The 340,042-nt window shown below is 65.3% G+C and carries 313 protein-coding genes, 1 tRNA gene, 1 other RNA gene and 1 pseudogene (1 of these 316 running past the window's edge); 187 read left to right on the forward strand and 129 right to left on the reverse strand.

All coding sequences use genetic code 11. The features are described from left to right. Together E8F12_RS22095 and E8F12_RS22100 are read right to left on the reverse strand one after the other, a co-directional pair. Nucleotides 1-522, reverse strand: partial view of an HAD family hydrolase gene (locus E8F12_RS22095; RefSeq protein WP_280327317.1) — the 5' portion only. 3 nt of this gene lie to the left of the window's left edge; the window shows 522 of its 525 coding nt (coding positions 1-522); it begins with the start codon at nt 520-522; its stop codon lies beyond the left edge, outside the window. Further along, nucleotides 522-1,496: a KpsF/GutQ family sugar-phosphate isomerase gene (locus E8F12_RS22100; protein ID WP_280327318.1), complete on the reverse strand. Its 975-nt coding sequence runs from the start codon at nt 1,494-1,496 to the stop codon at nt 522-524. Before E8F12_RS22100 ends, E8F12_RS22095 begins: the two co-directional genes overlap by 1 nt. A 231-nt stretch (nt 1,497-1,727) precedes the next feature. Here E8F12_RS22100 and E8F12_RS22105 point away from each other — a divergent pair, with 231 nt between their 5' ends. From E8F12_RS22105 to hisC, 10 genes are all read left to right on the forward strand, one after another. Next, nucleotides 1,728-2,537: an ATP-binding cassette domain-containing protein gene (locus E8F12_RS22105; protein ID WP_280327319.1), complete on the forward strand. Its 810-nt coding sequence runs from the start codon at nt 1,728-1,730 to the stop codon at nt 2,535-2,537. Continuing rightward, nucleotides 2,537-3,334 carry a lipid asymmetry maintenance ABC transporter permease subunit MlaE gene (mlaE, locus tag E8F12_RS22110; RefSeq protein ID WP_280290816.1) on the forward strand — a complete coding sequence of 266 codons (798 nt, stop codon included), beginning with the start codon at nt 2,537-2,539 and terminating at the stop codon, nt 3,332-3,334. The genes E8F12_RS22105 and mlaE overlap by 1 nt, the downstream gene beginning before the upstream one ends. Continuing rightward, complete coding sequence (gene mlaD, locus E8F12_RS22115; protein WP_280327320.1) at nt 3,334-3,801, forward strand: outer membrane lipid asymmetry maintenance protein MlaD; 468 nt, start codon at nt 3,334-3,336, stop codon at nt 3,799-3,801. The genes mlaE and mlaD overlap by 1 nt, the downstream gene beginning before the upstream one ends. 11 nt (nt 3,802-3,812) lie before the next feature. Next, entirely contained in the window at nt 3,813-4,460 is a 648-nt protein-coding gene (locus tag E8F12_RS22120) for an ABC transporter substrate-binding protein (RefSeq protein WP_280327321.1), read from the forward strand. Continuing rightward, a complete protein-coding gene (locus E8F12_RS22125; RefSeq protein ID WP_280327322.1) occupies nt 4,453-4,761 on the forward strand; it encodes an STAS domain-containing protein in 309 nt (102 codons plus the stop codon). The genes E8F12_RS22120 and E8F12_RS22125 overlap by 8 nt, the downstream gene beginning before the upstream one ends. Before the next feature lie 109 nt (nt 4,762-4,870). Beyond that, nucleotides 4,871-5,110 carry a BolA family protein gene (locus E8F12_RS22130; protein WP_215372875.1) on the forward strand — a complete coding sequence of 80 codons (240 nt, stop codon included), beginning with the start codon at nt 4,871-4,873 and terminating at the stop codon, nt 5,108-5,110. A gap of 20 nt (nt 5,111-5,130) precedes the next feature. Further along, entirely contained in the window at nt 5,131-6,396 is a 1,266-nt protein-coding gene (murA, locus tag E8F12_RS22135) for a UDP-N-acetylglucosamine 1-carboxyvinyltransferase (RefSeq protein ID WP_280290820.1), read from the forward strand. A gap of 89 nt (nt 6,397-6,485) precedes the next feature. After that, nucleotides 6,486-7,121 (forward strand): ATP phosphoribosyltransferase, encoded by a 636-nt coding sequence (gene hisG / locus E8F12_RS22140; RefSeq protein ID WP_280327323.1) that lies wholly within the window; start codon nt 6,486-6,488, stop codon nt 7,119-7,121. Between the two features lie 173 nt (nt 7,122-7,294). Then, on the forward strand, nt 7,295-8,608 hold the full coding sequence (gene hisD, locus E8F12_RS22145) for a histidinol dehydrogenase (RefSeq protein WP_280327324.1): 1,314 nt from the start codon (nt 7,295-7,297) through the stop codon (nt 8,606-8,608). Between the two features lie 2 nt (nt 8,609-8,610). Further along, the gene (gene hisC, locus E8F12_RS22150) at nt 8,611-9,663 is read left to right on the forward strand and encodes a histidinol-phosphate transaminase (RefSeq protein WP_280327325.1); all 1,053 of its coding nucleotides are present in this window, start codon (nt 8,611-8,613) and stop codon (nt 9,661-9,663) included. A 64-nt stretch (nt 9,664-9,727) separates the two neighbouring features. Here hisC and E8F12_RS22155 read toward each other — a convergent pair whose 3' ends face one another. The 3 genes from E8F12_RS22155 to algW all read right to left on the reverse strand — a co-directional run bounded on the left by E8F12_RS22155 (nt 9,728) and on the right by algW (nt 13,852). After that, nucleotides 9,728-10,456: a DUF4198 domain-containing protein gene (locus E8F12_RS22155; RefSeq protein WP_280327326.1), complete on the reverse strand. Its 729-nt coding sequence runs from the start codon at nt 10,454-10,456 to the stop codon at nt 9,728-9,730. Nucleotides 10,457-10,468: 12 nt separating this feature from the next. Further along, nucleotides 10,469-12,568, reverse strand: a complete 2,100-nt coding sequence (locus E8F12_RS22160; protein WP_280327327.1) for a TonB-dependent siderophore receptor — start codon at nt 12,566-12,568, stop codon at nt 10,469-10,471. Between the two features lie 132 nt (nt 12,569-12,700). Beyond that, nucleotides 12,701-13,852: a Do family serine endopeptidase AlgW gene (gene algW / locus E8F12_RS22165; protein WP_280327328.1), complete on the reverse strand. Its 1,152-nt coding sequence runs from the start codon at nt 13,850-13,852 to the stop codon at nt 12,701-12,703. A 111-nt stretch (nt 13,853-13,963) separates the two neighbouring features. On the opposite strand from algW, the gene E8F12_RS22170 reads away from it, so the two are divergent. The 3 genes from E8F12_RS22170 (at nt 13,964) to cysN (E8F12_RS22180) (ending at nt 17,703) form a co-directional block, all read left to right on the forward strand. Continuing rightward, nucleotides 13,964-14,722 carry a Nif3-like dinuclear metal center hexameric protein gene (locus E8F12_RS22170; protein WP_280327329.1) on the forward strand — a complete coding sequence of 253 codons (759 nt, stop codon included), beginning with the start codon at nt 13,964-13,966 and terminating at the stop codon, nt 14,720-14,722. A 149-nt stretch (nt 14,723-14,871) separates the two neighbouring features. Further along, the gene (gene cysD, locus E8F12_RS22175; RefSeq protein ID WP_028628478.1) at nt 14,872-15,789 is read left to right on the forward strand and encodes a sulfate adenylyltransferase subunit CysD; all 918 of its coding nucleotides are present in this window, start codon (nt 14,872-14,874) and stop codon (nt 15,787-15,789) included. Nucleotides 15,790-15,801: 12 nt separating this feature from the next. Next, nucleotides 15,802-17,703: a sulfate adenylyltransferase subunit CysN gene (gene cysN / locus E8F12_RS22180; RefSeq protein WP_280327330.1), complete on the forward strand. Its 1,902-nt coding sequence runs from the start codon at nt 15,802-15,804 to the stop codon at nt 17,701-17,703. A 90-nt stretch (nt 17,704-17,793) separates the two neighbouring features. Here the strand turns inward: cysN (E8F12_RS22180) and E8F12_RS22185 are convergent, their stop codons facing one another. After that, nucleotides 17,794-18,234 (reverse strand): DUF1043 family protein, encoded by a 441-nt coding sequence (locus tag E8F12_RS22185; protein ID WP_280290828.1) that lies wholly within the window; start codon nt 18,232-18,234, stop codon nt 17,794-17,796. Between the two features lie 126 nt (nt 18,235-18,360). Here E8F12_RS22185 and E8F12_RS22190 point away from each other — a divergent pair, with 126 nt between their 5' ends. The 3 genes from E8F12_RS22190 (at nt 18,361) to zapE (E8F12_RS22200) (ending at nt 21,559) form a co-directional block, all read left to right on the forward strand. Continuing rightward, nucleotides 18,361-18,990, forward strand: coding sequence for an alpha/beta fold hydrolase (locus E8F12_RS22190; RefSeq protein ID WP_280327331.1), 630 nt, complete (start codon nt 18,361-18,363; stop codon nt 18,988-18,990). Nucleotides 18,991-19,019: 29 nt separating this feature from the next. Next, complete coding sequence (locus E8F12_RS22195; protein ID WP_280327332.1) at nt 19,020-20,369, forward strand: tryptophan--tRNA ligase; 1,350 nt, start codon at nt 19,020-19,022, stop codon at nt 20,367-20,369. A gap of 95 nt (nt 20,370-20,464) precedes the next feature. Further along, complete coding sequence (gene zapE / locus E8F12_RS22200; protein WP_280327333.1) at nt 20,465-21,559, forward strand: cell division protein ZapE; 1,095 nt, start codon at nt 20,465-20,467, stop codon at nt 21,557-21,559. A 58-nt stretch (nt 21,560-21,617) separates the two neighbouring features. On the opposite strand, the gene E8F12_RS22205 is transcribed toward zapE (E8F12_RS22200), so the two are convergent. Beyond that, entirely contained in the window at nt 21,618-22,583 is a 966-nt protein-coding gene (locus tag E8F12_RS22205) for a hypothetical protein (RefSeq protein ID WP_280327334.1), read from the reverse strand. Nucleotides 22,584-22,870: 287 nt separating this feature from the next. After that, nucleotides 22,871-23,770 carry a GlxA family transcriptional regulator gene (locus tag E8F12_RS22210; RefSeq protein ID WP_280327625.1) on the reverse strand — a complete coding sequence of 300 codons (900 nt, stop codon included), beginning with the start codon at nt 23,768-23,770 and terminating at the stop codon, nt 22,871-22,873. Nucleotides 23,771-24,018: 248 nt separating this feature from the next. Here E8F12_RS22210 and E8F12_RS22215 point away from each other — a divergent pair, with 248 nt between their 5' ends. After that, nucleotides 24,019-25,158 carry an acyl-CoA dehydrogenase family protein gene (locus E8F12_RS22215; protein ID WP_280327335.1) on the forward strand — a complete coding sequence of 380 codons (1,140 nt, stop codon included), beginning with the start codon at nt 24,019-24,021 and terminating at the stop codon, nt 25,156-25,158. 48 nt (nt 25,159-25,206) lie between these two features. On the opposite strand, the gene E8F12_RS22220 is transcribed toward E8F12_RS22215, so the two are convergent. Continuing rightward, the gene (locus tag E8F12_RS22220; RefSeq protein WP_280327336.1) at nt 25,207-26,244 is read right to left on the reverse strand and encodes an NADP(H)-dependent aldo-keto reductase; all 1,038 of its coding nucleotides are present in this window, start codon (nt 26,242-26,244) and stop codon (nt 25,207-25,209) included. 276 nt (nt 26,245-26,520) lie between these two features. Between E8F12_RS22220 and rplM the strand changes: the two genes are divergently transcribed. The 7 genes from rplM (at nt 26,521) to E8F12_RS22255 (ending at nt 31,341) form a co-directional block, all read left to right on the forward strand. Next, the gene (gene rplM / locus E8F12_RS22225) at nt 26,521-26,949 is read left to right on the forward strand and encodes a 50S ribosomal protein L13 (protein WP_016490991.1); all 429 of its coding nucleotides are present in this window, start codon (nt 26,521-26,523) and stop codon (nt 26,947-26,949) included. 14 nt (nt 26,950-26,963) lie between these two features. Continuing rightward, the gene (gene rpsI, locus E8F12_RS22230; protein WP_280290835.1) at nt 26,964-27,356 is read left to right on the forward strand and encodes a 30S ribosomal protein S9; all 393 of its coding nucleotides are present in this window, start codon (nt 26,964-26,966) and stop codon (nt 27,354-27,356) included. 255 nt (nt 27,357-27,611) lie between these two features. After that, nucleotides 27,612-28,205: a ubiquinol-cytochrome c reductase iron-sulfur subunit gene (gene petA / locus E8F12_RS22235; protein ID WP_151131975.1), complete on the forward strand. Its 594-nt coding sequence runs from the start codon at nt 27,612-27,614 to the stop codon at nt 28,203-28,205. Further along, on the forward strand, nt 28,205-29,416 hold the full coding sequence (locus E8F12_RS22240; protein WP_280290837.1) for a cytochrome bc complex cytochrome b subunit: 1,212 nt from the start codon (nt 28,205-28,207) through the stop codon (nt 29,414-29,416). Before petA ends, E8F12_RS22240 begins: the two co-directional genes overlap by 1 nt. Continuing rightward, nucleotides 29,416-30,195 (forward strand): cytochrome c1, encoded by a 780-nt coding sequence (locus tag E8F12_RS22245; protein ID WP_280327337.1) that lies wholly within the window; start codon nt 29,416-29,418, stop codon nt 30,193-30,195. The genes E8F12_RS22240 and E8F12_RS22245 overlap by 1 nt, the downstream gene beginning before the upstream one ends. An 89-nt stretch (nt 30,196-30,284) precedes the next feature. Then, nucleotides 30,285-30,902, forward strand: a complete 618-nt coding sequence (locus tag E8F12_RS22250; protein WP_280290839.1) for a glutathione S-transferase N-terminal domain-containing protein — start codon at nt 30,285-30,287, stop codon at nt 30,900-30,902. 10 nt (nt 30,903-30,912) lie between these two features. Further along, nucleotides 30,913-31,341 (forward strand): ClpXP protease specificity-enhancing factor, encoded by a 429-nt coding sequence (locus tag E8F12_RS22255; protein WP_280327338.1) that lies wholly within the window; start codon nt 30,913-30,915, stop codon nt 31,339-31,341. A 49-nt stretch (nt 31,342-31,390) separates the two neighbouring features. On the opposite strand, the gene E8F12_RS22260 is transcribed toward E8F12_RS22255, so the two are convergent. From E8F12_RS22260 to E8F12_RS22275, 4 genes are read right to left on the reverse strand one after another with little or no spacing between them, the layout of a single operon-like run. Beyond that, nucleotides 31,391-31,921, reverse strand: coding sequence for a BON domain-containing protein (locus tag E8F12_RS22260; protein WP_280327339.1), 531 nt, complete (start codon nt 31,919-31,921; stop codon nt 31,391-31,393). After that, a complete protein-coding gene (locus tag E8F12_RS22265; protein ID WP_280327340.1) occupies nt 31,918-32,511 on the reverse strand; it encodes a phosphoheptose isomerase in 594 nt (197 codons plus the stop codon). The genes E8F12_RS22260 and E8F12_RS22265 overlap by 4 nt, the downstream gene beginning before the upstream one ends. 28 nt (nt 32,512-32,539) lie before the next feature. After that, a complete protein-coding gene (locus E8F12_RS22270) occupies nt 32,540-32,908 on the reverse strand; it encodes a YraN family protein (RefSeq protein ID WP_280290845.1) in 369 nt (122 codons plus the stop codon). Then, nucleotides 32,905-34,716 (reverse strand): penicillin-binding protein activator, encoded by a 1,812-nt coding sequence (locus E8F12_RS22275; protein WP_280327341.1) that lies wholly within the window; start codon nt 34,714-34,716, stop codon nt 32,905-32,907. Before E8F12_RS22275 ends, E8F12_RS22270 begins: the two co-directional genes overlap by 4 nt. 121 nt (nt 34,717-34,837) lie before the next feature. Here E8F12_RS22275 and rsmI point away from each other — a divergent pair, with 121 nt between their 5' ends. From rsmI to lpxC, 18 genes are all read left to right on the forward strand, one after another. After that, nucleotides 34,838-35,710 carry a 16S rRNA (cytidine(1402)-2'-O)-methyltransferase gene (rsmI, locus tag E8F12_RS22280; RefSeq protein WP_280327342.1) on the forward strand — a complete coding sequence of 291 codons (873 nt, stop codon included), beginning with the start codon at nt 34,838-34,840 and terminating at the stop codon, nt 35,708-35,710. A gap of 40 nt (nt 35,711-35,750) precedes the next feature. Continuing rightward, nucleotides 35,751-36,109: RNase P RNA component class A (gene rnpB / locus E8F12_RS22285), an RNA gene on the forward strand. A gap of 316 nt (nt 36,110-36,425) precedes the next feature. Beyond that, on the forward strand, nt 36,426-36,881 hold the full coding sequence (mraZ, locus tag E8F12_RS22290) for a division/cell wall cluster transcriptional repressor MraZ (RefSeq protein ID WP_280327343.1): 456 nt from the start codon (nt 36,426-36,428) through the stop codon (nt 36,879-36,881). Then, nucleotides 36,878-37,825: a 16S rRNA (cytosine(1402)-N(4))-methyltransferase RsmH gene (gene rsmH / locus E8F12_RS22295; RefSeq protein WP_280290849.1), complete on the forward strand. Its 948-nt coding sequence runs from the start codon at nt 36,878-36,880 to the stop codon at nt 37,823-37,825. Before mraZ ends, rsmH begins: the two co-directional genes overlap by 4 nt. Then, nucleotides 37,822-38,115, forward strand: coding sequence for a cell division protein FtsL (ftsL, locus tag E8F12_RS22300; RefSeq protein WP_280327344.1), 294 nt, complete (start codon nt 37,822-37,824; stop codon nt 38,113-38,115). The genes rsmH and ftsL overlap by 4 nt, the downstream gene beginning before the upstream one ends. Next, entirely contained in the window at nt 38,115-39,842 is a 1,728-nt protein-coding gene (locus tag E8F12_RS22305) for a penicillin-binding transpeptidase domain-containing protein (RefSeq protein ID WP_280327626.1), read from the forward strand. The genes ftsL and E8F12_RS22305 overlap by 1 nt, the downstream gene beginning before the upstream one ends. Beyond that, nucleotides 39,842-41,305 carry a UDP-N-acetylmuramoyl-L-alanyl-D-glutamate--2,6-diaminopimelate ligase gene (gene murE, locus E8F12_RS22310; RefSeq protein ID WP_280327345.1) on the forward strand — a complete coding sequence of 488 codons (1,464 nt, stop codon included), beginning with the start codon at nt 39,842-39,844 and terminating at the stop codon, nt 41,303-41,305. The genes E8F12_RS22305 and murE overlap by 1 nt, the downstream gene beginning before the upstream one ends. After that, nucleotides 41,298-42,662, forward strand: coding sequence for a UDP-N-acetylmuramoyl-tripeptide--D-alanyl-D-alanine ligase (murF, locus tag E8F12_RS22315; RefSeq protein ID WP_280327346.1), 1,365 nt, complete (start codon nt 41,298-41,300; stop codon nt 42,660-42,662). Before murE ends, murF begins: the two co-directional genes overlap by 8 nt. 2 nt (nt 42,663-42,664) lie before the next feature. After that, nucleotides 42,665-43,747 (forward strand): phospho-N-acetylmuramoyl-pentapeptide-transferase, encoded by a 1,083-nt coding sequence (gene mraY, locus E8F12_RS22320; protein WP_280327347.1) that lies wholly within the window; start codon nt 42,665-42,667, stop codon nt 43,745-43,747. Between the two features lie 6 nt (nt 43,748-43,753). Continuing rightward, nucleotides 43,754-45,100, forward strand: a complete 1,347-nt coding sequence (gene murD, locus E8F12_RS22325; protein WP_280327348.1) for a UDP-N-acetylmuramoyl-L-alanine--D-glutamate ligase — start codon at nt 43,754-43,756, stop codon at nt 45,098-45,100. Further along, nucleotides 45,100-46,308 (forward strand): putative lipid II flippase FtsW, encoded by a 1,209-nt coding sequence (gene ftsW, locus E8F12_RS22330; RefSeq protein WP_280327627.1) that lies wholly within the window; start codon nt 45,100-45,102, stop codon nt 46,306-46,308. The genes murD and ftsW overlap by 1 nt, the downstream gene beginning before the upstream one ends. Continuing rightward, a complete protein-coding gene (murG, locus tag E8F12_RS22335; protein ID WP_280327349.1) occupies nt 46,305-47,375 on the forward strand; it encodes an undecaprenyldiphospho-muramoylpentapeptide beta-N-acetylglucosaminyltransferase in 1,071 nt (356 codons plus the stop codon). Before ftsW ends, murG begins: the two co-directional genes overlap by 4 nt. A 13-nt stretch (nt 47,376-47,388) precedes the next feature. Then, complete coding sequence (gene murC / locus E8F12_RS22340; RefSeq protein WP_280327628.1) at nt 47,389-48,828, forward strand: UDP-N-acetylmuramate--L-alanine ligase; 1,440 nt, start codon at nt 47,389-47,391, stop codon at nt 48,826-48,828. Next, nucleotides 48,825-49,772 (forward strand): D-alanine--D-alanine ligase, encoded by a 948-nt coding sequence (locus E8F12_RS22345; RefSeq protein ID WP_280327350.1) that lies wholly within the window; start codon nt 48,825-48,827, stop codon nt 49,770-49,772. The genes murC and E8F12_RS22345 overlap by 4 nt, the downstream gene beginning before the upstream one ends. Nucleotides 49,773-49,776: 4 nt before the next feature. Further along, a complete protein-coding gene (locus E8F12_RS22350) occupies nt 49,777-50,640 on the forward strand; it encodes a cell division protein FtsQ/DivIB (protein WP_280327351.1) in 864 nt (287 codons plus the stop codon). Between the two features lie 21 nt (nt 50,641-50,661). Then, entirely contained in the window at nt 50,662-51,918 is a 1,257-nt protein-coding gene (gene ftsA, locus E8F12_RS22355) for a cell division protein FtsA (RefSeq protein WP_280327352.1), read from the forward strand. Between the two features lie 48 nt (nt 51,919-51,966). Then, nucleotides 51,967-53,154, forward strand: a complete 1,188-nt coding sequence (gene ftsZ / locus E8F12_RS22360; RefSeq protein WP_280327353.1) for a cell division protein FtsZ — start codon at nt 51,967-51,969, stop codon at nt 53,152-53,154. 112 nt (nt 53,155-53,266) lie between these two features. After that, nucleotides 53,267-54,178 (forward strand): UDP-3-O-acyl-N-acetylglucosamine deacetylase, encoded by a 912-nt coding sequence (lpxC, locus tag E8F12_RS22365; protein ID WP_280290860.1) that lies wholly within the window; start codon nt 53,267-53,269, stop codon nt 54,176-54,178. A gap of 85 nt (nt 54,179-54,263) precedes the next feature. Here lpxC and E8F12_RS22370 read toward each other — a convergent pair whose 3' ends face one another. Then, nucleotides 54,264-54,731, reverse strand: a complete 468-nt coding sequence (locus E8F12_RS22370) for a DciA family protein (RefSeq protein WP_280327354.1) — start codon at nt 54,729-54,731, stop codon at nt 54,264-54,266. Between the two features lie 284 nt (nt 54,732-55,015). Between E8F12_RS22370 and secA the strand changes: the two genes are divergently transcribed. From secA to E8F12_RS22390, 4 genes are all read left to right on the forward strand, one after another. Beyond that, complete coding sequence (gene secA, locus E8F12_RS22375) at nt 55,016-57,757, forward strand: preprotein translocase subunit SecA (RefSeq protein ID WP_280327355.1); 2,742 nt, start codon at nt 55,016-55,018, stop codon at nt 57,755-57,757. 119 nt (nt 57,758-57,876) lie between these two features. Beyond that, entirely contained in the window at nt 57,877-59,094 is a 1,218-nt protein-coding gene (gene argJ / locus E8F12_RS22380; protein WP_280327356.1) for a bifunctional glutamate N-acetyltransferase/amino-acid acetyltransferase ArgJ, read from the forward strand. Between the two features lie 118 nt (nt 59,095-59,212). Continuing rightward, the gene (locus E8F12_RS22385; protein WP_280327357.1) at nt 59,213-59,851 is read left to right on the forward strand and encodes a glutathione S-transferase family protein; all 639 of its coding nucleotides are present in this window, start codon (nt 59,213-59,215) and stop codon (nt 59,849-59,851) included. Next, entirely contained in the window at nt 59,848-60,789 is a 942-nt protein-coding gene (locus tag E8F12_RS22390; RefSeq protein WP_280327358.1) for a Nudix family hydrolase, read from the forward strand. Before E8F12_RS22385 ends, E8F12_RS22390 begins: the two co-directional genes overlap by 4 nt. Nucleotides 60,790-60,946: 157 nt before the next feature. Here E8F12_RS22390 and E8F12_RS22395 read toward each other — a convergent pair whose 3' ends face one another. Genes E8F12_RS22395 through E8F12_RS22410 form a run of 4 tightly spaced genes read right to left on the reverse strand, consistent with a single transcriptional unit; the run spans nt 60,947 to nt 65,459 of the window. Continuing rightward, nucleotides 60,947-61,522 (reverse strand): cob(I)yrinic acid a,c-diamide adenosyltransferase, encoded by a 576-nt coding sequence (locus E8F12_RS22395; protein ID WP_280327359.1) that lies wholly within the window; start codon nt 61,520-61,522, stop codon nt 60,947-60,949. Between the two features lies 1 nt (nt 61,523). Next, nucleotides 61,524-63,542 (reverse strand): HAMP domain-containing sensor histidine kinase, encoded by a 2,019-nt coding sequence (locus tag E8F12_RS22400; RefSeq protein ID WP_280327360.1) that lies wholly within the window; start codon nt 63,540-63,542, stop codon nt 61,524-61,526. Nucleotides 63,543-63,588: 46 nt separating this feature from the next. Continuing rightward, nucleotides 63,589-64,500, reverse strand: coding sequence for a putative 2-dehydropantoate 2-reductase (locus E8F12_RS22405; protein WP_280327361.1), 912 nt, complete (start codon nt 64,498-64,500; stop codon nt 63,589-63,591). Next, the gene (locus E8F12_RS22410) at nt 64,497-65,459 is read right to left on the reverse strand and encodes a response regulator (protein WP_280327362.1); all 963 of its coding nucleotides are present in this window, start codon (nt 65,457-65,459) and stop codon (nt 64,497-64,499) included. Before E8F12_RS22410 ends, E8F12_RS22405 begins: the two co-directional genes overlap by 4 nt. A gap of 222 nt (nt 65,460-65,681) precedes the next feature. Here E8F12_RS22410 and E8F12_RS22415 point away from each other — a divergent pair, with 222 nt between their 5' ends. After that, complete coding sequence (locus E8F12_RS22415) at nt 65,682-66,161, forward strand: YajQ family cyclic di-GMP-binding protein (RefSeq protein ID WP_280288435.1); 480 nt, start codon at nt 65,682-65,684, stop codon at nt 66,159-66,161. A 116-nt stretch (nt 66,162-66,277) separates the two neighbouring features. Beyond that, entirely contained in the window at nt 66,278-67,102 is an 825-nt protein-coding gene (locus tag E8F12_RS22420) for a mechanosensitive ion channel family protein (protein WP_280327363.1), read from the forward strand. 42 nt (nt 67,103-67,144) lie between these two features. Here E8F12_RS22420 and E8F12_RS22425 read toward each other — a convergent pair whose 3' ends face one another. Continuing rightward, the gene (locus tag E8F12_RS22425) at nt 67,145-68,884 is read right to left on the reverse strand and encodes an AmpG family muropeptide MFS transporter (RefSeq protein ID WP_280327364.1); all 1,740 of its coding nucleotides are present in this window, start codon (nt 68,882-68,884) and stop codon (nt 67,145-67,147) included. Between the two features lie 84 nt (nt 68,885-68,968). After that, on the reverse strand, nt 68,969-69,355 hold the full coding sequence (locus E8F12_RS22430; protein ID WP_280327365.1) for an MGMT family protein: 387 nt from the start codon (nt 69,353-69,355) through the stop codon (nt 68,969-68,971). Between E8F12_RS22430 and E8F12_RS22435 the strand changes: the two genes are divergently transcribed. Both E8F12_RS22435 and E8F12_RS22440 read left to right on the forward strand, forming a co-directional pair. After that, nucleotides 69,354-70,355 carry a DUF481 domain-containing protein gene (locus E8F12_RS22435; RefSeq protein WP_280327366.1) on the forward strand — a complete coding sequence of 334 codons (1,002 nt, stop codon included), beginning with the start codon at nt 69,354-69,356 and terminating at the stop codon, nt 70,353-70,355. The two genes, E8F12_RS22430 and E8F12_RS22435, sit on opposite strands and share 2 nt — an antisense overlap. A gap of 131 nt (nt 70,356-70,486) precedes the next feature. Further along, nucleotides 70,487-71,491 (forward strand): DUF481 domain-containing protein, encoded by a 1,005-nt coding sequence (locus E8F12_RS22440; protein WP_280327367.1) that lies wholly within the window; start codon nt 70,487-70,489, stop codon nt 71,489-71,491. Between the two features lie 212 nt (nt 71,492-71,703). Here E8F12_RS22440 and E8F12_RS22445 read toward each other — a convergent pair whose 3' ends face one another. Further along, entirely contained in the window at nt 71,704-72,657 is a 954-nt protein-coding gene (locus E8F12_RS22445; RefSeq protein WP_280327368.1) for a helix-turn-helix domain-containing protein, read from the reverse strand. Nucleotides 72,658-72,775: 118 nt separating this feature from the next. Between E8F12_RS22445 and E8F12_RS22450 the strand changes: the two genes are divergently transcribed. From E8F12_RS22450 to E8F12_RS22460, 3 genes are all read left to right on the forward strand, one after another. Beyond that, entirely contained in the window at nt 72,776-73,261 is a 486-nt protein-coding gene (locus tag E8F12_RS22450; protein ID WP_280327369.1) for a nuclear transport factor 2 family protein, read from the forward strand. Between the two features lie 47 nt (nt 73,262-73,308). After that, nucleotides 73,309-73,596 carry a GIY-YIG nuclease family protein gene (locus E8F12_RS22455; protein WP_280327370.1) on the forward strand — a complete coding sequence of 96 codons (288 nt, stop codon included), beginning with the start codon at nt 73,309-73,311 and terminating at the stop codon, nt 73,594-73,596. 85 nt (nt 73,597-73,681) lie between these two features. Further along, the gene (locus tag E8F12_RS22460) at nt 73,682-74,617 is read left to right on the forward strand and encodes a glutathione S-transferase family protein (protein WP_280327371.1); all 936 of its coding nucleotides are present in this window, start codon (nt 73,682-73,684) and stop codon (nt 74,615-74,617) included. 183 nt (nt 74,618-74,800) lie between these two features. Here E8F12_RS22460 and yejK read toward each other — a convergent pair whose 3' ends face one another. Beyond that, nucleotides 74,801-75,811, reverse strand: a complete 1,011-nt coding sequence (gene yejK, locus E8F12_RS22465) for a nucleoid-associated protein YejK (RefSeq protein ID WP_280327372.1) — start codon at nt 75,809-75,811, stop codon at nt 74,801-74,803. Between the two features lie 69 nt (nt 75,812-75,880). Continuing rightward, nucleotides 75,881-77,215 (reverse strand): TAXI family TRAP transporter solute-binding subunit, encoded by a 1,335-nt coding sequence (locus tag E8F12_RS22470; RefSeq protein WP_280327374.1) that lies wholly within the window; start codon nt 77,213-77,215, stop codon nt 75,881-75,883. A gap of 111 nt (nt 77,216-77,326) precedes the next feature. On the opposite strand from E8F12_RS22470, the gene sbcD reads away from it, so the two are divergent. Further along, the gene (gene sbcD, locus E8F12_RS22475; protein ID WP_280327375.1) at nt 77,327-78,547 is read left to right on the forward strand and encodes an exonuclease subunit SbcD; all 1,221 of its coding nucleotides are present in this window, start codon (nt 77,327-77,329) and stop codon (nt 78,545-78,547) included. After that, nucleotides 78,544-81,969, forward strand: coding sequence for an AAA family ATPase (locus tag E8F12_RS22480; protein ID WP_280327376.1), 3,426 nt, complete (start codon nt 78,544-78,546; stop codon nt 81,967-81,969). Before sbcD ends, E8F12_RS22480 begins: the two co-directional genes overlap by 4 nt. Before the next feature lie 210 nt (nt 81,970-82,179). On the opposite strand, the gene rlmF is transcribed toward E8F12_RS22480, so the two are convergent. The 8 genes from rlmF to E8F12_RS22520 form a co-directional block, all read right to left on the reverse strand. Further along, nucleotides 82,180-83,175 carry a 23S rRNA (adenine(1618)-N(6))-methyltransferase RlmF gene (gene rlmF, locus E8F12_RS22485; protein ID WP_280327377.1) on the reverse strand — a complete coding sequence of 332 codons (996 nt, stop codon included), beginning with the start codon at nt 83,173-83,175 and terminating at the stop codon, nt 82,180-82,182. 68 nt (nt 83,176-83,243) lie between these two features. Next, nucleotides 83,244-83,804: a VTT domain-containing protein gene (locus tag E8F12_RS22490; RefSeq protein ID WP_280327378.1), complete on the reverse strand. Its 561-nt coding sequence runs from the start codon at nt 83,802-83,804 to the stop codon at nt 83,244-83,246. A 112-nt stretch (nt 83,805-83,916) separates the two neighbouring features. Next, the gene (locus E8F12_RS22495; protein WP_280327379.1) at nt 83,917-85,746 is read right to left on the reverse strand and encodes an SLC13 family permease; all 1,830 of its coding nucleotides are present in this window, start codon (nt 85,744-85,746) and stop codon (nt 83,917-83,919) included. 39 nt (nt 85,747-85,785) lie between these two features. After that, nucleotides 85,786-86,082, reverse strand: coding sequence for a winged helix-turn-helix domain-containing protein (locus tag E8F12_RS22500; RefSeq protein ID WP_280327380.1), 297 nt, complete (start codon nt 86,080-86,082; stop codon nt 85,786-85,788). 64 nt (nt 86,083-86,146) lie between these two features. Continuing rightward, a complete protein-coding gene (locus E8F12_RS22505; protein ID WP_280327381.1) occupies nt 86,147-88,996 on the reverse strand; it encodes a valine--tRNA ligase in 2,850 nt (949 codons plus the stop codon). Between the two features lie 188 nt (nt 88,997-89,184). Further along, a complete protein-coding gene (locus tag E8F12_RS22510; protein ID WP_280327382.1) occupies nt 89,185-89,634 on the reverse strand; it encodes a DNA polymerase III subunit chi in 450 nt (149 codons plus the stop codon). Nucleotides 89,635-89,646: 12 nt separating this feature from the next. Then, nucleotides 89,647-90,063, reverse strand: a complete 417-nt coding sequence (locus E8F12_RS22515) for a DNA polymerase III subunit chi (RefSeq protein WP_280327383.1) — start codon at nt 90,061-90,063, stop codon at nt 89,647-89,649. Continuing rightward, nucleotides 90,060-91,547 carry a leucyl aminopeptidase gene (locus E8F12_RS22520; protein ID WP_280327384.1) on the reverse strand — a complete coding sequence of 496 codons (1,488 nt, stop codon included), beginning with the start codon at nt 91,545-91,547 and terminating at the stop codon, nt 90,060-90,062. Before E8F12_RS22520 ends, E8F12_RS22515 begins: the two co-directional genes overlap by 4 nt. 143 nt (nt 91,548-91,690) lie before the next feature. Here E8F12_RS22520 and lptF point away from each other — a divergent pair, with 143 nt between their 5' ends. Both lptF and lptG read left to right on the forward strand, forming a co-directional pair. Further along, complete coding sequence (lptF, locus tag E8F12_RS22525) at nt 91,691-92,812, forward strand: LPS export ABC transporter permease LptF (protein WP_280327385.1); 1,122 nt, start codon at nt 91,691-91,693, stop codon at nt 92,810-92,812. Beyond that, nucleotides 92,805-93,866 carry an LPS export ABC transporter permease LptG gene (gene lptG / locus E8F12_RS22530; protein ID WP_280327386.1) on the forward strand — a complete coding sequence of 354 codons (1,062 nt, stop codon included), beginning with the start codon at nt 92,805-92,807 and terminating at the stop codon, nt 93,864-93,866. The genes lptF and lptG overlap by 8 nt, the downstream gene beginning before the upstream one ends. 308 nt (nt 93,867-94,174) lie before the next feature. On the opposite strand, the gene E8F12_RS22535 is transcribed toward lptG, so the two are convergent. From E8F12_RS22535 to E8F12_RS22545, 3 genes are all read right to left on the reverse strand, one after another. Further along, nucleotides 94,175-94,672, reverse strand: a complete 498-nt coding sequence (locus tag E8F12_RS22535; protein WP_280327387.1) for an RDD family protein — start codon at nt 94,670-94,672, stop codon at nt 94,175-94,177. Nucleotides 94,673-94,777: 105 nt separating this feature from the next. After that, nucleotides 94,778-94,990, reverse strand: a complete 213-nt coding sequence (locus E8F12_RS22540; protein ID WP_280288405.1) for a cold-shock protein — start codon at nt 94,988-94,990, stop codon at nt 94,778-94,780. 294 nt (nt 94,991-95,284) lie between these two features. Further along, nucleotides 95,285-95,370: transfer RNA gene (locus E8F12_RS22545), tRNA-Leu, on the reverse strand. A 109-nt stretch (nt 95,371-95,479) separates the two neighbouring features. Here E8F12_RS22545 and queA point away from each other — a divergent pair. From queA to E8F12_RS22575, 6 genes are all read left to right on the forward strand, one after another. Continuing rightward, entirely contained in the window at nt 95,480-96,529 is a 1,050-nt protein-coding gene (queA, locus tag E8F12_RS22550) for a tRNA preQ1(34) S-adenosylmethionine ribosyltransferase-isomerase QueA (RefSeq protein ID WP_280327388.1), read from the forward strand. A 14-nt stretch (nt 96,530-96,543) separates the two neighbouring features. After that, a complete protein-coding gene (tgt, locus tag E8F12_RS22555; RefSeq protein WP_280327629.1) occupies nt 96,544-97,659 on the forward strand; it encodes a tRNA guanosine(34) transglycosylase Tgt in 1,116 nt (371 codons plus the stop codon). A gap of 58 nt (nt 97,660-97,717) precedes the next feature. Beyond that, complete coding sequence (gene yajC / locus E8F12_RS22560) at nt 97,718-98,056, forward strand: preprotein translocase subunit YajC (RefSeq protein WP_280288403.1); 339 nt, start codon at nt 97,718-97,720, stop codon at nt 98,054-98,056. A 62-nt stretch (nt 98,057-98,118) separates the two neighbouring features. Then, nucleotides 98,119-99,981, forward strand: a complete 1,863-nt coding sequence (gene secD / locus E8F12_RS22565) for a protein translocase subunit SecD (protein WP_280327389.1) — start codon at nt 98,119-98,121, stop codon at nt 99,979-99,981. An 8-nt stretch (nt 99,982-99,989) separates the two neighbouring features. Next, nucleotides 99,990-100,904: a protein translocase subunit SecF gene (gene secF / locus E8F12_RS22570; protein ID WP_280327390.1), complete on the forward strand. Its 915-nt coding sequence runs from the start codon at nt 99,990-99,992 to the stop codon at nt 100,902-100,904. A gap of 184 nt (nt 100,905-101,088) precedes the next feature. After that, nucleotides 101,089-101,673: a glycine zipper 2TM domain-containing protein gene (locus tag E8F12_RS22575; RefSeq protein WP_280288400.1), complete on the forward strand. Its 585-nt coding sequence runs from the start codon at nt 101,089-101,091 to the stop codon at nt 101,671-101,673. 59 nt (nt 101,674-101,732) lie between these two features. On the opposite strand, the gene suhB is transcribed toward E8F12_RS22575, so the two are convergent. Then, a complete protein-coding gene (suhB, locus tag E8F12_RS22580) occupies nt 101,733-102,548 on the reverse strand; it encodes an inositol-phosphate phosphatase (RefSeq protein WP_280327391.1) in 816 nt (271 codons plus the stop codon). 150 nt (nt 102,549-102,698) lie between these two features. Here suhB and trmJ point away from each other — a divergent pair, with 150 nt between their 5' ends. From trmJ to E8F12_RS22690, 22 genes are all read left to right on the forward strand, one after another. Then, nucleotides 102,699-103,472, forward strand: coding sequence for a tRNA (cytosine(32)/uridine(32)-2'-O)-methyltransferase TrmJ (gene trmJ, locus E8F12_RS22585; protein WP_280327392.1), 774 nt, complete (start codon nt 102,699-102,701; stop codon nt 103,470-103,472). Further along, nucleotides 103,472-104,248, forward strand: a complete 777-nt coding sequence (gene cysE / locus E8F12_RS22590; RefSeq protein ID WP_280327393.1) for a serine O-acetyltransferase — start codon at nt 103,472-103,474, stop codon at nt 104,246-104,248. The genes trmJ and cysE overlap by 1 nt, the downstream gene beginning before the upstream one ends. A gap of 185 nt (nt 104,249-104,433) precedes the next feature. Then, complete coding sequence (gene iscR / locus E8F12_RS22595; RefSeq protein WP_003448379.1) at nt 104,434-104,931, forward strand: Fe-S cluster assembly transcriptional regulator IscR; 498 nt, start codon at nt 104,434-104,436, stop codon at nt 104,929-104,931. Nucleotides 104,932-104,980: 49 nt separating this feature from the next. After that, entirely contained in the window at nt 104,981-106,195 is a 1,215-nt protein-coding gene (locus E8F12_RS22600; protein WP_280327394.1) for an IscS subfamily cysteine desulfurase, read from the forward strand. 30 nt (nt 106,196-106,225) lie between these two features. Then, nucleotides 106,226-106,612 carry a Fe-S cluster assembly scaffold IscU gene (iscU, locus tag E8F12_RS22605; RefSeq protein ID WP_280288395.1) on the forward strand — a complete coding sequence of 129 codons (387 nt, stop codon included), beginning with the start codon at nt 106,226-106,228 and terminating at the stop codon, nt 106,610-106,612. Between the two features lie 25 nt (nt 106,613-106,637). After that, nucleotides 106,638-106,961, forward strand: coding sequence for an iron-sulfur cluster assembly protein IscA (gene iscA, locus E8F12_RS22610; protein ID WP_069082391.1), 324 nt, complete (start codon nt 106,638-106,640; stop codon nt 106,959-106,961). A gap of 7 nt (nt 106,962-106,968) precedes the next feature. Then, nucleotides 106,969-107,490 (forward strand): co-chaperone HscB, encoded by a 522-nt coding sequence (gene hscB / locus E8F12_RS22615; RefSeq protein ID WP_280327395.1) that lies wholly within the window; start codon nt 106,969-106,971, stop codon nt 107,488-107,490. A 47-nt stretch (nt 107,491-107,537) separates the two neighbouring features. Continuing rightward, nucleotides 107,538-109,397 carry a Fe-S protein assembly chaperone HscA gene (hscA, locus tag E8F12_RS22620; RefSeq protein WP_280327396.1) on the forward strand — a complete coding sequence of 620 codons (1,860 nt, stop codon included), beginning with the start codon at nt 107,538-107,540 and terminating at the stop codon, nt 109,395-109,397. A gap of 7 nt (nt 109,398-109,404) precedes the next feature. Beyond that, nucleotides 109,405-109,743 carry an ISC system 2Fe-2S type ferredoxin gene (gene fdx / locus E8F12_RS22625; RefSeq protein WP_280327397.1) on the forward strand — a complete coding sequence of 113 codons (339 nt, stop codon included), beginning with the start codon at nt 109,405-109,407 and terminating at the stop codon, nt 109,741-109,743. 10 nt (nt 109,744-109,753) lie between these two features. Then, the gene (gene iscX / locus E8F12_RS22630; protein WP_280288390.1) at nt 109,754-109,954 is read left to right on the forward strand and encodes a Fe-S cluster assembly protein IscX; all 201 of its coding nucleotides are present in this window, start codon (nt 109,754-109,756) and stop codon (nt 109,952-109,954) included. 102 nt (nt 109,955-110,056) lie between these two features. After that, nucleotides 110,057-110,488 carry a nucleoside-diphosphate kinase gene (gene ndk / locus E8F12_RS22635; protein ID WP_280327398.1) on the forward strand — a complete coding sequence of 144 codons (432 nt, stop codon included), beginning with the start codon at nt 110,057-110,059 and terminating at the stop codon, nt 110,486-110,488. A gap of 25 nt (nt 110,489-110,513) precedes the next feature. Next, nucleotides 110,514-111,662, forward strand: coding sequence for a 23S rRNA (adenine(2503)-C(2))-methyltransferase RlmN (rlmN, locus tag E8F12_RS22640; RefSeq protein ID WP_280327399.1), 1,149 nt, complete (start codon nt 110,514-110,516; stop codon nt 111,660-111,662). A 13-nt stretch (nt 111,663-111,675) separates the two neighbouring features. Continuing rightward, entirely contained in the window at nt 111,676-112,431 is a 756-nt protein-coding gene (gene pilW / locus E8F12_RS22645; protein WP_280327400.1) for a type IV pilus biogenesis/stability protein PilW, read from the forward strand. Continuing rightward, nucleotides 112,428-113,525, forward strand: a complete 1,098-nt coding sequence (locus E8F12_RS22650) for a helix-turn-helix domain-containing protein (RefSeq protein WP_280327401.1) — start codon at nt 112,428-112,430, stop codon at nt 113,523-113,525. Before pilW ends, E8F12_RS22650 begins: the two co-directional genes overlap by 4 nt. A 3-nt stretch (nt 113,526-113,528) precedes the next feature. Then, nucleotides 113,529-114,641 carry a flavodoxin-dependent (E)-4-hydroxy-3-methylbut-2-enyl-diphosphate synthase gene (gene ispG, locus E8F12_RS22655; RefSeq protein ID WP_280327402.1) on the forward strand — a complete coding sequence of 371 codons (1,113 nt, stop codon included), beginning with the start codon at nt 113,529-113,531 and terminating at the stop codon, nt 114,639-114,641. 15 nt (nt 114,642-114,656) lie between these two features. Beyond that, nucleotides 114,657-115,946 carry a histidine--tRNA ligase gene (gene hisS, locus E8F12_RS22660; protein ID WP_280327404.1) on the forward strand — a complete coding sequence of 430 codons (1,290 nt, stop codon included), beginning with the start codon at nt 114,657-114,659 and terminating at the stop codon, nt 115,944-115,946. Nucleotides 115,947-115,976: 30 nt separating this feature from the next. Further along, a complete protein-coding gene (locus E8F12_RS22665) occupies nt 115,977-116,615 on the forward strand; it encodes a YfgM family protein (protein ID WP_280327405.1) in 639 nt (212 codons plus the stop codon). Beyond that, on the forward strand, nt 116,608-117,759 hold the full coding sequence (gene bamB, locus E8F12_RS22670; protein WP_280327406.1) for an outer membrane protein assembly factor BamB: 1,152 nt from the start codon (nt 116,608-116,610) through the stop codon (nt 117,757-117,759). Before E8F12_RS22665 ends, bamB begins: the two co-directional genes overlap by 8 nt. A gap of 79 nt (nt 117,760-117,838) precedes the next feature. Continuing rightward, the gene (gene der, locus E8F12_RS22675) at nt 117,839-119,317 is read left to right on the forward strand and encodes a ribosome biogenesis GTPase Der (protein WP_280327407.1); all 1,479 of its coding nucleotides are present in this window, start codon (nt 117,839-117,841) and stop codon (nt 119,315-119,317) included. 223 nt (nt 119,318-119,540) lie between these two features. Then, entirely contained in the window at nt 119,541-120,689 is a 1,149-nt protein-coding gene (locus E8F12_RS22680) for a pyridoxal phosphate-dependent aminotransferase (RefSeq protein ID WP_280327409.1), read from the forward strand. Then, complete coding sequence (locus E8F12_RS22685; RefSeq protein WP_280327410.1) at nt 120,677-121,471, forward strand: amidohydrolase; 795 nt, start codon at nt 120,677-120,679, stop codon at nt 121,469-121,471. The genes E8F12_RS22680 and E8F12_RS22685 overlap by 13 nt, the downstream gene beginning before the upstream one ends. A gap of 15 nt (nt 121,472-121,486) precedes the next feature. Then, on the forward strand, nt 121,487-121,852 hold the full coding sequence (locus E8F12_RS22690) for a helix-turn-helix domain-containing protein (protein ID WP_280327411.1): 366 nt from the start codon (nt 121,487-121,489) through the stop codon (nt 121,850-121,852). Between the two features lie 142 nt (nt 121,853-121,994). Here the strand turns inward: E8F12_RS22690 and leuA are convergent, their stop codons facing one another. The 4 genes from leuA to xseA form a co-directional block, all read right to left on the reverse strand. Beyond that, nucleotides 121,995-123,665: a 2-isopropylmalate synthase gene (gene leuA / locus E8F12_RS22695; protein ID WP_280327412.1), complete on the reverse strand. Its 1,671-nt coding sequence runs from the start codon at nt 123,663-123,665 to the stop codon at nt 121,995-121,997. Between the two features lie 292 nt (nt 123,666-123,957). Next, entirely contained in the window at nt 123,958-125,211 is a 1,254-nt protein-coding gene (locus E8F12_RS22700) for a mechanosensitive ion channel family protein (RefSeq protein ID WP_280327413.1), read from the reverse strand. A gap of 99 nt (nt 125,212-125,310) precedes the next feature. Beyond that, nucleotides 125,311-126,132 (reverse strand): peptidoglycan DD-metalloendopeptidase family protein, encoded by an 822-nt coding sequence (locus tag E8F12_RS22705; protein ID WP_280327414.1) that lies wholly within the window; start codon nt 126,130-126,132, stop codon nt 125,311-125,313. 2 nt (nt 126,133-126,134) lie between these two features. Continuing rightward, nucleotides 126,135-127,514, reverse strand: a complete 1,380-nt coding sequence (gene xseA / locus E8F12_RS22710; RefSeq protein WP_280327415.1) for an exodeoxyribonuclease VII large subunit — start codon at nt 127,512-127,514, stop codon at nt 126,135-126,137. A 99-nt stretch (nt 127,515-127,613) separates the two neighbouring features. On the opposite strand from xseA, the gene E8F12_RS22715 reads away from it, so the two are divergent. From E8F12_RS22715 to guaA, 3 genes are all read left to right on the forward strand, one after another. Continuing rightward, nucleotides 127,614-128,165, forward strand: a complete 552-nt coding sequence (locus tag E8F12_RS22715) for a sugar ABC transporter ATPase (protein WP_280327416.1) — start codon at nt 127,614-127,616, stop codon at nt 128,163-128,165. A 127-nt stretch (nt 128,166-128,292) separates the two neighbouring features. Then, nucleotides 128,293-129,762: an IMP dehydrogenase gene (gene guaB / locus E8F12_RS22720; RefSeq protein ID WP_280327417.1), complete on the forward strand. Its 1,470-nt coding sequence runs from the start codon at nt 128,293-128,295 to the stop codon at nt 129,760-129,762. Between the two features lie 125 nt (nt 129,763-129,887). Then, nucleotides 129,888-131,468: a glutamine-hydrolyzing GMP synthase gene (gene guaA, locus E8F12_RS22725; protein WP_280327418.1), complete on the forward strand. Its 1,581-nt coding sequence runs from the start codon at nt 129,888-129,890 to the stop codon at nt 131,466-131,468. A gap of 181 nt (nt 131,469-131,649) precedes the next feature. Here the strand turns inward: guaA and E8F12_RS22730 are convergent, their stop codons facing one another. Beyond that, on the reverse strand, nt 131,650-132,303 hold the full coding sequence (locus tag E8F12_RS22730) for an intradiol ring-cleavage dioxygenase (RefSeq protein WP_280327419.1): 654 nt from the start codon (nt 132,301-132,303) through the stop codon (nt 131,650-131,652). Nucleotides 132,304-132,505: 202 nt separating this feature from the next. Here E8F12_RS22730 and E8F12_RS22735 point away from each other — a divergent pair, with 202 nt between their 5' ends. From E8F12_RS22735 to E8F12_RS22745, 3 genes are all read left to right on the forward strand, one after another. Next, nucleotides 132,506-133,870, forward strand: coding sequence for a multicopper oxidase family protein (locus E8F12_RS22735; protein ID WP_280327420.1), 1,365 nt, complete (start codon nt 132,506-132,508; stop codon nt 133,868-133,870). 8 nt (nt 133,871-133,878) lie between these two features. After that, nucleotides 133,879-134,370, forward strand: a complete 492-nt coding sequence (tadA, locus tag E8F12_RS22740) for a tRNA adenosine(34) deaminase TadA (protein ID WP_280327421.1) — start codon at nt 133,879-133,881, stop codon at nt 134,368-134,370. A 275-nt stretch (nt 134,371-134,645) separates the two neighbouring features. Beyond that, on the forward strand, nt 134,646-135,902 hold the full coding sequence (locus E8F12_RS22745; RefSeq protein WP_280327422.1) for an amino acid permease: 1,257 nt from the start codon (nt 134,646-134,648) through the stop codon (nt 135,900-135,902). A gap of 144 nt (nt 135,903-136,046) precedes the next feature. Here the strand turns inward: E8F12_RS22745 and mltF are convergent, their stop codons facing one another. Beyond that, on the reverse strand, nt 136,047-137,507 hold the full coding sequence (mltF, locus tag E8F12_RS22750; protein ID WP_280327423.1) for a membrane-bound lytic murein transglycosylase MltF: 1,461 nt from the start codon (nt 137,505-137,507) through the stop codon (nt 136,047-136,049). A 166-nt stretch (nt 137,508-137,673) separates the two neighbouring features. Here mltF and purL point away from each other — a divergent pair, with 166 nt between their 5' ends. Both purL and E8F12_RS22760 read left to right on the forward strand, forming a co-directional pair. Then, entirely contained in the window at nt 137,674-141,570 is a 3,897-nt protein-coding gene (purL, locus tag E8F12_RS22755; RefSeq protein ID WP_280327424.1) for a phosphoribosylformylglycinamidine synthase, read from the forward strand. A 236-nt stretch (nt 141,571-141,806) separates the two neighbouring features. Further along, nucleotides 141,807-142,067, forward strand: coding sequence for a CDGSH iron-sulfur domain-containing protein (locus tag E8F12_RS22760; protein WP_280327425.1), 261 nt, complete (start codon nt 141,807-141,809; stop codon nt 142,065-142,067). Nucleotides 142,068-142,459: 392 nt separating this feature from the next. On the opposite strand, the gene E8F12_RS22765 is transcribed toward E8F12_RS22760, so the two are convergent. The 5 genes from E8F12_RS22765 to E8F12_RS22785 form a co-directional block, all read right to left on the reverse strand. Beyond that, a complete protein-coding gene (locus tag E8F12_RS22765; RefSeq protein ID WP_280327426.1) occupies nt 142,460-142,693 on the reverse strand; it encodes a hypothetical protein in 234 nt (77 codons plus the stop codon). 514 nt (nt 142,694-143,207) lie between these two features. After that, nucleotides 143,208-143,774, reverse strand: coding sequence for a tyrosine-type recombinase/integrase (locus E8F12_RS22770; RefSeq protein WP_280327427.1), 567 nt, complete (start codon nt 143,772-143,774; stop codon nt 143,208-143,210). A 605-nt stretch (nt 143,775-144,379) separates the two neighbouring features. Continuing rightward, nucleotides 144,380-144,688, reverse strand: coding sequence for a hypothetical protein (locus tag E8F12_RS22775; RefSeq protein ID WP_280327428.1), 309 nt, complete (start codon nt 144,686-144,688; stop codon nt 144,380-144,382). A 208-nt stretch (nt 144,689-144,896) separates the two neighbouring features. Continuing rightward, nucleotides 144,897-146,504, reverse strand: coding sequence for a hypothetical protein (locus E8F12_RS22780; protein ID WP_280327429.1), 1,608 nt, complete (start codon nt 146,502-146,504; stop codon nt 144,897-144,899). Between the two features lie 650 nt (nt 146,505-147,154). Then, nucleotides 147,155-148,714, reverse strand: a complete 1,560-nt coding sequence (locus E8F12_RS22785) for a DUF6538 domain-containing protein (protein ID WP_280327430.1) — start codon at nt 148,712-148,714, stop codon at nt 147,155-147,157. A 108-nt stretch (nt 148,715-148,822) separates the two neighbouring features. On the opposite strand from E8F12_RS22785, the gene E8F12_RS22790 reads away from it, so the two are divergent. After that, nucleotides 148,823-149,140 (forward strand): YqfO family protein, encoded by a 318-nt coding sequence (locus E8F12_RS22790; RefSeq protein ID WP_280327432.1) that lies wholly within the window; start codon nt 148,823-148,825, stop codon nt 149,138-149,140. A 118-nt stretch (nt 149,141-149,258) separates the two neighbouring features. On the opposite strand, the gene E8F12_RS22795 is transcribed toward E8F12_RS22790, so the two are convergent. Continuing rightward, entirely contained in the window at nt 149,259-150,131 is an 873-nt protein-coding gene (locus tag E8F12_RS22795) for an AraC family transcriptional regulator (RefSeq protein WP_280327433.1), read from the reverse strand. Nucleotides 150,132-150,280: 149 nt separating this feature from the next. Between E8F12_RS22795 and E8F12_RS22800 the strand changes: the two genes are divergently transcribed. Together E8F12_RS22800 and E8F12_RS22805 are read left to right on the forward strand one after the other, a co-directional pair. Next, nucleotides 150,281-151,186: a DMT family transporter gene (locus tag E8F12_RS22800; RefSeq protein WP_280327434.1), complete on the forward strand. Its 906-nt coding sequence runs from the start codon at nt 150,281-150,283 to the stop codon at nt 151,184-151,186. Then, on the forward strand, nt 151,183-151,503 hold the full coding sequence (locus E8F12_RS22805; protein WP_280327435.1) for a cupin domain-containing protein: 321 nt from the start codon (nt 151,183-151,185) through the stop codon (nt 151,501-151,503). The genes E8F12_RS22800 and E8F12_RS22805 overlap by 4 nt, the downstream gene beginning before the upstream one ends. On the opposite strand, the gene E8F12_RS22810 is transcribed toward E8F12_RS22805, so the two are convergent. The 3 genes from E8F12_RS22810 to E8F12_RS22820 are packed head-to-tail and all read right to left on the reverse strand — an operon-like array spanning nt 151,500 to nt 152,729. Then, the gene (locus E8F12_RS22810; RefSeq protein WP_280327436.1) at nt 151,500-151,736 is read right to left on the reverse strand and encodes a hypothetical protein; all 237 of its coding nucleotides are present in this window, start codon (nt 151,734-151,736) and stop codon (nt 151,500-151,502) included. The genes E8F12_RS22805 and E8F12_RS22810 overlap by 4 nt on opposite strands. A gap of 60 nt (nt 151,737-151,796) precedes the next feature. Next, nucleotides 151,797-152,333 carry a GNAT family N-acetyltransferase gene (locus tag E8F12_RS22815; protein WP_280327437.1) on the reverse strand — a complete coding sequence of 179 codons (537 nt, stop codon included), beginning with the start codon at nt 152,331-152,333 and terminating at the stop codon, nt 151,797-151,799. Between the two features lie 21 nt (nt 152,334-152,354). After that, nucleotides 152,355-152,729: a hypothetical protein gene (locus E8F12_RS22820; protein ID WP_280327438.1), complete on the reverse strand. Its 375-nt coding sequence runs from the start codon at nt 152,727-152,729 to the stop codon at nt 152,355-152,357. Nucleotides 152,730-152,919: 190 nt separating this feature from the next. Here E8F12_RS22820 and E8F12_RS22825 point away from each other — a divergent pair, with 190 nt between their 5' ends. The 3 genes from E8F12_RS22825 to E8F12_RS22835 are packed head-to-tail and all read left to right on the forward strand — an operon-like array spanning nt 152,920 to nt 154,826. Further along, entirely contained in the window at nt 152,920-153,177 is a 258-nt protein-coding gene (locus E8F12_RS22825; RefSeq protein ID WP_280291105.1) for a hypothetical protein, read from the forward strand. Between the two features lie 48 nt (nt 153,178-153,225). Beyond that, on the forward strand, nt 153,226-154,071 hold the full coding sequence (locus E8F12_RS22830; protein ID WP_280327439.1) for a DUF692 domain-containing protein: 846 nt from the start codon (nt 153,226-153,228) through the stop codon (nt 154,069-154,071). Continuing rightward, entirely contained in the window at nt 154,062-154,826 is a 765-nt protein-coding gene (locus E8F12_RS22835) for a DNA-binding domain-containing protein (RefSeq protein ID WP_280327440.1), read from the forward strand. Before E8F12_RS22830 ends, E8F12_RS22835 begins: the two co-directional genes overlap by 10 nt. 39 nt (nt 154,827-154,865) lie before the next feature. Here the strand turns inward: E8F12_RS22835 and E8F12_RS22840 are convergent, their stop codons facing one another. The 17 genes and pseudogenes from E8F12_RS22840 to E8F12_RS22920 all read right to left on the reverse strand — a co-directional run bounded on the left by E8F12_RS22840 (nt 154,866) and on the right by E8F12_RS22920 (nt 175,120). Next, on the reverse strand, nt 154,866-155,696 hold the full coding sequence (locus E8F12_RS22840; protein ID WP_280327441.1) for an SDR family oxidoreductase: 831 nt from the start codon (nt 155,694-155,696) through the stop codon (nt 154,866-154,868). A 70-nt stretch (nt 155,697-155,766) separates the two neighbouring features. Beyond that, nucleotides 155,767-156,231 (reverse strand): multidrug transporter, encoded by a 465-nt coding sequence (locus E8F12_RS22845; RefSeq protein ID WP_280327443.1) that lies wholly within the window; start codon nt 156,229-156,231, stop codon nt 155,767-155,769. A 131-nt stretch (nt 156,232-156,362) separates the two neighbouring features. Next, entirely contained in the window at nt 156,363-157,805 is a 1,443-nt protein-coding gene (locus tag E8F12_RS22850) for a mannose-1-phosphate guanylyltransferase/mannose-6-phosphate isomerase (RefSeq protein ID WP_280327444.1), read from the reverse strand. Between the two features lie 136 nt (nt 157,806-157,941). Then, a complete protein-coding gene (locus E8F12_RS22855) occupies nt 157,942-158,586 on the reverse strand; it encodes an alginate O-acetyltransferase AlgF (RefSeq protein WP_280327445.1) in 645 nt (214 codons plus the stop codon). A gap of 72 nt (nt 158,587-158,658) precedes the next feature. Then, nucleotides 158,659-159,807, reverse strand: coding sequence for an alginate O-acetyltransferase (locus E8F12_RS22860; RefSeq protein WP_280327446.1), 1,149 nt, complete (start codon nt 159,805-159,807; stop codon nt 158,659-158,661). 12 nt (nt 159,808-159,819) lie between these two features. Beyond that, nucleotides 159,820-161,313: an MBOAT family protein gene (locus E8F12_RS22865; protein WP_280327447.1), complete on the reverse strand. Its 1,494-nt coding sequence runs from the start codon at nt 161,311-161,313 to the stop codon at nt 159,820-159,822. Nucleotides 161,314-161,417: 104 nt separating this feature from the next. Then, on the reverse strand, nt 161,418-162,515 hold the full coding sequence (locus E8F12_RS22870) for a mannuronate-specific alginate lyase (RefSeq protein ID WP_280327448.1): 1,098 nt from the start codon (nt 162,513-162,515) through the stop codon (nt 161,418-161,420). 14 nt (nt 162,516-162,529) lie between these two features. Then, complete coding sequence (locus E8F12_RS22875; protein WP_280327450.1) at nt 162,530-163,963, reverse strand: alginate biosynthesis protein AlgX; 1,434 nt, start codon at nt 163,961-163,963, stop codon at nt 162,530-162,532. An 11-nt stretch (nt 163,964-163,974) separates the two neighbouring features. Continuing rightward, entirely contained in the window at nt 163,975-165,534 is a 1,560-nt protein-coding gene (gene algG / locus E8F12_RS22880) for a mannuronan 5-epimerase AlgG (RefSeq protein ID WP_280327451.1), read from the reverse strand. Between the two features lie 29 nt (nt 165,535-165,563). Continuing rightward, entirely contained in the window at nt 165,564-167,009 is a 1,446-nt protein-coding gene (locus tag E8F12_RS22885) for an alginate export family protein (RefSeq protein WP_280327452.1), read from the reverse strand. Nucleotides 167,010-167,024: 15 nt separating this feature from the next. Further along, the gene (gene algK / locus E8F12_RS22890; protein ID WP_280327453.1) at nt 167,025-168,398 is read right to left on the reverse strand and encodes an alginate biosynthesis TPR repeat lipoprotein AlgK; all 1,374 of its coding nucleotides are present in this window, start codon (nt 168,396-168,398) and stop codon (nt 167,025-167,027) included. A gap of 13 nt (nt 168,399-168,411) precedes the next feature. Continuing rightward, the gene (locus E8F12_RS22895) at nt 168,412-169,572 is read right to left on the reverse strand and encodes an alginate biosynthesis protein Alg44 (protein WP_280327454.1); all 1,161 of its coding nucleotides are present in this window, start codon (nt 169,570-169,572) and stop codon (nt 168,412-168,414) included. A gap of 29 nt (nt 169,573-169,601) precedes the next feature. Then, nucleotides 169,602-171,083 (reverse strand): mannuronan synthase, encoded by a 1,482-nt coding sequence (alg8, locus tag E8F12_RS22900; protein ID WP_280327455.1) that lies wholly within the window; start codon nt 171,081-171,083, stop codon nt 169,602-169,604. Nucleotides 171,084-171,145: 62 nt separating this feature from the next. Further along, a complete protein-coding gene (gene algD / locus E8F12_RS22905) occupies nt 171,146-172,456 on the reverse strand; it encodes a GDP-mannose 6-dehydrogenase (RefSeq protein WP_280327456.1) in 1,311 nt (436 codons plus the stop codon). 956 nt (nt 172,457-173,412) lie between these two features. Then, the gene (gene yaaA / locus E8F12_RS22910; protein WP_280327457.1) at nt 173,413-174,192 is read right to left on the reverse strand and encodes a peroxide stress protein YaaA; all 780 of its coding nucleotides are present in this window, start codon (nt 174,190-174,192) and stop codon (nt 173,413-173,415) included. A gap of 80 nt (nt 174,193-174,272) precedes the next feature. Then, nucleotides 174,273-174,680: pseudogene (locus E8F12_RS22915) on the reverse strand (LysR family transcriptional regulator substrate-binding protein); the annotation flags it as partial. After that, nucleotides 174,572-175,120, reverse strand: a complete 549-nt coding sequence (locus E8F12_RS22920) for a LysR family transcriptional regulator (protein WP_280327458.1) — start codon at nt 175,118-175,120, stop codon at nt 174,572-174,574. The gene E8F12_RS22920 and the pseudogene E8F12_RS22915, both read right to left, overlap by 109 nt. On the opposite strand from E8F12_RS22920, the gene E8F12_RS22925 reads away from it, so the two are divergent. The 6 genes from E8F12_RS22925 (at nt 175,029) to E8F12_RS22950 (ending at nt 179,995) form a co-directional block, all read left to right on the forward strand. After that, nucleotides 175,029-175,934, forward strand: coding sequence for a peptidase dimerization domain-containing protein (locus E8F12_RS22925; protein ID WP_280327459.1), 906 nt, complete (start codon nt 175,029-175,031; stop codon nt 175,932-175,934). The two genes, E8F12_RS22920 and E8F12_RS22925, sit on opposite strands and share 92 nt — an antisense overlap. 306 nt (nt 175,935-176,240) lie before the next feature. After that, nucleotides 176,241-177,632, forward strand: coding sequence for a PhoH family protein (locus tag E8F12_RS22930; RefSeq protein WP_280291085.1), 1,392 nt, complete (start codon nt 176,241-176,243; stop codon nt 177,630-177,632). 96 nt (nt 177,633-177,728) lie between these two features. Beyond that, on the forward strand, nt 177,729-178,202 hold the full coding sequence (moaC, locus tag E8F12_RS22935) for a cyclic pyranopterin monophosphate synthase MoaC (protein ID WP_280291084.1): 474 nt from the start codon (nt 177,729-177,731) through the stop codon (nt 178,200-178,202). Next, nucleotides 178,202-178,450, forward strand: coding sequence for a MoaD/ThiS family protein (locus tag E8F12_RS22940; RefSeq protein ID WP_280291083.1), 249 nt, complete (start codon nt 178,202-178,204; stop codon nt 178,448-178,450). The genes moaC and E8F12_RS22940 overlap by 1 nt, the downstream gene beginning before the upstream one ends. 1 nt (nt 178,451) lies before the next feature. Next, on the forward strand, nt 178,452-178,901 hold the full coding sequence (gene moaE / locus E8F12_RS22945; RefSeq protein ID WP_280327461.1) for a molybdopterin synthase catalytic subunit MoaE: 450 nt from the start codon (nt 178,452-178,454) through the stop codon (nt 178,899-178,901). Between the two features lie 317 nt (nt 178,902-179,218). After that, nucleotides 179,219-179,995 (forward strand): ABC transporter substrate-binding protein, encoded by a 777-nt coding sequence (locus tag E8F12_RS22950; RefSeq protein WP_280327462.1) that lies wholly within the window; start codon nt 179,219-179,221, stop codon nt 179,993-179,995. A 309-nt stretch (nt 179,996-180,304) separates the two neighbouring features. Here the strand turns inward: E8F12_RS22950 and E8F12_RS22955 are convergent, their stop codons facing one another. The 4 genes from E8F12_RS22955 to E8F12_RS22970 all read right to left on the reverse strand — a co-directional run bounded on the left by E8F12_RS22955 (nt 180,305) and on the right by E8F12_RS22970 (nt 184,505). Beyond that, entirely contained in the window at nt 180,305-181,066 is a 762-nt protein-coding gene (locus tag E8F12_RS22955; protein ID WP_280327464.1) for an amino acid ABC transporter ATP-binding protein, read from the reverse strand. 8 nt (nt 181,067-181,074) lie between these two features. Beyond that, the gene (locus E8F12_RS22960; protein ID WP_280327465.1) at nt 181,075-182,172 is read right to left on the reverse strand and encodes an amino acid ABC transporter permease; all 1,098 of its coding nucleotides are present in this window, start codon (nt 182,170-182,172) and stop codon (nt 181,075-181,077) included. Nucleotides 182,173-182,182: 10 nt separating this feature from the next. Beyond that, on the reverse strand, nt 182,183-183,367 hold the full coding sequence (locus tag E8F12_RS22965; RefSeq protein ID WP_280327466.1) for an amino acid ABC transporter permease: 1,185 nt from the start codon (nt 183,365-183,367) through the stop codon (nt 182,183-182,185). Nucleotides 183,368-183,476: 109 nt separating this feature from the next. After that, on the reverse strand, nt 183,477-184,505 hold the full coding sequence (locus E8F12_RS22970) for an amino acid ABC transporter substrate-binding protein (RefSeq protein WP_280327467.1): 1,029 nt from the start codon (nt 184,503-184,505) through the stop codon (nt 183,477-183,479). 476 nt (nt 184,506-184,981) lie between these two features. Between E8F12_RS22970 and E8F12_RS22975 the strand changes: the two genes are divergently transcribed. The 5 genes from E8F12_RS22975 to rhlB all read left to right on the forward strand — a co-directional run bounded on the left by E8F12_RS22975 (nt 184,982) and on the right by rhlB (nt 191,753). Continuing rightward, complete coding sequence (locus E8F12_RS22975) at nt 184,982-185,641, forward strand: alpha/beta fold hydrolase (protein ID WP_280327468.1); 660 nt, start codon at nt 184,982-184,984, stop codon at nt 185,639-185,641. Between the two features lie 29 nt (nt 185,642-185,670). After that, a complete protein-coding gene (locus tag E8F12_RS22980; protein ID WP_280327469.1) occupies nt 185,671-187,572 on the forward strand; it encodes an acyl-CoA synthetase in 1,902 nt (633 codons plus the stop codon). A 312-nt stretch (nt 187,573-187,884) separates the two neighbouring features. Beyond that, nucleotides 187,885-188,823 carry a GGDEF domain-containing protein gene (locus E8F12_RS22985; protein WP_280327470.1) on the forward strand — a complete coding sequence of 313 codons (939 nt, stop codon included), beginning with the start codon at nt 187,885-187,887 and terminating at the stop codon, nt 188,821-188,823. Nucleotides 188,824-189,024: 201 nt separating this feature from the next. Further along, complete coding sequence (locus E8F12_RS22990; protein ID WP_280327471.1) at nt 189,025-190,182, forward strand: dipeptidase; 1,158 nt, start codon at nt 189,025-189,027, stop codon at nt 190,180-190,182. Between the two features lie 98 nt (nt 190,183-190,280). Beyond that, nucleotides 190,281-191,753: an ATP-dependent RNA helicase RhlB gene (gene rhlB / locus E8F12_RS22995; protein ID WP_280327472.1), complete on the forward strand. Its 1,473-nt coding sequence runs from the start codon at nt 190,281-190,283 to the stop codon at nt 191,751-191,753. A 224-nt stretch (nt 191,754-191,977) separates the two neighbouring features. On the opposite strand, the gene E8F12_RS23000 is transcribed toward rhlB, so the two are convergent. Genes E8F12_RS23000 through E8F12_RS23025 form a run of 6 tightly spaced genes read right to left on the reverse strand, consistent with a single transcriptional unit; the run spans nt 191,978 to nt 198,847 of the window. After that, the gene (locus E8F12_RS23000) at nt 191,978-193,309 is read right to left on the reverse strand and encodes a DUF58 domain-containing protein (RefSeq protein ID WP_280327473.1); all 1,332 of its coding nucleotides are present in this window, start codon (nt 193,307-193,309) and stop codon (nt 191,978-191,980) included. Further along, complete coding sequence (locus E8F12_RS23005; RefSeq protein WP_280327475.1) at nt 193,306-194,328, reverse strand: MoxR family ATPase; 1,023 nt, start codon at nt 194,326-194,328, stop codon at nt 193,306-193,308. Before E8F12_RS23005 ends, E8F12_RS23000 begins: the two co-directional genes overlap by 4 nt. Continuing rightward, nucleotides 194,325-195,569: a DUF4350 domain-containing protein gene (locus tag E8F12_RS23010; RefSeq protein WP_280327476.1), complete on the reverse strand. Its 1,245-nt coding sequence runs from the start codon at nt 195,567-195,569 to the stop codon at nt 194,325-194,327. The genes E8F12_RS23005 and E8F12_RS23010 overlap by 4 nt, the downstream gene beginning before the upstream one ends. Beyond that, nucleotides 195,566-197,149, reverse strand: coding sequence for a DUF4129 domain-containing protein (locus E8F12_RS23015; RefSeq protein ID WP_280327477.1), 1,584 nt, complete (start codon nt 197,147-197,149; stop codon nt 195,566-195,568). Before E8F12_RS23015 ends, E8F12_RS23010 begins: the two co-directional genes overlap by 4 nt. Next, nucleotides 197,136-198,116, reverse strand: coding sequence for a stage II sporulation protein M (locus tag E8F12_RS23020; protein ID WP_280327478.1), 981 nt, complete (start codon nt 198,114-198,116; stop codon nt 197,136-197,138). The genes E8F12_RS23015 and E8F12_RS23020 overlap by 14 nt, the downstream gene beginning before the upstream one ends. Next, nucleotides 198,113-198,847 carry an RDD family protein gene (locus E8F12_RS23025; RefSeq protein WP_280327479.1) on the reverse strand — a complete coding sequence of 245 codons (735 nt, stop codon included), beginning with the start codon at nt 198,845-198,847 and terminating at the stop codon, nt 198,113-198,115. The genes E8F12_RS23020 and E8F12_RS23025 overlap by 4 nt, the downstream gene beginning before the upstream one ends. Nucleotides 198,848-199,176: 329 nt before the next feature. Between E8F12_RS23025 and sbcB the strand changes: the two genes are divergently transcribed. After that, nucleotides 199,177-200,607: an exodeoxyribonuclease I gene (gene sbcB / locus E8F12_RS23030; RefSeq protein WP_280327480.1), complete on the forward strand. Its 1,431-nt coding sequence runs from the start codon at nt 199,177-199,179 to the stop codon at nt 200,605-200,607. 83 nt (nt 200,608-200,690) lie between these two features. Here sbcB and mvaT read toward each other — a convergent pair whose 3' ends face one another. Continuing rightward, entirely contained in the window at nt 200,691-201,071 is a 381-nt protein-coding gene (gene mvaT, locus E8F12_RS23035) for a histone-like nucleoid-structuring protein MvaT (protein ID WP_280327481.1), read from the reverse strand. Between the two features lie 324 nt (nt 201,072-201,395). On the opposite strand from mvaT, the gene purU reads away from it, so the two are divergent. From purU to E8F12_RS23050, 3 genes are read left to right on the forward strand one after another with little or no spacing between them, the layout of a single operon-like run. Next, complete coding sequence (gene purU, locus E8F12_RS23040) at nt 201,396-202,247, forward strand: formyltetrahydrofolate deformylase (RefSeq protein WP_280327482.1); 852 nt, start codon at nt 201,396-201,398, stop codon at nt 202,245-202,247. Between the two features lie 48 nt (nt 202,248-202,295). After that, nucleotides 202,296-202,721 (forward strand): CBS domain-containing protein, encoded by a 426-nt coding sequence (locus E8F12_RS23045; protein ID WP_280327484.1) that lies wholly within the window; start codon nt 202,296-202,298, stop codon nt 202,719-202,721. A gap of 11 nt (nt 202,722-202,732) precedes the next feature. Continuing rightward, nucleotides 202,733-202,918: a hypothetical protein gene (locus E8F12_RS23050; protein ID WP_280327485.1), complete on the forward strand. Its 186-nt coding sequence runs from the start codon at nt 202,733-202,735 to the stop codon at nt 202,916-202,918. A gap of 75 nt (nt 202,919-202,993) precedes the next feature. On the opposite strand, the gene E8F12_RS23055 is transcribed toward E8F12_RS23050, so the two are convergent. Then, complete coding sequence (locus E8F12_RS23055; RefSeq protein WP_280327486.1) at nt 202,994-204,871, reverse strand: methyl-accepting chemotaxis protein; 1,878 nt, start codon at nt 204,869-204,871, stop codon at nt 202,994-202,996. Nucleotides 204,872-204,998: 127 nt separating this feature from the next. Between E8F12_RS23055 and E8F12_RS23060 the strand changes: the two genes are divergently transcribed. Continuing rightward, on the forward strand, nt 204,999-206,492 hold the full coding sequence (locus E8F12_RS23060) for a helicase HerA-like domain-containing protein (RefSeq protein WP_280327487.1): 1,494 nt from the start codon (nt 204,999-205,001) through the stop codon (nt 206,490-206,492). A 70-nt stretch (nt 206,493-206,562) separates the two neighbouring features. On the opposite strand, the gene E8F12_RS23065 is transcribed toward E8F12_RS23060, so the two are convergent. The 8 genes from E8F12_RS23065 to E8F12_RS23100 all read right to left on the reverse strand — a co-directional run bounded on the left by E8F12_RS23065 (nt 206,563) and on the right by E8F12_RS23100 (nt 215,155). Next, a complete protein-coding gene (locus tag E8F12_RS23065) occupies nt 206,563-208,035 on the reverse strand; it encodes an inorganic phosphate transporter (protein ID WP_280327488.1) in 1,473 nt (490 codons plus the stop codon). 155 nt (nt 208,036-208,190) lie between these two features. Continuing rightward, entirely contained in the window at nt 208,191-208,388 is a 198-nt protein-coding gene (locus E8F12_RS23070; protein ID WP_280287169.1) for a hypothetical protein, read from the reverse strand. A 304-nt stretch (nt 208,389-208,692) separates the two neighbouring features. After that, nucleotides 208,693-210,114 carry a GntR family transcriptional regulator MpaR gene (mapR, locus tag E8F12_RS23075; RefSeq protein ID WP_280327630.1) on the reverse strand — a complete coding sequence of 474 codons (1,422 nt, stop codon included), beginning with the start codon at nt 210,112-210,114 and terminating at the stop codon, nt 208,693-208,695. A gap of 85 nt (nt 210,115-210,199) precedes the next feature. Next, nucleotides 210,200-211,615 (reverse strand): cytochrome c oxidase accessory protein CcoG, encoded by a 1,416-nt coding sequence (gene ccoG / locus E8F12_RS23080; RefSeq protein WP_280327489.1) that lies wholly within the window; start codon nt 211,613-211,615, stop codon nt 210,200-210,202. A gap of 266 nt (nt 211,616-211,881) precedes the next feature. After that, on the reverse strand, nt 211,882-212,055 hold the full coding sequence (locus E8F12_RS23085; protein ID WP_280327490.1) for a hypothetical protein: 174 nt from the start codon (nt 212,053-212,055) through the stop codon (nt 211,882-211,884). An 83-nt stretch (nt 212,056-212,138) separates the two neighbouring features. After that, on the reverse strand, nt 212,139-212,684 hold the full coding sequence (gene nudE / locus E8F12_RS23090) for an ADP compounds hydrolase NudE (protein WP_280327492.1): 546 nt from the start codon (nt 212,682-212,684) through the stop codon (nt 212,139-212,141). Nucleotides 212,685-212,868: 184 nt separating this feature from the next. Continuing rightward, a complete protein-coding gene (locus tag E8F12_RS23095; protein ID WP_280327493.1) occupies nt 212,869-213,999 on the reverse strand; it encodes a helix-turn-helix transcriptional regulator in 1,131 nt (376 codons plus the stop codon). 109 nt (nt 214,000-214,108) lie between these two features. Further along, nucleotides 214,109-215,155: a Rieske 2Fe-2S domain-containing protein gene (locus E8F12_RS23100; protein ID WP_280327494.1), complete on the reverse strand. Its 1,047-nt coding sequence runs from the start codon at nt 215,153-215,155 to the stop codon at nt 214,109-214,111. Between the two features lie 180 nt (nt 215,156-215,335). Here E8F12_RS23100 and E8F12_RS23105 point away from each other — a divergent pair, with 180 nt between their 5' ends. The 7 genes from E8F12_RS23105 (at nt 215,336) to E8F12_RS23135 (ending at nt 221,617) form a co-directional block, all read left to right on the forward strand. Beyond that, nucleotides 215,336-215,539: a hypothetical protein gene (locus E8F12_RS23105; RefSeq protein ID WP_280327495.1), complete on the forward strand. Its 204-nt coding sequence runs from the start codon at nt 215,336-215,338 to the stop codon at nt 215,537-215,539. A 13-nt stretch (nt 215,540-215,552) separates the two neighbouring features. Next, entirely contained in the window at nt 215,553-216,527 is a 975-nt protein-coding gene (locus tag E8F12_RS23110) for an NADP-dependent oxidoreductase (protein WP_280327496.1), read from the forward strand. 87 nt (nt 216,528-216,614) lie between these two features. After that, entirely contained in the window at nt 216,615-217,430 is an 816-nt protein-coding gene (locus E8F12_RS23115; protein WP_280327498.1) for an SDR family NAD(P)-dependent oxidoreductase, read from the forward strand. 11 nt (nt 217,431-217,441) lie between these two features. Beyond that, nucleotides 217,442-218,368 carry an alpha/beta hydrolase gene (locus E8F12_RS23120; RefSeq protein ID WP_280327499.1) on the forward strand — a complete coding sequence of 309 codons (927 nt, stop codon included), beginning with the start codon at nt 217,442-217,444 and terminating at the stop codon, nt 218,366-218,368. Between the two features lie 10 nt (nt 218,369-218,378). Further along, nucleotides 218,379-219,467, forward strand: a complete 1,089-nt coding sequence (gene ribB, locus E8F12_RS23125) for a 3,4-dihydroxy-2-butanone-4-phosphate synthase (RefSeq protein ID WP_280327501.1) — start codon at nt 218,379-218,381, stop codon at nt 219,465-219,467. Between the two features lie 2 nt (nt 219,468-219,469). Next, nucleotides 219,470-220,681, forward strand: coding sequence for an NADH:flavin oxidoreductase (locus E8F12_RS23130; RefSeq protein ID WP_280327502.1), 1,212 nt, complete (start codon nt 219,470-219,472; stop codon nt 220,679-220,681). A 159-nt stretch (nt 220,682-220,840) separates the two neighbouring features. Further along, entirely contained in the window at nt 220,841-221,617 is a 777-nt protein-coding gene (locus E8F12_RS23135; protein WP_280327504.1) for an SDR family NAD(P)-dependent oxidoreductase, read from the forward strand. 212 nt (nt 221,618-221,829) lie between these two features. Here the strand turns inward: E8F12_RS23135 and E8F12_RS23140 are convergent, their stop codons facing one another. The 3 genes from E8F12_RS23140 to E8F12_RS23150 all read right to left on the reverse strand — a co-directional run bounded on the left by E8F12_RS23140 (nt 221,830) and on the right by E8F12_RS23150 (nt 225,935). After that, entirely contained in the window at nt 221,830-222,822 is a 993-nt protein-coding gene (locus E8F12_RS23140; protein ID WP_280327505.1) for a 5'/3'-nucleotidase SurE, read from the reverse strand. 111 nt (nt 222,823-222,933) lie between these two features. Further along, entirely contained in the window at nt 222,934-224,310 is a 1,377-nt protein-coding gene (locus tag E8F12_RS23145) for a DUF1329 domain-containing protein (RefSeq protein ID WP_280327506.1), read from the reverse strand. Between the two features lie 23 nt (nt 224,311-224,333). Further along, complete coding sequence (locus E8F12_RS23150; protein ID WP_280327507.1) at nt 224,334-225,935, reverse strand: DUF1302 domain-containing protein; 1,602 nt, start codon at nt 225,933-225,935, stop codon at nt 224,334-224,336. 296 nt (nt 225,936-226,231) lie between these two features. Here E8F12_RS23150 and E8F12_RS23155 point away from each other — a divergent pair, with 296 nt between their 5' ends. The 4 genes from E8F12_RS23155 to E8F12_RS23170 all read left to right on the forward strand — a co-directional run bounded on the left by E8F12_RS23155 (nt 226,232) and on the right by E8F12_RS23170 (nt 230,789). Further along, a complete protein-coding gene (locus E8F12_RS23155) occupies nt 226,232-227,983 on the forward strand; it encodes an FAD-binding protein (protein WP_280327508.1) in 1,752 nt (583 codons plus the stop codon). 72 nt (nt 227,984-228,055) lie between these two features. Then, nucleotides 228,056-228,892 carry an SDR family NAD(P)-dependent oxidoreductase gene (locus tag E8F12_RS23160; RefSeq protein WP_280327509.1) on the forward strand — a complete coding sequence of 279 codons (837 nt, stop codon included), beginning with the start codon at nt 228,056-228,058 and terminating at the stop codon, nt 228,890-228,892. Between the two features lie 37 nt (nt 228,893-228,929). Continuing rightward, nucleotides 228,930-229,808 carry an SDR family NAD(P)-dependent oxidoreductase gene (locus E8F12_RS23165; protein ID WP_280327510.1) on the forward strand — a complete coding sequence of 293 codons (879 nt, stop codon included), beginning with the start codon at nt 228,930-228,932 and terminating at the stop codon, nt 229,806-229,808. A 75-nt stretch (nt 229,809-229,883) separates the two neighbouring features. After that, nucleotides 229,884-230,789, forward strand: coding sequence for an NAD-dependent epimerase/dehydratase family protein (locus E8F12_RS23170; RefSeq protein WP_280327511.1), 906 nt, complete (start codon nt 229,884-229,886; stop codon nt 230,787-230,789). A gap of 165 nt (nt 230,790-230,954) precedes the next feature. Here E8F12_RS23170 and E8F12_RS23175 read toward each other — a convergent pair whose 3' ends face one another. From E8F12_RS23175 to E8F12_RS23195, 5 genes are read right to left on the reverse strand one after another with little or no spacing between them, the layout of a single operon-like run. Next, on the reverse strand, nt 230,955-231,731 hold the full coding sequence (locus E8F12_RS23175; RefSeq protein ID WP_280327512.1) for a glucose 1-dehydrogenase: 777 nt from the start codon (nt 231,729-231,731) through the stop codon (nt 230,955-230,957). Nucleotides 231,732-231,745: 14 nt separating this feature from the next. Further along, nucleotides 231,746-232,501: an SDR family oxidoreductase gene (locus E8F12_RS23180; RefSeq protein ID WP_280327513.1), complete on the reverse strand. Its 756-nt coding sequence runs from the start codon at nt 232,499-232,501 to the stop codon at nt 231,746-231,748. Nucleotides 232,502-232,527: 26 nt separating this feature from the next. Further along, nucleotides 232,528-233,292, reverse strand: coding sequence for an SDR family oxidoreductase (locus E8F12_RS23185; RefSeq protein ID WP_280327514.1), 765 nt, complete (start codon nt 233,290-233,292; stop codon nt 232,528-232,530). After that, entirely contained in the window at nt 233,289-234,146 is an 858-nt protein-coding gene (locus tag E8F12_RS23190) for an SDR family oxidoreductase (RefSeq protein ID WP_280327516.1), read from the reverse strand. Before E8F12_RS23190 ends, E8F12_RS23185 begins: the two co-directional genes overlap by 4 nt. Then, on the reverse strand, nt 234,143-234,568 hold the full coding sequence (locus E8F12_RS23195; RefSeq protein WP_280327517.1) for a nuclear transport factor 2 family protein: 426 nt from the start codon (nt 234,566-234,568) through the stop codon (nt 234,143-234,145). Before E8F12_RS23195 ends, E8F12_RS23190 begins: the two co-directional genes overlap by 4 nt. Before the next feature lie 181 nt (nt 234,569-234,749). On the opposite strand from E8F12_RS23195, the gene E8F12_RS23200 reads away from it, so the two are divergent. Next, entirely contained in the window at nt 234,750-235,229 is a 480-nt protein-coding gene (locus E8F12_RS23200) for a nuclear transport factor 2 family protein (RefSeq protein WP_280327518.1), read from the forward strand. A gap of 18 nt (nt 235,230-235,247) precedes the next feature. Here the strand turns inward: E8F12_RS23200 and E8F12_RS23205 are convergent, their stop codons facing one another. Beyond that, a complete protein-coding gene (locus E8F12_RS23205) occupies nt 235,248-236,207 on the reverse strand; it encodes a helix-turn-helix domain-containing protein (RefSeq protein ID WP_280327519.1) in 960 nt (319 codons plus the stop codon). Nucleotides 236,208-236,305: 98 nt separating this feature from the next. On the opposite strand from E8F12_RS23205, the gene E8F12_RS23210 reads away from it, so the two are divergent. The 3 genes from E8F12_RS23210 to pbpG all read left to right on the forward strand — a co-directional run bounded on the left by E8F12_RS23210 (nt 236,306) and on the right by pbpG (nt 238,321). Continuing rightward, a complete protein-coding gene (locus tag E8F12_RS23210; protein ID WP_280327520.1) occupies nt 236,306-236,746 on the forward strand; it encodes a thioesterase family protein in 441 nt (146 codons plus the stop codon). A gap of 12 nt (nt 236,747-236,758) precedes the next feature. Next, nucleotides 236,759-237,148 carry a DUF488 family protein gene (locus E8F12_RS23215; RefSeq protein WP_280327521.1) on the forward strand — a complete coding sequence of 130 codons (390 nt, stop codon included), beginning with the start codon at nt 236,759-236,761 and terminating at the stop codon, nt 237,146-237,148. Between the two features lie 177 nt (nt 237,149-237,325). Then, nucleotides 237,326-238,321: a D-alanyl-D-alanine endopeptidase gene (pbpG, locus tag E8F12_RS23220; protein ID WP_280327522.1), complete on the forward strand. Its 996-nt coding sequence runs from the start codon at nt 237,326-237,328 to the stop codon at nt 238,319-238,321. A 78-nt stretch (nt 238,322-238,399) separates the two neighbouring features. Here the strand turns inward: pbpG and E8F12_RS23225 are convergent, their stop codons facing one another. The 4 genes from E8F12_RS23225 to E8F12_RS23240 form a co-directional block, all read right to left on the reverse strand. After that, the gene (locus E8F12_RS23225; RefSeq protein ID WP_280327523.1) at nt 238,400-239,665 is read right to left on the reverse strand and encodes an MFS transporter; all 1,266 of its coding nucleotides are present in this window, start codon (nt 239,663-239,665) and stop codon (nt 238,400-238,402) included. Between the two features lie 52 nt (nt 239,666-239,717). Next, nucleotides 239,718-240,791: a TIM barrel protein gene (locus tag E8F12_RS23230; RefSeq protein ID WP_280327524.1), complete on the reverse strand. Its 1,074-nt coding sequence runs from the start codon at nt 240,789-240,791 to the stop codon at nt 239,718-239,720. Between the two features lie 116 nt (nt 240,792-240,907). Next, entirely contained in the window at nt 240,908-242,404 is a 1,497-nt protein-coding gene (locus tag E8F12_RS23235; protein WP_280327525.1) for a PLP-dependent aminotransferase family protein, read from the reverse strand. Between the two features lie 87 nt (nt 242,405-242,491). After that, a complete protein-coding gene (locus E8F12_RS23240) occupies nt 242,492-243,418 on the reverse strand; it encodes a LysR family transcriptional regulator (RefSeq protein WP_280327526.1) in 927 nt (308 codons plus the stop codon). 120 nt (nt 243,419-243,538) lie between these two features. Here E8F12_RS23240 and lysA point away from each other — a divergent pair, with 120 nt between their 5' ends. After that, nucleotides 243,539-244,777, forward strand: a complete 1,239-nt coding sequence (gene lysA, locus E8F12_RS23245) for a diaminopimelate decarboxylase (protein ID WP_280327527.1) — start codon at nt 243,539-243,541, stop codon at nt 244,775-244,777. A 247-nt stretch (nt 244,778-245,024) separates the two neighbouring features. Continuing rightward, the gene (gene zapE, locus E8F12_RS23250; protein WP_280327529.1) at nt 245,025-246,131 is read left to right on the forward strand and encodes a cell division protein ZapE; all 1,107 of its coding nucleotides are present in this window, start codon (nt 245,025-245,027) and stop codon (nt 246,129-246,131) included. A gap of 13 nt (nt 246,132-246,144) precedes the next feature. Here the strand turns inward: zapE (E8F12_RS23250) and E8F12_RS23255 are convergent, their stop codons facing one another. Both E8F12_RS23255 and E8F12_RS23260 read right to left on the reverse strand, forming a co-directional pair. Further along, nucleotides 246,145-247,536, reverse strand: a complete 1,392-nt coding sequence (locus E8F12_RS23255) for an FAD-dependent oxidoreductase (protein ID WP_280327530.1) — start codon at nt 247,534-247,536, stop codon at nt 246,145-246,147. Between the two features lie 36 nt (nt 247,537-247,572). Beyond that, nucleotides 247,573-247,923: a RidA family protein gene (locus E8F12_RS23260; protein ID WP_280327531.1), complete on the reverse strand. Its 351-nt coding sequence runs from the start codon at nt 247,921-247,923 to the stop codon at nt 247,573-247,575. A 185-nt stretch (nt 247,924-248,108) separates the two neighbouring features. On the opposite strand from E8F12_RS23260, the gene E8F12_RS23265 reads away from it, so the two are divergent. Together E8F12_RS23265 and E8F12_RS23270 are read left to right on the forward strand one after the other, a co-directional pair. Next, nucleotides 248,109-248,984, forward strand: a complete 876-nt coding sequence (locus tag E8F12_RS23265) for a LysR substrate-binding domain-containing protein (protein WP_280327532.1) — start codon at nt 248,109-248,111, stop codon at nt 248,982-248,984. Between the two features lie 60 nt (nt 248,985-249,044). Continuing rightward, nucleotides 249,045-249,449: a VOC family protein gene (locus E8F12_RS23270; RefSeq protein WP_280327533.1), complete on the forward strand. Its 405-nt coding sequence runs from the start codon at nt 249,045-249,047 to the stop codon at nt 249,447-249,449. 9 nt (nt 249,450-249,458) lie between these two features. Here E8F12_RS23270 and E8F12_RS23275 read toward each other — a convergent pair whose 3' ends face one another. Beyond that, the gene (locus E8F12_RS23275) at nt 249,459-249,944 is read right to left on the reverse strand and encodes a heme-binding protein (protein ID WP_280327534.1); all 486 of its coding nucleotides are present in this window, start codon (nt 249,942-249,944) and stop codon (nt 249,459-249,461) included. A 207-nt stretch (nt 249,945-250,151) separates the two neighbouring features. Between E8F12_RS23275 and E8F12_RS23280 the strand changes: the two genes are divergently transcribed. Then, on the forward strand, nt 250,152-251,882 hold the full coding sequence (locus E8F12_RS23280) for an AMP-binding protein (protein WP_280327535.1): 1,731 nt from the start codon (nt 250,152-250,154) through the stop codon (nt 251,880-251,882). On the opposite strand, the gene E8F12_RS23285 is transcribed toward E8F12_RS23280, so the two are convergent. Continuing rightward, nucleotides 251,860-252,450: a Crp/Fnr family transcriptional regulator gene (locus E8F12_RS23285; protein ID WP_280327536.1), complete on the reverse strand. Its 591-nt coding sequence runs from the start codon at nt 252,448-252,450 to the stop codon at nt 251,860-251,862. The genes E8F12_RS23280 and E8F12_RS23285 overlap by 23 nt on opposite strands. Before the next feature lie 165 nt (nt 252,451-252,615). On the opposite strand from E8F12_RS23285, the gene E8F12_RS23290 reads away from it, so the two are divergent. Continuing rightward, nucleotides 252,616-253,035 (forward strand): hypothetical protein, encoded by a 420-nt coding sequence (locus tag E8F12_RS23290; RefSeq protein ID WP_280327631.1) that lies wholly within the window; start codon nt 252,616-252,618, stop codon nt 253,033-253,035. Nucleotides 253,036-253,132: 97 nt separating this feature from the next. Here E8F12_RS23290 and E8F12_RS23295 read toward each other — a convergent pair whose 3' ends face one another. The 5 genes from E8F12_RS23295 to E8F12_RS23315 all read right to left on the reverse strand — a co-directional run bounded on the left by E8F12_RS23295 (nt 253,133) and on the right by E8F12_RS23315 (nt 259,570). Then, entirely contained in the window at nt 253,133-254,407 is a 1,275-nt protein-coding gene (locus tag E8F12_RS23295) for an MFS transporter (RefSeq protein ID WP_280327537.1), read from the reverse strand. 204 nt (nt 254,408-254,611) lie between these two features. Further along, a complete protein-coding gene (ppnN, locus tag E8F12_RS23300; protein ID WP_280327538.1) occupies nt 254,612-256,009 on the reverse strand; it encodes a nucleotide 5'-monophosphate nucleosidase PpnN in 1,398 nt (465 codons plus the stop codon). Nucleotides 256,010-256,349: 340 nt separating this feature from the next. Then, on the reverse strand, nt 256,350-257,354 hold the full coding sequence (locus E8F12_RS23305; RefSeq protein WP_280327539.1) for a 2-dehydropantoate 2-reductase: 1,005 nt from the start codon (nt 257,352-257,354) through the stop codon (nt 256,350-256,352). A gap of 36 nt (nt 257,355-257,390) precedes the next feature. Further along, a complete protein-coding gene (locus tag E8F12_RS23310; RefSeq protein WP_280327540.1) occupies nt 257,391-258,824 on the reverse strand; it encodes an NAD(P)/FAD-dependent oxidoreductase in 1,434 nt (477 codons plus the stop codon). Nucleotides 258,825-259,435: 611 nt separating this feature from the next. Next, entirely contained in the window at nt 259,436-259,570 is a 135-nt protein-coding gene (locus E8F12_RS23315; protein WP_280327633.1) for a hypothetical protein, read from the reverse strand. A gap of 350 nt (nt 259,571-259,920) precedes the next feature. Here E8F12_RS23315 and E8F12_RS23320 point away from each other — a divergent pair, with 350 nt between their 5' ends. After that, entirely contained in the window at nt 259,921-260,193 is a 273-nt protein-coding gene (locus E8F12_RS23320; protein WP_280327541.1) for a hypothetical protein, read from the forward strand. 4 nt (nt 260,194-260,197) lie between these two features. Here the strand turns inward: E8F12_RS23320 and E8F12_RS23325 are convergent, their stop codons facing one another. Continuing rightward, nucleotides 260,198-260,542, reverse strand: a complete 345-nt coding sequence (locus E8F12_RS23325) for a hypothetical protein (RefSeq protein WP_280327542.1) — start codon at nt 260,540-260,542, stop codon at nt 260,198-260,200. A gap of 210 nt (nt 260,543-260,752) precedes the next feature. On the opposite strand from E8F12_RS23325, the gene E8F12_RS23330 reads away from it, so the two are divergent. Further along, nucleotides 260,753-265,156, forward strand: coding sequence for a DEAD/DEAH box helicase (locus E8F12_RS23330; protein WP_280327543.1), 4,404 nt, complete (start codon nt 260,753-260,755; stop codon nt 265,154-265,156). A 263-nt stretch (nt 265,157-265,419) separates the two neighbouring features. Here E8F12_RS23330 and E8F12_RS23335 read toward each other — a convergent pair whose 3' ends face one another. Beyond that, entirely contained in the window at nt 265,420-266,178 is a 759-nt protein-coding gene (locus E8F12_RS23335) for a Mut7-C RNAse domain-containing protein (RefSeq protein WP_280327544.1), read from the reverse strand. A gap of 56 nt (nt 266,179-266,234) precedes the next feature. Continuing rightward, a complete protein-coding gene (locus E8F12_RS23340; protein ID WP_280327545.1) occupies nt 266,235-266,888 on the reverse strand; it encodes a peroxiredoxin in 654 nt (217 codons plus the stop codon). 272 nt (nt 266,889-267,160) lie between these two features. Between E8F12_RS23340 and E8F12_RS23345 the strand changes: the two genes are divergently transcribed. Together E8F12_RS23345 and E8F12_RS23350 are read left to right on the forward strand one after the other, a co-directional pair. Beyond that, complete coding sequence (locus E8F12_RS23345) at nt 267,161-267,991, forward strand: methyltransferase domain-containing protein (protein WP_280327546.1); 831 nt, start codon at nt 267,161-267,163, stop codon at nt 267,989-267,991. 134 nt (nt 267,992-268,125) lie between these two features. Then, entirely contained in the window at nt 268,126-268,416 is a 291-nt protein-coding gene (locus E8F12_RS23350) for a GYD domain-containing protein (protein WP_280327547.1), read from the forward strand. A 64-nt stretch (nt 268,417-268,480) separates the two neighbouring features. Here the strand turns inward: E8F12_RS23350 and E8F12_RS23355 are convergent, their stop codons facing one another. After that, nucleotides 268,481-269,197 carry an EthD domain-containing protein gene (locus E8F12_RS23355; protein WP_280327548.1) on the reverse strand — a complete coding sequence of 239 codons (717 nt, stop codon included), beginning with the start codon at nt 269,195-269,197 and terminating at the stop codon, nt 268,481-268,483. Between the two features lie 305 nt (nt 269,198-269,502). On the opposite strand from E8F12_RS23355, the gene fusA reads away from it, so the two are divergent. Together fusA and E8F12_RS23365 are read left to right on the forward strand one after the other, a co-directional pair. Next, complete coding sequence (gene fusA, locus E8F12_RS23360; protein ID WP_280327549.1) at nt 269,503-271,605, forward strand: elongation factor G; 2,103 nt, start codon at nt 269,503-269,505, stop codon at nt 271,603-271,605. A gap of 167 nt (nt 271,606-271,772) precedes the next feature. Next, entirely contained in the window at nt 271,773-272,489 is a 717-nt protein-coding gene (locus E8F12_RS23365; RefSeq protein WP_280327550.1) for a gamma-glutamylcyclotransferase, read from the forward strand. A 120-nt stretch (nt 272,490-272,609) separates the two neighbouring features. On the opposite strand, the gene E8F12_RS23370 is transcribed toward E8F12_RS23365, so the two are convergent. Continuing rightward, complete coding sequence (locus E8F12_RS23370; protein ID WP_280327551.1) at nt 272,610-273,743, reverse strand: LLM class flavin-dependent oxidoreductase; 1,134 nt, start codon at nt 273,741-273,743, stop codon at nt 272,610-272,612. Between the two features lie 276 nt (nt 273,744-274,019). Then, nucleotides 274,020-275,204 (reverse strand): flavin-dependent monooxygenase, encoded by a 1,185-nt coding sequence (locus E8F12_RS23375; protein WP_280327552.1) that lies wholly within the window; start codon nt 275,202-275,204, stop codon nt 274,020-274,022. Nucleotides 275,205-275,539: 335 nt separating this feature from the next. On the opposite strand from E8F12_RS23375, the gene E8F12_RS23380 reads away from it, so the two are divergent. The 6 genes from E8F12_RS23380 (at nt 275,540) to E8F12_RS23405 (ending at nt 282,354) form a co-directional block, all read left to right on the forward strand. Then, complete coding sequence (locus tag E8F12_RS23380; RefSeq protein WP_280327553.1) at nt 275,540-276,046, forward strand: flavin reductase family protein; 507 nt, start codon at nt 275,540-275,542, stop codon at nt 276,044-276,046. A 9-nt stretch (nt 276,047-276,055) separates the two neighbouring features. Then, the gene (locus E8F12_RS23385) at nt 276,056-277,732 is read left to right on the forward strand and encodes an FAD-binding protein (protein ID WP_280327554.1); all 1,677 of its coding nucleotides are present in this window, start codon (nt 276,056-276,058) and stop codon (nt 277,730-277,732) included. After that, nucleotides 277,729-278,487: a glucose 1-dehydrogenase gene (locus E8F12_RS23390; protein WP_280327555.1), complete on the forward strand. Its 759-nt coding sequence runs from the start codon at nt 277,729-277,731 to the stop codon at nt 278,485-278,487. The genes E8F12_RS23385 and E8F12_RS23390 overlap by 4 nt, the downstream gene beginning before the upstream one ends. Before the next feature lie 13 nt (nt 278,488-278,500). Beyond that, the gene (locus tag E8F12_RS23395; RefSeq protein ID WP_280327556.1) at nt 278,501-279,562 is read left to right on the forward strand and encodes a ferredoxin--NADP reductase; all 1,062 of its coding nucleotides are present in this window, start codon (nt 278,501-278,503) and stop codon (nt 279,560-279,562) included. A 385-nt stretch (nt 279,563-279,947) separates the two neighbouring features. Continuing rightward, on the forward strand, nt 279,948-280,721 hold the full coding sequence (locus E8F12_RS23400) for an SDR family oxidoreductase (RefSeq protein WP_280327557.1): 774 nt from the start codon (nt 279,948-279,950) through the stop codon (nt 280,719-280,721). Between the two features lie 64 nt (nt 280,722-280,785). Further along, complete coding sequence (locus E8F12_RS23405) at nt 280,786-282,354, forward strand: FadD3 family acyl-CoA ligase (protein ID WP_280327558.1); 1,569 nt, start codon at nt 280,786-280,788, stop codon at nt 282,352-282,354. 240 nt (nt 282,355-282,594) lie between these two features. On the opposite strand, the gene E8F12_RS23410 is transcribed toward E8F12_RS23405, so the two are convergent. The 5 genes from E8F12_RS23410 to E8F12_RS23430 form a co-directional block, all read right to left on the reverse strand. Next, entirely contained in the window at nt 282,595-283,761 is a 1,167-nt protein-coding gene (locus tag E8F12_RS23410) for a helix-turn-helix transcriptional regulator (protein WP_280327559.1), read from the reverse strand. Nucleotides 283,762-283,960: 199 nt separating this feature from the next. After that, a complete protein-coding gene (locus tag E8F12_RS23415) occupies nt 283,961-285,124 on the reverse strand; it encodes a LuxR C-terminal-related transcriptional regulator (protein WP_280327560.1) in 1,164 nt (387 codons plus the stop codon). Nucleotides 285,125-285,350: 226 nt separating this feature from the next. Further along, complete coding sequence (gene cysN / locus E8F12_RS23420) at nt 285,351-287,228, reverse strand: sulfate adenylyltransferase subunit CysN (protein ID WP_280327561.1); 1,878 nt, start codon at nt 287,226-287,228, stop codon at nt 285,351-285,353. After that, complete coding sequence (gene cysD, locus E8F12_RS23425; protein ID WP_280327562.1) at nt 287,228-288,181, reverse strand: sulfate adenylyltransferase subunit CysD; 954 nt, start codon at nt 288,179-288,181, stop codon at nt 287,228-287,230. Before cysD (E8F12_RS23425) ends, cysN (E8F12_RS23420) begins: the two co-directional genes overlap by 1 nt. 47 nt (nt 288,182-288,228) lie before the next feature. Then, entirely contained in the window at nt 288,229-288,699 is a 471-nt protein-coding gene (locus E8F12_RS23430) for an SRPBCC domain-containing protein (RefSeq protein WP_280327563.1), read from the reverse strand. 291 nt (nt 288,700-288,990) lie between these two features. Between E8F12_RS23430 and E8F12_RS23435 the strand changes: the two genes are divergently transcribed. The 11 genes from E8F12_RS23435 (at nt 288,991) to E8F12_RS23485 (ending at nt 300,264) form a co-directional block, all read left to right on the forward strand. Then, nucleotides 288,991-290,103, forward strand: a complete 1,113-nt coding sequence (locus tag E8F12_RS23435; protein WP_280327564.1) for a DUF1214 domain-containing protein — start codon at nt 288,991-288,993, stop codon at nt 290,101-290,103. Further along, nucleotides 290,100-291,281, forward strand: coding sequence for a sulfotransferase (locus tag E8F12_RS23440; protein ID WP_280327565.1), 1,182 nt, complete (start codon nt 290,100-290,102; stop codon nt 291,279-291,281). The genes E8F12_RS23435 and E8F12_RS23440 overlap by 4 nt, the downstream gene beginning before the upstream one ends. A gap of 57 nt (nt 291,282-291,338) precedes the next feature. After that, nucleotides 291,339-292,127 carry an SDR family oxidoreductase gene (locus tag E8F12_RS23445; protein ID WP_280327566.1) on the forward strand — a complete coding sequence of 263 codons (789 nt, stop codon included), beginning with the start codon at nt 291,339-291,341 and terminating at the stop codon, nt 292,125-292,127. A gap of 16 nt (nt 292,128-292,143) precedes the next feature. After that, nucleotides 292,144-293,118 carry an acetyltransferase gene (locus tag E8F12_RS23450; RefSeq protein ID WP_280327567.1) on the forward strand — a complete coding sequence of 325 codons (975 nt, stop codon included), beginning with the start codon at nt 292,144-292,146 and terminating at the stop codon, nt 293,116-293,118. Between the two features lie 257 nt (nt 293,119-293,375). Continuing rightward, the gene (locus E8F12_RS23455) at nt 293,376-294,458 is read left to right on the forward strand and encodes a Rieske 2Fe-2S domain-containing protein (RefSeq protein ID WP_280327568.1); all 1,083 of its coding nucleotides are present in this window, start codon (nt 293,376-293,378) and stop codon (nt 294,456-294,458) included. Nucleotides 294,459-294,511: 53 nt separating this feature from the next. Next, nucleotides 294,512-295,339, forward strand: a complete 828-nt coding sequence (locus E8F12_RS23460; RefSeq protein ID WP_280327569.1) for an SDR family oxidoreductase — start codon at nt 294,512-294,514, stop codon at nt 295,337-295,339. Nucleotides 295,340-295,352: 13 nt separating this feature from the next. Continuing rightward, nucleotides 295,353-296,174, forward strand: a complete 822-nt coding sequence (locus E8F12_RS23465) for an SDR family NAD(P)-dependent oxidoreductase (protein WP_280327570.1) — start codon at nt 295,353-295,355, stop codon at nt 296,172-296,174. Nucleotides 296,175-296,178: 4 nt separating this feature from the next. Then, complete coding sequence (locus E8F12_RS23470) at nt 296,179-296,943, forward strand: SDR family NAD(P)-dependent oxidoreductase (protein ID WP_280327571.1); 765 nt, start codon at nt 296,179-296,181, stop codon at nt 296,941-296,943. A gap of 14 nt (nt 296,944-296,957) precedes the next feature. Continuing rightward, on the forward strand, nt 296,958-297,584 hold the full coding sequence (locus E8F12_RS23475; RefSeq protein ID WP_280327572.1) for a nuclear transport factor 2 family protein: 627 nt from the start codon (nt 296,958-296,960) through the stop codon (nt 297,582-297,584). Next, nucleotides 297,584-298,702, forward strand: a complete 1,119-nt coding sequence (locus tag E8F12_RS23480; protein WP_280327573.1) for an alkene reductase — start codon at nt 297,584-297,586, stop codon at nt 298,700-298,702. The genes E8F12_RS23475 and E8F12_RS23480 overlap by 1 nt, the downstream gene beginning before the upstream one ends. Beyond that, nucleotides 298,699-300,264 (forward strand): FadD3 family acyl-CoA ligase, encoded by a 1,566-nt coding sequence (locus E8F12_RS23485; protein ID WP_280327574.1) that lies wholly within the window; start codon nt 298,699-298,701, stop codon nt 300,262-300,264. Before E8F12_RS23480 ends, E8F12_RS23485 begins: the two co-directional genes overlap by 4 nt. On the opposite strand, the gene E8F12_RS23490 is transcribed toward E8F12_RS23485, so the two are convergent. The 3 genes from E8F12_RS23490 to E8F12_RS23500 form a co-directional block, all read right to left on the reverse strand. Next, entirely contained in the window at nt 300,265-300,993 is a 729-nt protein-coding gene (locus tag E8F12_RS23490) for a transglutaminase-like cysteine peptidase (RefSeq protein WP_280327575.1), read from the reverse strand. Between the two features lie 296 nt (nt 300,994-301,289). Beyond that, the gene (locus E8F12_RS23495; RefSeq protein WP_280327576.1) at nt 301,290-301,586 is read right to left on the reverse strand and encodes a hypothetical protein; all 297 of its coding nucleotides are present in this window, start codon (nt 301,584-301,586) and stop codon (nt 301,290-301,292) included. A 323-nt stretch (nt 301,587-301,909) separates the two neighbouring features. Next, nucleotides 301,910-302,224: a hypothetical protein gene (locus E8F12_RS23500; RefSeq protein ID WP_280327577.1), complete on the reverse strand. Its 315-nt coding sequence runs from the start codon at nt 302,222-302,224 to the stop codon at nt 301,910-301,912. 506 nt (nt 302,225-302,730) lie between these two features. Between E8F12_RS23500 and E8F12_RS23505 the strand changes: the two genes are divergently transcribed. The 11 genes from E8F12_RS23505 (at nt 302,731) to E8F12_RS23555 (ending at nt 313,854) form a co-directional block, all read left to right on the forward strand. Then, on the forward strand, nt 302,731-303,624 hold the full coding sequence (locus E8F12_RS23505; protein WP_280327578.1) for a VOC family protein: 894 nt from the start codon (nt 302,731-302,733) through the stop codon (nt 303,622-303,624). A 12-nt stretch (nt 303,625-303,636) separates the two neighbouring features. Beyond that, nucleotides 303,637-304,518 carry a CoA-transferase gene (locus E8F12_RS23510; protein WP_280327580.1) on the forward strand — a complete coding sequence of 294 codons (882 nt, stop codon included), beginning with the start codon at nt 303,637-303,639 and terminating at the stop codon, nt 304,516-304,518. A gap of 10 nt (nt 304,519-304,528) precedes the next feature. Beyond that, nucleotides 304,529-305,341, forward strand: coding sequence for a ketoacid CoA transferase (locus E8F12_RS23515; protein WP_280327581.1), 813 nt, complete (start codon nt 304,529-304,531; stop codon nt 305,339-305,341). A 15-nt stretch (nt 305,342-305,356) separates the two neighbouring features. Continuing rightward, on the forward strand, nt 305,357-306,223 hold the full coding sequence (locus E8F12_RS23520; protein WP_280327583.1) for an enoyl-CoA hydratase: 867 nt from the start codon (nt 305,357-305,359) through the stop codon (nt 306,221-306,223). After that, on the forward strand, nt 306,223-307,290 hold the full coding sequence (locus tag E8F12_RS23525) for a nitronate monooxygenase (RefSeq protein WP_280327585.1): 1,068 nt from the start codon (nt 306,223-306,225) through the stop codon (nt 307,288-307,290). Before E8F12_RS23520 ends, E8F12_RS23525 begins: the two co-directional genes overlap by 1 nt. Before the next feature lie 27 nt (nt 307,291-307,317). Next, nucleotides 307,318-308,076, forward strand: coding sequence for an enoyl-CoA hydratase family protein (locus E8F12_RS23530; protein WP_280327586.1), 759 nt, complete (start codon nt 307,318-307,320; stop codon nt 308,074-308,076). Nucleotides 308,077-308,082: 6 nt separating this feature from the next. After that, nucleotides 308,083-309,249, forward strand: coding sequence for an acyl-CoA dehydrogenase (locus E8F12_RS23535; protein ID WP_280327587.1), 1,167 nt, complete (start codon nt 308,083-308,085; stop codon nt 309,247-309,249). An 11-nt stretch (nt 309,250-309,260) separates the two neighbouring features. Continuing rightward, the gene (locus E8F12_RS23540; protein WP_280327589.1) at nt 309,261-310,316 is read left to right on the forward strand and encodes an acyl-CoA dehydrogenase family protein; all 1,056 of its coding nucleotides are present in this window, start codon (nt 309,261-309,263) and stop codon (nt 310,314-310,316) included. Nucleotides 310,317-310,477: 161 nt separating this feature from the next. Continuing rightward, complete coding sequence (locus tag E8F12_RS23545) at nt 310,478-311,626, forward strand: acetyl-CoA C-acetyltransferase (RefSeq protein ID WP_280327590.1); 1,149 nt, start codon at nt 310,478-310,480, stop codon at nt 311,624-311,626. A gap of 160 nt (nt 311,627-311,786) precedes the next feature. Continuing rightward, a complete protein-coding gene (locus tag E8F12_RS23550) occupies nt 311,787-312,662 on the forward strand; it encodes an SDR family oxidoreductase (protein ID WP_280327591.1) in 876 nt (291 codons plus the stop codon). A gap of 25 nt (nt 312,663-312,687) precedes the next feature. Then, the gene (locus E8F12_RS23555) at nt 312,688-313,854 is read left to right on the forward strand and encodes a helix-turn-helix transcriptional regulator (RefSeq protein ID WP_280327592.1); all 1,167 of its coding nucleotides are present in this window, start codon (nt 312,688-312,690) and stop codon (nt 313,852-313,854) included. Nucleotides 313,855-314,008: 154 nt separating this feature from the next. Here the strand turns inward: E8F12_RS23555 and E8F12_RS23560 are convergent, their stop codons facing one another. Further along, nucleotides 314,009-315,301 (reverse strand): MFS transporter, encoded by a 1,293-nt coding sequence (locus E8F12_RS23560; RefSeq protein WP_280327593.1) that lies wholly within the window; start codon nt 315,299-315,301, stop codon nt 314,009-314,011. Between the two features lie 209 nt (nt 315,302-315,510). Between E8F12_RS23560 and E8F12_RS23565 the strand changes: the two genes are divergently transcribed. From E8F12_RS23565 to E8F12_RS23590, 6 genes are all read left to right on the forward strand, one after another. Beyond that, nucleotides 315,511-316,878: an FAD-dependent oxidoreductase gene (locus E8F12_RS23565; protein WP_280327594.1), complete on the forward strand. Its 1,368-nt coding sequence runs from the start codon at nt 315,511-315,513 to the stop codon at nt 316,876-316,878. Between the two features lie 126 nt (nt 316,879-317,004). After that, complete coding sequence (locus tag E8F12_RS23570) at nt 317,005-318,195, forward strand: saccharopine dehydrogenase NADP-binding domain-containing protein (protein WP_280327595.1); 1,191 nt, start codon at nt 317,005-317,007, stop codon at nt 318,193-318,195. Nucleotides 318,196-318,298: 103 nt separating this feature from the next. Then, nucleotides 318,299-319,669, forward strand: coding sequence for a DUF1329 domain-containing protein (locus E8F12_RS23575; RefSeq protein WP_280327596.1), 1,371 nt, complete (start codon nt 318,299-318,301; stop codon nt 319,667-319,669). A gap of 154 nt (nt 319,670-319,823) precedes the next feature. Beyond that, on the forward strand, nt 319,824-321,446 hold the full coding sequence (locus E8F12_RS23580; RefSeq protein WP_280327597.1) for a DUF1302 domain-containing protein: 1,623 nt from the start codon (nt 319,824-319,826) through the stop codon (nt 321,444-321,446). Between the two features lie 59 nt (nt 321,447-321,505). Beyond that, on the forward strand, nt 321,506-322,522 hold the full coding sequence (locus E8F12_RS23585) for a YCF48-related protein (protein WP_280327598.1): 1,017 nt from the start codon (nt 321,506-321,508) through the stop codon (nt 322,520-322,522). Further along, entirely contained in the window at nt 322,522-324,912 is a 2,391-nt protein-coding gene (locus E8F12_RS23590; RefSeq protein ID WP_280327599.1) for an MMPL family transporter, read from the forward strand. Before E8F12_RS23585 ends, E8F12_RS23590 begins: the two co-directional genes overlap by 1 nt. A 520-nt stretch (nt 324,913-325,432) precedes the next feature. On the opposite strand, the gene E8F12_RS23595 is transcribed toward E8F12_RS23590, so the two are convergent. Then, nucleotides 325,433-325,780 (reverse strand): phage infection protein, encoded by a 348-nt coding sequence (locus E8F12_RS23595; protein WP_280327600.1) that lies wholly within the window; start codon nt 325,778-325,780, stop codon nt 325,433-325,435. A gap of 823 nt (nt 325,781-326,603) precedes the next feature. On the opposite strand from E8F12_RS23595, the gene E8F12_RS23600 reads away from it, so the two are divergent. The 7 genes from E8F12_RS23600 (at nt 326,604) to E8F12_RS23630 (ending at nt 332,424) form a co-directional block, all read left to right on the forward strand. Beyond that, a complete protein-coding gene (locus E8F12_RS23600) occupies nt 326,604-327,761 on the forward strand; it encodes an acyl-CoA dehydrogenase family protein (protein WP_280327602.1) in 1,158 nt (385 codons plus the stop codon). After that, on the forward strand, nt 327,758-328,945 hold the full coding sequence (locus tag E8F12_RS23605; protein WP_280327603.1) for an acyl-CoA dehydrogenase family protein: 1,188 nt from the start codon (nt 327,758-327,760) through the stop codon (nt 328,943-328,945). The genes E8F12_RS23600 and E8F12_RS23605 overlap by 4 nt, the downstream gene beginning before the upstream one ends. Before the next feature lie 14 nt (nt 328,946-328,959). Next, complete coding sequence (locus tag E8F12_RS23610; RefSeq protein ID WP_280327604.1) at nt 328,960-329,745, forward strand: SDR family oxidoreductase; 786 nt, start codon at nt 328,960-328,962, stop codon at nt 329,743-329,745. A 2-nt stretch (nt 329,746-329,747) separates the two neighbouring features. Then, nucleotides 329,748-330,206: a MaoC family dehydratase gene (locus E8F12_RS23615; protein WP_280327605.1), complete on the forward strand. Its 459-nt coding sequence runs from the start codon at nt 329,748-329,750 to the stop codon at nt 330,204-330,206. A gap of 150 nt (nt 330,207-330,356) precedes the next feature. Then, the gene (locus E8F12_RS23620; RefSeq protein ID WP_280327606.1) at nt 330,357-331,559 is read left to right on the forward strand and encodes an acetyl-CoA C-acyltransferase; all 1,203 of its coding nucleotides are present in this window, start codon (nt 330,357-330,359) and stop codon (nt 331,557-331,559) included. Nucleotides 331,560-331,570: 11 nt separating this feature from the next. Next, complete coding sequence (locus tag E8F12_RS23625; RefSeq protein ID WP_280327608.1) at nt 331,571-331,957, forward strand: nuclear transport factor 2 family protein; 387 nt, start codon at nt 331,571-331,573, stop codon at nt 331,955-331,957. Then, entirely contained in the window at nt 331,954-332,424 is a 471-nt protein-coding gene (locus E8F12_RS23630) for a nuclear transport factor 2 family protein (protein ID WP_280327609.1), read from the forward strand. Before E8F12_RS23625 ends, E8F12_RS23630 begins: the two co-directional genes overlap by 4 nt. 231 nt (nt 332,425-332,655) lie before the next feature. Here E8F12_RS23630 and E8F12_RS23635 read toward each other — a convergent pair whose 3' ends face one another. After that, the gene (locus tag E8F12_RS23635; protein ID WP_280327610.1) at nt 332,656-333,429 is read right to left on the reverse strand and encodes an SDR family oxidoreductase; all 774 of its coding nucleotides are present in this window, start codon (nt 333,427-333,429) and stop codon (nt 332,656-332,658) included. A gap of 299 nt (nt 333,430-333,728) precedes the next feature. Between E8F12_RS23635 and E8F12_RS23640 the strand changes: the two genes are divergently transcribed. Genes E8F12_RS23640 through dmpG form a run of 4 tightly spaced genes read left to right on the forward strand, consistent with a single transcriptional unit; the run spans nt 333,729 to nt 337,317 of the window. Next, nucleotides 333,729-334,556 carry an alpha/beta fold hydrolase gene (locus E8F12_RS23640; protein ID WP_280327612.1) on the forward strand — a complete coding sequence of 276 codons (828 nt, stop codon included), beginning with the start codon at nt 333,729-333,731 and terminating at the stop codon, nt 334,554-334,556. Further along, nucleotides 334,553-335,344 (forward strand): fumarylacetoacetate hydrolase family protein, encoded by a 792-nt coding sequence (locus tag E8F12_RS23645; RefSeq protein WP_280327613.1) that lies wholly within the window; start codon nt 334,553-334,555, stop codon nt 335,342-335,344. Before E8F12_RS23640 ends, E8F12_RS23645 begins: the two co-directional genes overlap by 4 nt. A 16-nt stretch (nt 335,345-335,360) precedes the next feature. Next, nucleotides 335,361-336,269 (forward strand): acetaldehyde dehydrogenase (acetylating), encoded by a 909-nt coding sequence (locus tag E8F12_RS23650; protein ID WP_280327614.1) that lies wholly within the window; start codon nt 335,361-335,363, stop codon nt 336,267-336,269. Nucleotides 336,270-336,282: 13 nt separating this feature from the next. After that, nucleotides 336,283-337,317, forward strand: a complete 1,035-nt coding sequence (dmpG, locus tag E8F12_RS23655; RefSeq protein WP_280327616.1) for a 4-hydroxy-2-oxovalerate aldolase — start codon at nt 336,283-336,285, stop codon at nt 337,315-337,317. Between the two features lie 178 nt (nt 337,318-337,495). Here the strand turns inward: dmpG and E8F12_RS23660 are convergent, their stop codons facing one another. From E8F12_RS23660 to E8F12_RS23670, 3 genes are read right to left on the reverse strand one after another with little or no spacing between them, the layout of a single operon-like run. Further along, nucleotides 337,496-338,548, reverse strand: coding sequence for a chemotaxis response regulator protein-glutamate methylesterase (locus E8F12_RS23660; RefSeq protein ID WP_280327617.1), 1,053 nt, complete (start codon nt 338,546-338,548; stop codon nt 337,496-337,498). A 4-nt stretch (nt 338,549-338,552) separates the two neighbouring features. Then, nucleotides 338,553-339,164, reverse strand: a complete 612-nt coding sequence (locus tag E8F12_RS23665) for a chemotaxis protein CheD (RefSeq protein WP_280327618.1) — start codon at nt 339,162-339,164, stop codon at nt 338,553-338,555. After that, entirely contained in the window at nt 339,161-340,006 is an 846-nt protein-coding gene (locus E8F12_RS23670; protein ID WP_280327619.1) for a CheR family methyltransferase, read from the reverse strand. The genes E8F12_RS23665 and E8F12_RS23670 overlap by 4 nt, the downstream gene beginning before the upstream one ends. Between the last annotated feature and the right edge of the window lie 36 nt (nt 340,007-340,042).

The following is a 340,042-nucleotide window of genomic DNA, read 5'->3' on the forward strand; positions in this document are numbered from 1 at the left end:
GAGGTAGGCGGCTTGGGCCGCTTCCAGGCTGTCCTGGGCGCGGAGGATCAGCTCGCAGAACTCGCGGGCCGCACCCTCGCCACCGCGCGCCTGGGTAACGCCATGGGCGTGCAGGCGAACGAAAGCGTCGGCATTCGCGACCGCCATGCCCAGGCCGACGCGGCGGATCACCGGCAGGTCGGGCAAGTCGTCGCCGAGGTAGGCGACCTGGTCGTGGGTCAGGCCGAGTTCGGCGAGCAGGCCGTCGAGCACCACCAGTTTGTCCTCGCGGCCCTGGAACAGGTGCTGGATGCCAAGGTTCTGCGCGCGGCGCTCGACCACCGCGGACTTGCGGCCGCTGATGATGGCGGTACGCACGCCGGCATTCATCAGCATCTTGATGCCTTGACCGTCGAGGGTGTTGAAGGTCTTGAATTCACCGCCGTCGGGCAGGAAGTAGAGGCGACCGTCGGTCAGCACGCCATCGACGTCGAAGACCGCGAGGCGGACGGCCTTGGCGCGGCTCAGGAGTTCGTTGCTCATCAGATCACTCCAGCGCGGGTCAGGTCGTGGATATGCAGGGCGCCGACGGGGCGATCGGCTGCGTCGACCACCACCAGGACGTTGATCTTGTGGTCGTCCATGATTTTCAGGGCTTCGGCGGCGAGCATTTCCGGGCGCACCGTCTTGCCGTGGATCGTCATGACGTCATCGATGCAGGCTTGGCGCACGTCTATGCCCTTGTCCAGAGTGCGGCGCAGGTCGCCGTCGGTGAAGATGCCGGCGAGCTGGCCGTCCGTTTCCAGCACCGCGGTCATGCCCAGGCCCTTGCGGGTCATTTCCAGCAGCGCCTCGCGCAGTGGCGTGCCGCGGGCGACGAAGGGCAGGTTGTCACCGCCGTGCATGATGTTTTCCACCTTGAGCAGCAGGCGCCGGCCGAGGGCGCCGCCCGGATGGGAGAAGGCGAAGTCTTCGGCGGTGAAGCCGCGGGCTTCCAGCAGTGCGATGGCCAGGGCGTCGCCCAGCACCAGGGACGCGGTGGTGGACGAGGTCGGGGCGAGGTTCAGCGGGCAGGCTTCCTGGGCGACGCGGGCGTCCAGGTTGGCGGACGCGGCCTTGGCCAGGGGGGAGTCCGGGTTGCCGGTGAGGCTGATCAGGGGAATGCCCAGGCGCTTGATCAGTGGCAGCAGGGTGACGATCTCGGCGGTCGAGCCTGAGTTGGACAGGGCCAGGACCACATCCTCGCCGGTGATCATGCCCATGTCGCCATGGCTGGCTTCGGCCGGGTGAACGAAGAAGGAGGGGGTGCCGGTGCTGGCCAGGGTGGCTGCGATCTTCTTGCCGACATGCCCTGACTTGCCCATCCCCACCACCACCACGCGTCCCTTGCAGGCCAGAATCAGTTCGCAGGCACGAACGAAGTCGGCGTCGATGCGCGGCATTAGCGCGTCGATCGCTTCGCGTTCGAGTTGGATGGTGCGTTGTGCTGACTTGATCAGATCGCTGGATTGGCTCATGGAGGGCGTGCAGTTGCCGAGGGAAAAGGCAGCGATTATAGCGATAAAGGTGATTTAGCTCACCTGCCAATGCCGTGGCGGCTGTCGCAAAGCTGAACGACGTCTGGTACGGCCTTGGGAGGCGTGCTGTCGCGGTGATATAGTTCGCGCCTTGTTCGGCCCGTCCTGGGCGGGGTGTCCTTGCATTCGGGCGCGTCGTCTTCAAGGGAGGCTGTATCGCAAGGAGTCTAGATGAGCGCCGAAAACGCCTATGCCGTGGAGTTGAAGGGGGTCACCTTCAAGCGCGGTACGCGCAGCATTTTCCAAGATGTCGATATCCGTATCCCGCGCGGCAAGGTCACCGGCATCATGGGACCTTCCGGCTGCGGCAAGACCACGTTGTTGCGCCTGATCGCCGCCCAGCTCAAGCCTTCCAGCGGCGAAGTCTGGGTCAATGGCCAGAACCTGCCGAAGCTGTCGCGCGCCGACCTGTTCGACATGCGCAAGCAGTTCGGCGTGCTGTTCCAGAGCGGGGCGCTGTTCACCGACCTGGATGTGTTCGAGAACGTCGCCTTCCCATTGCGCGTGCATACCAGGCTGCCCGAGGAGATGATCCGCGACATCGTGCTGATGAAACTCCAGGCCGTCGGCCTGCGCGGCGCCGTCGAACTGATGCCGGACGAACTCTCCGGCGGCATGAAGCGCCGCGTGGCGCTGGCTCGCGCCATCGCCCTGGATCCGCAGATACTGATGTATGACGAGCCGTTCGTCGGCCAGGACCCCATCGCCATGGGCGTGCTGGTGCGGCTGATCCGCCTGCTCAACGATGCGCTGGGCATCACCAGCATCGTGGTCTCCCATGACCTGGCCGAAACCGCGAGCATCGCCGACTACCTCTATGTGGTGGGCGATGGCGACGTATTGGGGCACGGGACCCCGGCAGAGCTGATGGACTCCGATAACCCGCGTATCCGCCAGTTCATGAAAGGCATTCCGGATGGCCCGGTACCCTTCCATTTCCCGGCGCCGGATTACCGCAAAGACCTGCTGGGGGGGCGCTGATGCGCAAGAAGTCTCTGCTCGAGCGGATTCGTCTGCTCGGGCGTTCCGGTCTGGACGTGGTGGAAGCGCTGGGGCGGTCTACCCTGTTCCTGATGCATGCCCTGTTCGGCCGCACCGGTGTGGGGCAGGGCTTCCACCTGCTGGTCAAGCAGCTCTACTCCGTCGGCGTGCTGTCGCTGGCGATCATCATCGTTTCCGGCGTCTTCATCGGCATGGTGCTGGCCCTGCAGGGCTACAACATCCTGGTGGACTATGGTTCCGAGCAGGCGGTTGGGCAGATGGTCGCCCTGACCCTGCTGCGCGAGCTGGGGCCGGTGGTGACCGGCCTGCTCTTCGCCGGTCGCGCGGGCTCTGCCCTGACCGCCGAGATCGGCAACATGAAGTCCACCGAACAGCTCTCCAGCCTGGAGATGATCGGCGTCGACCCGCTCAAGTACATCATCGCGCCGCGCCTCTGGGCGGGCTTCATTTCCATGCCGCTGCTGGCGATCATCTTCAGTGTGGTGGGCATCTGGGGCGGTGCCATGGTGGCCGTGGACTGGCTGGGAGTCTATGAGGGCTCCTTCTGGTCCAACATGCAGAACAGTGTGGAATTCACCGAGGATGTACTGAACGGCGTGATCAAGAGCGTCGTGTTTGCCTTCGTGGTGACCTGGATCGCCGTGTTCCAGGGCTATGACTGCGAGCCGACCTCGGAAGGGATCAGCCGCGCAACGACTAAAACCGTGGTCTACGCCTCGCTGGCCGTGCTGGGGCTGGACTTCATCCTGACCGCTTTGATGTTTGGAGATTTCTGATGCAAATCCGCACCTTGGAAATTGGTGTCGGCCTGTTCCTCCTGGCCGGTCTGTTGGCCTTGCTGCTCCTGGCCCTGCGGGTCAGCGGCCTGTCCTATGGCGCCAGTGACGATACCTACAAGCTTTATGCGCATTTCGACAATATTGCCGGTTTGACTGTCAGAGCGAAGGTAACCATGGCCGGCGTCACCATCGGCAAGGTGACCGCCATCGATCTGGACCGTGACAGCTACACCGGGCGGGTCACCATGGAAGTCGAGCAGCGCGTGGACAACCTGCCCGCGGACTCCACGGCTTCCATCCTCACGGCCGGTCTGCTGGGTGAGAAGTACATCGGCATCAGTGTCGGTGGCGACGAGGAGCTGCTCAAGGATGGCGGGACCATTCGTGACACCCAGTCGGCCCTGGTATTGGAAGACCTGATCGGCAAGTTCCTGCTGAATACGGTCAACAAAGAGAGCAAATGAGGATCCGAAACATGTTCAAAGCCTTGCGTAACGGCCTGCTGGTGCTGCTGGCGGCTCTGCCTCTGCTGGCCACTGCCGCACCGAGCGCGCACGAAATCATCCAGAAGACCACCGACCAGTTGCTGTCCGACCTCAAGGCCAACAAGGAGCAGTACCGCAGCGACCCGAGTGCCTTCTACGACTCCCTGAATCGCATCCTCGGCCCGGTGGTGGACGCCGACGGTATCTCGCGCAGCATCATGACGGTGAAGTACTCGCGTAAGGCCACGCCCGAGCAGATGGCCCGTTTCCAGGAGAACTTCAAGCGCAGCCTGATCCAGTTCTACGGCAACGCACTGCTGGAGTACGACAACCAGAACATCCGTGTGCTCCCCGCCAAGCAGGGAGACCCCGAGCGCACCAGCGTGGGCATGGAGGTTACCGGTCGCAGCGGTACCATCTACCCGGTTTCCTACACCATGGTGAACGTCAACGGGCAGTGGATGCTGCGTAACGTGATCATCAATGGCATCAACATCGGCAAGCTGTTCCGCGACCAGTTCGCCGATGCCATGCAGAAGAACGGCAATGACCTGGACAAGACCATCAACGGTTGGGCGGACGTAGTGGCCAAGGCCAAGCAATCCGAGGAAGCCAAGCAGGCGGCCGGTAATGAGTGACGCCCGCATCGAACAGGCCGCGTCAAGCGAGTTGCGCCTGGTCGGTGTACTCGACCACAGCACCGGTCCGCAGCTGCGCGAGACGGGGAGGCAGATGATCCGCGCGAGCAACGGCGCCAGGCTGGTGCTGGACTGCTCGGCGGTGGAAAAGACCAGCAGTGTCGGTATCGCCCTGCTGCTGGCCTTCATGCGTGACGCCGAGGCCGCCGGCAAGGCGGTGGTATTTCGCGGATTGTCCGAGGACATGCGGCAGATCGCCGAGGTTTCCGGATTGACCGAGCTACTGCCCACCGAGGCCTGAGCCGGTCCAGCGGCCCTCCGTCAGGCCCCGCGCGCGCGGGGTTCGCAGGCGGAGGGCTTTTTTGTATCATGGCCGACCCGCGCGCGTTGGGCGCCGATTGAGGTTGAGCATGCAGGCCGTAGAAGTGAAAAGCCTCCTGGAGGCGAAACTGCCAGGTACCCAGGTGGAAGTTGAAGGCGAAGGCTGCAACTTCCAGTTGAACCTGATCAGCGATGAACTGGCCGGCCTGAGCCCGGTGAAGCGCCAGCAGCAGGTTTACGCCCACCTGAACGCCTGGATCGCCGATGGCAGCATCCATGCCGTCACCATGAAATTCTTCAGCCGGGCCGCCTGGGCCGAGCGCTCCTGAGCTCCGCTGCCGAGAGAACTATGGACAAACTGATTATTACCGGCGGTCAACGCCTCGATGGCGAGATCCGCATTTCCGGCGCCAAGAACTCTGCGCTGCCGATCCTGGCCGCCACCTTGCTGGCCGACACCCCGGTCACGGTGGCCAACCTGCCGCACCTGCACGACATCACCACCATGATCGAACTCTTCGGTCGCATGGGCGTGCAGCCGGTGATCGACGAGAAGCTGGCGGTGGAAGTCGACGCCGGCAGCATCAAGACCCTGGTGGCGCCTTACGAGCTGGTCAAGACCATGCGCGCATCCATCCTGGTGCTCGGCCCCATGGTGGCCCGTTTCGGTGAAGCCGAAGTGGCCCTCCCCGGCGGCTGCGCCATCGGTTCGCGTCCGGTCGACCTGCACATCCGCGGCCTCGAAGCCATGGGTGCGAAGATCGACGTCGAAGGTGGCTACATCAAGGCCAAGGCTCCGGCCGGTGGTCTGCGTGGCGCCAACTTCTTCTTCGATACCGTCAGCGTGACCGGTACCGAGAACATCATGATGGCCGCGGCCCTGGCCAACGGCCGGAGCGTGCTGCAGAACGCCGCTCGCGAGCCGGAAGTGGTGGACCTGGCCAACTGCCTGATCGCCATGGGCGCGCAGATCCAGGGCGCCGGCACCGACACCATCACCATCGATGGCGTCAAACGCCTGGGCGGCGCGCGTTACAACGTGATGCCCGACCGTATCGAGACCGGCACCTACCTGGTAGCCGCTGCCGCCACCGGTGGCCGCGTCAAGCTCAAGGACACCGATCCGACCATCCTCGAAGCCGTGCTGCAGAAGCTGGAAGAGGCGGGTGCCCATATCAATACCGGCAACAACTGGATCGAGCTGGACATGAAGGGCAACCGTCCGAAGGCGGTCAACATCCGTACCGCTCCCTATCCGGCGTTCCCTACCGACATGCAGGCCCAGTTCATCTCCATGAACGCCGTGGCCGAAGGCACCGGTGCGGTGATCGAGACCGTGTTCGAGAACCGTTTCATGCACGTCTACGAAATGAACCGCATGGGCGCGCAGATTCTGGTCGAGGGCAACACCGCCATCGTCACCGGCGTACCGAAGCTCAAGGGGGCACCGGTCATGGCAACCGACCTGCGGGCCTCCGCCAGCCTGGTGATCGCCGGCCTGGTGGCCGAGGGCGACACCCTGATCGACCGCATCTACCACATCGACCGTGGTTACGAGTGCATCGAGGAAAAACTGCAGCTGCTCGGCGCCAAGATCCGCCGCGTGCCGGGTTAGGTCGCATTTTCGGCCGGCCCGAACAGGGCCGGCCGGGATCGACCGTGCATCAGGCCCTGAACGGGCCGTAGCCAAGGAAATCCAGTTCCATGCTCACCATCGCGCTGTCCAAGGGCCGCATTCTCGACGACACCCTGCCGTTGCTCGCCGAAGCCGGCATCGTACCGACCGAGAATCCGGACAAGAGCCGCAAGCTGATCATCCCCACCACCCAGGAGGATGTGCGCCTGCTCATCGTTCGCGCCACCGACGTGCCGACCTATGTCGAGCACGGCGCGGCCGACCTCGGTGTCGCCGGCAAGGACGTGCTGATGGAGTATGGCGGCCAGGGGCTGTACGAGCCGCTGGACCTGCAGATCGCCAAGTGCAAGCTGATGACCGCCGGGGCCATCGGCGCACCCGAGCCCAAGGGGCGCCTGCGGGTGGCCACCAAGTTCGTCAACGTCGCCAAGCGCTACTACGCCGAGCAGGGCCGCCAGGTGGACGTGATCAAGCTCTACGGCTCCATGGAGCTGGCGCCGCTGGTGGGGCTGGCTGACAAGATCATCGACGTCGTCGATACCGGCAACACCCTGCGTGCCAACGGCCTGGAGCCCCAGGAACTGATCGCCACCATCAGTTCGCGGCTGATCGTCAACAAGGCGTCCATGAAGATGCAGCACGCCCGCATCCAGGCGCTGATCGAGATCCTGCGCAGCGCCGTCGAATCCCGACACCCAAGCTGACACCTTGAGTGCGGCCCTGCGGCCGCATGACCGCCAGGGATGGCGGAAATGTCGAAAACGCAGGAGCACTTTTCGACCGCCCTATCCGTGTCATAGCCACTATTCTCGGGTGCCCGCACGGTGGGCTTGCTACTCTAGCGGCGCCCGAGCATTTGCCATACATGAGGCCCGCTATGACCGCACCCATCGCTATTCGCCGACTCAATGCCGCTGATCCGGACTTCGCCCGACACCTGGATCATCTGTTGAGCTGGGAAAGCGTGTCCGACGAAGCGGTCAACCAGCGCGTACTCGACATCATCAAGGCCGTGCGCGAGCGTGGCGATGCGGCGGTGGTGGAATTCACCCAGCGCTTCGACGGCACCCAGGCCAGCTCCATGGGCGAGCTGATCCTGCCGCGCGAGCGCCTGGAACAGGCGCTGACCCGTATCACCGCCGAACAGCGCCGGGCCCTGGAAACCGCCGCAGCCCGCGTGCGCAGCTATCACGAGAAGCAGAAACAGGACTCCTGGACCTACACCGAGGCCGATGGCACGGTGCTGGGCCAGCAGGTCACCCCGCTGGATCGTGCCGGCTTGTACGTGCCGGGCGGCAAGGCGTCCTATCCCTCGTCCGTACTGATGAACGCGATTCCCGCCAAGGTCGCCGGCGTTACCGAAGTGGTGATGGTGGTGCCGACTCCGCGCGGCGAGATCAACGAGATCGTCCTGGCCGCAGCCTGCGTGGCCGGCGTGGACCGGGTCTTCACGATCGGCGGCGCCCAGGCCGTGGCGGCGCTGGCCTATGGCACCGAGAGCGTGCCCCAGGTGGACAAGATCGTCGGCCCCGGCAACATCTATGTCGCCACTGCCAAGCGCCACGTGTTCGGCCAGGTGGGCATCGACATGATCGCTGGCCCCTCGGAAATTCTCGTCGTCTGTGACGGCCAGACCGATCCGGACTGGATCGCCATGGACTTGTTCTCCCAGGCCGAGCACGACGAGGATGCCCAGGCGATCCTGGTCAGCCCCGATGCCGCCTTCCTCGACAAGGTGGCCGCCAGCATCGACAAGCTGCTGCCGACCCTGGAGCGCGAGGCCATCATCCGCACTTCGCTGCAGAATCGTGGCGCGCTGATCCTGGTGGCTGACCAGGCCCAGGCCTGCCAGGTGGCGAACCGCATCGCTCCCGAGCACCTGGAGCTGTCGGTAGCCGATCCGCAGGCCTGGCTGCCGCAGATCCGCCACGCCGGCGCCATCTTCATGGGTCGCTACACCGCCGAAGCCCTGGGCGACTACTGCGCCGGCCCGAACCACGTGCTGCCGACCTCCGGCACCGCGCGCTTCTCTTCGCCGCTGGGCGTTTACGACTTCCAGAAGCGTTCTTCGATCATTTTCTGCTCGGCCGATGGCGCGTCCGAGCTGGGCAAGACCGCATCCGTGCTGGCCCGAGGCGAGTCCCTGACCGCCCACGCACGCAGTGCCGAATTCAGGATCAAGGGGGAGTGAGCATGAGCAAGTTCTGGAGTCCCTTCGTCAAGGACCTGGTGCCCTACGTACCGGGCGAACAGCCCAAGCTGGCCAAGCTGGTCAAGCTGAACACCAACGAGAACCCCTATGGCCCGTCGCCTAAGGCGGTGGCGGCCATGCAGGCGGAAGTCGGGGACAACCTGCGCCTCTACCCGGACCCGAACAGCGACCGCCTGAAACACGCGGTGGCCGACTACTATGGCGTGCAGCCGGGCCAGGTATTCGTCGGCAATGGCTCGGACGAGGTGTTGGCACACGCGTTCTATGGCCTGTTCAAGCATGGCAAGCCCCTGCTGTTCCCCGACGTGACCTATAGCTTCTATCCGGTCTACTGCGGGCTTTATGGCATCCCCTTCGAGGCGGTGCCGCTGGATGAGCAGTTCCAGATCCGTGTCGAGGACTACGCACGCCCCAACGGCGGCATCATCTTCCCGAACCCCAATGCGCCCACTGGCTGCTTGCTGGCGTTGGAGGCGGTGGAAAAGCTGCTGAAGGCCAACCCGGATACGGTGGTGGTGGTGGATGAGGCATATATCGATTTCGGTGGCGATACGGCGATCACGCTGGTGGATCGCTACCCCAACCTGCTGGTGACCCAGACGCTGTCCAAGTCCCGCTCCCTGGCGGGCCTGCGGGTCGGCCTGGCGGTGGGCCACCCGGACCTGATCGAGGCGCTGGAGCGGATCAAGAACAGCTTCAACTCCTATCCGCTGGATCGCATGGCCATTGCCGGCGCGGCGGTCGCCTTCGAGGACAGGGCCTACTTCGCGGAAACCTGTCGCAAGGTGATCGACAGCCGCGAGCAGCTGGTGGCCGAGCTGGGCAAGCTGGGTTTCGAGGTACTGCCCTCGGCGGCCAACTTCATCTTCGCTCGCCACCCGCAGAAGGACGCGGCGGGCATCGCTGCCGGCCTGCGCGAGCAGGGCGTGATCGTGCGGCACTTCAAGCAGGAGCGGATCGCCCAGTTCCTGCGCATCACCATAGGTGCGCCGGAACAGAACCAGGCGCTGGTGGAGGCTCTGGGCAAGCTCTGATTACCGCTCAGGTGTAACGAAAAAGCCGAGCGCAGACTTCCGCCTCGGCTTTTTTCTTGGGCGCCTACTCGTGGTGCGGCGCGCCGAGGAAGGTCAGTGAGCTGAACAGTCCGTGCTGCTTCACCTGGGGATCATCCTTGGTATCCAGGATGACCTGGGCGGCGATGATATTGAGCCCTGCATTGCGCACCATGATCTTGGCGCGGCCTTCGGCATCGGTCTTGGCGCTGACGGCGTCGGGCTCGCCACGGTAGTCTCCGATCAGTTCGATTCCTGTCGCGGGCTTGCCGTCCAGCAGGACCCGTACCGGCAGGGGCTTGCCCGGTCCGATTTCGAGCGGGTCGGCCTCGGGCACTATCGCCAGCCGCAGGCGCTTGAGCTCCGGCAGCTGAGCGCCGGGCTGGTAGAAGGCCAGGCTGTACTTCCAGGTGTGGATGGAGGCGACGGCATTCGGCACCTGTTGCTGGCCCAGGTTAATCCAGGCTTTGTCCGCGGTCTGTGACCAGGGGCCGTTGTCCAGGGCCACGGCCAGGGTGGCCGGGGCCTTCAGTGGCTTCAGGCGGGCATGGTCGGCCAGGCGCTCGATGGTGACAGGGATCATCCGGCCCTGGGCATCGGCGGCCCAGGCGCCGCTGACCTTCTCTGCCTTGAAGGCATCGTCTTCGGCACCGTGGCCGTAGATCACTTCGATATGGCCGCGCCGCTGTTCGGTCCACAGGCCGTGGGCCTGAGCGTCCCCAATGAACAGGGCGGCGAGGAGAGGTGTGGCGAGGACGCGTTTGTCGAATCGCATGAGGGTTCCTTTTCAGAGGTCGACGGTGAGGCTGAGACTGAGGTTGCGCGGGTCGCCTGGCATGACCCAGACGCTGTTGTAGGAGCGTTCGTAGTACTTGCGGTCGAACAGGTTGTTGAGGTTCAGGCCGAGGCTGACGCGCTCGCTGGCCTTGTAGTGGGCGAGCAGGTCGAGGGTGGCGTAGGCCGGCAGTTCGAACTGGCTGCCGGTTTGCCCGGATCGGTCGCCGACGTAGTTGAAGGCAGCGCCGAAGTCCGAGCCGCGCAGCCGCCCATCCTGGAACTCATAGACGGCCATCAGGCTGCCGCTGTGCCTGGCGACGCCGAGCAGGCTGCTGCCTTCGGGGAGGACGTTGTCCCTGGTGACCTCGGCATCTATGTAGGCGTAGGCGCCTATGACCCGCAGCGCCTCGCTAAGCTGGCCGCTGAACTGCAGGTCCATACCCTGGCTGCGGGCACGCCCGGCGGCGATATTCTGCCCGGGGTTGTTCGGGTCGGCAGTGAGCACGTTTTCCTTGTCGATGTGGAAGAGGGCGACGGTGGCGCCCAGGCGGCCGTCCAGCAGGTCGAGCTTGAGACCAGTCTCCTTGCCCAGGCCTTGCTCCGGCTCGAATACGGTGCCCTGGCTACTGATGGCGTTGGGCTTGACCGAGGTGGAGGCGTTGGCGAAGACGCCGATTTCCGGCGTGAGCTGATAGAGCAGGCCAGCGCGCAACGCGAGGCTGTCCTTGTTCTGGCGGGTGCGCACGGCGGTGACGCGGTTCAGGGCGGTCTGCTCGAAGTGATCGAAACGGGCGCCGAGCAGGCCCTTCCAGCCGCCGCCGAAGTCGATCTGGTCCTGCAGGTTCAGTGCGTGGCTTTCCACCTGTTCGAAGAAGTCGTTGGGGTTGACCAGGGTCGGCTTGGGCTTGCCGTATACCGGGTTGTAGATGTCCAGGCCGTAGTCCAGGGAGGCGAGACTCTGCGGGTACTTCTGGCTGTTGCGGTAATTCTCGTATTCCAGACCGGCGAGGGTCTGGTGCTGCCAGCTGCCGAGGTCAACGAGGCCATGCAGTTCCAACTGGGTGATGCTGTCGTTCCACTCGAAGTCGCGCTGGCGGAAGAAGCGGCTGACCTGGCTGCCGATCAGGCGCGAGGTTTCCGAGGCGTCGCCCTGGAGGTGGCCCTGGGCGTAGTGGTTGGCCAACCGCAGTTTCCAGCCGTCGTTCAGGTGGTGTTCCAGGCTGGCCTGGAGCATCTGGTTACGGTTGCGGATGTCGCCGTCGTTCGGTTCGCCGAGGAAGGTGGAGCGCTTTACCGAACCGAGCTGGTTATCCACAGCCGGTATGCCGCGGTCGAACACCGAGTCGTGACGGACGAACTCGGTTTCCACCAGCAGGCGGGTGTCTGTGTTCAGCTGCCAGGTCAGCGAGGGGCTGACCACTAGCCGCTGGTTGCCTGCATGATCGCGGAAGCTACCGTTGTCCTCGGCGGCCAGGTTGATCCTCGACAGTAGCCGGCCCTCATCGTCCAGGGGCGAGTTGAGGTCCAGGCTGGTGCGATAGTGGTCCCAGCTGCCGGCGCTGGCCTTGAGCCGGGAGAAGGCTTCTGGCTGGGGCTTCTTGCTGACGATGTTCACGGTGCCGCCTGGATCGCCGCGCCCATACAGGCTGGCCGCAGGCCCTTTTAGCACCTCGATGCGCTCGATGCCGGAGGCGTCGGGTGAGCTGTAGCTGCCGCGGTTGATGGCGAAGCCGTTCTTGTACAGCTCGCCGGTGGTGAAGCCGCGGATGCTGTAGGAGAGGAAGGTGAGGCCGCCAAAGTTGTTCTGCCGCGATACGCCGCCGGCAAAATCCAGGGCACGATCCAGGCGGGTGGCATCCAGGTCGTCGAGCACCTGCGCCGGAATCACGCTGATGGCCTGGGGAATATCGCGGATATCGGTATCGGTGCGGGTTGCGCTGGCCGAGCGATTGGCGCGATAGCCTTGCACCGGGCCGTCGGCGCTTTCCTGGAGGCGGCTGTCGACCTGGATATCGTCCAGCAGGAGGGGGAGGGCGGTTTCGGCGGCTGTGGCTTCTCCCAGGAAGCTCAGGACCAGGCCGGTGACGGGTGCCAAATGGGTGGATTTCATCGAGGAATCTTATGTCAATTATGTAATAACATAACATTATGTAGAGCGAGAATGATTCCTGTCCAGCGCCTCGCGGGATCGATTTGCAGGAGGTGAATGAATAACGGCGCCAGGAGGCGCCGTTATTGGAGGTCAGTTGCCGCCGTTGCCGCTGGGCGGTGGGCGGACGCCGACTTCGGCGGCCAGCTCCAGCTCTTTGCCGTTGCGCATCACCTGGATACTGACCTTCTCGCCCGGGCGGGTGCGCGCGACCTGGTTCATCGAGCGACGGCCATCGCCGGCCGGCTCGCCGTCGATGCTGAGGATGATGTCGCCGGGCTGCAGCGAGGCGCGCTGGGCCGGGCTGTCGCGGTAGATGCCGGCGACCACGATGCCGGGACGCCCTTCGAGGCCGAAGGATTCAGCCAGCTCCGGGGTCAGGGGCTGTACCTCGATGCCGAGCCAGCCGCGAATCACCGAACCGTGCTCGATGATGGCCTTCATCACCTCGAGCGCCAGCTTGGTGGGGATGGCGAAGCCGATGCCCTGGGAGCCGCCGGACTTGGAGAAGATCGCGGTGTTGATGCCGATCAGGTTGCCGCTGGCGTCCACCAGCGCGCCGCCGGAGTTGCCGGGGTTGATCGCCGCGTCGGTCTGGATGAAGTCTTCATAGGTGTTCAGGCCGAGCTGGTTGCGGCCGGTGGCGCTGATGATGCCCATGGTCACGGTCTGGCCGACGCCGAAGGGGTTGCCGATGGCCAGGGCGACGTCGCCGATGCGGATGTTGTCCGAGCGGCCGAGGGTGATGGGAGGCAGGTCCTTGAGGTCGATCTTGAGCACCGCGAGATCGGTTTCCGGGTCGCTGCCGACCAGACGCGCGAGGGTTTCGCGGCCGTCCTTGAGGGCTACCACTATCTGGTCGGCGCCCGCGGTCACGTGGTTGTTGGTCAGCAGGTAGCCTTCCGGACTCATGATCACCGCCGAACCCAGGCTGGACTCCATGCGCCGCTGGCGCGGCAGGTTGTCGCCGAAGAAGCGGCGGAACTGCGGGTCCTCGAACAACGGATGGGCCGGCTTGCTGACCATCTTGGTGGTGTAGAGGTTGGCCACCGCCGGCGACGCGCTGGTCACGGCATCGGCATAGGAGTCCGGACCCTGGCGGGTGAAGTTGAACTTGGGCGCTTCCTGCAGATGCACTTCCTGGCGTGGCAGGCCGACCCATTCCGGGGATTGCTGGATGATCAGCAGTGCCGCGAGCACGCCGACAATCAGGGGCCAGCCGAAGAATCGCAGGGCCTTGAGCATCGAGGGAGAATCCTGAGGGTTGCTAGGGACGGGGGTGCCCCTTAAGGTGGCGCCATTATACGAGGGCGCCGGCTAAAAACGAGTCGCCCGCAACAGCTTGTGAGGAAAGCCATGGCCATTGCCCTGAACACTCTGGTGGAGGAAGCGGACGCCTACCTGAATGCCTCGCGCATCCAGGACTACTGCCCCAACGGTCTGCAGGTCGAAGGACGGCCCCAGGTCAGCCGGATCGTTAGCGGCGTCACTGCCAGCCAGGCCCTGCTGGATGCCGCGGTGGAGGCCGAGGCGGACGTGATCCTGGTGCACCACGGCTACTTCTGGAAGGGCGAGGATCCTCGCGTGGTGGGCATGAAGCAGCGCCGCCTGAAGGCCCTGCTGGCCAACGACATCAGCCTGCTGGCCTACCACCTGCCGCTGGACGTGCATCCCGAGGTGGGCAACAACGTGCAGCTGGCGCGCCAGCTGGATATCACGGTGGAGGGGCCGCTGGAGCCGGACAATCCGCGCACCGTCGGCCTGGTCGGCTCGCTGGCCGAGCCCATGACCGCCGGCGACTTCGCCCGCCGCGTGCGCGAGGTGCTCGGTCGCGAGCCCCTGCTGGTGGAAGGCGAGGGCATGATCCGCCGGATCGGCTGGTGCACCGGCGGCGGCCAGGGCTACATCGACAACGCCATCGCCGCGGGCGTCGATCTCTACCTGACGGGAGAGGCCTCCGAGCAGACCTTCCACAGCGCGCGGGAAAACGGCATCAGCTTCATCGCCGCCGGCCATCACGCCACCGAGCGCTACGGAATACAGGCGCTGGGCGATTACCTGGCACGCCGTTTCGCCCTGGAACACCTCTTCATCGACTGCGCGAATCCCGTGTGAGACGGGGCCTGCAGGCATCTATCCCGGCGGTATATCGGTAGATCGTTTCGTTCTAATAGGCCTCCTCAATAGAATGAGGGGCTGTGTTAGAGTGCCGCTTCGTCCACGGCCCGCCGGCCGTCGTATCAGAAATACCTTCGTGAGTAGCCATGCTCGATAAACTGACGCACCTGAAACAGCTGGAGGCGGAGAGCATCCACATCATTCGTGAAGTGGCCGCCGAATTCGACAACCCGGTGATGCTCTACTCCATCGGCAAAGACTCCGCCGTCATGCTGCACCTGGCGCGCAAGGCGTTCTTCCCCGGCAAGCTGCCGTTCCCGGTCATGCACGTCGACACCCGGTGGAAGTTCCAGGAGATGTACCGTTTCCGCGACAAGATGGTCGCCGAGATGGGCCTGGACCTGATCACTCACGTCAATCCGGAAGGCGTTGCCCAGGGCATCAACCCCTTTACCCATGGCAGCGCGAAGCACACCGACGTGATGAAGACCGAGGGCCTCAAGCAGGCGCTCGACAAGTATGGCTTCGATGCGGCCTTCGGCGGCGCCCGTCGCGACGAGGAGAAGTCCCGCGCCAAGGAGCGCGTATACTCCTTCCGTGACAGCAAGCACCGCTGGGACCCGAAGAACCAGCGTCCGGAGCTGTGGAACGTCTACAACGGCAAGGTGAAGAAGGGCGAGTCGATCCGCGTCTTCCCGCTGTCCAACTGGACCGAGTTGGATATCTGGCAATACATCTATCTGGAACAGATTCCGATCGTCCCGCTGTACTTCGCCGCCGAGCGCGAGGTCATCGAGAAGAACGGCACGCTGATCATGATCGACGACGAGCGCATCCTCGAGCATCTCTCCGACGAAGAGAAAGCACGCATCGAGAAGCGCATGGTGCGTTTCCGCACCCTCGGCTGCTACCCGCTGACTGGCGCGGTGGAGTCCACGGCGACCACGTTGCCGGAAATCATCCAGGAAATGCTCCTGACCCGTACCTCCGAACGCCAGGGGCGGGTCATCGACCACGACGCCGCCGGGTCGATGGAAGAGAAGAAACGTCAGGGCTATTTCTAAGGATTCCGCATCATGAGCCACCAATCCGATTTGATCAGCGAGGACATCCTCGCCTACCTGGCCCAGCACGAACGCAAGGAACTGCTGCGCTTCCTCACCTGCGGCAACGTCGACGACGGCAAGAGCACCCTGATCGGGCGCCTGCTGCACGACTCCAAGATGATCTATGAAGACCATCTGGAAGCCATCACCCGCGATTCGAAGAAAGTCGGCACCACCGGTGACGACGTCGACCTGGCGCTGCTGGTCGATGGCCTGCAGGCCGAGCGCGAGCAGGGCATCACCATCGATGTGGCGTACCGCTACTTCAGTACCGCCAAGCGCAAGTTCATCATCGCCGACACCCCCGGCCATGAGCAGTACACCCGCAACATGGCCACCGGTGCGTCGACCTGCGACCTGGCGATCATCCTCGTCGATGCCCGCTACGGCGTGCAGACCCAGACCCGCCGCCACAGCTACATCGCGTCGCTGCTGGGGATCAAGCACATCGTCGTCGCGGTCAACAAGATGGACCTGAAGGACTTCGATCAGGGCGTCTTCGAAGCGATCAAGGCCGACTACCTGCAGTTCGCCGAACGCATCAAGCTCAATCCCACGTCGATCCACTTCGTGCCGATGTCGGCGCTGAAGGGCGACAACGTGGTCAACAAGAGCGAGCGTTCGCCCTGGTACTCCGGTCAGTCGCTGATGGAGATCCTCGAGACCGTGGAAATCGCCGGCGACCGCAACGTCTCCGACATGCGCTTCCCGGTGCAGTACGTTAACCGCCCGAACCTCAATTTCCGCGGTTTCGCCGGCACCCTGGCCAGCGGCATCGTGCGCAAGGGCGACGACGTGGTGGCCCTGCCGTCGGGCAAGGGTAGCCGGGTCAAGTCCATCGTCACCTTCGAGGGCGAACTGGAACAGGCCGGCCCAGGCCAGGCCGTTACCCTGACCCTGGAAGACGAGATCGACGTCTCCCGCGGCGACATGCTGGTGCATGCCGACAACAGCCCGCAGATCACCGACAGCTTCAACGCGATGCTGGTGTGGATGTCCGAGGAGCCGATGCTCCCGGGCAAGAAGTACGACATCAAGCGCGCCACCAGCTATGTGCCGGGTTCGATCCCGAGCATCACCCACAAGGTGGATGTGAACACCCTCGAGGAAACCGCTGGCAGCAGCCTGCAGCTGAACGAGATCGCCAAGGTCAAGGTCAGCCTGGATGCGCCCATCGCCCTCGACGGTTATGAGCAGAACCGCACCACCGGCGCCTTCATCGTCATCGACCGCCTGACCAATGGCACCGTCGGCGCCGGCATGATCATCGCCGACCCGAAGGCCGGGCGAAACGTCGACGGCCACCATGGCCGTCAGGCCCACGTATCGCCTGAAGAGCGTGCTGCGCGCTTCGGCCAGCAGCCGGCTACCGTGCTGTTCAGTGGCCTTTCCGGCGCCGGCAAAAGCACCCTGGCCTACGCCGTGGAGCGCAAGCTGTTCGACATGGGCCGCGCCGTCTACGTGCTGGATGGCCAGAACCTGCGCCACGACCTGAACAAGGGCCTGCCGCAGGACCGCGCCGGTCGCACCGAGAACTGGCGTCGTGCCGCCCACGTCGCGCGCCAGTTCAACGAAGCCGGCCTAGTCACCGTGGCCGCTTTCGTCGCGCCGGATGCCGAAGGCCGTGAGCAGGCTAAAGCGCTGATCGGCGCCGAGCGCCTGATCACCGTCTATGTCCAGGCATCGCCGCAGGCCTGCCGCGAGCGTGACCCGCAAGGTCTCTACGCCGCCGGCCAGGACAACATTCCTGGCGAGTCCTTCCCCTTCGACATCCCGCTGGACGCCGACCTGGTGATCGACACCCAGTCCATCCCGGTGGAAGAGGGCGTCAAGCAGGTGCTCGACCTGCTCCGCAGCCGCGGCGCGATCTAAACGGCAAGGCAATAAAAAGCCCCGCATGCGCGGGGCTTTTTATTGGCCTGGATTCGGCCGGCCCGGTTGCCCGGGCCGGCCGCGAAGGCTTCAGTACTTGCCTTTGAGGCCGAAGGTCTCGTCCAGGGTGCCGGGCGCGTCCGGAGCCTTGGGGGCGTAGTCCTTGGGCGCTTCGTTGCTCTTCGGCGGAGTCAGGCGCTCGCGGGGGCTGGCGGCTTCGTCAGCGTGCAGGGCGGCCAGCAGGCGCTGGCGGGTTAGTTCGTCGAGGGCCAGGCGGCTGGCGCCCTCGGAGAGGTGCTCCTGCACTTCCTGGTAGCTCTGGGTGAGCTTCTTGACCAGGTTGGCGGTGGTGTTGAAGTGAGTGACCACCTCGCTCTGGTAGGTATCGAAACGTTCCTGCAAGTCATCCAGCTGGCGCTGCGTCCGGGTCGGGGCGGCATTGGGCACCAGGCGGGCGATCAGGAATCCGATGCCGATACCGGCGAGCAGGGCGAAGGCTGGTAACAACCAGACGGTGAGCGACTGTTCCACGAGTCCTTCCTCTATAAGCGGCTTTGCTTTACGTTAACGGCTCGAATCCGCGCTGTATACCGCGACGCAAGCCCTGTTGTGCTAATCCAAGACGAGTCGACCCGTCACGGGGTCACGGAGTTTCCCTTGTTGATCCGCGAAAACCCTCTTCTGCTCGATGGCCCCTGCGGCCAGCTCGAGGCGCTGCATCTCGATCTGCCCGAGGCCAAGGGCCTGGCGCTGATCTGCCATCCCAATCCGGTGCAAGGCGGCACCATGCTCAACAAGGTGGTCTCCACCCTGCAACGCACCGCCCGCGACGCCGGCTACAGCACCCTGCGCTTCAACTACCGCGGCGTCGGCGCCAGCGCCGGCAGCCATGACATGGGCATGGGCGAGGTGGACGACGCCGAAGCCGTGGCCCACTGGTTCCGTGCCCAGCGCCCGGAGCTGCCGCTGACCCTGTTCGGCTTTTCTTTCGGCGGTTTCGTCGCCGCCAGCCTGGCCGGCCGCCTGGAGCGTCAGGGCGTTCCGGTGCCGCGGCTGTTCATGGTCGCGCCGGCAGTGATGCGCATGACCGCGGACAATCCGTTGCCCGAGGGCGGCGAACTGGCGGTGATCCAGCCCGACGCCGACGAAGTCGTGCCCCCGCAGGCTGTGTACGACTGGTCCGCCGGCCTCGTGCGCCCCCATGAGCTGCTGAAAGTGGCAGAATGCGGGCACTTCTTCCACGGCAAGCTGACCGATCTCAAGGACCTGGTCCTGCCGCGTCTCTGATTCCGAACGAAGTCCGACAAGCGAACACCATGACCACTCGTATCCTCACCGGCATCACCACCACCGGCACGCCGCACCTCGGCAACTACGCGGGCGCCATTCGCCCGGCCATCGTTGCCAGCCGCGCCAGCGACGTCGATTCCTTCTACTTCCTGGCCGACTACCACGCCCTGATCAAGTGCGACGACCCGGCCCGCATCCAGCGTTCGCGCCTGGAAATCGCCGCCACCTGGCTGGCCTGCGGTCTGGATACCGACAAGGCGACCTTCTACCGCCAGTCCGACATTCCCGAGATCACCGAACTCACCTGGCTGCTCACCTGCGTCAGCGCCAAAGGCCTGCTCAACCGCGCCCACGCCTACAAGGCCTCGGTGGACAAGAACCTGGAGAACGGTGAAGACCCGGATGCCGGCGTCACCATGGGCCTGTACAGCTACCCGGTGCTGATGGCGGCGGACATCCTGATGTTCAACGCGCACAAGGTGCCGGTGGGCCGCGACCAGATCCAGCACGTGGAGATGGCCCGCGACATCGGCCAGCGTTTCAACCACCTGTTCGGCGCCGGCCGCGAGTTCTTCACCCTGCCGGAAGCGGTGATCGAGGAAGAAGTCGCCACCTTGCCCGGCCTCGACGGCCGCAAGATGTCCAAGAGCTACGACAACACCATCCCGCTGTTCGGCAGCGCCAAGCAACTGAAGGACGCCATCGCCCGGATCGTCACCGACTCGCGTGCGCCCGGCGAGCCGAAGGACCCGGACAACTCCCATCTGTTCACGCTTTACCAGGCTTTTGCCACCCCGGCTCAGCTCGCCGAGTTCCGCGCCGAACTCTTGGCCGGTCTGGCCTGGGGCGAGGCCAAGCAGCGCCTGTTCCAGTTGCTCGACAACGAGCTGGGCGAGGCCCGCGAGAAATACCACGCGCTGATCGAGCGTCCGGCCGACCTGGAGGACATCCTCCTCGCCGGCGCCGCCAAGGCCCGCAGGATCGCCACGCCTTTCCTCAACGAGCTGCGCGAGGCCGTGGGCCTGCGTTCCTTCCGCGCCAGCGCCCAGGGCGCCGGCGAGGCGAAGGCGAAGAAAGCGACCAAGAGCGCCCGCTTCGTCAGCTTCCGCGAAGACGACGGCAGCTTCCGCTTCCGCCTGCTGGACGCCGATGGCGAGCAGCTGCTGCTGTCCAGTGCCTTCGCCGACGGCAAGACGGCGGGGCAGGTCAGCAAGCGTCTGCAATCCGGCGACGAGCTGGATCTGCGGGTGGAGGGCGAGACCTTCGGCCTCTGGCTGGATGACGAGCAGGTGGCGACCAGCCCGGCCTTCGCCGACGCTGCCGCTCGCGATGCGGCCATCCAGCGCCTGTACGCGGCCCTCGCGCCCCAGGAATAACTGTCTTTCCAGCGGCCGGCGTTGCCGGCCAATTGCCAATCCACGGGGCAGGCTCTAAAGTACCTGCCCCGTTTTTCGTTGCCTTGCTATCGATCATGACCCCCCTAGAGCGCTACCAGGCCGATCTGAAGCGGCCGGACTTCTTCCACGATGCCGCGCAGGAAACTGCCGTTCGCCATTTGCAGCGCCTGTACGACGACCTGATCGCCGACGACCGCGGCAAGCCCGGGCTGCTCGGCAGCCTCTTCGGCAAGAAGCGTCAGGGCCCGGTCAAGGGCCTGTACTTCTGGGGCGGTGTTGGCCGCGGCAAGACCTACCTGGTGGATACCTTCTACGACGCGCTGCCCTTCAAGCAGAAGATGCGTACCCACTTCCACCGCTTCATGAAGCGCGTCCACGAGGAGATGAAGACCCTCAAGGGCGAGAAGAACCCGCTGACCATCATCGGCAAGCGGTTCGCCGATGAAGCCCGGGTGATCTGTTTCGACGAATTTTTCGTCTCCGACATTACCGATGCCATGATCCTGGCCACGCTCCTGGAAGAGCTGTTCAAGAACGGCGTCAGCCTGGTGGCGACGTCCAACATCGTTCCCGACGGCCTCTACAAGGATGGCCTGCAGCGCGCGCGCTTCCTGCCGGCCATCGCCCTGCTCAAGGAGCACACCGAGATCGTCAACGTCGACAGCGGCGTCGACTACCGCCTGCGCGCCCTGGAGCAGGCCGAGCTGTTCCACCATCCGCTGGACGCCGAGGCCGAGGCCAGCCTGAGCAGGAGCTTCAAGAGCCTGTTGCCGGACTGCACCATGTCCCAGGAGAACGAGGTCCTGATGATCGAGAACCGCGAGATCCGTGCCGTGCGCGTCTGCGAGGACGTCGCCTGGTTCGAGTTCCGCGAGCTTTGCGACGGTCCGCGCAGCCAGAACGACTACATCGAGCTGGGCAAGATTTTCCACGCCGTGATCCTCGCCAACGTCGAGCAGATGAGCGTGGCCAAGGACGACATGGCGCGTCGCTTCATCAATCTGGTGGACGAGTTCTACGACCGCAACGTCAAGCTGATCATCTCCGCCGAGGTGGAGCTGAAAGACCTCTACAGCGGCGGTCGGCTGAATTTCGAGTTCCAGCGTACCCTGAGCCGGTTGCTGGAAATGCAGTCCCACGAGTTCCTCTCCAGGCCTCACAAGCCCTGAGACACGCACAAGAAAAAGGCTGCCCGAGGGCAGCCTTTTTCGTTCCCGGCGGGCGCGTTCAGTTCTGCGCCAGCTTCTGCTCCCATTGTTTCAGCAGCTTCTGCGCATGGGCCACTTCCAGGGCTTCCATGGCGTTGACCGGCTTGATCGATACCGCCTTCTTCAGGTGTTCAAGCACTTTGGCCTCTTCGTCCTCGCCGTAGACGTAGACCAGGGCGTTGGCGTACTCGTAGTGGCCGATGGGCAGGTCGCTGGTGGCCTTGAAAGAGCGGGCGAAGAACTGCTCCATCTTGTCCGGGCTGACCCCGTAGGTCATCTTGCCCACCAGTTTTCCGACCCGGCGGATCACGCCAGCCTCGTAGCCGCCGTAGAGGGCGAGGGCAAAGGGCTGCTGCGGTTGCTTCTTCAGCAGGGCGTCCAGTTCCTCGGGAATCTGGCTGGTGTAGCCGCGCTTCAGCACCACCGGCACCGGCAGTTCCTCGCCCAGGCGGGCCTTGGCATAGGCGCGGCCGAACTGGGCGGCGACGTCGGCCTTGACCAGGTCACCGGCCTCGTCGGTGTAGCGGATCACCTCTTCCAGCAGGCGATGCTTCTCGGCCTGGTCCGGCACGACGAACAGGGCATAGACCACCTGGGCGAACATCGCCGGGACCTGCCCGCCGACGCCCAGGGCGAGCCCCTGCTTCTTGGCCTTGGCGAAGTCGCCGCGGAACATCAGGCGCCAGACATCCTGCAGTTTGGCCGCGTACGCCTCGGCTTCTTCCGGGTTGCCGGTGAAGCCGGTGTTGCTGGTCACGGTCAGCTCCAGGGCCTTGGGATACTTCGTGGCCATGGTCACCACCCAATCGGCGTCCGGATAGGGGTAGTCGGGGCCGAAACCGCGGGTCAGGCGTGGCCAGGCCTCGCGCAGCTTGTCGCCGGAATAGTCATAGGCGGCCTGGTCGTAGGGGAAGGGTTTCCAGTTGTCGTCCGCCACAGCGGTAAGGCTGCAGACGGCCAGCAGGGCAAGCAGGTAGCGGCGCATGGCGATGGACCTTTTCTTGTTGTCGTCCGTCCACGCCGGGGCTGGCGTGGGCTCTGGGCGTCCCGTTCGGGCATGGGCCGATCATAGGGCGGTGCGGGCGTTGGCCAACCTATCCTTGGGATGGCCGCGCCAAACTGTGTGAAAACTGCTGCGATCGGTTATGCGGTGTTGAAAACCGCCTCGGGCGCGAGTCCGATCAAAATGCTCATTTACAACAGGTAAACCGCGCTTTATCGGCTGTTTTCGCCTTGAATAAGCTTCGCTCGCGACGTTCTCACCCGGCTTGGTCACTCGCCTTTCTGCTGGTACTGGCGGCGGTACTGATTGGGGGAGAGTTGGGTGTGCTGACGAAACAGGCGGGCGAAGAAGCTGGCGTCGTCGTAACCCACTTCGTAACTGATGGTCTTGATGCTCTTGCGGGTGGAGGAGAGCAGGCCCTTGGCCGTTTCGATGCGTAACCGCTGCAGGTAGTGCAGAGGCTTGTCGCCGGTGGCGGCCTGGAAGCGGCGCATGAAATTGCGGATGCTCATGCCGTGCTCGCGCGCCACATCCTCAAAGCGGAACTTGTCGGCGAAGTGCTCTTCCAGCCATTGCTGGATCTGCAGGATGGTCATGTCGTGGTGCAGCTTCTGTCCGCCGAATCCGATGCGGCCCGGGGTGTAGCTGCGTTGCACCTCGTAGAGGATGTCGCGGGATACCGCCTGGGCGATGCCGGCGCCGCAGAAGCGCTCGATCAGGTAGATGTAGAGGTCGCAGGCCGAGGTGACGCCGCCGGCGCAATATAGATTGTCGGCATCCGACAGGTGCTTGTCCTGGTTCAGCAGCACCCTGGGGAAGCGTTCGGCGAACTCGCTGAAGAAGCGCCAGTAGGTGGTCGCCTCCTTGCCGTCCAGCAGGCCGGCCTGGGCCATCCAGAACACCCCGCTGGCCTCGCCGCAGATGACGCTGCCGGCCGCGTGGCGTTCGCGCAGCCAGCTGCACACCTGTGGATAGCGGACGCGCAGGGTATCGAAGTCGCCCCAGAAGGTCGGGAGTATGATGATCTGTGCGTCATCCAGCGGACCGTCGACGGGGATGCGCACGTCGCTGAAGCTTTCCACCGGCAGGCCATCCGGGCTCACCAGGCGGGTCTGGAAGGCCGGTGTGAGGCCTTTGCCCTGCAGCTTGCCGAAGCGCAGGCTGGCCATGTGAAAGAAGTCCTTGGCTTGCATCAGGGTGGAGGCGAAGACGCCTTCGATGGCGAGGATGCTGACCTGTCGAAGGTTGGGGGACTGCGAGTTGCTCATGAGTTTGTTCTTATTAGGGGAAAGCGGTCATTCGGTGGCTGAATCGTCTTATTTTTTGTCCTAAGTGTCCAGTATGGCCGAAGAGGGGACTGGCCTAGAGTCGGTTGCCTCCGAACCCACACGACCCACGTGTCATTCAAGGTGATGCCATGATCCCGAGAACCCTGTTCAGCTCCGACCACGAACTCTTTCGCGACAGTGTGCGCAAGTTCCTCGAGCAGGAGGCGGTGCCGTATCACCAGCAGTGGGAAAAGGACGGCCACATCGACCGCACGCTGTGGAACAAGGCCGGCGAGGCCGGCATGCTCTGTTCGCACATCCCCGAGGAGTACGGCGGCATGGGCGCGGACTTCCTCTACAGCGCAGTGGTGATCGAAGAGATCGGCCGCCTCGGCCTGACCGGTATCGGTTTCTCGTTGCACTCCGACATAGTCGCTCCTTACATCCTCCACTACGGTTCCGAAGCCCAGAAGCAGAAGTACCTGCCCAAGCTGGTCAGTGGTGAGCTGGTGACGGCCATCGCCATGACCGAGCCCGGAGCCGGCTCGGACCTGCAGGGGGTGAAGACCACCGCAGTGCTGGATGGCGACGAGTACGTCATCAACGGCTCCAAGACCTTCATCACCAACGGTTTACTGGCCGATCTGGTGATAGTGGTGGCCAAGACCGATCCCAAGGCGGGCGCCAAGGGCACCAGCCTGTTCCTGGTGGAGGCGGACACGCCCGGATTCGCCAAGGGCAAGCGCCTGGAGAAGGTGGGGATGAAGGCCCAGGACACCGCCGAGCTGTTCTTCCAGGACGTGCGCGTTCCCAGGGAAAACCTGCTGGGCCAGGCTGGCATGGGCTTCGCCTACCTGATGCAGGAGCTGCCCCAGGAGCGCCTGACAGTGGGCGTCGGCGCCCTGGCCTCGGCCGAGGCGGCGTTGAACTGGACCCTGGACTACACCCGTGAGCGCAAGGCGTTCGGCAAGTCCATCGCCGAGTTCCAGAACACCCGCTTCAAGCTGGCGGAGATGGCCACCGAGATCCAGGTCGGCCGCGTCTTCGTCGACCGCTGCCTGGAGCTGCATCTGCAAGGCAAGTTGGATGTGCCCACTGCGGCGATGCTCAAGTACTGGGGCACCGATCTGCAATGCAAGGTGCTCGACGAGTGCGTGCAGCTGCACGGCGGCTACGGCTTCATGTGGGAGTACGCAGTGGCTCGCGCCTGGGCGGATGCGCGGGTGCAGCGGATCTATGCCGGCACCAACGAGATCATGAAGGAGATCATCGCCCGCTCCCTGGTCTGAGTCCGCGATGAATGAAAGAAGCCCGGCTTTGGCCGGGCTTCTTCGTTCTCAGGGCGCCGGGTTCGGCTGGTCCTTGTGGATGGCGGCTATGCCTTCCAGCACATCTTCGGAAAGCTTCAGCTCGGTGCTGCGCAGGTTCGCCTCCAACTGCTCCAGGGAGGTGGCGCCGATGATGTTGCTGGTCACGAAGGGTTGCGCTGTGACGAAGGCCAGGGCCATCTGTGCCGGATCCAGGCCGTGCTCCCGTGCCAGTTGCACGTAGCGTGAGCAGGCCGCCTGGGACTGCGGGTTGGTATAGCGCGTGAAACGGCTGAACAGGGTGATCCGCGCGTTGGCCGGGCGCGCGCCGTTCTCGTACTTGCCGGAGAGCATGCCGAAGGCCATGGGCGAATAGGCCAGCAGACCACATTGCTCGCGGATCGCCACCTCGGCCAGGCCCACTTCGAAGGTGCGGTTGAGCAGGTTGTAGGGATTCTGGATCGATACGGCACGGGGCAGGCCGAGCTGCTCGGCGAGCTGGAGGAACTTCATGGTGCCCCAGGGTGTTTCGTTGGACAGCCCGATATGGCGGATCTTTCCGGCCTTGACCTGCTCGCCGAGGACTTCGAGGGTTTCCTGCAGCGGGGTGAAGTCCTGCTCCTGGTGCTGGTAGCCGAGTTGGCCGAAGAAGTTGGTGCTGCGCTCGGGCCAGTGCAACTGGTAGAGGTCGATCCAGTCGGTCTGCAGGCGTTCGAGGCTGGCGTCCAGGGCTGCGGTGATGTGCTGGCGATTGTGCTTGAGAGCGCCGCCGCGGATATGGCTGATGCCGTTGCCGGGCCCGGCAACCTTGCTCGCGAGGATCCAGTCGGAGCGATCGCCGCGCTTGGCGAACCAGTTACCGATGATGCTCTCGGTGGCGCCGTAGGTCTCCGCCCTCGGAGGTACGGGATACATCTCCGCCGCGTCCATGAAGTTGATCCCGTAGGCCTTGGCGCGCTCGATCTGGGCGAACGCCTGGGCTTCGGTGTTCTGCTCGCCCCAGGTCATGGTGCCCAGGCAAAGGCGGCTGACCTTGAGGTCGGTGCGGCCCAATTGGCGGTATTCCATCGCTGCCTCCTTGGTTTAAGTGAAAGGATGCATGAAATCAGGTTGAAATTTTTCCTGCAATCGGCATAATTCCGCGGCTTTCTTCGCGGGGATGCCTAGCTCGCGGAGGAGGAAGGCGGGGATGCCTAGCCTGCCGAAAGAACCTTTGCCGTAGCGGACGCGCTGACCCGAGCCCCCGATAGCGTCTGTTTCCGGCTGCCTTGGTCTTGCCAGGGCGAGCACTATTCAGTAAGATCCGCCGTCTTATTTTCAGGGCGGCCCCTGAGGCTATAGCGAATGAAGACTTTTACTGCAAAACCGGAAACTGTTAAGCGCGACTGGTACGTCGTCGACGCTGCAGGTCAGACCCTGGGTCGTCTGGCCACCGAAATTGCCAGCCGTCTGCGTGGCAAGCACAAGCCGGAATACACCCCTCACGTTGACACCGGCGACTACATCGTCGTGATCAATGCCGAGCAGGTACGTGTTACTGGTGCCAAGACCACCGACAAGATGTACTACTCGCACTCCGGTTTCCCGGGTGGCATCAAGGAAATCAACTTCGAGAAGCTGATTGCCAAGGCCCCCGAGCGCGTGATCGAGACCGCGGTCAAAGGCATGCTGCCGAAGAACCCGCTGGGCCGCGACATGTATCGCAAGCTGAAGGTGTACAAGGGTGCTGTTCACCCGCACACCGCTCAGCAGCCCCAAGAACTGAAGATTTAACGGGATAGTTCATTATGTCGGCGACTCAAAACTACGGCACTGGCCGTCGTAAGACTGCTACCGCTCGCGTCTTCCTGCGTCCGGGTACTGGCAAGATTTCCATCAACAATCGCACCCTGGATACCTTCTTCGGTCGCGAAACCGCTCGCATGGTCGTGCGTCAGCCGCTGGAGCTGACCCAGACCGTCGAGAAGTTCGACATCTACGTCACCGTCGTTGGCGGTGGTGTGAGCGGTCAAGCCGGTGCTATCCGTCACGGTATCACCCGCGCCCTGATCGAGTACGACGAAACCCTGCGCAGCCCGCTGCGCAAGGCCGGCTACGTGACTCGCGATGCTCGCGAAGTTGAACGTAAGAAAGTCGGTCTGCGTAAAGCGCGTAAGCGTCCGCAGTACTCCAAGCGTTAATTCGACGCTTGCAAAAAACGCCCAGTTTCTTCGGAGCTGGGCGTTTTTTTATGCGCTGAAAAGTTATGCCCTGCGACAGCTTGTCGCACGCCCAGATCCCCCGCCATTCAAGGCTTTCGGCCAATTTGTATCCGGCTATTACCTTGTCAGCAAAGGGGGTTTTCTTTACCATTTGGCGAATTTTTTGCGCGGCTCGATTTTTTACTTAGTAGAGGCCTGAACAACAGGCCACAAAAGCTGATGGGAGACGACTGAATGAGCAATGACGGCGTGAATGCAGGCCGGCGTCGCTTCCTCGTAGCGGCCACGTCCGTGGTCGGTGCGGCGGGAGCGGTGGGGGCTGCGGTCCCGTTCGTGGGGTCATGGCTGCCCAGTGCCAAGGCCAAGGCCGCGGGTGCACCGGTCAAGGTGAATATAAGCAAGGTCGAGGCCGGCCAGCAGATCATCGCCGAATGGCGCGGTCAGCCGGTGTTCATCGTGCGTCGCACCGAGGAGATCCTTGCGAATCTCCCGAAGATCCACGACCGCATGGCCGACCCGGAGTCCAAGGCTTCCGTGCAGCCGACCTACGTGGATCCGGTCAGCCGTTCGATCAAGCCGGAAATCCTCGTCCTGGTCGGTATCTGCACCCACCTGGGCTGCTCGCCGTCCTTCCGCCCGGAAGTCGCCCCGGCTGACCTGGGTGCCGAGTGGGTCGGTGGCTACTTCTGCCCCTGCCACGGCTCCCGCTACGACCTCGCCGGCCGTGTCTACAAGGCGCAACCCGCACCGATCAACCTGCCGGTGCCGCCTTACTCGTACGAGACGGATGACGTCATCGTCGTCGGTGTGGACCAGGAGAAGGCCTGATGAGCAAATTCATGGAATGGGTCGATGCGCGCTTCCCCGCGACCAAGATGTGGGAAGACCATCTGAGCAAGTACTACGCGCCGAAGAACTTCAACTTCTTCTACTTCTTCGGTTCGCTGGCACTGCTGGTACTGGTCAACCAGATCCTCACCGGTATCTGGCTGACCATGAGCTTCACTCCCTCCGCCGAGGAAGCCTTCGCGTCCGTCGAATACATCATGCGCGACGTGGAGTACGGCTGGATCATCCGCTACCTGCACTCCACCGGTGCATCGGCGTTCTTCATCGTCGTCTACCTGCACATGTTCCGCGGTCTGCTCTACGGCTCCTACCAGAAGCCGCGCGAGCTGGTGTGGATCTTCGGCATGCTGATCTACCTCGCCCTGATGGCCGAGGCCTTCATGGGCTACCTGCTGCCCTGGGGCCAGATGTCCTACTGGGGTGCCCAGGTGATCATCTCGCTGTTCGGTGCCATCCCGGTGGTGGGCGATGACCTCACCCAGTGGATCCGTGGTGACTACCTGATCTCCGGCATCACCCTGAACCGCTTCTTCGCCCTGCACGTGATTGCCCTGCCGATCGTCCTGCTCGGCCTGGTCGTGCTGCACATCCTGGCGCTGCACGAGGTGGGTTCGAACAACCCGGACGGCGTGGACATCAAGAAGAAGAAGGACGAGAACGGCATTCCGCTGGACGGTATCGCGTTCCATCCCTACTACTCCGTGAAAGACATCGTGGGCGTAGTGGTATTCCTCTTCGTGTTCTGCTTCGTGGTGTTCTTCTTCCCGGAAATGGGCGGTTACTTCCTCGAGAAGCCGAACTTCGAACAGGCCAACCCGTTCAAGACCCCTGAGCACATCGCGCCGGTGTGGTACTTCACCCCCTTCTACGCGATTCTCCGTGCGGTACCGGACAAGCTCCTTGGCGTAATCGCCATGGGCGCTGCCATCGCCGTACTGTTCGTGCTGCCGTGGCTGGACCGCAGCCCGGTGAAATCGATGCGCTACAAGGGCTGGCTGAGCAAGATCTGGCTGCTGGTGTTCTGCGTGTCCTTCGTCATCCTCGGCGTGCTGGGTGTTCTGGCGCCGACCCCGGGCCGTACGTTGCTGTCGCAGGTGTGCACCACCCTGTACTTCGCGTACTTCATCCTGATGCCGTTCTACACCAGGATGGAAAAAACCAAACCGGTTCCGGAAAGGGTGACGGGCTAATGAAAAAGCTATTTGCTGCATTTGTATTTGCTGCGCTGCCGGCTCTTTCCTTCGCGAGCGGTGGTGAAGTGCATCTGGACAAGGTCGACATCGATCTCACCGACAAAGCTGCCATGCAGGACGGCGCGCGTACCTTCGCGAACTACTGCATGGGCTGCCACAGTGCCAAGTTCCAGCGCTACGAGCGTGTGGCCAAGGATCTGGGCATTCCCGAAGAACTGATGCTGGAAAACCTGGTCTTCACTGGCGCCAAGATCGGCGACCACATGAAGATCGGCATGCAGCCCCAGGATGCCAAGGTCTGGTTCGGTGCGGCTCCGCCCGACCTGACCCTGGTAGCCCGCGTGCGCGGCACCGACTGGCTGTACAGCTACCTGCGCTCGTTCTACGAAGATCCTGCACGTCCGTGGGGCGTGAACAACAAGGTCTTCCCGAACGTCGGCATGCCGAACGTCCTGGTCAGCCTGCAAGGCCGTCAGGTCGTAGGTTGCAAGCAGGTTCAGGTGGTGGAAGACGGCAAGAAGCAGTTCGATCCGCTGACCGGCGCTCCGCTGACTCATGAAGCGTGCGATCAGCTCACCGTACTGCCGAAGACCGGCAAGCTGACCGAAGCCGAGTTCGACGAGAAGGTCCAGAACCTCGTGACCTTCCTCGCTTACTCCGCCAACCCGGTCAAGCTGGAAAGCCAGCGCGTCGGTACCTACGTCCTGCTGTACCTGGCGTTCTTCTTCGTGTTCGCCTACCTGCTCAAGCGTGAGTACTGGAAGGACGTGCACTGATACACTGCTGCACCGTCGTACGAAGCGCGCGCCCTTAGTGGGCGCGCGCGTCTTTTTGCCCCTGAATAATCCCGAGTGAGGAGGGCGCAATGGCCGTCACCAACAGGCTGGCCTGTTACTCCGACCCTGCCGACCACTATTCCCATCGCGTACGCATTGTGCTCGCCGAGAAAGGTGTCGCTGCCGAAATTATCAATGTCGAGCCTGGACGCTGCCCGCCCAAGCTGGCCGAGGTCAATCCCTACGGCAGCGTGCCGACCCTGGTGGACCGTGATCTGGCGCTCTATGAGTCGACCGTGGTAATGGAGTACCTCGAGGAGCGCTACCCCCATCCGCCATTGCTTCCGGTCTATCCGGTGGCTCGCGCCAACAGCCGCCTGCTCATTCACCGCGTGCAGCGCGACTGGTGCTCGCTGGTGGATCGTATCCTCGATCCTCGCAGCAAGGACGCCGACAAGGCCCTGGCGCGCAAGGAGCTGCGCGAGAGCCTGACCGGCGTATCGCCGTTGTTTGCGGACAAGCCCTACTTTCTGAGCGAAGATTTCAGCTTGGTGGACTGCTGCCTGCTGCCGATACTCTGGCGCCTTCCCCTGTTGGGCATCGAGCTGCCGAGGCCGGCCAAGCCCCTCCTGGACTACATGGAGCGGGCCTTCGTTCGAGATTCCTTCCGAGCCAGCCTGTCCGACGTCGAACGCGACATGCGCTGAGGAGACCAAGATGAACTCCAGTCGCCCCTACCTGGTTCGTGCCCTCTACGAGTGGATAGTCGACAACGACTGCACGCCCCACCTGTTGGTCAATGCCGAGCATGCGGGTGTGCAGGTGCCGACAGGCTATGCCAATGACGGCCAGATCGTGCTCAATGTATCGCCCAGCGCCGTGCGCCACCTGCACATGGACAACGAGGCAGTGAGCTTCGAAGGGCGCTTCGGTGGTGTGGCTCACAGCCTCTACATCCCGTCGGCGGCGGTCATGGCCATCTATGCCCGGGAGAATGGCCAGGGCATGGTCTTCGACCTCGAGCCGCCATTGTCGGACGACGATCCTGGCCCCGAAGACGGCGGCCCGTCCGGCGGCGAGCCGTCGAGCTCGGGAGGCGACCCCTCGCGTCCCAGCGGCAGGCCCAGCCTGAAAGTGGTCAAGTGACAAAAAAGGCGATCCAGTGGATCGCCTTTTTTTGTGCCTGCCGGATCGGTCAGTTGGTGTACTCGAAGAGCCGCACGATCCTCTGCACGCCTGAGACGTTCTGGACGATGCTGGTGGCCAGGGCGGCCTCCTGGCGGGTGATCAGGCCCAGTAGGTAGACGATGCCGTTCTCGGTTACCACCTTGATCTGCGAGCTGGGAACCTTTTCGTCGGCCAGCAGCTGGGTGGTGATCTTGGTGGTGATGGTGCTGTCGTTTAGCCGTGCCAGGGTGGAGGAGGGCGGCAGAACCTGCAGTTCGTTGTGTACGCGGCGTACGCCCTGGGCGGACTGGGCGGCCTTGCCGGCGAGTTCCTTGAGATCGGCGCGCGGCGTCTGGCCGGCGAGCAGGACCACGCCGTTATAGCTGGCGACCACGACGTGCGAGTTGGTTTTCAGGTCAGGGCTGGCGCCTTCGACCTTGGCGCGCACCTTGGACGGCAGGGACTGGTCGTCGATGGTCTTGCCGACGGTGCGGCCACCGCACCCGGACAGTGCGAGGCAGAGGGCCAGGCCGGCGAGGATCAGGGGGGAACGGGTCATTCTTCACTCCCAAACAGTTGGCGGTCGATCAGGTCACAGAGGCAATGGATGGTCAGCAGGTGCACTTCCTGGACGCGCGCCGTGACCTTGGACGGAACGCGGATCTCCACGTCCTCGGGCAGCAGCAGCGAGGCCATGCCGCCGCCGTCGCGGCCGGTCAGGGCGACCACCACCATTTCGCGGTCGTGGGCGGCCTGAATGGCCTGGATCACGTTGGCCGAGTTGCCGCTGGTGGAAATCGCCAGGAGCACGTCGCCCGGCTGGCCGAGCGCGCGGATCTGCTTGGAAAAGACTTCGTTGTAGCTGTAATCGTTGGCGATGGAGGTGATGGTCGAGCTGTCGGTGGTCAGCGCCACGGCGGGCAGGCTCGGGCGCTCGCGCTCGAAGCGGTTGAGCAGCTCCGAGGAGAAGTGCTGGGCGTCGCCGGCCGAGCCGCCGTTGCCGCAGGACAGGATCTTGCCCTCATTGAGCAGCGCGTGGACCATCACCATGCTGCCGTGCTCGATGTGCGGGGCCAGCAGTTCCATGGCCTGCAGCTTGGTGTCGATGCTGGCCTGGAAGAGTTGGCGGATACGGGGTTGCATGTCCATCGGGTAAGACCTTCAGTGGGGCGACCGATCAGGTGTCGAAGGCGTTCTTCAGCCAGGTCAGTCGCGGGGGCGAATCGCCGTCCATTGCTTCGACGGCAATCACATCAAATCGACAAGGGTATCTTGCCCAGCGGGATTCCTGCTGGAGGAACTGCTGGGCGGCGTAAGCCAGTTTTTCGCGCTTGCGGGCATCGACGCTCTCGAGGGCGCCGCCCCAGCCGGCATGACGCCGATAGCGGACTTCGGCGAATACTACTGTATCGCCGTCGAGCATGACCAGATCGAGCTCGCCGCGCCGGCACAGCCAGTTCTGCGACAGCAGGCGCAGTCCATTTGCTTCGAGATGAGCGCGGGCAAGGGCTTCCGCCGCCTGCCCGCGGCTGCGGGCGTCACTCAAGAGTCGCTGTCTTTCAGTCGCTGTACCTGCCCATCGCGGAACTCGGCCCAGGGTAGCTGGCGCTCGATGCGACGGGCGGGATTGAGACTGAGGCGGCCGGACAGACCGTCCACTTGGGTATCCGGCAGGGCCCTCAGCTGCGCCAGGCGCGGTGCCAGGCGGTAGGCGTCGGCGCCCATGGCGTAGAGCCGGCCCAGGCTGCCGCCGGCCTGCGGCCATTGGCTGCCCACCTGCTGGCGCAGCGGATCGTCGCCATTCAGCAGCCAGGGAGTCTCGCAGAAGCGGATGCCGTTCAGGTCCTGGTACTGGGCCTGGTCGTTGCCTGCGGCATAGAGGTGCGAAGTGGAGTAGACCGGCACGTCGCCAGCGTACTGGAAGGCCAGGGTCGGCTTGATCTGCTGGGCCTGTTGCGGTGTTGCGGCGAGGAAGATGAAGTCGACGTCCTGGCGGCGTGCTGGCTGTGCGGCCACTGGTACGCCCAGGGTGCCTTGCAGGCGCTTGGCGCGGGCTTCGCTCTGGCGCAGCTGGAACAGGTCGGCGATCTGCTGGGCCAGGGCTACCGGCTGGTCGACGTGTTCGGCGGCGATCAGGCGGCCGCCGGCAGCCTGCCAGCTCTGCTGGAAGGCGTTCAGCACGCGGTCACCCCATTCGCCGCGAGGGACCAGGGCAACGGCGCTGCGCATGCCGTCGGCCCAGGCGCGACGAGCGACTTCGCGGGCTTCGTCCTCGGCGGCGAGGCCGAACTGGAAGAGCTGCGCCGGGGCTTCCTGGCCGGCATCGCTGTAATTCAGGGCCAGGGTGGTGATGGGTAGCTGCTCGCGGGTGCTGAGCTGCTTCACCAGCGGCTTCTCCAGCGGGCCGACCACCAGTTGCACGCCGTCGGCCTGGGCTTGGCGGTAGAACTCATCGATGGAGGTCAGTTTCGAGCTGTCGTAGAGGGTAATGGCTGGTTGTGGCTGGCCTGATTGCTTGGCCTGGTAGTGGGCGGCCAGGAAGCCATCGCGCAGGGCGCGGGACACCGAAGCGAGCTGGCCTTCCTGGGGCAGCAGCAGGGCAATCTTGGTCAGCGGTTGGCCGGCGATCTCCTTCAGCTTGGTCAGGGGATCCGGCAGCTGCTTGGCCGCGGGGTGGTCGGGATTCCGGGCGCGCCAGTCGTCAATGGCGGCCTGCTGTTGTTCCAGGGTGGAGGAGGTCTTGGTCAGGCGGGCGAGCTCGAGCCAGCCGGCCAGGTCGTTTTCACCGCCGCCTTGCAGTTGCTCCAGCGGCAGGCTGGAGACCAGAGCCCAGATGGCTTCGTGGTTGGCGTTGGCCGCGTTTTCGCTCAGCAGCGGGGCGATGAACACGCGCTCGCGGGCAGCGGCGAGGTTCTTGCCGTCGGCCTCCAGTGCGCGAGCGCGGACCAGCTGGGTGCGTACCTGCTGCTCCACCGGCAGTTCGGCCAGGCGCTCCAGGCTCGGATGGCTCAGGGCCTTGAGGGCGCTCTTGGGCTGGTTGCGGGCCATGGCCAGTTCGGCGGCCAGGGTGCTGGCGAATATCTGCTGGGCGGGCTTCAGGCCTTCCAGCGGGATCTGCTCCAGGATGCGTGCCGAGCGGCCGATATCCTGCTGCTGGTAGGCGAGGTCGGCGGCGGACAGGCGCAGCAGGACCGCTTCCTCCGGCTCGGCTTCACTGGCCTGCTGCAGCAACTGCTCGATGCTGGCCTCAGGCGTGCGGGGCAGTTCGCCGAGGCTGGACGAGGGCGAGCTGGCGCAGGCAACCAGCAGGCCGGCGAGGCAGAGGGCGGAGAGCGGACGCAGGCAAGCGATCATTTATCGGTCCCGATACTCGTTGAAAGAAAGACGCGATTGTACCCAAGGCCCGGGTGGGGCGCGATGTCGGTCCTGTGAATAGGGATACAATGCGCGCTTTCAGTCATTTCCGAGGTGCCCAGTGACCCTTTCTTCCGCCTCCGGCAGCGCTCCCGGCACCCTCTACGTGGTGGCGACGCCCATCGGCAACCTGGACGACATCAGCGCCAGGGCCCTGCGGGTGCTGCGCGAGGTGGCGCTGATCGCCGCCGAAGATACCCGGCACTCGATCCGCCTGCTGCAGCACTTCGGCATCGAGACGCCGCTGGCGGCCTGCCACGAGCACAACGAGCGCGACCAGGGCGGGCGCTTCCTGGCGCGCTTGCAGGCGGGCGACGATGTGGCGCTGATTTCCGACGCTGGCACACCGCTGATTTCCGATCCGGGTTTCCATCTCGTGCGCCAGGCGCGCGCGGCCGGGGTTTCCGTGGTCCCGGTTCCCGGCGCCTGCGCGCTGGTCGCGGCGCTATCGGCCGCGGGCCTGCCGTCGGATCGCTTCATATTCGAGGGCTTCCTGCCGGCCAAGGCCAATGCTCGCCGTGGCCGTCTGGAGCAGATAAAGGAAGAGCCGCGCACCTTGATCTTCTACGAAGCGCCGCACCGTCTGCTGGAGTCCCTGGAGGATATGCGTGAGGTGTTCGGCGGTGATCGCCCGGCGGTGCTGGCCCGAGAATTGACCAAGACCTTCGAGACCTTGAAGGGCGCACCATTGAGCGAGTTGTGCGGGTGGGTCGCCGCGGACTCCAATCAGCAGCGAGGCGAATGCGTCGTGCTGGTGGGTGGCTGGCAGGCCCCGGAAGGTGAGGGCGCCCTGAGCGCGGAGGCGCTGCGGGTGCTCGACCTGCTGCTGGGGGAGTTGCCCCTCAAGCGTGCCGCTGCCCTGGCGGCGGAGATCACTGGCGTACGCAAGAATCTGCTCTACCAGGCGGCTCTGGAGCGGCAGGGCGATTCCTGAGCTTGTTCTTCCGGCCTCCTGCCGTTAACCTTGGCAGCGGAGAGTCGATCGGACAGTCGCTGTCTCATTTCGTTCGTCGATTTTGAGAGGGAGGAAAGTCCGGGCTCCATAGGGCGGAGTGCCAGGTAACGCCTGGGAGGCGCAAGCCTACGGAAAGTGCCACAGAAAATAACCGCCTAAGCGCGTAAGCGCCGGTAAGGGTGAAAAGGTGCGGTAAGAGCGCACCGCACGACTGGTAACAGTTCGTGGCTAGGCAAACCCCACTCGGAGCAAGACCAAATAGGAATCCATGGCGCGGCCCGCGTCGGATTCGGGTAGGTTGCTAAAGGCTGTCAGTGATGGCAGCCGTAGATGAATGACTGTCCTCGACAGAACCCGGCTTACAGATCGACTCTCTACTTCTTTCCCTCCGCTTTAGCTGCGCAGCGCTCTCTTCCCTGCCGTCGAAATACCGAAAAGATCTTACTCTTAACAATTCACTTTAAGTTTGAAGTTCAGTCCGCTGTAAGTGCTGGATTTTGCTCTCCCTTTGTCCCTCGAAAACCTTCCAAATCCCCACCTATCCCTCGCTAAATTGCCGTCCTGTAAGGAATTTTCCCCTTTTTCCTGCCTTGACGGTGGGGCTGGCGCATTTCTATAGTGTGCGGAAGTGGAGCGAAGTGGGTAGAAGTGGGACTTACTGGCAAGGAAAGCCAATCAAAGGGGGAGCGCAGCCGTGTTTCGCGGAGCTAACGCCATCAGTCTCGACGCAAAGGGGCGACTCGCGATGCCAAGCCGGTATCGTGATGAGCTCATGTCGCGTTGCGCTGGGCAGCTCATCGTGACCATTGACGCTGTCGACGCCTGTTTGACTGTCTATCCCCTGCCTGAATGGGAGCTCATCGAAGCCAAGCTGCGAGAGCTGCCTTCCCTGCGCGAGGAAACTCGTCGCCTGCAACGTCTGCTGATCGGCAATGCCGTGGACCTGGAGCTTGATAGCGCAGGTCGTTTTCTCGTTCCGCCGCGTCTGCGTGAGCACGCCGGGCTGGACAAGCGGGCAATGCTGGTTGGCCAACTGAACAAATTTCAACTGTGGGATGAGGATGCCTGGAATGCGATTTCCGAGGCTGATCTCATGGCAATCAAACAACCCGGCGGCCTGCCGGACGAACTACGTGACCTAATCCTGTGAGCGCGACCAGCAGCTTCCGTCATATCACCGTACTGCTCGAAGAGGCTGTGGAGGGACTCGCCCTGCGCGCGGACGGCTGCTACCTGGATGGCACGTTCGGGCGAGGGGGGCATAGCCGCCTCATCCTCGAGCGGCTTGGGCCCGGAGGTCGCTTGCTGGGATTCGACAAGGACCCGCAAGCGATTGCGACGGGGCAAGCTCTGGCGGCCGAAGACGGCCGCTTTGTCATTGTGCAGCGCAGCTTTGCCGAACTCGGCGACGAGGTGCGCGTACAAGGGCTGGACGGCAAGGTGGACGGCGTTCTGCTCGACCTTGGCGTGTCTTCGCCGCAGCTGGATGATCCGGAGCGCGGCTTCAGTTTCCTCAACGACGGCCCGCTGGACATGCGCATGAATCCCGATCGCGGCCAGAGCGCCGCGCAGTGGATCGCCAGCGCCAGCGAGGAGGAGATCGCCCGGGTCTTCAAGGATTACGGCGAAGAGCGATTCGCCAAGCGCATGGCCCGTGCTGTGGTGCAGCGCCGTGCCGAGAAGCCTTTCGAACGTACTGCGGACCTGGCGGCCGTGCTGACTGCCGCCAACCCGGCCTGGGAGAAGGGCAAGAACCCCGCGACCCGCGCCTTCCAGGGCATCCGCATCCACGTCAACAACGAGCTGGGAGATCTGGAACAGGGGCTGGATGCCGCGCTCGAGGCCCTGGCGGTCGGTGGTCGCCTGGTGGTGATCAGCTTCCATTCCCTGGAAGATCGCATCGTCAAGCAGTTCATGCGCAAGCACGCCAAGGGTGAGGCCGACAAGCTGCCTCGCGACCTGCCGGTGCGCCACGCAGTCTTCGAGCCGCGCCTGAAGCTGTTGGGCAAGCCGCAATACGCATCCGAGGAAGAGCTCAAGGCCAACCCGCGCTCGCGCAGCGCAGTCATGCGCGTGGCGGAGAAGCTACGATGAGCCGCCCTTACGCCAAGCCCCTGCCCGGCGGCAGCCTGCTGATGCTGCTGCTGTTCCTTGGCATATTGCTTTCCGCTATCGCGGTGTCCTACAGCGCCCACTGGAATCGCCAGTTGCTCAATCAGCTCTATACCGAGCTGAGCGTGCGCGACAAAGCGCAGGCCGAGTGGGGACGGCTGATCCTCGAACAGAGCACCTGGACCGCCCATAACCGCATCGAATCCCTGGCCAGCGACCAACTGAAGATGCGCATCCCCGATCCGGCCGAAGTACGGATGGTGGCGCCATGATGAAGCTCGAAGGCGCGCTCTATCCCTGGCGCTTCCGGGTTGTGCTGGGCCTGCTCGCTATCATGATTGGCGCCATTTCCTGGCGCATCGTCGACCTGCATGTGATCGACCATGACTTCCTCAAGGCCCATGGCGATGCGCGCAGTGTGCGGCACATCCCGATTCCCGCCCACCGCGGCCTGATCACCGACCGCAATGGCGAGCCCCTGGCCGTCAGTACCCCGGTCACCACCCTCTGGGCCAACCCCAAGGACCTGATGGGCCTGCGCGATCAGTGGCCGCGGATCGCCGAGGTGCTGGGCCTGGACCCGAAGGCGTTCGCTCAGCGCATCGAGCTGAACGCCAACCGCGAGTTCATGTACCTGGAGCGCGGCCTCACTCCGGAGCAGGGCCAGGCCATCCTCGCCCACAAGCTGCCCGGCGTGTACGGCATCGAAGAATTCCGTCGTTTCTATCCGGCTGGGGAAGTGACGGCCCATATGGTCGGGTTCACCGACGTGGATGACCGTGGCCGCGAAGGTGTCGAGCTGTCCTTCGACGAATGGCTGGCCGGCGTGCCCGGCAAGCGCCAGGTGCTGAAGGACCGTCGTGGCCGCCTGATCAAGGATGTGCAGGTGGCGCGCAATGCCAAGCCGGGCAAGACCCTGGCCCTGTCCGTCGACCTGCGCCTGCAGTACCTGGCCCACCGCGAGCTGCGCAACGCGCTGGTGGAGAACGGCGCCAAGGCTGGCAGCCTGGTGATCGTGGACGTCAAGACCGGGGAAGTGCTGGCCATGGCCAACCAGCCCACCTACAACCCGAACAACCGTCGCAGCCTGCAACCGGCGGCGATGCGCAATCGGGCGATGATCGACGTGTTCGAGCCCGGCTCCACGGTCAAGCCGTTTTCCATGAGTGCCGCCCTGGAGAGCGGGCGCTGGAAGCCCACCGATACCGTCGACGTCTATCCCGGTACCCTGCAGATCGGCCGCTATACCATTCGCGACGTTTCGCGCGCCACTGGCGCGCTCGACCTTACCGGCATCCTGATCAAGTCCAGCAACGTCGGTATCAGCAAGATCGCCTTCGACATCGGCGCCGAGTCCATCTACCGCGTCATGCAGCAGGTGGGGCTGGGCCAGGACACCGGCCTCGGCTTCCCCGGCGAGCGCGTCGGCAACCTGCCCAACCACCGCAAGTGGCCCAAAGCCGAGACCGCGACTCTTGCCTACGGCTATGGCCTGTCGGTGACCGCCATCCAACTGGCCCACGCCTATTCGGTGATCGCCAACAACGGCAAGAGCGTGCCGCTGTCGCTGACCCGCACCGACAACCAGGTCGAAGGCGTGCAAGTGATCGACGAGCAGGTCGCCAAGACCCTCCAGGGCATGCTCCAGCAAGTGGTCGAGGCGCCGGGTGGCGTATTCCGCGCCCAAGTCCCCGGCTACCACGTGTCCGGCAAGAGTGGCACCGCGCGTAAAGCCAGCGTAGGTAGCAAGGGCTACACCCAGAACGCCTACCGCTCGCTGTTTGCCGGTTTCGCTCCTTCCACCAACCCGCGCATCGCCATGGTGGTGGTGATCGACGAACCCAGCAAGGCGGGCTATTTCGGCGGTCTGGTCTCGGCCCCGGTATTCGGCAAGGTCATGGCCGGCGCGCTGCGTCTGATGAACATCGCGCCCGACAACCTGCCCACCGAGGAACAACAGACCGCGAATGCGGCCACCGGCAAAGGAGGGCGAATCTGATGCCCATGCCACTGAACCAGTTACTGCTCCAGGCGCAGAGCGCCACCCTGATTCGTGAACTGACCCTGGACAGCCGTAAGGTGCGTCCGGGCGACCTGTTTCTGGCCGTCCCCGGTGCCCAGCAGGATGGCCGCGCCCATATTGCCGATGCCGTGGCCCGTGGCGCGGTAGCCGTGGCTTATGAGGCGGTCGGCGCCGAGCATTACCAGGCCGGCAGCGCCGAACTCATCCCGATCAAGGGCTTGGCTGGCCAGCTGTCGGCCATTGCCGGGCGCTTCTATGGCGAGCCGAGCCGTGCGCTGCGCCTGGTGGGGGTCACCGGCACCAACGGCAAGACCAGTGTCAGCCAGCTGCTGGCCCAGGCCCTCGACCAGTTGGGCGAGCGCTGCGGAATAGTCGGCACCCTGGGTACCGGTTTCTACGGCGAGCTGGAAAGCGGCCGCCATACCACGCCCGATCCGCTGGCCGTGCAGGCCACCCTGGCCGGCCTGAAGCAGGCCGGCGCGCGCGCGGTCGCCATGGAGGTCTCGTCCCACGGGCTGGAGCAGGGCCGTGTCGCCGCGCTGGATTTCGACGTGGCGGTGTTCACCAACCTGTCCCGTGACCATCTGGACTACCACGGCTCCATGGAAGCCTACGCCGAGGCCAAGGCACGCCTGTTCGCCTGGCCCGAGTTGCGTGCACGGGTGATCAACCTCGACGACCAGTTCGGCCGCCAGTTGGCCGCTGAGTCGCGCGCGTCGCGCCTGTTCAGCTACAGCCTGGAAGACGCCAGCGCCTTCCTTTATTGCCGTGAAGCCCGTTTCGACGACCACGGCGTGCGCGCCCAACTGGTCACCCCGCAAGGCGAGGGCCTGCTGCGCAGCCCGCTGCTGGGGCGCTTCAACCTGAGCAACCTGCTGGCCGTGGTCGGCGCGTTGCTGGCCATGGACTACCCATTGGACGAAGTGCTGCATGTCCTGCCGTCGCTGCAGGGGCCGGTGGGCCGCATGCAGCGCCTGGGCGGTGGCGACAAGCCGCTGGTGGTGGTGGATTACGCCCATACGCCGGATGCCCTGGAGAAAGTCCTGCAGGCCCTGCGCCCCCATGTTCGTGGTCGCCTGCTCTGCCTGTTCGGCTGCGGTGGCGATCGCGATCGCGGCAAGCGTCCGCTGATGGCGGCCGTGGCGGAACGCCTGGCCGACCAGGTGCTGGTGACCGACGACAACCCGCGCAGCGAAGAGTCTGCACAGATTTTCGCCGACATCCGTCCCGGCTTCGCCGACACGCAGCAGGTCGAGTTCGTCGCAGGCCGTGGCCAGGCCATCGCCCAGCTGATCCGCAGCGCCGGCGCGGACGACGTGGTGCTGCTGGCCGGCAAGGGCCATGAGGACTACCAGGAGATCGCTGGCGTGCGCCAGCCCTTCTCCGACCTCGAGGAAGCCGCCAAGGCCCTGGATGCCTGGGAGGTCCCCCATGCTTAAACCTTTCCGCCTGTCGGAACTGCTGGGTCCGCTGCAGGCCGAGCTGCTGGGTGCCGACGTCGCCTTCACCGGGGTCTCCAGCGACAGCCGCAAGATAGAGCCGGGGCAGTTGTTCGTTGCCCTGGTCGGTCCGCGCTTCGATGGCCATGCCTACCTCGCCGAGGTCGCCGCCAAGGGCGCGGTGGCCGCCCTGGTCCAGCGCGAAGTGCCGGGTGCGCCGCTGCCGCAGCTGCTGGTGGCCGATACCCGTGATGGCCTGGGGCGCCTGGGCGCCTACAACCGCGACAGTTTCACTGGCCGCGTGGCGGCGGTCACCGGTTCCAGCGGCAAGACCACGGTCAAGGAGATGCTTGCCAGCATTCTCCGCACCCAGGGCTCCGTGCTGGCCACCCGTGGCAACCTGAACAACGACCTCGGCGTACCCCTGACCTTGCTGGAGCTGGGCGCCGGGCACGACAGCGCGGTCATCGAGCTGGGCGCGTCCCGTGTCGGCGAGATCCTCTACACCGTCGGCCTTACCCGGCCCCAGGTCGCCATCATCAACAATGCCGGCACCGCCCACGTGGGCGAGTTCGGTGGTCCGGAAAAGATCGTCGAAGCCAAGGGCGAGATTCTCGAAGGGCTGCCCGCCGATGGCGTGGCGGTGCTCAATCGTGACGACCGTGCCTTCGCCACCTGGCAAGCGCGTGCCACCGGGCGCAAGGTGCTGAGCTTCGCCCTGAACGACGCCAGCGCCGACCTGCGCGCCGAGAACCTGACCCGCGATGCCCGCGGTTGCACGGCCTTCCGCCTCGAGGGCGTGGCCGGTGCGGCGGACATCCAGCTCAATCTGTTGGGGGCGCACAACGTTGCCAATGCCCTCGCCGCCGTAGCCGCGGCGCATGCCCTGGGCGTGCCGCTGGTCGGGATCAAGACCGGCCTGGAAAACCTGCAGCCCGTCGCAGGCCGCGCCGTAGCGCAGCTCGCACCCAGCGGCATGCGCGTGATCGACGACAGCTACAACGCCAACCCCGCGTCCATGCTCGCGGCCGTTGATATACTCGCCGGCTTTTCCGGCCGCACCGTCCTGGTGCTCGGGGATATGGGCGAGCTGGGCGAATGGGCCGAGCAGGGCCACCGCGACGTGGGCGACTACGCCCGCGGCAAGGTCAGCGCACTGTACGCCGTCGGTCCGCTGATGGCACACGCAGTCGCTGCGTTCGGTGCCCAGGGCCGCCACTTCGCCGATCAGGCCAGCCTGATCCAGGCGCTGGTCAGCGAGCAGGACACAAACACCACAATTCTGATCAAAGGTTCCCGTAGCGCGGCGATGGACAAAGTCGTCGCGGCACTCTGCGGGACGGGGGAGGCTCACTAATCATGCTGCTGCTGCTCGCTGAGTACCTGCAACAGTTCTACAAAGGGTTCGGCGTATTCCAGTACCTGACCCTGCGCGGGATTCTCGGCGTTCTGACGGCCCTGTCGCTGTCGCTTTGGCTCGGTCCCTGGATGATCCGCACCCTGCAGATCCGCCAGATCGGCCAGGCCGTGCGTAATGACGGCCCGCAATCGCACCTGTCGAAGTCCGGCACGCCGACCATGGGCGGCGCGCTGATCCTGACCGCCATCGCCATCAGCACCCTGCTCTGGGCTGACCTGTCCAACCGCTACGTCTGGGTGGTGCTCGCCGTGACCCTGGCCTTCGGCGCCATCGGCTGGGTGGACGACTACCGCAAGGTGATCGAGAAGAACTCCCGCGGCTTGCCGAGCCGCTGGAAGTATTTCTGGCAGTCGGTGTTCGGCATCGCTGCCGCGGTCTTCCTCTATATGACCGCCAGCACCCCGGCCGAGACCACCCTGATCCTGCCGCTGGTGAAGAACATCGAGATTCCGCTGGGGATCGGCTTCGTGGTGCTGACCTACTTCGTGATCGTCGGCTCCAGCAACGCCGTCAACCTGACCGACGGCCTCGACGGCCTGGCCATCATGCCCACCGTGATGGTCGGCGGCGCGCTGGGGATCTTCTGCTACCTGTCGGGCAACATCAAATTCGCCGACTACCTGCTGATCCCCTACGTTCCGGGCGCGGGCGAACTGATCGTATTCTGCGCCGCCCTGGTCGGCGCCGGTCTCGGTTTCCTCTGGTTCAACACCTATCCGGCCCAGGTCTTCATGGGCGACGTTGGCGCGCTGGCGTTGGGTGCCGCCCTCGGCGCCATCGCCGTGATCGTCCGCCAGGAAGTCGTGCTCTTCATCATGGGTGGCGTGTTCGTCATGGAAACCCTGTCGGTGATGATCCAGGTCGCGTCCTTCAAGCTGACCGGTCGTCGCGTGTTCCGCATGGCCCCTATCCACCACCACTTCGAACTGAAAGGCTGGCCCGAGCCCCGCGTGATCGTACGTTTCTGGATCATCACCGTAATCCTGGTGCTGGTCGGTCTGGCCACCCTGAAACTGAGGTAATCGAGAGTGACGCTGATCGCTTCCGACCAGTTCCGCATCGTTGTCGGCCTCGGCAAGAGCGGCATGTCCCTGGTGCGCTTCCTGGCGCGCCAGGGCGTGTCGTTTGCCGTGGCGGATACCCGTGCGAACCCGCCGGAGCTGGCGACGCTCAAGAGCCAGTTCCCACAGGTGGAAGTGCGCTGCGGTGAGCTCGATGCGGACTTCCTCAGCCGCGCCAGCGAACTCTACGTGAGCCCGGGCCTTGCCCTGGCCACGCCGGCGTTGCAGGAAGCCGCTCGGCGCGGGACCAAGCTCTCCGGCGATATCGAGCTGTTCAGCCGTAATGCCAAGGCGCCGATAGTTGCCATCACCGGTTCCAACGCCAAGAGCACCGTCACCACCCTGGTGGGCGACATGGCCATGGCCGCCGGCAAGCGGGTCGCCGTGGGCGGCAACCTGGGCACACCGGCGCTGGACCTGCTGGATGACGCGGTTGAGCTCTACGTTCTGGAGCTGTCGAGCTTCCAGCTGGAGACCACCGAGCGGCTGAACGCCGAGGTGGCTACCGTCCTCAATGTCAGCGAAGACCACATGGATCGCTACGCCGACATGCAGGCCTACCACCTGGCCAAGCACCGGATCTTCCGTGGCGCGCGCCAGGTCGTGATCAACCGCGGCGACGCGCTGTCGCGCCCTCTGGTGGCCGACCAGCTGCCTTGCTGGTCCTTCGGCCTGAACAAGCCCGACTTCAAGTCCTTCGGCCTGATCGAGGAAGGCGGCGAGAAGTACCTCGCCTACCAGTTCGACAAGCTGATGCCGGTGCGCGAACTGAAGATCCGTGGCGCCCACAACCAGTCCAATGCCCTGGCCGCGCTGGCCCTGGGCCATGCCGTAGGGTTGCCGTTGGAGCCCATGCTGGCAACCCTGCGGACCTTCGCCGGCCTGGCCCACCGTTGCCAGTGGCTGCGCGATCTGCGCGGGGTGTCCTACTACGACGACTCCAAGGCCACCAATGTCGGAGCGGCCCTGGCGGCCATCGAAGGCCTGGGGGCCGATATCGACGGCAAGCTAGTGCTGGTCGCCGGCGGGGATGGCAAGGGTGCGGACTTTTCCGGCCTGAAGGCCCCGGTCGCACGCTACTGCCGCGCCGTGGTGCTGCTGGGACGCGATGCCGAGCTGATCGCCCAGGCCCTTGGCGATGCCGTGCCGCAGGTCCGGGTCCAGACCCTGGATGAAGCGGTGCAGCGTTGCGCCGAGCTGGCCGAGAGCGGCGACGCCGTGCTCTTGTCGCCGGCCTGCGCCAGCCTGGACATGTTCAAGAACTTCGAAGAACGCGGGCGGCTGTTCGCCCAGGCCGTGGAGGAGCTCGCATGATGCTGGCCCACCTGCTCGCCGCCCCTTCGCCGCTGCGCAGCCGCCGCGGCATCGACATCGACTTCCCGCTGCTGGCCGGTTGCCTGACGCTGCTCGGCCTGGGGCTGGTGATGATCACCTCGGCCTCGTCGGAAGTTGCCGCAGCGGCGTCCGGCAATCCGCTGTACCACATGATTCGCCACCTGGTTTACCTGGCCATCGGGCTGGGCGCCGGGGTGCTCACCCTGCAGGTGCCCATGGCCTTCTGGCAACACCATGGCCCGCGGCTGATGCTGGTGGCCTTCATCCTGCTGGTCCTGGTCCTGTTGCCGGGCATCGGCCGCGAAGTCAACGGCGCCAAGCGCTGGATCGGTTTCGGCCTGTTCAACCTGCAGCCCTCCGAGCTGGCCAAGCTGTTCACCGTGATGTTCATCGCCGGCTACCTGGTCCGCCGTCAGGACGAGGTGCGCGAGAAGCTCATGGGCTTCATCAAGCCGATGCTGGTGCTGGGCCCCATCGCCGTGCTGCTGCTGGCCGAGCCGGACTTCGGCGCCACCGTGGTGCTGGTCGGCTCCTGCATCGCCATGCTGTTCCTCGGCGGGATCAACCTGCTGCGCTTCATTCCCCTGGCCGGTGCGGTACTGGCCGCCGGCGTGGCGGTGATGACCAGCCAGAGCTACCGGATGCAGCGCCTGACCAACTTCATCGACCCCTGGGCCGACCAGTACGGCGCCGGTTATCAGCTGAGCCAGGCGCTGATCGCCTTCGGCCGCGGCGAATGGTTCGGCGTGGGGCTGGGCAACAGCATCCAGAAGCAGTTCTACCTGCCCGAAGCCCATACCGACTTCGTCTTCGCCGTGCTGGCCGAGGAACTGGGCATGATCGGCGCCCTGGTGACGGTCGGCCTGTTCGTCTTCGTCAGCGTGCGCGCGCTCTATATCGGCCTCTGGGCCGAGAAGGCGCGGCAGTATTTCTCCGCCTACGTCGCCTACGGTCTGGCCTTCCTCTGGATCGGCCAGGTGCTGATCAACATCGGCGTGAACGTCGGCCTGTTGCCGACCAAGGGCCTGACCCTGCCATTCCTCAGCTACGGCGGCAGCTCCCTGGTGATCTGCTGCGTCAGCCTGGCGCTGCTCCTGCGCATCGAGTGGGAGCGACGTACCCAGCTGGGCAACGAGGAAGTGGAGTTCGTCGAAAGCGATTTCTTCGACGAGGAGGTGCGCCCATGAGCCGCAATGTGCTGATCATGGCCGGCGGCACCGGCGGCCACGTATTCCCGGCCCTGGCCTGCGCCCGCGAGTTCCAGGCGCGCGGCTTCAAGGTGCACTGGTTGGGGACGCCCAAGGGCATCGAGAACGAACTGGTGCCCCAGGCCGGCCTGCCGCTGCACCTGATCCAGGTCAGCGGCCTGCGCGGCAAAGGTCTTAAGTCCCTGCTCAAGGCTCCTTTCGAACTGCTCAAGTCGCTGTTCCAGGCGCGTCGCATCGTGCGTGAGCTGCAGCCGGTCTGCGTACTGGGCATGGGCGGCTATCTGACCGGTCCCGGAGGCCTGGCCGCGCGCTTGTCCGGTGTGCCGCTGATCATCCACGAGCAGAACGCCGTGGCGGGCACCGCAAACCGCAGCCTGGCGCCATTCGCCAGCCGCGTCTGCGAAGCCTTCCCCGATACCTTCGGACAAAGCGACAAGCGGCGTACCACCGGCAATCCAGTGCGCGAGGAGCTGTTCCTCGAGACCCCGCGCGATGCCCTGGGCGGCCGCAAACCGCGCCTGCTGGTGCTGGGTGGCAGTCTTGGCGCCGAGCCCCTGAACAAGCTGCTGCCGGAAGCCCTGGCCCAGGTGCCCGCGGACCTGCGTCCGGAGGTATTCCACCAGGCCGGCCGCAAGCATGACGAGATCACCGCGGAGCGTTATCGCGAAGTCGCGGTCGAAGCCCAGGTCGCGCCCTTCATCAAGGACATGGCTCGTGCTTATGCCTGGGCCGATCTGGTCATTTGCCGCGCCGGCGCACTGACTGTGAGCGAACTGGCCGCCGCCGGCCTGCCTTCGTTCCTGGTGCCGCTGCCCCACGCTATCGACGACCACCAGTCGCGCAATGCCGATTATCTGGCGAAGGAGGGCGCGGCTGTCCTCCTTCCGCAACATTCCACTGACGCGGCCGGTTTGGCCGCTCAGCTGACCGAGGTACTGATGCAGCCCGAAAAACTCAAGGCCATGGGCGCCACCGCCCGCCGTCTGGCCAAGCCCGCAGCTACCCGTACCGTGGTCGATATCTGCCTGGAGGTGGCCCGTGGTTGAGAGCCAGAAAGCCATGCCCCATCCCGAGATGCGCCGCATCCGTCGCATCCACTTCGTCGGCATCGGCGGCGTGGGCATGTGCGGGATCGCCGAAGTGCTGCTGAACCTGGGCTACCAGGTCTCCGGTTCCGACCTCAAGGCCTCGGCCGTGACCGCACGCCTGGAAAGCTTCGGTGCACAGATATTCATTGGCCACCGCGCCGAGAACGCCGAGCACGCCGACGTGCTGGTGGTGTCCAGCGCGGTCAACCAGGCCAACCCCGAGGTGGCGGTCGCCCTGGAGCGCCGCATCCCCGTGGTGCCGCGCGCCGAGATGCTCTCCGAGCTGATGCGCTACCGCCATGGCATCGCCGTTGCCGGCACCCACGGCAAGACCACCACCACCAGCCTGATCGCCTCGGTTTTCGCCGCCGGCGGGCTGGACCCGACCTTCGTCATCGGCGGCCGCCTGAACGCCGCGGGCACCAATGCCCAGCTGGGCACCAGCCGCTACCTGGTGGCGGAGGCCGACGAGAGCGACGCCAGCTTCCTGCACCTGCAGCCGATGGTCGCCGTGGTCACCAATATCGACGCCGACCACATGAGCACCTACGAAGGTGACTTCAACCGGCTGAAGAAGACCTTTGTGGAGTTCCTCCACAACCTGCCGTTCTATGGCCTGGCGGTGCTCTGCGTGGACGACCCGGTGGTCCGCGAGATCCTCCCCCAGGTGGCACGCCCGACCGTGACCTACGGCTTCGCCGAGGACGCCGACGTGCGCGCCATCAATGTGCGCCAGGAAGGCATGCGCACCTGGTTCACCGTCCTGCGCCGCGACCGCGAGCCGCTGGATGTCTCGGTGAACATGCCCGGCAACCACAACGTGCTGAATTCCCTGGCCACCATCGCCATCGCCAGCGATGAAGGCATCAGCGACGAAGCCATTGTCCTGGGCCTGTCCGGCTTCCAGGGCGTGGGCCGGCGCTTCCAGGTCTACGGCGAGCTGGAAGTCGAAGGCGGCAGCGTGATGCTGGTGGACGACTACGGCCACCACCCGCGTGAAGTGGCGGCGGTGGTCAAGGCCGTCCGTGGTGGCTGGCCGGAGCGCCGCCTGGTGATGGTCTACCAGCCGCACCGCTACAGCCGCACGCGCGACCTCTACGACGATTTCGTGCAGGTGCTCGGCGAAGCCAATGTGCTGCTGCTGATGGAGGTCTACCCGGCCGGCGAAGAGCCGATCCCCGGCGCCGACAGCCGCCAGCTCTGCCACAGCATCCGCCAGCGCGGCCAACTCGACCCCATCTATATCGAGCGTGGCGTTGACCTGGCGCCGCTGGTCAAGCCGCTGCTGCGGGCCGGTGACATCCTGCTCTGCCAGGGCGCCGGCGATATCGGCGCGCTGGCGCCGCAACTGATCCAGAACCCGTTGTTTGGCGGCCAGCCCGGTGATGCCGCCAAGAGGAAGACGAAATGAGCGCGCAACTGAAATCCACCCTCGAACCGGCCGCGTTTGGCCGGGTCGCCGTGCTCTACGGCGGCAAGAGCGCCGAGCGCGAGGTTTCGCTGAAGTCCGGCGCCATGGTGCTGCAGGCCCTGCAGGCCGCGGGCGTGGACGCCTTCGGCATAGACGTGGGCGATGACCTGCTGCAACGCCTGCAGGCGGAGAAGATCGACCGCGCCTTCATCATCCTCCATGGGCGTGGCGGCGAAGACGGCAGCATGCAGGGCCTGCTGGAGTGCCTGGAGATCCCCTACACCGGAAGCGGCATCCTGGCCTCGGCCCTGGCCATGGACAAGCTGCGCACCAAACAGCTGTGGATCAGCCTCGGCCTGCCGACCCCGCGCCATGCCGTGCTCGCCAGCGAAGCGGATTGCCGCCTGGCCGCAGCCGAGCTGGGCTTCCCGCTGATCGTCAAGCCGGCCCACGAGGGTTCCAGCATCGGCATGGCCAAGGTGGAGAGCGTCGAGGCGCTGATCGAGGCCTGGCGTGACGCCGGCGTCTACGACCCGCAGGTGCTGGTGGAGCAGTGGATCCATGGGCCGGAGTTCACCATCGCCTGGCTGCGTGGCGAAGTGCTGCCGCCCATCCGTCTCGGCACCCCGCACACCTTCTACGACTACGACGCCAAGTATCTGGCCAGTGATACCCGCTACCAGATCCCCTGCGGTCTGGACGCGGACAAGGAAGAGGAGCTGAAGCAGCTCACTTCGCGCGCCTGCGAAACCCTCGGCATCCAGGGCTGGGCCCGTGCCGATGTGATGCAGGACGCCGAAGGGCGCTTCTGGCTGCTTGAAGTCAACACCGCACCAGGCATGACCGATCACAGCCTGGTGCCCATGGCCGCGCGCGCTGCGGGCCTGGATTTCCAGCAACTGGTGCTGGCGATCCTCGCCGACAGCGTCGAGGCAAGGGGCTGAAGCCATGCGTAGTGCCGCCATCCGTCGTCAGGAACCCGTCATCGGCCGCGCCGCTCCGTCGCGCAAGCCGGTGCCGCGTGGCGCCAGTCGGATGGTGGCCAAGGAGCCACTGTCGCAGCGGCTGCCCAAGCCCAGCTTCGGCTTCCTCAAGCGACTGGTGTGGCCGGTGCTGCTGGCGGTGCTCGGCCTTGGCGCCTACGAGGCGGCGCAGCGCTTGCTGCCGTACGCCGACCGGCCCATCGCCAAGGTCAATGTGCAGGGCGACCTGAGCTACATCAGCCAGCAGGCGGTGCAGCAGCGCATCGCCCCCTACATCGCCGCCAGCTTCTTCAGCATCGACCTGGCGGGCATGCGCCGCGAACTGGAGCAGATGCCCTGGATCGCCCATGCCGAAGTGCGCCGGGTCTGGCCGGACCAGGTGATGGTCCGTCTGGAAGAACAACTGCCCATCGCCCGCTGGGGCGACGAGGCGCTGCTGAACAACCAGGGCCAGGCCTTCACCCCGCGTGAGCTGGCCCACTACGAACAGCTGCCGCAGCTCTGGGGCCCGCTGCGGGCCCAGGAGCAGGTGATGCAGCAATACCAGATGCTCAGCCAGATGCTGCGCCCGCTCGGCTTCTCCATAGCCCGGCTGGAGCTGCGCGAGCGCGGTAGTTGGTTCCTGTCCACCGGCCAGGGCGTCGAGCTCCTGCTGGGACGGGATCACCTGGTGGAGAAAATGCGACGTTTCATCTCGATCTACGAGAAAACGCTGAAGGACCAGATAGCGAACATAGAGCGCGTCGACCTGCGCTATCCCAACGGCCTGGCCGTGGCCTGGCGGGCGCCGGTCGAGGCCCCAGCGGCGACTACGGTCGCCGTGCAGTGAATCAGAGAGAAGGTTAGAACCATGGCAAGCGTACAGAGCGGCAAGATGATCGTCGGCCTGGACATCGGCACCTCCAAGGTGGTGGCGCTGGTAGGCGAGATCGCGGCCGACGGCCAACTCGAGATCGTCGGTATTGGTACCCACCCGTCGCGCGGCCTGAAGAAGGGCGTGGTGGTGAACATCGAATCCACCGTGCAGTCGATCCAGCGCGCGGTGGAAGAGGCCCAGCTGATGGCGGGCTGCCGTATACACTCGGCGTTCGTCGGCATTGCCGGCAACCATATCCGCAGCCTGAACTCCCACGGCATCGTGGCGATCCGCGACCGCGAGGTGAGCGGCGCCGATATCGAGCGTGTGCTGGACGCCGCCCAGGCGGTGGCCATCCCCGCCGACCAGCGCGTGTTGCACACCCTGGCCCAGGACTACGTGATCGACAACCAGGAAGGCGTGCGCGAGCCCCTGGGCATGTCCGGCGTACGCCTGGAGGCCAAGGTGCACGTGGTGACCTGCGCGGTGAACGCGGCGCAGAACATCGAGAAGTGCGTGCGCCGCTGCGGCCTCGAGGTGGATGACATCATCCTCGAGCAGCTGGCCTCGGCCTACTCGGTGATCACCGACGACGAGAAGGAACTGGGCGTCTGCCTGGTGGACATCGGTGGCGGCACTACCGACATCGCCATCTTCACCGAAGGCGCGATCCGCCATACCGCGGTGATCCCGATCGCCGGCGACCAGGTCACCAACGACATCGCCATGGCCCTGCGTACGCCGACCCAGTACGCCGAAGAGATCAAGATCCGCTACGCCTGCGCCCTGGCCAAGCTGGCCGGCGCCGGCGAAACCATCAAGGTGCCCAGCGTCGGCGACCGTCCGCCGCGCGAGCTGTCGCGCCAGGCCCTGGCCGAGGTGGTGGAGCCGCGTTACGACGAGCTCTTCACCCTGATCCAGGCCGAGCTGCGCCGCAGCGGTTACGAAGACTTGATTCCGGCAGGCATCGTCCTCACCGGCGGCACCGCCAAGATGGAAGGCGCGGTGGAGCTGGCCGAAGAGATCTTCCACATGCCGGTGCGCCTGGGCGTCCCGCATAGCGTGAAGGGTCTCGGCGACGTCGTGCGCAACCCGATCTATTCCACCGGTGTGGGCCTGCTGCAATACGGGCTGCGCAAGCAGTCCGACGGTATGCCCATGTCCAGCGGCAGCAGTAGCTTTGGCTACGGCGACGAACCCAAGGCACCTGTACTGGAACGGTTGAAACGCTGGGTCCAGGGCAATTTTTAAACGCGGTACGCAGTAGGCGAAAAACTAAAAAAGGAAGGAGAGGGGAAAATGTTCGAACTCGTAGATAACGTTCCGCAAACAGCGGTCATCAAGGTAATAGGTGTCGGTGGTGGCGGTGGTAACGCCGTCAATCACATGGCGAAGAGCAACATCGAAGGCGTCGAATTCATCTGCGCCAACACCGATGCCCAGGCGCTGAAGAACATCGGCGCGCGCACCGTGCTGCAACTTGGCCCGGGCGTGACCAAGGGCCTGGGCGCCGGCGCCAATCCTGAAGTCGGCCGCCAGGCCGCGATCGAGGACCGTGAGCGCATCTCCGAAGTGCTGCAGGGCGCCGACATGGTCTTCATCACCACCGGCATGGGCGGCGGCACCGGTACCGGCGCGGCTCCGGTCATCGCCGAAGTGGCCAAGGAAATGGGCATCCTCACCGTTGCGGTGGTGACCCGTCCGTTCCCCTTCGAAGGTCGCAAGCGCATGCAGATCGCCGATGAAGGCATCCGCTCGCTGGCCGAGAGTGTCGACTCGCTCATCACCATCCCCAACGAGAAGCTGCTGACCATCCTCGGCAAGGACGCCAGCCTGCTGGCCGCCTTCGCCAAGGCCGACGACGTGCTCGCCGGTGCGGTACGCGGCATCTCCGACATCATCAAGCGTCCCGGCATGATCAACGTCGACTTCGCCGACGTGAAGACCGTGATGGGCGAGATGGGCATGGCGATGATGGGCACCGGCTGCGCCAGCGGTCCGAATCGCGCCCGCGAGGCCACCGAGGCGGCCATCCGCAACCCGCTGCTGGACGACGTCAACCTGCAGGGCGCCCGCGGCATCCTGGTGAACATCACCGCCGGTCCGGATCTGTCCCTGGGCGAGTACTCCGACGTGGGTAATATCATCGAGCAGTTCGCTTCCGAGCACGCCACCGTCAAGGTGGGCACCGTGATCGATTCGGACATGCGCGACGAACTGCACGTGACGGTAGTTGCCACCGGTCTGGGCGCGCGTATCGAGAAGCCGGTGAAAGTCGTCGACAACACCGTGCAGACCGCTGCCGTGACCACCTCCACCATGGCCACCCGTCCGGAGCAGCCCTCGGTCAACTACCGCGACCTGGATCGTCCGACCGTGATGCGCAATCAGGCACACGCAGGCGCGGCCACCGCGGCCAAGCTGAACACGCAGGATGATCTGGATTATCTGGACATTCCGGCGTTCCTGCGTCGCCAGGCCGATTGATGCACTGTATCAGGAGTATTAGGGTGATTGGTGTTCAGCAAAGGGCGGTTCTGCTATTATCGCCGCCCATTGTTGAAAACAGTTCGCAACTTGCGTACAAGCGGCCAATGCCATGATCAGACAACGCACTCTCAAGAACATTATCCGTGCCACTGGCGTAGGGTTGCATTCCGGGGAGAAGGTCTACCTGACCCTCAAGCCCGCGCCGGTCGACACTGGCATAGTGTTCCGCCGTACCGACCTCGATCCCGCTGTGGACATCCCCGCCCGCGCTGAGAATGTCGGTGAGACCACCATGTCGACCACACTGATCAACGGTGAGGTCAAGGTGGACACCGTGGAGCACCTGCTTTCGGCCATGGCAGGCCTGGGCATCGACAACGCCTACGTCGAACTCTCCGCGTCGGAAGTGCCGATCATGGACGGCAGCGCCGGTCCCTTCGTCTTCCTGATTCAATCCGCCGGCCTGCAGGAGCAGGACGCCGCGAAGAAGTTCATCCGCATCCTGCGCGAAGTGACAGTAGAGGAGGGCGACAAGCGCGCCACCTTCGTGCCCTTCGACGGTTTCAAGGTGAGCTTCGAGATCGATTTCGATCACCCGGTATTCCGCAACCGTACCCAGAGTGCGAGCGTAGACTTTTCCAGCACCTCGTTCGTCAAGGAGGTCAGCCGCGCGCGGACCTTCGGCTTCATGCGCGATATCGAGTTCCTGCGTTCGCAGAACCTGGCACTCGGCGGCAGCGTGGAGAACGCCATCGTGGTCGACGAGAACCAGGTACTCAACGAAGACGGCCTGCGTTACGAGGACGAGTTCGTCAAGCACAAGATTCTCGATGCGATCGGTGACCTCTACCTGCTCGGCAATAGCCTGATCGGTGAGTTCCGCGGCTTCAAGTCGGGGCACGCGCTGAACAACCGCCTGTTGCGCCAGCTCATCGAGCAGAAGGACGCCTGGGAAGTGGTAACCTTCGAGGATGCCAGGACTGCGCCTATCTCCTATATGCGGCCGGTAGCAGCCGTATAAGCAATACCCTCTTTCCTGACTTCAAAGGCCACCCTCGGGTGGCCTTTTTTTATTTCCGGGGTTCAAGGGAGGGCGCGCGCGTTTTTCACTCAGCCTCGGATTCAGAGGCCTTGCCGTGACGAGCCAGGCGCTCCAGCGCTTCGCGCAGCCTGGGGTCGCTGACGGTCTCCGCGGTGGCCTGGAGGCTTTCCGCGGCGGCGGGGGAGAGCCGGCCTTCGGTTGCCGGAGCGCTGCCGCCGCCGACACTTGGCTGGACCTTGAAGATGATCCGCTCCAGCCCGGCAAAGGCCTCGAAAGCCTTCAGCTGGCGCAGCAGGCGGGTCTGCTGGTAGCGCAACCGGGTCGCCCAGTGGCCGTCCGTGACTATCAGCAGCAGCCGGCCCTCGCGCCAGGACGCCACATGACAGTGCTCGCGGGCGGCGGGTTGCAGCTGGCTTGCGAGCAGTTGCTGCAACTGGTCGATGCGCTGGGCCTCGTTGAACAGCGCGCGCAACGGTTTCCCCTCGCGCAACAGGGCGGCGGGTGAGCGGGCGGGCAGGGGGCGAAAGGCCATGGCAGGAAGCCTGAAGGAAAAACCGATGGGCCATCTTAGCAGAAGGCGACCCTGGACCAGACGCCCGGGTGGCTCCTGGCGGGACCTTCGGCGAATTCGGAACCAATCGGCTGCAAAGGGTTCGGAACCTCGGGCTGTAAGCCGATTCTGCCCGAGCCTGGGACGCGCCCCCGCTTTCCTCGACAACGAATCCGAGTAGAATGCCCCCTTCGCAAGCAGCCATGGCGGCTGCGCGGGCGACTCCAGGCCGCCCTCCATCCCAATATGTGGAAGATCCTCTCTATATGTTTGCGCCACTGTTGAAGAAACTCTTTGGAAGCAAGAACGAACGCGAAGTGAAGCGCATGGCCAAGGCTGTCCAGGCGGTCAACGCGTTCGAAGAGCAGATGGTGGCCTTGTCCGACGATCAGCTGCGTGCCAAGACCGAAGAGTTCAAGGCGCGCCTGGCCAAGGGTGAAACCCTCGATCAATTGCTGCCGGAAGCCTTCGCCGTTGCGCGCGAAGCCGGCAAGCGCGTCATGGGCATGCGCCACTTCGACGTCCAGCTGATCGGCGGCATGACCCTGCACGAGGGCAGGATCGCCGAGATGCGCACCGGTGAGGGCAAGACCCTGGTGGCGACCCTGGCGGTCTACCTCAACGCGCTGTCCGGCAAGGGCGTGCACGTGGTCACGGTGAACGACTACCTGGCCCGCCGCGACGCCAACTGGATGCGTCCGCTCTATGAATTCCTCGGCCTGTCCGTCGGCGTCGTCACCCCCTTCCAGCCGCCGGAAGAGAAGCGTGTCGCCTATGCCTCCGACATCACCTACGGCACCAACAACGAATTCGGCTTCGACTACCTGCGGGATAACATGGCGTTCAGCCTGGACGACAAGTTCCAGCGCGAGCTGAACTTCTCCGTGATCGACGAAGTGGACTCCATCCTCATCGACGAGGCGCGTACCCCGCTGATCATCTCCGGCCAGGCCGAAGACAGTTCCAAGCTCTATATCCAGATCAACAAGCTTATCCCGCGCCTCAAGCAGCACATCGAAGAGGTCGAGGGCGAGGTCACCCAGGAAGGCCACTACTCGGTCGACGAGAAGACCCGCCAGGTCGAACTCAACGAGATGGGTCACCAGTTCATCGAGGAGATGCTCACCGAGTCCGGCCTGCTGGCCGAGGGCGAGAGCCTCTACTCGGCGCACAATCTCAGCCTGTTGACCCACGTCTACGCCGCGCTGCGCGCCCACACCCTGTTCCACCGCAACATCGAATACATCGTGCAGAACGACCAGGTGCTGCTGATCGACGAGCATACCGGCCGTACCATGCCGGGCCGCCGCCTCTCCGAGGGCCTGCACCAGGCGATCGAAGCCAAGGAAAACCTGCCGATCCAGGCCGAAAGCCAGACCCTGGCCTCGACCACCTTCCAGAACTATTTCCGCCTCTATAACAAGCTGTCCGGCATGACCGGCACCGCCGACACCGAGGCGTTCGAGTTCCGCCAGATCTACGCCCTGGACGTGGTGGTCATCCCCACCCACCGTCCGGTTGCCCGTAAGGACTTCAACGACCTGGTCTACCTGACCCAGGAAGAGAAGTTCGGCGCCATCATCACCGACATCAAGGAATGCCAGGCCAGCGGCCGTCCGGCGCTGGTGGGTACCGCCTCGATCGAGAGCTCCGAATACGTTTCCCAGCTGCTGGTCAAGGCCGGCATCGAGCACAAGGTGCTCAACGCCAAGTACCACGAGAAGGAAGCCGAGATCATCGCCCAGGCCGGTCGTCCGGGCGCCGTGACCATCGCCACCAACATGGCTGGCCGGGGTACCGACATTCTCCTCGGTGGCAACTGGGAAGCCGAGGTGGCTGCCCTTGAGACCCCGACCGATGAGCAGGTCGCGCAGATCAAGGCTGAATGGCAGAAGCGTCACCAGCAGGTGATCGAGGCCGGCGGCCTGCACGTGGTCGCCTCCGAGCGCCACGAGTCCCGCCGTATCGACAACCAGCTGCGTGGCCGTGCCGGTCGTCAGGGCGACCCGGGTTCCAGCCGCTTCTACCTGTCGCTGGAAGACAACCTGATGCGCATCTTCGCCTCCGACCGGGTGAAGAACTTCATGAAGGCCTTGGGGATGCAGTCCGGCGAGGCGATCGAGCACCGCATGGTGACCAACGCCATCGAAAAGGCGCAGCGCAAGGTCGAAGGCCGCAACTTCGACATCCGCAAGCAGCTCCTCGAATACGACGACGTGGCCAACGAGCAGCGCAAGGTGATCTACCACATGCGCAACAGCCTTCTGGCCGCCGAGGACATCGGCGACACCATCGCCGAGTTCCGCGAAGAAGTGCTCAGCACCACCATCGACGCGCACATCCCGCCGCAGTCCATGCCCGAGCAGTGGGACATTTCCGGTCTGGAAGCCGCCCTGTTCAGCGATTTCGGCCTGAAACTGCCGATCCAGCAGTGGCTGGACGAAGACGACAAGCTGTACGAGGAAACCCTGCGCGAGAAGATCATGGCGCAGTTGCTGGCCGCCTATAACGAGAAGGAAGACCTCGCCGGCGCCGAAGCCCTGCGTGCCTTCGAGAAACAGATGCTGCTGCGCGTGCTGGACGATCTGTGGAAGGACCACCTGTCCACCATGGATCACCTGCGCCATGGCATCCATCTGCGCGGTTACGCCCAGAAGAACCCCAAGCAGGAGTACAAGCGCGAGTCCTTCACCCTGTTCCAGGACCTGCTCGACTCCATCAAGCGCGACACCATTCGGGTCCTCTCCCACGTCCAGGTGCGTCGCGAAGATCCGGCCGAAGAGGAGGCGCGCCTGCGCCGCGAGGCCGAGGAAATGGCCCGTCGCATGCAGTTCCAGCACGCCCCGGCGCCCAGCCTGGAAGAGCCCGAAGTGGCCGAGGAGCAAGGCGATGTCGCCGTGGCAGCGGCTGCCGCGCCGGTGCGCAGCGAGCCCAAGGTCGGTCGCAACGAGCCCTGCCCCTGCGGTTCCGGAAAAAAATACAAGCACTGCCACGGCCAGATCAGCTAAGGCTCTGCTGTCATTCCCCACGCCGCGACCGGCTCTGCCGCTCGCGGCGTTTTTCCTGTTAACCCTTGGCCGCCTGCGCCGCCCGCAGCCGGCCGCCCGATGACAAAGGAGCGCTTCCCATGGCTGTTGGTCTTGGCCCTCTGCCTACCCTGCACCCGGTACCCGGATTCGAACTCGGCATCGCCTCTGCCGGCATCAAGCGCCCCGGGCGCAAGGATGTGGTGGTCATGCGCTGCGCCGAAGGCTCCACAGTCGCCGGGGTGACTACCACCAACGCGTTCTGCGCCGCACCGGTGCTGATCACCCGTGAGCGCCTGGCGGGCGATGTGCGTTACCTGCTGACCAATACCGGTAACGCCAATGCCGGCACCGGCCCCGACGGCCTGATCCGCGCCCGCCGCTCCTGCGCCAAACTGGCGGAGCTGGCTGGGGTGGACGAAGGCGCCGTGCTGCCGTTCTCCACCGGTGTCATCGGCGAGCCGCTGCCGGTCGAGAAGATCGAAGGCGCGCTGTCGGCGGCGCTGGCTGACCTCAAGGTCGACAACTGGGCCCAGGCCGCAGAAGGCATCATGACCACCGACACCCAGCCCAAGGGTGCCAGCCGCCAGTTCCAGCACGACGGCGTTACGGTGACCATCACCGGGATCAGCAAGGGCGCCGGGATGATCCGCCCGAACATGGCGACCATGCTCGGCTACATCGCCACCGACGCGAAGGTCGCGCGCGGCGTGCTGCAGGACCTGGTGCGCGATGCCGCGAACAAGTCCTTCAACCGCATCACCATCGACGGCGACACCTCCACCAACGATTGCTGCATGCTGATCGCCACCGGACAGGCCGCCCTGCCGGAAATCAGTGCCGCCAGCGGCGAGCTGTTCGCCAAGCTGAAGCAGGCCGTGTTCGATGTGTTCATGGAGATCGCTCAGGCCATCGTCCGTGACGGCGAAGGCGCCACCAAGTTCGTCACCGTGCAGGTGAACGGCGGCGGCAACCATCAGGAGTGCCTGGACGTGGCCTACGCCGTGGCCCACTCGCCGCTGATCAAGACCGCGCTGTTCGCGTCCGACCCCAACTGGGGCCGCATCCTCGCCGCCGTGGGCTATGCCGGCGTGCCGAACCTGGACGTGAGCAAGATCGACGTCTTCCTCGGCGAAGTCTGCATCGCCAGCCAGGGCGGTCGTGCGGCCACCTACACCGAAGCCCAGGGGGCGGCGGTGATGGCCCGCGAGGAAATCACCATCCGCATCGAGCTGGGCCGTGGCGACTGCAGCGAAACCATCTGGACTACCGATCTGTCCCACGAGTACGTGAAGATCAACGCGGAATACCGTACCTAAGCGGTCGACCTGGCATTCCCGATTTTCATGCCCCGATGAAAATCGGGAATTTGCCAGGGGTACAGGCAGCTTCCATGATCCAGGGAGACCCTGAGGAACTGGATAAAAGGAGGTAGGCATGTCCCTGAAACTGGTTATTGGCAACAAGAACTACTCGTCCTGGTCGTTGCGTGGCTGGTTGGCCATGGAACTGACGGGCGCGCCCTATGACGAAGTGCTGGTTCCCCTCTACCAACCCGACAGCCATAAGCGCCTGCTGGGCTACTCGCCTACCGCCAAGGTGCCGGTGCTGCTGTGCGAGGACGGCGCCATCTGGGATTCCCTGGCCATCGCCGAATACCTTGCCGAACGCTTCCCGGAAGCGCATCTCTGGCCCTTCGGCCAGGCCGCCCGTGCGCTGGCCCGTTCGGTCTGCGCGGAGATGCACAGCGGTTTCGTTGCCCTGCGCAGTCACATGTCGATGGACATGCGGCGCAACGAGCCACTGAACCAGGTGCCCGCTGATGTCGCCGAGGACATCCAGCGCATCTGCGCCATCTGGGCCGAATGCCGTGAGCGCTTCGGCCAGGACGGCCCCTACCTGTTCGGTCATGCCAGCATCGCCGATGCGTTCTACGCGCCGGTGGCCAGCCGACTGCGCAGCTATGCCGTGGAGCTGCCGGCGGAAGCCGCGGCCTACGTCGAGACCATCTATCGGTGGCCCGCTTTCCAGCGCTGGTACCAGGCCGCCTTGCAGGAGACGGAGATCATCGAATGAAACGAGTGCATGTGGCCGCCGCTGTAATCCGCGGCGCCGACGGTCGGGTGCTGATCGCCAGGCGCCCGGACGACAAGCACCAGGGCGGCCTTTGGGAGTTCCCCGGCGGCAAGGTGGAGGAGGGCGAGGCCGTGCAGGCCGCGCTCTCTCGTGAACTGGAGGAGGAACTGGGCATTCGCGTAAGCGCTGCGCGACCGCTGATCCAGGTCCACCATGACTACTCGGACAAGCATGTGCTGCTGGATGTCTGGGAAGTCAGCGACTTCAGCGGCGAGCCCCATGGCGCCGAGGGCCAGCCCCTGGCCTGGGCCTCGTCCCGGGAGCTGGGCAACTATGAGTTTCCCGCCGCCAACAAACCCATAGTGGTCGCCGCGCGCCTGCCGGACCGCTACCTGATCACCCCCGACGACCTCGAGCCCCAGGCATTGCTGGCGGGCTTGAAGTCGGCCCTGGCCAGCGGCGTACGCCTTGTGCAGCTACGTGCCCCGCGCATGTTCGATGCCCAGTACCGAGACCTGGCCGTGGACGTGCAGGGCCTCTGCGCGGGCCGCGCGCAATTGATGCTCAAGGGGCCGCTGGAGTGGCTGGGCGACTTCCCCGCCGCCGGCTGGCACCTGACCGCCGAGCAGCTGCGCAAGTATGCTCCCAACGGTCGTCCCTTCCCCCGCGAGCGCTGGCTGGCGGCCTCCTGCCACAGCGCCGAGGAGCTGCAGCTGGCAGCGGCCATGGAGGTGGATTTCGTCACGCTATCGCCATTGCAGACCACCCAGACCCACCCCGACGCCGAACCCCTGGGGTGGGAGCGCGCCAGTGAATTGCTGCAGGGTTTCAACCAACCGGCCTACCTGCTGGGCGGCGTCGGTCCCGCAGATCTGGAGCGCGCCTGGGAGGTAGGTGCCCAGGGCGTGGCGGGTATTCGGGCCTTCTGGCCGGAGTAGTGAGGTTGCGAGAGTAGGTTGGGCCGGGCGGCGCTCCGCTGAGCTCAGCGAAGCCCAACGATGGGCGGCTGGAATGTTGGGTTTCGCTTCGCTCTACGCCAACCTGCGGCAGGTCTTCGACTTGCCTGGTGAATGAGTTCGCCCCTATAGCGGCGACCTATGCCTTGCTAGCTGCCTGCCACAGCACTTCATCCACCTGCTGGCGGCGGCCGATCAGGCGGGCTGCGACGAAGAGCAGGTCGGAAAGGCGGTTGAGGTAGGCCAGCAATTCCTCGCGCAGCGGTTCTTCGGCGTTCAGCCCCTGGGCGCGGCGTTCGGCGCTGCGGGCGAAGCTTCGGCAGACATGGGCCTGGGCCACCAGTGCAGAGCCGCCCGGCAGGATGAAGTTCTTCAACGGGCCCAGCTCCTCGTTCCAGTGGTCGATGGCTGCCTCCAGCCGATCGATCTCCCTGGCTTCCAGGGCCTGGTATTCGGGCATCGCCAATTCCCCGCCGAGGTCGAACAGGCGGTGCTGGCAGGGCGCCAGGACCGCGATCACCTCGTCCAGCCCCGGCCAGCGTTGCTGCCCCTCGGCAAGTCCCGCCAGTAGCAGGCCAAGCTGGCTGTTGAGGGTGTCCAACTCGCCTATGGCTTCGATGCGCGGGTGGTCCTTGCTCACCCGGCGGCCGCTGGACAGGCCGGTCTCGCCCTTGTCGCCGGTGCGGGTGTAGATCTTGGAAAGGCGATTGCCCATTTCAGGCTCCTGAGGTTTCGGTGCTGGCGATCAGCGGCAGGCGCAAGGTGAAGCAGGTGCCCTGGCCCGGCTTGGACTGCACTTCCATCTGCCCCTTGTGGTTGTTGGTGATGATGAAGTACGAGACCGACAGCCCGAGCCCCGTGCCCTGGCCCACTTCCTTGGTGGTGAAGAAGGGCTCGAAGATGCGCTTGCGCACGGTCTCCGAGATGCCCACGCCATTGTCTTCCACCTGGATCTCCGCCCAGGGCGGGCTCAGGCGGGTGCGCAGGGTGATGTGGCCTTCCTCGTCGTCCTCGCGCTGGTGGATGGCCTGGGCGGCATTCTTCAGCAGGTTGAGCAGTACCTGCTCCAACTCGTTGGCGGTACCCGGCACCGGTCCGAGGTCGGAGTCGAACTCGCGGGTGATCTGCAGGCCCTTGAAGTCGAAACCTTCGGTCAGGTCGAAGTCGTTGCTGGCGATCTCCAGTGCCTGGTCCAGCAGCACCGGCAACTGGCAGGGCGCCATCTGGCGGCTGCTGCGCCGGCTGAATGCGAGCATGTGGGTGACGATCTTGGCCGCGCGGGCGCCGGCCTGGTGGATGTCATCCAGCAGCTTGGGCACCTCGCGGGCCTCCAGGTACTGGTTGACGGCCTCCAGGCTGATGCCGCTGATGACGGCCTGTTCCTGATTGCGGTCCAGCTCCGGCGACAGGCGTCGGCGGATGTTCTGCACGTTGTGCAGGATGGCGCCCAGCGGGTTGTTGATCTCGTGGGCCATGCCGGCGGCCAGGCCGCCCACCGAAAGCATCTTTTCCGACTGCACCATCAGCTCCTCCATGGACAGGCGCTGAGTGATGTCGTCGATGCGAATCACCACGCCGCGCCCGGTGCCACCCATCAGCGGGTAGAAGGTCAGGGTGTAGTGATGGACGGTTTCGCCCGCCAGCCAGCTGACGCGCTCCACCTTCTCCACCTTGTGCTTTTCAGCGGTCAGGCGGATCTGCGGCAGGAAGGGCTTGAGCGAGGGGAAGGCGAGGAACACCGGCTGGTTCAGGGCATCGTCCATTGGCGTGCCGGAGAGGGCGCTGGCTTCCTGGTTCCATTGGGTGACGTAGAGCTGCTCGTCCAGGGCGATGAGCGCCGAGGGCATGGAGTCGATGATGCTGTTGAGGTAGTTCTGGAAGCCGGTGAGCTTCTTCTCGATCTTGCTGCGAACCTGCACTTCCAGCTCCAGCTTGCGGTTGGAGTGGCGGGTTTCCTCGGCCAGTTCGTGGGCCTGGTCGAAGGCCGCCTGCGCGTCGTCGCGGGCGCGCTTGAGCTGCTGTTCGCGAGCCTCGATACGGCTGAGCATGGTGTTGAAGGCGTCGGCCAGGCTGCCGATTTCGTCACGGTTGCCGCGCGGCGCGCGCAGGGCGTAGTTCTCCTCGCGGGTGACTTGGCGGGAAAGCTCCTCGAGGCGGCGGATCGGTCGCGTGACCATGCGCCGGATCTGTCGTGCGATCAGCAGCCAGAGCAGCACGCTGCAGGCGAGGATCGCCAGGCTGGCGGTCAGGGTGCCGGTATAGAACACCCCGGGCAGTTCGCTGGAGGCCACCAGCAACAGGTGGCCAGGCTTCTTGCCGGACATCGGCAGTTCGGCCAGGTGAGTGGTGCGGAACTCCCGCAGGCGCCAGCCGGGGAGGTCGGCGGCCGTCAGCGGCAGGTCCAGTTGCGCGCCACGCTGCAGCTGGGCCAGCAGGCGGCCGTCGCTGTCGTAGAGGGCGGCGGCGCGCAGTGGTGTGTAGCTGTCCAGGCGCGCCAGCATCGCCTTGGCGTTCTCTTCCGAGGCCAGAGCCTCGGGGCCGATGGCCGAAGAGGCGAAGAGCCGGCCAAGGGTCACCAGGCCCTGGGGCGCGACGCTTTCCTGGGAAATCCAGTAGGCGGCGCTGATGAAGGCCAGGTTGGCGATGAGCAGGACGGTGGCGAGCAGGACCAGCAGGGCGGCGAGCAGTTTGCGGCCGACTGACAGGTTCTCGAGGCGTTGACGCAGGTTGGTCAAGGGGAAAGTAATCCGCAGCTGGGCTGACAAGCAGGTTAGCGCGGGGTCAGGTGACGGGCAATCCGCGTTGCTGCAGGTGGGCCTTGAGGCGCTCGTGCAAGCCCTGCAGGTGCGGCAGGCTGAGTCGGTGTCGAGCGGCGGTGGCACAGGCATGGCCGAGCAGATAGCTGATCTCGGTGCGGCGGCCGTGGGCCACGTCCTGGTACATGGAGGAGTAGTTCGCCGCAGTGGCGTGGATCACCCGCAGCACCTCGTCATGCAGGCCTTCGGCGGCATCCGGCTGGCCGCAGCGCTCAAGCAGTTCGGCCAGTTCGGCGCAGAGCACGCCGACCTCCGCCGGGTGCTCGGCCAGGCCGCCGTTGCGGCAGTCATGCAATACAGTGAGCGGGTTGATGGCGCAGTTGAGCGCCAGCTTGCGCCATAGGCGCGAGAGGATGTCCGGCGTCCAGCCATGGGGAATGCCCGCCTGATCCAGCTCTTCCAGCCAGGCCGGGGCTACGGGCTGCAGCGGATCGCCGAGCCAGGTGAAGCCGTGGCCGGCGAACACCACGCGGAAGTCCGCCTCGCGGAAGGCCCCTTCGGTGCTGGAGGCGAGCACGCAGCGGGCATGGGGCAGGCGCTTGGCCACCGCATCCTGGCTGCCCAGGCCATTCTGCAGCAGGATCAGCTCGGCTCCAGGGGCCAGGCGTTGCAGAAGGGGCTGCACCGCGGCCTCGGCGTCATAGGCCTTGCAGGCCAACAGCAGGCGGCTGATGGGCCCGCTGCCGCTGGGCAGTTCGGCGGGAATGGGGTGCTGCTGCGCGCGGCCCTGTTCGACCAGGGTCAGGCCACCGGCCTCTTCGTAGGCGCTGATCCGCGCGCGGTCGCGCAGGATCAGCCGCACCGGTTGCCCGGCGCGGGCCAGGCGGGCGGCCCAGAGGCTGCCCAGGCTGCCGGCGCCGAGGATGTGCCAGGTCATGGCTGCGGCAGGCGCAGGGCGGTGACCCGGCCGCTGGCGTAGGCCTCGGGCAACATGGCAGCGGCCTTTTCCAGCAGCTCTTCGGCATCCAGGGGCAGCGCCTTGGTGTCCAGGCCCACGAGGGAAATACCGGCCTTGAGGGTGATGAAGCCTTCGCTGGTCTTGAAGGCCTTGAGGTTCAGCCCCTCATGCAGACGGCGGAAGCTGCTCGGCGAGCATTCGTGGAGGTCGTCGAGCAGGGTGATCAGGCCGAAGTGGCTTTCGTCCAGCCGGGTCAGAACGTCCAGTGGCCGGACCAGCTGTTGCAGGCGCCGGGCAACGCCGTGCAGCAGTTCGTTGTAGAAGGTGTCGCCGTGGCGCTGGCGCAGCTGTGGCGCGTCCAGCAGGCCGATCAGCAGGTAACACAGGGCGCCGCCGCGGGACTCGACCTGGCGCAGGCTGTCGGTCAGCCTCTGTCGCAGGTAGCGCGGGTTGCCGAGGCCGGTGAGGGAATCCACCAGGTTGCGTTGCTCCAGGCTGGCGATGTTCTGGGTCAGCAGGCGGTTTTCCTGCAGCAGGCGCTGCAGGGTATTGCACAGGCGGTCGGCGGCGTAGACCCGCGGTACAAGCTGCTCGCTCATGGCGGCCTTGCTGATGAAGTCGTCCACGCCGCGGTCGAAGGCCTCGCCCAGGACGTTCTCGCCCTCCTTGCCGGTGAGCAGGATGATGTAGCTGTAGTGGTCGGTCATCTCATCCAGCTGGCGTACCCGCGCAGTCAGTTCCAGGCCGTCGATCTCGGGCATCAGCCAGTCGGCGAGAATCACGTTCGCCGGCTTCTGCTCGAGCAACTGCAGGGCTTCGCCGGCGCTGCTGGCGAAGCGCAGGTCCTGGTAGCCGGCCTGGCTCAGGGTGCGGCCGATCATGGCGCTGGAGAACTTGGCGTCGTCCACCACCAGGATGCTGAGATGAGGGCTGGGCATGTGGCAGGCTCGCAAGAGTGGGGAAGCGGAGTGTGGCGTTATGATATCAAGCCTCGTTCGTGCTGCCTTGTCGCCCTACCGTTCTGCCGGTTGCGGACTGCTGGGGACGGCTTCGAAAAAGTCAGCTTGTCGCTCGGTTATAATGGGTGCGCATTTTTTACCGTCAAGCCAGGCGCTTTCATATCCGTGATGCAGATCGCGCCGTCTATCTGGAGGAATCCCATGCCCTCGTTCGACGTGGTGTCCGAACTGGACAAGCACGAAGTCACCAACGCCGTCGACAACGCCATCAAGGAACTCGACCGCCGCTACGATCTGCGCGGCAAGGGCAGTTTCGAGTTCAAGGAACTGACGGTCACCCTTACTGCCGATGCCGACTTCCAGCTGGAGCAGATGCTGGAAATCCTCAAGCTGGCCCTGGTCAAGCGCAAGATCGATGTCCAGTGCCTGGAGATCAAGGACTCCTACGCCTCCGGCAAGGTCGTGAAGCAGGAGGCCGTGCTGCGCGAAGGCATAGACAAGGAGTTGGCGAAAAAGATCGTCGCCCATATCAAGGAGAGCAAGCTCAAGGTCCAGGCCGCCATCCAGGGCGAACAGGTCCGCGTCACCGGCAAGAAGCGCGACGACCTGCAGGAAGCCATCGCCGCCCTGCGTGCCAAGGAATTCGGCATGCCCCTGCAGTTCAACAACTTCCGCGACTGAGCGGAACCTTCGCGACCGATTCGCGTCGCAACCCTAGTGTCCTTTGAACCTTTGCCGCCATGGCTTGTCCATGGCGGCTTGGTTTCGCATTGCTGAAATAACGCAGGAGAACGCCCATGGAGATGAACGTCGACCAACTGGTGAAGGTGTCCGAGGCCTGGTTGCCCGTATTGCTGGAATACAGCGGAAAGCTGACGCTGGCGCTGCTCACCCTGCTGATCGGCTGGTGGCTGATCAACGTCTTGACCGGCAAGGTCGGCGCGCTGATGCAGCACCGCCGGGTCGATCGCACCTTGCAGGGTTTCATCGGCAGCCTGGCCAACATCATCCTGAAGATACTGCTGATGGTCAGCGTGGCCTCGATGATCGGCATCTCGACCACCTCCTTCGTCGCCGCCATCGGCGCGGCGGGCCTCGCCATCGGCCTGGCCCTGCAGGGCAGCCTGGCGAATTTCGCCGGCGGTGTACTGATCCTGCTGTTCCGCCCCTTCAAGGTAGGGGATTTCATCGAAGCTCAGGGCGTGTCCGGCACCGTGGATCACATCCAGATCTTCCACACGGTGCTGCGTACCGGTGACAACAAGACGGTGATCATGCCCAACGGCAGCCTGTCCAACGGCATCATCACCAACTACTCCAAGCAGGCCAACCGCCAGGTCCTGTACGACGTGAAGGTCGAATACTCCGCCGACCTTTCCAAGGCCCGCGACGTGCTGCTCAAGCTGGCCGAAGATCCGCGCGTGCACAAGGACCCGGAGCCGGTGGTGGTGGTTTCTGCCCTGGGCGATACCTCCATCAATCTGTCCCTGCGGCTGTGGACGTCCAACGCCGACTACTGGAGCGTGATCTTCAAGCTCAATGAAAGTGTGCGCGACAGCCTGAGGGCTGCCGGCGTCGAGCTGGCGCAGCCGCCGCGCATGGTGCAGGTGGTGCCGAGCTGAGGTTCGGCGGGAAAGGAAAAGGCCGGCATATGCCGGCCTTTTTCATGGCTGCTCGGTGGACCCGGGCGCCGCTGGCGCACTGGGCGAGCCATTTTCCTTTGGCTGCTGGCGGTCGCGCCCCCACTGGATGGCGATCAGCACCAGGGTGGGAATGCCCAGCAGGGCGGTGAGCATGAAGAAGTTGTGGTAGCCCACGCTCTCCACCATCACGCCCGAGTAGCCGCCGATCAGGCGCGGCAGCAGCAGCATGATGGAGCTGAGCAAGGCGTACTGGGTGGCGGAGAACTTCAGGTTGGTCAGGCTCGACAGATAGGCCACGAAAGCCGAGGTGGCCAACCCCGCGCTGAAGTTGTCGCAGGAGATGGTGACGATCAGCATGTTCAGGTGCGCGCCCATGTCGCTCAGGGCCACGAACAGCAGGTTGGTGGCCGCCGAGCTGACGCCACCGATGAAGAGGATCGGCAGGATGCCGAAGCGCACGATGAGCAGGCCGCCGGCTGCCGCGCCGAGCAGCGTCATCACCAGGCCGAAGAGCTTGCTGACGCTGGCGATCTCTTCCTTGCTGAAGCCCTGGTCGATATAGAAGACGTTGGCCATCACGCCCATCACCGTGTCCGACATCCGGTAGGTGGCAATCAGCCCGAGCAGCAGCAGTGCCTGCCAGCGATAGCGCTGGACGAACTCGCTGATGGGCGTCAGCACCGGCGCCATCAACAGGCGTCCGGCGGCGGAGAAGCAGGCCAGGGTGATCAGCAGGAACAGCGTGCCCCGCGGCCAGGCGCCGGAGGAGAAGGCTTTCACCGCGGCGGCGACGGTCACCAGGATCACGATCAGCACGATGATCGACACGGCCTGGTGGACGAAATCGAAATTGGGAATCACCTTGCCGCGCGCCGCCACCAGCAGCTGGCGGCGTTGCTGGCTGAGCAGGTCGCGCACCGGAAGGATCTGGCGCATGCCCCAGGGCGACAGGCAGGTGACCAGGAAGATGGCGTAGAGCGCCGCGCGCGGCCAAGCGCGGTCGAGCATGCCGGTGATCATCGCTGGCAGGGAAATCAGCATCACCAGCAGGATCAGCACCGATGACAGCTGGTGCTTGAGCTTGAAACGCGAGGTGTTGGTCTGCGTCGGCAGGTCCACCGGCGGTTCGCGCATCCACAGGCTGGTGATCAGCCCCGGCAGCATCAGCAGGGCGAAGAGCAGGTAGGTGCCGGCCCAGGCGCCGTATTCATAGACCTTGGCAGTGGAGCCGAACCACTCGGCGAAGTACAGTGCGCCCGCGGTGGCCAGCAGGGCGGATACCCGGTAGCCGGTCATGTAGCTGGCGGCCAGGGCGGCCTGGCGGCTGTCTTCGGCAATCTCCAGACGGTAGGCGTCGATGGCGATGTCCTGGGTGGCCGAGGCGAAAGCCACCAGTACCGCCAGGGCGATCAGCCAGGTGAGATTGGTCTGCGGGTCGCACAGGGCCATGCCCACCAGGCCCAGGCCCACCAGCGCCTGGGACAGGACCAACCACGAGCGGCGGCGGCCGAGACGGCCGAGGAATGGCAGGCGCCACTGGTCGAGCAGCGGCGACCAGATCCACTTGAAGGCGTAGGCCAGGCCGATCAGGCTGGCGAAGCCGATGGTCTCGCGGGATACCCCGGCTTCGCGGAGCCAGACGGAGAGGGTGGAAAACACCAGCATGTAGGGCAGGCCGGCGGCGAAGCCCAGCAGCAACAGCGAAAGGGTGGCCGGCGAGGCATAGGCGGCGATGGCGGCGCGCCAGGAACGTTGGGACATTAGTGGTGGGGTCCGAAAGGCGTGGTGCTGGGCATGGGCTGCTCGCGGCGTCCAGGGTGGGGCTGAAAAAGGGCAGGGCGCACTCTAACCCTTGGGTGGCATGGGATGCCAGCCGTGCCGACGCATGTCCACCCTATCGTTCAGGATACTGACTCCCTCGGCGCGCAATCGTGCCCGCTGCTCATTGCCCGATGGGGTGCCCACCGCCAGGCTGAAACGCCCGCCGGCGCCCAGCACGCGGTGCCAGGGCAGCAGGGTGCCGGCCGGGAGCTGGCTCAGGGTGCGTCCGACCCAGCGCGCTGCGCGGCCCAGTCCCGCCAGTTCGGCCAGTTGGCCATAGGTGACCACCTTGCCTTCCGGAACCTGGCCCAGGGTCAGGTAGAGCGCTTCGCGGCGCACCTCCGCGCTTGCCGTGGGCAAGTCCGCCCATGCATGCTCAGGCACCTCTTTTCCTTTCTTCCTACCGACCATGCTCCGTAGCCTTAGTGGATTGTTCTTCTGCCTGGCCTGCGCGCCGATCTGGGCCGATACCGTGTGGCTGAACAACGGCGACCGCATCAGCGGCGAGATCATCCTGCTGGACGGCGGCAAGCTGGCGTTGAAGACCAAGTATGCCGGCCGGGTCCTGATCGACTGGAAGGATATAGACACCCTCAGTTCCGAGAAACCACTGCTGGTCAAGCGCGGTGGCTTCGACAGTGAGCATAGCCACAGCCTCAAGGCGGCGGGCAAGGGCCTGGTGCGGCTGGGCGATGGCGAGGGCGAGGGCGAGACCGTGCCCCTGGCCAGCATCCGCCAGATGGTGCCGCCGCGGCCCCTGCTCAAGGACCGCATCTGGGAAGGCAACCTCGACGCCAAGCTGGATATGGAGCGCAATGAGGATCGCCAGGACGAGTGGAAGCTCAAGGGCGACACCCGCGTCGAGTACGGTCGCTGGCGCCACGTGCTGAGCGGGCAGTTCGAGAAGGAAACCAAGAACGGCGAGCGGACCGAGGACAACTGGGAACTGGAATACGACCTCGACCGCTTTTTCACCCGCCACTGGTTCGTGCGCGGCAGCTTCGACCAGCACAACGACGAATTCGAGTTCTTCGAACGCCGACGCTCCTACGGCACAGGCCCAGGCTACCGATTCTGGGACGACGAACTGGGCCGCTTCGACCTGATAGCGCAGCTCACCCGCTTCCAGCTGGAAAGCGACGCGGGTGACATCGACTTCAACGCCTACTCCTTCGAATGGGACTTCAAGCGCCTGATCTGGGGTACCCGTTTCGAGCTCTACTCCAAGGCGCAGTTGCAAGTGCCACGGATCGAGGAGGTCGACTACGTGCTCGACAGCGAATTCGGCCTGCGCTACCGCCTCAATGACTGGGCACGTCTCTCCCTGCTCTACGAGCTGGACCAGTTGCGCGGCCTCGGCGAAACCTCTTCGGACAAGCACTATCTCATCGGCGTCGGCATCGGCTGGTAGCACCGGGGTGGGGCACGCCCATCGATTTCTCGGAACTTTGGAGAAAGCTGGTCGGTCAGTCCTTGCTCTGCTGTCGGTCATAGGGATAATGCCCGGCTTTTTTTGAGATCCAGAACCAAAGAAGCCGCTTTATGTTGTCCAGATCCCTGCTTTGCATGGCGCTCGCCGCCGCTTCCACCGCTGCTTTCGCTGACACCGTCTGGCTGAAGAATGGTGATCGACTCACCGGCACCATCCGCGTCTTTGATGGCGGCAAGCTGGTACTGCAAACCGACTACGGCGGCAACATCCCGCTGGACTGGAAGAAGGTTGCGACCCTGGAAAGCGACCGCGAGCTGCTGATCAAGCAGGGCGACTTCGCTGGCGAGCGCGCCAAGTCCCTGCACCGCGCCGAAGATGGCAAGGTCATCCTTGCCAACGGCGAGGCGCCCAAGGAAGTGGAGCTGGCCAGCATCGAGCAGATCATGAAGCCCAAGCCCCTGGTGGAGGACCTGACCTGGACCGGCAACGTCGACCTCGCCCTGGACTACAAGCGCGCCGAAAAAGACACCGATGACTACGAGGTCGACTTTAAGACCAAGGCCCGTCACGGCCGCTGGCGTCATAACGCCTCGGGCGAGTTCAACCGCGAATTCACCGACGACGAGAAGACCACGGACAACTGGGAAACCGAATACGCCCTCGACCGCTTCATCACCGACAAGTTCTTCTGGCAGGGGCGTGGTGAGTACAAGCGCGACAAGATCGAGGACCTCGAACGCCAGCGCACCCTGGGTACCGGCCCCGGTTACCAGTTCTGGGATGACGAGTTGGGGGCCTTCTCACTCGCCGGCCTGGTCAACCGCAGCGATTACCAGTTCGCCAACGGCGAAGAGGAAAACTTCTACGCCATCAGTATGAAGTGGGACTACAACCGCTACCTGGTGGGCAGGACGGTGGAGCTCTTCACCAGCGGCGAAGCCGGCCGTCCTCTGGACAACACCGCGGACTACGCGCTGGATGCCGAAGCGGGCCTGCGATACAAGCTCACCGACTGGGCCTCGCTCAACGTGAAGGCCGAGAAGGACCAGGTCAGCGGCGCCAAGGAAAGTCTCGACGAAACCCGCTACACGGTGGGCTTCGGCGTCGGCTGGTAAGCCTCCGTCACGCTTCGCACCGGTCTGATCAAGGTTGGACCACGCTTCACCGGTCCACCAGCACTGCCCCCCGCTCAGCAGCGACGTTTCCGGTGTCCTCTATTGGTGGAAATCCCTTTCGAGGATTTCCCCCTACCGGTCCTCGAGGCCACGAAGTCCAACTTCCCGGCGCCGTGCCATCCTCGTTGGGCTTCGCTGAGCTCAGCCACAACCTACAGGTGACTCCTCAGGCGTCTTCTGAACGCTCCCGGCGTCTCGCCGCACAGCTGCTTGAACAATTTGGCGAAGGTCGCCCGGTCGGCGTAGCCCACCTGGGCCGCCACCTGCTCGAGGGAGCGCGCCGGATTGCGCAGGGCGGTCTGCGCGGCGCTGATGCGCAGGCGTTGCAGGTAGGCGTTCGGGGTCAGGCCGGTGGCGGTCTTGAAGCGCCGCAGAAGGGTGCGGCTGGAGCAGTGGCCGCGGGCGGCCAGGGCGTCCAGGTCCAGCGGCTCGTCCAGGTGGCGTTGCAGCCAGCGCAGCAACGGCCCGATCTGCGGGTCTTCCTTGCCCGCCGCCGGCAGCAAGGGGGCGAAGCGCGACTGGAGGCCGCGCTCCAGATCGAACACCAGGGCGCCGGCGACTCGCTGCGCCAGCCAATGGCCGCCGTGCCAGGCGATCAGGTGCAGGCAGAGGTCGAGACCGGCCTGGGCGCCGCCGGAGCAGAACAGGTTGCCGTCCTCGGTCAGCAGGGCATCGGGCTCCAGCCGCACCTGTGGATAACGTTTCCGGAAGGCCGGCGCCAGCACCCAGTGGGTGGTGGCGCGGCGGCCATCGAGGCGACCCGAGGCGGCCAGCAGGAAGGCGCTGCTGCACAAGCTGGCCAGTTGCTGGGTATCCGGGCGCGCGGCCAGCCAGGGCAATAACTCGCTGTTGCTGGCCAGGGTCTGTTCCACCGCCACGCCTGTGGCCGTCAGCAATACCAGGTCGGCCGCCTCGGCCAGGGGCAGGCCGCCGTCCACGCGTATCTCGGCCATGCCGATATCCACAGGCAGGCCGTTGCGGCTGAAGCGTTGGACCTGGAACAGCGGCTCCCCGGCCAGTTGGTTGGCCAGGCGGAAGGCGTCATCGGCCATGGCCAGGCTGGAGCAGACGGTCTGCGGGCAGACGAAGAGGGCGACGCGGATCATGGGGAGGGCTCGGCGGCAGGGTTGGCGATTATGGACACAAAGTTGGCGATGCCGCCAATCGCGGTCCGGGCCATCCGGGTCAATACTGCTAGCCATACCGTCCTTGCCGGAGTTGCCCATGGCCCATCCCAATGCCGAACTCATCACCCGCTTCTACCAGGCCTTCCAGCGCCTCGATGCCGAGGCCATGGCCGAGTGCTACAGCCCTGACGTGCATTTTAGCGACCCGGTGTTCCCCGACCTCAATGGCGCGGAGGCGGCCGACATGTGGCGCATGCTCGCCAGTCGCGCCCAGCAGTTCAGCCTGACCTTCGACGGCGTCGAGGCCGATGACCTCACCGGCCGCGCCAACTGGGTGGCCACCTACCTGTTCAGCCAGACCGGGCGCATGGTGGAGAACCGCATCCAGGCGCGCTTCCTCTTCGCCGACGGCAAGATCATCGAGCACCACGACAGCTTCGACCTCTGGCGCTGGGCGCGGCAGGCATTGGGCGCCAAGGGCCTGCTGCTGGGCTGGTTGCCGGTGGTGCAGAACGCCATTCGCCAGCAGGCCGCGCGGGGCTTGGCCGCCTTCCGGGCCGGGACGCTGAGGGACTTGTCTTGACCCGCTGAGGCATTGCCTAATGCGGCGGCTTCCACCAGGACCCGCCCATGCCCGAAATCGCCGACGTCACCCCCGCCGCAAAACCCTGGTTCGTCTACCTGGTGCGTGCCGAGAACGGCGCGCTCTACTGCGGCATCAGCGACGATCCGCAGCGGCGCTTCACCCAGCACCAGAGCGGCAAGGGGGCGCGCTTCTTCCATTCCAGCCCGGCCCAGGCCCTGGTCTTCATCGAGGCCTGCGCCGACAAGGGCGAGGCCCTGCGCCGCGAGCGCGCCATCAAGCAACTGCGCAAGGCGGCCAAGGAGCGCCTGGTGCAACTCCATCCAGCCGGCTGATGCCGCGCCATCAGGCGCAGGGCATGGGCCGCCCCGGTTGCGCCGGGTAAGCTGGGTTATCCACAGACCTGACGCGGAGACCGTCATGCACGAGCTGATCCTGCACCACTATCCGACTTCGCCCTTCGCCGAGAAGGCCCGCCTGATGCTGGGCTTCAAGCAACTCTCCTGGCGCTCGGTGATGATCCCGCCGGTGATGCCCAAGCCCGATCTCACCGCGCTCACCGGTGGCTATCGCAAGACTCCGGTGCTGCAGGTGGGCGCTGATGTCTATTGCGACACGGCGCTGATCGCCCGCCGCCTGGAAGCGGAGAAGTCGACCCCGGCGCTGTTTCCGGAAGGCCAGGAATTCAATGTCGCCAGCTTTGCCCTGTGGGTGGACTCGGTGGTGTTCCAGCACGCCGTGGCCCTGGCCTTCCAGCCCGAAGCCGTGGCGCTGCGCTTCGGCAAGCTGCCGCCGGAGGCGATCAAGGCCTTTATCGCCGACCGCAGCGGGCTGTTCAGCGGCGGCAGCACCAGCCGCCTGCCGCTGGAACAGGCCAGGCACAACTGGCCGGCCATCATGGCGCGGGCGGATCAGCAACTGGCGCGCAGCGAGGGCGACTTCCTCTTCGGCGAGCCCTCCATCGCCGACTTCTCCCTGGCCCACTGCCTCTGGTTCCTCAAGGGCACCCCGGTGACCGCACCCCTTGTGGACGAATACCCGGAAGTGGCCGCCTGGCTCGGCCGGGTGCTGGGCTTCGGCCATGGCGCGCCGAGCGAGCTGTCCTCGGGCGATGCCCTGGAAATCGCCCGCAACGCTACCCCGGCGGCCCTGCCCAGCGAGGACTTCGTCGATCCCAACGGCTTCGCCCCCGGGCAGAAGGTGCTGGTGGCGGCGACCGACTATGGCGTCGACCCGGTGGAAGGCGAGCTGCTGTTCGCCGGCGGCGAGGAAATCATCCTGCGCCGCGAGGACGAACGCGCCGGCGTGGTGCACGTGCATGTGCCGCGCCTGGGGTTCCGTATCGAGGCGCGTTAAGGGGCTTTTTTGCCTTTTTGTGGGGGCGAATTCATTCGCTAAGGGCTGCGAAGCAGACCCAATGGGTCCCGATGGCAGCCCTTCGGCCTGCTTAGCGAATGAATTCGCCCCCACAGGACCGTGCCCCCATGGAAGACTTGTCGGCCAGAAAAACAAAGCCCGGCATCGCCGGGCTTTGTCGCTTCAGTCTTCCTTGCGCCGTTTCAGCTGGTCCTTCAGCTGGGTCGGCAGCTGGCGGATGATCAGCATGTCGCGGCCTTCGTCGTACTCGATCTTCGAGCCCAGCAGGTGGGCTTCGAAGCTGATGGAGAGGCCCTCGGCGCGGCCGGTGAAGCGCTGGAACTGGCTCAGTGTGCGCTTGTCCGGCGGGATCTCCGGCGACAGGCCGTAGTCCTTGTTGCGGATGTGGTCGTAGAAGGCGCGCGGGCGCTCTTCGTCGATCAGGCCGGAAAGCTCCTGCAGGGTGATCGGCTCGCCCAGCTTGGCCTGGGTGCTGGCGTAGTCCACCAGGGTCTTGGTCTTCTCGCGAGCCTGTTCCTCGGCCAGGTCCTCGCTCTCGACGAAATCGCTGAACGCCTTGAGCAGGGTGCGGGTCTCGCTCGGCGGGTCGACGCCTTCCTGGCAGCCGATGAAGTCGCGGAAGTAGTCCGAAACCTTCTTGCCGTTCTTGCCCTTGATGAAGGAGATGTACTGCCGGGACTGCTGGTTGTTCTGCCACTCGGAAATGTTGATGCGCGCGGCGAGGTGCAACTGGCCCAGGTCCAGGTGCTTGGCCGGCGCCACTTCGAGGGAGTCGGTCACGGTCACGCCTTCGCTGTGGTGCAGCAGGGCGATCGCCAGGTAGTCGGTCATGCCCTGCTGGTAGTGGGCGAAGAGCACATGGCCGCCGGTGGAGAGGTTGGATTCCTCCATCAGCTTCTGCAGGTGCTCCACGGCCTGGCGGCTGAAGGCGGTGAAATCGCGGGAGCCGTCCTGGTATTCCTTCAGCCAGCCGCTGAAGGGATAGGCGCCGGACTCCTCATGGAAGAAGCCCCAGGCCTTGCCCTGCTTGGCGTTGTAGCTCTCGTTGAGGTCGGCCAGCAGGTTTTCCATGGCCTGGGATTCGCCCAGTACGCTATCCCGGGCATGCAGCACGGCGGCACTGCCGTCGGGCTTCTTGTCGATGAGGTGGACGATGCAATGACGGATGGGCATGGGCGTTCGACCAGTGGGGAAGATGGCTCACCCGGCGCGCAGGCGCACCGGCTGGAAAGGTGCGCCAGTTTACCCGACCTGATCCTCGCCTGCCTGCCGACTCTGCACCGCCTGCAACCGATTGATCACATAGCGCAGGTGCATGTGCAGGTCGTACAGCTCGTTGGAGTAGGACAGCGGCACCTCCACCTTGGCCAGCTTCTGCTCGAGCTTCTCCAGGTGCTCGATCTCGGCACTCAGATGGTCCGGTGGGGTGCCGTTGTCCAGCTTGCGGTCGATCTCGCGCAGGTACCTGTACCAGCGATAAATGCGCGCGCGAATGCGCCAGCGGTAGATGGGGCCGATGATCTTGGACAGCGGGATCATGATCACCAGCAGCGGGATCAGCAGGATGATGTAGCGATCGGCCAGCGAGGCGATGCGGAACGGCAGGTAGCGCTGCAGGATCGGCAGGCCCTTCTCGTAGAAGTAGTCCGCCTCGTCCAGGGTGCGCAGCGTCTGCGGCTTTACGCTGGGATAGGCGCCCGGTGGATCGAGCAGGCTGCCGTTCTTCATCACCTCGCGGGCGGCGTCGAGGATCAATGGCGTGAGCGAGGGGTGAAAGTCGTCACTGGCCACCAGCGTCGCCACGGGCGCCAAGGTCCGGATGTCCTGGGATGGGCTGTTGCTGGCCAGGTTGAGCAGGCCTTCGCCCACCTCCAGTTTGGTCAGGTAGGGCAGGCGTGCGCGGTAGGCCGCGCTGCGTCGCAGGCTTACCAGATCCAGTTCGGGTTGGGCGGCCAGGCGCTGTACCACGGCGTTCTCCGCCGGGCCGAGGAAAAAGCCGGCATCCAGCTCGCCGGCAAGCAGGGCGTTGGCCGCCGAGCTGCCGCTGATGGCCTGCCACTGCGGCGGGTAGCGTTCTGGGGGGATCTGGTTGGCGCCGAGGATCGCATCGCTGACCGAACGGGTGCCGCTGTTCGGTGCACCGATGGCCGCCCGCAGTTGCAGCAGGTCGCCCATGGTGTCGATCTCCAGCTCCTTGCGTTTGAACAGCCAGACCGGCTCCTGGAACATCACGCCGAGGCCGTGCAGGTGGCGGCGCTCGTTCGTGCTAAGGGTGAGTTCCTGGCCGCTCTGCACCAGGGCGATCTCCGCCTCGCCGGTCTGCAGCTTGGCCAGGTTGTCCAGGGAGCCGCTGCTGCGCACCAGCTCCAGTTCGAAGCCCTGCTTGGCCAGCTCGGCCTTGAGCTTCTCGCCGAAGGCGCTGTAGCCGCCGGTGGGGCTTCCGGTCGCCAGGCGGGCGTGCATGGGCGGCGGCGGGGCGACGAAATAGAAGAGGGCGCCGACCAGCGCGGCGAGCACCGGAATCAACCAGAGGTTGGCCAGGAGCATGATCTTGATGTCACGGAAAATGCGTTGCATGTCAGTCCTTGTCTGCAGCGGATGCTGGGAAGGATAGCGGCTCGACGGTTGCCAGGCTTTCCAGGAAATGACAGGGTTGCCGGCATTTCCGTTCCGCCACAGTGATCTCCGATGCGCATCCTCCACACATCCGACTGGCACCTGGGCCAGCACTTCATGGGTAAGACCCGCCAGGCCGAGCACCAGGCCTTCTGCCGCTGGCTGATCGAGCAGGTGCACGAACGCCAGGTGGATGTGGTGCTGATCGCCGGGGACGTGTTCGACACCGGCGCACCGCCCAGTTATGCCCGTGAGCAGTACAACCAGTTCATCGTCGAGCTGCGCGCCACGGGCGCCGGGCTGGTGGTGCTGGGCGGCAACCATGATTCGGTGGCCATGCTCGGCGAAAGCCGCACTTTGCTAGCACAGCTGGATACCCGCGTGGTGCCCGCGGTAGGCAATGCCCTGGAGGAGCAGGTGCTGGTGCTCGAGCGTCGTTCCGGCGAGGTGGGCGCCATCCTTTGCGCCATACCCTTCATCCGTCCGCGGGATGTGCTGCAGAGCCAGGCGGGGCAGAGTGCCAGCGACAAGCAACTGTCCCTGCAGCAGGCCATCCAGGACCACTACCAGCAGCTCTTCGCCCTGGCCGAGCAGCGCCGCGCTGAACTGGGCGGCGGCCTGCCGATCATCGCCACCGGGCACTTGACCACGGTGGGCGCCAGCGCCAGCGAGTCGGTGCGGGAAATCTACGTCGGTGCACTGGAAGCCTTCCCCACCAATGCCTTCCCGGCGGCGGACTACATCGCCCTGGGACATATCCACAGGCCGCAGAAGGTCGGCGGCCTGGAGCATATCCGCTACTGCGGCTCGCCCATCCCGCTGTCCTTCGACGAGGCGTCGCAGCAGAAGGAGGTGCTGCTGGTTGAGCTGGACAGCATCGGTTTGCACCAGGTCGAAGCCCTGCCGGTGCCGTGCTTCCAGGTCCTGCATTCCCTGCGCGGCGCCCTGGCCGACCTGCCCGCGCAGCTTGTCGAGGTGGCCGGGGAGGGTACGCCGGAGCTACCCGTCTGGGTGGAGGTGCTGGTCAGCAGCGATGACTACCTGAACGACCTGCAGGCACGCCTGGCGACCCTCTGCGAAGGCCTGCCGGTGGAAGTGCTGCGCATCCGCCGCGAGCGCGGTGGCACCCAGCCGGGCCTGGCGCGTGAGGCGCGGGAAACCCTCGATGAACTGAACCCGGAGGAGGTGTTCGACAAGCGCCTGGCCAGCGAGGAGCTGGACGATGACTTGCGCCGCAGCCTCCAGGGGCTGCACCGCGAGGTGCTGGCCGAACTGCGGGAGGAGCCGGCATGAAGATCCTCAGCCTGCGCCTGAAGAACCTCAATTCGCTGAAGGGCGAGTGGAAGATCGACTTCACCGGCGAGCCCTTCGCCGGCAATGGCCTGTTCGCCATCACCGGCCCCACCGGCGCCGGCAAGACGACCCTGCTGGACGCCATCTGCCTGGCGCTCTACCACCGCACGCCGCGCATGGGCACGGTGTCCGCCAGCATCAACGAGCTGATGACCCGGCACACTGCCGACTGCCTGGCGGAGGTGGAATTCGAAGTGAAGGGCGTGGCCTACCGCGCCTTCTGGAGCCAGCGCCGCGCCCGCGACAAGGCCGACGGCGGCCTGCAGCCGCCCAGGGTGGAGCTGGCGCGGGTGCTGGACGGGGAAATCCTCACCGACAAGATCAACGACAAGCTCAGGCTCATCGAAACCCTGAGCGGCCTCGACTTCGAGCGTTTCACCAAGTCCATGCTGCTGGCCCAGGGCGGCTTCGCCGCCTTCCTCGAGGCCAATGCCAACCAGCGCGCGGAGTTGCTGGAGGAACTGACCGGCACTGAAATCTACGGGCGCATCTCCCAGCGGGTATTCGAACGCACCCGTGAAGTGAAGGCCGGGTTGGACCAGTTTCGCGCCCGCGCAGAAGGTGTGGAACTCCTGAGCGACGAGGCCCGCGCCGCCCTGCAGCAGGAGGCCGCGGCGCTGGGGGGCGAGGAGCAGCAATTGCAGGCGCGCCAGGCCGACCTGCAGCGCCAGCGGCAATGGCGCGACGAGCTGGACAAGGCCCTGGCCCGCCAGCAGGCCGCCGAACTGCAGGGCCGGGCAGCGCGCGAAGCCCTGGAGCAGGCACGGCCGCAACTCGCGCGCCTGGCCGCTAGCGAGCCGGCCAGCCAGCTGCTGACCTTGCACCGCGACTGGCAGCGGGCGCAGCAGCAACTGAACCAGGGCGAAAGCGAACTGCGGGTCACCCGTCACGACCTGCAGACCCTGGCTGAACGCATCCTCGACCAGCTCTGGCAGGGCGCGCAGCTGGGCGAACAGTGGGTGCAGACCCGGCAAACGGCCCTGGACGGCCTCCAGGAGGCGCGGGAAGCCCTGCAACGGCGTCTGGCTGAACATCCACAGCGGGCCCGCCTGGGCGAGCATCTGGGCGCCTGGCGGGCCGAATTCGGCGCGCTGGCCCGGCGCCAGGAAGACCTTGCCGGCCTGCGAAACGCCCAGAGTGAGCTGAACCGCCAGGGTGTTGAACTGGAAGAGCGCCTGCGCCACGCCCGTAGCGCCCTGGACGACGCCAGGACCGAGCATGGCCAGGTCCGGCAGACGGAAGCCGAGGCTCAGGGCAAGCTCGATGAACTCTTGGCCGGGCAAGACGATGCCGCCCAACGCGAGCAGTGGCAGCAACTCCTGGAGCGCGGTCGCCAGCTGGAGCGTCTGGAGCAGTTGTCCCAGCAGCGCCGGCAACTGGCCGAGCGGCAGGCGCACGCTCGCAAACAGCTGCAGCCACTGCAGGACGAACAGAAGGTGCTCACCGAGCAGCGCGATGCCCTGCGCCGCCGCTTCAGTGAGCTCAAGCAGCAGATCGCCGACAAGGAAAAGCTCCTCGAACAGGAGCAGCGCATCCAGCAGCTGGAGGCCTACCGTGCCGCCCTGCAGCCGGGCGAAGCCTGCCCCCTGTGCGGCTCCCACGAACACCCGGCGATCGCCGAATACCAGGCGCTCAACCTCTCGGCCACCCAGCAGGCCCTGCAGGACTGCAAGGCGGCCCAGGACGAAGTGCGCATCCAGGGCGAGACCCTGAGCAGCCGCCTGGCTACCCTGGAGGCGCAGGTCAAACAGCTCGACGAGGCCTTGCAGCTCGCTGAAACCGAGCAACGGGAGTACGTCGAGCGCTGGCGCCAGCTGTGCCAAGCCCTTGATCTGCAATTGCCGGACCTCGCCGCCTTGCAGGCCGAGCTGCAGGACCATGCCGGGCGCCTGCAGGCGCTGCAGGAGCGACTGGCCCGGCTGGATGGGCTCAAGGCCGCCCTGGTCGCCGCCCGCGAGCTGCGCCAGCAGCGCGACAAGGCGCTGCACGACTGCGGCAGCCAGCTCGCCCTGCTGGAGAAGGACCAGGCCAGCTTGCGCCAGCAGGAACAGGCCAATGCCCAGCGCTACGAGCAGATGGGCCGCCAGCAACAGGAGGCCCGCGAACAGCTGGCCGCCAGCCTGGAACAGCTGGGCCATGCCCTGCCGGATGCCGGCGATGCCTGGCTGGCCGAGCGCGAAGCCGAATGGCAGCAATGGCAGCAGGACCAGTCCGCCAGCCAGCAACTGGACGGTCAGTTGCGCGATCAGCAGCACGCACTGGGCCTCGCTCGCGAGCAGTCCCGTCTCTGGCAGGGACGCTGGCAGGCCTCCGGTCACACCGGACAGGCGCCGCTGGCGCTGGTGAACGATCCGCAGGCCGCGCTGGCGGCCGTGCAGGCCGAACTGGACGCCGCCCAGCAGCGGCTGAACCGCCTCAAGGGCAGCGAGCAGAGTCAGCACCAGCGGGTGCAGGAAGCCCAGCACCAGCTGCATGTGCAGCAGGACGCCTGGCGCCGGGGCCTGGCGGCCAGTCCCTTCGCGGACGAGGCGGCCTTTCTTGGCGCGCTGCTGGAAGAAACCGAGCGCGCCGCCCTGCAGGACCTGCAGCAGCGCCTGGCCCGCGAGCTGGGCGATGCCGAGGCATTGCTGGCCGACGCTCGCAACCAGGCGGATCGGCTCCAGGCCACGCCCCAGGGCGAACTGGACCGCGAACGCCTGGCGGCGGAGTGGCAGGCCCTGGCCGAGCGGATGCGCGAGCTGAGCCAGCGCCAGGGTGAAATCCGTGCCCAGCTCGCCGGTGACGAACAACGCCGGCAGAGCCAGCAGGCGCTGTTCGCCGAGATTGCCCGCCAGGAGGCCGAATGCGATCTCTGGCAGCGCCTCAACGCACTGCTGGGCTCAGCCGATGGCGCCAAGTACCGCAAATTCGCCCAGGGCCTGACCCTGGACCACCTGGTGCACCTGGCCAACCTGCAACTGCAGCGCCTGCACAGCCGCTACCAACTGGCCCGGCGCCAGGGCGGCGAGCTGGAGCTGGAAGTGGTAGACACCTGGCAGGCAGACGTGGCCCGCGACTGCAAGACCCTGTCCGGCGGCGAAAGCTTCCTGGTCAGCCTGGCGCTGGCCCTGGCGCTGTCCGACCTGGTCAGCCACAAGACCAGCATCGACTCGCTGTTCCTCGACGAAGGATTCGGCACCCTGGACGGCGAGACCCTGGAAGTCGCCCTGGACGCCCTGGATGCGCTGAATGCCAGCGGCAAGATGATCGGCGTGATCAGTCACGTCGAAGCCCTGAAGGAACGCATCCCGGTGCAGCTCAAGGTGCACAAGGGCGTGGGGATGGGCTACAGCCGGCTGGATGGGTGTTTTGCGGTGGGCTAGTCGGGGTTGGGCAACCTCCGGGAGAGGGAGGAGAGAAATCGAGCCCCGCTCGGACTCTTAATGGGATAGTCAGATCGGTAGGTTGTGGCTGAGCTATGCGAAGCCCAACGATTCCCGGGCAGCTCCCCTGTTGGGCTTCGCTTCGCTACGGCAGGCCTGCGGTCTGCTTTCGCGATTGAATTCGCTCTTACAGGGTTTCCCGGCGGCGGTTCACACCCAGCGAGCCTTGCGCCAGGCGTCGCGTTGACCCCGATCGAGAAAGGTCCAGGCGACGAAGCGGCTCTGCTTCTGGCCCTGGGCCATTTCCACCACCTGCATCTCGACGGCGCCGGTGCGTTTCAGGCGTGCTTCCATGCCGGGGAGGTTGCCGCCCTTGGATACCAGGCTGCTGAACCAGAGCACCTGCTCCTTGACCTGCGCACTTTCGTCGACCATCCGTTGCAGGAAGCCGGCTTCGCCGCCTTCGCACCAGAGTTCGGCGCCCTGGCCGCCGAAATTCAGCACCGGCAGCTTGCGCTTGGGGTCGAGCTTGCCGAGGTTCTTCCACTTGCGCCGGCTGCCACTGGTGGCTTCCTCCAGAGAGCTGTGGAAGGGCGGGTTACACAGGGTGATATCGAAGCGTTCCCCTGGCCCGATCAGGCCCTTGAAGATATTGCGCGGCTCGGCTTGCTGACGCAGGTCGATGGCGCTGCCGAGCTGGTTCGACTGGACGATGGCGCGGGCAGAACCGAGGGCGGTGCCGTCGATATCGGCGCCGGTGAAGTGCCAGCCGTATTCGCTATGGCCGATCAGCGGGTAGATGCAGTTCGCGCCGACCCCTACGTCCAGCGCCTGGATGCCCTTGCCGCGGGGTATCTGTCCGCCGTTGTCCTCGGCCAGCAGGTCCGCCAGGCCGTGCAGGTAGTCGGCGCGGCCGGGAATCGGCGGGCAGAGGTAACCGGCGGGGATGTCCCAATGGCGGATCCCGTAGAACTGCCGCAGCAGGGCGCGGTTGAACACCTTCACCGCCTCCGGGTCGGCGAAGTCGATGCTCTCCTTGCCGTAGGGATTGGTGATGACGAAGCGCGCCAGCTCCGGGCTGCCCTGGATCAGCTTGGCAAAGTCGTAGCGGCCCTGGTGGCGGTTGCGCGGGTGCAGCAGCCCCTTTGTGGGCGCGGCGGGCGGTTTGGCGGAGGCGGGGCGGGGGCGCTTGGGTGGTTGCGGCATGGTGGCGGGCGTCGGCAGGTGTAAGGCGCGGCATTTTCCCACAGCCAGGGCATCCGGTGCGCATCTCCCTACGAGATGTGCAGGGCGCGACCGAGGTAATCGAAGAGCACGCAGTAGAGCGCAATCGGCAGCGGCAGCCCGAGCAGGGTGCCGATGAGGTAGTGGCGAAAGCGTACCCCGCTGAGGCTCAGGGCGTAGTTGAGGGCCGGCACGGTCTGGAACAGCACCCGCAATGCGGCGATGACCAGTACCGGGCGCTCGTCGAGGTGGGCGAGGATGCGCCTGGCCAGCTTGCTGTCCAGTTCGCGCAGGGCGCTACCGCCCAACAGGCGGATCAGCAGGAAGGTGCAGCAGCAGGAGAAGGTAGCCGCCAGGTAGGTGGCCAACCCGCCCCAGACGCGGCCCAGGGCCAGCACTGCGGCAGCGAGGAAGATCCAGCCGGGGATCTGGATCAGGTTGCCCAGGGCGAACAGCAGGGCGAACAACGCCAGGCCCCAACCCTTGTGGGCCAGCAGGGTGTCGCGCAGGTACTCCAGGCTCAGGTGTTCGCGCAGTCCGCTGAGCTGGAACGCCGCCAGCAGCAGGCCGAGGAACAGAGCCACCAGCAGCAGGCGGCGGTACTTGTGCATGGTAAGGGCTCCGACGCTGTCCCCAACATTTAAGCCCAATGGGGTAGGGTGCGCCGTGCGCACCGGGCAAGAGCGTTGGTGCACACAGCGCACCTTACGTGAATCGCTCGGCTCAGAGCGGGAACACCAGCGGCACCAGCAACACGCTGACAATCATCACCAGCAGGGTGAAAGGCACCCCCACTTTCACGAAGTCGCCAAAGCGGTACTGCCCGGGGCCCAGCACCAGGGTATTCACCGGCGAGGATATGGGCGTCATGAAGGCCGCCGAGGCCGCCAGGGCGACGATCATGGCGAAGGGGTAGGGCGACATCCCCAACTGCTGGGCGGTGGCGATGGCCACCGGAGCCATGAGCACGGCGGTGGCGGTGTTGGAGATGAACAGGCCGATCAGCGCAGTGACGATGAACAGGCTGGCGAGCATGGCGTAGGGCCCTGCATTGCCCAGCACCGCCACCAGCCCCTTCACTGCCAGGTCGATCCCGCCGGTCTGTTGCAGGGCGTGGGCGAAGGGCAGCATGCCGACGATGAGAATCAGGGTGGGCCAGTGAATGGCGCGGTAGGCGCTGTCCAGGTCGATGCAGCGGAAGGCGCCCATCAGCAGGCAGCCGATCAGTGCGGCCATCACGTTGGGCACAAGCCCGCTGACCATCAGCACGATCATCACCGCCAGGCTGAGCAGGGCGTAGGGAGCCTTGCGTGCGGTGGGCGCCACTTCGTCCACCTCGGCGGGCAGGCTCAGTACCAGGAAGTCCCGGCTCTGGCCCTGCAATTGGTGGATGCACTTCCACTCGCCGGCTACCAGCAGGGTGTCGGAGGGCCTGAGCTTTTCATCAACCAGTACCCCTTCCAGCGCCTGGCCCTGGCGGCGCAAACCGACCACGTTGAGCTTGTGCCGGGTGCGGAAGCCCAGCTCCTGGATGGTCTTGCCCGGCAGCTTGGATTCCGGCGGCAGCGCCACTTCGGCCAGCCCCAACTGGTGGGCGTGCAGGCTGTAGTAGGAATCGGCCAGGGGCAGGGGCTCCAGCCCCAACTCGTCGTAGGCACCGAGCAGTCCGATCGCCGGGCTGACCAGGTCCACCAGCAGCACGTCGTCGGGTTCCAGCAGGGTGTTTCCAGTGGCCATCAGCAGCAGGGTGCGAAAGCGCCGCTGGCGTTCGACGGCAATCACGTTGATGCCGTACTGCGTGCGCAGTTCCAGCTCATTGAGTGTCTGCCGGGCAAGGCGCGAGTCAGCGCGTACCTTGAGGCGCCGTTCGCGCTCGTTGAGGCGGTAGGCCGCGGCCAGGTCGGCCAGGGTCAGGCGCGGAGCGGCGTTCGCGCCGTCGCCGTTGCGGGGAGTCAACCAATGCCGGGTCGACAGCATGTAGATGATGCCCAGGGCCAGCACCGCCAAGCCCACCGGGGTCAGGCTGAAGAAGCCGAAACCTTCCAGCCCGGCGCGGCGCAGTTCGCTGTGCACCACCAGGTTGGGCGCGGTGGCGACCAGGGTGAGCATACCGCTGATCAGCCCGGCGAACGCGAGCGGCATCATCAGCCGTGCCGGGGCGATCTTCAGCCGTGCGGCAACGCCCAGGGCCACGGGGATGAAGATGGCGACCACGCCCGTGGAGCTCATCACCGAGCCCAGGCCCGCGGCGGCCAGCATCAGCAACACCAGCAGCCGCGTTTCGCTGCTGCCGGCCTTCGCCACCAGCCAGTCGCCCAGGCGATAGGCGATGCCGGTGCGCACCAGGCCGTCACCGATGACGAAGAGGGCAGCGATCAGCAGCACGCTCGGGTCGCTGAATCCGGCCAGGGTGTGCTCGATGTCGAGTACGCCGGTCAGCGGCAGGGCGACTATGACCAGCAGGGCGACCACGTCCATGCGTGGCTTGTTGAGAACGAACAGAGTAATGGCGGCCACGAGCAGGCCTAGCACCATCAGTAGATCGGCGTTCAAACGCGACTCCCGGGGGTTCCTGGCGGGGGTGGCAGTCTGTCAGGGATAACCCAGCACAGCCTTGATCTGATGCAGGTTAGCGGCGATCCAGCGCCTGTCGATGGCGCCCCAATCGCGGATCAGGTAGTGGCCGGCGTTGTTGCGCTCGCCGGCCTGCTGCTCGAAGTGGCAGTCGATATCCAGGTCAGCGAGGGCCAGCAGGGTGTCCTGGGCGGTCCGGCGGGGCATGCCGGTGGCGTCCATCAGCGCCGGGACGCTGGTGGCGGTGCCGCTGTCGATCAGCCAGGCGACATAGAGGCGGCGGTAGAAGCTGGTCTTGGTCTTGCTGATTTCCATGGGCGCTCCTTGCGGCGGGCGATCGGTACAAAGAACAAGGCCCGCATTCGCGGGCCTTGTGGGGTTACAGCTTGGCGATCTTCTCGCGCTGTTCGGTCAGGTTGGCCAGGGCCTGTTCGGCTTCGGCCAGCTTGGCGCGCTCCTTGTCGATCACGTCGGCCGGTGCCTTGGCGACGAAGCCTTCGTTGGCCAGCTTGCCGCCAACACGCTTCACTTCGCCGTCCAGGCGCTGGATTTCCTTGTCCAGGCGGGCCAGTTCGGCGCCCTTGTCGATCAGGCCGGCCATGGGCACCAGTACCTGCATGTCGCCCACCAGGGCGGTGGCGGACATGGGCGCTTCTTCGCCGGAAGCCAGGATGCGGACGCTTTCCAGCTTGGCCAGCTTCTTCAGCAGCGGCTCGTTGTCGGCCAGGCGGCGGCGGTCTTCGTCGTTCGCGTTGGCGAGGATGATGTCGATGCGCTTGGCCATGGAAATATTCATCTCGCCACGGATCTGCCGCACGCCGAGCATGAACGCCTTGACCCACTCGATGTCGCCCTCGGCGGCGGCGTCGATGCGGGCTTCATTGGCGATCGGCCAGGGTTGCAGCATCAGGGTGTCGCCGGCCTTGCCGGCCTGGGCCTTGATGCGCTGCCAGATTTCCTCGGTGATGAACGGCATGAAGGGGTGCGCCAGGCGCAGGGCCACTTCCAGCACGCGGATCAGGGTGCGGCGGGTGCCGCGTTGGCGCTCGATGGGGGCGTTCTCGTCCCACAGCACCGGCTTGACCAGCTCGAGGTACCAGGCGCAGTACTCGTCCCAGATGAACTCGTAGAGGGCCTGGGTGGCGAGGTCGAAGCGGAACTGTTCGAGGTGGCGGGTGACCTCCGCCTCGGTGCGCTGCAGGGCAGAGATGATCCAGCGGTCCACCGAGGACAGCTCGACCGGCTCGTCATTGACGCCGGTGTCCTGGCCATCGGTGTTCTCGATGACGAAGTTGGCGGCGTTCCACAGCTTGTTGCAGAAGTTGCGGTAACCCTCGACGCGGCCCATGTCGAACTTGACGTCGCGGCCGGTGGAGGCCAGCGAACAGAAGGTGAAGCGCAGGGCGTCGGTGCCGTAGCTGTTGATGCCTTCGGGGAACTCCGCCTTGGTCTGCTTGGCGATCTTCTCGGCCAGCTTGGGCTGCATCATGCCGCTGGTGCGTTTCTCCAGCAGGGTGTCGAGGTCGATGCCGTCGACGATGTCCAGCGGGTCCAGGACGTTGCCCTTGGACTTGGACATCTTGTGACCCTGGGAGTCGCGCACCAGGCCGTGGACGTAGACGGTCTTGAACGGAACCTGCGCCGTGCCGTCCTCGTTCTTCACCAGGTGCATGGTCAGCATGATCATCCGGGCGACCCAGAAGAAGATGATGTCGAAGCCGGTGACCAGCACGTCGGTGGGGTGGAAGGTCTTGAGGAACTCGGTCTGTTCCGGCCAGCCCAGGGTGGAGAAGGTCCACAGGCCAGAGCTGAACCAGGTGTCCAGCACGTCCTCGTCCTGTTCCAGGGCGATATCGCCCAGGTTGTGCTTGGCGCGGACCTCGGCTTCGTTGCGGCCGACGTAGACATTGCCTTCTTCGTCGTACCAGGCCGGAATGCGGTGGCCCCACCAGAGCTGACGGCTGATGCACCAGTCCTGGATATCGCGCATCCAGGAGAAGTACATGTTCTCGTACTGCTTGGGCACGAACTGGATACGGCCGTCTTCCACGGCGGCGATGGCCTGCTCGGCCAGGGGCTTGGTGGAGACGTACCACTGGTCGGTCAGCCAGGGCTCGATGACGGTGCCGGAACGGTCGCCCCTGGGCACTTTCAGCGCGTGGTCCTCGATTTTTTCCAGCAGGCCCAAGGCGTCGAAGGCTTCGACTATGCGCTTGCGCGCGTCGAAACGGTCGAGGCCGGCGTATTCGGCCGGCAGGCTGGCGTCGACTTCGTGATTGACGTCGCCGTCCAGGTTGAAGACGTGGGCGTGGGCCAGCACGGCGGCGTTCTTGTCGAAGATATTGATCAGCGGCAGGTTGTGGCGCTTGCCGACTTCGTAGTCGTTGAAGTCGTGGGCCGGGGTGATCTTCACGCAGCCGGTGCCGAACTCGGGGTCGCAGTACTCGTCGGCGACGATCGGGATACGGCGGCCAACCAGGGGCAGCTCGACGAAGGTGCCGATCAGGCTCTTGTAGCGCTCGTCCTCCGGGTGCACGGCGACGGCGCTGTCACCCAGCATGGTTTCCGGACGGGTGGTGGCGACTATCAGGTAGCCCTTGCCGTCGGCGGTCTTGTGGCCGTCGGCCAGGGGGTAGCGCAGGTTCCACAGGCTGCCCTTCTCGTCGTGGTTCTCCACTTCGAGGTCGGAGATGGCGGTGTGGAACTTGGTGTCCCAGTTGACCAGGCGCTTGCCGCGGTAGATCAGGCCGTCTTCATGCAGGCGCACGAAGGCTTCCTTGACCGCGTTGGACAGGCCCTCGTCCATGGTGAAACGCTCGCGCGACCAGTCCACGGACGAGCCGAGGCGCCGAATCTGGCGGGTGATGGTGCCGCCGGACTGTTCCTTCCACTCCCAGACCTTGTCCAGGAAGGTGTCGCGACCGAGGTCGTGGCGGCTGACGCCCTGGGCGGCCAGCTGGCGCTCCACCACCATCTGGGTGGCGATGCCGGCGTGGTCGGTGCCCGGCTGCCACAGGGTGTTGCGGCCTTGCATGCGGCGGAAGCGGATCAGGGCGTCCATGATGGCGTTGTTGAAGCCATGGCCCATGTGCAGGCTGCCGGTCACGTTCGGCGGCGGGATCATGATGGTGTACGGGTCGCCGGAACCTTGCGGGGCGAAGTAGTTGTTCTTCTCCCAGGTCTGGTACCAGGAAGTTTCGATGGCGTGGGGCTGGTAGGTCTTGTCCATGGTTCGGCGGGGACCCTAGAGGCAACTGAACGGGAAAACGGAGGAGTATAGCGGTATCGGGCCGGCGAAAGAATTGGCGCGCATTCAGGCCGATAGCGGAGGTAACACCTGCAGGAGCCAGCTTGCTGGCGAAAAAATGGCCCCGTTCGCGAGCAAGCTCGCTCCTACAGGTTGGAAGCGGATTGGTCCTACTGCCGACGCGGCGGCAGCAGGCGGGCCAGGCGGGCGTCGAGGCGGCGCTTGAGTTCGGCTTCGATCTGCGGCACGAAATCGTCGATCACATCCTGCAGGATCAACTGGGCTGCGGCGCGCAGTTCGCTGTCCAGGCGTGCCAGTTCGGGATTGCCTTCGGACGTCATGCGCTGGCGAATGGCCTCGGCCACGGGCTGGCTGGAGGAGGGCGAAGGCGCGGGTGCCGGAGTGGCGGGCGCAGCCTGGGGCTGCGCCTGTGCGGACGACTCCGGCTGCGTCGGGGCTGGCTCGACTATCTCGGAGAGCAACGGAATGCCGTCGGCGTCCAGGCTGTCGGTGAGCAGGGGCGGCTCATTGCCGCTGGGTTCGTCATCGAGCAGGGCGCGGATGGATTCGAGGTCGTCCAGCAGGTGTGCCGGCTTGGGGGGAGGCTTGGGAGTATCCATGGGGCAATACGGCTAGAGTTCGACTCGTTTCGGATCATAGCCCCGTTGCCGGTAGGCGCGGAAATTCTCCCGGCAGGCGGCAAGGAGGTCGGGCTCCTGGTTGACGATTTCGATGACCCGGCTGAAGTGCTCGACGTGGGGAGAGATGCTCGAGGCGAGGTTGATCAGCAGGCCCTGCTGGAAAGCCGGCGCTTCGTCCAGGGCAAGTACCACGGGGGCGTTGGCGTCGTCATCGATGAGGCTGTGAGGGATGAAGCTTTCCGCGCGGAAGCGCCACAGCAACTGGTCCAGCTCGTCGCGCTGGGCGGCGTCGCTGCAGCGCAGGAGGACCGGCAGCCCGTGCCGCCAGCCCTTGGCGGCCAACTGGCAGGCCGCGCGCAGGCGGTCCGCCGGGTTGGCCGAGGAGAGCACGTAGAACTCTATCCTCACTTGACGCGGTCCAGCAGGTACTGGGTGAGCAGGGGCACCGGACGGCCGGTGGCGCCCTTGTCCTTGCCGCCGCTGATCCAGGCGGTACCGGCGATATCCAGGTGCGCCCAGTGGTACTTCTTGGCGAAGCGCGAGAGGAAGCAGCCGGCGGTGATGGTGCCGGCCTTGGGCCCGCCGATGTTGGCGATGTCGGCGAAGGGGCTGTCCAACTGCTCCTGGTACTCGTCGAACAGCGGCAGCTGCCAGGCGCGGTCGTCGGCGTATTCGCCGGCCTTGAGGATCTGCTTGATCAGGCCGTCGTTGTTGCCCATCAGGCCCGAGGTGTTGCTGCCCAGGGCGACGATGCAGGCGCCGGTGAGGGTGGCGATGTCGATCACCGCCTGGGGCTTGAAGCGCTCGGCGTAGGTCAGGGTGTCGCACAGGACCAGGCGGCCTTCGGCGTCGGTGTTGAGGATCTCCACCGTCTGCCCGCTCATGGTGGTGACGATATCGCCGGGACGGGTGGCGCCGCCGCTGGGCATGTTCTCGGCGCAGGCCAGCAGGCCGACGAGGTTGATCGGCAGCTGCATGTCGAGCACGGCGCGGAAGGTGCCGAGCACGCTGGCGGCGCCGCACATGTCGTACTTCATCTCGTCCATGCTGGCGGCCGGCTTGATGCTGATGCCGCCAGTGTCGAAGGTGATGCCCTTGCCCACCAGGGCGAAGGGTTTGTCCTCCTTCTTGCCGCCCTGGTAGTTGAGCACGATCATCCGCGGCGGCTGGTCGCTGCCCTGGGCCACGGCGAGGAAGGCGCCGGCGCCCAGTTCCTTGAGTTTCTTCTCGTCCAGCACCTCGACCTTGAGGTTCTTGTTGGCCTTGGCCAGGGCCTTGGCTTCCTCGGCGATGAAACTGGGGTGGCAGAGGTTCGGCGGCAGGTTGCCCAGATCACGGGTGAAGGCCATGCCGTTGGCGATGGCTTGGGCGTGCAGGCTGCCGCGCTCGACCTCGGCCTGGTCGGCCTTTTCCACCAGCAGGGTGATTTTCTTCAGGGCCTTGGGCTCGGCCTTCTGGCTCTTGAAGCGATCGAACTGGTAGGCGCCGTCGGCCAGGGTCTCGACCATCAGGCGCGCCTTGCCGTAGGCATCGCGGCCTTTGACCGCCAGCTCGCCGAGCGCCAGGGTGGCGTCGCTGCCGCCGAGGCCTTTCAGTACGCCGTTGACGGCGCCGATCATTTTGCGGAATTGGCGGTCAGAGAGTTCGCGCTCCTTGCCGCTGCCCACCAGCAGCACGCGCTCCGCCTTGAGGTTGGGGAGGCTGTGCAGGAGCAGGGTCTGGCCGACCTTGCCGGCCAGGTCGCCACGCTTGAGCAGGGTGGCGATGGCGCCGCCGGCAGTGTCGTCGATGGCCTTGGCGGCTTCGCCGAGTTTGCGCCCTTCGCCGACCGCGACGACCAGGGTGGCGGTTTTCAGGGTTTCCAGACGGGCGCTTTTGACGAGGAATTCCATGACATGTGTCCCCAAGACAAAGAGCCGGGATTGACGGATAATGCCGGCTATTTTTTCAGTGGCCCGTCATCACGGCGGGCTGGCCATAAAGCGGCTAGTTTGAGCGTAGCCGCCCGAGCCTGACAACCCTGGAGTGTCTGGTTTTGATTGTCTTCCGTTATCTCTCCCGCGAGGTTCTGGTCACCCTCAGTGCGGTCAGCGCCGTGCTGCTGGTGATCATCATGAGCGGCCGTTTCATCAAGTACCTGGCCCAGGCTGCGCAAGGGGTGCTGGACCCCAGCGTGCTGTTCATGATCATGGGCTTCCGGATTCCGGGTTTTCTCCAGTTGATCCTGCCCCTGGGGCTGTTCCTCGGTTTCCTGCTGGCGTATGGCCGGCTCTACCTCGACAGCGAAATGACCGTGCTCACCGCCACCGGCATGAGCCAGCAGCGGCTGATGGCCTACAGCCTGGCGCCGGCGCTGCTGGTCGCGCTGGCCGTGGCCTGGCTGAGCCTGGGCCTGGCGCCCCAGGGGGTGTCGCAGGTAGCGCGCATCCTCAATGAGCAGGATGCCCTGACCGAGTTCGATACCCTGGTGCCCGGCCGCTTCCAGGCCATGAAGGGTGGTGACCGGGTGACCTATTCCGAGGCCCTTTCCTCCGATCGTGGCGAACTGGGCGGCGTGTTCATTTCCGAGCGGCGAATCTCGCGCCAGGACGGCAAAGACCGCGGTGTCGGCGTGCTGGTGGCCGAGAAGGGGCGTCAGCACATCCAGGCGGACGGCAGCCGCTACCTGATTCTGCAGAACGGCTACCGCTATGATGGCAACCCCGGCAAGGCCGATTACCGCATCATCCACTACGAGACCTACGGCGTGCTGCTGCCCAAGCCGGAGATCAGTTCGGAGATCGGCGAGCGCGAGGCGGTGCCGACCTCCGAGCTGATCGGCAGCACGGACCCGCGCTACCAGGCCGAACTGCAATGGCGCCTGTCGATTCCGTTGCTGGTGTTCATCGTCACCCTGCTGGCGGTGCCACTATCCAGGGTCAATCCGCGCCAGGGCCGCTTCCTCAAGCTGCTGCCGGCGATCCTCCTGTACATGGCCTACCTGTCCATGCTGATCGCCGCCCGCGGCCAGCTGGACAAGGGCCGCATCCCCATGGCCGTGGGCCTGTGGTGGGTGCATGGGCTGTTTCTCGCGGTCGGTCTGCTGTTGTTGTACTGGGAGCCTCTGCGCCTGAAGTGGGCGGCTCGTCGTGAAGCCCGTGAGGTGGCCCATGGTTAGGTTGGATCGCTACATCGGCACCAGTGTGTTCTTCGCCATCCTCGCGGTGCTCGGGGTGATCGTCAGCCTCGCGGCGCTTTTTGCCTTCATCGATGAGCTGGGCGACGTGGGCGGCGACTACGGCGTGTTCGCTGCCGCCTGGTACGTCTTCCTTACCTTGCCGCGGCGGATCTACGACATGTTGCCGATGGCGGCGTTGATCGGCAGCCTGATCGGCCTCGGCGCCCTGGCCAGCAGCAGCGAGCTGACGGTGATGCGTGCCGCCGGCGTGTCCATCGGCCGTATCGTCTGGGCGGTAATGAAGCCGATCCTCGTGCTCATGGTGGTGGGCCTGCTGATTGGCGAATATGCCGCGCCCTGGAGTGAGAATATCGCCCAGGCCAACCGCTCCCTGGCCCAGGGCGGCGGCGATGCGCAAAGCTCCAAGCGTGGTCTCTGGCACCGCCAGGGCGAGGAGTTCGTGCATATCAACGCCGTGCAGCCCAATGGCGTGCTCTACGGTGTGACCCGTTACCGCTTCGATGGCGAGCGGCACATGCAGTCCGCCAGTTTCGCCCGTCGCGCGCTGTACCAGGGCGAACACTGGCAACTGGAAAACGTGGCTACCACCCATTTCCGTGGCGACCACACCGAGGTGGTGAATGCCGTCAGCGAGCGCTGGGACATCGAGCTCAACCCGCAACTGCTCGGCACTGTGGTGATGGAGCCGGAAGCGCTGTCCATCACCGGCCTGTGGAGCTACACCCACTACCTGGCCGAGCAGGGACTGAACAACGGCAGCTACTGGCTGGCGTTCTGGACCAAGGTGCTGCAGCCGCTGGTCACCGCGGCCCTGGTGCTGATGGCCATATCCTTCATCTTCGGCCCTCTGCGTTCCGTGACCCTGGGCCAACGGGTGTTCACCGGTGTGGTGATTGGCTTCGTGGTGCGCATCAGCCAGGACCTGCTCGGGCCCTCGAGCCTGGTGTTCGGCTTCTCGCCGCTGTTCGCCGTGCTGGTGCCGGCGGGCATCTGCGCCCTGGCCGGCATCTGGCTGCTGAGGCGGGCGGGCTGATCCTTCGGAGCAATGAAAAAGCCGGCTATATGCCGGCTTTTTCATGGGTTCATTTGAACTTGGGAAATCACGCCTTAAACACAGGGTCATGAGTGACCGGCTCTGCCCGATATGACTCAGCGGTTTGGATAGAGTGACAAGGTCGGCCGGTAGGTTGCGCCCCGCGCGCCGGCGGTCGGGCGAGGCGCATGGGCTGATCCAGGGCGGGCGGTGCGCATGACGTACCCAGCGGTAGGTCAGGTGCCGGCGTGATGATCGCCCTCATCCAAGGGAGCAAGCGCAAGTTCACCTTCTTCGAACGTGGATCTTTACTTCTTGTGGGCGCTCTTGGGCAGGCGCACCACCTGGGTCTCGGAGTAGATGTCGTGCCAGGTGCGCTTCTGCTTGTCCCAGAGGCTCCAGAAGAAGCCCATGCCCAGCGGCAGCCAGGAGCCGATGGCGATGACGAAGCGCAGCAGCGCCTGCCACAGGCTGATGGCCGAGCCGTCCTTGTTCTGCACGCGAATACCCCAGACCTGCATGCCGAGGGTCTGGCCATTGTGGGTCCAGAACTTGGCGAAGAAGCCGAACAGGCTGAACACCAGCAGGGTGGAGAGCACCGGGTCGCCGGCCAGGGCGCCCTGGTCGGCCAGTTCGCGCAGGCGCTCACCGCCGAGGATCAGGCGCAATATCACCTGTTGGTAGAAGAGGGTGACCACCATGAGCATGGCGACGCACAGCAGGAAGTCGTAGAAGATCGCCGCGAAACGGCGGATCAGCCCGGCGGCGGGGAAGTCACCCTGGGGGCGCAGCTGGTGTTTCGGCATTGCGAGCTCTTGGCAAAGTGGAGGCGCGCCATTCTAGCAGCCGATCCGCGGGCATAAAAAAGCCCCTGATGTTTCCATCAGGGGCTTTTCGGCGAAGCTCAGATATCAGGCAACAACCTGAACCTGGTCAGCCTGCATGCCTTTCTGGCCTTGCACGGCGACGAAGGTGACCTTTTGGCCTTCCTTCAGGCTACGGAAGCCGGAGCCTTCGATCGCACGGAAGTGAACGAACAGATCCGGGCCGCTTTCCGGGGTGATGAAACCAAAACCTTTCTCGTCGTTGAACCATTTGACGGTGCCGGTTTGACGATTCGACATATCTTTTTCCTTGAAACTGAAGTTGATGACAGCCTGCTGTTCACGAACGCGCCAGAAGGGCTGGAACTGGTTGCAAAGAGGTAAGAGAAGTCGAGCGGGATGTAGCGGATCTGGTGATCTACCGCATCAGGTCACGATTCAACAGCGACCCATGCAAACACAGTTGGCCAACTCTACGCTAAGTTTTGCGGGTTTGCCAATCCCCGGAATGCCAATCTTTACGGGCGGATGAGCTGTCCGGACCGGCGGGGGAAAGCTGTGAAAAATGCACCCTGGAAAGGGTTGGAAATATCGTGGTGCCCCGGGAGAGACTCGAACTCTCACTCTGTCGCCAGAAACGGATTTTGAATCCGCCGCGTCTACCATTCCGCCACCGAGGCACGATGGCCGCGCAGTATAGGGAGGCGCTCTGGGGCGGTCAATCCGTCTTCGTGGTCAGGATCGAGCATTTCCTGTACTATCTGCGCCCCTGCGACACGACCCCCCACCATGCGCGTAGCCGACTTCCATTTCGAGCTTCCCGAAGCTCTGATTGCCCGTCATCCCCTGGCCGAACGCCGCGCCAGCCGACTCCTTGTCCTGGATGGCGAAACAGGCACCCTGAACCACCGGCACTTCGCCGACCTGCTGGAGTACCTGCGTCCCGGCGACCTGATGGTGTTCAACAACACCCGGGTGATCCCGGCGCGCCTGTTCGGCCAGAAGGCGTCCGGCGGCAAGCTGGAGATTCTCGTCGAGCGCGTCCTGGACAGCCATCGTGTGCTGGCCCATGTGCGCTCCAGCAAGTCCCCCAAACCAGGCTCCATATTGCTGATCGACGGGGGCGGCGAGGCCGAAATGGTCGCGCGCCACGATGCCCTGTTCGAGCTGAAGTTCGCCGAGGAAGTGCTGCCTCTGCTCGACCGTGTCGGCCATATGCCCTTGCCCCCTTATATAGACAGGCCCGACGAGGATGCCGACCGCGAGCGCTACCAGACGGTCTACGCCCGCCATGCCGGCGCCGTCGCGGCGCCCACCGCCGGCCTGCACTTCGACCAGTCCCTGCTCGAGGCCATAGCCGCCAAGGGTGTGGCCAGCGCCTTCGTCACCCTGCATGTCGGCGCCGGTACCTTCCAGCCGGTGCGGGTGGAGCGTATCGAGGACCACCATATGCACCACGAGTGGCTCGAGGTGGGTCAGGACGTAGTGGATGCCGTGGCCGCCTGCCGTGCGCGCGGCGGCCGGGTGATCGCCGTGGGCACCACCAGCGTGCGTTCGCTGGAAAGCGCGGCGCGGGATGGTCAGCTCAAGGCATTCAGTGGCGACACCGATATCTTCCTGTACCCGGGCCGGCCCTTTCACGTGGTCGATGCCCTGGTCACCAATTTCCACCTGCCCGAATCCACCCTGCTGATGCTGGTCTCGGCCTTCGCCGGCTACCCGGAGACCATGGCCGCCTATGCCGCGGCGGTGGAGCAGGGCTACCGATTCTTCAGTTACGGTGATGCCATGTTCATCACCCGCAATCCCGCCCCGCGCGGACCCGAGGACCAAGCATGACCCGCACCTGCCGGATGAACTTCGAGCTGCTGGCCACTGACGGCAAGGCCCGTCGCGGCCGCCTGACCTTCCCCCGCGGGACAGTGGAAACGCCGGCCTTCATGCCAGTGGGCACCTATGGCACGGTCAAGGGCATGCTGCCGCGGGACATCGAGGCCATCGGTGCGCAGATCATCCTTGGCAACACCTTCCACCTCTGGCTGCGCCCGGGCATGGAGGTGATCAAGCGTCACGGCGACCTGCACGACTTCATGCAGTGGCAGGGACCGATCCTTACCGACTCCGGCGGTTTCCAGGTGTTCAGCCTGGGCGCCATGCGCAAGATCAAGGAGGAGGGGGTGACCTTCGCCTCCCCGGTGGACGGCGCGAAAGTGTTCATGGGCCCCGAGGAATCCATGCAGGTGCAGCGCGACCTGGGCTCCGACATCGTGATGATCTTCGATGAGTGCACGCCCTATCCGGCTGAATTCGACGTGGCCAAGCGCTCCATGGAGCTGTCGCTGCGCTGGGCCAAGCGCTCCAAGGTCGCCCACGGCGAGAGCAGTGCGGCGCTGTTCGGCATCGTTCAGGGTGGCATGCACGAGGAGTTGCGCATGCGCTCCCTGGAAGGGCTCAGCGAAATCGGTTTCGACGGACTGGCCATCGGCGGCCTGTCGGTGGGCGAGCCGAAGGAAGAGATGATCCGCGTGCTCGACTACCTGCCCGGGCAGATGCCGGCCGACAAGCCGCGCTACCTGATGGGCGTCGGTAAGCCGGAAGACCTGGTGGAAGGCGTGCGCCGCGGGGTGGACATGTTCGACTGCGTGATGCCCACCCGCAACGCGCGCAACGGACACCTGTTCATCGAGACCGGGGTGCTGAAGATCCGCAACTCGGTGCACAAGCATGACGAGTCGCCACTGGACCCGACCTGCGACTGTTACACCTGCAAACATTTCTCCCGCGCCTACCTCCATCACCTGGACAAATGCGGCGAAATGCTGGGTAGCATGCTGAATACGATCCACAACTTGCGCCACTACCAACGCCTGATGGCTGGTTTGCGCGAGGCTATCCAACAGGGTAAATTGGCCGCCTTTGTCGATGCCTTCTATGCCCGTCGCGGCTTGTCAACGCCGCCGATGGACTGAGTCAGAGCAAGTTAATTTCAAGACCTGGACTTTCAAATCCTTGTAACAGGAGTGCTACATGAGCTTTCTGATCCCCGCCGCATATGCCGATGCCGCTCCGGCCGCCGCCGCCGGCCCTGCCGGCACTGGTTTCGAGTGGGTTTTCCTGATCGGTTTCCTGGTCATCTTCTATCTGATGATCTGGCGCCCCCAGGCCAAGCGCGCCAAGGAGCACAAGAATCTCCTGGGCAACCTGCAGAAGGGTGACGAAGTGGTCACCTCCGGCGGCATCGCCGGCAAGGTCACCAAGGTTACCGATGACTTCGTGGTCATCGAGGTGTCCGACACCGTGGAGCTGAAGTTCCAGAAGGCGGCCATCGCGGCGACCCTGCCGAAGGGTACGCTGAAAGCCATCTAAGGATCCTTGGATCAACACCGACGGGGCGCCATCAGGCGCCCCGCGTCATAACGGGCGGAGTCATGCTCAACAAGTACCCTCTGTGGAAATATCTGCTGATCCTGGCGGTGCTGGCGATCGGCCTGGTCTATTCCGCACCCAATCTCTATCCGGACGATCCGGCGATCCAGATCAGTGGCACCAGTACGGCGCTGAAGATCCAGCAAGCCGACCTGGACAAGGCCGCTGAAGCCCTCAAGCTGGCCGGTATCGAAATCAAGGCGGCTAGCGTCAGCGAACGTGGCGGCCTGCTGCGCCTGACCAAGCTGGGCGACCAGCTGCCGGCGAAGGACGTGGTGCGCAAGGCCCTTGGCGACGACTACGTGGTTGCCCTGAACCTGGCCCCGACCACTCCGGACTGGCTGCGCAAGCTCGGCGCCGCGCCGATGAAACTGGGCCTGGACCTTTCCGGTGGTGTGCACTTCCTACTGGAAGTGGACATGGAGAAGGCGGTCACTGCGCGCCTGAAGATCTACGAAGGCGAAGTCCGCACCCTGCTGCGCAAGGAGCGTGTCCGTTACCGCAGCCTGCCGTCCCAGGAGAACGGGTTCCAGCTGGGCTTCACCGACCAGGAATCCCTGGGCAAGGCCCAGTCGCTGATCCGCAAGAGCTTCACCGACTTCGACATGACCACCACCGAGCGTGGCGGCCAGCAGGTCCTGCAGCTGACCCTGACCCAGGCCAAGCTGGCGGAGATCCGCGAATATTCCATCAAGCAGAACCTGACCACTGTTCGTAACCGCGTCAACGAACTGGGCGTGGCCGAGCCCATCGTGCAGCGCCAGGGCGCCAACCGCATCGTGGTCGAGTTGCCGGGCGTGCAGGACACCGCCGAAGCCAAGCGTATCCTCGGCAAGACCGCCAACCTGGAGTTCCGCCTGGCCGCCGAGGCGACCGCCAGCAAGGCGTCCACCGAATCCTTCGAGTTCCGCGAGCCCGGTCGTCCGCCGGTGCCGCTGGAGCGTAGCCTGATCATCACCGGTGACCAGGTCACCGACGCCCAGGCCAGCTACGACGAGAACGGCCGCCCGCAGGTGAACATTCGTCTCGATGGCCATGGTGGCGAGCTGATGAGCCGCGCTACTCGCAACAACGTGGGTCGCAGCATGGCGGTGATCTTCATCGAGCAGCGCCCGATCACCCGATACGTGACCCAGGATGTCGACGGCGTTCAGAAGGAAGTGGCGGTACAGAGCTTCAAGGAAGAGAAGAAGATCATCAGCCTGGCGACCATCCAGTCGCCGCTGGGCAGCCAGTTCCGCATCACCGGCCTGGACGGGCAGGGCGAGTCCTCCGAGCTAGCGCTGCTGCTGCGAGCCGGCGGCCTGGCCGCACCGATGTATTTCGCTGAAGAGCGCACCATCGGCCCGAGCCTGGGTGCCGAGAACATCGTCAAGGGCATCGAATCCACCGAGTGGGCGATGGTCTTCGTCTCGCTGTTCATCATCGCCATCTACCGCTTCTTCGGTTTCCTGGCCACCATCGCCCTGGCGTTTAACCTGGTGCTGCTGGTGGGTCTGATGTCGGTGATAGGCGCGACCCTGACCCTGCCGGGTATCGCTGGTATCGTGCTGACCCTCGGCATGGCGGTGGACGCCAACGTGTTGATCTACTCGCGGATCCGCGAGGAACTGAACAATGGCCTGTCCGTACAGCGGGCGATCCACGAGGGTTTCGACCGCGCCTATACCGCGATCGTCGACAGTAACCTCACCACATTGCTGGTGGGCGGCATCCTGTTCGCCCTCGGCACCGGTCCGATCAAGGGCTTTGCCGTGACCATGTCGCTGGGGATCATCACCTCGATGTTCACCGCCATCATGTTCACCCGTGGCATGGTCAACCTGATCTTCGGTGGTCGCAACTTCAAGAAACTGTGGATTTGAGGCCTGCCATGATCAAGTCAACCATCCGTTTCATGGCGATACGCAACATTGCGTTCGCCATCACCCTGATCATCAGCCTGATCGGCATCGGCAGCCTGTTCGTCAAGGGCCTGAACTTTGGCCTGGACTTCACCGGCGGCACCCTGATCGAGCTGTCCTACGAGAAGCCGGCGAACCTCGAACTGATCAAGCGGGAGCTGGGTCAGGTGGGTTACGAGGATGCTGTGGTGCAGAGCTTCGGCGCGTCCACCGACGTGCTGGTGCGCCTGGCCGGCGACGATCCGCAGCTGGGTAACCAGGTGGCCGATGCCCTGCGCAAGGTCGACGCCGAGAGCAAGTTCGAGCTCAAGCGCGTGGAATTCGTTGGTCCCCAGGTGGGCGAGGAACTGCGTGACCAGGGTGGCCTGGCCATGCTGCTGGCGCTCGGCGGCGTCCTGCTGTACCTGGCTTTCCGCTTCCAGTGGAAGTTCGGCCTCGGTGCCATCGCTTCCCTGATCCATGACGTGATCGTCACCTTGGGTATCCTGGCGTTCTTCCAGATTCCCTTCGATCTCACCGTGCTGGCCGCGGTCCTGGCGATGATCGGTTACTCGCTGAACGACACCATCATCATTTTCGACCGTATCCGCGAGAACTTCCGGGTACTGCGCCGGGCGGACCTGATCGAGAACATCGACGTGTCCTGCACCCAGACCCTGCTGCGGACCATCGCTACCTCGGTGTCCACCGCGCTGGCGCTGTTCGCGCTGCTGCTGTTCGGCGGCGACAGCCTGAACGGCTTCGCGCTGTCGCTGCTGGTGGGTGTGGTGGTGGGTACCTACTCCTCCATCTACATCAGCGCCCCGGTGCTGATCTGGCTGAGGCTGACCTCCGAGGACCTGATTCCGACGGCGAACACCGCCGAAGCGGACGATCGTCCCTGAAGCTAGGCGTCACCGCTCTACGCAAGGCCCGGCAATTGCCGGGCCTTGCCGTTTTCGGCGGGTGAGACTGCCGTCCCATTTGTCGGAATATTCCTTCAGGTTTGGGAACTTGGCCTTTTTCCTTCTATCCAAGGCAGGGAGTAGGGCATGCAAGCCCGCCAAGGAAGCGAATCAGGAGGTTCATGTGAACAAGTCGATGCTCGTCGGTGCTGTTTTGGGTGCGGTTGGCGTGACTGCCGGCGGCGCCGTGGCCACCTACAACCTGGTAGGCAATAAAGGCCCGGAATATGCCGAAGTGCTCGCTGTCCAGCCGATCAGTGAAACCATCAAGACGCCTCGCGAGGTTTGCAATGATGTGGCGGTGACCCGTCAGCGTCCGGTCAAGGACCAGCACCAGATCGCCGGTACCGTGCTGGGCGCGGTAGCAGGTGGCCTGCTGGGCAACCAGGTCGGCGGCGGCACCGGCAAGAAGATCGCGACTGTCGCCGGTGCGGTGGGTGGCGGTTATGCCGGCAACAAGGTGCAGGAGCATATGCAGTCCAGTGACACCTACACCACCACCGAGACTCGCTGCAAAACCGTCACCGACACTAGCGAGAAGCTGGTGGGTTATGACGTGAAGTACCAGTTGGACGGCAAGGTCGGCCAAGTCCGCATGGATCATGATCCGGGTCGGCAGATCCCGGTCACCAAGGAAGGCCAGTTGGTGCTGACCCAGCAGCAGGCAGGCATCGAGTCGCAGGGCGGCGGTGCTGGAGTCCAGCAATAAGCTGGCGCCAAGGTATTAAAAAACCCGGCCTAGGCCGGGTTTTTTATTGTTCGACGCAATCAGCGCTTCAGCGACGGCGGCAGGTGCGGCTGGATGGCAGTCAGGACTGCCTTGAAGCACTTGGTGTTGCCCGCCACCACATGGCCCTTCTCGAGGAAGTCGTGGCCGCCGGTGAAGTCGCTCACCAGGCCGCCGGCTTCCTGGACCAGCAGGGCGCCTGCGGCCATGTCCCATTCGGACAGGCCGAATTCCCAGAAGGCATCGAAGCGGCCGGCCGCTACATAGGCCAGGTCCAGGCTGGCGGAGCCGGCGCGGCGGATGCCGGCGGTCTGGCCCACCAGGCTGCGGAACATGCCCAGGTAGTTGTCGAGGTTGTCCAGCTGGGCGTCACGGAAGGGGAAGCCTGTGCCGAGCAGGGCGCCTTCCAGGCTCTTGCGCGGGCTGACGCGCAGGCGGCGACCGTTGAGGGCGGCGCCGCGGCCGCGGCTGGCGGTGAATTCTTCCTGGCGTACCGGATCAAGGACTACGGCGTGCTCCAGGCGGCCCTTGTATTTGCAGGCAATGCTCACGGCGTAGTGCGGAACGCCGCGGATGAAGTTGGTGGTGCCATCCAGCGGATCGATGATCCACAGGTAATCGGCGCCTTCGCCCTTACCTTCCAGCAGACCGCCTTCTTCGCCGAGAATGCCGTGGTTCGGGTAGGCCTTGCGCAGGGCCTGGACGATGGAGAGCTCGGCAGCGCGGTCGACCTCGGTGACGTAATCCTTGGCGTCCTTCTCGTTGATGGAGATAACGTCCAGGCGCTCGATCGAGCGGAAAATCAGTTCACCGGCGCTGCGAGCGGCGCGCAGGGCGATATTCAGCATAGGCTGCATGGGGAATTCACCTGGGTCGTTAAAGAAGAAAGCCGCGCATGGTAGCAGAAAACGCCAAACGCAGGCAGGGGAGGCTGTGCGATTCGTGGCGTTGAGGCGGGGCGTCCGGTAATATTTCGCTCCCTTGAGGTTCCGCTGAGAGACAAAGCGTTGCTGCAGAACATTCGCGTGGTGCTGGTCAATACCAGCCATCCCGGCAATATCGGTGGTGCCGCCCGCGCCATGAAGAACATGGGCCTGTCGCGGCTGGTGCTGGTCGACCCTGAGGACTTCCCCAGCGTCGAGGCGTTGGCGCGTGCCTCCGGCGCCGATGACATCCTGGAAAGTGCCCAGGTGGTCGGGACCCTGGAAGAAGCCCTGGTGGGCTGCAGCCTGGTGCTCGGCACCAGCGCTCGTGATCGGCGCATTCCCTGGCCGCTGCTCGATCCGCGCGAGTGCGGCAAGACCTCGGTCGAGCAGGTGCAGGCTGGGGGCGAAGTGGCGCTGGTGTTCGGTCGCGAATATGCGGGGCTGACCAACGAGGAACTGCAGCGTTGCCAGTTCCACGTGCACATCCCCTCCAATCCGGACTTTTCCTCGCTGAACCTGGCCGCTGCGGTGCAGGTTCTGACCTATGAGGTGCGCATGGCCTGGCTTGCCGCCGAAGGCTTGCCGAGCAAGGTGGAGAAGGTGGAAACCACCGCCATGCTCAACGCCCAGCCCGTGACCATGGATGAGCTGGAGCTTTTCTTTGGGCACCTGGAAAGCACCCTGGTGGAGATCGGCTTCCTCGATCCGGAGAAGCCGCGGCACCTGATGTCCAGGCTGCGCCGGCTCTATGGCCGCAGCGGCATCAGCAAGCTCGAGATGAATATCCTGCGCGGCATCCTGACGGAAACCCAGAAGGCCGCGCGGGGCGAAATACAGAAGCGGAGAGACAAGTGATGTTCGAGCGCATGCGAGAAGACATTCAGAGCGTATTCCATCGTGACCCGGCTGCGCGCAATGCCTTCGAGGTGCTCACTTGTTATCCGGGGCTCCATGCCATCTGGTTGCATCGTGTGGCCAATGCCCTGTGGGTGGCCGGCTGGAAGTGGCTGGCACGCCTGGTGTCCAACTTCGGGCGCTGGCTCACCGGCATCGAGATCCATCCGGGGGCTAAGATCGGTCGGCGCTTCTTCATCGACCATGGCATGGGCATTGTCGTGGGTGAAACCGCGGAGATCGGCAACGACGTCACTCTCTACCAGGGCGTGACCCTTGGCGGCACCAGTTGGAACAAGGGCAAGCGCCATCCAACCCTGGAAGATGGCGTGGTGGTGGGGGCGGGTGCCAAGGTACTCGGGCCTTTCACCGTGGGTGCTGGCGCCAAGATCGGCTCGAACGCGGTGGTGACCAAGGCGGTGCCGGCGGGAGCCACTGCAGTGGGCATCCCTGGTCGGATCATCGTCAAGGCTGACCCCGAACAGGAGGCCAAGCGGCAGGCCATCGCCGAGCGTTTCGGCTTCGATGCCTACGGCGTCGGTCAGGACATGCCCGACCCGGTGGCGCGCGCCATCGGCCAACTGCTGGACCACGTGCAGGCGGTGGATGAGCGCCTGGATGGCATGTGCAAGGCGCTGACCGCCCTGGGCAGCGACTACTGTGCGAAGGCGCTGCCGGAACTGCGTGACGAGGACTTCGCCGGGGTCAAGGACGAAGAGCGCAAGCCGGTGGCCTGAGTCCCTGATCCGACCTTGGCCTGAGGAGGTTTGGTCGGATTCTTAGGGTGCTAACGGGATATGCATCTGATATCATTCGCGCCCCTGCAAGGTGTAATTCCGACTATTTTGATCGGACTTATAGTTGACTTAAATAGTCGGGAATTGCATACTCGCTGCACTCCAGCGACTCCGTGGTACTCACCATGCGACTGACCACCAAAGGCCGATACGCCGTCACCGCCATGCTTGACCTGGCGCTGCATGCTCAGCAAGGTCCGGTGTCTCTGGCTGATATTTCCGAGCGGCAGGGCATTTCCCTGTCTTACCTCGAACAGCTTTTCGCAAAGCTCCGCCGCGGCAATCTGGTCAGCAGCGTGCGCGGTCCCGGCGGCGGTTACCAGCTTTCCCGAGACATGCATGGCATCCATGTCGCCCAGGTGATAGATGCGGTCAACGAGTCGGTGGATGCCACCCGTTGCCAGGGCCTGGGTGATTGCCATTCCGGCGATACCTGCCTGACCCACCACCTCTGGTGCGACCTGAGCCTGCAGATTCACGAATTCCTCAGTGGCATCAGCCTGGCCGATCTGGTCAACCGGCGTGAGGTCCAGGAGGTCGCTCAGCGGCAGGATCAACGCCGCTGTGGAAGCAATGGCAGGACGCCGCATCTCGATAAGATTGAAGCGTCCGCCATCGATTGAGCAGGGCGCCGGCCCGTGATTGGCCCCGATACCTGATAGGAGAGCCCCGATGAAATTGCCGATTTACCTCGACTACTCCGCCACTACGCCAGTGGACCCGCGCGTCGCTCAGAAAATGAGCGAGTGCCTGCTGGTGGATGGCAACTTCGGCAACCCGGCCTCGCGTTCCCACGTGTTCGGCTGGAAAGCTGAAGAAGCGGTGGAGAATGCACGTCGTCAGGTGGCAGAACTGATCAACGCCGACCCGCGTGAAATCGTCTGGACTTCCGGTGCAACCGAATCCGACAACCTCGCCATCAAGGGCGTGGCGCATTTCTACAGCGGCAAGGGCAAGCACATCATCACCTCGAAGATCGAGCACAAGGCGGTGCTGGATACCACCCGCCAGTTGGAGCGCGAAGGCTTCGAGGTCACCTACCTGGAGCCGGGCGAAGACGGCCTGATCACTCCGGCCATGGTCGAGGCTGCGCTGCGTGAGGACACCATCCTGGTGTCGGTCATGCACGTGAACAACGAAATCGGCACCGTCAACGACATCGCCACCATCGGCGAGCTGACCCGTGCCCGCGGCATCCTCTTCCACGTCGACGCCGCCCAGTCCACCGGCAAGGTGGATATCGACCTGGAGAAGCTGAAGGTCGACCTGATGTCCTTCTCCGCCCACAAGACCTACGGCCCGAAAGGCATCGGCGCGCTCTACGTGCGCCGCAAGCCGCGCGTGCGTCTGGAAGCCATGATGCACGGTGGCGGCCACGAGCGCGGCATGCGCTCCGGCACCCTGGCCACCCACCAGATCGTCGGCATGGGTGAGGCCTTCCACATCGCCAAGCAGGAGATGGCCACCGAGCGCGTGCGCATCAAGGCTCTGGCCGAGCGTTTCTGGGCGCAGATCGACGGCATGGAAGAGCTCTACCTGAACGGCAGCGCCACCTCTCGCGTGCCGCACAACCTGAACGTCAGCTTCAACTACGTCGAAGGCGAGTCGCTGATCATGGCGCTCAAGGACCTCGCGGTGTCCTCGGGTTCCGCCTGCACCTCGGCCTCCCTGGAGCCTTCGTACGTGCTGCGCGCCCTGGGTCGTAACGACGAGCTGGCGCACAGTTCCATCCGCTTCACCTTCGGTCGATTCACCACCGCGGACGAAGTGGACTACGCCGCCGGCAAGGTCCGCGAAGCGGTGAGCAAGCTCCGTGAACTGTCCCCGTTGTGGGATATGTATAAAGAGGGCGTCGACCTTTCCCAGGTCGAATGGCAGGCGCACTGACGCCCCCCTGATGAGTGAGGAATAGAGATCATGTCGTACAGCGAAAAGGTCATCGACCACTACGAAAACCCGCGTAACGTCGGCAAGCTCGACGCCCAGGACCCCAATGTGGGCACTGGCATGGTCGGCGCCCCGGCCTGCGGTGACGTGATGCGTCTGCAGATCAAGGTCAACGAACAGGGTGTCATCGAAGACGCCAAGTTCAAGACCTACGGCTGCGGCTCCGCCATCGCCTCCAGCTCCCTGGCCACTGAGTGGATGAAGGGCAAGACGCTGGACGAAGCGGCTTCCATCAAGAACACCACCATCGCCGAAGAGCTGGCTCTTCCACCCGTGAAGATCCACTGCTCGGTCCTGGCTGAAGACGCCATCAAGGCGGCCGTCCACGACTACAAGCAGAAGAAGGGTCTGCTCTAAGCGCTCGAACGAGTAAGGAGTTGCAATGGCCATCAGCATGACCGAATCCGCCGCCCGTCACGTGCAGCGTTCCCTCGAGGGGCGCGGCAAGGGCGAGGGTATCCGTCTGGGGGTGCGTACGACTGGCTGCTCCGGTCTCGCCTATGTGCTGGAGTTTGTCGACGAGGTGACCTCGGATGACCTGGTCTTCGAGAGCTACGGCGTGAAGGTGATCATCGATCCCAAGAGCCTGAGCTACCTCGACGGCACCGAGTTGGACTTCGTTCGCGAAGGACTCAACGAGGGCTTCAAGTTCAATAACCCGAACGTGCGCGGCGAATGCGGCTGCGGCGAGAGCTTCAACGTCTGAGGCGTTTGTGGGAACTCCCTGTCATTTCGCCCTGTTCGACATGAAGCCGGGTTATCGGCTGGATCTCGATCAGCTCGCAACGCGTTATCGCGAGCTGGCGCGTACCGTCCATCCCGACCGCTTCGCCGATGCCTCCGAGCGTGAGCAGCGCCTGGCGTTGGAGCGTGCGGCGCAGCTGAACGACGCCTACCAGACGCTGAAATGCGCGCCGCGGCGGGCGCTGTACCTGCTGGCCCTCAAGGGGCGGGAGTTGCCGCTCGAGGTGACGGTGCAGGATTCGCAGTTCCTGCTGCAGCAGATGCAGTGGCGCGAAGAGTTGGAAGAGTTGCAGGACAGCGCCGACTTGGCCGGTGTCGACGTCTTCAAGCGTCGGCTCAAGGGAGCCCAGGCCGAGTTGGATGGTGATTTCGCCGATTGCTGGGACGACCCCGAGCGCCGGGAGGAAGCCGAGCGCCTGGTACGTCGGATGCAGTTCATCGACAAGCTGACCCACGAAGTGCGCCAACTGGAAGAGCGCCTCGACGATTAACCCGCGATGCCGACCTGGTTGCCGGTACGCCTGATAAATAGACAAGCATGGCCTTACTGCAGATCGCTGAACCCGGGCAGAGCCCCCAGCCGCACCAGCGCCGTCTGGCGGTGGGTATCGACCTGGGTACCACCAATTCGCTGGTCGCCGCCGTGCGCAGCGGCGTCGCCGAACCCCTGCCGGATGCCGAGGGCCAGGTCATCCTGCCGTCCGCCGTCCGCTACCACGCCGACCGCGTCGAAGTGGGCGGTAGCGCCAAGCAGGCCGCCTCCAGCGATCCGCTGAACACCATTCTCTCGGTCAAGCGCTTCATGGGCCGCGGCCTGGAGGACGTCAAGCTGCTGGGCGAGCAACTGCCATATCGCTTCGTCGGTGGCGAATCCCACATGCCGTTCATCGAGACGGTGCAGGGAGCCAAGAGCCCGGTGGAAGTTTCGGCCGACATCCTCAAGACCCTGCGTCAGCGTGCCGAAGAAACCCTCGGTGGCGAACTGGTCGGCGCGGTGATCACGGTGCCGGCCTACTTCGACGAAGCCCAGCGCCAGGCCACCAAGGACGCCGCGCGTCTCGCCGGCCTGAATGTCCTGCGCTTGCTCAACGAGCCCACCGCCGCCGCTGTCGCCTATGGGCTGGACAAGCAGGCCGAGGGCGTGGTCGCCATCTATGACCTGGGCGGCGGTACTTTCGATATTTCCATTCTCCGTCTCACCCGCGGCGTCTTCGAAGTCATGGCTACCGGCGGCGACAGCGCCCTGGGCGGCGACGACTTCGATCACGCCATCGCCGGCTGGATGGTCCAGCAGGCCGGTCTCTCGGCCAACCTCGATCCGGGCGCCCAGCGCAGCCTGCTGCGCGCCGCCTGTGACGCCAAGGAAGCCCTGACCGCGAGCGACAGCGTCGAACTGGTCCATGGCGACTGGCGCGGCATGCTGACGCGCGAGCAGTTCGATGCGCTGATCGAGCCCATGGTGGCCCGCAGCCTGAAGGCCTGCCGCCGCGCCGTGCGTGACGCCGGCATCGAGCTGGGCGAGGTCGAGGCCGTGGTCATGGTGGGTGGTTCCACCCGGGTGCCGCGTGTGCGCGAGGTCGTCGCCGAAATGTTCGGCCGCCAGCCCCTCACCGATATCGACCCTGACCAGGTGGTGGCCATCGGTGCCGCGGTGCAGGCCGATACCCTGGCCGGCAACAAGCGCGGCGAAGAGCTGCTGCTGCTGGACGTGATTCCCCTGTCGCTCGGCCTGGAAACCATGGGCGGGCTGATGGAACGGGTGATTCCGCGCAACACCACCATTCCGGTGGCTCGCGCCCAGGACTTCACCACCTACAAGGATGGCCAGACGGCCATGATGATCCACGTGCTCCAGGGCGAGCGCGAGCTGATCAAGGATTGCCGCTCCCTGGCGCGTTTCGAGCTGCGTGGCATTCCGCCCATGGTGGCGGGTGCGGCGAAGATCCGCGTGACCTTCCAGGTGGATGCCGACGGCCTGCTGGGCGTGACCGCCCGTGAGCTGGGCTCGGGTGTCGAGGCGAGCATACAGGTCAAGCCGTCCTACGGCCTGACCGATGGTGAAATCTCGCGCATGCTGCGGGATTCGTTCCAGTACGCCGGTGAAGACAAGAACGCCCGCGCCTTGCGCGAACAGCAGGTCGAGGCCGAGCGTCTACTGGAGGCCGTGCAGGCGGCGCTGGAGGCGGATGGCGAACGTCTGCTGGACGACACCGAGCGCGCCGCCATCGCCGATAGCATGCAAACCCTGCGTGAACTGGCTGCCGGCAGCGATGTCGCCGCCATCGAGACGCAGATCAAGCGCCTGTCCCAGGTGACCGATGCCTTCGCCGCGCGTCGTATGGATGCTGCCGTGAAAGCGGCCCTGTCCGGTCGCCGACTCAACGAAATCGAGGATTGACCCAGAAATGCCGCAGATCATCTTCCTGCCCCATGCCGAGCATTGCCCCGAGGGCGCTGTGGTCGAGGCGCAGCCGGGCGAAAGCATCCTGAAGGCCGCCCTGCGCAACGGCCTCGACATCGAGCACGCCTGTGAAATGTCCTGCGCCTGCACCACCTGCCACGTAGTGGTGCGCGAAGGTTTCAATTCCATGGAGCCTTCCGACGAGCTGGAAGACGACATGCTCGACAAAGCCTGGGGCCTGGAGCCTAATTCGCGCCTGTCCTGCCAGGCGAAAGTGGCGGACGAGGACCTGGTGGTGGAGATCCCTAAATACACCATCAACCAGGTATCCGAAGGGCACTGAGGAGCGCGATATGAGCCTGAAATGGACCGATGTGCTGGAAATCGCGATCCAGCTCGCTGAAGTCAAACCGGATGTCGATCCGCGCTACGTCAATTTCGTCGACCTGCACAACTGGGTCCTGGCCCTGCCAGAGTTTTCCGACGACCCGCAGCGCGGTGGCGAGAAGGTTCTGGAGGCCATCCAGGCCGCCTGGATCGAAGAAGCCGACTGACCGGCGTCTCACTCTGGGCCCCGGCCCTACGCATTTCCCCCTAACCCGCGTATAATTCGCGGGTTTAATTTTTCGCTTTAATCCTTGTTTCTGGAGTTTTCCATGGCTGTCGAACGTACTCTCTCCATCATCAAGCCGGACGCCGTTGCCAAGAACGTAGTCGGTGAGATCGTCACCCGCTTCGAAAAAGCCGGTCTGCGCGTCGTTGCCGCCAAGATGGCTCAACTGTCCGAGCGCGAAGCCGGTGGTTTCTACGCCGAGCACAAAGAGCGCGGTTTCTTCAAGGATCTGGTTGCCTTCATGACTTCCGGTCCGGTTGTCGTACAGGTCCTGGAAGGCGAGAACGCCATCGCCAAGAACCGTGAACTGATGGGCGCTACCGATCCGAAGAAAGCTGACGCCGGCACCATCCGCGCCGACTTCGCCGTTTCCATCGACGAAAACGCCGTACACGGTTCGGACTCCGAGGCTTCCGCGGCTCGCGAAATCGCCTACTTCTTCGCCTCCACCGAGGTGTGCGCTCGCACTCGCTGATAGCGACGGCGCGAGGGGTGAAGCCATGACTGAATCGACCGGTAAAGTGAACCTGCTGGGCCTGACCCAGCAACAACTGGAAAGCTTCTTCGAGTCCATCGGGGAGAAGCGCTTCCGCGCCGGTCAGGTGATGAAATGGATTCACCACTTTGGCGTCGATGATTTCGACGCCATGAGCAACATCGGCAAGGCCTTGCGCGACAAGCTCAAGGCCTCCGCCGAGATTCGCGGCCCGGAAGTGGTCAGCCAGGACATTTCCAGCGATGGCACCCGCAAGTGGGTGGTCCGCGTCGCCTCCGGCAGCTGTGTTGAAACCGTGTACATCCCGCAAGGCGGTCGCGGCACTCTCTGCGTCTCGTCCCAGGCCGGCTGCGCGCTGGATTGCAGCTTCTGCTCCACCGGCAAGCAAGGTTTCAACAGCGACCTCACCGCCGCCGAAGTGATCGGCCAGGTGTGGATCGCCAACAAGTCCTTCGGGACGGTTCCAGCGAAGATCGACCGTGCCGTCACCAACGTGGTGATGATGGGCATGGGCGAGCCGCTGCTGAATTTCGACAACGTGGTCGCCGCCATGAACATCATGATGGACGACCTCGGTTACGGCATTTCCAAGCGCAAGGTGACCCTTTCCACCTCCGGCGTGGCGCCCATGATCGACAAACTGGGCGAGGTCATCGACGTCTCCCTGGCGCTGTCTCTGCATGCGCCGAACGACCCATTGCGCAACCAGTTGGTGCCGATCAACAAGAAGTACCCCCTGGCCGTGGTGCTGGATGCCTGCCGCCGCTACATTTCCCGTCTGGGCGAGAAGCGCGTGTTGACCATCGAGTACACCCTGCTCAAGGACGTCAACGACCAGCCCGAACACGCTTCGCAGATGATCGAGCTGCTCAAGGAATTCCCCTGCAAGATCAACCTGATTCCGTTCAACCCCTTCCCGCACTCCGGCTACGAGCGGCCGAGCAACAATTCCATCCGTCGCTTCCAGGATCTGTTGCACAAGGCCGGACACAATGTCACCGTCCGCACCACTCGCGGCGACGACATCGATGCCGCCTGCGGCCAGCTGGTCGGACAGGTCATGGACCGCACCCGCCGCAGCGAGCGCTATATCGCCGTGCGCCAGCTGAACGCCGAGGCGGAGGCGTCCCGCGACGCCACGAATCGGAACTAGAGAAGGACCACCCATGACCCTGCGCGCTGCGCTGCTCCTCGTTTCCACCGCATTGCTCGCCGCCTGCGTATCGACCGGTCACCTCGACCCGATGAAGACCGACAAGGGCCGCGACGCGGCGCGTGACGCCTATATCGAACTGGGCATCGGCTACCTGAAGGAGGGTTCCACCGAGAACGCCAAGGTGCCGCTGAAACAGGCCCTGGAGCTGGACCCTTCCAATGCCGACGCCCACGCGGCCCTGGCCCTGGTGTTCCAGACCGAGAGGGAGCCGGAACTGGCCGACCAGCATTACCGCAAGGCCCTTTCCTCCCGCAGCGACTCGCGAATCCTCAATAACTACGGCGGCTTCCTGTACGAGCAGGGACGCTACAAGGATGCCTACGAGCGTTTTCTGCAGGCCGCCGAAGACAACCTCTATCCCGAGCGTTCCCGGGTCTTCGAGAACCTGGGACTGACTGCCCTGAAGCTGAACAATCCAGCCCTGGCCAAGCAGCAGTTCGACAAGTCGTTGCGCCTCGAGCGCCGGCAGCCGCGGGCGCTGCTGGAGATGGCCCAGCTGTCCTTCGATGAGAAGCAGTACGTGCCGGCTCGCGACTACTACGACCGCTTCAGCAAGATATCCCCGCAGAATGCCCGCAGCCTGCTGCTCGGCTCGCGCCTGGCGACCATATTCGAAGACCGCGACCAGGCCGCCAGCTTGGGTCTGCAACTCAAACGCCTCTATCCCGGCACGCCGGAATATCAGCAATACCTGTCGGAGCAATGATGAAAGCGTCGCATCCAGAAGCTGTAGCGGCGACTCGCGCCAACCCAGGCGAGACCCTGCGTAAGGCACGTGAGAGCAAGGGATTCGCTCTGGGCGAAGTCGCCCGTCACCTCAACCTGACCGAGCTGGCGCTGCGCCAACTCGAGGCTGGCGACTTCGACCGGTTGCCGGGGCACACCTTCGCCCGTGGTTACGTCCGCGCCTATGCCAAGCTCATGGGCATGGACCAGGCTACCCTGGTCAACGAGTTCGACCATTACACCGGCACCGATGCCAAGGGCAGCAGCGTGCACAGCCTGGGCCGCATCGAAGAGCCGGTGCGCCTGTCGCATAGCATCCTGCGCATTGTCAGCTTCGTCATCCTGGTCGCCCTCGGCGGCATCGGCTTCTACTGGTGGCAGGAACATTCGCAGCGCAACGACGACGGCGCCGCCAACGTCAACCTGGAGCACGTGGAAGTGGAGAGCGCCGATGGCACTACCCAGATCCACCCACTCGACGAACCGGAAGACCAGGCCGTAGCCGAAGCCCAGGAAGGCCAGTCGCCGACCCCGGCCGAAGTCTCTCCGGAGACGGCCGCGCAGCCTGAGCAGCAACCCGTCGACGGTGCCCCGGCGGCGCCTGCTGGCGAAGCCGCGCCTACTGCACCGACCCCAATCGCCCAGGCTCCGGCCGTGGCCGCCGTGCCGAACACCGCACCGGCCCAGCCCGCGGCACCTGCGGTTGCTGCGCCGAGCGCGCCGGCAGTGGCACCGACCGCTCCCGCCACTCCCGCTGTACCCACTGCGCCCGCCGCAGCCCCGGTCCCCGCCGCTGAAAGCCCGGCACCGGCTCCGGTGGTTGCCCAGCAGGGCCAGGGCGTGGTGCGCATTCAGTTCACTGCCAATTGCTGGACCCAGGTCACCGACGCCAACGGCAAGGTGCTGGTCAGCGCCCTCAAGCGCACCGGCGACAACCTGGAGCTGGCCGGCAAGGCCCCGCTGGAAGTACGCCTGGGCTTCGCCCGCGGTGCCCAGCTCAGCTACAACGGCCAGTCGGTCGACGTGGCGCCTTATGTTCGTGGCGAAACCGCACGCCTGAAGTTGGGGCAATAAGCCATGCATTGTGAATCTCCGATCAAACGCCGCCCGTCGCGGAAAATCTGGGTGGGCTCCGTACCGGTGGGCGGTGATGCGCCCATCGCCGTGCAGAGCATGACCAATACCAATACCTGCGACGTGGCCGCCACCGTGGGCCAGATCCAGCGCCTGGTGGACGCCGGCGTCGATATCGTCCGCGTCTCCGTGCCCGACATGGACGCCGCCGAGGCGTTCGGCCGGATCAAGCAGCAAGTCCAGGTACCGCTGGTGGCTGATATCCACTTCGACTACAAGATTGCCCTGCGCGTCGCCGAGCTGGGCGTCGACTGCCTGCGCATCAACCCGGGCAACATCGGCCGCGAAGATCGCGTCAGGGCCGTGGTCGACGCTGCCCGTGACAAGGGCATCCCGATCCGCATCGGCGTCAACGCCGGCTCCCTGGAGAAGGACCTGCAGAAGAAGTATGGCGAGCCGACTCCGCAGGCCCTGGTCGAATCCGCCCTGCGCCATGTCGAGCATCTCGACCGCCTGGATTTCCAGGACTTCAAGGTCAGCGTCAAGGCTTCCGACGTGTTCATGGCCGTCGAAGCCTATCGCCTGCTGGCCAAGCAGATCGAACAGCCGCTGCACTTGGGCATCACCGAGGCCGGTGGCCTGCGCTCCGGCACCGTGAAGTCGGCGGTGGGCCTCGGCATGCTGCTGGCCGAGGGCATCGGCGACACCATCCGTATCTCCCTCGCGGCGGACCCGGTGGAAGAGGTCAAGGTCGGCTTCGATATCCTCAAGTCGCTGCACCTGCGTTCCCGCGGGATCAACTTCATCGCCTGCCCGAGCTGCTCGCGGCAGAACTTCGATGTGGTCAAGACCATGAACGAGCTGGAAGGCCGCCTCGAGGACCTGCTGGTCCCGCTGGATGTGGCCGTGATCGGCTGCGTGGTCAACGGACCGGGCGAAGCCAAGGAAGCCCATATCGGCCTGACCGGTGGCAGCCCCAACAACCTGGTCTACATCGACGGCAAGCCGGCGCAGAAGCTGAACAACGACAACCTGGTGGATGAGCTGGAACGGCTCATCCGCGAAAAGGCGGCCGAGAAGGCCGAAGCTGACGCGGCTGTGATCGCCCGTAGCTGAATTTAAGGAACCTTCGTGAGCAAGACTCTGCAAGCCATTCGTGGCATGAACGACATCCTGCCGGAACAGACGCCTACCTGGCGCTACCTGGAAAACACCCTGGCAGGGCTGCTGGATGGCTACGGCTACCAGGAAATCCGCCTGCCGATCCTCGAGTTCACCGAGCTCTTCGCCCGCGGCATCGGCGAAGGCACCGACGTGGTCGACAAGGAGATGTACACCTTCCTCGACCGCAACGAAGAGTCCCTGACCCTGCGTCCAGAAGGCACTGCGAGCTGCGTGCGCGCCATGCTCGAGCATGGCCTGATCGGCGGTGGCCAGGTGCAGAAGCTCTGGTATGCCGGCCCGATGTTCCGCTACGAGAAGCCGCAGAAGGGCCGCTACCGCCAGTTCCACCAGATCGGTGTGGAAGTCTTCAACCTGCCGGGGCCGGACATCGACGCCGAGCTGATCGTGCTCACCTGGCGCCTGTGGCAGAAGCTCGGCCTGGCCGACGCGGTCACCCTGCAACTGAACAGCCTGGGCTCCAGCGAGGCGCGTGCCCGCTATCGTGACGCCCTGGTGGCCTATCTGCAGGAGCGTTACGACCTGCTCGACGAAGACAGCCAGCGCCGCCTGACCACCAACCCGCTGCGCATCCTCGACAGCAAGAACGGTGGCACCCAGGCCCTGCTGGTGGATGCGCCGACCCTGCACGATTACCTCGACGACGAGTCTCGCGCCCATTTCGAGGGGCTCAAGGCACGCCTGGATGCCGTCGGCATCCGTTACGAGATCAATCCGAAACTGGTGCGTGGCCTGGACTACTACGGCCGCACCGTATTCGAGTGGGTCACCGACAAGCTCGGCGCCCAGGGCACCGTCTGCGCCGGTGGCCGCTATGACGGCCTGGTCAGTCAGTTCGGCGGCAAGCCGACCCCGGGCGTGGGTTTTGCCATGGGTGTCGAGCGCCTGGTGCTGCTGCTGGAAACCCTCGGTCTGGTGCCGGAAGAATTGAACAACCCCGCCGACCTCTTTATCTGTGCCTTCGGCGAGCCGGCCGAACTGGCTGCCCTGGGCCTGGCCGAGCGACTGCGTGACGCCCTGCCGGGGCTGCGCCTGCTGGTCAACGCCGGCGCCGGCAGTTTCAAGAGCCAGTTCAAGAAAGCCGACAAGAGCGGTGCCCGTTACGCACTGATCCTGGGGGACGACGAACTGGCCAAGCGCGTGGTAGGTTTCAAGCCGCTTCGCGACGACAGCGAACAACAAAGCATTGCCTGGGATGCTCTCGCCGAGCATCTCGCTACCTGCCTGGCGCGGGTTTGAGCATTCAAAGATCAGGAGTACGGGGTAAGCATGCAGACTGAAGAAGAACAGATTGCGCAGTTCAGGGACTGGTGGCAGCGCAACGGTAAACCCATGCTCACGGGTGGCGCACTTGCGCTGGCGGTGGTTTTCGGCTGGCAGGCCTGGCAGAAGTACCAGAACAACCAGTCGCAGGGCGCGTCCATCGTTTACCAGCAACTGCTGGAAACCGCGCTCAACCCCAGCGGCACCCCGGACTCCGCCAAGGTGGCCGAACTGGCCGGCAAGCTGAAGAGCGATTTCGGCGGTAGCCACTACGCCCAATACGGCAGCCTGTTCGTGGCCAAGGTCGCGGTCGAGGCCGGCAAGCTGGATGATGCCGCCGCCGAACTCAAGGCCGTGCTGGACAAGCCCGCCGACGGCACTCTGGGCGAATTGGCCCGCCAGCGCCTGGCCCGTGTCCTCGCCGCCCAGGGCAAGGCCGAAGACGCCCTCAAGCTGCTCGAGGGCGATGCCGACAAGGCCTACCTCGCCAGCCGTGAAGAACTCAAGGGCGACCTGCTGGTCCAGCTGGGGCGTACCGACGATGCGCACGCCGCCTACCAGAAGGCCAAGGCCGCGCTGTCCGAAGACGCCGCTGTGGGCGGCCTGCAGATGAAGCTCGACGATCTGGCAAAAGGGGATGCGTGACGTGATGCGCTGGAAGAATGCCGCAGTGCTGACCCTCGCCGTCCTGGCCGTGGGCTGCAGCAGCAACAGCAAGAAGGAACTGCCGCCGGCCGAGCTACCTGATTTCACTGAAGAGGTGAAACTGGACAAGGGCTGGAGCCGCTCGGTCGGCGACGGCCAGGGCGAGACCTACAATCTGCTGGTGCCCGCCGTCGACGGCGACACCATTTATGCCTCCGACGTCAATGGCGAGGTCATGGCGATCAACCGCTTCAATGGCGACGTGATCTGGGAACAGGACCTCGAACTGCAGGTCTCCGGCGCCGTGGGCGTGGGTTACGGCCTGGTCATGCTGGGTACCCTGAAGGGCGAGATTGTCGCTCTGGATGCCACCAACGGCGAGGAAAAATGGCGTGCCCGCGTCAACGGTGAAGTGCTCGCCCCGCCGGCCAACAATGGCGACGTGGTGGTGGTGCAGACCCAGAACGACACCCTGTTCGGCTTCGACGCCGCCACCGGCAACCAGCGCTGGATCTACGAGAACACTCCGGCCGTGCTGACCCTGCGTGGCACCGGCGCGCCGATCGTGACCAATAACCTGGCCGTGGCCGGCCTTTCCACCGGCAAGGTGCTCGCCCTGGACATCCAGCGCGGCATCCCGGTGTGGGAACAGCGCGTAGCTGTGCCCCAAGGCCGCTCCGAGCTGGACCGTGTAGTGGACATCGACGGCGGCTTGCTGCTGTCCGGCGGCATCGTTTACGTTGCCACCTATCAGGGCCGCGTAGCCGCCCTGGACCTGGAAAGCGGCCGTGTGCTCTGGCAGCGCGAGGCGTCCAGCTACGCCGGTCTGGCGCAGGGCTTCGGCAACGTCTACGTGAGCCTGGCCAATGGCACCGTGGAAGGCGTGGACGAGCGCTCGGCCTCGGCTCTGTGGAGCAACGACGCCCTGGCCCGTCGCCAGCTGTCCGCTCCGGAAGTCTTCTCCAGCTATGTGGCTGTGGGTGACTTCGAGGGTTACCTGCACCTGCTGAGCCAGGTGGATGGCCACTTCGTCGGCCGGGAGAAGATCGACGGCGACGGACTGCGTGCCCGTCCGCTGGTCGTTGGCGAATGGATGTATGCCTATGGCAACGGCGGCAAGCTGGTCGGCCTGACCATCCGCTAAGCTGAAGCCAGATGTTTGGCCGCTGCCGTCGAGACGGCAGCGGCCTTTGTGTTTTTTGAAATAACCAGTGGAGAGCCTCATGGTTCCCGTAATCGCCCTGGTGGGTCGGCCCAACGTCGGCAAGTCCACCCTGTTCAACCGCCTGACCAAGACTCGCAACGCGATAGTCGCGGAATATGCAGGTCTAACCCGTGACCGCCAGTACGGCGAGGCGAAGTGGCAGGGTCGCACCTACATCGTCATCGACACCGGGGGTATCTCCGGCGACGAGGAAGGCATCGATGCGAAAATGGCCGAGCAGTCCCTGCAAGCCATCGAGGAAGCCGATGCGGTGCTGTTCATGGTCGACTCCCGCGCCGGCATGACCGCTGCTGACCAGATGATCGCCGAGCACCTGCGCAAGCGGAACAAGCGCAGCTTCCTGGTGGCGAACAAGGTCGACACCGTCGACCCGGACATCGCCCGTGCCGAGTTCAGCCCCCTGGGCCTGGGCGACGCGCTGCCGATCGCCGCCGCCCACGGCCGTGGCATCAGCCAGATGCTGCAGGAAGCGCTGGGCGTGTTTCCGCGCGACCAGGATGCCGACGAGCTCGAGGCCTCCGAGTCCGAGGAAGTCGCCGAAGGCGCCGAGCCGAGCCGCATCCCCGGCCCGAGCGAGAAGGATGGCATCAAGATCGCCATCATCGGTCGCCCCAACGTCGGCAAGTCCACCCTGGTCAACCGCATGCTCGGTGAAGAGCGGGTAATCGTCTACGACCAAGCCGGCACCACCCGCGACAGCATCTACATCCCCTTCGAGCGCAATGAAGAGAAGTACACCCTGATCGACACCGCCGGCGTGCGCCGCCGCGGCAAGATCTTCGAGGCGGTGGAAAAGTTCTCGGTGGTGAAAACCCTGCAGGCCATCCAGGACGCCAACGTGGTGATCTTCGTGATGGACGCCCGCGAGGGTGTGGTCGAACACGACCTCAACCTGCTTGGCTTCGTGCTGGAAACCGGCCGCGCGCTGGTCATCGCCCTGAACAAGTGGGACGGCATGGAGCCCAGCGAGCGCGACTATGTGAAGACCGAGCTGGAGCGCCGGCTGTTCTTCGTCGACTTCGCCGATATCCACTTCATTTCTGCGCTGCATGGCACTGGCGTCGGCCACCTGTACAAGTCCGTGCAGGAGTCCTTCCGCTCCGCTATCACCCGCTGGCCCACCAGCCGCCTGACGCAGATCCTCGAAGACGCGGTGCAGGAGCACCAGCCGCCACTGGTCAATGGCCGCCGCATCAAGCTGCGCTACGCGCACCTGGGTGGCGCCAACCCGCCGTTGATCGTGATCCACGGCAACCAGGTGGAGTCGGTGCCCAAGTCCTACTCGCGCTACCTGGAGAACACCTACCGGCGCGTGCTCAAGCTCGTTGGCACGCCGATCCGCATCGAGTACAAGGGTGGCGAGAACCCTTACGAGGGCAAGAAGAACACCCTGACCGAGCGCCAGGTGAACAAGAAGCGCCGCCTCATGTCGCACCACAAGAAGGCCGAGAAAAAGCGCCGCGACAAGAAGCGCTGATATCGGCTGGAATGGAGGAGGGCGCCTGCGGGCGCCCTTTTTCGTTCCCAAGGCCTCACTTTGGGCGGAAATCATTCTTTCGTAGGAGCGAGCTCTGCTCGCGAATTGGGCAGGCACAACGTTTCGCGAGCAGAGCTCGCTCCTACAGGGGCATCCCTGTGGTCGCGAAGACCCCCAGGCCTTAAGCTATGCGTCACTTCCCAGTCGCCAGCAGCCTGATGAAATGATCGCCAGCAAGTTGCCCAATGTCGGCACCACCATCTTCACCCGCATGTCCCAGCTCGCCGCGGAAGCCGGCGCCATCAACCTGTCCCAGGGCTTCCCGGACTTCTCGGCGCCTGCCGCCCTCTGCGACGCAGTGGTCCGGCACATCGCCGCCGGGCATAACCAGTACGCCCCGATGACCGGCCTGCCGGCCCTGCGTGAGCAGGTGGCAGCCAAGGTCGCGACTTTCTATGGCCGCGCGGTCAGTGCCGATGCCGAGGTGACCATCACCCCCGGTGCCACCGAGGCGATCTTCTGCGCCATCCAGGCGGTCGTTCGCGCCGGTGATGAGGTGATAGTCCTCGACCCCTGCTACGACAGCTATGAGCCCTCGGTGGAGCTGGCCGGCGGCCGCTGCGTACATGTGCCCCTCGCGTTGCCGGGCTTCTCCATCGACTGGCAGCGCATGCAGGATGCCCTCAGCCCGCGCACCCGCATGGTCATCCTCAACAGCCCGCACAACCCCAGCGGTGCCCTGATCAGTCGCGCCGAACTGGACCAACTGGCCGAGCTGATCCGCGGCCGCGACATCTACCTGGTGTCGGACGAGGTCTACGAGCACCTGGTGTTCGATGGCGTCGGCCACGTCAGTGTGCTGGCCCACGATGAGCTGTATGCCCGCTCCTTCGTGGTCAGTTCCTTCGGCAAGACCTACCACGTCACCGGCTGGAAGACCGGTTACGTCGTGGCGCCGCCGGCACTGTCCGCCGAACTGCGCAAGGTCCACCAGTACGTCAACTTCTGCGGTGTCACGCCGCTGCAGTGGGCGCTGGCCGACTTCATGGCCGCGCACCCCGAGCACCTCGCCGAGCTGCCGGGCTTCTACCAGGCCAAGCGCGACCTGTTCTGCAACCTGCTGGCCGGCTCGCGCTTCAGCTTCACCCGCGCGCCGGGCACCTACTTCCAGCTGGTCGACTACAGCGCCATCCGTGACGACCTGGACGACGTGGCCATGTCCGAATGGCTGACTCGCGAACACGGCGTGGCGGCAATCCCGGTGTCGGTGTTCTATCAGCAGGCGCCCAAGGATCTGCGCCTGGTGCGCTTCTGCTTCGCCAAACGGGAGGAGACGCTGCGTCAGGCAGCGGAAAAACTATGCGCGATCTGACCATGCTGCCCGATCTCGAACTGGCCCTGGTGCAGACCACCCTGGCCTGGCACGACTGCGCCGCCAACCACGCGCACTTCGAAACCCTGCTGGAGCAGGCCAAGGGCGCCGACCTGATCGTCCTGCCGGAAATGTTCACCACCGGTTTCTCCATGGATTCGGCGACGCTCGCCGAGCCCGAGCAGGGCCCGACCCACGCCTGGCTGCGCGAGCAGGCCAGGCGCCTGGATGCGGTGATCACCGGCAGCCTGATAGTTGAAGCCGCCGATGGCAGCCACCGCAACCGCCTGCTCTGGGCGCGCCCGGATGGTGAAGTCTTGCACTACGACAAGCGGCACCTGTTCCGCATGGCGGGCGAGCACAAGCACTACACGCCGGGCGAAACCCAGGCGCTGTTCGAGCTCAAGGGCTGGCGGGTGCGCCCGCTGATCTGCTACGACCTGCGCTTCCCGGTGTGGAGCCGCGACCCCCATGACACCGACCTGCTGCTCTACACCGCCAACTGGCCGGCTGCCCGCCGCCATCACTGGAACCGCCTGCTGCCGGCACGCGCCATCGAGAACCTCTGCTATGTCGCTGCGGTGAACCGGGTGGGCGCGGACGGCAAGGGCCACGGCTACAGCGGCGACAGCCAGGTGCTGGATTTCCAGGGTGAAAGCCTGCTGGATGCCGGCGACGCCGACGGTGTCTTCCGCGTGAGCCTGCCCGCCGCAGCACTGGCCGCCTACCGTGAACGCTTCCCTGCGATGCGCGATGCGGATGGCTTCGACCTGCACCTCTGAGTCCGGGGTAGAACCATGAGCGAACACAAGGCGCTACCGGCCGCGGGCAACCTGCTCGTGGCCGGGGACAAGGTCTACAACACGCCGGTGGAAGTCACCTTGGCGGTGATTGGCGGCAAGTGGAAGTCCTTGCTGGTCTATCACCTGATCCCGCAGGCCCGGCGTTTTTCCGAGCTCAAGCGCCTGGTGCCTGGCATTACCGAGAAGATGCTGACCCAGCAGCTGCGCGAGCTGGAGCGCGACGGCATCGTCTCGCGCACCGTGTTCGCCGAGGTGCCGCCGCGGGTGGAATATCGCCTGACTGAGCACGGCTTCAGTCTCAAGCCGGTGCTCGATTCCATGTGTGCCTGGGGCAAGTGCCACTGGCAGCAGCAGGGATAGCCGGGCTGGTCCGGATGGCGGTGCGCACGGCGCACCCTACCGGCCGGGCTTCTGCGTAGGGTGCGCTGAGCGCACCGGCGTTTCTCCCCCCCATAAACGAAAACCCCGCCGGATGGCGGGGTTTTTCATTGCGGCATCGGTTTCAGGCCGCTTCGGCCTCGGCCTGGCTCAGGGCGCGGTTGAGGGCGCTGAACAGGGCGCGGAAGCTGGCGGTGGTCAGGTTCTCGTCGATGCCGATACCGTGCAGGGCACGGCCGCCGTTGACGCGCAATTCGATGTAGGCGGCGGCCTTGGCGTTGGTACCGGCGCCGATGGCGTGCTCGGAGTAGTCCATGATCTCCACCTTCACCGGCAGGCTGGCTACCAGGGCTTCCAGTGGTCCCTTGCCGATGCCGCGCAGGTGCTGGGTTTCGCCCTTGACCTGCACTTCGATGTCCACGGCGCTGGTGCCGTTCTCTTCCTGCAGGCGATGGCCTTTCAGGGTGAAGGGCGTGGTTGCCTGCAGGTACTCGCTGTCCAGCAGCTGGTAGATCTGCTGGGCGGTCATTTCCAGTCCCAGGCGATCGGTTTCCTTCTGTACCACCTGGCTGAACTCGATCTGCATGCGGCGCGGCAGGCTGACACCGTACTCCTGCTCCAGCAGGAAGGTGATGCCGCCCTTGCCGGACTGGCTGTTGACGCGGATCACCGCTTCGTAGCTGCGGCCGATGTCGGCCGGGTCGATCGGCAGGTAGGGCACCTCCCACAGGGCGTCTTCCTGCTGCTGGGCGAAGCCCTTGCGGATGGCGTCCTGGTGGGAGCCTGAGAAGGCGGTGTGGACCAGGTCCCCGACATAGGGATGGCGCGGATGCACCGGCAGCTGGTTGCACTCCTCGACCACCTTGCGCACGGCGTCGATGTCGGAGAAGTCCAGTTCGGGGTGCAGGCCCTGGGTGTACATGTTCAGCGCCAGGGTCACCAGGTCGACGTTGCCGGTGCGCTCGCCGTTGCCGAACAGGCAGCCTTCGACGCGGTCGGCGCCGGCCATCAGGCCCAGCTCCGTGGCGGCGACGCCGGTGCCACGGTCGTTATGGGTGTGCAGGCTGATGAGCACCGAGTCGCGGCGACTGATATGGCGGCCGAACCACTCGATCTGGTCGGCGTAGACGTTGGGCGTGGCGCACTCAACGGTAGCCGGCAGGTTGAGGATGATCTTGTTGTTCGGGGCCGGTTGCCAGACGTCGATCACCGCGTCGCAGACCTGTACGGCGAATTCCAGCTCGGTGGAGCTGAAGATCTCGGGCGAGTACTGGAAGGTCCACTGGGTTTCCGGCTGCTCGGCGGCCAGTTTCTTGATCAGCCTGGCGGCGTTGGTGGCGATGTCGATCACGCCTTGCTTGTCCTGGTTGAAGACGATGCGGCGGAAGGACGGGGCAGTGGCGTTGTAGACGTGGACGATGGCCTTCTTGGCCCCGCGCAGGGACTCGAAGGTGCGGGTGATCAGGTCGTCGCGGGCCTGGGTCAGCACCTGGATGGTCACGTCATCGGGAATATGGTTGTGCTCGATCAGCTCGCGCACGAAGTTGAAGTCGGTGTCGGAGGCCGACGGGAAAGCCACTTCGATTTCCTTCAGTCCGACCTGGACCAGTGTCTTGAAGAAACGCATCTTCTTCGCAGCGTCCATCGGCTCGATCAGCGACTGGTTGCCGTCGCGCAAGTCGGAGCTGCACCAGATCGGCACTTCGGTGATGGTTTTCGACGGCCAGGTGCGGTCCGGCAGGTCGATGGCGGGGAAGGCGCGGTACTTGCGGGACGGGTCTTTCAGCATGCTCATGGGGCAATCCTTGTTCTGCGGGCCGGTCTGGTGGCGGCCTTGGCGATAATCAAACGGCGTTTCGGCGGAGGTCGGTTTCAGCCACGCAGTCGTGGGCTGACCAGTCGCAGGCAGGCGTGTTGGCGCAGAAGTATGAGGGTGTGTGCGGTTTTCATGGAGCTAACCCTATTCATCGTGAGTGAATATGGCAAGCATCGGCGGGAAAATGGTGAAAAAGAGCGCAAGAATTTGCAATGGGGGAAATTCTTGCGCTTGCTGTTGGGTTTTCTTGATTGGATTGCGCAGTGGACTTCTATTGGGCCTCGTCCTGCATCGGCACGCGCAATTCGCGCATATCCGCGCCGCTGGGATGCTGGAACACGCGCAGGCCGAATTCCGGAAGGATCGCCAGCAGGTGGTCGAAGATATCGGACTGGATGGCCTCGTATGGCGACCAGGCAGTGGTAGCGGTGAAGCAGTAGAGCTCCAGCGGCAGGCCGTTGGCGCTGGGAGCCAGCTGACGTACCAGCAGGGTCATGTCCTTGCGGATCTCGTTGTTCTCCCGCAGGTAGTTCTCCACATAGGCGCGGAAGGTGCCGAGGTTGGTCAACTGGCGAGTGTTGATCGGCAGGCGGCAGGACTCGTCCAGTTGGCTGTTCCAGCTGAGCAGCTCGCTTTCCTTGGCCTTGAGGTAGCTGTCCAGCAGGCGGAAGCGATGCAGCCGGGCGATGTCCTCATCGGCGAGGAAATGCACGCTGTTCTGGTCCAGGTAGAGACAGCGCTTGATCCGCCGCCCGCCGGATTCCTGCATGCCGCGCCAGTTCTTGAACGAATCGGTGATGAAACGCTTGGTAGGGATGGTGGTGATGGTCTTGTCCCAGTTCTGCACCTTGACGGTGTGCAGGGCGATATCGATCACGTCGCCGTCGGCGTTCAGCTGCGGCATCTCCACCCAATCGCCGACACGGATGATGTCGCTGGAAGTGATCTGTACGCTGGCCACCAGCGACAGCAGGGTGTCCTGGAAGATCAGCATCAGCACCGCGGCCATGGCGCCGAGGCCCGAGAGCAGAATCAGCGGCGAGCGGTCGATCAGGCTGGCGATCATGAGGATGGCGGCGATCGCGAAGATGGCGATCTTCAGCACCTGCAGGTAGCCCTTGATGGGTCGCAGGTGGGCGTCTTCGCGGCGCTGGTAGAGGTCGTTGGCGATGGTCAGCGCGGCACTCAGCGCCAGGGCGATGGTGAGGATGATGAAGGCGGCGCAGACGTTGGTCACCACTTCCACCAGGGGGCCCGGCATGTTGGGGACCACCTTCACTCCCCAGGCCAGCACCAGCGCCGGCACGACATTGGCCAGGCGCTTGATCAGGCCGTGGTCCTGGAGCTGGGTGGGGCGGCCGTGGACGATGGCGCCGACGGCATGGAACAGGCCGCGGACCAGGATGCGCCTGACCATCCAGTTGGACAGCCAGGCGAGCAGGATGAGGGCGGCGGAGGCGACAAAGGTGTGCAGCTCATGGTGCTGCCTCAGCCACTCCAGCCATTGGGTGGTTTCGTTCTGCATGGGCTGCTCCCTGTGACTATGCGGTAGGCGGGCGGTGACCCCGGAACCGGCGGACCTTAGCAAATCAGTTGCCGCCGGTCTGTAAGCGCAGGTGTCGGATCAGGGCTTGTAGGCACCGATGAAAATGGCCGGGTCGACCCGCACGTCATTGAGGCTGATGTTCCAGTGCATGTGCGGGCCGGTGGCGCGGCCAGTGGCGCCGACCCGTCCGACCACGCCGCCGCGGGATAACTGCTGGCCGAGTTTCACGTCCACCTTTGACATGTGGCAGAACATGCTGATCAAGCCCTGGCCGTGGTCGACGAAGACTGTCTTGCCATTGAAGAAGTAGTTGCCGATGAGGACCACCTTGCCTGCCGCCGGGGCCTTGATCGGTGTGCCGGCGCCCACGGCGAAGTCCAGGCCGGAGTGTGGGTTGCGCTCTTCGCCATTGAAGAAGCGGCGCAGGCCGAAGGGGCTGGAGAGCGGCCCGTTCACCGGCTTGTCGAACAGCAGGTTGCTCGGCGTGCCGGGGCTGAAGTTACGGTAGGCGCGGGTCTGTTCGGCCAACTCGCGGTCGATGCGCTTGAGGTCTTCCGGCAGCGGGTTCACCTGGCGGGTATTGGCCAGCTTGATGTGCTGCTCGCGGTAGGTGCGCGGGCCCACGTTGAAGGCCAGCTTGCGTCCATCGCTCACTTCGATCTGCTGCCGACCCAACTGGGTGCCCAGCGGGATGCCGACTATGGCGATCCAGTCGCGGCCTTCTTCCTTCACCACCAGCACCGGCTTGCCTTGGTAGCGGGCGGTGGGCGCCTGCGCCCCGCTGCCCAGCTGGACCACGGCCACGCCGCCGGGGACCGGCTTGTTCAGGAGCCGGCTGATGAAGCCGTCGGCGTGGGCGGGGAGGGCGAGGCAGAGGAGGAGGGCGGCAAACAGGCGCATGGTCAGTCCAGCAGGGAGAGGTTCACGGGGGTGAGATGATTGTCTTCGACGCGCACGTCCAGTTCGCCTTCACCCAGGCGGGCCTTGAGGCGCTGGCCGGGGCGGGTCTGGCTGGCAGCGCGGATGGCCTGGCCACGTTCGTCGAGGAGGATGCTGTAGCCACGGCCGAGGGTGGCCAGCGGACTGACCACGTGCAGGGTCTGGGCCAGGGCGTCCAGGCGCCGGCGGCGGTCCTTGAGGGCCTCGCGGGTGGCGCGGGGCAGGCGCGCGGCCAGGCTGTCGAGCTTCTGCCGCAGCAGGGCCAGGGTTCGCCCCGGGTGCTGCGCGGCCAGGCGGGTGTCCAGACGCGCCAGGCGCTCGTGGCGAATCTGCAACTGGCGCTCGAAGGCGCGGCGCAGGCGCATGTCGAGGTCGTCCAGGCGTTGGGCCTGCTGGCGCAGGCGCTCGCCCGGGTGGCGCAGGCGCCGGAACAGGCCATCCAGTCGCAGGTGCTCACGGGTCAGGCGCTCCTGCAGGCGCAGGATCAGGCGGCGGTGCAGGCTGTCGAGACGCAACTGCAGGTCGCCGGCGTCCGGCGCCAGCAATTCGGCGGCCGCCGAGGGCGTCGGGGCGCGCACATCGGCGACGAAGTCACTGATGGAGACATCCGTCTCGTGGCCCACGGCGCTGACGATGGGGGTGCGGCAGGCGGCCACGGCACGGGCCACGGTCTCCTCGTTGAAGCACCAGAGATCTTCCAGCGAGCCTCCACCACGGGCCAGGATCAGGGCGTCGAAGCCCTGGGCGTCGGCCAGGGCCAGGGCGCGGACGATCTGCGCGGTGGCCTCGCGCCCTTGCACGGCGGTGGGGACCAGGGTCAGCCGCACCTGCGGTGCTCGACGGCGGAACACGCTGATGATGTCGCGGATCACCGCCCCGGTGGGCGAACTGATGATGCCGATGTGCTGCGGGTGGGCCGGCAGCGGGCGCTTGCGGTCGGTGGCGAACAGGCCTTCGGCGGCGAGCTTTTCCTTCAGGGCTTCGAAGGCCAGGCGCAGGGCGCCGTCGCCGGCCGGTTCCACCGCATCGGCGATCAGTTGGTAGTCGCCGCGACCCTCGAACAACGAGACCTTGCCGCGCACCCGCACCGCCAGGCCATCGCGCAGGGCTTGGCGCACGCGCTGGGCGTTCTGCCGGAACAGCGCGCAGCGCACCTGGGCCTGGGCGTCCTTGAGGGTGAAATACAGGTGGCCGGAAGCGGGGCGGGCGAGGTTGGAAATCTCGCCCTCCACCCAGACCTGCGGGAACACGTCCTCCAGCAAGTGGCGGGCGCGCTGGTTGAGTTGGCTGACGGTCAGCACCTCGCGGTCGAGGCCGAGCCGTTGGAAGGGATCGTTGATCATGGGCGGGGATGATAATGGCTTTGGCATCTTGCGCCATAGTTGACGGTAGTGGGCCGGCGGTTAAGCTGCGCGCCCTTCCCATTGCCGCAGGAGCCTGAGATGGAGCAGAGCCAGCTGATAATAGTGCCGCAGATATCCAGCGTGCCCGGGCACCAGGCCCTGGCCGGGCGCATGTTGCGCTGGCTGGCCCAGCGCGAGGTGGTCGAGGCGCTGCCGAGCACCTGCGGCCTGCGCGGCAATCGCATGGCCTACGCCATTGCCGCGGGGGCGCGGCAGGTGGTGGAGCAGCCGCAGCTGTTGCCCTTCGGCCAGCCGGTGAACGGGCTGGAGCTGGTGGACAAGCGCTGCATCTATACACCCACGCGTGGGTTCCTCAATGAAGCGGGCTGCCCGAAATGCCGCCAGGAAGTGGGCGAGCCGCTGTTCGACAGCCTGGAAGACTGGTGGCCGGGCCACACGGACAACTTCACCTGCCCGGAATGCGGCTTCGAAGATGACATCAACGGCTTCCTGTTCCTGCAACCCTGCGGATTCTCCAACCTGGGATTCATTTTCAATGGCTGGGGCGAAACGGCCTTCACACCGGCCTTTCTCGACGTATTTGCCGAGCGGCTGGGCTTCGCCGTACGTCAGGTGCGGGTGGATGGCTGACGACCGTTGATCGGTTCGAGAGGCTTTTTCGCGGGATTGGCCTTGCAACTCATCGGCCGCGTTGAGCGAAGGCCGTGGCCTCGTTATAATGGCGCGCTTCCAATTTTCCCGCCTGGGAGCCCCCGCCATGCTGCGCATCAGCCAAGAAGCCCTGACCTTCGACGACGTTCTCCTGATCCCGGGTTATTCCGAGATTCTGCCGAAGGATGTCAGCCTCAAGACCCGCCTGACCCGCGGCATCGAATTGAACATCCCGCTGGTGTCCGCCGCGATGGATACCGTGACCGAAGCCCGCTTGGCCATTGCCATGGCCCAGGAAGGCGGGATCGGCATCATCCACAAGAACATGACCATCGAGCAGCAGGCTGCCGAGGTGCGCAAGGTCAAGCGTCACGAGACCGCCATCGTCCGTGACCCGGTGACCGTCACCCCCTCCACCAAGATCATCGAGCTGCTGCAGATCGCCCGCGAGTACGGCTTCTCCGGCTTCCCGGTGGTGGACGAGGGCGAACTGGTGGGCATAGTCACCGGCCGCGACCTGCGCTTCAAGCCGAACGTCGGTGACACAGTCGCCGCGATCATGACTCCGAAGGACAAGCTGGTCACCGCCCGCGAAGGCACCCCGCTGGAAGATATGAAGGTCAAGCTCTACGAAAACCGCATCGAGAAGATGCTGGTGGTCGACGAGAACTTCTACCTGCGCGGCCTGGTGACCTTCCGTGATATCGAGAAGGCGAAGACCTATCCGCTGGCCTCCAAGGATGACCAGGGCCGCCTGCGCGTAGGCGCGGCGGTGGGCACCGGCGCCGATACCGGCGAACGTGTTGCCGCACTGGTCGCCGCTGGCGTCGACGTGGTGGTGGTGGATACCGCCCACGGCCACTCCAGGGGCGTGATCGAGCGCGTGCGCTGGGTCAAGGACACCTTCCCCCATGTACAGGTGATCGGCGGCAACATCGCCACTGGCGAAGCCGCCAAGGCCCTGGCCGAAGCCGGCGCCGACGCGGTCAAGGTCGGCATCGGCCCGGGCTCCATCTGCACCACCCGTATCGTCGCCGGTGTCGGCGTACCGCAGATCTCCGCCATCGCCAACGTCGCCGCCGCACTGGCCGGTTCCGGCATCCCGCTGATCGCCGACGGTGGCATCCGCTTCTCCGGCGACCTGTCCAAGGCCATCGTGGCCGGTGCTTCCTGCGTGATGATGGGCTCCATGTTCGCCGGCACCGAAGAGGCGCCGGGCGAGGTCGAGCTGTTCCAGGGCCGTTCCTACAAGGCCTATCGCGGCATGGGCTCGCTGGGCGCCATGTCCCAGTCCCAGGGTTCGTCCGACCGCTACTTCCAGGACTCCGCGGCCGGCGCCGAGAAGCTGGTTCCGGAAGGCATCGAGGGCCGCGTTCCCTACAAGGGCACCCTGGCCGCCATCGTCCACCAGCTGATGGGTGGCCTGCGCGCCTCCATGGGCTACACCGGTTGCTCCACCGTCGAAGAGATGCGCACCAAGCCGCAGTTCGTTCGCATCACCGGCGCCGGCATGGCCGAGTCCCACGTCCATGACGTGCAGATCACCAAGGAAGCCCCGAACTACCGGGTTGGCTGAGCCAGCCCCGTTCCCGGCACCACGCGGCAGGCTTCAAGCTTGCCGCATTGGTTTTGAGACGTTGCTTTTCCTGAGGTTCGCAGCCTGACGCTGCAGCCATTTCGAAGCTGTTTCCGAGGCCCCCTATGGCTCACCAAGACATTCACGCCCACCGCATCCTGATCCTCGACTTCGGTTCCCAGTACACCCAGCTGATCGCCCGCCGCGTGCGCGAAATTGGCGTGTACTGCGAAATCCACCCGTTCGACATGGACAACGAGGCGATCCGCGCTTTCGCTCCGCGCGGCATCATCCTCGCCGGTGGCCCGGAGTCCGTGCACGAGACCAACAGCCCGCGCGCGCCGCAGGCCGTGTTCGACCTGAACGTGCCGCTGTTCGGCATCTGCTACGGCATGCAGACCATGGCCGAGCAACTGGGCGGCAAGGTGCAGGGTTCCGACCTGCGCGAATTCGGTTATGCCCGCGTCGATGTCGTCGGCAAGGCCCGCCTGCTGGACGGTATCGAAGATCACGTCGACGAAGACGGCGTGCTCGGCCTCGACGTGTGGATGAGCCACGGCGACAAGGTCACCGACCTGCCCGCCGGCTTCCATATCCTGGCCAGCACCCCGAGCTGCCCGATCGCCGCCATGGCCGACGATCACCGCGCGTACTACGGCGTGCAGTTCCACCCGGAAGTGACCCACACCAAGCAGGGCGGCCGGATCCTCTCCCGCTTCGTCCTCGAGATCTGCCGCTGCGCGGCTCTCTGGACCCCGTCCAACATCGTCGAAGACGCCATCGCCACCGTACGCGCCCAGGTCGGCTCGTCCAAGGTGCTGCTGGGCCTTTCCGGCGGTGTGGACTCCTCGGTGGTGGCGGCCCTGCTGCACAAGGCCATCGGCGACCAGCTGACCTGCGTCTTCGTCGACAACGGCCTGCTGCGTCTGCACGAGGGCGACCATGTGATGGCGATGTTCGCCGAGAACATGGGCGTCAAGGTGATCCGGGCCAACGCCGAGGACAAGTTCCTCGCCCGACTGGCTGGCGTCGCCGACCCGGAAGAGAAGCGCAAGATCATCGGCCGTACCTTCATCGAGATCTTCGATGAGGAAGCCACCAAGCTGCAAGGCATCAAGTTCCTCGCCCAGGGCACCATCTACCCCGACGTGATCGAGTCGGCCGGCGCCAAGACCGGCAAGGCCCACGTGATCAAGTCCCACCACAACGTCGGCGGCCTGCCGGAAGACATGCAGTTCGAACTGGTCGAGCCGCTGCGCGAGCTGTTCAAGGACGAAGTGCGCAAGATCGGCCTGGAACTGGGCCTGCCCTACAGCATGGTCTACCGCCACCCGTTCCCCGGCCCGGGCCTTGGCGTGCGCATCCTCGGCGAAGTCCGCAAGGAATACGCCGACCTGCTGCGCCGCGCTGACCACATCTTCATCGAGGAGCTGCACAAGGCCGACTGGTACCACAAGACCAGTCAGGCGTTCGTGGTGTTCCAGCCGGTGAAATCCGTTGGCGTGGTCGGTGACGGCCGCCGCTACGCCTGGGTCGTCGCCCTGCGTGCGGTAGAAACCATCGACTTCATGACCGCGCGTTGGGCGCACCTGCCCTACGAGCTGCTGGAGACCGTCTCCAACCGCATCATCAACGAGATCGAAGGCATCTCCCGCGTCACCTACGACGTGTCGAGCAAACCGCCGGCGACCATCGAGTGGGAATGATGCGAGTGCTTCGGCGCTAGCGGTATCCGACCGGCCAGGCCCTGAAAAGCCTGGCCGGTTTCGTTTTTGGGAGCTTGCGTCTTTCCTGGTGGGGGCGAATTCATTCGCTAAGGGCAGCGCAGCTGCCCCTCCGCTCCGCCTGTTCAGCGACTGAAGTCGCCCCCACAGCCATCGCATCCGGTCATGCGTTGGCGTGGGTATCGACCACCAGCGTCAGCCGTGCGATGAAACCATCGCCGTCCTCGAACAGTTCGGCGACGGTCTGCTCGCCCTGCTGCCTGCGGTATACGTAGTCCTGTGCCAGGGGCGTCCATTCCTCGCCTGAATGAAGGTAAGGCGACCGGGTCATGGCGGGGCGGATGAGCGCCTCGGGGAAGTACAACTGGCCGGTGTGGATATCCCGCTCGGACAAGTGCACCTTGAGGTGGATGTGATTGGTGCGGCCCGGGTAGTAACCGGGAAGGATGCTGCGGAATTCCGCGCGGCCTGCGGCATCGGTGATTTGCACGCCGCGCAGGAAGCGGCTGTTCTCGTTGGCTCCGACGCCGGAATAGGCGCCCTGGGCGTCGCAGTGCCAGACCTCCAGCGCGGCATCGCCCAGGGGTTGGCAGCCGTCCAGCTGCAGCACGTCGAACTGAAGTTTCAGCGCGATGCCCGGCTTGCCATCGGTGATGTCCTGTCGCAGCAGCGCATCTTCCAGGTAGAAAGGTCCGGCAGTCTGTACCGGGCTGAGGCGGCAGGCCCTGGTGGCGCCAGCCTGGCCGAACCGCGGCCAGTGCAGCGCCACCAGGCCGCCCAGGCAGAGCTGCACGATCTGGCGGCGGGTGGGGTACATGAAGGCACTCCTCTGCTGGAAAGCGGGAAGGCCCCTACATCCTACGCCTCGCTGCGCCGATCGGTCGCGGGCAATGCGGATGCTTTCCCTTATCTTTCTCGGTTGCCGGGTGTATCTTGTGCGCCCCGTAAGCCGGCCCGACAGAGGCCGGTTCGATTAGCCGATGGGACAGCCCCGTTCTTCCCCAGAGGAGCCTGACCCGATGTCCTTCACTCGCAGACAGATTCTCGGTGGCCTGGTCGGCCTCGGTGTGGTCGGCCTCGGCGCCGGCGGCGCCCGCTACTGGCTGGGCCGCAGCCTGGATGCCGAGACCCACGACTACGAACTGATCGCCGCGCCGCTCGACCTCGAACTGGTCGCGGGCCACACCACGCCCGCCTGGGCCTATGGCGGCCAGGCACCTGGGGTGGAGCTGCGTTCGCGCCAGGGCGACTGGCTGCGGGTGCGCTTCATCAACAAGCTCGACGAGCCCACCACCATTCACTGGCATGGCATCCGCCTGCCTCTGGAAATGGACGGCGTGCCCTACGTGTCGCAGTTGCCGGTGCTGCCTGGCGAGTACTTCGACTACCGCTTCAAGACCGAGGATGCCGGCAGTTTCTGGTACCACCCGCACCTGTCCAGCGCCCACCAGCTGGGACGCGGCCTGGTCGGCCCGCTGATAGTCGAGGAGCGCGAGCCCAGCGGCTTCGCCCATGAAAAGGTGCTCAGCCTGAAGACCTGGCACGTGGACCAGGAGGGCGCCTTCACCGCCTTCAGCGTGCCCCGTGAGGCCGCCCGGGAAGGTACCCGCGGCCGCCTGACCACCATCAACGGCAAGCCCCTGCCAACCCTGGAGCTGCCTGCCGGCCAGGTGGTGCGACTGCGCCTGCTGAACCTGGACAACACCGTTACCTACCGGCTCAACCTGCCGGGGGCCGAGGTGCGCATCTATGCACTCGACGGCCACCCTATCGAACCCCGCGCGCTGGGCAAGGAATACTGGCTAGGCCCGGGCATGCGCATCGAGCTGGGCATCAAGGTGCCGGCGGCAGGCACCGAGTTGCCCCTGCGCAACGGCCCGCTGCGCCTGGCGACGCTGAAAAGCATGGCGAGCGCCGAAGTGCCCGGCGACTGGCCGGCGCCGCTACCGGCCAACCCGGTGCCGGAGCCCGACCTGGAGAAGGCGCAGGTGCTGCGCTTCAACTTCGAATGGGCGGCCACCCTGGCCAGCGCCGCCGGACGGCCGAGCAACTACTGGCAGATCAACGGCAAGGCCTGGGACATCAACGACAAGACCTGCGCCGACCGCCCGATCGCCAAGTTGAAGAAGGACGGCCATTACATCTTCGAGCTGCGCAACATGGCCCAGTACCTGCACCCCATCCACCTTCATGGCATGGCCTTCAAGGTGCTGGACTCGGACCGCAAGAGCATCGTTCCCTACTTCACCGACACCTACCTGCTGGGCAAGAACGAGACCGCGCGCATCGCGCTGGTGGCGGATAACCCGGGGGTCTGGATGTTTCACTGCCATGTCATCGACCATATGGAAACCGGCCTGATGGCCGCCATCGAAGTCGCCTGAGCCCGACCATGCGCCAACCCCAGATCATCGACCGCAGCCGCGACGAACATTTCATGCGTGAAGCCCTGGCCCTGGCCCAGCAGGGCGCGCTGCTGGGCGAGGTGCCGGTGGGTGCGGTGCTGGTGCAGGACGGCGAGATAATCGGACGTGGCTTCAATTGCCCCATCTCCGGCCATGACCCCAGCGCCCATGCCGAGATGGTGGCGGTTCGCGATGCCGCCAGCCGCCTGGAAAACTACCGCCTGGTGGGCAGCACCCTCTACGTCACCCTGGAGCCCTGCAGCATGTGCGCCGGGCTCATCGTCCACTCGCGGATAACCCGCGTCGTCTATGGCGCCACCGAGCCCAAGGCCGGCGTGGTGGTCAGTCGCGGCCAGTTCTTCAGCCAGGACTTCCTCAACCACCGGGTGCTGGTTGAGGGCGGGGTGCTGGCGCAGGCGTGCAGCGAGCTGTTGTCCGGTTTCTTCCAGGCCCGCCGCGCGGCACGCAAGGACGCCTGAGGCGTTCGACATCCAACTGCCATGCGACCAAGGTCGCATGCCCTTCGCCTGGACCTTCGAGCTTGCTGTGTTAAGGTGCGCGGCCGCCCGAGAAGGGCGTTCCAGAGCGGTTCCTTCGAGGGACGTCTGGGCCGGTCCCGAATCCGGGATCAATGCCAGGAGGCGCCCGCAGTCCCGTAGTCCCGCAGTGCCCGTTTCATCGTCTGACGGAAAGGCCATGGCAGCTCAGGTCCGGGCCTCTCCTGAAACATGAATGCGTTGTCGAGGGTGCTGTTATGAGTGAAACCCGGGTCCAGTCGTATCAGGATCAGGCTGGGGCGGAGTCCGTCGATTCGTCGGGGTTGGCGGTCCATCGGCTGAGCTTCCTGGAAGCCGTGGCCATGATCGTGGGCACCAATATCGGCGCCGGCGTGCTGTCCATGGCCTACGCCAGCCGCAAGGCCGGTTTCCTGCCATTGCTGCTGTGGCTGGCGGTGGCGGGGGTGTTCACCACCATCTCCATGCTCTACGTGTCGGAAACCGCGCTGCGCACCCGCACCCACAGCCAACTGAGCGGTCTCGCCCAACGCTACGTGGGTTCATTCGGTGCCTGGGCGATCTTCCTGTCGGTGGCGGTGAACAGCATCGGCGCGCTGATCGCCTACATGAGCGGCAGCGGCAAGATCCTCAGCGCCTTCCTCGGCATCAGCCCGGCGCTGGGCAGCCTGCTGTTCTTCCTTCCGGCCGCGCTGGTGCTCTACCTTGGCCTCGGCGCCATCGGCAAGGGCGAGAAGTTCATCAGCATCGGCATGGTGAGCATGATCGTCCTGCTGGTGATCGCCACCCTGGTGAACGAGAACACCGATGTCGCGCGGTTGCTGGAAGGCGACTGGATCTACATGGTGCCAGTGTTCAATATCGCGGTGTTCTGCTTCTCCGCGCAGTACATAGTCCCGGAGATGGCCCGTGGTTTCAGCCATGCGCCGGCGCAGCTGCCCAAGGCGGTGATCACCGGCATGCTGGTGACTTTCTGCCTGCTGGCCATAGTGCCGATGTCGGTGATCTCCCTCACCGGCCTGGAGAACCAGACGGAAGTCGCCACCCTGGCCTGGGGCCAGGCCCTGGGCCAGTGGGCCTTCTACACGGCCAACACCTTCGCCCTCTGCGCCATGCTGACCTCCTACTGGGGCCTCGGCGGCAGTTTCCTGACCAACATCTTCGACAAGTTCCACAAGCTCGGCCCGGAAAGCCAGCCGAAGACCCGCCTGCTGGTGCTCGGCATCGTTTGCGTGCCGCCCTTCGTGCTGGCCTACAGCGGCATGGTCGGCTTCGTCAACGCGCTGTACTTCGCCGGCGCCTTCAGCGGCGTGATCCTGTCCATCATGCCGATCCTCATGCTGCGCTCCGCCCGTCGCCACGGCGACCTGCAGCCAGCCTGGCAGTGTGGCTGGATCGCCCATCCGGCCATCCAGGCGGTCATCGTGGTGATCTACCTGGCCAGTGCCGTCTACGCCATCTGCAGCGCGCTGAGCCTGCTGCCGTCAGGGTGGTGATGGCCTGAAGACGAGAAAGCCCGCTTGATGCGGGCTTTTTTCTGGATTGCTGGGGGCAAATGGACGCGGATCTCAGTGGGACGGATGAGTTGCCGGCGCGAGCCACGCCTTGATCTCTGGAGGAGGGGAAAGGGGCCGGGGCCTTCAGAGCTTCTCATCCGGCTGTTCGGTAGGCCGGGTCTTGTTCACGCCGGGCAGGTGGGTGGCGTTCTCGGCCAACTGGCTGCCTTCCATCTGCGGCTGGGTCACCCAGGTGAGGATGTCGTAGTAGCGGCGGATGTTCTGCACGAAGTGCACCGTCTCGCCGCCGCGGGCGTAGCCGTAGCGGGTCTTGCGGTACCACTGCTTCTGCGACAGGCGCGGCAGCATCTTCTTCACGTCCAGCCACTTGTTCGGGTTCAGGCCCTCGGCTTCGGCCAGTTTGCGCGCGTCGCCCAGGTGGGCGATGCCGATGTTGTAGGCGGCCAGGGCGAACCAGGTGCGGTCCGGCTCCTTGAGGTCCTCGGAGAGGCCGTCCTTGATCATGGTGAAGTATTTGGCGCCGCCGTGGATGCTCTGCTTGGCGTTCAGGCGGTTGGAAACGCCCATGGCCTTGGCGGTGCCCTCGGTGAGCATCATCAGGCCGCGCACGCCGGTCTTGGAGGTCGCGGTGGGTTGCCAGAGGGATTCCTGGTAGCCGATGGCGGCCAGCAGGCGCCAGTCCACCTCGTTCTTCTGCGAGGTCTGGCGGAAGTGCTGTTCGTACTTGGGCAGGCGTTGCTGCAAGTGCTTGGCGAAGGTGTAGGCGCCGACATAGCCGAGTACGTCGACATGGCCGTAGTAGCGGTCCTTCAGGCGTTGCAGGGTGCCGTCCTTGCGCGCCTTGTCGAGGAAGGCGTTGACCTCGTCGTACAGGCTGTCGTCCTCGCCCGGCGCCATGGCCCAGGCCAGGCTGGTGGCGTCGCCCAGGTCGAAGGCCACGCGCACGTTGGGGAAGTAGACCTGGTTCATCGCCAGCTCGTTGGAGTCCACCAGGGTCAGGTCGATCTGTCCTTCGTCGACCATGCGCAACAGGTCGACCACCTCCACTTCGTCGGATTCTTCGTATTTCAGGCGGGGCAGGGTGGCCTTCATGGCCGCCAACTGCTCGGCGTGACTGCTGCCTTTGAGCACCATGATGCGGCGGCCGACCAGGTCGTCGGGACGGGTGGGGCGGCGTTCGCCATTGCGGTAGATGACCTGGGGGGTGACATCCAGGTAGGAATGGGAGAAGCGCACGTCGTTCTTGCGCGCTTCGCTGGCGACCAGGCCGGCGGCGGCCAGCACCGGACCATTGGCCTGGCCCAGGCGGAAGTAGAGGTCATCGAGCTTGTCGGCGGTCTCGATCTTGAGCTCCACGCCCAGGTCGTCGGCGAAACGCTTGACCAGTTCGTACTCGAAGCCGGTTTCGCCGTTGCGGTCCTCGAAGTAGGTCGCCGGGCTGTTGCGGGTGATCACGCGTAGGACGCCCTCCTCCTGAACGCGCTCGAGCGTGGTGGGCTGCTTGCAGCCGCTGAGCATCAGGAGGATTCCGGTCGCCAGCAGCCAGAAGGTGCGGCGCTTGCGGAACGTAGGTTGTTTGAGCATTTCTGCAGTATACGCAAAGCCTGGCGGGCGCCATATCTCGACAGGGGGCATCATCTCTGCTAGCTATCGGGCGACGCGAGGCACCTTCAGAGGTGCCGGAAAGCGGCGCTTTGCGCTAGAATGCACGGCCTCCCAGCACACCCCTTCCCCAGAGGCTGTCCCGAAGATGTTGATCCTGCGCGGTGCTCCCGCCCTTTCCGCTTTTCGCCACGGCAAACTGCTCGAGCAACTGACCCAGAAGGTCCCCGCTGTCAGCGGACTCTATGCCGAGTTCACCCACTTTGCCGAAGTGACTGGCGTGCTCGGAGGCGAGGAGGAGCAAGTCCTGGCCCGTCTGCTCAAGTACGGCCCCAGTGTGCCGGTGCAGGAGCCCAGCGGCCGGATGTTCCTGGTGGTGCCGCGCTTCGGCACCATCTCGCCCTGGTCGAGCAAGGCCACCGACATCGCCCGCAACTGCGGCCTGGCCAAGGTCGAGCGCCTCGAGCGCGGTATTGCCTACTACGTGGCCGGCGAGATCAGCGACGTCGACGCCCAGCTGATCGCCAGCAGCCTGCACGACCGCATGACCCAGCTGGTGCTGGCCGACATGGAAGAGGCCGCCGGCCTGTTCAGCCATGCCCAGCCCAAACCGCTGACCGTGGTCGACATCCTCGGCGGCGGCCGTGCCGCGCTGGAAAAGGCCAACGTCGAGCTGGGCCTGGCGCTTGCCGAAGACGAGATCGACTACCTGGTGAAGAGCTTCGTCGAGATGGGGCGCAATCCCCATGACGTCGAGCTGATGATGTTCGCCCAGGCGAACTCCGAACACTGCCGCCACAAGATCTTCAACGCCAGCTGGGACATCGACGGCCAGGCGCAGGAGAAGAGCCTGTTCGGCATGATCAAGAACACCTACGAGATGCACCGCGAAGGCGTGCTGTCGGCCTACAAGGACAACGCCTCGGTGATCGAGGGCTTCACCGCCGGCCGCTTCTTCCCGGACCCGGTGACCCGCCAGTACGGCGCCACCCAGGAGCCGGTGCACATCCTGATGAAGGTGGAGACCCACAACCACCCGACCGCCATCGCTCCCTTCCCCGGCGCCTCGACCGGCTCCGGCGGCGAGATCCGCGACGAAGGCGCTACCGGCCGCGGCGCCAAGCCCAAGGCCGGCCTGACCGGCTTCACCGTCTCCAACCTGCAGATCCCCGGTTTCGAGCAGCCCTGGGAGAAGCCCTACGGCAAGCCCGAGCGTATCGTCACCCCGCTGGACATCATGATCGAAGGCCCGCTGGGCGGCGCCGCGTTCAACAACGAGTTCGGCCGTCCGGCCCTGACCGGCTACTTCCGAACCTTCGAGCAGGCTATCGACACCCCCCACGGTGAGGAAGTACGCGGCTACCACAAGCCGATCATGCTTGCCGGCGGCATGGGCAACATCCGCGCCGAACACGTTCAGAAGGGCGAAATCTCCATCGGCGCCAAGCTGATCGTCCTCGGCGGCCCGGCCATGCTCATCGGCCTGGGCGGCGGCGCGGCCTCCTCCATGGCCACCGGCGCCAGCTCCGCCGACCTGGACTTCGCCTCGGTGCAGCGCGACAACCCGGAAATGGAACGCCGTTGCCAGGAAGTGATCGACCGCTGCTGGCAGCTGGGCGCGGAAAACCCCATCAAGTTCATCCACGACGTCGGTGCCGGCGGTATCTCCAACGCCCTGCCCGAACTGATCAACGACGGTGGCCGCGGCGGCCGCTTCGAACTGCGCGCCGTGCCCAACGACGAGCCGGGCATGAGCCCGCTGGAAATCTGGTGCAACGAATCCCAGGAGCGCTACGTGCTCTCCGTGGACGCCGCCGACTTCGAGCGCTTCAAGGCCATCTGCGAACGCGAGCGCTGCCCCTTCGCCGTGGTCGGCGAGGCCATCGAAGAACGTCACCTGACCGTGGCCGACAGCCACTTCGGCAACAAACCGGTGGACATGCCGCTCGAAGTGCTGCTCGGCAAGCCGCCGCGCATGCACCGTTCGGTCAGCCGCGAGGCCGAGCTGGGCGATGACTTCGCCGCCGCCGCGCTGGACATCGACGAAGCCGTCAGCCGCGTGCTGCGCCACCCGGCCGTGGCCAGCAAGAACTTCCTGATCACCATCGGCGACCGCACCATCACCGGCCTGGTGGCCCGCGACCAGATGGTCGGCCCCTGGCAGGTGCCGGTGGCCGACTGCGCCGTGACCGCCACCAGCTTCGACGTCTACACCGGCGAAGCCATGGCCATGGGCGAACGCACCCCGCTGGCCCTGCTGAATGCCGCCGCCTCCGGGCGCATGGCCATCGGCGAGACCGTCACCAACCTGGCCGCGTCGAAGATCGAGAAGCTCTCCGACATCAAGCTCTCCGCCAACTGGATGGCCGCTGCCGGCCACCCGGGCGAGGACGCCCGCCTGTACGACACCGTCCGGGCCGTGGGCATGGAGCTGTGCCCGGCGCTGGGCATCACCATCCCGGTGGGCAAGGACTCCATGTCCATGAAGACCCGCTGGCAGGACGAGGGTGTGGACAAGTCCGTCACCTCGCCGCTGTCGCTGATCGTCACCGGCTTCGCGCCGGTCAGCGACATCCGCAAGACCCTGACCCCGCAACTGCGCCTGGACAAAGGCGAGACCGACCTGATCCTGATCGACCTCGGCCGTGGTCAGAATCGCCTGGGCGGCTCGATCCTCGCCCAGGTCTACAGCAAGCTCGGCCAGCAGGTGCCTGACGTCGACGACGCCGAAGACCTCAAGGCCTACTTCGCCGTGATCCAGGGCCTGAACGCCGATGGCCACCTGCTGGCCTACCACGACCGTTCCGACGGTGGCCTGCTGGCCAGCGTCCTGGAAATGGCCTTCGCCGGCCACTGTGGCGTGGACCTCTACCTCGACGCCCTGGCCGACAGCCGCGACGGCGTGGCCGCCGTGCTCTTCAACGAAGAACTGGGTGCGGTCATCCAGGTCCGCCAGGACGCCACTCCGGAAGTGCTGGCACAATTCAGCGCTGCCGGCCTCGGCGACTGCGTGGCGGTGATCGGCCAGCCGGTCAACGGCGCCAATGTCGCCATCAGCTTCAACGGCGAGGCCGTGTTCGGCGGCGAGCGCCGCATGCTGCAGCGCCAGTGGTCGGAAACCAGCTACCAGATCCAGCGCCTGCGCGACAACGCCGACTGCGCCGATCAGGAATTCGATGGCCTGCTGGAAGAAGACAACCCCGGCCTGTCCGCCAAGCTGGCTTTCGACGTCAACCAGGATATCGCCGCGCCCTACATCAAGAAGGGTGTGCGTCCGCAGGTGGCGATCCTCCGCGAGCAGGGCGTCAACGGCCAGGTGGAAATGGCCGCCGCCTTCGACCGCGCCGGCTTCTCCGCCATCGACGTGCACATGAGCGACATCCTCGCCGGCCGCGTCAGCCTGGAGGCCTTCAAGGGCCTGGTGGCCTGCGGTGGCTTCTCCTATGGCGACGTGCTCGGCGCCGGTGAGGGCTGGGCCAAGTCGATCCTCTTCAACACCCGTGCCCGCGACGGCTTCCAGGCCTTCTTCGAGCGCAAGGACAGCTTCGCTCTCGGCGTGTGCAACGGTTGCCAGATGATGTCCAACCTGCACGAGCTGATCCCCGGCACCGAGTTCTGGCCGCACTTCGTACGTAACCGCTCGGAGCAGTTCGAAGCCCGCGTCGCCATGGTCCAGGTGCAGGAATCGGCCTCGATCTTCCTGCGCGGCATGGCCGGATCGCGTATGCCCATCGCCATCGCCCACGGTGAAGGCCATGCCGAGTTCGAAAGCGAGGAAGCCCTGCTCGAAGCCGACCTGTCCGGCTGCGTGGCCATGCGCTTCGTCGACACCCACGGCAAGGTCACCGAGCGCTACCCGGCCAACCCCAACGGTTCGCCCCGTGGCATTACGGGCCTCACCAGCCGCGATGGTCGCGTGACCATCATGATGCCGCACCCGGAGCGGGTCTTCCGCGCCGTGCAGAACTCCTGGCGCCCGGACGAGTGGCAGGAAGACGCCGGCTGGATGCGTATGTTCCGCAACGCCCGCGTCTGGGTTGATTAAAAGGCCGAAGGCCATCTGATGACCCTCTCCCTTTGGGAGAGGGTGCCCGAAGGGCGGGAGAGGGCCTTCCATCCGGCTCCGACTTCCCACGCCGAAGGCCATCTGATGACCCTCTCCACTAGGGGAGAGGGTGCCCGCAGGGCGGGAGAGGGCCGTTTTTTGGCCCGCTCAGACATCGACAGCGAAAGGCGGGAGAGGGCAACCTTCTCCCGCCTTTTCGTTTCCGAGCCCTGCCCATGCCGGACCCATTGCTTCCCGAAGTCCGCCTGCTCCAGCCCGGCGACCGCTGCCTGCTCTGCCGCTGCGGCCGTTCCGCGCAATTGCCCGATTGCCCCGCCGGCTGCGCCGAAGGCGTGCACCTGACCGCCCGACGCGAGCAGCGCCTGTTGCTCTGCCGCTGTGGCCAGTCCGGTCGGCTGCCCTGGTGCGATGGCAGCCACAGCCCGCCTACCCCTGGCCTGGGCCAGCGCTGGCGGCGTTTCTGGAAAGGTGAGTAGGGCGTCGCACTTATCGCCACGTGCACTAGGTGAGCGCAGAACGCTTTTTCTCGGCATGGGTCCAACTCGCGGTATGTGAACGACGCCTCGGCAATGAGTGAAATCAAAGTGCCACTATTGGTGGCATCGTTACCGGGCATGATCCAGCCATCCGACTCATGCGGAGAACCTGATGTACAAGCTGTGTTTCTACGCTTAGATACATAAAGCCTTGTAAATCAATGGTTTGAAGCCTGTCGGGGTTTGCGATTCTACCCAGTTTTTCTACCCAATCGAGACACCTGATACCCCGAATGCGAGGCATGAAAAAGCCCGCACTACGGCGGGCTTCGGGTGGAAGGGGGGTGTCCAACAGCGCTGGTATTCACCTGGGGCTAGCAATGTAGGGACTCTCAACCGAGTTTACGGCTCTCCAAAGCAGAGAACGTATCGCGACACTTCTGCTCAAACTCTGCCTGTGCTTCCTCAGCATCCTTCTTGGCATCCAGCCAAGGCTGGTAAACAGATGCATGGGGCCATCGGACCTCCTCAAGTATCTTGTTGAGTTTGACTCGCTCCTCCTGACAGATATCAGAAAGTTCATCAGCGCGATTACGGAGAGTTTCGAGAGTTACAGATGCGGCCATAGAAGTTCACCATGAAGTTGTGGAGTTGCATGGTTGTTAATACTCCTGCTGCGGCGAGCGAACAAGCCTTTCGGTGTAAAGGAAATTTTCCACAAGGAAGATAGGGGCAATTACGGAGAACTTCCGTAGTTGGCAACTAGAGTATCAGAGGGGGGGTGCAGAGCAGGCCCCCAACCTTGGGGAGCAACTTCTAGCGGGAGAACTCCGAAAATTTTCTAAAACGGGAGTTGGGGCACTCGGCTAACTGCGGGAAATCACGCAGTAGGAGTATCGGCGGGGGATGACTCAGATTTGAGTCATGGAAAAACCGACTCAGTGTGGCTCAGGTCTTGATCTAGTCTCCGGCTGCCCCAGGGGCCTGCAAAGGTCCGTTTTGAATATCGACAGGCATGAAAAAGGCCACAGAAGTGTGGCCTATGTGTTGGTGCTGGGGATGTACTGACTTCTGATCGATCACGCTACCTAGAGCAGCACAGGGGCTGTGGCAGGGGGTTAGTGGCCCGCTTCTGGGCTTCTATGCACGAACACGAATCACGAACTCGTCGTATGTGCTGTCAATCTCAGCCTGAGTTAGACCGATGTACGCCATCGTTATCGCTGGGCTGGAGTGGTTCAGCACCTTGCAAATCATCTCGATTGACACGCCAGCGGAGTGCATCAGCCAGCCACGAGTCTTACGCATGCTGTGGGTGCCGAGCTGGATACCAAGCTCATCGCCTACAGCCTTGAATGCAGTGGCTACAGCTACGCGGCTAACAGGCTTCCCCTTCGCTCTGTTGCTGTCCACTTCGAACAGGTAGGTGTGGTCAGGGTGGGCCTTCCGGCGCTGCTGGACGACTTCCAGGGCCTCAGCATTGAGCTTGATGGAGCGCATCTTCCCCGTCTTGCTCTCTTTGATCTGGATACGGCCAGTCAGCGCCTCATCGTAGGTGATGGTCAGCAGGTCACTGATGCGGAGAGCCACTTGCAGGCCGAATGTCCAGAGGTCGGCGTACAAGGTGTTGCCCTTGGCGTTCAGCACCAGCTTCCGTGCCACTTCCTGAACCTGAGCTTGGGTTTTGACTGCCTCAACTACTTCCATCTGACACCCCCGTATTTACTGGCATTCCTAATTAACAGAAAAACTCTATGGGGTAGAGACTACCAGCTTTCAGGCTGAAGTCAACAAGTACGGGGCATGGCTAATTTACAAAATACCATTGTGTTAAGTAGGGCGGGGATGGTCGGCTGCACTACCCCGAACTGAGGTAGTGAAGTACTGCGGCTGCTCGATGGGTGGGAATTCCCGCTTCTAACCTACAAGTCAGGAAAATGATGATTTTCGGTGCTGGTTGGTGTGATGCAGCGTCTGGAGTGGCGGAATGCCAGGAGTAGCTGCAATGGAGAGGAGTTGGCGTAACCCCACCAGTGATGGAAGCCACGGGAATAGGCAGGTGTGACGTGCTACAAAAGGAAAGAGGGCGTGACCAAACAATGGATTCCGGTCACGAATCTGATAGTTATGGATTAGTTGTTTCCTCATCAGATGGTTCAGTTCTAGATCATGGTCCAGACTTGAGCCATTTCCAGGTAGGGCTGGCTTATGGGTGAGTTTGTGCTCTTTGTGTTGATCTCCATACCAGCGCTAGCGTTCTCGGTTCACTACATAAGCGTTTAGGTCTGCCGCACTCACCTGCGGCACACCACTTAAAGCCACGGCTGCTTTTGTATCGTAGCTAGGTCACCGCTCCGGAGAGCCTGCCAGAGCATCGAGGCGACTTCGAACGACACGCCATTAAGCCGGCTCTCCGGGGCCAACTCTTCCTCGTAGTCCGGGTCTGCCCATTGCCCGAACACCACGAGCCCACTGCTGTAGATGTCAAGAATGAACATTGGCCCCGCATCTTGCCCAAGACATAGCCACGCATTGGGATGCTCGCCATCGGATGATGAGAAGACGTCCTTGAGTGTCGCCTGAAGCTGTTCGTCAGTAGGCGAGGGGATGTCCTCACCCATTCGGGTCGTGAGAATGCACCAAAGGTTTTCCAATCGGTTCCTCCAATGTGCTTGATGATTGGCCTTCGCAAGGCCTGCAGACAAGGCATGTGAAGATAGCCAGTAAATCGCGGATGTGAAGTGCGAAACCAACATTTCAGTCCCCGAGTGCGGCCCAATGGCTGAGCAGACCGGAATAGCACAGGGAGGTCACAGCGCCTCCCCAAGATCAGGCAGCCTCAGCCCACGGGGGCAAGTAGTCGTCGCTTACGGGAGCGAATACCAGCTTCGGTGCAGGAGCGAAATCGTCCACGTCATCGCATGGCAGCAACATGGACGGATGCAGCAACTTCTCAGCAAGTACGGCAGGGAACTCCAGCCACTGCGGGTAGTCCTTGAACCCCCACCACTTGCAGTTGTTTCGTCGCCAGCGGTGATCGTTTCGGTGTTGGTGGCGACCTTCCTCGATGGCTGCCTGCAAACTCCAGAGAACGCCAAGGCGAGCGTCTTCGATCTGATCAGCAGTGCATAGGCCAAGATCAAGCAGGGCCTGCCATACCGGGGTGAATGAGGCGTACAGGTGGTCGACGTACGTGCCCCAGTCCTTGCTGTTGGCTTCCCAGCTCTGGTGATCTGGAACATCCACCGTGGGCACTAGAGTGTTCAGGTTCAGCCGCTTGTGGATGTGGTCCTCATAGCGGGCCTTATTGATCTTCAGCCCCTGCAACGCATCGAATGCACCTTGGAGAATGGTTTCCTTCATGTACGCGAAGTCATAGGCCATGACGGAATGAGGTGCCGTACCCCAGTACAGTCCTGAGTTACGCTGGATGGGCTTCCACTCAGCGTTAGGCAATCGGAGGAAGCTGCCGTGTCTGCGGTCCAGCATGTCTTCGATCTGGGCAATGTACATGCCGAGAAATCGCACCAGAGGCAGCATGAATCGGCAGTTGTCAGCATGGCGGCCTGTGCCACTGGCGAACCGCTCCAACTCTTCCGCATAGATGCACAGCAGGGCACGGGTGTAGACCTCTGGCTTGAACTTGTTCGCTACATCCTTGCCGCTCTGGTATGCGTCCATGGCCTCCAGCACTTCATATTCAAGGGCTTCCAACTCGCCCAGGGTGTAGCGGCGATCCAGCTTGTTAACTTCCGTGCCCTTCTGCTGGCGATTGTAGATTCGCTGGGCCAGGGCATGGCGTTTGTTCAGATCAATCGACTTCGCCTGATCCAGGTAGTTATCGAACTTGGCCCCGAGGAAGGCACGAATCTTCTTGGCGATGGCTGCGTCAGAGTCATTCGACGATACCGCCCACTTCCGCTGGAGCTTGCTGGCGGGGATGCTCAGGCCAGCATCGGCAGGGACCGGCTTATTGTGCTGCTGGCGGTTCAGGCTGCTGCAACCGATGAACAGGTTGTCCGGGTGCAGGAGGCCACGGGAACCGTCTCTGCCCTTGTGGCTCTGGACGTGGCAGATGTTGAAGACGGACTTCTTTTCGTCAGGGTTCCAGCCGTGGCACTTATAGAAGCGGTCGTGCAGGTCATGAAGTCGGAGCAGGGATGCTGTGGTGTGGCCCTGCATGATCTGGACTGTTCCAGCGTCTCGGCACTTGCCAATGACGTATATGCCCCTGGCGCTCTTGGGGAAGCGGTCGAAGCGGTCATCAACTTTCTTCTTCGCCTTCTCAGCGGCTTTGACTGCCCGGTGCTTCTTCTGTTTGCAGTCCGGAGTACAGAAGCGCTGAGACTTGTCGTCTATGTGCTTCTTGCCTAGATAATCTGTGCCACAGTGAGCGCAGATGTACTCACGCTGTCCGGATGTGTTCCGTGTTGTCATGTTATCTCCCTATATGAGATGTGAAATGTTTACGTGCTTTGTGCAGCGTGAGTTGTCGCCAAGCGAGCTATGTACGCTGCTGGACTGATCCCCTGAGAGTTGGCCAGCTTTTTGATGGCTGCATAGACTTCAGGGGGAAGTCGAAGGTTGATCATGTGAAGTCTCCTATTGGGCAAGCTGATAGGTTTTGACCGAAATCGGTCAGGTGTGGATGCGCTGTAGTCTTAGTGGCACTAGGGATTGCTCAGATTAGCGTGTCATATTTCTGTACTACCCCGGCTGTTCAACTCGCCTTTCTCCAGGCAGCACGAAACCCACGTGATCAGCGTGGCCATTCGGCTTGATCAGGCGGGTGCGGTGTCGGAGAGAAGTTGTGTTGCCCGTTGCGGGCTAGGGAGCTACAAAGTTATCATGGCTTCTCTACCTGTCAAGAGGTCATGGCAACTTTCCGAGAAAATATTTTGAACTCGTCCGGAAGTAGTGAGATAATCAGAAACTCCGCCTCAGTAACTTTTCCATATCAGCCATATCGCCCTGCAAGGCCCCTGTAATCGATTCCGTGGCCACCCTATACCTATGTATCGGGTATATTGGGATGGTGCGTTATACGTGATTCTAAGGGGCTTGCTGAGAGTTCTTGGTTGTAATCACTAGTCGAGTTTGAAGTTGAACTTCAGTTTCTCGATAGCCTCCTTCTTCTTCTCAAACTCAGGCCCGTCCGAATACAGGTCGAAGGTTAACAAGCCAACTTCATGACCGATTATGTACGGCATGACACTCTGGTCGGCTCCGTTCTGGTGCAACTGGGTGACTGTGCATCTCCGGAAACTGTGGAAGACGTGGAGGTTTCCGAATCCTTCTGCCCGTTTCAACTTGGTGAACCGCTGTGACAGAGCACCCAGGCGGAGTCCGTGCTTGGTACTGTCGTTACCGGGGAACAGGAATTCGTTATTGCCCTGTGGGGTGGATAGGCGCTTGACGTACAGCGGCAGCAGGGCAGAGTGAATCGGAACTTCACGGATACCGGCCTTCGTCTTGGCATCGTCCACCTTGAAGGAGATGGGCGTTTCACTGGCATCAAACTCGGTAGTCTCTCTGCGGATACGGCCCAGCTCTTCGATTCGGCATCCCGTGTAGCAGGCGAAGGCGATCAGGTCGGCTAGGTCGGTATCACCCTTGGCCAGGGCGGCGGCATGCAGACGTTCGGCTTGCTCGCGCTTGTAGAAATCCCAGCTCTGCCCCTTGCCATCGCCAGCAATGGGATGGGTGTGGCGATCAAAGGGGTTCTTGGCGTCGGCGTAAATGCCCCGGTAATAGGTGTCATACCGGCTCGCCCACTCGTGATAGCGCTGCCACGCTGCGATGTAGCCTGTCCGGGTCTGCCGCTTCCTTGAAACTGAGTCCAGAAAATCGGCTACGGCATCGAAGTTCAGCTCCCGACCGTTCGTGGTCAGCCACTGGGACAGCTTCTGCACCTTGGACACGTACACATCACGAGTGCGGACGTTATCGTTCTGCGTCAGGTAGAACTCTGAGAAGCGGTCGATGCTGGTGCTGCTGATGGGCGACCTCGGCTTGTAGGTGCTGGGCGTTCTGGCGAGAGTCAGGGCTTCGGTCATCTCGGAGCCGTTCAGGTGATAGTCAGCCTTCGCCTTGTGGGCCAATACCTGCTGTTGCACCTCGGAGTACCGCCGGAGCTTTTCCGCTGGCGAGAGGCTGTCGTCAGACCAGATGGCGCCGACCTCATCCTTAAGCCCAGGTATGCCAAGCTCCTGCTCAAGCTGCCCAACATAGGCGAAGAGCGACTTCTTCTCTTCGGTCAGCCTGTCCACGGCATCGCTAAATTCATCGAGCGTCGGGGTTGGGCGATTGGATGGCACAAACGTCCCCTTGATCGCTGATAGGAGCGTTCTGTCAGCGTTCTCGTGGTGTGCCTTGGCTGCTTCGGCAAGCTCTTCCCGCCAGCGATCCCCAGCACGGGCCTTGGCTTCACGGATGGCACGAAACTCAACCTTCCACTGTCCAACCTGCACGCTGGCCAGCTCACGGGCGAGGCGCTTGTCACCAGTCTTCAGGCTCTTGCTCAGGATGCGTTGGTGGGCGAAAGCTGGGCGCAGGTCCGCAGGAATGTCGATGCGGCAGTGATAAACGGAACCACGTAGCAGAAGATGGTTCTGAGTAGCGTTAGGCTTGCTGCTGGCTGGAGGCATAGTGCTATCACTTGGCGGTTTCTACCCAGCAAATCTACCCAAAATTTCTACCCAAAACCAGTGTTGCACCCCTGTAATCCGCATGTTTACTGGGGTTGAGGGTCAAATATGTACAAGCTGTGCTTTTACGTTCCGGAAAGCCACCTGGAACCTGTGAAGAAGGCCGTTTTCGGCGCGGGCGGCGGGCGTATCGGCGCCTATGACAGCTGCTGCTGGCAGGCCCTGGGCCAGGGCCAGTTCCGCCCGCTGGAGGGCAGCAAGCCCTTCCTCGGCCAAGCCGGGACGGTCGAGCAGGTAGCCGAGTGGAAGGTGGAGATGGTGGTGGCCGACGAGCTTATCCACGAAGCGGTCAAGGCCCTGAAAAAGGCCCATCCGTACGAAACGCCCGCTTTCGAAGTCTGGCGCCTGTCCGACCTGGTGTTCTGATTGGCTCTGCTCCAGTCAAGTGTTGCAACAGGCCGGAATTCTTGTAGGAGCCAGCAAGCTGGCTCCTACGGGAGTTCTAGGCTCGTCGATCGATACCTGGCAACACAGAACCTTCTGATCAGCGAAACGCCGCCCTGTAGGTGCCTGGCGTGCCACCCACGGCAGCGCGGAAGCGGTTGCTGAAGTGGCTGGCGCTGGCGAAGCCGCAGGCCAGGGCGATCTCCCCCAGCGGCAGTTCGGTGTCGCCCAGCAGCTTGCGAGCCCGCGCCAGGCGGCGCGCCAGCAGGTACTGATGTGGCGGCATGCCGAAGCTCTCGCGGAACATCCGCGCGAAGTGGTACTCCGATAGCGCCGCGAAGGTGGCCAGCTCACCCAGGCTGATGGGCTCTGCCAGGCGGTTCTCGATGTAATCCACCAGGCGCCTGCGCAAGGCCGGTGCCAAACCACCCTTCAGGCGTAGTCCCTCACGCAGCCCAACCTGGGTCAGCAGGCTGTGGTGGATCATGTCGAAGGCCAGGCTGGTGGCCTGCAGGCGCTCGCCGGGTTCGTTCCAGTCCAGGCGGATCAGCTGGTGGAAGTTCTGCGCCTGCTGCGGATCATCGAGGAAGGTCCGCTCATGCAACTGCAACTCGCGGGGCTCGCGGTCCAGCAGGGTCACCGCGGCCTGGGCGAAGTGCTCGGCGCTGAAGTAGAGGTGGGCCAGGCGAATCTCACCGTTGATCACCCAGGACGACTCATGCTCGGCCGGCAGGACGCAGAGTTTGTCCGGCGCGCCCTTGGTATCCGGGCGCTCGCGGCGGAAGGTGCCGGTGCCGCCCGCCAGGTAGCAGGACAGGGTATGGATTTTCGGTCCCTGGTAGTCCCGCGCATCGTGGTGGTTGCTCCAGAGCGCCGCGCCCAGGCCGTCGCCCAGCTCGGCACTGTGCTCCAGGCGAGCGTTGGGCGAGCTGCTGAGGGACTGGAAGACCAGGTTCTGTTCGAGTAACGACATGGGCGTTGCCGGGTCGGGGTGTGAATGGGGTCCATGCTAGCGCGCGCCGGCGCAGGCGGGCAGCTGTCCGACGAGATAAGCGCAAGTTTGTGCAAGCGCTCGGGCAGGGGCGGGCGGAGACTGGCGTCATCGAAATCGGAGTCGCCGCAATGAACCTGTCCCTCTATCTGCTCACCGTCCTGATCTGGGGCACCACCTGGATCGCCATCAAACTGCAGATGGGCAGCGTTGCGATTCCCGCTTCCATCGCCTATCGGTTCGCCCTGGCCGCTGCCGTGCTCTTCGCCGTGCTGCTGCTCAGCCGCCGCCTGCAGAAGCTCGACGGCCGCGCCCAGATGCTCTGCCTGGCCCAGGGCCTGTGCCTGTTCTGCGTCAACTTCATGTGCTTCTACACCGCCAGCCAGTGGATCCCCAGCGGCCTGATCGCCGTGGTCTTCTCCACCGCGACCCTGTGGAACGCCCTGAATGCGCGGATTTTTTTCGGCCAGCGCATCGCGCCCAACGTCCTCGCCGGTGGCGGCCTCGGCCTGCTGGGCCTGGCGCTGCTGTTCTGGCCAGAGCTCGCGGGCCATGCCGCCAGCCGCGAGACCCTGGTCGGCCTGGGCCTGGCCCTGGTGGGCACCCTCTGCTTCTCGGCCGGCAACATGCTCTCCAGCCTGCAGCAGAAGGCCGGCCTGAAACCACTCACCACCAACGCCTGGGGCATGCTCTATGGCGCCCTGTTGCTATCGGCCTGGTGCCTGGCCAGCGGCACGCCTTTCGGCATGGAGTGGAATACCCGCTACATCGGTTCCCTGCTGTACCTGGCCATCCCCGGCTCGGTGATCGGCTTCACCGCCTACCTGACCCTGGTAGGACGCATGGGCCCCGAACGCGCCGCCTACTGCACCGTGCTCTTCCCGGTGGTCGCGCTGAACATCTCGGCCTTTGTCGAGGGCTACCAGTGGACACTGCCGGCCTTGTTCGGCCTGGCCCTGGTGATGGCCGGCAACGTCCTGGTGTTCCGCAAACCCAAGTCTGCCGTTCCGGTCGCTGCAGCGGCGGGCCGCGCATGAGCGCCGGCCGCGTGGTGCGCAGCCGCGACTTCACCGCAGACCGGGCTTGGGGCGCGCTGGACATCGCCAACCTCGACGGCACCACGGTACGCCTGCACTGGACCGACCAGCCCTATGTCTGGCACGTCAACGACGGCCGCGAAGTCTTCGTGGTGCTGGATGGCGAAGTGGAGATGCGTTACCGCGAACAGGGTGAGGAGTTGCGGGCGCTCCTCGGCGCCGGCGACCTCTTCTACGCCGAGGTCGGCTGCGAGCACGTTGCCCATCCGCGCGGGGCGGCGCGCATCCTGGTGGTGGAGCGGCAGGGAAGCGTCTAGGCGCTGTCCTCGGTCTTCCTCGCCCCATGGATATTCATCGCCGCCAGGCAGACCTGCAGCAGGATCAGCGCATAGGCATGGGCGTGCAAACCCCAGGCGATCCACAGAGCGTTGCTGGCCAGGAAGACCCAGAAGCCGAGGTTGCGCCGCGCTTCATGATGCGAGCCGATCAGCCAGGCCGCCAGTACCGTCGCCAGCATCGCCGGCCATTGCAGCAGGTCCGGATAGTCCATCGGTAACGCCTCCGTAGCCTTCTGCATAGTGGCCGGCGGTGGAGCGGCGGTACCGCCGGATCAGGCGGGCAAGGGGTGACTCAGGTAGAGGGCGACCTCCTCGGAGGCCACTTCGGAGGGGTCGTAGAGCATGGTGTTGAGGCCGCAGAAGGCGAAGCCGGCGCGCTGGTAGAAGCCGATGGCGGGGTGGTTGCTGGTCTGGGTCTCCAGCCAGAGGCAGCGCATTTCCTGGCTGCGGGCGTAGGCCATGGCGCCTTCCAGCAGGGCGCGGCCGATGCCCTGGCCCTTGTGCGGCGGCGTGACGAACAGCGCGCTCAGTTCGGCACTGCGATTCCAGGGCACCAGGCGCACGCAGGCGAAGCCGGCCAGGCTGCCGTCGCGGGCCTCGGCCGCCAGGGCGAAGTTGGAATCGGCCACGTCCTCGGGGAAGACGGAGGCATCGTAGGACTTGTGGAAGGGCTCAGGCAGCGCTTCCTCGACCAGGCGCAGGGCCAGGCCATCGGCCTCGACACGCCAGATATGGGAAGTGCTGTAGGAGGCGTCGAAAGTGGCGAGCCGTTCGCTATCGGCCGGCAGGCGCAGGGGGCGGTAGTTCATGGTGGACATCCTTGTTGGCGGTCAGCGGAATTTCGCGAACATCCGTTCCGACAGCAGCAGCGCGGCCAGTACCGGGTAGCACAGGTAGTGGACCAGGAAGAGCAGTACACCCATCGGGCTGGGCGTGTCCTGCAGCGTCATCATCAGCAGCAGTCCAAGGTATAGCAGCCCAAGCAGGCCACCGTAGCCGAGCACGATGCGCCAGCGCTCGCCCGGCTGCGGCGCGCGGCGCTGGATCACGCGGAAGGCGAGGGCGAGCAGGGCGGCTGTGGCCGTGGCGATCAGCAGGGTGGCGAAGATCCCGCCGACCTTCACGAAGCTGCGCAGCAGGAGATTCAGGACAACGGCCAGGGCCACGCCGCCGACGGCGTAGCGCAAGGGAAGCGACATGGTCATTTCTCGTGGCTGAGGTGGAGAAACTGTAGCCCGGATGCACGCCGGGAGTGGTGACCCGCGCAGTTTCCCGGATTTCACCCGGGCTACGGAAAAATTCTGCGTCCGGCTGTAACGCCAACAGGCGAGCGTTCTCTACCTCTATGTCCGGCCTGCCAGACCGGCTCACAACCACCTCCGAGGACGCACGAAAATGACCATCAAAACCTCCGCCACCATGACCGGCTTTGCCCTGGCACTGACCGCCGCCAGCCTGTTCGCCAGCCTGCCCACCCAGGTCATGGCCGAAGAGGGCATGGTGCACTGTTACGGCATCAACGCCTGCAAGGGCCAGAACGACTGCAAGACCGCCAATAACGCCTGCAAGGGGCAGGGCGCCTGCAAGGGCCAGGGCTTCAAGAGCACCACGCTGGCCGAGTGCAAGTCCTCTGGCGGCAAGGTCGGCGCCTGATGGGGCTGGGGGTGGCCCTCGGGCCACCCCGGTCCAGGGAGACCTGTCATGCATGAGCAATCCGCCAGCCTGGGTTTCGGCCTGGGGCTGAGAAGCCAGTACCACCAGGAGGTCCTCGATCAGCTGCCTGCGGTGGACTGGTTCGAGGTGATCTCCGAGAACTACCTGGTGGGCGGCGGCAAGCCGCTCTACTACCTGGACGCCATCGCCGAACGCTACCCGCTGGTGATGCACGGCGTGTCCCTGTCCATCGGCGGTCCGCACCCCCTGGATCGCGATTATCTGCGCCAGCTCAGGAGCCTGGCCGAACGCATCGGCCCGCGCTGGGTTTCCGACCACCTCTGCTGGAGCCGCGGCAACGCCCACCAATTGCACGACCTGCTGCCGCTGCCCTTCACCGAGGAATGCCTGGCCCATGTGGCCGAACGGGTGCGGCAGGTGCAGGATGCCCTCGGCCGCCCGCTGGTGCTAGAGAACGTGTCCAGCTATCTGCGCTGCGCCGATAGCGAGATGAGCGAATGGGAGTTCCTCGCCGCCCTGGTGGAGCGCAGCGGCTGTGAGCTGCTGCTGGATGTGAACAACGTCTATGTCAACGCGCGCAACCAGGGTTTCGACCCTTGGGCGTTCATTCGCGCACTGCCGGCCGGGGCCATCCGCCAGCTGCACCTGGCCGGCCACAGCGACTACGGCCACTACCTGATCGACACTCACGACGCGCCGGTGTCGGACCCGGTCTGGCAGCTCTACCAGCGCACCCTGGAGCACCTGGGACCGGTCGCCACATTGCTGGAGCGCGACGACCATCTGCCGCCCCTGGATGAGTTGCTGGCCGAGCTGGACAAGGCGCGGGAGCTGGCTGCCGCCACCCTGGCGAAGGAGGCCGCATGGGCCTGAAAGAGTTCCAGCAGCGCTTCGAAACCTACCTCCTGGACGACAGCGGCGCCCCGGCTGCAGAGTTACTCGACGTCATCCGTGGCGGCCCTGCGCTGGGGGCGCTGGAGGGCCTGCGGATCTACCATCACGCCTACCGGGCGCGGCTGGTGGAGGCGCTGCGCGGAGACTATCCGACCGTTCACCACTGGCTGGGCGACGATGAGTTCGAGGCCCTGGCCCATGCCTACCTGTGCGCCCATCCTTCCGCTCATTTCAGCCTGCGCTGGCTTGGCGCGCACCTGGCCGATTTCATCGAGTCCTGGCTGGTGCCCGAACAGGCCGCACCCCTGGCCGAGCTGGCGCGGCTGGAGTGGGCCTTCACCCTGGCCTTCGACGCCGCCGACGGCGAATCGCTGACTCTGGAGCGGATGGCGCGATTGTCGGCCGGGGAGTGGCCGGAGCTGCGCCTGGCGCTGTTGCCCAGCGTGCAGCAGGTGCCGTGCCGGCATAACAGCCTGGCGCTGTGGCGTGCGGTTAAGGAGGGGCGTGAGTTCCCCGGCAGCCGACTGCTGGAGCGGCCCGAACTCTGCCTGGTCTGGCGCCAGGCTCTGGTCGGGCACTACCGCAGCCTGGCCGAGGAAGAGGGCAGGGCGCTGCTGGGCATGGTGGAGCAGGGATGGAGTTTTGCCCGGCTCTGCGAGGCGCTGGGCGAGCCGATGCAGGCGGCGCAGTGGTTGAAACTGTGGATAAGTGAGGGGCTGGTGGGGCGGGGCTGATGGTTATCGCTGTGCTCGCGGAACGCCGCCCGACCCATCCTACAGCTCCACGCCGAGGCCGAAGCGTTTCTTCAGCACCCTGTCCAGCAGGCTTCTCGGCACCCAGCGTGCCAGCAGTGGCAGTGCCCGGCTGCCATTGCCGATGCGCACCAGTGCCTGGCGGGGCTTGCGTTGCACGGCGACCAGCAAGGAGCGCGCGAACGCTTCGGCCGAGGTGGGGTTGTCCTGGGAAGCACGGGCGCGGGCGCGGATGCCTTCGCGCAGGGGCCACCAAGGCGAGCCTTCGGCGATCACGGCCTCGGCTTCGCGGCTGGCGTTCGCGCCGAAGCTGGAGGCGATGGCGCCGGGTTGCACTTCCATCAACTCGATGCCGAAGGGCGCGAGTTCCAGGCGCAGGGCATCGCTCAGGGCGTGCACGGCGGCCTTGGAGGCGCAGTAGGCGCCGGCGAAGGGGGTGACCAGCACGCCGGACACGCTGCCGATGTTCACCACCAGGCCACGGCGCTTGCGCAGCAGTGGGAAGCAGGCGCGGGTCAGGTCCACCAGGGCGAAAACGTTGGTCTCGAACTGCCGGCGCAGCGCCTCTGCGCCACCGTCCAGCAGCGGGCCCATGGCGCCGAAGCCGGCGTTGTTCACCAGCACGTCGAGGCCGCCGGCTTCGGCTTCCAGGCGATCGGCCAGCGCGGCGACGGCGGCCTGGTCATTGACGTCCAGGGCGACTGCGGTGAAGCCGGCGGCTTGCAGTTCGGCCAGGTCCTCAGGCTTGCGGGCGCTGGCCCAGACGCTGTAGCCGGCGGCCTTGAAGGCATCGGCGAGGGCGCGGCCGATGCCGCTGGAGCAGCCGGTGATCAGGGCGGTGGCAGTGGTCATGGCATATCCTTGTGCAGCGAGTGTTGGGCTTCGCTTCGCTCAGCCACAACCTACGGTCGGTCGGGGGGCTTCAGTCGACGAATTTGCCACGCAAACCGGCGGCGCGAAACTCCAGGGATTGCGGGCGATAACCCTGGCGAATGGGCGGCAGGGAAAGGCAATCCTGCCATTGGGCGCCGGGCTGGATTTCGGCGGGTCCCAGGTAACGCGGGTGATCGTAGCTGGCCTGGGCCAGGTTGATGGTGTCGCCGGGGCGGAAGGCCTGCACTTGCCAGGCGAAGTCGCGCAGGGTGGCGTCGCCACCATTGCGTATCTGGATGGCCAGCGGGCGGTCGGCGGGGCAGCTTTGCGGGCTGTAGCTGAGCTGGATTGTCAGGCGGGCGAAGCGGCGTTCTTCGCTTTGCTCTTCCCAGAGCACCCAGAGGGCGATCAGGACTACGCCGAGCACGGCCGAGAGGGACAGCGACAGGGCCTTGGCCGGGTAACGCACCAGCAGGACCAGCCAGGTCAGGAAGAGGATGGCGCCGATAAGCATTGGGAAACCTCCTTGAGGCTTCCCATGCTAGCAGAGCGTTCAGGGCCGCTGAGGGCAGTGCAGGAGCGAGCTTGCTCGCGAAGGGTTGCCCCGTTCGCCAGCAAGCTGGCTCCTACAGCCGAGGACCAGCTTTAGCGGGCGATGCTGTGCACGGTCGCGCTCTGCGGGGCGCGGCCGTAGACGTCATCCAGACGCTCGATGTCGTCTTCGCCGAGGTAGCTGCCGGACTGCACTTCGATGATCTCCAGCGGGATCTTGCCGGGGTTGGCCAGGCGGTGCACGGAGGCGATCGGGATGTAGGTGGACTGGTTCTCGGTGAGCAGGAACACCTTGTCGTCGCAGGTCACCTGGGCGGTGCCGGAGACCACGATCCAGTGCTCGGCACGATGGTGGTGCATCTGCAGCGAGAGCTGCGCGCCGGGCTTGACGGTGATGTGCTTGACCTGGAAGCGGCCGCCCATGTCCACGGAGTCGTAGGAGCCCCATGGACGGTACACGGCGCAGTGGTTCTGGGTTTCGCTGCGGCCGTCGGCGTCCAGCGTGTTGACCAGTTTCTTCACGTCCTGCACGCGGTCCTTGTGGGCGATCATCATGGCGTCCTTGGTCTCGACCACCACTATGTCGTCCAGGCCGATCACCGACACCAGTTTGCCGTTGCCGTGCACCAGGCAGTTGTGGCTGTCCTGCACCACCACGTCGCCCTTGGTGACGTTGCCGTTCTTGTCCTTGTCGTGCACTTCCCAGATCGAGCTCCAGCTGCCCACGTCGTTCCAGCCGGCGGACAGCGGCACCACGCAGGCGCGCTCGGTCTTCTCCATCACCGCGTAGTCGATGGAATTGTCCGGGCAGCAGGCGAAGGTGGCCGAGTCGATGCTCACCGCGATGCCGTCGCGCTTGCTGCGCTCCAGGGCCAGCAGGCAGGTGTCGTAGATATCCACGTCGTGCTGCTTGAGCTCTTCCAGGAAGCGGCTGGCGCGGAACAGGAACATGCCGCTGTTCCAGAAATAGTCGCCGGATTCGACGTACTGGCGGGCGAGGGCCTCGTTCGGCTTTTCGACGAACTGGGCGACGCGGCTGATGCCGTCCGGCAGGACGGCGTCGCTCTTGCTGCGGATGTAGCCGTAGCCGGTTTCCGGGCGCTCGGCGGGAACGCCGAAGAGCACCATCTCGCCTTTCTCGGCGGCGCTGGCGGCCAGCGCCAGGGCCTGCTCGAAGGCGTTCTGGTCTTTCAATACGTGGTCGGCCGGCAGCACCAGCATCAGCTCGTCACGGCCTTCGGCCACCAGTTGCATGGCGGCGATGGCCACCGCCGGCGCGGTGTTGCGGCCAAAGGGCTCCAGCAGCATGGCCTGGGCCTGCAGGCCGATGGCGTCGAGCTGCTCCTGGACGATGAAGCGGTGATCCTGGTTGGCCACCAGCACTGCCGGCTGCATGCCCTCGAAGTTCAGGCGCTGCAGGGTCTGCTGGAACAGGGTCTGGTCGCCGGTGAGGGCGAGGAACTGCTTGGGATACTGCTTACGCGAAAGAGGCCAGAGGCGAGAGCCGCTACCGCCAGAGAGGATCACGGGAATCATGGTGTTTCTCCTAGAACTGTCATGGGTTTGGGGCGCTGCTTCCATCGATCACATTTCTTTCTTATTCCCGCCCTCTGCGTGGCAGGTGGGGCCGGCGCGGTTCAGCCCGCGCCGGCTAGTGTTTCGTTACCGCTGCTCAGGATTCGGTCGGGCGCTTGACCCAGACCGGAGAGAGCTTGCCGCCGCTGCCGGTGATGTAGAGGCAGACCACTTCGCCGCGCTGCAGGGAGACCGGCTTCAGGTCGCTGACCTTGCGCTCGCCGTCGAACAGGGCGAGGCCGACTTTCACCGGGTTGATCTCGCGCTCGCCGCGGCCTTGCGGGGCCACTTCCTCGACGACCGGGGTCTTGCCGTCGGCGGTCTTCAGGGTGAGCTTGGCGTCCGAGAGGTTCTGCACCCGCAGCAGGGCCTTCTGCTTGTTCTTGAAGGCCGGTTCTTCCACCAGTTGCGGGTCCTTGCCGGCCTGGTTGACCAGGGTGTAGTAGCGGTCCGCTTCCAGCTTCACCGAAAGGTTGCCGCTGCCGACCTGGGCGCTGTAGTTGCCGGCCGGGAGGAACTTGAAGTCGCTGGAGCCCTGCGGCGGCACGTCGGTCAGCGCGGTGTTGCCGACATTGACGCTGAGTTCGCTGCTGCCGGCGTTATAGGCGCGGACGAAGGCGGAGCCCTTGGGCGCCTTCGGGCCGTACAGGCCACCTTCATCGGCATTGGCCTGGAGCGCGCCGAGGCCGAGCACCAGGGCGCACGCATACGACTTCCAGCGGCGGTTGTTCTGTCGGGTCATGAGGTGTACCTCCATCTTCTCTCTTGAACGGGCCGTATCCGGCCCTGTTTTCCCCTTTGCGAGGGGGATTCTTCAGTTGCCCGAGCGCGAGGCCAGGCGTTCGTCACCGGCCGCGCCCTTGCGCAGGCTGGCGACCCATTCGGGGTCGAAGTCGGACAGGTCGCTCTGCATCGGCAGGTAGCGTTCGGGGAATTCCCAGATCACCAGTTGCGGCGCGGCGTCCTTCAGTTCGTCGCTCTGCAGGTACTTGAGCATCGGCAGGATCGGGCCCTGGCCATCCTCGGCGTGGTTCACCAGGTCGCGCTGCAGCGCCTGGCGCAGGGCACCGGCGAAGTTCCACTTGTCGTTGGCGCTGTAGCTGGTGCCCACCAGCACCACCGGCACTTCGTTCTCGGCGAACAGGGCGTCGTCACCGGCGGCGGCATCCGCCTGGCTGCGGGTGGCGCGTTTCTGCAGCTGGTCCGGGGCCGGCATCAGGTTCTCGAACAGCGGGTCCAGGGGCAGGAAGCGGGTCAGGTCGCCCTTGTAGTCCTCATTGCCCTGGGCTTCGGTGACGTACTGCTGGGGAGTGCCGCGCAGGTCGATGGTCTTGCCTACGACCTGGCCCAGGCGACCGGCCACCACTTCGGCGCCCAGCGGGCTCCAGTGGGTGTCGGTGCGCAGGAAGACCTGGCCCTGGTTCTTCGCCTCCTCGAGGGTGGCGAGCAGGTCCGGGGCGATGATCCCGGCCTTGCGCGCGACGCCGCGGAAGCGCTGGTAGAGGTCCTGGCGCAGGGCGGTGGGCGTGGCTTCGCCGACATGCTCCGGGTAGAGCCGCGACTTGGACGGCACTATCGCCAGCACCAGTTCCACGTTGCGCCGCGCCAGTTCGTCACGCACGCCCCCGATCAGCGCAAGGTTGTCGCGCACGTGGCGGGCGCCGTCGGCCACCGGGTCGAACTCCTCGTCCGAGTAGAGCCAGCCGTCCTGGCCGATGACCACGCCCTGGCGGCCTTCGCCGAACAGCTTGAAGTCCAGCAGGGCCCAGAGATTGGTACCCAGTTGCTTGACCGGGAATTCCTTGTCGTAGTTCTTCTCGAAGGCCAGGGCCAGCTTGCCGTCCAGCACGCTGGTTTCCTTGGCCACGGAGAAGCCGAACACCGCGCGCATGGACCACAGGCTGAGCGCAAGCAGCAGACCGCAGAAGAGCAGGATGTAGAGCAGGTTCAGGGTTCTGTTCACGGTCGGCTCCACTCAGAACTGGAAGTACAGGAAGGGCGAGAAACTCTGCGCCGAGAGCTTCAGCACCGAGGCAGCGAACAGCAGGAGCACGGCGGCGTGGAAGGCGAGGGCGCCAAGCTTCACGCGGCTGCCGGTGAGCGCGGCGCTGCCGTCGGCGTTGATGGCGATGCCATCGTCTTCTTCCTTCGCCTTGGCTTTGGGCGCGCCGGCCAGCGGCTGGGCGTAGAACTGGCGGATGCCGAAGATGGCCAGCACCACGTAGGCCAGCAGCAGGGTGGCGATCTGCAGGCTGGTGAGCTGGGCGCGGTTGAGTTCGGAGAGCTGCCAGTCACCGAAGCTGAACATGGCGGCATACATGCGCCAGGCCACATCCAGGTTCTCGGCGCGGAAGATCACCCAGCCGATCACCACCAGCAGGAAGGTGAAGGCCCAGCGCAGTGGCTGGATCGCGCGCGGCGCGGCGTTCACGCCGAGGGCGCGCTCGATGGCCAGCCAGGCGCCGTGCCAGGCACCCCAGATGATGTAGGTGAAGTTGGCACCGTGCCACAGCCCGCCCAACAGCATGGTGAGGAACAGGTTGCGGTAGGTCTGGAAGGTGGTGCCGCGGTTGCCGCCGAGGCTGATGTAGAGGTAGTCGCGCAGCCAGGTGGAGAGGCTGATGTGCCAGCGCCGCCAGAACTCGGTAATGGACTGGCTGATATAGGGCTGGTTGAAGTTCTCCATGAAGCGGAAGCCCATCATCAGGCCGAGGCCGATGGCCATGTCGCTGTAGCCGGAGAAGTCGAAGTACAGCTGCGCGGTGTAGGCCAGGGCGCCGAGCCAGGCATCGCCCGTGGTCGGGTCGGAGAGGGCGAAGCAGTGATCGGCGATGGGCGCGATGCTGTCGGCGATGAAGACCTTCTTGATGAAACCCTGCATGAACCGGGTGCAGCCTTCGGCGAACTTGTCCACCGTGTGGGTGCGGTGGTTGAACTGGTCGACCAGGTCCTTGAAGCGCAACACCGGGCCGGCGATCAGGTGCGGGAAGATCGCCACGAAAGCGGCGAAGTCCACCAGGTTGCGGGTGGCCGGGGTATCGCCGCGGTAGACGTCGATGATGTAGCTGATGGACTCGAAGACGTAGAAGGAAATCCCGATCGGCAGCAGGATGTGCGTGAGCACGAAAGGCTCCATGCCGAACGAGGAGACGATGGCGTTGAGGCTGTCGACGCCGAAGTTGGCGTACTTGAAGTAGCCGAGGACGCAGAGGTCCACCGCCACGCCGAGGAGCAGCCATTTCTGCGCGGTCTTCGTGCGCACCCCGGCCGCGCCTATGCGCAGCCCGATCCAGTAGTTGAACACCGTGACCACGGCGAACAACGCCAGGAAGTCGATGCGCCACCAGGCGTAGAAGATGTAGCTGGCGACCAGCAGCAGCAGGTTTCGATAGCGTGTCCCGACCAGGTAGTACAAGCCGAGGAAAATCGGCAAGAACAGGAACAGGAACACGTTTGAAGAAAAGACCATCCGAGTCTCTCCATTGAACGTTTGATTTCAGGCCCGCCACGTTGGGGCGGGGGCGTTTTTTTCCCCTCTCCCGCAAGCGGGAGAGGGGCTGTCCGAGTGCGGCGTTAGCTTCCCCCTTCCTTCTTCGGGTGGAACACCTGGGTTACGTCCCCGCCGAGGCGGAAGGTCTTGTAGGGACCCATTTCGTCCTTCCACTCGACGGTCTTGGCGGAGCAGGAGTAGAGCGAGCACCAGGGCTCCAGCCAGGAGAACTTGGAGTGCTTCTTCAGCTCGCTCATGTCCTGGTCCTTGCCGGTCCTCTTGTCGAAGGCCTTCTGGTCATCCACGCCGGCGATCACCTTCTCGCCGAGGCGACGCAGGGCGCCGTCGTTCGCCTCGCGCAGGTCCACGCCATTGGCCTGGGCGAAGCTGGCGATCATCGCTAGCGGCGGCAGGCTGTAGTTGTGGTAGGCGAGGGCGCGCTGGTTGCGCTTGAGTTCGTTGGGCAGGAAGCCGTCCCGGTCCACCTGGCCGGCGGCCACGCGGAACTGCGCCACCGACCAGTCGAAGAGATCCTGGCGGTTGGTCGCCACGGCGGTGGCCATCACCGACCAGGCGGCCCAGTAGGAGTGGTTGTTGATCTTCTTCAGCGGCAGGTCGCTCCAGTCATGCACCACCTGGTCGGCCAGGCGCGAGAACCAGGATTCGATCACCTGGGTCTGGGCGCGGTAGGGGGCCAGCGGTTGCGACTCGGAGAACTTCAGGCGCAGGTAGGCCGAGGCCATGCTGCCCAGAGCCCATTTGCGCATGGACATGCCGGTGTGGTTGTACTGGGTACTGAGCAGGGCGTTGGCCTGGGCCCAGTTGCCCAGCCATTGCAGGGTGCATTCGAGCTGGGTGCGCTGGCCTTCGCGCATGTACTCCATGACCATCTTGCTGATGCCGCGCTCCATCTCGGTGATGTCGGCGGTCTTCTCGCGGAAGGCCTTTTCCGCCTTCGGATTGAGCGTGGCGCGGGCCTTGTCGGAGCCTTCGTACTTGCTGCGGAATTCCAGCTTGGCGGTGTAGGGCGCTGGTGGTGCCTTGCAGCTGCCGCCGGACTTGGCGTCGACATCCACCGGGGCATAGTAGCCCCGGGGGGGAACCAGGTTTGCGGCGTGGCTCTGCCCGGCGAGCAGGATGCCCGCGAGCAGGGGAGCGATCAGCCAGGGTCTGGTGTTCATGGATACCTCCTTCCTCACTCGGCCTTCGCCGTGAGGTTTGCCCCGCCCTTGCCGGGACGTGCGCAGAGGCTCACCTCGACGCTGAGGTCCTGGGGCATCTGTTCGGGGCTGTGGATTTCCAGGGCAAGCATGTTCAGGTCGGCCCAATCCGGATCGTTACGCAGTTCGAAGGCGTAGCGGCCACCGGTGTCGATGCGGTCGCTCTGTTCCAGCTTGAAGTTCTCGCGGCGGCCGTTGAGGTACCAGATGGTGGTCTTGAGCTCGTGGATCGATGGATCGCTGAGGCGCAGGTCCACCTGGTAGTCGCGGCCGCGCAGGTCGCGCAGCGGCGCGCCCTTGCCGTTGACCAGCACCTCGTTGGCGCCGGGCTTGAGCTTGACCTTGTTCTTCAATAGCGCCGGGCGGCCTTCGCAACCGTTGTTCACCATCGGCAACGCCTGGCGATAGAAGCTCGCCTGGCCCATGTCGTAGTGGGTGGCGAATTCCCAGATCAGCACCTTGGGCGGGTTCTCGTGGAATTCCTTGCTGCTCATGTACTGCATCAGGGCGCTCTCGAAGCCGCCGCCGCTGACCGCCATGTTGAGCACTTCGGCGCCGCTGTGCTGTTGCAGGAAACCGGCGAAGTTGTAGGCCGGACCGCTGTTACTGGTGCCCACCAGGGTCACCTTCGGGTTGGACTCGTCGCCGAACAGGCTGTCGCCGCCGCCACCACCGCCTGCTGCCTCGGTCTCGAAGCGGTCGACGTACTGGGTGGCGTAGCCGCCGGTGCCACAGAGCTGGGCGGCGGTCTTGTGCAGAGTGCCGGCCTTGGGCAGCAGGCCCACCACCTTGCTCTCGTACTCCACCTTCGGAATGGCGTCGAAGCCGGGGATCTGCTTCAGGGTCTCGGCCACCAGCTTGGCGGTGCGATCGGCGCCGGCCGGGGTCCAGTGGTGGTCGGCCTTGAAGTAGTAGTCGGTGCCTACGCCCTTCTCGTCGAATAGCGGCGAGAGGTCGGTGACCCAGATGCCGGCCTTGCGGAACTGGGCAACAGCGGCCAGGTAGTTCTTCTTCGCCAGGTCGTAGTTGAAGTGGGCCTTCTCTTCCGGGGTGAGCTTCTCTCGGTTGATCAGGCCACGGGTCGGCTGGTAGACCACCATCAGCTCGACGCCCTTGGCCTTCAGCGCATCGTGCAGGCGGCGGAATTCGCTCCAGCCATAGGGCGTGGTGCCGAAGTCGGTGCGCAGGTCGTACTGGGTCCGGAACAGCCAGTCGCCCTGGCCCTGTACCAAGGTGGTGAAAAAACTCAGGTACTTGGTGTTGTAGCTGGCCGGGTTCTGAGCGACCGCGCAGAGCGGTGCGGTGCGCTGCACGCTGTATTGCGGAGCGGCCTGGGCGCCGCTGGCACACGCCAGCAGGGCGGCGGCCAGAGCGGAGGGGGTGAACCATTTGCGGGAAAGTCTTTGCATGATCTCGTACCTCAATCCTGGAGTTCGGCCTGGCTTTCGACGGGGTCGATCAGCACCGCTTGCTTGCGGCGCACCATCAGGTCGAGGATTTCGTCCTGCTTTTCGCCCAGGATGCCGGCGAAGCTGATGCCGGTGGATTTGCTCGGGGCGAGCAGTTCCACTCGGTACAGCTCGACCGACAGCGGCGAGTCGATGGACAGGGGGCTGGAACCGTTGCCGGCGAGCTTGCCGCCGACCAGGATCATCGAGACCTTGGTGTCGAAGGGGTCGAGCGCGATGTTCCGGTCGGTGTCGGAAAGATCCTTGATGTGGCCAAGCACGCCGGTCAGGCCGTTGGCCGCGGAGAGGTTCTCGTACAGGCGAATGTTCACGCTGTTGCGCACACGGATGCCGTGGCGCTGGTTGTTGAGGACCTTGTTGCCCCAGAGCAGGTTGTTCGAGCTCTCGTAGATCGTGATGCCGTCGGCATGGTTCTGGTAGACCTCGTTCCAGGCCACCAGGTTGTTGATCGAGTTACGGTCGATGACGATGCCCGAGAGCTTGTTGTCGTAGCTCTTGTTGTGGACGATCCAGCTGTCATCCACCTCACGGGAAATGATGATGCCGTGCTTCTTCTTCGTACCGAAGACGGTGTTGTTGGCGATGATCAGGCCGCGAGAACGGTCGTGCGGGTCGATGCCGTAGACGATGTTGTCGCGGTAGGTATTGCCCTTGATCACCACGTTCTCCGCCTCGAAGCAGTAGAAGCCGTACCAGTGGTCGACGAACTCCGAATCCAGCAGCCAGCCGGTGGGGGCCTTGCGCTTCAGGCGCTTGGCCTGGCCCGGGGTGTACTGGGTGATGGAGACGCCGTAGGACTTGGAGTTGTCGTAGCCGAGGCTGGTGACGGTACTGCCGACTATGTAGAGCTCGCTGCCGCCCCAGGACACCAGGAAGGGACGGAATTCGTCGGGCTTGCGGAACGAGGCCGGGGCCTTGTCCTGCTCGCGCCAGGCGGTGAGCCTGGTGCCGGTGATGAACAGCTTGCCGTCGTTGACCAGGAAGGCGCCGCGCTCCTGGGAGAGGCGAAAGTCCTTGGTGGCCTTGCCGATCTCCAGGCTCGCATCGTGGCCCACCACCAGCGGCAGGCGGGCCAGGTAGACGCCCGGCTCGGTCTCGCTGAACTGGCTGTCGGGCAGGGCCTTGGCCAAGTCTTCCGGGGTCACGTAGCCGCCCTCGATGAAGATCGCCTGGGGCATGGCCTGCTGGCGCTTGACCCATTCGCGCAGGCGCTCGTCGCCGCCGATGAAGTCCTTCAGCGCATCCTGCTGGAGCATGCGCTTGACCACCACGCGGCCGCGGGTCTTGCGATCGATCTTCGCTTCCACCGCCTGGGCGGTGTAGCCGGACATGTCCGGCAGCTTGGGCGTTTCCAGGTGCAGCTGTTCCGCCGGCGCGGTGGATACCGTGTAGTTCTTGGTTTCCTTGAGCTCCTGGGTCGGCTCGGCGCCCTGGACCCAGGGCGCGGCGAACTGCAGGGCGCCAAGCATGACGCCGCTTGCCAGCAATGTGGTTCCCATGCTGCGTTTCATGGCTGTTCCTCCCATGCGCCGGACGTCCATCAGAAGCGCCAGATGAAGTCGACGAAGGCGCGATGCATCAGCGAGTCGGTGCCACTGGCATAGGCATCGCCCGGCTTGAACACGCCGCCACGCAGGCGCACCAGGGCCGAACGCTCGTCCAGGTGCTCGGCCATGGAGGCCGGCAGCAGGCCTTGCTTGAAGTAGCGGGTGACCACCAGGTCGACTTCCTGGCCGATGTCCTTCTCGCCGTCTTCCAGCGGCGCGATGATCCCGCTCTGGCCCACGTCCTGGTTGTCGTCGACGCGCCAGAAACGGTGGTAGACCAGGCTCGCGTCGTAGTCCTCGCCCATCTGCCAGGAGGTGAAGGCGCTGGCCACCTGGAGGTTGCTCAGCTCACCGCGGAAGGCCTCGCCGAAGCGGTGCATGCGTGCCTCGGTGCCGGTGAAGTTGGAGCGGTTGCTCTCAAGGCCGGTCTGGCGGAACTGTTCGGAGCTGTCGTCATCGCCGCCGCCACTGCCACGGGCGTAGGCGCCGCCGACCTTCCACTGCTCGTCGATGGTCCAGCGCAGGCCGAGGTCCAGGGCCCAGGCGTCGACATCGACGTTGCGCGAGCCGCTGGCGATGCTCTGGTTGCCCAGGGTGGTCTGTTCCAGCTCGTCCACGTCGCCGGTCAGCCAGGTGGCCTGGGCCCAGTAGTTGAGCGGCAGGGTGGAGCGGCGGTCGAAGAAGCCGCCGTCGGCTTCCAGGCCCAGCCAGGTGAGGTCGCCGGTGGTGCGCTTGGACAGTTCGTCGACTTCCTCGCCCACGTCCGGCAGGTCGCCGCTGTCACGGCTGTGGTGGAGCTTGGCGCCGACCCAGTGACCGGGTCGCCACTGGGTGGAGATGTCGCCGAAGAAGTGCTGGCGGTCCTCGTCTTCCGGCGCCAGCTCGTCGATATCGGTGCGGTAGTCGCTGAAGCGCTCGGCGACGCCAGCGTGGGCGCGCAGCAGGGTGGTGTCGAAGGTCCAGCGCAGGGACTCGATATTGGTGTCCCACCAGGTGCCTTCCTCGCTGCGCACGCGCTGGCGACCGAAGCGCAGGTGCTCGCCGGGATAGGCGGTGAGGCCGCCGTAGTCGACCCAGAATTCACGCAGGGCCAGGTAGCTCTTGTCCGGCTCGCGGCCGTCGTTGCGCTGGCTGGAGTCGGACTCGATATCGCCGGACTCCAGGGTGTCGGTCTCGACGATGTCGGTGGCGGTGACCGCCTGGCCCATGGCGAAGGCGCTCCATTCGCCGCGCTCGCCATAGGCCCAGGGGCGCAGGTCGAGACCGATGCCCTCGACGTCGCCACCGTCGCGGGTGCCGAGGTCGCGGTCGTCTTCGGACTGGGCGGTGATCTTCACGTCCAGGCCGAAGTTCTTGCCATCGTTCTGAGCAGCGTGGGCGATGCTCGCGGAGAGCAGGGTCAGGCCCAGGCCGGCGCTGATCCAGGGTTTCAATTTCATGGTCGGTAGTTGTCCTTATTGGGTCTGGATGGCTTGCATCTGGGCCGCGCCCTGCACCGTCGCACCGCGCACCTCGCGCTCTTCGCGCAGGAGCTGTTCGGCGCGGGCGCGGTCGGCCGGCGACAGTTGCTGCTCCACCAGCCGCGCCAGCTCGAGGGCCTGCGGCGTGTTCTTGGGCAGTGCCAGCTGGCTGAATACGTAGGCGTTGACCGGGTTGGGCCTTACGCCCTTGCCCTGGGAATACATCTGGCCGAGGGCGAAGTCGGCGTTGATCTGGCCGCTGCGCGCGGCGGCGAGCAGGTGGGTCAGGGCCTTGTCCGGATCGATGTCGCCCAGGTAGCCACGCAGGTAGATCTGGCCCAGCAGGTAGTTGGCGCTGGGCTCGGTGGGGGCGGCCTTCTGCAGGTGCTGCTCGGCCTTCTTCGGGTCCAGCGGCACCAGCTTGCCTTCGTAGTGGAGGCGGCCGAGCAGCAGTTCGGCGCGGGGCAGGGAGGCGGCGCGGCCCTTTTCCAGGTAGCCCAGCATCTGCTCGGTATCGCCGAGCGCCGGGTATTCGTAGAGCAGCTTGGCCAGGCTGACCCAGGCGGCGGGATAGGTCGGGGCCACTGCTTCCAGCAGCTCCTGGGCCTTGCCTTCATCGGGCTTGCCGAGGTCGGCGTCGGCCAACACTTGGGCCACCGACTCCACCCGCAGGGCGGGGATGCGTCCGGCGTGGTAACCGGCCATCAGGCCATCCAGCAACTTCTGCTGGGCATCGCTGTTGCCCTGCTTCTGGTAGACGGTGGCCAGTTCGACATAGCAGACGTCGGCCAGGGCCAGGTTGCGGGTGCAGATCTGCTCGATCTCGGCCAGGTGCTGATCGTAGGTGCCCTGGGTGCGATAGAAGACAATCTGTGCCAGCTCGGCCTGGGTATGGCCTTCGGCGCGCCATTGGGCGATGCGCGCCGGGACGTTCACCGATGGGAAATCCTGCGGGTACTGCAGGTAGAGCATCACCAGCGGCAGCAGGCTGCTTTCCTCGCCGGCCTGGAAGGATTCTTCCAGCAGCTGCGCGGTCTCGCGGCGTTCGGCCTGGCTCAGCTCGGCCTTGCGTGCCAGCAGCTTGCCCAGGCGCGCCTTGGCGCGGGGCGACTGGTCCATGGCCTGGCGGTAGGTCTGCTCGGCCTTTTGCAACTGCGCGGGGTCACCGCTGGCCACCTGCATGTCGGCCAGGCCGACCGCGGCGTCGGCGTAGCCGAGTTCCGCAAGCTGGCGGAAGTTCTGCTCGGCGGTGGCGCTGTCGCCGCGTTTCAGCGCCTCGGAAGCGAGGCGCTCGTCGGGCAGGCCGGCGCAGCCGGCCAGGGTCACGGCCGCGGCCAGCAGCAGAATGGGGGAGGCGTGATGGGCCATGGTCGAGCCCTCCTTAGAAGCCTGCGGCCAGCGCGCGGTTGATCAGCCAGTCGAAGGACGGGCCGCGTTCGACGCTGACTTCCACCGGCTGGCCGGCGAGGGTGCTGGGCAGCGGCTCGTCGGGCTGGATGGTGGCGCGGATGTCGGCGGACATGCTGCCGTCGTGCAGGTTGCTGCTGACGATCTTGCCGTGGCGCACCACGTCTTCGCCGGCCACCTGGAAGCTCACGCGAGCGCCGGGTCTGGCCTGGGCGATGTTGCGGAAGGGGAAGCGCGCCTGCACGGTGGCCTGGGTGTCCTGGGGCACCAGTTCGAAGATCACGTCGCCCTTGCTGGCGAATTGGCCGTCGGCCACCAGCTGGCGGGAAATCTTGCAGTTGCAGGGGCTGGTGAGGGTGCCCTTCATCTGCTTGCCGAAGAGGTCCTCGACGTTGCCCGGCGAGAGCTGGCTGTCGGTCAGGTGGCCCTTGAGCATCTCCAGCATGGTGGCGGAGAAGGAGGCGATGGGCGCGCCCTTCTCAACCGCGACATCGGGGCCTACCAGGCTCTGTACGGTGCCTTCGCGAGGCATGGTGACCTGCAGGGCGGGCACCGCGACCATCGCCGAGTCGGCGTGGGTGACGAAATAGAGGCCGTAGAGGGACTTGGCGATGTAACCGAAGGCGCCGAGGCCGACCACGAAGATGCCGAGGCTGAGGGAGACCGCCTTGAGGCGCCCGAGCGCGCTCATGCCACCACCCGCGCCATTCTTGCGGGCCTTGGTGAAGTTTTCGCGCTGCAGGGTGTTGAGCAGGTCGCCGGCACTGACCAGCTCGCCCGAGAGGTGCGCGCTGATCAGGTAGCGCAGAGTAGCGATGTCGCGCGGCTGCAGGTTGTGGAACACGCAGCCGATGCGCTCGTGGCGGGCGTCCACGGCGCGCACCTGGAACTCGATGTCCAGGCCCAGGCTCAGGCCGTCGATCTGGAACATCAGGCGGCCCCTGTGGTGGTCACCGATCGCGGCACCGGAGCGCCCACCGGTGTAGGCGAAGCCGCCGGCGGAGACGTCCAGCAGCGACGCCTCGAAGCGTTCGCCACGGGCGATGTAGCGGATCTTGCCGGGGATCTTCACCCGCGCATGCTGGCGCTGGGCTTCGGATTCATGGACCACATTGAGATTGACGGCTGTATTCATGGCTTCGATTCCTGTCAGGTTCCTTGTGCTCACACGATCGCCAGCAGCGTGGCGATGAATACGCTGGTTGCGGAAAAGGTCATGGCGCGTGAGGACCAGGTGTTGAACCAGCGCGAGAAGCTCGCGAGGTCACGGTTGAGCTTGGTGTTCTGGCGGGTCCAGGACTGCTGGTCCAGTCGGAAGAAGACGTAGATCTTCACCAGGGCCCCGACGATCTGGTTGTAATAGAGGATCAACGGATAGGCCGGCCCGATCCGGTGGCCGGAAATGCTCAGGAGCAAGGTCAGGACCAGACGGGTGAGGCCGATCCACAACAGGTACACCAGCAGGTAGGCGATGCTGTACTTCAGGCTGGCGATGATGGCCACGGCCAGGCCCAGCAGGCAGGTCCACATGGACAGGCGCTGGTCGTTGAGCACGATGGTGGTGAACCAGCCGAGGCGGCTCGGGCCCAGCGCGAGGGCGCGGCTGTTCTGTCGCAGGTTGTTGCCGTACCAGCGGAACATCAGCTTGCGGCTGGCCTTGATGAAGCTCTTCTCCGGCGGGTGCTCGACCGTGTTGATCGCGGCGTCCGGCACGTAGAAGGTGTCGAAGCCCAGGCGCATCAGGCTGTACCAGCTGGACTTGTCGTCGCCGGTGAGGAACTGGAAGCGGCCGAGGCGCCAGTGGTTCAGGTGGTCGCTTTCGACGTCGGCGATGAAGTGCGGGTCGGTCACTACCCGGGCACGGAACACCGACATGCGCCCAGTCATGGTCAGCACGCGCTTGGAGAGTGCCATGGAGCACATGTTGAGGTGGCGCTGGGCGAAACGCAGCTTGTGCCACTCGCTCATGATGTAGCTGCCACGCACCTCGCAGAACTCGTTGGTGGTCAGGCCGCCGACGTTGGGGAACAGCTTGAACCAGGGCACGGTCTTCTTCACCACGCCTTCGGCCAGCACCGTGTCGCCGTCGATCACCGCCACTACCGCGTCAGGCGCCGGCAGGTGCCGGGAAATGGCGCGGAAACCGTAGGCCAGGCCGTCGCGCTTGCCGGTACCGGGAATGCGCACGAAGTCCAGCTTGACCCGCGCCGGCGGCGCCAGTTTGGTCCAGAGGTTCTTCACCAGTAGCTCATCGGACAGCTCGACGATGGAGCAGACGACGGTGGTGGGGTAGCCGCAGTCGATGGCTTCCTGGATCACCGAGCGGTAGACCATGGCGGTGGTCAGCGCCTCGATACGGAAGCTGGTCACCATCAGGTATACGTGGGACGGGTCCGCCGCGCTGCCGAGCTTGGCCAGACGCCGCTTGTACCAGGGGTAGACGACGTACAGGAACAGCGTGCCGCGCACGAAGTGCAGGGCGCCCATGGAATAGCGCCAGATGCCCACCACGCCGATCAGCAGCAGGAAGTGCTTGGAATCCGGGTCGAACACGGACTTGGGCAATGCCAGTGCCAGCAGCATCAGCGCGAGGAGGTAGAACAGCCAGCCCGAGGCTTCGAGCAGGCCATGCTTGATTTTGTCCATAGGGGGAATCGTCCTGGTCGTGTTGGGCGTGCCCCCTCCCGAGAGGGGAGGGGGCAGGGCGCTTACCAGCAGATACCCTCGGCGTTGCCGTGGGTGCCTTTGGGCATGAAGCCCACCAGGTCGATCACTTGCTTGCCGACCGGAGCCTGCTGGGCCAGCGGCGCGAACAGCTCGTCGCGGTTGCCCAGGACAATGATGTCGGCCTTGTCGACCACTGCATCGAAGTTGCTGTCGAGCAGCGAGGACACGTGGGGAATCTTCGACTCGATGTAGTCCTTGTTGGCGCCATGGACGCGGGCGTACTCGACGTTGCGGTCGTAGATGCTGAGGTCATAGCCCTTGCCGATCAGCATCTCGGCCAGTTCCACCAGCGGGCTCTCGCGCAGGTCGTCGGTGCCGGCCTTGAAGGACAGGCCGAGCAGGGCAACCTTGCGCTTGTCGTGGCCGGCGATGATCTCGAAGGCCTTCTGCACCTGGCAGGCGTTGCTGCGCATCAGCGAGCCGATCAGCGGCGACTCGACGTCCAGGGAGGTGGCGCGATAGTTCAGTGCGCGCACGTCCTTGGGCAGGCAGGAACCGCCGAAGGCGAAGCCCGGGCGCATGTAGTACTTGGACAGGTTCAGCTTGTTGTCCTGGCAGACCACATCCATCACTTCGCGGCCATCGACGCCGACCGCCTTGGCGATGTTGCCGATCTCGTTGGCGAAGGTCACCTTGGCCGCGTGCCAGACGTTGCAGGTGTACTTGATCATCTCGGCCACTTCGATGGCCTTGCGGATGATCGGTGCGTCCAGTTCGCGATACAGGGTTTCCAGCAGGTCGCCGGAGGCCTTGTCCAACTCGCCGATGACAGTCATGGGCGGGTAGTCGTAGTCCTTGATCGCGGTACTTTCGCGGAGGAACTCGGGGTTCACCGCGACGCCGAAATCGACGCCCGCTTTCTTGCCGGAGCAGTCTTCGATAATCGGGATGACTACGTTATTCACGGTACCCGGCAGCACGGTGCTGCGCACCACAACAGTGTGGCGCTCGGACTTGTCGCGCAGGGCGAAGCCGATCTCGCGGCAGACGCCTTCGATGTAGTCCAGTTCAAGGTCGCCGTTCCTTTTGCTCGGCGTGCCGACGCAGATGAAAGACACCTGGGTATCGCGCACGGCAGCGGCGACATCGGTGGTGCCGCGCAGGCGGCCGGTCTTCACGCCTTGTTGCAGGAGTTCTTCCAGACCGGGCTCGACAATGGGGGATTTGCCATTGTTGATCAGGTCGATTTTGGTCTGCGAAATGTCTACGCCGACAACTTCATGACCACGAGCAGAGAGGCAGCCGGCGCATACTGCACCAACATAGCCCAAACCAAAGATGCTGATACGCATCGTATTCACCTCGTCCATTCAGCACGCTGTTTAATATGTGACGTTAATGTCACTTCCGTTTGCACTGTTATGTTGCAGAGCGCAACTTTGCAGTGCACAGGCATGAGTAATACCGGACGCCAAAGTTAGGGCGCCTGAACTGGGCATTTAGTAACGCTTGCCCGGGTAGAGTCCTGAGCTGATCGCCGCAAGGGCTCTGGCTCGTTGGTTTTGTCCAGTAGGTCGAGTTTGTTGCGGTTCTCCTCAGTTAACTTGTTTGGCTTTCGCCAGATAAAGACCACCCCTCGGCTGTGCACCGATAGATATCAAGGCAGTTTGAAATCACACCGGAAAAATGGTGTGAGGAATTAGGTCACGGGGGTATGAGTGTCTGTCTTTTCGGATAGTTCCTACCGTTCGTCCCCGATTTGCTTTATTGCAAAATTTTGACTATGGGGGTCCTGATTCCGCGTTGAGGGCAACCTAAGAGCGGAGGCTTTGCAGAAAAGTTCCGGGCAGTGCAAATTGCAATTTATCGGTGATTGCATTTTGCAACTTGGCCACTATCTGGATTCAAGTTGGCCAGTATCAAAGGCGTAGTTGTGCCGGCTATTTGATCTTGAAGTGATATTGGAATTAACAGTGGCCATTAAGTGGCACGGAACGAACGTACCGGAACATGGCCCGGTGCCGGCATGAGCATTCTGATGGATCACTTCGAGGGCGAATTCAAAATGTAGGGAGGATATCGCTCTTCATATCCACCTTGGCCGTCGAACCAGGCCGCCATGGTGGACCGATAAAGCGTGGTCCACCCTACACACTGCAAAGGAAAGGGGAGCCGCGCAGGGTGGGCTTTACCCACGCTGACCTCCGATGGTGGGCTGAGGCCCACCCTACTGCTTTTGCGCCGGGTCCCACGCTTTACGAAGACATGGCAAAAGAAAACCCCGCCATAGGGCGGGGTTTCTGTGGGCTCACTCCTGCGGCTCGTCCCGCAGGAATACCAGGCTGTCGGGCCTCGAATGCTCCGCCGAGTAGCGATAACCCTGGTAGTTGAAGTCCTTCAGCCCTTCCGGGTTTTGCAGGCGTTCCTTGATCACGTAGCGGGCCATCAGGCCGCGGGCTTTCTTGGCGTAGAAACTGATGATCTTGTACTGGCCGTTCTTCAAGTCCTTGAACTCGGTGTCGATCACCCGCGCATTCAGCGCCTTGCGCTTCACCGAGCTGAAGTATTCGTTGGAGGCGAGGTTGAGCAGGATATCGTCGCCCTGGGTCGCCAGCGCTTCGTTCAGCCAGCCGCTGATGCGCTCGCCCCAGAAGGCGTAGAGGTCCTTGCCGCGGGCGTTGGCCAGCTTGGTGCCCATTTCCAGGCGGTAGGGCTGCATCAGGTCCAGCGGGCGCAGCAGGCCGTAGAGGCCGGAGAGCATGCGCAGGTGCTGCTGGGCGAAGTCGAAATCGGCTTCGCTGAAATCTTCGGCGTTGAGGCCGGTGTAGACGTCGCCCTTGAAGGCCAGCAGGGCCTGCTTGGCATTGGCCGGCGTGAAGTCCGGGTGCCAGCTGCCGTATCGCGCGGCGTTGAGGCCGGCGAGCTTGTCGGACAGGTGCATCAGCTCGGCGATCTGCGCCGGGCTCAGTTCACGCAATTGCTGGATCAGCTCCTGGGCGTGGTCCAGGTACTGCGGCTGGGTGTGCCGCGGGGTGACCGGCGGGGTCTCGTAGTCCAGGGTCTTGGCGGGGGAAATCACCAACAGCATCGAATCGTCTCCTTCGGGAATGCGGGGGATTCTAGGGATTTGCCGCATTCGGCTCCAGCTATCCCGCCGATAGGCAAGGCTCAACCCAGGCGTTGCTCCAGTGGCACCTCCTCCAGATAGCGGCGCAGCTCGTCGAGGAAGGTGGCCTCGGCCAGGCTGAGTTTCTGCTCGCGGTTCCACAGCAACTGGATCTCCACATCGGCGATGCCGTCTTGCGGCGGCAGGCGCCAGAGGCGGTCCCGGGCGAGGTCGTCGCGGACTATGTGCTGGGGCAGACAGCCAATGCCATAGCCGCAATACACCAGGCGGCGGATCTCCTCGAGGCTGGAGGACGCGGCGACTATGTGGCCGGAAAAGCCCTGCTGGTCGCGGAAGATGGTCAGCGGCGAGAGGCTGCCGCCGATCTGGTCGCTGCTGAACGTGACGAAGTGCTCGCCCTTGAGATCCTCCAGGTCGAGGTCGTCGCGGCCGAAGAGGCGGTGGTGGCGGCCGCAGAAGAAGGCGTAGCGCTGGCGCATGAAGCACAGCTGCTCGAGCTTGGGCGCCGGCACGCGGCACGCGGCACAGGCAGAGGCCGAGGCTGGCGGTCTTCTGTTGCAGGGAGCTGATGATGTCGGAGCTGCGCATCACTTCCACCTCCAGCTCCACCTTGGGGGGGGCGGCGGTGGAAGGCGATCAGGAAGTCGTCGTAGGCGGGCGACTCGATGCGGCTGATGCTGAGCAGCCGGACCTTGCCCATCACCTGCTCCGGGTGCTCGTCCATGGCGGTGGAGAGGAGCGACACGTTGCTGTTGATCTCTTCGGCGATGCGCAAGGCTTCCTCGCCCGCCTCGGTGATGTCGAAGCGCGGGCCGCGGCGGGCGATCAACGGCGTGCCCAGCTGTTCCTCCAGGCGCTTGAGGGCCTGGCTGACCGCCGGCTGGGTCATTGGCGTGGTCACCGGCGGCCAGGCGATCTGCTGGCTGGACATCCGGGTGAAGGGCCAGGCCGCCCACGCCAGCACCACGCCCATGCCATTGCGCCGCGACGCGCTCTTTGCCAGCGCCGAGATGATCCAGGCGCTGGAACAACTGGCGGTACGGTTCGCGCCTAGCGGGTTGGTCACGATCGGCCAGCTGGAAATCGCCAAGTCCTCGCGCAACACCATTCCCGGCAGCCTGCAGTTCACCCTGGACCTGCGCAACCCGGACGACCAGGTCCTGGCGCGGATGGAGCGGGAGGCGCGCGAGCTGATTGCCGCCATTGCCGCGCAGTTCCTGCGCCAGGGCCATTCGCGAGTGGCCGTGCTGGACACCGACATGCACCACGGCCAGGGCATCCAGGAAATCTTCTACACGTGCAGCGATGTGCTCTATGTGTCCATCCACGGCGACCCGACCAACTTCTATCCGGTGGTGGCGGGTTTCGAGGACGAGCGCGGCAGCGGGGCGGGGGAGGGCTTCAATCTCAACCTGCCGATGCCTCATGGCGCCAGCGAGGCGCTCTTCCTCCAGCGGCTGGAGGAAGCCGCCGCGGCGGTGAAGGACTTCGGCGCCGAGGTGCTGGTGCTGTCCCTGGGCTTCGATATCTACCAGGAGGACCCGCAAGCCAAGGTGGCGGTGACGGCGGAAGGCTTCGGTCGCCTGGGCGCGGCCATCGCCGCCATGGAACTGCCCTGCCTGGTGGTACAGGAGGGGGGATATCACCTGGAAAGCCTGGAGGACAATGCACGGCGCTTCTTCAACGGTCTGCTGGGCCGCTGAGGAAAAGGCTGAACTACGGGAGAGGGGACTTTCGACTTTAACGGGAGCTTTTCCGTGCGCCAAGGTCTTTTTATCGTCATGTGAAAAAAGACCCAGACCGCGAAAAAAGTCTTTTTTCTGTCATCCCGAATGGAGTATTAACAAGGAAGACCGCCGAACCCTGCAGACAGGTGGCGACCATCGGCCCTCACCTTGTTGGCACCTTCTCCCGCCCGGCATAACCCGGAAGGGAGAGGTCGGCGGCCCCCCGCGGCGGAGCGCCAGCCTGGCATTCCGTCGCCTGGCCCGATAAGAAGGTGACCGCGTATGGATGACCACGGACGCTCCAGCCCTACCGCTCCAACCTTGTACGCCCTTGATACCAACGTCCTGATCCATGACCCCAATGCGCTGTTGAACTTCCAGGAACACCACGTGGCCATCCCGATGACCGTGCTGGAGGAACTGGACAAGCTGAAGACCGGCAAACAGGGCGTCGCCGCAGAATGCAGGCAGGCCATCCGCCTCATCGACAAGATCCTTGGTGGTGCGACCCCCGAGGAAGTGGAGCACGGTGTACCCATCCAGCGAGAGAAAAGCGGTCCCTGCGGGTTCCTCTCGATCCTCATGAGCAAGCGCGCAGCCCCCATCACCTGGCTGCCGGAAGACCTCAACGACAACAAGATCATCAACCAACTGGTGGAGCTGAAGAGCCGCAAGCCGGGCATGGCCGTGGTGCTGGTCACCAAGGACATCAACATGCGCCTGAAGGCGCGCGCCTGTGGCATCGACTCGGAGGACTACCACACCGACCAACTGGTCGACGACGTCTCCCTGCTGTCCCGCGGCTACCACGATATGCCGGGCTCCTTCTGGGACCGCGTGAGCAAGGTGGAGACCCGCCAGGACCACGGACGTACCTGGCACCGGGTGCAACTCACCGACAACCTGCCGGCGGTGCACGTCAACGAGTTCATCGTCGACGAGCAGGGCTTCGTAGGCTGGATCAAGGGCATCAAGGCCGATGAGCTGCTGATACTCGACCTGCACCAGGAGCCCCTGCTGCACCAGGAAGCCTGGGGCCTGCGCCCGCGCGACGTGTACCAGGCGCTGGCGCTCTACGCGCTGCTCGACCCGGACATCCACCTGGTCAACATGACTGGCGCGGCGGGCTCGGGCAAGACCATCCTGGCGCTGGCCGCGGCCATCGAGCAGACCATGGTCAGCAAGCGATACCGGCGCATCATCGCCACCCGCAGCGTGCAGGGCCTGGACCAGGAGATCGGCTTCCTGCCCGGCACCGAGGCGGAAAAGATGGAACCCTGGCTGGGGGCGATCACCGACAACCTGGAAGCCCTGCATATGGAGGACGAGAACACCCACGGCAGCGTGGACTACATCCTCAGCAAGGTGCCACTGCAGTTCAAATCCCTGAACTACATCCGCGGCCGCAGCTTCCAGCAGAGCCTGATCATCATCGACGAGTGCCAGAACCTGACGCCGCACCAGATGAAAACCATCATCACCCGTGCCGGCACCGGGTCCAAGGTGATCTGCCTGGGCAACCTGGCGCAGATCGATACGCCCTACCTCTCCGCGCCCAGCTCGGGCCTGACCTACCTGACCGAACGCTTCAAGGACTTCCCCCACGGCGTGCACATCACCCTGCAGGGTGTGCCGCGTTCCGTGCTGGCCGAGTTCGCCGAAGCCCATATGTGACTCATTCCCGCCGGGCGGCAGCTGCCGCCCGGTACGGGTTTCTGTATACAATCTGTCTCCTGCGGGCCCTGAACGGCCCGCCCGAGGAGACTTGCAGTGCTTACCCATCTCGATTCCCAGGGTCGTGCCAACATGGTCGACGTCACCGACAAGGCGGTGACCTCCCGTGAGGCGACGGCTGAAGCCCGTGTGCGCATGCGCCCTGAAACCCTTGCCATGATCCAGGCCGGCGGTCACCCGAAAGGCGACGTGTTCGCCGTGGCGCGCATCGCCGGCATCCAGGCGGCGAAGAAGACCTCCGACCTCATCCCCCTCTGCCATCCGCTGATGCTCACCAGCGTCAAGGTGGAGCTCAACGCGGAAGGCGACGATTGCGTGCACATAGTCGCCCGCTGCAAGCTGGCCGGGCAGACCGGGGTGGAAATGGAGGCCCTGACCGCCGCCAGCGTCGCCGCCCTGACGATCTACGACATGTGCAAGGCGGTGGACCGCGGCATGACCATCGAAAGCGTGCGCCTGCTGGAGAAGCTGGGCGGCAAGAGCGGCCATTACCAGGCCGGGGAGCAATGATGATTCGCGTGCAGTATTTCGCCCGTTACCGTGAAGCGCTCGGCATCGAAGGCGAGCAGCTCAGCTGGGATTCGACATTCGCGAAACTGGATGACCTGCGCCAGCACCTGCTGGCCCGTGGCGGCGTCTGGGAAGTGCTCGCCGAGCAGAACCTGATGTGCGCCCGCAACCAGGAGCTGTGCAGCCTGGACGAAGCCCTGGCCGACGGCGACGAGGTCGCTTTCTTCCCGACAGTGACCGGAGGCTGAGATGGCCATTCGCGTGCAGGAAACCGCCTTCGATCCCGGTCTCGAACTCAATGCGCTGCACGCGGCCAACGTCGGCATAGGCGCGGTGGTCGGCTTCGTCGGCTACGTGCGCGACTTCAACGAAGGCCAGGACGTGGCTGGAATGTTCCTCGAGCACTACCCGGGGATGACCGAGAAGGCCCTGGAGAAGATCGCCGAGGAGGCCCGGCAGCGCTGGCCCTTGCTCAACGTGGACATTCTCCACCGTATTGGCCGGCTGGAGCCGGGCGAGCCCATTGTCTTCGTCGGTACCGCCAGCGCCCACCGCCAGGCCGCCTTCGACGCCTGCAATTTCATCATGGATTACCTCAAGACCCGTGCGCCCTTCTGGAAGAAGGAAGACACCGCCGAAGGCCCGCGCTGGGTGGAAGGGCGCTGCAGCGACAAGAATGCGGCCGAGCGCTGGGAATGAGCCTGGCGCGGACTGCTTTTCTGTAGGGGCGAATGAATTCGCCCCTACAAGGCATTTCCGCTCCCGCCTGAACAAGCCCGGCCTCGCCGGGCTTTTTACTGCCTACTCGGGGGTGATTGACGATTTGTACATTTTAGTCCAGCATGGACTCATAAGTACAAATTAGCGGCGTCCACGATGATCCACGGCCAGCTATCCTCGCGTCCATTCCCATGCCGGCCAGCCCTGGCGGCGTCTTCTTCTGCCTCGCAATCCATTCCGAACCTGCTCGCCGGCCAGCTGCGGCGGGCATCCATCCGTACTGCGGGAGTCGCACCATGAAGAAACTCGTTCTGCTGGGCAGCCTTGCCCTGAGCCTGCTGGCCTCCAGCGTTTTCGCCGCCGACAAGCCCTTGCGCATCGGCATCGAAGCCGCCTATCCACCCTTCGCCTACAAGACCCCGGCAGGCGAGATCGCCGGGTTCGACTACGACATCGGCAATGCCATGTGCGAGGAGATGAAGGTCAAGTGCCAATGGATCGAGCAGGAATTCGATGGCCTGATTCCCTCGCTCAAGGTGAAGAAGGTGGACGCCGTCCTCTCCTCCATGACCATCACCGATGAGCGCAAGAAGTCCGTGGACTTCACTGGCAAGTACTACTACAGCCCGGCGCGCCTGGTGATGAAGAAGGGCACCACGGTCGACCCCGAGTTCAAGAGCCTGGTGGGCAAGACCATCGGCACCCAGCGCTCCACCACCACTGACCGCTTCGCCACCGAGGTACTCGAGCCCAAGGGCGTGAAGATCGTGCGCTACAGCACCCAGAACGAGATCTACCTGGATGTGCTTTCCGGTCGCCTGGACGGCGTGCTGGCCGATGCATTCCCGCTCAACGAGGGCTTCCTGAAGACCGAGAATGGCAAGGGCTACGAGTTCGTCGGGCCGGTCCTGCAGGACCCGCACTACTTCGGCGAGGGCGCTGGCATCGCTGTGCGCAAGGGCGATGACGCGCTGCGCGAGAAATTCAACAATGCCATCAAGGCCCTGCGCAGCAATGGCAAGTACCAGGCGATCCAGGCCAAGTACTTCGATTTCGATATCTACGGGGATTGAGTCCGCACGGACCGCTCCCTCTCCGGCTGGCGGAAGAGGGGTGGAGTAAGGGTTTTATTCGGTGGGCCCGATGCCTGGCTGTTTCGCGAATGAATTCGCTCCTGCAGGAGCATTCCACGCGCCAATGAACAAGGCTCTCTTCCTCGTTCAGAGCTGTAGGTTGGGCTGAGCTCGGCGAAGCCCAACGGTGGTGGGGCGAAGATGTTGGGCTTCGCTTCGCTCAGCGCCAACCTACGAAAGGCGCCAACGCAAGTTGCCCAAAAGAAAAGGGAGCCCGAAGGCTCCCTCATTTCGTCCAGCTTCCAATACTCAGTGCAGGATCTGCCCGAGGAACGCCTTGGTCCGCTCGTTCTGCGGATTGTCGAAGAAGGCGTGGGGCTCGTTCTGCTCGACGATCTCGCCCTTGTCCATGAAGATCACCCGGTCCGCCACGGTACGGGCGAAGCCCATCTCGTGGGTCACGCAGAGCATGGTCATGCCGTCCTGGGCCAGGCCGACCATGGTGTCGAGCACTTCCTTCACCATCTCCGGGTCGAGCGCCGAGGTGGGTTCGTCGAACAGCATGATCTTCGGCTTCATGCACAGCGCGCGGGCGATGGCCACACGCTGCTGCTGACCGCCGGAGAGCTGCCCCGGGAACTTGTTGGCCTGCTCCGGGATGCGTACGCGCTCGAGGAAGTGCATGGCGATTTCCTCGGCCTTGCGCTTGGGCATCTTGCGGACCCACATGGGCGCCAGGGTGCAGTTCTGCAGCACGGTGAGGTGCGGGAACAGGTTGAAGTGCTGGAACACCATGCCCACTTCGCTGCGGATCGCCTCGATGTGCTTGAGGTCGCTGGTCAGCTCGGTGCCATCGACAATGATGCGGCCCTGCTGGTGCTCCTCCAGGCGATTGATGCAGCGGATGGTGGTGGACTTGCCCGAGCCCGACGGCCCGCAGAGGACGATGCGTTCGCCCTGCTTGACGTCCAGGTTGATGTCTTTCAGCACGTGGAACTGGCCGTACCACTTGTTCACGCCCTGCAGGCGGATGATCGGATCGCCGGCGGTTTTCTTGCTTGCTTCAGTCATGGTGACTCCTAACGCTTGTGGCCGGTGTCCAGCTTGTGCTCCAGGTGCATGGAGTAGCGGGACATGCCGAAACAGAAGATCCAGAACACCAGGGCGGCGAACACGTAGCCCTCGGTGGCCATGCCCAGCCAGGCCGGATCGGTGGTGGCTTGCTTGATGCTGTTGAGCAGGTCGAACAGGCCGATGATGATGACCAGGCTGGTGTCCTTGAACAGTGCGATGAAGGTGTTGACGATGCCGGGAATCACCAGCTTCAGGGCTTGCGGCAGGATCACCAGGCCCATCATCCGCCAGTAGCCCAGGCCCATGGCCGCGGCGGCTTCGTACTGGCCCTTGGGGATGGCCTGCAGGCCGCCCCGCACCACTTCGGCGATGTAGGCCGACTGGAACAGGATCACGCCGATCAGCGCCCGCAGCAGCTTGTCGAAGGAGAGCCCCTCGGGGAGGAACAGCGGCAGCATTACCGAGGACATGAACAACACGGTGATCAGCGGAACACCGCGCCAGAACTCGATGAAGGTGACGCAGATCACCTTGATCGCCGGCATGTCCGAACGCCGCCCCAGGGCCAGCATGATGCCCAGCGGCAAGGCGCCGACTATGCCCACCGCCGCGATCACCAGGGTCAGCATCAGGCCGCCCCACTGGCTGGTGGACACGGTTTCCAGGCCGAAGAAGCCGCCATGCAGCAGCCAGTAAGCCAGAAGCGGGTAGACCACCAGGAAGCTCAGCCCGTAGATCGCCTTGTGCGGCACCTTGGGGATGAACAGCGGTGCGGCGCCGAAGATCGCCAGCCAGACCGCCAGGTCCACACGCCAGCGCAGGGCCTCCGGATAGAAGCCATACATGAACTGGCTGAAGCGCACCTTGATGAACACCCAGCAGGCGCCTTCGCTGGTGCAGTCGGCGCGGGTGGTGCCGGTCCAGTCGGCTTGGAGGAAGGCCCACTTGATCAGCGGCGGCAGGATCAGCCAGACCAGGTAGATGGCGAACAGTGTCAGCAGCGTGTTGAACCAGTTGGAGAACAGGTTGGCACGCAGCCAGCCGACCACGCCGACGCTCAGGCGCGGTGGCGGCATGTCGGGACGGAAGGTATGTACGGTCATGCGCTTCTCCTTACCGCTCGATCAGCGCAATGCGCTTGTTGTACCAGTTCATCAGTATGGAAATGCTGATGCTGATGGCCAGGTAAACGCTCATGGTGATGGAAATCACCTCGATCGCCTGACCGGTCTGGTTCAGCACCGTTCCGGCGAACAGCGAGACCATGTCCGGGTAGCCGATGCCGGCCGCCAGGGACGAGTTCTTGGCCAGGTTCAGGTACTGGCTGGTGAGCGGCGGAATGATCACCCGCAGGGCCTGCGGAATGATCACCAGGCGCAGGATCTTCGGCGCCGGCAGGCCCAGCGAGCGCGCGGCTTCGGTCTGCCCGTGGCTCACCGCCTGGATGCCCGAGCGCACGATCTCGGCGATGAAGGCCGCGGTGTAGACGGTCAGCGCCAGGGTCAGGGCGATCAGTTCGGGAATCACCACCCAGCCGCCACGGAAGTTGAAGCCCTGCAGTTGCGGCACGCTCCAGTGGAAGGGCGCACCGAACGCCAGTGCGGTCAGGGTTGGGACCACCACCAGCAGCGCCAGGGTGGTGAGCAATACCGGGAAGCGCTGGCCGGTCGCTTCTTGCCGAGCCTTGGCCCAGCGCGCCAGGACGACGATGCCGACCAAGATCAGCAGCAGGCCGATGAGGAAGGGCCAGAAGCCATCCGCCATGGTCGGTGCCGGCATGTACAGGCCGCGATTGTTGAGGAAGAAGTTTTCACCCAGGCTCAGGCTCTGTCGCGGCCCGGGCATGGGCAGCATCACCGCGAAGTACCAGAAGAAGATCTGCAGCAGCGGCGGGATGTTGCGGAAGGTCTCGATGTAGATGGTCGCCAGTTTGCGTACCAACCAGTTCGGCGAGAGCCGCGCCACCCCGAGGATGAAGCCGAGGATGGTGGCGAAGAAGATGCCGATGACCGAAACCAGCAGGGTGTTGAGCAGACCGATGACGAAAACCCGGCCATAGCTATGGCTTTCGTTGTAATCGATCAGGTGCTGGGAGATCCCGAAGCCGGCGCTCTGCTCGAGGAAGTCGAAGCCGGAGAGAATCCCGCGTTTTTCCAGGTTTGTCTGGGTGTTCTGGAACAGATACCAGCCCAGTGCGATGACCGCGATGACCGCGATGATCTGAAAGACCCACGCACGCGCCTTGGGGTCGGTCCAGATCGAACCGCCAGGCCGCGGGGGATTGACAGTGTTTTGCATGACAGCCCTCTAGGAACCCCCGGCGACCTGCGCAAAAGGCCAGGCCGCGGGGGCTCTTGTAATTGGAACACTGGCCCGGCAACCGCATCATGCGGCCGCCGGGCGACGGTCAGCGCACTGGCGGTGCGTATTGCAGACCGCCCTTGTTCCACAGGGCGTTGAGACCGCGCTCGATCTTCAGGTCGCTACCGGCACCGATATTGCGATCGAAGATTTCACTGTAGTTGCCGACCTGCTTGACGATTTGCACCGCCCAGTCTTTCGGCAGCTTCAGGTCCTTGCCGAACTCGCCTTCAGTGCCCAGCAGACGGGCAATGTCGGGGTTCTTGGTGGTTTTGGCCTGTTCTTCGACGTTCTTCGAGTTCAGGCCCAGTTCCTCTGCGTTGAGCATGGCGAACAGGGACCAGCGCACGATGTCGAACCACTCCTCGTCACCCTGACGCACGGCCGGGCCGAGGGGCTCCTTGGAGATCACTTCCGGCAGCACCACGTACTCGTCCGGCGCGGCCAGCTTGATGCGCTGGGCATAGAGCTGGGACTGGTCGGAGGTCAGTACGTCGCAACGACCGGATTCCAGCGATTTGGCGCTCTCGTCGGAGGTGTCGTAGGTGATGGGGGTGTACTTGAGGTTGTTGGCGCGGAAGTAGTCGGACAGGTTCAGTTCGGTGGTGGTGCCGGCCTGGATGCAGACGGTGGCGCCATCGAGTTCCTTGGCGCTGGAAACGCCGAGCTTCTTGTTCACCAGGAAGCCTTGACCGTCGTAGTAGGTGACGCCGGTAAAGTTCATGCCCATGGCGGCGTCGCGCGAGCTGGTCCAGGTGCTGTTGCGCGAGAGGACATCCACTTCGCCGGACTGCAGCGCGGTGAAACGTTCCTTGGCGGTCAGCGGGCTGTACTTGACCTTGCTGGCATCGCCGAACACGGCGGCGGCAACGGCACGGCAGACATCGACGTCGATGCCCTTGTAGTTGCCCTTGCCATCGGCGTAAGAGAAGCCCGGGAGGCCGTCACTGATGCCGCATTGCACGTAGCCTTTCTTCTTCACCGCGTCCAGGGTGGCGCCCGCCTGTGCGAGACCGCTGACACCGAGAACGGTTGCCGCGGTCAGCACGGCCAGGGTGGATTTCACCATCTTCATTAAAACCTCCAGTTGCTTTTATTGGTGTTGGAGTCTCGATCCCACCGCCGTACCCTCGTGAGGCAGGTTCAACCTTTTTATGCACTGAAAAGGTCAACCGGGGTGTCGGACCTAAGGAAGGAGTCTAGTTCGCGCTGCTCCGCTCGCCACCAGACCTTTCCTCGCCCATTGGTCAAATGGGCTGGAGACGGATTGCGCCCACCCCGCATCATGAAAATGGCGCTGGGGGTCGCCTGCAAGGCAGCAGCCGGAGCCGCTGCCCAACCCGTTGCACACCAGGGCAAGTGTTACCGAGCCTGGCCGCGAATCAGTCAGCTGCTTTGATAGCAAAGGCCGTACCAGCAAGGTGCCAGTAGGCCTATTCCGATAGGTCAATAGGTAAAGTTTTAGCCGTGCGACATATTTTTCAGTTATCAAACCACCCCTTCTGATGCCATCGCCCCACAACTGTGCAGAAGCACCACAACGGAGCCTCCATGAGCGACACACTTATTCTCGAACCCCCACATCGCGCCGACGCCTGCGTCATCTGGCTCCATGGCCTGGGCGCGGACCGCTATGATTTCCTGCCCGTGGCCGAGGCCCTGCAGGATGTCCTGGGCACCACCCGCTTCGTCCTGCCCCAGGCGCCGACCCGGGCGGTGACCATCAATGGTGGCTGGGCCATGCCGTCCTGGTACGACATCCTCGCCATGAGCCCCGAGCGCGCCATCAATGAAGCGCAGCTGGAGGAGTCCGCGCAGCATGTGATGGACCTGGTGCAGGCACAGATCGACGCCGGCATCGACCCGAAGCGCATCGTCCTGGCCGGCTTCTCCCAGGGTGGCGCCGTGGTGCTGCACACCGCCTTTCTGCGCTGGCCGGGAGAACTGGGCGGCGTGCTGGCGCTGTCCACCTACGCGCCGACTTTCTCTGACGAAATGACGCTGTCGGATACAAAACGACAACTGCCGGTACTCTGCTTGCATGGCACCTTCGACGACGTGGTGCTACCTGCGATGGGGCGCGCCGCCCATGACCGCCTGGCCGCAGCCGGGGTGCCGGTGGGCTGGCGCGACTATCCGATGGCCCACGAGGTGCTGCCGCAGCAGATCCGTGACATCGGCGCCTGGCTGGTGGAACGCCTGCACAGCTGACTCCCAACCCTCTAGAACAAGAAACGACCATGGCCCAGACCCCAGTTCCGCCCATCGCCACCCTGAGCGACATCGAAGCGATCGAACGCCTATCCCTGGAAGAGCGCGGCATGCCGGACAGCACCTATGAGCTGATCCGTCGCAGCGCCGAGCGCCACCCGCACAAGCGCGCCATGACCTTCCTGCTCCAGGGCGACGCCGAGGAAACGCCCCTTGAGCTGACCTATGCGCAACTGCTGGCCCGGGTCACCCAGGCCGCCAATGCGTTCCACCACCTGGGCGTGCGACCAGGCAAGGCGGTGTCCTTCCTGCTGCCGAACCTGCCGCAGACCCATTTCACCCTCTGGGGTGGCGAGGCGGCGGGCATCGTCAATGCCATCAACCCCTTGCTGGAGCCCGAGCACATCGCCGAACTGGTCCATGCGGCGGACTCGAAAGTGCTGGTGACACTGGCGCCGTTCCCCGGCACCGACCTCTGGGACAAGGTGGCCGGCCTGCGCGACCACTTGCCGGAGCTGGAAGCCGTTGTCGCCGTGGACCTCGCCAACCTGCTGCCCGAGCCCCAGCGCAGCGCCATCAAGGCTCAGCGTGGCGCGCTGCCGGAAGGCGTGCTGGACTTCGACGAACTCCTCGACCGCTTCCCCGCCGACCGCCTGGAAAGCGGCCGGGTGATCGCCCCGGATGACGTCGCCTCTTACTTCCATACCGGCGGCACCACCGGCACGCCCAAACTGGCGCCCCACAGCCACCGCAACGAAGTGGCCATGGCGATGATCCTCGCCTACGGGATCAACCTGGGGGAGGGCGACAACACCCTCTGTGGCTTGCCGCTGTTCCACGTAAACGGCGTGATGGTCACCGGACTCGCGCCCTTCTTCGCCGGCGCCGAGATTCTCATCGCCACGCCCCAGGGCTACCGCAATAGCCGCCTTATCCAGAACTTCTGGAAGATCATTGAGCGCTACCGGGTGAGCTTCTTCAGCGGCGTGCCGACCATCTACGCGGGCCTCCTGCAGGTGCCCAGCGAGGGCCACGACCTCTCCAGCCTGCGCTACGCCTTGTGCGGCGCGGCGCCAATGCCGGTGGAGCTGATCAACCAGTTCGAGGCCAAGACCGGCTTGCGGCTGATCGAAGGCTACGGCCTCACCGAAGGCACCTGTGGCAGCTGCGGCAACCCCGCCCATGGCGAGCGCCGTCCCGGCTCCATCGGCATGCGCATGCCCTACTGCCAGGTGAAGGTCGTCGTGCTCGACGAGTCGGGGCACTACCTGCGCGATGCCGTCGTCGACGAGATCGGCAACCTCTGCGTGCGCGGCGTGACCGTGTTCAAGGGGTATCTGCAGGCGGACAAGAACAAGGACATCTGGGTCGACGGCGACTGGTTCAATACCGGCGACCTCGGTCGTATTGACGCTGATGGTTATATCTGGCTCACCGGCCGCAGCAAGGACCTGATCATCCGCGGCGGCCACAACATCGATCCGCAGATGATCGAGGAAGCCCTGCACAAGCATCCGGCCGTGGCAATGGCCGCCGCGGTCGGCAAGCCCGATGACAAGGTCGGCGAACTGCCGGTGGCCTACGTGCAACTGAAACCCGGCGCCAGCGTCAGCGAAGCGGAGTTGCTGGAGCATGCGACGCGGCATGTTCCTGAGCGCGCTGCCGTGCCCAAGAATGTCTGGATCATCGACGCCATCCCGGTCACCGCAGTGGGCAAGACCTTCAAACCGACCCTGCGCTTCGACGCCATCCGCCGCGTGCTGGAGGAGGTCCTGGGCGGCATCGCCCCGGGCGTCAGCGTGACGGTGGTGAACGACGAGCGCCATGGCCAGGTCGCCGAAATCCGCGTGCCGGGCCTGGATTCGCAGCTCCAGGAGCGGCTGGAGGGGCGCATGGCGGGTTATGCGGTGAAATTCCGCTTGCTGGCCTGAGGCCATCTATACTGACCGGCAGCGGGCCGCCCCAAGGGCGGCCTTTTGGTCTCTGCGTCATCTGGAGTCGAATTCAACTGCGTGAGCGACAGGCTCACAGCGTTTTCGTGTGCGCAGAATTTTGTTGCCATATTGTGGCAAATATCAGTAATCGTCGCGCTCCTTACCAAGATCATGCCGTCTGTCGGCCCAACTTTGGACGGGCATTGCCAGACAAAAAGTGCGGGAATACTGTCACTTCGGGTTAACACCTTGGACAGGGATCGTTAGCGGTGCCGTCCGCTTCGACTGGCATTCGGGTCCGTTGCAGCTATGAAGCATGTTCACTGGCAAAAAGACTTGCACCTGCTGAGCCGACTGCGTCTGTTCCGGAACGTCGCCGCGAGCAACCTCGAGCAATTGCTGAAGGAGTTTCGCGCCTGCGACCTGGATACTGGCGAGATCGTGCTGTCGCCCTTCAATCGCAACCAGTATCTCTACCTGGTGCTGGCAGGGCGGCTGATGGTCTACCTCGGCTCGCTGGAAAACACCCCGGTGAGCACGGTGGAGGTGGGCGAGTGCGCTGGCGAGATCAGCTTCATCGACAATGACCACCCCTCGGCCTATGTAGTGGCCAGCGAGCCCACCAGCGTGCTGCGTCTGCATCGGCAGGCCCTGGTAGGGCTGTTCCAGCAGTCGCCGCAGGTGATGCAGAACCTCCTGGAGCTGCTCTGCGACCGGGTTCGGCAGGGCAACCGGATCATTCTCGACACCGAACAGAACGCCAAGATCGACACCCTCACCGGGCTCTTCAACCGCCGCTGGCTGGAGCACATCTACCAGCGTGAAAGCACCCGCTGCGCCTTCAACGGCCAGCCGCTGTCGATGCTCATGCTGGATGTCGATCACTTCAAGGGCTACAACGACCGCCACGGCCACCTGGCCGGCGACTACGCCCTCTGCCTGGTGGCGCACACTTTGCGCAACCAGTTGCGGCCCAAGGACAGCATGGCCCGCTATGGCGGCGAGGAGTTCGTCATCCTCCTGCCGGAAATGAATTGCAGGGAGGCCCGCGCCATCGGCGAACGCCTGCGCAGCAGTCTGGAGCAGATCCCTTCCTTCTATTCGCCCCTGGGCGTGCTGCCCGGCGTGACCGTTTCCATCGGCCTGGCCGAAATGTGCAAGCCGGACAGCCTGCAAGGCCTGATCGCCCGGGCGGACAGCGCGCTGTACCAAGCCAAGCAGGACGGGCGGAACCGCTTGAACGGCTAACGCGGTCATGGGACGGGACCGTTCTTGTAGGGGCGAATTCATTCGCCAAGGGCGGCGCAGTTGCCCCCGGACGTCTTGCCGGGCAGGCCTTCGGTCTGCTTGGCGAATAAATTCGCCCCTACATGCTGTGCTCAATTTCTGCTGTCCTCGAACGTCTGTTTGCTAGAGTCCGTTCACTAGAAAACAGCCGGGAAGCTGGACATGCGCAAACTCCTGATCGCTTTGCTACTGCTGCTGGCTGTTGGCCTGGGGATCTTCTTCAACCTGCCGGGGTTCCTCGACCGCGAGATGAACACCGTCGCCTCGCCTGGGCCCTACCTTGCTTCGGACGATGCCCAGGCACTGCACAAGACCCTCTTCGTCGCCGACCTGCACGACGACGCGCTGCTCTGGAACCGCAACCTGCTGGAGCGCCACGACTTCGGCCATAGCGACCTGCCGCGCCTGCTGGAAGGCCATGTCGGCCTGCAGGTGTTCTCCACCGTCACCAAGACCCCGCGCGGCCTGAACTACGAGCGCAACGGCGCCGACAGCGACGACATCACCTTGCTGGTCATGGCCCAACGCTGGCCCCGCGCAACCTGGACCAGCCTGCTGGAGCGCGCCCTCTATCAGGGCCGGAAGCTCCAGGAAGCCGCCGATGGCAGCCAGGGCAAGCTGACCTTGATACGCAGCGGCAAGGCGTTCGCCGACTACCTCTCGGCCTGGCAGACCGACCCCAACCGTGTCGCCGCCATACTCGCCACTGAGGGCCTGCATCCGCTGGAAGGCAAGCTGGAGAACGTCGACCGACTGTACGACGCGGGCTTTCGCATCACCGGCCTGACCCACTTCTTCGACAATGAGGTGGGTGGCTCCGCCCACGGCCTGGAGAAGGGCGGCCTGACCCCCTTCGGCCGTCGGGTGATCGCTCGCCTGGAAGAGAAGAAGATGCTGGTGGACCTGGCCCACGCCTCCCGTCCGTTGATCGACGACGTGCTGGGCATGGCCGAGCGTCCTGTGCTGGTGTCCCACACCGGCGTCGAGGGCACCTGCCCGGGCCCCCGCAACCTCAGCGATGCCCATATCCAGCGGATCGCCGCCACCGGCGGGGTGATAGGGATCGGATACTGGGATACCGCGGTCTGCGACACCTCGGTCCAGGCCATCGTCAAAGCCATCCGCTACACCGCCGACAAGGTGGGCGTGGCACATGTGGCCCTGGGCTCCGACTTCGATGGCGCGGTGCATACGCCCTTCGATACCAGCGGCCTGGCGCAATTGACCCAGGGGCTGCAGGAAGCGGGCTTCAGCGAGTCGGACATTGCCGCCATCATGGGCGGAAATGTCCGCAGGCTGCTGCTGGAGACCCTTCCTTAGTCCAAGTCAAGTCCTCAGATGCCCGCGGCACTTCGCCCTGCGGGCATCTTGCTTTACACTGGCGGCCGTTCATTCCTTAATCAATCGACGAGACCACCGTGCTCAAAGCACTCAAGAAGATATTTCGCAAGGGCGAAGAGCCCCAATCCGGCCCCGCCCCCGCTGTACCCGCCCACGCCCATGCCGCGAAGGAAGAGCGTCCGGCCAAACCGAAGAAAGCGCCTCGCGAAGCAGGCGAAATGGCTGAGGGCACCAGCGAACGTGCCCCCCGCGGCGAGAAGAAGCCCCGTAGCGACAAGCCCAAGACCGACAAGCCCCGTCGCGAGCGCCCGGCCAAAGCAGCTGCCGTGGACAACTGGAAGCTCGAAGATTTCGCGGTGGAGCCCCAGGAGGGCAAGACCCGCTTCCACGACTTCAACCTCGATCCGCGGTTGATGCACGCCATCCACGATCTCGGTTTCCCCTACTGCACGCCGATCCAGGCCCAGGTCCTGGGCTTCACCCTGAAGGGCCAGGACGCCATCGGCCGCGCCCAGACCGGTACCGGCAAGACCGCCGCCTTCCTGATTTCCATCATCACCCAGCTGCTGCAGACCCCGCCGCCGAAAGAGCGCTACATGGGCGAGCCGCGTGCTCTGATCATCGCGCCGACCCGTGAGCTGGTGGTGCAGATCGCCAAGGATGCCGCCGCTCTGACCAAGTACAGCGGCCTGAACGTCATGAGCTTCGTCGGCGGCATGGACTTCGACAAACAGCTCAGGCAGCTGGAATCACGCTTCTGCGACATCCTGGTCGCCACCCCCGGCCGCCTGCTGGACTTCAACCAGCGCGGAGAAGTGCACCTGGACATGGTCGAGGTGATGGTGCTGGACGAGGCCGACCGCATGCTGGACATGGGCTTCATCCCGCAGGTTCGCCAGATCATCCGCCAGACCCCCTTCAAGGGCGAGCGCCAGACCCTGCTGTTCTCCGCCACCTTCACCGAAGACGTGATGAACCTGGCCAAGCAGTGGACCGTCGAGCCGGCCATCGTCGAGATCGAGCCGGAGAACGTCGCCAGCGAGACCGTCGAACAGCACGTCTACGCCGTGGCCGGTAGCGACAAGTACAAGCTGCTCTACAACCTGATCGCCCAGAACGACTGGACCCGTGTGATGGTCTTCGCCAACCGCAAGGACGAAGTCCGCCGCATCGAAGAACGCCTGACCAGGGACGGCATCAGCGCCGCCCAGATGTCCGGCGACGTGCCCCAGCACAAGCGCATCCGGACCCTGGAAGGCTTCCGCGAAGGCAAGATCCGCGTGCTGGTGGCCACGGACGTCGCCGGCCGCGGCATCCATATCGACGGCATCAGTCACGTGATCAACTTCACCCTGCCGGAAGATCCGGACGACTACGTCCACCGCATCGGCCGTACCGGCCGCGCGGGCGCCAGCGGCACCTCCATCAGCTTCGCCGGCGAGGATGACGCCTTCGCCCTGCCGCCGATCGAGGAACTGCTGGGCCGCAAGATCAACTGCGAAATGCCCCCGACCGAACTGCTCAAGTCGGTGCCGCGCAAGCACCACTGAGGTTCGGTGGAATGAAGAAAGGCGAAGCGAAGGCTTCGCCTTTTTCTTTGGGCGGGAGAAGGGGAGACCTGCGGTCTCCTTGGCGAATGAATTCTCCCCCAACAGGAAGGCGCACAAGCCAGGCCCGGTGCTCGGAGGGCCGGGGTGACGGGCTTTCGTAGGTTGGTGCGGGCGGCGTTCCGCTAGAGCGCAGCGAAACCCTACAGTTCGACGCAGGGCCGTTCTTACAGCGCCCCCGCCTTCTTCCACGCCAGGTAGCGGCTCACCAGTTGCGGCCCCAGTTCGCTGGGACGCGCATCCAGCACCGGCACGCCATGGGCGGCGAGGCGTTCGTGGAGGCTGCCGCGGGCGTTGAGGTAGTCCACCGTGCCGCAGTAGGCGAGGGCGTCATCGAAGCCCTGCACCGGTGTGTGGCGCAGGCTGTCGAGGATTTCCTCGCGCAGGCTGACCACCAGCAGGCGGTGCTGGCGTCCCAGGCGCTTCACCGCACTGAACAGCTCCGCGTCATCCTCGTCGCGCAAGTTGCTGACCAGCACCACCAGGGCGCGGCGACGCTGGCGCGCCAGCAGGATGTCGGCGGCGGCGCTGTAGTCGGCCGGACGCAGGGTGCTGTCCAGGTCGTAGACGCCATTGAGCAGCACACTGAGCTGGGCCGGGCCTTTCACTGGCGCCAAGTAGCGATCGCGCTCGGCGGCGAAGGTCGCCATGCCCACCGCGTCGCCCTGGCGCAGGGCCACGTAGCTGAGCAGCAGGCTGGCATTGAGGGCGTGGTCGAAGTGCGAGAGGTCGCCGTCCTGGCTGCGCATGCGGCGGCCGCAATCGAGGAGGAAGACGATCTGCTGGTCGCGCTCGTCCTGGTATTCGCGGGCGATCGGCGTGCGCTTGCGCGCGGTGGCCTTCCAGTCGATCTGGCGCAGGGTGTCGCCGTCGCGGAATTCCCGCAGTTGGTGGAATTCCAGGCCCAGGCCACGGCGCGGTCGTTGGCGCACGCCGAGTTGGCTGAGCCAGTCGTCTACCGCTTTCAGCTGGGCGCCGTAGAGGCGGGCGAAGTCCGGATAGACGCGGGTCTCGCCGGGTAGCTCGAGGATGCGCCGCTGGTTCCACAGGCCCAGCGGGCTGGGCAGGGTCACCTCGCAGGCGGGGAAGTGGAAGTGGCCGCGCTTGAGCGGGCGTACCCGGTAGCCGAACTCGGTGTGCTCGCCGGGATGCAGGGCCACCCGTTGGGGCAATGGCTCGAACTCCATGGCGGCCGGCACCTGGTCGAACACCTCGACCTCCAGGGAACGCTCATAGGGATGGTGCAGGGTCAGCCGTACCTCGCTCCAGCGGCCAAGCGCCAGGTTCCCCGGCAGCTGGCGCTCCAGGCGCGGCGAGCCCTGACGGCGCAGCCAGAGGGCGTCGAGCAGGGCGAGCAGGGCCAGGGCGCAGAGCAGGCCCCACCAGAGCGGGCCGAGCTGCGCCGGCAAGTCAATGCCCAGTGCCGGCAGGGCGCCGAGCAACAGGGCCAGGCCGAAGAGCCCGGCCATCAGCGCGAGCAATGCGCGGGAAGGCTTCATAGACGCGGCGCCGGCACCTGGTCGAGCAGTTGCTGGAGCACCTGGTCCACCGTCAGGCCTTCGATATCCAGCTCCGGCGACAGCCGCACGCGGTGGCGCAGCACCGCCAGGGCGCAGCCCTTGATGTCGTCCGGGAGCACGAACTCGCCGCCGCGCAGCAGGGCGCGGGCACGTCCACCGCGCACCAGGGCGATGGAGGCGCGTGGCCCGGCGCCCATGGCCAGACCCGGCCAGGTGCGGGTGGCGCGGGCCAGGCGCACGGCGTAGTCGAGCACCTGGTCGTCAATCGGCAGTTCGCTGGCGATCTTCTGCAGCGCCATCACGTCGCGGGCCTGGAGCAGGGTGCGCAGCGGCGCCACTTCGAGCATGTCGGCACGGGCCGAGCGGGTAACCTGGCGCACCAGGCTGAGTTCTTCGTCCGCGGCCGGGTAGTCCATGCGCAGCTTGAGCATGAAGCGGTCGAGTTCGGCCTCCGGCAGGGGATAGGTGCCTTCCTGCTCGATGGGGTTCTGGGTGGCCAGCACCATGAAGGGTTGCGGCACCGGCAGGGCGCGGCCTTCGAGGGTGACCTGGCGCTCCTGCATCACCTCCAGCAGGGCCGCCTGGGTCTTGGCCGGGGCGCGGTTGATCTCGTCGGCCAGCAAGAGGTTGGTGAAGACCGGGCCCTTGCGCAGTTTGAACTGCTCGCTCTGCATGTCGTAGACAGCGTGGCCAGTGACGTCGCTGGGCATCAGGTCGGGGGTGAACTGGATGCGCGAGAACTCGCCGCCGAAGCAGCGCGCCAGGGCGCGTACCAGCAGGGTCTTGCCGAGGCCCGGTACGCCTTCCACCAGCACGTGGCCGCCAGCCAGCAGGGCGGTGAGTACGTCGTCTATCACCCTGGCCTGTCCGACCACGGCCTTTTGCAGTTCCTGGCGCAGGGCCTGGGCCAACTGGCTGGCGCGCTGGCGTTGGCTGGCGGCCGACGGCGCGGCGCTGGTGGCTTCGGGTTGCGACGGGTCGGAAATCTGTTCGCTCATAGGGCATTCCTGAGGGTTTGCAGGTGGGCGACCTGGCGGGTGAATTCGGCGGCGTTGAGCCGTTGCTTGGCCAGTGGCCGCATGGCCTGGCTGATGGCGCTGGGCGGCAGGCGGGTCAGGCGGCCCAGCACCTGCCATTGCTCGGCCACGGCGAGCCGCTCGAAACCAGGGTGGCGGTGCCGCGCGCGGCGTTGGATGTCACGTTGCAGAGCCTGCAAGAGGCTGGCCTGTCCGCTGCGGCGGAGGAGGAAATCGGCGCTGCCGCGCAGGTGTTCTTCGAGCTGTCGACGCGCCCTGTTGGCCGGTGCCTGCAGCGGGCCCTGACGCTGGCCGATGTGCCAGAGCAGCAAGGCGATGAATATGGCCAGGGCCACCAGGGCTTCGGGGAAGTTCTGTCCGAGCAGGGTGGCGAGGCTGTCGCGCTCGGCGCGGTAGAGCAGCGTGACGGCGGTGTCCTGGGTGAGGTACCAGAGCAGCCAGGCATTGTCGTACTGGTCGATATCGCGGGTCTGCCAGATCCAGCTGTCGGTGAGCACCGTGATCAGTCCCTGGCCGTGGCTCAGCTGCAGCATGTGGGTGGCCTTGGCGCTGTTGGCCCAGGCGTGGGCACGGTTCTCGCTGTCGTAGAGGTGGAATTCCGGGTCGAAGCTGGCGTATGCCGGCGCCTGTTCGTTTTCCAGGTAGAGCTTGGTCAGCTCGGGGAAGGGGTCTTCATCGGCCTGCGCCGACCGGTCTTCGTCGGTCTCGGCATCGTTGCCTGTGCCGTCGGCCTCGTGGTCGGCTTCCGCTTCCTCGGGCGCGACCGCTTCATCCTTTTCCAGGTCCTTGGCTTCGAATTGCTGGACGCCCAGGCGGTCCGCCAGCAGGTCACCGCTCTTGCCATCCTCTTCGTCGTAGATGCGCTCGGCGACGAACAACAGGTGACCGCCCTTGTTCGCCCACTCCAGCAGGCGGTCAGCCTGGCGCGGGGTCATGCGTGCGCGGTTGCCGAGCAGCAGCAGGGTGTGGCCGGAGTTCGGCAGGGTGTCGAGCACTTCCAGGCCATCGGCGCGGGCCACCTGCAAGCCCCGCTTGCGCAGGAAGGCTTCGGCAGCCAGGTAGGGATTGCCCAGCACTTCCGGCGCGGGGCCGTGCTCGACCGTTTCCTGGTAGGGCTGCAGGCGCCCGGCGAGGTAGATGGCCAGGAGTCCCAGCAGCAAGGTCAGGCCGGCACCGATGAGGAAGCGAGGGCGCAGGCTCATGTGCTGGCTCCCGTGGCGAACAGGTGCCGCCAGCCGTCGCAGAGGCCTTGGCGCAACTCGGCGGCCGGCAGGCGATGGCCGTAGGCGAGGTTCTGCCAGTGGCCGGTGAGGGTCTGGCTGAAGCTTTCCAGTTCGCGGTTGTCCAGGCCCCGCACCAGTTGCAGCACCTCACCTTCGGTATGGGACTGCCTGAGGGGCAGGCGGAAGTCGTGCAGCAGGCGGCTGAGCAGGGCGCGGTAGAGCAGGCCCAGGGCCTCGCGGGGCTGGCTGGCCCAGAGACGTTCGGCTTCGCTGGCGACGTCATCGGGCAGGCTTTCGGGTGCCAGCTCGAGGCCGAAGAGCACCGAGGGTGCTTCACGCGGGCTTCGCTGCGGCAAACCGAGGCGGCCGGCGAAGGCGGCGAGCCAGTCGCGGTAGCGCCAGACCAAAAGTGCCAGCAGGCTGAACAACAGGCCCCAGAGCAGGGCCTTGATCACCAGGGCGAGGCTGTCCAGGCTGCGGGCGTACTCGGCCAGCTTGAAAAAGTTGCGGATGAATTCGGCCCAGCCTTCCATGTCCTCGGGCTTCACGTCCTTCTCGGCGCTTTTCTCGCCGAGACGCCAGCGGGTGACCGTCTCGCGGTTTTGGAAGGGGGGCGCGTCGAGCAGGGCGCTGATGTCCTGCCGCGCCGCCTTGCTGGTCAGCGCCTGGTGGGTCAGGCGCTCGGCATCGGGGCCATCGAGGTAGGCCTGGGGCGCGAGGCACAGCGCCGGGGCCTCGTCCGCCATGGCCGGCTGCGGCAGCTGCGCGAGCACCAGCCCCAGTCCGAGCAGCAGGGCATAGGCGGTTCCGCTGAGGCGTTGGCGCAGGCGGCGGAACTGCAGTTCGATGTCCCAACCTTCCAGGGCGGTGCGGCGGTTGAGATAAAGGGTGAAGCCGCAGGCCACGTAGACAGGCTCCCAGACAATCAGCACCAGCACGTAGAGGCTGTTGGACAGGTGCTCCAGCCAGAGCCACTCGCCCGACGCCGCTTCCATGAGCTTTTGCCAGTCCCAGTCGATCGCCACCTGCTTGGGCAGCATCAGGTACATCAAGGTGATCAGGCCGAGCCAAAGCGCCATCTCCAGGTGCGCACCGATCACCGTCAGCCAGGTGGCGCCGCCGGCATCGCGCTGGCCGAGCACCACCAGGCGCTGGCTGCGGGCCTGCCCGGAAAGACCTTCGAGCTGCAGCACCGGAAGGTCGAAGCTGCGGGTGGTGCTGAGGCGGCGCCAGGTGAGGCTGGCGATCAACTGCGGCTTGAGCAGGCGCGGGTAGGCACGCAGGGCGTCCTTGAGGCTGGGTGTGTCGCCGAACAGGGCGCGGGAGAGGATGTACAGTGGCAGCCGCTCGTAGGCCGGCTTCAACAGCCAGAAAAAGAGCACGGCCAGGCCCGGGTAGCTCCAGCAGAGCAGGGTGAGCAGGCCGAAGACCGGCAGCGTGACCAGTGCCCAGCTGCCCATCAGCAGGCCGGCATGGCGCCGGGCGAGCAGCACGCCCAGGTCCATGGCCTCCCAGGCGCTGCGCGGGCGGATGACGACACTGGCATCAGTCAGGCGCATGCTGCTTCCTGCCCACCAGGCCGAAATAGAGTCCCACCAGCAGCCAGAGGCCGGCGCCCACCTGGTACTTCACCTTGGGCGTCACCAGGGTAATGGATGACCAATAGGCCTCGACGAAGGCGGCGATCAGCAGCAGCAGGATCACCCCGGCCACCAGTTGCACGCTGCGTGCGGCGGCCAAGCGCAGGGCTTCGCCGCGGGGCAGGCGGCCGGGGGCGAGCAGGGCCCAGCCCAGTTGCAGGCCGGCGCCGCCGGCGAAGGCGATGGCGGTGAGTTCGAAGGCGCCATGGCCGATGACGAAGGACCAGAAGGTCTCGCCATAGCCGATCTGGGTCAGGTGTCCAGCCACCGCACCGATGTGCAGGCCATTGAACAGCAGGAAGAACAGGCTGCCGATGCCGAAGAGCAGGCCGCCGGCGTAGGTCTGAAAGGCGATGCCGATGTTGTTCATGATGTAGTGGCCGAACATCATCCAGTCGTCCCCCGAGTCGCGTTCGCTCATGGGGCCGATGCGCCGGGCATCCGGGTCGTACATGGATTCCATGGAGGACACCTGCTCCGGGTCCAGCAGGCTGTAGACCAGGTCCGGCCAGTTGTGCACCAGCAGGCCCATCAGCAGCAGGCTGCCGTAGAACAGCAGGCTGGCTGCGGCGATGCTGCGCCACTGGCTGCGCACCAGGCGTGGGAAGCCGCCGAGGATGAAGCCCAGCAGGCGCGCGCCGAGGTGGCTGCGGTGGCGATAGAACTGCTGATGGCCGCGCATCGCCAGCTGTTGCAGGTGCTCCACCAGGTGACTGCTGTAGCCACGTTCCCGGGCCAGGGCCAACTGCTGGCAGAGTTGCCGGTAGTCAGCGGCGAAGGTTTCACAGGCGCGGGCGTCGGCCTTGCCGCGCTCGAGGCGCTCGAGCAGTTCGGCGAATGCTCGCCAGTCGGCCTGGTGATGGCGTTCGAAGAGGTTCTGTTTCATGGCGAGTTCGCTCCCAGCAGGCCGCGAGCGATGCCATTGATCCGCGCCTGCGCCTGTTCCGGCGGAACCTCCAGCGGCTCGGCGAGGATGGCGGCCAGTTCGGCGCGGCGGGCCGGGGACAGGCCGGCCTGGCGTTCGGCGAAGCTGAGCAGCGCACGCTGCTCGGCGAGGCTGAGGGGGAAGGGCGCATGCACCGGTTCGGCATCGGGCAGCTCCGGGCGCTGGGGTTTCTCGTCGCGATACACCACCAGGCTGCCCGCGGCTATGTCGCCCAGGCGCTTGAAGGTCGGATGCGCAAGGCAGCTGAGCACGCCCAAAGCGTAGGCGAACGGCAGCAGGTCGATGAAGCGCAGCAGATTGCGCACCAGCGACGCCGACCAGCCAATCGGCGTGCCGTCGTCATGCACCACCCGCAGGCCCATCACCTGCTTGCCCGGCGAGCGCCCCTGGTTGAGCACCTCGAACAGCACCATGTACCACCAGTTGAGCAGGAACATGAGGATCAGCCCGAGACCGAAACCGAACTGTCCGAGCAGCGCCAGGGCAATGAACAGCAGGAGTATTATCGCGCCGCGAATCCCCAGGTCGATGGCATAGGCCAGGGCCCGCGGCAGCAGCCCGGCGGGGCGCAGCACCAGATCGATGCCTTCCGGGGTTTCCACCTGATAGCGGGTATCCAGCGGCATGGCCTGTGCGTCGGCAGAGAAGGAACTGGCTCGGGGTGCGGGCATCGGCGGTGCGCCAAGAGGAAAGCCCGATGCTAGCGAGCGGCCGGTATCCAAGCAACCGGGCGAGGAGGCGTCAGCCCGCATGCTGTGACGGGCTTGGAAACTTCGACAGGGCAGGCGCTGCGCAGGCGCATGCGCGAAGCTCGAGGGGCGCGGGCATTGAGGCTGTCCTTGTCGGGGCGATCGTCCAGTGGCGGCGATTCTAGGCTTGCCGCGAAGGGCGCAGCAAGCCGGCGAAAGGCGAAGATTCTCTGCCCGTTCGGCGGCGTTTCCCAAGTCTGGCGGTGTTTTCCCGGTGTTAGACTGCCCGCCTCACGTACAAGGGGGTCGCCGTGACATCCAGCATCTTCTGGCACGACTACGAAACCACCGGAATCAACCCGCGTTGCGACCGGCCGCTGCAGGTGGCGGGCATCCGCACCGACGAAGCGCTCAACGAGATCGGCGAGCCGATCAACCTCTACTGCAAGCCCAGCGACGATATCCTGCCGCACCCGGCCGCCTGCCTGGTCACCGGGATCCTGCCCGGCACCCTGGCGGAGAAGGGCCTGGGCGAAGCCGAGTTCATCCAGCGGGTGCACAGCGAACTGGCGCTGCCGGGCACTTGCGGCGCCGGCTACAACTCCCTGCGTTTCGACGACGAGGTCACCCGCTACAGCTTCTACCGTAACTTCCATGACCCCTACGCGCGGGAATGGCAGGGCGGCAACAGCCGCTGGGACCTGATCGACCTGGTCCGCACTGCCTATGCCCTGCGTCCGGAAGGCATCGAGTGGCCGCAGCAGGACGGCCGCGTCAGCCTGCGCCTGGAGCTACTCACCGCCGCCAACGGCATCGACCACGGCCAGGCTCACGACGCGCTGTCCGACGTCCGCGCGACCATCGCCCTGGCGCGACTGCTGCGCGAGCGCCAGCCGAAGCTGTACGACTACCTCTATCAATTGCGCAGCAAGCACAAGGTGCAGGACCAGGTGCGGCTGATGCAGCCGCTCGTCCATGTTTCCGGGCGCTTCTCGGCGGAGCGGCACTACCTGGCGGTTGTCCTGCCCCTGGCCTGGCACCCGCGCAACCGCAACGCCCTGATTGTGCTCGACCTGCAGTCCGACCCGGCGCCATTGCTGGAGCTGGACGCCGAGAGTCTGCGCCGCCGCCTCTATACCCGCCGCGACGAACTGGCCGAGGGCGAACTGCCGGTGCCACTCAAGCTGCTGCATATCAATCGCTGCCCGGTGGTGGCCCCGTTAGGCGTACTGCGCGAGGCCGATCGCCAGCGCCTGGGCGTCGATCTGGAGCTCTGCCAGCGCCGCGCCGCGGTGCTCGCCGAGCAGGCCGCCCTCTGGCAAGGAAAGTTGCCGGATATCTACGCGGAGGAAGCATTCGATTCCCCGGATGATCCGGAGCAGCAGTTGTACGACGGATTTCTCGGCGATCGCGACCGTCGCCTCTGCGAGCAAGTGCGGCGTGCCGATCCCCAGCGGCTTGCCGGGGAGAACTGGCCGTTCGACGACGCGCGCCTGCCGGAGTTGCTGTTCCGTTACCGCGCCAGAAACTTCCCTGAAACTTTGTCGGCGAGCGAGCAATCGCGCTGGCTGGAATTCTGCAGGAATCGGCTGAAGAGCCCGGAATTCGGGGCGCCTAATACCCTGGCGAGTTTTTTTCAGGCGCTGGATGAGTTGCAGGCGAAGACTGAACCGACACAACAGGCGGTGTTGCTGGAGTGGCGCAGATATGCCACGGAACTGGGCAGCCGCTATCAGTTGTGAGGGCTGCCGTTAGGAACTTTCCGGCGATTTAGCCGAGGCATAAAAAAACGCCAGCGGATGCTGGCGTTCTTTATTCCGGAGGCTTAGCCGAGGATGCTCGACCAACCTTCAACCGCTTCGGCGCCCCACTTGGCTTTCCACTCTTTCAGCGTCTTGTGGTTGCCACCTTTGGTTTCGATGACTTCGCCGGTGTGCGGGTTCTTGTACTGCTTGACCTTGCGCGCGCGCTTGGTGCCGGTGCCGGCGGCCTTGGCGCCACGCGGGGCCTTGCTGATGCGGGATTCGGGATCGAGAAGGGCAATGATGTCGCGCAGGGATTTCTGATACTCGCCCATCAGGGTGCGCAGTTTGCCTTCAAATTCCAGTTCTTTTTTCAGCTTGTCGTCCTGGGACAGGTTCTTCAGGCGCTCTTGGAGCTCCTTGATGGCTTCTTCCGTTGCCCGGTATTCGTTGATCAGCGACATGTCGGCGTCCCTTGTTGGAATCGTGTGGTGACTTGCGATTGCGAAGTGTCAGCAATAATAGACAGCGCTTATCTGCAAGTAAATAAGCAGGAAAACTTTTGTGAGCATTGTTGGCGGCTTCTTATCTCATATTAGTCCCGAGACCGCGCCCACGCATAGTTTGCTTTGGAATCCGCTATATCCGGGGCTGCTGCAGCACCTTAGTTGTGCGGGATGAATTGTTCGGCGACCGCCGGCAATCCCCCTCTAGTCACGGGGTTACTGAAGTTTTCTCGCGCACTGGCTAGAATGGCCGCCTTTGCGAAGTCTCTGGAGTGTTCCCCCATGCGCACATTTCGTCTGGTGATTGCCTGTCCGGACGGCGTCGGCATCGTAGCCAAGGTCAGTAATTTCCTGGCTACCTATAACGGCTGGATAACCGAGGCCAGCCACCACTCGGATAACCAGAGTGGCTGGTTCTTCATGCGCCATGAGATCCGCGCCGATTCCCTGCCATTCGATCTGGACGGTTTCCGCCAGGCGTTCGCGCCCATCGCCCGCCAGTTCTCCATGGAATGGCGGGTGACCGATTCCGCAGTGAAGAAGCGCGTAGTGCTGATGGCCAGCCGCGAGTCCCACTGCCTGGCCGACCTGCTGCACCGCTGGCACAGCGACGAGCTGGACTGCGAGATTCCCTGCGTGATCGCCAACCACAACGACTTGCGCAGCATGGTGGAGTGGCACGGCATTCCCTATTTCCACGTGCCGGTGGACCCGCAGAACAAGCAAGCGGCTTTCGACCAGGTGTCGCGCCTGGTGGATGAGCACAACGCCGATACTGTGGTGCTCGCCCGCTACATGCAGATCCTGCCGCCGGAGCTGTGCCAGCGCTACGCCCACCAGGTGATCAACATCCACCACAGCTTCCTGCCGTCCTTCGTTGGCGCCAAGCCCTATCACCAGGCTTCGCTGCGCGGGGTCAAGCTGATCGGTGCGACCTGCCACTACGTCACCGAGGAGCTGGATGCCGGCCCCATCATCGAGCAGGACGTGGTGCGGGTAACCCACAGCGACAGCATCGAGGACATGGTCCGCCTCGGCAAGGATGTGGAGAAGATGGTGCTGTCCCGTGGGCTACGCTATCACCTTGAAGACCGGGTGCTGGTGCACGACAACAAGACCGTCGTGTTCGACTGAACAGATCGGCGGGCATTCGCTCCGGTCAACCGGCAGAGGAGCCCGCCCATGCTCAAGTCGATCAAGGTGCGCGATTACATGACGCGCCGCCTGGTGACCTTCAGATCCGACACCGATCTCTTCCTGGCCATTGACCGCCTGCTGGAGCACCGCATATCCGGCGCTCCGGTGGTGGACTCCCAGGGCCATCTGATCGGCATGATCTCCGAAGGCGATTGCCTGCGCGGCATCCTTTCCGGCGCCTATTACGAAGAGGTTGGCGGTAGCGTCAGTGGCTACATGTCCACCCAGGTGGAAACCATCTCCCCGGAGGCCGACATCATCGAAGTCTGCCAGCGCTTCCTGCGTGACAAGCGTAGGCGCTTCCCGGTGGTGGAGGAGGGCGTGCTCGTTGGCCAGATCAGTCGCCGCGACGTGCTGCGCGCGGTCAAGGCCTTCGCCCAGCACGACCCTGGCCAACCCCCTGAAGTCTGAGGAGCTCGCCCATGGCTGATCCACGCGACCGCGCCACGTCCAATCCGCCGCCGACCCTGGGCGAGGGCTGCGTGCGGCGCTATGACCCGGATGCGCTGAGCGAGGAAAACGGTACCGAGTTTCCCGGTGCTGAAGAGTTGTGGCGGAAGTTGCAGGAACAGCCGCCGGAGACGGAAGAAAAAAAGAAGGCGCCCTAGGGCGCCTTCTTCGTTTGCGGCTTTGGTTCCGGTGTCCGACTTTCGCGAATGAATTCGCTCCTATGGGGCCCGCTGTCAGATCCGGAAACTCCCCACCAGCTGCTGCAGGCGTGCGGCCTGCTGGTCGAGATCGGCGCAGGCGCGCAGGGTGGCCTGGAGGTTCTCCACGCCTTCCTGGTTGAGGGTGTTGATCTCGGTGATGTCCATGTTCAGCGAGTCGACCACGGCGGTCTGTTCCTCAGTGGCGGTGGCCACCGACTGGTTCATGCCGTCGATCTCGCCGATGCGCTGGGTCACGCTGCCCAGACGCTCGCCGGCCTGGTTGGCGATTTCCACGCTCTGCTCGCTGTAGCGCTGGCTCTCGGTCATGGTGCTGACCGCCTCGCGGGCGCCCACTTGCAGCTCCTCGATCATCTGCTGGATTTCCTGCGCCGATTCCTGGGTGCGGTGGGCCAGGTTGCGCACCTCGTCGGCCACCACAGCGAAACCACGGCCGGCTTCTCCGGCGCGGGCGGCTTCGATGGCGGCGTTGAGGGCGAGCAGGTTGGTCTGTTCGGAGATGCCTTTGATCACTTCGAGGATCTGGCCGATGTTCACCGTCTTGCCGTTCAGCGTTTCGATGTTGCCGCAGGACGCGCGGATCTTCCCGGACAGCTCGTTCATCGCCTGGATGGTGCGCTCGACCACCTGACGGCCGTCTTCGGCCAGGGTACGCGCGGAGGAAGCCTGGTGCGAGGCGTCGGCGGCGTTGCGGGCGATTTCCTGGGCGGCGGCGCCCAGCTCGTTGATCGCTGCGGCCACGCTATTGGTGCGGTTGGCCTGCTCGTCGGAGTTGCTCATCGAGGAGTTGGAGGAACTGAGTACTAGGCGCGCCGCTTGATTGACCTGTGCGCTGGCGGAGGATACTTCGCGAATGGATCCGTGGATCCGTTCGACGAAGCGGTTGAAGGCGCTGGCCAGCTCGCCGAACTCGTCCTGGGCATGGATCGCCAGGCGGCGAGTCAGGTCGCCCTCGCCCTGGGCGATGTCCTGCATGGCGCGGCCCATGATGTGCAGCGGCTGCATCAGTACGCGGATCAGCATGCCCAGCAGGATCATGATGATCACCACCGCGATCACCGTGGCGACTATGGCCGAGGCGCGGAACTCGCTGAGCATCCCGTAGGCCTTGCCCTTGTCCACCGACAGGCCGATGTACCAGTTCACCGAGGGCAGCCCCTTGATCTGGGCGAAGGTGAAGATGCGGGTGGCGCCATCCACTTCCACTTCGCTGAAGGCACTGCCGATGGCCGGCGTTTTCTGCGGGAACACCTCCCGCAGGTTCTTCATCACCAGGTCCTTGTTCGGATGCACCAGGATCTTGCCATCGGCGCTGACCAGGAAGGCATGACCCATGCCGTCGAAGTCCAGGGCGTTGATGATGCGCACCAGGGTCTCCAGGCTCAGGTCGCCGCCGGCCACGCCGAGGGACTGCACCGGCGTGGCGATGGTCATGATCAGCTGGCCGGTGGCTGCATCCACGTAGGGCTCGGTGAGGGTGGTGCCGCCGGCGCTCTTGGCGCCCTGGTACCAGGGGCGGGTGCGCGGGTCATAGCCTTCGGGCATGGCGCTGTCCGGGCGCATGGTGAACTGGCCGTCCTGGGTCCCGAAGTAGGTGAAGGCGAAGGTGGATTTCAGCGCCCGTTGTTGCAGCAGGGTCGGTACCGCATCACCCGAGGCGTTGGCGGCGAGGGATTCGGCCACGCTTTCCACCAGCAGGATCCGACCCGAAAGCCAATTCTGGATATTGCTGGCGGTCACATCGCCCATTTCCTGCAGATAGTTTTCCAGGTCGTTACGGATCGCATTCCTTTGCAAGTAATCGTTGTACAGGGCGAACAGCGAGAAAGCTGCTATCACCACCAGCGAGGCGGCAAGCAGAATCTTGTGGCTGAACCTGAGGTTTTTGATCATGTTTGCTTGCGTCCGATTAGGTGAGGCACCAGTCTTTATGGCACTCGCGTGCTGAAAAAAACTGAGTAGAAACGTCGGTTTATATATCGGCGTTGTCCGGCAAAAGCTTTAATCCGAGGAAGGCAAAATGCCCGATCAAAGTTCCCTGATTCTTGGCGCTGACCCAGAGGGCAATGCCATCTCCCAGGCCATGAAGCTGGCCAACCGTCATGGCCTGATCGCCGGTGCCACCGGTACCGGCAAGACGGTGACCCTGCAGCGCCTGGCCGAAGTCTTCAGCGATGCCGGCGTGGCGGTATTCGCTGCGGATATCAAGGGCGACCTTTGTGGCCTGGGCGCCGCCGGCAATCCCCAGGGCAAGGTGGCCGAGCGCATCGCCTCCATGCCCTGGCTGGGTCACCGGCCCCAGGCCTATCCGGTGACCCTGTGGGACGTCGCCGGCCAGTCCGGCCACCCCTTGCGCACCACCCTCAGCGAAATGGGCCCGCTGCTGCTGGGCAACCTGCTGGAATTGACCGACAGCCAGCAGGCCGCGCTCTACGCCGCCTTCCAGGTGGCCGACCGCGAAGGCCTGCTGCTGCTCGACCTGAAGGACCTCAAGGCCCTGCTGAACCACCTCAAGGACCATCCGGAGGTGTTGGGCGAGGACCGCGCGCTGTTTGCCGGCGCTTCCGCCCAGGCCCTGCTGCGGCGCCTGGCCACCCTGGAGCAGCAGGGCGCCGAAGCGCTGTTTGGCGAACCGGCGCTGCAACTGGAGGACATCCTCCAGCCCGACCGCGACGGCCGCGGGCGCATCCACCTGCTGGATGCCAGCCGCCTGGTGCACGAGGCGCCCAAGGTCTATGCCACTTTCCTGCTCTGGCTGCTGGCCGAGCTCTTCGAGCAATTGCCCGAGCGCGGTGATGCCGACAAACCGGTGCTGGCGCTGTTCTTCGATGAGGCCCACCTGCTCTTCGCCGATACCCCGAAAGCGCTGCAGGAGCGCCTGGAACAGGTGGTGCGGCTGATCCGTTCCAAGGGCGTTGGCGTCTACTTCGTCACCCAGTCGCCCAGCGACCTGCCGGACGACGTGCTGGCCCAGCTCGGCTTACGCATCCAGCACGGCATGCGCGCTTTCACTGCCAAGGAGCAGAAGTCCCTGCGCGCGGTTGCCGATGGCTTCCGCCCGAACCCGGCCTTCGGCACCCTCGGCGTGCTCACCGAACTGGGCATAGGCGAAGCCCTGGTGGGCACCCTGGAAGAGAAGGGCACCCCGGCCGTGGTCCAGCGCGTGGCCATCGCCCCGCCGCAGTCGCGCATCGGTCCGCTGAGCGAAGCCGAACGCGTTGCTCTGGTACGCGGCTCGCCCCAGGCCGGGCGCTACGACAAACCCATCGACCGCGAATCCGCCTACGAAATGCTCACCGCCCGCGCCGCCCAGGCCCCCGCTGAAGCCCCCGACTCCCAAGCCGGCAAGGCTGCGGCGAATCCGCCCGGCATGGGTGATCTTGCCGGCGAACTGCTCGGCACCTTCGCCAGCCAGGCGATGAAGACCGTGGTGCGCCAGGCCGCCAACCAGTTGGGCCGACAACTGGTGCGCGGGCTCATGGGCTCCCTGCTGGGAGGGAGCAAGCGCCGCTGAGCGCGTGCCGGGACCGGAGTCGAAATGAAAAAAGGGCGCCCTAAGGCGCCCTTCTCCATACTCGTCCGGATCACACGATGAAGGTGATGGCCAGCCAGAACAGGCCGGCGGAGAGCACGATGGTGGTGGGCAGGGTGAGTACCCAGGCCAGCAGGATGTTGCGCACGGTGCCGCCCTGCAGGCCGCTCTTGTTGGCGACCATGGTGCCGGCGACGCCGGAGGACAGTACGTGGGTGGTGGACACCGGCAGGCTGTAGATGTTGGCCATGCCGATGGCGCAGGCGGCGGTGATCTGCGCGCTCATGCCCTGGGCATAGGTCATCCCGTGCTTGCCGATCTTCTCGCCGACGGTGCGCACCACGCGCTTCCAGCCGACCATGGTGCCGATGCCCAGGGCCAGGGCTACCGCCAGGATCACCCAGAAGGGCGCGTATTCGGTGGTGGCGGTCAGATCCTTGCGCAGCTTCTCCAGGTCGGCTTTCTCGCGGGCCGGCAAGGTAGAGAGCTTGCCCACCTTCTTCGCGGTGTCGTCCAGGCAGAGCAGGTAGCGACGCACTTCCACGCGGGTTTCGCCGCTCAGGTCCTTGTAGTTGGCGACGCCGTTCAGGGACTTGAGCAGAGCGGCGATGGTCGGCTCGGTCTGCTTCGGGTCGCAGCGGTAGAGCTGCGGCATCTCGCTGCCGTTGCTCTTGCCCAGGGCCAGCATCTCGCCGAGGGTATCGGAGTGGCGCTGGTAGAACTGGCTGAGGTGGGTAGCCGCGTCGCGGGTACGTTCGATCTCGTAGGTGGTGCTGTTGAGGTCCATCACGAACTTGGCCGGGACTATGCCGATCAGCACCAGCATGATCAGGCCGATGCCTTTCTGGCCATCGTTGGAGCCGTGCACGAAGCTCACGGCCATGGCGGAAAGCACCAGGACCAGGCGGTTCCAGAAAGGCGGATGTTTCTTCTCGTCCAGCTCCTTACGGGTTTCCGGGGTCTTGTGCATCTTCGACAGTGGATACATCGACTTCAGGCCCAGCAGCAGCAGGGCGGCGACCATGAAGCCAGCGGCCGGCGAGAAGACCAGCGACAGGCCGATGTCGATGGCCTTGCCCCAGTTCACGCCTTCGCCCAGGGGTACGTCGGTGAGCATCGCATTGGCCAGACCCACGCCGAGGATCGAGCCGATCAGGGTGTGGGAGCTGGACGCCGGGATGCCGAAGTACCAGGTGCCGAGGTTCCAGGCGATGGCCGCGGTGAGCAGGCTGAACACCATGGCCAGGCCATGGCCGGTATTGACGTTGATCAGCAGCTCCACCGGCAGCAGGTGGACGATGGCATAGGCCACGCCGACACCGCCCAGCAATACACCGAGAAAATTGAAGATCCCCGAGAGGATCACCGCCCGGTAGGGCGACATGGCCTTGGTGTAGATGACCGTGGCCACCGCGTTGGCGGTGTCATGGAAACCATTGATGAACTCGAAGGTCAGGACGAATGCCAGGGCGAGCAAGAGGCTCAGCACCAGCCAGGCATCTAGCCCGCTGAAGAGATCGAACATGAAAATTTTGTGACTGGCTCATGAAGGGGCCGCGATTATGCCAGAAAACCGATCGCCGCCCAGTCCCCGGCGTCGAGCGGTTTTCGGCATCTCACACAGAAGTTGTCGCAAATCAATACGCGGGACTCCCCGGATGGGGCGGGTGCGACAATTTGTCAAGGGTCCTGTCTGAGCTCTTTTTCGATCTTTTCCAGCTCTTTTTCGAAGCTCTTGTCGAGCAGGCTGGGTTTCTTGCGCCAGGCTTTACGCTCAGGGTCCCTTTGCGCGGCATAGGTAGTGACCTCACCGCCGTAAACTTCCTTGTAACGTTGCGCCTGGCGCTCGAGTTCGGCGCGCAGTTCGTCTTTCGTCACGTGGTTATCCGTCTCTTTGATCAATGGTCTTGAGGTGAAACAGGCGATCTAGAGGCTCTGGCCTCCCAAGTGTCGGTCGCCCGGTAGAGACCGTCAGCGCAGTCTTCTTGTAGGACAATGTTCTGCTATCGCAACTACTGGTTACTTCCCTACGCACTACGGAAAGACCCTACGATGTCTCCGGGCTTGGAAGTCAATTTCGCAAAAAGCCTGGAAAGAACCTTGACAAGTATAACAAGCAAAAAAGAAACCTCCATCGCAGGATGGTTCCTTAAAGTAGTGAAGGAAGGCAACTCCTCGATAATCAGGGATTGTCCAGAAGAGACCTTATTATCCTGCCGAGAGTTTCCATCGCTTGTTCACTGGAGTTGCTCCAGGGATGACCAAAGTTGAGACGGGCGCAATGGCCGAAACGCCGTGTTGCCGAGAAAATCGGCCCCGGCGCGATGCTGATGCCCTGGGCCAGGGCCAGTTGGAACAGGCGCAGCGAGTCCACCTGCTCGGGGAATTCCAGCCAGAGAAAGTAGCCGCCCTCCGGCCGGCTGACGCGGGTCTCTTCCGGAAAATGCCGGGCCACTGCCGCCAGCATGGCATTGCGCTGGCTTTCCAGGGCGTAGCGCAACTTGCGCAGGTGACGGTCATAGCCGCCGTGCTGCAGGTAGTCGGCGATGGCCGCCTGGGCCGGTACCGAGGCGGAAATGCTGGTCATCAGCTTCAACCGCTCGATCTGTCCGGCGAAACGCCCGCCAGAGACCCAGCCGACCCGATAGCCCGGTGCCAGGCTCTTGGAGAAGGAGCTGCAGTGCATCACCAGGCCTTCGCTGTCAAACGCCTTCACCGGCTTGGGCGCGTGCTGGCCGAAATACAGCTCGGCGTAGACATCGTCCTCGATCATCGGAACCTGGTGCTTGGCCAGTAGCGCCGCCAACTGGCGTTTCTTGTCCTCGGAGAGGCTCGCTCCCAGTGGGTTCTGGAAGTTACTCATGAACCAGCAGGCCTTGATCGGCAGGCGTTCCAGGCTGTCTTCCAGCACTTGCAGGTCGATGCCGTCGCGCGGGTGCACAGGGATTTCCACGGCCTTGAGCTTCAGCCGTTCCAGCACCTGCAGGCTGGCATAGAAGGCCGGCGCCTCGATCGCCACCAGGTCGCCGGGGCGGGCCACCACTTGCAGGCAGAGGTTGAGCGCCTCCAGCGCGCCGTTGCAGATCACCAGCTCCTCGATCGGCAGCGGCAGGCCGCCGACCATGTAGCGCAAGGCGATCTGCCGGCGCAGGGCGTGATTGCCCGGGGTCATGTCGGCTACCGTGGAACGCGGGTCCATCTCGCGCACCGCGTGGGCCATCGAGCGGGCCAGGCGTTGCAGGGGAAAGAGTTCCGGGCTGGGGAAGGCCGAGCCGAATGGCACGGTGTCCGGGTCCTTGATCGAGCTCAGCACCGAGAACACCAGCTCACTGACATCCACCTCGGTGGTCGAAGCTTCTCGCGGTCCCGGCTGCGGCTCCGGCAGCGGGCGGCGCACATGTTCGCAGACGAAGTAGCCCGAGCGCGCGCGGGCCATGATCAGCCCGCGGCTCTCCAGCAGATAGTAGGCCTGGAACACGGTGGAGGCGCTTACCCCGTAGGTGCGGCTGGCGTGGCGCACCGAGGGTACCTTCTGCCCCGGCGCCAGCACCCCGGTGCGGATCAGCTCGGCGATCTCGTCGGCGAATTTTTCGTAGCGCTTCATCTTTTCCTGGCTGGGCACCTGCAAGTCGGCGGTGCCCCACTCTAAGCGCTCGCCGCGTGCGCCGCCATGGTCCTTGGCCATGGTCTCAGCGCCTCGGGCTGACGAAGGTGCTGCTGGCGCTGGCCTCCGTGCCTGGCTGGTCCAGGCTGCGTACCACGAAGCGCAGCGGCCGCGAACCGGCTGGGCCGCTGTCGTCGGTGCGCGCCACTGAGACCGGCAGCGAGAGGATCTCGCCGGCGCCAATGCTCACCTCGTGCTCGCCCTGCAGGCGGAAGCCCTTGGTCTCCGCCAGCTCCAGGCGATATCGCTGGGCCTGCTGGGTCTTGTTGATCAGCTTGAGGTTGTAGATGTTCTCGATCTCGCCGGCGGCGTTCTCGCGGAACATGCCGCGGTCCTTGATCACGTCCACCGACAGCTGCGAGCGGGTGGCGCCCATCCAGACCAGCGCGACGATCATCAGCACCAGGGCTGTCGCATAACCGAGCAACCGTGGTCGCAGCAAATGGGTCTTGCCGCCTTCCAGGGCGCGCTCCGAACTGTAGCCAACCAGGCCGCGGGCATAGCCCATGCGGTCCATGATCGAGTCGCACGCGTCGATACAGGCGGCGCAGCCGATACAGGCGATCTGCAGGCCGTCGCGGATGTCGATGCCGGTGGGGCAGACCTGTACGCACATCTGGCAGTCGATGCAGTCGCCGAGGCCCTGGGCCTTCGGGTCGCTACCCTTCTTGCGCGGCCCACGGGATTCGCCACGGGTGGCGTCGTAGGAAACGATCAGGGTGTCCTTGTCGAACATCACGCTCTGGAAGCGCGCATAGGGGCACATGTGGATGCACACCTGCTCGCGCAGCCAGCCTGCATTTATATAGGTGGCGCCAGTGAAGAAGAGCACCCAGAACAGTGCCGTGCCGCCGATCTGCCAGTTGGCCAGGTCGGCCACCAGTTCACGCACCGGGGTGAAGTAGCCAACGAAGGTGATGGCCGTGGCCAGGCTGATGGCCAGCCAGAGACCGTGCTTGATCGATCGGCGCAGCAGCTTGCCGGCGTTCCAGGGCGCGGCGGCCAGCTTGATGCGCTGGTTGCGGTCGCCCTCGGTGACCTGCTCGCACCACATGAACATCCAGGTCCAGACGCTCTGCGGGCAGGTGTAGCCGCACCAGACGCGGCCGGCGAACACCGTGATGAAGAACAGGCCGAAGGCGCAGATGATCAGCAGGCCCGAGAGCAGGATGAAGTCCTGGGGCCAGAAGGTCGCGCCGAAGATGTAGAACTTGCTTTGCTCCAGGCTCCAGAGCACGGCCTGGCGTCCATCCCAGTCGAGCCAGAGGGTGCCGAAGAACAACAGGCACAGGAGACCCGCGCCGATGCGGCGCAGATCGCGGTAGAAACCGGTGAAGCGGCGGGTGTGGACAGGTCCGTTGGAGGCGGAAAGGGGTTTGCTTGCAACGGGCGGCAGGGTGGGAGTGACCTCTATTACCTGCGCCGGGATTCTCTCGCTCATGATCAGTGCCCATCAGGCTGTTACGGCGAGACGGACTATAGGAATGCACTGATCGGCAAAACAGATTCAGATCAGGCGGCAAAAACCATATCAGATGGGTGTCGGGCGAGCGCGAAGGCGCAGGGCGCGTGGATTGGGGGCCAGGCCGGGCAGGCCGTGCCGAGAGCGCGGCAATAGGTCGCGGGCCGCCGGGCTGAAGATCGAGCGCAGCGGCAATGCGGCTGGCAGGCGGCGCGTCGAACAGCGTCGCCCGGGACTGGGCAGGGTTACGGCAGCAGCGACCCGATGGTTGGGACCGGGATGTAGCAGGCGGGGTAGTGGGGCTGGCAGTACTGGGTGGCCGCCAGCGACGACGGCAGAGGGCGCGTCATCATCGCCACATAGGCCGCTACGAACGCGCAGGTAAGAACAGTGAGGCAGATCTTCTTTCTTGTTTTCATGTTCATTCCTCTACACAGGAGGGACACGTTGTTATGTGGGCAAGACTAGGAAGACTCTCGGCACGCCGCCTCGTCCGAACGGACTAGATGCCGCTCCTGTTGCTGAGCGCCATGAACAGGGCGGCGATGGCGCGTGCTTCGTGCAGCTCGCCCGAGGCGACGAGGGCCGGAACCAGCGCCAGCGGCACGCGCATGATTTCCAGGGGCTCGGGCTCGTCACCCAGGGCCGTGCTGGGCTCCAGGTCTTCGGCCAGCACCACCCGGCAGCTGTGGCAGAGGTGTCCGGGCGCTAGGCTCAGCACACCCAGCTCACGCAGGCGGCCGGCGCGCAGGCCGACCTCTTCCATCAACTCCCGGTTAGCCGCCTGCAGGGTGGTCTCGTCGTTTTCCACGCCACCCTTGGGCAGGCCAAGCACGCGCTGCTCGACGCCCACCGCGTACTCGCGTACCAGCAGCACGTGCTGGGGATCGGGCAGGGCCACCACCAGCACCGACTGGTAGCCGGAACCGCGCAGGCGCTCGTAGACGCGCTGCTGGCCATTGCTGAACTCCAGGTGCAGAGCTTCGATCTGGAACCAGGCGCTCTCGGCCAGCAGTTCGGTCTTCAGGATGGTGGGCAGGCTGCGCATGGCGGGCTCCCGTGGCATGACCCGGCAGAGCGTCGCGCGCATCGGGGTTGGGGGCATCGTCTGGATGGACTAGGGGCAGGCCATGTCCGCTGGCGCCGGGGGCGCGGCACAGGCATGCACTGTAGGAGCCAGCAAGCTGGCTCCTACAGGATTGGCGACGTGCCAGACCGCTAGCTAAATCGTTTCACCCCAGTGTCGCCACGCTGCGCAGGATCAACCGCACCAACATGGTCTGCCGTGTCACCCCGGTCTTGGAGAAGGTCGAGCGCAGGTGCGCCCGCGCGGTGTTGCGGCTGATGCCGAGAACGTCGGAGGCCTCGTCCAGGGTCAGGCCGTTGGCCAGCAGCATGGCCAGTTGGGCCTCGGCCGGGGTCAGGTCGAACAGCGCCTTGACGATTTCCTGGGGCGCGCTGGATTCCTGCTCCGGGTCGCTGATGAAAATCACCACCGAGGGGCACTGCTTGCCTTCACTCCAGGTACTGGGCGGGACGGAGCGAACGATGATACCCAGGTCCGCACGCCCGGACGGGCGTTGCACGCGCATGGCTTCGACCACCGAAGGGTTGCTGCTCTTTTGCGACAGCAGCGCCTGCTTGACCAGATGGCGAAACTCCTGGCTGTCGCGGGCGGTACCGACTTGCAGGCCCTCATTGACCAGCTTGATGCCATCTTTCTCCTCAAGCAGGTGTTCGGCCAGGCGGTTCTTCTGCAAAACCTTGCCGTCCTGGTCGAGGATGATCGTGCCTACTGCCAACTGGTCGACCGCGCCCGCATAGAGATTGCGCTCGCTTTCCATGCGATTGAGGTGCATGTGCAGCACCACTGCCTGCTCGAGGTGGGGCAGAAGCAGGGTCAGCAGGTCCTTGTCATTCTGGTCGAACGCGGGGTCGTTCTTGCCACGCGAGATGCGGATGCGGCACTGCGCACCGTCGCTGGTATTGATGTCCGCACCCAGGATGTGGAAGACGTCCACCGGTTCGAGGAAGTTCTTGTAGAACTCCGAATTCAACCAGTCGCTGTCCGAGACGAACTCGGCCAAGGTGATTACCTGTCGGTTCGGCAGACCGACGAAGGGGTCCAGGCTGTAGAAGTGCTGGTTATAGGAAGCCGTGACTTCTGCGGAAGAGCCTGCGGTGGAAATACTCAAACCATCCACGTGCTGGCTGGGCGGGCGCAGGATGAAGGTGGCGTACTTGGATGCGAGGCATTTTTTCAGTTGATCCAGGAAGGTCGTCCAGGGAATGTGCTCCAGCGGTCCCTGATAGAGGTTGCGAAGCATCCCGCTGAACTCATCGAGCGTGAGGGTGTGTGCCATGTCTGAACCACTTTTATTTTTGTAGGGTGCTTCTTACATACTAACGGGATCATTCAGCAAGGCAGATCGTCTCCCACTGATCGGGGAGACGATCGATCCCATTTGGACGTCAAGCGGTCTCGGCGACGTCCAGCACCACGAAGGAGCGGGGTTCGGCAAGGCTGGAGGGCAGCTCGGCGACATCGGTGTAGAACTGGTCGTACCACTTGCGCAGCTGGTAGACCGGGCCGTCGCCGTCACACAGGAGCGGGTTGTCGACACGGGTCTTGCTGTGCCAGATGGCCACGTCCTCGTAGAAGGCCGCCTGGGCCTGGGCCACATAGGCCTTGGCCATCTCGCGGTTCTGCTCCTCGGTGAGCCCGGGAACCTTCTTCACCAGCACGCCGTAGCGCAGGGTGAAGCTGTCGAGGTCGATGGGCACGTGGCAGTTGAGCAGGATCGAGTGGATCGGCATACCGTCCAGGGCCCCGGTCATCTCGGTGATCTGGTAGGCCGGACCGTAGTAGGTGGCGACTGTGGTCAACTCGCTGTCGCCGGACAGCCGTGCGCTGCAGCCGCGCATCACCTGCACCGCCATGTGCCGTTCGAAGGTGTTGCTGAAGTGGTTGAGGTCGGTGCCGTGCACCGAATCGAAGTGCGCCATGTCCGAGACGTTGTCGATCAGTTCGCGGCAGTTGGTGTCGATCTTCAGCTCGGCGACTTCCCATTCGGCCCATTCGTCGTCGAAGCAGGCGTCGATGCGCGGGATCGCCTGTTCGGCGATGGGCGGGTTGCCTTCCGGGTCGTTCCAGACGAATAGCAGGTTATTCTGCTCCATCACCGGCCAGGACTTGATCTTCGCGCGCGGCGGGATGCGCTTGGCGTAGGGAATGTCGTCGCAGACCCCGTCGGCGCGCCAGCGCCACTCATGGAAGGGGCAGCGGATGGCGTCGCCCTCGACGCAGCCTTCGCTGAGGTCGGCGCCCATGTGCGGGCAGTAGCCATCGAGAATGCGGATTTGCCCGTCTTCTCCGGCAAAGGCCACCAGGCGGGTGCCGAAGACATCCAGGCGATGGGCTTTGCCATCGCGGTACCCGGAGGCCAGACCCAGGCAATGCCAGCCGCGCGCGTAGCGGGCTTCCAGCTGCTTGGCTTCGATTCGGTGCAGCGTACTCATCTTCTTGTTCTCCCGTCAGGGTCCTTGAGGGCTGCATCCGGCTCAGGCAGTCCGCTGCAGCTTACGTACCGACCGGATTCTGCGGTGCCTGCATTTCCCGGCATCGTCTGATCGGACGATGGCCCTGGCCGGTGTCGCGGTTCTACTGCACGGGAGCACAACGACAAGGAGCGTCCGAGGGTGATCCGCGTATGTGGTGAGAATCCGCACGCCCCCGGGCGCATCGCTCTGGTGCTGGACGCGCTGGACAGGCTCTACTTGCCGGTCTGCGCCGCCCGCGGCTTGACCCTGGATCAGCGCTGGGTGTCGCCACCGATGGCGGTGCCGGGGCTGCCAAACACCCTCCGGCTGCTTGGCCGGGATGCCTCATACCCAGAAAACTGACCGGGAGACTCGCATGCGCGCAGTGGTCATCGAACGCCTTGGCGGAGCCGAGGTGCTGCAACTGAAGGAAGTCGAACGCCCGCAACCCGGCCCCGGCGAAGTGCTGGTGCGGGTGGTCTGCGCCGGGGTCAACCCGGCGGACTGGAAATGCCGCGAGGGTTATCTCGGCGCCTTCCTCGACTACCGCTTCCCCTTCGTCCTCGGCTTCGACCTCGCCGGCACAGTAGCCGCCCTGGGGGAAGGGGTGGACGACCTGTCCCTGGGCAGCCGGGTGTTCGCCCAGAGCGACGTCGGCGCCGGCAAGTGGGGTTCCTACGCCGAATACGCCTGTGTATCCCGGGCCTCCCTGGTGCCCATGCCGGACAACCTCGACTTCGCCGCCGCGGCAGCCGTGCCCACACCAGCCCTGGCGGCCTGGGCGGGGTTGTTCGACGAAGGCGGCCTACGCCCGGGCATGAAAGTGCTGATCCACGGTGGTGGCAGCGCGGTAGGCGGCTTTGCTATCCAGTTCGCACGCTGCGCCGGTGCGCGTATCGCCGCGACTTGCAGTGAGGACAACCTGTCGCATGTGCAGGCCCACGGTGCCGAGTGCGCGATCGACTACCGAGCCGGCTCGATCGAGCAGGCCTTGCTCCACTGGGCGCCGGAAGGCGTCGACCTGGTGCTCGACTGCATTGGCGGCGGCAGCTTGCCTGGCGCGCTGGATCTGCTGCGCCCTGGCGGCATCCTGGTGGCGATTCTCACCCTGGCGCCGGGCGATGCCGGGCCTGACCACGCCGCCGCCGCCCGGCGAGGTCTGCGTACCGCCGTGGCCTACAGCCGCATGCCCAGCGGTGAAGCCCTGGGGCGGATCGCCGCGCTGTTGGCGGCCGGGCGCGTGCGCCCGCCACGGCTGGAGCTGCTGCCCCTGGCCGAGGTGGCAATCGCCCATGAACGCCTGCAACAAGGCCGGGCACGTACCAAACAGGTGTTGCAGGTCGCCGACTGAATCAGGCCGGCCATCGTCCGAGCGGACGATGGCCGGGCCCGGCGGAACAGCTCTACTGGCCAGACAGAACAAGAACGGGAGTCCATGATGGTCATTCAACAGGGCCAGGTGGCGGTAATCACCGGCGCTGCCGGTGGCATCGGCAAAGGTCTGGCGCAGGAGGCGGCCGCACTGGGCCTGCGCCTGGTGCTCAGCGATATCGACGGGCAGCGCCTGGCCGCGTTGGCGCAAGAGCTGGCTGCCCAGGGCTCCCAAGTCGCCAGCCTGGTGGCCGACGTCGGCGACCCGCAGCAGGTGGACAACCTGCTCGCGCTGGCGCAGCAGCGCTTCGGCGGTGTCGACCTGCTGTTCAACAACGCGGGCGTGATGCAGACCGGATTCAGCTGGGAAATCACCGCGGTCCAGTGGCAGCGCATGCTCGACATCAACCTGCGTGGCGTCATCAATGGCCTTCGCAGCTTCGTGCCGTTGCTGCTCGAGCAGGGGCGCCCGGCCCATATCGTCAATACCGCCTCGCTCGCCGGGCTGATCAGCAGCCCGATGATGGGGCCGTACACCGTGACCAAGCAGGCGGTGGTCGCGCTCTCGGAAACCCTGCACTACGAACTGGCCATGCTCCAGGCGCCGGTCACCGTCTCGGTGCTCTGCCCGGGGCCGGTCGCCAGCGACATCATGGCTTCCAACCTTGCCGCCGGCGCCGCCGCAGAGCAGCTCGACGCCCTGCTCGACAGCAGCATCCGCCAGGGCATGGCCCCGCGCGAGCTGGCACGGGAGGTCTTCGCCGGCATCGAGGCAGGGCGCTTCTGGCTGCTGCCCCACAAGAACTTCAAGCCGGCGCTGGAACGGCGCCTGGCCAGCATCCTCGACGAGACCAACCCGGTCTTCCAGATGGCCGACGCATAAGGAACGCCTCCATGCCCCTCGACGCCCAGATCGCCGCTGTACTCCAGCAGTTCAGCGGAATGCCGCAGCCGGACTATAGCCAGCTCGACCCCGTCCAATACCGCCAGTTCAGCGACAACCTGATGCCGCCCATGCCTGGCGAGCGTCTGTTCGAAGTGCGCAACCTGCGCCTGGCCGGCGCCGAGGGCGAACTGGACGCGCGCCTCTACCGCCCGGAAGACAGCGACGACCTGCCGCTGCTGGTGTACTTCCACGGTGGCGGCTTCGTCATCGGCAACCTCGATACCCACGACAACCTCTGCCGCAGCCTGGCCCGCCTGTGCGGCGCCGTGGTGGTTTCGGTGGCCTATCGCCTGGCACCGGAAAGCCGCTTCCCGGCCGCCCCCCACGACTGTTACCGGGCCACCTGCGACCTGGTAGAGCGCGCCAGCGAACTGGGCTTCGACGCCAGCCGGCTGGCCCTGGCCGGCGACAGCGCCGGCGCCAACCTGGCCATCGCCGTGAGCCGCCTGGCGCAGATCCGCAAGGGCCCGCGCATCGCCTACCAGTGCCTGTTCTATCCGGCCACCGACGCCCGTTGCGACAGTGCCTCCCAGCAGGAATTCGCCGAGGGTTACTTCCTCACCCGTGAGCAGATGCGCTGGTTCTGGAGCCAATACCTGGCGCGTCAGGAACAGCGTGACGAGGCCTTGGCCTCGCCCTTGCGCGCCGAGGACCTCACTGGCCTGCCGCCCACCACCCTCATCAGTGCCGAATATGACCCACTGCGCGACGAGGGCGAGGCCTTCGCCCGACGTCTCGAACAGGCCGGGGTGAAGACCCGGCTGGAACGCTGCGAAGGCATGATCCACGGCTTCATCAGCATGGCTGCCTTCGTCGCCAAGGCCCAGGCCGCCCTGGAGTCCGCCGCCGCCGACCTGCGCCAGGCCCTGAGCTGAAGGAGCCCCCATGGACAGCCCGCAACGACTGATCGAGGCCATGGCCAGCGGCGCCATGCTGGTGGTCACCGACGACGAGCAGGAGGGCGAAGGCTCGCTGCTGATCGCCGCCGGCCATGCCGATGCCGCCGCCATCAACTTCATGGCCCGCGAAGCGCGAGGGCTGATCTGCCTGGCCCTGACCGAGGACCGCTGCAGGGCCCTCGGCCTGGAACTCATGGTGCCCAACTCGCGGGCCCGCCATGGCATGGGTTTCACCCTGTCCATCGAAGCACGCACAGGGGTTTCCACCGGGATTTCCGCCGCCGACCGCGCGCGCACCGTCGCCGTGGCCGTGGACCCGGCCAGCGTTGCCGCCGACCTGGTGCAGCCCGGCCATATCTTCCCCCTGCGCGCCCAGCCGGGTGGCGTGATGCAGCGCGCCGGCCATGTGGAGGCGGCCTGCGACCTGGCGCGCCTGGCCGGGCTCATGCCCGCCGCCGTGCTGGTGGGCATCCTCGACGAGCAGGGCGAACCGGCGCGCGGCCAGGCCCTGCGCGACTTCGCCGAGCGCCACGGCCTGCCGCTGGGCAGCGTGGCCGACCTGATCCACTACCGCATCCTCCACGAGGGCACCATCCGCCGTTCCGGCGAATACCCCATCCGCACCCGCCACGGCGACTTCCGCGTGATCACCTATCTGGATGACTACCAGGGCCACTTGCACCTGGCGCTGGTGCGTGGCGAGGTGCGCCGCGACACGCCGACCCTGGTGCGGGTGCAGGCGGTGGAAACCCTGCGCGACCTGCTGGGCAGCCATCCCGACCAGTGGAACCTCGACCGCTCCCTGGCGCGAGTGGCGGAGGAGGGCGCCGGTGTCGTGGTGCTGCTGGCCCAGCAGGAAACGCCCTGCGCGGTTATCGAACAGCTTCAGCAGCGGGCCGGGCAAAGGCCACGCCCGCCGGTATTTCCGCAGCGTACATTGGGCATCGGCGCGCAGATCCTTCGCGATGTGGGCGTGCGCAAGATGCGCCTGTTGAGTTTCCCCGTGAGCTACAAGGCCGTTTCCGGCTTCGAGCTGGAAGTCGCCGAGTTCGTCCCTTTCGAACCGCAGGAGTGAGCATGAGCAACGAACTGGACAGGCTATTGAGCCCCGCCAAGCTGGCCGGCCTGACTTTGCGCAATCGTGTCATCAAGACCGCGACCTTCGAGGGGATGTGCCCTGGCGGCGTGCCGGGCGACGATCTGGTCAACCACCATGCCGGCATGGCGCGCGGCGGTGTCGGCTTGACCACAGTGGCCTATTGCGGCGTGTCGCCCGATGGCCTGACTTTCCCCGACCAGATGTGGATGCACAGCGGTGTGTTTCCGCAATTGCAGCGGTTGGCCTCCGCCGTGCATGCCGAAGGTGGTGCGGTCTCCGCACAGCTGGCCCACTGCGGCTATTTCAGCCGCAACAAGCCGCGCAGCATTCCGCGCCCACGTGGCCCCAGTGCCTGCATCAACCAGTACGGCGTGTTCTCCGGTGTGCCCTTCGGGGGCGCCATGGACAACGCCGATATCAACCGGACCATTGCCGAGTACGCGGCAGCCGCCAGCTTCGTGCGCGATGCCGGGTTCGATGCCATCGAAATCCACATGGGCCATGGCTACCTGCTCAGCCAGTTCATCTCGCCGTTGCTGAACAAGCGCCGCGACGCCTACGGCGGCAGCCTGGAAAATCGCATGCGCTTTCCGCTGCAGGTGCTGGCGGCGGTGCGCGCGGCGGTCGGCAAGGACTTCCCGCTGCTGGCCAAGCTCAACCTCAGCGACGGGCTGGCAGGCGGCCTGGGAATCGAGGAATCCTGCCAGGCCGCGCAGCTGCTGGAGCAGGGCGGGCTGAATGCCATCGTCATGAGCGGCGGTCTGGTCAGTCGTACCTCGATGTTCCTGTTCCGTGGCGAAAGCCCATTGCAGTACATGGTGCCGCTGGAGAAGAACCCGTGGCAGCGTACGGCGATGAAGTGGTTTGGCGGTGCGAGCTTCCCGTCGATGCCGTACGAGGAGATGTATTTCCTCGAACTGGCCCGCCAGATGCGTCGCGCCGTGAGCATACCGCTGGCCTACCTCGGGGGCGTGGCCACCGCGCAAAGCATGGGACAGGCCATGGCCGAAGGCTTTGACTTCATCGCCATGGGCCGCGCCCTGCTCAATGATTCGCAGTTGTTGCAGCGCGTCCGCGAGCAGGGTGAGGGCTGGATTAGCCCTTGCACCCACTGCAACCAGTGCGTGGCTAGCATGGCCTTGCCCGGTGGCATCCGCTGCACCCTGAACCAGCCTGGTGCTTTTGGCTGAGTGGGCGCCAGCTCTTTTGTAGGGGCGAATTCATTCGCCAACCGGTCCGCAGGACCGGCCCTCGAGCTGGTTCGGGGATGCTTCGCATCCCTTGGCGAATGAATTCGCCCCTACAAGGACCGAGCCCCCATCGAACACTGAACTAGAAAGGAACAGCACATGTCCCGCGAACGACAGGATTTCCCCGAAGGCATCGCCCTGGTGGTGGGCGGCAGTGGCGGGATGGGGCAGGCGATTTGCGAGCGTCTGGCCGAGGCCGGCACTGACGTCGTGCTCACCTACCACCGCAATGCCGAACGGGCGGAGTCCGTGGTGGGCGCGGTGCGCGAGCGCGGTCGTCGCGCCGAGGCGGTGCAGCTGACCCTCGGCGATGAAGCCGCTGTCAGCGCAACCTTGCAGCAGCTCACCGCAGGCCGGCGCATCCACACCCTGGTCATCGCCTCCGGCTCGGATATCAGCCAGCCGAAGATCGGCGAGCTGACTTTGGCGCAGTGGAAGCGGGTGATCGATGCCGACCTCAACGGCTTCCTCAACCTGGTGCTGTGCTTGCTGCCGCACATGCGTGAGCAGGGCGGGGGGGCCATCGTGCATATCAGTTCCGCCGGGCTATTTCGCTGGCCGGAGGGCGATGTGCTCTCGGTGGCGCCCAAGGCCGCCATCGAGTCGCTGATCCAGGGCATCGCCAAGGAGGAAGGCCGCCACGGCATCCGTGCCAACAGCGTGGCCATCGGCGTGATCGATGCCGGCATCTTCCACCGCCTGTGGGCGGACGGCACCTTCGACGAAAAATGGAAGGACGCCGTGCAGGCCAAGCTGTGCATCAAGCGCTGGGGCATGGCCGAGGAAGTGGCCGAGGCTGTGGCGTTCCTCGCCTCCCGCCGTGCTGGCTACACGACCGGGCAGATCCTGGCGGTGGATGGCGGTTACGGCGTCTAGGCGCAGGGGGGAGTGCCACACGCGCTGCGCTTTTACGTAGGTTGTGGCTGAGCTACGCGAAGCCCGACGGTGCGGACCTGATGCCGCGCGGTGTTGGGCTTCGCTGCGCTCTGCACCAACCTACGGGACCTGTGAAGCGACCTTGAGCTCCCCACGAACCCGCAACAAAAAAAGCCCCGCATCAGCGGGGCTTCTCTTCGATCACCGGAATCTCAAGGCGTCACACCCTGCAGCATCAACTTCGCCTGGGCCTGCACCAGCGGCGAGGCGGTGTAGTTGCCGTCAATGGGCGTGATCACCGCCTTGCCCAGGGACAGTTGGTAGGCGTCGCCTTGTTTCTGCTCGGCGGTGGGGGCGGGCGGCGGGACCAGGTTGACCCGCACCACGCCATCGGCACCCTGCTGCGGGGCGAAGACCACGTTGCCCCAGTCGCCGATGGGGGCGAAGGCCACGCCAGTCACCTGGCCGGCTTCCAGCGCCGGGTAATTGATGTTCAGCCCAGTACTGCCCGGGAGGCCGATCACGTTGGTGTCGCAATAGGCCTTGGCCTTGCCGCCGCTCTTGCTGCACAGGCGCCTGGCCTCGGCGCCCATGGCGACGGCGCGGTCGATTACGCGGGTGGCGAAGCGCGCCGTATCGTCCATGGCATTGAGGGTTTTCAGGTAGCCTGCCTGCGGATCCTGGGCGATCAGTTGCAGGTCGATGGCGGTGGACACGGCCACGGCCGGCACGCCCTTGAACATGGCGCGCACGGCGGCGTTGACGGTACCGGACATCTGCGTCAGCGGACCGACGTTGTCGCCGAAGTTGGTGCCGGAGACCACCAGGTCGGGGCGGTTGTCCTTGAGCAGCAGGTCGAGGCCGACGTTCACCGCGTCCACCGGAGTGCCGATGGCGGAGGTCTTGCCGGCCGGCGGGGTATAGCCGGCGGGGGCGCCGACGCAGTACTTGCCCTGGGCGAGCTGGGTGATGGCTACGGCCTGGCCGGGCACCACCACGCTGGCGGCGCCGATGCCGCTGCTGTCGTTTTGCGGACCGACCAGGGTCACCTGGTGGCCGGCGGCGATCAGGGCCTGGTAGACGGCGTCTATGCCTGGTGCACGGCAGCCGTCGTCGTTGGTGAGCAGGATGTTCAGGGCGCTGGCCTGGAGCGAAAGGGACAGGGCGGCCAGGCTGATGGCGGATTTCAACAGCGTGTGCGTCATCTCGTTTCCTCTATTGAGAGAAGGGAACCTTGGGTCGACTGCTGGCTGAACGAAGGCGGTTTTCGGGGACACAAAAAAGCGAGGCCCGGGGGCCTCGCTCGATCAGGGCGCTTATTTACCCAGCTTGCGCAGGTTGGCGACGGAGAAATAGTCAGCTTCGTAATCGCTGTTGTTCAGCTTTGCCGGCGGCTTGCCGTTGAGCAGGCGGTCGGTCAGGTAGGAACCGGCGATCAGGTCGTGGAAGATCGCCACTCGGGCCTGGAAGCCTTGCAGATCGTAGGCGTAGGCCGTGGTCTGCATGTTGCTGCGCCAGAGCTGGCCCTTGCCGTCGTAGTTGTCGGCCATCACGGCGATCCAGGAGTCTTCGTCGATGTACAGCACACGCTTGCCATAGATGTGGCGCTTGCCGGGCTTGAGCGTGGCTTCCAGGACCCAGACACGGTGCGGCTCATAACGCATGTAGTCGGGGTTGACGTGGCCGTTGGTGGACAGCAGGTCGTCGAGCTTCAGGCTCGGGTCGTCGAGCTTGTAGTTGTTGTACGGGATGTACATTTCCTTCTTGCCCACCAGTTTCCACTCGTAGCGGTCCGGGGCGCCGTTGAACAGGCGGTCCTCGTCCATCACGCGGAAGCCGCCGGCACCGAACGGGGTGTCATAGGCCACGGTCGGCGCGCGACGCACCCGGCGGTTGCCCGGCAGGTACTGCCAGGACTGCGACGGCGAGGAAATCGGGTCGGTGAAGGTATGGGCGAGGATGATCTCGCCTTTCTTGCGGGTCGGCTCCAGGGTCTGGACCAGCGCGAAGGCTTGCTGGCCGCCAAAGGACTCCACGGTTTCCTTGGGCGAGTCCCACACCGAGAGGATCTTGTAGTCCATGGACTCCAGCGAGCGAGTGCCATTGGAGAGGGTCAGCGCCATGGTGTAGATGGCGTCTTCCTTCCAGGCGCGGGCCGGGAGGTTGAGGTTCCACATCAGCTCGTAGCCGTTCTTCGGGATCGGGAAGGGCGAGGCGCCGATGGCGTTGACCACACCGTCGCCGCCGCTGACCAGCTCCGCGCTGGTGGCGTTGGCGAGGGTGCGCTGGTGGACCCGGTCGGAGTAGCGGAAGTCGCGGTGGCTCGCATAGACGGGGATCTTGAAGGTGCTCTTGTAGCGCTGGAACAGCGCCTTCTGGCCCTCGGAGAGCTTGTCGGCATACTGCGCCATGTTATCGCCGGTGATGACGAACAGCGGCTTCTCACCGGCATAGGGGTCGCCGTAGGCAGTGCCCGAGCCGCCGTAGTTGACCTGGGGCGGAGCCCCCAGCCACTTTCCGCTCCAGGCAGGAATGCTGCCGTCGGCATTGCCGGCTGTTTCAGCACCCATCGGCGTGAGGTCGTTACCCAGGCGTTTGGCCTCCTCCGGGCTGACCTTCGCCAGGACCGGAGCGCTGGCGAGGGCTGCGGCGAGAACGCCGGCGAGGAGCGGGGTCTTGTTGTTCGTGCGCATCTTGAGTCTCCTGCGGCAGTGGATCAGAAGCTGTACTTGACGTTGATGCCGACGTTGTCGCGGTCAGCGAAGGGGGTATCGCCGGCATCGCCGAGGAATGCGTTGTAGCGGGCCTCCAGGGTCAGGTTGTTGAGGTAGCGCCAGGTGGTGCCGACGCCCAGGCGATGGTCGCCTTCGCCCATGCCGAAGGTGCCCGGCAGGGATGAGTCGCCACCCAGGTTCTGGCTGAAGATCAGCGGCACGGTGAGGTCCCAGCCGTTGAAGATGTTCAGGTACTCGAGCGACAGGTTGAGGGTGTAGCCCCAGGAGCTCTTGTCGAAGTAGAGCTTGTCGGTGTTCGGCGTTGTCAGCGGGAAGGCGCCGCCGGCACCGTCCGGCACGAAGGCGGTGAAGCTATCGGCGCGGTCGTTGTCGAGCACCTCGTTGTATCCCAGCTCGCCGATCAGGGTGGTGTTGTCGGCGATCGGCAGGGTTCCGAACGAGTGGATAAAGGACACCTGCGCCTGCATGGTTTCGGCACGCACGGGGTGCGGGACCAGGCCGGTATCGACCAGCACCGGTTGGCCGTCGCGGTAGCTGATTTCGCCGCTGACGTTGGTGTCGCCGACCACGGTGGAGAAGCTCGCGCCGTAGAGGTCGATGTTGTCGAAGTAGCGGACCTGGTAATTGGCGGTGTTCCAGTCGGTGAGGAAGTCCAGCTGCGGCGCCTTGTCGTGGAAGCGCACGTAGTAGAGGCCGAACTCGGTGTTGTTCAACGACTCCGCCACGTAGTTCAGGGCTACGCCGTATTGGCCGCTGTCGCTCGGCTCGTCGTCCGACAGCCGACGGGTGATACCGAAGGCATCGGTGAAGCCACCTTCATCCATCTGGTCGGTGACGGAGAAGAAGCTGCCGACACCGTCGATTTCGGTCTTCTCCCACTTGTACTGGTAGTAGGCCTGCAAGCTGAGGCTGTCGGTCAGGTCGATCTGGCCGAATACCTGGCCTACCGGCAGGAAGAGTTCCTTAAGCTCCACGCCGGGCGTGTTGGCCTTGGTGGCATCCACCGGGGCCATGGCGCCGGATATGCCGTTGCCGATGAACAGACTCTCACCCCAGCTCACGACCTGGTCGCCGACGCGCAGGTTCAGGTTGTGCCCGCCGAGGTCCCAGGCGCCATAGACATAGGCATCGAGCAGGCGGATGTCCTTGCCATGCTGGTCGATCGTGTCGTGGGGGAAGTGGTTGGGTTGCGAGCAGCGGCCGCCGGCGAAGCAGTTGGAGGTGCCGGTGCGGTTGTCGTTGCTGCGGTTGTAAACATCGTCGTAGAAGCCGCTGGCACGCATGAACAGACCGAAGTCCTGTTGCCAGTTGAGGTTCATCTCGGTCAGGAAACTGGCCCGGTTGGTGATCAGGCTGCCCTTGTCGAAGGCGTTGTTGCCGTCGTCGATGTTGGCGATGGCCGGGTTCGGGAAACCGTTGGACAGCGCGTGATCGCGGGACTCGGTACGCCACGCGAGGCCATAGGTGAGCGTGGTGTTCCAGTCAATCTTGAGGTCTTCGTTGGGCTGGAACGACAGCGCCTGGACCTGGCTTGCGCAGCCGGTGGCCAAGCCAAGCAGTGCAACGCGGATCGCGAACTGCAAGGGATTACGGGGTTGGCGTCTTGTTGTTCTTATCATCATGTCGCTCTCGGCGTCGCTGGGCACAGCTCGGTTCGCCAGGCCCAAGGTTGAGTTGAGTGTGGCGACGTGACTATGTGGTCGCGTTCGAGGCACAACATCGTCCAAAAAGACTATCCATCAGCACTTGCACTCCGAACGGGCTGAGCGGTCGGTTGGCGCCGTCGCGCTTAGTCCCAACGGACGATGTTGTGTGTTGGGGGCGCACTGAGAATCCGGGCTGATTGCGCACCACGAACAACAACAAGGGAGCAAGCCCGATGAGCGCGAATAGCCCGCAATGGGATCAAAGTTGCGACGTACTGGTGGTGGGTTCGGGAGCCGGTGCGATGACCGCCGCGCTGCGTGCCCACGACCTTGGACTGCAGGTGCAAGTGATGGAGAAGAGCGACCGCTTCGGTGGCACCTCGGCGATTTCCGGTGGCGGCATCTGGATTCCCTGCAACCACCGCATCGCCGCAGTGGGCGGCCAGGATTCGGCCGAGGAGGCCGTCCGCTATATCCGCGCCGTTACCCATGACGAGATCGACGACGGCCGCATCGAAGCCTATGTCGAGCATGGCCACCGGGCGATCGAGTACCTCGAACAGCACTCCCGCGTACGCTTCGAAGCGCAGGCGGCCTACGCCGATTACTACCCGGAAGTGGAGGGTGGCAAACCCGGCTACCGCTCCATGGACCCGCTGCCGTTCGATGCCCGTGAGCTGGGCGAAGAGTTCCAGCGCCTGCGCGAGCCATCCCCTGGCACGCTGATGATGGGCCGCATGACCATGACCATGAAGGAGGCCAGGGTGCTGCTGTGCCGGGGCCCCGGCTGGGTCGGGCTGACCTTGAGGGTGCTCTGGCGCTACTGGCGCGACCTGGGCTGGCGCCTGCGTTCCAGGCGCGACCGCTTCCTCACCCTGGGCAATGCCCTGATCGCCGCTCTGCGCTGCTCGCTGATGGACCGCCAGGTACCGCTCACGCTCAACTGCCGGCTGGAGCGCCTGATCGAGGAAGACGGTAGGGTCGTCGGCGCTGAAGTCGTTCGTGATGGCGTGCTCCTGCGCATCCAGGCCCGGCGTGGCGTGGTGCTGGGGGCCGGTGGATTCGAGCGCAACCAGGCGATGCGTGCGCAATACCACCCACAGCCGTCGCGCAGCGACTGGAGCGCGACGCCGCCCTACAACACGGGTGATGCGATCCGCGCGGGCCAGGCCCTGGGCGCCAGCACGGCGCTGATGGGGCACAGCTGGTGGGCGCCGACCACCCATGTCGAGGGTGAAGAGAAGCAGCGCGCACTGTTCGTCGAGCGCACGTTGCCCGGTTGCATCATGGTCAACTCGGCGGGCCAGCGCTTCGTCAACGAGGCTGCGCCCTACACCGACATCGTCTACGCCATGTACGAGAGCAACCGCGAGGGCGCGACCAGCGTGCCCTGCTGGCTGATATTCGATGCCGACTTCCGCCGCAAGTACCCCTGCGGAGCCCTGTTGCCCGGCTACGCCATGCCCGACAGCCGGCTGCCCAAGCACCTGCACAGCTACTTCCACAAGGCCGACAGCATCTCTGAACTGGCTTCGATGATCGGCGTCGATGCCAGTGGCCTGCTGCGTACCCTGACGCGTTTCAATTCCATGGCCGAGGCGGGCAAGGACCTGGATTTCAACAAGGGTGATTCGCTGTTCGACCGCTACTACGGCGACCCGACGATACAGCCCAACCCCTGTCTGGCGCCCCTGGTGAAGGCGCCGTTCTACGCGGTGAGGATCGACGCCGGTGACATCGGCACAAAGGGTGGCCTTCTCACTGACGTGCAGGCTCGCGTGCTGCGCGAGGACGGCACGCCCATCGCAGGTCTCTATGCGATCGGCAACACCGCCGCTTCGATGATGGGCCGCACCTACCCGGGCGCCGGCTCCACCATCGGACCGGCCATGGTCTTCGGCTTCCGCGCGGCCGAGCACATCGACAGCACTGCGCCTGCAGGAGCGAATTCATTCGCGAAACAGGCCGAAGGCCTGTCCTCCTGAATCCGGGGCCGCCTGGCGGCCCTTCGCGAATGAATTCGCTCCCACAACGACAAACAACAAGAGGTAGACGAGATGATCGATTTCGCAGGCAAGACCGTCTTGGTCACCGGCGGTGGCGTTGGCATCGGGCGCGCCGTGGTCGAAGCCTTCGCCCGCGCCGGTGCCCGGCTGGCGGTCGCCGAAGTGGACGCCGAGCGTGCCGCCGCCCTGTGCGACTGGCTGGCCAGCCAGGGCGGGGAGGCGCTGGTGGTACAGGCCGATGTCACCGATGGGGCCCAGGTGGCCTCGCTGGCCGAACAGCTGGAGGCGCGCTTCGGCGGGCTCGACGTGCTGGTCAACAACGTCGGCGACTCGCTGATGATCGCCAAGCCCTTCGATGCCTACAGCGATGACGACATCGACCGGCTCTACGCCGTCAACCTGGGGCACGTGTTCCGCGTGACCCGCGCCATGCTGCCGCTGCTGCGCCGCCAGGGCGCGGGCGGCAGCATCATCAGTCTGTCCTCCATCGAAGCCTTCCGCGGTATTCCCAACTGCAGCGTCTATGCCGCGTTCAAGGCCGCCATCGGCGGCTTCACCAAGAGCCTGGCGCTGGAGCTGGGACCGGTGGGCATCCGCGTCAACCAGATCGCCCCCGAGTCGACTGAAACCCCGCAACTGCCCATGTCGCTGATGATCGCCCCCGAGCACCGCGCGCAGATGCCGAACTGGATTCCGCTGGGCCGCTTCGGCCAGCCGGAAGACATGGCCGGAGCCGCGCTGTTCCTCGCCAGTCCGCTGTCGGGCTGGGTCACCGGCACCACCCTGCATGTGGATGGCGGCGCCCTGGCCGCAGCGGGCTGGTACCGCGATCCGAAAGGCACCTGGACCAACGTGCCGGTGATTACCGGCAACGGTTTCAATTTCTGAGCCTCCAGCATTCGCTGACTGCAAGAAGGAACCCCAGATGAACGCGAAGAATAACCAAGTCGCCGTGGTCACTGGCGCCAGCCGTGGCGTCGGCAAGGGCATTGCCATCGCCCTTGGTGCGGCGGGCATGACCGTCTACCTGAGCGGCCGCTCGGCCACCCAGAGCAACAGCCAGCTGCGCGGCAAACCCTTGCCCGGCAGCCTGGCGGAAACCGCCGAAGCCGTGACGCGCGCGGGTGGCAAGGGCATTGCCGTGCCCTGCGACCACCGTGACGACGAACAAGTGCGCGAGCTTTTCGCCCGTGTCGAGCGCGAGCAGGGCCGGCTGGATCTGCTGGTGAACAACGCCACTTACATCCACGAGAACCTGATCGATCCGGGCCCCTTCTGGCAGAAGCCCCTGGAGATGGTGGATATCCTCGATATCGGCCTGCGCTCGTCCTATGTCGCCAGCTACCACGCCGCGCCGCTGCTGGTGAAGAACGGCCACGGGCTGATCGCCTTCGTCTCCTCCTTCGGTGCCGGCTGCTACATGCATGGCCCGGCCTACGGCGCGCAGAAAGCCGGCGTCGACAAGTTCGCCGCGGATATGGCTATCGACCTGGAACATACCGGCGTCGCAGCCGTATCCCTCTGGCTGGGTCCGCAGCGTACCGAGCGCACCGCCATCGCCGGAGCGGAGCGTGCCGATCAGTACGAGGAATTCCTCGCCATGGCGGAGACCCCGGAGTTCAACGGCCGCGTGATCCACGCGCTGCTGAACGACCCGGAACTGGCCGCGCGCTCCGGGCAGACGCTAATTACCGCCGAGCTGGCCGCCGGCTATGGCATCACCGAGGACGCCGGGCGCCAGCCGCCTTCCTACCGCGACATGCTCGGCGCACCCCGTGTGCAGCACCCCGCGCGGGTGATCTGAACCGACCATCGCCCGGAGTGCTCCGGGCGCTTCAACCACGGGGCTGGAAGGGCCCCATGCAAGAGTGAGGATGCGATGAAAATTCTGGTGATTGGCGGGACCGGCCTGATCGGTGGCCATGCCGCGCTTTACCTCAAGACCCAAGGCCATGACGTGACCATTGCCGGGCGCAAACCAGCCGCAGCGGGCAGTGCCTTGGCCGACCTGACGCAACTGCAGGGCGACTACGTCGCCGGCAATTTCAGCCGTGATGACCTGGCCGGCTTCGACGCCCTGGTGTTTGCGGCCGGCAGCGATATCCGTCACGCGCCCCAGGGTGGCGACCTCGACGCTCACTGGCAGCGGGCCAACGTCGAGGCCATCCCGCGATTCTTCGAACTGGCCCGCAGCGCGGGCATCCGCCAGGCCGTGTTGGTGGGTAGCTTCTATCCCCAGGTGGCGCCTGAGCTGATCGAGAGCATTCCCTACGTACGGTCGCGCCATCTGTCGGATCAAGGCGTACGTGCGCTGTCCACGCCGGACTTCCGTGTGTGCAGCGTCAACGCGCCATTCGTGGTCGGCGCGGTACCGGGGCTGAAAGTCGACATGTTCGAGGCCTACACCCGTTATGCCGAGGGCAAGTTCGCGCCGCTGCCGTTCTATGGTCCGGCCGGCGGCAGCAACTTCATCTCCACCCGTTCGCTGTCCCAGGCGATCCTCGGCGCGCTGCTGCATGGCGAGTCCGGCAAGGCGTACCTGGTGGGGGACGAGAACCTCAGCTACGCGGAGTACTTCCAGACCTTCCTGCGCGCCGCCGGCAACGATGCCGAGGTCCCATCGCTGGACCAGGAACACCCGCTGCTGCCGGACATGGCCCTCTATACCGGCCGTGGCAATACCGTCCGCTACGAGCCAGATGCTGCCGAGACAGCATTGCTGGGGTATGTGCGCAATGACATCCAGCGCGCGGTGAATGAGGTGGTGGCGCAGTATCGGGCGTGATTGCCTGAAACTGCCCTCTCCCCCAGCCCCTCTCCTCTTTAGGGAGAGGGGCTGGGGGCGAGGGAAGCATCCGCTGGCACGGAACCCAGCAACCACACAAACCCGCCAATCCTCACTGAACAAGAAGGCCCGCGTACGCGGGCCTTCTTGCATCCACTTCGCCAGTCAGATCGGCGAACCGGGCAGGCCCTGGTAGTAGAAGCCGGCCACCATCCCGCCATCCACCGACAGCTCGCTGCCATTGCAGTAACTGGCCTCGTCGCTGGCGAGGAACAGCGTGGCGCGGGCGACTTCCTCCGGCGCGCCGATGCGCTGCAGCGGCACCATGCGGTATTGCTCGGCGAGCGCTTCCCTCGGCGAGCCAGTGGGGTTGGACATGACGGTATCCACGCCACCCGGATGCACCGAGTTGACCCGCACGCCATGCGGACCGAGCTCCAGCGCCGCGACCTTGGTCAGACCGCGCACGCCCCACTTGCTCGACACATAGGCCGCCAGGGCATTCACCCCGCGCAGGCCATCCACGGAGGAGATGTTGACGATGGAGCCGCTGCGCTGCTCGCGCATGATCGGGGCCACGCTGTGGATACCGAGAAAAGTACCGGTGAGGTTGATGGACAGGGCGCGCTCGAACTGAACCTTGGACAGCTGTTCGATGGCGCCGAACACCAGCACGGCGGCGTTGTTCACCAGCACGTCGATACGGCCGTGGCGCTCCAGGGTCTCGCCGACCAGGCGTTGCCAGCCGTCTTCGTCGCTCACATCCAGGCAGCGGAAACTGGCCCTGTCGCCCAGTTCCGCGGCCAGCGCCTGGCCTTCGCTTTCCAGCAGGTCGGCGATGACCACAGTTGCACCTTCCTCGACGAACAGTCGCGAAGTTTGCGCGCCCATGCCGCGCGCGCCGCCGGTAATGATGGCGACCTTGTTTGCCAAACGTTGCATGCGTTTCTCCTTGATTAACCCCAATAGGCCTGGCCGCCATCCAGCGGGATGGTGGCGCCGGTCAGGTAGCGGGCGTTGTCGCTGACCAGGAAGGCCACAGTGCGGCCGATGTCGTGTTCACAATCGCCAACCCGGCGCAGCGGAATGCTGCTGAAGAAAGCTTCCGCCTCTACCGGGTTGGCCTCGATCCAGCCACGCAGGCCGGGGGAGAGGGCGTGGGGGGCGATGACGTTGACGCGGATGCCGTCCACGCCCCATTCGCAGGCAGCCGCGCGGCTCAGGGAGCGGATGGCTTCCTTGGTCGCGGCATAGTGGCCGTAGCCCGAGGCGTCCCAGCGCACGGCGGCGGAGGAGGCCAGGTTGACCACGGAGCCTTCGCCCTTGAGGTGCGGGTAGCAGGCGCGCATCAGGCGCAGGGTGGCCATCGGACCGGAGTCGATGCCCTTCATGAAGGTTTCGTCCGTCACCTCGAGGATGCTGCCCAGCGGCACGATGTGGGCGTTGTTGACCAGGATGTTCAGGCCGCCGAAGGCCTCAACCACCTGGGCGACGCAGCGGTCGATGTCCGTCTGGCTCATCACGTCGCACGCGACCGCCAGGGCGGTACCGCCGCGACGGCGGATCTCCGCGCAGGTTTCTTCCAGTGTCGCGAGGGTGCGGCCGGCCACGGCGACCTTGGCCCCCTCGGCGGCCAGCGAGTAGGCGATACCCTGACCGACGCCCTGGCCGCCTCCGGTCACCAGGGCGACCTTGTCTTGCAGCATGCTCATGCTTGTGTGCTCCCGAATCAGTTGGATTAACCGGCGATGCCGGAAATCGTCTGCGCGTTGTCGATGCGCAGTTCGGCGCCGTTGACGAAGCGCGATTCGTCCGAGGCGAGGAACAGCACCAGGTTGGCCACATCCTCCGGCATGCACATGCGCGCCATGGGGTTGTCGCCGATGCCCAGGGCCACCGGATCGAGGTTGGGCACCAGCGACTGGGTCATGGGCGTCCAGATGCCGTCGGGGTGAATGGAGTTGCAGCGGATGCGATAGCCGCTGTTCTTGCAGTGCATCGCCACGTTGCGGGTCAGGGCGGTGACGGCACCCTTGGAGCCGGTGTAGGCGCACATGGGCGGCAGACCGCCAAGGGCGGCGACCGAGGACATCATGATGATCGAGCCGCCGCTGGCATTGCGCTTCATCGCTTCGATGCCGTATTTGCAGCCGAGGAAGTAGCCATCGGCGTTCACCCGCATCACGTTGCGCCATTGCGCCAGGCTGGCCTCCTCGATGGTGCCGAGGGGGCAGATGGCGGCGTTGTTGACCAGCACATCGAGGCGGCCGAAGGTCGCCAGGGTCTGCTCGATGGCGCGCTGCCAATGCTGTTCTTCGGCTACATCAAGTTCGACGAACAGGGCCGCGGCGCCAATCTCCGCTGCCAGGGCTTCGCCGGCCACGCGGTCAATGTCGGCGAGCACCACGCGGGCGCCTTCGGCGGCCAGCAACAGGGCATCGGCCTTGCCGACGCCGCTGGCGGCGCCGGTAATCAGTACGACTTTGTCTTGCACGCGTTTCATGCGGGGCTCCTTGGGGGTTCCTGGCCGGCCAGGGCGGCGCGCAAGGCGTCTTCGCCGTAGATGGCCGAGATCAGATGGTCCAGTTGCGGATTGCGGCGCAGTTCATTTCCACCGTCGATGGCCAGGCTCTGGCCGGTGGTCCAGCCTGCCTCGGGGCCGGCCAGGTAGCGCACGGCCCCGGCAATGTCCTCGGGCTTGCCGAGACGGCCTAGAGGCACCTCGTCGAGGAAGGGCTGGCGCAGCTCGGAGTTGCTGAACAGGTCGCGGGTGGCTTCGCTGTGGAACAGGCCCGGGCGCACCGAGTTGACGCGGATGCCGGCACTGGCCAGTTCTTCCGCCGCACAGCGCACCAGGCTTTCCAGGGCGGCCTTGGCGGTGCAGTAGGACGACAGCCAGCGGAAGGTCATCTGCGCAGCGGTGGACGAGATGCAGACGATGGCGCCGCCGCCGTTGCGGGCCATCAGCGGGGCGCCGTGGCGGATGGCGAGGAAGGCGCTGATCAGGTTGGTGTTCAGTTCGGCGCCGAAGCTGGCCGCGTCATGCTGCAGCAGCGGACGGAAGCCGCCGCCTCCCACCGTGGGAACCAGGATATCCAGGCGCCGCTGCAGGCCGTAAGCCTGGTCCAGGGCGCGCAGCAGATCGGCCTCCTGGCAGGCGTCGCCGGCGCAGCATTCGACCTGGGCGTCGGGCACCTGCTCGAGCAAGTAGGCGCGCGCCTCGGCCAGCGCTTCGGCGCGACGCGCGGTCAGCACCACGCTGGCCCCATCCTTGATCAAGGCCAGGGCACAGGCCTTGGCCAGGGCGCCGGTACCGCCGGTGATCAGGGCGGTCTTGCCTGCGAGGGGCGCCTTCATGGCGTGGCCCCTTGCAGCGGCAGGTCCTGGCTCCAGTCCAGCAGCAGCTCACGCCGGGAGATGTGCCACAGGCCGTCGATGTAGACGAAGCGATCCAGGTAGCGGATACCCCAGTCGAGCTTGCGGGTGACGCCATCGGCTTCGTACAGGTGGTTGGCGACGCAGTAGGTTTCCGCGCTCGCCTCCAGTTCGTCGACTTCGGCCAGGTGGTTGTGGACGTGGTGCTGGGTCAGGCTGAAGCGACCCAGGCCGTTCATGCCCGCGACGATGGCGTCGACGCCGTCGAAGCTGAATCCGGGCCCTTTGAGGTTTGCGTCGGGTGTGAACAGGCGGGCCAGTGCGGTCCAGTCCCGTTTATCCACCGCCTGTGCATAACGACAGACGAGTTCATAGAGCGCTTGCTTGTGCGATGCCTCGGACATGCCATGAGCCTCCTTGTTTGGCCTGCGCAGTTGCAGGTGCGGGGAAGCTCGCATCGCCGGGGCAGAGGGGCATCGGCCGATCGGACTATTGCCCGCAGCGCGGGGCGCTAGTCCCCTCGGACGATGAGCGACCGGGGAGCGCCGGCTAGGTTGGGCGTTCCCCTTACATGGAGCAGCAGAGATGGCCGACACCATTGAAACCCTTCTGGAAATCGAGCAGATCAAACAGTTGAAGTACCGCTATTTCAGGGCGATCGACTGCCATGACTGGGCCTTGTTCGAAACCTGCGTGGCCGAGGACGTGACCACCGCGCTGGACAGCGGCAAGTACGCCTTTTCCGGTCGCGCCGGGTTTGTGGCGGGCCTGCGCGGGCTGATGGACCGGCCGACCCTGCTGTCCAAACACCAGGGCCACCACCCGGAGATCGAGTTGGTCGCACCAGATCGGGCCCGGGGCACCTGGTACCTGGAGGACCACGTGATCGACCTCGAGAACAGCTGGATGGTGCATGGCACGGCCTTCTACCAGGACGAATACGTCAAGCGAGACGGGGCTTGGCAGATACTCTCCACCGGATACCGACGCGTGTTCGAAACCGTCACGGCGCCTATCCCGGAGCAGTTCAAGGTCATTTCCAGCTGGTTTGGCCTGCCCGACTGAGTGGACAGCGCCGGCGGTTCAGCCGGCGCGCAGTTCGCGGATGCCCTTGCCCAGCCGTTTGCGCAGCAGGGTGCGCAGGGTCACGCCGTCGGCGTAGCCCACCAGGGTGGCGACCTGGTCGACGCTGTGCTCGCTGGTCTTGAGCAGGTGCACGGCGCGCTCGATGCGCAGGTCCTGGACATAGGCCAGGGGCGTCTTGCCCAGCACATCGTGGATGCGCCGGGCGAGCGTGCGCTTGCTGGTGGCCAGTTCCCGGGCTGCCGCATCCAGGTTGAAACCTTCCACGAGGCGCTCGCGGACCCAGCGGTCGAAGCGCTGCACCAGCGGGTCGGCATGGGCCAGGTGATCGGAGAGGGCATAGGCCGACTGCGAGGGGCGCGAGTCGACGATCAAATAGCGCGCTACAAGGGCCGCCAGTTCCGGACTGGTCTGGCGAATCAGCCAGAGGGTCAGGTCCAGGTGGCTGAGGGCGGCGCCGGCTGTCACCAACTGGCCGGCGCTGACGATCATGCGCCCGGCGTCCAGCTGCACCTGTGGATAACGTTGCCGGAACAACGGCGTCAGCCACCAGGTGGTGGTGGCTTCATGGCCATCCAGCAGGCCGGTTTCCGCCAGCACAAAGGTGCCGATGCAGGCGGCGGCGATACGCGTTCCGCCGGCAGCCCAGCCGCGCAGGGCGCTGACGGCGTCGGCCACGTCCGGGCGCGCCAGGGCCTGCTGCAGTGGCTCGGGCATCTTGTAGCCCATGGCCGGGACTATCACCCAGTCCGGCGCCGGGCAGTCGCCTACCGGCCGTACCGGCACGCCGAAGCCCAGGGAGCTGCTCACCTCGGGCCGTACCCCGGCCAGGGCCAGCTCGAACTGCGGACAGGGCAGGCCATGCAGGGTGGACAGTTCGTTGGCGGTGGTCAGGGCGTCGAGCACGGCGGCGAGGCCGGTGTCGAAAACCCCTTCGAGGGCGAGGACCGTGATCTTCATGGCGCGATCGCTACCAAAGTTGTCAATCGCGCCAGTATTGCAGAGGGCCCGGTCGCCATACAGTGGATGCCACCACCGCACGACCCCGGAGACCCCTCATGTACCAGAAAACCCTCACCGCCGGCTGGGGCGACATGGACTTCAATTCCCACATGCGCAACACCGCCTACCTCGACAAGTCCGCCGACGTGCGCATGATGTATTTCGCCGACTTCGGCTTCCCCATGTCCGAGTTCCGCCGCCTGCGCCTGGGGCCGGTGGTGATGAAGGACGAGATCGAGTACTTCCGCGAATGCCACCTGCTCGACGAACTGCAGATCACCATGAGCGCCGCCGGCCTCTCGGCCGATGGCAGCCGAATGCTGCTGCGCAACGAGTTCTTCCGCAGCGGCGCCCTGGCGGCGCGGGTGACCTCCACCGTTGGCTGGTTCGACCTGGAGCAGCGCAAGCTGGTCACGCCCACGGCCAAGCTGCTGGAGGCCCTCCAGGCCATGGACCGGAGCGAGGATTTCCGCGAGCTGCCCAGCAGCAGCCGCTAGGGAGGAGGGGAGATGAGCATCAGCATCGTCCAGCTGGGCACGCCGCGCGGCGCCGATGAGGGGCTGCGCATCGGCACGGTGCGGCGGCCGCCGCGGGGTGTCCCCAAGGCCGAGTTCGCCAGCCGCGACTACTACGACACCTGGTTGCCGCTGCTGGCGCCCAGCGCCGAGCTGATGGCCGAGGGCAAGGCGGCGCAAAGCGACGCGGACTGGGCGCGTTTCGCCAAGCGCTACCGCGCCGAGATGGACGGCGGCGAAGGCGCCCGGGTGCTCGACCTGCTCGCGGCCCTGTCCCACAGCAGCCAGTTCGCCGTGGGCTGCTACTGCGAGAACGAGGACCGCTGTCACCGCTCGATGCTGCGCCAGCTATTGGTCGAGCGCGGTGCTGCGCTGCGGGACTGATTCTTGGCCGCACGACCCTACCGGCGCCGCGTAGCCTGCACCACTGGCAAGCCTCCGACGATTGGCGCAAAATCGCGACCCGCCGACCGAAGGTGCTGAGTACGCCGGTACCTTCGTTCCTATACTTCATTTTGTGCAGTAGCCATTCCCTTGGTCCTTTCTTCCTTTGGATGAATCGTGAATATTCGTTGTTCGATCGCCAAACTTTTTGTTCTAAGCTCCTGTCTCCTTATGCTGGCAGGTGCTCCAATTCAGGCGCAGGAATTGCCTTTGCCGGTCCGTGATCCGGCGAAACTGCAGCTGTCTTCCCGTAGCGCCGTGCTGGTCGACCTTACCAACGACCAGGTCGTCTATTCGCGCAATGCCAGCCGGGTCATGCCCATCGCTTCGGTTACCAAGCTGATGGTCGCGGTGGTGGTGCTGGAGGCCAAGCAACCGCTGGATCAGGTGCTCACCGTTACCATCCGCGAGAACAAGGAGATGCGAGGGGTCTACTCGCGCGTGCGCCTGGGCAGCCAGCTCAGCCGTGGCGAACTCCTGCATATCGCCCTGATGTCCTCGGAGAACCGTGCCACCTCCACCCTGGCCCACAACTATCCGGGCGGCTATTCGGCCTTCATTGCGGCGATGAACGCCAAGGCCAAGGCCCTGGGCATGAGCGGCACCCGCTATGTCGAGCCGACCGGGCTGTCGCAATTCAACGTCTCCACCGCCAACGACCTGGTGCGCCTGCTGAAGGAAACCCGCAAGTACCCGCTGATGACCCAATACAGCACCACCTCGGCGAAGGTGGTCAGTTTCGTCAAGCCGCGCTACAGCCTGGGTTTCCGCAATACCAACAACCTGGTGCGCAAGCCGGACTGGAGCATCCAACTGACCAAGACCGGCTTCACCGATGAAGCCGGGCACTGCCTGGTGATGCTGACGAAGGTGAATTCGCGCCCGATGGCCCTGGTGCTGCTGGACGCCTTTGGCCGCTACACCCACGTCGCCGACGCTACCCGCATGCGTCGTTGGTTGGAAACCGGCTACAGCGGCAAGGTCCCGGCGGCGGCGAAGAACTACCGCAAGTACGAGGACAGCAAGCTCGGCCAGGCGACCGTGCAGAACAGCGCGCAGGCCAAGACATCGACGAACGTGCCGAGCACTGTGAAGAGCAGCGTGAAGCCGTAACGCCTGTTGCCTACCGGAAGACACCTACCGCGAAGAAGAAGCCAGCCGAAAGGCTGGCTTCTTCGTTTCAGGCCTCGGTCAGCCCAGCGTCACTGCCTCGCCCTGCAGGCCGTGAACGCGCTTCTGCACCGCCCGGTGCAACAGGCTGGAAACCATGAAGCCAATCACCGCCAACCCGCTCATCAGGCTGAACACATAGGTGTAGCCCTGCTCCCCCGGGAAGTGGTCGAGGATGGCGCCGTAGATGACGTAGGCGAACATGCCCGGCGCGTAGCCGATCAGGCAGCCGATGCCGAAGGCCGAGCCGGTGATGCGCGAGGGAATCCCGACTTCGCTCATGGGCGCCCAGAACACGCCGCGCATGGTGAAGACGATCAGCGCGAACGACAGGGTGGCGGCCATGCCGGCATAGATGAAGCTCTCGCCCTTGGGAATCGTCAGGATCACCGCCATCAGCGGCAGCAGCGCCAGGAAAGCCCACTTCAGGTAACGGCTCGGGCTTTTGACCAGTTTGTCCGCCATGAAGCCGCCAGCCGGACCACCCAGCACCTTGAGGAAGTACTGGTTGATGATGCCGTAGGCGCCCACCAGGGCCACCGGCAAGTGGTACATGTCCTTCAGGTAGGGGATGAAGTAGGTCAGGCCACAGTAGACGATGTAGACCATGAACACGTTGAGGCTGACTAGCCAGATACCCGGTACGCGCACGGCTTCCAGCAGCCCGGCCAGGCCGATGGTTTCAGTGCTGGCAGCACCTTGCTTGCTCTCCTTGAGCAGGAACCAGGTGAGTAGGCCGGCGCCGATGTCGATCACCGAGTAGAACAGGATGGCCGACTTCAGGCCGTCTTCGCCGGAGCCCATGGCGACGAACACGCCCAGGGCGGAGAAGGCCACCAGGGTGTCGACGACGCCGCGGCCGCCCTCGAGGAAACCGAACATCCGCCCCTGCTCGGTATCGTCGCCGAGGTTGCGGATGGCCTTGAGCAGCGCCGGCCAGTAGATGCAGTCCGCGCAGATGGCGAACAGGCTGAACACGATCAGCAGCTGGCTGTAGCCGGGGAAGGTGGCCAGGTACAGGCCCAGGGCGCCGGTGCCGATCAGGCCCAGGGGTATCAGTTTGCGGGTGTCGAAGCGGTCCGCCAGGAAGCCGCCGACGACGAACAGCGCGGTGGCGATGATCGCGTTGGCGCTGAGCAGGGTACCGATCTCGGTGTGCGTCAGGCCCATGTATTCCTGCATGGGCACGTAGAAGGCGTCTTTCAGGTTCGCCAGCTTGTAGATGGTCCCGCCGCCGAGGACGAGGACCAGGAAGCGGAGCCACTTGGCCTTAGCCTGTGCTGTCATTGTTGTTCTCCACAGTTTCCGGGTTGAGATCTCACCTGTCGCCGCTGACGGCTCAGGTAGGGGATTGGCCGGCCTCGGCCAGGGTGAGTTCGGCCAGCACGCGCAGCTCGGTGAGCAGCCCGCGCACATGGCGGATCTGGTTATTCGCCCAACGCTGTTCGTCGGCCATCATGCGGTCGGCCGTGTAGCCCGGCGGCAGGGCGGTTTCACTCATCTCCCGGTAGGGGATGAAGGGGTCTTCGGCTTCGTCGGACTGGCGGAACGATGGAGCGATGTAGTGGTTTTCCTGCTCCAGGATGAAGGCGATCACCTGGGGCTCCCGCTCGCCGAGCATCAGTAGCTCGAACAGCATCCGCGCGCCGGGCAGGTCGTCATCTTGGCTGCCGTGCAGCACGCCGTAGTGGCCGAAACCGTTCTGCTCGGGAACGATGCGCACACCCTTGAGGTGCACTTGGCGGATATGCGGGGCCAGGGCCTGCAGCGCAGGCAGCGGTTGCTCGCAGGCGTTGATCATGTTGCCGAAGTCGAACAGCGCGTTCAGGCGTGGGTTGCCGACCTGGCGCAGCAGCTGCGCGATCTCGAAGCTCTTGAGTTCCTCGTGCTGCTCGAAGTCGAAATGCAGGTCGTGCTGGTCGGCGAGCTGGCCGAGGTAGCGGAGGTCCGCCTCGATCAGTCCCATGACCCGCGACAGGTGGCCCTCATAGCGCGAGTAGACGCGGATGTTGCGGGTGCCGACGGCCTGGGCGATGGCCACGACCTGGTCGACGTCTTCACGGCGGGTGCTGCTGATTTCCAGGTGCAGGTCCAGGCCCAGGGCGCGGGCCTTGTCGGCGAAGGTCTGGAGCTCGGCGGGGCCCATCCGCGACAGGCTGTTCTCCTCACCGTCCAGCAGGTGCAGGCTGAGGCCCTGCAGTTCGTGGCGGTAGGCGAAGTCCAGCATGTCCTCAGGCTTGAGCCGGCCGTGGGTGAGGTTGGTCAGCAGCGGGTAGCCATGGGCGAACAGGCGGATGCCGTCGAGGCGTTCGAGGAGCCGCTGGGCAAGGGTGGGGGTCAGCGGCGGTGGCGGGGCCTCGCTGCTGGCGTTGTGGCGCAGCAGGGTCGCAAAGCGGGCTTGAATAGCGTTCATTCTTGTCATTCCTGGTAAAGGTGCCGGTTTGCCCGGCGCTGCCTTTATCTCTCCGGAATGGCGCTATCGATATAGCCATTATTTTTTAATTGTTATGGCCACTTTGCGGCTGGTCGCTACAGCCGATGGCCCAGCTTCTCCAAGGCCCGCGCCAGCGCCTCGACCTTCTGTGCGGCCTGTTCCTCGGGGGTGCCGGCAAAGCCGATGAGCAGTCCCGGCGGCAGGTAGCGCTTGAGGCAGTAGTCGCCGAGGGCATAGGTGTAGATCTCCTGCCGGGCGAGGCCAAGGGCAATGGCGTCTTCATCCACGGCGTCATCCAGCCAGCCGATCAGGTGCAGGCCGGCCTCCACGGGGGCGACCCGCATGAAACCGCCCAAGCGGCTCTGCAACTGCTCCAGCAGGCGCGCCTGGCGGCCCTGGTAGAGCGCACGCATGCGGCGGATGTGACCGAGGAAGTGGCCCTCGATCATGAAGTCGGCGGTGGTTTCCTGGTGCAGGGTGGAGGGGCTGCGGTCCATGACCGCACGGATGGCGCAGAAGGGCTCGACCAGCGCTTCGGGGAGGATCACATAGCCCAGCCGCAGCGACGGATAGAGCACCTTGCTGAAGGTCCCGACGTAGATGACCTTCTGCCATGGGTCCATGGCGAACAGCGCCGGCAACGGGCGGCCGACGTAGCGGAACTCGCTGTCGCAGTCGTCCTCGACTATCCAGCCGTGGCCACGGCCGGCCCACTCGATCAGCTCCTGGCGGCGGGCGTAGCTCATGGTGGTGCCCAGCGGGTGCTGGCGCGAGGGCGTGGTGAAGGCCAGGCGGGCATCCGGGCATTCACGCAGGCCCTGCTGCACGTCCAGGCCCTGATCGTCGATGCGCAGCGGCACCAGACGGCAGCCCTGGGCCTGGAAGGCGATACGCGCGGCGATATGGCCGGGGTCTTCCATCCACACGCCGTCCTGCGGATCGAGCAGCAGCATGCCAAGCAGGTTGAAGGCCTGCTGGGCGCCGGAGACGATCACCACCTGGTCCAGGCTGCACTCGATGCCACGGGCGTCGAAGACGTACTCGACTATCGCCTCGCGCAGGCGCTGCAAGCCCTTGAGTTCGCCATAGCCGAGCAGCGCCTTGGTCGGTTGGCGCAGGTGGCGGTTCATCAGGCGCTTCCACACCGGCAGCGGGAAGGCATCGTAGGCCGGGTGGCTGGGCAGGAAGGAGGTCGGGCATTCGGGCGCCCAGGTGGCGTAGGACACCCCGCTGAAATGCTCGCTGCGCAGCGAGTGCACCGACTGCCCCAGGCTCGACAGGCGCGGTGGCTTGCGCGGGCCGTCGGCGGCGGCGTCGCGGCGTTCCCACTCGTCCCCGACATAGGTGCCGGCGCCGGTGCGCGGCGCCAGGAAGCCTTCGGCGGTCAGCTGGTCGAAGGCATTGAGGATGGTGATCCGCGACAGCTCCAGCTCCTTGCACAGGGTGCGGGTAGAGGGCAGGCGCGTCCCGCCCGGCAGGCGCCCGGCGAGGATCTGCTTGCGCACCTGCAGGTAGAGCTGGCGGTAGAGCGGCACGGCGCTGGCGCGGTCCAGCTCGATACCGGTCAGCAGCATGCCGCCGGGGGATTTCATTCTGTGTCTGCCTCGCTGTGTCGAGCGGTCTTCGGGTGTTGGTCTGTAGACCTATTGTGCGTCAGCCCGGTTGGGAAAATGACTGCTTCAGGCCGGTCGACCCAGCCGCGTCTCCAGTACCTGGACCAGCGCTTGCGCCTGTTCGTGGAATACTTGAGCGGCGGTATCCACCAGGTCCGAGGAAGGTCGGTACTCCGGTCGGATCAGTTGCACGCGGAAGGGAATCGAGGTCTGTAGCCGGCGCATCTGCAGCCCGCGCCCGGCCTCGTCGAGGGCGCTCAGCGGGTTGACGATGGCCAGGCCCAGGCCCTGGCGGACCATGGCGCAGACCGAGGCCGCGGTGCTGGTTTCCACCACCATCCGCCGTTCGACCCCGGCGGCGAGGAAGTGGGCATCCAGGCTCTGCCGGTAGATATCCAGGCCGGCCAGGCTGATGAAGGGCCGGTCATGGAAGTCCGCCAGGGCCAGCTCGGGTTTGGCCAGCAGTTCATGGCCTTCGGGCAGCACGCAGACCATATCTGCGGCGAACAGCGTCGAACCCCGGGTGCCGCGCGGCAGGATGTCGGTTTCCGAGAGCCCCAGGTCATGCCGCTGGCCGCTCAGGGATTCCTCCAGCAGCGGCGATTCCTGGGCGCTGATGGCGAGGCGCACGCCGGGGTGACGTTCGAGGAAGGCCTGGCAGAAGCCCGGCAGCAGGGTCTGGGCGAACACCGGCAGGCCGGTGATCGCTAGCTGGCCCTGGTCGAAGCGGCGGATGGCCTGGGCCGCGCCGACTATGCGTTCCAGTCCGGAATAGGAGCGCTGCACTTCGTCGAACAGCGCCAGGCCCTGGGCGGTGGGCGCCAGTCGGCCGCCCTCGCGGTCGAACAGGCGAAAGCCCAGCAGGTGCTCGAAGCGCGCCAGCTCGCGACTTACCGTGGGTTGCGAGGTGAACAGCAGGCGCGCGGCGCCGGTCACGCTGCCGGCGGTCATCACCGCGCGGAAGACTTCGATGTGGCGGATGGAAAGGTCCATGGCGGCACTCGGCTACAGGTGTTAATCCATATCAATAATGAATGGTGAATTGATAAATTGGTATTTTATTGAATCGACAAGCCTCGCCATCATGACGCCATTCCGATTCTGGAGGCCGCCATGCGCCCGAACATTCCCGCCGCCACCCTCGCCAACCTCGTCCGTGAACACGGCACCCCACTCTGGTGCTATGACGCCGCCGTGATCCGTGAACGCATCGCCCAGCTCAAGGGCTTCGATGTAATCCGCTTCGCCCAGAAAGCCTGCTCCAACCTGAGCATCCTGCGCCTGATGCGCGAACAGGGCGTGCAGGTGGATGCGGTGTCCCTCGGCGAGATCGAGCGCGCGCTGTTGGCCGGCTACTCGCCCAAGGGCGAACCGGCCGGCGTGGTGCTGACCTGCGACCTGCTCGACCGCGCCACCCTGGCGCGCGCCGTGGAGCTGGGCATCGAGGTCAACGTCGGCTCCATCGACATGCTCACCCAGCTCGGCCAGGAAAGCCCCGGCCACCGCGTCTGGCTGCGCATCAACCCCGGCTTCGGCCACGGCCACAGCCAGAAGACCAACACCGGCGGCGAGAACAGCAAGCACGGTATCTGGCACAGCCAGCTGGACGCCGCGATGGCGGTGATCAACGACTACGGCCTGACCCTGGTGGGCCTGCACATGCATATCGGCTCCGGGGTGGACTACAGCCACCTGGAGCAGGTCTGCGGCGCCATGGTCGACGCGGTGCGCGACCTGGGCTGCGACCTGGAAGCCATTTCCGCCGGCGGCGGCCTGTCCATCCCGTACCGCGACGGCGACCCGGTGGTGGACATCCCGCGCTACGCCGAGCTGTGGAACCAGGCCCGCCGCCAGATCGAGGGCATCGTCAAGCATCCGGTGCGCCTGGAGCTGGAACCGGGCCGATTCCTGGTGGCCGAGTCCGGCTGCCTGCTCAGCGAAGTCCGTGCGACCAAGGACGTTGGCAACAATCACTTCGTCATGGTCGATGCCGGCTTCAACGACCTGATGCGTCCCTCGATGTACGGCAGCTTCCACGCCATGACCCTGCTGGACGATGCCGGCAACCCGGTCAGCGCCCCGCAGCGTCCGACCGTGGTGGCCGGCCCGCTGTGCGAGTCCGGCGACGTCTTCACCCAGCACGACGGGGGCCTGGTGGCACCGCGCGCGCTGCCGGCGGCACAGGTCGGCGACCTGCTGCTGATCCACGACACCGGGGCCTATGGCGCTTCCATGTCGTCCAACTACAACAGCCGCCCGCTGCTGCCGGAAGTGCTGGTGGACGGCGACGAGACGCGCCTGATCCGCCGCCGCCAGCCCCTGGCCGACCTGCTGGCGCTGGAGCAGTTCTAAGCATCGTTCCCCAGCCCGGCCGTAGGGTGGATCACGCTTCATCGATCCACCATCGGAGTTGGGGCCGGCTGTATTGGTGGATATGAAAAGCGATTTCCACCCTACGCCCCAAGGGCACCTGGTGGCCCATGGTTAGTCGGCAAGGCAGACCTGCGGTCTGCTCAGCGATTGAAATCGCCCCACACTCAATTCCGCCGGCAGGCCCGTGCGCTTGCATCCCCTGCCGTAACCCGCACAATGCCGCGCCATGACATTCGATTCCCCCCTTGCCGCCTACCAGCATGCCCTGGAACAGGGCGGCTTCCAGCCTGATCCCGCCCAGCACCAGGCGGTCGAATTGCTGCAGGCCTGCCACGAGGCCCTGCACCAGGCCGGCCGGGTGACCGGTGTCTACCTCTGGGGACCGGTCGGGCGCGGCAAGACCTGGTTGATGGACCGTTTCCACCAGAGCCTGCGGGTTCCGGCCCGGCGCCAGCATTTTCATCACTTCATGCGCTGGGTGCACCAGCGCCTGTTCCAGCTCACCGGCACTCCCGACCCGCTGCAGGCCCTGGCCCGCGAACTGGGTCGCGAGGTGCGGGTGCTCTGCTTCGACGAGCTGTTCGTCAACGATATCGGTGACGCCATGCTCCTGGGCCGGTTGCTGACGGCGATGTTCGAGGAAGGCGTGGCCATGGTTGCCACCTCCAATCAGCCGCCGCAACAGCTCTACGCCGACGGCTTCAACCGCGAGCGCTTCCTTCCGGCCATCGCCGCTATCGAACGGCACATGCAGGTGGTGGCGGTGGACGGCGGCCATGACCATCGCCTGCACCCCGGCGCCCTCCACCAGCGCTACTGGCTGGCCGCGCCCGGCGGGCCCAGCGTGCTGGCCGAGGTGTTCGAACGGCTGGCGGCAGGGCAGGTTTCCTCGAACGAGCCACTGGAACTCGGCCACCGCCCGGTGCCCGTGGTGCGCCGTTGCGCGGCGGCGGCCTGGTTCCGCTATGCCGACCTCTGCGAGCAGCCCCTGGCGGCGCTGGACTTCATCGCCCTGTGCGACCGTTTCCCGGCCATCCTCCTCGGCGAAGTGCCCTGCCTCAGTGCCCCCCGGCGCGAGGGGCGCATCGCCCGGGGCACAGAGGACGGCGCCGAGCGCGTGGCTGCCGGCGACCGCGAGCTGCCGCAGCTGTCGGTGCACGACGACAGCGTGCGGCGCTTCATCGCCCTGGTGGACGAGTGTTACGACCGGCGCGTGCCGCTCTATGTCGAGGCGGCCGTGGCGCTGGAACAACTGTATACCGAGGGCTACCTGGAGTTTCCGTTCCGGCGCACCCTCAGCCGCTTGCGCGAGATGCAGCTGCAGCGTTTCTGACGGCACAGGGGCCCTAGCCCTTGTCCGCCTTGCCGGCCGCCGCGGCAAATTTCGCCAGGCGCACGTCCAGGTGCCGGGGCCGCCGGCCGAGGTCCTCGGCGTGCTCCTTGCGGCGGATCGCGTTGCGCACCATCAGCGAGCCCAGGTAGCGGATCGGCTCCGGCGGGAAGTGGCCGAGCGGGCCTTGCACCAGGGGCGAGCGGGTCCAGGGATTGTCCAGCCCGAGGACCAGCGAGGAGAGGATCTGCCCGCCCATGTGACAGGGGCCGACGCCGTTCCCGGAATAGCCGAAGCCGTAGAAGATGTTGTCGCCGGCGCCCATCCGGCCGAAGAAGGGCAGGCCGGTGACCGAGCGATCCGAGGGGCCGTTCCAGGTCGCTTCGATGCCCACCTCGGCGAAGTCCGGGAAGAACTCCGCCAGACTCCTGCGCAATAGCGCCTCATAGGGCGAGGGCTGGTCGAACACCGGCAGGATGCGGCCGCCGTAGGCGAAGGTGTTGCCGCCCTTGCCGAGCATGATCCGGCCATCGGGGGTGTTGTGGTAGTAGTGCACGAAGATCCGCGAGTCGAGCACGGTCACCCCGCTGGTCAGGCCGATGCGTTGGAGCAGGTCGGGGCGCGGCTCGGTGATGATCATGTCGCTGGAGACGATCGCCACCGAGCGCTCGAAGCGCGGGAAGGCGCGCGCCATCCAGGCGTTGATCGCCAGCACCACTCCGTCGGCGACGACGCGACCACCGGGGGTGGCGACCGTGGCTGGGCGGCCTTCCTCCAGGCCGGTCATCGGCGTGCCCTCGTACAGGCGCACGCCGAGTTCCAGCGCGACCCGGCGCAGGCCGCGCACCAGCTTTCCCGGCTGCACGCTGGCCGCCGCCGGCGAGAACCAGCCCTCGATATGCCGGGCCGAACCCGCCATGCGCTGCAACTCGGGCAGCGGGCACCTGGTGAAGGAGTTGATGCCGTTGCGCTCGAGGGCGGCGACCACCGCGTCGGTCGCCCCCTGCTGCGCGCGGTTGGTCGCCGTATAGAGGGTGCCGTCGAGCCGGTAGTCGGCATCCACCGCGTAGCGTAGGCAGAAGTCGCCGATGGCCCGGATGCTGTCCTCCGAGGCCTGGACCAGGCGCACGGCCTCGGCCACCCCGAACAGGCGTTCGAGGGTGAAGTACTTGGCCGACCAGGACAGTGCGCAGCCGCCATTGCGGCCGCTGGCGCCGGCGCCGCAGATGTCGGCCTCGACTATCACCACGTCCAGTTCGGGGCTCTGTTCCTTGAGCATGATCGCCGTCCACAGGCCGGTGTAGCCGCCGCCGACGATGCAGACATCGGCGCGGGTGTCCTGCCGCAGAGCGGGGCAGGGCGTGGAGGGCTGGTTCTTCAGGGCCTGGTCGAGCCAGTAGGGACGCATGGGGTCATCTCCGTGGGATAGGTTCGGGTGCAGTGATCAGCCGCGCGCGGCGACCGCGATCATTTCCACCCGCCAGCGCGGGTCGATCAGATCCGCCAGCGTGCAGGCGCGGGTTGGTGCATGGCCTTCGGGAAAAAATTCGTCCCAGACCCGGTTGAGCCCCGCGTAGTCCTCGCGATGGGCGAGCAGGATGCGCACCGAGAGCAGCCGTTGGCGGTTGCTGCCAACGTCGAGCAGCAGGCGCTCGATGTTCGCCAGCACTTCCCGGGTCTGCGCCTCGATATCGCCCGTGGTGTCTTCGGCCACCTGGCCGCCGATGTAGAGGTGGTTGTCGTGCAGGACCATTTCCGAGCGGCGCCTGGCCACCTCGAATCGTTCGATCGTCATGGAGTTCTCCCGGTTGCGGGTTGGGGTCAGGTACGCAGGGGACGGAAGCGCAGGCGGTGGTTGGGCACCGGCGCCGGTCAGACAGCGGTCAAGCGACTTGCGGGAACCATCAGAACAACTTGGCTTGGATAACTGAAATCGATTTGTTGTATTTTCAAATAAGTTCAACTTATCCAGAGACCGCCATGTCCGTTTCCCACTCGCAGTTGAGGGCGTTCCATGCCGTGGCCGTGAACGGCAGCTTCACCCGGGCGGCCGACCAGCTGTGCCTGTCCCAGCCGGCGGTGTCCGACCAGGTGCGCAAGCTCGAGGAGTACTACGGGGTGATGGTGTTCCACCGCGACAAGCGCTCGGTGCGCCTGACCGACGTGGGCGAGCGGCTGTTCGGCCTGACCCGGCGCCTGTTCGACATCAGCACCGATGCCCACGAGCTGCTGATGGACTACCGCACCCTGACTACCGGCAGCCTGAATCTCGCCGTGGATGCGCCGGTGCATGTGCTGCCCCATGTCGCGCGCTTCTGCGCGCGCTACCCGGGCATCGAGGTGAAGATCGAGACCGGCAACACCGACGATGTCCTGCATCGGCTGTTCAGCCACCGCGCCGACCTGGCCCTGCTCGGGCGCAGCGTGGAAGACGAGCGCCTGCTCACGCTGCACCTGCGCAGCGATCCGATGGTTGCCTTCGTCGCCCACGGGCATCCCTGGGCGGCGCGCGACTCCATCCGCCTCGCCGACCTCGACGACGCGCCACTGGTCCTGCGCGAGCAGGGTTCGGTCACCCGGCAGACCCTCGAGGAGGAGATGGCCTCCGCCGGCCTGCGCATCCGCAAGGCGATCGAGGTGGAGGGGCGCGAAGCAGCGCTGGAGGCGGTGGCGTTCGGCATTGGTGCAGGGGTGGTCTCGGCGGCCGAGCTGGGTTCTGACTCGCGGGTTCGCGCCCTGCCGATCCTCGATTGCCAGCGGCGCTTCACCGAGACGCTGGTCTGCCTGCGGGCGCAGAGTTCGCGGCGCATCCTGGCGACCTTCCTGGAGATGGTCCGGGACGGGCTGGAAGGCTGAGGTCCGCCTCGTCGATTGCGTCTATACCTCCAGGACAGCCATGCAATGGGAGACCCGACCATGAGCAGGGTCCTGGACACCGACCACCTGGTGATCTCCGTCAGCGACTTCCCGCGCTCCAGGGAGTTCTACGGCCGGCTCTTCGAGTTCCTCGGCCTGGAGATTTCCAACGAGTACGAGAACGCCATCGGCTGGAAGACTGCGAAGACCCGCTTCTGGATCTTCGCCGCCGACGCCAAGGGCCGCAGGCACAAGCACCGCATCGGCGAGGTGGGCTTTCACCATTACGCCTTCTTCCTGCGCAGCCGCAAGGACGTGGACGCGCTGCAGATCTTCCTCGAGCAGAACGGCGTGACCATAGTCGACCCCGCCGGGGAGTATTACGAGGACTACTACGCGGTGTACTTCCTCGACCCCGACGGGCTCAAGCTGGAAGGCATGTGGTGCGGTGGCGAGCACGATTGAGGCCGTGGCCTATTTGAGCTGGGCTTTCACCGTATCCAGCGCGGCCGTGGCGCATTGCTCGTCCAGGTGCCCGCCGGGCGCGCCGCCCACGCCCACGGCGCCTATCACCTCGTCACCCACCTTGATCGGCACACCACCGCCCACCACCAGGAAGTCGTCGATCATCGGCAGGAACTGGGCGCCGGGATTCTTCTGCACGGTCTCCAGCATCTCGGTGGTGCTGCGCTTGGTGGACGCGGCCGTGTAGGCCTTGCGCCGACTGGAGTCCAGGGTGTGCGGGCCCGCCTTGTCGGCGCGCAGCACGACGCGCACGCTGCCGGCGCGGTCCACCACTGTGGCGGTGACGTTGTAGCCTTTGGCGGCGCAGCCCTGCACCACGGCGCTGGCGATTTCCGTGGCGAGTGCGACGGTGATGTTCTTTTCGCTGGCGACCTCGGCCTGGGCGGCGAGGCAGGCGGCAAGTCCGCCTAGGGCAAGGAACTGGAGTGGCTTCATGGGATTCTCCTGTCGCGACCATCGGGCCGGGCCGATGCGGGGTGGCCGTTGCCTTCGGCCAGGGGCAGGGACGGCGGAACGATGTCGCCAGGGCGGCGCTGGCCGTGCATTACAGCCTAGCCAGCCTTCTTAACATTTGTTAATGCCGCGACCGCCGTGGCCCCCAAGAATCGGCGCACAACAACGCGCAGGTCCAAGGAGGCCGCCATGCCCGCCCAAGCTCCCACTACCGTCTATGAACTGCTGCAGGCCTCGGCGGCCGAGCACCCCGAGAGGATCGCCCTGACCTATATCCACAGCCTGGGCGCGGAGATCGGCGATCAGGATCTCGACTACGCGGAGTTCTTCACCCGGCTCAACCGCAGCGCGCGCCTGCTGCTCGACCTGGCCGGCACCCGCAAGCCGGTGATCACCCTGCTGCTGCCGAACATTCCGCAGAGCCAGAGCCTGCTCTGGGCCGCCGCCAGTATCGGCATCGCCAACCCGATCAACCCGCTGCTGAACGAAGAGGCTCTGACTAGCCTGATGGAAAAGGCCGGCACCGACCTGGTGGTCGCCCTCGGCCCGGTGCCGGGCAGCGACCTCTGGGAGAAGGCTTTGGCCGCGTCGCGGCGACTGTCGAAGCAACCCGGGTGTCTGTCCGTGCTGGTCCCGGGCGGCGAGTTGCACTACGACAGCCTGGTCGACAGCTACGGCGGCGAGGCTCTGGAACTCGAACTGCGGCCCCGGCCCGGGGACATCGCCGCCTACTTCCACACCGGCGGCACCACCGGCCTGCCCAAGCTGGCCCGGCAAACCCACGCCAACCAGGTGGCCGCCGCCTGCGCTTACCGCGCGCGCATGGCCGCAGGCCCCGAGGATGTGGCGCTCAACGGCCTGCCGATCTTCCATGTGGCCGGCGCCCTGGTGAACAGTCTGGGCGGCCTGGCCAGCGGCCTGCGCATGCTGCTGCCGACGCTGGGCGGCTTCCGCAACCCGGAGGTGATCCGTCAGCACTGGCGCCTGGTGGAGCACTACGGCATCACCCTCAGCGGCGGCATTCCCACCTCGGTGGCGGCCATGCTCGACGTTCCCATCGGCCGGCACGACATCGGCAGCCTGCGCTTCCTGCTCTCGGGCGGTGCGCCAGTGCCGGCGGCCCTCTGCGAGAAAGTGCAAGCCGTTACCGGGCTGCAGCTTTACCAGGCCTATGGCATGACCGAGTGCAGTGGTGTCATCACCCTGCCCAATCTGTCCCGGCCGGCGATTCCCGGCAGCGCCGGGCATGTGGCGGCGCCCGTCGAGGTGCGCATCGACGGCGGGGAGATCTGCGTACGTGGTCCCACCCTGTTCGCTGGTTACCTGGGCCACGACGCGTTGCCGCTCGAGGAAGGCTGGCTGCGCAGCGGCGACCTCGGCCATCTGGATGAGGAGGGCAACCTGTTCATCACCGGGCGCGCCAAGGACCTGATCATCCGCAGCGGCCACAACATCGACCCGGCGCTGATCGAGAACTGTCTGGAGAGCCACCCGGCGGTGTCCCTGGCCGCGGCCGTGGGCATGCCGGACGAGTACGCCGGCGAGTTGCCGGTGGTCTTCGTGCAATTGCGCCAGGACCTTTCCGCCAGCGTCGAGGAGCTGCGCCAGTACGCCTTCGAGCACATCGCCGAACGCCCGGCCTGCCCCAGGCGGGTGTTCCTGTTGGCGGCCCTGCCGGTCACGGTGGTGGGCAAGATCCACAAGCAGCGCCTGCGGGAAATGGCCGCGGCCAGCGTCTACCTCGAACGCATCGGCAGCGACTGCCCCGGGGTGACCTGCGAAGTGGCCCAGGGACCCGAAGGCGGCCTGTGGATAAGCCTGCGCGGGGTGAGCGCCGGGCATCTGGCATTCTGCGTCGAGCGCGCCGAGGCCCTGGGGCTGCAGGTGCGTGAAGTGGTCAGTGCCCCAGCTTGCGCTTGATCCGCGAGAAGGACACTGGGTCCATGCCCAGGTAGCTGGCCAACTGGTACTGGGGCACCCGGTCGAGCAACCAGGCCTCGTGCTCCAGCAGCCACTGGTAGCGCTGCTCGCTGTTGCTGGTGAGCAGCAGCGCTTCGCGGTCCTCGTTGCGCAGCATGATCTGGCGGGTCATCAGGTCCTGCATCAGCTGCAGTTGCGGGAAGCGCTCGCCCTGTCGGGCGACCAGGGCCAGCGGCAGACAGGCCAGCCGGCAGCGCTCCACGGCGGCGATGTTGTAGGTGCACGGCTGCTGCTTGAAGTAGGCGCTGAGGGAGCCGATCAGTTGGCCCTCGCGGAAGAAGGCCTTGTTCCACTGCCGTCCTTCGGGGGACAGGTAGTAGTAGCGTGCCACGCCGCTGAGGATGACGTAGAAGTGCGTGGGCCGCTCGCCGGCGCGGATGATCAGCTGGTCGTGATCGTAGTCGCGCAACTTCAGTGACTGCAGCAGGCAGTCCAGCAGCGCCGGGTCGCTCATGCCGTGGGCGGTGAATATCTCGTGCAGCTGGGCCTGGTTCTCGGCGGGGATCATGGGGCTCGACCTGGTGGCATTGGCTTCATCTAAGCACAGGCGCGGTGGCTTGCCGCAATACGGATTTGCCCGCCGCGTTGCCGTACCCGACACTAGACTCCTTCCAAGCCCCCACCAAGAAGGAACACCCCCGTGTCCCAACGCCAACACGACAGCTGGGCGCAGATCTGCCTGGCCGCAGGCCTCGACCCGGAAAAGCGCCTGGCCGCCCGTCAGGCCGTAATCGGCCACGCCGACGCCCTGGACTGCACCCTCTACCGCCCCGACGACAATGACATGGACGCCGAAGAGGAAGACCTGGGCGATGCCCGCATCCTCTTCACCGGACCTTTCCAGGCACCGGCCGAATGGAGCGCCCAGGACAGTGAGGACTATTTCGGCGACATCGACCCCGCCGCCTTCGTCACCGCCCTGATCGAATGCCAGGCCGACCCCGCCAGCCGCGAGTTCTTCCTGGCCGATGCCGGCGATTTCGTCGCGGTGGTCACCGCCAGCGGCGAGGTGCAGATGTTCTACCTCTACGACTGCAACGAAGACGACGACGGCATGCACTGCGTGCTGGTCAGGGAAGACGAGGAGGGCTGAAGGCCCCCAATCTGTACGAGCGAGCTTGCTCCTACAGATCGCGCTCGGGCTGTTGGCGAGCAAGCTCGCTCCTGCAAATCCAGCAGCCTGTGATCCGTCAGCCGATCAGCGCGGCGCGGCGGCCGCGCTCAAGGCGCACGCTGGCCAGGATCAGCAGGCCGGCGACGAAGTAGCTGCCGGTGATCAGCATCGCCAGGCGGTGGTCGCCGCCGGACAGCCAGTTGGCCAGCCCGTAGGTCATGGGGCCGAGGATGGCTGAGAGCTTCACCGCCTGTCCCCAGAGACCGAAGAACTCCGCCAACCGCGTGGGCGGCGCCAGCAGGCCGACTATGGCGCGCCCCGCTGATTGGCTGGCGCCCATGCACAGGCCGGCGATATTGGCCGCGGCCCAGAAGAGCGTCGGGCCGCTGGCCAGCCAGACCATGCCCACCATGGCCAGCCAGCCCAGCAGGGTAAGGGCCAGGGTGGGGCGGTGGCCGATCCGATCCTGCAGCCAGCCGAACGCCACGGCGCCAAGGGAGGCAGTGATATTGACGATGAAGATCAGCAGCAGGGTGTCCTGGGTGGTGAAGCCCATCACCTGGTCGGCGTAGATGGCCGCCAGGCTGATCACTGCCGCGATCCCGGCCTGGTAGCAGACGGTGCAGGCGAGAAAGCGCAGCAGGTCGCGGTAGCGGCCGGCCTCGCGGAGCGTCCTGGCAAAGCGCGCCCAGGCCCCGTCCGGACCAGTGGCCGGTTGCGGCTGGCTGCGCTCCTTCAGGTAGAGGAAGGTCGGGGCGCAGGCGACGGCGAAGAGCAAGGCCGTGATCAACACGCACACCGGCACGAATTGCGCCGCCGTCTGCCCCTGGCCCTGGGCCCAGCTGACGTAGCCCAGGCAGGCCCCCAGGCTGACCAGGCCGCCGATATAGCCCAGGCCCCAGCCCCATCCTGAAACCCGTCCGAGCGCTTCTTCGCGGGCGAGCTCGGGAAGGAAGGCGGCGATCAGGTTCTCCCCGGTGCCGAAGCAGAAGTTCGACAGCACCACGAACAGCACCGCCAGCGCCAGGGCGCCCGGCCCGGCCAGCGCCAGGGCGACGGTAAAGACCACGCAGCCGAGGGTGCTGAACGCCAGCAGGCGTTTCTTGCGCGCGGTGGCGTCGGCATAGGCGCCGATGAGTGGGGCGGTGACTATCACCAGCGCGTAGGAGAGGGCCAGGGTGCTGGTCCAGGCCAGAGTGCCCCAGGGCTTGCCCTCGGCCACTACAGCGACGAAATAAGCATTGAAGACAGCGGTGATGATCACCGTGGTGTAACCGGAATTGGCGAAGTCGAACATCGCCCAGGCCCAGATTTCCCGGCGGGTCACACCGGTGGCGAGGCTGGATCGCATGGCGCTTTTCTCCCCTGGGGCGCTGCGTCCCGAAGAGACTAGCCCCGCCCGCGCCATCCCGCGACTGTCGGACCGTGCCGCGCCAGCATTGCGTTTCCAGAAGGCCGGTGGGCCGGGGCCCACCGCCTTCCGGAGTCGCGCGAGGTTTCCGATGGGAGCGTATTGGCGTGAAGCGCGTTTCCCTGGGCTCAGCGCATCCAGGGTTCAGCCCGCCAGATCTTCCACGCCGGTCTGCACCACCCGATAGCACGGCTCATAGGCCGCGCCGCCCGGCAGCTTCATCCGGTGCTGGCGGACGAAGGCCTGCAACAGGTGGTCCAGCGGCTGCATCACCGCGGCATCGCCGTGGATCTCGTAGGGGCCGTGCCGTTCGATCAGGCGTATGCCCTTGTCCTTGACGTTGCCGGCAACGATGCCGGAGAAGGCGCGGCGCAGGTTGGCCGCCAGTTCGTGGGGCGGCACGTCGCGGCTGAGGGTGAGGCTGGCCATGTTCTCGTGCGTGGGGTCGAAGGGGCGCTGGAAGCCTTCGTCTATCTTCAGCAGCCAGTTGAAGTGGAAGGCGTCATTGCGCTCGCGGCGGAACTGCTTGACCGCCTTCAGACCCTGGGCCATCTCCACGGCGACCTCGGCCGGGTTGTCGATGATGATCTTGTAGCGGCCCTGGGCGGCTTCACCGAGGGTGGCGCCGACGAAGGCGTGCAGTTGTTCCAGGTAGGGCGCGGCGCTCTTCGGGCCGGTGAGCACCACCGGGAAGGGCAGGTCCTGGTTGTCCGGGTGCATCAGGATGCCGAGCAGGTAGAGGAACTCCTCCGCCGTGCCCACCCCGCCGGGGAAGATGATGATGCCGTGGCCGACGCGCACGAAGGCTTCCAGGCGCTTCTCGATATCCGGGAGTATCACCAGTTCGTTGACGATCGGGTTGGGCGCCTCGGCGGCGATGATGCCGGGCTCGGTCAGGCCCAGGTAGCGGCCGCCATGGGTGCGCTGCTTGGCATGGCCGATGGTGGCGCCCTTCATCGGCCCCTTCATCACGCCGGGGCCGCAGCCGGTGCAGACGTCCAGGTGGCGCAGGCCGAGCTCGTGGCCGACCTTCTTGGTGTACTTGTATTCCTCGGTGCTGATGGAGTGACCGCCCCAGCACACCACTATCTTCGGTTCCACGCCCGGACGCAGGGTGCGTGCGTTGCGCAGCAGATGAAAGACGTAGTCGGTGATGCCCTGGGAGCTGTCGAGGTCGATACGCAGGCTGTCCAGTTCGTTCTCGGTGTAGACGATGTCGCGCAGGGCGCTGAACAGCATTTCGCGGGTGCTGGCGATCATCTCGCCATCGACGAAGGCATCCGCCGGCGCGTTGATCAGCTCCAGGCGCACGCCGCGATCCTGCTGGTGGATGCGGACTTCGAAGTCCTGGTAGGCGTCCAGGATGGTCTTGGCGTTGTCGATCTGCGCCCCGGTATTGAGAATGGCCAGGGCGCACTGGCGGAAGAGCTGGTACATGCGCCCCGAGCCGGCTTCGCTCAGCAGCTGCACTTCACGTTGGGAGAGGGTTTCCAGGCTGCCCTTCGGGCTGACCTGGGCATTGATGACGTGTCTTCTGGACATTCGATGTTTCCTTAAAGCGATGGCGGCGGACCAGACCGGGCCCGTCCCTGGGGTACTACGCGCCGAAGCTGATGGCGCAGATTGAGGAGGTTGTTCTTATCTGGGCACTGCGAGGTTACGAATTCGTTGCGGGCGTGTGTTCCGGGTCCTGCTTCAGCGTAATAGCGAGATTGCAGGCCGTGTGACAAGAAATTTCTTGGTGATGTTCGCTGCCGCTGTGCTTCTCCGGCAATAGCGTGGGGCGGGTGAACAGGTAGAGCCTAGTCCAGCCTAGAGCAAGGCACGCGCCTGACAGGGTGGAAATCCGCAAGGCGGATTTCCACCATCGAGCGCACCCGGCTCAGCCCTGAACCTGCTTCAGCAGGGCTTCCCCGGACCAGTTGCGTTGCCCACCCTGCTCGGCGGCATGGACCAGTTGCAGCAGCTTCCCGTTCACCGGTGCCGGCCGGTTCAGGCTGTCGGCGAGTTGGAGGATTTCCCCCTGCAGGTAGTCGATTTCCGTCTTGCGTCCGGCCAGCAGATCATCCTGCATCGAGGAGCGGGCGAGGGGATCGAGGGCGAGCATCCGGTTGGCGGCCAGGCGGAAGAACGAGTCCGGCGCATCCAGCAGTGCCGGAATCCACCGAGCGGGGAGTGGTGTCAGACGCGCGAGGGGTTGGTGTTTCTGTTCCAGCAGGGCCAAGCCTTCCCGCTGGGCGGCCGCCAGCACGTGGCGATAGGGGCGCTGCAACAGTTCAGCGCGCAATGGCAGCCCCGACAGGGCATTCACGGCGTTGTTGAGATTGAACAGTAGCTTGGCCCATTGCACGGCATGGAAGTCCCGGTGCTGCACCAGCGGCAGGCCGGCGCGCTCGAATGCCTTCAGGGTGCCATCCAGCCGCGGTGTGCGCTCGACCTGCAACGTACCCTCCGAGCCCTGGTGGAAATGCCCGGCGGCGATCTGCGCCACATTGAAAGGCACCAGGCCGACCAGCACATCGTGGTCCGGCAACCGGCTGGCGAGCAGCTCGGCATTATGCAGGCCGTTCTGCAGGGTCAGCACCCGGGCTGATGCCTTGAGATGCGGAGCCATGGCCTCGGCGGCGCTGGCGGTATCCCCGGATTTCACCGTGACCAGCACGATTTCGGCGTCGGCCACTACCGCCGGATCACTGCTGAACCGGATCAGTTCCGGCTCCAGCCTGGCCTGCCAGCCCGTGAGGTCGCTGAGGTTCAGTCCCTGTTGCGCCAGCGTGTCCGCCATATGGCTACGCCCGATGAAGGTTACGCTGGCGCCGCCGATCGCCAGTCGGCCCCCCACGTAGCAACCGATGGTCCCCGCTCCGAAAATCGCGATGGATGGCATGGATATCCTCCTTCCTGTGTGCGCCCTGACGGCCGCTCAAGCCTGCTGGGCGCAACCTGCGGCTTGCAGCAGCCTGGGCAGGTTTTCCAGCGCCTGCTGCCTGGCCTGCGTGAAGTCGTTCAGCACGGCCAGCTTTTCCGGGTCGTTTTCCTGCAGGCTGCGCAGCACGGTAGGCAGCAGGTGCAGGTGACAGCGCGCCAGCCAGTTGGACAGCCCGGCGTCCTGTTTCCAGCGCCGCTGGTTGCTGAGGTAAACGGCCCACATCCGCAGCCAGTCCAGGGGCGACAGCGGCAGCGGGACGACGCGGCAGAAGTCGTTCATCTGCGCCAGGTCGTCGAAATGGCTTTCCACATAGGCGATAACCGCCGCACTGAAGAGGAGCTGGTAGCTGCTCACCGTCACCAGGTTGATCCGGTTGCCGTCGAAGACCTGGACACTGCCCTCGGAAATGACCGGAATGGCGCTGGCGCTGCAATCGATGTAGAGGGCGTCGGGATGGGCATCGACGCTGCCACGGTCGAGGACGATCCGCTCGGGTTCGATTGCCTGGACGCGTCCCAGGCGCACCAGGTTGCCGATGCCTTGCAGTGCTCGCAGTTCTCCCTGGGATATGGTGGCGGCGCGGAAGGCGGTGGGTTCGACGGAGCGGTCGATACGCAGCAGTTCGCCAGCGCTTTCCAGCCTGAGGAAGAGATCGGCGACGGACTCGGCAGCGCCTATGGCCCCAAACTGCCGGGCCAGGCTGCCGATGGTGCGGACGACATTCTCCTGGCCCGGCTGGAAGTTGGCGCGGTCCAGCAGCCAGAAATCGTTCGGCACTATCCACTGGATGCGCTCGGCAACAACGCCCGTCTGCAGCAGCCAGAGGCAGGCGTCGATGCCGGTCTTGCCGCCGCCCACCACCACGTAGCGGGCGCTGGGTTCGCGCAGCTTCGGCAACTCGTTCGGGGGAATGCAGCGCAACCCGGGTGCGACCCGATACTTCGGCGGATGGGTGGAGGGCACCGCGGTTTGCGCCCAGGTCCCGTCCACCAGCTTCCTGCGCACCTTCACCTGCCAGCTGTCTCCGGTGAGCTGTGAAGTGACGCAGTGCCGGTCCCTTCGATCACCCTCGTAATTGCACATCGGCAGGTAGCGGACGCGGCCGGATGGCAGGAAGCGCTGCTGCATGACCTGGTCGAAGTAGCTGAGCACCTCCGCCCCCGACGCAAGCTCGTACAGGCCTCCGCCCCATTCGGACCGGTCCTTGTGGCCGGAGCCCAGTTGCCGCGAGTTGACGCCGTAGAAGGCAGAGGGCTGGTGCAGACGGACGAAGGGGTAGGCATCGTTCCAGTGGCCGCCGGGCTGGGCGTGGCGATCGACTATCAGCACCTGGGCATCGGACTCGTCCAGCAGGGTGTCGACGAAGGCCATGGCCGAGCCACCGGCGCCGATAACCAGGTAGTCCGTCTCGATCGTGCTTGTATTCATCAGGCGCATCCTCCATCCCAGTCGAGCTGAGCACTCAACTGATGGAGGCTAGTTCGCGCCTGATGCCGGTGAGAGAACGATTGCGCCTCAGCAAAATAGCCAACGGATGTAACACGCCGTACGTGCGGTTATTCACGGGGTACTGGTGTGAGGCCTTCTTATATGGGCCTTCGTTCGGCGCTCTGGCTCATTGCCGAGCGAGCTTCGGGTTTCTGTTTCGCCCTCCCGGGCGAGTCCCTTTTGGCAGTCGCCCCAAAAGGAACCAAAAGGGCTTGCCCCTACATCCGGCCCGGCTTCGCCAGGTTCCCTCCCTCCATCGTCGCTCCGGGGGCACGGCGCGAAGGGCCATCCATGGCCCTACACGCCTCTCGCGGCATCCATGCCGCTCGTCCCCCTCTGCAACGATTCCACTCGGCCTCCTGAAGGGGCGGAATCGCTGCCCCACCGCTTTTTGCTCGGCTTCAGGCGCGTTTGGGCTTCAATTCTGTTTGGCCGTTGCCGGCGCGAGTCCCCCCTCTCCTCTTCAGGGAGAGGGGCCGGGGGTGAGGGAAACATCCGGCTGCACGGAGCCAACCAAGGACAATCAGACAATCTTGCCAATCCGGTGTGGGCTAATGCCGTGAATTACCCTGCTTGCGCGCCTCGCCGGCCTGGGCGCCGAGACCGTCGAGGTGGTCGTTGGCGCTGGCCTGGGTGAAGCTCAAGCCGATATCGGCCACATTGGCGCCTGCCTCCAGCTTGTCCATCACGCCGTCCAGTGCCGGCAGCCACTCGGAAATCAGGTGCGCGCAATAGCCGCGGCTACAGCGGAAGGCGGCGGCGTGGTCGGAAGGTACGGAAAAATGAGGAAGGAGCCACAGCAGCTGAGTCGTGCGTTGCTGGAGTGGCGCCTTCCGTGTCCTGCAATCGCAAGACAATTTCAGTCTAGTGGCCGTTCGCTCGTCCTGCCGCAAGCGTTCGGCGGCCTGGCAACCGGTCATCAGTCCCGATGGCTGTCCCAAAGCGATGCGCTATACCTGCAACTCGACCCAGCGAATTCGCTCTTCCGATGAATGGCAACTACGGCGCGGCTTGGGGCCCACGCCCGGGAGGAAGGATGAAGTACCGGCTGCAAGACAAACTACAGTCGCAAGTGGCGGCTGTGCTACCGGGCTACCAGGTGAAGTGCGAGTTCTCCTCGCACAACGTCATCGATGTGAGCCTGATCGAACCGGCGACCCGCGAGGCGATGCGCATCAGTGGCGTCACCATGCAGTCCCTGTTGGGGCCCGGCGCCCTGGATGAGGTGGTGGACCAGTTGGTCTTCGAAATCGTCACCGTCGCTCGCACCGAAGCCAACCACAAGCCGCCGGGCAAGGAGCCGGAATAGCCGCTCAGTGCGGTTGGCGAGGGGGCCTGAAGTACATGAAGAGCCGGTCGGCCAGCGCCCTGGATACGCGAATCAGGTTCCCACCCTCCGCTTCCGTCTCCGGGAGGGGCGGCTGTTCGCAGATCAGCAGGAATTCCTCGGCCAACTGCTCGCAGAGCTTTTCCAGCTTCTCGGGGGAACTCAACTGGGCGGGGTCCAGGGCAGGCAGGGTGAAAGTGCCCTGGTCGTGGATGTTCTGGAATTGAAGGGTGATTGTTCCATCCGCCTGGCGAGTGACCAGGCAGCGAAACCCCGGCATGACTTCCTCGAACAGTGTTTCCAGCTCCTTATCGTCACTATGAATGCCCATGAAGGCTCCCCTTGGCAATTGCGCTCACACTCGATATGGGAGTGACGCAAGGGACCAGTTTAGTGCTCGCTGGTGTAGGAGCAGGATCATTTTTCGCCGCCTGACCCGTGTCCCGACGCTCGGCTCGCGCGGCCTGGGCGTGGCCTTGGTGCCGCGACCATCGGTCCGGCGCCCTTGAGCACAATCCCGAGCCGACCCATATTGGCTGCCATGACCTCGACCCGCCATTCCGTCACTGCCCGGGCGCTGGAAGCCTTCCATCCCGCCGTCGCCGCCTGGTTCCGTGCCACTTTCGTCGCGCCCACGGCGGCCCAGTGTCGCGCCTGGCCGGCGATCCGCGCCGGACACAGCACCCTGGTGGCGGCGCCCACCGGTTCGGGCAAGACGCTCACCGCCTTCCTCTCCGCCATCGACGAGCTGGTGCACGAGGGCCTGGAGCAGGGAGGTCTGCCGGACCGCTGCACGGTGGTCTATGTGTCGCCGCTCAAGGCGCTGTCCAACGACATCCGCATCAACCTGGAGGAGCCCTTGGCGGGCATCCGCGCCGAGCTGGCATGCCAGGGCCTGGCGGATGTGGCCATCCGCACCGCCGTGCGCACCGGCGATACGCCGCAGGCCGAGCGCGACGCCATGCGCAAGCGCCCGCCGCACATACTGGTGACCACGCCCGAATCCCTCTACATCCTCCTCGGCTCCGACTCCGGCCGCGCCATGCTGGCGGGCTGCCGCAGCCTGATAGTCGACGAAATCCACGCCATCGCCGGCAGCAAGCGCGGCAGCCACCTGATGCTCAGCGTCGAACGGCTGGAGGCCCTGTGCGGGTGGCCGTTGCAGCGGATCGGCCTGTCCGCCACCCAGAAGCCCATCGAGCGGGTAGCGCAGTTCCTCATGGGCCAGCGCGAAGAGGGCTGCACCCTGGTGGACGTCGGCTACAGCCGCGAACGCGACCTGGCTCTGGAGGTACCGCCGGTACCCCTGGAAGCGGTGCTGAGCAATGAGGCCTGGGAGAAGGTCTATGACCGCCTGGCCGAACTGGTGGCCGAGCACCGCACCACGCTGGTCTTCGTCAACACCCGGCGGCTGGCCGAGCGCGCCAGTCGCCATCTTTCCGAGCGTCTGGGCGATGTGGCGGTGGCCGCGCACCACGGCAGCATGGCGCGGGACCTGCGCCTGGACGCCGAACAGCGTCTCAAGCGCGGCGAACTCAAGGTGCTGGTGGCCACGGCGTCGCTGGAGCTGGGCATCGATATCGGCGACGTGGAGCTGGTCTGCCAGCTCGGTTCGCCACGCAGCATCGCCGCCTTCCTGCAGCGGGTCGGCCGCTCCGGCCACAGTGTCGGCGGCACGCCCAAGGGGCGGCTGTTTCCGCAGTCGCGGGACGACCTGGTCGAATGCGCGGCGCTGCTGGACAGCGTGCGCCGCGACGAGCTGGACGCCCTGACCATCCCCCATGCGCCCCTGGATGTGCTGGCCCAGCAGATGGTCGCCGAAGTGGCTTGCCAGGAATGGGGCGAGGACGAGCTCTACCGCCTGATGACCCGCGCCATGCCCTACGCTGACCTTGCGCGCGGCCAGTTCGACGCCCTGGTGAAGATGCTTTCCGAGGGCTACAACGGCCGCCAGGGCGTGCGTGGCGCCTACCTCCACCGCGATGCAGTGAATCGCCGCCTGCGTGGCCGGCGCGCGGCGCGGCTGACCGCCATCACCTCCGGCGGGGCCATCCCGGAAACCGCCGACTACGCCGTGCTGCTGGAGCCCCAGGGCATGCCGGTGGGCAGCGTGCACGAGGATTTCGCCGTGGAAAGCCTGGCTGGCGATGTGTTCCAGCTGGGCAATCAGTCCTACCGCATCATCCGCGTGGAGCCTGGGCGGGTGCGGGTGGAGGATGCCCGGGGGCAGCCGCCGAGCATTCCCTTCTGGCTGGGCGAGGCGCCAGGGCGGACGGATGAGTTGTCGGCGGCGGTGGCGAGGCTGAGAGGGGAGGTGGAAGCCTGGCTTGGTGACTCCGAGTCTGCGCGAGCTTCCCTCACCCCCGGCCCCTCTCCCAAGGGGAGAGGGGAGGCAAGCGGAGTCGAGCACGCGGTGACGGAGTTGCACGCAAGCCTCGGCCTGAGCGAGGCGGCAGCGCGGCAGATCGTCGAATACCTGGCGCGGGCAAAGGCAGCGCTGGGAGCGTTGCCGACCCAGCAGCGGCTGGTGATGGAGCGCTTCTTCGACGAATCCGGCGGCATGCAGCTGATCATCCATTCGCCGTTCGGCAGCCGGATCAACCGTGCCTGGGGCCTGGCGCTGCGCAAGCGCTTCTGCCGCAACTTCAACTTCGAGCTGCAGGCGGCGGCCACCGAGGACGCCCTCATCCTCTCCCTCTCCACCAGCCACAGCTTCCCGCTGGACGAGGTCTGGCGCTACCTGCATTCCAACAGCGCCGAGCAGGTGCTGGTCCAGGCCGTGCTGGATGCGCCACTGTTCGGGGTGCGCTGGCGCTGGAACGCCTCCGCCGCCCTGGCCCTGCCGCGCTTCTCCGGCGGGCGCAAGGTGGCGCCGCAGATCCAGCGCATGCGCAGCGAAGACCTGCTCGCCAGCGTATTCCCCGACCAGGTGGCCTGCCAGGAGAACCTGGTGGGCGAGCGCGAGATTCCCGACCACCCGCTGGTGGCCCAGACCCTCGACGATTGCCTGCACGAAGCCATGGACGCCGAGGGTTGGCTAGCGCTGCTGCGGCGCATGGAGCGCGGCGAGGTGGAACTGCTGGCCCGCGACCTGCCGGCGCCCTCTGCCCTGGCGGCGGAAATCCTCGGCGCCCGGCCCTATGCCTTCCTCGACGATGCGCCGCTGGAAGAGCGCCGTACCCAGGCGGTGCAGAGCCGCCGCTGGAGCGACCCGCAATCGGCCGACGACCTCGGCGCCCTGGATGCCGACGCCATCACTGCGGTGGCCGAAGAAGCCTGGCCCGAGGTGCGCGATGCCGACGAGATGCACGAAGCGCTGCTGGCCCTGGCCTGCATCACCCAGGCCGAAGCCGAGGCCAACAGCGGCTGGGCCGACTGGCTCAAGCAACTGGCCAAGGCGAGGCGGGCGGGCTGCCTGCACCTGGAAGGCAAGCCGGCCCTGTGGCTGGCGGCCGAGCGCCTGGAGCTGTTCCGCGTGCTTTATCCCCAGGCGGCGCTGAAGCCGGCCATTGCCGCGCCCGAGGGATTCAGCGGGCCCAGGCAGGCCGAGGCCGCCCTTGTGGACGTGCTGCGCGCCCGGCTGGGCGGCTTCGGCCCCTTGCCCCTGGCGCGGCTGGCCGCCGACCTGCGTCAGACGCCATCCGCCCTGGCCTTAGCCCTGGCCAGCCTGGAGCGCGAAGGCCAGGTGCTCCGCGGCCGCTTCAGCCCCGGTGCGCGGGACGAGGAATGGTGCGAGCGGCACCTGCTGGCGCGCATCCACCGCTATACGGTCAAGCGCCTACGCCGCGAAATCGAACCGGTGGAGCGGGCCGATTTCATGCGCTTCCTGTTCGACTGGCAACGCGTGGCACCCAGAGCCCAGGTGCGCGGTGCCGAGGCCCTGGCCGGGGTGCTCGGGCAGCTGGAAGGCTTCGAGGCCGCAGCGGGTGCCTGGGAAAGCGAGATACTGCCGAGCCGGGTGGCCGACTATGGCATCAACTGGCTGGATGACCTGTGCCGCGCCGGCCGGGTGGTCTGGTGCCGCCTCGGCGGGCGCGGCAAGGCAGTGGTGGGACCGGTGCGCGGCACGCCCATTTTGCTGCTGCCGCGCAAGAGCCTGGGCCTCTGGCGCGCCTGCCTGCAGGACGCGCCAGCGGCGGAGCCGTCCGCCCGTGCCGAACGGGTGCGCCAGGTGCTGGCCAGCCAGGGAGCGTTGTTCTTCGACGAACTGATGGACGAGGCCCACCTGCTGCGCAGCGAGCTGGAGGACTGCCTCGGCGAACTGGTGGCCCTGGGCCTGTGCAATGCCGACAGCTTCGCCGGCCTGCGTTCCCTGCTGCTGCCGGCGGCCCGGCGCAGCCGCCACGACCGCCGCGCGCGACTGGCCCTGGCCAATATGCAGGACGCTGGGCGATGGGCGCTGCTGCGCGGCAAGGCCGAGGAAGGGCAGGGCAAGGTGCCGGCCGAAGCCCTGGAGCATGTGGCGCGCACCTTGCTGCGTCGCTATGGGGTGGTCGGCTGGCGCCTGCTGGAGCGCGAGGCGAACTGGCTACCGCCCTGGCGCGACCTGCTGCGGGTCTACCACCGCCTGGAGGCGCGTGGCGAGATACGCGGCGGACGCTTCGTGGCCGGAGTTTCCGGTGAACAGTTCGCCCTGCCGGAAGCCGTGGGCCTGCTCCGGGAGGTGCGCAAGCGGCCGCCGGACAGCAGTCTGATCAGTCTCTCCGCCTGCGACCCGCTGAACCTGCTGGGCACCCTGCTGAGCGGTGCCAAGGTGCCGGCGCTGGCGGGCAACCGCCTGCTTTATCGGGACGGGGTGCCGGTGGCGACCCTGGTGGCGGGCAAGGTGGCGTTGCTGCAGGAAGTCGATGCGGCTACCGCCAACGAATGGCGCGCGGCGCTGATCCGCCAGCCGGCGGCCACGCCGCTCGGGCAGCAGTCGAGACGGGCGCGCATGCCCTTGTAGGATGGACCGGTGTAGGGGCGAATTCATTCGCCAAGGGCGGCGCAGCTGCCCCCTATGACTTGGCAAGGGCAGACCTCCGGCCTGCTTGGCGAATAAATTCGCCCCCACAGAAAAAGCGTATACCTGCGTCTGGGGCCGGTCTAACCACTTGAAATAGCTCGAAATTGATTCAATCCCGGCAAAGCCGCGCGATATCTGGCCCCTGGCCATCGCCCGACAGCTTATCCACAGCTTCATCCACTACCTTTGTGGGTAACCGTTCGTCAGGCTTCGCCGGACTTATCCACAGACAGAAGCGGGGCGAGGAGAGCGCACATGCTGCGCCAGTGGGAGCCTTCCCAGTACAGGCGTTGGCAGGCATCGCAGCTGAGGAAGCGCGAGTAGAGCGCGCCGATGCGCGGCGGCAGGCGCGGGCGGGCGAGTTCCGCGTCGATTTCCCGCAAGGGGCGGTTGCAGTGCAGGCAGCGGCTGAAGGGGCGGGCGCTGCGGGCCAGGTCCAGGCGCTCGAAGAGTTCGCGCAGCTGCAGGGCTGGTTTCAGGGCATGCACGTAGCAGCCGTGGCTGATGATGCGGCGCTTGAGCAACTCGCGGTCGCGGGTCAGCACGATGCGCCCCTCGTGGGCGGCGATCTCGGCGATCTCGCCATCCTCGAAACAGTTGTCGTAGAGGGTGTCGAAGCCGCTCATGCGCAGCAGGCTGGCCAGCCCGCCGAGGTGGGCGTCGGCGACGAAGCGCAAAACGCGCAAGGGCTGGGCACGCACCTTCAGCAGGGGGCTGATGTCCAGGGTCTCGAACTTGGGATAGACGGCCAGGCGGTCGCCGTCGAGGATCAAGCGGTCGAAGCCCACCGACTCGCCATTGAGCAGCACCAGTTCCACTTCCGTATGGGGCACGCCCAGGGCCTCGATCATGTGTTTGACCGTGGCCGCCCGCGCACAGGCGCAGGTGAAGGCTTGCCGACGCCGTTCAGCCGGCAGGAAGTCGTTGAGCTCCTCATAGAAGCGGAAGGTTGCGCTGGCCATGCAGGACAGTATGGCAGCCCGCAGGCGCGCCCTCCCGATGGAGGGCGCGCGAGCGGTCATTTCGGCTGGGCGACTACCCGCAGGTAAGGCTTGAGGGTCTTGTAGCCCTGGGGATATTTCTTCTGCGCGTCCTCGTCCGACACCGAGGTGGGGATGATCACGTCGTCGCCCGGCCGCCAGTTCACCGGTGTCGCCACCGTGTGCTTGGCGTTCAGCTGTAGCGAGTCCAGCAGACGCAGCACCTCGTCGAAGTTGCGCCCCGCGCTCATCGGGTAGACCAGCATGGCCTTGACCTTCTTGTCCGGGCCGACGATGAACACCGAGCGTACTGTGGCGTTGTCCACGGCGGTGCGCGGACCGGCGCTGGCGTTGGGATGGATCATGTCGTAAAGCTTGGCCACGGTGAGGTTTTCGTCACCGATCATCGGGTAATTCACCGCATAGCCCTGGGTTTCCTCGATATCGCCGACCCACTTGCGGTGGTCGCTGACCGGGTCGACGGAAAGGCCCACCACCTTGGTATTGCGCTTGTCGAATTCGGGCTTGAGCTTGGCCATGTAGCCCAGTTCGGTGGTGCAGACCGGGGTGAAGTCCTTCGGGTGGGAGAACAGGATGGCCCACTGGTCGCCGATCCACTGGTGGAAATTGATAGTGCCTTCGGTGGTTTCGGCCGTGAAATCCGGGGCCTCGTCGCCAATACGTATTGCCATGTTCGACCTCCTATCTGGTGGCTGGGGAAAAGCCGTCGCTGCGGCAGCCGATTTAGCAGGCCGGGCGGGCGCCTCGGACCTGTCGGGGCTAACAGTATAGGTCTCCCTCCCGCGCCTGCCCGGACGGCGCTGGATCAGTGGTCATGCGGCGGGGCTGGGGGACTGCTATTCCTACCCAGAAGAGGGCATCGGACGGGGCAATGTCTCCGTGACCGGGACTGCCCGGGTCGCCAACCGGCCGCATGGGCCCGGGCAGCGACGGGAGGTGTCGAATGGTCAAGCATGAAAACGGGCGGGCCGACCGCTCCCCTGCCGAGGTGTATGAGGCATTCTTCGTTCCGGCCCTGTTCCAGCAGTGGGGCGCGCGGGTGGCTGCCGAGGCCGGCATCACTTCCGGCCAGCGGGTGCTCGATGTGGCCTGTGGTACCGGGGTGTTGGCGTGTGCTGCGGCCGAGCGTGCCGGACCCGAGGCCGAGGTGGTGGGGCTCGATGCCAATGCGGAGATGCTCGCCGTGGCCCGGCGCAAATCGGCGTCCATCGAGTGGCTGGAAGGGCGGGCCGAAGCCCTGCCGTTTCCTGACGCGAGTTTCGATGCAGTCGTGAGCCAGTTCGGTTTCATGTTCTTCGACGACCGGCCAGCGGCCCTTCGGGAAATGTGCCGTGTGCTGCGGCCCGGCGGGAACCTCGCCATCGCCGTGTGCGACGGGCTCGAGCACTCGCCCGGCTACGCCGCTCTCGCCAAGCTGTTGCAGCGGCTATTCGGCGACCAGGTGGCCAATGCGTTCCGCGCACCTTTCGTGCTCGGCGACGAGCGATTGTTGCTGGCGCTCTGCAGCGAGGCGGGTATCACCGATGCCAAGGTCATGCGGCACGAGGGAACGGTGCGATTTCCCTCCATCGACGCCTTGATCTCCACCGAGCGAGCCTGCGTGTGGACCCTTGGCGGCATGCTCGACGAAGGGCAGTTCGCGTGGTTGCGGCAGGAAGCGGAGCCGGCGCTGCGAGGTTTTGCCGCAACCGATGGCTCGGTCGCTTTCGCCATGCCGGCTCTCGTCATTACTGCCCACAAGGGCGACAGCGCGGAGTGCGGCTGGGTTGCCTGAACACCAGATGGGGCCCGCATCGGGCCGGGAGATTCAATGTGCGGAAGGCAGATCTGGCGAGGGGGCGGCCACTCTCCAGATGATGGTTTCCGAAGCGGCGGCCGCCATCCAGCAACCTGAACAGGAGCTAGAGAATGGCTACGTACATCACGCTTGCCAACTTCACCGACCAGGGCATCCGGTCCGTCAAGGATTCCCCAGAGCGCTTCCTGGCCTTCAAGGCCATGGCCGAGCAGCTCGGTGTTTCGGTCAAGGCGGCCTATTGGACCGTGGGCAACTACGACATCGTGCTGGTCGTCGAAGGGACCGACGAAGCTGCGACCACGCTGCTGCTGAAAGTCGGCATGCTGGGCAACGTCAGGACCCAGACGCTGCGCGGATACTCGGAGCAGGAGTTCCGGGGCATCGTGGGCAAACTGTCGTAACGCGCGGTAGATCGCTATCCAGGGCGGTGCCAGGCAAGGGATGCCCGGCACCGGCCTGTTCCCGTCAGCCCGCAGCCACTTTCAGCAGGTACTGGCTGGTGGGCAGTACATCGATCCTGTCGAAGTCGATGAAGCGGTTGCAGCTGTCCATCATCGCCGCCAGGTTCTTCTGGAACTTCGCCTCGTCGCCCACCGCATCGAAGAAGGCCATGGGATCGGTCATGGCGGCCGGCGGGAAGGCTTCCTCGACTATGGCATCCAGCGGCGTGGCGCCGTGGGTCAGGGCGCGCACCACCAGGTTCTGCACGTAGAGGAAGTTGTCCTGGGTGTCGATGGCCACCCGGGTGTGGTGATTGCGCCAGATATCCAGCCAGGCCTCCCGGGTCAGGCGCGGCGGGCAGCTGAGGAAGGCGATCTGCGAAAAGCCGTGGGTACGCTGGCCGGGGTGGGCCGGGAAGCGGGTATTGCGAATGGCTACCGATTCGCACACCAGATAGGCCGCCTGGCGGCTCGAGACCTCGGTGAGCACAGCGTCGAACGGGCGGCGGGACTCGGTGTTGGCGCTGTCGACCCAGAGGGACAGGGTGGCGTCCGGCAGCGGCCGGTTGTTCTCCTGGCGCAGGCCGGCGGCGGGGGCCACATCGGCATCCGCCAGGTTCAACTGCAGGCCTCGGGCGCCCAGGGCGAAGAGACGCTCAGCAACTGCGCCGCGCAGGTGTTCGGCGAAGGCGTCGAGGCTGTACTCTGGGGCGCGCCACAGGGTGTAGATGATCTTTTCCACGGCAAGGTCCCTCATTGGGCAGTGAAGATGGCCGGTATTCGGCCGGGCAGGCAGACCATGCCGTGCGGCGCCCGGCCATGCATCGTCCGGGCGGACTAGCGGATGAGCGGCCGGTGCCCTGGCGGTGGCGGTGCTAGCGTTAGAGGAGGGGGAGGTGCCGGCCATAGGCAGCGCCATGCCCTTACGGCAGGGCCGCCCGGTCTTTCGCCGCCCACAACTTTCCAGTTCCGAGTCGGTGCCGCCTGGTGCCGCCGGCGGGCGTGCGGCCTAGCCCCAACCTATAAACCCGCACGGAGGTGATTGCCATGGCCCGTACAACCCCCATCAGCCATTACCGCAACATCGGCATAGTGGCCCACGTGGATGCCGGCAAGACCACCACCACCGAACGGGTTCTCTACTACACCGGGGTCAACCACAAGATGGGCGAGGTGCACGACGGCGCCGCGACCATGGACTGGATGGTCCAGGAGCAGGAGCGCGGCATCACCATCACCTCGGCGGCTACCACCGCCTTCTGGACCGGCTCGCGCAAGCAGCTGGAGAAATTCCGCATCAACATCATCGACACCCCCGGCCACGTCGACTTCACCATCGAGGTCGAGCGCTCCCTGCGCGTGCTCGACGGCGCAGTGGTGGTGTTCAGCGGCGCCGACGGCGTGGAGCCGCAGTCCGAGACCGTCTGGCGCCAGGCCGACAAGTACCATGTGCCGCGCATTGCCTACGTGAACAAGATGGATCGCGCCGGCGCTGACTTCCTGCGCGTTGTGGAGCAGATCAAGAAGCGCCTCGGCCATACCCCGGTGCCCATCCAGCTGCCCATCGGCCAGGAGGAGAACTTCCACGGCCAGATCGACCTGATCCGCATGAAGGCCATCTACTGGAACGACACCGACCAGGGTGCCAATCCCCGCGAGGAGGACATCCCCGCCGAACTGCTGGACCAGGCCCGGCACTGGCGCAACGTGATGCTGGAGGTCGCGGCCGAGGCCAATGAAGAGCTGATGACCAAATACCTCGACGAGGGCGACCTCTCCGAGGACGAGATCAAGACCGGCCTGCGCATCCGCACCCTGTCCTGCGAAGTGGTGCCGGCGGTGTGCGGCTCTTCCTTCAAGAACAAGGGCGTGCCGCTGGTGCTCGACTCGGTGGTCGAGCTGCTGCCGGCGCCGACCGAGATCCCCTCCATCCGCGGCACCCACCCGGACCACCCGGAGAAGGAAGACGAACGCCACGCCGACGACAGCGAACCTTTCTCGGCCCTGGCCTTCAAGATCGCCACCGACCCCTTCGTCGGCACCTTGACCTTCATTCGCGTCTACTCCGGGGTACTGAACTCCGGCGATGCTGTGCTCAACTCGGTGAAAGGCAAGAAGGAACGGGTCGGCCGCATGGTGCAGATGCACGCCAACCACCGCGCCGAGATCAAGGAAGTACGCGCCGGCGACATCGCCGCGCTGATCGGCATGAAGGACGTCACCACCGGCGATACCCTGTGCGACCTCAACAAGCCTATCGTGCTGGAACGCATGGACTTCCCCGAGCCGGTGATCTCCATCGCCGTCGAACCCAAGACCAAGGCCGACCAGGAAAAGATGGGGATCGCGCTGGCCAAGCTGGCCCAGGAAGACCCGTCCTTCCGGGTCAAGACGGACGAGGAAACCGGCCAGACCATCATTTCCGGCATGGGCGAGTTGCACCTGGACATCATCGTCGACCGCATGAAGCGCGAGTTCAGCGTCGAGGCCAACACCGGCAAGCCGCAGGTGGCCTACCGCGAAGCCATTCGCAAGACCTGCGAGATCGAGGGCAAGTTCGTCCGCCAGTCTGGCGGCCGCGGCCAGTACGGCCACTGCTGGATTCGCTTCGCCCCGGCGGACGAAGGCGAGGAAGGCCTGGCGTTCGTCAATGAAGTGGTCGGCGGCGCCATTCCCCGCGAGTTCATCCCGGCCATCCAGAAGGGCGTCGAGGAGCAGATGAAGAACGGCGTGATCGCCGGCTATCCACTGCTGGGCCTGAAGGCTGCGGTGTTCGACGGCTCGTTCCACGACGTGGATTCCAGCGAGATGGCCTTCAAGATCGCCGCCTCCATGGCCACCAAGCAGCTGTCGCAGAAGGGCGGTGCGGTGCTGCTGGAGCCGGTGATGAAACTGGAAGTGGTGACGCCCGAGGAATACATGGGCGACATCATGGGCGACCTCAACCGCCGCCGTGGCCTGATCCACGGCATGGAGGACGGTCTGTCCGGCAAGATCATTCGCGCCGAAGTACCCCTCGGCGAGATGTTCGGCTACGCCACCGACGTGCGCTCCATGTCCCAGGGCCGCGCCAGCTTCTCCATGGAGTTTGCCCGCTACGCCGAGGCCCCGGCGAGCATTGCCGACGCCATCGTCAAGAGGTCGGGTTGAGCGGTTGACCGGTTCCTTTGTAGGGGCGAATTCATTCGCCAAGCAGGCCGAAGGCCTGCCCTGCAAGGTCGAAAGTGGGCCGCTGCGCGGCCCTTGGCGAATGAATTCGCTCCTACAACATGAAGCCGTTCCCAGTGCAGTAGGTGGTCCGTGCAGGAACCGCAGAGATGGACGACAAGCGAATCCTACCTGTCGAACAACGAAGACTGACTGCCGACCTGGTGGCACGGGTCGAACGATTCGAGCCCGATCCCGGACCGGAGCCAGGGACCCACGAACATACCGAGGCGGAGTTCGACGCCATGGTGGAATCCCTGCTGCGGGAATACACGCCAAGGGAACTTTGGGTCTTCGCCTACGGCTCGCTGATCTGGAACCCTGAGTTCGAGGTGATCGAAAGCCTGCGCGCCACCGCCCACGGATGGCACCGCTCGTTCTGCCTCAAGCTCACGCGTTGGCGCGGCACCCGCGAACTGCCGGCGCTGATGCTGGCGCTGGACCGGGGCGGAAGCTGCAAGGGTGTGCTCTACAGGCTGCCGGCCCAGGACCATTTCAAGCAGCTGGGCCAATTGTTGATGCGGGAAATCGACGCGAACCCGCCCACCAATATCCCGCGCTGGATTCCGGTGAAGACAGCGGCCGGCGTCGTCAGGGCCCTGGCCTTCGTCGCCGCGCGTGAAGGCAACGCCTATGCGGGAAAGTTGCCGCCGGAAAGCGTCGCCCATGTCCTGGCCCGTGCGGCCGGCCACTGGGGATCGGCCGCCCAGTACCTGTATCGGACCGTGACCATGCTGGAGGAGCACGGCATCCGCGATCGCAACCTGTGGCGTATCCAGGGCTTGGTGGCGCGCGAGATCGAGGACTACCTGTCGGGTGGTGGATGATCCTGTTGTTTCTGTAGAGGCGAATGAATTCGCCCCTACAGGAAAAGCCAGCCCACGGTCGTGCCGTCCCAAAAGAAAAACGGGCCGTAGGGCCCGTTTTTCATTCCACACTCCCGCTGCTCAGGTCAGTCCGTTCTGTTTGCGGAAGTGGGGAATCACGTGTTCGCCGATGTTCTTCAGGGTCTCCAGCTGGGCCCACTGCGGTACAGTGCCCATCTGGCAGATGAAGAGGATCTCGTCGGCGCCGGCGTCGATCAGGCGCTGCACGTAGCCGATGCAGTCGTTCACGGTGCCGTAGGCATGGTTGGGGTTCATCATCGCCATGGTCGGGTCGGAGAAGTCCACCTTGACCTCCTCGGAGGCGAAGCGCGACTTGATCACCGCCTGGCCGTTGCCATCGACGAAGGTGTCGTCCTTCCACTTCTCCGGGTCCGGGCGCTCGCCGCCGGCGTACCAGTAAGCCAGGGACTCCATGAAGTAGCGCTGGCCGCGGATGCCGATATGGCGGGCCTTCTCGTTGTCGTCGAGGACGATGGCCGGGCACAGCGCGGCGATATGGCGGTTGGGGCGGAAGCCCACTTGGTTCTTCTCGTCACGGTTGTCCCAGGCCTCGTGGTACATGGCGACCTTCTTGGCGATTTCCTCGGGGCCGCCGAAGCCCAGCACCAGGGCGCCCATGCCGCGGCCGCCGGCGTTCTTCAGCGACTCGGTGTTGGTGCAGGCCAGGTACATCGGCGGGTGCGGGTCCTGGTAGGGCTTGGGATGGATGGGGCGCTTGGGAATCTTCACGAAGTCGCCGTTATGTTCGATCTCGTCCTGCACGAACATCTTCGGGATCAGGTACATGGCTTCGTCGATCTGCGGCTGCAGGGTGGCCAGGTCGTAGCCGAAGGTGCCGGCCTCCTGCTGGGTACCGCCCTTGCCCACGCCGAAGTGCACGCGGCCCTTGGACAGCAGATCGAGGGTAGCGATGCGCTCGGCCACCTTCACCGGGTGGTTCATCGCCGGCGGCAGGCAGACCACGCCATGGCCGATGCCGATGCGCTCGGTCTTGCCGGCGACGAAGGCGAGCATGGTTTCCGGAGCGGACATGTGCGAGTAGTTGGTCAGCGCGGTGTGTTCCACGCACCAGAAGTTGTCGAAGCCGAGCTTGTCGGCGAGCACGGCCTGCTCGACGGTTTCGTCGAAGATGCGACGGTCGCCTTCGCGGCTGCTGTCGATCGTCTGTGCCTCGTAGATCAGGGAGAATTTCATGCGCTTGGCCCTTGTTGTTCTTGGTTCAGTCGACCCGTAATTCCGGGCCTTGGGCGCATGGTGTGGGATCGGAGAAGAGCCGGAATCCTCCAAAAAGACTAGTCATCTTGATCCGCCGGAAAGCACGACGCCCGCGCAGGGCGGGCGTCTCGGGAGGCCATATGGTTTTCGTAGGGTGGACATCGCTTTTCATGTCCACCATCGGTGTTGATCCCATCGCCGATGGTGGATCGGTGAAGCGTGATCCGCCCTACGTCACCGGGGCCGGCAAGGTGCTCAGAGGAAGTAATCGGTGCTGTCCAGCCCCATGCTCACTCCGCCCAGGTTAAGCGCGTACTTGCCCGGACAGTTGGCCACGTGGGCGCGGCCGGTGTGGATATCGCGGAAGGCACGGTTGATGCCGTGTTTGCGGAAGATGGTGGAGGCGCCGCTGTTGTACATCAGGGCTTCCACCGCCTGGGCGCACTTGTCCGGGACAATGGCCGAGTCGTAGCGCATCTTCACCCGCTCGGACATGGTCAGCGCCTCGCCGGCATTGGCGCGCTGCATCATCAGCTCGAAATTGCGCAGCAGCACCGTGCGGCATTCGTCCACCGTGACCATGGCATTGGCCAGGGCGGTCTGGGCGCCGGGGTCCTGGATGATCTTGCGACCGTCGTTGACGCCCACGCGGCCCTTGTTGGCCTCGATGAACAGGTCGATGGCACCCTGCAAGGCGCCGATGGTGGACGAGGACACAGCGCGGACGAAGATCTGGCCGAACGGCAAGCGGAACAGCGGTGCGGTGTTCACCGCATTGCCGGGGCTGTTCTGCATGAAGCCGTCGATGGAGCGGTGGGTGCGGTACTCGGGCACGAACACGTCTTCCACCAGCACGTCGTGGGAGCCGGTGGCCTCAAGGCCCATCACATCCCAGTTGTCGATGATGCTGTAGTCGTGGCGGGGTACCAGGAAGGTGCGGTAGTCCGGGCCGTCGCCTTCCTTCTCCGGCGGCACCATGGCGCCGAGGAAGGCCCATTGGCAGTGCTTGCTGCCGGAGGAGAAGCCCCAGCGGCCACTCAGGCGGAAGCCGCCGTCGACGCGGGTCACCTTGCCTACCGGCATATAGGAAGAGGAGATCAGCACGCTCGAGTCCTGGCCCCAGACATCCTGCGCGGCGCGGTCGTCGAACAGTGCCAGCTGCCAATTGTGGATGGCCACCACGCCCAGCACCCAGGCCGAGGACATGCAGCCTTCGGCGAGGGTCATCTGCACCTCGAAGAAGTCCTTGGGCTCCAGCTCGTAACCCTCCCAGCGTGCCGGCTGGAGGATGCGGAAGAAGCCCGCCTCCTGGAAGTCGCGGATGGTCTCCTCGGCCAGCAGGCCGTTCTTCGCGGCCAGCGGCGCGCGCTCGCGCAGCACCGGCACCAGCTCGCGGGCTCGTTGTTTCAGGCGTTGGCGGATCAGGTCGTGGTCGAGCATCTTGTTGTTCTCCTGTTGAAGGCTTTTCCACCTATCGCCGCGCATTCAAACAACGGGCAATGGCGCGAGCATCCTCCAAACGGACCATATGGCGAGGGCGGAGATGGGAATCGGCACGGCCTGATTTTTGTGGGGGCGAATTCATTCGCGAATGGCAGCGCAGCTGCCACCTGCAAGGCCGCAGGGCAGGCCTGCGGCCTGCATAGCGAATGAATTCGCCCCCACAGGAAAAGCGGCCCTGGCCAAGGCGATCAAACTAGTCCCCTCGGACGATGTTGACCCCGCCGCCCTGGCGAAGAATCGGCAGCACTTGAGAACAACAAGAGGGCAGTGCGATGAGCCAGGCCGATCTGAAAGGCGAAATGCTCCAGGCGATGCGTCGTCTGGCCAAGTCCGTGACCATCATCACCACCAGCAACGGCGAAGAACGTTTCGCCATGTCCGCCACGGCGGTGGATTCGCTCTCCACCGAGCCGCCGTCCCTGCTGATCTGCGTGAACCGCACCGCGTCCCTGCACGCCGTGCTGGATGCCGGGGCGGACTTCTGCGTGAACATCCTCGGCCTGGAACAGGAAGAGCTGTCTCACCTGTGCAGCGGCCCGGTGAAGGGTGAGGCGCGCTTCCAGCGTGGCGACTGGCGCAACAGTTCCGGCGGCATTCCCTACCTGGGCGATGCCCAGTCGGCCATCCTCTGCCAGCAGGACGGCAAGTTCAGCTACGGCACCCATACCGTCTTCATCGGCCGCATCGTCGAGATTCACAACAGCGCCGAAATCAGCCCGCTGGTCTATCTCGACGGGACCTATACCACCACCGCCTCATCCCTGGCCGTGGCCGGCTGAGGACTCGCGATGACGGCGATGCAGCAGCATCCGGATGCACCTCTGCGGGTGGCGGATCCCGGGCAGGTGAAGTGGGATGACAGCGCTGACCTGCTGGTGGTCGGTTTCGGCGGCGCGGGCGTATGCGCGGCCCTGGAGGCGCGTGGCCAAGGTACCTCGGTGCTGGCGCTGGAGCGCTTCGCCGGAGGCGGCGCCACCGCGCGCAGTGGCGGCGTGGTCTATGCCGGCGGCGGTACGCCGCAGCAGGCCGCTGCCGGCGTCGAGGATTCGCCCCAGGCCATGTTCGACTACCTGCGCCAGGAGGTCGGTGACGCCGTTTCCGCGGACACCTTGCGGGACTTCTGCGTACGCAGCCGGGATCAGTTGGCCTGGCTGCAGCGCCAGGGGGCCGGTTTCGAGGGCAGCGTGCCGCCGGTGAAAACCTCCTACCCGAGCGACCAGTACTTCCTCTACTACTCCGGCAACGAGGCCGTGCCGAGCTACGCCCGTCAGGCGCGGCCGGCGCCCCGTGGACACCGGGCCCTGGGCAAGGGCATGTCCGGCTACAACTTCTACGCGCCGCTCAAGTCCAGCGCCCTGGGGCAGGGCGTGCGCCTGCGCACCCAGTGCGAAGTACGCCGCCTGGTGCTGGACGCCTCTGGCCGAGTAATCGGCGTCGAGGCATGGGAACTCCCGACCGGTAGCCGGGCGGCGAAGCGCCATGCGCGCCTGGCTCGCTGGACCGATGCGCTGCATCCCTATTCGCCGCCCCTGGCCGAGCGCCTGCGCCGCAAGGTGCGCGAGCTGGAGCTGGCCCATGCCGAGCGGCGCCTGATCCGTGCGAATCACGGTGTCCTGCTCAGTGCGGGCGGATTCGTCTTCAACCAGGCGATGCTGACCGTACACGCGCCGCGCTATCTCGGTGGACTGCCGCTGGGCACCAGCGGCTGCGACGGCGCCGGCATCCGCCTGGGCAACAGCGCCGGGGGCGCCATGGGCCGGATGGATAGGGCCAGCGCCTGGCGTTTCATCAATCCGCCGCTGGCCTGGGCCCGTGGCGTGATAGTCAATGCCGCCGGGCAGCGTTACTGCAATGAAGAGGTTTATGGCGCCAAGCTCGGCCACGCCATGGTGGAAGAACAGGGTGGCCGGGCCATCCTGATCATCAACCGGGCCCTGTACAAGGACGCCTTTGCGCAGATCGGGCCGGGCAAGGTCTGGTCCTTCCAGCGACTGCCGGCGCTGCTCAACCTGCTGTTCAACGCGCGCCGCGGCAAGACCCTCAGTCAGCTCGCCGAGCGCACCGGCCTGCCGCGTGCGGCGCTGGAGCAGACCCTGGTGGCCTACAACGCGGCGGCCCGTGGCGAGCGCGAAGATGCCTGGGGCAAGTCCGCCGGTTTCCTCGCGTCCCTGGAACAGGGGCCCTGGTATGCGCTGGACCTGTCTTTCGACAGCGCGCTCTACCCCTGTCCGGTCATCACCCTGGGCGGCCTGCGTGTCTGCGAGGGCAGCGGCCAGGTGCTGGGTGAGGACCGGCAGCCGGTGCCTGGCCTCTACAGCGCCGGTCGCAATGCGGTGGGCGTCGCTTCCAACTTCTACGTGTCCGGCCTGTCCCTGGCCGATTGTGTCTACTCCGGGCGTCGTGTCGGCGCCCATGTGGCCGGCCTGGTCCGCGCCGCCAAGTCTTCCCAAGGAGAACAACAATGAAACGAGTCGAAGGCAAGGTTTGCATCGTCACCGGCGCCGCCAGTGGTGCGGGGCGCGACGATGCGCTGCTGCTGGCCAGCGAAGGGGCCAAAGTGGTGCTCACCGACCTCAACGACGAGGCCGGTCGCCAGGTGGCTGCGGAGATCGGTGCGAACGCTGTGTTCGTCCGTCAGGACATTTCCAGCGAAGCCGACTGGCAGAATGTCATCAAGGTCACCCTGGAAACCTTCGGTCGCCTTGATGTGCTGGTGAACAACGCCGGCATCCTGGCCCTGGCCAGCATCGAGGACACCAGCCTGGAGCTCTGGCAGAAGATCCAGCGGGTCAACAGCGACGGCTACTTCCTCGGCTGCAAGCACGCCATCGCGGCGATGAAGGACAGCGGCGGCGGCTCCATCATCAACATGTCCTCGGTAGCCGCCCTGGGTGGCATGCCGGCCTTCTGCGCTTACTCCGCCTCCAAGGGCGCGGTGGCCGCCCTGACCCGCTCCGTCGCGCTGCACTGCAAGCAGCAGGGCTACCGCATCCGTTGCAACAGCGTGCACCCGGACGGCATCAACACGCCGATGACCCAGCCGCTGACGGGCCTCCAGAACGTGCCGCAGGACGTGCTGGACCAGGACCCGAAGAACCGCATGTGCTCCCCGCGCGACATCGCCAACCTGGTGCTCTTCCTCGCCTCGGACGAGTCGCGCTTTATCAACGGCAGCGAGCTGCGCATCGACAATGCGCAGACCATCAGCGGCCTGATTTGATCCGGAGATGGACATGGGCAGCGCGCAGCCAATCGTGATCGAAAACCAGCAGTCCGGCGCCATCCAGCTGGAAGTGGCCGAGGTGATCGCCGAAACCCACGACAGCCGTTCCGTCGTGCTACGGGTTCCGGCGGGGCTGGAGGAGCGCTTCCGCTACAAGGCGGGGCAGTTCCTCAGCTTCCGCGTAATGGTCGGCGGCAAGCGGCTGACGCGCTGCTATTCCATGTCCAGTTCGCCGGACTGCGACACCCTGCCGAAGGTCACCATCAAGCGGGTGGACGGTGGCCGGGTGTCCAACTGGTTCAATGAACAGGTACGTGCTGGTGACCTGCTGGAAGTCCTGCCGCCGGCTGGACATTTCCATCTGCGCACCGGCGAGCATGACCTGGTGCTGTTCGGTGGCGGCTCGGGGATCACCCCGGTGTTCTCCATCCTCAAGTCGGCGCTGAAGACCAGCCGGCGCCGCATCAAACTGGTGTACGCCAACCGCGACGAGTCTTCGGTGATCTTCCGCGATGAGCTGAAGGCCCTGGCCAAGGCTCACGTCGACCAGTTGGAAGTGATCCATGTACTGGATTCGGTGCAGGGCTTCCTTACTGAGGGCGAGGTACGCCAGCTGGTGCGTGGCCACGCCGGCGCGGAGTTCTACATCTGCGGGCCGGGACCCTTCATGGATACCGTGGAGCGGGCTCTGCTGGCAGCGGGCGAGGACATGGATCGCATCCATGTGGAGCGCTTCGTGTCGCCGCCCGATCCGGATGCCGTGGTGGAAGACGCACCGTCGCCGGCTAGCGCCGTGCTGGAGCAGTTGCTGGTGGAACTGGATGGCCAGCTCAGCGAGGTGTCTACCCAGCCTGGCGAGACGCTGCTGCAGAGCATGCGCAACGCCGGCCTCGATGCGCCCTACTCCTGCGAGGAGGGCTTCTGCGGCGCCTGCATGTGCAAGGTGGAGGAGGGCGAGGTGGTCCTTTCCCGCAACGATATTCTCAGCCCCGCCGAACTGGCCGAAGGCTGGACCCTGGCATGCCAGGGCCGCCCGGGCAGCGCGCGGCTGAAGCTGAGGTTCCCGGAGTGACAGCCGGGTCCTGCCGCCCTGACGGGAGGTATTGAGCGTGTATGTCTGTGCCTTTATGCCCGGCTTTGGCCGGGCATTTTTTTTGCCCGGGCTAGCAGGATGAAGCCGATCCCGGAATTGGTGCGCACAGCGCACCCTACGGCCCAGCTTTGTAGCGTGTAGGGTGGAAGTCGCTTTTCACTTCCACCGGCGGTGTTTCCGGTGGGCGCCGGTGGTGGATCGGTAAAGCGTGATCCACCCTACGGCCGCTATGCGGCTTTCGCGATTGAAATCGCTCCCGCAATGAGCCTGGGCGTAGTCTCAATGGACGATCAACAGGCTAACCCACCGGGGTTAGACTGCGGCGCAGGCTCCACTCCCATTAGAACAAGAGCGAGGAAGAACCATGGCACGTCTTGCGAACAAGGTCGCCGTCATCACCGGCGCCGCATCGGGTATCGGCCTGGCCTGCGTCCGCCGTTTCGCCGAGGAAGGCGCACAGGTGGTCGGGCTGGATATGGGCGAGCCGCGCCCTGAGGCTGCCGCTAGCCTGGAAGGGCTGCAGCCGGCCCCGCTGTTCATGACCCTGGACGTGCGTGACGAGGACAGGGTGCAGGCCGTGATGGACGAAGTGGTGAAACGCTTCGGCCGCATCGACGCGCTGGTCAACGCTGCCGGCATCGCCAGCCGGGGCAGCATCACCGAGACGACCACCGAGGAGTGGCGCCGGGTGCTGGATATCCACCTCACCGGCAGCATGCTCACCAGCAAGTACGCCCTGGTACCCATGCTCGCGCAGAAGGGTGGCTCGATCATCAACTTCGGCTCGATCTTCGGCCTCCAGGGCTGCGACGGCAACGCCGCCTACAACACCGCCAAGGGCGGGATCAGCCAGCTCACCCGCTCCATGGCCATCGACTACGGTTACGCCAATATCCGCGTCAACGGCCTGTGCCCCGGGCTGATCGACACCCCCATGACGCAGATGGTCAAGGAGCAGAAGGAGTTCCACGCCTACTTCGCCTCCCAGCACATGCTGTGCCGTGCCGGACGTCCGGACGAGGTGGCCAGCGTCGCGCTCTTCCTCGCTTCGGACGATGCCTCCTTCGTCAGCGGCCAGATGATCGCTGTGGACGGCGGCTTCTCCGCCGGACGTCGCTTCGCGCCGCCGCAAGCCTGAATCCCCAGCCATTCCCGCGGCCTGCTCCCGCCGGCCGCCGTTCCCTCGCGCCCGAGAAAAGCCCATGCCCAACCTGGAATGCGCCCTGACCATCCCTGAACTGCTGGCCGCCGCCGCGACCCGCTACGGCGAGTCCATGGCCATCGAGGACCAGAACACCCGCATCAGTTACCACCAGCTCGACCAGCTGCGCCGTCAGGCCGCCCGCGCCCTGTTGGCGCTGGAAATCCGGGTGGGCGAGCGGGTGGCCATCTGGGCGCCGAACATCCATGAGTGGATAGTCGCCGCCGTCGCCTTGCAGAGTGTGGGCGCCGTGTTGGTGCCGTTGAACACGCGGATGAAGGGGGCCGAGGCCGGCTTCATCCTGCGCGAGAGCGGCGCCAGCCTCCTGTTCGTCGTCGGGCAGTTCCTCGGCACCGACTACCCGGCGCTGCTGTCCGGCGAGGCGTTGCCGGAACTGCGCAGGCGCATCTGCCTGCGCGGCGATGCGGAGGGCTGCCTGGGCTGGGATGCTTTCATGGCCCTGGGCGCCGAAGTCTCGCCGGCGGAGCTGGCGGTGCGCGAGGCGGAGGTCGACGAGCACAGCCTGTCCGACCTGCTGTTCACCTCCGGCACCACCGGCAAGCCGAAGGGCGTGATGACCGCCCATGGCCAGAACCTGCGCATCGTCCGCGACTGGAGCGCCATGGTCGGCCTGCGTCAGGGCGACCGCTACCTGATCGTCAATCCCTTTTTCCACAGCTTCGGCTACAAGGCCGGTTGGCTGGCGGCGCTGATGCGCGGCTGCTGCATCCTGCCGCAGCAGGTGTTCGACGTACCGGTGATGCTGGAGCGCGTCGCGCGCGAGCGCATTACCGTGCTGCCCGGTCCGCCGACGCTGTATCAGTCGATCCTCAGCCACCCCGATCGCCAGAAGTACGATCTCTCCAGCTTACGTGTAGCGGTGACGGGCGCCGCTTCGGTGCCGGTGGAAATGGTGCGGCGCATGGCCAGCGAGCTGGGCTTCGAGACCATCGTCACCGCCTACGGTCTGACCGAGGCTTGCGGCTTCGTCACCATCTGCCGTCCGGGGGATTCCGCAGAACGGATCGCAACCACTTCGGGCCGCGCTTTCCCTGACGTGGAAGTGCGCTGCGTGGATGGCGCCGGTAACCCGGTGCCGACCGGGGAGCCCGGGGAGCTACTGGTGCGCGGCTATAACCTGATGAAGGGTTATTTCAATAATCCCGAGGCCACGGCTGAGGCCATCGATGCTGATGGCTGGCTGCACACTGGCGATGTCGGCGTGCTCGACGAGGACGGCTACCTGCGCATCACCGACCGCCTCAAAGACATGTTCATCACCGGTGGCTTCAACGTGTATCCGGCGGAGATCGAGCAGGTGATCCTGCGTTATCCGGGCGTCGCGCAGGCAGCGGTGATCGGTATTCCCGACGAGCGCCTGGGCGAAGTGGCCATGGCCTTCCTCCTGCCCGCCGCCGGCCAGCGGCTGGACACCGGCGAGTTCCTCGCCTGGTGCCGCGAGCAGATGGCCAACTACAAGGTGCCGCGCCGCGCGCTGCTGCTCGACGCGATGCCGCTGAATGCCGCCGGCAAGGTGACCAAGGACGCCCTGCGCAAGATGGCGGTGTAAGGCGGTAGGGTGCGCTGCGCGCACCGGACCGGGGTCTCGGCCGCGGGTGGGGCCAGAAGGCTTGCCGCTTTTCTGTGGGGGCGAATTCATTCGCGAACCGGACCGCAGGTTCGGCCTGGAGCCAGCTTGGGGCTGCTGCACAGCCCTTAGCGAATAAATTCGCCCCCACAACAAAGGTTCCACGACACTCCGTAGCAGTCTGGCGAAGGGGGCGGCGAAGGGGCACGCCGCCCACTCGGCCTACAGGACCCTGGCGCGTTCGTCGCCCAGGGTGCTGCCGCCAAGGACGGCCACGCTGTTGTGCAGGACGTAGGCCAGCTCGCTTTGGCGGGTGACCCCGGCCTTGGAGAAGATCGCCCGCAGGTGGGCCTTCACGGTGTTGCGCCGGATATTCAGCCGGGCACCGGCCTCGTCCAGTGTGTCGCCATGGGCCAACTGGATCGCCAGGGCGGCCTCGGCCGGTGTGAAGCCGAACAGCTGACGCAGTGATTGTGGCTCCACGGTCACCCGGCGTTCCGGATCACGCAGGAACACCGCGACCGCCGGGTGCCTGCCTTCCAGGCTTTCCTCGCGCGGCAGGCTCTGCACCACCACACCCAGGCTGTTGCGTCCGGATGGCCGCTGCAGGGTGATGGCTTCCGCAATCTGCGGGCCCGGCTTCAGGCGCTCTTGCAGGGCCAGTTTGATCAGGCCCTGCAAGGCCTGGTTGTCGCGCCGGTAGGTCGCACTGAGGCGTTCGTTGACCAGGCTCAGGCCATCACTCTCGTCCAGCAATTCGCAGGCGGCCTGATTGGTTTCCAGTACCTGGAGATTGTTGTCGAGGATCACCGTGCCGATCTGCATGCGCTCGACGGCCGAAGCGTAGAGCTGGCGTTCCGTTTCAGTGCGCTTGAGCTGGCCCTGGAGATTGACGGCCCGCCGCAGGTGCGTCAGCAGGCGTGCGCAGAAGGCCTTGTCCCGGGCATTGAACCCCTTGTCCCCGTGCGGCCGGCAGATGCGCAGGCGGCACTCGATTCCATTCGGGGTGTGCAGGTCGGCGCCCATGATGTGGAACACATCCAGCGGCGCATTGAACTGCTGGTAGAAGGCCGATTGCAGCCAGCGCTCCTCGCCGAGCAGTTCAGCCACCGTATGGACTTCGCCGGGCGGCAGGCCGACGAAGGGGTCGAGGGCGTAGTAGGTGTCGCTGTAGGCGGATATCGCCCAGGTCTCGACAGGACCCGCGTTGACCATGAAACCCGGGTCCCCAGGCGCGCTGGGGCGCAGGATCAGGGTGACGTAATTGGCCCGTAGAGCCGTTCGCAGCTGCTCGAGGCTGCGCTGCCAGGGCAGTTCTTCACTGGCCCCTTCATAGATCCGTTCGATGAGCTGGCTGAGATCATCGAGCGAAAAGTCGGATGCATTCATAGTTGTTGTTCACCCTTCAGGCACCGCGAAAGTCAGGCTCGGTCGCGGAAATCAGCTGGTCCGGGCATACAGCGTCGCCCGGATGGTCGGCCCGCTCATCGTTCGGATGGGCTAGGCGTTTTATCACCCACCTGGCCGGTGATTCAGCCTATGCCTGACCAACTGCTTATTTTGTATCGATTACCGCACGGAGATGCGTTCACGCCAGCGACGCAACGCTGTTCAGCAAGGTCTTCACCAGCTGCGCCTGGCGGGTCGCGCCGGTCTTGGCGAACACCCCGCGCAGGTGCGCACGCACGGTATTGCGCGATACGCCGAGGCGCTCGGCGCATTCGTCGAGGGTCAGGCCGTCCATCATCAGCATCGCCACCTCGGTTTCGGTGCGGGTCAGCTGGAACAGGCTGCGCAGCAGGCGCCGCGAGGCTTGTGGCGAGTCGCTGGGGTCGCGGATGAACACCGCCACGGCTGGCCGCCGCGCGTTGCCCTGGCCCTCGTAGTTCAGGGCGATGGGGCGCAGCAGTACATTGAGCGGCACCTCCCCCGTCGGCCGCGCCAGGGTCAGCACCTCGATGCAGTCTTCCTTGCCGTGCTGGTGGTGCTGCAGGACAGCGCCAATAGCCCGTTGCAGGTTGCGGTTGTCCTGGCCAGCGAAGGCGTGGAGCTTTTCCTGGCGGCATTCGAGACCGTCGCGGGAGTCGAACAGGTGTTGCGCCGCCTGGTTGCAACGCATCACCTTGCCGGTCGTGTCGAGAATGGCCGTGCCCACCAGCAGGCGGTCGATGGTGGCGGCATAGAGCAGGCGCTCGGAGTCCAGCTGGTCGACGGTCGAATGCAGGTCCACAGCCTGCTGCAGGTGTGGCAGGAGGATGCGCACCAGGGCCATTTCCGCGGCATCGAAGTCCTCTCCGGCGTGACCCCGGCAGGCGAACAGTGCGCAATGCATGCCGGCCGCCGTGCGCATGTTGGCCACCAGCACATGACGCAGGTCGAGCGGGCGCAGGTAGCTCTGGTAGAAGTCGTGGGCCAGCCAGTGTTCTGTGCCAATCACCTGGTCGGCGCTGGCGATCTGGTCGACGGGCCAGTCCAGGAAGGGGCAGATGGAGTAGTAGTGCTCGCTGTAGGAGGGCTCGCCCGGCAGGTGCGGGCCGTGAATCGAGGCGTTGACGATCAGCCCCGGGCGTTCGTGGGCCGGGTTGCGCAGCACCAGGGTCAGGTAGCTCGCGTCGAAGCGCTGGCGCAGCGCGTCGAGCAGGCTGGACCAGGGCGTGGGTTCCAGCGGACCGCGGTAGGTCAGCGCCAGCAGCTCGCTGAGATCCGGGGCGCTGATACCCGCGAGTTCATGGGCAAGTCGAAGGTCGTGCATCCTCGCCTCTCTTGTTGTGGTTGTCGGGCTGGATGGGGCGAGTATTAGGCGGCCTGGACCCTGGGCAAATCGTCCGTTTGGCCTAGTGGCCGCCGTATTCCTGGATGGGCGTGGTCGGTATCGTCAGGTCTCCGCGCTTTCGTAGGTTGGCGCTGAGCGGAGCGAAGCCCAACATGGCGCGCGCAACGTGCCCCGGATCGTTGGGCTTCGCAGGCTCAGCACCAACCTACGGTTCCAGCAACCGCTCGACTATGCGTTCGGCGGCCTCCTCGGCCGATTCACTTCCGGTGTCGACATGGATATCCGGCGCTTGCGGCGGCTCGTAGGGTGAGTCGATGCCGGTGAAGTTCTTCAGCTCGCCGCGCCGCGCCTTCTGGTAGAGGCCTTTGGGGTCGCGCTGCTCGGCCAGGGCCAGGGGCGCGTCGACGTAGATCTCCAGGAAATTGCCGTCGCCGGCGAGGCTGCGGGCCATGTCGCGTTCGGCGCGGAACGGCGAGATGAACGAAACCAGGGTGATCAGCCCCGCGTCGAGCATCAGCCTGGCGACCTCCGCCACCCGGCGGATGTTTTCCACCCGGTCGGCCTCGGTGAACCCCAGGTCGCGGTTCAGGCCATGGCGCACATTGTCGCCATCGAGCAGGTAGGTGTGCCGGCCGAGGGCGTGCAGCTTGCGCTCGACCAGGTTGGCGATGGTCGACTTGCCGGCACCGGAGAGCCCGGTGAACCAGAGGATGCGGGGTGTCTGCCCCTTGAGCGCGGCGTGGGCCTCGCGGTTGACGTCGATCGCCTGCCAGTGCACGTTCTGCGCGCGGCGCAGGGCGAAGTGCAGCATGCCAGCGCCGACCGTGCGGTTGCTCAGCCGGTCGATGACGATGAAGCCGCCGGTGTCGCGGTTGTCGGTGTAGGCATCGAAGGCGATCGGCCGGTCCAGGTGCAGGTTGCAGACGCCGATGCCGTTGAGCTCGAGGGTCTTGCCCGCCAGGTGTTCCAGGCTGTTCACATCGACCCGGTGCTTGAGGTTGGCGCAGCTCATGCCGACCGTGCGGCAGCCGATCTTCATCAGGTACGGGCGGCCCGGCAGCATCGGCTCCTCGTCCATCCACACCAGGGTCGCTTCGAACTGGTCGGCCACCGCCGGCGGCGCGTCGGCGAGGGCGAGCATGTCGCCGCGGCTGATATCGATCTCGTCGGCCAGGGTCAGGGTCACCGCCTGGCCGCAGCGGGCTTCCTGCTGCTCGCCGGCGGTGCCGAAGATGCCGCTGACCACGCTCTGCTGGCCGGAGGGCAGGGCACGCACGCGCTCACCGACGCGAATGCTGCCGGCCGCGATATTGCCGCAGTAGCCACGGAAGTCCAGGTTCGGCCGGTTCACCCACTGCACCGGCAGGCGGAACGCCGCGTTGCTTTGCTGGGCTTCTTCCAGCGGCACTTCCTCCAGGTGCTGGAGCAGGCTCGGGCCCTTGTACCAGGGGGTGTTGGCGCTGGGTTCGAGCATGTTGTCGCCGCGCAGCGCGGAGAGCGGAATGCACTGGATGTCGTGCAGGCCGATCTGCGCGGCGAAGGCGCGGTATTCGGCCTCGATGCGCTCGAAAACTTCCTGCGAGTAGTCCATCAGGTCGAGCTTGTTCACCGCCAGCACTACCTTGCGGATGCCCAGCAGCGACACCAGGTAGCTGTGCCGGCGGGTCTGCACCAGCATGCCCTGGCGCGCGTCGATGAGGATCACCGCGAGGTCGGCGGTCGAGGCGCCGGTGACCATGTTGCGGGTGTACTGCTCGTGGCCGGGGGTATCGGCAACGATGAACTTGCGCTTGTCGGTGGCGAAGAAGCGGTAGGCGACATCGATGGTGATGCCCTGTTCGCGCTCGGCGGCCAGGCCATCCACCAGCAGGGCAAAGTCGAGCTCCTCGCCCTGGGTGCCGAGCTTCTTCGAGTCGGCCTCGAGCTGGCCGAGCTGGTCCTCGAAGAGGACTTTCGATTCATAGAGCAGGCGCCCGATCAGGGTGCTCTTGCCGTCGTCGACGCTGCCGCAGGTGATGAAACGCAGCAAGTCCTTGCGCTGTTGCTGCTGCAGGTAGTGATCCAGGTCGGTCATGGCGTTCATCAGAAATAGCCCTCTTGTTTTTTCTTCTCCATGGAACCGGCCGAATCGCTGTCGATCAGCCGCCCCTGGCGTTCGGAGGTGCGGCTCACCAGCATCTCCTGGATGATCGCCGGCAGGCTGTCGGCCTCGCTGTCGATGGCGCCGGTCAGCGGATAGCAGCCGAGGGTGCGGAAGCGCACCTTGCGCAGCTCGGGCGTCTCGCCGGGCAGCAATGGCAGACGTTCGTCATCGACCATGATCAGCGTGCCGTCGCGGCGCACCACGGGGCGCTCCTTGGCGAAGTAGAGCGGCACGATGGGGATCTGCTCGAGGTAGATGTATTGCCAGATATCCAGCTCGGTCCAGTTCGACAGCGGGAACACCCGCAGGCTTTCGCCCTTGCGCTTGCGCGTGTTGTACAGGCGCCAGAGTTCCGGGCGTTGCTGCTTGGGGTCCCAGCGGTGCTGCTCGGAACGGATCGAGAACACCCGTTCCTTGGCGCGGGACTTTTCCTCGTCGCGGCGAGCGCCGCCAAAGGCCGCGTCGAAGCCGTAATGGTCCAGGGCCTGCTTCAGACCCTGGGTTTTCCACAGGTCGGTGTGCAGCGCCGAACCGTGGGTGAAGGGGTTGATGCCGCGCTCCAGGCCTTCCGGGTTGACGTGCACCAGCAGCTCCAGGCCGAGGCGCTCGGCGGTCTGGTCGCGGAAGGCGATCATCTCGCGGAACTTCCAGGTGGTGTCCACGTGTAGCAGGGGGAAGGGCGGCTTGCCCGGGGCGAAGGCCTTCATCGCCAGGTGCAGCATGACTGCGCTGTCCTTGCCGATGGAGTAGAGCATCACCGGGTTCTCACACTCGGCGACCACTTCGCGGATGATCTGGACGCTTTCCGCTTCCAGTCGTTGTAGGTGTGTCAGCATCGCTTGCCTCCGTTGGGTGGAGCCGGCGCCGCATGGGGCGGGCCGGCTTTTTTCCACGGTAGGGAATGCGTCGCTTCGGGTTCTTCGTCTAACCGGACAAGGTTTCAGTGGCTGGCGCCGAACAGGGATTCCGCCCGCGCTTTCACCGCCAGGGCGACCGCATCGAAGCCCTGCTTGACCCACGGGCCGTGCAGCTCCATCACCTGGTCGGCGGTGGGGCCGAGGAACTGGTCGGTGGTGTAGTAGCGGCAGCTTTCCGGACCGGTGGCTTCGATCACCTGGTCGCGACGGGCGGCATCGGGGTTGTCGGCACTGGCGAACATCTCCCACGAGAGCAGGCGGTGCGGGTCGAAGGCCACCAGTTGCTCGATCACGTGCACAAGCTCGCCGGGGCTGGCGGGGTTGGGCAGGTACAGGTTCACCGGCTCGCCCATTCGCAGGCTGGACTCCACCTTGACGGTGAACGGATTCCACTGCGGGTAGCGTTCCAGATCAACCAGCACCGACCAGACCAGTTCGGCGGGGGCGGCGATATCCACGGTCAGCGAGCGGACCAGATTTTTTTCTTCAGGCATCGGGGAGACTCCTCGGGTCACAGGCAGCACCGCACGGCGCGGCACCGATCCGGCTGATGCTCCGCGCACGCCGCTGCCGCTTCCTCGTCCGGGTGGACTAGAACCGTAGGATGGGTGGAGCGGAGCGATACCCATCAAAGGCGGGCGATGGGTATCGCAGGCTCCACCCATCCTACGAACCCGCGGTGTGTCTTATCGAGGTTTTAGTCCGCCCAGACGAAGAATCCTCCCCGCCCATCTCCCTAAGGTTTCCGCAGTGGCGGGCCATCCGCCGGACCAGAGGAGACCGAGATGACGACCGAGAACGTCGAGCAACAGGTGTGCAGCGGGCAGGTCTGGAGCGATTTCTGCGACCAGCTCAAGCGTTGTGGCGAGCAGATATTGCGGGCCGAGGCCCCCAGCGATGCGCATACCCGCGCCGAGGGGTATCGCTACCTCACGCGTCTGCTGCGCATTGCCCTGGAAATGCATCTGGAATTCGCCGACCCGGACTTCCCGGGCTTTTTCTCGCCGTCCCATGAGACGGCCAAGATCGGCGCGGACAATCCGGACAACCTCTACCAGTACGCACGCCTGAACGGCGAGCGCCAATACCGCGTCAGCGGTCGTCGCGGCAGCGTGTCCTACCTCAGCTTCGGCACCCAGAAGGGCGGCTACGAAAGCGACGGCAAGATGACCCAGACCGGCTTCATCGACGCCAGCCAGCTAAAACTTGAGGCCGATGGCAGCTTCGAAATCACCCTGAGCCAGGAACCGCCCGCAGAGGGCAACTGGGTTCGTCTGGAGCCCGAGAGCAATGCGCTGATTGTCCGTCAGACCTTCCTCGATCGTTCCAGCGAGCAGCCCGCGCAGCTGCGCATCGAACGGTTGGACAGCCGCCAGCAACCCGTGCCGCTGAGTGCCGAGCGCTTGCACCAGAGCCTGGGGCGGGTCGCCAGTTTCGTCGAGAACACCTCGCGGTTGTTCGCCGATTGGGCTCAGGGCTATCAGGCCCACACCAATCAGCTGCCACCGGCGGACCAGGCGCTATGTCAGGCCGTGGGCGGTGACCCGAACATCTTCTACTACCACAGCTATTGGTCCCTCGCGGACGACGAGGCGCTGTTGATCGAAGTCGACCAGGTGCCGGACTGCGACTTCTGGAACCTGCAGATCAACAACTACTGGATGGAATCCCTCGACTACCGCCACCACCTCATCTGCCTGAACAAGCATTCGGCGCAGACGGACGCGCGCGGTGGCGTGCGCATGGTGCTGAGCCACCGCGACCCCGGCCTGCCCAATTGGCTGGAAACCGCCGGCCATGCCGACGGCACCCTCTGCCTGCGCTGGGTTGGCGCCAAGCAGCCGGTTCACCCCACCACCCGCGTGGTCAAGCTCGACCACCTCAAGGAGCTGCTATGAGTCACACCATGACGCCGGACGACGTCTTCGCCCCCGGTAGCCTGCTGGCCGAGGCCAGCGCCCGTGCCGGCGGCCTCGACGACTTCGGCCCCGGCGATTTCCGCGAAGCCCTGCAGGTGCTGGAGCGTTCCCTGCGCGAAGAAGCGTGCCTGTCTGCCCAGGGCACGGCCCTGCTGCGCGAGAAGCTGGTGGCGCAACTGGCCAACCGCCTCGTGATCGAGGACCACTGCAAGCGCCACCCGGAAATTCTCCAGCAGCCCGTCGATGATCCGCTGGTGATCGTCGGCCTGCCGCGCACCGGCACCACGCTGCTGCAGCGCGTGCTCGCGGTGGACCCGCAATTCAGCAAGGCGCAGTGGTGGGAAACCCGCTACCCGGCGCCGCTGCCCGGGGAAGCCCTGGAACAGCCGACGGAGCGCATCGGACGGGCGCGCGCCGAGGTCGCCGCGATGGTCGAGTTCGTGCCGCAGATCCTTGCCATCCACCCGCTGGATGCCGAGCAGCCGGACGAAGAGTTCATGCTCATGGAGCACAGCTTCCTCTGCGCCATGGATTCCTACGTCAACGTACCGGCCTACACCGCCTGGCTCGATCGCCAGGACCAGGCCCAGGTCTATGCCTACCTGAAGAAGATGCTGCAGTTCCTGCAATGGCAGCAGGGCCGCCGCGGCATCGCGCCGGGTCGTCGCTGGCTGCTGAAGAGCCCGCAGCACCTGCACACCCTGGAGCTGCTGTTCAAGGTCTTCCCACGCGCCCAGGTGATCCTCACCCACCGCGATCCGGGCAAGACCATCCCGTCGCTGGCCAGCTTCATCCACACCCTCTGGCAGATCTACAGCGACCAGGCCGACCCGGCCCAGGTCGGCGAACAATGGAGCACGCGCATGGCCCGCGCCCTGCGCCACACGATGAAGGTGCGCGACGGCATGCCGGCAGGCGCCTTCCTCGATGTGCGCTTCGAGGACACCGTCAACGACCCGCTCGGCGTGGTGGAGCGCATCTACCGCTTCGCCGGCCTGGCGCTGAGCCCCGGCGTGCGTGAGTCGATGAACGACTGGCTGGCGCGCAATGGCCGCGACAAGCGCGCGGCGCATCACTACGACCCGGCCTCCTTCGGCCTCGACGAGGCGCGCCTGCAACGCGACTACGGCGAATACCGCGCGCGCCATCTGGCCTGAACAAGCCGGAGCGGGCTCCTACGAAAAGCAGATCGATAACAACAAGAGGAACTGAACATGCTGCTGAAAGACAAGGTTGTGATGATTTCCGGTATCGGCCCCGGCATGGGCATCAAGCTCGCCCTCGAGGCGGCCCGCGAAGGCGCCCGCGCCGTGGCGATCTGCGCCCGCAATGAAGCGCGCCTGCGCGAGGCGGAAGAACGCATCCGCGCCGTCGATGCCGACTGCCAGGTGCTCTGGATGCCCACCGACGTCAGCGATGCCAAGGCCTGCCAGGCTTTCGCCAAGGCCACCGTGGAGCGCTTCGGGCGCATCGATGCGCTGGTCAACAGTGCCTATGTCCATGGCGGCTTCGACTCGCTGGAAAGTTGCCCCGACCATCTGCTGCAGGAGGCTCTGGACGTCAATCTGTTCGGCTCATTGCACCTGACTCGCGCCGTGCTGCCGCAGATGAAGGCCCAGCGTGCTGGCGCCATCGTGATGATCAATACCCTGGGCGTCCACCAGCCATACGCGGGTGGCGGCGGCTATGCGATCTCCAAGGGCACCCTGGCGGTGGCGGTGCGTTACCTCGCTCAAGAACTGGCCGAGCATGGGCTGCGGGTCAACGGCCTGGCCTGTGGCTGGATGTGGGGCGAGCCGGTGCAGGCGAATGTGCGCGAAGCCGCTGCCGCGCGGGGTGTCAGTGAGGAGCAGGTGCGTGCCGAATTCAGCTCGGGGATTCCCGGCGGGCGTATGCCGGGCGACGAGGAGTGCGCCCGTGCGGCGTTGTTCCTGGCCTCCGACTACGCCAGCGCCATCAACGGTGCACAACTGGACGCCAACGGCGGCGAACTGATGCGCTGAGCGCAAGGAGATGAAGATGCTCGATCACTGCGCCTTCAATGGCGACGCGGACGGACTTTGCGCCCTGCAGCAATTGCGCCTGGCGGGGGAGCTGGACGCGGCGGTGCGCCTGGTCAGCGGGGTGAAGCGTGACATTGCCTTGCTGCAACGGGTGCAGGCCGGAGCCGGGGAGCGGGTGACGGTGCTCGACGTCTCCCACGAGGAAAACCGCGCCGATGCGGCGCGGCTTCTCGGCGCGGGCGCCCGTGTCCGCTACTTTGACCACCACTTCGCCGGGGAGCTGCCGGACCATCCCGGCTTCGAGTCCTACATCGACACCGCTGCGGATGTCTGCACCAGTCTGCTGGTGGATCGCTTCCTGGAGGGGCGATTCCACCGCTGGGCGGTGGCGGCGGCCTTCGGCGATGGCATGGCTGGCCCGGCCAGGGCACTGGCTGCGCGTCATGGGCTGGAGGAAGCGGATATCTGCGCGCTCGAAGAGCTGGGCCGGCTGCTGAACTACAACGCTTACGGGGACAGCCTGGCCGATCTGCACTTCGATCCGGTGCTGTTGGCGGCGGAGTTGCTGCCCTATGACGATCCGCTGGACTTCGTGCGGCATAGCTCCAGCTTTGCCCGCTTGCGCGAAGGCTATGCGGCTGACATGGCCGCTGCAGCCAGCCTGGAGCCTTGGTACGCGGGGAAAGGCGCATCGCTCTACCGCCTACCGGCAGAGCCCTGGGCGCGGCGGGTCAGCGGTGTGCTGGCCAACCAGTTGGCTGCGCGCGATCCGCAGCGCGCACTCGGCCTGCTCAGCGCCAGGGCTGATGGCGACTGGACCTTCAGCCTGCGGGTGCCGGCCACTGCCAGCCTGGAGGCGGACGCTTTCTGCCGGGGCTTCGCCACCGGGGGCGGGCGTAAGCGCGCCGCCGGCATCAACCGCCTGCCGGCCGAGGCGCTGGAAAGCTTCGCCAGGCGACTCCTCGACAGTTATCCACACGCCGCCCCGTAGGTTGGCGCTGAGTGAAACGAAGCCCAACGGGACCTGGCACCACCTGCCCGGGAGCGTTGGGCTTCGCTGCGCTCTGCACCAACCTACAGGAGCTAGTCAGGTAGTCCGGATGAAATCCGGGCTACGGCCTGCGGGGCTCTGGCGCGCACCTTCTGCGAGAAACCTAACCCGCGTGGGCTAGTCCCGGGCAGGGATGTTCGGGGTGCGGCATTGAACAATAGTGTGAGTCGACATCCATCACCTTTCAGGAGAGCAGCATGGAACGGTCGACTCCCGATCATGGCCTGGCATCGGCAAAGCGCTTCGCTCGCGGCTGGCATTGCCTCGGCCTGGTAGCCGATTACGCCGACGGCAAACCCCACTCGCTGAATATCTTCGGCACCCGCCTCGTCGCCTTTCGCGGCGAGGACGGTGCAATGCACATCCTCGATGGCTACTGCCCGCACATGGGCGCGGACCTCTCCGGTGGGCACGTGGAAGGCGACACCGTGGTCTGCCCCTTCCACCACTGGAAGTGGGGCAGCGATGGCAAGTGCGAGTCGATTCCCTACTGCAAGCGCGTCCCGGCGCGGGCGCGGATCAAGACCTGGCCTGCCCTGGAGAAGAACCAGCTGCTGTACGTCTGGCACGACGTCGAAGGCAGCGCTCCGGATGCTGCGGTCGATATCCCGCGCATCGAGGCCTGTTATTCGGCGGAGTGGACCGAGTGGAAGATGCGCAAGATGGTGATCCAGACCAACTGCCGCGAACTGGTGGACAACCTCGCTGATGCCGCGCACTTCGGGCCGGTGCACGGCTCGCCGGCCAGTTACTTCTGCAACACCTTCGATGGGCACTTGGGCTACCAGATGTTCCAGGGCGAGGCCAGTGAACTGCTCGGCAACGGGCTGCGCGCGGACAGTGCCTATTTCGGGCCGGCCTATCACATCACCCGGATGACCGCCGAGACCGGTGGGCAAACGGTCGACACCCTACTGCTCAACTGCCATGTGCCCATCGACCACAACAGCTTCGAGCTGCGCTACGCCATCAAGGTCAGGAAGCAGCCCGGGCTCTCCGAGGCGGAGAACCAGGCCATTGCCGAGGCCTATGCCGAGCAGGCGCACAAGTCCTTCTTCCAGGACGTGGAGATCTGGCACAGCAAGACCCGCATCGACAGGCCGATTCTCTGCGACGGCGATGGTCCGGTGTATCAGCTGCGCGAGTGGTACGAGCAGTTCTACACCAACGTCGCTGATCTGCCCGCGCCGAGCCGGAAGGTATTCGAGAGCAAGGGCGGGGTCTGGCGACAGCTCGACGAGGTGCCCGAACAGGCTCGCAGCGAGCTGCACCTGATCTGAGGCTGGCTTCAGCTGCACGGCATTTCAGAACAAGAACCGAAAAGGGGAGCGACATGAGGCTCAAAGGCAAGGTCGCGCTGGTTACCGGCGCGGGATCGGGAATGGGGCGCGCCACGGCTGCGCTGTTCGCCGCCGAAGGGGCGAGCGTAGTGGTGGTGGATATCGACGAGGCGGCGGCGCAGCGCACCGTGGCAGAGCTTGAAACGCGCCAGGATTGCCTGGCCAGTGCCTGCGACATCGCCGATAGCGCGGCGGTGGCCAGGCTGTTCGCCGAGGTGGAACAGCGTTATGGCCGCCTCGACGTGCTGGTCAACAACGCTGGAGCCGGCCAGGTGCCGGGGGATGGCTTCGACCAGTACCAGCAGCGCCTGGCCAAGCGCAGCGAGCAGTTGGCGGCGGGCGTGGAGCCCGACGTGTTCACCGACATGATCGTCGACCTGACCGATAGCGGCTGGCAGCGGATCGTCGCTATCAACCTGGATGGCACCTTCTACTGCAGCCGCGCGGCGGTGAGGCTGATGATCGCCAGCGGCAGCCGCGGCTCGATCATCAATATCGCCAGCCTGTCCGCCTTCAGCGGCGAAGGGCCGCTTGCCTACTGCGCGTCCAAGGCGGCCGTGATCGGCCTGGGCAAATGCCTGGCGCGGGATCTCGGTCCGCGCGGCATCCGCGTCAACACCATCTGCCCGGGGCCGACCCGCACGCCGATGATGCAATCGATCTCCTGGGAGTGGCAGCAGGCTCTGGAGCGCGCCATCCCCTTGGGCCGGCTGCTGGAGCCGGAAGAGATAGCCCGCACCTGCCTGTTCCTGGCCAGCGACGACTCCAGCGCCTTTACCGGACAAACCCTCGCCGCCGCCGGCGGCATGATGATGCTGTGAGAGGACTTTCGAAATGAGTGGACGACTGCAAGGCAAGGTGGCGCTGATCAGCGGCGCGGGAACCGGGATCGGTGCCGCGGCAGCAAGGCTGTTCGCTGCCCAGGGCGCCAGGGTGATGGTCTGCGGACGCCGCCAGGCGCCGCTGGAGGCCGTGGTGGCCGAGATCCGCGCGCAGGGTGGGGAGGCCGACTGGGTGCAGACCGACGTCACCGACGAGCAGGCGGTGGATCGCGCCGTCAGCACGACCCTGGAGCGTTTCGGCCGCTTCGACATCATGGTCAACAACGCGGTGAACTACACCTGGGGCCCATTGACGGGGCTCTCCACCGAGGAGTGGCACAAGAGCCTGCGCGGCAGCCTCGACGTGGCCTTCTTCGGCACCCGCGCGGCCATGCGCGTGATGCAGGGCAAGGGCGGCTCGATCATCAATATGGGCTCGGTGGCGGGGCTGCTCGGCAGCCCCGGCCTCAGCGCCTACGGTGCGGCCAAGGCCGGGGTGGTCAACTTCAGCCGCGCGGCGGCCCTGGAAGGCGCGCCGGAGAATATCCGGGTCAACGTGGTGATTCCCGGCATCGTCTGGAGCGAAGGCACCCGTGAAGCGATGCGCAGCGAGCAGATGATCGCCGGTACGGCGCGCGCCGTACCGCTGCGGCGCATCGGCGAGCCGGAGGAGGTCGCCAACGCCATCCTCTTCCTGGCCTCGGACGAGTCCTCCTACATCACCGGCCAGAGCCTGGTGGTCGACGGCGGCAAGACCTGCGAACTCAACGTCGGCGCCAGCGACTACACCTCGGCGACCTCCACTGAAATCCGATCGACCCCCAGCGAGGCCTGAGCCCATGGATATCAAGCTGAACTCTCCCGCCAGTCCGGTGCTGGTGACCGGTGGTGCCTCCGGCATCGGCGAGGCCACCGCCGAGGCGCTGGCGGCGGTGAAACGCCCCGTCGCCCTCTGGGACCTCCAGGCCGACAAGGCACAAGCCGTGGCCGCGCGGCTTGCCGAACAGCATGGCGTGCCGTGCCTCGGGCTGGGCATCGACCTGCGCGATCCGGCGGCGATTGCCCCGGCCCTGGCCCGGACTCGCGCCGAGTTCGGTGCACCGGGCGCCCTGGTGCATGCCGCCGGCGTCGTCGACCAGAGCGGCCTGGAGCAGCTCTCGGCGGACGGCTGGGACCTGGTGCTGAACGTCAACCTGCGCGCCATGGCGCTGCTGGTGCAGGCGATGCTGCCGGACCTGCGCGCCAACCGGGGCGCCGCCGTGGTCGGCATCGCCTCGATCAACGCCACCCTGGGCAATGGGCTGATTCCGGCCTACAGCGCCTCCAAGGGCGGGATGTTGTCGATGGTGCGCTCGCTGGCCGACGCCCTCGGCGCCGACGGCATTCGCATCAACGCGGTTTCGCCGGGGCAGATCCTCACCCCGATGCTGGAGCCGATCGTGGCCGCGCGGCCCGGGCATTTCGAGCGGCGCATCCTGCTGGACCGCCTCGGCCGTCCCGAGGAGATCGGTCGCGTGGTGCGCTTCCTGCTGTCCGACGAGGCCAGCTACATCAACGCCGCGGAAATCGTCGTCGACGGCGGCAACATTTCCTCGCAGCGCTGAAAAGGGAGATCGCCATGAACGAGCAGAGCTTGCAGGACAGGCTGGACCGCCTGGAGTCGCTGGAGGAAATCCGCATGCTGCCGGCCAAGTATGCGTTGGCCCTGGACATGCGCGACCTCGACGCCTGGGTCGGGCTGTTCCCCGAAGACATCAAGGTGGGCCAGGACAAGATCGGCCGCGCCCACCTGAAGGCCTGGATCGACGACACCCTGCGCCTCCAGTTCAGCACCACCTCGCACCATATCGGCGGCCATATCATCGAGTTCAAGGACTCGGACAACGCCTGCGGCGTGGTCTATTCGAAGAACGAGCACGAGGCCGGGCCCGAGTGGGTGATCATGCAGATGCTCTACTGGGACGACTACCAGCGCATCGACGGCCGCTGGTACTTCCGCCGGCGCCTGCCGTGCTACCTCTACGCCAGCGACCTGAACAAGCCGCCCATCGGCGAGAAGAAGATGCGCTGGCCGGGCCGCGAACCCTACGACGGTTCCTGGCATGAACTCTGGCCGAGCTGGAAAACCTTCTGGAGCGACAAACCGGGCGATGCGCTGCCGGAAGTCGCCGAACCGGCGCCGCTGGGTACCTTCCTCGAACGCATGCGGCGCGGTTCATCCGCACCGCGGGTGAGGGTCCGCTGATGTCGAGCCTCGCCCCAACCAGCCTCGACAGGCTGTTCGAACCGGTGCAACTGGGTGAATTGCGCCTGGCCAACCGTATCGTCATGGCGCCGATGACCCGCAGTCGTGCCGATGCCTTCGATGCGCCGGGCGATCTGCACGCGGCCTACTACGGCCAGCGTGCGGATGCCGGCCTGATCGTGGCCGAAGGCACCTATCCGAGCCCGGATGGCAAGGGTTATTGCCGCACCCCGGGCATCGTCACGCCACAGCAGGTCGATGCCTGGCGCCGGGTGACCGCGCAGGTGCGGCAGCAGGGGGCGGCCAGCACTGTCCTGCAATTGATGCACGTGGGCCGTGTGGCCAGCCGCCACAACCAGGCCGCCGACGCCGAAACCGTCGCGCCTTCGGCCATCGCCGCACGGGGCAGCCTGTTCAGTGACACCCACGGCATGGTGCCGATGGAGGTGCCGCGCGCCCTGGAAACCACAGAAATCGCCGGGGTCATCGAGGGCTATCGGCAGGCGGCGCTGAATGCCCGCGCGGCGGGCTTCGACGGCGTGGAGTTGCATTGCAGCAGCGGCTACCTGCCGATGCAGTTCCTCCTGGCCTGCAGCAACCAGCGCCAGGACGGCTATGGCGGCTCGCTGGCCAAACGCATCCGCTTCGTGGTGGAAACCCTCGAGGCATTGAGCGGGGCAATCGGTGCCGGCCGGGTCGGCCTGCGGCTCATCCCCGGCAACCCCTACAACGACATGCAGGACGACGATCCCGCCGCCACCTACGGCGCCCTGCTGGATGCCGTGGACCCGCTCGGCCTGGCTTATGTCCAGGTCAGCCGCTCGCCACAGCCGGGGCTCGATGCCTTCGCCCTGGTGCGTCGCCATTTTCGTGGACCGCTGATACTCAACGACGGCTTCGATGGCCAGGGTGCCGCCCAGGCCATCGCTGCCGGCCTGGGCGAAGCGGTGTCCTTCGCCCGTCATTTCATCGCCAACCCGGACCTGGTGGAGCGCCTGCGCGAGCAGCGCGCGCTCGCCGGGTTCGACCGCTCCACGCTCTACACCCCAGGTGCTCGCGGTTACACCGACTATCCGGCCCTGGGTGACATTGCCCGCACGCAGGAATGCCGTCCATGAGTCTGCCTCTCGCCAACCCGCAAACCATCCCTGCCGCCCTGGCGCTGTCTGCCCGACGTCATGCACAGCAGATCGCCATCGATGATGGCGAGCTCAAGCTCAGCTACGCGGAACTGGAGCGCCTCAGCAGCAATGCAGGGCGGGCGTTGCTGGCCCTTGGACTCGAGCCGGGCGAGCGCGTCGCCATCTGGGCGCCGAACGGCCATCACTGGTTGGTGGCCGCCCTGGGCAGCCTGATGGCCGGGGCGGTGCTGGTGCCGCTGAGTACACGCCTGAAGGGCGGCGAGGCGGCGGATATCCTCAGGCGCAGCGGTGCGCGCGTGCTGTTCAGCGTTGGCGAGTTCCTCGGCAGTTACTACCCGGACCTGCTGGCGGGACAACCGCTCGATGACCTCGAGCAGACCATCGTCCTGGAATCGGCCCGCGACGGCGAATGCACCTGGCAGGGCTTCCTCGACCTGGCCGAGCAAGTGCCCGACGAGGTGCTGTCCCAGCGGATGGCCAGCCTCGACGGCGACAGCCTCTCGGACCTGATGTTCACCTCCGGCACCACCGGCTACCCCAAGGGCGTGCTCTGTGCCCATGGCCAGAACCTGCGCCTGTTCGACAACTGGGGCGAGATCGTCGGCCTGCAGGCAGGCGACCGCTACCTCATCGTCAACCCGTTCTTCCACAGCTTCGGCTTCAAGGCGGGTTGGCTTGCCGCGCTCATCCGCGGCGCGACGATCCTGCCGCAGCGCACCTTCGACGCCGAAGCCGTGCTGCGCCGGGTCGAGCAGGATCGCGTCAGTTTCCTGCCGGGGCCGCCAGCACTCTATTCCGCCATGCTGGACCACCCGCGCCGGGCTGATTTCGACCTGTCCTCGCTGCGCGTGGCGGTCACCGGAGCGGCCTCGGTACCACCGGTCCTGGTCCAGCGCATGAGCGAGGAGCTGGGCTTTGCCAGCGTGGTGACGGCTTACGGCCTGACCGAGAGCTGCGGCCTGGCGACCGTCTGCCGACCCGGCGACGATGCTCTGACCGTTGCCAGTACCTGTGGCCGGCCTCTCGACGGTATCGAGGTGCGCTGCGTGGATGCCAAGGGCAACCCGCTGCCGGCCGGCGAGCCGGGGGAAGTGCTGATCCGCGGTTACAACCTGATGAAGGGCTACTTCAATGACCTCCAGGCCAGCCAGGAGGTGGTGGATGCGCAGGGCTGGCTGCATACCGGGGATGTCGGCGTGCTCGACGAGCGTGGCTACCTGCGCATCACCGACCGGCTGAAGGACATGTTCATCGTCGGTGGTTTCAACTGCTACCCGGCGGAGGTCGAGCGCCTGCTCATGGAGCATCCCGCGGTGGCCCAGGCGGCCGTGGTGGGTATCGCCGATGAGCGACAGGGGGAAGTCGGCAAGGCCTACGTGATACTGCGTCCGGGCGCCAGCCTGGCGGCCGATGAGCTGATCGCCTGGAGCCGCGCGCGGATGGCCAACTACAAGGTGCCGCGCAGCGTGCAGTTTGTCGCGGTGCTACCGCTCAACGCCGCGGGCAAGGTGCTCAAGGGCGAGCTGCGCGCGCAGTGATCAGGCGCTGCCCGGTGCGGCTTGCAGTTGCGCCAGGCTGAAGCCCTCGCGGCGCATGCGTTCCAGCAGCCCCTGCCAAGTGGGCAATTCGCCGGCCTCGCCGACGCGCTTGAACGCGCCGCCCTTCATCGCATAGAGCCCGCGGGCATCGAAGGCATAGCGCAGGGCAAGGTCCTTGCGCTGGGAGGCGGGAAGGATGGCGTCCACCAGGTTGTCCAGCACCATGGGCTCGGCGTCCTGGGTTTCGTAGTAGGTCACCACCATGTGCGCCTGGTTCAGCTCCAGAGCCCTGGCGTAGGTGATGCGCAGCTTCTCCTGGGGGATGCCGAGCTGCAGCAGGGTGAAGTACTTGGCCAGGGCGAAGTCCTCGCAGTCCCCGGCGCCCTTGGCCAGGGTTTCCACGGGCGTGGCCCAGTAGTCGCGACGCTTCCACAGCGCGCTGTCTTCGCTGAAGCGCACCTGGCGGTTGATCTCGCGGTTGACCGCTTGCAGTTGTTCCTGCTCGGGCCGCTGAACGCTGTCTTGTAGGAGGTCCTGCCAGGCCTGGAGGCGTTCACGGGCCGGGCTGCTGCGGCCGTAGCGCTTTTCCGCCTTGCGCAGCACGGGGTCGAGGCTCCAGGCGGCCTTGGCGACGCCGGGGCCGAGCAGCAGGCTGCCGCCGATGGCCGAGATGGCCAGCAATTGCCAGAACAGGGATGAGACGAAGCGGCGGGAGGCAGGCTTCTGCAACGGGTTGACTCTCCAGGAAAGCGGCCGGGGCCGGGTTCGAGCGGTGGATCAATCCGTTGAGCGAATCACTGGCATAAAGGTAACCTTCCGCCAGATCCGGGATGTGAGCACCCTAGGGCCAGTGCCCATAGCCCCGCAAGCGGCAGGAGACGCACGGCAGCGCAGGGCGGTGGGCATGGCGGGAGAAAGGCCCTGGAATGGGCCTTGTCGGTTTGGACCGATTGTCGGAAAGAGTAGTACTGCTGCTCGTCGGGCAGGCGAAGGTCAAGGCGTGCCCGACGAGCGACTATCCCTGGTCAGTGCCCGAATTCAATCCGTTGTTGGTGGATCAGCGACCGGTATTGCGGAGTCTGCGGGGTGGGTTGCATGTCGTCGTCTTCGTACTGCAGACCTGCCGCGGTCGGTTCGTCCTCGACCGCCCTGACGATGACCTGGCTGGAGTCCTCCTTCATCTGGATCAGTTGCTGATTACGCATCCGGTACTCGTCCAAGCGATCGCTTCCATTCTCCGCAAGGACCGTGGCCGGTCCCGTTGTCACGACCAGGGCCAGAAAAAGGCCGCTGAGCGCAGTCGTGTTGAATGTCGATTTCATGGTTTCTTCCTCTTGTTCCCCACTAATCCCCCTGCAATTGGATGACGTCCATGGTGGGGCTTTATTACAGGCCTGGGGAGAAGCCTGACAAATGGCAGGAATCAGGACCGGCGGGCATGTGCAAGCCTATGAATGGCATGGGATTTTCCGCACTTTCTGCCCGTTTCCGGTGCCCGGTCCAGCGCCGGATGCCGTGGGTGAATTCCCACCGGATTTATCCGTCAATGGGGAGAATATTTCCTGTGGGAGCGAATTAATTCGCGATGGGCTGTGCTGTTCCCCTCCGGGTGCGGGGCGCACCCGGAGGGGCGGACAAGGTCAGATCACTGTGCGTCTTCCACTTTTCGGGTTGGCTTGGCGATCGACCCCGTTTCTTCCTGGGTGACCTCTGAGCCGGCGGCGGTCGGTTTCTCCTCGACCAACTGGGCGAAACGCTCGCTTTCGTCATCGGTTGTCTGCTCGCGTTGCGCTTGCCACTCCCGATACTGGATGAGGCGATCACCGCCTCCTTCCGCCAGCATCAGAGTCGGCTGCTGGTTTGCCGATGGAAGGGATGCACTGGATGCCTGCAATGAAGTCAGCACGACAAAAGAAAACAGCAGGCCAGACAAGGTAGTGGTGGTAATTGCGGATTTCATGTGTCTTCCTCGTAACCCCCCGAATAACCCCCGATGCCGGATATTAAGGAAGTGGAAAAACACTTCTAGCACTATCTTCAAGTGTCTGATGAATGGCTAACTTCAAGACGAACTGATAGTTCGTAACTAGCTGACTGGCATGCATTATTCCAATGGTTATGCCCGTTTTAAGAGTATGTAACGGACTGTATTGCGGTTTGTAAGTGTGTGTAAGTTGGATGTTTCTGTCTTGTTTCAGAGTAGCGCTCTGGAAACATATTCCAATGAATATTCATGCGATCTGGTATGACTTTTGAATTAAATCACTGAAGCGGATTCAAGGCCGCCGCGAAATTCGCTGTGACCTTCTCCTTGAGCGCCCCTCCCGCAAGCGCCAAAGCCCTCTCCACAGGCGCTTTCGCGTTAGTCTCAACGGACGATGCCCGCCACCGGGCCCGTCGATTTAATCCCTCCTCATAGGGCCCGCGCCAGGCATGCGCGGCGATAACGACAATGAGGAGAACCGCATGGATATCCGTGGCCTGGGCTACGTCACCGTAGCCGCGACAGACCTGAAGGGCTGGCACGACTACGCCACCGGGGTGCTCGGCATGATGGTGGGCGTCGAGTCGGATGAGCGGCTCTACCTGAAGATGGACGAACGCCCCTACCGCATCCTGGTGGAGCGGGCCGACCGTGACGGCTACGGCGCCTGCGGTTGGGAAGTGGCGGGCAAGGCCGCCTTCGAGCAGGCCATCGCCGAGCTTGAAGCCGCCGACGTCGAGGTCCAGCGCGGCAGTACCCGCGACGCCGCCGGGCGCAAGGTGCAGGAAGTGGCGCACTTCGCCGACCCGGATGGCAATCGCCACGAATTGTTCTGGGGCCCGCTGCAGGATTTCGCCCCCTTTATCTCTCCGACTGGCGTTTCCGGCTTCGTCACCAGCGACCTGGGGATGGGCCATGCGGTGATCCCGGCGCCCAGCTTCGACCGCTGCCTGGCCTTCTACGAGCAGGTGATGGGTTTCGGCCTGTCGGACCTGATGAAGGTGCGTTTCACCCCCGATCCGGCCGAGCCGGAGAAACGCATCCATTTCCTCCACTGCAACAACGGCCGCCACCATTCCCTGGCGTTGTTCGAGTGCCCGGTCCCATCCGGCTGCGTGCACCTGATGGTGGAAGTGCGCGAGCTCGACGATGTCGGCCGCGCCCTGGACCGCATGCACGCCAGCGGCGTGAAGCTCTCCGCCACCCTCGGTCGCCACACCAACGACGAGATGACCTCCTTCTACATGCAGACCCCCGGCGGCTTCGACATGGAGTTCGGCTGTGGCGGCAAGGTCATGGACTGGGAGCGCCATACCCCCTTCGAGAGCACCGTGGTCAGCCACTGGGGCCATGACTTCAGCGTCGGTCGCCGTTAAGGAGCAATACCCATGGACAAACGCATGAACGCCACCGACGTGGTCGGCCAGCTGTGCGATGGCATGACGATCGGTATCGGCGGCTGGGGCCCGCGGCGCAAGCCCATGGCCCTGGTGCGCGAGATCCTCCGCTCAGACCTCAAGGACCTCACGGTGGTCGCCTATGGCGGCGCCGATATCGGCATGCTCTGTGCCGCCGGCAAGGTCCGCAAGCTGGTGTACGCCTTCGTCTCGCTGGACTTCATTCCGCTCGAACCCTACTTCCGCAAGGCCCGCCAGGAGGGCGCCGTGGAGGTGATGGAAATCGACGAGGGCATGATGCTGCTCGGCCTGCGCGCCGCTGCCATGCGCGTGCCTTTCATTCCCACTGCCGTCGGCCTGGGCACCGATGTGCTGCGCCTGAATCCGGAGCTGAAACTGGTCAGCTCGCCCTACGACGACAGCCGCGACTGGGTCGCCATGCCGGCCCTCAAGCTGGACGCGGCGCTGATCCACGTCGATCGTGCCGATTCCCGTGGCGTGTGCCAGATCGCCGGGCCCGACCACTACATGGATGACCTCTTCGTCCGCGCCGCGGACAAGGCCTACGTCAGCTGCGACGAGCTGGTGCCGAGCGATTTCTTCCATGCCGACCCCGAGAATGCCCGCAAGGTGTTCTGGGAGCGCAACCGCACCACGGCGGTGGTGCACCTGCCGGGCGGTGCCCACCCCTCTTCCTGCGCGCCGCTCTACGGCTTCGATACCGCCCACTTCAAGGCCTACAACGCTTCGGCCGGCGAGCCGGACGGCTGGCAAACCTACATGGAGCGCTATGTGAACTGCGGCGAGGCGGAATACCTGGCCCGCGTCGGTGGCCTGGATGCCATTCGCAAACTGCCGCTCCCGGTTTTCTGAGGACGCTGAGATGACTGCCACCAAACAACCCTACAGCCTCGCTGAATTGATGATCTGCGCCGCCTCCGAGGCCTTCGTCGGCGACGGCGAAGTACTCGCCACCGGCATCGGCGTGCTGCAGCGCCTGGCCGCCTCCCTGGCCATGCTCAACAGCAATGCCGAACTGATGATGACCGACTCCGAGGCCTTCATGGTCGCCGAGCCGGTGCCGGTGGGCCCGCGCAATGGCTACCAGCCCAAGTGCGACAGCTGGATGGGCTTCTCGCGCATCTTCGACAACGTCTGGAGCGGTCGCCGCCACGCCCTGGTGGGGCCGGTGCAGATCGACCGCTTCGGCCAGGCCAACATTTCCTGCATCGGCGACCATGCCAAGCCGAAGTCGCAGATGCTCGGCGTGCGCGGCTTCCCCGGCAACTCCATCAGCCACGCCAACTCCTTCCTGGTGTCCAGCCACAACAAGCGGGTGTTCGTCGACGGCGAGGTGGATGTGGTGGCCTCGGTCGGCTACAACCCCGCGCGCCTGGCCCGTGGCTGGTCCCTGGACGAGATCGACATCCGCCTGATCGTCACCGACCTCTGCGTGCTCGACTTCCAGGGCCCGGACCGGCAGATGCGCATCCGCTCCCTGCACCCCGGCGTGACGCTGGACGAAGTGCAGGACGCCACCGGTTTCCCGCTGCACGTGCCGGAGGAGATCCCCACCACCGCCGCGCCCACCCTCGAACAGCTGATCCTCATCCAGCAACTGGACCCGCACAACATGCGTGCCAGCCAGCTCAAGGACAACCCGCCGGGCGTGCGCGCCCGTGCCATGACCCACTGAGGCGGAGCCGCGCAGATGAATCACGAAGCAGCCGAAGAGCAAGTGGTGCAGTACGAGGTGCAGGGCCCGCTGGCCCTGGTCACCATGCATCGCCCCGAGTACCACAACGCGCAGAACTCGCGCATGACCTACGCCCTGGACGCCGCATTCCGCCAGGCCTGCGATGACGACAGCGTCAAGGTCATCGTGCTGCGCGGCGCCGGCAAGCACTTTTCCGCCGGCCACGACATCGGTACGCCGGGCCGCGACGTCAACCAGAGCTTCGATCGCGCCAGCCTCTGGTACGACCACGTGAACAAGCCGGGCGGCGAGTTCCTCTATGCCCGCGAGCAGGAGGTCTACCTCGGCATGTGTCGGCGCTGGCGCGACATGCCCAAGCCGACCATCGCCATGGTGCAGGGCGCCTGCATCGCCGGCGGCCTGATGCTGGCCTGGGTCTGCGACCTGATCATCGCCTCGGACGACGCCTTCTTCTCCGACCCCGTGGTGCGCATGGGCATTCCCGGCGTCGAGTACTTCGCCCATGTCCATGAACTGAACCCGCGCATCGCCAAGGAATTCCTGTTCCTCGGCGAGCGCATGGGCGCCGAGCGCGCCTGGCAGATGGGCATGGTCAACAAGGTGGTGCCGCGCGACGTGCTGGAGGACGTGACCCTGGACATGGCCCGGCGCATCGCGCAGATGCCGCGCCTGGGCCTGCAGCTGACCAAGCAGGCGGTGAACAACGCCGAGGACCTGATGGGCAAGCGCGCCACCATGGACATGGTGTTCGGCCTGCACCACTTCGCCCATGCGCACAACGAACTGGTCAGCGGCGACAAGCTGGGTGGCTACGACGCGCGCGGCATGGCCGAATCGCAACGCAAGCCGGCGGAGGCGTGATGGCGATGTCCCTGGATACCCGCCTGACCCGACTGCTCGGCTGCCGCTACCCGATCATCCAGACCGCCATGGGCTGGGTGGCCGACCCGAAACTGGTGGCCGCCACCGGCAATGCCGGCGGCTTCGGCTTCCTCGCCGGCGCCACCATCGAGCCGTGGAAGATGGAGGAGGCCATCCTCGAAACGAAGCGGCTGACCGACCGGCCCTTCGGTGTCAACTTCCACATGTACCAGGCCAACGCCGGCGAGATCGTCGAGCTGGTGGTGAAGCACAAGGTGCGTGCCGTGAGCTACAGCCGCTCGCCGGGCAAGGCGATGATCGCCCGCCTGAAGGATGCCGGCGTGGTCTGCATCCCCACGGTGGGCGCCCTCAAGCACGCGGTGAAGGCCGTGGAAATGGGCGCCGACGCCGTGACCGTGCAGGGCGGGGAGGGTGGTGGCCACACCGGTTCGGTGCCCACTGCCATCCTCCTCGGCCAGGTGGTGGACGCAGTGGAGGTGCCGGTGATCGCCGCCGGTGGCTTCAAGGACGGGCGTGGCCTGGTCTCGGCCCTGGCGCTCGGTGCCGAAGGCATCGCCATGGGCACGCGCTTTCTGATGAGCGCCGACAGCCCGGTGCCGCCGGCTACCCTGGAGCGTTACCTGAAGGTCCGCGACCCGGCCGCCATCATCGTCAGCCGCGCCATCGACGGCCTGCCGCAACGAATGATCCGCAACGAACTGCTGGACAGCCTCGAGCGCTCCGGCGGCCTCAAGCGTCTGTTGCTGGCCCTGCGCAGTGCCCTGGCCTACCGCCGTCACAGCGGCGCCAGCATCGCCCAGCTGCTTGGCAGCGCGCTGAAGATGGGCGGCAACGACGGCCTGAGCGCCGCCCAGACGCTGATGGCCGCCAACGCGCCCATGGTGATCCAGAAGGCCATGGTCGAAGGCCTCCCGGCCGAAGGCGTGCTGCCCGCCGGCCAGGTCGCCGCCAGCATCGACAGCCTGCCGGGCTGCGCCGAACTCATCGAATCCATCGTGCAGCAGGCCGAGCAGCGTCTCGCCGAGCTGTGCCGCCGTGCGGGCTAAGAATCGAATAATCGAAGGGGAAGCCGGATGAGCAATCCATTTCATGTAACGCAAGACAACGGCATTGCCGAGATGGTCTTCGACCATCCGCCGGTCAACGCCTTCGACAGCAAGGGGTGGGCAGCCATCGCCGCCGAATTGACGCGACTGGGCGAGTCGCCCGAGGTGCATGTCATCGTCATCCGCGCCGAGGGTCGTGGCTTCTGCGCCGGGGTGGACATCAAGGAACTGGCCGCCGACGGCAACCTGATAGTCGCGGTGAACAAGGGCAACTACGACAGCTTCAAGGCGGTGCACCGCAATCCCAAGCCGGTGATCATCGCCGTGCATGGCTTCGTCCTCGGCGGCGGCATCGGCCTCTGCGGTGCGGCGGACATCCTGGTCGCCTCCGAATGCGCGCGCTTCGGCGTGCCCGAGGTGGACCGCGGCGCCATGGGCGGAGGTGCTCATCTGCAGCGCCTGTTCCCGGTGCAGAAGGTGCGCCACATGTACTTCACCGGCGAGATGATCGACGCCGCCGAGGCCTATCGCCTGGGGGCCGTGGAGCGCGTGGTCAAGCGCGAGGAGCTGCGCGAGGCGGCCCTCTCGATCGCCCGCACCATCGCCGCCAAGAGCCCGGCCATGATCGCACTGGCCAAGGAGGCGCTCACCGGCATCGAGGACGGCAACCTCGAAGACAAATACCGCTGGGAGCAGGGCTTCACCCTGCAGGCATACCGCTCGCTGGATTCCCAGGAAGCCCGCGATGCCTTCGTCGACAAGCGCGCCGCCACCTTCAAGGGCTGAACCGCCATGGAACTCAACTACACACCTGAACAACAGGCCTTCCGCGAGGAAGTCCGCAGCTGGCTGGCGGCCAACGTGCCGGCCGAACCCCTGAAGTCCTTCGACTGCGAAGAAGGCTTCGCCCAGCACCGCGCCTGGGAAGCCAAACTCAACGAAGGTCGCTGGGGCATGGTCACCTGGCCGAAAGAGCTGGGCGGGCGTGGCTGCGACCTGATCGAGTGGCTGATCTTCGAAGAGGAGTACTACCGCGCTGGCGCCCCGGCCCGGGTGAACCAGAACGGCATCTTCCTCCTCGGCCCGACCCTGATGGAGTTCGGCACCGCTGAGCAGAAGGAACGCTTCCTGCCGAAGATGGCCACGGGCGAGGAAATCTGGGCCCAGGGCTGGTCCGAGCCGAACGCCGGTTCGGACATGGCCGCCATTCGCTGCCGCGCCGAGCGCCAGGGCGACCACTACGTGATCAATGGCCAGAAGACCTGGTCCACCCGTGCCGTCTGGGCCGACTGGCTGTTCGGCCTGTTCCGCAGCGATCCGCAGTCCAGCCGCCACCACGGCCTGACCTTCATCCTGCTGCCGCTGAACACCCCTGGCGTCACCGTGCGCCCCATTCCCCAACTGAACGGCCTGCCGGGCTTTGCCGAAATCTTCTTCGATGACGTGAAGGTGCCGGTGGAGAACGTGCTGGGTGGCGAAGGCATGGGCTGGCACGTGGCGATGTCCACCGCCGGCTTCGAACGTGGCCTGATGCTGCGCTCGCCGGCGCGCTTCCAGGAAACCGCGCGGCGCTTGGTGCAGCTCTATCTGGCCAACCGTGAGCAGGCCGACCAGGACCCCGCCATCGGCGAAGCGGTGATGCGCGCCTGGCTGGACGCCGAGGCCTACACCCTGAACACCTACATGACCGCTTCGCGGCTGGTGAAGGGCGGCAAGATCGGCCCGGAATCCTCCACCAACAAGATCTTCTGGTCCGAATTGGACCAGCGCATGCACGAGACGGCGCTGTCGATCCTCGGCCTGCGCGGCGAACTGCTGCCGGAAGGACCGGACGCGGGGGATGTCGGCCACTGGCTGGACGGCTTCCTCTTCGCCCAGGCCGGCCCCATCTACGCCGGTACCAACGAGATCCAACGCAACATCATCGCCGAGCGCATGCTCGGTATGCCGCGCGCATGACAGGGGGCGCCATGGACTTCACTTTCAGCGACGACCAACTGCTGTTCCAGGAAAACGTGCGTGGATTCTTCACCAACGAAGTGACCCCGGAGCGCATCCGTGAGCTCTGGCAGGACGAGACCGGCCGCAGCGACGAGCTCTGGGGCCAGCTCACCGAACTGGGCCTGACCGCCACCACGGTGCCGGAAGGCTTCGGTGGCCTGGACATGAACGAATTGGACTTTGTGCTCCTCGCCCAGGAGAGCGGCTACGCCGGCCTGCCCGAGCCCTTGGTGGATACCATGCTGCTGGGCGTCCCGCTGCTCGGCGCCCTGGGCGCGGACCAGCTTGACCTGCAGGGCGAATGGCTGACCCGCATCGCCGAAGGCAAGGCGCGCCTCGCGGTAGGCCAGCCCGGCAATCCGCTGGTGGCCGACGCCCATGTGGCCGACCTGCTGCTCCTGCCCCACGGCGACGAGGTGCACGCCCTGCGCCGTGAGCAGGTAAGCCTGACCCGCAACGAATCCGTGGACCCGAGCCGCCAACTGTTCCGGGTCGACTGGACCCCCACCGCAGAAACCCGCGTGGCCGAAGGCGAGCAGGGCAGGGCGCTCTGGGCCGCCACGCAGAACCGTGGCGCCCTGGGTACCGCCGCCCAGCTGCTCGGCCTGGCCAAGCGCATGGTGGACCTGGCGGTGGACTACAGCTTCGAGCGCAAGCAGTTCGGCAAGCCGGTGGGTTCCTTCCAGGCAGTGAAGCACCTGATGGCTAACGTCGCAGTGCGGATCGAGTTCGCCAAGGGGCCGCTCTACCGCGCCGCCTACGCCGTCACCCACGGTCGTCCGGATCAGGACGTCCAGGTTTCCCATGCCCGCATCGCCTGCGCCGAGGCGGCCCTACTGGCGGCCAAGAACGCCATCCAGACCCACGGCGCCATGGGATACACCTGGGAAGTGGACCTGCAGCTCTACATGAAACGCGCCTGGGCCCTGGACAAGGTCTGGGGCGACCGTGGCTGGCACAAGGCGCGGGTACGCGAGGCGCTGTTTGGCGGCGGTATCCAGCCGGGGGCGGGAAACACCTTCTAATCGACAGCGCCCTCTCCCCCGCGCCCTCTCCCTGAAGAGGAGAGGGGAGACAAGAAGCCCGTGCCGAGTTCGACCGCTGCACGGACCGCCCCCTCTCCCGCTTGCGGGAGAGGGTTGGGGAGAGGGCAACCCAACTTAACCCCTTACACCGAGACCATCCCATGCCCGAAGCCTACATAGTCGACGCCCTGCGCACCCCCACCGGCCGGCGCAAGGGCGGCCTGAGCCAGATCCACGCCGCCGACCTCGGCGCCCATGTGCTGCGCGAGCTGGTAGCGCGCAACGGCATTCCCGACGCCGATTACGACGACGTGATCTTCGGCTGCGTCGACACCATCGGCCCGCTGGCTGGCGACATCGCCCGCACCTGCTGGCTGGCCGCCGGCCTCGACCAGGCCGTGCCCGGCACCACCATCGACCGCCAATGCGGTTCGTCCCAGCAGGCCGTGCACTTCGCCGCCCAGGCGGTGATGAGCGGTACCCAGGACGTGGTGATCGCCGGCGGCGTGCAGACCATGACGCAAATACCGATCTCCTCGGCCATGACCGCTGCCGAGCCCCTGGGCTTCACCGATCCGTTCTCCGGTTCGGAAGGCTGGGTGAAGCGCTACGGCAAGGTGCCGCCGACCCAGTTCCGCTCCGCGCAGATGATCGCCGAGAAGTGGGGCCTGTCCCGCCAGGCGCTGGAGGCCTACGCCCTGGAGTCCCATCGCCGTGCCCTGTGCGCCCTCTCGGAAGGACGTTTTACCCGCGAAATCGTGCCTCTGGCCGGCGTCGAGCATGACGAGACCCCGCGCCAGACCAGTCTGGCCAAGATGGCCGAGCTGGAAACCCTGTTCGGCTGCGACCGCGTCACCGCCGCCGTCTCAAGCCAGACCTGCGACGGCGCCAGCGCGATGCTGGTGGTCTCCGAGGCGGCGCTCAAGCGCTACAACCTGACGCCGCGCGCGCGCATCCACCACATCAGCGTGCGCGCCGACGACCCGGTGTGGATGCTCACTGCGCCGATCCCGGCCACCGAATACGCGCTCAAGCGCGCCGGCATGAAGCTGGCTGACATAGACCGTGTGGAGATCAACGAAGCCTTCGCCTCGGTGGCCATGGCCTGGCTGAAGGAAACTGGCTACCCCCATGAGCGCACCAACGTCAACGGCGGCGCCATCGCCCTCGGCCATCCCCTGGGCGCCACCGGCACGCGGCTGATGTGCACCCTGCTGCACGAGCTGGAACGCAGCGGTGGGCGCTACGGCCTGCAGACCATGTGCGAAGGCGGCGGGCAGGCCAACGTGACCATTATCGAGCGTCTTTGACTCCGCTGGCCCTCTCCCCAACCCTCTCCCGCAAGCGGGAGAGGGGGCTGTCCGTGCAGTGGTTGAGTCCGGCACGGGCTGCTGGTCTCCCCTCTCCCTTCAGGGAGAGGGGCCGGGGGAGAGGGCAGCCAACCCCACTCAGACTCACCGGAGAATCCCCATGCCAATCTGCAAAGACCGCACAGTCATCATCACCGGCGCCGGCGGCGGGCTGGGCCGGGCCTATGCCCTGGCCTTCGCCGCCGAGGGCGCCAAGGTGGTGGTCAACGACATCAACCTGCAGGCCGCCGAGGCGGTGGTCGCGCAGATCCGCGCCGAAGGCGGCCAGGCCGTCGCCAACAACGGCGATATCACCGACTACGTCGCCGCCGGCGAGATCGTGCGCCAGACCCTGGAGGCCTTCGGCGACTTGCACGTGCTGGTGAATAACGCCGGCATCTGCCGCGACCGCATGTTCGCCAGCCTCACCGAAGCCGACTGGGACGCGGTGATGGCCGTGCACCTCAAGGGCCACTTCTGCCTGGCCAGCCATGCGGTGAAGTACTGGCGCGAGCAGGCCAAGGGCGGCATCGCGGTCCAGGCGCGGATCATCAACACCAGCTCCGGCGCCGGCCTGCAGGGCTCCATCGGTCAGTCCAACTACGCCGCCGCCAAGGGCGGTATCGCCTCGCTGACCCTGGTGCAGGCCGCCGAGCTGGCGCGCTACGGCATCACCGCCAACGCCCTGGCGCCCGCCGCGCGCACCGGCATGACCGAGCAGGTGTTCGCCGATGTGATGAAGAAGCCGGAAGACGGCTTCGATTACTTCGCCCCGGAAAACGTCGCGCCGCTGGTGGTCTGGCTCGGCTCCGAAGCCTCCCAGGGCGTCACCGGGCGCATGTTCGAGGTGGAGGGCGGCAAGCTCTCCATTGCCGATGGCTGGCGCCGTGGTCCCGAGTTCGATAACGGCGCGCGCTACGTGCCTGGCGAACTGGGCGAGGTGGTGGAACGCCTGCTGGCCGAAGCCGTGCCGGCGCAAAAGGTGTATGGCAGCTGAGCCGGTCGCTGCCCTGAGGCGCTCGGTGACGCAATCACCGGGCGCCAGCATCACGGTATTGCCCGAGCTGATCGGGCTGGTTTACGAAGGCCTGAACGAAGCCACCCCCTGGCTCGGTCTGGCCGAGCGCCTGCGGCATCTGCTGGTGGCGCGCAATGTCACGGTCACCCTGCTTCACTCCGATGACCGCCCCTCCGATCTCCAGGTGATGTCCCTCGAACAGGATGACGAGACGGACTGGCTCCTGGCGGAACAGATCCACCGCGAGCGCTTTTCCCATATCGAGCTGATGGACCCTGAGTCGGTGCTGCCGGGTGATGTCATCGTGTTCGGCCCTGACGACGTGGAGCCGGACTGCGCCGCCTACATGACGTCCATCAATGTCGCCAGCTGTCTGCGGACCTGCTTCGCCGAGCCCGGCGGCATGCGTTGCTGGGTCGACGTGGTCCGGGGGCGGCAGGTGCCGGCCCAGCCCTTTTCGGCCGGCGACCTGGAGCTGATCAGGGGTCTGCTGCCTCACCTCACCCGTGCTCTCGGCCTCTACGCGCGTATCCAGCGTCAGGAGGCGGAAAGGTCCATCTATGAAAGCTGCCTGGACCATCTGGTCCTGGGCTGCGTGCTGCTCGATGGGGATGCCCGGTTGCTCTGCGTGAACCGTGCCGCGAGGGCCATCGTCGACAAGCACCAGGGCATCGAACTGAACAACGGGCGCGTACAGCTCCAGGACCGCTCGGTCCAGCGCGCCCTCGACCGGGCGATTGCCAACGCCATCGCGGCCAGGGCGGGGCAGGGCGGGCACCACCGTGGTGAGCTGGTGCGCCTGCACGTCCAGGGCGGCGTGCTGCTGGGCATGTTGGCCGCCCCCGCGCCTTTGCTGGATTACTACCAGGGCCGCCACGTGCCGAGCGTGATCATCTATCTCACCGAGCTCACCGAGAGCCTGGCCATGCACCAGGTCCCGGGCGGCTCTCCGGCGGAGCTGATCGCCCAGTTGCTGGGCCTGACCCGTCAGGAAGCCAGACTGGCGGCGCTGCTGGCGTGCGGCCAGTCCATCAGCGAAGCCGCCGGGCAGATGGGCATCGCGGTGACTGCCGCGCGCAATTACTCGAAGAATATCTACGCCAAGCTCGGCATCAAGGGACAGACCGACCTGGTGCGGATTCTCTGCAAGAGCTTCGCCTTGTTGCGTTGAGATGAAGCCGATCCTGGAATCGGTGCGCGCAGCGCACCCTACGGTCCTGTCCTGGCGGAAGGGGCAGGCCTTTCGTAGGGTGGACAGCACTTTTCCTGTCCACCATTGGGGCTCGGGCCGAGCACTTTGGTGGATCGATGAAGCGTGATCCACCCTACGCTCGGCTACTCCGATGCTGCAGGGTGATCGGCAGCGTCGCCACGGCTGCCAGGCCCGCACACAGCAGCAGGGCCGGGGTGTAGGAATGGGTGCTGTCCACCAGGTAGCCAACGGCTTCCGGGCCGAAGGCGGAGCCGAGTCCTGCGACCAGGTTGCCGATGCCGAGCAGGCTGCCGAAGTGGCGCGGTCCCATGTTCTGCACCAGCAGCAACGGCGAGAGTTGGTTGACCAGATTGAAGGTGGCGCCCCAGCTCAGGGCGAACACCGCGACGGCGGCCAGGCCAAGCGCCGGGTCCCGGGCCAGCAGGAGGCAGAGGATGCCGAGGGTGCCGACGGCATTGCCCAGCAGCAGGATGTTGCGGGCGCCCCAGCGATGGCTCACGGCGCCGAAGACGAAATTCCCCACCAGCGCCGCAGCACCGATGCCGGCATAGAAGGCGGCTGCAATTTGGGTCGGAAAGCCGGCATGGACCAGGTAGGGAACCAGCGCAATGTAGATGCCGAGGCTGCTCAGGGTCAGGAGCAGTTGCATGGCAATCCATATCCAGTAACGGGGCATACGCAGGGCTTGGCCGACGTCATGGCCGGAGGCTGGGGCCATTGCGCTGTGGTCTGCGGTCGAGACGGCTGCGGGCAAGCGTGCCAGCCACAGCAGCAGCGGCACGCAGATCAGCAGGATCAGGCAGGCGATGGCCTGCATGACGCTGCGCCAGCCGAGAGCGGCGATGAGTGCCTCGAGTGTCATGGGGAAGATCACGGCGCCCAGGGACGCCCCGGCGAGGAGGACGCCGAAGGCCAGGCCCTGTCGCTCCGGGGCGATCCAGCGCGTGGCCAGGGCGATGGCGGGGACGTAGGTGGAGGCGCCGACGCCGGCACCGGCCAGCGCCAGGGCCAGAGTGAGCCAGTGGATGTCGGGGCTGAGGGCGGCGAGCAGGTAGCCCAGGGCCGCCAGGGCAGCGCCCGTGGCCATCACCGGGCGCGGGGCGATGCGGTCCAGCAGCCAGCCGGCCAGGGGCATGGCCAGGGTCATGCAGAAGATGAATGCAGTGGCGAGGCGTGCGGCCTGTGCGCTGGTGCAATGCAGGTCCGTGGTGATCGGCAGGGTGAACAGGCTGAGGGCGTTCAGCGTGGTGCCGAAGAGGACGCATAGCACTATCGCCAGCCCCAGGACCAGGCCCCATCCCTGGCGCTGGTCGGGCAGGGCCGGCGCCACTGCCCAGGTGCTGGGGATGTCTTCCGGCGCCGCTGTGCCGTCCAGCGTCACTGCCGTCTGTTGCCAACGCGCCATGCTGCTTTTCTCCGCGGGTGATGGGCTGGAATGCGTGGCCCGGAGTCTACCCAGCGACCTGTCTGCGCCATCAGTACCAGTTGGTACTGGAGGGGCGATTCGACACCTCAATAGGATCGAAACCGCTGTGGCAGGTAGTGGCGGGCAGGTCCCGTCTGGCCTCGATCAGTCCGTAGTGAGGGTTCTGGAGTGAATTCGAGGAGGCGGTAGTGAGTTGGAGTGAATATCGGCGTGCAGTGGCGGGGCAGGTTCCAGTCTTTCCGGTTGCGGACGCCTATGAGTCGGGTGTGGTGCCCATTCGCTTCAGCGGTTGGCCGCTGTCACAGCAAGCCCCGGCCTACCCGGCACTGGACCAGGACATCGCGGTGGATGTGGTCGTTGTCGGTGCCGGGCTGGCCGGGGCCTCCCTGGCCCTGCGCTTGGCCGAAAATGGTGTGCGCGTCGTGGTGCTGGAGGCCGATCAGCCTGGCAGTGGCGCGTCCGGACGCAATGCCGGGCATGTGCAGCCCTACCTGGCGTCGTTCGCCCCGTTGCGTGCTCATGCCGATCAGGGACGGCGTTTTACCGAGTACTTCATCGAGCACCGCGACATCGTCTTCGACCTCTGCCGCAAGCATGGGCTGGAGGCCGATGCGGTCCGGTCCGGCATGGTGGATGCGGCTTGCCGCAGGCATGTCGCCCTCGAAGACAAGGTGAAGCGCTGGAAAACCTTCGGTTACGACCTGGACCTGGTGGGCGCTGAGCAACTGAGGGAGCTGCTGGGGACCGATGCCTACAGCCACGGAATCCACTGGCGCGAAGGCGGACGGGTCAACCCTTACCTGTTCACCAACGGCATGATCACCGCCGCCATCGGCCTGGGCGCCCGAGTGCACGGCAATTCCTGCGTCCAGGCCTGCGAGCCAAACGGGGCGTCCTGGCGCGTGCGCACCGCCACCGGCAGCGTGGTGGCTCAGCAGGTGGTGATCTGCACCAACGGCCACGCCGGCAATGCCTTCTTTCCGGAGCTGGCCCGTACCCAGTTCCCGTTGGTGGCCTGTGGCATGGCGACGCGACCGCTACCCCGGGCGGTGCTGGATATCGTCAATCCGGCCCGGGTTACGCTCATGCAGTACCCCGCCGGGCTTTACCCGCTGATCATCGACGGACGCGACCGCCTCATCACGGCGACCATTCCGGGCGTGGGGCGCGCACAGCAGGCGGCAGACCATTTCGCCTACTTCCTGCGCTACCTGCGGCGCACCTACCCGCAGCTGGGGGACGCCCGCATCGAACTGGAGTCCTACTGGACCGGCATGACCGCCAATTCCTCCTCCGACTACGAGGCGGCGTACCCGAAGCTCTACCGGGTGGCTCATGGCGTGCTGGCCCTGATCAATTTCGGCTCCTGGGGCAACGTCATGGGGCCGATGATGGGCACCAACCTGGCCGATGCGCTGGCCGGTGACCGCTTCCAGGAGTGTCTGCTCCCGCTGGAAACCCCTAGGGCCGTGCAGTTCCCCGGCCTCTTCGAAACCAAGATCCGACGTGTGCTGATCCCCGCAGCGAGGTTGGCCGACAGGCTCAACCTCGTCTGAGGACAGCGCGACAGGTAACGCCAGGAACCCGGCAAGGACCATCGGGCAAGGAGGTCCTGCCCGGGATGGCGAGGCGCGGCGGTCATGAATCGCCAACACACAACAACAAGAAGTGGAGAACGAAGAATGAAAGTCTTGCTGCTGGGCTGCGGCAATGTCGGCGCGAACGTCGCGCGGCAGTTGCTGCCCCGTCACCCCGAGGTCGAGTGCCTCATCGGCGACCTCAACCTCGGCGTCGCCGAGAAGCTGGCCGCCGAACTCGGTCCGCGGGCGAGCGCCGTCAGCGCCGATATCCGCGATCCGGCGAGGCTGGACGCGCTGCTCGACGGCGTGGACCTGGTCTTCAACGCGGTCGGGCCGTTCTACCGCAGCGCGGTTCCGGTGATCGAAGCGGCGCTGCGTGCGCGGGTCGACTACATCGACATCAACGACGACCACGATGTGGCCGAGACGCTGTTCCTCGACCCCTCCTGGCACCAGCGCGCGCTGGAGGCGGGCATCCGGCTGATCATCGGCTGCGGCTCGACGCCGGGGCTGACCAACGTGATGGCCAGGATGCTCGCCGACCGCCTCGACAAGGTGCGCGAAATCCACCTGGCCACCGCCGTGCCCTTCGTGCCAGACCTGCTGTCACCCGCCGTGATCGACCACATGATGCACATCACCGCCGACGAGGTGGTGCAGTTCGTCGATGGCGAGTACCGCAAGATGCCGGGCTGGGGTGGCCGCCTCGAAGTGCCCTATGCCGCGCCGTTCAAGGCCTATCCGTCCTTCTTCATCGGCCATGGCGAAACCGTCACCCTGCCGCATTTCATCAAGGGGCTGGAGCAGGTGACCAACCGCATCGCCTTCTTCCCCGAGGCGGGTGCCGAGGTCTGGCGTTCCCTGATCGACCTGGGGCTGGGCAATTCCGAGGTGATCGAGGGGCTCGGCATCTCGCCGCTGAAGTTCCTCACCCATCACCTGTCCAGCGACGTGGGCCGCAAGAGCGTCACCGTCGACCTGTCCGACGAGCCCTGGGCCGTCGCTTCCCGCGTGGAGGTGGTGGGCGAGCGCAACGGCGATGAAGTGCGCTGCGTGCTGGAGCACCACCTGGACCTGCCCACCGAACAGGCCGAGGACAGCACCCCCGACCCGACGCCGACTTGCGCCCGCCTGGTCATCGAGGCCTGGCTGGCCGGTGGCGTCACTGGCAAGGGGCTGCTGGCACCGGAAGTCTGCTTGGACGCGGAGGCTTACGTGCGCGCCTTCGCCCAGGAGACCGGCGGCCGCCTGATCGAGACCGAGACGGTGCTGAAGCGCGATTGCTACGCCTGAAGATCGTCGGCGCCGCCTGGCAAGGGGGGCGCCGCATCGACCTGTCGACCAATCGGGGTCGCCCTCCGCTGGAGGGCCGCTCCCCAACAGGACAACAAGAAGCATGATGAACATGTGTATCCGCAGGACCTGGCCGCTGCTGGCGGCAGTGCTGTTCACCCAGGGGGCCTGGGCCGTGGTAACCGAGAGCGAGGCCGCGAAGCTCGGTGGCGAGCTCACCTGCATCGGCGCGGAGAAGGCAGGTAATGCCGACGGCTCCATTCCCGCGTTCAGCGGGCAGTGGCTCGGTACCCCTCCGGGTGTCGCATTCGGTGGCCTGGGCAAGCGCCATCCTGATCCCTATGCCTCTGAAAAGCCGCTGTTCGTCGTCACCGCGCAGAACATGGCGCAGTACGCGGACAAGCTTTCCGATGGGCAGAAGGCGCTGCTGAAAAAGTATCCCGACAGCGTGTCCATCCCTGTTTACCCGAGCCATCGCGATTTCCGCTACGAGGACTTCCGGTGCGACCTCACCCGCAAGAATGCGGTCAGCGCGGAGCTGGAAGACGGCAACATGGGGGTGCGTGCGCTGAAAGGCGGGACGCCGTTCCCCATCCCGAAGAGCGGTGACCAGTTGCTGCGCAACATCCTGCTGCCGGCCTATGCCAACCAGGAAGATGCGGTGTACGACCAGGCCGTGGTCTACCCGGACGGCAATGTCGCCTGGGGCCGGATGCGCATGGAGATCCTCGACCAGACCAGCGACGCGGAAAACGTCGGCAAGCCCACCGAGGGTATCTTTGCCTACTCGCGGGTCACCATCCTCAAGCCCGAACGCCAGAAGGGCGAGGTGATGCTGACCTACACCTACTTCAACGAGGCGAAGAACCCGCAGACCAGTTGGACGTACAACCCGGGCACGCGGCGGGTCCGCCAGTCTCCCGGGTTTGGTTTCGACATGCCGCTGGGGGTTGGCGGGTTCCGCACCATCGACGACGACCGTCTCTTCAACGGCTCGCCGGAACGCTACGACTGGAAGCTCGTGGGCAAGCGCGAGATGTTCATCCCGTACAACGGTTATCGCCTGGAGGCTGCAGGGATCAAGTACGACGCCCTCCTCAAGACCGGCAGCATCGATTCGCAGTTCATGCGCTACGAGCTGCACCGCGTCTGGGTGCTGGAGGCGACCCTGAAGGAAGGCTACCGCCATCAGTACGCCAAGCGCGTCCTGTACGTGGACGAGGACACCTGGAATGCCGTCATGGCCGACAACTACGACGCCCACGGTGAGTTGTGGCGCACCAACTTCATGAACACCTATTACGCCTATGGCGCGAAGCTGTTCCACGCCGGCGTCACCGTCTATCACGATCTGGTGTCCGGGGCCTACCTGGCCGATCGCCTGACCAATGAACTCCTTGCACCGAGGGTCAATGGCGACCGGCTGAAGCCGTTCATGTTCACCACCGACCTGCTGCGCCAGGCGGGCAAGTAAGCGTGCCGGGCGCAGCGCCCGGACACGGAATTTCTTCACCAAACCTTTCACATGACGACAGCCCTGGCGACGGCACGACCGCCGCCAGGGCGCGCGGCTGCGCGCCCGTGCCCGCTGACTTGGCGAGGCCGGCGCGTGGAACAGGAGACTGTAGATGAAGCATTTCGCAGGCAATCTGGTACGGGAAAGCAGGGCGGTTCGAGGCGGGCGCTTGCGCCAGTTGATGCTCGGGTTGTCGATGGTGCCATTCGGCGCGCCCGTGTCGGCTGGCCAGTTCAGCATCGGCGAAGAGATCGGCGTCGACTACCTGGTCAACATGACCTATGGCGCCGCGTACCGTCTGAACGATCCCTCGCGGGCCCTGGTGAACGGACCGGTCGATCCGGCCACAGGGCTGCCCACCACGGTCAACTCCGATGATGGCGACCGTAACTTCAAGAAGGGCGCTCTGATCAACAATCGTGTGTCCCTGCTAGGCGAGATGGATATCAAGTACCGGAACTATGGCGCCTTCGTGCGGGCCAGCAGTTTCTACGACGATGTGTACCAGCACGAAAACGACAACGACTCGCCGGACACGGTGAACAAGGCCGGCGCCCACGACCATTTCACCAGCCATGCGCAGAACCTTGCGGGCAGCCGCAGCCGCTTCCTGGATGCCTACGTCTACGGCAGTTTCCAGACGGCCGAGCAGTCCATGCTCAACGTGCGTCTCGGACGCCAGGTGGTGCAGTGGGGGGAAAGCCTGTTCTTCCCCAACATCGCCGGTGCCCAATCGCCCGCCGATGCCACCAAGGCAAACGTGCCGGGCACCGAGGTGAAAGACATCCTGCTGCCGGTGGGCCAGGCCTCGGCCCAGTGGCAGCTCACTCCCGCATTCGGCGTGGCGGCCTACTACCAGTACGAGTACAAGCGCACCGAGCTGGACCCGGTGGGCACCTACTTCTCCTACACGGACGTGGTCGGGCCAGGGGCGGAGTTCATCCGCGCAGCTCCCGGTTTCAACATTCCCCGGTCCCCGGACGACCAGCCCAGCGACAGCGGCCAGTGGGGCGTGAGCACCCGTTTCTCGCTGGGTAGCGAGAGTGAGTTGAGCCTCTTCTACCTGCGCTACCACGACAAGAACCCCAACGTGGTGACGAACTTCGATGGCGCATTCCCGACCGACTACAACATCGTGTATTTCGACGACATCGCGCTGACCGGGGCCAGCTTCTCGACCCGCCTGGGCGATTTCAACGTGGCCGGCGAAGTCAGCTACAAGGATGGCGTTCCGGTATTGGTCGATTCGCTGATCGGCCCCTCGGCAACGCGTGCCGATGCCACTCAGGCGAACCTGTCCGCCATCTACCTCCTGGGGCCGATGGCGCTCTCGGACCAGACCACCTTCATCGGTGAAGCCAGCTACCTGCATGTGAACGATGTCGATCCGTTCGAGTTCGCCGGGGAGCGCTCGGACCAGCTCACCCAGGACAGCAACTCCTGGGCCTACCAGTTGGTGATGACGCCCTCCTGGAACAACGTGGTCGATGGCTGGGACCTGACGATGCCGGTTTCCTTTGCCCATCAGGTCCGTGGGGCGCCGGCCGTGGCCGGTGCCTTCGGCAGCCTGGTGGGTGAGGGGGACAAGCGCATGAGCGTCGGCCTCAACGCCAAGTACCTCAACAACCTGGAGCTGGGCGTGGCCTACAACGGCTTCCTGGGTGAGCCGGACCTGGAGAAGCGGCCGCTGGCCGACCGCGACTACCTGGCGATCAGCGCCAAGTACAGCTTCTGACCGCGACGGCGACGGGCATCCGGGCCCCGGATGCCCATCGCCCATGAAGGAGTGCACACATGAAAGTGTTTGTAGGGCTCGTGATATCGGCCCTGGTGGGGCTGGCCGGCGTGCTGGCCTTCTCTCCAAGATCGATGCCGCCGCTGCGGCCAACAGAGACTCCCGTCGAGCGCATGCAGATCAACGGGATAGAGGTAACCCGCATGGGCTGGGTCATCGCCGGGGAACTGGGCCATATCCTGATCTCCCGCGACCAGGGGCGGTCCTGGACCGCCGCGTCCGTGCCGTCGTCGCGCCAGGCGCTGATCAATCGCCTGGTCTTCGCCGACGACACCAACGGCCTGGCCCTGGGCCACGAAGGCTGGATCCTGCGTACCGCCGATGGCGGGCGCAGCTGGAAGGAGTCGGCGTTCCAGGCCGAAGCAGGCGAGCCGCTGCTGGATGCGGCACGCCTGCCGTCTGGCGATTGGCTGGCCGTGGGCGCCTTCGGCCGCGTGCTGCGCTCACGCGATGGCGGCAAGAGCTGGCAAAGCGAGGCGATGCCGGAACCTACGGACTGGCACCTGAACGGCATCGCCGCATCGAAGGATCGCCGGCACTGGCTGATCCTGGGCGAGGCGGGGACGCTGCTGCGTTCCCAGGATGGCGGGGAGAACTGGCAGACGGTGGAGCCCTTCTACAGTGGCTCGCTGTATGGCGCCGTCAGCCTCGGCGGGGCCACCTGGGTCGCCTACGGCATGCGCGGACACCTGTTCCGCAGCAGCGACAACGGGCGCAGCTGGTCCGAAGTCACACTGCCCAGGCTGGCGTCCCTCTATGCCGGCACCCTGCTGCCGGACGGCAGGCTGCTGCTCGCTGGGCAGGGCGGTGTGGTCCTGGCCAGCGATGACCGGGGCCTGTCCTTCCAGGTCCTGCGTGAAACCGGTCAGGAAAACCTGACGGACATCCTGGTTCCGCCGTCGGGCCCGTGGCTACTGGTCAGCGACGCCGGCCTACGCAGGCTCGAACGGCCTGGCGCAGAGCACCATGCCCCTACCACCATGCCGATCACCTCATCGCACCAGGGAACCCCGTGATGACCCACTCGCCACCTTCGACTCGCACCGAACGCCTGGTCGCCGTCCTCGCCCGCGGCCTGATCGCGCGGCGTCTGCCCCTGGGCATCCTGTTCCTGCTGCTGACAGCAGGTCTCGGCATTTCCGCCCTGGATACCCGGCTCGACCCCGGTTTCAACAAGCTGATTCCGCTTTCGCACCCCTACATGGCGGCCTTCAAGGACTACGGCACCACCTTCTCCGGCGCCAACCGCGTGATGGTCAGCGTGCACTGGAAAGGGCCGGGCGACCTCTACAACGCCCACTTCCTCGATGTGTTGCGCAAGGTCACGGACGAGGTGTTCTTCACCCCAGGAGTGAACCGCAGTCGCGTGCGCTCCCTGTTCACCCCCAACGTGCGCTACATCGAGGTGACCGAGTCCGGCTTCACCGGCGACGTGGTCGTGCCGTCGCGCTTCGAGGCGAATGGCGCCGGGCTGGCGAAGATCCGCTCCAATGTGGGCAAGTCCGGGGAGATCGGCCAATTGGTGGCCAACGATCTGCGCTCGGCCATGGTCCAGGCCGACCTGCTGGAGACCGACCCGCAGACCGGCAGGAAGCTGGACTACGCGGCGGTGGCGAAGAAGCTCGAGTCGATTCGCGCCACCTACGCCAGCGATCAGATCGACATCCGCATCGTCGGCTTCGCCAAGGTCATGGGCGAGGTAATGGACGGTCTGCTAGGGGTGGTCCTGTTCTTCGCCATCGCCTTCGCCATCACCGCGGTCCTGCTGTGGCTGTATTGCCGCTCGCTGAAGCTGACGCTGCTGGCGCTCGGCGTCGCCCTGCTGCCGGTGATCTGGCTGCTTGGCCTGCTGCCGCTGCTGGGTTACGGCATCGACCCGATGTCGGTGCTGGTGCCCTTCCTGATCTTCTCCATCGGCGTGTCCCACGCGGTGCAGATGACCAACGCCTGGAAGCAGGACGTGCTGGCCGGTGCCGGCGCGCGGGACGCGGCCGAGGCGGCCTTCCGCAAACTCGCCGTACCCGGCACGGTCGCCCTGCTGGCCAATGCCCTGGGCTTCATGGTGATCATGGTGATCGACATTCCGATCGTCCATGAACTGGGGCTGACCGCCTGCCTCGGCGTCGCCTTGATGATCGTCACCAACAAGATGTTCCTGCCGATCATCCTCTCGCGCTTGCAGCTGGAAGCCGGCAGCCGTGGTGCCGCTGGCCCGGCCGGTGGCCGCCATCGGCTCTGGTGGCGCCTCTCGGTGCTCGCCGAGCCCGGCCCGGCACTGGTCAGCGTTGCCGTCATGGGCCTGCTGCTGGCCGTGGGCACCTACCAGGCGCGTTTCCTGCTGACCGGCGACGTCGGGGCCGGCGCTCCCGAGTTGCATGCCGACTCGCGCTACAACCGGGACAACGTGGCGATCGTCGGCAGCTATGCCATCAGCATGGATGTGCTCTCGGTGTTCGTCGAAACCAGCGCCCAGGAGGAGGCCTGCCTCGACTGGGAAGTGATGAACGCCATCGAGCGCTTCGACCTGCACATGCGCGGGGTTGCCGGCGTGCAGTCGGTCAGCACCGTGGCCGGCGGGGTGAAGCTCTACGTCGCTGCCAACAACGAGGCCAATCCGCGCTGGGCGGCCCTGCAGCGTGCCCCGGCCGCCCTGCGCACGGGCGGTGGCGCAGCGAACCCGGAACTGGGCCTGAACACCGAGGGCTGCCGGGTTCTCAACCTGCTGGTGTACCTGGACGATCACCAGGGTTCGACCTTGCGGCACGTGACCCGGGAGGTGGAGCGATTCATCTCCCGCGACCACAGCGCCAAGGTGCGCTTCCGCCTCGGCGGCGGCAATGCCGGCGTGGCCGCCGCCACCAACGAGGCGGTGGAGCAGGCCGAGGTGCAGATGCTCGCCTCGATCTTCGCCGCGATCACTCTGCTGTGCTGGCTGACCTTCCGCTCCTGGCGCGGGGTGCTCTGCGTCATAGTGCCGCTGATCCTGGTGACCATCCTCTGCAACGCGCTCATGGCCCTGCTCGGCATCGGCCTGAAGGTGGCCACCTTGCCGGTGATCGCCCTAGGGGTCGGCGTAGGGGTGGACTACGGCGTCTACCTCTACGAGCGCATGCAGCACGAGATGGCGAGAGGGCTGGACCTGCGCGAGGCCTTTTACCAGGCCATGTGTCAGCGCGGCACGGCGGCGGTGTTCACCGCCCTGACCATGTCCATCGGTGTGGGCACCTGGGCCTTCTCGGCGCTCAAGTTCCAGGCCGACATGGGCGTGCTGCTGGCCTTCATGTTCCTGGTCAATGTGCTGGGCGCGATCTTCCTGCTGCCGGCCCTGGCCGCCTGGCTCGGCGTGGAGCGAGGACATGGTCGGACCTCTGCGCTGCCCGGCTGCAACCCTGCTCCCAGAACCTGAGGCCATTGCCTCATGCCTCGTCGCCACTCCGGATTGCCGCGAGGTGGCAGCGAGGCGCGGCGCCTGGGAGGCCGTCAATCCTGTAGGGGCGAATTCATTCGCCAAGGACAGCGCAGCTGTCCCGTAGGGTGGATAGCGCTCTTCTATCCACCAGCTCTGAGCCACCTTGGCGGTAGCAGGGCGAACCTGCGGTCCGCATCGCGATTGAAATCGCTCCCACAGGATGAACCGAGCGGCCACGCCAAGCCCGCTGTAGGAGCGAATTCATTCGCCAAGGACAGCGCAGCTGTCCCGTAGGGTGGATAGCGCTCTTCTATCCACCAGCTCTGAGCCACCTTGGCGGCAGCAGGGCGAACCTGCGGTCCGCATCGCGATTGAAATCGCCCCCACAGAAAGAAGCGCCGCTCCCACCCCATCGGCTTTTATTGGCCGCAAAAAGAAAGAAGGCGCCACAAGTGGCGCCTTCTGCCTTTCGAGGTGCATACGTCATGAATTGCCTGCCTCTGAACTGCTCCGGGAGTTAGCTGATGCGGTTGGCGCCAGTGCGGTCGGCACCACCTTCGGCAACTTCGAAAGCCTTGGTGCGATCAGAGCCGCCTTCGGCTACACGCAGGGAGTGGGAACGCTCGGAGCCGCTTTCGGCCACGTCAAAGGCCTTGGTGCGGTCGGAGCCACCTTCGGCAACGCGCAGGGACTCGGAACGCTCGGAACCATTCTCGGCAATGCGATGAATGCTGGTGCGGTCAGCGCCACCTTCGGCAACGCGGTGGGCGGAAGTGCGGTCGGCACCACCCTCAGCAACCGACAGTGCAAAAGCGGAGGCGGACAGGCTGGCGATGAACAGGCTGGCGAAGATTTGCTTTTTCATTTTGGTCACCTTGGTTAGAGGGGGTTGGAATTCGTCTACGGGGCCCATGTTACTGATGTGATTTCGATGAAGAAGTGATGCTGCGTGATGGTTGCCATCGATGTGAGTGATAGTTGTGTAAGTGCTAATAAAAACAATTAGTTAAGATGATTTTTGCGGCGAAGTTGCGCTAATTGGAAAGGCTTTTTTCGTCAGTTTGAATAATCAGGTTGTTAGATGTATATGGGCTGGATTTGCTCGTTTTCTAAGCACTTCGTGAATCCGAACTGCAGCAGGGGCAGCGAAAGGATCGACCAGCCGACCCAGCGACGATGCTGATTGCCGGGTCCTGCAATGCCATCTTCATGGTGATGTCCCCGTTGCAAGCGATTGGCGGGGGGCGGGTCGCTCCCCTTCATGTCTCGCTAACAGTTGAACACCGCGACGTATCAGGCCTGTGTCGTTTTCCGGGGCGGCGCAATGCCCATGTATCCCGATGCCGTGCAGACACACTGTGATGCAATGCGATGCCGCCCTTCGCCATCCCCGCCCCGCGCAACTCGCCACGCGCGTAGCCCGGATGCAATCCGGGAAACCCCACACCGATTCCCGGCCCAACCTGTAGGAGCGAATTCATTCGCTGAGCAGGCCGTAGGCATGCCCGGCATTGCATCAGGGGCAGCTGCGCTGCCCTTGGCGAATGAATTCGCCCCCCACAGATTTTGCCTCCCGCAAAACCTGCGCCCGCCTCGTCGTCCATCCGGACGATTCCCCGCCCCGAGCAAGCCGCCAGACTCCTCCCCACCGGGGGCGCGCGCCCCCAGAACGACAAGAAGGCAGCCTTATGGAATTCGCGTTCAGCGATGAGCAGGAGATGATCCGCGAGTCCGCCGAGAGCTTTCTCGCGGATGTATCCGACTCCGCCGCCGTGCGGGCGGCCATGGCCAGCGAGTTGGGCCATGACCCCGCCCTCTGGCAGCGCCTGTGCACCGACATGGTCTGGCCGGCCATCCACATTCCCGAGCAATACGGCGGCCTTGGCCTGGGCTTCGTCGAGCTGGCCATCCTGCTGGAGCAGATGGGCCGGCGCCTGCTCTGTTCGCCATTCTTCTCCACGGCCTGTCTGGCCACTCCGGCGTTGCTGCTGGCTGGCAGCGAGGCGCAGAAGGCGCACTGGCTGCCACAGCTGGCCGACGGCAGCCTGACCGCCACCCTGGCTTACGCCAGTAATGACAGGAACGGCCTGGACGCCGTGCAGGCGGGTTTCCGCAGCGAGGGCCGCGGTTTCGTGATTGACGGTCGCCTGCGCCAGGTGGTGGATGGCCACAGCGCCGGCTTGCTGATAGTGGCCGCGCGTGGCAGCCAGGGTGTCACCCTGTTCGCGGTTGCCGCCGATACGCCCGGCATCCGCCGCCGCCTGCTGCCGACCCTGGACCAGACCCGCAAGCTGGCCGAGCTGGAGTTCAACCACGTCTATGTCGAGGCCGATGCCCTGCTGGGTACGCCGGGGCAGGGCGGCGAGCTGCTGGAGAAGGTCCTGCAACTGGCCTGCGCGGCCCTTGCCGCGGAACAGACCGGTGGTGCCCAGCAGGCGCTGGACCTGACCCTGGCCTACAGCGCCGAGCGCCAGCAGTTCGGCCGCGCCATCGCCAGCTTCCAGGCGATCAAGCACCGCGCCGCCGACATGATGCTGGAGGTGGAGTGCGCCCGCTCCGCTGCCTACTACGCCGCCTGCGTGGCCGAGGAAGTCCTGGCGCCGAATGGTGACAAGACTGTCGCCGCCGAATTGCCGCTCGCCGCCGCCCTGGCCAAGTCGCGCTGCTCGGAAGCCTTCTTCCAGTGCGCGGCGGAATCCATCCAGCTGCACGGTGGCGTCGGCTTCACCTGGGAGTACGACCCGCATCTCTACTTCAAGCGCGCCCGGGCCAGCGAAGCCCTGTTCGGCGCGCCGTCCTGGCATCGCGAGCGCATCGCCACCGCCCTCCTGGGGGAAATCGCATGAAGATCAGTTTCAGTGACGCGGACGAAGCCTTCCGCCTCGAAGTCGCCGCCTGGCTGGCGGACAACCTCTGCGGCGAGTTCGAACCCTTGCGCTTTCGCGGCGGCCCGGGTGACGAGCACAGCTTTCCGGAAGAGCGCAAAGCCTGGGAGCGCAAGCTCGCCGAGGGCCGCTGGACCTGCGTAGGCTGGGCGCCCGAGCATGGTGGGCGCGGCCTGACCATCAGCCAGCAGGTGATCTTCCATGAGGAATACGCCCGCGCGGGCGGGCCGGGACGCATGGGCCACATCGGTGAAGGCCTGGCCGGGCCGACCATCGCTGCCTTCGGTACGGAGGAGCAGAAGCGTCGCCTGCTGCCGGGCATAGTCGCGGGCACCGAGTTCTGGTGCCAGGGCTATTCCGAGCCCAGTGCCGGCTCGGACCTGGCCAACGTCAAGACTCGCGCCGTGCTGGAGCAGGGCAAGTGGCGCATCAGCGGGCAGAAGGTCTGGACCTCGCTCGCCCACGAATCCGAGTGGTGCTTCGTGATCGCCCGCACCGAGGCGGGCAGCGTCGGCCACCAGGGGCTGTCCTTCCTGTTGGTGCCGATGCACCAGCCCGGCGTCACGGTGCGCCCCATCGAGCAGCTCACCGGTACCTCGGAGTTCAACGAGGTGTTCTTCGACGAGGCCGAAACCTGCGCCACGAATATCCTCGGCGCGCCCGGCGACGGCTGGAAGATCGCCATGGCCCTGCTCGGTTTCGAGCGCGGCGTGTCTACCCTCGGCCAGCAGATGCTGTTCCAGAACGAACTGGAAGAAGTCATCCGCATTGCCAAGGCCAATGGCGCGGCCCGCGACCCGCTGCTGCGCCAACGCATCGCCGAAGCCTGGGGCGGGCTGCGCATCCTGCGCTACAACTCCCTGCGCATGCTCTCCGGCGCGCAGGACGGCTCGCTGCGCCGCGAGGCGATGATCTACAAGCTGTGCTGGGCCAACTGGCACCTGGCCCTGGGCAAGCTGGCCATGGACGTACTCGGGCCGGATGCCGAACTGCTGGAAGGCGCGCCGTACCAGCTTGGACGCCTGCAGTCGATGTTCCTCTTCAGCCGCTCGGACTCCATCTACGGCGGCACCAACGAAATTCAACGCAACATCATCGCCGAACGCGCGCTGGGCATGCCCCGCGAGCCGCGCGTACGCGCCTGAGTCGAGGAAGAAGCATGAGCAGTGTTCCCACCTACGTTCCCGGCCACGGCCTGCTGCGCGGCAAATCGGTGTTGATCACCGCCGCCGCCGGCGCCGGCATTGGCTTCTCCGCCGCCCTGCGCGCAGCGGAGGAAGGCTGCCGGGCGTTGATGATCAGCGATATCCACGAGGGCCGCCTGCAGGAGGCGGCGCAGAAGATCCGCGAAGCCACCGGGCTGGAGCGGGTCCACACCTGCGTGTGCAACGTCACCAGCGAAGACCAGGTGCAAGCCCTGGTAGCCGCCGCCGAGCGCGACCTGGGCGGCGTCGATGTGCTGATCAACAACGCCGGCCTCGGCGGTTCGCGCCTGCTGGTGGAAATGAGCGACGAGGAGTGGAACCGCGTCCTCGACGTGACCCTCACCGGCACCATGCGCATGACCCGCGCCATGCTGCCGAAGATGATCGCCCGCCAGACCGGGGTGATAGTCAACAACGCTTCGGTACTCGGCTGGCGCGCGCAGAAGGAGCAGAGCCATTACGCCGCCGCCAAGGCCGGGGTGATGGCCCTGACCCGCTGTGCGGCGGTGGAGGCGGCCGAGCACGGCATCCGCATCAACGCGGTGAGCCCGAGCATCGCCCTGCACGACTTCCTGAAGAAGTCCGCGCCCAAGGAACTCCTCGACCAGCTCGCCTCCCGCGAGGCCTTCGGCCGCGCCGCGGAAGTCTGGGAAGTGGCCAACGTGATGATGTTCCTGGCCAGCGACTACAGCTCCTACATGACCGGCGAAGTGCTGTCGGTCTCCAGCCAGAGGGCCTGAGCATGGCGATGATCTTCGAGACGCCCGCCGCCCTGCTGGCGCAAGTGGGCGAGCAACTGGGGCACAGTGAGTGGATCAACGTCGAGCAATCGCGCATCGACCAGTTCGCCGAGGCCACCGGTGACCACCAGTGGATCCACGTCGACCCGGCCCGTGCCGCTGGCGGCCCCTTCGGCGCCTGCATCGCCCACGGCTACCTGACCCTGGCCCTGGTCAACCTGTTCCTGCCGCAGATTGTCGAAGTGCGCGGCATCTCCATGGGGGTGAACTACGGCTGCGACAAGGTGCGCTTCCCCAACGTGGTGCGCGCCGGCAGTCGGGTTCGCGGCAGCGCCCAACTGGTGGCCGCCGAGGAAGTGAAGGGCGGCGTGCAGGCGACCATCCGCGTCAGCGTGGAGATCGAGGGCGAAGAACGCCCAGGCTGCGTCGTGGACACCATCAGTCGGTATTACCCGGCCTAAGAAACCTTGCCCTCTCCCCAACCCTCTCCCGCAAGCGGGAGAGGGGGCCGTCCGCGCAGTGGTTGAAGCAAGTGCGGGCTGCTTGTCTCCCCTCTCCTCTTCAGGGAGAGGGGCCGGGGGAGAGGGCCCAAGCCTTGCGAGGACAAGAACATGAAAGAAGCCGTAATCGTCTCCACCGCCCGTACCCCCATCGGCAAGGCCTTCCGTGGGGCCTTCAACGACACCGAGGCGCCGCTGATGGGCGGCCATGTGGTGCGCGAGGCCGTGCGCCGCGCGGGCATCGAGCCGGGTGAGGTGGATGACGTGATCATGGGCGCCGCCGCCCAGCAGGGTACCCAGGCCTACAACCTCGGCCGTCTCTGCGCCGTGGCGGGCGGCTTGCCGAACAGCGTGTCCGGCATGGCTGTTGAGCGCCAGTGTTCCTCGGGCCTGATGAGCATCGCCCTGGCGGCCAAGAGCATCATGTGCGACGAGATCGACATCGCCGTCGCCGGTGGCCTGGAGTCCATCTCCCTGGTGCAGAACAAGCACAAGAACAGCTACCGCAACCAGTCCGAGGCGGTGCTGCTGCGCGACCCGCGCGCCTATATCCCGATGATCGAGACGGCGGAAATCGTCGCCGAGCGCTACGGCATCTCCCGCGAGGCCCAGGACGAGTACAGCTACCACAGCCAGATGCGCACCGCCCTGGCCCAGAGCGCCGGGCTGTTCGACGCCGAGCTGGCGCCGCTCACCGTGCGCAAGCTGGTGCTGGACAAGGCCAGCGGCGAGAGCCGCCACGAATCCGTGACCATCACCCGCGACGAATGCAACCGCGCCGACACCACCCGCGAAAGCCTGCAGGCGCTGGAGCCGGTGTGGCAGGGCGGCCAGTGGACCGGCTCCGGCCGCTTCATCACCGCCGGCAACGCATCCCAGCTCTCCGACGGCGCTTCGGCCTCGGTGCTGATGAGCGCGCAGATGGCCGAGCGCCGTGGCCTGGAGCCTCTGGGTATCTACCGCGGCCTGGCGGTGGCCGGCTGCGACGCCGATGAGATGGGCATTGGCCCGGTATACGCCATTCCCAAGCTGCTCAAGCGCCATGGCCTGAAGCTGGATCACATCGGCCTGTGGGAGCTGAACGAGGCCTTCGCCTGCCAGGTGATCCACTGCCGCGACACCTTGGGGATCCCCGACGAACGCTTGAACGTCAACGGCGGCGCCATCTCCATCGGTCATCCCTTCGGCATGTCCGGCGCGCGCATGGTCGGTCACGCCCTGATCGAAGGTAAACGCCGTGGCCTGCGCTATGTGGTCGTGACCATGTGCATCGGTGGCGGCATGGGCGCCGCCGCCCTGTTCGAAGTGGCTTGAGGAGCATCACGATGATCAGTGAACAGCAGGTGCGGGCAACGCTGGCCCGCTATGTGGAACTGGTGGGGGCCGTCGATATCGACGGCATCCTCGCCCTCTATGCCGCGGACGCGGTGGTCGAGGACCCGGTGGGCAAGCCGCCCTACGTGGGCATCGAGGCCATCGCGCGTTTCTACCGCGAAGGCCTGGGGCGCCTGGACGCCACCGCCCGCCTTGACGGTTCGATCCGCGCCACCCGCGGCTGCGGCGCCGTGCCCTTCTGCGTCGACCTCGACTGGGGCGGCCAGGCCCGCTCCATCGAAGTGATCGACGTGATGGAGTTCGATGCCGAAGGTCGCATCCGTTCGATGAAAGCCTTTTGGGGCGAAGCCAACATGATCGCGAGGCAACAGCCATGAACCTGGAACAACGCATTGCCCGTCTCGAAGCCGTCGAGGCCATCCGCGAACTCAAGCACCGCTACTTCAACGCCTGCGACCTGAAGGAGGTCGAGGTGATCCGCGATTGCTTCGCCGAAGGTGAAATCGCTATCGACTACGGCCCCGTAGGCTCCTTCAAGGACCGCGACAGCTTCGTCGCGCTGTACCAGTCCCTGGCCTGCAACGAACGGGTGATCGACCTGCACCACGGGGCCAATCCGGAGATCGAGCTGGCCGGTGATGACGAAGCGGTGGGGCGCTGGGCGCTCTACTACTTCAACCTCGATGGCGAGACGGGCACTACGCGGCAACTGGGTGGGGTTTACCAGGATCGCTACCGTTGCATCGATGGGCAGTGGAAGATCGTCGAGACGGCGTTCCGGGCGCATTCGATGGTGGAAGGCAAGGCCCTCTCCCCCAGCCCCCGCTCTGCGCCCCAGCCTTAGTGCTTCGCGCTAAGGCGCTCATCAGCACTGGAAGCGGTGCTTCCAGAAGCGTGCCTCTTCGCCCCTGAAGAGGAGAGGGGTGTCTCGCACCTGTTGCTTTCGAGCTAGCCGAAAGCGTGGTGTTCATCTGGAAGTCAAAATGGCCTGCCGCTCGGAATTGCTCCCCTCTCCCTTCAGGGCGAGGGGCTGGGGGAGAGGGCAGCAGGACTCCCCCCAAACACCATCACTCCCTCAATTCACCCCCGCCTGATCCAGAAACACTGGCTTCTCCCCACCCCCATGCACGCAGATATCCGCCCCGCTCACATAGCTGGAAAGCGGCGAGGCGAGGTAGAGGCATGTGTCGCCGATATCCCCAGGCGTTGCCATGCGTTCCAGCGGAATCCCCGCCGCAACCCGCGCAACACCTTCGGCGTCGCCGTAGTGCAGTTCGGCCTGCTCGGTGAGGATCAGCCCTGCGGTCACGGCGTTTACCCGGACTCGGGGCGCCCATTCCACCGCCAGGGAGCGGGTCAGGTTTAGCAGCCCGGCCTTGGCCGCGCCATAGGCGGCGGTGCCGGGGGAGGGGCGTACCGCGCTGACGCTGCAGATGTTGATGATGGCGCCGCCCTCGGGTTGCTCCTGCATCACCCGGTTGGCCAGTTGGCAGAGATTGAGGGGCGCCAGCAGGTTGAGGCGCACGATGGACTCGGAGAAGCGCGGCGACGCTGTGGCCGCATCCGCATGGGGGGCTCCGCCGGCATTGTTCACCAGCACATCGAGGCGGCTGAAGCGCGCCTTGATGCCCTCCACCAGGGCCTGGAGCTGGTCGAAGTCGCGCACATCGCATGGCACGAAGTGGGCGCTACGGCCGCCGTGCTCGGGCAGGCTTTCCGGCGCCTGGCGCCCGCAGATCACCACCTCGGCGCCCTGCTGCAGGAAGCGCAGGCTGATGCCCCGTCCCACACCCTTGCCGCCGCCCGTTACCAGCACCACCTTGCCGGTGAAGTCCAACCCGTTGTTCATGGCTGCCTCGATTGTCGGTTCTTGATGGGCAGAGGCTAGGGGTCTCGGGGCAGACCGCCTACGTCCAGGAGGACTAGGGAAGGGCGCGCCTTGTTGTAGGGGCGAATTCATTCGCCAAGCAGGCCGAAGGTCTGCCCTGTCAGTCCCCAGGGGGCAGCTGAGCCGCCCTTGGCGAATGAATTCGCCCCTACAAGGGAGTCGCCCCGTAATCCCATCACCAACTGCTAGTCCTCTCGGACGATGTTGCCCGCCCGGCCCGCCCGAATAATCCCGGCAAACAACAAGCCGAGGAGAGTCCCATGGACGCGCTACCGCAAGGGCGATTCGTCACGCTGCCGGATGGCCTGCGCCTGCACTATCTGGAAGCCGGAGAGGGCGAACCGGTGGTCTTCATCCATGGCAGCGGGCCGGGGGCCAGCGGCCACAGCAACTTCAAGCAGAACTACCCGGTGTTCGCCAAGTACGGCTACCGCGCCATAGTGCCGGACCTGCCGGGTTACGGCCGCTCCGACAAGCCGGAAACCACCTACAGCCTGGACTTCTTCGTCGACGCCCTGACCGGCCTGCTGGACGCCCTGGACATCCAGCGCTGCGTGCTGGTGGGCAACTCCCTGGGCGGCGCCATCGCCATCAAGATGGCCCTGGATGCGCCCGGGCGCGTCAGCCGCCTGGTGCTGATGGCGCCCGGCGGGCTGATGGAGAAGGAGCAGTACTACCTGCAGATGGAAGGCATCCAGAAGATGGGCGCGGCCTTCGCGAACGGCGAGCTGAACGACGCCGAGGGGATGCGCCGGCTGCTGGGCCTGCAACTCTTCGACCCGAGCCTGATCAGCGATGAAACCGTCAATGAGCGCGTGGCCGTGGTGCAGCAGCAGCCGCGCTGCGTGCTGAGCACCATGCAGGTGCCGAACATGGCTTCGCGCCTGTCCGAGCTGTCCTGCCCGATCCTCGGCTTCTGGGGGATGAACGACAAGTTCTGCCCGTCCTCCGGCGCCCAGACCATGCTGGAGGCCTGCCGCAACATCCGTTTCGTGATGCTCAGCGAGTGCGGCCACTGGGTGATGGTGGAGCACCGTGCGCTGTTCAATCGCACCTGCCTGGACTTCCTCGCGGAGGGCCAGCCATGAGCGAAGTGTTGCAACGCCAGCATGGCGAAGCGCTGTACCAGGCGTTGCTCCAGGGTCGCACCCTGGAGCCGCTCACCGCGCGCTGGCCGGAAATCACCATCGAGGACGCCTACCGCATTTCCCTCTACAGCATCGAGCGCCGCGTGGCGGCGGGCGATGCCATAGTCGGCAAGAAGATCGGCGTCACCTCCGAAGCCGTGCAGCGCATGCTCAACGTGCACCAGCCGGACTTCGGCTTCATCACCCGCGAGATGTGGTTCGACGACGGCGCGCAGGTTTCCCTCTCCGCCAACCGCCTGATCCAGCCCCGCGCCGAGGGCGAGATCGCCTTCAAGCTCAAGCACGACCTGGTGGGCCCCGGCGTCACCGAACAGGACGTGCTGGACGCCACCGAATGCGTGATGCCTTGCTTTGAGATCGTCGATTCGCGCATCCACGACTGGAAGATCCGCATCCAGGACACAGTCGCCGACAACGCCTCCTGCGGGGTCTTCGTGATCGGCCACGAGGCGCGCGACCCGCGCGAGCTGGACCTGCCCAACCTGCGCATGCAAGTGTTTAAGAACGGCGAAAAGATCAGCGAAGGGCTGGGCTCGGCGGTGCAGGGCAACCCGCTCACCGCGGTAGCCTGGCTGGCCAACACCCTGGGTGCCTTCGGCATCCCCTTCAAGGCCGGAGAAATCATCCTCTCCGGCTCGCTGGTGCCGCTGGAACCAGCCCGCGCCGGCGACGAATTCTCACTGACCATCGACGGCCTGGGCAGCGCCCGGGTGTCCTTCTGCGCCTGACTCCGGGGGAATGGAGATGAGCAAGAAACTGAAAGCGGCCATCATCGGGCCGGGCAATATTGGTACCGACCTGCTGATCAAGATGCGCCGCTCGGAATGGATCGAGCCGGTCTGGATGGTGGGCGTCGACCCGACCTCCGAGGGCCTCAAGCGTGCCGCCGAATTCGGCCTGAAGACCACCGCCGAAGGCGTGGACGGCCTGCTGCCCCATGTGCTGGACGACGACATCCGCATCGCCTTCGACGCCACCTCGGCCTATGTGCATGCGGAGAACAGCCGCAAGCTCAACGAACTGGGCGTGATCATGATCGACCTCACCCCGGCGGCCATCGGTCCCTACTGCGTGCCGCCGGTGAACCTCAAGGAGCATGCGGCCAAGCTGGCGCTGAACGTCAACATGGTCACCTGCGGTGGCCAGGCCACCATCCCCATGGTGGCGGCGGTGTCCCGCGTGCAGCCGGTGGAATACGGCGAAATCGTCGCCACCGTGTCGTCGCGCTCGGTAGGCCCGGGCACCCGGCAGAACATCGACGAGTTCACCCGCACCACCGCCGGCGCCGTGGAGAAGATCGGCGGCGCCAAGCGCGGCAAGGCCATCATCGTGATCAACCCGGCCGAACCGCCGCTGATGATGCGCGACACCATCCATTGCCTCACCGAAGGCGAGCCGGACCAGGCGGAAATCCGCGCCTCGGTGCTGCACATGGTCAAGGAAGTGCAGCGCTACGTGCCGGGCTACAAGCTGATCAACGGCCCGGTGTTCGACGGCCGCAAGGTGTCGATCTTCATCGAGGTCGAAGGCCTGGGCGACTTCCTGCCCAAGTCCGCCGGCAACCTGGACATCATGACCGCCGCCGGTCTGCGCACCGCCGAGATGTTCGCCGAAGAAGCCCACAAGGGCGCCCTGCAACTGCCCGCCCGTTGAGTGGAGAAACAGCATGAATCTGCAAGGTAAGAGCGTCCGCTTGCACGACATGAGCCTGCGCGACGGCATGCATGCCAAGCGTCACCAGATCAGCCTGGAGGAGATGGTGGCGGTCGCCACCGGCCTCGACGCCGCCGGCGTGCCGCTGATCGAGATCACCCACGGCGACGGCCTGGGCGGCAGCTCGCTGAACTACGGCTTCCCGGCCCACAGCGACGAGGAATACTTCGACGCGGTGATTCCCAAGCTCAAGCAGGCCAAGGTTTCCGCCCTGCTGCTGCCGGGCATCGGCACCGTCGACCATCTGAAGATGGCCCATGACTGCGGCGTTTCCACCATCCGCGTCGCCACCCATTGCACCGAGGCCGACGTGTCCGGCCAGCACATTGGCATGGCGGCGAAGATGGGCCTGGACACCGTGGGCTTCCTGATGATGGCGCACATGGTCAGCGCCGAAAAACTGCTCGAACAGGCCAGGTTGATGCAGAGCTACGGCGCCAACTGCATCTACTGCACCGACTCGGCCGGTTACATGCTGCCCGACGAAGTGACCGAGAAGATCGGCGTGCTGCGCGCCGGGCTGGATGCCAATGTCGAGGTGGGCTTCCACGGCCACCACAACATGGGCATGGCCATCGCCAACTCCCTGGCTGCCATCGAGGCCGGTGCCGCGCGCATCGACGGCTCGGTGGCGGGCCTCGGCGCCGGGGCCGGCAACACCCCGCTGGAAGTGTTCGTGGCGGTGCTGGAGCGGATGGGTGTGCAGACCGGCATCGACCTCTACGGGATCATGGACGTGGCCGAGGACCTGGTGGTGCCGATGATGGACCAGCCGATCCGCGTCGACCGCGATGCCCTGACCCTGGGTTACGCGGGGGTCTACAGCTCCTTCCTGCTGTTCGCCAAGCGCGCCGAGCAGAAATACGGCATCCAGGCCCGCGAGCTGCTGGTGGAACTGGGCCGCCGCGGCACCGTGGGCGGGCAGGAGGACATGATCGAAGACCTGGCCCTGACGATGTCGCGCCAGCGTGGGGTGTTGCCGACCTGATGGCATGGGCCGGTTTGCCGGCAACCTCGTAGGTTGGTGCAGAGCGCAGCGAAGCCCAACGAGCCCGGGCACCAGACCGTGCCCTGGTTCGTTGGGTTTCATGCTTCAGCGGAGCGCTGCCCGGCCAAGCCTGGCCTCGATGGTGGATGTGAAGAGCGACATCCACCCTACGGAGGGGTCAAACCCTGTTGCCACTGCCCCTTTTCCTGGCCTGGGCGAGCAGCGCCGGGCCTATCTCTTCCAGCGGCAGCACCTCTTCCGCCGCGCCGATTTCCGCCGCTTCCCGAGGCATGCCATAGACCACGCAACTGGCTTCGTCCTGGGCGACGGTGTAGCCGCCGGCCTCGCGGATTTCCAGCAGGCCGCGGGCGCCGTCCTTGCCCATGCCGGTGAGCAGGGCGCCGATCAGGTTCCGGCCGGCGCAGCGGGCGGCGCTGTTGAACATCACGTCCACGGCCGGGCGGTGGCCGTTGACCGGCGGGGCTTCGGATAGCCGTGCCACGTAGTTGGCGCCGGAGCGTGCCACTTCCATGTGCAGGCCGCCGGGGGCGAGGAGGGCGGTGCCGGGGAGAATGCGGTCGCCGTCGCGGGCCTCGCAGACGCTGACTCGGCAGAGGCGGTCCAGCCGCGCGGCAAAGGAGCGGGTGAAGCCCGGCGGCATGTGCTGGGTGATGACCACGCCGGGGCTGTCCGCCGGTAGGCCCAGCAGCACTTCCTTGATGGCTTCGGTACCGCCGGTGGAGGCGCCGATGGCGATGAGTTTTTCGGTGCCGACTATGGGCAGGCCACGCTCCACGGGGCGCTGCGCGCTGGCCGGGTTGCGCCGGACCATGCGCGCGCGGGCGGCCACCTTGAGCTTGGCGCGGATCTCCTCGGCATAGGCCTGCATGCCTTCGGCGATGCCCAGCTTCGGCTTGGCGACGAAGTCGATGGCGCCCAGCTCCAGGGCGCGCAGGGTGGCCTCCGAACCGCGCTCGGTGAGGGAGGAAATCATCACCACGGGCGTCGGCCGGCCCTTCATCAGCTTGTCGAGGAAGGTCAGGCCGTCCATGCGCGGCATTTCCACGTCCAGGGTGATGACGTCGGGCGAATGCTGCTTGATCAGGTCGCGGGCGACGAAAGCGTCGGGCGCCATGCCCACCAGCTGCAGTTCGGCGTCGGCACGGACGATCTCGCTGAGCAGACTGCGGATCAGCGCGGAGTCGTCCACCACCAGGACCTTGATCGCCACGCGTTCACTCCTTGAACAGGTCGTAGGGGCCCAGCGCTTCGCCGCGCTTGAGGTAGAGGATGTATTCCAGTTCGCGCTGCAGGATGGTGTCGTTGTGCAGGCTCCTGAGTTTCTTCAGCAGCACCTTGCCGCTGGACGGGAAGATGTAGATCTTGCGCGCGTATGCGCCCAGCACATCCTCTGATGCCAGGGGAATGCCTTCGGTGTCCAGGTAGCTGTGGACGAATTCCACGGTGCGCAGGGTGGCGTCGTGGCGCAGCAGGTCGTTGGGCAGGTTGCCGGCGCCGAACACCTTGGCTTCCAGCTGGTGGCGGCGGGCGCCCTGGCGCAGCATCTCCTCGATGAGCTGTTCCATGATGCGCACCCCGTGGTGGGTGACGGCGCTGGCCAGCCCGCTGCCACGGCCGGGCTCGGGCAAGAGGAACTGGTTCATGCCGCCGATACCGCGCTGGCAATCGAACAGGCAGACGGCCAGGCAGCTGCCGAGCACGGTGACCAGCACCTGGTCCTCCGTGGTGACGTAGTACTCGCCGGGCAGCACCTTGACCGCCGGGAGCTGGTAGTCAGGGTCGAAATAGCGGTTGGCGGCGATGGCGCCTGCGGTTTCTCCTTTCATGCCGGAACTCCTGTAATGGGCCTGTAGACGGTGCGACTGACGAGCTTCACCACATGGCTGGCCTGGACGAAGCTCTCCGAGTGCCCGGCAAAGAATAGACCGTCCGGCCGCAGTAGCCGCACCATGCGCTCCAGCAGTTGGGACTGGGTGGTCTTGTCGAAATAGATCATCACATTGCGGCAGAAGATGGCGTCCAGCCCGCCGGCCAGGTGCCAGTCCGCATCCAGCAGGTTGATGCGGCGGAACTCCACCATCTGCCGCAGCTCCGGCACCACACGCGCCAGGCCGGCGTTGCTGCCGGTGCCGCGCTGGAAGTAGCGCTTCTTCAGCTCAGGCTCCAGCTGGTCGATGCGCGCCAGCGGGTAAACGCCACGCCGCGCGGTTTCCAGCACGCCGGTGTCGATGTCCGAGGCGATGATCTGCACGCCCTGGGCGCGCCCGCCCAGGGCCTGGTGCAGGGCCATTGCCATGGAGTAGGGCTCTTCCCCGGTGCTGGAAGCGGCCGACCAGAGGCGTAGCGGCCGGCCCCGGCGCTGGGGTTCGCTGGCCAGGGCGGCGAGTTGCGCGAAGTGGTGCCGTTCGCGGAAGAAGGCGGTGATGTTGGTGGTCAGGCAATTGATGAAGGGCTGCCATTCCTCGGGGTGCTGGTCGAGGTAGGCCAGGTAGCTGGAAACGCTTGGCAGCTCGAGCTGGCGCAGGCGTCGCGCCAGGCGGCCGTAGACCATCTGCCGCTTGCTGGTGGCCAGGCTGATCCCGGCACGGCGGTAGAGCCGGCTGCGCACCTGCTCGAAGTCGTGGTCGTTGTAGCCGAATTCGTGTTCGCCCAGAACCAGCGCGTTCATCGCGTTACCTCGGAAACCCCCGGCGCCAGGGCGCCG

The sequence above is a fragment of the Pseudomonas sp. BN102 genome (assembly GCF_029871245.1).
Taxonomy (GTDB): domain Bacteria; phylum Pseudomonadota; class Gammaproteobacteria; order Pseudomonadales; family Pseudomonadaceae; genus Metapseudomonas.

What these genes read in the sequence shown, in the direction of transcription:
- E8F12_RS22100 (WP_280327318.1), bottom strand. Translation starts at nt 1,496, where the DNA reads ATGAGCCAATCCAGCGATCTGATCAAGTCAGCACAACGCACCATCCAA.
- E8F12_RS22105 (WP_280327319.1), top strand. Translation starts at nt 1,728, where the DNA reads ATGAGCGCCGAAAACGCCTATGCCGTGGAGTTGAAGGGGGTCACCTTC.
- mlaE (WP_280290816.1), top strand. Translation starts at nt 2,537, where the DNA reads ATGCGCAAGAAGTCTCTGCTCGAGCGGATTCGTCTGCTCGGGCGTTCC.
- mlaD (WP_280327320.1), top strand. Translation starts at nt 3,334, where the DNA reads ATGCAAATCCGCACCTTGGAAATTGGTGTCGGCCTGTTCCTCCTGGCC.
- E8F12_RS22120 (WP_280327321.1), top strand. Translation starts at nt 3,813, where the DNA reads ATGTTCAAAGCCTTGCGTAACGGCCTGCTGGTGCTGCTGGCGGCTCTG.
- E8F12_RS22125 (WP_280327322.1), top strand. Translation starts at nt 4,453, where the DNA reads ATGAGTGACGCCCGCATCGAACAGGCCGCGTCAAGCGAGTTGCGCCTG.
- E8F12_RS22130 (WP_215372875.1), top strand. Translation starts at nt 4,871, where the DNA reads ATGCAGGCCGTAGAAGTGAAAAGCCTCCTGGAGGCGAAACTGCCAGGT.
- murA (WP_280290820.1), top strand. Translation starts at nt 5,131, where the DNA reads ATGGACAAACTGATTATTACCGGCGGTCAACGCCTCGATGGCGAGATC.
- hisG (WP_280327323.1), top strand. Translation starts at nt 6,486, where the DNA reads ATGCTCACCATCGCGCTGTCCAAGGGCCGCATTCTCGACGACACCCTG.
- hisD (WP_280327324.1), top strand. Translation starts at nt 7,295, where the DNA reads ATGACCGCACCCATCGCTATTCGCCGACTCAATGCCGCTGATCCGGAC.
- hisC (WP_280327325.1), top strand. Translation starts at nt 8,611, where the DNA reads ATGAGCAAGTTCTGGAGTCCCTTCGTCAAGGACCTGGTGCCCTACGTA.
- E8F12_RS22155 (WP_280327326.1), bottom strand. Translation starts at nt 10,456, where the DNA reads ATGCGATTCGACAAACGCGTCCTCGCCACACCTCTCCTCGCCGCCCTG.
- E8F12_RS22160 (WP_280327327.1), bottom strand. Translation starts at nt 12,568, where the DNA reads ATGAAATCCACCCATTTGGCACCCGTCACCGGCCTGGTCCTGAGCTTC.
- algW (WP_280327328.1), bottom strand. Translation starts at nt 13,852, where the DNA reads ATGCTCAAGGCCCTGCGATTCTTCGGCTGGCCCCTGATTGTCGGCGTG.
- E8F12_RS22170 (WP_280327329.1), top strand. Translation starts at nt 13,964, where the DNA reads ATGGCCATTGCCCTGAACACTCTGGTGGAGGAAGCGGACGCCTACCTG.
- cysD (WP_028628478.1), top strand. Translation starts at nt 14,872, where the DNA reads ATGCTCGATAAACTGACGCACCTGAAACAGCTGGAGGCGGAGAGCATC.
- cysN (WP_280327330.1), top strand. Translation starts at nt 15,802, where the DNA reads ATGAGCCACCAATCCGATTTGATCAGCGAGGACATCCTCGCCTACCTG.
- E8F12_RS22195 (WP_280327332.1), top strand. Translation starts at nt 19,020, where the DNA reads ATGACCACTCGTATCCTCACCGGCATCACCACCACCGGCACGCCGCAC.
- zapE (WP_280327333.1), top strand. Translation starts at nt 20,465, where the DNA reads ATGACCCCCCTAGAGCGCTACCAGGCCGATCTGAAGCGGCCGGACTTC.
- E8F12_RS22205 (WP_280327334.1), bottom strand. Translation starts at nt 22,583, where the DNA reads ATGCGCCGCTACCTGCTTGCCCTGCTGGCCGTCTGCAGCCTTACCGCT.
- E8F12_RS22210 (WP_280327625.1), bottom strand. Translation starts at nt 23,770, where the DNA reads ATGGCCAGCCTGCGCTTCGGCAAGCTGCAGGGCAAAGGCCTCACACCG.
- E8F12_RS22215 (WP_280327335.1), top strand. Translation starts at nt 24,019, where the DNA reads ATGATCCCGAGAACCCTGTTCAGCTCCGACCACGAACTCTTTCGCGAC.
- E8F12_RS22220 (WP_280327336.1), bottom strand. Translation starts at nt 26,244, where the DNA reads ATGGAATACCGCCAATTGGGCCGCACCGACCTCAAGGTCAGCCGCCTT.
- rplM (WP_016490991.1), top strand. Translation starts at nt 26,521, where the DNA reads ATGAAGACTTTTACTGCAAAACCGGAAACTGTTAAGCGCGACTGGTAC.
- rpsI (WP_280290835.1), top strand. Translation starts at nt 26,964, where the DNA reads ATGTCGGCGACTCAAAACTACGGCACTGGCCGTCGTAAGACTGCTACC.
- petA (WP_151131975.1), top strand. Translation starts at nt 27,612, where the DNA reads ATGAGCAATGACGGCGTGAATGCAGGCCGGCGTCGCTTCCTCGTAGCG.
- E8F12_RS22240 (WP_280290837.1), top strand. Translation starts at nt 28,205, where the DNA reads ATGAGCAAATTCATGGAATGGGTCGATGCGCGCTTCCCCGCGACCAAG.
- E8F12_RS22245 (WP_280327337.1), top strand. Translation starts at nt 29,416, where the DNA reads ATGAAAAAGCTATTTGCTGCATTTGTATTTGCTGCGCTGCCGGCTCTT.
- E8F12_RS22250 (WP_280290839.1), top strand. Translation starts at nt 30,285, where the DNA reads ATGGCCGTCACCAACAGGCTGGCCTGTTACTCCGACCCTGCCGACCAC.
- E8F12_RS22255 (WP_280327338.1), top strand. Translation starts at nt 30,913, where the DNA reads ATGAACTCCAGTCGCCCCTACCTGGTTCGTGCCCTCTACGAGTGGATA.
- E8F12_RS22260 (WP_280327339.1), bottom strand. Translation starts at nt 31,921, where the DNA reads ATGACCCGTTCCCCCCTGATCCTCGCCGGCCTGGCCCTCTGCCTCGCA.
- E8F12_RS22265 (WP_280327340.1), bottom strand. Translation starts at nt 32,511, where the DNA reads ATGGACATGCAACCCCGTATCCGCCAACTCTTCCAGGCCAGCATCGAC.
- E8F12_RS22275 (WP_280327341.1), bottom strand. Translation starts at nt 34,716, where the DNA reads ATGATCGCTTGCCTGCGTCCGCTCTCCGCCCTCTGCCTCGCCGGCCTG.
- ftsL (WP_280327344.1), top strand. Translation starts at nt 37,822, where the DNA reads ATGAGCCGCCCTTACGCCAAGCCCCTGCCCGGCGGCAGCCTGCTGATG.
- E8F12_RS22305 (WP_280327626.1), top strand. Translation starts at nt 38,115, where the DNA reads ATGAAGCTCGAAGGCGCGCTCTATCCCTGGCGCTTCCGGGTTGTGCTG.
- murE (WP_280327345.1), top strand. Translation starts at nt 39,842, where the DNA reads ATGCCCATGCCACTGAACCAGTTACTGCTCCAGGCGCAGAGCGCCACC.
- murF (WP_280327346.1), top strand. Translation starts at nt 41,298, where the DNA reads ATGCTTAAACCTTTCCGCCTGTCGGAACTGCTGGGTCCGCTGCAGGCC.
- mraY (WP_280327347.1), top strand. Translation starts at nt 42,665, where the DNA reads ATGCTGCTGCTGCTCGCTGAGTACCTGCAACAGTTCTACAAAGGGTTC.
- ftsW (WP_280327627.1), top strand. Translation starts at nt 45,100, where the DNA reads ATGCTGGCCCACCTGCTCGCCGCCCCTTCGCCGCTGCGCAGCCGCCGC.
- murG (WP_280327349.1), top strand. Translation starts at nt 46,305, where the DNA reads ATGAGCCGCAATGTGCTGATCATGGCCGGCGGCACCGGCGGCCACGTA.
- murC (WP_280327628.1), top strand. Translation starts at nt 47,389, where the DNA reads ATGCCCCATCCCGAGATGCGCCGCATCCGTCGCATCCACTTCGTCGGC.
- E8F12_RS22345 (WP_280327350.1), top strand. Translation starts at nt 48,825, where the DNA reads ATGAGCGCGCAACTGAAATCCACCCTCGAACCGGCCGCGTTTGGCCGG.
- E8F12_RS22350 (WP_280327351.1), top strand. Translation starts at nt 49,777, where the DNA reads ATGCGTAGTGCCGCCATCCGTCGTCAGGAACCCGTCATCGGCCGCGCC.
- ftsA (WP_280327352.1), top strand. Translation starts at nt 50,662, where the DNA reads ATGGCAAGCGTACAGAGCGGCAAGATGATCGTCGGCCTGGACATCGGC.
- ftsZ (WP_280327353.1), top strand. Translation starts at nt 51,967, where the DNA reads ATGTTCGAACTCGTAGATAACGTTCCGCAAACAGCGGTCATCAAGGTA.
- lpxC (WP_280290860.1), top strand. Translation starts at nt 53,267, where the DNA reads ATGATCAGACAACGCACTCTCAAGAACATTATCCGTGCCACTGGCGTA.
- E8F12_RS22370 (WP_280327354.1), bottom strand. Translation starts at nt 54,731, where the DNA reads ATGGCCTTTCGCCCCCTGCCCGCCCGCTCACCCGCCGCCCTGTTGCGC.
- secA (WP_280327355.1), top strand. Translation starts at nt 55,016, where the DNA reads ATGTTTGCGCCACTGTTGAAGAAACTCTTTGGAAGCAAGAACGAACGC.
- argJ (WP_280327356.1), top strand. Translation starts at nt 57,877, where the DNA reads ATGGCTGTTGGTCTTGGCCCTCTGCCTACCCTGCACCCGGTACCCGGA.
- E8F12_RS22385 (WP_280327357.1), top strand. Translation starts at nt 59,213, where the DNA reads ATGTCCCTGAAACTGGTTATTGGCAACAAGAACTACTCGTCCTGGTCG.
- E8F12_RS22390 (WP_280327358.1), top strand. Translation starts at nt 59,848, where the DNA reads ATGAAACGAGTGCATGTGGCCGCCGCTGTAATCCGCGGCGCCGACGGT.
- E8F12_RS22395 (WP_280327359.1), bottom strand. Translation starts at nt 61,522, where the DNA reads ATGGGCAATCGCCTTTCCAAGATCTACACCCGCACCGGCGACAAGGGC.
- E8F12_RS22405 (WP_280327361.1), bottom strand. Translation starts at nt 64,500, where the DNA reads ATGACCTGGCACATCCTCGGCGCCGGCAGCCTGGGCAGCCTCTGGGCC.
- E8F12_RS22410 (WP_280327362.1), bottom strand. Translation starts at nt 65,459, where the DNA reads ATGCCCAGCCCTCATCTCAGCATCCTGGTGGTGGACGACGCCAAGTTC.
- E8F12_RS22415 (WP_280288435.1), top strand. Translation starts at nt 65,682, where the DNA reads ATGCCCTCGTTCGACGTGGTGTCCGAACTGGACAAGCACGAAGTCACC.
- E8F12_RS22420 (WP_280327363.1), top strand. Translation starts at nt 66,278, where the DNA reads ATGGAGATGAACGTCGACCAACTGGTGAAGGTGTCCGAGGCCTGGTTG.
- E8F12_RS22425 (WP_280327364.1), bottom strand. Translation starts at nt 68,884, where the DNA reads ATGTCCCAACGTTCCTGGCGCGCCGCCATCGCCGCCTATGCCTCGCCG.
- E8F12_RS22435 (WP_280327366.1), top strand. Translation starts at nt 69,354, where the DNA reads ATGCTCCGTAGCCTTAGTGGATTGTTCTTCTGCCTGGCCTGCGCGCCG.
- E8F12_RS22430 (WP_280327365.1), bottom strand. Translation starts at nt 69,355, where the DNA reads ATGGTCGGTAGGAAGAAAGGAAAAGAGGTGCCTGAGCATGCATGGGCG.
- E8F12_RS22440 (WP_280327367.1), top strand. Translation starts at nt 70,487, where the DNA reads ATGTTGTCCAGATCCCTGCTTTGCATGGCGCTCGCCGCCGCTTCCACC.
- E8F12_RS22445 (WP_280327368.1), bottom strand. Translation starts at nt 72,657, where the DNA reads ATGATCCGCGTCGCCCTCTTCGTCTGCCCGCAGACCGTCTGCTCCAGC.
- E8F12_RS22450 (WP_280327369.1), top strand. Translation starts at nt 72,776, where the DNA reads ATGGCCCATCCCAATGCCGAACTCATCACCCGCTTCTACCAGGCCTTC.
- E8F12_RS22455 (WP_280327370.1), top strand. Translation starts at nt 73,309, where the DNA reads ATGCCCGAAATCGCCGACGTCACCCCCGCCGCAAAACCCTGGTTCGTC.
- E8F12_RS22460 (WP_280327371.1), top strand. Translation starts at nt 73,682, where the DNA reads ATGCACGAGCTGATCCTGCACCACTATCCGACTTCGCCCTTCGCCGAG.
- yejK (WP_280327372.1), bottom strand. Translation starts at nt 75,811, where the DNA reads ATGCCCATCCGTCATTGCATCGTCCACCTCATCGACAAGAAGCCCGAC.
- E8F12_RS22470 (WP_280327374.1), bottom strand. Translation starts at nt 77,215, where the DNA reads ATGCAACGCATTTTCCGTGACATCAAGATCATGCTCCTGGCCAACCTC.
- sbcD (WP_280327375.1), top strand. Translation starts at nt 77,327, where the DNA reads ATGCGCATCCTCCACACATCCGACTGGCACCTGGGCCAGCACTTCATG.
- E8F12_RS22480 (WP_280327376.1), top strand. Translation starts at nt 78,544, where the DNA reads ATGAAGATCCTCAGCCTGCGCCTGAAGAACCTCAATTCGCTGAAGGGC.
- rlmF (WP_280327377.1), bottom strand. Translation starts at nt 83,175, where the DNA reads ATGCCGCAACCACCCAAGCGCCCCCGCCCCGCCTCCGCCAAACCGCCC.
- E8F12_RS22490 (WP_280327378.1), bottom strand. Translation starts at nt 83,804, where the DNA reads ATGCACAAGTACCGCCGCCTGCTGCTGGTGGCTCTGTTCCTCGGCCTG.
- E8F12_RS22500 (WP_280327380.1), bottom strand. Translation starts at nt 86,082, where the DNA reads ATGGAAATCAGCAAGACCAAGACCAGCTTCTACCGCCGCCTCTATGTC.
- E8F12_RS22505 (WP_280327381.1), bottom strand. Translation starts at nt 88,996, where the DNA reads ATGGACAAGACCTACCAGCCCCACGCCATCGAAACTTCCTGGTACCAG.
- E8F12_RS22510 (WP_280327382.1), bottom strand. Translation starts at nt 89,634, where the DNA reads ATGGATACTCCCAAGCCTCCCCCCAAGCCGGCACACCTGCTGGACGAC.
- E8F12_RS22520 (WP_280327384.1), bottom strand. Translation starts at nt 91,547, where the DNA reads ATGGAATTCCTCGTCAAAAGCGCCCGTCTGGAAACCCTGAAAACCGCC.
- lptG (WP_280327386.1), top strand. Translation starts at nt 92,805, where the DNA reads ATGGTTAGGTTGGATCGCTACATCGGCACCAGTGTGTTCTTCGCCATC.
- E8F12_RS22535 (WP_280327387.1), bottom strand. Translation starts at nt 94,672, where the DNA reads ATGCCGAAACACCAGCTGCGCCCCCAGGGTGACTTCCCCGCCGCCGGG.
- E8F12_RS22540 (WP_280288405.1), bottom strand. Translation starts at nt 94,990, where the DNA reads ATGTCGAATCGTCAAACCGGCACCGTCAAATGGTTCAACGACGAGAAA.
- queA (WP_280327388.1), top strand. Translation starts at nt 95,480, where the DNA reads ATGCGCGTAGCCGACTTCCATTTCGAGCTTCCCGAAGCTCTGATTGCC.
- tgt (WP_280327629.1), top strand. Translation starts at nt 96,544, where the DNA reads ATGAACTTCGAGCTGCTGGCCACTGACGGCAAGGCCCGTCGCGGCCGC.
- yajC (WP_280288403.1), top strand. Translation starts at nt 97,718, where the DNA reads ATGAGCTTTCTGATCCCCGCCGCATATGCCGATGCCGCTCCGGCCGCC.
- secD (WP_280327389.1), top strand. Translation starts at nt 98,119, where the DNA reads ATGCTCAACAAGTACCCTCTGTGGAAATATCTGCTGATCCTGGCGGTG.
- secF (WP_280327390.1), top strand. Translation starts at nt 99,990, where the DNA reads ATGATCAAGTCAACCATCCGTTTCATGGCGATACGCAACATTGCGTTC.
- suhB (WP_280327391.1), bottom strand. Translation starts at nt 102,548, where the DNA reads ATGCAGCCTATGCTGAATATCGCCCTGCGCGCCGCTCGCAGCGCCGGT.
- cysE (WP_280327393.1), top strand. Translation starts at nt 103,472, where the DNA reads ATGTTCGAGCGCATGCGAGAAGACATTCAGAGCGTATTCCATCGTGAC.
- iscR (WP_003448379.1), top strand. Translation starts at nt 104,434, where the DNA reads ATGCGACTGACCACCAAAGGCCGATACGCCGTCACCGCCATGCTTGAC.
- E8F12_RS22600 (WP_280327394.1), top strand. Translation starts at nt 104,981, where the DNA reads ATGAAATTGCCGATTTACCTCGACTACTCCGCCACTACGCCAGTGGAC.
- iscU (WP_280288395.1), top strand. Translation starts at nt 106,226, where the DNA reads ATGTCGTACAGCGAAAAGGTCATCGACCACTACGAAAACCCGCGTAAC.
- iscA (WP_069082391.1), top strand. Translation starts at nt 106,638, where the DNA reads ATGGCCATCAGCATGACCGAATCCGCCGCCCGTCACGTGCAGCGTTCC.
- hscA (WP_280327396.1), top strand. Translation starts at nt 107,538, where the DNA reads ATGGCCTTACTGCAGATCGCTGAACCCGGGCAGAGCCCCCAGCCGCAC.
- fdx (WP_280327397.1), top strand. Translation starts at nt 109,405, where the DNA reads ATGCCGCAGATCATCTTCCTGCCCCATGCCGAGCATTGCCCCGAGGGC.
- iscX (WP_280288390.1), top strand. Translation starts at nt 109,754, where the DNA reads ATGAGCCTGAAATGGACCGATGTGCTGGAAATCGCGATCCAGCTCGCT.
- ndk (WP_280327398.1), top strand. Translation starts at nt 110,057, where the DNA reads ATGGCTGTCGAACGTACTCTCTCCATCATCAAGCCGGACGCCGTTGCC.
- rlmN (WP_280327399.1), top strand. Translation starts at nt 110,514, where the DNA reads ATGACTGAATCGACCGGTAAAGTGAACCTGCTGGGCCTGACCCAGCAA.
- pilW (WP_280327400.1), top strand. Translation starts at nt 111,676, where the DNA reads ATGACCCTGCGCGCTGCGCTGCTCCTCGTTTCCACCGCATTGCTCGCC.
- E8F12_RS22650 (WP_280327401.1), top strand. Translation starts at nt 112,428, where the DNA reads ATGATGAAAGCGTCGCATCCAGAAGCTGTAGCGGCGACTCGCGCCAAC.
- ispG (WP_280327402.1), top strand. Translation starts at nt 113,529, where the DNA reads ATGCATTGTGAATCTCCGATCAAACGCCGCCCGTCGCGGAAAATCTGG.
- E8F12_RS22665 (WP_280327405.1), top strand. Translation starts at nt 115,977, where the DNA reads ATGCAGACTGAAGAAGAACAGATTGCGCAGTTCAGGGACTGGTGGCAG.
- bamB (WP_280327406.1), top strand. Translation starts at nt 116,608, where the DNA reads ATGCGTGACGTGATGCGCTGGAAGAATGCCGCAGTGCTGACCCTCGCC.
- der (WP_280327407.1), top strand. Translation starts at nt 117,839, where the DNA reads ATGGTTCCCGTAATCGCCCTGGTGGGTCGGCCCAACGTCGGCAAGTCC.
- E8F12_RS22680 (WP_280327409.1), top strand. Translation starts at nt 119,541, where the DNA reads ATGATCGCCAGCAAGTTGCCCAATGTCGGCACCACCATCTTCACCCGC.
- E8F12_RS22685 (WP_280327410.1), top strand. Translation starts at nt 120,677, where the DNA reads ATGCGCGATCTGACCATGCTGCCCGATCTCGAACTGGCCCTGGTGCAG.
- E8F12_RS22690 (WP_280327411.1), top strand. Translation starts at nt 121,487, where the DNA reads ATGAGCGAACACAAGGCGCTACCGGCCGCGGGCAACCTGCTCGTGGCC.
- leuA (WP_280327412.1), bottom strand. Translation starts at nt 123,665, where the DNA reads ATGAGCATGCTGAAAGACCCGTCCCGCAAGTACCGCGCCTTCCCCGCC.
- E8F12_RS22700 (WP_280327413.1), bottom strand. Translation starts at nt 125,211, where the DNA reads ATGCAGAACGAAACCACCCAATGGCTGGAGTGGCTGAGGCAGCACCAT.
- E8F12_RS22705 (WP_280327414.1), bottom strand. Translation starts at nt 126,132, where the DNA reads ATGCGCCTGTTTGCCGCCCTCCTCCTCTGCCTCGCCCTCCCCGCCCAC.
- xseA (WP_280327415.1), bottom strand. Translation starts at nt 127,514, where the DNA reads ATGATCAACGATCCCTTCCAACGGCTCGGCCTCGACCGCGAGGTGCTG.
- E8F12_RS22715 (WP_280327416.1), top strand. Translation starts at nt 127,614, where the DNA reads ATGGAGCAGAGCCAGCTGATAATAGTGCCGCAGATATCCAGCGTGCCC.
- guaB (WP_280327417.1), top strand. Translation starts at nt 128,293, where the DNA reads ATGCTGCGCATCAGCCAAGAAGCCCTGACCTTCGACGACGTTCTCCTG.
- guaA (WP_280327418.1), top strand. Translation starts at nt 129,888, where the DNA reads ATGGCTCACCAAGACATTCACGCCCACCGCATCCTGATCCTCGACTTC.
- E8F12_RS22730 (WP_280327419.1), bottom strand. Translation starts at nt 132,303, where the DNA reads ATGTACCCCACCCGCCGCCAGATCGTGCAGCTCTGCCTGGGCGGCCTG.
- E8F12_RS22735 (WP_280327420.1), top strand. Translation starts at nt 132,506, where the DNA reads ATGTCCTTCACTCGCAGACAGATTCTCGGTGGCCTGGTCGGCCTCGGT.
- tadA (WP_280327421.1), top strand. Translation starts at nt 133,879, where the DNA reads ATGCGCCAACCCCAGATCATCGACCGCAGCCGCGACGAACATTTCATG.
- E8F12_RS22745 (WP_280327422.1), top strand. Translation starts at nt 134,646, where the DNA reads ATGAGTGAAACCCGGGTCCAGTCGTATCAGGATCAGGCTGGGGCGGAG.
- mltF (WP_280327423.1), bottom strand. Translation starts at nt 137,507, where the DNA reads ATGCTCAAACAACCTACGTTCCGCAAGCGCCGCACCTTCTGGCTGCTG.
- purL (WP_280327424.1), top strand. Translation starts at nt 137,674, where the DNA reads ATGTTGATCCTGCGCGGTGCTCCCGCCCTTTCCGCTTTTCGCCACGGC.
- E8F12_RS22760 (WP_280327425.1), top strand. Translation starts at nt 141,807, where the DNA reads ATGCCGGACCCATTGCTTCCCGAAGTCCGCCTGCTCCAGCCCGGCGAC.
- E8F12_RS22765 (WP_280327426.1), bottom strand. Translation starts at nt 142,693, where the DNA reads ATGGCCGCATCTGTAACTCTCGAAACTCTCCGTAATCGCGCTGATGAA.
- E8F12_RS22770 (WP_280327427.1), bottom strand. Translation starts at nt 143,774, where the DNA reads ATGGAAGTAGTTGAGGCAGTCAAAACCCAAGCTCAGGTTCAGGAAGTG.
- E8F12_RS22775 (WP_280327428.1), bottom strand. Translation starts at nt 144,688, where the DNA reads ATGGGTGAGGACATCCCCTCGCCTACTGACGAACAGCTTCAGGCGACA.
- E8F12_RS22780 (WP_280327429.1), bottom strand. Translation starts at nt 146,504, where the DNA reads ATGACAACACGGAACACATCCGGACAGCGTGAGTACATCTGCGCTCAC.
- E8F12_RS22785 (WP_280327430.1), bottom strand. Translation starts at nt 148,714, where the DNA reads ATGCCTCCAGCCAGCAGCAAGCCTAACGCTACTCAGAACCATCTTCTG.
- E8F12_RS22790 (WP_280327432.1), top strand. Translation starts at nt 148,823, where the DNA reads ATGTACAAGCTGTGCTTTTACGTTCCGGAAAGCCACCTGGAACCTGTG.
- E8F12_RS22795 (WP_280327433.1), bottom strand. Translation starts at nt 150,131, where the DNA reads ATGTCGTTACTCGAACAGAACCTGGTCTTCCAGTCCCTCAGCAGCTCG.
- E8F12_RS22800 (WP_280327434.1), top strand. Translation starts at nt 150,281, where the DNA reads ATGAACCTGTCCCTCTATCTGCTCACCGTCCTGATCTGGGGCACCACC.
- E8F12_RS22805 (WP_280327435.1), top strand. Translation starts at nt 151,183, where the DNA reads ATGAGCGCCGGCCGCGTGGTGCGCAGCCGCGACTTCACCGCAGACCGG.
- E8F12_RS22810 (WP_280327436.1), bottom strand. Translation starts at nt 151,736, where the DNA reads ATGGACTATCCGGACCTGCTGCAATGGCCGGCGATGCTGGCGACGGTA.
- E8F12_RS22815 (WP_280327437.1), bottom strand. Translation starts at nt 152,333, where the DNA reads ATGAACTACCGCCCCCTGCGCCTGCCGGCCGATAGCGAACGGCTCGCC.
- E8F12_RS22820 (WP_280327438.1), bottom strand. Translation starts at nt 152,729, where the DNA reads ATGACCATGTCGCTTCCCTTGCGCTACGCCGTCGGCGGCGTGGCCCTG.
- E8F12_RS22825 (WP_280291105.1), top strand. Translation starts at nt 152,920, where the DNA reads ATGACCATCAAAACCTCCGCCACCATGACCGGCTTTGCCCTGGCACTG.
- E8F12_RS22830 (WP_280327439.1), top strand. Translation starts at nt 153,226, where the DNA reads ATGCATGAGCAATCCGCCAGCCTGGGTTTCGGCCTGGGGCTGAGAAGC.
- E8F12_RS22835 (WP_280327440.1), top strand. Translation starts at nt 154,062, where the DNA reads ATGGGCCTGAAAGAGTTCCAGCAGCGCTTCGAAACCTACCTCCTGGAC.
- E8F12_RS22840 (WP_280327441.1), bottom strand. Translation starts at nt 155,696, where the DNA reads ATGACCACTGCCACCGCCCTGATCACCGGCTGCTCCAGCGGCATCGGC.
- E8F12_RS22845 (WP_280327443.1), bottom strand. Translation starts at nt 156,231, where the DNA reads ATGCTTATCGGCGCCATCCTCTTCCTGACCTGGCTGGTCCTGCTGGTG.
- E8F12_RS22850 (WP_280327444.1), bottom strand. Translation starts at nt 157,805, where the DNA reads ATGATTCCCGTGATCCTCTCTGGCGGTAGCGGCTCTCGCCTCTGGCCT.
- E8F12_RS22855 (WP_280327445.1), bottom strand. Translation starts at nt 158,586, where the DNA reads ATGACCCGACAGAACAACCGCCGCTGGAAGTCGTATGCGTGCGCCCTG.
- E8F12_RS22865 (WP_280327447.1), bottom strand. Translation starts at nt 161,313, where the DNA reads ATGGTCTTTTCTTCAAACGTGTTCCTGTTCCTGTTCTTGCCGATTTTC.
- E8F12_RS22870 (WP_280327448.1), bottom strand. Translation starts at nt 162,515, where the DNA reads ATGAACACCAGACCCTGGCTGATCGCTCCCCTGCTCGCGGGCATCCTG.
- E8F12_RS22875 (WP_280327450.1), bottom strand. Translation starts at nt 163,963, where the DNA reads ATGCAAAGACTTTCCCGCAAATGGTTCACCCCCTCCGCTCTGGCCGCC.
- algG (WP_280327451.1), bottom strand. Translation starts at nt 165,534, where the DNA reads ATGAAACGCAGCATGGGAACCACATTGCTGGCAAGCGGCGTCATGCTT.
- E8F12_RS22885 (WP_280327452.1), bottom strand. Translation starts at nt 167,009, where the DNA reads ATGAAATTGAAACCCTGGATCAGCGCCGGCCTGGGCCTGACCCTGCTC.
- algK (WP_280327453.1), bottom strand. Translation starts at nt 168,398, where the DNA reads ATGGCCCATCACGCCTCCCCCATTCTGCTGCTGGCCGCGGCCGTGACC.
- E8F12_RS22895 (WP_280327454.1), bottom strand. Translation starts at nt 169,572, where the DNA reads ATGAATACAGCCGTCAATCTCAATGTGGTCCATGAATCCGAAGCCCAG.
- alg8 (WP_280327455.1), bottom strand. Translation starts at nt 171,083, where the DNA reads ATGGACAAAATCAAGCATGGCCTGCTCGAAGCCTCGGGCTGGCTGTTC.
- algD (WP_280327456.1), bottom strand. Translation starts at nt 172,456, where the DNA reads ATGCGTATCAGCATCTTTGGTTTGGGCTATGTTGGTGCAGTATGCGCC.
- yaaA (WP_280327457.1), bottom strand. Translation starts at nt 174,192, where the DNA reads ATGCTGTTGGTGATTTCCCCCGCCAAGACCCTGGACTACGAGACCCCG.
- E8F12_RS22925 (WP_280327459.1), top strand. Translation starts at nt 175,029, where the DNA reads ATGTCGAAGCGCGGGCCGCGGCGGGCGATCAACGGCGTGCCCAGCTGT.
- E8F12_RS22920 (WP_280327458.1), bottom strand. Translation starts at nt 175,120, where the DNA reads ATGACCCAGCCGGCGGTCAGCCAGGCCCTCAAGCGCCTGGAGGAACAG.
- E8F12_RS22930 (WP_280291085.1), top strand. Translation starts at nt 176,241, where the DNA reads ATGGATGACCACGGACGCTCCAGCCCTACCGCTCCAACCTTGTACGCC.
- E8F12_RS22940 (WP_280291083.1), top strand. Translation starts at nt 178,202, where the DNA reads ATGATTCGCGTGCAGTATTTCGCCCGTTACCGTGAAGCGCTCGGCATC.
- moaE (WP_280327461.1), top strand. Translation starts at nt 178,452, where the DNA reads ATGGCCATTCGCGTGCAGGAAACCGCCTTCGATCCCGGTCTCGAACTC.
- E8F12_RS22950 (WP_280327462.1), top strand. Translation starts at nt 179,219, where the DNA reads ATGAAGAAACTCGTTCTGCTGGGCAGCCTTGCCCTGAGCCTGCTGGCC.
- E8F12_RS22955 (WP_280327464.1), bottom strand. Translation starts at nt 181,066, where the DNA reads ATGACTGAAGCAAGCAAGAAAACCGCCGGCGATCCGATCATCCGCCTG.
- E8F12_RS22960 (WP_280327465.1), bottom strand. Translation starts at nt 182,172, where the DNA reads ATGACCGTACATACCTTCCGTCCCGACATGCCGCCACCGCGCCTGAGC.
- E8F12_RS22965 (WP_280327466.1), bottom strand. Translation starts at nt 183,367, where the DNA reads ATGCAAAACACTGTCAATCCCCCGCGGCCTGGCGGTTCGATCTGGACC.
- E8F12_RS22970 (WP_280327467.1), bottom strand. Translation starts at nt 184,505, where the DNA reads ATGAAGATGGTGAAATCCACCCTGGCCGTGCTGACCGCGGCAACCGTT.
- E8F12_RS22975 (WP_280327468.1), top strand. Translation starts at nt 184,982, where the DNA reads ATGAGCGACACACTTATTCTCGAACCCCCACATCGCGCCGACGCCTGC.
- E8F12_RS22980 (WP_280327469.1), top strand. Translation starts at nt 185,671, where the DNA reads ATGGCCCAGACCCCAGTTCCGCCCATCGCCACCCTGAGCGACATCGAA.
- E8F12_RS22985 (WP_280327470.1), top strand. Translation starts at nt 187,885, where the DNA reads ATGAAGCATGTTCACTGGCAAAAAGACTTGCACCTGCTGAGCCGACTG.
- E8F12_RS22990 (WP_280327471.1), top strand. Translation starts at nt 189,025, where the DNA reads ATGCGCAAACTCCTGATCGCTTTGCTACTGCTGCTGGCTGTTGGCCTG.
- E8F12_RS23000 (WP_280327473.1), bottom strand. Translation starts at nt 193,309, where the DNA reads ATGAAGCCTTCCCGCGCATTGCTCGCGCTGATGGCCGGGCTCTTCGGC.
- E8F12_RS23005 (WP_280327475.1), bottom strand. Translation starts at nt 194,328, where the DNA reads ATGAGCGAACAGATTTCCGACCCGTCGCAACCCGAAGCCACCAGCGCC.
- E8F12_RS23010 (WP_280327476.1), bottom strand. Translation starts at nt 195,569, where the DNA reads ATGAGCCTGCGCCCTCGCTTCCTCATCGGTGCCGGCCTGACCTTGCTG.
- E8F12_RS23015 (WP_280327477.1), bottom strand. Translation starts at nt 197,149, where the DNA reads ATGCGCCTGACTGATGCCAGTGTCGTCATCCGCCCGCGCAGCGCCTGG.
- E8F12_RS23020 (WP_280327478.1), bottom strand. Translation starts at nt 198,116, where the DNA reads ATGAAACAGAACCTCTTCGAACGCCATCACCAGGCCGACTGGCGAGCA.
- E8F12_RS23025 (WP_280327479.1), bottom strand. Translation starts at nt 198,847, where the DNA reads ATGCCCGCACCCCGAGCCAGTTCCTTCTCTGCCGACGCACAGGCCATG.
- mvaT (WP_280327481.1), bottom strand. Translation starts at nt 201,071, where the DNA reads ATGTCGCTGATCAACGAATACCGGGCAACGGAAGAAGCCATCAAGGAG.
- purU (WP_280327482.1), top strand. Translation starts at nt 201,396, where the DNA reads ATGCGCACATTTCGTCTGGTGATTGCCTGTCCGGACGGCGTCGGCATC.
- E8F12_RS23045 (WP_280327484.1), top strand. Translation starts at nt 202,296, where the DNA reads ATGCTCAAGTCGATCAAGGTGCGCGATTACATGACGCGCCGCCTGGTG.
- E8F12_RS23050 (WP_280327485.1), top strand. Translation starts at nt 202,733, where the DNA reads ATGGCTGATCCACGCGACCGCGCCACGTCCAATCCGCCGCCGACCCTG.
- E8F12_RS23055 (WP_280327486.1), bottom strand. Translation starts at nt 204,871, where the DNA reads ATGATCAAAAACCTCAGGTTCAGCCACAAGATTCTGCTTGCCGCCTCG.
- E8F12_RS23060 (WP_280327487.1), top strand. Translation starts at nt 204,999, where the DNA reads ATGCCCGATCAAAGTTCCCTGATTCTTGGCGCTGACCCAGAGGGCAAT.
- E8F12_RS23065 (WP_280327488.1), bottom strand. Translation starts at nt 208,035, where the DNA reads ATGTTCGATCTCTTCAGCGGGCTAGATGCCTGGCTGGTGCTGAGCCTC.
- mapR (WP_280327630.1), bottom strand. Translation starts at nt 210,114, where the DNA reads ATGAAGCGCTACGAAAAATTCGCCGACGAGATCGCCGAGCTGATCCGC.
- ccoG (WP_280327489.1), bottom strand. Translation starts at nt 211,615, where the DNA reads ATGAGCGAGAGAATCCCGGCGCAGGTAATAGAGGTCACTCCCACCCTG.
- E8F12_RS23085 (WP_280327490.1), bottom strand. Translation starts at nt 212,055, where the DNA reads ATGAAAACAAGAAAGAAGATCTGCCTCACTGTTCTTACCTGCGCGTTC.
- nudE (WP_280327492.1), bottom strand. Translation starts at nt 212,684, where the DNA reads ATGCGCAGCCTGCCCACCATCCTGAAGACCGAACTGCTGGCCGAGAGC.
- E8F12_RS23095 (WP_280327493.1), bottom strand. Translation starts at nt 213,999, where the DNA reads ATGGCACACACCCTCACGCTCGATGAGTTCAGCGGGATGCTTCGCAAC.
- E8F12_RS23100 (WP_280327494.1), bottom strand. Translation starts at nt 215,155, where the DNA reads ATGAGTACGCTGCACCGAATCGAAGCCAAGCAGCTGGAAGCCCGCTAC.
- E8F12_RS23110 (WP_280327496.1), top strand. Translation starts at nt 215,553, where the DNA reads ATGCGCGCAGTGGTCATCGAACGCCTTGGCGGAGCCGAGGTGCTGCAA.
- E8F12_RS23115 (WP_280327498.1), top strand. Translation starts at nt 216,615, where the DNA reads ATGGTCATTCAACAGGGCCAGGTGGCGGTAATCACCGGCGCTGCCGGT.
- E8F12_RS23120 (WP_280327499.1), top strand. Translation starts at nt 217,442, where the DNA reads ATGCCCCTCGACGCCCAGATCGCCGCTGTACTCCAGCAGTTCAGCGGA.
- ribB (WP_280327501.1), top strand. Translation starts at nt 218,379, where the DNA reads ATGGACAGCCCGCAACGACTGATCGAGGCCATGGCCAGCGGCGCCATG.
- E8F12_RS23130 (WP_280327502.1), top strand. Translation starts at nt 219,470, where the DNA reads ATGAGCAACGAACTGGACAGGCTATTGAGCCCCGCCAAGCTGGCCGGC.
- E8F12_RS23135 (WP_280327504.1), top strand. Translation starts at nt 220,841, where the DNA reads ATGTCCCGCGAACGACAGGATTTCCCCGAAGGCATCGCCCTGGTGGTG.
- E8F12_RS23140 (WP_280327505.1), bottom strand. Translation starts at nt 222,822, where the DNA reads ATGACGCACACGCTGTTGAAATCCGCCATCAGCCTGGCCGCCCTGTCC.
- E8F12_RS23145 (WP_280327506.1), bottom strand. Translation starts at nt 224,310, where the DNA reads ATGCGCACGAACAACAAGACCCCGCTCCTCGCCGGCGTTCTCGCCGCA.
- E8F12_RS23155 (WP_280327508.1), top strand. Translation starts at nt 226,232, where the DNA reads ATGAGCGCGAATAGCCCGCAATGGGATCAAAGTTGCGACGTACTGGTG.
- E8F12_RS23160 (WP_280327509.1), top strand. Translation starts at nt 228,056, where the DNA reads ATGATCGATTTCGCAGGCAAGACCGTCTTGGTCACCGGCGGTGGCGTT.
- E8F12_RS23165 (WP_280327510.1), top strand. Translation starts at nt 228,930, where the DNA reads ATGAACGCGAAGAATAACCAAGTCGCCGTGGTCACTGGCGCCAGCCGT.
- E8F12_RS23170 (WP_280327511.1), top strand. Translation starts at nt 229,884, where the DNA reads ATGAAAATTCTGGTGATTGGCGGGACCGGCCTGATCGGTGGCCATGCC.
- E8F12_RS23175 (WP_280327512.1), bottom strand. Translation starts at nt 231,731, where the DNA reads ATGCAACGTTTGGCAAACAAGGTCGCCATCATTACCGGCGGCGCGCGC.
- E8F12_RS23180 (WP_280327513.1), bottom strand. Translation starts at nt 232,501, where the DNA reads ATGAGCATGCTGCAAGACAAGGTCGCCCTGGTGACCGGAGGCGGCCAG.
- E8F12_RS23185 (WP_280327514.1), bottom strand. Translation starts at nt 233,292, where the DNA reads ATGAAACGCGTGCAAGACAAAGTCGTACTGATTACCGGCGCCGCCAGC.
- E8F12_RS23190 (WP_280327516.1), bottom strand. Translation starts at nt 234,146, where the DNA reads ATGAAGGCGCCCCTCGCAGGCAAGACCGCCCTGATCACCGGCGGTACC.
- E8F12_RS23195 (WP_280327517.1), bottom strand. Translation starts at nt 234,568, where the DNA reads ATGTCCGAGGCATCGCACAAGCAAGCGCTCTATGAACTCGTCTGTCGT.
- E8F12_RS23200 (WP_280327518.1), top strand. Translation starts at nt 234,750, where the DNA reads ATGGCCGACACCATTGAAACCCTTCTGGAAATCGAGCAGATCAAACAG.
- E8F12_RS23205 (WP_280327519.1), bottom strand. Translation starts at nt 236,207, where the DNA reads ATGAAGATCACGGTCCTCGCCCTCGAAGGGGTTTTCGACACCGGCCTC.
- E8F12_RS23210 (WP_280327520.1), top strand. Translation starts at nt 236,306, where the DNA reads ATGTACCAGAAAACCCTCACCGCCGGCTGGGGCGACATGGACTTCAAT.
- E8F12_RS23215 (WP_280327521.1), top strand. Translation starts at nt 236,759, where the DNA reads ATGAGCATCAGCATCGTCCAGCTGGGCACGCCGCGCGGCGCCGATGAG.
- E8F12_RS23225 (WP_280327523.1), bottom strand. Translation starts at nt 239,665, where the DNA reads ATGACAGCACAGGCTAAGGCCAAGTGGCTCCGCTTCCTGGTCCTCGTC.
- E8F12_RS23230 (WP_280327524.1), bottom strand. Translation starts at nt 240,791, where the DNA reads ATGAACGCTATTCAAGCCCGCTTTGCGACCCTGCTGCGCCACAACGCC.
- E8F12_RS23235 (WP_280327525.1), bottom strand. Translation starts at nt 242,404, where the DNA reads ATGAAATCCCCCGGCGGCATGCTGCTGACCGGTATCGAGCTGGACCGC.
- E8F12_RS23240 (WP_280327526.1), bottom strand. Translation starts at nt 243,418, where the DNA reads ATGGACCTTTCCATCCGCCACATCGAAGTCTTCCGCGCGGTGATGACC.
- lysA (WP_280327527.1), top strand. Translation starts at nt 243,539, where the DNA reads ATGCGCCCGAACATTCCCGCCGCCACCCTCGCCAACCTCGTCCGTGAA.
- zapE (WP_280327529.1), top strand. Translation starts at nt 245,025, where the DNA reads ATGACATTCGATTCCCCCCTTGCCGCCTACCAGCATGCCCTGGAACAG.
- E8F12_RS23255 (WP_280327530.1), bottom strand. Translation starts at nt 247,536, where the DNA reads ATGCGTCCCTACTGGCTCGACCAGGCCCTGAAGAACCAGCCCTCCACG.
- E8F12_RS23260 (WP_280327531.1), bottom strand. Translation starts at nt 247,923, where the DNA reads ATGACGATCGAACGATTCGAGGTGGCCAGGCGCCGCTCGGAAATGGTC.
- E8F12_RS23265 (WP_280327532.1), top strand. Translation starts at nt 248,109, where the DNA reads ATGTCCGTTTCCCACTCGCAGTTGAGGGCGTTCCATGCCGTGGCCGTG.
- E8F12_RS23270 (WP_280327533.1), top strand. Translation starts at nt 249,045, where the DNA reads ATGAGCAGGGTCCTGGACACCGACCACCTGGTGATCTCCGTCAGCGAC.
- E8F12_RS23275 (WP_280327534.1), bottom strand. Translation starts at nt 249,944, where the DNA reads ATGAAGCCACTCCAGTTCCTTGCCCTAGGCGGACTTGCCGCCTGCCTC.
- E8F12_RS23280 (WP_280327535.1), top strand. Translation starts at nt 250,152, where the DNA reads ATGCCCGCCCAAGCTCCCACTACCGTCTATGAACTGCTGCAGGCCTCG.
- E8F12_RS23285 (WP_280327536.1), bottom strand. Translation starts at nt 252,450, where the DNA reads ATGATCCCCGCCGAGAACCAGGCCCAGCTGCACGAGATATTCACCGCC.
- E8F12_RS23295 (WP_280327537.1), bottom strand. Translation starts at nt 254,407, where the DNA reads ATGCGATCCAGCCTCGCCACCGGTGTGACCCGCCGGGAAATCTGGGCC.
- ppnN (WP_280327538.1), bottom strand. Translation starts at nt 256,009, where the DNA reads ATGTCCAGAAGACACGTCATCAATGCCCAGGTCAGCCCGAAGGGCAGC.
- E8F12_RS23305 (WP_280327539.1), bottom strand. Translation starts at nt 257,354, where the DNA reads ATGCCATCCATCGCGATTTTCGGAGCGGGGACCATCGGTTGCTACGTG.
- E8F12_RS23310 (WP_280327540.1), bottom strand. Translation starts at nt 258,824, where the DNA reads ATGAATACAAGCACGATCGAGACGGACTACCTGGTTATCGGCGCCGGT.
- E8F12_RS23315 (WP_280327633.1), bottom strand. Translation starts at nt 259,570, where the DNA reads ATGGACAAGCTGGAGGCAGGCGCCAATGTGGCCGATATCGGCTTGAGC.
- E8F12_RS23320 (WP_280327541.1), top strand. Translation starts at nt 259,921, where the DNA reads ATGAAGTACCGGCTGCAAGACAAACTACAGTCGCAAGTGGCGGCTGTG.
- E8F12_RS23325 (WP_280327542.1), bottom strand. Translation starts at nt 260,542, where the DNA reads ATGGGCATTCATAGTGACGATAAGGAGCTGGAAACACTGTTCGAGGAA.
- E8F12_RS23330 (WP_280327543.1), top strand. Translation starts at nt 260,753, where the DNA reads ATGACCTCGACCCGCCATTCCGTCACTGCCCGGGCGCTGGAAGCCTTC.
- E8F12_RS23335 (WP_280327544.1), bottom strand. Translation starts at nt 266,178, where the DNA reads ATGGCCAGCGCAACCTTCCGCTTCTATGAGGAGCTCAACGACTTCCTG.
- E8F12_RS23340 (WP_280327545.1), bottom strand. Translation starts at nt 266,888, where the DNA reads ATGGCAATACGTATTGGCGACGAGGCCCCGGATTTCACGGCCGAAACC.
- E8F12_RS23345 (WP_280327546.1), top strand. Translation starts at nt 267,161, where the DNA reads ATGGTCAAGCATGAAAACGGGCGGGCCGACCGCTCCCCTGCCGAGGTG.
- E8F12_RS23350 (WP_280327547.1), top strand. Translation starts at nt 268,126, where the DNA reads ATGGCTACGTACATCACGCTTGCCAACTTCACCGACCAGGGCATCCGG.
- fusA (WP_280327549.1), top strand. Translation starts at nt 269,503, where the DNA reads ATGGCCCGTACAACCCCCATCAGCCATTACCGCAACATCGGCATAGTG.
- E8F12_RS23365 (WP_280327550.1), top strand. Translation starts at nt 271,773, where the DNA reads ATGGACGACAAGCGAATCCTACCTGTCGAACAACGAAGACTGACTGCC.
- E8F12_RS23370 (WP_280327551.1), bottom strand. Translation starts at nt 273,743, where the DNA reads ATGAAATTCTCCCTGATCTACGAGGCACAGACGATCGACAGCAGCCGC.
- E8F12_RS23375 (WP_280327552.1), bottom strand. Translation starts at nt 275,204, where the DNA reads ATGCTCGACCACGACCTGATCCGCCAACGCCTGAAACAACGAGCCCGC.
- E8F12_RS23380 (WP_280327553.1), top strand. Translation starts at nt 275,540, where the DNA reads ATGAGCCAGGCCGATCTGAAAGGCGAAATGCTCCAGGCGATGCGTCGT.
- E8F12_RS23385 (WP_280327554.1), top strand. Translation starts at nt 276,056, where the DNA reads ATGACGGCGATGCAGCAGCATCCGGATGCACCTCTGCGGGTGGCGGAT.
- E8F12_RS23390 (WP_280327555.1), top strand. Translation starts at nt 277,729, where the DNA reads ATGAAACGAGTCGAAGGCAAGGTTTGCATCGTCACCGGCGCCGCCAGT.
- E8F12_RS23395 (WP_280327556.1), top strand. Translation starts at nt 278,501, where the DNA reads ATGGGCAGCGCGCAGCCAATCGTGATCGAAAACCAGCAGTCCGGCGCC.
- E8F12_RS23400 (WP_280327557.1), top strand. Translation starts at nt 279,948, where the DNA reads ATGGCACGTCTTGCGAACAAGGTCGCCGTCATCACCGGCGCCGCATCG.
- E8F12_RS23405 (WP_280327558.1), top strand. Translation starts at nt 280,786, where the DNA reads ATGCCCAACCTGGAATGCGCCCTGACCATCCCTGAACTGCTGGCCGCC.
- E8F12_RS23410 (WP_280327559.1), bottom strand. Translation starts at nt 283,761, where the DNA reads ATGAATGCATCCGACTTTTCGCTCGATGATCTCAGCCAGCTCATCGAA.
- E8F12_RS23415 (WP_280327560.1), bottom strand. Translation starts at nt 285,124, where the DNA reads ATGCACGACCTTCGACTTGCCCATGAACTCGCGGGTATCAGCGCCCCG.
- cysN (WP_280327561.1), bottom strand. Translation starts at nt 287,228, where the DNA reads ATGAACGCCATGACCGACCTGGATCACTACCTGCAGCAGCAACAGCGC.
- E8F12_RS23430 (WP_280327563.1), bottom strand. Translation starts at nt 288,699, where the DNA reads ATGCCTGAAGAAAAAAATCTGGTCCGCTCGCTGACCGTGGATATCGCC.
- E8F12_RS23435 (WP_280327564.1), top strand. Translation starts at nt 288,991, where the DNA reads ATGACGACCGAGAACGTCGAGCAACAGGTGTGCAGCGGGCAGGTCTGG.
- E8F12_RS23440 (WP_280327565.1), top strand. Translation starts at nt 290,100, where the DNA reads ATGAGTCACACCATGACGCCGGACGACGTCTTCGCCCCCGGTAGCCTG.
- E8F12_RS23445 (WP_280327566.1), top strand. Translation starts at nt 291,339, where the DNA reads ATGCTGCTGAAAGACAAGGTTGTGATGATTTCCGGTATCGGCCCCGGC.
- E8F12_RS23450 (WP_280327567.1), top strand. Translation starts at nt 292,144, where the DNA reads ATGCTCGATCACTGCGCCTTCAATGGCGACGCGGACGGACTTTGCGCC.
- E8F12_RS23455 (WP_280327568.1), top strand. Translation starts at nt 293,376, where the DNA reads ATGGAACGGTCGACTCCCGATCATGGCCTGGCATCGGCAAAGCGCTTC.
- E8F12_RS23460 (WP_280327569.1), top strand. Translation starts at nt 294,512, where the DNA reads ATGAGGCTCAAAGGCAAGGTCGCGCTGGTTACCGGCGCGGGATCGGGA.
- E8F12_RS23465 (WP_280327570.1), top strand. Translation starts at nt 295,353, where the DNA reads ATGAGTGGACGACTGCAAGGCAAGGTGGCGCTGATCAGCGGCGCGGGA.
- E8F12_RS23470 (WP_280327571.1), top strand. Translation starts at nt 296,179, where the DNA reads ATGGATATCAAGCTGAACTCTCCCGCCAGTCCGGTGCTGGTGACCGGT.
- E8F12_RS23475 (WP_280327572.1), top strand. Translation starts at nt 296,958, where the DNA reads ATGAACGAGCAGAGCTTGCAGGACAGGCTGGACCGCCTGGAGTCGCTG.
- E8F12_RS23480 (WP_280327573.1), top strand. Translation starts at nt 297,584, where the DNA reads ATGTCGAGCCTCGCCCCAACCAGCCTCGACAGGCTGTTCGAACCGGTG.
- E8F12_RS23485 (WP_280327574.1), top strand. Translation starts at nt 298,699, where the DNA reads ATGAGTCTGCCTCTCGCCAACCCGCAAACCATCCCTGCCGCCCTGGCG.
- E8F12_RS23495 (WP_280327576.1), bottom strand. Translation starts at nt 301,586, where the DNA reads ATGAAATCGACATTCAACACGACTGCGCTCAGCGGCCTTTTTCTGGCC.
- E8F12_RS23500 (WP_280327577.1), bottom strand. Translation starts at nt 302,224, where the DNA reads ATGAAATCCGCAATTACCACCACTACCTTGTCTGGCCTGCTGTTTTCT.
- E8F12_RS23505 (WP_280327578.1), top strand. Translation starts at nt 302,731, where the DNA reads ATGGATATCCGTGGCCTGGGCTACGTCACCGTAGCCGCGACAGACCTG.
- E8F12_RS23510 (WP_280327580.1), top strand. Translation starts at nt 303,637, where the DNA reads ATGGACAAACGCATGAACGCCACCGACGTGGTCGGCCAGCTGTGCGAT.
- E8F12_RS23515 (WP_280327581.1), top strand. Translation starts at nt 304,529, where the DNA reads ATGACTGCCACCAAACAACCCTACAGCCTCGCTGAATTGATGATCTGC.
- E8F12_RS23520 (WP_280327583.1), top strand. Translation starts at nt 305,357, where the DNA reads ATGAATCACGAAGCAGCCGAAGAGCAAGTGGTGCAGTACGAGGTGCAG.
- E8F12_RS23525 (WP_280327585.1), top strand. Translation starts at nt 306,223, where the DNA reads ATGGCGATGTCCCTGGATACCCGCCTGACCCGACTGCTCGGCTGCCGC.
- E8F12_RS23530 (WP_280327586.1), top strand. Translation starts at nt 307,318, where the DNA reads ATGAGCAATCCATTTCATGTAACGCAAGACAACGGCATTGCCGAGATG.
- E8F12_RS23535 (WP_280327587.1), top strand. Translation starts at nt 308,083, where the DNA reads ATGGAACTCAACTACACACCTGAACAACAGGCCTTCCGCGAGGAAGTC.
- E8F12_RS23540 (WP_280327589.1), top strand. Translation starts at nt 309,261, where the DNA reads ATGGACTTCACTTTCAGCGACGACCAACTGCTGTTCCAGGAAAACGTG.
- E8F12_RS23545 (WP_280327590.1), top strand. Translation starts at nt 310,478, where the DNA reads ATGCCCGAAGCCTACATAGTCGACGCCCTGCGCACCCCCACCGGCCGG.
- E8F12_RS23550 (WP_280327591.1), top strand. Translation starts at nt 311,787, where the DNA reads ATGCCAATCTGCAAAGACCGCACAGTCATCATCACCGGCGCCGGCGGC.
- E8F12_RS23560 (WP_280327593.1), bottom strand. Translation starts at nt 315,301, where the DNA reads ATGGCGCGTTGGCAACAGACGGCAGTGACGCTGGACGGCACAGCGGCG.
- E8F12_RS23570 (WP_280327595.1), top strand. Translation starts at nt 317,005, where the DNA reads ATGAAAGTCTTGCTGCTGGGCTGCGGCAATGTCGGCGCGAACGTCGCG.
- E8F12_RS23575 (WP_280327596.1), top strand. Translation starts at nt 318,299, where the DNA reads ATGATGAACATGTGTATCCGCAGGACCTGGCCGCTGCTGGCGGCAGTG.
- E8F12_RS23580 (WP_280327597.1), top strand. Translation starts at nt 319,824, where the DNA reads ATGAAGCATTTCGCAGGCAATCTGGTACGGGAAAGCAGGGCGGTTCGA.
- E8F12_RS23585 (WP_280327598.1), top strand. Translation starts at nt 321,506, where the DNA reads ATGAAAGTGTTTGTAGGGCTCGTGATATCGGCCCTGGTGGGGCTGGCC.
- E8F12_RS23590 (WP_280327599.1), top strand. Translation starts at nt 322,522, where the DNA reads ATGACCCACTCGCCACCTTCGACTCGCACCGAACGCCTGGTCGCCGTC.
- E8F12_RS23595 (WP_280327600.1), bottom strand. Translation starts at nt 325,780, where the DNA reads ATGAAAAAGCAAATCTTCGCCAGCCTGTTCATCGCCAGCCTGTCCGCC.
- E8F12_RS23600 (WP_280327602.1), top strand. Translation starts at nt 326,604, where the DNA reads ATGGAATTCGCGTTCAGCGATGAGCAGGAGATGATCCGCGAGTCCGCC.
- E8F12_RS23605 (WP_280327603.1), top strand. Translation starts at nt 327,758, where the DNA reads ATGAAGATCAGTTTCAGTGACGCGGACGAAGCCTTCCGCCTCGAAGTC.
- E8F12_RS23610 (WP_280327604.1), top strand. Translation starts at nt 328,960, where the DNA reads ATGAGCAGTGTTCCCACCTACGTTCCCGGCCACGGCCTGCTGCGCGGC.
- E8F12_RS23615 (WP_280327605.1), top strand. Translation starts at nt 329,748, where the DNA reads ATGGCGATGATCTTCGAGACGCCCGCCGCCCTGCTGGCGCAAGTGGGC.
- E8F12_RS23620 (WP_280327606.1), top strand. Translation starts at nt 330,357, where the DNA reads ATGAAAGAAGCCGTAATCGTCTCCACCGCCCGTACCCCCATCGGCAAG.
- E8F12_RS23625 (WP_280327608.1), top strand. Translation starts at nt 331,571, where the DNA reads ATGATCAGTGAACAGCAGGTGCGGGCAACGCTGGCCCGCTATGTGGAA.
- E8F12_RS23630 (WP_280327609.1), top strand. Translation starts at nt 331,954, where the DNA reads ATGAACCTGGAACAACGCATTGCCCGTCTCGAAGCCGTCGAGGCCATC.
- E8F12_RS23635 (WP_280327610.1), bottom strand. Translation starts at nt 333,429, where the DNA reads ATGAACAACGGGTTGGACTTCACCGGCAAGGTGGTGCTGGTAACGGGC.
- E8F12_RS23640 (WP_280327612.1), top strand. Translation starts at nt 333,729, where the DNA reads ATGGACGCGCTACCGCAAGGGCGATTCGTCACGCTGCCGGATGGCCTG.
- E8F12_RS23645 (WP_280327613.1), top strand. Translation starts at nt 334,553, where the DNA reads ATGAGCGAAGTGTTGCAACGCCAGCATGGCGAAGCGCTGTACCAGGCG.
- E8F12_RS23650 (WP_280327614.1), top strand. Translation starts at nt 335,361, where the DNA reads ATGAGCAAGAAACTGAAAGCGGCCATCATCGGGCCGGGCAATATTGGT.
- dmpG (WP_280327616.1), top strand. Translation starts at nt 336,283, where the DNA reads ATGAATCTGCAAGGTAAGAGCGTCCGCTTGCACGACATGAGCCTGCGC.
- E8F12_RS23665 (WP_280327618.1), bottom strand. Translation starts at nt 339,164, where the DNA reads ATGAAAGGAGAAACCGCAGGCGCCATCGCCGCCAACCGCTATTTCGAC.
- E8F12_RS23670 (WP_280327619.1), bottom strand. Translation starts at nt 340,006, where the DNA reads ATGAACGCGCTGGTTCTGGGCGAACACGAATTCGGCTACAACGACCAC.